The sequence below is a fragment of the Carnobacterium mobile DSM 4848 genome (genome assembly GCF_000744825.1).
GTDB lineage: Bacteria > Bacillota > Bacilli > Lactobacillales > Carnobacteriaceae > Carnobacterium_A > Carnobacterium_A mobile.
Map to the genome: position 1 here is coordinate 2,001,201 of NZ_JQMR01000001.1, position 461,373 is coordinate 2,462,573.

Annotated in this window: 421 protein-coding genes, 1 tRNA gene, 4 pseudogenes and 3 riboswitches (2 of these 429 running past the window's edge); of the genes and pseudogenes, 315 read left to right on the plus strand and 111 right to left on the minus strand. The window is 37.4% G+C overall.

The genetic code is table 11. From position 1 onward, the window contains the following. Both BR87_RS09540 and BR87_RS09545 read right to left on the minus strand, forming a co-directional pair. A protein-coding gene (locus BR87_RS09540; protein WP_035031439.1) for a DUF2812 domain-containing protein crosses the window boundary here: on the minus strand, positions 1-249 show its beginning. 294 nt of this gene lie to the left of the window's left edge; 249 of the gene's 543 nt are visible here — the first part of the coding sequence; the start codon lies at positions 247-249; its stop codon lies off the left edge, out of view. A 2-nt stretch (positions 250-251) separates the two neighbouring features. Beyond that, the gene (locus tag BR87_RS09545) at positions 252-566 is read right to left on the minus strand and encodes a PadR family transcriptional regulator (RefSeq protein ID WP_035033094.1); all 315 of its coding nucleotides are present in this window, start codon (positions 564-566) and stop codon (positions 252-254) included. 275 nt (positions 567-841) lie between these two features. Here BR87_RS09545 and BR87_RS09550 point away from each other — a divergent pair, with 275 nt between their 5' ends. The 3 genes from BR87_RS09550 to BR87_RS09560 all read left to right on the plus strand — a co-directional run bounded on the left by BR87_RS09550 (position 842) and on the right by BR87_RS09560 (position 2,728). Continuing rightward, the gene (locus BR87_RS09550) at positions 842-1,483 is read left to right on the plus strand and encodes an NADPH-dependent FMN reductase (protein WP_244877051.1); all 642 of its coding nucleotides are present in this window, start codon (positions 842-844) and stop codon (positions 1,481-1,483) included. A 184-nt stretch (positions 1,484-1,667) separates the two neighbouring features. Continuing rightward, the gene (locus tag BR87_RS09555) at positions 1,668-2,009 is read left to right on the plus strand and encodes a DUF1516 family protein (RefSeq protein ID WP_035031440.1); all 342 of its coding nucleotides are present in this window, start codon (positions 1,668-1,670) and stop codon (positions 2,007-2,009) included. 434 nt (positions 2,010-2,443) lie between these two features. Continuing rightward, positions 2,444-2,728, plus strand: a complete 285-nt coding sequence (locus BR87_RS09560; protein WP_051929797.1) for a YkvA family protein — start codon at positions 2,444-2,446, stop codon at positions 2,726-2,728. Positions 2,729-2,908: 180 nt separating this feature from the next. Here the strand turns inward: BR87_RS09560 and BR87_RS09565 are convergent, their stop codons facing one another. After that, on the minus strand, positions 2,909-3,313 hold the full coding sequence (locus tag BR87_RS09565; protein ID WP_051929799.1) for a zinc ribbon domain-containing protein: 405 nt from the start codon (positions 3,311-3,313) through the stop codon (positions 2,909-2,911). 156 nt (positions 3,314-3,469) lie between these two features. On the opposite strand from BR87_RS09565, the gene BR87_RS09570 reads away from it, so the two are divergent. The 5 genes and pseudogenes from BR87_RS09570 (at position 3,470) to BR87_RS09590 (ending at position 7,986) form a co-directional block, all read left to right on the plus strand. After that, a complete protein-coding gene (locus BR87_RS09570) occupies positions 3,470-3,787 on the plus strand; it encodes a hypothetical protein (protein ID WP_156959107.1) in 318 nt (105 codons plus the stop codon). Positions 3,788-3,969: 182 nt separating this feature from the next. Beyond that, positions 3,970-5,405: pseudogene (locus BR87_RS09575) on the plus strand (6-phospho-beta-glucosidase). A 297-nt stretch (positions 5,406-5,702) separates the two neighbouring features. After that, on the plus strand, positions 5,703-6,128 hold the full coding sequence (locus tag BR87_RS09580; RefSeq protein ID WP_035031452.1) for a DUF2871 domain-containing protein: 426 nt from the start codon (positions 5,703-5,705) through the stop codon (positions 6,126-6,128). Between the two features lie 104 nt (positions 6,129-6,232). Then, positions 6,233-7,165 (plus strand): daunorubicin resistance protein DrrA family ABC transporter ATP-binding protein, encoded by a 933-nt coding sequence (locus BR87_RS09585; protein WP_035031455.1) that lies wholly within the window; start codon positions 6,233-6,235, stop codon positions 7,163-7,165. Continuing rightward, a complete protein-coding gene (locus BR87_RS09590) occupies positions 7,162-7,986 on the plus strand; it encodes an ABC transporter permease (protein ID WP_035031458.1) in 825 nt (274 codons plus the stop codon). The genes BR87_RS09585 and BR87_RS09590 overlap by 4 nt, the downstream gene beginning before the upstream one ends. Positions 7,987-8,080: 94 nt before the next feature. Here the strand turns inward: BR87_RS09590 and BR87_RS09595 are convergent, their stop codons facing one another. Both BR87_RS09595 and BR87_RS09600 read right to left on the minus strand, forming a co-directional pair. Then, positions 8,081-9,985 carry a beta-N-acetylhexosaminidase gene (locus tag BR87_RS09595; RefSeq protein WP_051929800.1) on the minus strand — a complete coding sequence of 635 codons (1,905 nt, stop codon included), beginning with the start codon at positions 9,983-9,985 and terminating at the stop codon, positions 8,081-8,083. Continuing rightward, a complete protein-coding gene (locus BR87_RS09600) occupies positions 9,982-11,661 on the minus strand; it encodes a protein O-GlcNAcase (protein WP_051929803.1) in 1,680 nt (559 codons plus the stop codon). The genes BR87_RS09595 and BR87_RS09600 overlap by 4 nt, the downstream gene beginning before the upstream one ends. A gap of 313 nt (positions 11,662-11,974) precedes the next feature. Here BR87_RS09600 and BR87_RS09605 point away from each other — a divergent pair, with 313 nt between their 5' ends. The 6 genes from BR87_RS09605 (at position 11,975) to BR87_RS09630 (ending at position 18,358) form a co-directional block, all read left to right on the plus strand. Then, positions 11,975-13,060, plus strand: a complete 1,086-nt coding sequence (locus BR87_RS09605; RefSeq protein ID WP_035031461.1) for a DUF871 domain-containing protein — start codon at positions 11,975-11,977, stop codon at positions 13,058-13,060. Between the two features lie 256 nt (positions 13,061-13,316). Continuing rightward, entirely contained in the window at positions 13,317-14,363 is a 1,047-nt protein-coding gene (locus BR87_RS09610) for a PTS sugar transporter subunit IIC (protein ID WP_035031464.1), read from the plus strand. Between the two features lie 39 nt (positions 14,364-14,402). Next, complete coding sequence (locus BR87_RS09615; protein WP_035031467.1) at positions 14,403-15,329, plus strand: 2-dehydropantoate 2-reductase; 927 nt, start codon at positions 14,403-14,405, stop codon at positions 15,327-15,329. A gap of 253 nt (positions 15,330-15,582) precedes the next feature. Then, complete coding sequence (locus BR87_RS09620) at positions 15,583-16,236, plus strand: ABC transporter ATP-binding protein (RefSeq protein WP_035031470.1); 654 nt, start codon at positions 15,583-15,585, stop codon at positions 16,234-16,236. Beyond that, complete coding sequence (locus tag BR87_RS09625; RefSeq protein WP_035031473.1) at positions 16,233-16,991, plus strand: ABC transporter permease; 759 nt, start codon at positions 16,233-16,235, stop codon at positions 16,989-16,991. Before BR87_RS09620 ends, BR87_RS09625 begins: the two co-directional genes overlap by 4 nt. 170 nt (positions 16,992-17,161) lie before the next feature. Next, positions 17,162-18,358: a CapA family protein gene (locus tag BR87_RS09630; protein ID WP_035031476.1), complete on the plus strand. Its 1,197-nt coding sequence runs from the start codon at positions 17,162-17,164 to the stop codon at positions 18,356-18,358. Between the two features lie 99 nt (positions 18,359-18,457). On the opposite strand, the gene BR87_RS09635 is transcribed toward BR87_RS09630, so the two are convergent. Together BR87_RS09635 and BR87_RS09640 are read right to left on the minus strand one after the other, a co-directional pair. Beyond that, positions 18,458-19,687 carry an NAD(P)/FAD-dependent oxidoreductase gene (locus BR87_RS09635; protein WP_051929805.1) on the minus strand — a complete coding sequence of 410 codons (1,230 nt, stop codon included), beginning with the start codon at positions 19,685-19,687 and terminating at the stop codon, positions 18,458-18,460. 21 nt (positions 19,688-19,708) lie between these two features. Next, positions 19,709-20,506, minus strand: a complete 798-nt coding sequence (locus BR87_RS09640) for an SDR family NAD(P)-dependent oxidoreductase (RefSeq protein ID WP_035031479.1) — start codon at positions 20,504-20,506, stop codon at positions 19,709-19,711. A gap of 292 nt (positions 20,507-20,798) precedes the next feature. On the opposite strand from BR87_RS09640, the gene BR87_RS09645 reads away from it, so the two are divergent. The 8 genes from BR87_RS09645 (at position 20,799) to buk (ending at position 30,110) form a co-directional block, all read left to right on the plus strand. Further along, the gene (locus BR87_RS09645; RefSeq protein WP_035031482.1) at positions 20,799-21,692 is read left to right on the plus strand and encodes a metallophosphoesterase; all 894 of its coding nucleotides are present in this window, start codon (positions 20,799-20,801) and stop codon (positions 21,690-21,692) included. Between the two features lie 290 nt (positions 21,693-21,982). Then, positions 21,983-23,101, plus strand: a complete 1,119-nt coding sequence (gene pdhA / locus BR87_RS09650) for a pyruvate dehydrogenase (acetyl-transferring) E1 component subunit alpha (RefSeq protein ID WP_035031485.1) — start codon at positions 21,983-21,985, stop codon at positions 23,099-23,101. Further along, the gene (locus BR87_RS09655) at positions 23,094-24,071 is read left to right on the plus strand and encodes an alpha-ketoacid dehydrogenase subunit beta (protein ID WP_035031488.1); all 978 of its coding nucleotides are present in this window, start codon (positions 23,094-23,096) and stop codon (positions 24,069-24,071) included. Before pdhA ends, BR87_RS09655 begins: the two co-directional genes overlap by 8 nt. 23 nt (positions 24,072-24,094) lie before the next feature. Next, positions 24,095-25,462, plus strand: coding sequence for a dihydrolipoamide acetyltransferase family protein (locus tag BR87_RS09660; RefSeq protein ID WP_035031491.1), 1,368 nt, complete (start codon positions 24,095-24,097; stop codon positions 25,460-25,462). Between the two features lie 7 nt (positions 25,463-25,469). After that, positions 25,470-26,882 carry a dihydrolipoyl dehydrogenase gene (gene lpdA, locus BR87_RS09665; protein ID WP_035031494.1) on the plus strand — a complete coding sequence of 471 codons (1,413 nt, stop codon included), beginning with the start codon at positions 25,470-25,472 and terminating at the stop codon, positions 26,880-26,882. Between the two features lie 142 nt (positions 26,883-27,024). Next, positions 27,025-28,074, plus strand: coding sequence for a PTS sugar transporter subunit IIC (locus BR87_RS09670; RefSeq protein WP_035031497.1), 1,050 nt, complete (start codon positions 27,025-27,027; stop codon positions 28,072-28,074). A 19-nt stretch (positions 28,075-28,093) separates the two neighbouring features. After that, positions 28,094-29,020 (plus strand): phosphate acyltransferase, encoded by a 927-nt coding sequence (locus BR87_RS09675; protein ID WP_035031500.1) that lies wholly within the window; start codon positions 28,094-28,096, stop codon positions 29,018-29,020. Between the two features lies 1 nt (position 29,021). Next, positions 29,022-30,110 carry a butyrate kinase gene (gene buk / locus BR87_RS09680; RefSeq protein ID WP_035031503.1) on the plus strand — a complete coding sequence of 363 codons (1,089 nt, stop codon included), beginning with the start codon at positions 29,022-29,024 and terminating at the stop codon, positions 30,108-30,110. A 162-nt stretch (positions 30,111-30,272) separates the two neighbouring features. Here buk and BR87_RS09685 read toward each other — a convergent pair whose 3' ends face one another. Next, positions 30,273-31,154 (minus strand): LysR family transcriptional regulator, encoded by an 882-nt coding sequence (locus tag BR87_RS09685; RefSeq protein ID WP_035031506.1) that lies wholly within the window; start codon positions 31,152-31,154, stop codon positions 30,273-30,275. Between the two features lie 485 nt (positions 31,155-31,639). On the opposite strand from BR87_RS09685, the gene BR87_RS09690 reads away from it, so the two are divergent. The 4 genes from BR87_RS09690 to BR87_RS09705 all read left to right on the plus strand — a co-directional run bounded on the left by BR87_RS09690 (position 31,640) and on the right by BR87_RS09705 (position 34,151). Continuing rightward, complete coding sequence (locus BR87_RS09690; protein WP_156959109.1) at positions 31,640-32,044, plus strand: hypothetical protein; 405 nt, start codon at positions 31,640-31,642, stop codon at positions 32,042-32,044. A 114-nt stretch (positions 32,045-32,158) separates the two neighbouring features. Beyond that, the gene (locus BR87_RS09695; protein ID WP_035031512.1) at positions 32,159-32,680 is read left to right on the plus strand and encodes a cysteine hydrolase family protein; all 522 of its coding nucleotides are present in this window, start codon (positions 32,159-32,161) and stop codon (positions 32,678-32,680) included. Between the two features lie 48 nt (positions 32,681-32,728). After that, the gene (locus BR87_RS09700; RefSeq protein ID WP_035031515.1) at positions 32,729-33,220 is read left to right on the plus strand and encodes an LURP-one-related/scramblase family protein; all 492 of its coding nucleotides are present in this window, start codon (positions 32,729-32,731) and stop codon (positions 33,218-33,220) included. A gap of 172 nt (positions 33,221-33,392) precedes the next feature. After that, on the plus strand, positions 33,393-34,151 hold the full coding sequence (locus BR87_RS09705) for a polysaccharide deacetylase family protein (protein ID WP_035031517.1): 759 nt from the start codon (positions 33,393-33,395) through the stop codon (positions 34,149-34,151). Positions 34,152-34,236: 85 nt separating this feature from the next. Here the strand turns inward: BR87_RS09705 and BR87_RS09710 are convergent, their stop codons facing one another. Together BR87_RS09710 and BR87_RS09715 are read right to left on the minus strand one after the other, a co-directional pair. After that, positions 34,237-35,451: an MFS transporter gene (locus BR87_RS09710; RefSeq protein ID WP_035031519.1), complete on the minus strand. Its 1,215-nt coding sequence runs from the start codon at positions 35,449-35,451 to the stop codon at positions 34,237-34,239. Further along, positions 35,438-35,872 (minus strand): MarR family winged helix-turn-helix transcriptional regulator, encoded by a 435-nt coding sequence (locus BR87_RS09715; protein WP_035031521.1) that lies wholly within the window; start codon positions 35,870-35,872, stop codon positions 35,438-35,440. The genes BR87_RS09710 and BR87_RS09715 overlap by 14 nt, the downstream gene beginning before the upstream one ends. Positions 35,873-36,171: 299 nt before the next feature. Here BR87_RS09715 and BR87_RS09720 point away from each other — a divergent pair, with 299 nt between their 5' ends. From BR87_RS09720 to BR87_RS09770, 12 genes and pseudogenes are all read left to right on the plus strand, one after another. Further along, positions 36,172-37,149: an AraC family transcriptional regulator gene (locus BR87_RS09720; RefSeq protein WP_035031523.1), complete on the plus strand. Its 978-nt coding sequence runs from the start codon at positions 36,172-36,174 to the stop codon at positions 37,147-37,149. Positions 37,150-37,333: 184 nt separating this feature from the next. Then, a pseudogene (locus BR87_RS09725) lies at positions 37,334-38,548 on the plus strand (PTS sugar transporter subunit IIC). A 2-nt stretch (positions 38,549-38,550) separates the two neighbouring features. Continuing rightward, positions 38,551-39,927 carry a glycoside hydrolase family 1 protein gene (locus tag BR87_RS09730; RefSeq protein WP_035031525.1) on the plus strand — a complete coding sequence of 459 codons (1,377 nt, stop codon included), beginning with the start codon at positions 38,551-38,553 and terminating at the stop codon, positions 39,925-39,927. A gap of 2 nt (positions 39,928-39,929) precedes the next feature. Beyond that, the gene (locus tag BR87_RS09735; RefSeq protein ID WP_425304599.1) at positions 39,930-41,633 is read left to right on the plus strand and encodes a glycoside hydrolase family 3 protein; all 1,704 of its coding nucleotides are present in this window, start codon (positions 39,930-39,932) and stop codon (positions 41,631-41,633) included. Positions 41,634-41,651: 18 nt separating this feature from the next. Further along, on the plus strand, positions 41,652-42,308 hold the full coding sequence (pgmB, locus tag BR87_RS09740; protein ID WP_035031527.1) for a beta-phosphoglucomutase: 657 nt from the start codon (positions 41,652-41,654) through the stop codon (positions 42,306-42,308). Positions 42,309-42,924: 616 nt separating this feature from the next. Continuing rightward, positions 42,925-43,785 (plus strand): AraC family transcriptional regulator, encoded by an 861-nt coding sequence (locus tag BR87_RS09745; protein ID WP_035031530.1) that lies wholly within the window; start codon positions 42,925-42,927, stop codon positions 43,783-43,785. A 163-nt stretch (positions 43,786-43,948) separates the two neighbouring features. After that, a complete protein-coding gene (locus BR87_RS09750; RefSeq protein WP_051929815.1) occupies positions 43,949-45,274 on the plus strand; it encodes a PTS sugar transporter subunit IIC in 1,326 nt (441 codons plus the stop codon). A 57-nt stretch (positions 45,275-45,331) separates the two neighbouring features. Further along, positions 45,332-47,551, plus strand: coding sequence for a beta-glucosidase BglX (bglX, locus tag BR87_RS09755; RefSeq protein WP_035031533.1), 2,220 nt, complete (start codon positions 45,332-45,334; stop codon positions 47,549-47,551). Between the two features lie 587 nt (positions 47,552-48,138). Beyond that, the gene (gene abc-f, locus BR87_RS09760) at positions 48,139-49,764 is read left to right on the plus strand and encodes a ribosomal protection-like ABC-F family protein (protein ID WP_035031535.1); all 1,626 of its coding nucleotides are present in this window, start codon (positions 48,139-48,141) and stop codon (positions 49,762-49,764) included. A 786-nt stretch (positions 49,765-50,550) separates the two neighbouring features. Further along, entirely contained in the window at positions 50,551-51,588 is a 1,038-nt protein-coding gene (gene ltrA / locus BR87_RS09765) for a group II intron reverse transcriptase/maturase (protein ID WP_244877016.1), read from the plus strand. Between the two features lie 26 nt (positions 51,589-51,614). Next, positions 51,615-51,965 (plus strand): group II intron maturase-specific domain-containing protein, encoded by a 351-nt coding sequence (locus BR87_RS13385; RefSeq protein WP_244877061.1) that lies wholly within the window; start codon positions 51,615-51,617, stop codon positions 51,963-51,965. Positions 51,966-52,180: 215 nt separating this feature from the next. Continuing rightward, positions 52,181-53,815: a peptide ABC transporter substrate-binding protein gene (locus BR87_RS09770; RefSeq protein WP_035031538.1), complete on the plus strand. Its 1,635-nt coding sequence runs from the start codon at positions 52,181-52,183 to the stop codon at positions 53,813-53,815. Between the two features lie 482 nt (positions 53,816-54,297). Here BR87_RS09770 and BR87_RS09775 read toward each other — a convergent pair whose 3' ends face one another. Continuing rightward, on the minus strand, positions 54,298-55,731 hold the full coding sequence (locus tag BR87_RS09775) for a bifunctional metallophosphatase/5'-nucleotidase (RefSeq protein ID WP_035031540.1): 1,434 nt from the start codon (positions 55,729-55,731) through the stop codon (positions 54,298-54,300). A gap of 344 nt (positions 55,732-56,075) precedes the next feature. On the opposite strand from BR87_RS09775, the gene BR87_RS09780 reads away from it, so the two are divergent. Then, a complete protein-coding gene (locus BR87_RS09780; RefSeq protein WP_035031543.1) occupies positions 56,076-56,600 on the plus strand; it encodes a LapA family protein in 525 nt (174 codons plus the stop codon). 333 nt (positions 56,601-56,933) lie between these two features. Here BR87_RS09780 and BR87_RS09785 read toward each other — a convergent pair whose 3' ends face one another. Together BR87_RS09785 and BR87_RS09790 are read right to left on the minus strand one after the other, a co-directional pair. Beyond that, complete coding sequence (locus tag BR87_RS09785; RefSeq protein WP_035031546.1) at positions 56,934-57,917, minus strand: permease prefix domain 1-containing protein; 984 nt, start codon at positions 57,915-57,917, stop codon at positions 56,934-56,936. Beyond that, entirely contained in the window at positions 57,917-58,249 is a 333-nt protein-coding gene (locus BR87_RS09790; protein ID WP_035031548.1) for a PadR family transcriptional regulator, read from the minus strand. The genes BR87_RS09785 and BR87_RS09790 overlap by 1 nt, the downstream gene beginning before the upstream one ends. A gap of 274 nt (positions 58,250-58,523) precedes the next feature. On the opposite strand from BR87_RS09790, the gene BR87_RS09795 reads away from it, so the two are divergent. After that, positions 58,524-58,835: a VOC family protein gene (locus tag BR87_RS09795; RefSeq protein WP_211249983.1), complete on the plus strand. Its 312-nt coding sequence runs from the start codon at positions 58,524-58,526 to the stop codon at positions 58,833-58,835. Between the two features lie 274 nt (positions 58,836-59,109). Here BR87_RS09795 and BR87_RS09800 read toward each other — a convergent pair whose 3' ends face one another. Beyond that, positions 59,110-60,429, minus strand: a complete 1,320-nt coding sequence (locus tag BR87_RS09800) for a DUF438 domain-containing protein (protein WP_035031551.1) — start codon at positions 60,427-60,429, stop codon at positions 59,110-59,112. Between the two features lie 4 nt (positions 60,430-60,433). Then, entirely contained in the window at positions 60,434-60,658 is a 225-nt protein-coding gene (locus tag BR87_RS09805) for a DUF1858 domain-containing protein (RefSeq protein WP_035031554.1), read from the minus strand. A 298-nt stretch (positions 60,659-60,956) separates the two neighbouring features. Between BR87_RS09805 and BR87_RS09810 the strand changes: the two genes are divergently transcribed. From BR87_RS09810 to BR87_RS09870, 14 genes are all read left to right on the plus strand, one after another. Beyond that, positions 60,957-61,694: a cytochrome c biogenesis CcdA family protein gene (locus tag BR87_RS09810; RefSeq protein WP_035031557.1), complete on the plus strand. Its 738-nt coding sequence runs from the start codon at positions 60,957-60,959 to the stop codon at positions 61,692-61,694. A 15-nt stretch (positions 61,695-61,709) separates the two neighbouring features. After that, positions 61,710-62,027 carry a TlpA disulfide reductase family protein gene (locus BR87_RS12690; RefSeq protein ID WP_051929816.1) on the plus strand — a complete coding sequence of 106 codons (318 nt, stop codon included), beginning with the start codon at positions 61,710-61,712 and terminating at the stop codon, positions 62,025-62,027. A gap of 27 nt (positions 62,028-62,054) precedes the next feature. Continuing rightward, on the plus strand, positions 62,055-62,282 hold the full coding sequence (locus BR87_RS12695) for a TlpA family protein disulfide reductase (RefSeq protein ID WP_051929817.1): 228 nt from the start codon (positions 62,055-62,057) through the stop codon (positions 62,280-62,282). A gap of 21 nt (positions 62,283-62,303) precedes the next feature. After that, positions 62,304-62,633, plus strand: a complete 330-nt coding sequence (locus tag BR87_RS09820) for a thioredoxin family protein (protein WP_035031560.1) — start codon at positions 62,304-62,306, stop codon at positions 62,631-62,633. A gap of 312 nt (positions 62,634-62,945) precedes the next feature. Next, the gene (locus tag BR87_RS09825) at positions 62,946-63,713 is read left to right on the plus strand and encodes a hypothetical protein (protein ID WP_035031563.1); all 768 of its coding nucleotides are present in this window, start codon (positions 62,946-62,948) and stop codon (positions 63,711-63,713) included. Then, on the plus strand, positions 63,710-64,942 hold the full coding sequence (locus BR87_RS09830; RefSeq protein ID WP_084683605.1) for a glycosyltransferase family 2 protein: 1,233 nt from the start codon (positions 63,710-63,712) through the stop codon (positions 64,940-64,942). The genes BR87_RS09825 and BR87_RS09830 overlap by 4 nt, the downstream gene beginning before the upstream one ends. A gap of 92 nt (positions 64,943-65,034) precedes the next feature. After that, entirely contained in the window at positions 65,035-65,967 is a 933-nt protein-coding gene (locus BR87_RS09835) for a glycoside transferase (RefSeq protein ID WP_156959112.1), read from the plus strand. 59 nt (positions 65,968-66,026) lie between these two features. Continuing rightward, positions 66,027-66,770 (plus strand): EAL domain-containing protein, encoded by a 744-nt coding sequence (locus BR87_RS09840; RefSeq protein ID WP_084683636.1) that lies wholly within the window; start codon positions 66,027-66,029, stop codon positions 66,768-66,770. A gap of 67 nt (positions 66,771-66,837) precedes the next feature. After that, a complete protein-coding gene (locus BR87_RS09845) occupies positions 66,838-67,935 on the plus strand; it encodes a GGDEF domain-containing protein (RefSeq protein WP_035031567.1) in 1,098 nt (365 codons plus the stop codon). A 275-nt stretch (positions 67,936-68,210) separates the two neighbouring features. Beyond that, a complete protein-coding gene (locus BR87_RS09850; RefSeq protein ID WP_035031569.1) occupies positions 68,211-68,516 on the plus strand; it encodes a rhodanese-like domain-containing protein in 306 nt (101 codons plus the stop codon). Beyond that, positions 68,516-70,168: an FAD-dependent oxidoreductase gene (locus BR87_RS09855; RefSeq protein ID WP_035031572.1), complete on the plus strand. Its 1,653-nt coding sequence runs from the start codon at positions 68,516-68,518 to the stop codon at positions 70,166-70,168. Before BR87_RS09850 ends, BR87_RS09855 begins: the two co-directional genes overlap by 1 nt. Further along, positions 70,168-70,464 (plus strand): rhodanese-like domain-containing protein, encoded by a 297-nt coding sequence (locus BR87_RS09860; protein ID WP_035031575.1) that lies wholly within the window; start codon positions 70,168-70,170, stop codon positions 70,462-70,464. Before BR87_RS09855 ends, BR87_RS09860 begins: the two co-directional genes overlap by 1 nt. A gap of 145 nt (positions 70,465-70,609) precedes the next feature. After that, positions 70,610-71,269: an ABC transporter ATP-binding protein gene (locus BR87_RS09865; RefSeq protein WP_035031577.1), complete on the plus strand. Its 660-nt coding sequence runs from the start codon at positions 70,610-70,612 to the stop codon at positions 71,267-71,269. Next, positions 71,260-72,018: an ABC transporter permease gene (locus BR87_RS09870; RefSeq protein ID WP_035031580.1), complete on the plus strand. Its 759-nt coding sequence runs from the start codon at positions 71,260-71,262 to the stop codon at positions 72,016-72,018. The genes BR87_RS09865 and BR87_RS09870 overlap by 10 nt, the downstream gene beginning before the upstream one ends. 90 nt (positions 72,019-72,108) lie before the next feature. Here the strand turns inward: BR87_RS09870 and BR87_RS09875 are convergent, their stop codons facing one another. Next, positions 72,109-73,002 (minus strand): fructose bisphosphate aldolase, encoded by an 894-nt coding sequence (locus BR87_RS09875; RefSeq protein ID WP_035031583.1) that lies wholly within the window; start codon positions 73,000-73,002, stop codon positions 72,109-72,111. Positions 73,003-73,274: 272 nt separating this feature from the next. Here BR87_RS09875 and BR87_RS09880 point away from each other — a divergent pair, with 272 nt between their 5' ends. From BR87_RS09880 to BR87_RS09895, 4 genes are all read left to right on the plus strand, one after another. Then, positions 73,275-74,225, plus strand: coding sequence for an alpha/beta hydrolase (locus BR87_RS09880; protein ID WP_035031588.1), 951 nt, complete (start codon positions 73,275-73,277; stop codon positions 74,223-74,225). Positions 74,226-74,237: 12 nt separating this feature from the next. Beyond that, entirely contained in the window at positions 74,238-75,632 is a 1,395-nt protein-coding gene (locus tag BR87_RS09885) for an alcohol acetyltransferase (RefSeq protein WP_035031590.1), read from the plus strand. Next, a complete protein-coding gene (locus tag BR87_RS09890) occupies positions 75,629-76,294 on the plus strand; it encodes a DUF6320 domain-containing protein (protein WP_035031593.1) in 666 nt (221 codons plus the stop codon). Before BR87_RS09885 ends, BR87_RS09890 begins: the two co-directional genes overlap by 4 nt. 182 nt (positions 76,295-76,476) lie before the next feature. After that, the gene (locus tag BR87_RS09895) at positions 76,477-77,913 is read left to right on the plus strand and encodes a glycoside hydrolase family 1 protein (RefSeq protein ID WP_035031596.1); all 1,437 of its coding nucleotides are present in this window, start codon (positions 76,477-76,479) and stop codon (positions 77,911-77,913) included. Between the two features lie 409 nt (positions 77,914-78,322). On the opposite strand, the gene BR87_RS09900 is transcribed toward BR87_RS09895, so the two are convergent. Next, a complete protein-coding gene (locus tag BR87_RS09900; protein ID WP_035031599.1) occupies positions 78,323-79,114 on the minus strand; it encodes an ion transporter in 792 nt (263 codons plus the stop codon). Between the two features lie 280 nt (positions 79,115-79,394). Here BR87_RS09900 and BR87_RS09905 point away from each other — a divergent pair, with 280 nt between their 5' ends. After that, positions 79,395-80,738 carry an Nramp family divalent metal transporter gene (locus BR87_RS09905; RefSeq protein WP_035031602.1) on the plus strand — a complete coding sequence of 448 codons (1,344 nt, stop codon included), beginning with the start codon at positions 79,395-79,397 and terminating at the stop codon, positions 80,736-80,738. 133 nt (positions 80,739-80,871) lie between these two features. Here BR87_RS09905 and BR87_RS09910 read toward each other — a convergent pair whose 3' ends face one another. Continuing rightward, on the minus strand, positions 80,872-81,690 hold the full coding sequence (locus tag BR87_RS09910) for an aldo/keto reductase (protein WP_035031605.1): 819 nt from the start codon (positions 81,688-81,690) through the stop codon (positions 80,872-80,874). Positions 81,691-81,824: 134 nt separating this feature from the next. Then, positions 81,825-82,277 (minus strand): DUF305 domain-containing protein, encoded by a 453-nt coding sequence (locus tag BR87_RS09915; protein WP_035031608.1) that lies wholly within the window; start codon positions 82,275-82,277, stop codon positions 81,825-81,827. A 200-nt stretch (positions 82,278-82,477) separates the two neighbouring features. Here BR87_RS09915 and trpS point away from each other — a divergent pair, with 200 nt between their 5' ends. The 3 genes from trpS to BR87_RS13690 all read left to right on the plus strand — a co-directional run bounded on the left by trpS (position 82,478) and on the right by BR87_RS13690 (position 85,533). Then, entirely contained in the window at positions 82,478-83,491 is a 1,014-nt protein-coding gene (trpS, locus tag BR87_RS09920; RefSeq protein WP_035031611.1) for a tryptophan--tRNA ligase, read from the plus strand. 252 nt (positions 83,492-83,743) lie between these two features. Then, complete coding sequence (locus BR87_RS09925; RefSeq protein WP_035031613.1) at positions 83,744-85,228, plus strand: carbon starvation CstA family protein; 1,485 nt, start codon at positions 83,744-83,746, stop codon at positions 85,226-85,228. A 146-nt stretch (positions 85,229-85,374) separates the two neighbouring features. Then, positions 85,375-85,533: a DUF2188 domain-containing protein gene (locus BR87_RS13690; RefSeq protein WP_084683637.1), complete on the plus strand. Its 159-nt coding sequence runs from the start codon at positions 85,375-85,377 to the stop codon at positions 85,531-85,533. Positions 85,534-85,672: 139 nt separating this feature from the next. On the opposite strand, the gene BR87_RS13520 is transcribed toward BR87_RS13690, so the two are convergent. From BR87_RS13520 to BR87_RS13525, 3 genes are read right to left on the minus strand one after another with little or no spacing between them, the layout of a single operon-like run. Beyond that, the gene (locus BR87_RS13520; RefSeq protein WP_211249985.1) at positions 85,673-85,957 is read right to left on the minus strand and encodes an SDR family oxidoreductase; all 285 of its coding nucleotides are present in this window, start codon (positions 85,955-85,957) and stop codon (positions 85,673-85,675) included. Next, the gene (locus BR87_RS13695; protein WP_425304600.1) at positions 85,896-86,081 is read right to left on the minus strand and encodes an SDR family NAD(P)-dependent oxidoreductase; all 186 of its coding nucleotides are present in this window, start codon (positions 86,079-86,081) and stop codon (positions 85,896-85,898) included. The genes BR87_RS13520 and BR87_RS13695 overlap by 62 nt, the downstream gene beginning before the upstream one ends. Further along, positions 86,053-86,424 carry an SDR family NAD(P)-dependent oxidoreductase gene (locus tag BR87_RS13525; protein ID WP_035031616.1) on the minus strand — a complete coding sequence of 124 codons (372 nt, stop codon included), beginning with the start codon at positions 86,422-86,424 and terminating at the stop codon, positions 86,053-86,055. Before BR87_RS13525 ends, BR87_RS13695 begins: the two co-directional genes overlap by 29 nt. A gap of 301 nt (positions 86,425-86,725) precedes the next feature. On the opposite strand from BR87_RS13525, the gene BR87_RS09940 reads away from it, so the two are divergent. From BR87_RS09940 to fliY, 11 genes are all read left to right on the plus strand, one after another. Beyond that, on the plus strand, positions 86,726-88,819 hold the full coding sequence (locus BR87_RS09940) for a methyl-accepting chemotaxis protein (protein ID WP_244877052.1): 2,094 nt from the start codon (positions 86,726-86,728) through the stop codon (positions 88,817-88,819). A 198-nt stretch (positions 88,820-89,017) separates the two neighbouring features. Further along, positions 89,018-89,467, plus strand: coding sequence for a chemotaxis protein CheW (locus tag BR87_RS09945; protein ID WP_035031618.1), 450 nt, complete (start codon positions 89,018-89,020; stop codon positions 89,465-89,467). Between the two features lie 17 nt (positions 89,468-89,484). Continuing rightward, on the plus strand, positions 89,485-89,967 hold the full coding sequence (locus BR87_RS09950; protein WP_035031620.1) for a chemotaxis protein CheD: 483 nt from the start codon (positions 89,485-89,487) through the stop codon (positions 89,965-89,967). Between the two features lie 20 nt (positions 89,968-89,987). After that, positions 89,988-91,016 carry a chemotaxis-specific protein-glutamate methyltransferase CheB gene (gene cheB, locus BR87_RS09955; protein WP_035031622.1) on the plus strand — a complete coding sequence of 343 codons (1,029 nt, stop codon included), beginning with the start codon at positions 89,988-89,990 and terminating at the stop codon, positions 91,014-91,016. Further along, complete coding sequence (locus tag BR87_RS09960; protein ID WP_035031631.1) at positions 91,016-91,789, plus strand: CheR family methyltransferase; 774 nt, start codon at positions 91,016-91,018, stop codon at positions 91,787-91,789. The genes cheB and BR87_RS09960 overlap by 1 nt, the downstream gene beginning before the upstream one ends. 570 nt (positions 91,790-92,359) lie before the next feature. Then, positions 92,360-94,441, plus strand: coding sequence for a chemotaxis protein CheA (locus tag BR87_RS09965; RefSeq protein ID WP_035031633.1), 2,082 nt, complete (start codon positions 92,360-92,362; stop codon positions 94,439-94,441). Beyond that, the gene (locus tag BR87_RS09970) at positions 94,431-95,036 is read left to right on the plus strand and encodes a chemotaxis protein CheC (protein WP_035031635.1); all 606 of its coding nucleotides are present in this window, start codon (positions 94,431-94,433) and stop codon (positions 95,034-95,036) included. The genes BR87_RS09965 and BR87_RS09970 overlap by 11 nt, the downstream gene beginning before the upstream one ends. Before the next feature lie 3 nt (positions 95,037-95,039). After that, entirely contained in the window at positions 95,040-95,402 is a 363-nt protein-coding gene (locus tag BR87_RS09975; protein ID WP_035031637.1) for a response regulator, read from the plus strand. A 13-nt stretch (positions 95,403-95,415) separates the two neighbouring features. Further along, positions 95,416-95,814: a chemotaxis protein CheW gene (locus BR87_RS09980; RefSeq protein ID WP_035031638.1), complete on the plus strand. Its 399-nt coding sequence runs from the start codon at positions 95,416-95,418 to the stop codon at positions 95,812-95,814. Between the two features lie 17 nt (positions 95,815-95,831). Then, positions 95,832-96,827 carry a flagellar motor switch protein FliM gene (gene fliM / locus BR87_RS09985; RefSeq protein ID WP_035031640.1) on the plus strand — a complete coding sequence of 332 codons (996 nt, stop codon included), beginning with the start codon at positions 95,832-95,834 and terminating at the stop codon, positions 96,825-96,827. Continuing rightward, entirely contained in the window at positions 96,827-97,885 is a 1,059-nt protein-coding gene (gene fliY, locus BR87_RS09990) for a flagellar motor switch phosphatase FliY (protein ID WP_035031641.1), read from the plus strand. Before fliM ends, fliY begins: the two co-directional genes overlap by 1 nt. A gap of 394 nt (positions 97,886-98,279) precedes the next feature. On the opposite strand, the gene BR87_RS13530 is transcribed toward fliY, so the two are convergent. Next, a complete protein-coding gene (locus BR87_RS13530; RefSeq protein WP_280512007.1) occupies positions 98,280-98,408 on the minus strand; it encodes a hypothetical protein in 129 nt (42 codons plus the stop codon). Between the two features lie 686 nt (positions 98,409-99,094). On the opposite strand from BR87_RS13530, the gene flgM reads away from it, so the two are divergent. The 35 genes from flgM to BR87_RS10165 all read left to right on the plus strand — a co-directional run bounded on the left by flgM (position 99,095) and on the right by BR87_RS10165 (position 129,039). After that, a complete protein-coding gene (gene flgM, locus BR87_RS09995) occupies positions 99,095-99,382 on the plus strand; it encodes a flagellar biosynthesis anti-sigma factor FlgM (protein ID WP_035031643.1) in 288 nt (95 codons plus the stop codon). A gap of 8 nt (positions 99,383-99,390) precedes the next feature. Next, the gene (locus BR87_RS10000) at positions 99,391-99,759 is read left to right on the plus strand and encodes a flagellar motor switch protein (RefSeq protein ID WP_035031646.1); all 369 of its coding nucleotides are present in this window, start codon (positions 99,391-99,393) and stop codon (positions 99,757-99,759) included. 12 nt (positions 99,760-99,771) lie between these two features. Continuing rightward, positions 99,772-101,208: a flagellar hook-associated protein FlgK gene (gene flgK, locus BR87_RS10005; RefSeq protein ID WP_035031648.1), complete on the plus strand. Its 1,437-nt coding sequence runs from the start codon at positions 99,772-99,774 to the stop codon at positions 101,206-101,208. Positions 101,209-101,211: 3 nt separating this feature from the next. Next, positions 101,212-102,135: a flagellar hook-associated protein FlgL gene (flgL, locus tag BR87_RS10010; protein WP_035031650.1), complete on the plus strand. Its 924-nt coding sequence runs from the start codon at positions 101,212-101,214 to the stop codon at positions 102,133-102,135. A 211-nt stretch (positions 102,136-102,346) separates the two neighbouring features. Further along, positions 102,347-103,420 (plus strand): flagellin N-terminal helical domain-containing protein, encoded by a 1,074-nt coding sequence (locus BR87_RS10015; RefSeq protein WP_035031653.1) that lies wholly within the window; start codon positions 102,347-102,349, stop codon positions 103,418-103,420. Positions 103,421-103,506: 86 nt separating this feature from the next. After that, entirely contained in the window at positions 103,507-103,860 is a 354-nt protein-coding gene (locus tag BR87_RS10020) for a flagellar protein FlaG (protein ID WP_244877053.1), read from the plus strand. A 4-nt stretch (positions 103,861-103,864) separates the two neighbouring features. Further along, positions 103,865-105,301, plus strand: coding sequence for a flagellar filament capping protein FliD (fliD, locus tag BR87_RS10025; protein ID WP_035031659.1), 1,437 nt, complete (start codon positions 103,865-103,867; stop codon positions 105,299-105,301). Positions 105,302-105,322: 21 nt separating this feature from the next. Further along, positions 105,323-105,688 (plus strand): hypothetical protein, encoded by a 366-nt coding sequence (locus BR87_RS10030; protein ID WP_035031663.1) that lies wholly within the window; start codon positions 105,323-105,325, stop codon positions 105,686-105,688. A 104-nt stretch (positions 105,689-105,792) separates the two neighbouring features. After that, on the plus strand, positions 105,793-106,155 hold the full coding sequence (fliS, locus tag BR87_RS10035; RefSeq protein WP_035031666.1) for a flagellar export chaperone FliS: 363 nt from the start codon (positions 105,793-105,795) through the stop codon (positions 106,153-106,155). A 416-nt stretch (positions 106,156-106,571) separates the two neighbouring features. Continuing rightward, positions 106,572-106,952 carry a flagellar basal body rod protein FlgB gene (gene flgB / locus BR87_RS10040; RefSeq protein ID WP_035031669.1) on the plus strand — a complete coding sequence of 127 codons (381 nt, stop codon included), beginning with the start codon at positions 106,572-106,574 and terminating at the stop codon, positions 106,950-106,952. A gap of 29 nt (positions 106,953-106,981) precedes the next feature. After that, the gene (flgC, locus tag BR87_RS10045) at positions 106,982-107,416 is read left to right on the plus strand and encodes a flagellar basal body rod protein FlgC (RefSeq protein WP_035031671.1); all 435 of its coding nucleotides are present in this window, start codon (positions 106,982-106,984) and stop codon (positions 107,414-107,416) included. Between the two features lie 98 nt (positions 107,417-107,514). After that, positions 107,515-107,775, plus strand: a complete 261-nt coding sequence (gene fliE / locus BR87_RS10050; RefSeq protein WP_483294796.1) for a flagellar hook-basal body complex protein FliE — start codon at positions 107,515-107,517, stop codon at positions 107,773-107,775. Positions 107,776-107,802: 27 nt separating this feature from the next. After that, positions 107,803-109,389, plus strand: a complete 1,587-nt coding sequence (gene fliF, locus BR87_RS10055) for a flagellar basal-body MS-ring/collar protein FliF (protein ID WP_035031674.1) — start codon at positions 107,803-107,805, stop codon at positions 109,387-109,389. An 8-nt stretch (positions 109,390-109,397) separates the two neighbouring features. After that, the gene (gene fliG / locus BR87_RS10060) at positions 109,398-110,402 is read left to right on the plus strand and encodes a flagellar motor switch protein FliG (RefSeq protein ID WP_035031676.1); all 1,005 of its coding nucleotides are present in this window, start codon (positions 109,398-109,400) and stop codon (positions 110,400-110,402) included. After that, positions 110,386-111,156, plus strand: a complete 771-nt coding sequence (locus BR87_RS10065; protein WP_035031678.1) for a FliH/SctL family protein — start codon at positions 110,386-110,388, stop codon at positions 111,154-111,156. The genes fliG and BR87_RS10065 overlap by 17 nt, the downstream gene beginning before the upstream one ends. A gap of 7 nt (positions 111,157-111,163) precedes the next feature. Then, positions 111,164-112,504, plus strand: a complete 1,341-nt coding sequence (gene fliI, locus BR87_RS10070) for a flagellar protein export ATPase FliI (protein WP_035031680.1) — start codon at positions 111,164-111,166, stop codon at positions 112,502-112,504. A 14-nt stretch (positions 112,505-112,518) separates the two neighbouring features. Continuing rightward, complete coding sequence (gene fliJ / locus BR87_RS10075) at positions 112,519-112,962, plus strand: flagellar export protein FliJ (RefSeq protein ID WP_244877054.1); 444 nt, start codon at positions 112,519-112,521, stop codon at positions 112,960-112,962. A gap of 52 nt (positions 112,963-113,014) precedes the next feature. Continuing rightward, positions 113,015-114,466 (plus strand): flagellar hook-length control protein FliK, encoded by a 1,452-nt coding sequence (locus BR87_RS10080; protein ID WP_035031686.1) that lies wholly within the window; start codon positions 113,015-113,017, stop codon positions 114,464-114,466. Positions 114,467-114,478: 12 nt separating this feature from the next. Further along, a complete protein-coding gene (locus BR87_RS10085) occupies positions 114,479-114,907 on the plus strand; it encodes a flagellar hook assembly protein (protein WP_051929820.1) in 429 nt (142 codons plus the stop codon). A gap of 176 nt (positions 114,908-115,083) precedes the next feature. Next, the gene (locus tag BR87_RS10090; protein ID WP_035031688.1) at positions 115,084-115,959 is read left to right on the plus strand and encodes a flagellar hook-basal body complex protein; all 876 of its coding nucleotides are present in this window, start codon (positions 115,084-115,086) and stop codon (positions 115,957-115,959) included. Between the two features lie 176 nt (positions 115,960-116,135). Continuing rightward, complete coding sequence (locus tag BR87_RS10095; protein ID WP_035031691.1) at positions 116,136-116,339, plus strand: flagellar FlbD family protein; 204 nt, start codon at positions 116,136-116,138, stop codon at positions 116,337-116,339. Beyond that, on the plus strand, positions 116,336-117,145 hold the full coding sequence (locus tag BR87_RS10100; protein ID WP_035031693.1) for a motility protein A: 810 nt from the start codon (positions 116,336-116,338) through the stop codon (positions 117,143-117,145). Before BR87_RS10095 ends, BR87_RS10100 begins: the two co-directional genes overlap by 4 nt. Then, positions 117,138-117,875 carry an OmpA family protein gene (locus tag BR87_RS10105; RefSeq protein ID WP_035031696.1) on the plus strand — a complete coding sequence of 246 codons (738 nt, stop codon included), beginning with the start codon at positions 117,138-117,140 and terminating at the stop codon, positions 117,873-117,875. Before BR87_RS10100 ends, BR87_RS10105 begins: the two co-directional genes overlap by 8 nt. A gap of 3 nt (positions 117,876-117,878) precedes the next feature. After that, on the plus strand, positions 117,879-118,346 hold the full coding sequence (locus tag BR87_RS10110; protein WP_035031699.1) for a flagellar basal body-associated FliL family protein: 468 nt from the start codon (positions 117,879-117,881) through the stop codon (positions 118,344-118,346). A 22-nt stretch (positions 118,347-118,368) separates the two neighbouring features. Continuing rightward, positions 118,369-118,758 (plus strand): flagellar biosynthetic protein FliO, encoded by a 390-nt coding sequence (locus tag BR87_RS10115; RefSeq protein ID WP_051929822.1) that lies wholly within the window; start codon positions 118,369-118,371, stop codon positions 118,756-118,758. Next, on the plus strand, positions 118,755-119,513 hold the full coding sequence (gene fliP, locus BR87_RS10120) for a flagellar type III secretion system pore protein FliP (protein ID WP_035031702.1): 759 nt from the start codon (positions 118,755-118,757) through the stop codon (positions 119,511-119,513). The genes BR87_RS10115 and fliP overlap by 4 nt, the downstream gene beginning before the upstream one ends. A 9-nt stretch (positions 119,514-119,522) precedes the next feature. Beyond that, positions 119,523-119,786, plus strand: a complete 264-nt coding sequence (fliQ, locus tag BR87_RS10125; protein ID WP_035031704.1) for a flagellar biosynthesis protein FliQ — start codon at positions 119,523-119,525, stop codon at positions 119,784-119,786. After that, the gene (gene fliR / locus BR87_RS10130; protein ID WP_244877055.1) at positions 119,783-120,559 is read left to right on the plus strand and encodes a flagellar biosynthetic protein FliR; all 777 of its coding nucleotides are present in this window, start codon (positions 119,783-119,785) and stop codon (positions 120,557-120,559) included. The genes fliQ and fliR overlap by 4 nt, the downstream gene beginning before the upstream one ends. 11 nt (positions 120,560-120,570) lie before the next feature. Further along, positions 120,571-121,638 (plus strand): flagellar biosynthesis protein FlhB, encoded by a 1,068-nt coding sequence (flhB, locus tag BR87_RS10135; RefSeq protein ID WP_035031705.1) that lies wholly within the window; start codon positions 120,571-120,573, stop codon positions 121,636-121,638. A gap of 30 nt (positions 121,639-121,668) precedes the next feature. After that, a complete protein-coding gene (gene flhA, locus BR87_RS10140; RefSeq protein WP_156959114.1) occupies positions 121,669-123,750 on the plus strand; it encodes a flagellar biosynthesis protein FlhA in 2,082 nt (693 codons plus the stop codon). 302 nt (positions 123,751-124,052) lie between these two features. Continuing rightward, on the plus strand, positions 124,053-124,769 hold the full coding sequence (locus BR87_RS10145) for a sigma-70 family RNA polymerase sigma factor (protein ID WP_035031706.1): 717 nt from the start codon (positions 124,053-124,055) through the stop codon (positions 124,767-124,769). Beyond that, positions 124,762-125,520, plus strand: coding sequence for a flagellar hook-basal body protein (locus tag BR87_RS10150; protein WP_035031707.1), 759 nt, complete (start codon positions 124,762-124,764; stop codon positions 125,518-125,520). The genes BR87_RS10145 and BR87_RS10150 overlap by 8 nt, the downstream gene beginning before the upstream one ends. 15 nt (positions 125,521-125,535) lie before the next feature. After that, positions 125,536-126,291 carry a flagellar hook-basal body protein gene (locus BR87_RS10155; RefSeq protein WP_035031708.1) on the plus strand — a complete coding sequence of 252 codons (756 nt, stop codon included), beginning with the start codon at positions 125,536-125,538 and terminating at the stop codon, positions 126,289-126,291. Positions 126,292-126,408: 117 nt separating this feature from the next. Continuing rightward, positions 126,409-127,125 carry a cell division ATP-binding protein FtsE gene (ftsE, locus tag BR87_RS10160; protein WP_035031710.1) on the plus strand — a complete coding sequence of 239 codons (717 nt, stop codon included), beginning with the start codon at positions 126,409-126,411 and terminating at the stop codon, positions 127,123-127,125. Positions 127,126-127,332: 207 nt separating this feature from the next. Beyond that, complete coding sequence (locus BR87_RS10165) at positions 127,333-129,039, plus strand: methyl-accepting chemotaxis protein (protein ID WP_035031713.1); 1,707 nt, start codon at positions 127,333-127,335, stop codon at positions 129,037-129,039. A gap of 58 nt (positions 129,040-129,097) precedes the next feature. Here the strand turns inward: BR87_RS10165 and BR87_RS10170 are convergent, their stop codons facing one another. Beyond that, positions 129,098-129,883 carry a glucose-1-dehydrogenase gene (locus BR87_RS10170; protein WP_035031716.1) on the minus strand — a complete coding sequence of 262 codons (786 nt, stop codon included), beginning with the start codon at positions 129,881-129,883 and terminating at the stop codon, positions 129,098-129,100. Between the two features lie 219 nt (positions 129,884-130,102). Between BR87_RS10170 and BR87_RS10175 the strand changes: the two genes are divergently transcribed. From BR87_RS10175 to BR87_RS10185, 4 genes are all read left to right on the plus strand, one after another. Then, positions 130,103-130,549: an ASCH domain-containing protein gene (locus tag BR87_RS10175; protein WP_035031719.1), complete on the plus strand. Its 447-nt coding sequence runs from the start codon at positions 130,103-130,105 to the stop codon at positions 130,547-130,549. A 65-nt stretch (positions 130,550-130,614) separates the two neighbouring features. Further along, positions 130,615-130,767 carry a hypothetical protein gene (locus tag BR87_RS13260; protein ID WP_211249986.1) on the plus strand — a complete coding sequence of 51 codons (153 nt, stop codon included), beginning with the start codon at positions 130,615-130,617 and terminating at the stop codon, positions 130,765-130,767. Continuing rightward, on the plus strand, positions 130,695-131,153 hold the full coding sequence (locus BR87_RS10180; protein WP_211249987.1) for a dihydrofolate reductase family protein: 459 nt from the start codon (positions 130,695-130,697) through the stop codon (positions 131,151-131,153). The genes BR87_RS13260 and BR87_RS10180 overlap by 73 nt, the downstream gene beginning before the upstream one ends. Positions 131,154-131,168: 15 nt before the next feature. Then, a complete protein-coding gene (locus BR87_RS10185) occupies positions 131,169-132,035 on the plus strand; it encodes an aminoglycoside 6-adenylyltransferase (RefSeq protein WP_035031721.1) in 867 nt (288 codons plus the stop codon). Positions 132,036-132,092: 57 nt separating this feature from the next. Here BR87_RS10185 and BR87_RS10190 read toward each other — a convergent pair whose 3' ends face one another. Together BR87_RS10190 and BR87_RS10195 are read right to left on the minus strand one after the other, a co-directional pair. Further along, positions 132,093-132,953 (minus strand): glycosyltransferase family 8 protein, encoded by an 861-nt coding sequence (locus BR87_RS10190; protein WP_051929823.1) that lies wholly within the window; start codon positions 132,951-132,953, stop codon positions 132,093-132,095. Between the two features lie 103 nt (positions 132,954-133,056). Further along, complete coding sequence (locus tag BR87_RS10195; RefSeq protein WP_035031723.1) at positions 133,057-133,773, minus strand: GntR family transcriptional regulator; 717 nt, start codon at positions 133,771-133,773, stop codon at positions 133,057-133,059. 179 nt (positions 133,774-133,952) lie between these two features. On the opposite strand from BR87_RS10195, the gene BR87_RS10200 reads away from it, so the two are divergent. Both BR87_RS10200 and BR87_RS10205 read left to right on the plus strand, forming a co-directional pair. Then, positions 133,953-135,365, plus strand: a complete 1,413-nt coding sequence (locus tag BR87_RS10200) for a glycoside hydrolase family 1 protein (protein WP_035031725.1) — start codon at positions 133,953-133,955, stop codon at positions 135,363-135,365. Between the two features lie 13 nt (positions 135,366-135,378). Further along, a complete protein-coding gene (locus BR87_RS10205) occupies positions 135,379-136,713 on the plus strand; it encodes a PTS sugar transporter subunit IIC (protein WP_035031728.1) in 1,335 nt (444 codons plus the stop codon). An 83-nt stretch (positions 136,714-136,796) separates the two neighbouring features. Here the strand turns inward: BR87_RS10205 and BR87_RS10210 are convergent, their stop codons facing one another. Beyond that, the gene (locus BR87_RS10210) at positions 136,797-137,534 is read right to left on the minus strand and encodes a MurR/RpiR family transcriptional regulator (RefSeq protein WP_035031731.1); all 738 of its coding nucleotides are present in this window, start codon (positions 137,532-137,534) and stop codon (positions 136,797-136,799) included. A gap of 255 nt (positions 137,535-137,789) precedes the next feature. Here BR87_RS10210 and BR87_RS10215 point away from each other — a divergent pair, with 255 nt between their 5' ends. Further along, positions 137,790-139,148, plus strand: a complete 1,359-nt coding sequence (locus BR87_RS10215) for a 6-phospho-beta-glucosidase (RefSeq protein ID WP_035031733.1) — start codon at positions 137,790-137,792, stop codon at positions 139,146-139,148. 138 nt (positions 139,149-139,286) lie between these two features. Continuing rightward, a complete protein-coding gene (locus BR87_RS10220) occupies positions 139,287-139,679 on the plus strand; it encodes a carbohydrate kinase family protein (protein ID WP_169741142.1) in 393 nt (130 codons plus the stop codon). 59 nt (positions 139,680-139,738) lie between these two features. Here BR87_RS10220 and BR87_RS10225 read toward each other — a convergent pair whose 3' ends face one another. Continuing rightward, positions 139,739-140,197 (minus strand): YaiI/YqxD family protein, encoded by a 459-nt coding sequence (locus BR87_RS10225; RefSeq protein WP_035031735.1) that lies wholly within the window; start codon positions 140,195-140,197, stop codon positions 139,739-139,741. 112 nt (positions 140,198-140,309) lie between these two features. Here BR87_RS10225 and BR87_RS10230 point away from each other — a divergent pair, with 112 nt between their 5' ends. Beyond that, entirely contained in the window at positions 140,310-140,717 is a 408-nt protein-coding gene (locus BR87_RS10230; RefSeq protein WP_035031738.1) for a secondary thiamine-phosphate synthase enzyme YjbQ, read from the plus strand. A gap of 100 nt (positions 140,718-140,817) precedes the next feature. Here the strand turns inward: BR87_RS10230 and BR87_RS10235 are convergent, their stop codons facing one another. Continuing rightward, on the minus strand, positions 140,818-141,420 hold the full coding sequence (locus BR87_RS10235; RefSeq protein ID WP_035031740.1) for a 50S ribosomal protein L25: 603 nt from the start codon (positions 141,418-141,420) through the stop codon (positions 140,818-140,820). A gap of 136 nt (positions 141,421-141,556) precedes the next feature. After that, positions 141,557-142,768: an acetyl-CoA C-acetyltransferase gene (locus BR87_RS10240; RefSeq protein WP_035031742.1), complete on the minus strand. Its 1,212-nt coding sequence runs from the start codon at positions 142,766-142,768 to the stop codon at positions 141,557-141,559. Positions 142,769-143,091: 323 nt separating this feature from the next. On the opposite strand from BR87_RS10240, the gene BR87_RS10245 reads away from it, so the two are divergent. Continuing rightward, on the plus strand, positions 143,092-144,270 hold the full coding sequence (locus BR87_RS10245; RefSeq protein WP_035031744.1) for a hydroxymethylglutaryl-CoA synthase: 1,179 nt from the start codon (positions 143,092-143,094) through the stop codon (positions 144,268-144,270). Between the two features lie 51 nt (positions 144,271-144,321). Here BR87_RS10245 and BR87_RS10250 read toward each other — a convergent pair whose 3' ends face one another. Beyond that, on the minus strand, positions 144,322-145,233 hold the full coding sequence (locus BR87_RS10250; protein WP_035031745.1) for an aldo/keto reductase: 912 nt from the start codon (positions 145,231-145,233) through the stop codon (positions 144,322-144,324). 293 nt (positions 145,234-145,526) lie between these two features. Between BR87_RS10250 and BR87_RS10255 the strand changes: the two genes are divergently transcribed. Genes BR87_RS10255 through BR87_RS10265 form a run of 3 tightly spaced genes read left to right on the plus strand, consistent with a single transcriptional unit; the run spans position 145,527 to position 148,243 of the window. Further along, complete coding sequence (locus tag BR87_RS10255) at positions 145,527-146,327, plus strand: TrmB family transcriptional regulator (RefSeq protein ID WP_035031746.1); 801 nt, start codon at positions 145,527-145,529, stop codon at positions 146,325-146,327. A gap of 20 nt (positions 146,328-146,347) precedes the next feature. Continuing rightward, positions 146,348-147,235: a sulfite exporter TauE/SafE family protein gene (locus tag BR87_RS10260; RefSeq protein WP_035031747.1), complete on the plus strand. Its 888-nt coding sequence runs from the start codon at positions 146,348-146,350 to the stop codon at positions 147,233-147,235. A gap of 15 nt (positions 147,236-147,250) precedes the next feature. Next, positions 147,251-148,243: an ornithine cyclodeaminase family protein gene (locus BR87_RS10265; RefSeq protein ID WP_035031748.1), complete on the plus strand. Its 993-nt coding sequence runs from the start codon at positions 147,251-147,253 to the stop codon at positions 148,241-148,243. Positions 148,244-148,304: 61 nt separating this feature from the next. On the opposite strand, the gene BR87_RS12705 is transcribed toward BR87_RS10265, so the two are convergent. Further along, a complete protein-coding gene (locus tag BR87_RS12705) occupies positions 148,305-148,895 on the minus strand; it encodes a general stress protein (protein WP_051929827.1) in 591 nt (196 codons plus the stop codon). Positions 148,896-149,132: 237 nt separating this feature from the next. Here BR87_RS12705 and BR87_RS10275 point away from each other — a divergent pair, with 237 nt between their 5' ends. The 9 genes from BR87_RS10275 (at position 149,133) to cydC (ending at position 159,772) form a co-directional block, all read left to right on the plus strand. After that, entirely contained in the window at positions 149,133-149,606 is a 474-nt protein-coding gene (locus tag BR87_RS10275) for a Dps family protein (RefSeq protein ID WP_035031750.1), read from the plus strand. Positions 149,607-149,803: 197 nt separating this feature from the next. Beyond that, positions 149,804-150,817, plus strand: a complete 1,014-nt coding sequence (locus tag BR87_RS12710; protein WP_051929829.1) for a YsnF/AvaK domain-containing protein — start codon at positions 149,804-149,806, stop codon at positions 150,815-150,817. A gap of 146 nt (positions 150,818-150,963) precedes the next feature. Then, entirely contained in the window at positions 150,964-151,536 is a 573-nt protein-coding gene (locus BR87_RS10285) for a TetR/AcrR family transcriptional regulator (protein ID WP_035031754.1), read from the plus strand. A gap of 76 nt (positions 151,537-151,612) precedes the next feature. Then, entirely contained in the window at positions 151,613-152,737 is a 1,125-nt protein-coding gene (locus BR87_RS10290) for an ABC transporter permease (protein ID WP_035031756.1), read from the plus strand. Then, the gene (locus BR87_RS10295) at positions 152,737-153,414 is read left to right on the plus strand and encodes an ABC transporter ATP-binding protein (protein WP_035031768.1); all 678 of its coding nucleotides are present in this window, start codon (positions 152,737-152,739) and stop codon (positions 153,412-153,414) included. Before BR87_RS10290 ends, BR87_RS10295 begins: the two co-directional genes overlap by 1 nt. A 407-nt stretch (positions 153,415-153,821) precedes the next feature. Next, positions 153,822-155,234, plus strand: a complete 1,413-nt coding sequence (locus BR87_RS10300) for a cytochrome ubiquinol oxidase subunit I (protein WP_035031771.1) — start codon at positions 153,822-153,824, stop codon at positions 155,232-155,234. An 8-nt stretch (positions 155,235-155,242) separates the two neighbouring features. Next, positions 155,243-156,259, plus strand: a complete 1,017-nt coding sequence (cydB, locus tag BR87_RS10305; RefSeq protein WP_035033166.1) for a cytochrome d ubiquinol oxidase subunit II — start codon at positions 155,243-155,245, stop codon at positions 156,257-156,259. 2 nt (positions 156,260-156,261) lie between these two features. After that, entirely contained in the window at positions 156,262-158,004 is a 1,743-nt protein-coding gene (gene cydD / locus BR87_RS10310) for a thiol reductant ABC exporter subunit CydD (RefSeq protein ID WP_035031773.1), read from the plus strand. Next, positions 157,997-159,772, plus strand: coding sequence for a thiol reductant ABC exporter subunit CydC (cydC, locus tag BR87_RS10315; RefSeq protein ID WP_035031775.1), 1,776 nt, complete (start codon positions 157,997-157,999; stop codon positions 159,770-159,772). The genes cydD and cydC overlap by 8 nt, the downstream gene beginning before the upstream one ends. 141 nt (positions 159,773-159,913) lie before the next feature. Here the strand turns inward: cydC and BR87_RS10320 are convergent, their stop codons facing one another. Next, positions 159,914-160,894 (minus strand): polyprenyl synthetase family protein, encoded by a 981-nt coding sequence (locus BR87_RS10320; protein WP_211250002.1) that lies wholly within the window; start codon positions 160,892-160,894, stop codon positions 159,914-159,916. Positions 160,895-161,749: 855 nt separating this feature from the next. On the opposite strand from BR87_RS10320, the gene BR87_RS10325 reads away from it, so the two are divergent. Further along, positions 161,750-162,955 carry an NAD(P)/FAD-dependent oxidoreductase gene (locus BR87_RS10325; protein WP_035031780.1) on the plus strand — a complete coding sequence of 402 codons (1,206 nt, stop codon included), beginning with the start codon at positions 161,750-161,752 and terminating at the stop codon, positions 162,953-162,955. Between the two features lie 251 nt (positions 162,956-163,206). Here BR87_RS10325 and BR87_RS10335 read toward each other — a convergent pair whose 3' ends face one another. Both BR87_RS10335 and BR87_RS10340 read right to left on the minus strand, forming a co-directional pair. Further along, on the minus strand, positions 163,207-163,647 hold the full coding sequence (locus BR87_RS10335; RefSeq protein ID WP_035031798.1) for an acyl-CoA thioesterase: 441 nt from the start codon (positions 163,645-163,647) through the stop codon (positions 163,207-163,209). 60 nt (positions 163,648-163,707) lie between these two features. After that, entirely contained in the window at positions 163,708-164,268 is a 561-nt protein-coding gene (locus BR87_RS10340) for a hypothetical protein (protein ID WP_035031801.1), read from the minus strand. Positions 164,269-164,601: 333 nt separating this feature from the next. Here BR87_RS10340 and BR87_RS10345 point away from each other — a divergent pair, with 333 nt between their 5' ends. Together BR87_RS10345 and BR87_RS10350 are read left to right on the plus strand one after the other, a co-directional pair. Further along, on the plus strand, positions 164,602-165,471 hold the full coding sequence (locus tag BR87_RS10345; RefSeq protein ID WP_035031804.1) for a glycosyltransferase family 8 protein: 870 nt from the start codon (positions 164,602-164,604) through the stop codon (positions 165,469-165,471). 119 nt (positions 165,472-165,590) lie between these two features. Then, positions 165,591-166,445 carry a glycosyltransferase family 8 protein gene (locus tag BR87_RS10350; protein WP_035031809.1) on the plus strand — a complete coding sequence of 285 codons (855 nt, stop codon included), beginning with the start codon at positions 165,591-165,593 and terminating at the stop codon, positions 166,443-166,445. Positions 166,446-166,543: 98 nt separating this feature from the next. On the opposite strand, the gene BR87_RS10355 is transcribed toward BR87_RS10350, so the two are convergent. Beyond that, the gene (locus BR87_RS10355; protein ID WP_035031812.1) at positions 166,544-167,380 is read right to left on the minus strand and encodes a helix-turn-helix transcriptional regulator; all 837 of its coding nucleotides are present in this window, start codon (positions 167,378-167,380) and stop codon (positions 166,544-166,546) included. A 206-nt stretch (positions 167,381-167,586) separates the two neighbouring features. Between BR87_RS10355 and BR87_RS10360 the strand changes: the two genes are divergently transcribed. The 6 genes and pseudogenes from BR87_RS10360 to BR87_RS10390 all read left to right on the plus strand — a co-directional run bounded on the left by BR87_RS10360 (position 167,587) and on the right by BR87_RS10390 (position 176,375). Further along, positions 167,587-169,344: an ABC transporter ATP-binding protein gene (locus BR87_RS10360; protein ID WP_035031814.1), complete on the plus strand. Its 1,758-nt coding sequence runs from the start codon at positions 167,587-167,589 to the stop codon at positions 169,342-169,344. Continuing rightward, the gene (locus BR87_RS10365) at positions 169,331-171,112 is read left to right on the plus strand and encodes an ABC transporter ATP-binding protein (protein WP_035031817.1); all 1,782 of its coding nucleotides are present in this window, start codon (positions 169,331-169,333) and stop codon (positions 171,110-171,112) included. Before BR87_RS10360 ends, BR87_RS10365 begins: the two co-directional genes overlap by 14 nt. A 405-nt stretch (positions 171,113-171,517) precedes the next feature. Next, on the plus strand, positions 171,518-172,285 hold the full coding sequence (locus BR87_RS10375; protein ID WP_035031823.1) for an acyl-[acyl-carrier-protein] thioesterase: 768 nt from the start codon (positions 171,518-171,520) through the stop codon (positions 172,283-172,285). 4 nt (positions 172,286-172,289) lie between these two features. Next, positions 172,290-173,273 (plus strand): LacI family DNA-binding transcriptional regulator, encoded by a 984-nt coding sequence (locus BR87_RS10380; protein WP_035031826.1) that lies wholly within the window; start codon positions 172,290-172,292, stop codon positions 173,271-173,273. Between the two features lie 301 nt (positions 173,274-173,574). Next, positions 173,575-174,954 (plus strand): annotated as a pseudogene (locus tag BR87_RS10385) (sucrose-specific PTS transporter subunit IIBC); the annotation flags it as partial. A gap of 38 nt (positions 174,955-174,992) precedes the next feature. Continuing rightward, positions 174,993-176,375, plus strand: a complete 1,383-nt coding sequence (locus tag BR87_RS10390) for a glycoside hydrolase family 32 protein (protein ID WP_035031831.1) — start codon at positions 174,993-174,995, stop codon at positions 176,373-176,375. A 51-nt stretch (positions 176,376-176,426) separates the two neighbouring features. Here BR87_RS10390 and BR87_RS10395 read toward each other — a convergent pair whose 3' ends face one another. Both BR87_RS10395 and BR87_RS10400 read right to left on the minus strand, forming a co-directional pair. Then, on the minus strand, positions 176,427-177,392 hold the full coding sequence (locus tag BR87_RS10395; RefSeq protein ID WP_035031834.1) for an asparaginase: 966 nt from the start codon (positions 177,390-177,392) through the stop codon (positions 176,427-176,429). Between the two features lie 86 nt (positions 177,393-177,478). After that, the gene (locus BR87_RS10400) at positions 177,479-178,096 is read right to left on the minus strand and encodes an MBL fold metallo-hydrolase (protein ID WP_035031836.1); all 618 of its coding nucleotides are present in this window, start codon (positions 178,094-178,096) and stop codon (positions 177,479-177,481) included. 341 nt (positions 178,097-178,437) lie between these two features. Between BR87_RS10400 and BR87_RS10405 the strand changes: the two genes are divergently transcribed. Together BR87_RS10405 and BR87_RS13085 are read left to right on the plus strand one after the other, a co-directional pair. Beyond that, on the plus strand, positions 178,438-179,886 hold the full coding sequence (locus BR87_RS10405) for a DEAD/DEAH box helicase (RefSeq protein WP_035031838.1): 1,449 nt from the start codon (positions 178,438-178,440) through the stop codon (positions 179,884-179,886). A gap of 19 nt (positions 179,887-179,905) precedes the next feature. After that, positions 179,906-180,076: a hypothetical protein gene (locus BR87_RS13085; protein ID WP_156959115.1), complete on the plus strand. Its 171-nt coding sequence runs from the start codon at positions 179,906-179,908 to the stop codon at positions 180,074-180,076. A gap of 86 nt (positions 180,077-180,162) precedes the next feature. Here BR87_RS13085 and BR87_RS10410 read toward each other — a convergent pair whose 3' ends face one another. Together BR87_RS10410 and BR87_RS10415 are read right to left on the minus strand one after the other, a co-directional pair. Next, positions 180,163-181,791: an ABC-F family ATP-binding cassette domain-containing protein gene (locus tag BR87_RS10410; RefSeq protein ID WP_035031840.1), complete on the minus strand. Its 1,629-nt coding sequence runs from the start codon at positions 181,789-181,791 to the stop codon at positions 180,163-180,165. A 218-nt stretch (positions 181,792-182,009) separates the two neighbouring features. Further along, on the minus strand, positions 182,010-183,047 hold the full coding sequence (locus BR87_RS10415) for a hypothetical protein (protein WP_035031842.1): 1,038 nt from the start codon (positions 183,045-183,047) through the stop codon (positions 182,010-182,012). 153 nt (positions 183,048-183,200) lie between these two features. Here BR87_RS10415 and BR87_RS10420 point away from each other — a divergent pair, with 153 nt between their 5' ends. From BR87_RS10420 to BR87_RS10435, 4 genes are all read left to right on the plus strand, one after another. Next, the gene (locus BR87_RS10420) at positions 183,201-184,163 is read left to right on the plus strand and encodes a phosphoglycerate dehydrogenase (RefSeq protein WP_035031844.1); all 963 of its coding nucleotides are present in this window, start codon (positions 183,201-183,203) and stop codon (positions 184,161-184,163) included. 560 nt (positions 184,164-184,723) lie between these two features. Beyond that, the gene (locus tag BR87_RS10425) at positions 184,724-185,602 is read left to right on the plus strand and encodes a transporter substrate-binding domain-containing protein (RefSeq protein WP_035031847.1); all 879 of its coding nucleotides are present in this window, start codon (positions 184,724-184,726) and stop codon (positions 185,600-185,602) included. A gap of 30 nt (positions 185,603-185,632) precedes the next feature. Continuing rightward, on the plus strand, positions 185,633-186,493 hold the full coding sequence (locus tag BR87_RS10430; protein WP_051929831.1) for a transporter substrate-binding domain-containing protein: 861 nt from the start codon (positions 185,633-185,635) through the stop codon (positions 186,491-186,493). Positions 186,494-186,510: 17 nt separating this feature from the next. Next, entirely contained in the window at positions 186,511-187,191 is a 681-nt protein-coding gene (locus BR87_RS10435; RefSeq protein ID WP_035031850.1) for an amino acid ABC transporter permease, read from the plus strand. A 219-nt stretch (positions 187,192-187,410) separates the two neighbouring features. Here the strand turns inward: BR87_RS10435 and BR87_RS10440 are convergent, their stop codons facing one another. Next, positions 187,411-188,376 (minus strand): LacI family DNA-binding transcriptional regulator, encoded by a 966-nt coding sequence (locus tag BR87_RS10440; protein ID WP_244877081.1) that lies wholly within the window; start codon positions 188,374-188,376, stop codon positions 187,411-187,413. A gap of 167 nt (positions 188,377-188,543) precedes the next feature. Here BR87_RS10440 and brnQ point away from each other — a divergent pair, with 167 nt between their 5' ends. Both brnQ and BR87_RS10450 read left to right on the plus strand, forming a co-directional pair. Continuing rightward, the gene (brnQ, locus tag BR87_RS10445; protein WP_035031871.1) at positions 188,544-189,905 is read left to right on the plus strand and encodes a branched-chain amino acid transport system II carrier protein; all 1,362 of its coding nucleotides are present in this window, start codon (positions 188,544-188,546) and stop codon (positions 189,903-189,905) included. Between the two features lie 101 nt (positions 189,906-190,006). Beyond that, positions 190,007-190,768 (plus strand): MerR family transcriptional regulator, encoded by a 762-nt coding sequence (locus BR87_RS10450; RefSeq protein ID WP_035031874.1) that lies wholly within the window; start codon positions 190,007-190,009, stop codon positions 190,766-190,768. Between the two features lie 151 nt (positions 190,769-190,919). On the opposite strand, the gene BR87_RS10455 is transcribed toward BR87_RS10450, so the two are convergent. Beyond that, entirely contained in the window at positions 190,920-191,399 is a 480-nt protein-coding gene (locus tag BR87_RS10455; RefSeq protein WP_035031876.1) for a nucleoside 2-deoxyribosyltransferase, read from the minus strand. Positions 191,400-191,569: 170 nt separating this feature from the next. Here BR87_RS10455 and BR87_RS10460 point away from each other — a divergent pair, with 170 nt between their 5' ends. The 4 genes from BR87_RS10460 to BR87_RS10475 all read left to right on the plus strand — a co-directional run bounded on the left by BR87_RS10460 (position 191,570) and on the right by BR87_RS10475 (position 196,286). Beyond that, positions 191,570-192,730, plus strand: a complete 1,161-nt coding sequence (locus BR87_RS10460; RefSeq protein WP_226799755.1) for a 3D domain-containing protein — start codon at positions 191,570-191,572, stop codon at positions 192,728-192,730. Between the two features lie 15 nt (positions 192,731-192,745). Continuing rightward, a complete protein-coding gene (locus BR87_RS10465) occupies positions 192,746-193,018 on the plus strand; it encodes a hypothetical protein (RefSeq protein ID WP_035031880.1) in 273 nt (90 codons plus the stop codon). A 175-nt stretch (positions 193,019-193,193) separates the two neighbouring features. Then, positions 193,194-194,966, plus strand: a complete 1,773-nt coding sequence (uvrC, locus tag BR87_RS10470) for an excinuclease ABC subunit UvrC (protein ID WP_035031883.1) — start codon at positions 193,194-193,196, stop codon at positions 194,964-194,966. A 192-nt stretch (positions 194,967-195,158) separates the two neighbouring features. Beyond that, positions 195,159-196,286 carry a cation:proton antiporter gene (locus BR87_RS10475; RefSeq protein ID WP_035031886.1) on the plus strand — a complete coding sequence of 376 codons (1,128 nt, stop codon included), beginning with the start codon at positions 195,159-195,161 and terminating at the stop codon, positions 196,284-196,286. A gap of 63 nt (positions 196,287-196,349) precedes the next feature. Here BR87_RS10475 and BR87_RS10480 read toward each other — a convergent pair whose 3' ends face one another. The 3 genes from BR87_RS10480 to BR87_RS10490 all read right to left on the minus strand — a co-directional run bounded on the left by BR87_RS10480 (position 196,350) and on the right by BR87_RS10490 (position 199,030). Then, positions 196,350-196,706: an iron-sulfur cluster biosynthesis family protein gene (locus BR87_RS10480; RefSeq protein WP_035031889.1), complete on the minus strand. Its 357-nt coding sequence runs from the start codon at positions 196,704-196,706 to the stop codon at positions 196,350-196,352. Positions 196,707-196,851: 145 nt separating this feature from the next. Continuing rightward, on the minus strand, positions 196,852-197,583 hold the full coding sequence (locus BR87_RS10485) for an amino acid ABC transporter ATP-binding protein (RefSeq protein ID WP_035031892.1): 732 nt from the start codon (positions 197,581-197,583) through the stop codon (positions 196,852-196,854). Further along, complete coding sequence (locus tag BR87_RS10490; protein ID WP_035031895.1) at positions 197,576-199,030, minus strand: amino acid ABC transporter substrate-binding protein/permease; 1,455 nt, start codon at positions 199,028-199,030, stop codon at positions 197,576-197,578. Before BR87_RS10490 ends, BR87_RS10485 begins: the two co-directional genes overlap by 8 nt. Before the next feature lie 196 nt (positions 199,031-199,226). Between BR87_RS10490 and BR87_RS10495 the strand changes: the two genes are divergently transcribed. After that, positions 199,227-199,793, plus strand: a complete 567-nt coding sequence (locus BR87_RS10495) for a GNAT family N-acetyltransferase (protein WP_035031898.1) — start codon at positions 199,227-199,229, stop codon at positions 199,791-199,793. Between the two features lie 58 nt (positions 199,794-199,851). On the opposite strand, the gene BR87_RS10500 is transcribed toward BR87_RS10495, so the two are convergent. From BR87_RS10500 to BR87_RS10510, 4 genes are all read right to left on the minus strand, one after another. Next, positions 199,852-200,361 (minus strand): LURP-one-related/scramblase family protein, encoded by a 510-nt coding sequence (locus BR87_RS10500; RefSeq protein ID WP_035031901.1) that lies wholly within the window; start codon positions 200,359-200,361, stop codon positions 199,852-199,854. Positions 200,362-200,656: 295 nt separating this feature from the next. Next, complete coding sequence (locus BR87_RS12895) at positions 200,657-200,821, minus strand: YvrJ family protein (protein ID WP_084683607.1); 165 nt, start codon at positions 200,819-200,821, stop codon at positions 200,657-200,659. A 521-nt stretch (positions 200,822-201,342) separates the two neighbouring features. Next, positions 201,343-202,170, minus strand: coding sequence for a bifunctional hydroxymethylpyrimidine kinase/phosphomethylpyrimidine kinase (thiD, locus tag BR87_RS10505; protein ID WP_035031902.1), 828 nt, complete (start codon positions 202,168-202,170; stop codon positions 201,343-201,345). An 87-nt stretch (positions 202,171-202,257) separates the two neighbouring features. Further along, positions 202,258-203,151, minus strand: coding sequence for a Cof-type HAD-IIB family hydrolase (locus tag BR87_RS10510; protein ID WP_035031905.1), 894 nt, complete (start codon positions 203,149-203,151; stop codon positions 202,258-202,260). A 185-nt stretch (positions 203,152-203,336) separates the two neighbouring features. On the opposite strand from BR87_RS10510, the gene BR87_RS10515 reads away from it, so the two are divergent. The 5 genes from BR87_RS10515 to BR87_RS10535 all read left to right on the plus strand — a co-directional run bounded on the left by BR87_RS10515 (position 203,337) and on the right by BR87_RS10535 (position 207,098). Then, positions 203,337-204,017, plus strand: a complete 681-nt coding sequence (locus BR87_RS10515) for a uracil-DNA glycosylase (RefSeq protein WP_035031907.1) — start codon at positions 203,337-203,339, stop codon at positions 204,015-204,017. Between the two features lie 182 nt (positions 204,018-204,199). Next, entirely contained in the window at positions 204,200-205,180 is a 981-nt protein-coding gene (pta, locus tag BR87_RS10520; protein WP_035031910.1) for a phosphate acetyltransferase, read from the plus strand. A 132-nt stretch (positions 205,181-205,312) separates the two neighbouring features. Then, positions 205,313-205,948, plus strand: a complete 636-nt coding sequence (locus BR87_RS10525) for an NAD(P)-dependent oxidoreductase (RefSeq protein ID WP_035031913.1) — start codon at positions 205,313-205,315, stop codon at positions 205,946-205,948. Between the two features lie 126 nt (positions 205,949-206,074). After that, complete coding sequence (gene tsaE, locus BR87_RS10530) at positions 206,075-206,560, plus strand: tRNA (adenosine(37)-N6)-threonylcarbamoyltransferase complex ATPase subunit type 1 TsaE (protein ID WP_035031916.1); 486 nt, start codon at positions 206,075-206,077, stop codon at positions 206,558-206,560. Between the two features lies 1 nt (position 206,561). Next, the gene (locus BR87_RS10535) at positions 206,562-207,098 is read left to right on the plus strand and encodes a GNAT family N-acetyltransferase (RefSeq protein ID WP_035031918.1); all 537 of its coding nucleotides are present in this window, start codon (positions 206,562-206,564) and stop codon (positions 207,096-207,098) included. Between the two features lie 383 nt (positions 207,099-207,481). Here BR87_RS10535 and BR87_RS10540 read toward each other — a convergent pair whose 3' ends face one another. Then, on the minus strand, positions 207,482-208,015 hold the full coding sequence (locus tag BR87_RS10540) for a 3'-5' exonuclease (protein ID WP_035031921.1): 534 nt from the start codon (positions 208,013-208,015) through the stop codon (positions 207,482-207,484). A 237-nt stretch (positions 208,016-208,252) separates the two neighbouring features. Between BR87_RS10540 and BR87_RS10545 the strand changes: the two genes are divergently transcribed. After that, positions 208,253-209,650: a 6-phospho-beta-glucosidase gene (locus BR87_RS10545; protein WP_035031924.1), complete on the plus strand. Its 1,398-nt coding sequence runs from the start codon at positions 208,253-208,255 to the stop codon at positions 209,648-209,650. Between the two features lie 124 nt (positions 209,651-209,774). Here the strand turns inward: BR87_RS10545 and BR87_RS10550 are convergent, their stop codons facing one another. Beyond that, positions 209,775-212,405, minus strand: a complete 2,631-nt coding sequence (locus BR87_RS10550) for a cation-translocating P-type ATPase (RefSeq protein WP_035031927.1) — start codon at positions 212,403-212,405, stop codon at positions 209,775-209,777. A 597-nt stretch (positions 212,406-213,002) separates the two neighbouring features. Between BR87_RS10550 and BR87_RS10555 the strand changes: the two genes are divergently transcribed. The 3 genes from BR87_RS10555 to BR87_RS10565 all read left to right on the plus strand — a co-directional run bounded on the left by BR87_RS10555 (position 213,003) and on the right by BR87_RS10565 (position 216,964). Continuing rightward, complete coding sequence (locus BR87_RS10555) at positions 213,003-214,397, plus strand: glycoside hydrolase family 1 protein (protein WP_035031930.1); 1,395 nt, start codon at positions 213,003-213,005, stop codon at positions 214,395-214,397. A 382-nt stretch (positions 214,398-214,779) separates the two neighbouring features. Further along, positions 214,780-216,072, plus strand: coding sequence for a PTS cellobiose transporter subunit IIC (celB, locus tag BR87_RS10560; protein WP_035031933.1), 1,293 nt, complete (start codon positions 214,780-214,782; stop codon positions 216,070-216,072). Positions 216,073-216,247: 175 nt separating this feature from the next. Beyond that, positions 216,248-216,964, plus strand: coding sequence for a GntR family transcriptional regulator (locus BR87_RS10565; RefSeq protein ID WP_035031934.1), 717 nt, complete (start codon positions 216,248-216,250; stop codon positions 216,962-216,964). A 48-nt stretch (positions 216,965-217,012) separates the two neighbouring features. Here the strand turns inward: BR87_RS10565 and BR87_RS10570 are convergent, their stop codons facing one another. Further along, positions 217,013-217,768, minus strand: coding sequence for an exodeoxyribonuclease III (locus BR87_RS10570; protein WP_035031937.1), 756 nt, complete (start codon positions 217,766-217,768; stop codon positions 217,013-217,015). 142 nt (positions 217,769-217,910) lie between these two features. On the opposite strand from BR87_RS10570, the gene BR87_RS10575 reads away from it, so the two are divergent. From BR87_RS10575 to BR87_RS10630, 12 genes are all read left to right on the plus strand, one after another. Next, on the plus strand, positions 217,911-218,831 hold the full coding sequence (locus BR87_RS10575) for a Gfo/Idh/MocA family protein (protein ID WP_035031940.1): 921 nt from the start codon (positions 217,911-217,913) through the stop codon (positions 218,829-218,831). Between the two features lie 179 nt (positions 218,832-219,010). Further along, complete coding sequence (locus BR87_RS10580; protein WP_156959116.1) at positions 219,011-220,387, plus strand: TrkH family potassium uptake protein; 1,377 nt, start codon at positions 219,011-219,013, stop codon at positions 220,385-220,387. A gap of 13 nt (positions 220,388-220,400) precedes the next feature. Continuing rightward, positions 220,401-221,072 carry a potassium channel family protein gene (locus BR87_RS10585; RefSeq protein ID WP_035031943.1) on the plus strand — a complete coding sequence of 224 codons (672 nt, stop codon included), beginning with the start codon at positions 220,401-220,403 and terminating at the stop codon, positions 221,070-221,072. A gap of 165 nt (positions 221,073-221,237) precedes the next feature. Next, the gene (gene murB, locus BR87_RS10590) at positions 221,238-222,155 is read left to right on the plus strand and encodes a UDP-N-acetylmuramate dehydrogenase (protein WP_035031947.1); all 918 of its coding nucleotides are present in this window, start codon (positions 221,238-221,240) and stop codon (positions 222,153-222,155) included. A gap of 205 nt (positions 222,156-222,360) precedes the next feature. Beyond that, positions 222,361-222,903 carry a helix-turn-helix domain-containing protein gene (locus tag BR87_RS10595; RefSeq protein WP_035031950.1) on the plus strand — a complete coding sequence of 181 codons (543 nt, stop codon included), beginning with the start codon at positions 222,361-222,363 and terminating at the stop codon, positions 222,901-222,903. An 83-nt stretch (positions 222,904-222,986) separates the two neighbouring features. Beyond that, a complete protein-coding gene (locus tag BR87_RS10600; RefSeq protein WP_035031953.1) occupies positions 222,987-224,078 on the plus strand; it encodes an ABC transporter ATP-binding protein in 1,092 nt (363 codons plus the stop codon). Positions 224,079-224,092: 14 nt separating this feature from the next. Continuing rightward, entirely contained in the window at positions 224,093-224,908 is an 816-nt protein-coding gene (locus BR87_RS10605) for an ABC transporter permease (protein ID WP_035031956.1), read from the plus strand. Further along, positions 224,905-225,738 (plus strand): ABC transporter permease, encoded by an 834-nt coding sequence (locus BR87_RS10610; protein WP_035031958.1) that lies wholly within the window; start codon positions 224,905-224,907, stop codon positions 225,736-225,738. The genes BR87_RS10605 and BR87_RS10610 overlap by 4 nt, the downstream gene beginning before the upstream one ends. Then, positions 225,735-226,808: an ABC transporter substrate-binding protein gene (locus tag BR87_RS10615; RefSeq protein ID WP_035031960.1), complete on the plus strand. Its 1,074-nt coding sequence runs from the start codon at positions 225,735-225,737 to the stop codon at positions 226,806-226,808. The genes BR87_RS10610 and BR87_RS10615 overlap by 4 nt, the downstream gene beginning before the upstream one ends. Positions 226,809-227,055: 247 nt before the next feature. After that, positions 227,056-227,514, plus strand: coding sequence for an ASCH domain-containing protein (locus BR87_RS10620; RefSeq protein WP_035031962.1), 459 nt, complete (start codon positions 227,056-227,058; stop codon positions 227,512-227,514). 54 nt (positions 227,515-227,568) lie between these two features. Then, a complete protein-coding gene (gene rpiA / locus BR87_RS10625; RefSeq protein WP_035031964.1) occupies positions 227,569-228,240 on the plus strand; it encodes a ribose-5-phosphate isomerase RpiA in 672 nt (223 codons plus the stop codon). Positions 228,241-228,364: 124 nt separating this feature from the next. After that, on the plus strand, positions 228,365-229,666 hold the full coding sequence (locus BR87_RS10630; RefSeq protein WP_035031967.1) for a pyrimidine-nucleoside phosphorylase: 1,302 nt from the start codon (positions 228,365-228,367) through the stop codon (positions 229,664-229,666). Positions 229,667-230,069: 403 nt separating this feature from the next. Here the strand turns inward: BR87_RS10630 and BR87_RS10635 are convergent, their stop codons facing one another. Next, positions 230,070-230,288 (minus strand): hypothetical protein, encoded by a 219-nt coding sequence (locus BR87_RS10635; RefSeq protein ID WP_035031970.1) that lies wholly within the window; start codon positions 230,286-230,288, stop codon positions 230,070-230,072. A 159-nt stretch (positions 230,289-230,447) separates the two neighbouring features. Here BR87_RS10635 and BR87_RS10640 point away from each other — a divergent pair, with 159 nt between their 5' ends. The 4 genes from BR87_RS10640 to BR87_RS10655 all read left to right on the plus strand — a co-directional run bounded on the left by BR87_RS10640 (position 230,448) and on the right by BR87_RS10655 (position 233,011). Then, positions 230,448-231,158, plus strand: coding sequence for an AzlC family ABC transporter permease (locus tag BR87_RS10640; protein WP_035031972.1), 711 nt, complete (start codon positions 230,448-230,450; stop codon positions 231,156-231,158). Further along, positions 231,146-231,478, plus strand: coding sequence for an AzlD domain-containing protein (locus BR87_RS10645; protein ID WP_035031975.1), 333 nt, complete (start codon positions 231,146-231,148; stop codon positions 231,476-231,478). Before BR87_RS10640 ends, BR87_RS10645 begins: the two co-directional genes overlap by 13 nt. A gap of 123 nt (positions 231,479-231,601) precedes the next feature. After that, positions 231,602-232,138, plus strand: a complete 537-nt coding sequence (locus BR87_RS10650) for an acyl-CoA thioesterase (protein WP_035031978.1) — start codon at positions 231,602-231,604, stop codon at positions 232,136-232,138. Between the two features lie 42 nt (positions 232,139-232,180). Further along, a complete protein-coding gene (locus BR87_RS10655) occupies positions 232,181-233,011 on the plus strand; it encodes a GNAT family N-acetyltransferase (protein ID WP_051929834.1) in 831 nt (276 codons plus the stop codon). Between the two features lie 82 nt (positions 233,012-233,093). Here BR87_RS10655 and fni read toward each other — a convergent pair whose 3' ends face one another. The 6 genes from fni to BR87_RS10685 all read right to left on the minus strand — a co-directional run bounded on the left by fni (position 233,094) and on the right by BR87_RS10685 (position 239,081). Then, positions 233,094-234,161, minus strand: coding sequence for a type 2 isopentenyl-diphosphate Delta-isomerase (gene fni, locus BR87_RS10660; RefSeq protein ID WP_035031981.1), 1,068 nt, complete (start codon positions 234,159-234,161; stop codon positions 233,094-233,096). A 182-nt stretch (positions 234,162-234,343) separates the two neighbouring features. Next, a complete protein-coding gene (locus tag BR87_RS10665) occupies positions 234,344-235,417 on the minus strand; it encodes a phosphomevalonate kinase (protein WP_035031984.1) in 1,074 nt (357 codons plus the stop codon). Between the two features lie 29 nt (positions 235,418-235,446). Next, complete coding sequence (mvaD, locus tag BR87_RS10670) at positions 235,447-236,424, minus strand: diphosphomevalonate decarboxylase (RefSeq protein ID WP_035031987.1); 978 nt, start codon at positions 236,422-236,424, stop codon at positions 235,447-235,449. A gap of 4 nt (positions 236,425-236,428) precedes the next feature. Further along, the gene (gene mvk / locus BR87_RS10675) at positions 236,429-237,358 is read right to left on the minus strand and encodes a mevalonate kinase (RefSeq protein ID WP_035031989.1); all 930 of its coding nucleotides are present in this window, start codon (positions 237,356-237,358) and stop codon (positions 236,429-236,431) included. A gap of 107 nt (positions 237,359-237,465) precedes the next feature. Further along, positions 237,466-238,824 carry a tripartite tricarboxylate transporter permease gene (locus tag BR87_RS10680; RefSeq protein WP_035031992.1) on the minus strand — a complete coding sequence of 453 codons (1,359 nt, stop codon included), beginning with the start codon at positions 238,822-238,824 and terminating at the stop codon, positions 237,466-237,468. Then, complete coding sequence (locus BR87_RS10685) at positions 238,824-239,081, minus strand: hypothetical protein (RefSeq protein ID WP_035031995.1); 258 nt, start codon at positions 239,079-239,081, stop codon at positions 238,824-238,826. Before BR87_RS10685 ends, BR87_RS10680 begins: the two co-directional genes overlap by 1 nt. A 244-nt stretch (positions 239,082-239,325) precedes the next feature. On the opposite strand from BR87_RS10685, the gene coaA reads away from it, so the two are divergent. Both coaA and guaA read left to right on the plus strand, forming a co-directional pair. Beyond that, on the plus strand, positions 239,326-240,249 hold the full coding sequence (coaA, locus tag BR87_RS10690) for a type I pantothenate kinase (RefSeq protein WP_035031998.1): 924 nt from the start codon (positions 239,326-239,328) through the stop codon (positions 240,247-240,249). Between the two features lie 128 nt (positions 240,250-240,377). Next, complete coding sequence (guaA, locus tag BR87_RS10695; RefSeq protein WP_035033180.1) at positions 240,378-241,928, plus strand: glutamine-hydrolyzing GMP synthase; 1,551 nt, start codon at positions 240,378-240,380, stop codon at positions 241,926-241,928. 160 nt (positions 241,929-242,088) lie between these two features. Here guaA and BR87_RS10700 read toward each other — a convergent pair whose 3' ends face one another. Further along, a complete protein-coding gene (locus BR87_RS10700) occupies positions 242,089-242,463 on the minus strand; it encodes a DUF3021 family protein (RefSeq protein ID WP_211249988.1) in 375 nt (124 codons plus the stop codon). A gap of 300 nt (positions 242,464-242,763) precedes the next feature. On the opposite strand from BR87_RS10700, the gene BR87_RS10705 reads away from it, so the two are divergent. From BR87_RS10705 to BR87_RS10715, 3 genes are all read left to right on the plus strand, one after another. Then, positions 242,764-242,958 carry a hypothetical protein gene (locus BR87_RS10705; protein WP_035032001.1) on the plus strand — a complete coding sequence of 65 codons (195 nt, stop codon included), beginning with the start codon at positions 242,764-242,766 and terminating at the stop codon, positions 242,956-242,958. Positions 242,959-243,191: 233 nt separating this feature from the next. Beyond that, positions 243,192-243,611, plus strand: a complete 420-nt coding sequence (gene arr / locus BR87_RS10710) for an NAD(+)--rifampin ADP-ribosyltransferase (RefSeq protein ID WP_035032004.1) — start codon at positions 243,192-243,194, stop codon at positions 243,609-243,611. A gap of 183 nt (positions 243,612-243,794) precedes the next feature. Continuing rightward, the gene (locus BR87_RS10715) at positions 243,795-244,088 is read left to right on the plus strand and encodes a bacteriocin immunity protein (protein ID WP_035032006.1); all 294 of its coding nucleotides are present in this window, start codon (positions 243,795-243,797) and stop codon (positions 244,086-244,088) included. 96 nt (positions 244,089-244,184) lie between these two features. On the opposite strand, the gene uvsE is transcribed toward BR87_RS10715, so the two are convergent. After that, on the minus strand, positions 244,185-245,435 hold the full coding sequence (gene uvsE / locus BR87_RS10720; RefSeq protein ID WP_035032009.1) for a UV DNA damage repair endonuclease UvsE: 1,251 nt from the start codon (positions 245,433-245,435) through the stop codon (positions 244,185-244,187). A 63-nt stretch (positions 245,436-245,498) separates the two neighbouring features. Beyond that, the gene (locus BR87_RS10725; RefSeq protein ID WP_051929836.1) at positions 245,499-245,906 is read right to left on the minus strand and encodes a MarR family winged helix-turn-helix transcriptional regulator; all 408 of its coding nucleotides are present in this window, start codon (positions 245,904-245,906) and stop codon (positions 245,499-245,501) included. Positions 245,907-246,027: 121 nt separating this feature from the next. On the opposite strand from BR87_RS10725, the gene BR87_RS10730 reads away from it, so the two are divergent. Continuing rightward, positions 246,028-246,780, plus strand: a complete 753-nt coding sequence (locus BR87_RS10730) for an SDR family NAD(P)-dependent oxidoreductase (RefSeq protein ID WP_035032012.1) — start codon at positions 246,028-246,030, stop codon at positions 246,778-246,780. Between the two features lie 77 nt (positions 246,781-246,857). Here BR87_RS10730 and ndk read toward each other — a convergent pair whose 3' ends face one another. Further along, a complete protein-coding gene (gene ndk, locus BR87_RS10735) occupies positions 246,858-247,259 on the minus strand; it encodes a nucleoside-diphosphate kinase (protein ID WP_035032015.1) in 402 nt (133 codons plus the stop codon). A gap of 183 nt (positions 247,260-247,442) precedes the next feature. On the opposite strand from ndk, the gene BR87_RS10740 reads away from it, so the two are divergent. After that, positions 247,443-248,783, plus strand: a complete 1,341-nt coding sequence (locus tag BR87_RS10740) for a dihydrolipoyl dehydrogenase family protein (protein WP_035032018.1) — start codon at positions 247,443-247,445, stop codon at positions 248,781-248,783. 599 nt (positions 248,784-249,382) lie between these two features. Here the strand turns inward: BR87_RS10740 and BR87_RS10745 are convergent. Then, positions 249,383-251,461: a heavy metal translocating P-type ATPase gene (locus BR87_RS10745; protein WP_035032021.1), complete on the minus strand. Its 2,079-nt coding sequence runs from the start codon at positions 251,459-251,461 to the stop codon at positions 249,383-249,385. A gap of 250 nt (positions 251,462-251,711) precedes the next feature. Between BR87_RS10745 and gpmA the strand changes: the two genes are divergently transcribed. The 4 genes from gpmA (at position 251,712) to BR87_RS10765 (ending at position 256,927) form a co-directional block, all read left to right on the plus strand. After that, complete coding sequence (gene gpmA / locus BR87_RS10750; RefSeq protein WP_035033185.1) at positions 251,712-252,398, plus strand: 2,3-diphosphoglycerate-dependent phosphoglycerate mutase; 687 nt, start codon at positions 251,712-251,714, stop codon at positions 252,396-252,398. Between the two features lie 379 nt (positions 252,399-252,777). Further along, entirely contained in the window at positions 252,778-253,752 is a 975-nt protein-coding gene (locus tag BR87_RS10755; protein WP_035032024.1) for a glycosyltransferase family 2 protein, read from the plus strand. Positions 253,753-253,756: 4 nt separating this feature from the next. Further along, positions 253,757-254,164: a GtrA family protein gene (locus BR87_RS10760; RefSeq protein WP_035033188.1), complete on the plus strand. Its 408-nt coding sequence runs from the start codon at positions 253,757-253,759 to the stop codon at positions 254,162-254,164. Between the two features lie 15 nt (positions 254,165-254,179). Further along, positions 254,180-256,927, plus strand: coding sequence for a YfhO family protein (locus BR87_RS10765; protein ID WP_051929838.1), 2,748 nt, complete (start codon positions 254,180-254,182; stop codon positions 256,925-256,927). A 43-nt stretch (positions 256,928-256,970) separates the two neighbouring features. Here BR87_RS10765 and BR87_RS10770 read toward each other — a convergent pair whose 3' ends face one another. Together BR87_RS10770 and BR87_RS10775 are read right to left on the minus strand one after the other, a co-directional pair. Beyond that, complete coding sequence (locus BR87_RS10770; protein ID WP_051929840.1) at positions 256,971-257,816, minus strand: endonuclease/exonuclease/phosphatase family protein; 846 nt, start codon at positions 257,814-257,816, stop codon at positions 256,971-256,973. Between the two features lie 4 nt (positions 257,817-257,820). Continuing rightward, positions 257,821-259,485 carry a PTS transporter subunit IIBC gene (locus BR87_RS10775; RefSeq protein WP_035032026.1) on the minus strand — a complete coding sequence of 555 codons (1,665 nt, stop codon included), beginning with the start codon at positions 259,483-259,485 and terminating at the stop codon, positions 257,821-257,823. Between the two features lie 310 nt (positions 259,486-259,795). Here BR87_RS10775 and BR87_RS10780 point away from each other — a divergent pair, with 310 nt between their 5' ends. The 4 genes from BR87_RS10780 (at position 259,796) to BR87_RS10795 (ending at position 264,865) form a co-directional block, all read left to right on the plus strand. Continuing rightward, positions 259,796-262,081: a glycoside hydrolase family 65 protein gene (locus BR87_RS10780; protein WP_035032028.1), complete on the plus strand. Its 2,286-nt coding sequence runs from the start codon at positions 259,796-259,798 to the stop codon at positions 262,079-262,081. 20 nt (positions 262,082-262,101) lie between these two features. After that, positions 262,102-262,773 (plus strand): beta-phosphoglucomutase, encoded by a 672-nt coding sequence (pgmB, locus tag BR87_RS10785; protein ID WP_035032030.1) that lies wholly within the window; start codon positions 262,102-262,104, stop codon positions 262,771-262,773. After that, on the plus strand, positions 262,760-263,761 hold the full coding sequence (locus BR87_RS10790; RefSeq protein ID WP_035032032.1) for an aldose epimerase family protein: 1,002 nt from the start codon (positions 262,760-262,762) through the stop codon (positions 263,759-263,761). Before pgmB (BR87_RS10785) ends, BR87_RS10790 begins: the two co-directional genes overlap by 14 nt. 78 nt (positions 263,762-263,839) lie before the next feature. Continuing rightward, entirely contained in the window at positions 263,840-264,865 is a 1,026-nt protein-coding gene (locus BR87_RS10795; protein WP_035032034.1) for a LacI family DNA-binding transcriptional regulator, read from the plus strand. Positions 264,866-265,045: 180 nt separating this feature from the next. Here the strand turns inward: BR87_RS10795 and BR87_RS10800 are convergent, their stop codons facing one another. After that, positions 265,046-265,753 (minus strand): MgtC/SapB family protein, encoded by a 708-nt coding sequence (locus BR87_RS10800; RefSeq protein WP_035032036.1) that lies wholly within the window; start codon positions 265,751-265,753, stop codon positions 265,046-265,048. Positions 265,754-266,053: 300 nt separating this feature from the next. Here BR87_RS10800 and BR87_RS10805 point away from each other — a divergent pair, with 300 nt between their 5' ends. Then, positions 266,054-266,599, plus strand: a complete 546-nt coding sequence (locus BR87_RS10805) for a DUF421 domain-containing protein (RefSeq protein ID WP_051929842.1) — start codon at positions 266,054-266,056, stop codon at positions 266,597-266,599. Between the two features lie 90 nt (positions 266,600-266,689). Here BR87_RS10805 and BR87_RS10810 read toward each other — a convergent pair whose 3' ends face one another. Both BR87_RS10810 and BR87_RS10815 read right to left on the minus strand, forming a co-directional pair. After that, the gene (locus BR87_RS10810; protein ID WP_035032039.1) at positions 266,690-267,253 is read right to left on the minus strand and encodes a chromate transporter; all 564 of its coding nucleotides are present in this window, start codon (positions 267,251-267,253) and stop codon (positions 266,690-266,692) included. A 1-nt stretch (position 267,254) separates the two neighbouring features. Continuing rightward, positions 267,255-267,830 (minus strand): chromate transporter, encoded by a 576-nt coding sequence (locus tag BR87_RS10815; protein ID WP_035032040.1) that lies wholly within the window; start codon positions 267,828-267,830, stop codon positions 267,255-267,257. Positions 267,831-268,047: 217 nt separating this feature from the next. Between BR87_RS10815 and BR87_RS10820 the strand changes: the two genes are divergently transcribed. The 3 genes from BR87_RS10820 (at position 268,048) to BR87_RS10830 (ending at position 270,853) form a co-directional block, all read left to right on the plus strand. Then, positions 268,048-268,653: a trimeric intracellular cation channel family protein gene (locus BR87_RS10820; protein ID WP_035032042.1), complete on the plus strand. Its 606-nt coding sequence runs from the start codon at positions 268,048-268,050 to the stop codon at positions 268,651-268,653. A gap of 85 nt (positions 268,654-268,738) precedes the next feature. Further along, on the plus strand, positions 268,739-270,091 hold the full coding sequence (gene gorA / locus BR87_RS10825) for a glutathione-disulfide reductase (RefSeq protein ID WP_035032044.1): 1,353 nt from the start codon (positions 268,739-268,741) through the stop codon (positions 270,089-270,091). Positions 270,092-270,604: 513 nt separating this feature from the next. Continuing rightward, on the plus strand, positions 270,605-270,853 hold the full coding sequence (locus BR87_RS10830) for a hypothetical protein (protein WP_156959117.1): 249 nt from the start codon (positions 270,605-270,607) through the stop codon (positions 270,851-270,853). A gap of 47 nt (positions 270,854-270,900) precedes the next feature. On the opposite strand, the gene BR87_RS10835 is transcribed toward BR87_RS10830, so the two are convergent. Both BR87_RS10835 and BR87_RS10840 read right to left on the minus strand, forming a co-directional pair. Then, positions 270,901-271,131, minus strand: a complete 231-nt coding sequence (locus BR87_RS10835; protein WP_035032048.1) for a hypothetical protein — start codon at positions 271,129-271,131, stop codon at positions 270,901-270,903. A gap of 337 nt (positions 271,132-271,468) precedes the next feature. Next, complete coding sequence (locus tag BR87_RS10840; RefSeq protein WP_035032050.1) at positions 271,469-271,918, minus strand: DUF6884 domain-containing protein; 450 nt, start codon at positions 271,916-271,918, stop codon at positions 271,469-271,471. 190 nt (positions 271,919-272,108) lie between these two features. After that, a riboswitch (purine riboswitch) is annotated at positions 272,109-272,208 on the plus strand. A gap of 193 nt (positions 272,209-272,401) precedes the next feature. Between BR87_RS10840 and BR87_RS10845 the strand changes: the two genes are divergently transcribed. The 4 genes from BR87_RS10845 (at position 272,402) to BR87_RS10860 (ending at position 279,148) form a co-directional block, all read left to right on the plus strand. Next, positions 272,402-273,865, plus strand: coding sequence for an NCS2 family permease (locus tag BR87_RS10845; protein ID WP_035032052.1), 1,464 nt, complete (start codon positions 272,402-272,404; stop codon positions 273,863-273,865). Positions 273,866-274,036: 171 nt separating this feature from the next. Then, on the plus strand, positions 274,037-274,387 hold the full coding sequence (locus BR87_RS10850) for an MGMT family protein (RefSeq protein ID WP_035032054.1): 351 nt from the start codon (positions 274,037-274,039) through the stop codon (positions 274,385-274,387). Between the two features lie 119 nt (positions 274,388-274,506). Next, positions 274,507-277,182, plus strand: coding sequence for a cation-translocating P-type ATPase (locus tag BR87_RS10855; RefSeq protein ID WP_035032057.1), 2,676 nt, complete (start codon positions 274,507-274,509; stop codon positions 277,180-277,182). A gap of 574 nt (positions 277,183-277,756) precedes the next feature. Then, positions 277,757-279,148 (plus strand): L-cystine transporter, encoded by a 1,392-nt coding sequence (locus BR87_RS10860; RefSeq protein WP_035032060.1) that lies wholly within the window; start codon positions 277,757-277,759, stop codon positions 279,146-279,148. Positions 279,149-279,202: 54 nt separating this feature from the next. Here the strand turns inward: BR87_RS10860 and BR87_RS10865 are convergent, their stop codons facing one another. From BR87_RS10865 to BR87_RS10875, 3 genes are read right to left on the minus strand one after another with little or no spacing between them, the layout of a single operon-like run. Continuing rightward, positions 279,203-280,429 carry an ABC transporter permease gene (locus BR87_RS10865; protein ID WP_035032063.1) on the minus strand — a complete coding sequence of 409 codons (1,227 nt, stop codon included), beginning with the start codon at positions 280,427-280,429 and terminating at the stop codon, positions 279,203-279,205. A 15-nt stretch (positions 280,430-280,444) separates the two neighbouring features. Then, a complete protein-coding gene (locus tag BR87_RS10870; protein WP_035032066.1) occupies positions 280,445-281,134 on the minus strand; it encodes an ABC transporter ATP-binding protein in 690 nt (229 codons plus the stop codon). Positions 281,135-281,149: 15 nt separating this feature from the next. Continuing rightward, complete coding sequence (locus tag BR87_RS10875; protein ID WP_035032069.1) at positions 281,150-282,010, minus strand: efflux RND transporter periplasmic adaptor subunit; 861 nt, start codon at positions 282,008-282,010, stop codon at positions 281,150-281,152. Positions 282,011-282,254: 244 nt separating this feature from the next. On the opposite strand from BR87_RS10875, the gene BR87_RS10880 reads away from it, so the two are divergent. From BR87_RS10880 to BR87_RS10910, 7 genes are all read left to right on the plus strand, one after another. After that, a complete protein-coding gene (locus BR87_RS10880; RefSeq protein ID WP_035032072.1) occupies positions 282,255-282,989 on the plus strand; it encodes a metallophosphoesterase in 735 nt (244 codons plus the stop codon). 38 nt (positions 282,990-283,027) lie between these two features. Continuing rightward, positions 283,028-284,002, plus strand: coding sequence for an ABC transporter ATP-binding protein (locus tag BR87_RS10885; protein ID WP_035032075.1), 975 nt, complete (start codon positions 283,028-283,030; stop codon positions 284,000-284,002). Next, the gene (locus BR87_RS10890; RefSeq protein WP_035032078.1) at positions 283,999-285,516 is read left to right on the plus strand and encodes an ABC transporter permease/substrate-binding protein; all 1,518 of its coding nucleotides are present in this window, start codon (positions 283,999-284,001) and stop codon (positions 285,514-285,516) included. The genes BR87_RS10885 and BR87_RS10890 overlap by 4 nt, the downstream gene beginning before the upstream one ends. Positions 285,517-285,619: 103 nt before the next feature. Beyond that, complete coding sequence (locus BR87_RS10895) at positions 285,620-286,450, plus strand: metallophosphoesterase (protein WP_035032082.1); 831 nt, start codon at positions 285,620-285,622, stop codon at positions 286,448-286,450. Between the two features lie 589 nt (positions 286,451-287,039). Beyond that, entirely contained in the window at positions 287,040-289,223 is a 2,184-nt protein-coding gene (locus BR87_RS10900) for a Tex family protein (RefSeq protein ID WP_035032086.1), read from the plus strand. 166 nt (positions 289,224-289,389) lie between these two features. Then, the gene (locus BR87_RS10905; protein ID WP_035032089.1) at positions 289,390-289,848 is read left to right on the plus strand and encodes a SprT family protein; all 459 of its coding nucleotides are present in this window, start codon (positions 289,390-289,392) and stop codon (positions 289,846-289,848) included. 113 nt (positions 289,849-289,961) lie between these two features. Further along, on the plus strand, positions 289,962-291,383 hold the full coding sequence (locus BR87_RS10910) for a glycosyl hydrolase family 28-related protein (protein WP_035032092.1): 1,422 nt from the start codon (positions 289,962-289,964) through the stop codon (positions 291,381-291,383). Between the two features lie 89 nt (positions 291,384-291,472). Here the strand turns inward: BR87_RS10910 and BR87_RS10915 are convergent, their stop codons facing one another. Then, complete coding sequence (locus BR87_RS10915; protein WP_035032096.1) at positions 291,473-293,746, minus strand: ATP-binding cassette domain-containing protein; 2,274 nt, start codon at positions 293,744-293,746, stop codon at positions 291,473-291,475. 268 nt (positions 293,747-294,014) lie between these two features. Between BR87_RS10915 and BR87_RS10920 the strand changes: the two genes are divergently transcribed. The 7 genes and pseudogenes from BR87_RS10920 to BR87_RS13700 all read left to right on the plus strand — a co-directional run. After that, a tRNA-Leu gene (locus BR87_RS10920) sits at positions 294,015-294,099 on the plus strand. Positions 294,100-294,429: 330 nt separating this feature from the next. Then, a complete protein-coding gene (locus tag BR87_RS10925) occupies positions 294,430-296,055 on the plus strand; it encodes a response regulator transcription factor (protein ID WP_035032099.1) in 1,626 nt (541 codons plus the stop codon). A 29-nt stretch (positions 296,056-296,084) separates the two neighbouring features. Further along, a complete protein-coding gene (locus BR87_RS10930) occupies positions 296,085-297,839 on the plus strand; it encodes a sensor histidine kinase (protein WP_035032102.1) in 1,755 nt (584 codons plus the stop codon). Further along, on the plus strand, positions 297,829-298,806 hold the full coding sequence (locus BR87_RS10935) for a substrate-binding domain-containing protein (protein WP_084683609.1): 978 nt from the start codon (positions 297,829-297,831) through the stop codon (positions 298,804-298,806). Before BR87_RS10930 ends, BR87_RS10935 begins: the two co-directional genes overlap by 11 nt. A 268-nt stretch (positions 298,807-299,074) precedes the next feature. Then, on the plus strand, positions 299,075-299,758 hold the full coding sequence (locus BR87_RS10940; RefSeq protein WP_035032108.1) for an MgtC/SapB family protein: 684 nt from the start codon (positions 299,075-299,077) through the stop codon (positions 299,756-299,758). 170 nt (positions 299,759-299,928) lie between these two features. Beyond that, on the plus strand, positions 299,929-300,516 hold the full coding sequence (locus BR87_RS10945) for a YdhK family protein (RefSeq protein ID WP_244877056.1): 588 nt from the start codon (positions 299,929-299,931) through the stop codon (positions 300,514-300,516). A 201-nt stretch (positions 300,517-300,717) separates the two neighbouring features. Further along, positions 300,718-300,810 (plus strand): annotated as a pseudogene (locus BR87_RS13700) (Rieske 2Fe-2S domain-containing protein); the annotation flags it as partial. 395 nt (positions 300,811-301,205) lie between these two features. On the opposite strand, the gene BR87_RS10950 reads toward BR87_RS13700, so the two are convergent. Further along, positions 301,206-302,114: an osmoprotectant ABC transporter substrate-binding protein gene (locus BR87_RS10950; protein ID WP_035032114.1), complete on the minus strand. Its 909-nt coding sequence runs from the start codon at positions 302,112-302,114 to the stop codon at positions 301,206-301,208. A gap of 224 nt (positions 302,115-302,338) precedes the next feature. Here BR87_RS10950 and BR87_RS10955 point away from each other — a divergent pair, with 224 nt between their 5' ends. From BR87_RS10955 to BR87_RS10980, 6 genes are all read left to right on the plus strand, one after another. After that, positions 302,339-303,235: a DUF368 domain-containing protein gene (locus BR87_RS10955; protein ID WP_035032116.1), complete on the plus strand. Its 897-nt coding sequence runs from the start codon at positions 302,339-302,341 to the stop codon at positions 303,233-303,235. 207 nt (positions 303,236-303,442) lie between these two features. Next, positions 303,443-304,468 (plus strand): galactose ABC transporter substrate-binding protein, encoded by a 1,026-nt coding sequence (locus BR87_RS10960; protein WP_035032118.1) that lies wholly within the window; start codon positions 303,443-303,445, stop codon positions 304,466-304,468. A gap of 125 nt (positions 304,469-304,593) precedes the next feature. Next, positions 304,594-306,093 (plus strand): galactose/methyl galactoside ABC transporter ATP-binding protein MglA, encoded by a 1,500-nt coding sequence (gene mglA, locus BR87_RS10965; protein WP_084683610.1) that lies wholly within the window; start codon positions 304,594-304,596, stop codon positions 306,091-306,093. Positions 306,094-306,155: 62 nt separating this feature from the next. Next, complete coding sequence (mglC, locus tag BR87_RS10970; protein WP_035032120.1) at positions 306,156-307,175, plus strand: galactose/methyl galactoside ABC transporter permease MglC; 1,020 nt, start codon at positions 306,156-306,158, stop codon at positions 307,173-307,175. A 28-nt stretch (positions 307,176-307,203) separates the two neighbouring features. Beyond that, positions 307,204-307,383 (plus strand): hypothetical protein, encoded by a 180-nt coding sequence (locus BR87_RS10975; RefSeq protein ID WP_035032123.1) that lies wholly within the window; start codon positions 307,204-307,206, stop codon positions 307,381-307,383. A 148-nt stretch (positions 307,384-307,531) separates the two neighbouring features. After that, a complete protein-coding gene (locus BR87_RS10980) occupies positions 307,532-308,770 on the plus strand; it encodes a Zn-dependent hydrolase (RefSeq protein WP_035032128.1) in 1,239 nt (412 codons plus the stop codon). 50 nt (positions 308,771-308,820) lie between these two features. On the opposite strand, the gene BR87_RS10985 is transcribed toward BR87_RS10980, so the two are convergent. Then, entirely contained in the window at positions 308,821-309,705 is an 885-nt protein-coding gene (locus BR87_RS10985; RefSeq protein ID WP_244877057.1) for an AEC family transporter, read from the minus strand. Between the two features lie 578 nt (positions 309,706-310,283). On the opposite strand from BR87_RS10985, the gene mgrA reads away from it, so the two are divergent. From mgrA to gloA, 3 genes are all read left to right on the plus strand, one after another. Further along, the gene (gene mgrA, locus BR87_RS10990; RefSeq protein ID WP_035032130.1) at positions 310,284-311,273 is read left to right on the plus strand and encodes an L-glyceraldehyde 3-phosphate reductase; all 990 of its coding nucleotides are present in this window, start codon (positions 310,284-310,286) and stop codon (positions 311,271-311,273) included. Positions 311,274-311,351: 78 nt separating this feature from the next. Beyond that, positions 311,352-311,732, plus strand: a complete 381-nt coding sequence (gloA2, locus tag BR87_RS10995) for an SMU1112c/YaeR family gloxylase I-like metalloprotein (RefSeq protein WP_035032133.1) — start codon at positions 311,352-311,354, stop codon at positions 311,730-311,732. 72 nt (positions 311,733-311,804) lie between these two features. Further along, a complete protein-coding gene (gene gloA, locus BR87_RS11000) occupies positions 311,805-312,185 on the plus strand; it encodes a lactoylglutathione lyase (protein WP_035032136.1) in 381 nt (126 codons plus the stop codon). Between the two features lie 403 nt (positions 312,186-312,588). On the opposite strand, the gene BR87_RS11005 is transcribed toward gloA, so the two are convergent. Both BR87_RS11005 and BR87_RS11010 read right to left on the minus strand, forming a co-directional pair. Next, positions 312,589-312,996 carry a hypothetical protein gene (locus tag BR87_RS11005; protein WP_035032139.1) on the minus strand — a complete coding sequence of 136 codons (408 nt, stop codon included), beginning with the start codon at positions 312,994-312,996 and terminating at the stop codon, positions 312,589-312,591. A gap of 295 nt (positions 312,997-313,291) precedes the next feature. Further along, positions 313,292-314,566, minus strand: coding sequence for a transposase (locus BR87_RS11010; protein ID WP_035029917.1), 1,275 nt, complete (start codon positions 314,564-314,566; stop codon positions 313,292-313,294). Positions 314,567-314,917: 351 nt separating this feature from the next. On the opposite strand from BR87_RS11010, the gene BR87_RS11015 reads away from it, so the two are divergent. The 6 genes from BR87_RS11015 (at position 314,918) to BR87_RS11040 (ending at position 320,457) form a co-directional block, all read left to right on the plus strand. After that, positions 314,918-315,796 carry an ROK family protein gene (locus BR87_RS11015; protein ID WP_035032141.1) on the plus strand — a complete coding sequence of 293 codons (879 nt, stop codon included), beginning with the start codon at positions 314,918-314,920 and terminating at the stop codon, positions 315,794-315,796. A 15-nt stretch (positions 315,797-315,811) separates the two neighbouring features. Then, positions 315,812-316,447: an SGNH/GDSL hydrolase family protein gene (locus tag BR87_RS11020; RefSeq protein WP_035032144.1), complete on the plus strand. Its 636-nt coding sequence runs from the start codon at positions 315,812-315,814 to the stop codon at positions 316,445-316,447. Between the two features lie 660 nt (positions 316,448-317,107). Further along, positions 317,108-318,145, plus strand: coding sequence for a group II intron reverse transcriptase/maturase (gene ltrA, locus BR87_RS11025; RefSeq protein WP_244877016.1), 1,038 nt, complete (start codon positions 317,108-317,110; stop codon positions 318,143-318,145). A 26-nt stretch (positions 318,146-318,171) separates the two neighbouring features. Further along, the gene (locus BR87_RS13395; RefSeq protein WP_244877061.1) at positions 318,172-318,522 is read left to right on the plus strand and encodes a group II intron maturase-specific domain-containing protein; all 351 of its coding nucleotides are present in this window, start codon (positions 318,172-318,174) and stop codon (positions 318,520-318,522) included. A 160-nt stretch (positions 318,523-318,682) separates the two neighbouring features. Next, a complete protein-coding gene (locus BR87_RS11030) occupies positions 318,683-319,618 on the plus strand; it encodes a dipeptidase (protein WP_035032147.1) in 936 nt (311 codons plus the stop codon). Positions 319,619-320,043: 425 nt separating this feature from the next. Next, positions 320,044-320,457: a YbaN family protein gene (locus BR87_RS11040; protein WP_035032152.1), complete on the plus strand. Its 414-nt coding sequence runs from the start codon at positions 320,044-320,046 to the stop codon at positions 320,455-320,457. Between the two features lie 46 nt (positions 320,458-320,503). Here the strand turns inward: BR87_RS11040 and spxA are convergent, their stop codons facing one another. Continuing rightward, entirely contained in the window at positions 320,504-320,908 is a 405-nt protein-coding gene (spxA, locus tag BR87_RS11045) for a transcriptional regulator SpxA (RefSeq protein WP_035032155.1), read from the minus strand. A gap of 317 nt (positions 320,909-321,225) precedes the next feature. Here spxA and trhA point away from each other — a divergent pair, with 317 nt between their 5' ends. The 4 genes from trhA (at position 321,226) to BR87_RS11065 (ending at position 326,069) form a co-directional block, all read left to right on the plus strand. Beyond that, on the plus strand, positions 321,226-321,873 hold the full coding sequence (gene trhA / locus BR87_RS11050; protein WP_035032159.1) for a PAQR family membrane homeostasis protein TrhA: 648 nt from the start codon (positions 321,226-321,228) through the stop codon (positions 321,871-321,873). Between the two features lie 179 nt (positions 321,874-322,052). Continuing rightward, on the plus strand, positions 322,053-323,687 hold the full coding sequence (locus BR87_RS11055; RefSeq protein WP_035032162.1) for a peptide ABC transporter substrate-binding protein: 1,635 nt from the start codon (positions 322,053-322,055) through the stop codon (positions 323,685-323,687). A gap of 152 nt (positions 323,688-323,839) precedes the next feature. Next, a complete protein-coding gene (ptsG, locus tag BR87_RS11060; protein WP_035032165.1) occupies positions 323,840-325,378 on the plus strand; it encodes a glucose-specific PTS transporter subunit IIBC in 1,539 nt (512 codons plus the stop codon). A 4-nt stretch (positions 325,379-325,382) separates the two neighbouring features. Then, positions 325,383-326,069 (plus strand): N-acetylmannosamine-6-phosphate 2-epimerase, encoded by a 687-nt coding sequence (locus BR87_RS11065; RefSeq protein WP_211249989.1) that lies wholly within the window; start codon positions 325,383-325,385, stop codon positions 326,067-326,069. A 90-nt stretch (positions 326,070-326,159) separates the two neighbouring features. On the opposite strand, the gene BR87_RS11070 is transcribed toward BR87_RS11065, so the two are convergent. Continuing rightward, complete coding sequence (locus BR87_RS11070; RefSeq protein WP_035032167.1) at positions 326,160-327,407, minus strand: voltage-gated chloride channel family protein; 1,248 nt, start codon at positions 327,405-327,407, stop codon at positions 326,160-326,162. 108 nt (positions 327,408-327,515) lie between these two features. After that, positions 327,516-327,583, minus strand: a riboswitch (Fluoride riboswitch). A gap of 299 nt (positions 327,584-327,882) precedes the next feature. Between BR87_RS11070 and trkA the strand changes: the two genes are divergently transcribed. Further along, a complete protein-coding gene (trkA, locus tag BR87_RS11075; RefSeq protein ID WP_035032169.1) occupies positions 327,883-329,259 on the plus strand; it encodes a Trk system potassium transporter TrkA in 1,377 nt (458 codons plus the stop codon). Next, positions 329,252-330,697 carry a TrkH family potassium uptake protein gene (locus BR87_RS11080; RefSeq protein WP_035032171.1) on the plus strand — a complete coding sequence of 482 codons (1,446 nt, stop codon included), beginning with the start codon at positions 329,252-329,254 and terminating at the stop codon, positions 330,695-330,697. Before trkA ends, BR87_RS11080 begins: the two co-directional genes overlap by 8 nt. A 116-nt stretch (positions 330,698-330,813) precedes the next feature. Here BR87_RS11080 and BR87_RS11085 read toward each other — a convergent pair whose 3' ends face one another. Continuing rightward, positions 330,814-331,629 carry a MurR/RpiR family transcriptional regulator gene (locus BR87_RS11085; protein ID WP_035032173.1) on the minus strand — a complete coding sequence of 272 codons (816 nt, stop codon included), beginning with the start codon at positions 331,627-331,629 and terminating at the stop codon, positions 330,814-330,816. Positions 331,630-331,866: 237 nt separating this feature from the next. Between BR87_RS11085 and BR87_RS11090 the strand changes: the two genes are divergently transcribed. Then, entirely contained in the window at positions 331,867-332,376 is a 510-nt protein-coding gene (locus tag BR87_RS11090; RefSeq protein ID WP_035032174.1) for a DUF1003 domain-containing protein, read from the plus strand. 38 nt (positions 332,377-332,414) lie between these two features. On the opposite strand, the gene BR87_RS13205 is transcribed toward BR87_RS11090, so the two are convergent. Both BR87_RS13205 and BR87_RS11095 read right to left on the minus strand, forming a co-directional pair. After that, the gene (locus BR87_RS13205) at positions 332,415-332,588 is read right to left on the minus strand and encodes a hypothetical protein (RefSeq protein ID WP_169741143.1); all 174 of its coding nucleotides are present in this window, start codon (positions 332,586-332,588) and stop codon (positions 332,415-332,417) included. A gap of 230 nt (positions 332,589-332,818) precedes the next feature. Continuing rightward, positions 332,819-334,228 carry an ISLre2 family transposase gene (locus tag BR87_RS11095; RefSeq protein ID WP_035032177.1) on the minus strand — a complete coding sequence of 470 codons (1,410 nt, stop codon included), beginning with the start codon at positions 334,226-334,228 and terminating at the stop codon, positions 332,819-332,821. A 242-nt stretch (positions 334,229-334,470) separates the two neighbouring features. Between BR87_RS11095 and BR87_RS11100 the strand changes: the two genes are divergently transcribed. The 7 genes from BR87_RS11100 to BR87_RS11130 all read left to right on the plus strand — a co-directional run bounded on the left by BR87_RS11100 (position 334,471) and on the right by BR87_RS11130 (position 341,009). Then, entirely contained in the window at positions 334,471-335,358 is an 888-nt protein-coding gene (locus BR87_RS11100) for a DMT family transporter (protein WP_035032179.1), read from the plus strand. A gap of 174 nt (positions 335,359-335,532) precedes the next feature. Further along, complete coding sequence (locus BR87_RS11105; RefSeq protein ID WP_035032181.1) at positions 335,533-335,739, plus strand: hypothetical protein; 207 nt, start codon at positions 335,533-335,535, stop codon at positions 335,737-335,739. Between the two features lie 202 nt (positions 335,740-335,941). Beyond that, positions 335,942-337,051, plus strand: a complete 1,110-nt coding sequence (gene gcvT, locus BR87_RS11110; RefSeq protein ID WP_084683611.1) for a glycine cleavage system aminomethyltransferase GcvT — start codon at positions 335,942-335,944, stop codon at positions 337,049-337,051. Between the two features lie 61 nt (positions 337,052-337,112). After that, on the plus strand, positions 337,113-337,517 hold the full coding sequence (gene gcvH, locus BR87_RS11115; RefSeq protein ID WP_035032183.1) for a glycine cleavage system protein GcvH: 405 nt from the start codon (positions 337,113-337,115) through the stop codon (positions 337,515-337,517). Between the two features lie 3 nt (positions 337,518-337,520). Further along, the gene (gcvPA, locus tag BR87_RS11120) at positions 337,521-338,882 is read left to right on the plus strand and encodes an aminomethyl-transferring glycine dehydrogenase subunit GcvPA (RefSeq protein ID WP_035032185.1); all 1,362 of its coding nucleotides are present in this window, start codon (positions 337,521-337,523) and stop codon (positions 338,880-338,882) included. Further along, on the plus strand, positions 338,866-340,335 hold the full coding sequence (gene gcvPB / locus BR87_RS11125) for an aminomethyl-transferring glycine dehydrogenase subunit GcvPB (RefSeq protein WP_035032187.1): 1,470 nt from the start codon (positions 338,866-338,868) through the stop codon (positions 340,333-340,335). Before gcvPA ends, gcvPB begins: the two co-directional genes overlap by 17 nt. 119 nt (positions 340,336-340,454) lie before the next feature. Beyond that, the gene (locus BR87_RS11130; protein ID WP_035032189.1) at positions 340,455-341,009 is read left to right on the plus strand and encodes an AAA family ATPase; all 555 of its coding nucleotides are present in this window, start codon (positions 340,455-340,457) and stop codon (positions 341,007-341,009) included. 886 nt (positions 341,010-341,895) lie between these two features. Here BR87_RS11130 and BR87_RS11135 read toward each other — a convergent pair. Continuing rightward, on the minus strand, positions 341,896-343,260 hold the full coding sequence (locus BR87_RS11135; RefSeq protein WP_035032192.1) for an FAD-binding oxidoreductase: 1,365 nt from the start codon (positions 343,258-343,260) through the stop codon (positions 341,896-341,898). Positions 343,261-343,548: 288 nt separating this feature from the next. Between BR87_RS11135 and BR87_RS11140 the strand changes: the two genes are divergently transcribed. Both BR87_RS11140 and BR87_RS11145 read left to right on the plus strand, forming a co-directional pair. After that, positions 343,549-344,028, plus strand: a complete 480-nt coding sequence (locus BR87_RS11140) for an Rrf2 family transcriptional regulator (protein ID WP_035032195.1) — start codon at positions 343,549-343,551, stop codon at positions 344,026-344,028. Between the two features lie 31 nt (positions 344,029-344,059). Beyond that, a complete protein-coding gene (locus tag BR87_RS11145) occupies positions 344,060-346,975 on the plus strand; it encodes a YhgE/Pip domain-containing protein (RefSeq protein WP_035032198.1) in 2,916 nt (971 codons plus the stop codon). A gap of 48 nt (positions 346,976-347,023) precedes the next feature. Here BR87_RS11145 and BR87_RS11150 read toward each other — a convergent pair whose 3' ends face one another. Beyond that, on the minus strand, positions 347,024-347,917 hold the full coding sequence (locus BR87_RS11150) for a DMT family transporter (protein ID WP_035032201.1): 894 nt from the start codon (positions 347,915-347,917) through the stop codon (positions 347,024-347,026). Positions 347,918-348,368: 451 nt separating this feature from the next. On the opposite strand from BR87_RS11150, the gene BR87_RS11155 reads away from it, so the two are divergent. The 3 genes from BR87_RS11155 (at position 348,369) to BR87_RS11165 (ending at position 349,659) form a co-directional block, all read left to right on the plus strand. Continuing rightward, entirely contained in the window at positions 348,369-348,839 is a 471-nt protein-coding gene (locus BR87_RS11155; protein WP_035032203.1) for a GNAT family N-acetyltransferase, read from the plus strand. Between the two features lie 113 nt (positions 348,840-348,952). Further along, positions 348,953-349,435 carry an LURP-one-related/scramblase family protein gene (locus tag BR87_RS11160; RefSeq protein ID WP_035032205.1) on the plus strand — a complete coding sequence of 161 codons (483 nt, stop codon included), beginning with the start codon at positions 348,953-348,955 and terminating at the stop codon, positions 349,433-349,435. 38 nt (positions 349,436-349,473) lie between these two features. Further along, positions 349,474-349,659: a DUF6440 family protein gene (locus tag BR87_RS11165; protein WP_035032208.1), complete on the plus strand. Its 186-nt coding sequence runs from the start codon at positions 349,474-349,476 to the stop codon at positions 349,657-349,659. A gap of 116 nt (positions 349,660-349,775) precedes the next feature. On the opposite strand, the gene BR87_RS11170 is transcribed toward BR87_RS11165, so the two are convergent. From BR87_RS11170 to BR87_RS11185, 4 genes are all read right to left on the minus strand, one after another. Then, positions 349,776-350,399 carry a YesL family protein gene (locus BR87_RS11170; protein ID WP_035032211.1) on the minus strand — a complete coding sequence of 208 codons (624 nt, stop codon included), beginning with the start codon at positions 350,397-350,399 and terminating at the stop codon, positions 349,776-349,778. 90 nt (positions 350,400-350,489) lie between these two features. Then, positions 350,490-351,254, minus strand: a complete 765-nt coding sequence (locus BR87_RS11175) for a carbohydrate ABC transporter permease (protein WP_035033207.1) — start codon at positions 351,252-351,254, stop codon at positions 350,490-350,492. Between the two features lie 131 nt (positions 351,255-351,385). Continuing rightward, positions 351,386-352,291 (minus strand): carbohydrate ABC transporter permease, encoded by a 906-nt coding sequence (locus tag BR87_RS11180; RefSeq protein ID WP_035033209.1) that lies wholly within the window; start codon positions 352,289-352,291, stop codon positions 351,386-351,388. Positions 352,292-352,478: 187 nt separating this feature from the next. Beyond that, entirely contained in the window at positions 352,479-353,816 is a 1,338-nt protein-coding gene (locus BR87_RS11185; protein WP_051929849.1) for an ABC transporter substrate-binding protein, read from the minus strand. A 528-nt stretch (positions 353,817-354,344) separates the two neighbouring features. On the opposite strand from BR87_RS11185, the gene BR87_RS11190 reads away from it, so the two are divergent. The 7 genes from BR87_RS11190 (at position 354,345) to BR87_RS11220 (ending at position 361,606) form a co-directional block, all read left to right on the plus strand. Further along, positions 354,345-355,655: an ABC transporter substrate-binding protein gene (locus BR87_RS11190; protein ID WP_035032213.1), complete on the plus strand. Its 1,311-nt coding sequence runs from the start codon at positions 354,345-354,347 to the stop codon at positions 355,653-355,655. A gap of 61 nt (positions 355,656-355,716) precedes the next feature. Next, positions 355,717-356,589, plus strand: a complete 873-nt coding sequence (locus BR87_RS11195; RefSeq protein ID WP_035032216.1) for a carbohydrate ABC transporter permease — start codon at positions 355,717-355,719, stop codon at positions 356,587-356,589. Between the two features lie 33 nt (positions 356,590-356,622). Then, the gene (locus BR87_RS11200) at positions 356,623-357,438 is read left to right on the plus strand and encodes a carbohydrate ABC transporter permease (protein ID WP_035032219.1); all 816 of its coding nucleotides are present in this window, start codon (positions 356,623-356,625) and stop codon (positions 357,436-357,438) included. A gap of 151 nt (positions 357,439-357,589) precedes the next feature. Next, positions 357,590-358,999, plus strand: a complete 1,410-nt coding sequence (locus BR87_RS11205) for an ISLre2 family transposase (protein ID WP_035032222.1) — start codon at positions 357,590-357,592, stop codon at positions 358,997-358,999. A gap of 247 nt (positions 359,000-359,246) precedes the next feature. Next, on the plus strand, positions 359,247-359,435 hold the full coding sequence (locus BR87_RS11210) for a hypothetical protein (protein ID WP_035033214.1): 189 nt from the start codon (positions 359,247-359,249) through the stop codon (positions 359,433-359,435). A 243-nt stretch (positions 359,436-359,678) separates the two neighbouring features. Beyond that, a complete protein-coding gene (locus BR87_RS11215) occupies positions 359,679-359,981 on the plus strand; it encodes a phasin family protein (RefSeq protein WP_035032225.1) in 303 nt (100 codons plus the stop codon). Between the two features lie 32 nt (positions 359,982-360,013). Next, entirely contained in the window at positions 360,014-361,606 is a 1,593-nt protein-coding gene (locus tag BR87_RS11220; protein WP_035032228.1) for an ABC1 kinase family protein, read from the plus strand. Between the two features lie 60 nt (positions 361,607-361,666). On the opposite strand, the gene BR87_RS11225 is transcribed toward BR87_RS11220, so the two are convergent. Together BR87_RS11225 and BR87_RS11230 are read right to left on the minus strand one after the other, a co-directional pair. Further along, positions 361,667-362,284 carry a DedA family protein gene (locus BR87_RS11225; protein ID WP_035032231.1) on the minus strand — a complete coding sequence of 206 codons (618 nt, stop codon included), beginning with the start codon at positions 362,282-362,284 and terminating at the stop codon, positions 361,667-361,669. Between the two features lie 72 nt (positions 362,285-362,356). Next, entirely contained in the window at positions 362,357-363,643 is a 1,287-nt protein-coding gene (locus BR87_RS11230; protein WP_035032234.1) for a hydroxymethylglutaryl-CoA reductase, degradative, read from the minus strand. 406 nt (positions 363,644-364,049) lie between these two features. Here BR87_RS11230 and BR87_RS11235 point away from each other — a divergent pair, with 406 nt between their 5' ends. The 7 genes from BR87_RS11235 to BR87_RS11265 all read left to right on the plus strand — a co-directional run bounded on the left by BR87_RS11235 (position 364,050) and on the right by BR87_RS11265 (position 371,856). Beyond that, complete coding sequence (locus BR87_RS11235) at positions 364,050-364,748, plus strand: Crp/Fnr family transcriptional regulator (protein ID WP_035032237.1); 699 nt, start codon at positions 364,050-364,052, stop codon at positions 364,746-364,748. Positions 364,749-364,963: 215 nt separating this feature from the next. Further along, positions 364,964-366,619, plus strand: coding sequence for a peptide ABC transporter substrate-binding protein (locus BR87_RS11240; RefSeq protein WP_035032240.1), 1,656 nt, complete (start codon positions 364,964-364,966; stop codon positions 366,617-366,619). A gap of 14 nt (positions 366,620-366,633) precedes the next feature. After that, on the plus strand, positions 366,634-368,727 hold the full coding sequence (locus BR87_RS11245; RefSeq protein ID WP_035032243.1) for a CocE/NonD family hydrolase: 2,094 nt from the start codon (positions 366,634-366,636) through the stop codon (positions 368,725-368,727). A gap of 169 nt (positions 368,728-368,896) precedes the next feature. Continuing rightward, positions 368,897-369,481, plus strand: coding sequence for a cob(I)yrinic acid a,c-diamide adenosyltransferase (locus tag BR87_RS11250; RefSeq protein ID WP_035032245.1), 585 nt, complete (start codon positions 368,897-368,899; stop codon positions 369,479-369,481). Beyond that, positions 369,480-369,616, plus strand: a riboswitch (adenosylcobalamin (AdoCbl) riboswitch). Its footprint overlaps the gene before it by 2 nt. Before the next feature lie 77 nt (positions 369,617-369,693). Next, positions 369,694-370,125, plus strand: a complete 432-nt coding sequence (locus BR87_RS11255) for a DUF4430 domain-containing protein (protein WP_035032248.1) — start codon at positions 369,694-369,696, stop codon at positions 370,123-370,125. Continuing rightward, positions 370,115-370,648, plus strand: coding sequence for an ECF transporter S component (locus tag BR87_RS11260; RefSeq protein WP_035032251.1), 534 nt, complete (start codon positions 370,115-370,117; stop codon positions 370,646-370,648). Before BR87_RS11255 ends, BR87_RS11260 begins: the two co-directional genes overlap by 11 nt. Positions 370,649-370,947: 299 nt before the next feature. Next, positions 370,948-371,856 (plus strand): ROK family protein, encoded by a 909-nt coding sequence (locus BR87_RS11265; RefSeq protein ID WP_035032253.1) that lies wholly within the window; start codon positions 370,948-370,950, stop codon positions 371,854-371,856. A gap of 147 nt (positions 371,857-372,003) precedes the next feature. Here the strand turns inward: BR87_RS11265 and BR87_RS11270 are convergent, their stop codons facing one another. Genes BR87_RS11270 through BR87_RS11280 form a run of 3 tightly spaced genes read right to left on the minus strand, consistent with a single transcriptional unit; the run spans position 372,004 to position 374,161 of the window. Then, positions 372,004-372,567: a hypothetical protein gene (locus BR87_RS11270; RefSeq protein WP_035032254.1), complete on the minus strand. Its 564-nt coding sequence runs from the start codon at positions 372,565-372,567 to the stop codon at positions 372,004-372,006. Then, positions 372,567-373,559, minus strand: a complete 993-nt coding sequence (gene floA / locus BR87_RS11275) for a flotillin-like protein FloA (RefSeq protein WP_035032257.1) — start codon at positions 373,557-373,559, stop codon at positions 372,567-372,569. Before floA ends, BR87_RS11270 begins: the two co-directional genes overlap by 1 nt. 2 nt (positions 373,560-373,561) lie before the next feature. Beyond that, on the minus strand, positions 373,562-374,161 hold the full coding sequence (locus BR87_RS11280; RefSeq protein ID WP_035032259.1) for an NfeD family protein: 600 nt from the start codon (positions 374,159-374,161) through the stop codon (positions 373,562-373,564). 614 nt (positions 374,162-374,775) lie between these two features. Between BR87_RS11280 and glgB the strand changes: the two genes are divergently transcribed. The 8 genes from glgB to BR87_RS11320 all read left to right on the plus strand — a co-directional run bounded on the left by glgB (position 374,776) and on the right by BR87_RS11320 (position 388,757). Then, the gene (glgB, locus tag BR87_RS11285) at positions 374,776-376,701 is read left to right on the plus strand and encodes a 1,4-alpha-glucan branching protein GlgB (protein ID WP_051929851.1); all 1,926 of its coding nucleotides are present in this window, start codon (positions 374,776-374,778) and stop codon (positions 376,699-376,701) included. A gap of 56 nt (positions 376,702-376,757) precedes the next feature. Then, complete coding sequence (locus tag BR87_RS11290; RefSeq protein ID WP_035032262.1) at positions 376,758-377,909, plus strand: glucose-1-phosphate adenylyltransferase; 1,152 nt, start codon at positions 376,758-376,760, stop codon at positions 377,907-377,909. Beyond that, positions 377,896-379,065, plus strand: a complete 1,170-nt coding sequence (glgD, locus tag BR87_RS11295) for a glucose-1-phosphate adenylyltransferase subunit GlgD (RefSeq protein WP_035032264.1) — start codon at positions 377,896-377,898, stop codon at positions 379,063-379,065. Before BR87_RS11290 ends, glgD begins: the two co-directional genes overlap by 14 nt. A gap of 5 nt (positions 379,066-379,070) precedes the next feature. Next, on the plus strand, positions 379,071-380,504 hold the full coding sequence (glgA, locus tag BR87_RS11300; RefSeq protein ID WP_035032265.1) for a glycogen synthase GlgA: 1,434 nt from the start codon (positions 379,071-379,073) through the stop codon (positions 380,502-380,504). Positions 380,505-380,657: 153 nt separating this feature from the next. Beyond that, positions 380,658-383,093, plus strand: coding sequence for a glycogen/starch/alpha-glucan phosphorylase (locus BR87_RS11305; RefSeq protein WP_051929852.1), 2,436 nt, complete (start codon positions 380,658-380,660; stop codon positions 383,091-383,093). A gap of 33 nt (positions 383,094-383,126) precedes the next feature. Then, positions 383,127-384,986, plus strand: a complete 1,860-nt coding sequence (locus BR87_RS11310) for a glycoside hydrolase family 13 protein (protein ID WP_051929854.1) — start codon at positions 383,127-383,129, stop codon at positions 384,984-384,986. Positions 384,987-385,490: 504 nt separating this feature from the next. After that, positions 385,491-386,768, plus strand: a complete 1,278-nt coding sequence (locus BR87_RS11315; protein WP_035032268.1) for an NCS2 family permease — start codon at positions 385,491-385,493, stop codon at positions 386,766-386,768. Between the two features lie 312 nt (positions 386,769-387,080). After that, entirely contained in the window at positions 387,081-388,757 is a 1,677-nt protein-coding gene (locus BR87_RS11320; RefSeq protein WP_035032271.1) for a peptide ABC transporter substrate-binding protein, read from the plus strand. A 122-nt stretch (positions 388,758-388,879) separates the two neighbouring features. Here the strand turns inward: BR87_RS11320 and BR87_RS11325 are convergent, their stop codons facing one another. Then, on the minus strand, positions 388,880-389,245 hold the full coding sequence (locus tag BR87_RS11325; protein WP_035032274.1) for a DUF4828 domain-containing protein: 366 nt from the start codon (positions 389,243-389,245) through the stop codon (positions 388,880-388,882). Between the two features lie 291 nt (positions 389,246-389,536). Here BR87_RS11325 and BR87_RS11330 point away from each other — a divergent pair, with 291 nt between their 5' ends. Beyond that, the gene (locus BR87_RS11330; protein ID WP_035032278.1) at positions 389,537-390,889 is read left to right on the plus strand and encodes an aspartate kinase; all 1,353 of its coding nucleotides are present in this window, start codon (positions 389,537-389,539) and stop codon (positions 390,887-390,889) included. 329 nt (positions 390,890-391,218) lie between these two features. On the opposite strand, the gene BR87_RS11335 is transcribed toward BR87_RS11330, so the two are convergent. Next, entirely contained in the window at positions 391,219-393,129 is a 1,911-nt protein-coding gene (locus BR87_RS11335; protein WP_035032282.1) for a heavy metal translocating P-type ATPase, read from the minus strand. Positions 393,130-393,777: 648 nt separating this feature from the next. On the opposite strand from BR87_RS11335, the gene BR87_RS11340 reads away from it, so the two are divergent. From BR87_RS11340 to BR87_RS11355, 4 genes are all read left to right on the plus strand, one after another. Continuing rightward, complete coding sequence (locus BR87_RS11340) at positions 393,778-394,842, plus strand: DUF871 domain-containing protein (RefSeq protein WP_035032285.1); 1,065 nt, start codon at positions 393,778-393,780, stop codon at positions 394,840-394,842. A gap of 16 nt (positions 394,843-394,858) precedes the next feature. Continuing rightward, on the plus strand, positions 394,859-395,746 hold the full coding sequence (gene murQ, locus BR87_RS11345) for an N-acetylmuramic acid 6-phosphate etherase (RefSeq protein ID WP_035032288.1): 888 nt from the start codon (positions 394,859-394,861) through the stop codon (positions 395,744-395,746). Positions 395,747-395,781: 35 nt separating this feature from the next. Next, positions 395,782-397,254: a PTS transporter subunit EIIC gene (locus BR87_RS11350; protein WP_035032291.1), complete on the plus strand. Its 1,473-nt coding sequence runs from the start codon at positions 395,782-395,784 to the stop codon at positions 397,252-397,254. Positions 397,255-397,376: 122 nt separating this feature from the next. After that, a complete protein-coding gene (locus BR87_RS11355) occupies positions 397,377-398,273 on the plus strand; it encodes a MurR/RpiR family transcriptional regulator (RefSeq protein ID WP_051929858.1) in 897 nt (298 codons plus the stop codon). Positions 398,274-398,934: 661 nt separating this feature from the next. Here BR87_RS11355 and BR87_RS11360 read toward each other — a convergent pair. After that, positions 398,935-399,759, minus strand: a complete 825-nt coding sequence (locus BR87_RS11360; RefSeq protein ID WP_035032294.1) for an undecaprenyl-diphosphate phosphatase — start codon at positions 399,757-399,759, stop codon at positions 398,935-398,937. 147 nt (positions 399,760-399,906) lie between these two features. After that, positions 399,907-400,887, minus strand: a complete 981-nt coding sequence (locus BR87_RS11365; RefSeq protein WP_035032296.1) for a YeiH family protein — start codon at positions 400,885-400,887, stop codon at positions 399,907-399,909. A 165-nt stretch (positions 400,888-401,052) separates the two neighbouring features. On the opposite strand from BR87_RS11365, the gene BR87_RS11370 reads away from it, so the two are divergent. Together BR87_RS11370 and BR87_RS11375 are read left to right on the plus strand one after the other, a co-directional pair. Beyond that, positions 401,053-402,609 carry a ClC family H(+)/Cl(-) exchange transporter gene (locus BR87_RS11370; protein WP_035032299.1) on the plus strand — a complete coding sequence of 519 codons (1,557 nt, stop codon included), beginning with the start codon at positions 401,053-401,055 and terminating at the stop codon, positions 402,607-402,609. Positions 402,610-402,749: 140 nt separating this feature from the next. Further along, the gene (locus BR87_RS11375; RefSeq protein ID WP_035033230.1) at positions 402,750-403,253 is read left to right on the plus strand and encodes a PTS sugar transporter subunit IIA; all 504 of its coding nucleotides are present in this window, start codon (positions 402,750-402,752) and stop codon (positions 403,251-403,253) included. Between the two features lie 88 nt (positions 403,254-403,341). Here the strand turns inward: BR87_RS11375 and BR87_RS11380 are convergent, their stop codons facing one another. The 5 genes from BR87_RS11380 to BR87_RS11400 form a co-directional block, all read right to left on the minus strand. Next, a complete protein-coding gene (locus BR87_RS11380; RefSeq protein WP_035032302.1) occupies positions 403,342-403,965 on the minus strand; it encodes a flavin reductase family protein in 624 nt (207 codons plus the stop codon). A 23-nt stretch (positions 403,966-403,988) separates the two neighbouring features. Then, a complete protein-coding gene (locus BR87_RS11385) occupies positions 403,989-404,975 on the minus strand; it encodes a ring-cleaving dioxygenase (protein ID WP_035032305.1) in 987 nt (328 codons plus the stop codon). Between the two features lies 1 nt (position 404,976). Beyond that, positions 404,977-405,879, minus strand: coding sequence for a VOC family protein (locus BR87_RS11390; RefSeq protein ID WP_035032308.1), 903 nt, complete (start codon positions 405,877-405,879; stop codon positions 404,977-404,979). 178 nt (positions 405,880-406,057) lie between these two features. Then, positions 406,058-407,092, minus strand: a complete 1,035-nt coding sequence (locus tag BR87_RS11395; RefSeq protein WP_035032311.1) for a lactonase family protein — start codon at positions 407,090-407,092, stop codon at positions 406,058-406,060. 120 nt (positions 407,093-407,212) lie between these two features. Next, on the minus strand, positions 407,213-409,333 hold the full coding sequence (locus tag BR87_RS11400; RefSeq protein WP_035032314.1) for a CDP-glycerol--glycerophosphate glycerophosphotransferase: 2,121 nt from the start codon (positions 409,331-409,333) through the stop codon (positions 407,213-407,215). A gap of 378 nt (positions 409,334-409,711) precedes the next feature. On the opposite strand from BR87_RS11400, the gene BR87_RS11405 reads away from it, so the two are divergent. Then, positions 409,712-410,080, plus strand: coding sequence for a PTS glucitol/sorbitol transporter subunit IIA (locus BR87_RS11405; RefSeq protein WP_342341579.1), 369 nt, complete (start codon positions 409,712-409,714; stop codon positions 410,078-410,080). 39 nt (positions 410,081-410,119) lie between these two features. Next, positions 410,120-411,352 carry an AI-2E family transporter gene (locus BR87_RS11410; protein ID WP_035032320.1) on the plus strand — a complete coding sequence of 411 codons (1,233 nt, stop codon included), beginning with the start codon at positions 410,120-410,122 and terminating at the stop codon, positions 411,350-411,352. Between the two features lie 134 nt (positions 411,353-411,486). On the opposite strand, the gene BR87_RS11415 is transcribed toward BR87_RS11410, so the two are convergent. Beyond that, positions 411,487-412,110: an FMN-dependent NADH-azoreductase gene (locus BR87_RS11415; protein ID WP_035032323.1), complete on the minus strand. Its 624-nt coding sequence runs from the start codon at positions 412,108-412,110 to the stop codon at positions 411,487-411,489. Between the two features lie 218 nt (positions 412,111-412,328). Here BR87_RS11415 and BR87_RS11420 point away from each other — a divergent pair, with 218 nt between their 5' ends. The 3 genes from BR87_RS11420 to BR87_RS11430 are packed head-to-tail and all read left to right on the plus strand — an operon-like array spanning position 412,329 to position 416,550. Beyond that, entirely contained in the window at positions 412,329-412,958 is a 630-nt protein-coding gene (locus BR87_RS11420; RefSeq protein ID WP_244877058.1) for a TetR/AcrR family transcriptional regulator, read from the plus strand. Positions 412,959-412,981: 23 nt separating this feature from the next. Further along, the gene (locus BR87_RS11425; protein WP_035032326.1) at positions 412,982-414,703 is read left to right on the plus strand and encodes an ABC transporter ATP-binding protein; all 1,722 of its coding nucleotides are present in this window, start codon (positions 412,982-412,984) and stop codon (positions 414,701-414,703) included. Continuing rightward, on the plus strand, positions 414,703-416,550 hold the full coding sequence (locus BR87_RS11430; protein ID WP_051929860.1) for an ABC transporter ATP-binding protein: 1,848 nt from the start codon (positions 414,703-414,705) through the stop codon (positions 416,548-416,550). Before BR87_RS11425 ends, BR87_RS11430 begins: the two co-directional genes overlap by 1 nt. Positions 416,551-417,030: 480 nt before the next feature. On the opposite strand, the gene BR87_RS11435 is transcribed toward BR87_RS11430, so the two are convergent. Beyond that, positions 417,031-417,903: a nuclease-related domain-containing protein gene (locus tag BR87_RS11435; RefSeq protein WP_051929861.1), complete on the minus strand. Its 873-nt coding sequence runs from the start codon at positions 417,901-417,903 to the stop codon at positions 417,031-417,033. Between the two features lie 392 nt (positions 417,904-418,295). On the opposite strand from BR87_RS11435, the gene BR87_RS11440 reads away from it, so the two are divergent. The 4 genes from BR87_RS11440 (at position 418,296) to manA (ending at position 422,766) form a co-directional block, all read left to right on the plus strand. Then, a complete protein-coding gene (locus tag BR87_RS11440; protein WP_035032330.1) occupies positions 418,296-419,489 on the plus strand; it encodes a GNAT family N-acetyltransferase in 1,194 nt (397 codons plus the stop codon). An 87-nt stretch (positions 419,490-419,576) separates the two neighbouring features. Next, a complete protein-coding gene (locus BR87_RS11445; protein WP_035032332.1) occupies positions 419,577-420,443 on the plus strand; it encodes a VOC family protein in 867 nt (288 codons plus the stop codon). Positions 420,444-420,709: 266 nt separating this feature from the next. Further along, entirely contained in the window at positions 420,710-421,729 is a 1,020-nt protein-coding gene (locus tag BR87_RS11450) for a serine hydrolase domain-containing protein (protein ID WP_035032334.1), read from the plus strand. A gap of 80 nt (positions 421,730-421,809) precedes the next feature. Continuing rightward, positions 421,810-422,766 carry a mannose-6-phosphate isomerase, class I gene (gene manA, locus BR87_RS11455; RefSeq protein WP_035032337.1) on the plus strand — a complete coding sequence of 319 codons (957 nt, stop codon included), beginning with the start codon at positions 421,810-421,812 and terminating at the stop codon, positions 422,764-422,766. Between the two features lie 350 nt (positions 422,767-423,116). Here the strand turns inward: manA and BR87_RS11460 are convergent, their stop codons facing one another. Both BR87_RS11460 and BR87_RS11465 read right to left on the minus strand, forming a co-directional pair. Then, a complete protein-coding gene (locus tag BR87_RS11460) occupies positions 423,117-423,794 on the minus strand; it encodes a type 1 glutamine amidotransferase (protein WP_035032340.1) in 678 nt (225 codons plus the stop codon). A gap of 1 nt (position 423,795) precedes the next feature. Further along, positions 423,796-425,145, minus strand: a complete 1,350-nt coding sequence (locus BR87_RS11465) for a Mur ligase family protein (RefSeq protein ID WP_035032342.1) — start codon at positions 425,143-425,145, stop codon at positions 423,796-423,798. Positions 425,146-425,489: 344 nt separating this feature from the next. On the opposite strand from BR87_RS11465, the gene BR87_RS11470 reads away from it, so the two are divergent. The 21 genes from BR87_RS11470 (at position 425,490) to BR87_RS11570 (ending at position 445,046) form a co-directional block, all read left to right on the plus strand. Then, the gene (locus BR87_RS11470) at positions 425,490-426,059 is read left to right on the plus strand and encodes a thymidine kinase (protein ID WP_035032344.1); all 570 of its coding nucleotides are present in this window, start codon (positions 425,490-425,492) and stop codon (positions 426,057-426,059) included. Between the two features lie 402 nt (positions 426,060-426,461). After that, on the plus strand, positions 426,462-427,538 hold the full coding sequence (gene prfA / locus BR87_RS11475) for a peptide chain release factor 1 (protein WP_035032347.1): 1,077 nt from the start codon (positions 426,462-426,464) through the stop codon (positions 427,536-427,538). Next, positions 427,528-428,373 carry a peptide chain release factor N(5)-glutamine methyltransferase gene (gene prmC / locus BR87_RS11480; RefSeq protein WP_035032350.1) on the plus strand — a complete coding sequence of 282 codons (846 nt, stop codon included), beginning with the start codon at positions 427,528-427,530 and terminating at the stop codon, positions 428,371-428,373. The genes prfA and prmC overlap by 11 nt, the downstream gene beginning before the upstream one ends. 24 nt (positions 428,374-428,397) lie before the next feature. After that, positions 428,398-429,417, plus strand: a complete 1,020-nt coding sequence (locus tag BR87_RS11485) for an L-threonylcarbamoyladenylate synthase (protein ID WP_035032353.1) — start codon at positions 428,398-428,400, stop codon at positions 429,415-429,417. A gap of 60 nt (positions 429,418-429,477) precedes the next feature. Continuing rightward, positions 429,478-430,716, plus strand: coding sequence for a serine hydroxymethyltransferase (gene glyA / locus BR87_RS11490; RefSeq protein WP_035032355.1), 1,239 nt, complete (start codon positions 429,478-429,480; stop codon positions 430,714-430,716). A 171-nt stretch (positions 430,717-430,887) separates the two neighbouring features. After that, entirely contained in the window at positions 430,888-431,517 is a 630-nt protein-coding gene (upp, locus tag BR87_RS11495; RefSeq protein WP_035032371.1) for a uracil phosphoribosyltransferase, read from the plus strand. A gap of 777 nt (positions 431,518-432,294) precedes the next feature. Next, a complete protein-coding gene (gene atpB / locus BR87_RS11500; protein ID WP_035033238.1) occupies positions 432,295-433,014 on the plus strand; it encodes a F0F1 ATP synthase subunit A in 720 nt (239 codons plus the stop codon). A 40-nt stretch (positions 433,015-433,054) separates the two neighbouring features. Continuing rightward, positions 433,055-433,267, plus strand: coding sequence for a F0F1 ATP synthase subunit C (atpE, locus tag BR87_RS11505; RefSeq protein WP_035032372.1), 213 nt, complete (start codon positions 433,055-433,057; stop codon positions 433,265-433,267). A 124-nt stretch (positions 433,268-433,391) separates the two neighbouring features. Further along, complete coding sequence (gene atpF, locus BR87_RS11510) at positions 433,392-433,907, plus strand: F0F1 ATP synthase subunit B (protein ID WP_035032375.1); 516 nt, start codon at positions 433,392-433,394, stop codon at positions 433,905-433,907. After that, entirely contained in the window at positions 433,894-434,436 is a 543-nt protein-coding gene (atpH, locus tag BR87_RS11515; protein ID WP_035032378.1) for an ATP synthase F1 subunit delta, read from the plus strand. The genes atpF and atpH overlap by 14 nt, the downstream gene beginning before the upstream one ends. Positions 434,437-434,470: 34 nt before the next feature. Continuing rightward, positions 434,471-436,018 carry a F0F1 ATP synthase subunit alpha gene (gene atpA, locus BR87_RS11520; RefSeq protein ID WP_035032380.1) on the plus strand — a complete coding sequence of 516 codons (1,548 nt, stop codon included), beginning with the start codon at positions 434,471-434,473 and terminating at the stop codon, positions 436,016-436,018. 15 nt (positions 436,019-436,033) lie between these two features. Next, the gene (locus BR87_RS11525; protein ID WP_035032382.1) at positions 436,034-436,951 is read left to right on the plus strand and encodes a F0F1 ATP synthase subunit gamma; all 918 of its coding nucleotides are present in this window, start codon (positions 436,034-436,036) and stop codon (positions 436,949-436,951) included. Positions 436,952-436,974: 23 nt separating this feature from the next. After that, complete coding sequence (atpD, locus tag BR87_RS11530) at positions 436,975-438,405, plus strand: F0F1 ATP synthase subunit beta (protein WP_035032386.1); 1,431 nt, start codon at positions 436,975-436,977, stop codon at positions 438,403-438,405. A gap of 17 nt (positions 438,406-438,422) precedes the next feature. Beyond that, positions 438,423-438,842, plus strand: coding sequence for a F0F1 ATP synthase subunit epsilon (locus BR87_RS11535; RefSeq protein ID WP_035032389.1), 420 nt, complete (start codon positions 438,423-438,425; stop codon positions 438,840-438,842). A 172-nt stretch (positions 438,843-439,014) separates the two neighbouring features. Then, positions 439,015-439,245, plus strand: coding sequence for a DUF1146 family protein (locus BR87_RS11540; RefSeq protein WP_035032391.1), 231 nt, complete (start codon positions 439,015-439,017; stop codon positions 439,243-439,245). A gap of 128 nt (positions 439,246-439,373) precedes the next feature. Continuing rightward, positions 439,374-440,687, plus strand: a complete 1,314-nt coding sequence (gene murA / locus BR87_RS11545) for a UDP-N-acetylglucosamine 1-carboxyvinyltransferase (protein WP_035032394.1) — start codon at positions 439,374-439,376, stop codon at positions 440,685-440,687. A 271-nt stretch (positions 440,688-440,958) separates the two neighbouring features. After that, complete coding sequence (mreB, locus tag BR87_RS11550; protein ID WP_035032397.1) at positions 440,959-441,951, plus strand: rod shape-determining protein MreB; 993 nt, start codon at positions 440,959-440,961, stop codon at positions 441,949-441,951. A gap of 27 nt (positions 441,952-441,978) precedes the next feature. Next, a complete protein-coding gene (locus BR87_RS11555) occupies positions 441,979-442,185 on the plus strand; it encodes a DNA-directed RNA polymerase subunit beta (RefSeq protein WP_035032400.1) in 207 nt (68 codons plus the stop codon). A gap of 140 nt (positions 442,186-442,325) precedes the next feature. Beyond that, positions 442,326-442,697: a single-stranded DNA-binding protein gene (locus BR87_RS11560; RefSeq protein WP_051929863.1), complete on the plus strand. Its 372-nt coding sequence runs from the start codon at positions 442,326-442,328 to the stop codon at positions 442,695-442,697. A 213-nt stretch (positions 442,698-442,910) separates the two neighbouring features. Beyond that, entirely contained in the window at positions 442,911-443,621 is a 711-nt protein-coding gene (locus BR87_RS11565) for a response regulator transcription factor (protein WP_035032403.1), read from the plus strand. Next, the gene (locus tag BR87_RS11570) at positions 443,622-445,046 is read left to right on the plus strand and encodes an ATP-binding protein (protein WP_425304601.1); all 1,425 of its coding nucleotides are present in this window, start codon (positions 443,622-443,624) and stop codon (positions 445,044-445,046) included. Between the two features lie 353 nt (positions 445,047-445,399). Here the strand turns inward: BR87_RS11570 and BR87_RS11575 are convergent, their stop codons facing one another. Further along, complete coding sequence (locus BR87_RS11575) at positions 445,400-447,544, minus strand: LTA synthase family protein (protein WP_035032406.1); 2,145 nt, start codon at positions 447,542-447,544, stop codon at positions 445,400-445,402. Positions 447,545-447,860: 316 nt separating this feature from the next. Beyond that, on the minus strand, positions 447,861-449,270 hold the full coding sequence (locus tag BR87_RS11580; protein WP_035027845.1) for an ISLre2 family transposase: 1,410 nt from the start codon (positions 449,268-449,270) through the stop codon (positions 447,861-447,863). Positions 449,271-449,544: 274 nt separating this feature from the next. On the opposite strand from BR87_RS11580, the gene BR87_RS11585 reads away from it, so the two are divergent. From BR87_RS11585 to ybaK, 3 genes are read left to right on the plus strand one after another with little or no spacing between them, the layout of a single operon-like run. Beyond that, on the plus strand, positions 449,545-450,192 hold the full coding sequence (locus tag BR87_RS11585; protein WP_035032409.1) for a VanZ family protein: 648 nt from the start codon (positions 449,545-449,547) through the stop codon (positions 450,190-450,192). A gap of 58 nt (positions 450,193-450,250) precedes the next feature. Beyond that, on the plus strand, positions 450,251-451,429 hold the full coding sequence (locus BR87_RS11590) for a class I SAM-dependent rRNA methyltransferase (RefSeq protein ID WP_035032412.1): 1,179 nt from the start codon (positions 450,251-450,253) through the stop codon (positions 451,427-451,429). Between the two features lie 40 nt (positions 451,430-451,469). Further along, complete coding sequence (gene ybaK, locus BR87_RS11595) at positions 451,470-451,955, plus strand: Cys-tRNA(Pro) deacylase (RefSeq protein WP_035032415.1); 486 nt, start codon at positions 451,470-451,472, stop codon at positions 451,953-451,955. Positions 451,956-452,173: 218 nt separating this feature from the next. On the opposite strand, the gene BR87_RS11600 is transcribed toward ybaK, so the two are convergent. Next, on the minus strand, positions 452,174-453,445 hold the full coding sequence (locus tag BR87_RS11600; RefSeq protein ID WP_035032418.1) for a BaiN/RdsA family NAD(P)/FAD-dependent oxidoreductase: 1,272 nt from the start codon (positions 453,443-453,445) through the stop codon (positions 452,174-452,176). Positions 453,446-453,625: 180 nt separating this feature from the next. Here BR87_RS11600 and BR87_RS11605 point away from each other — a divergent pair, with 180 nt between their 5' ends. The 5 genes from BR87_RS11605 to BR87_RS11625 all read left to right on the plus strand — a co-directional run. Further along, positions 453,626-454,483: a GRP family sugar transporter gene (locus tag BR87_RS11605; protein ID WP_035032421.1), complete on the plus strand. Its 858-nt coding sequence runs from the start codon at positions 453,626-453,628 to the stop codon at positions 454,481-454,483. Between the two features lie 64 nt (positions 454,484-454,547). After that, complete coding sequence (locus BR87_RS11610) at positions 454,548-455,927, plus strand: amino acid permease (protein ID WP_035032424.1); 1,380 nt, start codon at positions 454,548-454,550, stop codon at positions 455,925-455,927. A gap of 509 nt (positions 455,928-456,436) precedes the next feature. Continuing rightward, the gene (locus BR87_RS12715) at positions 456,437-457,123 is read left to right on the plus strand and encodes a PepSY domain-containing protein (RefSeq protein WP_051929865.1); all 687 of its coding nucleotides are present in this window, start codon (positions 456,437-456,439) and stop codon (positions 457,121-457,123) included. Between the two features lie 189 nt (positions 457,124-457,312). Beyond that, positions 457,313-458,014 (plus strand): ABC transporter ATP-binding protein, encoded by a 702-nt coding sequence (locus tag BR87_RS11620; RefSeq protein WP_035033248.1) that lies wholly within the window; start codon positions 457,313-457,315, stop codon positions 458,012-458,014. A gap of 12 nt (positions 458,015-458,026) precedes the next feature. Then, positions 458,027-461,373 carry the 5' portion of an FtsX-like permease family protein gene (locus BR87_RS11625; protein ID WP_035032427.1) on the plus strand. 232 nt of this gene lie beyond the right edge of the window, so only the first 3,347 of its 3,579 coding nucleotides appear in the window; its start codon is at positions 458,027-458,029; the stop codon falls past the right edge of the window.

Genomic DNA, 461,373 nt, shown 5'->3' on the forward strand with positions numbered 1-461,373 from the left:
GAAAATGGGGTAAGAGTAAACAGCTTCCCAACCTGCATCTTCAAAAATAGTTAAATATTCGTCTAAGTCTTCTAACGTTTCTTTATAATCGATCCGATAAATATGGTTTGCCGGTTTACCTTCTTCAAAGTGGTACCGCAAGTTTTTATACTTTGTAAAATGCCAACCTTCTAAAGCCATACGATGCAAAAAGTCTTGTTCTTTCTCTAATTGATCCACTGTAATGAATTTTAACACTTTTTTTTCCATGCTTATAGCTCTCCTTTAGAGTTGAAATAGAGTTCTTCAATACGTGCTTTTTCACTATCTAAAATTTCTTTTCCCATTGGCGTGATTTGATAAATCTTTCGATTGCTTTCTTCTTTTACGGGCTCGATCAAACCATCCTTTTTCATCTTTGATAAAGTTCCATAAATGGTTCCCGGACCTAATGAAATACGTTTTTTAGTCAGCTTTTCAACATGATCAATAATGGCATATCCATGTTTTGGTGAAACTAGGGATAGAAGAATATAGAAGGCCGTTTCAGTCATTGGAATATAATGCTGTTTTAATTTTTCGTTGATCAATGTACCACACCTCGATGTATTTGATGCATATACTATATCATGATGCGATATAATTTGCAAGAAAATAATATCGCATCGCGATGCTATTTTCTAAAGGGTTTCTTATCCCTTGGATGGGTGGCTACTATAGATCAATATAAAAAATAATAACTTACTAAAAATAAGTGTTGCAATGCAACTTCTTCTGTGGCATACTAAATAAGCACTTACGAAATGTAAGTGAATAATTGATGGTTTACCTTCAATTAAACTAACATAATGGAGGAAACGCATTGAACAGTAAATCAATATTCACTCGAATGAGCGAAGCAATATTTGGGGAAAAATCACAAACAGAAGAAAAGGGGAAAAACAATATGAAAATCGGTATTATCTCAGGAAGCGTACGTGAAGGAAGAAACTCAGAAGCAGTAACACAATGGATCCATGACTTTGCAGTAAATAGGAACGACGAAGGAGTAGAATACGAAATCGTTGAATTAGCAGATTATGATTTACCGTTATTAGGAGCTAAACTTTCTGAAGATCGTCAAGCCGCAGCAGGGGCAGCAATTCAAGCTTGGTCTGAAAAAATGGCTTCATTTGATGGCTATGTATTTATCACTCCAGAATATAACCATGCATTAGGCGGAGCGTTAAAAAATGCTTTAGATTACTTAAAGCCAGAAGTAGCGAACAAAGCAGCAGCAATGGTTGGATACGGCAGTTTAGGCGGCGCGCGTGCTCATGAAGATATGCGTTCTATCTTAGGTGAATTGAGCGTTGCTTCTGTTCACACAACAACAAACTTCTCATTAATGACGGACTTTGAAAACATGAGTATTTTCAAACCAAATGATTACAATAAAGTAAATGCACAAGGTATGTTTGATGATTTATTATTATGGTCAAAAGCTTTCAGTACGATTCGCTAAAGTTAACATTAGCACACTTTTTAAACGCTCTTCAAAGCAAGTACGGTAAAACGTGCCTGCTTTGAAGAGTTTTTTTGAAGAGGAAATACTATCAAGCTGGTCAATGTTATTGATTGAAAGAAAGTGACACTAGTGTTACAATGAAATTCAAAGAAATCATTTATTATTAGAGGAGGATAAACATATGTGGCTACACATTCATTTAACAGCTTTTATATTGATATTTGTTGCTATTTTAGTAAAATTATTTAACCAAGATAAAGAAATGAAGGCTCTATTTATGGTCATTCGAGTCGTTTATTTAGTCTTGATTGCAACAGGAATTCGTTTAGCAATGTATACGTTCGATTCTCAAGCCGTATTAACAACAGTAAAAATCTTACTTGGATTAAGTACGATCGCTATCTGTGAAATGGCTTTTGGCAAAAAGGGAACAAAGATGCTGAAAAATGTGCTCGTTGGTTTAGTAGTAGTAACGGCTATTGTCGGACTTGTTTTAGCAGGCGGACGTCCGTTTGTATCTTAAGAAAGCAATACAATAAAAAACAAAAAAGGCATCTCAAAATGTGTTTATTTTTTGAGATGCTTTTTCTTTGTCTCATTCAAAATCGATGCCATAGTGTTCCTTAAAGAGAAATAGTATGGAGCTTATGTATAGCTAAATTATTTGTATACGTTGTTTTAAAAATCAGGTGATCATATTTATAGTCTGACAGCCTAATACTTTCATCATATATTTCATACTCTAGACTGATTTATTTAAAGAAAAAATCGGTTATACTAAATCTATAAACGAAGACAATAGAACAATAAGCAGTTGTGTCCAATGTCTCATTGTTAGTGACTTCCGAAAGATAAATTGTATAACTCAATTGCAAAAAGCATCCACTCTGTCTCTGAATTTTGGTAATGAAATTAACTGATTTTCCGAATCTATCATGATAAAGGATGAGATGAAAAATGAAAATGATTCAAAAACAAAAGAAAACACCGGTGAAACAAGTAAAATCTCTTGTATTGTCTCTTTTTAGTACAAAAGTAAGCGGGAAAAAGAAACTGATGGTTGCAGCGATTATTTTTTATATCATTAGTCCTATCGATTTTATCCCGGATTTTATTCCTGTAGCGGGTTATGCTGATGATGTGCTCCTTCCGATTTTGCTGATTATTGCGAATAAATTACTGTCAGACAATACTGAAGTGAAAAATAACAACGTCATAAAAGAGGCTGAAAAAGTTCAATAGGCTATTTAAAGAATTACCCTCGTGGTAGTTCTTTTTTTACTTAATGGTTTTATAAAAAATATTCCAAAAGAAGCTAGGAAAGGATAATAAACAGAAAAAAATAAAATTCCGTCCCTGCTCTCAGAAAAATTCGATAAGATAGGAAACGGGATTTTATTGTATGAGTTGGGAAGCTGCCAACTAGGTTTTTTTGATGAATTGCTCTTTACAATGAGGGCAAGTAACTTTTATTTTCCCTTTGTTTCGTGGAACTCGAAACTCTTTATGACAATTAGAACAAGAATAGTATTTGTACACTTTGCGCTGATGAAATTTATTTCGTTGTTTATTCCATTTATCATTAAGGTGATAGATGAAAGTCAAAAATTTTTGATTTTCTTGATAGCGCTTAGTACGATTACGAGAAAAAGCTCGATAGTAACCAATGAGAATGGCTACCCATCCAATTAAACTTCCGGGTGTCCATTTCAGCAAACTAAATAAGAAAACGAAAGCTAATCCTCCATAAAGCAAATAGGTTGAAAGCTTATCCACGCCATATCTGCCAATCATAAATATTTGAAATTTGGTTCTGATTTTTTCCATTCGATTTGCCGCCTCTTTCTGATTTCTTTCTTCTAGTATTCATAAGTATAACATGTCAAAAAAAAGCTGCGACCGGCTTTAGTCTGATTTCAGCAACAAAGTTATTTTTCACGTGCTATTAAATTTTCTTGCACTTCTTATTTCGGTGGACTTTTTGTGGGGATGACTAAAGTAAGAAACTTTTCTGGTGGGTCTCCCGGATTATTGACTCTTCCATGTTACATTGGAGACAATACGTTGAGCTATTTTTATTTAGAGTGTATCGGTGCAGCAATCAGTATCGTAGTTTCCTTTGCTATTTCTTTCCTTCTATATAAAGAGCCTGTTACTGAAGAAGATGCACTAGCAGATAAAGACCGTCCAGCTGTATCCAGCAATGATAAGGATGAAGCTATCCAAACAACAGTAAGCGGAGCTGAAGAAACGGTTGTCTCACCAATGAAAGGAGAAGCCGTTGCATTATCAGTTCTGTAGGCTCTGCTGTAGTACTAGGCGGAAAAATTATAAAAGTCATCAAATAAAGGGCCATTTCCTGAATTCAGGTTGTACGGATAAAATATTTTAAAGGGCTTACAAAGGAAAAATCACTATGCTACATCTTGTAGATGAGTAAACATTACAGCTTTCGCTGAATAGGATTGAAGGAGGATATATATATGGGACTTAGAAAAGACTTTTTATGGGCGGCGCTACAGCTGCCAATCAATGTGAAGGTGGCTATGATAAAGGCGGACGAGGACTTGCGAACGTAGACGTGGTTCCAACTGGGAAAGATCGCTTCCCGATCATTACAGGAAAACAAAAAATGTTTGATTTTGATGATGAGCACTTTTACCCAGCTAAAGAGACTATTGATATGTATAGTCACTATAAAGAAGATATCGCATTATTTGGAGAAATGGGCTTTAAAACCTATCGTTTATCGATTGCATGGAGCCGTATTTTCCCAATGGGAGACGACGCTGAACCAAACGAAGAAGGTCTGCAATTCTATGAAGACTTATTCAAAGAATGTCATAAATATGGTATTGAACCCTTAGTGACCATTACGCATTTTGATTGTCCCATACATTTGATCGAGAAATATGGTGCATGGCGCAGCCGCGAAATGATCGGATTCTACGAAAACCTTTGTAATGTTATTTTCCGTCGTTATAAAGGGCTAGTGAAATATTGGTTAACCTTCAACGAAATCAATATGATTCTTCATGCTCCATTTATGGGATCGGGATTGTATTTTGAAGAAGGCGAAAATGAAGAGCAAGTAAAATACCAAGCGGCTCATCATGAACTCGTAGCGAGTGCCATTGCTACCCGTATTGCTCATGAAGTCGATCCAGAAAACCAAGTGGGCTGTATGCTGGCTGCTGGGCATTACTATCCTTACTCTTGTAATCCAGAAGATGTTTTCAAAGCGCAAGAAGCTGACCGTGAGAACTACTTCTTTATCGATGTTCAATCGCGCGGAGAATATCCTGCCTATGCTTTGAAAAAACTAGAACGTGAAGGCGTCACGATTCAAATGGAAGATGGAGATTTAGAGTTGTTGAAAGAACATACGGTAGGTTTCATCTCTTTCTCTTTCTCTTACTATTCTTCACGTGTTGTTTCGACTGATCCAAAGGTAAATGAAACAACTTCTGGCAATATTTTTGCTTCTGTAAAAAATCCTTATTTGGAAGTGAGCGAGTGGGGTTGGCAAATAGATCCATTAGGACTAAGAACGACGATGAATTCATTGTATGACCGCTGCCAAAAACCTCTTTTCATCGTTGAAAACGGCTTAGGCGCGGTAGACGAACCAGATGAAAATGGATATGTGGCTGATGATTACCGCATCGAATATTTAGCAGCACACTTGCAAGCGATGAAAGATGCCGTTGAACTAAATGGCGTATACTTGATGGGGTATACAAGCTGGGGCTGTATCGATTTGGTTAGTGCTGGTACAGGCGAAATGAAAAAACGTTACGGTTTTATCTATGTTGACCGCGACAACGAAGGAAATGGAACGTTAGCTCGTTTTAAGAAAAAATCCTTTGACTGGTACAAAAAAGTGATCGCCAGCAACGGAGAAGACTTGTCCATGTAAAATAAAAATTGAATCACTAGAGAGATAGAATTAACTATCATATAAAACACTCATCTATTTATAAATAGGTGGGTGTTTTTGTTGGCCTATTAGATTTTTTCAAAGAAGCAAGATTATTTTTAGTTAATTAATTCCACTTTCTTGACAACAAAGTTATCTATAGGTATACTAATTTCATAAAGTTACACATGTGTAACTTTAGGAGTGAGTTATTTTAAAAAGAGAAAATAGAGATGTTTTTTAATGTAATTCATTCAACTGATTTCATTTATTTTTAATTTCTAAGGAGGAATACAAATGAAACGATTATTAAATACCAGTCTTTTTTATGCTGTTTTTGGTTTAGCAGCTGGTTTATTTTACAGAGAATTTACTAATATCTATAATTTTACAGAATGGACGTCGCTGAGCGTGCTTCATACGCATGCTTTAATGTTAGGAATGTTTACATTTTTGATTTTAATGCTGTTTGAGAAAGTATTTCATATTACACAATACAAAAAGTTTAAGCCTTTCTACATGATTTATAATGTAGGCTTATTGTCGACTTTACTGATGCTGACGATTAGAGGTATTACGACGGTTTTAGGAACAGACTTAAGTTCAGGAGCAAATGCTGCTATTTCTGGTGTAGCCGGCTTAGCACATATTCTTTTAACGGTAGCTATCATACAACTGTTTGTTCTTCTATATGCTCTTATCGGCGATGAGAAAAAATCTTAATAAGTCTAGCTTATTAAAGAAAATTATTTTGCATCTTTTTAAATGCATTTATTTTTTATAAGAAGTAGGATACGAGTCAGGAGAGTCAAGAAAGGAGAATGAGGATGAAGCCGATTATTGAAGTGAAGAATTATACTAAAAAATATGGTGATTTTACAGCCGTTAATGATGTTTCATTTGAAGTCGAAGAAGGCAGCATTTTTGCTTTCCTTGGTCCAAACGGAGCGGGTAAAAGTACTACGATCAATACGTTGTGCACAATGATGGAAAAAACGTCTGGAACATTACTGATCGATGGGAAGGATGTTTCAAAAGAAAAAGATGCAGTCCGCAAAGCCATTGGAGTCGTTTTCCAGTCACAAACTTTAGATGAAAAAATGACAGTTTCAGAAAATTTGAATATGCATTGTGTCTTCTATGGTATTCCTAAAGGTGAAGTGAAAGAACGAATCCATTTTGTCTTAGACCTTGTCGATTTGCTGGATTGGAAAGATAAAAGCGTCTCTAGTCTATCAGGTGGTATGAAACGACGGGTGGAAATTGCTCGTGCACTGTTGCATTACCCAAAAGTGTTATTTTTAGATGAACCCACAACAGGTCTAGATCCTCAAACACGTAATCGGATGTGGGAATACATTACCAAGCTGCAAAAAGAAAAGAATATTACCATTTTTCTAACAACTCATTATATGGATGAAGCTGAGATTTGCGATCATGTAGCAATTATGGATGATGGAAAAATCATGGTAGACGATACTCCTGAAAACTTAAAACGAAACTATACAAAAGACAAAGCAACTTTACATGTCAATCAGCCGGAAAAATTTGAAGAGGCATTAACAAAGCAGCATTTTGGTTATCAAAAAGAAAAAGAAACTTTTTATGTTGATGTAGATGTAGACGATATTCAAGCGTTTTTGGATTTTATTCAACCATTTAAAGAAGAAATTCAAGATCTAGAGATTAATAAAGGAACATTGAATGATGTCTTTTTAGAAATTACAGGTAAAGAAATAAGAGAGGAGACTTCAGAATGAGAACTATCACAGCACTATGGTTAAGAAACATTCGAGGATTTGTTCGCGATCGAGTAAAACTTATTACGTCGCTTGTTATTCCATTCTTCTTCCTCTATGTTTTTAATTCAATATTCAAAACAGATCAAGTAGAAGATCCAACAGCTTTCTTACTAGCTGGGATTATTGTGGCGACTGTATTTCAAACGTCTTTAAATATTGCAACTTCAACAATTGACGATACAGTCTCTGGCTTTATGAAAGAGATTTTAGTCAGCCCGACCAGTCGTTTTCAAGTCGCCTTGGGACAAATTCTTTCAGCCGCTACAATTGCAACAACTCAAGGAATTCTAATTTTAATTATTGGATTTTTCACTGGATTAAGATTTGAACAGTGGCAAACGATTTTGTATGTCTTACTGGCATTAATGTTAGTTGGATTGGTATTTTCGGGATTAGGATTGTTTTTAGCCTCTATGGTGAAAAGCTCATCTACTTTTCAAGTCGTACAGCAAGCTGTTGTATTACCTTTCACATTTTTATCAGGAGCCTATATTCCCATCGACTTTTTACCTAAAGTCCTGAAATTTGTTTCGTATTTTAACCCGATGACTTATACAACTGCATTTTTTAGAACGATTATGTTGGAAAAAGGCGGCTTAACGCAAACAGAATGGTTGAAATTAGGTTTGGCGTTTGATTTCAATGGATTTGTCGTAACACCTTGGATGAGTGGAATTGTTATGGCTGTTTTTGGCGGCTTGTTTTTATTCTTAGCTACCAATTCTTTTGTCCATGCTGATTTTAACAAGATTTCTCGTAAACCAGCTGCTGGAAAATAAGAAGCTATATCTACACAAAAAGAAGCTATCAGTATAAAACTGACAGCTTCTTTTTGTTTGAAAGTTCCTAATACTGATGATTTTAAATGAAAACTTAATGGTATCCTGTAAAAGCAATATCATTATAATCCGGTACATTGATAGACAAAGGGGTTGTTCCAATTAAAAAAGGCAGACGTTGTTCTTCTAGTTCTTCTATTTGGTTGATTTCGCCAGTTGTATAGTGTTCAATTCTTTGGCGAGCGGTCTTTAAACGTTGGAGTAGCCCACCATAACGAATGTCTAATGTTTCCCATCCGAAAGCTTTATAAGTAGCCAGCCAAATAGTAGAATGACGATCTCGGAGCCTTTCAACAGCATCGATGATAGCAGGAATCCGATTGTAAGCGAGCTCATTTAAAGAATCCACCTGTTTATCTTGATAAGCACTGAGTAAATCTATTCCGAAAGTGGCTTTTAGTTCCAAAACTTCAGCTAAACTTTGATACAACTTTAAATTTAATTGAAAAACGTCTGTTGATTCAGAAAGATAAGAGTTAATAGATTGTTTACTTTGTTTATAATGCTGTATCAAGTTTCCATCTTTTTGGTACCGATTGACATGGTCATCAAAAAGGCCCAACAAAGGATCTTGCCAAAGCAGATATTTAGATGGATTAGCCATGTAATGATTCAGCGGCTCTACTCCAGGAACTTCATCCAAGAAGCGAAGCGATAACATACAATCATACAAGTTAGGTTGCACACATATGGCAAACCGAGCAGCAATCAGCTCTGCTGCTACTTCTTCATGATAGGCATGCTCAGCGTACCACTGCATGATCGGTAAAGCATTCCAATGAGAAGTTTCCTGTCCATTATCGCCCCATGTCGTAGCTAAGATTTTTTTAACACCAGTTTTTTTACAGGTCATTAAAGCAGGGTTTAATGTTTTTAATGATTTTCCGTGATTAGGTACGATGGCTCCATAAATGTGGATTCCACCGGCAAATACTACATCATCTGCAAATAGGCGATGGTTCTCGATCCGTTTTTTATATTTTTCTGACTCAAATTCGCCGTAATCCCAGTAGACATAGGAAACGTCTTTCGGCATAGACTTCGCTTTTTTTTCATCGATTTCCGCTTCTACTGGATAGTATCCCGACAGACCTTTTTTATCCAAAGTATGGTAGATGAAATCGCTCCAGACAAGCGGCTGTAAGTCTAGTTCTCGGCACAACGAAACCACTTTTTCCAAATGCACTTTGATTAAAGTGAAGCGTTCCGTATAAGGGAAGAGGTTTAAATATTGCCCAAGACCTACTCCATAAGATTCATCCAAACCAATGTGCACTTTATTTGAACTGAATGTAGCTTTTACAGTTTCCAGCATGTCTAAAATAAAAGCGTATGTTGCTTCAGAACCGACTAATAAAGTGTCTTCATCTTCTCTCATTTCAGCCATTTTTTCCCATTTCAAAGCCTGCGAGAGATGGGCTAGTGTTTGAATACACGGAACTACTTCGATGCCAAATAACTGAGCGTATTGGTCTATTTCCTGCAATTCCATTTTTGAAAAGCGACCTCTTAAATAACCAAAATAAGGACGAGAAGTGATTTCGTAGGTATCTTCCATATACAAATAAAGACCTGTATAGCCCATCAAAGCCAACATTAAAATAAATTTTTTGATGCTTTTCATGTTCATCACTGCATTTCTGGATGTTTCCAGCATAAAATCCAACTGATCGAACTGCATTGTTTCTCGTTTCTCAGAAAGACCTTCATGCTGCATCTCTAGCAGCAGACCTAACCCACGAAAAAGATGCACTTCCATACTACCGGAAATATGTGCAGTACCGTTTGCTTGATCATAGTGGACCACTAATTCATTTCCGGCACTATTGTGATAATAAATCTTGGCTGGTTTCAATTCATGATGATTCTCCAGCCAAGCTATTGTTATTTCAACTGCTTTGAGAGTATCGCTAGAACTTTCAATAAGTTCCCACATCATTTGACTTTCTCCTTTACTGCAATTTTTTCGGTTAGCTTCCAATACTGGACAAATGCAGCGGGTAAATCCGTGCCGATTCGATAAGGAATATCAGCCAACTTAGTTTTTACTGCTTGGATTTTATCAGGATAGCCTTCCATTATTGTCTGCCAATAAAGCAAATCTTCTTTTGTGCGTTTTAACCAAGGGCCAATCGTTTGTTGAAAAGCAGAATCCTCAACTTCTAATAGTTGCCAGCTTGCTTCAACCAGTTGTTCCAATTGATTTGTAATAAAAACTAAATCTTTTTCTTGGATGGCATTTTGTTGTTCAAGTGTCAGAACTTCCCTGGTATATTTATTAGGGTTAAACTGAGCAAAAATCTTTAAAGCTTTATAATATTTAGCCGGAAGATACTCTGCTAACGTTTTATTCCAGCTGTCTACTGTTTTATAACCAGCAGAATTCCATAAAAATTGGCTCATATTATGGATAGTCAATTTTGATAATTCCCATTGGGCCATTGGATTTGAGACGACTCCAACAACCTGGAATGGTTCCTGATTCAGCAGTGGTGAGCGGTTTTCGTACGGACTTAGAAACAGCAATTCATAGTCTTTCTGATAATCGTTGACCGGAATGTTGTCCCAGATGATCATTGGTCTGTTGTAGGCAGCAGCCATAGTTTTTATTTCAGAAGTAGTGATTTGTGCAGCTAAAGTTGAAGGGCCGGTCCAGAATAAGGGAATATTTTTAGGCATCTTTTCACTCAATATTTCCAAATAAGAAGAATCTTGATGATTATCGTATTCTGTCGGACAGACAACAAAGCAGTAATCTTCTAGCTCATTTTTTAAGAAGTTGTCAACTTGTGTAATCAAATAAGCATGTGCACTGGCGGATGAAGCAAATTTCTTTTTAGCGTTGCCTTTTAGCAAATAGTCAATATCATCCATTAATAAGCCAAAGTTTCTAACACCTATATCAATCAGTTGTTGCAGCTTATTAGTCAAAACCGCTACTTCTTCTGTTTGAGTGTAGTCAATGTCATTGCCTGGACTAATCATATAATAAAAATCAATCATTTCTTTTTCAGCGGTCTCAATTAATGCTTCAAACTGAGCAAGTTCTTTTTCAGGATATAATGTGCGCCATAAATTACGTTGGTATTCATCGTCTTTTGGAGCATACATATACGTATTCATCCGATTTTTCCCAAGATAATGTAAGACATCCAATCGATCAGCATGTTGCCAAGGGAGCCCATAAAATCCTTCAATAACACCGCGAACTTGAAAAGAAACGGAATGGGCAATGGAGACTAGCAAACAAGCTGTTCCGTTGCTGGTTTTTTCAAAAAGCAGCTTCAAAGCTTCAGCTGCATAACGAAAACCGCGTAAGTTTTTTGTTTTGATGATAATCTCTTTTTGTTCAGTTACCGTTAATGTGAAACTATCTGGTTTTAACGTACGATCAAATTCATGTGTTAAGGACATTTCCGTTTCGCCGGAAAAGTCGCTCGGCACCAGTTCAAAAAGAGCATTGTCTAGATTGTTGCCAAATACATCTTGAAATGTTTCAAAGCGAAAAAATTTTCCGAAAAATTTAATTTTTATTGGATTTTTTGTAAAGAAAAGATAAGTACCTTTTGTGTAGACTTCTTGATAATCAGAGAACTTTTGCAGTAATGTTTCCAACTTTTTTCCTCCTCGTAAATAGGTTGTGCTAAAAGATCGATTAACCGTAGATTGACTAAACGAACTAATAACCTGATAGATATATATTCTATTTTACTAGAGTTCATTCCTTTTAAAAGATACAAACTATAGCAATATTAGGAGAAATTTAATACTATTAACGGGACCTAGACCATTTTTGATTTTATTAGCTGGATATAACATATGAATCGCTTCAACCCAGTAATAAAATACAATAATCCTTTACAATTAACTGTGAAACGCTTACCATTGTTTAGTGTAAGCGAGAACAGTATATTTATGGAGGGCGACAATGAAAAATATCGGAATTTCTATTTATCCGGCCAAAAGTACGTATGAAAAGGATAAAGAGTATCTAGACTTAGCAAGCCAATACGGTTATACACGTGTTTTTATGAGTTTATTGGAAGTAGAAGGCGATACCACTGAAGTTGTTGATAAATTTAAAAAAGTGATTCAATATGCAAGTTCAGTTGGAATAGAAACTGTTTTAGACATTAATCCAGGACTATTTGGACAATTAGGTGTCAGCTACGAAGACTTAAGCTTTTTTAAAGAGCTTGGCGCAAGTGCGATCCGCTTAGATTTAGGGTTTACCGGTGCTGAAGAAGCGCGGATGACACAAAATTCGGAACAGCTGAAAATTGAAGTCAATATGAGCAGCGGCACGAAGTACATTGATAATGTGATGAGCAATCAACCGAATCGAGACTACTTAACAGCTTCTCATAATTTCTATCCACAGCTTTATTCTGGACTTTCTCAAGAACATTTTGAAAAGACTACAGCACAATTCAACCAATACAATCTTCATACCGCTGCCTTTATTACAGCAGAAAATGGAGAACTTGGTCCATGGCCAGTTCAAGAAGGGCTATGCACATTGGAACAGCACCGTTATTTGCCAATCCATACTCAAGCAACTCATTATAAATTGATGGATTCAATTGATGATTTGCTGATCGGGAATGCATACGCGACAGAAGAGGAGTTAGAAGCTGTAGCTGAAGCTTATCTTGGAGCGTATCCAGAATTGAAAATAGAATTTTCAGAAAATGCAACAGATTTAGAGAAAAAAGTTATTCTAGAAGAGATTCATAGTTACCGTGGAGACCGCTCAGAATATATGATCCGTTCATCTATGACACGTATTAAATATAAAAATGAAGATTTTCCTGCTCATCAAACCGGTCAAATCAAAAAAGGTGATATCCTGATTTGTAATGATCAGTTCGGTCAATACAAAGGCGAAACGCAAATTGCCTTAAAAGAAATGAAAGATGATGGAACTCGAAATATTGTTGGTCATATCAAAGAAGAGTCGGTATTCTTATTGGATTACTTACCGCCTTCAGCCAACTTCTGTTTTGTAGAATAAAATAAAAACACCCCTGTAAAAGTCTGTTTCTATTCTACTTTTACAGGGGTATTTAGTTACTGAAGTTAAACATTCCTCTTGGCTAAGTTAGAATATAATTAGAAATAGAAGTATTTACACGAATTAGTTCAAAAAAAATTGAAGTCTGTAAAAGTTTGTGATATTATGAACTTGTAAGAAAGATATGTGAAAAAAATCACAGAAATAAAAAGTACATGGTCTCTGTCAATTAAAATAGGAAAGGTTGAGTTTAATAATGGAAAATAAAGTTGCGTATACAGGGAAAGATTATTTAAATAAAGTCTTAGCAGGAACAGCCTCAGGAGTCGTTATAGGATTGATTGCAAATGCAATATTGGGTTCGATCTTCAAGTCGCTTATACCGTATGGATCTGTATTTGAGTTATTAGCAAGTGTTGTCATGATCATGCAATTTATCACACCAGCAATTATTGGAGTTCTAGTAGCCTTGCAGTTTAAATTAAGCGGAATGGAAAGTGTCGTTATAGGAGCCGCCGCCTTTTTAGGTTCAGGTGCTTATCAAGTTACTGAAGCCGGAGTGCAATTAGTTGGTATTGGTGATTTGATCAATGTTATGCTCGTCTCTGCTATTGCAGTATTTGTTACACGGCTTCTGCAAGGTCGATTAGGTTCACTAACACTGATACTAATGCCGATCATCGTTAGTGTAGGTGTAGGCACGTTAGGTTTGATGATGCTTCCATATGTTGGCATCATCACTTCTTCACTTGGAAACTTGATCAACAGCTTTACTTCTTTACAACCATTACTAATGACTATCTTAATATCTATTGCGTTTTCTATCATCATTATTTCACCAATTTCAACCGTTGCGATAGGAATTGCTATCGGAGTTACTGGATTAGGAGCTGGAGCAGCAGCAGTGGGAATAACGGCATGTACTGCCATTTTAGTCATCGGTTCTATCCGAATCAACCAAACTGGGACAACCTTAGCCATTTTATTGGGAGCTATGAAAATGATGATTCCTAACTTGATCAAACATCCAAAAATCATGATTCCAGTTGTTATCAATGCCTTTGTTTCAGGGATTGGTGTTTATATGCTGACCATTCAAGGTACACCGCAAACAGCTGGTTTTGGAATCGTTGGTTTAGTTGGACCTATCCAATCCTTTAATATGGGAACAGGGTTAATGAACGTTCTTTTAGCCTACTTTGTGATCCCTTTTGTAGGTGGTTACCTTATTGACGTTGTTTGCAATAAAGTACTGCATATTTACGAGAATGATATCTTCAAATTTATACCAGCTTCAAATTAAATGAAAGATAATTTATTAAACAAATGGAGGAATTTTAAAATGAAAATAGCAATTGCGGGTTCTGGAGCTTTAGGTTGTGGATTTGGTTATATGATGCAAAAAAATGGAAACGACGTTACTTTGATAGACTTTTGGGAAGATCACATTAAAGCCATTCAAAAAAACGGTTTGACTATAACTGTAAATGGAAAAGAAGACAACATTGACATTCCCATAGGAAAACCTGCTGACATTAAAGACACATTCGATACTGTATTTATTTTCACTAAGTCAATGGGCTTACGTCATATGTTGGAAAAAATTAAACATTTGCTGTCAGAGGATACTAAAGTTATCTGTTTATTAAATGGATTGGGACATGCTAAGACAATTGCTGAATACATTCCAGAAAAAAATATCATTATGGGTACGACTGTTTGGACAGGTGGGTTAGATGCGCCAGGGAAAACACATTTCATGGGTGAAGGTCCTGTTGAAGTCCAAAATGCGGATATCAACGAAAAAGAAAGTACCCTTCAAATAGTGAAAATGATGGCCGATAGCGGGTTGAACGGTGTCTATAGTCAAGATGTTCATTTTACAACATGGAGAAAAGCTTGCGTCAATGGCACAATGAACGCTTTGTGTTCCCTACTAAATTGCAATATCAAAGAGTTGTTCGCAACTTCTGAACATGAAGACCTGATCAAAGAAATCGTCAGTGAATTTTCTCTTGTGGCGGAAACTGAAGGTGTCCATTTAGACGTAGAAGAAACGGTTAGCTACTTGAAAGCGACAGCAGAAAAAGTTGGAGCTCATTATCCTTCTATGCATCAAGACTTGCAGAATAAACGTCTGACCGAAATTGACTTTTTGAATGGTACAGTAGCAAAAGAAGCAGAAAATAAAGGGTTAAACGCTCCTTATAGTAAATTGATCACTCAATTGATTCATGCCAAAGAAGATATTCTAGGTATCAAGCGTTAAGTAAGATAAGTGAGCGGCTTTCCTTAAATAAGCTGAAGCAGTACAGAGCAGTCTGCTAAATGATGAAATCAAAGTATAACTGATAATCATTTCACTAGTATAAAATACCGTTCATTCAAACAATAAAAGAAATTAAAATAAACTTCATTGGACCATTAGTTGATAACTGTTATAATGTAAGCTGTTCTATCAATGAGCAGCTTTTTTTTATGTTTACATAAACTGTTTTAAAGAAAACAAAGGAGGAGACAGAATGAGCAAACCGATTATTAAATTGACTCAACTGAGTTTTAAAGCAAATGATAACTTGATTTTAAATGACATCAATCTTTCAATTGAAGAAGGAGAATTTGTGACGATTACCGGACCATCTGGCAGCGGGAAAAGTACGCTTTTAAAAATAATGGCTTCTATGATCTCGCAAACGGCCGGCTCAATAGACTACCAAGGTAAGCGTCTGGAAGAGTATGCTCCGATTGCGTACCGTAAAGAAGTTTCTTATTGTTTTCAGACAGCGGTATTGTTTGGGAAAACCGTTCAGGAAAACCTGTCTTTTCCTTATGAAATCAGACAAGAAAATTTTAATTCTGAAAAAGCCGCAGCTTATCTAATGAAGGTCGGATTGAATAAAACGTATTTGACAAAAAATATCAACGATCTGTCAGGTGGGGAAAAACAACGGATCGCTTTAGTGCGCAATTTGTTGATTACACCCAAGGTTCTATTGCTGGATGAAGTTACTAGTGCACTGGATGCAGAAAATCAATTGATCGTCAGACACTTGATTCGAGAAATGAATCAAACAGAAGGCATCACGGTATTGTGGGTTACACATAACACTGACGAAATTGCAGAATCAGATCGTGTTATCCAGATTGTCAATGGAGAAGCGGAGGAAAAAAGATGAATTTAGAAATCAGCAACACTTCATTGTTACTTGCAACAGGATTAGTGTTGGTTGCACTAGGAGTTGTTTACAAAGAAAAGCTTGATTTAGGAAAAGATATTCTATGGGGCGTTTTTCGCGCTGTCGTCCAATTATTTGCAGTCGGTTACGTACTTGGATATGTGTTCAAGTTGGACAACACCATAGTCACGCTGGCCATGTCATTGGTTATTGTTTTTAATGCTTCCTACAATGCTGCTAAAAGAAGTCAAGGGATTCCGGGAGCGTTTAAAACATCTTTTATTGCAATTTTAACTGCGACTGCGTTGACATTGGTCATCCTGTTATTTTCAGGCTCCATAGCATTCAGCCCTTCTCAAGTCGTTCCGATATCCGGAATGATTGCCAGCAACTCAATGATTGCAATCGGAATTTGCTATCGAAATCTGAATAGTAAATTTACCGACCAGCGTCAGCAGATACTAGAAAAATTAGCACTGGGAGCGGACTTAAAACAAGCTTCCATTTCAATTGTCCGAGACAGTATTAAAGCGGGAATGTCCCCGACGATCGATTCAGCTAAGACGCTTGGCTTAGTCAGTTTGCCAGGGATGATGTCAGGGTTGATGTTTGCTGGAGTTGATCCGACACAAGCCATAAAATACCAAATCATGGTGACGTTTATGTTGCTATCAACAACCAGTATCGCTTCAGTTATAGCCAGCTATCGAGCCTACAAAGGTTTCTATAATGAACGAAAACAACTAATTGGTTAAAGAAAAAATGAGAAACAAGCCTGAGATTCTATTTCAAGCTTGTTTTTTTAGTGTACCCAGACAAGAAACGGTGCTTTACTAGAGGTTACGAAATGAAACGGGTATAATTCATATTATAGAATTAGGAAGAGAAGCACTCAAATCAGTTTGCATAGGAAAGGAAGATGAATATGAAAAAAATCGGTTTTTTAGTAGCAATGCTGGTATTAAGCGGATGCGAAAATCAATCTGCTGAAAGCCCCAGAGATGTTTCGTCAGCCGCAGAACTAGCACTAGTCTCATCAAGTGAGTCATCTGTTGAACCAGAAGACCCGCATGATGAAGAAAAAAGAATTTCATTTGTGGGAGTAGGAGACAACCTGATCCATAATGTGATTTTTGAAGAAGCTCAGTTAGAAGACGGTTCATTTGATTTTAAACCAATGTTTGAGTATGTAGCAGATCCTATCGAAACGGCAGATTTAGCTTTTATTAATCAGGAAACATTGATTGGCGGAGATGCATTTGGTTTTTCTGGTTATCCAGATTTCAACACGCCCAGCGATATGGCGGACAACTTAAAGGATTTAGGGTTTGATTTAGTGAATGGAGCTTCCAATCATTCATTGGATAAAGGCAAACAAGGCGTTTTGAACACTTTAGAAATATGGGAACAACAAGAAGACATGGTATTTACAGGGGTATTTGATTCCCAAGAGCAGCGCGATGCGATCCCAGTCATTGAAAGAGATGGACTAACTTTTTCTTTCTTGGCTTATACATATGGAACTAATGGTATTGAGCCGGATGCCTCTTATCGTTTAAACTATTTTGACAAAGACTTGATTACTCAAGATGTTAAAAAGGCAAAAGAAGTTAGTGATTTCGTTATTGTGTCAGCACATTGGGGAGATGAACATATGCTTGAACCAAATGCCTTTCAAAAAGAATATGCTCAGTTGTTTGCAGATCTAGAAGTGGATGCGGTGATTGGCACACACCCTCATGTGATTCAACCGGTTGAATGGGTAGAAGGGAAAAATGGCCATCAAACATTGGTCGTTTACTCTTTAGGAAATTTCCTGTCTGCTATGTCGACCGGAACTGAAAATAATATCTTAGGAGGAATGATTTCTTTTGATTTTGTGGTAAAAGAAGAAGAGAAAGCTATTGAAAATGTCAAATGGGATGCGACAGTGATGCATTATACAGGAGATCAGAATGATTACGCTGAATCAAGACAGAATTTTAAGATATACCCGTTGGATGATTATACAGAAGAACTTGCACAGCAGCACGTTCTTAATGGTTATCAAGAGAATCAAGTATCGAAAGCCTCTTTACAGCAGACAACAGATAAAGTCATTGATTCGGAATTTCTGAAATGAGAATCACTAACAATCAAAGCAATAGAGACTAAAAGCACTGCTTTAGGTTCAAATAAACCTAAGGCAGTGCCTTTTTTTATTAGAGAGGTTGTTTTACGTTTATTCTTCTTTTTCTTGGATAGCACCTTTTAATGCAGTTGAATCAGCAGGCGGATTACTAAGAATGTTACGGACATCGTCTAAATCGGCTTTAACATTCCAAAGCAAGATACCCACCGGTTTATTATCTTTAAGGTAATAAACAACTTTTCCATCGCCGACTTTATCGATCAATGTGTCTAGCTCTGGATCTAATGTTCCGATAGCTTTCCAAGAGATACCAAACACGACAGAATAGAAGTAAGGAGTATGTGTATACGGTTCATCTGACCCAGCCATCGCTTTTCCAACAGCTTCTCCTGAATTTCGTGCATGATCCACGTGTTCGATTCGATTTTTGCCTAAAATTTTATCTGGATAAGCAGCGATATCTCCAGCTGCATAAATATCTGGATCTTCAGTCCGCAGATATTCATCAACAACAACACCATCTTCTACTTTCAAGCCGCTTTCTTTTGCTAAGGAAACGCGTGGAGAAACACCTAGTCCGCTTACGATTGCATCACCTTCGAGTTCTGTACCATCATCAAGCGTTAAAACCAATTTGTCGTCTTCTTTTCGATAGGATGTAGCACGTTTTTCATTCACAAGTGTGACGCCGGCTTTTTGAAAAGCAGCTTCGTACTCTTTGGCGATTTCTTCAGGAAATTGTTTGCTTCCAAGGGTTTCATCAGGATAAATTAGCGTGACTTTTGTTTGGTTCTGTACCAAACCAGCAGCTAATTCGGCTCCGATATAGCCGCCGCCAATGACTAAAATATGACGGTTATGGCCAGAAAGTTCACGAAGTTTTCGATAATCGGTCCAGTTTCTAAAGAAAATTGCGCGTTCATCTTCAGGACCGTCGATCTTAGCCGGTTCGCTACCTGTTGCCAAGAGTAATTTAGTATAGCCGATGACCGTGCCATCTTCTAATTGAACGGTATGCATATCTCGATTGATTGCTGTTACGACAGTTTCTAATTCAATTTCAGCACCTGTTTCTTCTGTATTAAGTGAAACTTGGTCTTCTGTAAACTCCTCATCTGTCCATAATTTTTTCGTTAAAGCAGGTCGAGTGTAAGGAGCATCGACATCAGCAGAAAGGATACCGATAGTACCCATTTTATCCTGTTCGCGTATTCCATTTGCGGCATAGGCGGCAACCATACCACCTCCGATAATCAAGTAGTCATAAGGTTGGTTAGCTTGTTGTGTGCGTTGAACTTCATTTTCTGGTTGGTTCTGCATGTATCTTTTCTCCTCTCTTTTTTAAATAGTAGCAACGGAGCCAGAGTCGACGCGGTAATTAGAACCGTTGACAAAAGAAGCTTTATCAGAGCAAAGGAAGGCAATGACGGCAGCCACTTCTTCTGTCTGTCCGCGGCGTTTGAGTTCCATATAAGGTCTTTTTTTATCAAGAAACGATTGAATGGCTTCATCTTTTGATACATTTAATTCTTTAGACCGTTTATCCATCATGGCATCAGTCATTGGTGTCTCAATGAAAGCCGGTGAAACGGTGTTGACCAGTAAGCCTTCACGAGCATAAGTACGTGAAAGTCCTTTTGCAAAGGCCAGGATTCCGGCTTTTGCACAGCAATAAGGCAATTCATCGTCATAAGGCTGTACAGCATCTTCAGAAGCTATTAAGACTAGTCTGCCCCAGCCGTCTGCTCTTAAATCTGGCAAGAATTCTTTTACCACACGAACCGGTCCGAGCAAATCTACTTCGAGTGTCGATTCCCAGCCTGCCATGTCAATTTCATGAAAAAGGCCTTGTGCACCGGTAATGCCGGCGGATTGAACCAAAATATCGATTTTTCCAACTTCTTCCGTAATTTTGTCGTGCATCGCTCTCAGTTCTTGGCTGCTGGTAATGTCTGCAGCATAATGAAAAAGGTTATCGTTCGTACCCAGTTTGGCTGCAGCTTGTTCTAACTTTTCTTTCTTTTTACCCGTAAGAATTACTGTGGCGCCTTCTTCTAAAAGAACACGTGCCGTTTCCCAACCAATGCCCGAACTTGAACCAGTAACTAAAGCTACTTTTCCCTTAATACCTAAATCCATGCTGTTTTCCTCCTTAGTGAGTGGTCTGCTGATTTTTAAGTAATTGCCTGAATTCGCTCTCTTTACCTGTTACTTAAAATGGTACTATTCTATCTGAGCAAATACAATGATTACGCATTATGGATTTTTAGATGCATCATTAACAATTCCCCCTGCAATCCCAGACACAGAAAAAGAAATGTTCATCAGGCTATTATTTTTTGTTATGAGTATAGATAAAGTATACTGGTAGTAAGATAAATAAGAGCTTAGTCTGTTTTAAAGGAGACTAAAGTGAAATGGGGTGAAGAAGGTGTTCACAGACAGACGGTTAACGGAAGCTTATAAAAAAGCCAGAGTTGAATATTTTGATGAACATTCAAAATATGTCATCTTTAGTGATGTCCATCGAGGAGATGGCAGTATGTCAGATGAATTTACACGAAATCGGAATATCTATCTTCATGCTTTGAAATACTATTATAAAAATGATTTTACTTATATTGAAGCGGGAGACGGAGATGAAATGTTAGAGTATTCAGATTTTAAATACACTAAAAATGCTCATCGCGAAGTATTTGATCTTATTAAACAATTTTTTGATAAAAAGCGTTTGATACGTTTGTATGGCAATCATGATATCTTTTTAAGAAAACAAAAATTTGTGGAAGAGAACTACTATACAAACTACGATGAATACAATGAAGTGTTTTTTGATTTTCTTAAAGGACTCAGACCAATTGAAGCATTAGTATTAAGAAACTTAGAAACGGGACAAGAAATTTTAACGGTACATGGTCACCAAGGAGATGCACCCAACGATCAATTTGCGTTTTTTACAATGCTTTCTCTAAAGTTTTTTTGGCGATTTCTCCATGGATTTGGCATAAGGAATCCGTCAAGTCCGATAAAAAATGTCTCTAAGCGACATAAAATTGAAAAGAATTTTAATAAGTGGATCAAAAAGAATAAGATGATGCTGATTTGCGGGCACACACATCGATTTAAGTACCCTAAAGACAAGGAACTTCCTTATTTCAATTCAGGCTGTTGTGTCTATCCAACTTTTATTACAGCAATTGAACTGACTGAAGGGCAAGTTCAATTAGTACGCTGGTCAATTAAAGTGAATCCAGATGGAGGACTGACTATTGAAAAAGAAGTAATGAGAGGCCCAGAACCCATTGAAGAATTTGATATCCGCTAAAGTTTTTGACTAAAAAGGAGTAGATTGGTCATAATAGATAAATAATAAATGTAAATAATTAAGCAGGAGATTAAGACATAATGGTCTTAGACTCCTGTTTTTTTGGGTGAAGAAAGGAAGAATGTTTTAGCCTTACACCGATTTAAGCTAGAAAAAACTCCCTAATAATGTAAGCGTTTTAATGTTTCTATATGGGTATAGAATATGTCAATTATCCAAGGAGGAAAAGAAGGAGTACAATAAATTCGTAAAGCGCTTCCATAAAAACGATTAAGGAAAGGGATGTAGATATGTCTAAAAAGAACACAAAAAATTTTAACTTAGACCACATTGTAGAGAACTATAAAAAAGATTTTCCTTTTTATCAAGTTTTAGATAAATCCGGAAAAGTCAGCAATCCAGAATTAGAACCTAATTTATCAGATGAAGAGTTAATTGAATTAATGCGTCGGATTGTTTGGGCTAGAGCCTATGACCAAAGAGTTACCTTATTAAATCGACAAGGGGCACTTGGAAATTACGCTCCAGGTGGAGGACAAGAAGCAAGTCAGGTAGCTACTCAATATGCTTTACGAGATGGAGACTTTTTTGCTGGTACTTATCGTGATTTAGTACCGTTGATTTTTCAAGGATTGCCATTAGAAAAAGCCTTTTTGTGGTACAAGGGTCACATGAAAGGGAATGAATATCCTGAGGATTTAAATGCATATATTCCACAAGTTATTGTCGGTGGACATATTACTCATGCAATGGGTGTAGCATTGGGAATGAAAAAAAGAAATAAAAAGAATATAGTTCTTTCATTAAATGGAGATGGTGCAACTTCTCAAGGTGATTTTTATGAAGGAATAAATTTTGCAGGTGTCTATAACGTTCCTTATGTGATTGTTATTCAAAATAACCGGTACGGAATATCTGTTCCGCTTGAAGAACAGACAAAAGCAGAAACTTTGGCACAAAAAGCAGTAGCTGCTGGGATTCCAGGAATTCAAGTAGACGGAATGGATCCATTAGCTATGTATGCAGCTGTTTCAGCAGCACGAGATCATGCAATAGCAGGTAAAGGTCCTGTTGTCATTGAAGCGCTAACGTATAGATTCGGTCCGCATACGATGTCAGATGATCCTACACGCTATCGTAAAGAAAAAGAACTAACAGAATGGGAAGAAAAAGATCCTTTGATCCGTATGAGAAATTATTTAACAGAAAAAGGATTATGGAGCAAAGAGCAAGAAGAAGAAGTAATTGAAACATGTAAACAAGAAATCAAAGAAGCAGTAACAGCAATTGGTAAAGTTGAAAAACAAAAAGTTTCTGATTTCTTAAAAAACATGTACGAAGTTTCACCTCAAAATGTTCAAGAACAAATCTCAGTGTATGAAGAAAAGGAGATGTCACAAAATGACTGAAAAAACAATTGTTCAAGCCATTAATGATGCCTTAGATTACAAACTAAAAAATGATGAAAATACGTTAATTTATGGTGAAGATGTTGGGCCGAATGGAGGAGTTTTTAGAGTAACAGACGGCTTGCAGGCAAAACATGGAAAAGAACGTGTATTTGACACTCCGTTAGCTGAATCAGGTATTTTGGGAATGTCTATCGGCCTTGCCACTGAAGGCTTTAGACCCATCCCTGAAATTCAATTCTCAGGATTTATTTTAGAGGCAATGGATCCGATCATTGCTCAGTTTTCACGGATGCGTTACCGTTCTGCTAACACGAGAAGTATGCCGATTACAGTGAGAGCTCCTTATGGCGGCGGTGTTCATACACCTGAACTCCATTCAGACAATCTAGAAGGTATTTTATCTCAAGTTCCTGGGATGCGAATTGTCATTCCGAGTAATCCATATGATGCAAAAGGGTTATTGATTTCTTCTATTGAAAGCAATGATCCAGTGATTTTCCTTGAACATTTAAAACTATACCGTTCTATTAAACAAGATATCCCGGATGAAGACTATCGTGTGCCATTAGATAAAGCTGCTATTACTCGAGAAGGGTCAGACGTAACTGTAGTAACTTATGGCTTAATGGTTAGTGAAGCCTTGAAAGCAGCACAAATACTCGAAAAAGAAGATATTTCTGTTGAAGTAGTTGATTTAAGAACTGTTTCTCCTGTTGATATGGAAACTATCATTGAATCAGTCAAGAAAACAGGCCGAGTTGTAGTAGCTCAAGAAGCTCAAAGACAAGCAGGAATTGCAGGACAATTGATGTCAGAAATTGGAGAACGTGCATTCATGTACTTAGAAGCACCTGTTTGTCGAGTAACAGCACCTGATACCGTTTTTCCGTTTGGGGCAGCAGAAGCAGAGTGGATTCCAAATGCTAAAGATATTGAAAAGAAAATAAAAGAAATAGTAGAATTCTAAAAGCAAATAAGGAGGCTTTATAAATGACCTATTCATTCATATTACCAGATAGCGGTGAAGGGATTCATGAAAGTGAAATTGTAGCTTGGGATGTCAAACCAGGAGACAAAGTAAAAGAAGATGATATTTTAGTAGAGATTCAAAGTGATAAAGCGGTAATTGGGCTTCCTTCTCCAGTATCAGGAACAGTAGTGAAATTATTAGCTGAAGAAGGAGAAATAGCCAAAGTTGGAGACTCAATCGTGGAAATTGAGATTGATGACGAAAAAGACAGTGTTAAAAAAGATGAAGAAAAGTTGCAAAAAGATAATCCCCAAGAAAATGAAGTTATTAAAGAAGGAACAGACACTGTTGCTATTGAACACGAAGATGTTAAGCACTTAAAACCTGGAAAAGAATCGACGGACTCAAATAAACAAGCAACATCATCTGAACGCAAATTGTCTTCAGACATAGATGTTAGAATGCTGGCAATTCCTTCTGTTAGAAAATATGCACGTGAAAAAGATGTGGATTTAACTCAAGTACCGGCAACAGGGAAAAATGACCGTGTCACTCGTGAAGATATCGATCGTTTCTTAACTACCGGCGTTTCGAAATCTGTTGCAGCAGAATCAGAAAAAGATAACGTCCAACCAGTACAACAAGAAGTACCGGCCAAAGCAGCTCCAATTTCATCTGAAAAGGAAAGAAGAGTAAAAATGTCTGGAACACGTAAAGCTATTGCTAAAGCTATGGTAAACAGCAAAGCTGTCTCACCGCACGTGACTGTATTTGACAGGGTCAATGTTGGAAAACTTGTGGATCACAGAGAACGCTTTAAAGGTGTTGCTAAAGAAGAAGGCGTCAAATTAACCTATACTGCTTATTTTGTTAAAGCATTAGTAGCTATGTTATCTCGTTACCCAGAATTGAATGCTTCAATTGATGAAGAAACAGATGAAATCGTCTATCATGATTACTTTAATATTGGTATTGCGACAAATACTGATAAAGGTTTATTTGTTCCGATGATTCGTGATGCAGAACGCAAAAGCTTATTTACGATTGCAGAAGAAATGGCAGAAAATACTGAAAAAGCAATGAATGGAACGCTAACTAGAGCAGATATGGAAAATGGCTCAATGACAATTACAAATGTTGGATCAGTAGCGACCAGCGGAGTTTGGTCAACACCAATCATTAATCAACCGGAAGTTGCAATCTTAGGTATGGCAAGAATCGAAGATGAAGTGATACCAGATGAAAATAAACAACCGATCGTTGTACCGATGCTAAAAATATCATTCGCATTTGATCACCGAATCATTGATGGAGTGACCGCTCAACAAGCAATCAACGATTTGAAGAACTTTTTAGCAGATCCTGAATTGCTTTTCGTGAAAGGATGAATGAAGAATGGTAGTAGGAGATTTTGCAGAAGAACTAGAAACAGTAGTGATTGGATCAGGACCAGGAGGGTATGTAGCAGCGATTCGAGCTGCTCAATTAGGTCAAAAAGTTACGCTAATTGAACGAGGTAATATTGGAGGAGTCTGTTTAAATGTTGGATGTATCCCATCCAAGGCGTTGATTCATGCTGGGGATGAATACCAAGCATCATTGGACTCATCGATATTAGGAATCCAAACAAAAGAAGCTACAATAAATTTTGAAAAGACACAAGCCTGGAAAGATGAAAAAGTCGTTCGCCCCCTAACAAGAGGTGTAGAGCAGTTATTGAAGAAAAATAAAGTTTCTATCATAAAAGGAGAAGCTTATTTCGTAAACAACCAAACATTGCATGTGATGTTCGACGAAGAAAAAGGACAAACGTATACATTTGAAAAAGCCGTAATTGCTACAGGCAGCCGGCCAATCGAATTGCCTTCATTTAAATTTGGTAAACGAATTGTTGATTCTACTGGAGCATTGAACTTAAAGGAAATACCTAAAAAAATGATTGTGATCGGCGGAGGATATATTGGTACTGAATTAGCTGGGGCATATGCTAAATTGGGCACAGAAGTTACCATTTTAGAAGGTTTGGATCAGATTTTGATGGGATTTGAAAAAGATATGGTGAAGTTAGTTGAACAAAATTTTAAACATAAGCAAGTAACAGTTGTTACAAACGCTATGGCCAAATCAGCTGTACAAGATAATCAACAGGTAACAGTTGTTTACGAAGTAGATGGAAAAGAACAACAACTAGAAGCAGATTATGTATTAGTTTCAGTCGGCAGACGCCCAAATACAGACGATATTGGTTTGGAGATTGCAGGTATTGAAACGAATGAAAAAGGATTTATACAAGTAGACGAACAAGGCCGGACAAATAAGAAAAATATTTATGCTATTGGAGACGTTGTTCCAGGACTTGCTTTAGCCCATAAAGCAAGTTATGAAGCAAAAGTAGCGGCAGAAGCCATCGCTGGAATGAAAGGAGCAGCTGTTGATTATTTAGCCATGCCAGCTGTTTGTTTCACTGACCCTGAATTGGCAACTGTCGGTTTTACAGAAAAAGAAGCAAAAGAAAAAGGTTTCAACGTAAACAGCAGCAAATTTCCATTAGCTGGCAACGGACGAGCGCTTTCTTTAAACAAAACAGAAGGCTTTATCCGCTTGGTAACAGAAAAAGAAAGCCATACGTTGTTAGGAGCACAAATTGCTGGAGTAAGTGCTAGTGATTTGATTGGCGAATTAGGATTAGCCATTGAGAATGGATTGACTGCTGAAGATATTTCGTTGACAATCCATAGTCATCCTTCATTAGGAGAAAGTATTATGGACGCAGCTGAATTAGCGTTAGGCCAACCAATCCATCTGTAATTTGCACATTGATAAGAAAATAAGTGAAGGGCTTTAAATCAAATAAAAGCCCTCCTTTTATTTGATTTTTTAGAATGATAAATGATTGAAAATGATTATATTTAGCGGCATTTTTAATAACGAATAAAAAGGAGAACTTATTATGCAAACTGAAAAGCTTACCTTTAAAAATTATGCAATGAATGTATTAAATGGATTAGCTATTGGAACAGTTGTTGCTTTGATTCCTGGAGCATTATTAGGGGAACTATTTAAAGCCTTGCTTCCTGTGTTTCCTCAAGGACAATTTGTATTAGATGCCACCGCTATGTCAAATTCTATGTTGGGATTGGTAGTAGGTGTATTAGTTGGAATCAATTTTAAATTTACGCCTATACAATCTACTTCTTTGGGGTTGGCTGCGATATTAGGAGGCGGAGCTGTTCAATTTTCTGCTGAAGGTATGGTATTGAGCGGTACGGGAGATGTAATAAATGTAGGGCTGACGGCTGCGATTGCAGCAGGCTTGATTTTATTATTAGGCAATAAATTGAAAGCCTATACAATCTTGCTGATACCACCGATTTCATTAATTATAGGCGGTGGAGCTGGTTTATTGATTTTACCTTATATAAAAGGTATTACCACACTGATTGGTCACTTGACCGCACAATTGTTGAATTTCCAACCGATTATAATGTCTGTATTGATTGCCATTATTTTTTCTATTCTAATTGTTTCGCCTATCACTACTGTTGGAATAGCGCTAGCGATCTCGTTAGTCGGAATTGGATCTGGAGCAGGAAATTTAGGGGTTTGTGCAGCCGGGTTTGGATTAGCAGTTGCAGGTTGGAGAGTCAATCCAATCGGAACCAGTCTAGCTCATTTTATTGGATCGCCGAAAGTATCGATGTCAAATGTATTTGCTAAGCCGAAAATTATGCTGCCAATCATTTGTAATGCGGCTTGTCTAGGCGCACTAGCAGCTATCTTTAACATACAAGGAACACCGATGAGTGCCGGATTTGGCTTCAGTGGCCTAGTAGGGCCGGTAAATCATTTGAATATAGTCGGCTGGACAGTTGGAAATATTATGATAACTATTCTTATTTTCCTTGTTGCCCCTATCGTACTGGGAATTGCTTTTAATTACCTATTTACTAAAATATGGCATATTATTTCGCCAGAAGACTATAAATTAGAATTAGCATAAAAAAAGAGGAGGCAGCAAGATGATTCAAAATTTTGGATCCTTAATGCAAGAGCTAACACAGAATAAAGCAGAGCCCAAAAAAGTAGCAGTTGTGAAAGCTGCCAGCAGACATGCTTTGGAGAGTATCTTTGAATTGGCAAAAAAAGGACTCGTAATTCCTTATTTGATTGATAATGAAAAAGCAATTAACGAACAATTATCTCAAATAGATATTGAAAAAGCACCTTACTTTATTGTACCCACTGAAACGGATACGGAAGCAGCTTTTAAAGGTGTTGAAATGGCAAGAGAAAAAAAGGTTGAATTTATTATGAAAGGTGATTTACAAACGGGGACCTTATTAAAAGAAGTAGTTAATCGCACGACAGGTATCCGAGAACAAAAAGTATTGTCTCATTTAGCTTTGATTGAAGTTCCTGCTTATCCAAAATTGATTGGTGTTACAGACGGTGGAATGGTGTTGATCCCCACTTTTGACCAAAAGAAAGCTATTATTGAAAATGCTGCAGAAGTGATGCGGTCTTTAGGATATCAACAGCCCAAAATTGCAGTTCTTTCAGCTGCCGAAATTGTACAGCCGAAGTTACCAGCTTCTGCTGAGGCTGCAGAACTGACAACAGAATTTATAAATGAGAAAAACTTTACTGTTGAAGGGCCGATTTCTTTAGATATTGCACTAAATCCAGCAGCAGCTAACGAAAAGCACTACCAAGGAAAAATTCAAGGAGACACTGATGTGCTAGTAACTCCTGATATTGTGTCTGGAAATGCTCTTTCTAAAAGTATGACTCTTCTGGCTGGAGGAGAAATGGCAGGAATCATTATTGGTGCTAAAGTTCCCATTATTCTAACATCCAGAAGTTCTTCAGCTGCTGAGAAAAGAAATTCACTTTTATTAGCGCTTAAAGTTAGTCATGCAGTTAAAGGGAAAGGAGGAGTCGAATAATATGGTCGATCGTATATTAGCGATTAATCCCGGAGCTACGTCAACTAAAATCGGATATTTTGAAAATGATAAATTACAATGGAAAAAAGAATTATCTTATTCTTATGAAAAAGTATCTGAATACCAAAAAATTATGGATCAATACGAATTTCGTTACCAAGATATTGCTCAATATTTAAAGACTAAAAATTTTTCAGCAGCTTCTTTTGACTCAGTTGTCGGCCGGGGAGGTTTGTTGCCTCCAGTTAATGCAGGTGCCTACTTAGTAAATGATGCCATTATGGATTGTTTAAAAAATCGTCCTGTCTTAGAACATGCTTCTAATTTAGGCGCGAGTCTTGCAAAAGGAATTTCCAAAGAATTTGGTACTTCGGAATGTGAAGCATTTATTTATGACCCAGTTACGGTAGATCAAATGGAAGAAGTTGCTCGGATTTCTGGACTGGCATTAATTGAAAGAAAAAGTATTGGACATGTTTTAAATATGCGGGCTGTCTGTATGAAAATTGCTGAAGACAAACTTGAAAAAACTTATGAAGAAAGCAACTTTGTTGTTGCTCATGTAGGTGGAGGAAGCTCCGCAAGTGCTCATAAGCAAGGACGGATGATTGATCTGATTTCAGACGATGAAGGATTATTTTCAGCAGAGCGAACAGGTGGATTGCCATTAAAAGAAGTTATTCCATTGTGTTATAATTATTCTGAAAAAGAAATGACAGATCTTACCAGAAAAAAAGGAGGTCTCGCATCTTATTTCGGAACAAATGATGCGCGACTTATTGAAGAAAAAGCTCAAAAAGGAGATGAAAAAGCCAAAATCGTCTTGGAAGCAATGGCTTATCAAATTGCAAAAACAATCGGCGAGTTGGCTACCGTTCTTTATGGGAAAATAGACGCTGTTATTCTAACGGGCGGACTGGCTCATTCAGTTCATATTACAGAACTAGTAAAAGAAAGAACCTCTTTTCTTGCGCCAGTATATATTGTTCCGGGAGAAGAAGAATTAACAGCATTAGCCAAAGGAGCACGACGTGTATTGATTGGGCAGGAAAAAGCTAATATTTTTCAGGAACCTGCTTATAATAATTAAAGTTTTAAACGTAAAAGAAGCTGAGAAATTTCAGCTTCTTTTTATAGAGGTTATTATAGCAAAAGATACTTTGTAATCAGCGATTTGTACATAACGAAATACTTACCGTGTCTTATCTCGTTCTAACTATCATAATATATTTTCAAAACGAAAAATAAAACACTAATTTTTTTTCATAAAATCAATAAAACGAATAGCATGTTCTTCTAACTTCTGGTCTTTTTTATAAGCAATACCTATTTCAAAAAAGTTTGCTTTATCTTTTAATGGAATCCATTTTAAATCTTTAAAATTACTAATTTGTTCCAGTGCTTGGGGCATTAAAGCTAGACCTCCGGTTGTTAACGTATTTTGTAAAAGAACTTCCCAGTTCTTATTGGAGAAAATTACATTAGGATGGAATCCGAACTCTGCACAGCGTTCATAGAGAATATTCCCAAGCACATAATCATTAGAAAAAGAACAAATAGCGTAGTCTTTTAAATCTTTGATTTCAATAACCTTTTTCTGAGCAAGAGGGTGATCAAATGGCAAGACAATAGAAACAGAATAGTGAGAATGAGAGGTATTCAAACGTTCTATCTCAATAGATGGCTCGTAATTAGGAAAAGAAACTAGACCGATATCTATTTTATTTTGTGCTAGTTCTTTTTGGATTTCAACCGATCCGCTTTGAACAAATGTTAGCTCGACTTCTGGATTCATTGTTGTGAAATTAACGATTTGTTCCATGTATTGTATGACGAAAAGAACAGTAATTCCGACTTTTAATTTTTTCTTTCCTGGTTTTATTTGTTGCATCTCGTCCATTAGTCCTTCAAATTCAGTTAGGACTCTTTGCCCATGTGTAAATAGCTTTTCACCATTTTCTGTTAATTGAAGTCCTTGTTTAGTTTGAAAAAATAAATGAGCATTAAATTCTTCCTCTAATTGTTGAATGTTCCAACTTAAAGTAGGTTGAGTGACAAATAAACTTTTAGCAGCTGCAGAATAACTTTTAGTATTAGCAATTGTGATGAAATACTTCAATTGACGAAGTTCCATTGTTTACTCCTTTCTTTAAATTTTTTTGTGTAATATTTAACAATAATTCGGATAAACATTACTGAATCCAGAAAGCGTTTACCTTATATAATAAGTTTATCACATATAGGAAGAGAATAGATTAAAAAAGAATGAAACGATTGTAAAACTTTTAGAAAGATAATAAATTGCTATTGTAAAGAATCTATTTTGAATGAGTTGTTGAGCAGTTTACTTATTTGGCTCGCGAAAAGTTCGTAGAACCTGAGAATGAAAAATATTATTTATATGGGAAATAACGTATAGTAGTACTATAAAGTTAATCTAAGAAAAGAAAATTAACATAAAGGAGTTAAGTGGTTCGGCTTTTATCAAGTCGTTTTCAAAAAAGTCTATTTTGGTTAAAGTTTTACGGTATTCTCATCTCATAAAAAGTGATAAGATAGTTATAATTAAAAAGATGAATATCGAAGCAACTCTTTAAATAAATGACTAGTGGAGGGAAGTTGTTAAAAATGAATATACTATTAAAAGAAGAAAATTATCTTAGTTATCTTTCCGCAGTTTACCCAGGTGAAGAGTTTAAAAAAGGAAAAACGATTATTGGACAAAAAATTGGCGAAAACTTTTTCCATTGTATTTACATAGGAAAATCCTTTTTTGTGGTTACAGCTACCAGCACGGCAACGTTTGATTTTTATGACTCTTTTAAACGAGATCAAAGCGAGTTGTTGAATTTAGATATAAAAGAAAATCTATTTACCTTTAGGATTTTATTAACACTAAAAGAAAAAATAGAAGGGCAATATACCGTTACGGAACGAAAATTTAAAACGTCCAAACTATTACTGACAGATTTTAATAAAAAAAACACCAGAGATTTCATGAGTCGTCAAAGAATGAAGGACTAAAAGAAGAAAATCGATTTAGTCAGGTTTTTCTTTTAGTTTAAGAATGAATAAAAACCTTAGATTAAAAATAGAACCTAACTTTTCTAATGTAATTGTGAAAGGGAGATGAATGAAATGCTGTTTATTATCGATATGCAAAATGATTACGTAGATAATGAAAAAGGAAAACTTTCAGTGCCTAATGCAACCACAATTGTTCCAAACATTATACAAGAAATAAAGAAACAAGAAGAGCAAGGCGAACCGATTTATTATACGTTGGATCAACATGCTACCAATGAAGATGAACGTTCGGAAGAAGAAAAACAATGGGGAATGGAATTGTATCCGGCTTTGAAAAAGGTTTTAAAAAACCATAAAGCCATCAAAAAGGATTTTCATTCTATTTCACCAGAAGATGCAGCCGGTTTAAGGGAAAAATATAAGGATGACCCTGATCGAATTATTGAAATTGTTGGTGTCGAAACAAATGTTTGTGTCCTTTCAAATGCCGTGATGCTCCATAATTCATTTCCTTTAGCTTCTGTTCGGATTTTAAAAGATATGTGTGTTGGAACAACTTCTGAACTCCATAAAGAAGCTTTGGATATTATGAAAAGCTTGAAAATGGAAATCAAGTCTTCGAATGAATCGTAAAAGGAAGAAATACTGATAATAAAAAAACGAAAAGAAAGGTAAGAACTGATGGATTATTATATCAAGCAGAAAATATTTTCTTGGAATGATCAGTTTACTGTAAAAGACAATCAGGGAAAGGATGTCTTTTTAATAGAAGGCAAACTTTTTTCTTGGGGAAAAAAGCTATATGTATATGATATGGCTGGAAAAGAAGTGTTATATATTGAACAGCAGCTGTGGCGCTTTTTGCCCACCTATTCGTTGTATATTGAGAATGAAGAAGTAGCTGTTGTAAGTAAAGAGTTCTCCTTTTTTAAGCCGCGCTATACGATCGATGGTCCTTCTTGGAAAGTAGAGGGTTCTTTTTGGGAACATGATTACCAAATTGTCGAACAAGGAAGAGTGATTGCAGATATTTCTAAAGAATGGCTGACTTGGGGCGATGCTTATGCCTTGAATATCAAGGATGAAACCAATGCAATAGTGGCTTTGGGAGTAATCATTATTATTGATTGTGTTATAGCAAGTCAACGAGCTGCTGCAAGCAGTGGGTCATAAAACTCAAAGGAATTAAAAGAGCACCCTTTAGCAAAAAAATGATTATTATTAAATTTTTTGTACCAAACAGTAATGCAAAAGGTATAATCAAAGTAGGATTAAAAATAAGAGGAAGCAAATCCGCTTCTTTATTAAATATTGTGATTAAAATCACATGAAAAGAGAGATGACAATGAGTTTTAATGTTTTAATGTATCATGAGTTCCGCGAATCTGGAGATTTTGATAGTACGAAACCGTCAAGTATTTCAGTCGCCCAACAGTATCAAGATGCTTTACCAACAGTCCTTTTCAGTTACTTGGAAAATTTTAAAGCACAAATGGATTATTTGAAAACGGAAGGGTATCATACTTTAACGCTTCAAGAAATAAAAGATTTTTATGAGAAAGGAGCAGACCTCCCTGAAAAGTCAGTGTTATTGACATTCGATGATGCTTTTCAATCTGTTCATAAATACGCTTATCCTATTCTAAAAGAATATGGCTTCCATGCAGTCTGTTTTGTGGTATTGGGATGGCTGTCGCAAGAAACACAATCTTTTGATCCGAATCGATCCATAGTTATGAGTCAACAAGAGCTTGAAAAAATGCAAGATGTTTTTGAATGTGCCAACCACACAACTTATTTACATATGAGGTATACAAATGGCACAACGGAAATGCAAGCAGCTTCTCTGGAAGAATTGAAAAAAGATTTAATGATATGTGGCGAATACGTGGACGTTCCAGATGTATTTGCTTATCCTTTTGGAATTTATCAATCTAATGATGTGAAACGTTTAGCTGAAAGCGGGATTCGCTATGCTTTTACGACTCTTCCAGGCGTAAATACAAAAGAAACGCCACTTTTAGAATTGCACCGCGATACGGTTACGTTAAATTGTACAATAGAAGAATTTAAAACAATTGTAGAAAGAGGAAAAGACAAATAAACCAGCTGAAATCAGCGATTCATAAAAAACAAGACTGAAAGGGGACGAAAAAGCCCCTTTCAGTCTTGTTTTCGTTGATTGAGATTTATGCATTATTTTTAGAAATAGAAGATACTATCTTTAATGAATGTTTGCCGTGTAGGAAGTGGTAAATCAGTGCGGTAAGTAAAACAACAAAGCCAAGAATGATATAAAGTTTTCGGAATCCAATAATTGGAATAACAAAACCTAATAAATAAGGCCCAAAACCTAGGCCACCGTCAAGAAAGATAAAAAAAGTTGAAGTAGCTAATCCCATTCGGTGTGGTTCTGTTAATTTGATAGCAATGGCTTGCGTGCTGGATTGCAAATTACCAAAACCGAAACCGATAAAGACACCTGATAATAATAAGGAAAAACTCGCATGTGTAAAACTTAAGGTAATCAACCCAATCACAAAAAACACAAAAGCAGGGTACATAACATAATTTGCGCCTTTTATGTCCAACAGTTGGCCTGTAAAAGGACGCGAAACCAATACCGCAACGGCATAGACAATAAAGAAGAAGCTAGCAGTGCTTACAAGATTGATCTCAATCGCATAGCTGTTGATAAAGGAAAGTACACTGGAATAACATAAAGCTACAATAAAAGCGACAAGTGCAATAGGTAAAGCTTTCGGTTCCACGAAATCAGCAAGCGAAAATTTCTTTTCTTTTGTTGAAGTGGTGAGGATAGGCAAAGCAGGAACCTCTACTAAAAATGCAACGCTGAAACAAACCACGCTTAATAATGTACAAAGTAAAAAAATCAATTCGAAATTAGTGTGCTGCATCATAAACAGACCAGTGAATGGACCAATAGCAGTTGCAAGAGCCGCACTCATACTATAATAACCAATTCCTTCTGCTTTTTTTCTATCCGGAATGATTTGCGCTACAATTGTACCAGTAGCTGTACTGGCTATGCCGAGAGAGACTCCGTGAAGAAAACGGATCAAAAGTAACAGAGGCAATGTAAAGCTGACAAAATATAAAAGGGTGGTAAAAACAAAAGCTGTCAAACCAATAAACAATGTCTTTTTTCGTCCAATATCGTCAATGACACGACCGATAAACAGCCGACCTAGTAAAGTCCCGATAATGAAAATACCTGTTACTAATCCAGCTTGACTAACAGAAGCTTGAAATTTATCAGTAGAATAAACAGCGATAATAACTATCAGTAAGTAAAATATTAAGGTTAATAAAAAATTGATCAATGAAACTAAAATAAAATCCTTCGTCCATAATTTTTCTGCTTGTTTGTTACTCTTTCTCATGTTTATGTTCTCTCCTTAAAAGATTGTTTCGTATTTTTGGCAATATGTCGAAAAGCAATTGCTGTTCCTCTAACGTTATGCCGTCTAACATGCTGGCTTCCAAATTTGTAATGGCTTCTCTACATGTTTGATAAAGTGTTTCTCCTAAATCGGTTAATTGAATAATTTTTTCCCTTTTATCTTTTCCTGATATATGTTCAATCATCTCTAGCTCCATCAAACGCTTTACCCGTTTAGTTATTGCTGGTTTTTCCACATGATAATGATTAGAAATATCTACTAAGGAAGAAGGTCCATTTAATTTAATATACAAGACAACTTGCCACAACGAATAAGAAAGCTCATATTGGCTCAGAAGCTCATTTATTGAACTGATAGATGGGCGATATAAGTTTAAATAAGTTCTAAAAAATCCTTCCATAATTACACCTCCGGAAATTAGTTTACCTGGTTAACTATATGCGCGTAATATTTTTATGTCAAGGATTTTTTTCTGAAACTATAAGCTTATAATTTTCAACTGAAAAGTCCATTAAAGAAAAAACGGCTATAGTATTTCACGAACTATCGGTAGTTCATGACTTTATTTCTAAAAGGATAACAATTAAGTATAAGTAAATAGCTTAGCGAGTTAAACAGTGGAAAAGTGCATAAAAATTTGTATACCTATTTTTTTAGATAATGGTATGATTTATTTAAAATCAATGAAGAGGGAAAAATATGGAAATGAACAATTTAGATACTTTTCTTGAAGATAGACAAAAGAAAGTTGAATGGAAAGCCATCAAACATGTAGCTTTGGAAGACAGAGAAGTTGTTGATGGAATTGAAGTTTATCGTTTTCGTTTTAATATGGATAAAAAGTTAGATAAAATAAATGATAGTTTAAATATTTCTCAACAACCATACGGCTCTTTTGTACCTTGGCATTTTCACGATTATATGGAAATTATGTATGCTTTTAAAGGTTCTTGTAATGTATTGCTTGTGGATGAAAAAATCTCTTTGACTGAAGGTAATATTCTGATTATTGATAAAAGAACACGCCATCGGGTAGAGGAGGTTGAGAAGGGCACTATTATTCTGAACTTGGTCTTAAAAAAAGATTACCTCACCAATCACTTATTGGTAAGACTGTCTAAAAAGAGTTTAATTACCAATTTTATGTTGCAATCCAGCAAGAAGCAAAAGTTTGAAAAAAGCTTTCTTTTGTTTCTTACCCAAAAAAAAGATGAACCTTGTAGTATTTTGGCGAAAATTTTATGTGAGTATTACAATATGCGAGAATTTTCTGAAGAAATTATCGATTCTTTGATGATTCTGTTGTTTATCGAGTTGATTCGTGGACAATATGTAGAGAAAACAACAGAAAATAAAATAGCAGACAAATATACGACGATTGATTTTTTACAATATATTGAAAAGAATTATCGAGAGGATAATCTTGAAAAAATGGCGATTTATTTCAATTATCATCCAAATTACCTTTCTCAACGTTTGAAAAATGAAACCGGTAAAAGTTACATGAATTTACTTCAAGTTCAGAAAATGACGGTGGCAACAGTCTTGCTGATAAATACAAATTTATCAGTTGAAGAAATCGTGGATGAGATTGGTTATTCATCACTTTCTTTCTTCTACAAAAAGTTCAAGGAGCTTTTTGGACAAACACCAAAAAAATTCCGTGAGAATCTTTGAAAAGAGGAATTTCCTCTTTTTTTTTATGATTATTTTATGTGAAAGCGCTTGTTAATATGAGGGTATCATGAAATAGGAGGAAGAAAAAATGAAATGGTTTATGAATTTTATGGAAAAAAAGTTTATTCCAGTGGCAACTAGTATTTCTAACAATAAAATTGTTCAAGCAGTCAGTCGTGGGAGTATGAGTTTGATGGCGATTATTATTGTTGGCGCCATCTTTTCATTATTAGGCAGTATTGATTTTTTAGGTTATCAAGCTTTTCTTAGTTCTACTGGGTTGAAAGATTTCTTCGGATTTGTACCAGCAATGACCATCAACGCTATTGGTCTTTACATGGTATTTTTCGTAGCGTACCAAGCTTCTAAAATCTATGGCAAAAGCGATGGAGCAGTGAGTGCAGCAATTTTAGCAGTAGTTAGTTTTCTAATTCTTATTCCATTGAAGGAAATCATGGAAGAAGGAGCTGTACAACCAACGATTACTTTAGATACGGCTTATATTGGATCTAAAGGTGCATTTGCAGCAATCATCACAGGACTACTTGTTGCAAAAATATACCAAGTTGTTATTGATAAAAATTGGACGATCAAGATGGGCGGAGAAGTACCTCCGCAAGTATCAAAGTCTTTTACAGATATAATCCCAGCATTCATCATATTGACTATTTTTGCATTGGTTCGTTGGGGATTTTCAGTAACTAGTTTTGGCTCAACTACTGACTTTGTTTATACAATTTTACAAACACCATTACAAACATTAACTAGCTCTTTACCAGCCTTTATCATTCTTATATTAGTAGCTCAATTACTTTGGTTCTTTGGGATTCACGGTTCTTATACGATTTTACCAATTTTAATGCCGATTTGGATTGGTTATATTCAAGAGAATATGGCGGCGTATCAAGCAGGGGAAGCAGTACCGCATGTTTTCAATATTGCCTTATATGATTTAACAACAATTGGTGGTGCCGGCTCAACGCTAGGCTTTGTAATTGTTATGGCAATTTTTGCAAAAAGCCAACAATATCGGAAATTTTAGAAACTGGTTTTAATTCCAGGATTTTTCAATATCAATGAACCACTGATATTTGGATTACCAATTATCTTGAATCCATTGGTTTTTGTACCTTTTGTTTTCACGCCTATAATTATTTTAGTTTTAGGTTATGTAGCAATCATCTTAGGACTAATGCCAGCACCTATCGGGATTTTTATTCCCGCCAGTACTCCTTTAGTTTTTTCAGGATTGATGCAAGGAAGCTGGAAAATAGCCATTTTCCAAGTTTTATCAGTTTTTATTTCCGCAGCTATTTATTATCCATTCTTTAAATTAATGGATAAACAAGCTTTGGAAAATGAAAAAAAAGTAAATGAAGAAAGTCAGGATGCAGTATGAAAATGATAAATGAACGAAAAGACTTTTTATTCGGGGCTTCAAGTTCGGCCTTTCAAATTGAGGGGGCCAACAAAGAAGCAGGCAAAGGATTATCCACCGTGGATACTCGAGTAGTTAAAGAAGGAATCGCAGATACAAGCGTTGCCAGCGATTTTTATCATCGCTGGGAAGAAGATTTGGCACTACTAAAAGAGTTAGGGGTGAAATCTTTTAGATTCTCTATCTCTTGGCCACGTATCTATCCAGAAGGCGAAGGAAAATTAAATCAAGAAGGTTTAGATTTCTACGAAAAAATTATCGATCGATTGCTCGAATACGGCATTGAACCTCTAGTGACTGTCTATCATTTTGATCTTCCACAAAATCTTGTAGATAAATACAATGGATGGCTTGGACGAGAAACGATCTATGCTTATGAAAACTATGCTAAGACTCTTTTTGAGTATTTTGGTGAAAAAGTAAAGTATTGGATCAGCATTAATGAACCTTTGATGGTCATGTATTCGAAAGATTTCAATGGAATCCGCAAACTAAATGACGCAGCGTATCAAAAGGCAAATTATCAAATGATGTATCATATGGCATTAGCGGAAAAATTGGCTTTTAAATGGTGTCATCATTTGGTGCCAGGTGGAAAGATTGGTCCGGCATCAGCTTTTCAAAATATTTATCCAGCTTCGGCATCTGCTAAAGATGTTGAAGCTGCGATGACTGCAGAAGAACTATTAAGTTTTACATTGTTGGATCTTTCTGTTCGTGGAAGTATCCCAAACAGAATTCAAAAAATGCTTAAAGACCAAGATATGTATCCTGAAACAGAAGAGGAAGACGCAGGATTACTGCATTCTGAAAGTGCAGATTGGATTTGTTTCAATTATTATGCCAGTTTGTGTGCAGAAGAATACCGCGGAAAAGATGATAGCTCTATGCCACCTTTCTTTCGCTCAAAATTTTATCGAATCGTCTCCAATCCAATGGGAAACCAGTCAGAATGGATGATTTTTGGAACAGATTCCGTTGGTTTGAGACTGTCAATCTACAAACTGTGGCAACGATACAATTTGCCGTTGATGATTACTGAAAACGGCTATGCAAATAGTGACGAGCTTGAAGAGACCGGGGAAATTCATGATCAAGACAGAATCACTTATTTACAGGAGCATTTAGAACAATGTTTCCAAGCAATCGATGAAGGAATCCCGTTATTAGGTTATTCACCGTGGTCTTTTTTAGACTCCTTAAGCGGACGTGAAGGGTTTGCCAAGCGATACGGCTTTGTCTATGTGAATCGAACAGATCAAGATTTAAAAGATTTAAAACGATATAAAAAAGACAGCTTTTACTGGTATCAACAGCTGATCCAAGAAAGTGAGAGATAGTTATGCAAGTGTCAGATTTGAGCTTATCACCCTATTTCTTAAGTTCTGAACAAATTAATTCTATTCAGGAAAAACTGAAAACTATGTCAATTGAAGAAAAAATTGGACAATTATTTTTTGTGATTGGTCCAGATGATGAACAAGTTGATTTGGAGTACTTCATAAGTAAGTATCAACCAGGTGGTGTAATGTACCGGCCAAGTACAGCTGAGAAAATAAAAAGTCAAATCGCTGTTCTCCAAAAGGTATCTAAAATTCCATTATTTACAGCTGCAAATCTGGAAGCAGGTGGAAATGGTATTCTCACAGAAGGAACCTATTTTTCACAGCCTCTAGGTGTGGCGGCAACAGGTGATTCCAACAATGCTTATCAATTAGGAAAAATTGGAGGAGCGGAAGGAAAGTCTGTAGGAATCAACATGGCTTTTGGACCTATTGTAGATATAGATTTGAATTTTCAAAATCCAATCACCAATACGCGCACATTTGGAAGTAGCCCAGAAACAGTAATAACATTTGCGAAACAGCAAATGGAAGGTTTTAAGGCAGAAGGCGTAATTCCTGTTATCAAACATTTTCCTGGAGATGGAGTTGATCAAAGAGATCAACATCTCTTAAGTTCTGTAAATATTTTATCCACAGATCACTGGGACCAATCATTTGGAAAAGTCTATAAATCATTTATTGAAGAAGATATTCCTGCTATTATGATTGGTCACATTTTGCTGCCTGAATACGTTCAGTTGCTAAATCCCGAAAATGATAAAAGCCAACTGTTACCAGCGTCTTTATCCTCTGAACTTATTCAAGGTTTGCTTAGAAGGAAACTAGGGTTCAATGGATTAACTATTACTGACGCCACACCGATGATCGGCTATAATGCAAGTCTTCCTAGAGAAATCGCTATTCCAAGCAGTATTGCTGCAGGGATTGATATGATTCTTTTTAATAAAAATATCGATGAAGATTACCTTTTCATGAAAAATGGACTAGCGAAAGGACTTGTAACAGAAGAACAAATAAACCAAGCGGTTCTGAGAATTTTAGGAACAAAAGCAGCCCAAGGAATTTTTGAAACAAAAGTCAGTGAAGGCTCAAGTTCACTGGCAAAAGCCGTGAAAGAAAAGTATTCTTTAGCGACCGTGAAAAATGCTAAAGAAGCAGTGACCTTAGTGAAAGATACAAAAAATTATCTTCCTTTATCGCCTAAAAAGACCTCTCGAATCAGATTGTATGTACTGGGAGACGAGGACACTGGTGGCTTCAAGCAAGGTGGGCAAGTAGGAAACCTATTTAAAGAAAAACTAACCCATGAAGGTTTTGAAGTCACTATTTTTGATCCGGAAAATTTGGATTTTCATGAAGTATTTGAAGAGGGAGTAGCAGATCTAAAAGAAAAATTCGATTTGGCGTTCTATGTTGCAAATGTAGAAACAGCAAGCAATCAAACAACAACAAGAATTAATTGGATCCCTTTAATGGCAGCAAATGCGCCTTGGTTTGTTCAAGATATTCCTACTATTTTTGTGTCTACGGCAAATCCTTATCATTTGTTTGATGTTCCTATGGTTCCAACCTATATCAACGCTTATTCATCAAATAAAGAAACAATTGATGCCGTGATAGAGAAAGTAATGGGAAGAGAAGAGTTTGTAGGAAAAACGCCAGTAGACCCTTTTCAGAATACTTTTGGTGTCAGATTTTAGAAGAGGTGGATATAGCTAATGATTAGAGGAGTAATATTTGATTTAGATGGTGTATTAGTCAATACAGCAAAATACCATTTTTTCGCATGGAAAGAATTAGCAGATGAGTTAGATATCGTTTTTACTGAACAAGATAATGAAAGATTAAAAGGCATATCAAGAATGGATTCTTTAGATATCTTGCTATCGCTTGGGAATAAAGGAAAAGTTTATTCTGAAGAAGAGAAAGCAGGACTAGCAGCTAAGAAAAATGATCGATACCTTACGTATATTGAAACAATGGATAGTTCTGAAATTTTACTTGGTATAGAAGCAACTTTACATGATCTTAGAAACAAAGGAATAAAAGTTAGTTTAGGTTCAGCAAGCAAAAATGCACCTATTATTTTAAAGCATACTGGATTGGTTAAGTTTTTTGATGCAATTGTGGATGGAAACGAAGTGGCTAAAGCGAAGCCGAATCCAGAGGTGTTCCTTTTAGCGGCAGAAAAATTAGGATTAAAAAGCGCAGAATGTGTTGTGTTTGAGGATGCAGAAGCAGGTTGTCAAGCAGCCAAGTCCGCTGGAATGCCTATAATTGGTGTTGGGAAAAAGGAAAACTTGCCGACTGCAGATTTGCATATTCAAAACTTCGAAGATATGAATATAGAAACTGTTTTTCATTCATTCAATTAAGTTTGGCACTTATAGAGTTCAAAAGGTTCGAGAAACGCTTAATTAGCAGTGTTTCTCGAGCTTTTTTATTTTAACAAATTGTAGTAATATTTTACTTTTTGATTGAGATGTCAAAAGGGTTCTTTGAGAAAACGAGTAGGTACCTTGAAAGAAATTTTTCCGGAATGCGTGGGGACGCTTGTGGAAAGCCTGGAGATTATAGTATCTAGGCTCTCAAGCTTTGTCATGGCTGTTGCTGCTTCAGCAATTTTACAGACATAATACATTTGGGTTCATGTCCGCAATGCTTCCTTTGAAACATCCTTTTCATGGCTACAAGCAACCCAAATTCCTCCAAAAATTACACATCTCAGTTTTCATTGACGACAATGCAAAAAAATGCTAGCAACTTAAACGTGTGTTGTTATTTTTTCAATCCAGAAAAATCTGATTTTGACACTCCAATCATATAATAGGGCATAACAGACAACTCCTTTTCTTTTGTCGGTTTTTATCTTAAACTAAGCATACAAAAGTTTTGGAGTTGTTTATATTTTTATGTCCTAAAAGATGTAAGAATTTGTAAAGTAGTAAAAGAAGAATATCTAATAAACGATTCTTTTAATAGGAGGTGTTGATGATAACTTTTGAACATGAAACTATCCAACCAAGTGAACAAGTTCCTGTTAAATTATTCAGTTTTGAAGCAATTAGTATAGACCGGATTATACCTAAACATTGGCATAAAAGTGCTGAATTATTGTATTGTATAGAAGGAAAACTGAATGTGTGGATAGATACAGAATTTTATTGTCTAAACGCTGGAGATTTTTTATTTATTAATTCAAACATTGTTCATTCCACACAAAGTCCGACAAAAAACAAAGTCATTGTTTTACAAATTCCACTTTCGTTTTTCCAAGAAGCAACCAAGGGCGGTTATAATAATTATTTCACTATCCGTTTGAATACTTTACTAACGTATGAAGTTAACGGAAAAACAAACTATTTTCCTAAGATAAAACAGCTCCTCTTATCTATGATGAAGTATAACCTTCACAATAATACGCCGGAAAAACTGAAAGTTATAAGTTTATTGTATGAATTGATGTATATAATGGTTGGTAATTTTCAGAATGAAAAAAAGCAAGACTCATTCATTGAAACACAAAAATATATAGAACGGATGACTATAATTACTGAATATATTAAAGAAAATTATAAAGATGAATTACCTCTTGCGACTATTGCTGAAAAATTTAATTTTTCTCCGCCTTATTTTTCTCGTTTTTTTAAGAAATATATGGGTATTACGTATTTTGAGTATTTAAATAGTGTAAGAATGGATGAGGCTTACAAAATGCTTATGACTACTGATGAACCTATAATTGACATTGCTCTCTCAGTAGGTTTTCCTAATACCAAATCTTTTTCTAAATTATTCAAACAAATGTATCATTCAACACCTCATCAACACCGAAAGAAGTACAAAGAATAAAAAGATAAAAAATGCCCTTTTTTTAGATAAATTTCAGGGAGAGAAAGCGGTTTACTTACTTTATACTGAAATTAGGTTAATAATTAATAAAGGAGGGCAGTAAAATTTCATCCTATAACGAATAAAAAATTGTTAGTAGATTTATATGAAAGAGAGGAAAACAATGGATAAATTTATGAATAAATTGGAAGGGTTTTTAAACAAGTATATACTGCCCATTGCCAATCGTGTAAATGATAATAAAGTTATAACAGCAATTAAAGACGGCATGATGTATGCAATACCCGTTATTTTATTTGCTTCTATTGTATTAATTTTAACAAATTTTCCGTTTCTAAATGAAGTTGCACCTGGTTTATCAGAATGGTTAAACGAAATATTAGGTTTCGTTAGCAATAGTACTATGGGATTATTATCTATATTCGTTATTATTGGAACATCAAATAGTTATTCAAAATCAAAAAATATTGATCCGATCTATGGTCTTTTAGCAGCAATGGGAGCATATTTAATTGTAACACCTACTTCTTTAGTTGGGGAAGTTTTAATTGATGGAAAATCTGTTAATGGAGCCGAAATAGCTAACGTTATTTCAACAGAATATTTAGGTGCTTCAGGTATATTCGCAGCTCTTATCATAACGATTGTAGCAATTGCTATTTACGCTAGTATTTATCACAGAGATATTACAATAAAAATGCCAGAAAGTGTACCTGAAAATGTAACAAAACCATTTTTGTCTATTGTACCTTTTGCGTTGACAATGATAGTATTTATCGTCATTCGTAATCTGATGTCACTAACGATATATGCAAGCTTACCAGAGGCCATCAGTCAACTTTTAACAAAACCTTTATTGGGATTAGGAAATAATATTTGGGCTTTTCTTTTCTTAATCTTTATTGGACAAATATTATGGTTCTTTGGTATTCATGGCACAAATATTACAATAAATGCTATTTGGGCACCTATTGCAACTGTCGCGATGGTTCAAAATCTAGAAGCCTACAGCGCAGGAGAGCCATTACCATATGTTTTAACAGCCGCTTTTCTTGCCTTTACAGCTCAAGCTAAATTATCTGAAATTATTGCCTTACTTGTTTTAGGAAAATCTCAACGAGCAAAATCAATTGGGAAAATGTCATTGGTTCCAGCGCTATTCAATATTCATGAGCCATTTATTTTTGGATTGCCGATCGTATTGAATACGACTTTATTCCTACCTTTTGTTTTTGTTGAAGTTATCCAAGCTGGATTAGCTTATTTCTTAATGAACCTTACTGGTGCTATCGCAGTTTTTCAAGTTCCTTGGACAGCTCCGCCTATTATAAGTCAATTAATAGCAACTAACTTTAATCCATGGTCGGTTGTTATTGCGGTCGTTACTTTTGCTGTAGGTTTTATTTTATGGGCACCATTTATCAAATTATTAGATAAACAGTATTTAGAAGAAGAAGCGACAGCTAAAAAGGAAGAAACAACAATATAACCACGAATAAAGTTATTGAAACTATGCTAAAGTTAAATGAAGATAGGATGGATAAAAGTGAAGAAAAAGCAATTAAAAGAACTTGTTAATAATATGTCTTTAAAAGATAAAATCTTCCAGTTACTTCAATTGTCAGGAAGCTTTTATCAAGATGCTCCAGATTTAGTGACAGGTCCTAAAGCAAAACTAGGGATCGAAGACGATGCTATTCAAAATGCAGGCTCAATTTTAAACGTACGGGGCGCTGAAAAAACAAAAGCTATTCAAAAAGAATATATGGAAACAAGTCATAATAAAATTCCGTTGTTATTTATGGCAGATATTATTAATGGATTCGAAACGATTTTTCCAGTTCCAATTGGTCTAGGTGCCACTTGGAATCCGGAACTTATTAAACAAGCTGCTGAAGTTTCAGCACATGAAGCTGCTGTTTCAGGAATACATGTAACTTTTTCGCCAATGGTTGATTTAGTAAGAGATCCTCGTTGGGGGCGTGTCATGGAATCAACTGGAGAAGATGCATTTTTAAATAGTGCCTATGCTAAAGCTTTTGTTAAAGGCTATCAAGGTGATGCTGATGATTTAAGTGATAACAATATTATTGCCTGTGTAAAACACTTTGCAGCGTATGGTGCTCCTGAAGGCGGACGGGAATACAATACTGTTGATATGTCTGAACGTACTCTAAGAGAATATTATTTACCAGCTTATAAAGCAGCATTAGATGCTGGTGCAAAAATGGTAATGACCTCTTTTAATGTAGTGGATGGCATACCTGCAACTGGGAATAAATGGCTTAATAGAGACATTTTAAGAGAAGAATGGGACTTCGATGGGATTCTAATCTCAGATTATGCAGCAATCAAAGAATTAGAAGATCATGGAGTAGTAGAAAATGCGAAAGAGGCTGCAAAGTTGGCACTAGAAGCAGGTGTTGATATTGATATGATGACGTCTGTTTATGCAAACCATTTGGAAGAAGTCATCAATGAGTTACCTGAAACTGAAAAATATATTGATGAAGCAGTATATAGGGTATTAGAATTAAAAAATGAATTAGGACTATTTGAAAATCCTTATCGAGTTGCGAACGCTGAAAAAGAAGAAGAGGTTATTCTATCGGATAAACATAGGAACCTAGCTCGAAAAGTAGTCAATGAATCTCTTGTATTGTTGAAAAACAATAGTACTTTGCCTCTTAACTTAAATCAGAAGATTGCATTAATAGGTCCATACGCAGAATCAACTTCTTTGTCAGGTTCTTGGTCTTTCAGCAGTGACAAAGACAGCACAGTAACTCTTAAGGATGCTTTCTCAGAATGGTTAAACAGTGATCAACTATTAGTAGCTACTGGTTCTAGGGTCGTAGAGTCAGAATTTCTTAAAGATAGTCTAGGCAATTATTATTCTGAAGAAGATGATATGAAGCTGGATGAAGAGGCTGAACTCAAAAAAGCCATTGATTATGCCAAACAGTCTGATGTTGTAGTTATGGCGATTGGAGAACACTATTTACAAAGCGGTGAAGGCGGAAGCCGGGCTGATATAGAACTTCCTCAAGTACAGAAAAAATTGGTTGATGAAATTTCAAAAATTGGAAAGCCAATGGTTGGAATTATATTTAGTGGTAGACCATTAGATTTAAAAGCAGAAGTTAACCAGTTTGACAGCTTGCTTCAGGCCTGGTTTCCTGGTACAGAAGCAGGACATGGAATAGCAGATGTAGTTTTTGGTAAAGTTAATCCTTCAGGGCGATTATCTATGAGTTTCCCATATGATGTCGGGCAAATCCCAGTTCATTACAATGAATTTAATACTGGCAGACCACTAGAAGATTCTGGACATAGTAAACGCTACACTTCAAAATATGTTGATATTCCGAATAAGCCCCTGTTTTCATTTGGCTATGGGTTATCTTACACGACATTCAATTATACTAATTTTACATTGAGTAATAAAATTCTTCGTAAAAATGAAAAAATAACTGTTTCAGTGGAGATTTCGAATGAAGGAGATTATTCTGGAAAAGAAACTATACAAATGTATATTCGAGATATGGTAGGAAGTGTAACCAGACCTATTAAAGAACTAAAAGGGTTTAAACAAGTAAAACTTCAACCAGGTGAAACTAAAACAGTAACTTTTGAAATTGACGAAAGTATGTTGCGATTCTATAATAGAGAAATGTCTTTTGTATCAGAACCTGGAAAGTTTGAAGTTATGATTGGTTCGAACAGCGAAGATGTACAAACATTAGAGTTTACATTAGAAAAGTAATTTAAACATTTTCATAGTAAGTTAATGAGTTAAATAAAAGGACGGCTACAGAGAAATCAATTGCTCTATAGCCGTCTTTGTTTTAATCATCTAAGAAAAGCAACCTTTTAATTGCTTCTAGCATATCAAACGGATTCTGCAGAGAATATGTAAGTCAAAAGCCAATTTTAAAAAAATTTTGGAGATAGATTAGTTTATTTCCTAATTGTTGATATTTCATTTATAAAATTGTGTATTAAGAAAATACGTATAAGTTACTTATTAGAAATGAATTCTAAAGTTGTATGTTTTATGAAAAACACATGATTGAACGCTTTCACTTTCTATGTTATGATTTCTCCAATAAAGAAAGGAGGTGAGAAGATGTTTGCAACTGGTTTAGGTACGAATAAAGTAAAAGGTTTTTTGTATGTTATTCGTGCTGAATTTTCCGCACTTGTTTAGAAATTGGCGTAGTATGCCCTTTTTTAGATAAATGTATGTGAAAAAAACCAGGACGGAGCATCTTCTTACTTCAACAAGTAGGGCGCTGGACTTTGGTCTGTCGCCTTTTTTTGGTGCTTCTTCCATTGTAGGAGGAAGAAGAAATGATTGTTTTTAGTATGCAACAAGTAACGCAACAGTATGGCGCACAAACTATTTTTGAAAAAATGAGTTTAGAGATACAAGAAAAAACACGAATTGGTTTGATTGGCCGTAACGGAGAAGGAAAAACGACTTTATTAAAATTGATTGCCAATAGCGAACAACCTAGTGAAGGCCGTATTTCATGGCGAAAAGGATTGACTGTAGGATTATTGGAACAATCCCCGCAGTTGACTGAGGAGAAAGAAGTTTATGCAGCTTTATATGACAGCTTTGAAGAACTGAAGCAAATGAAAAAACGAATGAACCAATTAGAAATCAGCATGGCCGGGCCGCAGAATGATTTGGAGAAGTTGTTGGAACAATATGGCAAACTGCAAGCTCAATTCGAACGTCAAGGCGGTTATGAAATAGACGCTAAAATCCATCAAGTCGCCACTGGCTTGCAAATCGTTTCTTTATTGGACAAATCATGGCAGCAGTTAAGCGGCGGAGAGCGGACGAAGGTTGGTTTAGCAAAAATACTGTTAGAAAAGCCTGATCTTTTATTATTGGACGAACCAACGAATCACCTAGACTTTTCAGCCATTGATTGGTTGACAGCTTTTATCCGTGATTATGCTGGTACTGTCTTGATTGTCTCGCATGACCGTTATTTTTTAGATGACGTCACGACAGAGACATATGAAATTGATCAAGGCGAGTTATATACCTATTCAGGAAATTATTCTTATTTTATTAAAGAAAAAGAAGAACGTTTACTCAATGAATTTCAGCAATACCAAGATCAACAGAAAAAAATTAAGAAAATGAAAGAAACCATCAAGCGCCTGAAAGAATGGGCGAATCAAGCTAATCCGCCAAATGCCGGGTTGCATCGACGTGCTAAAAGTATGGAAAAAGCTTTGAAACGTATCGAAATGTTGAAAAAACCAACGATGAATCAGAAAAAGATGTCTTTGCAGTTGGATGCGACCGAAAGAACAGGCAAAAATGTATTTAAACTTGAACAAGTCGGAAAAATATATGGCGACCGAATTCTGTTTGAAGAGCTCGACTTGCATATCCGTTATCAAGACCGGGTTGCTATTGTAGGAAGCAACGGTACAGGGAAAAGTACGCTATTAAAACTGCTGCTTGAACAAATCGAACCGGATGCAGGAGAAGTACAAGTAGGCACAAACTTGTCGATTGGCTATTTATCACAGCATACTGTTGAGATGAACCAAAAATTTACAGTCATTGAGGAGTTTCGGGACAAAATAAACGTGACAGAAGGTCAAGCAAGGCACCTTTTAGCGAAATTTCTGTTTTACGGCGAAGATGTATTTAAGCCAGTTAATCGGTTATCAGGTGGAGAAAAACTGCGATTGCGTTGGGCGCAGATGGTGCATTTGGAACACAATGTTTTGATCTTAGATGAACCGACGAATCATTTAGACATTGATTCAAAAGAAGTGTTGGAAGAAGCTTTAAGCCAGTTTGAAGGAACCATTATTGCTGTTTCCCATGACCGTTATTTCTTAGATCATTATTTTCAAACAACCTATGTACTAAAGGAAGGCATGTTGACTCGATTTGAAGGGAATTATACTTTTGCAAAAAAGAAACAACTTTCTATTCAATAGCATTAGAGGTGCTGGAAATAAAAACAAAATAAGTTAAGCGATAATATAAAGGTCAAAAAATAAATTGACAAGCTAAAATAAGGCTGTTAGAATAAGTTTACTTTTATTAAACAAGTTAAAAACCCAAAGGAGGAAGCCAAGATGAAAAAGATGAACTGTGTAAACGCATTGTGTTGTCCATGTTGTATGAACCGCTCATGCGAACAGTTACGATCTTTTAAATTGGCTTCTGATTTACTGATTTAATTTTTTCTCTTTTCTAAGGTAGAGGTGCCTATAGTATTTTTAGGTTTCCCAGCTTTTTATAGAGTGGATGAAAAGGATTTCAGTATGGAAAATAAGTTGAATTTAAAGAGGATTTTTCTGTGTGCATGAGTATAGACTCATGCGCTTTTTTTGGTGCGCCCGGCATGGGTGATAACTTGGTGGTGAAAGTCCACTACAGGCTTTGCAGTAGGAACTGTTAGCGAATAGCAAGGGTGTCCCCCGTGAGGAGGAATCTGAAGGAAGCTGGACGCAAACACTCGCACTGACGAACAGAAATCTCATACAAGGCTGACTGGAGATGGACGAGCTTGCCAAATAAAGTGAAGTCCTATACTGCACGAATCTCCTACAGTAAATGAGGCAGTGACATGAGTGGAAGGTTATCATTCTTACCCGGGGAGGTCTCACTAGCGGCAAACACCGTAGTAACAACGAATAGTGAGAAGTCAGCAGATGCCATAGTAGGAGAACGCCGTTCTCTGAAGGGCAGAACAATAATAATCTTGAAGAAACAAGGAGGTGAAGTCACTACAAAATCGCAGAAAACATCGTGGTAAAGACCGAAAAGATGGCTTCTTACAAAGGGACAAGCTGGAAGCGAAAGAGTATGTAAGAGCGCGTAGTAGTGACAGCATGGAGATGAAAGAACAAGATGGTATCACGTTAATAGATAAAGTCATAGAGAGTGGTAATCTATGGCAAGCGTATGAAAAAGTACGAAAAAATAAAGGAGCTCCAGGAATAGATGGTATCACGGTCGAAGAGCTAGAGGACCATATGAAGAAATATTACCCAACGTTAGTACAGAAACTAAAGGACGGTACGTATAAACCTCAACCTGTTCGAAGAGTGCCCATACCAAAACCAGATGGTTCTAAACGTTATTTAGGTATTCCAAGTGTACTTGATAGAGTTGTTCAACAAGCTATTTTGCAAGTTATCGACCCAATGATTGACCCCTATTTTTCAAATAATAGTTTTGGTTTCCGTAAAGGTAAAAGTGCCCATCAAGCCATACAAAAAGCGGAAGAATATTATGAAGAAGGGTATAGAATAGTGGTCGATTGCGATTTGAAAAGTTATTTCGATACCATCCACCATCAAAAGCTTAGAGCCTATTTAGAAGAATTTATCCAAGATAAAGTTGTATTAAAGTTAATCTGGAAATTTCTTCGCTCTGGGATATTAGATAAAGATATCTATATCGAAACAGATAAGGGGGCACCGCAAGGTGGCCCACTGTCACCTTTACTCGCAAATGTATATCTAAACCAACTAGATCGAGAACTAGAAAGAAGAGGGCATAAATTTATTCGTTACGCGGATGATTTCGTTATCTATGTTAAAAGTCAGCGTGCTGGTGAAAGAGTCATGGAGAGTGTTACTGAGTATATAGAAAAAGATTTACGACTAACAGTAAATCAAAAGAAAAGCAAGGTGACCACTCCAACAAAAGCGAAGTTTTTAGGATTCCATATTATGAACCACATGGGAAAGTTGGATGCCGACCTGCTAAGTCGGCACAACGAAGATTCAAAGACAAACTTCAAAAACTAACTAGTCGTAAACGACCAGGAACTTTCCTGAACATTGTAAAAGAGATTAATCAAGTTACCGTTGGTTGGATTAATTATTATGGTATCAGTTATATGAAAACCTTTATAGCAGAAACACAATCCTGGTTAAACCACAGGCTTCGGCAACTTATCTGGAAACGATGGAAGAAAGTTAAAACACGTTATACTATGTTAAAAAGATATGGTATCCAACATGATGACGCATTAAAATTAGCTGCTTCTCGAAAAGGGTACTGGAGAACATCCAAAAACCACATTATTCATACAGCTATAACAAAAGACAGACTCATAAAGTGGGGATTAAAAGATTTATCCCAACTGTATGCGTCTGCCCAAACAAGATACTCAAGTTATTGAACCGCCGTATACCGAACGGTACGTACGGTGGTGTGAGAGGTCGGAACCGTAAGGTTCCTCCTACTCGTTTATCTTTTTTTAAAGAAAGGAAGTTAACCGGATGTTAGTCAATCGAATTCAGTTATGGGAGCGATGTTAACTGTAGTCCAGCTCTTTTAAAAGAAATAAATTGTTTTCATAACTTTAAAAAAAATAGGATAAAAGGGGAAAAACAAATGAAGATAAAAAAGAGTCTATTCTTAACAGCTGCGTTATTGGCGGTTCTAAGCGGATGCGGAAACAATACGGACAAAGAAAAATCAGAAAATCCTAAAGAAGAAAAACAAATTTTACACTTAGCAGCAGAATCAGAAATGGATACGATGGATACGACCATCTCCACAACGAATTTTACACCGATGAATAATGTTTTTGAAGGCTTAGTTGCTTATGATCTAAACGGAACTCTTGTCCCCGCAGATGCAGAAAAGATGCCGGAACTTTCTGAAGATGGGATTACTTACACATTCACTATTCGTGAAGATGCGAAGTGGTCAAATGAAACTCCAGTTACTGCTGCTGATTATGTTTTTGCTTGGCAACGGATGGTTGATCCGGCAAATGGTTCTGGTTATGCATATTTATTCTCTGGCATTGTTAAAAATGCTGAAGCAATTTTAAATGGGGATAAAGCAGTCAATGAATTAGGAGTAGAAGCTGTTGATGATAAGACATTAAAAGTTACGCTGGAACAGCCTGTTCCTTATTTCCTTGATGTGTTGACGATTCCTTGTTATTTCCCGCAAAACCAAGAATTTGTAACGGAACAAGGTGAAAATTACGGGTTGAATGCTGAAAATACCATCTATAACGGTCCTTTTGTGCTTGCTGATTGGAACGCTGCCAAGGGTGATTCTTGGAAATATGTAAAAAATGAACAGTATTGGGACAAAGACACTGTCAAATTGGATGAAATAGAAACCCAAATCGTAAAAGAAGTTGGAACGGGAATCAATTTGTATGAATCAGGCCAACTGGATAGTATTGCTTTGTCAGGAAATTTTGTTCCTCAATATAAGAATAATCCTGATTTTAAGACGAATAGCAAAGCTTGGATTTATTATATAGAAGTTAACCATGATGTACCGGAATTAAAAAACAAAAATATTCGAAAAGCATTAATGCTGGCTATTGACCGTCAATCTTTCACTGATAATGTACTTCAAGATGGTTCTCAACCTATTTACGGACATGTACCAAACGGACTGGCTAAAAATCCAGAGACAGGTGCTGATTTCCGACAAGACGCCGGCGATATAGCTCAATACGATGTTGAGGAAGCTCAAACGGCTTGGCAAGAAGGATTAAAAGAACTTGGAACGGATGCCATTTCATTGGAATTGACGACTTCTGACAGTGAAGACAGCAAGAAGTTAGCTGAATTTATTCAAAGTGAATACCAAAAGAATTTACCTGGCTTAACGATTAATGTTCGCCAAATGCCCGACAATTCTCGACTGGATAATGTCAAAAAAGGTAATTACCAATTGGCAACGACCTATTGGTTAGCAGATTTTGCAGATCCGATTAATTTTGTTGAACGCTTCGATACAGCTATCAACCGTGGAAACTATTCTTTTGAAGACATTGATGCATTAGTAGAGAAAAGCAACCAACAATTCGATGACAAATTAGGTAGATGGAATACCTTGATTGAAACTGAAAAAGTTGCGTTAGGCGAACAATATGTAGATGTGCCGATTTACCAAACAGCGGATGCCTATCTTGAAAAACCGTATTTAAAAGATATTTACCGCCCAGTATTTGGCAGCAGAAGTTTTAAATATGCTTACCTTGACAATAATAAGTAAAAAATACACGTGCTGTCTTAAAAGTAAACAAATAACGCAAAAGTTAAACTTATTTCGAAAAATCCAATTGAATTTGATTAAACAAATCTTGTTGCGTGCCCTAATGAAGATGCGGTAGGAGCCTTAAGTCACGATAAACTTCTTTAAGTGCCCTAACCATTGGGATTGCTTGTCTTTAAGTCACGTAAAGCTTTTTTACGTGACTTAAAGATTAAAACTTTCTATCGTTATGTCACGATAAGTCGATTGTTGAGAGAGTTTTTAACATTATATGCTTTTCGATAATAACCGAAAAGATTTGATTGGAATTGTAAAAAAAATGGGTATTTTAATACGACATTAATGGTAAAAAATAATTAAAAAATTACGCTACAAAAAGCTTTCCTTTATTCGAAACAGCGAAAAACCTGTTTATTGAATAAGGAAAGCTTTTTGTGGTTTCAGAACGAAACTGCTCTAAGATTTGTTGATCTATTCTATCATTAAATCAACCGGAAAGATTCTTTCATAGGCTGATCATACGTACTGATATCTGAAAGATAGTCTTGCATCGCTTGAACAGCATGTTTTTCTAAGTTCTTATGATTCTTGCCGTATTTTTTCGGAACGCCTTGATGAGTTACATAACTGACATGATAAGTCTGCTCTCGATTGATCTCCTTTTCGCCGATAAATAATTTTTGGATGCGCAGTCCTTTTGGATTTTCTACTTTTAAATAGGCGTGCAAACCGGCCGCTCGTTTAAGGTAGCCGCCCATTTGATGATAAGGATCACTGGAGTAAGTGTTTTCCATGTTTTCTTCCAGCATTTCCCAAATTTCATCTCCTGTCAGTTCAGCAGTAGAGATAGGAGGATCCATCGGAATAATTTGATAAAGATCTCTCAAGGTAATAGTGCCTTTCACGATAGGAGCACCGTAACGCCAGCCATTTGAAAAAGCGATATCGGATCCAGTGTGATGAAGAATGGCATCTAATAAAAAGTTGTCTAACGGTCCTTCCAAGTTAAGACCGCGATGCAAATTTACAGCTGTTTCTCCTACTTTTGTATCTAGCTGATTACGAAATGGGGAAACAGCTTCTTCTACTTTCATTTTTAAAGCAGTGTCTTCCGGAATGTCTTCTGTTATCGGAATCAACTGGTGTTCAACCGTTTTTAACCGATCGTTTTCTAAAGTCAGTGCTAATTTTCCGATAAAAGAGCCTTGGGAACCCGATTGAATGAGTGTTGTTTCACCAATTTTCACGCTTTTCTCCAAACGATTGTGCGTATGGCCGCTCAGACAAATATCGACGCCGTCCACTTCAGATAACAACTTTGTGTCTTGCGGAAAACCTAAATGAGATAACAGCACGATTAATTGAACCTTTTGTTCTTTAAGTTCTTTGATATAGTGTGGCAGTTCCTCTCGTCCCATTGTAAAATAGATGCCTTCACTGAAACTGGCTGGCATCGTTTTGTCAATAATATTACAGGCAATCCCGATGACGCCAATAGAGACACCTTCGACTTCAAGGATACGATAAGGTTCAAAAACCAGTTCATTTGTCTCTTCATCAAAAACATTGATAGCTAAGATAGGGTAGTTCAGTGCTTGTCCGATTTTTTTCAAATTTTCTGGACCATAGCCAGTATCCCAATGAAACGTCATAGCGGAAATGCCTAAATCATTTAGAATCGGCACCATATTCCAACCTTTAGTTGCGACAGCTTCATAAGTTCCATGAATTGTGTCGCCATTATCAAGTACAACAACAGAGCCGTCTTTTCGCATTTCTTTCAACAAAGACTGAATCCGTGCATAGCCGCCTGCTTTGCGAAATACAAGTTGTTCTCCTTCATAAAAAACTTCATTATGAGTTTCTAAATAGCTGTGGGTATCGTTTATCTGGACTAAGGTGATGTTCTTTTCCATTTGTTTTCCCTGCTTTCATATAGGTTGTTTATTTTAGTATAACAGTCAGCGAAAAAGAGCGGTAATATTCCGTTTGCTTCGTTTTTATCTTCCCAGCATGCTTATTGTTAGGCACTGTGAAAAAAAGAAAGTATACTTAACGTACAAAAGTCAACTAGAAAACTTCCTCCTTAGTGAAGTCTTGTAAAGGCTTTACTAGTTCAATTTCAAAACTGCAGCATGTTTAATTTTCAAAAGACACTAAAGTCAATTGCGATTACGTAAAGTCCAAACGGGAGACACTGTCAGCAGCAAAAACACTTGGGACACGAATAAAATAAGGGAATAGGGAAGGGGAAAAACAAATGGGCGCGATTATAGGAGTCATATTGCTTGTGTTGGCCATAGGCGTTATTGCTTTAAACATGAATCCATTAGTACCGATCAATTTGTGGGTTACATCAGTCACTTTGCCAGTTTGGATGATCATTGCAGGGGCTTTAGTTTTGGGTTTGTTGATTGCGTGGCTACTGGCTCTCTCCAAAGGAACAAAAAATAGAGAAAACAAGAAAGAACAAGAAGATAAGCTGAGGGTTGCAGACCTGTCGAAAAAAGAAGCCGTCGAACAGGCGAAACAAGATTCTGAAGCACAACTGATACAACAAAATGCTGAAATTGAAGGCTTAAGAAAGCAAGTCAGCAGCCTTGAAGAAGAACTGAATAAACACTTAACGACTAGAGGCACCGAAAGCGTGCAAGATACTTCGACTACAAAACAGGCACAAACTGACGTTGCTAAGCAAGACTTAAAAAGTGAAAAAGTCACGGATAGTATCCGAATAGAACCTGACGATACTAAACAAACGAGAGTGAGTAAGAATAAAAGATAATATAGGATCATTAAGAGCTAAAGACCAGTAGAGAATATTCTTTCTGGTCTTTAACTATTGTCCTTTATCTCTTAAAAGAAAAAAGTCATTGTCAGCTGATGAACTTAGAGGATAGAAAAAACAATCTGAATCATTTTTTTCAAACTTCTTAATATAATTATTAAACCCGCTTCTATAAAAGCGAAATAATAGAAAAGGTACTTTGCCAAGAGTACCTCTCTATCCTATCCTATTTATTGAACAAGGTTTGTTTAATAGTGGGTTGCTTGTTGTTGACTATAAAATTCCAGTGAACCAGATTCAGACTTGAGTCATTTGCTTTGAGTTTATCCTTTATTTTCTGCGTCTTAATGAACTAAGACTCTCGGTGGCAGCTGCAAAAACGGCAAAGAGTATACCGACAATTGGAAAGATGATCCAAGCTGTTCCCCAAGTATTAAAAAGGAAACCGGAGATAACATAAACAGCAGCTGCGGTTGGGAAAACAATGCTGGCTACTGTGTCGGTCAATTTCTCAGCGGCTATTTTTTTAGGAGTATAAGATCCAATGGCTAGTATTTTATGATATGTTGCGTGGATAATTCCAAAAAATACGAATAGGAATACACCTACAGCAACGAAACTAAGCAAAAAGATCACTGCCCAATAATTATTGTAGCCTAATAATACGAGTGACAACAATAGAACGATAGGAGCGGTAATACACAAGATCACCCCTGCAGCAATTGCTTTGGCAAATTGAGGTTTAAAGTTTTTCAGTTCTCTAGTTAATTCTGAACGAGTAGTAGAATCAATCGAAATAGCACGGCCTTCAAGCTCATATTGTTGTTCTTTTATACCGAAAAGAATAAATAAACCAACAGCCAGTGCAATCAGCAAGAAGAGGGGAACAAGAGAGACGATCACACGTGTGTCTTCTGTTGCCTGATTAATGAATGGTAGAAAGTTTGAAACTTCTTGAACCAGTAGCATGATGGCTGGTGCTAGAATGCAGAGGAACACTCCAGCTGCAATACCTAGGCTGAATTTTGCACGATGAGACATATAATCTTCAACAGCTTCAGGAGATAAAAATAGTACATTATTATCTTCTTCTTGGACATCTGTTTCTAAGTTATACGCTTCAATGATCTCATCAATATTGCCGAATTCAGCTAAAACTGTTCCAATGGCTTCATTCTCACTTCGGTTCTCCGCTTTCAATTGATCGTACTTTTCTTCCATATTCAACAGCATGTCTTCTTTAAGCCTGAGCATTTCAGGTGTTTTTGGCAAATGAACAAAAACCGAGTCCACATAATTTACAATGGTATCCATTAGGGCTTCTCCTCCTTGATAAACTGATCAATAATTTCTTTTGTGTCCTTCCATTCTGTTACTTTGTCATAATACGTTTGTTTGCCCAAAGGTGTGAGGGTGTAATAGGTACGTTGTTTGCCATAAGTTTCTGTACTGGAATAAGATTGAATCAATTCTTGTTTTTCTAACCGATTAAAAGCAGAATACAGGGTTGTTTCTTTCATCACATAAGCTCCGCCGGTTATTTCTTTGATGGTATTCGAGATTTGATAACCATAAGAATCCCCTTTCATTAAAATGGATAAAATAATCAAACTGTTAAAGCCGCGCATGACATCACTTGATATCAAATTTATCCCCTCTTTTACTTCATCTATCGTAGTAATTAAAGTATAACCTATTTACTACGACAGGTAAAGTAATTTGTTCGTAAACTAATGAAGAAAGTATAGCGTAAATGGAAAGATATCTTTTTTTGAGAAGTCTTTTTCGTTGACACTCAAGCATAAAAAAGTATGCTTGAATTAAGAAATACAGCGTGTAGATTTAAAAGGCTTTCTTTGTAGGGATAGTTATTTTTCTTGGGGCGATAAGCCATTCAATTAAAAGAAAAGAGGAAATATCATGCAAAAAATTGTGACTCATTTATGGTTTGATGATCAAGCACAAGAAGCAGTTGATTTGTATGTCAGTATTTTTGAAGATGCAAAGATTTTAAGCACGCAGCATTTGGATGCTCCTGGAGAGGGAAACGAAGGTAGTGTACTTGCAATCGATTTTCAGTTAGCAGGTCAACACTTCCATGCTATTAACGGCGGTCCTTATTTTCAATTTACGCCTGCTATTTCGTTGTATATCAATTGTGAAACACAAGAAGAAGTAGATGAAATTTGGGATAAGCTAGTGGCTGAAGGGGAGCCTGTAGAATGCGGCTAGCTGACTGATAAATATGGCATTTCCTGGCAAGTGGTTCCTACTATTTTAGAGCAGCTTTTAGCAGATGATAATTTAGCCAAACGTACAGCTGTTTCTAAAGCTATGTTCAAAATGAAAAAATTAAACATAAAAGAATTGCAAACGGCATATGATGAAGCGTGATAAGTACTTTACCTTAATAAATTTAAATTAAAAGGCTAGACACAAAAACAGGAGAAAGAGCTGGAATTGCATCCAATCTTTCTTCTGTTTTTAGGTTTTTGAATAGGAGAAGTTAGTTTTCTTCGTTTAATAGTCGGTTTTCTCCTTGGATTTTTTGTATTTCTGTAATGTCTTGTGTAACTTCTAAACAGCCAAGATAGTCATTGGATTCGGTATCGCGAATAGCAAAATAACGAATATAAATAACTTTTCCATGCATGTTGATCCAAAAATCTGCCTCATTTCTTTCTCCGCTTCTAAAATCATCAAGAATTTTCTGAACCATATACATACTTTTGTGGGGGTGACAATTGATAACTTCACGTCCAATGACAGAATTTGTACGCGGAAAAATGCGATTCTTTCCTTCTGAATAAAAACGTACACGATCGTCTTTATCCACAAAAGTTAAATCAACTGGTAAGACTCCAAAAATAGCCGTTAATTCTTTTAGTTGAAGTACACCTGTTGGCAAAACGATTTTGCTTTCACTTAGTTGCTCGTCTTGCCACTCATAGGGATCCGCTTCATTCTCAGAAAAATCTTCCGCAATTGCTTCAGTCATAGCTGCCGCTTTCTTTGCTGCTTCAGCTCGTTCTTTTTGCTGTCCTATTTCTTGTGACAGAGCATCTTTGCTTGGTTTCCAAGTAAGAGGTTTAGGAATAAAAGCAAACCCGATATCTAAACTGTCTTCCGCAATTCTCTGCCAATCTGTCAGTTGAAAAACATCTAAAACCATCGGTATCATAATTTCTTCTTCTTTAAAAATCATTTCTTCTACTTCTGTTACCACATGATTGATTTTGTCTCCAAGCGGATTGATTGCCAATTTCTCACTAGCTAAATAAGCATTCACATCTTTGATCGCATTACGGATATCATCGTCAACGCCCCACATTACTTTTGGCGGTGCAGTAATGCCATACCGTTCCATATAAGCAAAAAACAATGTTTCTTTTCGAGTGTAATGTTTATCGATTTGCATCAAATCTGATAACGCATGTTGAAGCCGCTGCTTTTGAGAAAAGTTGCCGTTAGCAAACCGCTCAAAAGTTTCAAGAATTTCGTCTTCTAAAAGCGAACGAATCACTCGGTTCTCTAACTTCAAAGTATGGACAGGATGTCCTGGTTGTTCATGTTCGTAATTGGAACGGTGGATATCCCGAATGGAACCTTTAAAAACAGCAGCATGTACATTGCAGAGGTGCTGTATTTCTGATGGATCTAAACCACTTGCAATCAATTCTCTTTCTGCAGCAGTAATTTCGCTGACGTCTACACCGTCAAAAGATTCATCAAAAAGACGTTTTGCTTCTTCGAACTCACCGCCTTCATGAAGTAAGGTTAGAATTTCGATGATTTTTTTCTGCCGATAAACAGTATTGTTTTCCATAAGCTCACTCCTCAATGATAAATCCTAATTGATTTAATTGGTGGATAATGTTGTTCAGGTCAACTTTTTTCATTTTTGCTCCTTTAGGAATGGTCATATATCTTCCTACAGTATTTAACATAGCTGGATTTTGAATATCTTTTAACCCTAAATCGAATAAAACTTGTTGGATTTCTGGGTATGCGGTAACCAGCTCATAAACGGAAGATTCTAAGCTAATCGTTTTCATATGCTCTCCTCATCTCTCATACAGTCGATTGTTAAATATATCACATAATATACCGTAAATCGGATAAAAGAACAAGAAGAAGTGAGGAAACATTATGTACTTTGTTTAACACGAGCAAGTACAGCATTGGAATAAAACTACATTGATTTAAAAGCTGGTAACTTTACAACTTATACCCTATAGCGTATAATGCGTATGGGTCGTTGATCTTATGGAATTTTTAAGGCTATAACATGTTGCGATTGTCTTGTTAGGGATAAGAGATGATTTCCAACTGGGTGAATGAGGAGGAAAAAATATCGGAACTGATTTAACTTTATGGGTAGCTTTTGGCGCAGGAACAGTCTCTTTTTTGTCTCCATGTACTTTACCGCTGCTGCCTTTATATATTTCGTACATTACTGGAAAAAACATTCAAGAAGTAAAAGAAAACCAATCGTTTGGATTTAGGAAAAATGTTTTACTGCATTCGCTGGTTTTTCTATTGGGCGTATCTGTCGTTTATATCAGCTTAGGATTGGGAATGAGTTATTTAGGGGATCTTTTTAGCGGGTTAATGACAGGGTCGATCAGTCTATTGCTCCAGCGGTTAGCTGGATTGTTGATTGTGTTTATGGGACTTTTGACTATGGGCGTACTTAAAGTCCCTGCTTTGTTAGGAGAGTATCGTCTCTTGAAAATGAACAAAACAGTTAATTTTGCATCGACGTTTTTAGTAGGGCTTGGGTTTGCTGCCGGCTGGACTCCTTGTATAGGTCCAATTTTCTCATCGATATTATTGCTAGGAAATGCAGTGGGTTCGCCGCCGATAGGGTATCTAGTCTTATACATTATCGGATTCTCGTTGCCGTTTTTATTGGTTTCTTTCTTTATCGGAAAAATAAAAAACATTGTAAAATACAGTAATCTCATTATGAAGATAGGCGGGGGTGTTCTAATCGTGCTAGGAGTCCTTTTGCTGACAGGAACGCTAGAGAGCCTATCAGAATTTATTGCACATTTATTAGAAGGAACGCGATTTGAATTATTAGGTTAGAAAAGGAGGCTATTAATGAAGAAAATTATTTGGGCTATTTTAGGTCTGGCGCTTCTTTGGATTATCGCAGACTTCAGTTACGGTATGATTCAAGAAAAGCAAGCGCAAAAACAAGCTGAAGAACAAACGCAACAAATAAAAGAAGAAAAACAAGCAGATTTGGAAGAAGGAAACAACACTGGACAGTTAGCTTATGATTTTGAAGCAGAGGATATGGACGGCAATGCTGTTAAATTATCTGATTACCGCGGAAAAAAAGTGTTTTTAAACTTTTGGGCGAGCTGGTGTCCTCCTTGTAAAATAGAAATGCCACACTTAAAGGCTTTTTCTTAAGAACAAGAAGATGTAGTTATTTTAGGTGTGAATGTAACGACTTCGGAAACGGATCTTGACAATGTAACAGAGTTTTTAAATACCTATGATATTGGTTATACCAATCTTTACGGTAGTCAAAAGATGTTCAATTTATATCGAGTACAGTCTTTGCCAACCTCTTATATCATCGGAAAAGATGGAGTGATTCATGAAAGAATCGTTGGACCAGTCACTCAAGATGGCTTGACGGAAAAATTTGCTGCAATCGATTAACTAGAAAGAAGGATTAAAACGATGAATACATTTCCTCAGGCGCAAACAATAGACGAAGTAGTGCTGTTTATTGAGCAACACCCATTGGCTTTTGTATATGTTTCGAGAAAAAATTGTAGTGTGTGTCATGCTGTTCAACCGCAAGTTCAAGACATGCTGAAGGAATTTCCACGTATTGAACCCATTCAAGTGAGTGCCGATCAAGTTCCTGAAGTAGCCAGTCAGTTTACTGTATTTAGCGTTCCGGCGTTGTTGTTATTTGTGGAAGGAAAAGAAGTTCTGCGTGAGGCTCGCTTTGTTGTTATGGACGACTTACGCGATCAGTTCCAACGAATCTCTGAAAATTATTAAACTGGGTAAATAGACAAGGTTAAAAAATAAGTAACTATAAAAACACCATGCTTAAAAAAGGCATGGTTTTTTTATAGTTATTCAGAATATTTTTGTACTAAAAGAAGCGTTATAGAAGTTGTTTGGTTTAAATGTATAGGTTCAAAAGAACAGAGCAGTCAAATAGTAACAAAGTGTGAACGAGATCGTCATAAACAGGGAATAAAAGAACTAACAGCCGGTAAAATAGTAGCTTTTAAAAAAGGGGTATGATATAAAATAACATGTTAATAAGCTAAAGGCCTAAATCACGGAAATGAGGTATATGTAAACATGTCAAAAAGAACTTCCTTTTTATCGCTCTTTCTTTCTTTGTTGCTAGTTGTTTTTCTCTTGCTTTTTCAGTTTACAACAAGTGAGTACCGCTATATCAGTTTTTCAGTTATTTTAATAGCAGCAGTAGCCATGAATTTTTTATCTACTTCTAAAAATTTTATTTTAATTCTTACAATTATTTTTGGAGTCGGCTTTTCTCTTGCATTTTTATCCGATACGAATATGGTTTCTCAATTGTACTTAATTGAAGAATACGCTCTATTGACTGCATCATTGGTTATTATGTGGCTGTTATTTTCAGAAATAAAGAAACTGAATTACGAATTGGAAACATTAAAAGAAAAAGCTGAAGAACTAGAGAAATATGTAGGATCATCTAATTTATTGACACATTCGGAATTTGCTAACCGGATAAAGTTTATTACAACCGGAACCCAAAGACGAGGGGAAGAAAATTATTATGTTTCAATCAAGTCGGATCCTTCAGAGAAAACAAAAGAAGCAATGAGTTTTTTATTGATGCAGACGTTATTAAAAACAGTGCGGTCTGATTTTGATTTAGTGACTAAATTAGCGGATGATTCTTATTTAATCTTTTTGCAAAATACAAAAAAGGAAGGCTGTTTAAAAGTAGTAGAGCGGCTCTTTCAGACTTTAAGAACAGAATTGAATGTGATGCAGATCCCGATCCAATATGAAATTTTTGACCAAGAAAATGGGTTTGACTATTATGAGAATACTAAGGATGGAGAAGCTAAACAATGAATTTATTAATGATGATCATCATGGTGTTCTTTTGGTCGATGTTGCTCTTTTATTCCGTTCTGACAGTAGCCGGTGTAACTCAGAGGTTAACAAAAAAACAACCCATTACATTAACGGATTACCCGTCTGTAGCTGTTTTAATCCCAGCTCATAACGAAGGTGTCGTTATTAAAGATACGTTAGATGCAATGGTCAAGTTAGAGTATCCGGGAGAGCTGACAGTTTACCTATTGGATGATAATTCAGAAGATGATACGGCGAGTATTGTCCAAGAGTTCAGTCAATTATTTGCTCGAATTTGTTACGTTAAAGTACCACCAGGTAAACCAACAGGGAAATCAAGAGTATTGAATTATGGTCTTTCTATTACAGAATCAGATTATTTTCTAGTATTTGATGCAGATAATCAGCCGAATAAAGATGCTGTGATTGAATTGGTGCATGCAGCAGAAACAACAGAAGATGCTGCAGGAGCAGTTGGTTATGTCAAAACGGTCAATGCTGATCAAAACTTGCTGACGCGAATGATTGCAATTGAATTCCAAGTATTCCAGCTGCTGATGCAAAGCGGCCGTTGGAAGCTGTTTAAAGCTGGTTCGCTGGCAGGCACTAATATGTTGCTTAAACGAGAAACTCTTCAAGCAGCCGGCGGATATGATCCTTATGCTTTAGCGGAAGATGCTGAATTAACAGTTCGAATAGCTGCAATGGAAAAGACTTTACCTGTTGTTCACCAATCTCATACTTGGGAGCAAGAACCTGAAAACATAAAAATCTTTATTAAGCAACGTACTAGATGGTTAACGGGCAATCTGTATTTATTGGAAAAGTCACTGCATGACTGGAGTTTTTGGAAAGGAAAAACTTTTATTTACAGTTTGCAGCATATTTTAACATATTTCTTTTTTGTGGTTTTATTGTTGATTTCAAATATTTGGTTTGTCTTAGGATTAGCAGGGTTCTCAGTTCCTTATTTTGATGTTCCGTTGCTGTTTATTTGGTTTTTAAGTTATGTTGTCTATACTGCCCAAGTCATTAGTGCAATGGTTTTAGAAAATTCGATTACACCATTCAATATGTTTGTCGGCTTGATCATGTATTTTACTTATGCTCAATTCTTTTTACTGTTGCTGCTAAGAAGTGCCAGTCAATACATTTGGAGCCGAATGACCAAAACAACGATTACTTGGGACAAAACAAAACGGTTTAAAAAAGGGGAAACAGAATGAACAAAAAAAGGTTCTATTTGATCCTGGTTCTTATTTTGTTAATCAGCAGTTTGCTTGCTTTGAGTTTTCATCAGAAGATAGGAGTTCAAGAAGTGGTAAATAATAAATATGAAAACAACAAAGGTTTAATTAAAAATTATGCTAAAAATGGTAAAGTCCAATACTTATCTGAAAGTATCGGCCAATATCTTTCTTATTTATTGCTTGTAGAAGATGAAAAGGAATTTAAACAACAAGTAGCTGTTTTGAAAAAGAACTTTTTAGTGAAACAAGCAGATGGAACATTTATCCAATGGGTAGCCACCAATCAAACGACCACCAATGCATCGGTTGATGATTTTCGCATTATTGCTGTTCTGAAAAAAGCAAGTGAACAGTTTCAAGAACCTGCTTATCAAATCCTAGCCGATGAATTGGAAGAAACGTTAATTTCTAAACAGCTGACAGATGGCCTCATAGTTGACTTTTATGACTGGGAACTGCAAAAAAAAGCAGCTGTTCTTCATTTATCGTATATTGATGACCAAATCATAAAGACAGACTCGAAAGTGAATAAAGCAAAGTACCAAAAAATTTTAATGGAGTCAGTCGATTCAGATACCCCTTTTTTTAAAGAAGTGTATACTCTCGAAGAGCAGACTTACCAATTGGCAGATAAAAAGTCCGTTAATCTGATTGATCAATTGATGATCGCCATTCAGTATGTGAAACTTACAAACCAAACACCCGCGCAATTTGATCAGTGGCTAAAAGCAGAGTGGGATGCCAATGGAAAGTTCTTTGGCGGCTATCTTAGAACAGATTTAACACCGGCTGTGCCTTATGAATCAAGTGCGGTCTATGCTTTAGCTACTCTTTATTTTAAATTGGTTCACGAAGAAGCTTATGCTGAACAGCTTCACCAAGTACTTTTAAAACAATCTCCTTTTGACAAAAATGCTGACTATGCAACGATTCACTTTTTTGATTACATGTGGGTAAAAACTGTCGATGTGTTATATAAGAAAGACTTAATAGACAAGTAATGGATTGGGCATTAAAAAGAGTCTGCTCACTGTCTTATTTTCCCTTGTAAATGACCGATATGAATAGTATTAAGGGAGGTCTTCAAATGGATGAATTTCAGTTTCATTTCCAGCCTAAAGTCGATGTGCAAAACCATCAAATTATTGGATATGAAATTTTATTAAGAAATAAAGAACAAAACCCGTATTATCCAGCAAAGAGAATGGAAAAAATCATAAATTCGAGAGCAAAGCACGCTTCTTTCTTAGAATGGTTTCAAAGCGAGTTAGTGCAATTGCTGTGTTATTTCCCAACGTTACAATTTTCTATTAATTTTGCACCTAAACAATTATTTTATTTGGAAACTCATCTTTTTTTAACCAAAATGAAACCATACGCCGAACAACTGATCGTAGAAGTAACAGAAGACTTGCCCTTGTTTGCAGCTTCAATGGAAAACATCGATGCCTTAACTATTGAACAAAACTTGCAGTCTATGTTTGCTTCAATTAAAGCAAAAGGCTATCGTATCGCATTGGATGATGTGGGTTCTGGGAAAAATTCCTTAGATGAAGTTTTAAAATTCACCTCGTATCTGGATCAAATTAAATTTTCAATCGTTAAATGCAGTAAAAAAAATCTAAAAGAAGAAACATTGCATCTTTTCTTACATGCTTGGCAAAGCTTCGCTGAGGATTATCAGCTTGACTTTATCGTTGAAGGAATTGAAGACCAAGCAGTAAGCAACGGATTAAAAAACCAAGGCATTTTTGTTCAACAAGGCTATCACTTCGGTAAACCGTCAAAATGTATAAAAAGATGATGATCATACTATAAGAATCAAATTGTTTGCTTTCTTAATTATAACTGGCTGATCGGAGGAGCTCATAGTGTTGACATCTATATTCTTAAATACCATTGCAAATGTTTCAATTCTTAGTATGGCCTCTTATATATTGGTCAAGCTGATTCCTAAGAAAAGACATTACACGCTCGGTCTCAAACAAAAACTATGGATGATTGGAGTATCAAGTGCAACAAGTTTTTTGTTGATGTTGTTTTCGGTCGACATGCCTCAAGATGTCAAATTAGATTTGAGACACGTTATTTTTATCTTATTAGTATATTACTTTGGATCATCGATCGCTGTTCCGACCATTTTTGTGGCGTCTCTGTTGCGTTTTTTACTAGGAGTCAATTCAGCATCGATTCGAGCAGCTGCTATGTATGCTGTGCTGGCATTGATAGTGCCGATTTTATCTAAGAAGCTGACAGCTAGGTTTAATCAGTATGCTGTTATGGTCATGCTTAATATGGTATTCGTTTTAGCCTCTGCTTTGAATTTGTATTTTTTATACTACGATAGAGCAGCAACTATAGCTATTTTTTTCAGTCTGCTGCTGCTTTCGAGCGGAGTAGTGATTATTGTGACCCTCTTCACTGAAGATTTGCGAAAAAGCTTTTCTCTTTACTTAGATGAACAAGAACATGCCAAAATGGATTTCTTGACTGGTTTGTATAATGTGCGTGAATTTAATAAAAAATGGCAAAAGATCCAAATAGATAAATCTATTAAAACTACTGCGTTTATCATGCTGGATATCGATCACTTTAAATGGATCAATGATAATTACGGTCATGCAAATGGTAATTTTGTTTTACGGCAATTAGCAACGATTCTGAAAATCGAAGCACCGGATAATGAGTTGGTCTATCGCATAGGCGGAGAGGAATTTTGTTTGATTTTAAACGACTTGTCGTATACTGACCAACAGAAAGTAGCTGAACAAATTAGAGCTAAAGTAGCGGAGAAAGAGTTTTTATTAGAAAACGGTAACGGCATCCAATTGACGGTCTCAGTGGGGCTAGCTGCATCTGCCCAAAATAAAGATATGAAAAAATTGTTTCGGTTAGCTGATCGTTGCTTATATGATGCTAAAAATCAAGGCAGAAACCAAGTGGTTGGATCAACAATGGAGACAGAGTAGAGATGTAAGCTGCAACAAATTAGATGTTCACCCATACTTATCTTGATCAAAAAACGGAAAAGATGTATCTTATGATACTTCTTTTCTGTTTTTTTGATTTATTAGAAAATAAACAAAAACTTTACAAATTATACCCTGCAGGGTATAATTTGTAAATGTATTGAAGAATAAGAAAAAAGTGTCTGGATGAACTACAGCCTTCTATTAATAAATACAAAAATATTCAGTAGAATCAATGTTTACAATAAGAAATTATCGTGGATAGGAGAAATAAGATGTTTTTTAAAAGAACGCCCTCGATTTCGACAAATGAGTTAGAAAGCAAGTTAGCTGAAAGACCTTCAATTATTGATGTACGTGAACCGCATGAGTTCTCTAGCGGTCATATTTCCGGGGCGAAAAATGTGCCTTTAAGAAAAGTTGACAAATACCTGCCTAAAGAAACGACCTATGTGATTTGCCAATCTGGTATGCGCAGTAAACGTGCTACTAAGATATTGTTAGCTAACGGATATGATGTTATTAATGTGCGAGGTGGAATGTCAGCCTGGACAGGCGCAATCAGAGGAGGAAAAGGATAATGAAAATTGTGATTATTGGCGGAGTAGCTGGTGGAATGTCTGCAGCTACTCGCTTAAGACGTTTGAATGAAAAAGCTGAAATTATTGTGCTGGAAAAAGGGCCTTACGTATCTTTTGCGAATTGTGGATTGCCTTATTATATAGCAGGAGAGATTGAAGAACGCAGTGACTTGCTGGTTCAAACACCTGAGCAGCTCCAGGCTCGTTTTGCATTGGACGTTCGTCCAAATAGCGAAGCAATTTCTATCGATGCGGAAAAGAAAGAAGTGCGCGTTAAGTCATCTGAGGAAGAATACGCATTGTCTTATGACAAGTTGATTCTTTCTCCTGGAGCAAAACCAGTTGTTCCGCCAGCTGATGGAATAGAAGAAGCTAAAAACATTTTTACGTTGCGCTCTGTGCCGGATGTTGATGGAATCACAGAATTTATTGAACAGCATCAGCCTAAAAAAGCTGTTGTGATTGGAGCAGGTTTTATTGGTTTAGAAATGGCAGAGAGTTTGGTCAGTCGCGGCTTAGAAGTAACAATCGTTGAAAAAGCACCGCATGTCTTGCCTCCTTTTGATGAGGAAATGGCAGCCTATATCACAAAGGAATTAAAAACTCATGGAGTCCAGTTGTATACTGGATTGGGAGCAACAGCTTTTGAAGATGAAGGTAAAACGGTTGTTTTAGAAAATGGCGAACGCTTAGTAAGCGATTTGACTTTGATGTCTGTCGGTGTTTCTCCAGAATCAGCACTAGCTAAAACGGCAGGAATAGAAACGGGTCTTCGCGGAGGAATCTTAGTAGATGAACAATATGAAACCAGCCAAAAAGATATCTATGCAGTCGGCGATGCCATTATTGTGAAACAACAAGTCACTGGCGAAGATGCATTGATTGCTCTTGCTTCACCAGCAAACCGACAAGGAAGACAAGTGGCAGATGTGATCAGCGGCTTGCCGCGCAGAAATAAAGGCAGCATCGGAACAGCCATTGTCCGTGTGTTCGATTTGGCAGCTGCTTCAACAGGATTAAATGAACGCCAATTAAAACAAGCTGATAAAACATATGATGTCATCCATATTCAAGGAAAGAGCCATGCTGGCTACTATCCAAACGCGAGCACGATTTTATTGAAATTATTATTCCATCCAGTAAACGGGAAAATATATGGTGCACAAGCAATTGGAAAAGACGGTGCCGATAAACGGATCGATATTATTGCAACAGCCATTAAAGCAGGACTGACTGTACAAGACTTGCCGGAATTAGAATTTACCTATGCGCCGCCATTTGGTTCAGCTAAAGATCCAGTTAATATGGCTGGATATGCAGCACTCAACGTGATTGAAGGAATTTCTGAATCCATTCAATGGTATGAACTAGAAGAAAAACAAAAAGAAGGGCATCTGCTATTAGATGTTCGGAATGAAAGTGAACTAGAAAATAATGGCCGACTAAAAGGGGCTGTTAACATCCCGTTAGACAGCTTGCGGGAACGGATGACAGAGATACCAAAAGACCGTCCTATTATTGTTAGTTGTCATAGCGGGTTGCGCAGTTATATTGCAGAACGCCTATTAAAACAAGATGACTACACTGTTAAAAATCTAGATGGAGCTTTTGCTCTTTACTCAACAATAAATGCAGAAAAGGTGGAAAAATAATGTACAATTCTATATCAATGCCAGAATTTGAACAAAAATGGAAAAAAGAAACGATCCCTTTGATCGATGTCCGTGAAACGGATGAGTGGGAAAATGGACATGTCGAAGGGGCTGTTCATGTGCCGTTGAGCGAGTTTCCGGCTGCAACAGAACAGTTAGATAAAAACCAAGAGTATTATGTAATGTGTCATTCTGGTGGACGCTCTGCCATGGCTTGCCAGCAATTAGCACAAGAAGGTTATCAGGTAGTAAATGTGATGGGCGGCATCTCCGCTTGGAAAGGCGAAGTTATTTAAGAAATCGAAAAGGGGTTGGGACAATGTCCTAATCCCTTTTTTTAGGTTTCAAAAAAAATATAAGGAAATATATGTTAAAATTAAGCGAATAAGAATAGAATGGTGAACTTTTAATCACTATTGTACAAGAAAGAGGAGGAAAAAAGTGAGTGAACCGATTATTAACCTCACCCAACTTGGTTTTGAAGTAAAAGACCAAACTATTTTGAAAGGTATTGATTTTTTTGTTGAAAAAGGTGAATTTGTGACAATCACTGGACCATCCGGAAGTGGGAAGAGCACTCTTTTAAAAATGATTGCTACAATGCTTTCTCCAACAACGGGAATAGTAGAGTATCAAGGAAAATCTTTAACAGAGTATGATCCAATCGAATATCGAAAAGAGGTTTCTTATTGTTTTCAAACAGCTGTTTTATTTGGGCAAACGGTCCAAGAAAATTTAGCTTTTCCATATATTATTAGAAACAAAGAATTCGATTCTAAAAAAGCTATCGATTACTTAAATAAAGTTGGATTGGACAAAATATATCTGACAAAAAATATCAATGAGTTATCTGGCGGAGAAAAACAGCGCATTGCTTTGATTCGCAGTCTATTGATCACCCCAAAAGTTTTGTTATTAGATGAAGTAACGAGTGCATTAGATGCAAAAAATCAGCAGATCATTAAGCGTTTAATTCAGGAAATGAATCAGAAAGAACAAATTACGGTTTTATGGGTGACACACAATCCTGCTGAAATTTCAGCTGCTAACCGGATAATAGAAATTGTCAATGGAGAAGCGGAGGAGAAAAGATGCAGTTAGAGATCAGTAACACGTCTTTATTATTTGCCACAGGTCTGGTCTTAGTCGCACTAGGAGTAGTTTATAAAGAAAAATTAGATATAGGAAAAGATATTTTATGGGGTGTTTTCCGCGCTGTCATTCAGTTAGTAATCGTAGGGTATGTACTGGGCTATGTTTTCAAATTAGACAATGTGTTCGTTACCTTGATGATGGCACTGGTTATCGTTTTTAATGCTTCATATAATGCAGCTAAAAGAAGCCAAGGGATCCCCAAAGCTTTTACCATTTCTTTTCTAGCTATTATGACAGCTACGGCTTTAACCTTAGTTATTTTGCTGCTGTCTGGTTCAGTAGTCTTTACACCATCTCAAGTTGTACCTATCTCAGGAATGATTGCCAGTAATTCTATGATTGCTATTGGGATTTGTTACCGAAATTTGAATAGTAAATTTACAGACCAACGCCAGCAAGTTTTGGAAAAATTGGCTTTGGGGGCTGATTTAAAACAAGCTTCAATTTCTATTGTACGAGACAGCATCAAAGCTGGAATGTCCCCAACTATTGATTCAGCTAAAACAGTAGGATTAGTGAGTTTGCCGGGAATGATGTCCGGCTTAATGTTTGCAGGTGTAGATCCGGCTCATGCAATAAAATACCAAATCATGGTGACGTTCATGCTTCTTTCAACAACAAGTATAGCTTCAGTTATTGCTAGTTACTTAGCTTACAAAGGGTTTTATAATGAAAGAAAACAATTGATGGATTGAGTAAGAATTAAAAAACTAGCGCATATTCTTAATGATGATAAAAAACAATCCGTCTCACTTCAGTATAGAAGTGAGACGGATTTGCTATTTTTATTTTTTATTTACAGAAGCATCATAAATGGCTTCGATGGCTTCTTTAAGTGTTTCATTAAATTCTTCATCGGATTGATCGACATTTAAGTTTTCGCTCAATGCTCTTGAGAAGCTGGCAATCAAATCTTTATTTTCTTTTAATTTTTCATTAGCTTCGTCACGTGAATAACCACCGGATAAAGCCACAACGCGGACAACACGAGGGTGCTGAGCTAATTTTTCATACGTGTTAGCTACTGTTGGAATAGTAACCTTCAGCATCACGTTATCTTCTTCAGGCAATTCATCCAAATGTTTTTTCAACTCTTCACAAAGAATTGCTTCAGCTTTTTCTTTTTCTTTACTATAAATATCTACTTCTGGTTCAATGATCGGAACTAAACCAGCAGCAATGATTTGTTTTCCAACTTCAAATTGTTGGTCAACAACTGCTTTAATGCCTTCTGGGTTAGCTTCTTTGATTACAGAACGCATTTTCGTACCGAAAATATGACGTTCATTCGCTCTTTTGAGCAATTCATCTAAATCAGGCATTGGTTTCATTAATTGGACACCATTTGAGCTGTCTGCCAAACCTTTATCGACTTTTAAGAATGGAGCGATTCCCTTTTTCTCAGCCAAGTAATCGGCAGTGTACATACCTTCGATTTTGCGATCCATTGTTTGTTCAAAAAGAATAGCACCAAGAATGTAATCAGAACTAAAAGCTGGTGCAGTAATGATACGCGTTCTCATTTCGTGTACCAGATCAAACATTTCATCTTCAGATGAATAAGCATCTTCCATGACACCGTAAATTGCTAAAGCTTTTGGAGTACTGCCGCCGCTTTGATCAAGTGCTGCAATAAAACCTTTACCATTTCTGACTTTTTCTAATTGACTTTCTTGCATTCTTCCCACTCCTTCATATATAGTTCTTGCGAATTTCTTTTGCCAAATCAACATGCAAAAATGAAACTCTCTATACTTAGTGTAACACCAAAAGGAAAGAAAGTAGAAGTGATGTGCTTTATTTTCGTCAATTCAATAAGGGACCCAACACGATTAACGCGACACGACGGGAATCATAGACTCTGATTTTTTCAATAATGCTTGACAAACAGGAACAGCATCACTCATGCTAAGCTTAATAAGCACACAACCGTGCATGAAGAGGTGCCAAAATGAAACCACTCCTGAAAATGGCTTTAAAGTTATTGTCTTCTCCTAAAATCAATATGAAAGAAGATTACCTTTGGGTTCGGAAAATGCAGCAGATTTTTGCAAGAAAGCCGCTGATAACCAGCTATCGCATCTTAGATCGAAAAATCTATTCAGCAGACCAAAGTCACGATATTCCAGTCCGAATTTTTCAGCCTGTAGAAAAAAAACACGAAGATGTATTGTTATTTTTTCACGGAGGCGGATGGGTGATCGGCGATATCAATACGTATACAAAGCCTTGCATGAATATGGCTGACTTGACTGGAAGGACGGTCTATTCAGTCGATTACCGCCTGGCTCCTGAACACCCTTATCCAGCAGGACTAGAAGACTGCTATCGAGTTGCAGAGATGATGCTGGATCACCTAGCACTGATTGGATTGTCAGATGCGTCCCAAATCACGTTGATCGGAGACTCTGCGGGCGGCAATTTAGCGGCGGCGGTTTCTTTAATGCTGCGTGACAACCATAAAATCGTTCCGAAACGGCAGATCCTGCTTTATCCTGTGACGTTTTGGGATCATACAAAAAACTCGCCTTATGAATCGATTCGAACTAAAGGCAACGATTATGGACTAACTGCTAAAAAGGTCAGCGATTATATGGAAATGTATCAACCTGATACAGATAAAAGAAAAAGTTCGTATGTTGCTCCGCTAATGGCTGAAGATCTCACTGACCAGCCCGATACGCTGATTCTCACTTCAGAAAATGACCCTTTGAGAGATGAAGGGGAAGCTTATGGGACAGCATTAAAAGAAGCTGGAAACCAAGTAGTTGTTCATAGGGTCAATGAAAGTGTCCATGGATTTATTACCTATCCTAAAGGATCAAAGTTAGTGACAGAAGCCTATCAAGAAATGAATCAGTTTTTAGAAAAAACGAATCAAGAAAGCAATCAGATCCGATAAAGGAGGAGCGAGATGAGACGAGAGACATGGGTACGGTTAGACAATGCTTCTAACATATTTTTGGCTGCGATGAATGACAGAGATACAAAGGTTTTTCGTTTGACTGCTGAAATGACCGAGTTAGTGGACCCTGATATATTGCAGCAAGCTCTAGAAAAGACCTATGAGCAATCTCTCTTGTATCATAGCGTACTGCGGCGCGGGTTTTTCTGGTATTATTTAGCAATGAGTGAACTAAAGCCCGAAGTTGCAGTTGAAGGGTTGTCTCCTTGTGCACCTATTTATCATTTTGATCAAAAAGAGCTTTTGTTTAGAGTCATTTATTGGCAAAAACGGATCCACTTAGAAGTTTTCCATGTTTTATCGGATGGAACAGGTGCCATGTGGTTTTTTGAAGACTTGATCAAGGAATACATTTTCATTCGATACAATGAACGAACTGAAAATGAGCACAAAAAGACTTCTATTCAATGGGAAAAACAATTAGAAGACAGCTTTAACCAGCATTTTAGACAGCAAAGACAAGAACCTTTTGCTGAAGCGGCTCGTTCTGCTTTTTTTTCGGTCGTTGAAACAAGCAAACGTGCGGGAAAAGTTGCTGTCCAATATGGAAAAAAAACGTCTTCTTGGTTTACATCGTCTTTGGAAATGGATTCAAGCAAAAAACGTGTCTACCAGATAAAAGGCAAAAAAACACCGGACAATCGTCCTCGAATAGTAGAGCTGAATCTGCCGCTTGGCGCTGTTCTGTCATTGGCGAAAAAACAACAGGTGTCGCTGACCGTTTATTTGATCGCTTTGTTTTTTGAATCCATCCGAAAAGCAGAGCCTCAATTTCAATTAACCGATACATTAGCAGTGTCTGTTCCGGTGAATTTAAGACAGTTTTTCCAATCTTATTCTGCACGCAACTTTTTCAGCACCGTTCGATTAGAATATACTTATGGCGAAGACGGAAATTTTGACGATCTGTGCCGCAGCTTGAATGAGCAATTACAAGAGCACTTAAAACAAGAAAAGCTGAAAGAACGGTTAAGCAAATTAATCAAAGCTGAGTACCATCCAATAGGCCGAGTTGTTCCAAGGCCATTGAAAGACCTTATTTTGAAAGGCATCAATCGGCAAAATAACCGGAAACTGACAGTCGCAATGTCTAATTTAGGGAGTGTTGCTTTTTCTCAACCGGTCAACCAGCATATACAACACTTTTTCTTTCAAACGTCTGCTGTCAGGCCGCAATTTTGTATGATCAGCTTTAAAGACACCTTGACTATCAGTTTTACCTCGCCTTTTGTAGAAACAGCGATTCAAAAAGAATTTGTCCGCTTGCTGACTGCCGAAAGTGTTCCCGTTGTTGTTGGGGTGAATCAAGTAACAAACGCAGAGTTGAAAGGAGAAACGGCATGAGTTGTTGTCTTGAATGCAAAGCAGCTGTCAAAGGCAGTTGGGTCAATTGTCCGTTGTGCGGCTGTAACTTAGAACGCCGCACAACAAATACTGAGCAGAATCCATTTCCTTTTGTACCTTTGCGTTTTAACCGAGAAAAAGGATTTAGGTTATTGATGATTTTTACTCTCATCAGCGGCATCCTGTTTTTAGGAATAGAAGCACTGTGGCTGGATCAAAGCCAAGTCTTGCAACTCGCTGTTTTCGGCATAATGAGCTTGTGGATCGTTGTGGCAATCCTGATTCGAAAGAGGAGAAACATTGCTAAAAGTATTCTATATTTATTAGTAATGGTTTCATTGATCAGTGTCTATTTGGACTACTCATTAGAATGGAATGGATGGTCAACAACATATGTCATCCCGGTCATTTGCATCTTTACTGACTTGGCCTTGTCCATCTCTGTTAACATTATATTCCCGGAAGTTGCTGACTATATTTTGTACTTGTTGATCGTTGCAGTAATAGGCCTTTTGCCAGCTCTTTTTCTTATCTTTGATTGGACTACGAATTCAGTGCCGTCTCTGTTGTCGATAGCTGTCAGCACCGTGATGTTTGTTTCTCTGCTCATCCATTATCGAAAAATCGTGTTATACGAATGGAAAAAGCGCATGCAATTTTGATAAAAAGCATGATTTAAAATCAAAAGCGTATCATTAGTTTATGATGAATGTTTAAAAAGTTGCTGATAGAGCAGCTTTTTTTTTGGTTCAAACGGTAAAAAGAATAGTCATTTAAATATTTGTGATGATACTTTTCATGTGTTATTCTTAGAGAGAAGAAAACAATAGAAAGGGCTGACAGAATGGAACACAAACAATTAGACCAGTTTCCTGAGGATTTTCTTTGGGGATCAGCTTCTGCCGCTTATCAGGTAGAAGGAGCTTGGAATGGAGATGGAAAAGGAGTCTCGGTTTGGGATGAATTTGTTCGAATTCCAAATAAAACGTTCAAAGGAACCAATGGCAATGTAGCTGTTGATCATTACCATCGCTATAAAGAAGATATTGCTTTAATGGCTGAACAAGGATTAAAAACGTATCGTTTTTCAGTAGCTTGGACACGAATTTTCCCTAATGGACGCGGAGAAATCAACGAAGCAGGACTACAATTTTATAAAGATTTAGTCGATGAATTGATCGTGCATAATATTGAACCTATGCTGACTCTTTACCATTGGGATTTACCGCAAGCACTGCAAGACGAATACCAAGGCTGGGAATCACGTAACATAATTGAAGACTTTACAAATTATGCGACAACTCTTTTTGAAGCATTTCGCGGAAAAGTAAATTATTGGGTCAGTTTAAATGAACAAAATATTTTTACTTCATTAGGGTATTTAATGGCTGCTCATCCGCCTGGTGTAACGGATTCAAAACGATTCTATGAAGTGAATCACATTGCCAACTTAGTGAATGCTTCTGTGATCAAAAAATTCCATGATATGGAAATGCCTGGTAAAATTGGACCAAGCTTCGCCTATACTCCGAATTATTCATTGGACAGCAATCCAGTGAATGTCTTAGCGGCTGAAGATACTGAAGAATTGAACGCCAATTTTTGGATGGATGTTTACTTGTACGGAAAATATCCAATCGTTGCCATGAAGTACTTGAAAGATAGAGGATTGGCACCTACGTTCGAAGCAGGCGATGAAGAACTATTAGCTGCAGCTAAACCGGATTTTCTAGGGATCAATTATTATCAAAGTGCGACAGATGTTTTTAACCCAACAGATGGTGTAGGATTAGGTAAGATGAATACAACTGGGAAAAAAGGCTCTAGTGAAGAGTCTGGGACACCAGGAGTATCTAAACGAGTTGAAAATCCTTTTGTTGAACGGACGAATTGGGATTGGGAAATAGATCCGCAAGGTTTACGCATTGCTCTTCGGCGAATCACCAGCCGTTACCGTATTCCTGTAATGATTACAGAAAACGGTTTAGGTGAATACGACAAATTGACGGAAGACAATCAAATTCACGATGATTACCGGATCAATTACCTAGAAAGTCATGTCCATGCGATTCGAGAAGCGATTACCGATGGAGCAACGGTTCTTGGTTATTGCACATGGTCATATACAGATTTATTAAGCTGGTTAAATGGATACCAAAAACGCTATGGTTTTGTTTATGTGGACCGTGACGAAGAAGAAGGAAAGACGATGAATCGCTACAAAAAAGATAGTTACTATTGGTATCAGAAAGTCATTGCCGAAAATGGAAACAACTGCTGATAGTTGCTGCTTTTTGCGGCTCTTCATTTTCTGGCGTTGGTAAGAAAATTTCCTCCGGACTACGGAGTTGCTTGCGGAAAGCCATGGGACCGTTTTGAGCCGAACACGTCTCAAAACTTGCAAGCGTCAAACTTAACGTAGCGGCTAAAGCCGAACGCTAAGTAATTCTCATTGCATCCTCTTTCATGGCTGCAAGCTCCTCCTATTCCTCCGAAAATTTTTGAAACGTTTTAAAAGAAACTCAATTAATTACTGACCAATGTTAAATGTTGTAGAACCATTTAAATAAGTTTCTTTATAAGTTCATTTTTAAAAAAACAAGACCATAAAATCTTCATGCTAACAAAAAGAATAGTGACGAAAACAGACTGAAATTCAGTAAGTACTACGCTGAATTCCAGTCTTTTTATTATAATTTTTCTCCACAGTGCGGACAGTAATTGTTGCTTTTTTTATGTTGGATCACAGTTAATTGTTCCACAAAACCTGCAGATAAAATACCGGTGGGGATAGCAACCATTCCGACACCTAAAAAAGTAATTACCATTCCAAAGAATTTTCCGGCTAACGTTACAGGATAAATATCGCCATAACCGACAGTCAGCAAGGAAGAAGAAGCCCACCAGAAAGCAGAAAAAGCATCTGTAAAAACATCAGGCTGAGCATCGTGTTCAAGATTATACATCACTAATGAAGCAGCAGTCATCAACACTAAAATAATAAAAATAGATGAAAGCAACTGTTGCCGTTTGCTTTTAAGAACATCAGTAATGAGATTCAAGGAGTCATAGTAATTGTTGATTCGGAATAAGCGGAAGATACGAATGACTCGGAACACACGAAAGGCTACCGTACCGCTTGGGAAAAAGAACGGCAGATAAAACGGAAAAAAAGAAAATAAATCAACCAGTCCTGTAAATGAGATGGCATATTTTAATCTTGCACTGCCTTTCGAAAGAACAGGATACAGGTAATTAGCGGTCCATAATCTCAAACCATATTCAATTGTGAATAAAACGACACTGACAGTTTCGATTTTATGAATAATAGGCATATAATCAATTGAACGGTCAAAAGTAGAAAAAATAGCTAATCCCAAATTTAATAAAATAGCTGAAACAATGGTAAAGTCAAATAGCCGGCTGACAATGTCAGCATGCCTTCCGATTTGAATAATTTCAAATATTCTTTTCTTTTTCATTTTAAAAACCTCATTTTTTACATTTTAATTTAGAAACAATAGGTCAAGTTTAACCTATATTTTATCAACTGTGTAGACCTGTTTCTAAATCAACTAGTATTTCTTTCTTCTGTTTTTGGTATCAACTGCTATTCTCAGCTGTTTTGTGTGTAGAAGAAGTCAGACTGATAAGCTTTACAAAAGAGGGCATACATTCTAAAATGAAGTTAATGTAGGCAAGAAAAAAATGATAAGAAAAGAATAAAAGAAATAAAACCAAAGAGAGGTGGGCGAGTAAGAAATGGGAAATAAAAAAAAGCCGTCCACAAATGGATGGATAAGAAGAGTTGATAATGTAAGTTTAGAAGAAGCAAACAGCTCGATAAAGGTTCCAGCATCAAATGCATCTTTCTTACGAAAACTGCTTGCTTTTATGGGCCCAGGTTCATTGATTGCTGTAGGATATGTTGATCCTGGTAATTGGGCAACGTCAATAGCAGGCGGTTCAGAATTCGGCTACACTTTATTGAGTGTGATCCTGATCGCTAGTTTGATCGCCATGTTGATGCAAGAGATGGCGGCTCGGCTTGGGATTGCTACAGGCAAGGACTTAGCACAGGCCACGAGTGCCTCAGTTGGAAAGAAAACCTCTTTCTTCTTATGGATTTTAACAGAATTAGCTATTATTGCGACTGATATTGCTGAGGTGATCGGTTCAGCAATTGCCTTGAAATTATTATTCAATATCCCTTTATTACTGGGCGTTACGATTACCACACTAGATGTTTTATTGTTATTGTTGCTGCAAAAGCGAAACTTTCGAATCATTGAAAGCATCGTGACTGTATTGATGGCTACAATTTTTATAATTTTCGGCTATGAAATCTTTTTGTCCCATCCGAATGCAGTGCAATTATTAAAAGGGTACTTGCCGCAGACTGAGATTGTTACCAATACCAATATGCTATTCATGGGTCTAGGTATTTTAGGAGCCACGGTTATGCCGCATAACTTATACTTACATTCTTCTATTATTCAAACAAGAAGTTACGAACGGACAGAAAAAGGGAAAAAAGAAGCCGTTACTTTTGCGCGGATCGATTCCGTATTCTCTTTAACGATTGCGTTCTTTATCAATTCGATGATTTTGATTTTAGGCGCGGCGGCTTTTTATAAAAGTGGACAAGTTATCGGCGGGATTGAAGACGCGTATGCTTTGTTGGCACCGGCTGTGGGAGCATCGATTGCCAGTACATTATTTGCCATAGCTTTGCTGGCTTCTGGACAAAATTCAACCATTACTGGAACTTTAAGCGGTCAAATCGTCATGGAAGGTTTTATCCATCTTAGAGTCAAACCATGGATACGTCGTGTCATCACTCGGCTGATAGCAGTGATTCCAGTGTTTATTGTTACGCTGATTGCTGGAGAAAACGGAACAGCTGATTTGTTGATATTAAGCCAAGTTATTCTGAGTATGCAATTGCCGTTTGCACTTGTGCCACTCGTTCTTTACACCAGCGATCCACATAAAATGGGAAGCTTTGTAAACTCAATGTGGGTTAAAGTCTTAGCCTGGATCGCTACGGTGATTATTATTATTCTAAATATTTACCTTGTTGTTTACACAATAGTGGGCAATTAGTTCAGAACGAGAATGTGTTTCCTTGAAAGCTGTTCATTCTGGAAACTTACTTAAATAAACACTAGAAACCAAAAAGCTGTCTTTTCAATTACTGAAAAGGCAGCTTTTTTTTGGGGTTTTTAAAAATAGAAAATTACTTATTGCGCACGTCTTCAATAGCGTTTAATTGTTTCATGTCTTCATCTGAGATATGAAAATCCAATTGGCTGTTTTCGATGATCCGTTCTTCATGTGTTGATTTTGGAAGCGGCAAGGTTTCACGTTCTAAACAATAACGAATGCACAACTGAGCTGGTGTAACGTTATATTTTTGGGCTATTTCTTTGATTTCTGAGCTGTTGAGTATTTCTCCTGTTGCTAAAGGCGAATAAGCTTCAACAACAATTTTATGTTCTTTACAATAGTTCAACAGACTTTCTTGGTCACGACCAATATAAAACGGAATCTGATTGGCCATTGGAACAACTTCGCAAGCATCGATCAATGCTTGGATATCCGACTCTGAAAAGTTAGAAACACCAATAGCTCGAATTTTACCCTCATGATACAATTTTTCCATTGCTTTCCATGTTTGAATATTTTCTGCTGTGCAATCTTTTCCTTTTTCATCCCATGGCCATGGTGCATGGATGAGGTAAAGGTCTAGATAATCCATTCCCAGATTTGTAAGAGTTTCCTCAAAAGCTTTTAAAGTTTCGTCATAGCCTTTGATTTGTGCAGGAAGTTTACTAGTTAGAAAAATATTTTCCCGGGAAATATCAAAGTCTTTGATGGCTTTCCCAACATTTTCTTCATTATGATAAGCTAAAGCGGTATCGATATGAGTATAGCCATTTTTAAGCGCCATTGTTACGGCATCATAAGCTTCTTCATTAGGAATTTGCCAAGTACCAAAACCGATATGTGGGATTTCAACGTCATTGTGAAATACAAATGTTTTTTCTTTCATCATTAAAAAGTTCCTCCTCTGATCTAATGTATTGTGCGCTTTCATTTTAATACAAATAGCTATGGAAAAATAATAATAACGCTTATTTTTTCGATTTGACTAGCTGTTACACTAGAATACTCTTAGTAATAAATAGCCTAATCAGAACTTTCAAGATCTTTAATCAATTCTTTCATTTGTTTAATTTCATCACGTTGTGCTTCGCTAATTTTTTTAGCAAGCTCTTGAACCCGCGGATCTGACAGATGGGCCCGTTCACTAGTGAGTATCGCAATCGAGTGATGTGGAATCATGGCTTTTAGCCAAGAAGAGTCTTCAATCGTTGCTTGGCTCCGTACAAGACCAAGAGATCCTCCAAAAACAACTAGACTTACCAATAAAATCAACATATTTGCCTTTTTATTTGTATACATATTCCACATAAATAATAGCATAATAATGGCCATAGCAGCCCCCATCATGAATGCCATGTACAACCGCGTTTCGCTGAAAAAGATATGATCCAATTGAAAGACATTGAAAAACATCATAGCGTACATAACTAGAGTAGAAGTAGCAATCATTAAGCCAAACTTAAGATACTTGTTCATTCGATTCCTCCTAAAGTTGAAGTGATACATTTAGCATAACAAAGAAAAAGAATGGAATAAAACAATAAGGTCCAAAGTAAAAAAATACTTTTTAGCTGCTTTTTTTACTATTTTCCAGCAAATGTATCATAGGAATGAATTAGTATATGGTATGATAGAGAAGACAAAAACGAAACTGATAAAAAGTGAGGAAAGAAATAATGAGCAAAGTTATTTTAACAGGCGACAGACCAACCGGAAAACTGCATTTAGGACATTACGTCGGCTCTTTAAAGAACCGTGTCATGTTACAAAATGATCCAGACAATCAAAATTTTATTATGATTGCAGACCAACAAGCGTTGACCGATAACGCCAAGAACCCTAAAAAAATTCAAGACAGTTTACTTGAAGTAGCGTTGGATTATTTGGCAGTCGGACTAGACCCGGCTAAATCAACTATTTTTGTGCAATCTCAAATTCCACAATTGTCAGAATTGACGATGTATTATTTGAATTTAGTGACCGTTTCGCGCTTGAAACGGAATCCGACGGTTAAATCGGAAATCAATGAAAAGAACTTTGGAGAAAGTATTCCAGCGGGCTTCTTTATGTATCCAGTTAGCCAGGCAGCAGATATCACGGCGTTTAAAGGAACACATGTGCCAGTCGGTGAAGATCAAAGTCCGATGATTGAACAAACAAGAGAAATTGTCAGAGATTTTAACCGCATTTACAATACAGATGCATTAGTGATGCCTGAAAGTATTCTGCCGGATAAAGGCCAAGAAAGATTGGTCGGCATTGATGGTAAAGGCAAAATGAGTAAATCTTTAAACAATGGTATTTACTTGTCTGACTCGTCAGACGAAATCAAGAAAAAAGTTATGAGCATGTACACAGATCCAGATCATATCCATGTAAACGATCCAGGTAAAGTAGAAGGCAATGTAGTTTTTACGTATTTAGATGTTTTTGGAACAGATAAAGCTAAGATCCAATCTCTAAAAGAGCATTACCAACAAGGTGGTCTAGGAGATGTAAAAATCAAGTTGTACCTGAATGAAATTTTACAGGATTTCTTGAAACCCATCCGAGAAAATCGGGAACAGTTCGCTGCAGATAAAGAAGAAGTGCGCCGAATGTTGAAAGCTGGCAGTGAGTCTGCTGAAAAAGTGGCGGCTCAAACCTTGTCAGAAGTTAAATCAGCTATGGGAATCAACTACTTTAAGTAGTCCGGGTATTTTTAAACAAGTAAATTTTTTTAACCGAATAGTTCATTAGGAAAACTCTTCAGCCATTGGGACAGATACAATGACTGAAGAGTTTTTCGATTTCTAAATTGAATTGTATTTCGCAGGGGATATAGTGCATTTCATCTTGGAATAAAGTCATTTCAACTGGAAATTCCTCTTTGGAAATCTTCTTTTAGTACAATAGAGACATCAAATGTAAAGGGTTACAAAAAGTTTAGAAGGAGGAAAAAAATGATAACGTTAGTTGGAGGCATTATATTATTGGTTTTAGGTTATTTTACGTATGGTAAGTACATTGAAAAGAATTTTTCAATTGATCCTGACCGTGAAACCCCGGCAGAAGTGTTAAAAGACGGGTATGATTTTGTTCCCATGTCGAAAGCGAAAAATGCTATTATTGAATTATTGAATATTGCCGGTACTGGACCGATTTTTGGACCAATCATGGGAGCCTTATATGGACCAGTAGCTTATATCTGGATTATTATCGGCTGTATTTTTGGTGGAGCTGTACATGACTATATGGTTGGAATGATCTCACTGCGTAATAACGGTGCACAACTGCCAGAATTAGCCAGCAAGTATTTAGGTAAACCAGTCAAACATGTGGTCAATATTTTTGCTATGCTGCTTTTAATGTTAGTGGGTACTGTATTTGTTACGTCTCCTGCCAGCTTGATTGAAAGCATTACACCTAGTTGGTTAACAGGAGGAATAGTCGTCTTACTGATTTTTGTGTATTATCTTATTTCAACAATTTTGCCAATTGATAAAGCAATGGGAAAGGTATATCCTTGGTTTGGTGGTATTTTAATTATCAGTACAATTGCAATCGGACTTAGTTTGCTGTTTGGAAATCATACGATTCCAAATCTCACTTTAAATACAATGCAAAACTTTCATCCAGAAGGAACTCCTATTTTCCCGGCAATTTTCTTTACCATTTCATGTGGAGCACTATCAGGATTTCATGCTACACAAGCTCCAATGGTATCAAGAACCAGTACAAACGAAAGGGAAGGACGGTTCACTTTCTATGGCATGATGATTGCAGAAGGTGTGATTGCTATGATTTGGGCCGCAGCTTCTATGTCGCTTTTTGATGGACAAACACTCAGCCAAATGATCAATACTGGTACTCCATCTGCAGTGGTTAACCAAGTATCTGTACTGCTATTAGGCAATGTAGTGGGGACCGTGGCGATTATTGGGGTAATCGTATTACCGATTTCTTCTGGTTTATCTGCTTTCAGAAGTTTGCGTATTATTTTATCTGACTACTTGCATATTAAACAAGATACGATCAAAAAAGTTCTTATGGTCACGATTCCCTTGTTTGCCATATCTTTTATCTTGACCAATATGGATTTCAATATTTTATGGAGATATTTTAACTGGGCTAACCAAGTAACAGCAGTGATTGCTTTATTGGTTTCTACTCGTTACTTGTATCTAAAAAATAAAAATTATTTAGTAACCTTAATTCCAGGAACATTTATGTTGTATGCTTGTGTGGTTTATATTTTCAGTGAACCTATTGGCTTTAAAATGGGCTTAACAACCCTCACTTACGTGCTTAGTCTGGTCTTGTCATTAGCTATCTTGGCTATATTTTGGAAAACTGGTCAAAAGCAAAAAGAGAACCTGGATCCAAATGGAGAATTGATCAATGATCAGCTGCCTATTGGGACATTTACAACAGAACAACAATCCTAAAAGTTCCTAACTAAACGAACCAGCCGTTCTTTCTTAAAAAAGAGCTGCTGGTTCGTTTTTGATGTGAGCCTTTTAATTTGACTGGAAAAGAGCTCGATCGTCTACCAAGGCTAATCATTAGTTAAAGGAGGGTAACCTAATGGCAGATAAGAAAAAAAGAACGCGAAGACAAGCCAGTTTTTATTACTGATTCAAAATCAAAAGCTGCGGACGAAGCTAACCGATTAGCAAAAGAAGCGGGTACGATTGCTATTATTCATAGCGAACACGGAAAAATTGAAGAACAAAATAATTATGAAAAATAAGAAAACTCCTCTTAAGCAAACAGAGCAAAAAGTAAGGCTCTGGCAGCTTAAAGGGTCTTTTTATGTACATGGGACAAACTACTGGTAAAACCATTGAGTTTGTCCCAAGAATAGAGTGCGGTTCTTAAAATTAGGATTTTTATCTGCCGACAGTCCAACCGCCGTCCACTTTGCTTTCAGTACCTTGAATATAGTCCGATTCATCTGAAGCTAAAAACAAAGCTACTGCTGCCACTTCTTCAGGCTTTCTAGCACGTTCAGCTGGAATGTCTTTCAAGCGCGGATCATCAATTCCTTCTGTCATTTTGGTATCAATAAATCCGGGAGCAATTAGGTTAGCTTTTATACCTTGGCTGCCAAAGTCATAAGCCAATTGTTTGGTGAAATCGACGAGTGCATGCTTTGAGGTAATTTGAGGTAACATAAGCTGCTCCGCCGGGACCGACAACAAAACTGCCTTGGGATTCAACATTAATAATGGTGCCTTTTCCTTTTTCTAATAATATTGGTAAAACAGCTTTAGACATTAAAAAGGCCCCCCTTAACATTTACAGTCATTAATTTATCCCAAGCTTCTTCATCGGTTTCGATTACATGTTGATAAGAATCGTGAATGCCGGCACTGTTAAATAAAATATTGATCGTGCCATAGGTATCTAACACTTTAGAGACACAGTTTTTGATTTCTTCATTGTTTGTCATGTCTGTCTGGATAAAAAGCGCTTCACCATCTGCATCTTTAACCGCTTTTACTACTTCTTCGCCTCGTTCTTGATTTCGGCCGACTACAGCAATTTTTGCCCCTTCTGCCGCAAATAACTTCGCAGTTGATTCACCGATTCCAGAAGTGGCACCTGTAACGATAGCTACTTTTCCTTTTAATTTACTCATATAAATCTGCTCCTTTTCTTACATAATAGGTTGCTCAACTCAAGTATATTAAAAAGAAATCTCACAAGAAAACGGTTTATCTTACTAGAACTTATGTTAAATAGCGATTTTTAAATGGTTCTTTTTAAAAAGTATAAAAAAGCGCTTAAAAAAAGAATAAATTGACCGATATAAGAGAGAGCGAATTAACGCAAAAATAAACAGGTTTTTGCAATAGCTAAAAAGAAGAGAATGAATTGAAAAAAAGACAAACTCTAACTAATGCATTGTTGAGAACCGATTATAAGAGGAGGATTTTAAAGTGGTCCGTAAAGAAAGAAAAAACAAAGTTAAAAGAATGAAGTCCCGGAAAAAAAGTATCGGCATGAACGTTGGTTTGACATTATTTTTTGTTGTGATCATACCTGTTATCATTGTTCTATTGATGAGCTACAACAGTACAAAAGCTTCACTGACACAACGTGTTGAGTCTAGCGAAAAAAGCAGCACGATGCAATTTGCCACTCAGTTGGATTGGGCCGGACAAGAAGTAGAAGATGCATTAGAAGTACTAGCGCAAAAAGATGAATTTTGGCAGCTAAAAACAGATGCATCACTTGAAGAAGACATCTTAGAAGATTTGATGTTTGTGAAAACAAGCAGTTTATACATAGGAGACGCTTATTATACGCCAATAGGAGAAAATTTGATTGGTGAAGACTCAGACCCTGACTTTGACAGCACGACGAGAGAATGGTATCAGCGGGCAGTCGAGCGGCATGGTGCACTCTATTGGAGTGAAATTTATACAGATGCAGTAACGGGAAAACCTGTTATGACAATTTCGAAAGCGGTTGTTCATGATGGCGAAGTTTACGGTGTGCTAGGTTTGGATTTAAGTTTTGAAAAAATCAATAAGTTGATTACTTCTTCTCAAGTTGGAAATACTGGCGAATTTTTTGTGCTTTCAGATAAAGGAACGTATTTGATGGCAAAAGATGCTGCAAAAATTGGGAAAAATGTGTCGAATAGTCCTTTATTCGAACAAGCAGACGACCAAGCAGGATTTGTCCATGATAATGCTTACAATAAAAATATTGATGTTTATTATAAAGTAGTCGACAGGCTCGGAATGATCGTATATGGAGCCGTTCAACCAGATGAAATGGCAGCAGAAAACAAAGCAAGTCTTAATAGCGCATTAGTTGTTTTACTGATTGCTTTAGTAGTTGCCTTAATTACAGCTATCTTGTTCTCGAGATACATTAAGAAACTAACGACTGCGTTGACGAATGCTTTCAGTAAAGTTCAAGAGGGAGATTTAACAGCTCAAATGATGGCAAAAGATCTGATCATCTTGCCGAGAATAAAATGGTTTAAGAACAAAAAAGAATCTAGAATAAAAGAAAAAGAAATTGATCCAAATGGAAACGAATTGAACCAAATCGCTTTTTCATTTAACGAAATGGTGCGCAATTTCAGAACAATGGTCAATGAGATACAACAAAACAGTCACAAGATAATCGATATGTCGACTACTCTAACGGAAATTGCGAAACAAACAAGTTCAGCTACTGAAGAAGTTTCAGATACGATCACAGGCATAGCTGAAGCAACAAGCGTCCAAACGCAAGATGCAACAGAAACTTCAGGTAAAATGGAAGAACTATCAAATGTCTTAGAAGAAGTAGGACAAAATATTCAAAAAATGGGTCAAAGTGCAGATGATACAACAGTGGCGAATGGACGCAATAGTGAAAAGATGTTCCACGTTTATGAAAACTGGCAAGCAAATATTGAAATGATGGTTCAATTAACTGAAAGTATCAATGCAGTAGATGCAGAAATCCAAAGCATTGAAAACATCAGTCAAGTAATCAGCGGCATTTCAGCACAGACCAACTTATTAGCGTTAAATGCTTCGATTGAAGCTGCTCGTGCGGGAGAATCTGGCAGAGGCTTTGCGGTAGTAGCAGATGAAGTCAGAAAACTGGCTGAACAAAGTGCTCAATCAACTAAAAATATTGGAGATATTATTAAAACAGTTCAAAAGAGCTCACAAACGATGATCGCTAAAATGAATCAGTCATTTGAGGAAAGTGAAAAACAAACACGCACGATTGATGAAGCAATCGATTCAGCTAACACGGTAACGGATCAAATGGAAGTATTAGTAGAAAATATTATCAGCGTAGCCGGTTTAAGCGGACAAATTGAAACGCATAAAGATGAAGCAGTTGCGGCTGTTGAAAACATTGCTGCGTCAGCGCAAGAAAACTCTGCCGGTACAGAAGAAGTTTCTGCAAATGCAGAAGAAATTTTAGCAACGATGGAAGAATTCTCTGCTAGTATTGCAGATCTAGACAATATTGCGAAACAATTAAATGAAGAAGCCAAACAGTTTAAGATCAACTGATTTTGAACTATAAAAAGCAATTAAAAGATTATTCACTTAATGAACAATAGCTGAAAAACAGTGGCGACTCGGTCATCCAAGCAGAAGCAACCTCTGTTTTCTGTCTGGATACAAGATCTCCTGCTGTTTTTCTGTTGTTTAAAGAAAACTGCATCAGTAGTAACACAACTAGTGCTAGTTTAAATAAGGAGCGAAAACATGGAAAAATTTATTGTATTTACAAGCAACCAGCAAAATTTTGCAGTTCCGATAACAGATGTCGAAAAAATCATCCTCATGGCACAGCCTACAAAAATTCCAGATACATCCTCTTATTTATTAGGGGCTATTCCATATGATGAAACACTTTTGCCAGTCATTGATTTAAGCGAACGCCTTTTTAAACAAGCTACTACCATCACTGCAACCACTAAGGTCATTGTGGCCGAGTGGAATCAACTAAAGATAGGATTAGCTGTTGAAGATGTTCTTTCGGTCAGCAACTTTGAAGAAATTCAAGCTGAAGAAACTGTAGATGATACACAAGGATCTGCTAAATACATCCGCGCACTATTTAAAACAGAAGCTGGGATCGTATTGGCGTTAGATATTGATGCACTCTTCTCCACAGAAAACGAAACAGAATTGATTGCCTTGATCAACAAATAAGGAACGGTGGAAGAGATATGTCAAATGAGATAAAAGTAGGCATTTCAGATTATAAAGTAGCACGGATGCCTAACACACTAATGACAATTGGGTTGGGTTCTTGCGTTGGAGTAGCTATCTATGATCCGAAAACAAAGATAGGCGGCCTAAGTCATATTATGCTGCCGGATAGCGAGTCATTCAAAACAGTTAATAAAATAGAAAAATTTGCTGATTTGGCCATTCCTCAAATGGTTTCAGAAATTAGAAATCAAACGAAAAACCAGAAACTGATTGCTAAAATAGCAGGAGGAGCAAGCATGTTCCAACTGTCCGATGACGCTTACCATGGCAGCATCGGAGAGCGAAATGTGCTAGCAGTAGAAAAGAGTCTGAAGAAATTAGGCATTCCGCTTTTGGGCAATCATACAGGCGGAAATATGGGGAGAACGATGATCGTAGATTTAGAGACCTTTACGGTTAAGATTCGAATGGTCAATCGAGAAATTATTTTATTATAAAAAGAGCAGGAGATAAAAAAATGGGGATTAACGTATTAGTTGTAGATGATTCTCCATTTATGAGAAAAATCATAACCGAAATGATAGCAGAAGTACCAGGTTTGGAAGTTCAAGGAACGGCTAGGAATGGTCGAAATGCTTTAAAATCCATTCCGCTTTTAAAACCAGATATTGTTACATTGGATATTGAAATGCCGGGTTTGAATGGATTAGAAACATTAAAACTCATTAAACAAGATTTTGATATCCCAGTAGTGATGATGAGTTCCCATAGTGGGGAAGCCATTACGATTGAAGCGTTGGAGTTAGGGGCAATGGACTTTATTGAAAAGCCGATTGACCTGAAAAATCAAAAAGAAGAGTTTAAAAAAGAAATAGAAAAGAAAATAAAAGCTTTATTTGAACCTAACAGTTTCTCGGCTGTAGAAAAAATACCTGCAAGTAAACGCATTAGGAATGAATTGAAAAAAGAGATACCGGATAAGATAAAAGCGATCGTTATTGGAGCCTCTACTGGGGGGCCAAAAGCTTTGCTGCATCTGGTTGAACGTTTTCCTGAAGAGTTGAATATACCTGTTTTTATTGTTCAGCATATGCCTAAAGGATTTACAGCTTCATTTGCTGAACGGTTAAATATGAAAGCTAAAGTACCAGTCGTTGAAGCCCAAGCTGGAATGGAAATACAAAAAGGCACCGTTTATTTAGCTCCAGGCGATTACCATATGACGCTAGCCCAAAGTAAAATCAAGTTGTCAAGTACGCCTAAGATTTTGGGTGTTCGTCCAGCAGTGGATTACTTATTTCAATCAGCAGCCGAGAACTATGGGGCTGAACTAGTGGGCGTTATTTTGACAGGGATGGGACACGATGGAAGTCAAGGAATGGTGGAAATAAAAAAAAGAGGCGGGTTTACGCTCGCCCAAGATCAAGAAACATCGGTAGTTTACGGTATGCCTGGAAATGCAGTTAAAAAAGGTGTGGTTGATCAAATCGCCAGCTTGGCAGAACTGTCCGAGATAGTAAATTGGATAATAAGGATGAGACAATAATGGAACTTAACTATGATTTTTTTTATGACTGGACTAAAAAAAATTTAAATATCAATCTGAACGGCTACAAAGAAAAACAGTTGCAAAGACGTATCGCTAGTGTAATGAAAAATTCAGGGGCGGCCACTTTAGAGGAATACTCACGCAAAATCCAAAAAGAACCAGCTGTAAAACAAGAGTTTCTAGATTACATTACCATCAATGTGACGGATTTTTTTCGGAATCAAGATATTTTTGAAGAATTTGAAAAGCAGCTGGTTACCTATTTGTCACCTCGGTTTTCTAATTTAAAAATCTGGAGTGCTGCTTGTTCGACTGGAGCAGAAGCTTACTCTATGGCTATGATTCTTGATAAACATGCAATCCGCTCTGCAGAAAAAATACTAGCTACCGATATTGATGAGACCATTTTAAAACGAGCCAAAGTAGGGAAATACAAGTCCCACGAAATGAAAAATGTGACAGAAATGGATCGGAGTCGTTATTTTCATGAAGAAGATGGCGTATTCTGCTTGACACCGGGCATTAAAAATAGAGTACAATTTAAAAAGCATGATTTGATAGCGGACCGGTTCAGTTCTGGCTTCCATGCAATTGTTTGCCGCAACGTGACCATTTACTTTAAAAATGAAGTGAAAGAAGAACTTTATCAAAAATTTAGCGATTCCCTTATGCCGGGCGGTCTCTTTTTCACTGGAGCAACCGAAGCTATCTACAATCCTGAAGCCTATGGGTTCCAAAAAGTAGCTCCATTTATCTATAAAAAATTATAAGGATGCAAAAAAACAGGATGCGGAGTGCTCTCGCCCAGCTCAGACAGAAAATTAGAAAAATTCCCGCAAAAGGCCGTAAGCCTTGAGGACAATTTTGTCTATTTTCCGATGAGCTAGAGCACGCAGCTCAACTAAAACAGGATGCGGAGTGCTCTCGCCCAGCTCAGACAGGAAATCAGAAAAATTCCCGCAAAAGGCTGTAAGCCTTGAGGACAATTTTGTCTATTTTCCGATGAGCTAGAGCACGCAGCTCAACTAAAACAGGATGCGGAGTGCTCTCGCCCAGCTCAGACAGAAAATTAGAAAAATTCCCGCAAAAGGCCGTAAGCCTTGAGGAAAATTTTGTCTATTTTCCGATGAGCTAGAGCACGCAGCTCAACTAAAACAGGATGCGGAACGCCACATGGGAGTTTCGATTCAAAATTAGGAATCTTGTCGGAAATGTTTCATTTCCAGAAAGATTATCTATTTTGACGATAAACTGTGGCGTGCAGCTCAACTAAAAAGGATTCGGAACACTGTCCGGACCAACCGATCTAACTAGGAATCTATGAAAGGGAGGGATATCGTATGGATGAAAACAGTAAATATCTCGAATTATTTTTTGAAGAAACAGATGAGCATTTACAAAGCTTGAATGAACAAGTCCTTGAATTGGAGCAACATCCGGAACAGTCAGAAATTGTAGATGTGATGTTTAGATCAGCTCATACCATCAAGGGAATGGCAGCGACTATGGGATTTGATACCCTGTCAAAGCTAACGCATAAAATGGAAAATATCTTTGATTTGCTTAAAAATAAAACCATCCAAGCAGAATCAGACACAATTGCTTTGATATTCGATTGTTTGGATACATTATCAGATTTAGTAGAAGACCTAAGAGAAGAAAATGATGTGGAACGCGATATCAGTGCCTTGGTTGACCGCTTAAACGAAGCGGCTGAAGGAAAAGCTGCATCAGCTGATGTTCAAAGTGAAGAACAAACAGATGAAACAGATGAAATATTTAACTTAAGCTTACATAATCTGGAAGATTCTGATCGGCAAGTGATTGAGAATGCGAAGGAAAACGGATTTCAAGCGTATGTATTGGCGATAAAAATCGATGAAGACAGTGGTATGAAAAATGCGCGTGTTTTTCTTGTCATGAGCAAGCTCGAACAACAAGGAGATATCTTATACGTAGAGCCGCATGCTGAGGTAGTAGAAAATGAAGACTTCGGCTCTGTGTTCAAACTTATCTTTCTCAGCAAATTAGATGAAGAAACGGTCAAAAACTTAGCGCTAGATAATAGTGAAATTGAGAATGTCTTGATTCATACCATTAAAGACGATGATCAACTAGTAGCAGTTGCTGAAGAGGAAGAAATAGAAAAAACAGCAATGACCGAATCACCAGAAAAAAAAGCTGAAGCAGAAAAACAAGAACAAATAAGTAAGCAGCCAGAACCCATTCAGAAGACAGCCGCTAAGACTTCTCACAAACAAGCTATGAATCATTCTGTTCGTGTTGACATTGATAAATTAGACTCTTTTATGAACTTGGTTTCCGAATTAGTCATTTACCGCACGCAATTAATGGATATCAGTACTCAGCTACAAGCCAATGAACTGACAGAACCGTTAGAACAAGTCGGCCGAATCAGCGCTGATTTGCAAGAATTGGTGTTAAAAATCAGAATGCAGCCGGTCAGTGCGGTTATGAGCCGTTTTCCAAGAATGGTCCGAGACCTTGGCAACGATCTTGGAAAAGAATTTGAATTGGTCATCGAAGGTGAAGATACAGAATTGGATCGAACAGTCGTTTCCGAATTAGGCGAACCGTTGATCCATTTGATTCGCAATGCAGCAGACCACGGGGTAGAAATGCCTGAAAGAAGAACGGAAATCGGCAAAAATCCAAAAGGGCAAATCAAGATTACGGCTTATCAAGAAGGCAACCGGGTTGTTTTAACGGTTTCAGATGATGGAAAAGGGTTAGACCCGGCAGCTATAAAAGCTAGTGCAGAAAGAAAAGGAATCGAAACAGAAGGATTAAACGATAAAGAACTGCAGCACTTGATCTTTCATCCAGGATTTTCAACAGCGAGCGAAGTCACCAGCATTTCTGGACGGGGCGTAGGAATGGACGTTGTAAAGCAAAAGATCAATACGCTTGGCGGAACCATTGAGATCAACAGTGAAATCAATAAAGGTACCACGTTTAAAGTCAATCTGCCGCTTACGTTATCGATCATCCAAGCGTTAATGGTGAAAGTCGGAAGTGAAACGTTCGCACTGCCACTGGGAGTTGTACAAAAAATCATTAAACCAGAAGCAGCAGAGATCGTTCAAGTTCATGATAGTGAAGTTTATTTGTTTGAAGAAGCAGCAGTTCCTGTCATCCACTTAAACGAAGTACTGGGTATTGAAGCAACCAATAGCAGCAACCTGCATTTGGTATTGGCAAAACAAGGAGACAACCATTATGCGTTAGCAGTCGATGATATTATTCGGCAACAAGAAATTGCCATTAAAAAGCTTGGAAAAGAACTGAGCATGTTGAAAAAATATCTGGGCGCGACCATCATGGGCAATGGCGGAATCATCATGATCCTTGATATCGCCCGCATTTGCCATAGCAGTCAGGAGGAAGAAAGTGAATACTGATTACACATTGCTGGAGTTAGATGCCCTTAAAGAAATCATCAACATCGGCGGTGGAAATGCGGCCACTAGTCTGTCGCAGCTGATTGAAAAACCTGTTAACATGACAGTGCCTGTAATTGAACTGTTGGATTACGAAGATGTGTATCAGCAGATCATGCCAGAAGATACAATCGTCAAAGCTATTGTAACTAAAATGCTTGGCGAGGCTGAAGGAGTGTTTTTGTTTACAGTTGACCAAGAAGCTTCGGAAAACATCGTCAAAATGATGATGCCCGAAGGAGTCAGTTACTCGGAACAGCTGGCTGACTCGGCATTGCAGGAGTTAGTCAATATTATCGTGAATTCCTTTTTGAATGCAATCATTAAATTATTGGATATCCACTTGGTAACGTCCGTTCCGCTATTGACAAAAGATATGTTTGGCGCGATTATGAGTAGTGTCTATTTAGAACAAGGACAGTACGAAGAACGTGTGATGATCATCAAAAATGAGTTTTACTATGAAGGAGACCGCTTAGAGTCTTCCTTGTATTTTGTTCCTAAACCAGGAATACTAGAACAATTATTTAAATTAATCGGAGTCGGAGGAGAATAAAAAATGGCAAAAAAAGTAATGATCGTAGATGATGCAGCTTTCATGAGAATGAAACTGAAAGATATTTTAGGTAAAAATGGGTATGAAGTCATAGCAGAAGCTCAAAATGGGATAGAAGCTGTTGAAAAATATAAAGCAGAGAAACCTGATTTGGTCACGATGGATATCACTATGCCGGAAATGGACGGTGTTGAAGCATTGAAAGAAATCAAAGCTTTTGACCCAGCAGCAAGAGTAGTGATGTGCAGCGCTATGGGACAACAAGGAATGGTCATGGATGCGATCCGTTCTGGAGCAGTCGATTTTATCGTGAAGCCTTTTGATACTGACCGCGTCATCAAAGCCTTAGATAAAGCCGCACTGTAATGGAGACAACACTATGCAAATAATTGTGTTTACGTTAAATAAGAAATACTATGCTTTTTCTTCTGAAAACGTTGAAGAAATCACAAAAAAAATGCCTTGGACAACGATCCCCCAATCCCCGGAGTGGGTCCAAGGGTTGGTCAATTTAAGAGGAAATGTCATCACTCTAATAAATTTTTATAAACTGCTTTCTCCAACTAGCGAAACGGAAGAATTATGTTACAATAACATTATCATTGTGAAAAAAGATGATGAAAAAATAGCGTTTATGGTCGATGATGTGGCTTGGGTCACAGAAATCGATCCCGCAGAAATCCAACAGCTTGAACACCAAGCTGAAGAGAAAGTATCTGGTCTGATTCAAGTGAAAGACCAGATGGTGAATATGATCAACATGGAGACATTATTTTAAAAAAATGAGGGATAAGAGTGAAACAAGTTTTATCGCAACAAGAAATTGACTCTTTATTGCAAGCTGTAGAAAGCGGAGAAATCGATGCAAAAGGTTTGGAAGAACAGGAGAAGGAAAATAAAGTCAAAGCTTATGATTTTAGACGCCCAGCCCGTCTTTCTAAAGAATATATCAGTATCTTAAACATGATTTTTGAAGAATTTGCTAAGATAGTAGGCAACTTATTGTCGACTCAAGTCCGGACAAATGTTGAAATGCAATTAGCTTCGATTGAACAAGTTAGTTTCGACGAATTCGTTCATTCAGTTCCTCGGTTTACGTTGATGGGCATGTTTCATTCTGAACCTTTAGCAGGAACACAAATAGTGGAAGTGAGTCCCCAGCTTTGTTTGCAATTAGTCGATTTGCTATGCGGCAGTTCAGAAATTGGGAACAATGCGGATGAAATCACTAAAGAGAGCTTTACGGATATTGAAATGGCTATTTTAGAAGATATCTTAGCCGATTTTATCCATTCTTTTGAACTATCTTGGCGCGAAGTTGCTGAATTAAAAGCCGTTCTCGATACGACTGAAACCAATCCGCAAATGCTGCAAAATATGTCTCCAAACGAACCGGTGGTCTTGATTACTTTCACTGTTGAATTATTTGAGATACGCTCATTTGTTAACTTATGTGTGCCTTATATCTTTTTTGAAAGTATTTTAGAGAAATTAAGTCTGCGCAATTGGTTTCGTTCTGAAAAAGAACCTGATCACTCTGACAGAGGCAAGATTGAAAAGAGTCTGGATTCAGCCAAGGTTAACCTGGAAGTACTATTGGGAGAAGCTACCATGACGTTGGAAAGTTTTTTGCAATTGGAATTGGGAGACATCATTCCGCTTGACGGAAAAACTTCAGATCCGCTCGTTATGGCAGTGGAACAACGGCCACATTATCTCGTGAAACCGGGATTAAAAGGTAAAAACATGGCAGTAGAAGTATTACAGTATATTGGAGGAGAAACAGACTGATGAGCAACGAACAATTATCGCAAGAAGAAATTGATGCAATGTTAAATGGAAGCACACCGGCAGCCGATACGACAGAAACGATCTCACAAGACCAGTCAGATATTATAGGCGAAGTAGGAAATATTTCTATGTCGCAAGCAGCTACGACCCTTTCTTCTATTTTAAGCCATCGGGTAATGATCACGACACCGCGTGTTTCTTGCTTAAAATTCCAAGAGATCATTGATGAAAGCACAACGCCTAAAGTAGTGACTACTATTGAGTTCAAAAAAGGCTTATTAGGCAGCAATTTGTTGATGATGGATGTGACAGATTCGATTATTATCGCTGACTTGATGATGGACGGCGACGGCAATGTAGGTGAAAGAGAGTTTACTGATTTGGAGTTAAGCGCAGTTGGAGAAGCTATGAACCAAATGATCGGATCAGCTTCAACTGCAATGGCAACCATGTTGGAGAGAACCGTTGATATCCTTCCTCCTGATGTAGAAGTTTGGAAAGACAATGATTCTGTCTCTTATGATAAAATTAGCGGAGACACAATAGTATGTAAAATTGCTTTTAAATTGACTGTAGACGACTTAATTGAAAGTGAAATTATGCAGATCTTTACACTAGATACCGTTCGGGAAATCGCCGGCTTGATGATGACCGATAACGCGACAGTGGTAGAAGACAGAGACATTCAAACAGAACTAACTGAAGAAATAACACTTCCTAGCTCAATGCCGACAGAAAAAGTAGGAGTCCAAAAACCAGCTTTTCAAGAATTAGGCGAAACAAGTACACAAAACAATACTAACAACCTTGACTTGATTATGGATGTACCGCTTCAATTCAGCGTTGTTTTAGGCGAAAACCAAAAAACAATCAAAGACGTATTGGCACTTGGAACCGGATCAGTTGTCGAGTTAGACAAAATGACCGACGAACCCTTGCAAGTCTACGTCAACGGTAAACTCATTGCGGAAGGCGAAGTCGTCGTCATCAACGAAAGCTTCGGCATCCGAATCACCAACATCCTAAGCCAAGAACAAAGAATCAAAAATCTAAGGTAAAAGGATGCGGAGAGTTCCGGTTAGCAGTGACAGAAAATTAGGGAATTCCACAGAGGGAGGATTTCCCTCGAAGGAATTCATCTATTTTCCGAACTGCTGGAACTCGCAGCTCAACTAAAGACAGGATGTGTAGTGCCGCATGGGAGTTTCGATTCAAAATTAGGAATCTTGACGGAAATATTTCATTTCCTATAAGATTATCTATTTTGACGAGAAACTGCGGCACGTAGCTCAACTAAGATAAGGATGTGTAGTGCTCTCGCCAGCTCTGACAGAAAATTAGAAAAATTCCCGCAAAAGGCTGCAAGCCTTGAGGATAATTTCATCTTTTTTCCGAATGCCTAGCGTTCGCAGCTCAACTAAAAAAGGATGCGAAGTGCCTGAGTCACGCAACTCAACTACCAGGATGCGGAGAGTCTAAGTCACGCAATTCAATTAAATTAGAAAATCGCATGAAGATGTAAGAGCCAAAACAAACCGCTGTTTTGGTTCTTTTTATTTTTTCGTATTTTAGTGTGGACAAGGAAATTTCCTCCGGCCTATAGGGTTGCTTATGGAAAGCCATGGGACCGTTTTGAGCCGGAGACATAACTCAAAACTTGCAAGCTTCAAACTCAGCGTAGCGGCTAAAGCCCAACGCTAAGTAATTCTCATTGCATCCTCTTTCATGGCTATAGGCAACCCCTATTCCTCCGGAAATTTCTGGAATGTGGATCTATAACCTTAAAAAACAATTTAAAGACCATAAAGCTAAAGACAATTCATCGTTATGGTCCTTAAAAGGAGTTTATGGACTATAAGAGTCAGCTTTGAGCAAGAATACGGTCCACATTTTGTTTTTATGGACCGTATCTTTGTTATTTTGCTCATCATAAGGTAATCAACCAATTTTACTTCAATTATTTCAATTTATCGCAGCTTTTTGGACACCAAAAAGGTCATTAACAAGAATACAAAAAAATACTTTATGCTGTCACATTTGCGCGATACTATTTTGGGAAACAGAAAAATAGTGTTGTTTCAACTTGTTATTTTATGTAGAATGAAAGCTGTTTAGAATAGGCAAAAGAATCATCAGATAGTTTTTAATCAAAAAGGGTTAAACTTTATCAAAAGCTGCCGATATAAATCAGGAAGAGTAATATCATTATAAATAAACCTCTATTCACACTAAAAATCGTGAATGCTTATCTGAAAGGAGCGCTTATTATGAAAATTGGAAATGGCTATAATAATTACTTGAACGCTGTCCGCCAAAATCAAACCAATGCGCAAAATAAAGAACTAACCACTAAACCAGGACATGCTGAAAAAGAAGAATCTGTCCAAGTAAACATATCTGATGCCGCTAAACAACTAGCAAAAACTAATAACACTGAATTGCCAAGTGCAAAAATAGAAGCGATCAAAAAAGCCGTCTTGGATGGAACATATGAAGTTTCACCAGAAAAAATTTCCGGCAGTATGTTGGAAACAATGAAAAACCAAAGGAAGTAGACAAACTAATGAATGCACAACAAGAAGTATTCGATACACTAAAAGAGTTTAAACAAGTTTTGCTTGCAGAAAGAGAAGCATTGATAAAAAACGACAGCACCAAAGTTGTTGAATTAGTCGAAAAAAAACAACTTTTTCTTGAAAAGCTACCTGAATTGAATCCTGCTGGCTTGAAAAAAGAAGACTTAACAGGATTAGCTGAAGAAATCAAACAACTGCAGCAGACAAATCTGCTATTGACTCAGCAAGCTTTGCAATACCAAGAGACCGTAATGGAAGCGATCACTAAAGGAGTGAAAAATTCCAGCACGACCTACTCTAAAAAAGGCAATTATACTGCTGCTGATCAAGCCAGTTTAATTGACCAGTCCCTATAAAGAGGTGAGAGAATGTCAGGATTATTTGGAATATTAAACAATTCAACAAAAGGCTTGAATGTGCAGCAATCTGCTTTGCAAACAACTAGTCACAACTTAGCGAACTCCAACACAGAAGGGTATTCAAGACAAAAAGTGAATATGGTAGCAGACAACCCGTATACTCTTGCTGGTGTCGGTAAGCTGGGAACAGGAGTAAGAATTTCTTCTATCGACCGTGTTGTAGATCCTTATGTTAATAAACAACTGCAAAATGAAAACTCTTCTTTAGAGATGTATAAACAAAAATCAGATGTTTTGGGCCAGCTGGAAGGTATTTTTAATGAGCCTTCAACAACAGGTTTGAATAACAACATCAGCAAAGTCTTTTCTTCTTGGACTTATTTAGGTTCGAATCCAGAATTAGCTACTGCTAAAACAATGGTTGCACAAAACTCAGAAACATTTACCGATACGCTGCACCATATGTCCAATCAAATTGATTCTTTACATAAGGGAACAGTCAAAGATATCAAAAAAGATGTATCGGACTTCAATGCAAAAGTTCAACAACTCGATTCACTAAACAAACAAATTTTTAAGGTCACGGTTAAAGGCGAGTCTCCTAATGACTTATTGGATCAACAAGATAAACTGTTAAATGACATTGCGGGAATCGCAGGAGTAGAAGCAACGTATGATAAGTTCAACCGTGTCAGCATCAAAGTAGATGGTCAAGAAATCTTAAGCGAAAATAACATCAAGACATTAGGCACTTCACAAGTCCCAGCTGGACAATTAGTAGTCAACCAAGAAAACGGAGAACAAACACCTATTTCAATCAAATCCGGCAGTATCAAAGGCTCGCAAGAAGCTCTCGTAGAAATCGACGATAAAAAACAAGACTTAAACGACTTGGCTTTTACTTTTGCAACAGCAGTCAACACGGTACATAGCAATGGCGGAGAAGGAATTCCTTTCTTTGATTTAGGTTCGCCTGAAGACGGGAATTATGCCGCATCGCTAAAAGTAAATGATGAAATTTTAAAAGACGTCACTAAAATCAATGCGGGTAAAGATGTCACTAAAGTTGTAGACGGAGACGGCACACGAGCGCAAGCAATCGCTGGTCTGCAAAATACAACTTTAGGTTATCCAGCAGCCGATATTAAATACAATAAAGAGACGATGACGATTGAAAACCAAGTAGGCGGTTCAACGGTTACAGGAGCCTACAACGATACAGTCACTCAAATGGGAATTGTCAAGCAGCAAGCGGATAATATGGCAGACAGTCAAGATGGATTAGTCAGTCTGCTTCAAGCACGCTGCGAATCGGTCTCAGGTGTCTCGATCAATGAAGAAGTAGCGGATACCATGAAATACCAAAGTGCTTTTCAAGCAAACTCACGTATTATTTCAGTAGTTTCAGAAATGCTGGATACGTTAATCAACCGAACGGGGGTATAATCGATGCGTGTAACAGATTCCTTAATGTCTCAAAGCTTCTTAAGAAACTTAAGTACAAACACAAAAAATATGCAAAAATACCAGGAACAATTGTCTTCATTAAAAGAAGTCAATCGGCCTTCTGATGACCCCTTGCGTGTTTCTAAGATTTTAGATTTGAATAATACGATCGTGCAAAATGATCAGTACAAAACAACGATCAATGATGCGGTGCAATGGACAAACGTCCAAGACTCGGCTTTAAGCAGTGCAACAAAATCATTGCAGCGGATTAAAACATTGATCCAATCTTCAGCTAACGACACGCTGAGTCATTCTGACCGACAAGCCAATAAAGCTGAAATTGCTTCAGAAATTCACGGAGTGGTCGATGCCTTAAATACAAATTTTGGCGGACGGTATGTCTTTTCCGGTATGAATACGACTGAAAGACCATTTGACGTAACAACTATTGATGGCGAAATTACTGGGATTACCTATAGTGGAACAAAGGAAGGCGACGGCAACCTGTCTCGTGAAATCGCTCCTGGAGTTTCCATTCAATTGAATACCGATGGCCGTGAATTCATAAACGAGCAAGGAACAGCTGAGTCTCCGGATAACTTAGGTTCCTTTTTCAAAGATGTTATGCATGCTTTAAACACGGACGACACAGAAAAATTATCTGGACTATTAGACAGAGCAGATAAACAAATTGAAAATGTAGTTTCAAATCGTGCTAAAACAGGAGCTGTTTTTAATCGCTTAGAAGCGACTCTAGAACGCAATGACAGCGAAAAGTTAAACCTTAAATCGATGTTAGCTGAAAACCAAGACATTGATCTAGCCGAAAAATACATGCAATTCACAATGGAAAAAACAGCTTATCAAGCGTCTTTAGCAATGGGAACACAAATTTTACAAACTAACATACTGGACTATCTTTAATAGATAGTTCAATTCTTTTGTAAAAATTTGCTGTTTACACTTAAGTCTAAATTTAACTGTCCGATATAGAGGGTAGAAGGAAAGCAAGTCTACTGATATCAATTATTTTTTTAAAATAATTGATGTAAACTACTTAATACAAGATTAATCGTGCCGATATAAAAGGTAGAAGGCAACACCTTCACAAATAGACTCTAGGAGGAACACAATCATGAGAATCAATACAAATACAGCAGCAATGAATACTTATTCTAATCTTACAGCAGCTAACGCTTCAAAGAGCAACTCATTAGCTAAGTTGTCATCAGGTCTACGTATCAACAAAGCAGGAGACGATGCAGCAGGTTTAGCGATTTCAGAAAAAATGAAAAACCAAGTTAGTGGAATGACTCAAGCTTCACGTAATGCACAAGATGGAATTTCATTGATTCAAACAGCTGAAGGGGGACTAAAAGAAACGCATAGCATTTTAAACCGTATGCGTGATTTAACTGTTCAGGCAGCTAATGGAACAAATACGAAAGAAGATAAAGGTGCTATTCAAAAAGAGATTACGTCTTTACAAGAAGAAGTTAAAAGAATTGCAGATACTACGAAATTTAATAACCAACCACTTATGAATAAAGGCACAGCATTAAGTGATCGTAAAATTACAACAGCTACGGTAAATGCAGCTATTGAAAAAGGTTCAGCAGCAGTTGCTGATAAGGCATTCATGACAACAGCTCTTAAAGATATAGCAGGTGTCACAGTTCCAGCCGATGAAACAGGAGAAGCGTTACAGAGTTTGTCAGAAACAAAACTTAATGAAGTAATAAAGGAATATAATGATAAGGCTACTCATAAAGTTTCTATCGAAGATTTAAAAGAAGCAGGTGCAGCCGAACCAACTACATTTTCTTTCCAAATAGGTGCGAATAAAGCAGAAAGAATTGATGTAACAATTAATAATATGACTGCTGCTGGATTGAAAATTGATAAAATTAACGTTACTGATCTAAAACAGACTACGGATGATATCCTAGGAAAACTTGATGATGCTATTGAACAAGTTTCTGATCAACGTGCTAACTTGGGTGCAGTTCAGAACCGTTTAGACCACACAGTTTCTAACTTAGCTACAACAAAAGAAAACTTATCAGAAGCTAACTCACGTATTACTGACGTAGATATGGCTGAAGAAATGATGAGCTTCACAAAATCAAATATCCTTTCTCAAGCATCTACTTCAATGTTGGCTCAAGCAAACCAAATGCCACAAAGTGTTCTTTCATTATTACAATAATCAAACAATTTTTACTAAAAGCCGGCGCTTTGCCGGCTTTTAGTTTATAATGAAATTTGTTTGTTAGATGAATGGAGAAGATTGATATGGATATCGTTCAAGCTATCAATAATGCACTTCAAATACGCCCTATCGGAATTGAAGAAAGTCCACAGACTGATTTTAAAGATAACAAGATTCAGACTAAAGAAGAAAAACCAAAAGAAATTGTTTTTTCTAAAGAAGAGCTGCAAAAAAAAGTTGATGAAATAAATGAGTATGTGTTAGGATACAATGCTCAATTTTCATTTAAAGTGCATGAAGGAACAGGAAGAACCTTTGTACGGATGATCGACATGCAGACCCATGATGTGATCAAAGAAATTCCGCCAGAAAGAATGTTGGATGTGGTTGCTGGCATATGGGATTTAATGGGAATAGCAGTAGACAGAAAGGAATGAAGAAATGGCAAATGATTTAAGTTTTATGGGTTCGTATTCAGGAATTGATATGAATACGGTGAACTCATTGATTGAAGCCGAGTCAGGCAAGTTGGTCAAATTCACCAATAAGCAAGCTAGTTTAACAACTGAAAAAAATGCATGGAAAGATGTTAATACGCGTTTGAACAGTTTATATGAAAAACTGGAAAGGCTAGAAAAAGATGAGACCTTTCAAGCCAGAACAGTTAAAAGCTCAGATGAAACTAAATTGGGAATTACCGCAAAAGAAAATGCTCAATTAGGGGACTATTCTGTAAAAGTAATCCGGTTGGCTTCATCTTCAACGATGACTTCTGGTGAGATTTCGGCTGCAGAAGGTAAATCAATTAAAGATGCACTAAGCTTGGATGGTAAGTTTTCAATTACGAATCAAGATTACTCTTCAGAGAAACCTGAAGAAAATATTGTTTCTATTGACATCAAGCCAGAAGATAGCTTAAAAGACATTGTTGGAAAAATAAACAAACAAACGAAAGTATCTGGTGTTCAAGCGAAAATTGTTGATAAACAAATCATTTTGACAGATACAAAAATGGGAGATCGCACATTCACTCTTGAAGGAACAAATTCAATTGTCAATAAGTTAGGACTAGACACAAATCCAATCATAAATGGTCAGTCTTCCGAAATAGAAGTTGATGGAATAACGATTATAAGCGACACGAATGCGGTTGAAGATGCGATTGACGGAGTTACGCTAACTCTTAAAGAGCTTAGCGAAACGGGTAAACCAATGACGGTAACAGTGAAAGAAGATACAGCGAAAACTGAAAAATCTATCCAAGAAGTTATCGATCAATACAACTCTACCTTAGCTTTTGTAGGAGAACAGCTAAGTGTTGGGGATCCTTCTGCAGAAAAGAATAAAACAGGTGCTTTAGTTGGCGATAACTCATTGATGCGTCTGGAAAAAGGACTACGTTCTCTCATGACGGCTAATGTGAACAATGGTATTACGTCTATTAAAAATATGAAAGACTTAGGTATTACAGTTGACCGTGAAGGAAAAGCTGCGTTAGATACGAAAAAATTAAAAGAAGCATTAGCAACTGATCCAGATGCTGTAAAAAATCTTTTCTTTACACCTAGTAAAACAGAACAAGGGATTGAAGGCGAACCGGCAGTTAAAACCAATGAAGAAAACGGCATGGCTCAAAAGATGCGGTCTTTGATTGATAGTTACATTTCTGACAAAACGGGTATTATTATGAACAAGTCTAAAACGTTTGATAACGAAATCAAGGATATTAGTAAGAGTATTACAAGTTTTAATGAACGGTTAGAGAAAAAGCGCTCTAATTATATTGCGATGTTCACGCGTTTGGATACCGTGATGATGCAAGCAGAATCACAAATGGCTTATTTAAACAGCCAATTTAATCCGCCAAGTACTAAATAGTTCCTAAAAGGAGGTTAGAAAATGACAACAAGCAGTGAATGGAGTCAGTTGCGGTCTGACTTATTGGAAGAAGTGTGGCAATTAGTAACCTCCTGGGATGGAACGACTAAACATGCTTTAGAAATTATTGAAAACAATCAAAATCACTTAGACCAATGGCAAGCGTCAAACAACCATGTCGTACACAGAGAATATTTGCCTTATACTGAAAGTGAAAAAGAGAAACAGGCAGATATTTTACGATACCAACAAAGTATCTTGAATATTATACGCAGTGAACGAATGACAGTGATGTCTCGTATGAAACAAGTCAATCAAAAAAATAAAGTTCGAGACAATTACATTTCAGTGAAACCCGATTCGATATTTATCGACAAAGGGCTGTAAGACAATAAACGGTCATCTTAAACAAAAGAGCCGCAAGAAGTTGCTGTAGATGACCGCTACATAAGTAATGAACGGGCACAATGAAAAAAAGGAGAGACCAACAAATGAATTACAGAAACGGATCAAACATTTATAAACAAAATCAAATCTTAAATGCCACTCCTAAAAAATTAGTAGTTTTACTGTATGAAGGAGCCATTAAAAATTTGAAACTGGCTGAACTTTCAGCAGAAGAAAAGAAAATTGAAGCGACCGGCACGGCTTTGATTAAAGCGCAAAACATCATCAGTGAATTGATGAATACGTTGGATTTTGAAAACGGCGGAGAAGTTGCGCAAAACCTAAGTCAGTTGTATGACTATCTTTTAACTGAGTTGATCAAAGCGAATAGTTCCAAGCAATCAGAGGATATCAAAAGAAGCCGAGTGATGTTGGAAGAGCTGCGCGATGCTTGGATTGAGATTTAAACAGACAGAAATTATAACTGTTGATTTTTTGACACAATTACAAAATGAGCTAAAAAAACGATTAAAACGGTAATATACAGAAAAGCCCTTACTTATACAAAGTAAGGGCTTTTTTTGCAAACCGCGGTAAAAAACGATTTTAATTGGAAAACAATTAAGAATTAGGCGGGCGTTATTTTATTTTGTAAAAAGATTAAAACATTGTAGTGATTCTTGCGAAAAGTATAGTTAAGAAAGCTATTGCTGTATTAAATTAATTCAGTTATACTTTTTTTTGGCGAACGATTAGATAATTCTTATAGAAAAAAACGCACTTTATTTAAAGTTGAAATAATAACGTTTGTGTTTTTTAGTTGGCGACTGTTAAAAATAAAACGTTCTTTTTTTAATGGTACTTTTAAGTTGGAGGAATCAGAATGAGCAACTTTACATATAATTTGATGAAACAAGCAATGGACGCAACTTCGCTGAGACAAGAAACGATTTCCAGCAACATTGCGAATGTGAATACACCTGAATACAAAGTAAATAAAGTGGAGTTTGAAAGTTTATTGAACAAAGCTTCTAATGGGTTAGGATTGACAAAAACGAATGATCGGCATTTAGGCATTTCTTCTGCAGATGAAGCGGCTCCTATTGTGACCAAGCGAACAAACACAGCGGTCAAAGACAATGGAAACAATGTGGATATCGATATGGAGATGACAGATCAAGCAGAGAATACTCTTGAATACAATGCGTTAGTCTCTCAATTAAATGCTCGCTACGCCATGCTGCGCAGTGTGATTACCAAGTAATAGTCGAAAAGACAATAGGAGGCATAAAAATGGCATTATTTGATTCTATGCACATCAATGCAAGCGGGTTAAGTCTTGAACGGCTCAAGTTAGATACCGTTTCGACGAATATCGCCAATGTGAATACGACTCGAACGGCTGAAGGCGGCCCGTATGTAAAAAAAGAAGTGATTTTTGAAGAGAGTCTGAAAAAGGCCGGTTCTTCTTTGGATGGACAGTTGAACACAAAAAGTTTTGGCGTGAAAGCGACAGAAATCAGAGAAAACAAAGATGATTTGGTCATGGAGTACAATCCGACACATCCAGATGCGAATGAAGAAGGTTTTGTTCAGATGCCAAATGTCAATATGACAGATGAGATGATCGATATGATCACGGCTCAACGAACTTATGATGCGAATGTGACGGCTTTGAATGCCAGCAAAGAGATGTTGAAAAAAGCTTTAGAGATTTCTATCGGTTAAACAAGCACAATGGAAGATAAAGGAGAATGAGCATGAACGTAGAAGCTTTATATACTAGTTTATTAAATGGAGCAGGACAAGTAAATCCTTTAGAAAGAATGAGCGGGGTTGCTGAAAAAACTTCCGCAAAGGATTCAACCGGTTCTTTTGCCGGTATGGTAGAAAAAGCTATGGGAACGCTAAATGAAAAGCAACTAGCTTCAGACCAAGCGGTACAAGGTCTGATAACAGGAGATGCCGATAGTTTACATAATGTGATGATCAAAACGTCAGAAGCACAATTATCACTTGACTTAGCTTTACAAGTAAGAAATAAGTGCTTAGAAGCGTATAACGAAGTAAAAAATATGCAATTTTAATGAGTGTTTAAGGGAGCTACTGCATTAATGGAAACGATAAAAAATACTTGGCTGGGTGTCAAGGGAGGTTGGAACGGTCTGAGTAAGGCAAAGCGGCTGGGAATGGGTGCCATTCTTTTTAGTATTGTCGCTATTGTTATTGGACTGGCTTATTATACACAAAAAGTAGATTATGCGCCGTTATTCAGCAACTTGGAAGAGGCGGATGCCGGCACGATCGTAAATGATTTGAAAGCTAAAAAAATTGATTATAAATTAGAAGACAACGGGTCCACTATTTTGATCGAGCAGAGTCAAGTCGATGCTTATCGTATTGACTTGGCAGTCAACGACATGCTGCCGCAAAACTCGATGGGGTTTGAAATATTCGATGCCACAAGCATGATGGCAACAGATGAAGACCGCAAAATCATGTACCAAAGAGCCGTCACTGGTGAATTGGAACGGGCAATTTCGTCATTGGATTCAATCGAGTCTGCCAAAGTGCTACTGTCGATGCCGGAAGACAGTGTATTCACTAGTCAAGAAGATCAAGCAAAAGCTTCGGCTTCAGTGGTGTTGTCTCCGCATAATGGACGGACGCCTGATGATTCAGCTATTCAAGGGATTGCATCGCTGATAGCAGGAGCAGTCGACAACTTACCGAAAGAAAACATCAAAATCGTCGATACGAAAGGTAACTTGTTAAGTGCAGCTTTACAAGAAGACGGCAGCTTGAATGCAACCGATATGGTCAGCAAATACCAAGCATTCAAAACGCGTTATCAAGAAGAACTGGAACAAAAATTACGCACAACTTTGGGTCCTATTTTCGGAAATGATAAATTAACGGTTTCGGTCAATGCGGATTTGAATTTTGATGCTGTAGAAAATGAAAGTGTGAAGTATTCTAAAGATCCTGTCAAAAGAAGCGAGACCGTTTCAGCAGGCGGCGGCAAGATCGATGTAGCAGAAGGAACAGATACAGATAATGCCATCAATGAAATCGTGGAAGGCGAAGGCGGGACCAGTTCTTCTTATGATCGGACAACGAATTATGAATTAGACACAGAAACGACGAACACAGTTAAAGCGCCAGGAACCATCAACCGCTTGACGACTTCTGTTATTGTAGATGGGAAATTGACGAGTGCAGAAGAAGAACAAGTCAATGACATTGTTGAAAAAACAATTGGAATCGATACAGAACGCGGCGACTTGATCACGGTTCAAGGAATGGAATTTGCAAAAGCAGGAGACGAAACCGAAATACAAACAGCACCGCCAGCAGAAATAGGAGCGACGATCAAAGAACGATTGTTGAAAGACTGGCCTTACTTAGCAGGCGGATTGGCCGTATTGATCGTACTGATCATTTTACTGCGTGTTTTCCGTAAAAAAACAGCGGAAGAAGATGAACTGGATTTCTATGAAATGGAAGAACCAGCAGCACCAGTCAGTGTTGTACGACCGGCTGAACCGACTGCCAAAGAAAGAGAAGAAAAAGAAACAGCTGATTTGAAAAAAGAACTGAATCGCTCAATGTCTGAAAAAGAAGAAAAAGTAAGAGCGTATGCGAAAGATAATCCTGAAGCATCAGCTGATTTGATCAAAATATGGATGAAAGACGAGTAGGTGAGAACATGGCAGAAGTAGACGGGATAAAAAAAGCTGCGATTTTGTTGATTTCTTTAGGTTCTGAAACATCCGCAAAAATCATGAAGACACTGCCTGATAGTTACATTCAGAAAGTGAGTTATGAAATCGCGAATATCGATTATGTGAGGCCGGAAGAACGTGACGCGATCATCAGCGAGTTTATTGAGATGTCGCAAGCAAGAGAATACGTGATCGACGGCGGAATCGACTACGCCAAAAACTTGTTAAATATGGCGATCGGTCCGCAACGAGCTAAAGAAGTCATTGATATGCTCAATCAGATTCAGCTGCGGGAACGGCCGTTCAATATTGCGCGAAAAGCCGATCCGCAACAACTGACTAATCTATTATTAAGCGAGCAGCCTCAAACTGTGGCCTTGATTTTATGTTACATGCAGCCGGACAAAGCAGCACTAGTGTTGTCGCAGTTTCCATTAGAGCTGCAATCTGAGATCGCAGAACGTATCGGAACGATCACCAGCACTTCGCCGGCGATCATTGAAAAAATCGAAAAAGTAATTGAAAACAAATTCTCGAATTATATTGAAAACGACTTGGAAGCAGTCGGAGGTGTGAAAACATTGGTAGAAATCTTGAATTCTGTCGGCAGAAGTACGGAGAAAAATATCATCAGTGTGTTGGAAGACAAACAACCTGAGTTGGCTGAAGAAGTTAAAGCCAGTCTATTCACATTTGAAGACATCACCACTCTTGAAAAAGGCGATGTTCAAAAAGTGCTTAGAGAAGTTAAACAAGATGATTTGGCATTGGCACTCAAAGGCGTATCAGAAGAAATCAAAGAGTTTATTTATGCGAATCTTTCATCACGTGCTGTTGAAACACTCAAAGAAGACTTGCAGTTTATGGGACCTTCTCGTTTATCAGCTGTTGAAGAAGCGCAACAACGGATCGTATCGATCATCCGACAATTGGATGAAAAAGGCGAAGTTTATTTAAGAAGAGGGGAACAAGATGCCATCATCTCATAAAATCATCAAGCAAGGGCAGTCTTTTACCCATGAACAGCGCTCTTTTATTGCGACTCAACTAAACGTGGTGAAAGAGCCGGCAGAAAAAAAACAAAAGGATGCTGCTGTTGACACATCTATTATAGAAGAAACTGAAGCAGAGAAAGAAGCGAGAGCTTGTTTAGCAGCAGCACAGGATAAAAAAACGGCTTTGCTTGAAGCAGCTGAAAAAGAAGCTGAAGAAATCAAAGAGAAGGCTTTAAAACAAGGTTTTGCAGCAGGAAATGAGCAAGGGTACCGAGAAGGGTATGCAACGGGCTATACTTCCGGCATAGAAAAAGCTGCTAAAGAAAGTGAACAAATGAAAGCAGCCGTTCAAACGATGATGTCAGGGGCACAAGAGTTTGTTGAAACGTATTATGAAGAACAAAAGTTGGAGCTGCTGAAGCTGGCTGCTCACATGGCTGAAACGATCGTGCATGCAACCATTGACGCTTCTTCCGAACAAGTGATGAGGATGGTTAAACCGGTCATCCATCGCTTGAAACGAGAAAGCCAATTGATCACCTTGATGGTTCGTCCGGAACAAAGTCAGCTAGTCAAAGATAGCGTGAAAGAATTGGAGAAAGAGCATCCTGATCTTCGTTTTGCAGTATTGACAGACAGTACTTTAGACAAAAATGGCTGTGTGATTGAAAGCTCGCATGCCATCATTGACCTACAAGTGCGAAAACAATTGGACGCCATGTTGGAAGACATGCAGAATATGGAGTGAAGCGAACGTGTTTACTATTCCCTTTGAAACGTACCACAATGAACTGAACCGAAAAAGCTACTACTTGAAAATGGGGAAAGTCAGTCAAGTGACCGGCTTGATCATTAAAGTAGAAGGGTTAGATGCTTTTGTTGGCGAAGTTTGCGAAATTCAAATCAAATCATCGGGTCGAACCGCATTGAGTGAAGTCGTGGGGTTTGTAGATGAAACAGTTTTGTTGATGCCGCTAGATGAATTAGAAGGAATCGGACCAGGATGCCTAGTGAAGCCGACCGGGAAAACATTAAAAGTTGAAATCAGCGAGAACTTACTAGGCAACACTTTGGACGGGTTAGGCCGGCCGATAGATGAAGACCTAGTAGTAGACGGCGAGTTCTATGATGTCAACCGAAGTTCGCCCAATCCGTTTAAACGAAAGAAAATCCAAGAAGTCATTCCGACCGGTATCCGTGCTATTGATGGAACCTTGACAGTAGGAGAAGGTCAGCGGATCGGGATATTCGCCGGAAGCGGAGTCGGAAAAAGTACATTGCTGGGAATGATGGCCCGTTATATTGAAGCAGACATCATTGTGATCGGATTGATTGGTGAGCGGGGCCGCGAAGTTTTAGAGTTTATTGAAAAAGACTTAGGCGAAGAAGGCTATAAAAAGTCCGTAGTGGTATGTGCCACTTCTGATATGCCACCGCTCGTCAGGTTAAAAGGGGCTTCTGTAGCTACTACAATCGCGGAATATTTCCGTGACCAAGGCAAAAAAGTCGTATTGATGATGGATTCTGTCACTCGTGTGGCGATGGCTCAACGGGAAATCGGATTGGCAACCGGCGAACCGCCAACGACTAAAGGATATACACCTTCTGTTTTTACTACACTTCCTAAGCTGTTGGAGCGAAGCGGAATGTCGGATAAAGGTTCGATCACCGCTTTTTATACGGTGTTGGTCGAAGGAGACGATATGAATGAACCCATTGCCGATTCCGTTCGAGGAATTTTAGACGGTCATATTATATTATCACGGAAGATAGCAGCAGAAAATCATTATCCCGCTATCGATATTCAAAACAGCATCAGCCGTTTGATGAAAGACATTACGACGGATAAGCATTATTTGACTGCTGGGAAAGTCAAAGAGAATATGTCTGTTTACGCGGAATCAAAAGATTTGATCGACGTAGGAGCTTACCGAAAAGGCAGCAACCCTGCAGTAGACAGAGCCGTTCAATTAAATCTGCCGATCAAAAACTTCCTTAAACAAAAAGTAGATGAACGAGTTGATTTTGAAGAAGTAGTGGGAGCATTAGATGATTTATTCAAAGTACAGCCGCTCGGCACTCAGCCGATGAGCTAAAGCAATAAACCGAGGTGGAAAAGTTGGGGAATTACAGATTTTCAATGGAAAAGATTTTAGATTGGCGTTCGGACACAGAAGAAGAAAAGAAAAAGAACCTTGCTGACGCGCAAAGAGACAAGCTAAGACAAGAAGCATTGTTGCAAGAGTTGATCCAAGAAAACATCAAAATCAAAAACGAAAGCTTATCGACTACACGTATCGATATTTTACGCCGTCAAAATCTATACAAAGTTTTATTAGATGAACGAATCGTACAACAGAAAAATGTGTTGGACCAGGCGGAAAAAGCTCTTGAAAATGCGCGGGTAGAACTAATGAGTGCTCATAAAGATAAAAAGGTAATGGAAAAACTCAAAGAAAAAGAATATACCTTAGTGATGGAACAAGAAAAAAACGAAGAACAAAAACAGTTGGATGAAATGGCTGCACTTAGTTTTGGACGATCTTCTTATTAATAACAAAAATCTAGAAGGTAAAATGAGACAGGTTAAAAAGGAGGTGATGAGAATGGAACAACTATCTGTCGTTTCTTTAGAAACTGGAACAGGCGGAAGCGGGTTGCCGTTTCAAAATCCGGCTGCTTCACCAAAAGAATTTCGAAAAAGCTTAACTGCTGCTACTTCAGAAAAAGAAAAAACGAATAAAAACGTACATAACTCATCTGATTCTGAAAAAGTAGAAGATTCGAAAGATGAAACAGAAGAAACTCAAAAAACAACTGAGGACCCAGCAGCTGCTTTGTTTTTTACAGGTTTTTTAACAGCTGTTCAAGAACAGACATCTGAAAAATCTGCAATCCAACTGACGAAAGTTGAAAATGCAGACGAGAACAGCAGCCAACAACTAGATACAGCGATTTTAACTTCAAGTGATGCAGCTGATAGGGGACATTCGTTCAAAAAAGAAGCAGCTTTTGCTCAGTTAACCGAAGATACAAAGAGCAGCTCGATAGTTGCTGGACAATCAATCCTTTCTAGAGATAGTGAAAAATCTGTTGCAGAGTTAAAGCAGCCATCAGCGAAACAAGCAGCGCTGCTTGCGGAAAGTTTGATGAGTACTCCAGTTCATGATCAGATCGTTAATGGGAATGAAGAAAAAGGTAAGAAGATGAGTAAAGAGACTGAAGCTCTCATTACAGCAAAAGCTGCTGTAAGTGTTACCAATACAGAATCACAAACAGCTGAAACATTCTTGCCGACTGGACGGTTCATGTCGGCAAATTGGAAAACAGAAAAAGGATTGCCTGAACAAATGGCAGGTTCTGAAACTCAAAAGAACCACCTTCAAGATTTAGCAACAGAACTAGAGTTAGAAACTGTGCAACCAAGCAAAGCGGGACCTTTCATAGATGACTCGCAATTTAGTAAAGATATTTCGCAGACACTGGCGCCGCCATCAACGGATTTAGCTGGTGAGGAGCCACAGGCAGCCAACATGAGTGAATCTAAAATTCAAGATTCGCCGCTTTTCAACGGAGTACTGAACGGAATGCAGCAAGGCGTTTCAGAATCAACGAGTGCTGGGCGCCAACAAACGGTCCAAATGGTCAAAGAAGTGATTGCTGAAATAACAGAAACGTTTAAAAGCGGCAGTCAGTCTTCTGCTGAAGTCAGTATTTCACCAGAGCGAATGGGCACGATCCGAATCAAACTGGAATTAACAGACCATGTTTTATCGACCAAGATAGTAGTCGACAGCCTTAAGACGCAAGAATTGTTGAACGGCAGCATACAACAATTGACCGATAATTTAAACCGGCAGCAAATCCAGTTGGGCGAAGTAATGATTCAACTGAATACCAATGGAGAAATGGGCTTTAACTTTGCAGAACGGCAAGCTCAGGAACAGAAAAAACAACAGCCACGTCAAGCGGGAACCGTCACAGTTGGAGAAACTGCTTTGCTTAAAGCAGCAGAAAATACTGTAACGCAACCGGGAAGACTGAGTATTTTAGTGTGAGAGGAAAAAAGTATGGACATTCCTGCAAATTTTAATATTGGATCGGTAAACAGCATAAAAGATACACAAAAGAAAACCAATGAACTTTCGACAGACGACTTTCTGCAGATCATGGCAGCTACTGTTAAAATGCCCTCTATGCCAGGAGAAGGCAGTGGCGGAAGCGGCGGCGGAGAAACAGATTATCTAGCACAAATGGCACAATTTAATATGATGGATCAATTAACGAATATTTCTGAAAAAATGAATACGGAGTTGTTAATAAACCAACAGCAGCAAGCACTTGGATTATTAGGAAAAGAAGTTAAAGTAACCGATGAAAGCAGCTTTGTTACTGGACCTGTTGAAAAAGTCCGTTTTGATAAAGGCTACGCAACTATTCGGGTAAATGGAAAAGACTTCTATCTAAATGATATTTTAGAAGTGAGTAATCAAGCGTAACACTGATCGCCGGTACCACTAATCTTACAACCAACACAGTATGAGATACAAATGAAATAAAAATTGTCACAAATATAGACAGTGCAATCAAAATAAAACAATAGAATCGGCTGAATGTAATAAAAGCCGCCACCCATAAACGAACTGAAATGGGCTAATCGAATGGAGGAAGCAATATGTTAAAATCACTATATTCAGGTGTTACCGGTATGAAAAATATTCAAACAAAAATGGACGTTATTTCGAATAATATCGCCAATGTCAATACGACCTCTTTTAAAACGGGCAGAGTGCGTTTTGAAGACATGATCAGCCAAACAAATGTGAGAGCACAAGGCGGAACCAATGCCCAACAAGTAGGGCTTGGAGTACAAGTAGGATCAATTGACACAGTGATGTCCGGCGGTTCTTTGCAATCAACAGGACGTCCATTAGACTTTGGAATCGAGAATGGCGACAATTCGTTTTTTACAGTCAAACAAGGCGACCAAACCTTTTATACGCGTGATGGAGGGTTTTATAAAGACAATAGCGGCAACTTAGTAACAAGCGGCGGATTAAGCATTATGGGCTATACAGAAGGTGCACCTGCTGTAAATGATGAAACCTTTAAAATCGATAGTTTAGGAAAAAATCCAAAGCCGTTGCAAATCAGTGAAAAACTAACGGTTGGTGAAGGTGAAGATAAAAAAGTTATCGAATTACAAGATTATACGATCGATAAAGATGGTTTTATTGTTGGAATGTATAGTGATGAAAAAACGTATGTACTGGGCCGCGTAGCATTAACGAGTTTTTCTAACCCAGATGGTTTAGAAAAACAAGGCGGAAACTTGTATTCCAAGTCAGCCAATTCAGGAGAGCCTATGTTGGGTAATCCATCAGATGCAGGTTATGGTTCCGTTCGTTCAGGATTCTTGGAAATGTCCAATGTTGACTTGGCCAATGAGTTCACGGATATGATCGTTACCAGCAGAGCGTATCAAGCTAACTCTAGAAGTATCACTACTTCAGATACGATGCTTGAAGAACTGATCAACCTTAAGAGATAGTTACTAAAACGAGACAATAAAATAAGAAGTTGAAAACATCAGATAACACGTTTAATCAGTTATCTGGTGTCTTTCATGCGGCGTGTACATGACTCACAATGCCAACTTGGACATAAGACGTTTAACAGTCCAGACATGGCTTGTCCGCTCTTTTATAAAAAGAAATGAGGTTTTTTATGATTGCATTGTCAGATGTTTCAGGAAAAGAGTTTTATTTAAATTGTGATTTAATCTATAGAATAGACCGTTCTTTCGATACGATTATTACTTTAACTGATGGAAAGAAACTACGTGTGATTGAAACAGAAAAAGAAATAATTGATAAAGTAATTGAATACAAAAGAAAAATATACAACGGTTTTTCAGAGGGAGAGAAATGAAAAAAAACATTGTACCGATCATCGGTTTTATCGTAGGGTTTGGTCTAATCATCTGGTCTATCACTTCATCAGGAAACATAGCCAGTTTTATTGATTTTCCTTCGCTGATGATTACACTAGGCGGTTCTTTTTGTGCGTTGCTGATCAGTTTCCCATTAAAATCGATCATGAAAATACCAGCTATTATAAAAAACTTATTGCATGACCCTACAGATCATTACGAGGAATTGATTGCTGCTTTTTCAGAATTATCGAGAAAAGCGAGAAGCCAGGGGGTTTTAGCTATCGAAGAAGACTTACAGCAACAAGACAATGAATTAATGGTAACAGGGCTACAAATGGTAGTAGACGGATTAGATCCAGAATTGATTGAAGAAATATTAGAAATAAAAACAGAAAACATTGAAAAAAGACACCGAGTGGGTCAAGAGATTTTTTTAAAATGGGGAGAAATGGCTCCAGCTTACGGAATGATCGGGACCTTGATTGGCTTGATCATCATGCTTGGAGAATTGAACGATCCTAGTACTATTGGAACAGGAATGGCTACAGCTTTAATCACGACGTTATATGGTAGCTTTTTAGCGAACATGCTTTTCCTTCCAATAGCGACAAACTTAAAACTCCAAACAGAAAAAGAAATGCAGATGTGTGAAATGGTGATTGAAGGCATTTTATCTATCCAAGCTGGTCAAAATCCGCGTGTGATCGAACAAAAGCTATACAGCTATTTACGCGACGGCGATCAAGAAGAGATGATCAAAGAGGCTGCACAACTGCAACGTGAGGGGCAGCAAAATGGCTAGAAGAGGCAATAAAAGCAGGAAAGGCAACGAAAGCAATGAAAGTTCAGGAGGCTGGATCACAACCTTTTCAGACTTAATGTCTTTGTTACTGACTTTTTTTATTCTTCTTTATTCGATGTCAAATGTCAGTCAAGTAAAGTTCAATGAAGCATCTCAGTCGATTCAAATGGCTCTGTCCGGAAAAGGTGGCAGTACGATCCTTGAAGAAGCGGCACCTACAGTACCGGAAACCGAAGCAGCAGAAACGACAACAGACAAGATAAATCCTGAAATTTCAGCTTTATATAAAAAAGTGACTGACTATGTTGAGGAACATGCTATGCAATCTAAAGTTTCAGTAGAAAAGGATCAAGATGGTGTGTATGTCGATATCCAAGAATCGATTCTTTTTGCTTCTGGCGACGCGGAAGTCTCCCCTCAAGGGAAACGGACATTGAATCAATTAGCCGATTTGATTGCTACATTTGAAAACAAGATAGTCGTAGAAGGCTATACCGATAATCTGCCTATCAAAAACCAAAAATTTGACAGCAACTGGGAATTATCTGCTGGCAGAGCGGTATCTGTCTTACGTTACTTAAGTGAAGAAAAAGACATCGATCCTAATCGTTTATCTGCTAAAGGGTATGGTGAATACAATCCAAGTGCGCCAAACGATACGATAGAAAACAAAGCTAAGAACAGAAGAGTCAATATTGTGATCGTTTATGAGGATAAGGAGACAAGTTAACACATGAAAACAGAAGATAAAAAAGAAAAACAAGGAACTAAACGGCTGCTGATAATCGTCGCTATTTTAGGTGCTATTGTGATCGGAGCAGTAGTCAGCTTTGGTGTTACATCAGGCAAAGCCGCTGAGATTATCGAAGGCTTGTCTAAAAAAGAAGTAGTAGAAACAACTGTTCCATTAGAAGAGTTTTTGATCAACTTAGCTCCTGAAAAATCAGGCCGGGGAAACTACTTAAAAATTGAATTATCGGTTTACAGTACAGAAAAAGACGCAGAAGAAGAAATCAATAAAAACATTCCGCAAATCAGAGATGCTGTGATCAATGTGCTGCGTACAAAATCTGCCGATTCTGTTTTTCAAAAAGAAGAGGATTCTCTGGTACTAAAAAAAGAACTAATCAGCCAAATCAACAAAACATTGGATGAGCCGTTGATCAGTGATGTTTTTATTACCAATATTGTGATGCAGTAAGGAAAGTGAAAGGAAGTTGAACATGGGATTAGGTATCGGGCTAGGTTATGTGATAAAAAGTATTCTAGCGTTGGGTGTGATTATTTTTGCAGCCAATTACAGTTTAAAATATCTGAATACATTTATGACAAAAAAAGGAAAAGTGATTCGAATCATCGAAAGAACGGCTATCAATAAAAGCTCTTCTATCTGTATTGTGGAAATAGCCGGTACTTATTATGTGATGAGTTTTACGGATACACGCAATGAAATTCTCAGAGAATTAACTGAATCTGAAAAAGAAGCAGTCATTAAGACGCAAACTGAAGCAGAAGGTGAACGAAATACACCGCTTTTTTCAGAAGCAAAATCAGAGCCATTCCTTAAGCAACTTCAGTCCCGTTACCAAAGTCTGTACGAAAAGAGGAAATAAAGTTGAAGAAAAAAATCATATGGTTCGTCTGCTGTGCCCTCTTTTTAGTGAGTTTCAGTTTTCCGCAAGAAGTTTCTGCTGTTGGAACAGTTGATGGACTAACAAACGTACTTAAAAACCAATCAGGCGAAACATCAGATGTTATAAAGTTATACGTGCTGATGGGATTGTTAAGTTTGGCCCCCACATTTTTGATTTTGACTACCAGCTTTACACGGATCATTGTGGTATTGTCCTTTGTCAGAAACTCGCTAGGAACCCAACAAAACCCTCCGAATCTGGTATTGACAGGAATCGCGTTGTTTTTAACGTTGTTTATTATGCAGCCGGTATACACTCAGGTGATGGACGATGCATTGACGCCTTACTTAAATGAAGAACTGTCTGGACCAGAAGCTTTTGAAAAAGCCGAGGATCCGATCAAAGAATTTATGTACAAACAGACACGTGATGAAGATATCCAACTTTTTCTAGATGTATCAAAAACAAAAAAGCCTAAAGACTTAACCGATCTTCCGCTAACGATCGTGATACCAGCTTATACGATCAGTGAATTGCGCACAGCTTTTAGTATCGGTTTTTTGATTTTCATTCCTTTTTTAGTGATCGATATTGTGGTCGCTAGTATTCTCATGTCTATGGGGATGTTTATGCTGTCGCCAGTCATGATTTCATTGCCTTTCAAACTATTGTTGTTTGTATTGGTCGATGGCTGGTATTTAGTCGTCGAGTCGCTTGTCACAGGATTTCAGTAGAGGTGTAAAATGACAATAGTAAAAGTTTTAGATGTTATCAGAGAAGCCTTTATGACGATGATCATGGTTGCGGGCCCAACATTGGTCATTGCATTAGTTGTCGGGCTTTTGATCAGTATTTTACAGGCTACTACCCAGCTGCAAGAACAAACGCTGAGTTTTGTGCCGAAAATATTAGCCGTAATCGTTTCATTGATCGTTTTTGGGAACTTTATGTTGAATGCTTTGATTGGTTTTACTCAAAAAATATTTGAAATGATTGCAGCACTTTGAGCGATGGAGTAGTGGGCCTGCAAATCCAAACCGCTCTGTTGGTGTTTATTCGCATCACAACCTTTATGACGATCAGTCCAGGTTTTTCAATAAAAGGCTTACCGAATCTTATAAAAGTCGGCTTAGCAGCTGGAATTGCTTTTGCTGCCATTCCGGTCGTTCCGGTTTTGTCTGCAGAAATTCCGATGCTTTTATTCGTATTGTTGGGAATAAAAGAAGTGTTTTTAGGCTTGGCCATCGGCTTTATTACTAAATTAATTTTTTCAGCGATTGAAATGGCCGGAAATTTTGTCGATTTTCAAGTTGGGTTTTCTATGGGTGCGGTGTATGACCCTACAATGGGAGTCAGCGTTTCCTATTATGGGAAAATTTATTACTGGTTATCCATTTGCATTTTTTTCTTGACCGACTTGCACCATGTCGTGATCAAAACAGTGATAAAGACCTTTGAATATGTGCCGATTGAAAGCATGAATTTAGGCGGATTCGGCGTTGAAGGCATGGTCAAGTTATTCGCGATCGTTTTCGAAACGGCTTTGAATTTGGCTGCACCGTTGATGATCGTAGCTTTACTGACTGAGGTCGTATTGGGCTTGATCTCCCGTACAGTTCCACAAATCAATGTGTTGATTTTAGGCATGCCGTTAAAAGTTTTAGCTGCATTTTTGTTCACTTTGGTGCTGCTGCCGACGTTAACTAAAAACATCAGCCATATGCTGCCGCTGATGGTCAAGTATATCAATGAATTTATTCAGTCGTTGCCGGCTGCGTGAGGTGAGAGTAAATGGCAGATAAAGATGGCAAAACAGAAAAACCCAGTCCAAAGAAACTGAAAGACACACGTAAAAAAGGGGAAATAGCTAAGAGTCCTGATTTGACTTCTGCGGTTACATTTGTCGTTTTTTTGATGGCTGCAACGTTTCTCGGTACATATATTTTAAAACAAGGGTATCTTTACTTGAAGATTTACTTATCAGCTGGATTCGCGGTAGATGGATTGGAAAACAACTTAGGAAATATCGGTATGAAATCGATTGTTTTTATTCTGATTATGGCTGGTCCTTTTCTAGCTATCGGCTTTGTGGCTGCCTTTTTAGCCAGTATGCTGCAGACCGGGTTTTTATTTTCAACTGAACCGTTAAAAATGAGTTTTAAAAAAATCAATCCCATCAGCGGATTTAAAAATATGTTCAGCAAAAAGACACTGTTCACTTTATTAAAAAACCTAGCTAAATTGGGTTTGGTATTTGGCATGGCTTATTCAACAGTAAAGAAATCTGTGGTTTTGCTGGTCAATGCCGGAAATATTGGGACGCAAAAGTTATTTTTTTTACTGATGGAGCTTGTAAAAGACTTGGGTATTCAACTAGGCATTTTATTATTGGTATTAGGGATAGCCGATTACATCTATCAAGTATACGATTACCGGAAAAACTTAAAAATGTCTAAGCAAGATCTAAAAGACGAATACAAAGAAAGCGAAGGCGACCCGCAGATGAAAGGCAAGCGCAAGCAGTTCCACCGTCAATTGACAAGCGGGATGCTGTCAGATGTCGACACTGCTACAGCCGTCATTACCAACCCAACGCATCTAGCCATCGCGATTCGTTACGACAAAGCAACAGACGAAGTACCAATGATCGTTGCCAAGGGTGCTGATCACCAAGCTGCGAAAATCAGAGAACGGGCTAAAGAGGCAAATGTGCCGATTATTGAAAACAAACCAGTTGCTCGAGCCATGTACAAATCGATTGAAGTTGGTCAACCGATACCGGTCGATATGTATCAAGCCATCGCTGAGATTCTCGCCTTGGTTTACCAAATGGAAGAAATGAACAAACACAAAATATAAGGTTGTTTTAAGGAATGAGGAGTCGAAGAGATGTTAACTGCTTTTATGGGTAAATTTGAGAAACTGACAAAATCACTAGATGTGTTGATCGCATTCTTTGTAGTGGCTATTTTAGCGATGATTATTATTCCACTGCCTTCTCCGCTATTGGATTTTATGCTAGTTGTCAATATTGCTTTGTCGATCACGATACTGCTTCTGACTCTTTTTTCTAAAAGCGTACTGGAATTTTCTACTTTTCCAACATTGCTGCTAATCACGACGATGTTTCGGTTGGCATTAAATATTTCGTCTACTCGTTTGATCTTGACGGTCGGTGAAGCGGGATCAGTGATCAATACATTTGCTAACTTTGTTGCCGGTAATAACATAGTGGTTGGAGCAGTCATCTTCATCATTATCGTTATCATTCAAATGATGGTCGTCACTAACGGAGCCAGCCGGGTTTCAGAAGTTTCGGCTCGTTTTACATTAGATGCTATGCCCGGTAAACAAATGTCGATCGATGCCGATTTAAATTCAGGGTTGATCAGTGAAGACCAAGCTAAAAAAAGACGGTCAGACTTAGAACGTGAAACCCAGTTTTTCGGAGCGATGGATGGTGCCAGCAAGTTCGTTAAAGGTGATGCGATAGCCGGTATTATCATTACGGTGATCAATTTGATCGGCGGGATTGTGATCCATACAGTTCAAAGTGATATGGCCATTATGGAAGCCCTTAGTCAATTCGGTAAATTAACGATAGGAGACGGGCTTGTTAGTCAGATTCCTTCACTATTGATTTCAGTAGCATCTGGTATTTTAGTGACCCGTTCAGGAAGCAATACGGGTTTTGGAAGTGCAGTAGGAAAAGAACTTTTCCAAGCGCCTAAAGTCATGTTGATGCTGTCTGTTATTTTAGTGTTGTTTGCAATAATACCTGGATTCCCAACGTTGCCCTTTTTGTTATTAGGACTAGTTGCCGGAGCGGGTGGGTATTTGAATCTGGAAAACGAAAAAACAAAACGATCGTCTGCACAAGCTGATGAACAGAAGTCAAAAGCTGCACAACGCACAAAAAAAGAAAAGACAGAAGACGAATCGGTTGCCTCCTTTCAAGTGGACCCAATTTCAATTGAAATTGGTTATGGGTTGATCCCCTTAGCGGACGAAAGCCAAGACAACAACTTGATGAACCATATTTCTAGTATTCGGAAGCAAAGTGCGCATGAGTTGGGAATTTTATTAAGCCCGATTCGCATTCGAGACAATTTACAGTTGAAAGCCAATGAATACTTGATAAAAATCAAAGGCAATACCGTAGCTGGCGGTGAATTATATTTAGACAAATACATGATCGTCGATCCGGGAGAAACGGACTTTGATTTTGATGGAATACCGACTAAAGAACCCGCTTTTGGATTAGATGCAATGTGGGTCGAGGAATCAGACCGTGAAGCTGCTGATTTAAGAGGATACACAGTCGTTGATCCGCTGACCGTATTGGTAACGCATTTGAAAGAAACCATTTACAAATCCAGCTATGAGCTGTTAGGCAGACAAGAAGTTAAGCAGCTGCTGGAAGGCATTAAGGATAAATATGGTGTAGTCATTGATGAATTGATTCCCGATATTTTACGTTTAGGCGAGGTTCAAAAAGTGCTGCAGAACTTATTAAAAGAAAACATTCCGATCAACGATTTAGTGACAATATTAGAAACATTGGCCGACTATGGCAATACAACTAAAGATACTGAAATGTTGACTGAATATGTTCGACAAGCACTGAACCGGACAGTTGTAAAACAACATTTAGATGGAGCTGGCGTTTTACAAGTTGTGACGATCATGCCCGATACAGAAGAAATGATCAGCCGCAGCATCCAAAAATCTTCAGCTGGATCGATTCCAGTGCTTCAGCCGGATGTGGTCACTCGGTTATTTGACAGTATCACAACTATACAAAATCAACTACAAGCAATAGGCATTCCGCACGTTTTATTGGCGTCGCCAAAAATACGACCGGCTATGAAAAACCTAATATCTTACAATTTTCCTGATGTGGCTGTCTTATCATTAAATGAAGTACCGAACGATGTGGCAATCGAGACTGTAGGGATGGTTGAAGGCTAAATAGAGTGATGAAACAATGACTTTTTATATAAAAGGTGTTTAGCGGCTTGTCCCGCTTTTCTCACTGTACATTACTTTGTGTTTCACATACGTAATGTCTAGCGTCACAAGCCTGTCTCTCGTGAAAAAGACAAGTAAAGGGCCTAAAGTCTCGCTGCGCGAGCTTTATACTAGTCGACGTAACCAGCTAAAGCTGGAAGTCTCCTAGCAATTGCGCAGTATGCTCATTCAGGGCTGTACTTGCTATTTTCCAGTCGAGCCAGATCCGGCTTGTTCCGCTTTTCTTAAAGGAGGGGTAGCAGATGTATTATGAAAACGATAGGGAACAGGAAATCATAAAATACCTGCCCTTGGTTGAAAAAGTTGTAAATGGGCTGAACATCAAACGCAGCGATTATGAACGCGGAGACCTCTACAATATTGGTGTGATTGGTTTGATGGATGCGTTGGAAAAATACGATAAAGACAAAAAAGTTCCTTTTGAAGGGTATGCCTATATCCGCATCAAAGGAACGATCATTGATGAAGTCAGAAAAACAGCTCCGGTTTCCAGAACACGACTCAGTCAGTTGAATGAATACTACCGTGCCAAAGAAAAACTGGAAGAAACCTTCAAACAGACACCGTCAGAAAAGGAAATTTGCCAGGAATTAAAAATCAATGACAAACAATTAAGCAAGATACACGAAACGGTCCACCAACTAGCTTCCGTTTCATTGGAAAAAGTGTTGTACAGTGAAGAAGGCAATGATATTGAACTGATGGACTTTTTAGAAGACACGCAGTCTGTTGACTCTGAAGAGGCACTGTTAGAACAGGAACGTCATCAGTTATTAACAAAAAACATTCATATATTGGATAAAAGAGAGCAAACGATTTTAAATTTGTACTACGTCGACGAGTTATCTTTGAAAGAAATTGCTTATATTTTTGACATCTCTGTTCCACGAGTTTCACAAATTCATGGAAAAATTATCTTAAAATTAAAAGAATCAATGAGGAGAGAATACGATGATTAGAAGTATCGATACGCTTAGCAGAAACTTTGACATCTTGCAAAAAAAACAAGAAAACATTAGTGCAAATGTAGCCAATATCAATACTGCTGGTTACAAAGCTCAAGAGATCATACAAAGTACACTTCAATCAAAACAAATGGCCAACCATTTAGGCGGTCCTTTACTGAATCAAAAAAACGACATAGGAAGTTTTACATTCGGCAATCAAATTGATGAGATGTATCGAAGTTTTGATCAAGGAGGATTGAAAGGAACAGCTTCTGCGACCGACGTGGCTCTCCAAGGCAATGGATTTTTTACTGTAGCTGGAACAGATGGTCAAACGTATTATACCCGTAATGGGAATTTTACAGTGAATGCAGCTGGCGAACTGGTAACTCAAGAAGGACATCGGGTGCTAGGTATCGATGCAAACGGACAAAGCACATTTATCCCAGCAGGCGGCACTGATTTTTCAGTAGACAGCAACGGTAATGTCAATGAAACTGGATTGCAGCTAATGCTGACAGAATTTGGGAATCCTGAGGCTTTGACCAGCAGAGGAAACACACTGTATACAGGACAAGGCGGTACAGCCAGTATGGGTACCACAACCGTTTTTCAACATTCGCTTGAGACATCAAATGTAAATACTGCAGATGAAATCACAAACTTAATGTTAGTAGGCAGAGAATTTGAAGCGAATCAAAAAGCGTTAAGTGCAGCGGATGAAACATTAAGAAAAGCTGCTAATGAAATCGGAAAAGTTTAGGAGGAACAACGAAAAATGAGTATACCTTTAAGTATCAGCAAAAGTGGGATGAACGCCGTACAAAATGCAATGGATGCTTTGTCCCATGATATCGCCAATTCCAATACGACCGGCTACAAATCTAAAAACGTCAGCTTCAGCGAATTGATGGTCAATGATCTAAATGGAGAATCCGTTCTTCTATCAGAACGTGTACAAAACCCGGGAATCAACAACGGAACAAAAAGCGGAGTCAATACGACCAATATGGCACAAGGCGCACTGATTGCAGATGAAAACGCGTATCACTTAGCGATTGCAGGTGATGGATTTTTTGGAGTAACGGATCAAAACAACCAATTCTATTTGACACGCGATGGAGCATTTCAAGTAAATGGAGACAAGTCGATCACCAACAGCAATGGAGACCGCTTGTCGATCGAAGCTGTGATACCTGTTGAACAATGGCCGAACGGAGATGTAGCAATTGCTTTAAATGGAGAAGTGATCATTCAAACGGGAAATGAAACAATCGTGGTTGGACGCATTCCATTGTATACACCAGCTGTTTCAGATGCATTGATGCCTGCAGGCGAAAATAAATTTACATATGATGGAGTATTTGTGCAAGGAGACGGCATGATCCAACAACATTTTTTAGAAGCTTCAAATGTTGACTTAGCATCAGCTATCACCGATATGATGGTTGCACAGCGCGCGTATTCGCTGAATACCAAAGTAGTACAAGGAACAAACGAAATGATGTCCACAATCAATCAATTCAAACAATAGTAAACAGTATGAAGCTGAAAGTTCTACATCAGCTTTGGGCAAATGCATTAGCGGTTCTCGTTTGACACGAGTAGAGCGGGTCAGGAAAGAGTACAAGGGGTAAGATGGTGATGAGACATGATTAAAATGGAAAACGTTGAAAAGGTCTATACGAAAGGAGTGCGAGCGCTCAACAATATCTCGGTTACAATTGAAGACGGAGAATTTGTTTACGTGGTCGGTGCAAGTGGATCGGGAAAAACTACTTTTGCCAAGTTACTCATTCGAGAAGAAAAAATGACTCGCGGCAAGCTGGAAGTTTGTGGATATGATCTAGCTAAATTAAAAAGCAGAGACATTCCCAAGTTAAGACGTGAAATCGGAGTCGTTTTTCAAGATTATAAATTGTTAAATGACCGGACAGTTTTTGAAAATATAGCTTATGCTTTGGAAGTGATTGGGACTAAACCCGAAGAAATCGAGCTGCGTGTAATGGAAGCTTTGACTCAGGTAGAACTGGAAACAAAAGCGGATCTAAAACCAACTGAATTATCAGGCGGTGAACAGCAAAGAGTCGGGATTGCTCGAGCAATCGTCAACCGTCCCAAAATGCTGATTGCTGATGAGCCGACAGGTAATCTTGATCCTAAGACTGCTCTGGAAATTATGCGGTTGTTTTACCGTATCAATTTACAAGGAACTACTATTATTATGGTCACTCACAATCGCTCGATCGTTAATAAAGTTCACAACCGTGTGTTGGAAATCAAAAACGGACAGCTAGTTGGAGATGAAAGCAAAAACAACGGCAGTCTGCAATACGATTACGCTTCCGGTGATTACCTATTGATTTAAAAACCAATTGATTTGATAAAATGAGTCTAGACAAAAAGTCTTGGCTTATTTTTTTGGAAAAGAGTGTTCTTTCAGCAATATAACCTTACAGTTCTTTATTTTAATAGCTGAAAAATTAAAATAATGGATCTTGCTATAAAGTTTCTCTTTAATCTACCGATATAGATAAATAGAGAGAACTATATTGATAAGAAGAGGATTGAAAAAATGAAAAAAAAGAAAGAAAAACAAAGTAAGATCAAAAGTTTACGTACAAGAATATTAGTAGGGTTTGGTGCGGTAGTTCTGCTCATCATGTTGTCGAGTCTATTCAATATTTTGAGTTTGAACGATATAAACAAATCAATGCAAATCATTATGGAACAAGAAATGAAATTATTGATCAGTGATGAAAAGCTATTAACCGATATGAACAAACGTACAAGCTTGATTCGAGGCTACATGGCTTATAATGATGAAGCTTACCGAATTCAGTTCAATACAGAGACTAAAGAAAGCATTAAGTTAGAAAATAAAGCTCTAGAACTAAGCGATGCAGCAGAATTGAAGAAACTGATTGATAAGAAAGTCGCTTGGGGAAAATTAACCGATGAGGCATTAGAAGCTTATGATAACGGTGATCCTAAAAAAGCTCAAGATATTATGAATACGCAAGCACAAGCATTGGAAAATGAACTTGAAAAAGGATTTTCTGATTTAGCAGCACAGAGAGAAGAAAATATTCAAAAATTTGGCGATGACATCATGAGAAAAGGCAAAATCATTGAACTTTTAAGTTATGTCGTCACTATTTTGGTCGCTCTCTTATCTGCACTCGTGGCTTACCTGACAGCTAGAAGCATTACTAAACCCATCAAATTGGTTATGAACCATATGCAAACTATTGCAGGTGGTGATTTAAGCGTTGAGCCGTTGAATGTTGCGACAGAAGATGAAACGGGACAATTAGCAGCAGCTATGAATATCATGCAAGATGTACTAAAAGGGACAATGCACAAAATATCAGAGGATTCAGAAACATTGACAGCTCACAGTGAGGAGCTGAACCAAGCGGCTTTTGAAGTTAAGTCGGGTTCAGAGCAAGTAGCGACGACGATGCAAGAACTGGCTACTGGGACAGAAACGCAAGCTAATACAGCCAGCAGCTTGTCTATTGTAATGGGAAACTTTACTAAGAAAGTTCAAGATACAAATAAGAGCGGTGAACAAATTTCTAAAACTTCCCAAAAAGTCTTAGACATGACAACAGAAGGTAGTCGTTTAATGGACTCTTCTAATCAACAAATGCAAAAAATCGACAGTATTGTTCAAGATGCTGTTGGGAAAATGGCTATTTTGGATAACCAAACTAAAGAAATTTCTGATTTGGTTTCTATTATTCAAACTGTTGCGGATCAAACCAATCTATTAGCTTTAAATGCAGCGATTGAAGCGGCAAGAGCTGGAGAACATGGCAGAGGCTTTGCTGTGGTAGCAGATGAAGTTAGAAAATTGGCTGAACAAGTCGCTGTTTCCATTGCCGACATTACCGGCTTTGTCACAACGATTCAAGCTGAATCTAAGAAAGTCAGTGATTCATTGCAAAATGGTTATACTGAAGTTGAAGAAGGAACCGCTCAGATAAGAACTACGGGACAAACTTTTAATGAAATCAGCCGATCAGTCACTAGCATGGTCAATGAAATCCAGCATATTTCTGGAAACTTGGAAAGTATTGCGGCTAACAGCGAAATCATGAACGGCTCAATCGAAGAAATCGCGGCGGTTTCTCAAGAGTCAGCAGCTGGTGTAGAAGAAACTTCTGCGGCTTCTCAACAAATCAGCAGTTCGATGGAAGAAGTGTCCGGCAATTCAGAACACTTAGCAACATTGGCTGAAAACTTGAGTCAAATGGTGAACCAGTTTAAATTATAATAAAAAAAGCCAGTTGCAAAAGACCGTTTGTCTTAGCAGCTGGCTTTTTTCAGTTGTCTTACCCTTTTCCTTCTTCAAATGATGGATACAGCGACATGCCGCCGTCAACAAATAAACTAGTACCTGTAACGTATTTGGATTCAGTAGAAGCCAGCCAAGCAACAGCAGCTGCTACGTCTTCCGGTTCACCAAGAGAATTGATGGGAATCATGTTTAAAGTCGTTTCTTTTTCTTTTGGATCATCGAATTTTTCAGCATTAATAGGTGTCTTGATGGCCCCTGGAGCAATAGCGTTCACTCGAATACCTTTGTGTGCATATTCCATGGCAATCGTTTTAGTGAACATTTTTACGCCGCCTTTGCTGGCAGTATAGTGTGCAAAAGTTGGCCAAGGAATGACTTCATGGACGGATGACAAATTGATAATGTTCCCTTTTTTACCTGTTTCTAGAAAATGATTAATTGCTGCTTTAGAACCTAGGAATACTCCGGTTAAATTCACATTGATGACTTTATTCCAGTCTTCCAAACTTAATTCATGTGTAGAGACTTGATTTTCCATTCCAGCATTGTTTACCCAAAGATCTAAGCCGCCAAAGTTGGAAACTGCTGCATCCAATAGAGCTTGTATCCCTTCTTCAGTTCCTACATCAGCGTGAACGGCCACGGCTTTTCCACCGGCTTTTTCTAATTCTGCAACGGTTTCTTCAGCCCCTTCTTTATCGCTATGGTAATTGATGACCACAGCCATTTTTTCGGCTGCCAAACGTCTAGCTATAGCATTTCCAATACCTTTAGAACCTCCTGTAACCACTGCAACTTTTTCTGCTAAATCTTGATACATAAACATCCTCCTTTAAAATAAGTGTTAAGGGTTAAATGCGATGGAACCTGTTCTTGAGTTTAGCGTAACGTATTTGTTTAGGTTAAGCAAAACATACGTCAGCACTGCTTATTTATTAGAAAATCAATTGTGTAACGCCTTTCAATCCATTATGATAAATAGAATAGAGGAACGAAGCAAGTAATTAAAATTTAAATGAAGAAAGAAGAGAATCATACAATGGATGCAAAACAATTATGGAATGTATTTAGTGAACACTATCCAGAACACCAATCAGCAGATTATCAAGCATGGAGTTATGGAGCAGCAGCGGATGAATTAGCAGATTTGACAGTAAAAGGGATAAAAACAGCTACTGCTTCAGCATATGAGTTATATGCTTTAGAAAATGAACCATTACCAAAAGCTGGAGAATGGAATGTTATATTAGATGATAAAGGACAAGCTGTTTGCATTACTCAGACAACTAATGTGTCTGTTGTACCTTATAATGAAGTAACGAAAGAACATGCTTTCAAAGAAGGAGAAGGCGATCGTTCCCTTACTTATTGGAAAGAAGTGCATCAAGACTTCTTTTTAAAAGAATACCAAGCAAAAGAATTGGAATTTAACGAAACGATCCCGGTTGTCTGTGAAGAATTTGAAATGGTATTTAAAGCAAACTAATTTCGCGTAGTTCAGTGGACCAACAGATCAGTAGAACAGATAAAAACTAAAAGGAGTTAATAGCTATGGATCAACAACGTAAAGTAGTCTTGTTTATTGCAATGAGTTTAGACGGTTATATCGCAACAGAAGAAGATACACTGGAATGCTGTTTAAAGTCGAAGGAGAAGGAGACAATGGCTACACTGAGTTTTATGAAACTATTGATACAATTTTAATGGGCAGAAGAACATATGAATGGATTTTAGAATATATGGGAAGAGGAGCTGAGTTTCCTTATCAAGGCAAAGAATGTTATGTTTTTTCGACAACAGCGCATACGCCTGATTCATCTGTTGTGTTCGTTCAAGAAGATATCTCAAGCTTTATAAAAAAAATTGAAAATCAGCCTAGTAAGAATATTTGGTTAGCAGGAGGTGGAGAATTGATCCGCTCTTTTTTAAAAGAAAAGCTGATCGATGAAATGCGAATCACTGTTGCTCCAGTAGTGATTGGAAAAGGGATATCGCTATTCAAACCGGATGATTACCATTTGGAATTGTCGCTAAAACAAACCAAACAGTACAACCAATTTGTTGAATTACATTATGAAGTGAAAAAATAGAAAGGAGAGAATGATTTGCGGACTGAGAAAGAAATGCTTCATTTAATTTTGAGAACAGCCGAAGAAGACGAGCGTATCCGTGCAGTGATGATGAACGGTTCGCGGGTCAATCTGCATGTGCCCAAAGATCAGTACCAAGATTATGATGTTGTTTATTTTGTGTCAGAAGTCGAATCATTCACTTGTGATCATGCGTGGGTCGATGGTTTTGGAAAACGCATTATGATGCAAATGCCGGATGCAATGACACTTTTTCCGCCTGATCTGGAGAGACAAGGGCTATTTTCCTATTTAATGTTGTTTGAAGATGGCAATCGAATTGACTTAACACTTGCACCGATAGAAACAGCCAATGAGCTAGCCAAACAAGACCGATTGAGCATAATTTTGTTAGATAAAGAGGGTCTTATTGATCCGCTGCCGCCTGCTGAAGACACAGATTATCTGGTCAAGAAGCCTTCAGGAGAAGAGCTGAACGATTGCGCTAATGAATTTTGGTGGTGCATGACAAATGTCGCAAAAGGATTATGCCGTAAAGAACTGCCGTATGCTAAATCGATGATGGAAGGACCAGTCAGAGAGATGCTGCTGCTAGCAATGAGCTGGCGAGTGGGGGTAGAGACCCATTTCACGGTCAGTATTGGTAAATTTGGCAAGTATTTGCAGCGTTATACAAGTGAAGAACTTTGGGAGAAATGGCTAAAAACATATGCAGATGGACAAATAGACCACATGTGGGAAGCCTTATTCACTAGTTGTGCACATTTTAAAGAAGTGAGTCAAAATATAGCCGAACAATTGGGCAATCCGTTAGAAGACGAAGAAAAAGTATTAGTTTATTTAAAAGAACTGGGTCGTCAAAGTAAAAAAGCTGAACAGTAGTGTACTGTCAGCTTTTTTATGTGTATAAATTAAGTAGTTTTTACAGTTAAAAAGTAATTAGTCGTTAGGTTCTTCCACTGCTGGTTGATAAGTTGGCAAATAAGGATGAGCCTTCTTAAATTTATGATAATAGAAACCTAAATCATAGCGATATTTTTCATTTTCCACCCAAGGTTTGTGTTTGCCGCAGTAATGGATGAAGACAACGTTTTTTTCTACCCATTCCTGATTATAAACAGTAGGGAAGAATAATTTTAATTTTGAATAAAAACGCGGATCTAAATTATAAATCCGCCAATCGGCTTCGCCAATGCGGTCCCAGTACAAATGATTGAAGATATCTTGGTCTGGCAAAACTAAACGGTTTTTGTTTACCTCTATAGCCTTAAAAATATCCTCTGAAGTTACCTGTTTGCGGATTTTTGGCAGGTTCATCAGTAAGATACCGGTGTTGAAATAATCTTCTGATTTAAGAGTTCCTAAGCGAAGGTTATTAAGCGGCTGAATCCACTTTGTCGCATATTCGTGAGTTGTTGCAATAAATAGTTTATCTTTGAAATCCTGATTATAAAATTTAGCAAATGAATTCAAATTGATGATATCAGGATCGAGGTAAAGAATCCGCTCCATTTTGTCCGGCAAGACAAAAGGAGCTAATAAACGATAATACATTTCAATGGAATAGTACCGATTGACTACCGTATCTTCTTCAAACAGATTCGTACAATCAATAATATGCAGAGAATGACCTTCTTTATGAATGAATGCTTCTAATTGAAGAAGTTGAAAGTCCGGTATATCTTTATGCATTAAATAGATCTCAAAGGATTCCTCGTGACTAGTTGAGTGAAAAATCGAATGAAGCAAGGTATAAAATGGCGGAAGATAATTTTCATTTAAAGTAAATAATAAGTTCATGTGATAAGCTCCTATATCATTTAACGTTCTTCTATTAGTAAGTATGTCTTAAATGGACAAAAAAGCATGAGACTTAAGCTGTATTTTTTGCTAGCATACAAAATCAATTTTGAACAAATACCGTTTCAAATACAAAATTTTGATAGTCATGTCTGGTCAAAGAATATTCAAAAATACGGCCATCTTCCAGATGGGCGATTTTTTCGACTTCCATGATAAAAGTATCTTTGTCGACATCCAATAGTTTGCAATCCTCAACTGTAACCTTATCCCCACGTACCCAAACATGAGCACGTTGCATTTTAAAACCTAATTCCTCACGAATATAATTGTAGATTGAGCTTTCTAAATGTTTTGGTTCTAAACCTGTGATGACTGAAAGCGGCATATAGGTATGTTCAACTGAATAAGGAGCGTGGTTCACGTATCTTACGCGGATAATTTTATAGACATACCCATTATCTTTTATTTCGAGTTTTTCGGCAATTTCATTTGACGGTTTTTCGATCGAAAATTGATAAGTTTTAGAGGTGATGTGTTCTTTACCAACTGTACTTATCAAGCCTGATGTTGGACCGAGCGCAATAGCTCCTCCATTAGTGGATTTTCCTTTGATAAATGAACCAGAACCGCGTCTGCGAATAACCATGCCTTCCTTTACAAGCAAATCAATGGCTTTTTTGACAGTCAATTTACTACAGTCGTACTCAATAGCCAGGTCATCGCCAGTAGGAATTTTTTCATTGATTTTGTAAAAGTCAGTGTTTATTTTTTGTTTAAGATCTGTATAGATCGTCATATATTTAGGAAGTGTGCTCATTAATTTCTCTCCTCATACTATAAAGTGGGTTATAAATATCTGTAAAAGTATAACACAGACTTTACCTTTAATCTACAAAGAATACAACAAAAATAAAAAGTGTATATCTTTACATAAAAGTGTTTACTTTTATGTAAATGTGCGTTATTATGCTACTATAAAGAAAGGGGAATTACGTGATGGAAGAGATGATAACGTTCCCAAAAGATTTTTGGTGGGGTTCAGCCTGGTCGGCAGAACAAGCTGAAGGTCGAGGGAATACAGGAAAAGCAGAAACAGTTTGGGAACATTGGTTTAAAGAAGAACCCAATCGTTTTTATAACAGAATAGATTCAAGCGTTACGACAGATCATATAAATCACTACAAAGAAGATATTCAATTAATGAAAGAAACTGGACACAATTCATTTAGATTATCCATTTCTTGGGCAAGAATGTTTCCTGATGGAGGCACTGGTAAAGTTAATCCTAAAGCCGTTGAGTTTTATCGAAATTTATTAACAGAAATGAATAAAAACGGCATCAAACCGTTTGTTAACTTGTATCATTTTGATATGCCATTTGCTTTGCAAGAAAAAGGCGGCTGGGAATCTAGAGAGGTGGTCGATGCTTATGTAAATTACGCTACAACTTGTTTTAAAGAACTTGGGGATTTAGTTTATCATTGGTTTACCTTTAATGAACCGCTTGGTCCAATTTTAGGCAGTTATTTAGAAGGATTCCATTATCCAGCATTAGTAGATTTTAAACGGGGTGCACAAGCTGCTTTTTACACGATCTTAGCGCATGCATTAGCGATTCAATCCTTTAAAGAATTGCAATTGAACTCGAAAATCGGCGTTATTTTAAACCTAAGTCCTACTTATCCAAGAAGTCAACAGCCTGCAGATATAAAAGCGGCAGAAATTGTAGACGCTTTATATACACGTAGTTTCTTAGATCCAATGGTTAAAGGAACTTTCCCGGAAAAACTAGTGGAGATATTGAAAGAATACGATCAAATGCCTATTTATGAAGCAGCTGATCTAACAGTGATCGAACAGAACACTGCTCAAATTTTAGGACTGAATTACTATGAACCTCGCCGGGTAAAAGCAAGGTTAACTGCAATCAATCCTGAAGGACCATTTTTACCAGAATGGTTTTATGAAAATTATGATATGCCGGGCAAACGAATGAATATCTATCGTGGCTGGGAAATTTACGAAAAAGGAATTTACGATTTATGTATCGATATCCGCGATAATTATGGCAACATCGAAGCTTTTATTTCAGAAAACGGAATGGGAGTAGCCGACGAAGAAAGATTTATGAACGATAAAGGCCAAGTTATCGACGATTACCGAATCGATTACATTAAAGACCATTTAGCTTACGTGCATAAAGCTATTTCTGAGGGATGCAACATTAAAGGGTATCATTTATGGACTTTTATAGATTGCTGGTCATGGATCAATGCATATAAAAATAGATACGGCTTGGTTTCCTTAAATCTAGAAAACCAAAAGCGGACGATTAAAAAAAGCGGAGAATTTTATAAAGAAATGAGTCGCAACAACGGTTTTGTGTACGATACACATAGACTAGTTTAGAGGAGGAGACAATATGTCAGATTCATCAGAAAAGATGTCCATTACTGATCGTTTTGCTTACGTAGCACAAAAAATGGGAAATCAAATCCATTTGCGCACGTTAAGAGATGCATTTGCATCTATCATGCCATTCATTATTTTAGCCGGTTTTATGACATTAATTAATTACGTTATTTTGGAGCCAACAGGATTCATGGGTAAAATCATTGCTCCAGAGACGTTAACTACTTGGCAGTCGATTGGAACGTCTATATCAAACGGTACACTAAATGTGATGGCCTTATTGATTGCAGTTGCCATCGCTTACCACCTTTCTGTAAATCGGGGATACAATAACGTTATCGCTCCAATTTTAGTGTCATTCTCTACCATGATTGTGGTAACCCCTTTAAGTACAACATTTATACCAGAAGGCTTTAAAGAAGAAGTATTGGTACCAGGAGTTATACCAGTTAGTTATACTAGTGCCTCAGGTATGTTTGTCGGAATAGTCGTCGGTTTGCTGGCAACTGATTTATTTATCAAGCTATCATCAAATGAAAAATTAAAAATAAATATTAGTGGGAATATTCCTCCAGCTGTTATTAAATCATTTAATGTACTTATTCCAATTATGATTAATGTATTGATTTTTGCTGTTGCTTCTTTTGCATTAAATCAATTGTTTGATATGGATTTTAACACACTAATCACGACTGTCATCACTAAACCTTTAAGTTATGTCACAACTAGTCTTCCAGGTTTTCTATTATTGACAAGTATAGCTAACTTGTTCTTCGGTTTTGGTATTCACCAAGCTGTTATTTCAGGAGCTTTGTTGGACCCATTCTTATTGCAAAACATGCAGGACAATATGTTAGCCTATGCCAATCATGAAGAGATTCCTCATATTATCAATATGGCTTTCAAAGATACTTTTGCCGTTATGGGCGGATCAGGAAATACAGTTGCCTTATTGATTGCCATTTTTGTATTCAGTAAACGTAAAGATTATAAAGATGTATCTAAATTATCTTTGGCACCGGCATTATTTAATATTAGTGAACCCATTATTTTTGGATTACCGATTTGTTTTAACCCAATGTTGATTATTCCATTTGTCCTGGCACCTATATTTTCGTTGACTGTTGCTTATTTCGCAACATCCATTGGAATGATCAATCACGTTGTGGTTCAGATACCCTGGACAACGCCACCTATTATTTCAGGATTCTTGGCTACAGGGGGAGACTGGCGGGCAGCTGCGCTTCAAATAGTCATTATTGCGGTTTCCGTATTTATTTACTTACCGTTCTTAAAAATTGATGAACGTGTGAATAAGATGCAATTAGCAGAACAAAATAATTAAAAATGAATTTAGAGCTGATTTAGAAGGGAATAATCCTTTTCTAAATCAGCTCTAGTTTTTTTCTAAATAATGAAAAAGTTAGTTTAATTAGTAGCTCTTACTTCTTTTGCAAGTGTTTCGATTGTGTAAAGAGCTGGAAGTTGTGATGTAATGTCTGCATCTTTGATAGACTCTGGAGTAATATAATAAGGAATATTGACATCAGAAAGACGAGCAATGGTTGATTTTGAACTGTTCGTGATTGAAATAATGGTACTGCTGCTGAAGCTTAAGTGATTCAAATAATTAACGATATTTTTTGTTTCTCCTGAAACAGACAATGCAATGATACAGACTTGATCAGATAATTTTTTTGATAAATAGTCAATTGGATGATTAGAAGGGTCTTCAATTCTTAATGCCATATTGAAAATAGATGAAAAATATAAAGCCCCATATTCTGCAATGATATTGGACGAGCCTTCGCCAAGAAATAAAATTAACTCTTTATCTTGCAACAAAGAAACAGCTTCGCGAATTTTTTCTTTATAGAAAGGTTGCGTAGTCCGATTTAAGAAATCAATATAAGCTGTTTCATCGATAGACTGTATTTTTTGCTGTTTTTGTTCTTTTGAATACATTTGCAGTTTGATTCTAAATTCAGAAAAACCAGAACAGCCAAATTTTTTACAGAAACGTAAAATACTGGTAGTGCTCGTATGTGTTTCAGCAGCTAAATCACGGATTCGCATATAAGCGACTTGGTCTAAGTGATTGGAAATGTATTTGTAAATAGCCGTATCAAAATCAGTTAAATCAGGGGTTGTATCAAGAAACAACATTTTTCTTTTTCGCCTCCTTAGCAATAAACTTATAGTAGCATATTCATTATAGTGAAACAATGTAGGCAACAACGAATTATTTTTGAACTTAAAAATAAGCAGATTACAGTTGTGACAAATGATGCCACAGTTGTGACAAGTTTCTATTTAAATAACATTTACCTATATCTTGATGAAAAGAGTCAAATCAAGAAAAGAGCGCTATACTAAATTTATAAAGAAAAAAGATAGCGATTACAGTTGGAGGGAAACGATATGAAAAAAGGTTTAAAAATTGTAACGATTGGCGGAGGCTCAAGTTATACGCCGGAATTAGTGGAAGGTTTTATTAACCGTCATGCTGAATTGCCGTTAAAAGAATTGTGGTTAGTCGATGTAGAGCTCGGAAAAGAAAAGCAAGCGATTGTTGGAGAAATGGCTAAGAGAATGATCAAAGCGGCAAATATCGACTGTGAAGTTCATTTGACATTAGACCGTAGAGAAGCGCTGAAAGACGCTGACTTTGTTACAACACAATTAAGAGTAGGACAATTGGACGCTAGAATATTAGACGAACGCATTCCCTTAAGCCATGGCATGATTGGCCAAGAAACAAATGGAGCCGGCGGAATATTTAAAGCATTGAGAACTATTCCAGTTATATTAGATATTGTAGAAGACATGAAAGAACTTTGTCCAGATGCATGGCTGATTGATTTTACGAACCCGGCTGGTATGGTAACAGAAGCGGTTATGCGGTACGGGAATTGGGACAAGGTCGTGGGGTTATGCAATATTCCAGTGAATGCGATCGTCGAAGAAGCTGCTTTATTAGAACGAGATCCTGAAGAATTATTTTTCCAATTTGCCGGAATCAATCACTTGCACTGGCATACGGTTGTAGACAATAAAGGCAAATCCTTAACAGATGAACTGTTAAAAATCATGTATGGCGATGCTTCAAACTCTAAAAGTATTGTAGCAAATATCCAGGAAAACGATTTGATTTTTGAACAAGTGCAAAACTTGCATATGGTGCCTTGTCCATATCATAGATACTATTACTTAACAGATGAAGCATTGAAAGAAGAAATAGAAGACTTCAAAAATTCAGGGACTCGTGCTGAAAAAGTTAAAGGTATCGAAAAAGAATTGTTCGAATTGTACAAAGACGAAAATCTAGATTACAAACCGCAGCAATTAGCCGAACGAGGCGGAGCAAGATACAGTGATGCGGCTTGCAACATCATTAATTCAATTTACAATGACAAACGGATGATCATGACTGTCAGCACGAAAAATAATGGAACCATCACTGATTTGCCAGCAGATTGTGTGGTTGAAGTGACCAGTATGATCACTGGTAATGGTCCAGTTCCATTCCAATTTGGCAGTTTTGCACCAGCTGAAAGAGGGTTATTGCAATTAATGAAATCGATGGAGTTATTAGCTGTTGAAGCTGCTGTGACGGGAGACTATGGTACATTGCTGCAAGCCTTTACGATGAATCCTTTGATCACCAGCGGATTTGTTGCTAAACAAGTAATGGATGAACTATTAGTTGCCCATAAGACTTATTTACCGCAATTTGCTGAAAAAATCAAAGAAATTGAAAAAGCAACTACAGCAAGCTAATTTCTTGTTCTAGAGAAAACTGAAATACTCTTAAGGTCCTAACCGATCTTAAGAGTATTTTTAATAAAAGCACTAATTCTTAGACAAAATCGTGATAGCGTAGTTGGCGGAATTCGTGATTTAGTTGAATTAATGGATATGCCTTTGCCAACAGAAATAGAAGAACCGGTAGAAATCCTTGAGGCTGTGAGTCGACAATTTGTAGAAAAATACCAAATTACTTTATTTGCTGGAACGCTCCGTGAAAAAGAGGGGAAAAACCGAAGTGTAAAAGGTTTTTTGCGTCATGCAAATCAGTTCGTTCTCAGTTCTGTGTATGATTTAGACATCTATGACCGAATCGGGACAGGGGATGCTTATGCAGCAGGGATCATAACTGGTTTTATCGAAAAATGGTCTGACCACCAAACTGTTGAATTTGCAATAGGTAATGCTGTTTTAGCGCATACTACTTTTGGCGATAGTCCAATTATCAGAAAAGATAGGGTAGAAGCTTTTATTGCAGGTCAAACAAATGACGTCATCCGTTAGTGAAAAACATTAAAAAAGTTGCTGTATTCCAAAGTTTATACGTGGAATACGGCAACTTTTTAGTTTGTCTGATTAGTAGCCTCTAAAAGGGTTTCTTTGAATAACTTTTGGAAAGTTAGGCGGTTTTCTTCAGTGAACGGTTTAGGTCCTTTAGTGCGTTTTCCGCTTTTTCGAACTTGAGCACTTAAATAACGTGATTGCAACAATTGGTCGATGTTGTCGTTGGTATACTTAAAACCAGTATGGTGCAAGACAATACAACCTTTAGCTAGTGCTAATGAAGCTAAGCCGTAATCTTGAGTGACGATTAAATCGCCTTTTTTTGCCAAACGCATGATTCGGTAATCAGCAGCTTCGGCTCCAATGTCGACATAAATTGTTTCTACTCCAGCCGGTTGTTCAACGGTCGAAAAGTGAGAAATACTGGTAACTAAAATAACGGGAATATGTTGAGCTGTTCCTTCTGAGATAACGATATCTTTTACAGGACAAGCATCGGCATCGATATAAATTTTCATTCTTCACCTGCTTTCAAAAGATAAAACGCTATATATAATAAGTCTTTTAGTTGTCGATTCAGCTTGCTGCTATGATATTCTAAAGTAAGAATAGAAAGAGGAGCTGATTAGAATGACAGATAATTTATTTGTTTTTCAAATTTCAACCCGTGAAAAACAATCTTTTACTACGATCGATTCTTATTTGCAGGAAGCTTTAACCAAAAGTGGTGTGGAAAAAGGCATGATGTTGATTTTTTGCCCACATACAACCGCAGCTATTACGATCAATGAAAACGCTGATCCCGATGTAAAAAAAGACCTGAAGTTAGGGTTTGATGAAACTTTCCCTAACAAACCAGCCTATGTGCATATGGAAGGCAATTCAGATGGTCATATGAAATCCTCTGTTGTAGGAGCGAGCGAAATGCTTATCATTGAAAAAGGCCGACTTATTCTTGGAACATGGCAAAGTGTGTATTTTTTTGATTTTGATGGTCCGCGAACAAGAAATTTCTATGTAAAAATTTTAGAAGGGTAACCTTTTAAAAGATACTGAAAACTATACCGCAAAAATAAGCTGCTGCCAACAGAAGAATCTCCTGTTGGCAGCAGCCTGTTTTCAGTCTCAAAGAAAAAGATTATTCAGTTTTTTCACCGATCAAATCTGGTTCAGTAGCTTCAGCAGTGTCAACATCTTCTAGAGTAGCAGGTGGTGCCACAATGACTACCGTTTCATCTTGTTCGTCAAAGACAGTAATATCCTTGCTTACATTTAAGTCAGCCACTGTTAAGGAATCGCCAATTGCTAAGGTACTCACATCGACTTCGAACTCTGTTGGAATATTATTCGGAGTCGTTTCAATTTCTAGTTCATTTAATGTTTGAGAAACCATTCCTAATTTAACACTTTCAGCACCTGTTAAAACGATTGGAACAGTAACGGTTAATTTTTGGCCTTTTTCAATGGCTTGAAGCTCTACATCTAATATTTGGAATTTTAAAGCGGCACTTTGGAAGTCTTTAACAATTACTTGTCGAGGTGCTTCATCACCCACAACAATATCAAAAATTCCGTTTTTACCTAGTTGTTTCAATACTTCAATAAAATCTTTTTCATTTAATAAAACAGGAGTAGCGTCTCCTCCTTTATTGTAGACAACAGCTGGAAGTTTATGAGCCTTTCTATAACGATTAGCTGATGCTGTTCCAACCTCTGTTCTTAATTCTGCATTTACTTTCATAAATTTTTCCCCTTTCGTATTAGCTTAGTAAAGCTGCTTAGTAGAATCTATTTTCTAAAAAAAAGAAAAAAATAAGAAAAGATCCAAGCTAAGAATCGTATCCATTTATCATTATACCAAATAGGAGAAAGATTAGCTAACAAAACGGTTTCAATTCATTATTTGTCTCACTTTTTTCAATGACCATAGCCATACCAATTCCGCCGCCGACACATAAAGAAGCGAGACCGAAAGTCGTTTCTCTTTTCTGCATTTCATGAACTAAGCTAACTAAAATACGGGCCCCAGAAGCACCGATTGGGTGACCTAATGCAATTGCTCCGCCGTTAACATTAACTTTGTCTTTATTCATATTCAAATCCCGCATGACAGCAACACTTTGGGCAGCAAAGGCTTCATTTAATTCAATCAAATCCATATCTTCTAAGTTTAAATGAGTTTTTTCTAAAACTTCTTCAATTGCATAATAAGGTGCATATCCCATAATTGAAGGATTGATCCCAGCTTCTGCGTAACCTTTAAGAGTAGCTAGATAAGAGATGTTCAGTTCTTCAGCGTGCGATTTTTTCATCAAGATAAGAGCTGCTGCCCCGTCATTTATTCCAGAAGAATTTCCTGCAGTGACCGTTCCGTTTTCTTTAAAAGCAGCAGGAAGTTTGGCTAAGCTGTCTAGATTCGTTTGTTTGCGAATAAATTCATCTTCACTAAACAAAGCTGTTTGGCCTTTTGGTCCTTTAACAGGTACTGGCACGATTTCTGCCGAAAAAGCTCCGTTGTCTTGGGCTTGAGCAGCCTTCATTTGTGAATGTGCAGCAAAAGCATCTTGTTCAGTTCTTGAGATGCCATATTGTTCAGCTACATTTTCAGCGGTCATTCCCATTGGCAGGTGATCAAAAGCATCGGCCAGTCCATCGTGCATCGCGCTGTCGATCAGTTGATCATTTCCTGCTTTCTTTCCCCAACGGTGATTATTTAAAAGATAAGGAGCTTGTGTCATGTTTTCAGTACCGCCTACCACAACGATCTCAGCATCCCCTAGTCGAATAGCTTGGCTTCCAAGAATAACGGCTTTTAAGCCAGAACCGCACACTTCATTCACCGTCATGGATGGAGCTGAGTAAGGAACGCCGGCATGGACAGCAATTTGTCGAGCCGGATTTTGTCCCAAGCCAGCTTGCAAAACATTTCCAAAAATAAGCTGGTCTATTTTATCTGCGGATAGACCCGATTTTTTGATAACTTCTTTTACAACGATTGCACCTAATTCAATTGCAGTAGTGTTTTTCAAGCTGCCCCCAAATTTTCCAATGGGAGTTCGTGCTGCACTTACGATAACAACTTCCTCCATAGTCCTCTACCCCTTACTATTCATGTCTTATTTATCTGCATAGCTTTTATTACATCACTATAGCTTCTTTTCCTATTGTACGGTATTTCAAACAGTTTAACACTTTAAGATTTGGTAAACATTTTTAGTGGCTTTAAGGTAATTAAAGAAAATTAGCTGCTGTTTATTAAGCTTATCTTTAGATTTTCTTCTGCTTATTGTTTTTTTAACAGTTGTATACTATTCTTTAACTAATGATGACACAACCAGTTAGGAGAACGCCGTTTATGTTGGTCTAGTTTACTGGTTTTAAAATGGGTAAGTAACCAATGGAGGAGATTTTTTTGAAAATCGGGATTGATAAAATTGGCTTTTACGTTCCAGATTTATATCTGGATATGCGAAAATTAGCTGCAGCTAGAGAGATAGAACCGGATAAATTCACAATTGGCATTGGTCAAGAAAAAATGGCAGTTGCTCCGATCACACAAGATGCCGTTACATTGGCAGCAAATGCTGCGGCTAGTATTTTAGATGAAAGAGATAAAGAAAAAATCGATTTAGTCCTATTCGGTACAGAAACAGGCATAGATCATTCAAAAGCTGCAGCAGTCTATGTCCATCATTTATTGGGATTAAATCCAGCAGCACGTTCTTTTGAAATCAAACAAGCTTGTTACGGAGCAACAGCGGGAATTCAAATGGCAAAAGGACATATCGCACTAAATCCGGAAAGCAAGGTATTGGTGTTAGGGTCGGATATTGCACGTTATGGATTAGATTCTTCTGGTGAATCGACCCAAGGAGCCGGAGCAGTAGCGTTACTGATCAGTGCTGAGCCTAGAATTTTAGCACTTGAAGACAAAAGTGCTTACTTAACTGCTGATATTATGGACTTTTGGCGTCCACTTTATTCAAGTACGGCTTATGTAGATGGAAAGTTTTCAAATGAGCAATATAGTTTGTTTTTTGCAACTGTCTGGCAACAATTCAAAGAAAAAAGTGGTTTAACGTTTAAGGATTTCGAAGCACTGTGTTTCCACCTACCTTATACAAAAATGGGTTTGAAGGCGTTAAAACCAGTTCTGGAAGAAGGCACCAGCGAAGATAAAGAGCGATTATTAAACCATTATCAAAAGAGTATCGGCTACAATAAAGTAGTTGGAAATATTTATACCGGCTCCCTATACCTCAGCTTGCTTTCTTTATTAGAACAAAAAGAAAAACTAGCTGCTGGATCAAGAATCGGGTTATTCAGTTATGGTTCCGGTGCAGTAGGAGAATTCTTTACTGGGATTTTACAGCCGGATTATCAGAAACACTTAAATACCAACCAACATACAGAAATGCTGGCAGCAAGAAGAGAAGTTAGTGTGGCAGAATATGAAGTAATTTTTCAACAAACTTTGCCTGTTGATGGTTCAAACCTACTATCTGAAACGGAAAAAGATTCTGCAGCTATTTGTTTAGCAGGTATTGTAAACAACCAACGCCAATACATCAATAAAACAGCAGAAAAATAAAACAAAAAAACCCCGTCAAATGGAACGATTTGGCGGGGTTTCAATTTGTTATTAAGGAATAGGGTTGCCAGCAGTTCGATAAATGTTATACCATTCTTCACGAGATAGAACCATTTCTGAAGCTTGAGCATATTGTTTTAACCGCTCAGGCGTCATGGTTCCCACAATTGTTTGAATCCGAGCAGGGTGACGTAAAATCCATGCAACAGCAGTTCCGGAATTATCTAATCCGTACTTTTCACCGATTTCTTTCAGTTTAGCGTTTATTTCCGGATAAGCATCATTATCAATGAATACTCCGCCTTCAGCTTTAACAGGAGACCAAGCTTGGATAGTCATATCCTTCAGCCGGCTGTAGTCCAAGACACTTCCATCGCGGTTGATTGCATTTTCATGTTTAGTATTTACATTGATTCCAGCATCTATTATTCCTGTATGCATCACACTCAATTGTAATTGGTTGACGATTAAATCTTGCTCAATGGTTTTTTTCAACAGATCAATCTGCATGGGATTATGATTGCTGACTCCAAAGTGCCGAACCTTCCCGCTTTTTTCCAACTCATTGAAAGCTTCAGCTACTTCTTCTGGTTCGACTAAAGCATCCGGACGGTGCAGCAGGAGAATATCAAGATAATCTGTTTTTAAACGGCTCAGACTTTCGTTAACAGACTGAATGATATGTTTCTTTGAAAAATCATAATAACCAGTACGTATCCCCACTTTGCTTTGAATGATCATTTTATCTCTGATGGAGGACCGCAAATCGACTGCTTCAGAAAAAACTTCCTCTGATTTGCCTTTGCCGTAAATATCAGCATGGTCAAAAAAATTGACTCCTAAATCCAAAGCATTTTGAACAACAGCTGTCGCCTCTTTAGCCGTTAATCGATTCATTGACATACAGCCTAATCCGATATTCGAAACCATTAAATCACTAGTACCTAATTGTATTTTTTTCATTGTTTATTTCTCCTTTATCCAGTATTTATTGACGAAACTTTTAGTATTTAATAAATAGGCCTTCAAAAGTATACCATTAGTTAGAAAGCGGATACAACTGTCTGCCTTTGTTTGTTTGTGGATAAATAAAATGAACAGATGGTTAGCTGTTCATTTTATTTTTTAGATATTCCTATCCCAATTAATAAATATTTCACAAAAGTGTTGACAGAATAAATGGATAAGATTATAGTAGTAACTGAAGGTAGCTACTAACTAATGTGATTTATTTCACTAAAGAAGGAGGCAAGATAATGGAAAACATCTTGTTGGTCTTGAAAGAATACCATTTTTCAGAATATGAAATCCTTGTATACATCACTTTATTAAAAAAGAGCAATCAAACTGGATACGAAATCAGTAAAAATTCTAGTGTGCCTCGCTCAAAAGTATATAACCTATTAGAGATTTTATTAAAAAAGGGGATAGTTATTGGCAGTAAAACAGAGCCGGTTCGTTATCAAGCAATTTCTGCGCAAGAATTAGTAGATAAACTAAGAAAAAAAACAAAAACTGATTTTGAGGTAATTGAAGAAATTCTAGGAAGTATTCAAGAAATGGAAGAAACAGAAACCTTATGGAACTTATCGGAGTATGACCAAGTAATAGAAAAAATACTGCAATTAATTGAAAAAGCACAAGAAGACATTTACTTACAAGTATGGGAAGAAGACTTGTCAGAAGAAATGGTTGAACGATTAAAACAAGCCGAACAACGAATAGAGAAATTTGTAGTTATTTTATTTAGCGCCCAACATCATTATGAATTGCCCTTCAACCGGTTTTACAAACACGGTTTCGAAGCAGACAAACTTGATGATTATGGAAGCCGTTGGATCAATGTTGTAGCGGATTCTCAAGAAGTTGTTTATGGTACTTTACCTAAAGAACAACCCGATGTTATCTGGACTCGTAATCATTCTATGGTGAAACTAGCTAAAGAATACATTATCCATGATGCTTATAATCTGCGGATGATTGAACAATTAGAAGACCCGGCCATGCAAGTATTTGGACGAGATTTAAATCACATTAGAAAAATTTATGAAAAATAAAAAATTTGGAGGAAACTAAAATGACTACAGTATTATTAACCTTGATTGTGATTGTCAATTTGTTTTTTGTGGCTGCATTTGTGAAGGATTTAATAAGGAATAAAAATGAAATGATGAATGAACCGGCAAACACTATTGCATTATCTTTTACATCGTTTTTTACTTTTTTGCTTTCTACTTTTGGCATTTCAGATTTTGCTATTGGAACGGTATTATACCAAAAATTAAAATGGGTTCCATTAAAAAAACTGCCTGGTACGTTAAACGCTCAATGTGTTATTCCAGTTGCCGCAATGGCTCTTTCTTATATTACTTCCATTGATGTAGGAATCAAGACTTTGGCTGTTTGTATCATCAGTCAAGTGATTGGTGCGTATATAGGACCACGTTTTGTAGTGAAGTTACCGGAAAAAACCATCAAACAGTTTGTTTCAATTGGTTTGACAATAGCTGCCCTGTTGATATTGGCAGGAAAGTTCAATTTAATTTCTTCTAACGGAACAGCAACTGAATTGTACGGTATAAAATTAGCAGCAGCCGGTATTTTATTATTTGTGTATGGTGCGTTAAATAATATTGGAATTGGATCATATGCGTTAACAATGGCAACTATTTATGCTTTGGGCATGAATCCCGCAGCTGCATTTCCAATCATGATGGGGGCTTGTACATTCTCAGTTCCAATCGGCAGCATGCAATTTGTAAAATTCGGTGAATACAGCCGTAAAATAACGTTGTTCGCTTCTACTTTCGGAGTGCTTGGAGTATTAACAGCTGTTTACTTTGTAAAATCATTAAATACAAGTATGTTACAATGGTTAGTCATTGTAGTCTTATTGTATACAGCAGTCAGCATGATGATGGAACTACGTAAATCGAAAAGAAGTATTGCAAATGAAGGAATTTAAAAAGGAGCGAAAAAAATGATTATTTTGACTAAAGAAGATATGCAAAAGGTATTCTCAATGAAAGAAGCCATTGAAGCAGATAAAGAAGCTTTACGTCTCTTCTCTGAAGGACAGAGTACCGTACCGTTACGAACAAATATTGATATACCAGCATATGAAGGCCAAAGTCTTTATATGCCGGCCTATGTAGGTGGCGAAAATCAAGCTTTAGGAGTGAAAATCGTTTCCGTTTATCCAAATAATATTCACAAAAAATTGCCGAGTGTGCCAGCTACGATGGTCGTTCTCAATTCAGAAACAGGCATGGTAGAAGCAGTAATGGATGGAACGTATTTGACACAACTGCGTACAGGAGCAGTTCAAGGAGCAGCAACGGATATACTAGCAAGAAAAGATGCTGAAATTGCTGCATTATTTGGGACTGGCGGACAAGCCGTTACACAACTTGAAGCGATGCTGACAGTTCGTCCGTTGAAAGAAGTTCGGATCTTTGACGTAGATCAAGACCGTTGTCAGAAATTTGTAGAAGAAATGTCAGAAAAATTTTCGGCTTTCGGAACCAAAATGACGGCTGTAAAATCTGCTGAAGAAGCTGTCTCAGGAGCAGATATCATTACTTCTGTGACCACTTCTAAACAAGCAACATTTGAAGGGAAATTTGTTAAAGAAGGAGCCCATATTAATGGAGTTGGAGCTTACACTCCTGAAATGCATGAAATTCCTGCAGACATTATTGTGAAAGCAAATAAAGTTATATTCGATACAACTGAAGGTGTGCTGGCAGAAGCTGGAGATATCATAACACCGTTAGAAAAAGGAATAGTTGAAAGAAGCCATTATCAAGGAGACTTAGGAGAAGTCATGCTGGGAAAAATCAAGGGTCGCGAAAGCGATACAGAAATCACTGTCTTTAAAACAGTCGGAACAGCTGTATTAGATGTTGTGACAGCTGAGAAAATCCTGCAAAAAGCTATAGCTCAAAAAGTTGGAACAGAAATCAATATGTAATGAACAGAAAAGAGAGTCTGGGGCTTGTCCCAGACTCTCTAATGATTTAATTTTAAAATAGTTATTCTGGAATGTCTCTTTGTTGATCGGTCCCTGGAGAAATGGGCATACTTGGGTTTTCAGTTGGGTGGTTTCCACCATATGAACCATCTGATTCTTTAAGTGGAATGCCACCAACGGTTGCTTCAGCGTCATTATTTTCATTAGTCGGCACGTCAGAATGAGCAGCTGAATATTCGCCTACATTCGGAACCGTGTTATTATTTTGACCTTGAATAGGTCTGCGACTAGTCTTATTGTTTGTCTGGATAGTGTCAGATTCCAATGCTTCTTCAACAAGAATGACGTAACCGCCATTTTTAATCGCTTTATTGTAGCGTTCAGTAATAGCTGGATCTAGGTTGTACTTGCCAAGCGGATTCTTAGCATCTCCGTCAGTGAAAACATCTCTGGCTCGATCCCAGATAGATTGGTGATTTTCTCCAGTTACCGTATCAACATCAGCAATAGTTAAACTTTCAATTGCGCCTTTATTTTCTTTATAGGTTACAACCGTAATATCATCGGCTGCATATCCCTCGACCAACAAGTGTTCGACTTCTGCTGCGGCTTCTTCAACGGACTGGTATGCACTTTTAAAAAATTTTGGCATATTGTTTTCCTCCTAATAGCATATTGTTGTCTACACACTTATCATACCAAATAAAGAAAGGGCTCCCAAATATAAAAGCTTATGGAGAATAAAAAAAGCTTTGAATAGTCTAAAAAAAGAAAAGCCCTAATAAAAAGTTAAAAATAAAAGAGCTATGGTTGGACAAGTACTATTCTTTTGATTATACTAATTATAAAGTGATAAACACTTTAATATTTTATTAGGAGGAAGAAGAACATGGCTCAAACGAATACCGAAGTAAAAAGTACATTGAATAATCTGGTGGCAACTCATGGGGTTTTCATTACAAAATTGTACCAACATCATTTTTACGTACAAGGACCGCACTTCTTTACACTTCACATAAAATTTGAAGATTTATACAAAGAAACAACAGAACACTTTGATGAATTAGCAGAACGCTTGCTGGCAATCGGCGGTAAACCTTATGCTACATTACAAGAATTTTTGGAACATTCTTCTATTAAAGAAAGACCTTATACAGAAAAAGTGCCTGCAGAAGAGATGGTGGTCTCTGTGGTAGCAGATTTCCGTATTTTAAGAGATGACTTGGCAGCTGCTATTACGTTGACTGGTGAAGAAGGCGACGATGTCACACAAGATATATTAATTGCCTACAAAACAGAAGTTGACAAAAATATCTGGATGTTACAAGCTTTCCTTGGTAAAGACCCGTTGGAAGGCGAGTAAGACTAACTTAATAAACGACTTTATAAAAGCAGCGGATTTTTTCTCCGCTGCTTTTACTTATGGAAAAAAATGATAACTGAAGGATGATGCGGAATGGAAGCGCAGTCGTATTAATTGTGTCTCCTATCATTTATTAGTATAATAAAAATTGTACAGATAGATTGTATTTTATTATTATACTAAGGAGTGGTAAAGTTATGAGTAAATTTGTCAAAGGTAGTTACGAAACGGCATCAGCAGCTCAGCGAGCTATTGACGAATTAGTGGCTGAAGGATACTCGAAAAAAGATATCACATTAGTTACGAATAAAGACATGAGTACTACTGTTCAAGATGAAGGCGTAGAAGTTACGACAAAAACAGATGTCGATCATGACGATGAATCAATGTGGGAAAAAATAAAAGATGCTTTTCGTATTGATCCTTATGATGAAACACCTGGGGACAATGATGATGTATTAGCTGATTATACAGATGATATCCGCAATGGCAGCATTGTTGTTTTAGTAGATGGAATTAAAAATGATACCGCTGATTCACCATCAATGGATGATACGACGATGCCAAACACACCAACGTCCGGAATGACAGAACCGATGGGAACAACTGATTTTGTTGATCCGACAGATACCGTCAGTTCAACGGGAGTGAATCCATCAATGGATGCTGCATCAGATACGATTGGAACAGATGACACAAATCAATCAGTGCCGCCAGCAGATTGGGGAGGAGCCACTCAAGATATGACTCATGATACCGATATGGGCGTAGCACCAGATAATAGCACAGTGGACAATACGGCAAGCAAGGATCTTTCAGACAAAGAAAAAATTAAATTACAAGAAGAAAAATTAGACGTAGACACGAAAGAAGTTCAAACTGGGGAAGTTCATGTAGATAAAGTGGTAACAGAAGAAACACAAACTGTTGAAGTACCTGTTAAGCATGAAGAAGTAAGAGTTGAAAGACGCCCAGTTACGGATGGAGAAACTGCTGATGAGGCAGATTTGAAAGATGAATCCTTCACTGTTCCAGTGGTTGAAGAACAAATAGAAGTGCATAAACGTCCTGTTGTAACAGAAGAAGTAATGATCGATAAAGACACCAAAGAAGATGTTAAACATGTTTCTGAAGAAGTTCGTAAAGAAGATATAGATATCCACATTGACGGAGATGTTCAAATCGAAGATAACGATAAAGATAAACTATAATAAGTAAAGAAAGTTTTTTTTAAAAATTGGACATGAAGACACAACCTAGTGATAGAAGCAGGTTGTGTCTTCTTTTTCGTTTCTATTCCAATCTGCTTCGTTGATGGTATACTAAGAAGGCGAATGAACAAAAGGAGAGGTTTTGGATGGCGAGAGAGAAAAAATTTTCAACAGAAGATATTTATGAAGAGACACATCAACTTTTAATGTCAGTCGGCTATGATAAATTTTCATTTGGTTTATTGGCCAGCTCATTGAATGTTTCAAGAGCAGCTATTTACAAATATTATACCAATAAAGATGAATTGATTTATGATTATATGATTTCAGAAATGGAGCAAATGGTTGACGCTCTTGAAAAGCTAGATTGGGCTGCTGATTATTTTGCTCAATTTCAACAGTTATTTGCTTTAATTTTTGAATACAGTGATATTCACCAAATCTCTTTCATGATTCCTGGCGATCGAATTGCCAATGAAGAGAAAATGAAAGAGAAAAAACAGCAATCGCAAGTACTGCACAAACGTTTTTTTGAACAGATTCAAACTTTTATTCAAACAGGACAGCAAAAAGGGCATATAAAAAATACCATACCCGAAAGCTTAATTATTGAGCTCATTTTTCACAGTGTAACGATTCCTAATCGGACTGGTCTTTCGCAAGAAAAACGAGCAGATTATTTGCAAGAAATTATTTGTCAGGGGATTTTTAATAAATAAAGTGACACGAGTGTAACTTTGGGTTATAATGAAGTTACAACTTGCAAGTTAGTTTATTTGAAAAGAGGCTGACAAAATGTTTTTAGCACTAAAAGAATTAAGATATTCAAAAGGCCGTTTTCTGATGATCAGTTTGATCATTGTTCTAATCTCTTGGCTAGTCTTCTTTCTAGCAGGATTAGGGAACGGCTTATCCGACTTAGGAGCGGCTACTTTGAAGTATGCCGATGTAGATTATGCGGTGTATGAAGAAAAGTCCGATTTTACTTTTTCAAAATCAATGATATCGGAATCCATAGCAGATGATTTACTGAAAGAAGACGGAGTCAAAGCGGTAGCTCCATTTGGCACAGCATCTGCTTCCATTCGTAACGCGGGAAGCGATAAAGAAGCAGCTTCGAAAGTCGACGTTTTAATTGCTGGCATCCGTCCTGGATCCTTTATGGAGCCTAAAGTGACGTCTGGCACTGCTTTAAAAGAAACAGATTCATTGGGCGTGATTGCAGATGACTCTTTGAAAGCAGAAGGGTTTAAACTAGGCGATGACTTAACTATTAGCGGTTCTAATGAAAAAATGAAGATCGTTGGTTTCACTAAGAATCAAACGCTAAGTCATCAACCGGTTGTCTTTACTTCATTAGATAAATTTCGAGATTATAAGTATGCAGCTCCTGGTTCAGACAACGGAATCAAAGATGTTGTAAACAGCATCATGGTTCAAGGAAAAGACAGCGACCCTGAAAAAATAGCACAAGATGTGGAAAACATTGAAGTAGGTACAAAAAAAGAAGTCATCAATGCGGTTCCAGGATATGCGGCAGAAAATGGAACGATCACAATGATGTTAGGTTTCTTGATCGTTATTTCAGCTATTGTGATTGCAGTTTTCTTTTACATCTTGACGAATCAAAAAACACAGCAATTTGGCGTGATGAAAGCAATTGGCGGCAGCAACTGGTTTGTCATTAAATCCGTGATCTCACAAGTCTTTATTTTATCTGTCATCAGTATTCTTGTGGGTGTAGGCTTAACTTATGCAACAGCAGCTATCCTGCCCGATTCAATGCCATTTAACTTAGTGAATTCGCTTGTTATTTCTTATAGTTTGATTTTACTGGCTATCAGTGTAGTGAGTTCATTCTTTTCTGTTTTAAAAATTGCAAAAATTGATCCGTTAACAGCTTTAGGGAGGGTGGAATAATGGCAGGTCTACAATTAAAAAACGTTTCAAAATTCTACCAAGAAGGTGAATTTAAAACGACTGCATTAGAAAATGTTTCTTTATCCGTCATACCTGGTGAGTTTATTGCGATCATTGGACCGTCTGGCTCGGGTAAAAGCACCTTTTTATCTATTTCAGGTGCGTTGTTACAGCCATCTGAAGGAGAAGTTTTTGTGAATGAAGTAGCGGTTTCGACATTAAAAGAAAAAGAATTGTCAAAAGTCCGTTTACAACAAATTGGCTTTATCTTACAAACCTCCAATCTTATTCCTTATTTAACGGTTTTAGATCAACTGCTGGTCGTGAAAAAAATGAGCGGATCTGTAACAGCTGAAGATAAAAAGTTTGCAGAAGATTTGTTGAATGATTTAGGATTAGCTAGCAAATTGAAGAAATTTCCAAATGAGTTATCTGGTGGAGAGCGTCAGAGAGTTGCTATTGCTCGCTCTTTTATGAATGACCCTGATCTTATTTTAGCTGATGAACCTACAGCAAACCTGGATACAAAACGTGCACATGAAGTCGTGAAGCTGATTGCAGAAGAAGTTAAAGCACGCGGGAAAGCTGCTATCATGGTAACGCACGATGAACGGATGTTAACGTATTGTGATCGAGTATATCGAATCGAAGACGGTGTGCTAACACAAGAACAGTAGGGAAAAGTCTAAGCAATAAAGGATCCATTTTCCGAAAATGAATTATTCTGATAGATGACCCATAAATATTGGGTGGTTTATTAGAATCTTTCTTTTAGGAAATTAAGAACATCTCGAAGATTAAAAAAATAGAACAGCTTACTGCTATTATAGTATGATCCACGCTCTATTAGTGCGTGAGAATTTTTTTGGAATTCAAAGTAACTTTTCTGGTAAGATTTCTTTGAGACAGGTAAGATAGAAATGAAAAAAGATTCTTATTATCTTTGTGAAAAAATTAACCGTTTTTCTTGTATTATTATTGTAATTATGCTTAGAAAGCTTATAATGGAAAATAGAGTTTAATTTTTGAACTATAAAACCTTAGCTATTTAAGTGAGGGTAAATTTTTGGAGGAGGTTTTTAAAGTGAGTTTTGATATTCTTTCACTCGCTCGTTTTCAGTTTGCTATGACAACTGTGTTTCACTTTTTCTTTGTGCCGCTGTCAATCGGACTTGGGTTAACTGTTGCTATTATGGAAACTATTTATGTCATCAAAAAAGATAAGATGTATAAAGACATGGCAAAATTCTGGGGAAATATTTTCTTGTTAAGTTTTGCAGTGGGAGTTGTTACCGGTCTGATCCAAGAATTCCAGTTTGGAATGAACTGGTCTGATTATTCCCGTTTTGTCGGTGATATTTTCGGTTCTTTATTAGCCATGGAAGCTTTAATGGCATTTTTCTTGGAATCCACTTTTATTGGCCTATGGATATTCGGCTGGGACAAATTCAATAAAAAAGTCCATGCCTTATTTATGTGGTTGGTTGTTGTAGGAGCCATGCTTTCAGCATTCTGGATCTTAGTAGCCAATAGTTTCATGCAACACCCAGTAGGCTACACAATCAATAATGGCCGTGCTGAATTGAACAATTTTGGTGTATTGCTTTCTAATCCAAAAGTTTGGTATGAATTTACTCATGTACTATTTGGAGCAGTTCTTCTTGGTGGATTTTTCGTTGCCGGTCTTGCAGCATTTAGATTGATTGCCAAAAAAGACATCGAATTCAATCGGAAATCGCTGAATTTAGGTTTAATAATTGGTTTAGTCGGAACTGTTTTATCTATTGGAGCTGGAGATTTACAAACAAAAGCATTAGTAGCAGATCAACCGATGAAATTCGCTGCAACAGAAGGTCTCTATGAAGATTCAGGCGATCCTGCTTCTTGGACGCTCATTGGATTACAAGATACGGATAAAAAAGAAACAACTTGGTCCCTTGAAATTCCTTATATGTTGAGTATCTTGTCTTACAACAAACCCTCAGGCAGCATTAAAGGAATGAACACCATCAATAAAGAATTAACTGCAGAGCATGGGGATATGGATTATTACCCGCCTGTTAAAACCCTGTTTTGGAGTTTTAGAGTCATGGTAGGAAGTGGTATGTTCTTAGCTTTAGTTGCTATTCTAGGTTTATGGTTCAGCTTACGCAAAAAAACATTGATGAATATGAAATGGTTGCTATATGTCATTGGTTTCTCTTTGTTTCTTCCATTTCTTGCCAACACAACAGGTTGGTTGATCACTGAATTAGGACGTTACCCATGGACTGTCTATGGACTTTATACAATGGCAGATAGCGTTTCGCCAAATGTTTCTGTTGCTTCTTTAATGACGAGTAACATTGTTTACTTCTTGCTTTTCTCTGGTCTTGGTGGAGTTATGGCTTACTTCGTGAAAAAGGAAATGAACCATGGTCCTTACCATATCCAAGAAAGTGAGAATGAAATCAATCGGAAAAGCGATGATCCATTTGAAAAGGAGGCGTTTAAATAATGGCTGATATGAGTACATTACAACTTTTTTGGTTTATCTTGATTGGTGTGTTATTTGCTGGTTTCTTTTTCTTAGAAGGATTTGACTTTGGAGTCGGAATGTCAACACGCTTTTTAGCAAAAGACCAAGCAGAACGCGAACAATTAGTTGGAACGATCGGACCGGTCTGGGATGCCAATGAAGTATGGCTGATCACTGCCGGGGGAGCAATGTTTGCTTCTTTTCCACACTGGTATGCTTCTTTATTCAGCGGCTACTACTTGATTTTATTAGCCGTTCTGTTCGGCTTGATCATCCGTGGAGTATCATTTGAATTCCGTAGTAAGATGGAAGGACAAAAAGGCCGCGAATTATGGGATTGGACCTTGTTCTTTGGTAGTTTGATTCCACCATTTTTCTTTGGTTTAATGTTTACGAGTATGGCAGAAGGCATGCCATTGGATCAAGCTGGCAATATGAACGCTACCTTTACCGACTACTTTACGCCGTTTTCTATTTTGGGAGGCGTTGTATTAACTTTGCTGTGTTTCTTGCATGGATTAAACTATATTGGCTTAAAAACTTTGGGAGATGTACACGCACGTGCCATCAACTATGCTAAAAAATTATACTATGTTTTATTTGCCGGTTTAGTTCTCTTCGTCATCATGCTTTACACAGTTACTGATTTCTTCCAATTGCATTTAACAGCTACACTGATTCTTTTAGGAATAATGGTTGTGTTGAGTCTATTAGCAACTTATGGAGTTCATAAAGATAAAGAACTCTTAGCGTTTATTACTAGTGGATTGACTTTGATCAGTTTAGTTGCGTTGTTATTTGTTGGATTGTTCCCACGTGTCATGGTTAGTTCGATTTCATCAGCAAATGATATTTTGATCGTTAATGCTTCAAGTACACCGTATACGTTGAAAGTGATGACATGGTTGTCCTTAATGGTCTTGCCGTTTGTTTTAGCGTATCAAGGATGGACTTATCATGTATTCAGACAAAGAATTAAGAAAGATGATGTGGTGAAATATTAATTATGATGGATAAACGTTTATTGGGTTTATCTGGCATGAAAAAAATAATGATCTTGCTTGCAGGGGTTTCTTTCCTGCAAGCTTTTATGATTATTTTTCAGGCTCGATTTTTAGCCCTTTCAATTACCGGTTTATGGAATGGAGAAGGACTGGCAGCTCAAACAAAAGTGATTCTTTTATTTTTCTTGTCTTTTGCAGGCCGCCATTTTTTAACGTTGGTTCGAGAAAATATCTTAGATAAATTTGCTTATCAAAAAGGAAAAGAATTAAGAAAAGAATTATTAAATCAGGTCTTTTCATTAGGGCCGAAAGTCGTGCAAAAAGCTGGAACAGGCAGTGTGGTAACTCTGGCGTTAGAAGGTATTCGCCAAGTAGAAAATTACATTACGTTGTTTCTTTCCAAAATGATGAATATGATGATTATTCCATGGATCGTTTTAGTATATGTTTTTACATTAGATAAAGACTCAGGAGTTACAATGATCGTCGTTTTCCCGATCATTATTTTATTTATGGTGATTTTAGGTTATGCCGCTCAAAGTAAAGCGGACCGGCAGTATGCTACCTACAAAGTATTATCCAATCATTTTGTTGATGCATTGCAAGGCTTGGAAACTTTAAAATTATTAGGGCTAAGTAAAAAATACAGTCGAAATGTTCATAGCGTTAGTGAAAATTATCGCAAAGCTACCATGAGCACTTTAAAAGTTGCGATAATGTCTACCTTTGCTTTAGATTTCTTTACAACATTATCCATCGCCTTGATTGCCTTAGTTTTGGGCTTGCGTTTATTAGAAGGAATTATGTTATTGCTTCCAGCTTTAACCGTTCTTATTTTATCGCCTGAGTTTTTCTTGCCGGTTAGAGAATTTTCCAGTGATTACCATGCAACATTGGACGGTAAGAATGCAATGGCAGCTATACTTGATATTTTAGAAATTGAAGTTCCAACAGAAACGACGGTTTTGCCTGCTGAGAAAGCAAAGTGGGATGAAACAAGTGAAATAACAATTAAAGGTATGAGCGTCAGTCATGATAAAGAAAGCCAACCGGCATTAACAGAAATTGATTTTAGCTGGAAAGGTTATGGAAAAATCGGTTTAATTGGTGCCAGCGGTTCAGGAAAGTCTACTTTTATTGATACCATTGGCGGATTTCTGCAACCGAGTGAAGGAGTGTCTATTGAGTTGAACGGGGTAGAAATCCCTCATTTTGCTCAACGGAATTGGCAGAAAGAGATTATTTATATTCCGCAAAATCCTTACCTTTTCCACGATACATTAGCTAATAATATTCGATTTTATATGCCTCAAGCTTCTGATGAAGCAGTAGTAGAAGCTGCAAAAAAAGCTGGGCTGGCTGAATTTATTAAAGAACTGCCGAATGGTATTCATACGTTGATTGGGGAAAGCGGCAGAGCATTGAGCGGTGGACAAGCTCAGCGTGTTTCGATTGCCCGGGCTTTTCTAGATCCAGAACGAAAAATTTTATTATTTGATGAGCCAACAGCACACTTAGATATTGAAACGGAAGTGGCTTTGAAAGAAAGTATTTTACCGTTAATGGAGCAGCATTTTGTCTTATTCTCTACTCACCGATTGCATTGGACCAATGAAATGGACTATGTCCTGGTGCTGGATCATGGGCGGATAGTAGATGCCGGGACTCATGAAGAATTATTAGCAGAAAATGGCCCTTATGTCGATTTAATGAATCAAATGAGAGGAGAAAAGCCGCATGTATAAAAAAAGAATCGCTGAAATGCGCGCCACTTTTATTGAAGATTCTTGGGTAAAACCTTTTATGGCAAAGTACCGTAAATTATTATATTTAGTGTTGTTTTTAGGTTTTATGACACTTTTTAGTGGAAGTGCCTTAATGTTTATTTCTGGTTTCTTAATCAGCAAGTCAGCTAGTATTCCTGAGAATATTATGCTGGTGTATGTTCCAATCGTTTTAACTCGTGCTTTTGGAATCAGCCGGCCGGTTTTTCGGTATATTGAGCGGTTGACCAGTCATAACTGGGTTTTAAAAATGACCTCTGATTTGCGTGTCAAGTTGTATAATACACTGGAAAAAGATGCGATTTTTATTAAAAGCAAATATAAAACTGGAGATATTTTAGCCGTTTTAGCTGAAGATATCGACCATATCCAGAACCTTTATTTAAGAACCATTTTTCCAACGTTGATTTCTTGGGGAATCTATATTGCGGTCATCATCGGGTTAGGCTGGTTTTCAATCCCTTTTGCTTTATTGATGTTGTTGATGTTAGGTGTTGTCGTTATTTTGCTGCCGTTAGTTTCTTTATTAGTTAATGGTGCGAAAATGGCTGCACAAAAAACAGCCCGAAATGGATTATATGATCAATTGACAGATGCCGTTTTAGGTGTTGGGGACTGGTTATTCAGTGGTCGAAAAAATGATTTTCTAAATAGTTATGAAGACAATGAACAACTGAATCGTAAGAACGATTACCTGATTAAACGGTTTGACCGGACTCGTGATTTTATTTTGCAAATTACTTTTAGTATAATTGCTGTCGCTATCTTAATTTGGACAAGTTATGTTTTTCAAGGCAATCATGGCGGAGCAGCCAATTGGATAGCAGCATTTGTTTTAGCTGTATTCCCTTTGGTCGATGCATTTTTACCTATTCCTGATGCTGTTTCAGAATTAACGATTTATGAAGATTCGATCAAACGGATGAATGCATTACCAGCCGCACCTGATTCTGCTGGTATTGAGCCATCCTCAGAAGCAGCGTCTTTGAAAGAAGAAGCTTTTCAAAGTTTGGCATTTAAGCAAGCTACTTTTTCTTATGAGACTCAGTCGAAAAAAATAATAGATGATGTCACAATCGAAATTCCTAAAGGCAAAAAACTAGCTGTTTTAGGCAAAAGCGGGGCTGGTAAAAGTACGATGGGGAAATTGCTCCGTGGTGATTTGATTCCGCAAAAAGGAACGGTTACATTGAATGGAGTACCTGTTTACAAGTTAGGCGATGAGATTGCTCAGTGGGTCGGAGTAATCAATCAAAATCCTCATTTGTTTCATACTTCTGTTTTAAATAATGTTCGTCTCGGAAATGTAGAAGCCAGTGATGAAGAAGTTATTCAAGCCCTGTATCAAGTAGGGCTGGGAGAAATGCTGGCAGATTTACCGGCAGGATTTAACACTTCCGTCGAAGAAGCAGGCGGCCGTTTTTCTGGCGGAGAACGACAACGGTTAGCTTTAGCACGTATTTTACTGCAAGATACGCCTGTTGTGTTATTAGATGAACCGACAGTAGGATTGGATCCTATTACAGAACAAATTTTACTCGATACGTTATTTACTGTTTTAAAAGATAAAACCATTATTTGGATAACACACCATCTACAGGGCGTCGATCAAATGGATGAAGTGATTTTTATTGAAAATGGAAAGATTGAAATTCAAGGAACGCCACAAGGGCTCTTAGCTGATAATACGCGTTATCAACGCTTATATCACTTAGACCGTGGTGAATAAAAAGAAGCTGGAGTGAAAAGTGAGCTGAATCTCAAGATAGACCAAAAATCTATTTTTCGAGATTCAGCACACCATCTCCAGCTTCTTTTTTTTGTGTTTTATTAAGAGAGCAGAAAAAGAATAAATAAGAATGCTCTGTTCTCAATAGTTGCGGTGAAGCAGTTGTTCAGTTAAATGATAAAGAACTGCTTTTTCAGGTCGTTCAGGTAACCGATTGATAGCAGATAAAGCTTTGTTGGTATAACGTTCAGCTAGTTTTTGAGCTTCTTCGATTCCTTGGTATGTTTCAACAAGATCAACTACTGCTTGAATGTCTTCTGCAGACATATCGAGTCCTTTTGATAAATAAGGCTCAAAGTCTTTTTTATGCTTTCTTAAGGCTAAAATAAGTGGCAATGAGTAAACACCTTGACGCATATCTTCTAGTACAGGTTTTTTTAACGTTTTGCTGTTTTGGGTGTAGTCTAAGATGTCGTCTAACATTTGAAAAGCAATCCCAATATTGTGACCAATATGCTGACTGCTCCTAATAACAGCTAAATCAGCTTTGCCGGTTTTGGCTCCCTGTAAACAGCTTAAAGAAAAAAGCTGAGCTGTTTTTCCTGTTATGTTCCTAAGGTATTGGCGCAAAGTGATTTCAGTATTGTAACGCAAGTGCATTTGATCTAACTCGCCTAGTAAAATCCGACGCATAACGAAAGCATTTAGTTTAATCGCAGCAACAGATTCGGTGGTCTCTGCTAGTAAACCAAAATAAACGGCAAATAAGAAATCACCCGTATAAACCGCAATATCTTTACCGTATTTAGATTGAACTGTTTGCGTACCGCGTCTCGTAGGAGAGTCATCAATGATATCGTCATGTACTAGCGTAGCCATATGCAAAACTTCTAAAGAGGCAGCGATATGGGTAGTTTTCTTATCATTTAATGTTTCGGTATCGCCAAAACGGGAGAATAAGATGAAGTAAGCAGGTCGTAAAAGTTTTCCGCCCGAATGCAATAAGTCAAAAATAACTTGTTCAACTTCTTTATTTCGAATACGAACCTTCTTTTCTATCACTGCATAGCTTTCAGCTAATTCGTCTTTAATTTCTGGGTAATTATCCCACATAGAATGAATCGGCATAGCTGTATCCCTTTCAAGTAGAATCCATGATTCTATTTTTAATATTACTTATAATACTGATTATATCACAGACTTTAATTTATCGTATGGATACGTTTGTGTCAATGTAGTTGAATCAACGATAGAGAAAAAGAAAAAAGGAGAAATATAGAAATAAGAATAAAATAGCATTTTTTTTGTTAAAAGTCAAAAAAAAAGCGGGTCTTCATTGACAATTTAAGTAATTAGGTGCATAATGTTAAGGTTGTAAATTGTTTAGAGAGCACTCATTTTATTTTATTTTTGGTCTATAAAAATCAGGGTAAGAATGTTTTTTATAGGAAAGATACTGTTTTTTAGAAGTTTGCTGAAGTTGCTAAAGCTGAAAACACTTTATATCATAAAGTAAGTTCTATTGATTGAAATTAGCGGCGATATGCAGTAAAGTATGCAATGCATAGGCATCTTCTGAAGGGCCTTTTTTTGTGTTAAAGCTAACTTAGGCGTTCATTAATCCTGTTAAATCAGAACAGGTAATAAAAGCTGACGAAAAATAATAGCAATTAAGGAGATGAATGATTGGGAAAAAGGTAAAGTATCTTACAAAAACCAACTTTTATTGATGCAGTTGGGGCAGTAAGGGTGTGTCTCAAAATTGGAGGATACAGTTGAAGCTTTCTTAGCTTCCCAAGCGATAGTTGTATTTTTTATACTACTTAGTGAAAAAAATACAAACTCGTTAAATAATTTTTAATTGATAGCATAAAAATAATTTTTATTAAATAGTGAACAGTCTTATACTGGACGTTTAAGCTACAGTTGAATAAACGGAGAGATAAAGAGTGTTAATATAGAAAGCGAGAGAAAAAAATGAGTAAAGCAAAAGTGGTTATTTTAGGCGCAGGGTATGCAGGCCTTAGAGCATTAAAAAGTCTTCAAAACAAACGATTGGATGTAGAGATTACATTAGTTAATAAAAATGATTACCATTATGAATCTACTTACCTACATGAAGTGGCTAGTGGAGTACATGAACCTGAAAGAATCAGCTACAAAATCATGGATGTTGTAGATACAAAACAAACAACTTTTATTCAAGATACAGTTGTAGTAGTAAATAAAGACGAAAAAACTGTTCAACTAGAAAAAAATGGTGCTATTCCTTTTGACTACTTGATTTTTGCATTAGGTTTTGAGTCAGAATCATTTGGAATCAAAGGTGTAGACGAATTTGGTCTGCCAATGGTAGATATCCCTACATCTGTAGCGGTTGATAAACATTTGCGCGAACAATTCGCTAAATACAATGAAACAAAAGACGAAAGCTATTTGAGTGTTGTAGTTTGCGGTGCCGGATTTACAAGTATTGAATATTTAGGAGAGTTGACTCTTCAAATGCCAAAACTTGTGAAACAATACAATGTTCCTGCTGATAAGATTCAACTTATCTGTATTGAAGCCATGCCTACATTATTGCCAATGTTTGATGCAAAATTATCAGAATATGGAATCAATAAATTAAAAGAACGCGGAGTTAAATTCCTAATAGGTACACCAATCAAAGAGCTGAAAGCAGATTCTGTTATTTATGAAGAAGCAGGAGAATTGAAGTCAGTTAAAGCAAAAACAATTGTTTGGACAACAGGCGTACGCGGCAGCAGTATCGTTGCAGCTTCAGGTTTTGAACAAAGACGTAACCGTGTAATGGTAGAAAATGATTTAACAGCTCCTGGTTACCCAGATATCTTTATCATTGGAGACTGTTCAGCAGTAATGGACAATGCAACAAATCGTCCATATCCGCCAACAGCTCAAATTGCGTTAAAACAAGGGATTGCCGCTGCTGATAATTTAGAATCAAAATTAAAAGGAACAGCAATCAAACCGTTCACTTTCTCTGCTTTAGGTACTGTATGTTCAATCGGAAATACGGAAGCAATCGGAGAAGTGATGGGGCATAACTTAAAAGGTTATCCAGCTTCTGTAATGAAAAAAGTAATCGGAGACCGTTCGTTAATGCAAACAGGCGGTATGAAGATAGTTGCTAAAAAAGGACGCTTTGACTTTTACCGTTAAGCCGTTTAATGATAAATTTAAAAAAAATAAAGGGACTTCTTAAAAGGAGCCAGTTAGAATCGAAAAAACGTAGAAAGTACCAAAAAAATTATTTTGGTAGCTTTCTACGTTTTTTTATTAGACTTAATTTTTGGGACAGTTTTATTCTGCTTGTGGACGAACTATCGCTAAAAAGCAGCATGATTGATCAAAAAGCGTGTTGAAAATCTGTTTGATCCGGTTTACCAAAACAGATTTTTTCGTTTCCAGCATTAGTGGATTTCAATCTCTTTACCAATTAACCCTTCAAACAAATCATAAATAGTTTTATTGACTTTTTTTAAAGAAACAGGGCGATAGTTGCTATTTAAAAAACAATGATCGCTTTTTCCAATCGCCCGCAACTCTCTTGAATCTTTATCGGTGATCTGGTAAGAAATAGTCATTTTGATGCCATTAAAAGACTCGATGACGGGCAGAATGTAAACTGTTTGATTGTAGCGGACCATTGATTTATATTCGCAAGCAATGCCCAGCACAGGAATAATGATGCCGGCCTCTTCCATTTGGTCATAGCCAAACCCGATAGAATCCAATAAGTTTGTACGTGACTCTTCAAACCAACGTATGTAATTAGAATGATGGATAATACCCATTTGATCTGTTTCATAATAATGAGCTTTGTGTTCATATTGACTTAAATTAGGGTTCATCGCAATTCCTCACTTTCTATCCATTAAGTTTAAAATAGCGTTGTATTAAAAGCAATACATTTAGCCTTCTGATAAGGCCAGAAAGTCAGTTTCGGTCTGTTGAGTAGCAGTTAAATACCCGTATAAAGACCCTGTATAAATCGATTCAAAAATAGGAAGAACTTCTAAGTCTTGCGGAGTAATAAAATGAAATTCTTTTTGAAACTCATGGATGGTACTTTCAGCCAATAAAGTAGCAACAAATTGGGAACAGAAAAAAGCATCATGGCGTTTAAAATCAATTTTAAGAGCCAAAGTTACTAAACCAATAAGATTGTAACGATACATATTCTTTGTTTGCTCATAATACTGGATCAAGTCAGACAGTAATTTGAATTGTACGGGGGTGACCTCACAAGTAAGAATGTTGCATTGTGCCCGCAAAAAATAATCTCGTGTCAAATCTTCTTGAATGAAACCGGCAACAAAGGGGTTTCTAGGCTGCTTGCGGCCAAAACTGTAAATATCTACTAGAGTCGGATCTAAAGCGATTGAAGCATGGTTATATTCAGCTTTAGTGTAGAATTTAATGGTTTTGGAAAACAAGGTATTTGTATCCGATAAAACTAAATAAATTTTCATTAAACTAACCTTCTTTTTATAGTTTCGCGATTTTTTCAGATGAAATCATCTTCTGAAGTCTTGCTTTAGTATACACTATATCAAAATTTTTACTATAGTTCTTTAGGCTGACAAGTGCAGTTTAAAGAGGCGGGAAGCTTCTGGAAACAAAGGGTTTATGAGAAAACGAACCTTATTTTATGCGAATTTATACATTAAAATGTATAAAACTATAAGCTAAGCAAGGGTTATTATTTGCAATAAATAAAAAAAAGATATAATATTGAATGTAGAACCGAAGTTTTAATTAGATTGCCATCTAATTTTAATTTTTGAAGGAAAGGAAGGTTGGAAATGCAAGCTAAAAAAATAATTCCAATTGTGAGTGCTGCAGATAATAATTATGCACCTTATCTAAGTGTTATGATGATGACATTGCTTGAACACTTAGCCAAAGATGTTGAAATTACTTTCTATATTATTGACGATCAAATTTCAGCAGACAGCAAAGAAAAATTAAACCAAGTTGTTTCCAATCAACCGGCTACTATTAGCTATTTAGAAGTTGATTCGAACTTGTATGCAGATGTGCTAGAGAGTGATCACATTACACAAACTGCTTATTATCGTATCTCATTACCTGACTTACTCGCAGATAAAGACTATGAAAAAGTACTTTATATCGACTGTGATGTATTAGTATTAGATGATGTTTCTAAATTGTATGATACGGATATTGGCGAAAAAGTTATAGGTGCTGTTATTGACCCGGGACAAGCGCTCGTTTTAGGGCGGTTGGGAGTCGAAACAGAGGATTACTACTTTAACTCTGGCTTGATGTTGATCAATTTAGCTAATTGGCGAAAAGCCAACATCACAGAAAAAACACTAGCATTTTTAGAAGAGGAAGAAGATAAAATTATTTATCATGATCAAGACGCATTAAATGCTATTGTTTATGAAAAATGGTTTCCGCTTCATCCTAAATGGAACCTGCAAACTTCTTTATTATTTGAAAGACATCAACCGCCAACAGAACACTATAAAAAGTGGTACAAAGAAGCGATACAAAATCCCTCAATCATCCATTTCACTGGTCACGACAAACCCTGGAACTCTGACGAATATCACCCTTATACCGAACTTTATTTAAAAGAATTGGCTAAATCGCCTTTCCAATCAACGAAAAATAAAATTAAAAAAGAGAAACTAAACAATCTATAAAAAACGTTTTTTCAGCTTAAAAAAAGTCTAATTTACAGACTTTTCTTTAAGTTACCCTAAATACCCTAAAACGGAACTGAGAGAATGAAAGTTCTGATTTATTGAAGGAGGAAATAGTTATGTTTGATTCTAAAAATATTACAATTGTATCATCGAGTAACGAAGCTTTTGTTCCCCATTTAGCTACACTGTTTCTTTCGCTACTGGAAACTAAAAGACCAGATACTGTTTTACATTTTTATGTAATTGATGATAAAATTTCATTGAACTCAAAGATGTTATTAAACCGTACCGTAAATAAATACAATGCTCGTATCAGTTACTTAACAATAGACGAATCAGAATTTGAAAATGTGGTTGAAAGTGACCGAATCCCTAGAACAGCTTATTACCGGATTTCGATTCCAAATCTTTTAAAAGACTTGGATCGTGCCATTTATCTGGATTGCGACATGATTTGTATAGAAGACATTCAAAACATCTGGGAAGTAGACTTAGGAGATAAGCTATTAGCAGCTGTGGAAGATGCTGGATTTCACGATCGTCTGAATTTAATGGGAATTGATTCTAAATCAGACCGCTATTTCAATTCAGGAATGATGGTCATGGATTTGAAGAAATGGCGTGAAGAGAAAATCACAGAACAAGCCTTTGACTTTATCGATAAAAATCCAGAATTATTGCGTTTCCATGATCAAGATACCTTAAATGCTATTTTGCATGATCGGTGGTTGGAATTGCATCCGCGTTGGAATGCACAAACGTATATGATGTTAGAAGAAAAAGAACACCCGACAAAATCAGGACAATTGAAATGGGAAGAAGCACAACATGATCCGGCTATTATCCACTTTTGTGGGCATGAAAAACCGTGGCATGAAAATTCCATTCATCCTTACCGCGAAACTTATTTCGAATTGCGGAATAAAACCACTTTCCCAATGGCTTCGCCGACCACAGTCAAGAAAAGCTAGACGAATTGCAACTGCAATAAGTTCATACAAAAAAGGTATCTCTTCAAATTTGAGAAGAGATACCTTTTTGGATTTTTCTTTTGTCGATTGGTACGAATTCAACTGCTTTTTTTCAAAAAAGCAGAAGGCGCCTGGCCATAGTATTTTTTAAATAATTTACTGAAATAAAGAGCATCTTCGTATCCTACTAAATGTGAAATCTCTTTAATCGTAATTTCTTTCTCCGTTTCCATTAACACTTTTGCTTGTTCTAAACGTATTTTGATCAAATGATTGATTGGAGAGTCACCGGTCTCTTCTTTAAAAACACGAGAGAGATTAGTGGGGCTGATAAAATAGTTTTGTGCCAGACTATTTAAGGTGATGTCTTCTGGATAATGAGCTTCTAAATAATGAATAATATCGTTGACCAACTGCTGTTTATCTTGCTCTTCTTTGGAAAGAGCCACTGCAGTATTTTGATGGGTGAGCGCATACTTATCTCGCAGCAGCAAGACAATTAATTCTGTAACTAATGATTTCAGCATCAATTCATGACCAGGTTGATTAGCTGATCGTTCAGTCATGATTTTACGGCAAATGGTAAAAAAATCCTCATTGTGTTCACTTAAATGAATAATAGGGGACTCAATAGGGAAAAAGTTTTTTGGAAAGCAATCCAATGTGACATTTCGAAAGCCGATATGCAATTGAGTGCTTTCCATACCCGAAATGGAATGTTCATGATGGTCCACACCAGGATTAAATAGCAGAATGGTTTTCTCTTCTAAATGATTGAGCTGGTTTTCAATAGTGTAGAAGGCTTCCCCTTCTACGATCACAGACATTTCCAAAAAGTCGTGATGATGTTTGCTGCCGATTGATGAGCCAGAAGTAGTCACATCAAACACATATAGAATCTCAGGATTAAACGTTTTAGCATTCACCTTGAACATTTTTTCACCTCCTGCAGTCAGTTGAACTAGTTACCTAAAATTATAAAGTATCTAGCAAAACAGTGCAATTTTTCAGCATTGTAAATGAAAGAAAGAAAAAGATTGGGTATTTTATCCATCTTATTTAATAAAAATGACCATTCTATTTATTACAGGTTTTCATTATCATTGAAAGTAACGATTAATTAAAAGAGGGGGCTAAAAGTATGGAAAGTATCAAATGGGTAGGAAAATATATGAGACCCTATTGGTGGAGAGTATTTATCGCCACAGTACTAGTTGTAATCGTGGCTATATTAAACGTTGTTTCGCCATTGATTGGAGGAATGATCGTCGATGATGTAATAGTAGATCAAAAAGCTGGTTTATTGGTACCTTTATTAATTGCCATGATTATTGCTTCATTTATTCGAACTATTCTTCGCTATATTTATCAAATTATGTTTGAACGGGTCGGACAAAATGCATTGTATCGTATCCGTGAAGATATGTACCAAAAGCTGCAAGAGCTCGATTTCAGTTTTTTTAACAACACAAGAGTAGGGGATTTGATGGCGCGGATGACAGGAGACACAGATGCTATCCGGCATGCCATCTCATGGTTGCTATACAATGTTTTAGACAACATATTATTACTAGTTTCAGCTATTGTGGTGATGGGGATCATTCAATGGCAACTGATGCTGTCATTATTGGTCGTCACTCCGTTTATCGGTATTCTAACTGTCATTTTGTCTCGTAAAGCCAATCCTGTTTTTTATGAAATTCGGGAAAGTTTTTCTAGATTGAATTCAATGGTAGAAGAAAATATCAGCGGAAACAAAGTAGTGAAAGCTTTTGCTAGGGAAGATTATGAAATCGAAAAATTCAATAAATTTAATGAAGATTATAAACGCCGAAATATTGAATCGGCTAATGTGACAAAAACGTATATGCCGATTTTGGAAACTTTGGCAGCTTTCTTATCAGTTATTACCATTGGATTTGGCGGTTTCCTAGTCATTAATGGCAAAATGAGTGTCGGCGATTTAGTAGCGTTCAATGGATTTATTTGGATGCTGAACACGCCTATGCGTAATGTTGGTTGGTACGTCAATGATTTACAGCATTTTATTACATCTACCTATAAAATCAGGGAATTATTAGCAGCTCGTCCAATGATCCCGCTAGAAAAAAGACAAACCACACCAACGATCAGAGGGATAGTAGAATTTCAAGATGTCTCTTTTCACTTCGCTGATGATCCTGATACGGAAGTATTGAGCCATATTTCATTAAAAGCTGTACCGGGACAAACCATTGGGATCTTAGGTGAAACAGGCTCAGGAAAATCAACTTTAGTGAATTTGATATCACGATTTTTTGACCCAACAGAAGGACGCATTTTAATTGATGGCCAAGATGCAAGAAGGATCAACATTCGAGAATTACGAAAACACATTGCTATTGTGATGCAGGATGTCTTTTTATTTTCGGAAACGGTCAAGGGAAATATTGCTTTTGGAACACCAGAAGCAGAACTAGAACGGATCAAGCAAATGGCCCGTATTGCAGATGCCAGTCCATTTATTGAACGTATGCCAGACCAATACAATACATTTCTAGGCGAGCGAGGCAGTGGGTTATCAGGCGGACAGCGTCAGCGGATTTCTTTAGCCCGTGGCTTAATGAAAGACCCTGCGATTCTTATTTTAGATGACACGACTTCTGCTGTTGATATGGAAACAGAAGTGAAAATCCAACAGGAGTTACAAGATGTGATGCAGCAAAAAACAACCTTTATCATTGCCAACCGTATTTCTTCTGTTAAACGAGCAGATGAAATCATTATTCTCTCACATGGTAAAATAATTGAACGGGGAACACATGCATCGTTATTGGCTGCTAAAGGAGCTTACTATAAGATCTACTTGAAACAACTAGGTGAGTCTGAAGAGGAGGCGGCAAACGATGGCACAGAATAGTATCAGAAAAGATGAAGAATTAAAAGAAGAATTTAATAAAGATCAATTTAGGCGTTTGGGCGGTTATTTAAAACCGTATAAAAAAGCCATTTCTAAGATATTAGTCGTAATCTTGATATCCAACCTTGTCTTAGTGTTAGGACCGTATTTGACCAGTATCGTGATCGATAATGCTATTCCGAATAAAAATGGCTTTTTAATGACTATCATTATTGTCGCTTTTTCTTTAGCTACGATTGTCGGCGGATGGTGTACCAGATACCGAATTCAACATATCACTTTGCTAGGCCAAGATGTATTGAAAGATATGCGTTCAGAGATTTTTGAACACATCCAAAAACTATCTTTTTCTTATTTTGATACACGGCCGCACGGAAAAATTGTTATACGGGTAGTCAACTACATCAACTCATTAAGCGATTTGTTGTCAAATGGGCTGATCAACGTGATTTCAGATGTCTTGAGTTTGGTGGTTACCTTAGCTTTTATGTTTGCAATTGATGTAAAACTGACTTTGTATAGTTTTATTTTATTGCCTATCTTATTTATAGCGACCATTTTGATCCAAAACGCTCAGCGTAAAGCGTATCAAGAAGTTAGCAATAAGCAAGCCAACCTAAACGCTTATATTCACGAAAGTGTTTCTGGGATCAAGGTTACGCAATCTTTTACACGCGAAACGATCAACAATAAAATCTTTGCAGAAGTCAGTGAAGAACAACGAACAACATGGATAAAGGCTGTTAAAATCCAGTTCTTACTAGCACCGGCGATTCAAAACGTTGCCACCATTACCATCTCCATTATTTACTTTATTGGCGTACGCGGAATCGGCGTGGATGTCTCGACGGGTGTTTTGATTGCGTTTATTGGATACGTCAATAACTTTTGGAATCCAATGGTCAACATTGGGAACTTCTATAACTCTTTGATCACTGGTACAGCTTATCTAGAACGTATTTTTGAAACGTTAGATGTTGAACCTGAAATTACAGATGCTGAAGATGCTTTTGAAATGCCGCCAGTAAAAGGAGACGTGGTTTTTAATAATGTAACGTTTGGCTACCAACCGGGACAAACCATTTTTGAACACTTGTCTTTCCACGCAAAACCAGGAGAAACGATAGCATTGGTAGGACCAACTGGTGCGGGAAAATCAACTATTATCAACCTGATCAGTCGCTTTTATGATGTGGATGATGGGGAAATCTTAGTAGACGGTATTGATATCCGAAAAGTAACCTTAAACTCATTAAGAAATCAGATGGGAGTTATGTTACAAGAAACGTTTATCTTTTCGGGAACGATTATGGAAAATATTCGTTACGGCAAATTAGATGCTACCGAAGAAGAAGTGATTGAAGCAGCCAAGATCGTACGTGCCCATGATTTTATTATGCAACAAAAAGATGGGTACAATACAGTCATTAAAGAACGCGGAAGCACCTTGTCAGCTGGACAACGCCAACTGATCTCATTTGCCAGAACTTTATTGTCAGACCCTAAAGTATTGATCTTAGATGAAGCAACCTCTAGTATTGATACACAAACAGAGATTCTGCTGCAAGAAGGGTTAGACCGTTTGCTGGAAGGACGGACTGCATTTATCATTGCTCACCGGCTATCCACGATCAAAAACAGTACGCGGATTTTCTATATTGCGGATAAAAAGATACAAGAAGCAGGAAGCCATGCAGAACTAATGGCAGAAAAAGGTCTTTATTATGATTTATATAAGACTCAATTTGATTTATTGCAACAATTGTAAAAAAAGCTGTTCAGAAACCAGACATTCTTCTGTCTCGGTTTCTGGGCAGTATTTTTTTGGTTCTATTATTTTTAGTGTTGGTAAGAAGAATGGATCTAGTCCACAACTTGAAATTTCAGGAGGAATAGCGGCTGCTTGCAGCCATGTAAAGGATTCAATGCGAATTACGAAGCGGTTAAGCTTCGTTTGAGGCTTGAAAGGCTGGAGACATGAAAGGCTCCAGTCGTTCCCATGGCTCTTGCAAGCAGACGCGTAAATTCCGGAGGAAATTTCATTATTAAGCATTACCAACACGATTTGATAAAGAACCTTTTTTTTATCTTTTTAATCCATTTAACGTTGGCGCATAAAATAATGGTATGCTATATTTGATTTAGAATCAGGTAGATGAAAAGAGGAAGTAGAATGACAGAACAAATTTTTGAGAAAAAACACCAAATTAACTATTATGAATGCGACACAAATCAGCAATTGACGATTCCGATGTTGATCAATATTATGATGCAAGTTTCTGGCGAACAAAGTCATCAATTAGGTGTAGGTGATGAAGAACTAGCTAAAAAAGGGTTAGCTTGGATCGTGTTGCAATATGAAATGAAGATAGAACAGATTCCCACAGCTCATCAGACGATTAAAGTAACAACACAAGCTTTATCTTATAATAAATTATTCTGTTATCGTGAATTTAAAGTATATGATGAAGCTGGACGTTTATGTGTAACGGCTCAAAGTACATTTGCTTTGTTAGACATTGAAAAACGTAAAATGGTACGGGTGCAAGAAGAAGTGGTAGCTCCTTTTCAAACACCATTTTTAAAGAAATTGATTCGGACGCCAAAACCTGAAAAAGTTACAGAAGAAACAGCTGTAACCAATGAGTACCATGTTCGTTACTTAGACATTGACAGCAATCGTCATGTAAACAACTCTAAGTACATTGATTGGGCTTTAGATACATTGGATTACGATTTCATGACTAGTCAAAAACTAACGTATCTTAATATCAAATTTGAAAAAGAAGTTTATTACGGCAACCGTATCCAAAGCCAAATGAGTCTACGCGAAACTACAGAAGGAAAGACCATCACTGCTCATCGTATTATGACTGGAGATGTGGTGAACAGCGAAGCCAGTATGGAATGGCAAAAAATCGAAGAAGAAACAAGCAGGTGAAAAGATGGTAACGATCAATGATATTGCCAAACAGGCCGGAGTCGCCAAGAGCACCGTTTCCAGGTATTTAAATGGGGGATCCGTTAGCCGCAAAACAAAAGAAAAATTAGACAGAATTGTTGCAGAAACCGGCTATGTCCCTAATACATTCGCACAAAGCTTGAAAGCAAAGAAAACCAATATGATTGGAACGATCATTCCCCGCTTAGATTCTTATTCTGCAAATGAAGCCCTATTTTCTATTGATGAAGGGCTGAGAAAGCGAAACTTTCAACTGCTGATTACCAATACGAATCAAACGCCAGATCGGGAAGTGGAGAGTATTTATTCCCTAGCCAGACAAAAAGTTGCAGGTATCTTGTTATTTGCGACGGTCATTACAGAAGCTCATAAAAAAGCTATTGCTGACGTAGGGGTGCCGGTTATTTTACTAGGTCAGCAAGCGGAAGGGCTGTATTCCATTGTTCATGACGAGTATAAAGCGGGGTTTAAACTAGGAAAATACGCCACTAGTTTAGGCCACAAACAGTTCTTTTACTTTAATGTCTTTGAAGCAGATGTGGCTGTAGGTCAATTGCGTAAAAAAGGAGTAGTAGATGCTCTTAAGGAAAGTCCCGACAGCACTATTGAAGTGATGGAAACCAGCTTTTCTTTTGAAGCTGCTTACCAGCAGGCTTTAAAAGTACTGCCTACAATAAAAGCATCTTATATTATTTGTGCGACTGATAATATCGCACTGGCAGTGTTGAAAGCAACGCATCAGTTGAAAATAGCTATTCCAGCTGTTTTTTCACTCTCAGGGTTCGGCGGATACCAAATAACTTCAGTCGTTTCTCCAACGATTACCACTGTAAAGTATCCTTATCAAGAATTAGGAGAAATGGCTGTTAAAAATATGTTGTTATTACTAGAGGGATCGGATATTCCTGAGAAAACCGTCTTAACCAATGAATTAATTGTAAATGAATCGACTAAAAGACACGATTAAAAAAATCTGCAACTTTGTTTGCAGATTTTTTAAATAGAATAGGGTTCTATAAGTTTTTACTGCCTTGACGGTCTAATAAGTAGACCAGCTAAAACAGAGGCGCGTTTGCTCTTTTGCATACTACTCAACTTCCATGTTGCGCTCCAGGTCGTATTTTCTAAATTTCTTTCGATCTGGAGCGGGCTTGTCCCACTTTTCTTATTTCTAATCAATTAGTACTGGACAAATAATATAAAAACGGTTACAATAAAAACAGAACCGGTTCCGAATATTGACGGACCAGTAAAAGGAGGAAATAAAAATGACAGAAAATCAAAGAATTGCTCAAGAAGTTATTGCTGCAGTGGGCGGAAAAGAAAATATCCATTCCGTTGCTCATTGTGCCACTCGCTTGCGTATTATGGTCAACAAAGAAGAAGAGATAGACAAAGAAGCGGTAGAAAATATTCAGAAAGTAAAAGGGGCCTTTTTTAATTCAGGACAATTTCAAATTATTTTTGGAACCGGTACCGTTAATAAAATATATGAAGAAGTAGTTGGATTAGGTGCTTCTGGAGGATCAACTGCTGAAATGAAACAAGAGACCAAAAAACAAGGAAATGTATTCCAACGAATGATTCGTACTTTTGGAGACGTATTTGTTCCCATCATTCCTGTATTGGTTGCGACTGGGTTATTTATGGGCTTGCGCGGTCTATTGACACAAGAACAAGTTTTGGCAATTTTTGGAATGGCGCCCACAGACATTAGTGCCAACTTTTTAATGTATACAGAAGTATTAACCGATACAGCTTTTGCTTTCTTACCGGCATTGGTTGCCTGGTCTTCGTTTAAAGTATTTGGCGGATCACCTGTTATTGGGATTGTTTTAGGATTGATGCTAGTTAATCCGGCTCTTCCGAATGCTTATGAAGTAGCAGCGGGTACGGCAAATCCCATCACAATGTTTGGCTTTATCCCAGTAGTTGGTTACCAAGGAACTGTTTTGCCTGCTTTTATCGCTGGTTTTGCAGGGGCCAAATTAGAAAGATGGATTCGGAAATATGTTCCAGAGTATTTAGATTTACTACTGACGCCTTTCTTAACGCTTTTGATTATGAGTATGTTATCGTTATTTGCAATAGGTCCCGTTTTCCACTCATTAGAAGAAGTCGTCTTAAACGCGACTGTTTGGGCGTTAGGATTGCCGTTTGGTTTAGCAGGGTTGATCATTGGCGGATTAAATCAAATTATTGTTGTGACAGGTATTCACCATTTGTTTAACTTCCTAGAAATTCAATTATTGGCAAATACTGGAGTAAATCCATATAACGGAATCATTACTGCCAGTGTTGCTGCACAAGGCGGAGCTTCTTTAGCTGTAGCCATGAAAACGAAATCTAAAAAATTAAAAGCATTGGCTTATCCTTCTACATTATCAGCCTTTCTTGGCATCACAGAGCCAGCTGTTTTCGGAGTGAATTTGCGTTATGTTAAACCGTTTATTTTTGGTTTAGTAGGCGGAGCAGCAGGAGGTTTCTTTGGAAATATTATTGGTTTAGAAGCAACAGGGATGGCTGTAACGGTTATTCCAGGAACTTTGCTTTATTTAAACGGCCAAATTCTGTGGTATTTGTTGACGAATGTGATCGCCATTGCAGTAGCTTTTGTCTTAACTTATTTATTTGGTTATAGCGACAAAATGAAAAAAGAAATAGAAGCTTGAAAGGAAGTTTAAGCATGACACGTACTAAAAATAGGGGGCAATATGATCTGGGATACCACATTACGCCGCCCAAAGGATTACTAAATGACCCCAATGGACTGGTTCAATTCAAAGGAGTGTATCATGTCTTTTATCAATGGAACCAAAATGATACGACCCATAATACCAAAAGTTGGGGACACGTCACTTCAACGGACTTGGTTCACTGGACTGAACAGCCAGTAGCTTTGGAGCCGGTTGATTGGTTTGATAAAAATGGCTGTTATTCCGGCAGTGCCATAGCATTTGAAAATAAGCTCTATTTATTTTATACCGGAAATGTTCGAAATGGACTAAATGAACGCGAAAGCTACCAATGTTTAGCTGTTTCAGAAGACGGCATCCATTTTGAAAAGAAAGGTCCCATTTTGAATCAACCAAAGGGGTACACGGCACATATAAGAGATCCAAAAGTGTGGCAAGGAAAGAATAATGACTGGTGGATGGTGTTAGGTGCTCAAAAAGAAGAGTTAACAGGCGATGCTTTGGTTTACCATTCGGATAATTTAATGGATTGGATACTCAAAGGTTCGCTTTTGGATGAGGAATTTGATTTCGGGTTTATGTGGGAATGTCCGGATTTAGTCCAATTCAATCAAAAATCAGCATTTATTTTTTCTCCTCAAGGGTTGCTGGCTAAAGGCGATGAATTTAATAATCTTTACCACTCCGGTTATTTAACAGGAGTGTTTACAGAAGCTGGCAAGTTTTTAATTGATCAACAGCCTTTTAAAGAATTGGATAGAGGATTTGAATTTTATGCTCCGCAAACGTTTCAAGATGATAAAGGCCGACAAATTCTTTTTGGATGGATGGGCGTAATGGAACCAGAAGTTGAAGCGGCTGTGCCGACTGTTCAAGATGGCTGGATCCATAATTTGACCATTCCTAGAGAACTAAAGTATAGTGATGGACAGCTAAAACAGCAGCCAGTAGCAGAATTGAGGCAACTAAGACAGGGCTCGCCGTTGATCATGGAAGGAAAGGCCGAAGCTTCTCTGCAGCTGCCTACATTTCAAAATGAAATTCTGGTAGAGTGGAGAAAAACAGCCGGTTCATTCAAGCTTCAGATAAGGAAGAATAGTAGCATTGAATACGATGCACGGCTAAACCGAGTGGAAGTTTCACGTTTAAATTGGTTGACTGGTAAGAGAGAAACGCGAGCAGTTACGTTGAAGAACCCGTTAACGCAGCTTCATTTGTTTCTTGAAAGTTCCTCATTAGAACTCTTTGTAAATAAAGGGGAAGAGGTCTTCTCGTTGCGGTATTTCCCGGAACCAGAAGCAAAGACAATGGATATATCTGCGTGTGAAACAGGTAAAGAACCTCACATCACATTGTATACATTAGAAAATTGATCTAAAAAAGCTCCATGGTCTCTGGTACTAGAGACCATGGAGCTTTTTTAGTTAAAAATATTGAGCAATTTCCTCAAGGTTTTGTGTTTTATTTAGAGCGACCATTAACTTGATTCGAGCTTTAGGGCCAGTTAGACCATTGGTGAAAATAACGCCTGCTTCACTTAATTGTTTGCCGCCACCTAAATAATCATAGACATCTTGAGCAATTCCGTTAAAAGAGCGTGAAACCAAAACAACAGGAATATTCCGGTCTAAAATACGCTGCAATGCTGGCAGAGTCGCTGGCGGTAAATTTCCGGCACCAAGGGCTTCTATGACCAGTCCATCGGTTTGGTCATTGTTTAATGCATCAAATAAAACGCCATCCATTCCAGAGTAGGCCTTTAAAAGATAAACAGCTTTATCCACAGTTGAAATCTCAAATTTTTCTTCAGCAATCAGTTTTTGGAAAAAAAGAACTTCATTTTTAGAAATAAGGCCGATCGGTCCAAAAGTAGGTGTTTGGAAAGTTGCAACATTTGATGTATGTGTTTTTGTCACATAGCGGGCTGTATGGATCTCGTCATTCATAACCACCAAGACACCTTTATTTTGTGCCTCATCTGTTAGGGCAACCCAAACAGCGCTTTGAAAGTTGTAAAGACCATCCGATCCAATTTCATTGCTGGAACGCATTGCACCGGTGATGACGATGGGCACTTGGTGGTCCAGTGTCAAATCTAAAAAGTAAGCTGTTTCTTCAAGTGTATCGGTTCCATGTGTAATAACTACTCCATCAGCTTCTTTCGATAGTATGGCTTTTTCAATCCGGTTTTTTAGCAACAACATTTCTTTGGGTGTAATATGCGGAGAAGGAAGCTGAAAAAAATCTTCCACGATCAGATGAGCTTCATGATCAAACAAATGACTGTGTTTTTGTAAAGGATTTTCTGCATTTGGGCGTACTTTACCCGTCGTTTGATCTTCGCTCATCGCAATGGTTCCTCCGGTGTGCAAAACTAGAATGGTTTTCATTTAAAATGCCTCCTTATTCATAATAAAAACACTGCTAAATGAAGGTTTTAGCAGTGTACTTGATTCGTTCACGACTGACTCTTTAATTAATTGAAGAAAGGGTTCGTTAATTTTTCGTCTCCAATAGTTGAAGCATCGCCGTGTCCTGGATAAATCTGCATTTCGTCTTCTAAAGTAAAGAGCTGCTCACGGATTCCTTCCAGCAATGCTTCATGATCGCCACCAGGCAAATCAGTACGACCTACGCTGCCTTGAAATAAAGCATCTCCTGTGATAACGAAGTCTTCAAAAATAAAACTGACCCCTCCAGGCGAATGCCCTGGTGTCGGAACGACTCTGAATGACAAGCCGCCTATAGTGTAATCTCTCATCATCTCAAATTCAAAATCAGCCGATTGTGCGATAACCGGTTTGCCTCCATGAACAGAAAGATTTAGCTCTGGATTGCTAAGCCAATCTTTTTCTAAAGAACTAACATATACAGGAACATTGTATGTTGTACGCGTTTCTTCTAAAGCTCCGATATGGTCATAATGACAATGAGTTAGCAAAATAGCGACAGGAGTGACTTGCAGATCCTCAATAGTTTGCATGATTTTTGGGAAGTCATCGCCTGGATCAACGATCAAAGCAGTGACATCTTCATAAATAAGATAACAATTTTCTTCAATAGCGCCTGTTACGATACGTTTGACTTCAACCATTTTTTCTCCACCTTCTCTTTTCTATTTAAGACCAGTATACTCGAAATCAAGGATAAATCAAAAATTCCTCCATCCAGGATGAATACCAGCTATTTTGCTGAAATCAAAATAAGAATCAGCACTTTTCAAGAGCGGAACAAGCAGACTGAAAAAATTCGTATTCTTTTCTTATGTATTATTTACGGATTTTTCTAAAACGATTCAGGAAAACAGACGAATCGTTTGAAAAGAGCTTTTAAATTAAAAATTGTGAGAGTCTGCTAAAATAAAGAAGCAAAAAGCTATATTTCAAGTGAAATCCTGTTATACTAATAAAAATAAAACGAGTGAGTGAGGCTATTATGAAAAAGAATACATTTGAAGAATTTGGTATTGGAGAAGAACTGATAACAGCATTAGAAAGTTTGCGTTATTTTAAACCGACTAAAGTTCAAAAAGAAGTCCTGCCGTTGGCTTTAGCAGAAAAAGATGTGATTGTTGAATCACAAACAGGCAGCGGGAAAACCGTGAGCTTTGGGATCCCCTTATGCGAAAATGTGATATGGGAAGAAAACAGACCTCAAGCTCTTGTTTTAGTACCTACAAGAGAATTAGCATTGCAAGTAAAAGAAGACATTACGAATATTGGCCGTTTAAAACGCATCAAAGTAACTTCAGTCTTTGGCAAAGCTTCTTTTGACAAGCAAAAGTCTGAGTTAAAACAAAAGAGCCATATTGTAGTAGGAACGCCTGGTCGTGTCTTGGACCATTTGCAAAAAGGAACGATGAAAGTGGATAAATTGCGTTATTTAGTAATTGATGAAGCGGATGAGATGCTGAATATGGGGTTTATTGACCAAATGGCAGCTATTATCGAGTTCTTGCCAGCAGAACGACAAACACTCTTGTTCTCGGCTACAATGCCGCCAGAGATAGAACGTTTGGCTAGTTTCTATATGAAAGCTGACAGAGTAGCTATCAAAATCGAAATGACTGAACAATCAAGACCTAAAATCGTGCAATCGTATCTTAAAGTCGAATCTGAGAAAAAGGAACAGCAGTTGTTGGATTTATTGATTGTTGAGAATCCTGATAGTTGCATGATCTTCTGCAATACTCAAGAAGCTGTGAATCGGTTGTATACCTTCTTAAACAAAGCGGGTCTGCCAATCGATAAAATTCATGGCGGCATGATACAAGAAGACCGATTTGAGGTAATGGATGATTTCAGAAAAGGGAAGTTCCGTTATTTAGTCGCAACAGATGTAGCGGCTCGGGGAATCGACATCGATAATGTGACACATGTCATCAATTACGATGTGCCCGTAGAAAAAGAAAGCTTCGTTCATCGAACAGGACGAACTGGACGTGCTGGGAAGACAGGAGTAGCATTGACGCTGGTCACTCCAAAAGAAAGACCGTGGTGGCAAGAAGTTAGAGCGTATGTGCAACAAGAAATTTCTGAAATCACTGCTCCAAATGCTCGTGTTGTACAAAGCCATAAATCGGCGTTTGAAAAGAAACTTCAAGAACGGCTGGTTGTGAAAAGAGCGCGTAATAAAGAGTTGAATCAAGGCATTACAAAAATTTATTTTAACGGCGGGAAAAAGAAAAAACTTCGCGCAGTAGACTTTGTTGGGACATTGACGAATATCCCAGGAATCAATGCAGACGATATCGGTATTATCACCATTCAAGAAAATGTTACCTATGTAGAGGTATTGAATGGGAAAGGTCCTCGAGTCATTGAAGAAATGAAAGACCGAACCGTTAAAGGAAAAAAATTGAAAGTCCATAAAGCAAATAAATAAAAAACGTTTAAAAGCAAAAATGAATGAAAATTTGCTGGAACAGGTTGTTTCAAAAGAATACTTTATAGTAGATGATCCCTTTATCCAGCATAATCCTATTGATCCGCAACTTATGATAGAAGGTACGACTATTCATAAAATGACGATCCAAGAATTTTCAGATTGGGATTGGTCAAATGAGCAGATGTAAAATGTTCTAAATATAAAATAAAACTAGCTGAACTCTTCATATATTCATGAAGTAGTTCAGCTAGTTTTTTGTCTTAATTAAGGTTGTTATTCTGCGTATAGTTTTTTGATTTGCGCTTGGACATCTTTATTTTCTAAGAACTCTTCGTAAGTGGTATCTGCACGATCAACGATACCGTTTGGAGTGATCTCAATAATACGGTTTGCAACAGTTTGAATAATTTGGTGGTCATGAGATGAGAACAAAATAGCGCCTTTAAATGTCATTAAACCATCGTTTAAAGCAGTAATAGATTCCAAGTCTAAGTGATTTGTCGGATCATCTAAAACCAACACATTGGCTTTGCTCAACATCATTTTAGATAGCATGCAACGAACTTTTTCTCCTCCAGAAAGAACGCCTACTTCTTTTAAGACATCTTCTCCAGAGAACAACATACGGCCTAAGAAACTGCGTAAGAAAGTATTATCGCTTTCTTCTTTTGAAGCAAATTGACGCAACCAATCCACGATAGTAAGGTGGTTTTCTTCAAATTCCGAACTTGTATCTTTTGGCAGATACGTTTGAGAAGTAGTGACGCCCCATTTATAAGTTCCTGAATCAGGTTCCATTTCGCCCATTAAAATTTTGAAAAGCGTGGTGATAGCTAATTCGCTATGACTGCTGAATCCCACTTTGTCTTCTTTATTTAATGTAAAGCTGATGTTGTTCAGTACTTTTTTACCATCAATGGTTTTTGTTAAGTTTTCTACACGCAACAAATCATTACCGATTTCACGTTCTGGAGTGAAACCAACAAAAGGATAACGGCGCGAAGATGGTTGGATATCGTCCAAAGTGATTTTTTCCAACGTCTTTTTCCGAGAAGTGGCTTGTTTCGATTTAGAAGCATTTGCGCTAAACCGGGCAATAAAGTCTTGTAACTCTTTGATTTGATCTTCTTTTTTTGCATTTGCATCAGCGGCCAATTTGCTGGCTAATTGACTAGATTCTAACCAGAAATCGTAGTTGCCAAGGTAAAGTTTGATTTTGCCAAAGTCAACATCGGCCATATGTGTACAAACTTTATTTAAAAAGTGACGGTCATGGGATACGACAATAACGGTATTAGGGAAGTTGATTAAAAATTCTTCTAACCATTCAATCGATGTCTTATCTAAACCGTTTGTCGGCTCATCTAATAGCAAGACATCCGGTTTTCCAAATAAAGCTTGTGCAAGTAAAACTTTTACTTTTTGTCCGCCGGCTAATTCGCTCATTTTAGCATAATGCAGCTCTTCCGGAATTCCTAGGCCCTGTAGTAAAACAGCAGCTTGAGGTTCAGCTTCCCAGCCGTCAAGTTCAGCGAATTCGCCTTCCAATTCGGCAGCACGAATGCCGTCTTCATCAGTGAAATCTTCTTTCATATAGATTTCATTTTTTTCTTGCATGATTTGGTATAACCGCTCATGTCCCATGATAACGGTGTTCAAAACGGTGTGTTCTTCATAGCCGTAGTGGTTTTGGCTTAAAGTAGCCAATCGTTCATCCGGTCCTAAAGCAATATTTCCCGTTGAAGGAGCAATTTCACCGGATAAAATTTTTAAAAATGTGGATTTACCGGCACCATTTGCACCGATCAGTCCATAACAATTGCCGGGGGTAAATTTAAGATTGACTTCATCAAATAATTTGCGATCAGAAAATTCTAAACTAACATTAGATACTGTAATCATTTAAGTTGCTTACCTCTATTCTATAGTATATCTAAACTATTTTAACATGAAGAGAGTGAAATTGCGATGCCAAATAGTCTATTCTCATGATTCTACCAGCATTATAGCGGTTATAGAGCCAGCTTTCAATGGCTAACCTCTTTTGAAAAGGATTTCAAAATAGTTTGCAGAGAAACAGCCGATAAAAAAACAGTTTTCTGTTTTTTGCCGGCTGTTGTTTATCTTGTGACTTCTGTAAATAGATACAAAACTAACTGGTCGGAAAATAAAAGGTGCAATTGGTTACGATAATTATGAGTACGGGTATAGATCCGTCTTTTTTTTATATCTAGTAAAGAACACGTTAGCAAAGTTTGATTTTGAAAAGAAACGAGTAAATCTTGTTCTGCTTCTTGAACGAGCAAGCGATCTAAATCAGTGACTTGATTTTTCGCAGCAGAATGAGCTGCATGTGCTAATTGGATAGATGGAGAGCGGTAAAGAGGGTCTTTTTTTAAAGTCCGTTTGTCTGTTTCATAAGCAAATAAGTAGCCATCATCCATAGAAGGTTCGCTGAGAGACAAAGCTAACGGCAATTCTTGAATACGTACAGGAATAATCGTATTATCTATCACTGTTTTTTCTTCAACGAATGTTATGATACCTTTTTGTACTTTAAAGTGTAGAAGAGCTGCATTTTGCGAATTATTTTTCTCGTATCGGATCAAGTCATGTTGATTCCATTCCGTTTTACTGGTTTCATTTGCCGATAATTGTATCAAACGGGGTGTTAAATGTGTAATGGTTGATCGAAATAAATAGTGAGTTGAAGCTAAGTATTCATATAATCCTTTTTCTCTTGCAGCTAAAGCCATCCGTCCAGTTGCAGAAAGATTGATCTGAAAAACAACGAGCGGAGAAATTTGTTCTTTTTTAGCATTTTTTTGAGTTAAAGAAAAACGATAAAATCCGCTTGGATCAGAAAAGTATAACATATGGTCGAAAATTGCACTGTCGTAAATGGGTTCTGTAAAGGAAATGACCCGTTCTTTAAAAGGTTCTAGTTCATCCAAATGAACCGTTAATTGCTCTGCAGGCTGAGGTTCAAAATAAATCGGCCGTTCTACAAAAGCCAATTGTTTCATCCATTTGTTCCAGTCATAAACCAGTAAATCATTTTGTTCAGTCCATAGATAAAACTTTCCGCTATAAAGTTGAAAATCTTGAAAAGTACCTTTGATGGTGATTTTTGTTGTTAATAGATGTTCATTGTCCATTTTTACACCCCTTTTGTGACCGATCTCTTTACTTTCTATTGTAACATGTTCACAGAAGGGATGGAAAAAGATGCACATAATGAATTTGGTTTACTTGGTTATTCATCTACAAAATGAGATAATGAAAAAAATACAACTAGAGGAGGCAATACAATGACAAAAAAAGGTATTTGGTTAGCATGTGAAACAACTAAAGATCAAATTGAAACGATAAAGAAAATAGCGCCTGATTACGAAGTGATTGAAGGATGGAAAGACACTGCTTTTGATTTTCCATTAGAAGACATTGAAATTATCTATGGATGGAAAGGCCAAAAAAGTGATGAATTATTAAAAAAAGAAAATAGCCGAATAAAGTGGATTCAAGGCAAAGCAGCCGGTGTGGACTTTTTAGATTTAGCTAGTCTCAAGGAAAAAGGAGTGCTGTTAACGAATGGCAGCGGCATTCACAGTATACCGATTGCCGAATCGGTTTTTGGCATGTTGTTGGCTTATACAAGAGGCATCCAGACATCGGTCAAAAGTCAATTGACTAATACATGGAATCAAGTAGAAAGTTTAATAGAGTTGCATGAAAAAACCATTATGATCGTCGGTACAGGAAAAATTGGCAAAGAAGTCGGCCGGTTGGCACAAGCGTTTAATATGAAAACGATTGGTGTAAATAGCAGTGGGCATGAAGCAGATTATATGGATCAAGTTATTTCCCAAGACGAGTTGGTTAAGCATCTCAAAGATGCTGATATAGTTGTTAATATATTGCCCTTAACCGATAAAACTACTTCCTTTTTCAATGACCAAGTTTTCAATGCTATGAAAAAAGATACCTTATTTTTAAATGTTGGACGGGGACCCTCTGTAGACACAGCCAGTTTGTTGAGAGCTTTAGATACAGGAAAAGTAGCGTTTGCTGGATTAGATGTTTTTGAAAAGGAACCGCTTGAAGCTGACAGTCCTTTATGGGAATACGAAAATGTGTTGATCACAGCTCATATTTCTGGAATAGCTGAACATTTTAAAAAGCGGTTATTCGCTATTTTTGAGAAAAACTTGAAAGCTTATATAGCTGGAGAAGAACTACCTGAAAACTTGATTGATTATAAAAAAAGCTACTGATTTCGTAAATAAATATTTTAAACCGTATCCAACTTGTCGCAAATTGGATACGGTTTTTTTAATGATTAGTATAAAAATATGAAGGACTATGAAAAGGTACATTCTTTATAGCCATTTATGTTGTTTGGTGACTAAAGGAGGAAATATTTGATAGGAGTTTGTCTAGCGACCAAACAGAGCAGTAAAAAGAAACGAAGTGTCTACTAGAGACGGTCTAGCGACCAAACAGAGCAGTAAAAAGAAACGAATTGTCTACTAGAGTTGAACTAGTGATAAAAAAAGGAAGAAAATTAAAGTAGGAGCATTTCAGCCAAAACAAACGCATTGCGCTTTTTCTTATATGCTATCATTTTTATAACAGATAAGTGAACTGTTTCTTTTTAATAAAAACAATAATGTTCTTAAACAGAGACGGAAAAACTCCTTGTTTAAAGCGATCCTGTCCGATTGTGTGATCAGAAAGAATGAATTTTATTCTAAATTACAAGTTTTTTTGACTACAGAAGTAGCAGTTGTTACTATATCTGAGAAGATAAAAGAACAAAAAAGGAGTTTTAGCTGTGTTCAACTATAAAAAAATAGCGGGTATAGGTTTTGCTTTATTGTGTCTGTTGGTTGTATTGACAGCTTGTGGAAGCAATCAGAAGTCACAAGTAAAAGAAAAGCAAGGAGAAACAACAACTTGGGATAAAGTGAAAGAAAAAGGTAAATTAACGGTCGCAACATCAGGGACACTTTTCCCCAGTTCTTTTCATGAAGGAGAAGATAATGAATTGACCGGGTATGAAGTTGAAGCAGTGAATGAAATTGGCCGACGCTTAGGAGTTGAGATTGAATTTGTTGAAATGGGCGTTGACGGTATGCTGACGGCTATCAATAGTGGACAAGTAGATGCAGCTGCAAATGGATTTGACATTACAGAGAAACGGTTAGAAGATTATACTTTTTCTGAACCTTACAAGTATTCATTTGGCGGAATCGTTGTGCGAGCTTCAGATCATTCTGGGGTTGAATCATTAGAAGATTTAAAAGGTAAAAAATCAGCAGGCGGAGCAACGACGATTTACATGCAGATTTCTGAAAAATTTGGTGCAGAACCGGTTGTTTACGACAATGCGACGAATGATGTGTTTTTCCGGGACGTGGCTAGCGGCCGGACCGATGTAATCTTAAATGATTTTTATGTTTCTAACACAGCAGTTAACAAATTTAAAGATTTGGGAGTAGAAATGTCAGATATTTACTACAATCCGACATCTGCTGGAATAGTGATGAAAAAAGATGATGGATCGATTAAAAAAGCGATTGATACAGCTCTTAAAGAAATGCAAGAAGATGGTACATTGACTAAACTGTCAAAAGAATTCTTTGCAGGAGAAGATGTCTCGACAGCAATTGAAAATGCCGATGAACTGCCAGTGATAGAGTTAGATAAATAAAAAACAACATGGGATAAGGGGTTTTGCTTTGTGTTAAAAAAGAAATTGGGATTAGGATTGGTAGCTATTATTGGTTTATCTTTAGCAGCGTGTAGTTCTGGAAACACCGCATCAGATAAATCCTCTTCAAGTGAAACAGCTTGGGAAAAAATTGAAGATCGAGGAACGTTGAAAGTAGCAACTTCTGGTACTCTTTATCCAAGTTCTTTTCATGAATCTGAAACAGATAATTTAACCGGTTATGAAGTTGAAGTCATTCGCGAAGCTGCAAAAAGATTGAATTTGGAAGTGGAATTCACTGAAATGGGTGTGGATGGCATGTTAACATCTGTTAATAGCGGGGCAATTGATGTAGCGGCCATGGGAATTGACCGTGATGGAGAAAACGCGGATAAATACAATTATACGATCCCTTATAAATATTCTTTTGGTTCAATGGTAGTAAGAGAATCCGATGACTCTAGCATTGAAAAATTAGAAGATTTAAAAGGAAAAAAAGCAGCGGGTGCTGCTACAACTTCTTATATGAAAGTAGCACGACACTATGGAGCAGAAGAAGTCATTTACGATAACGCGACAAATGATCAATACCTAAGTGACGTAGCGAACGGACGGACAGATGTGATTTTGAATGACTATTATTCGCAAAAATTGGCTGTAGCTGCTTTGCCGGAGATTCCCGTAAAAGTCCACGATATTTTTTATAATCCATCTGAAACCAATTATGCTATTAAAAAGGGAAACGATGTATTAACTAAAAAATTGGACACTGCTCTAGAAGATATGAAAGCAGATGGAACCATGCCAAAACTGTCAGAACAATTTTATGATGGCGCAGATGTAACGGAACAAATTGATTATGATTTTCCTAAAATTGATTTATCGGAATAGAAGGCAGGTGCAAATAAATGTTTGGAGTTCAATGGCAATATGTTTTTGATCCTGCTTTAGCTGTGGATAGTTTGCCTTATGTCTTGAAAGGATTAGGCTATACCATAGGAATTTCGGTGTCTAGTATGATCATTGGAACCTTATTAGGCTTCATTTTAGCTATTATGCGGATGTCTTCTTTTAAACTGTTTTCAGTTCTTGCAAGAATTTATATTTCTTTTATGCGGGGAACTCCAACATTGGTTCTTTTATTTATTCTTTATTTTGGTTTTCCATTTATCGGAATTCAGTTTGAAGCAGTCAACGCCGCAATTATTGGATTTAGCGTAAGTTCTAGTGCGTATATTGCTGAAATCTTGCGTTCAACATTGGCTTCAATCGATAAAGGCCAATGGGAAGCAGCTTATGCATTGGGCTTAAAATGGTCTTTTATTATGCGGAAAGTAATTGTTCCGCAAGCCATGCGTGTAGCCGTTCCGCCACTCAGCAATGTTTTATTAGATTTGATCAAAGGAACAGCTTTAGCAGCTATGATCACTGTACCGGAAATCTTTCAACAAGCTAAAATTGTGGGCGGCCGTGAATTTGATTATATGACGATGTATATTTTAGTTGCTTTAGTGTATTGGGCAGTCTGCAGTGCCTTTACGGTATTCCAAAATTATCTTGAAAAAAAGATGGCTATTTATACAACTTAGTGCAGCAAAAGAAACTTGTATGTATTTGGTTTGACTGCGGAATTTTCGATCAATGATTACCTAATTTAGACAAGTCTCTTCTATAAGACAAAGAGCTTGTCTATTTTTGTACCTAGATAGAAGAACTGCCGTTGAAACAGACCTAGTTTGCCTTAAAAATGAGAAACGGAGTCGAACTCTTGCTAAACAGAGTAGTGAGAGCCTATCCATCCCATCTTGTTAATTGTTAGTTGTTTTACGCGGAATCAATTGAAAAGCCAAAGGTTCTACATGCACTTCTCTTTGAGTCAGCTGATGGTAAATCAAAGCAAAAGCGTTTTTAGCCTGTTTGGCGACAGGATAATCTATTGTGGAGATATCAAGTAAGCGAGAAATCTCAATATTGTCAAAACCAATTACTGAAAAATCCTCTGGCAAATGACACCCTAAACGCTGTGCTTGAGTTACAAGTCCCGCAGCGACAGAATCAGTACTGGTCATAAAAGCATCTGGTTTAACGGATTGCTCTAGCCACCATTGCGCGACTCGTTCGCCATCCTTACTTGTATTTAACCCCATAAATAAATCAGCCGGATGGGCAGGTAAGCGATAACGCTTGCAAAAGTCTTCATAAGCTTTGATTCGGCTTTTTGTATTTAAGCCTTGAATATTGCTATATAAATTCACGATCGACCGGCATCCGCTAGCATACAAATGCTCTAAGCCTAGTGTATAGGCGTGGTATTGATCCATATAAACAGAAGCAATATGGTCTGAATCAACCCGTTGCCATGTAACAATTGGCCCGTACTTAGTATACGGTTCGATAACTGACCAATCATTGAGACGAATCAATAAAAAAATACCGTCCAAACGTTTTCCGCGCAGCATTTCTAAAACATCCAGTTCTTTTTGTTTGTCTTGATCTGTAATGTAAAAAGTCACTGTGTATCCTTCTTGTTGAGCGGCCAATGTAAAACTGCGTACAAGGATCATCATAGTGTCTGAAAAGTTGGGAGCAACAATACCTAATGTTTTACTTGAACCGGTTTTTAAAGAAACGGCTTGGCTATTCGGCACATAATCCATTTGCTGAATAGCTGATTCTACTTTTTTTCGTGTCGCGCTGCTGACATACCCGCTTTGATTGATAACACGCGAAACAGTAGCTGAAGAGACACCAGCTTTTTTTGCAATATCTTGCATGTTAGACAACGTATACTCACCCCCTAGTTAGTTACTCACTCGTTTTAGTATACCAAATACCTATTTTTAAAAGTAGTGTGCTTCAAAAAGCAATTTGGTTCTTGAAGTGATACATAAAAAACGTTATAGTCAAAACTAAGTAAAATGCAATTAGAAAGGAATCCCTTATGGAAAAAAAATTATCGCTATCATCTTATCTTTATATCGGTTCAATGCTCTTTGGCTTATTCTTTGGAGCTGGAAACTTGATTTTCCCAGTTCATATGGGACAGCTGGCAGGAGCTAACGTCAGCTGGGCTACATGGGGATTCTTATTGACAGGTATTGGTCTCCCGTTTTTAGGAGTTGTGGCGATTGGTGCCTCCAACAGCAATGGATTATTTGAATTATCTAGTCGTGTACACCCTTACTATGGATACTTTATGACGATTGCTCTTTATCTGACGATCGGACCGTTTTTCGCATTGCCGAGAACTGGAACAGTATCTTATGAAATCGGCTTGTCGCCTTATATTAGCAGTCAATATCAAACGTTGGGACTGGCTATTTTCACCTTGCTGTTTTTTGGAGCAGCCTTGCTGTTTTCGTTGAAACCAACAAAAATTTTAGTTTATGTAGGAAAAGTATTAAATCCACTATTCCTGGTCTTTTTAGGTGTTTTAGTAGTGACTGCTTTTATGAAACCTTTAGGTGGAATTGCAGCCGCTCCTATTACAAGCGAATATGCAACGGCACCATTTGCCAGTGGTTTTAAGGAAGGCTACAACACTATGGACGCTTTAGCATCATTGGCTTTTGGCATTATTGTTGTTCAAACTATCAAAGGAATGGGCATTACTAAACCAGCTTCGATTGCAAAAGATACAATCAAGTCCGGCTTGGTCAGTCTTGTTTTAATGGGCGTTATCTATGGCAGCTTATCTTATCTTGGTACGATGAGCATCGGCCAGTTTCCGATTTCTGAAAATGGCGGAATAGCCTTAACGCAGATTGCGCGTTATTACTTCGGCTCGTTTGGCAGTGTCTTATTAGCCATTATCGTTACAGTCGCTTGTCTTAAAACGGCGATTGGGTTGATTACGGCTTGTGCAGAAACTTTCCGTGAAATGTTTCCGAATTCAATCAGTTATAAAGCTTATGTCATTCTTTTTAGCTCTGTCGCTTGTTTGGTTGGAAACTTCGGATTGACTAAGATTATTGCTTATTCTATACCGGTACTGATGTTCTTATACCCATTGGCGATCACATTGATTCTACTAGCCTTGCTTTCGCCTTTATTTAAAAATCGGCAAATCGTTTACGGGATGACCACTCTTTTGACTGTTTTTGTCAGTGTGGCTGATATGCTAAATGCCTTGCCAAATTCTATTCGTAACTTAGATGCGGTTCAATCCATTTTGAAATTTTACAGTCATTACTTGCCGTTTTTCGATAGCGGAATGGGCTGGATATTGCCAGCAGCGATTGGCTTGGCCCTTGGCTGGCTGATCAGTTTAATAACGAAACCTCATTCAAAAACGATCCATTGATTCTGGAAAACCGGCATTTTTTTGCCGGCTTTTTTTTATGCTCGACCTTGACGTTGCGTCAAGGTTTACACTAAGTCTAGTTAAGGGAAAGGAAAAATTGAATGGATTATACCGTCAATCAACTGAGTAAAGTTGCCGGAGTGAGCGGACGCACATTACGTTATTATGATCAAATTAGTTTATTAAAGCCAAAACGAGTAAGCTCATCTGGTTACCGCATTTACGGAACAGAAGAAGTAACCTTGTTGCAGCAAATATTATTTTATCGCAAGTTGGAAATGCCTTTAGAAGAAATCAAAGAAATTGTTTTAGCGGCTGATTTTGATCAAGAAAAAGCTTTATTACTGCATCAACAACGACTGGAAATGAAAAAAGCGCAATTAGATACATTGCTGGTAACGATTGAAAAAACCTTAGCAGACAAGAGAGGAGAAAGGAAAATGACGGATAACGAAAAATTCGAAGGATTTAAACAACGGCTGCTTGATGAAAATGAAACAACATATGGACAAGAAATTAGGGAAAAATATGGGGAAAAAGTTGTAGACCAATCCAATCAAAAAGTTGCCGGGATGAGTGAAGCACAATTTGCTGAATGGCAAGAATTAGATAAAGAGCTACAGCGAGAATTGGCAGCAGCTATGATGGACGGAGATGCTTCAAGTGATGCAGCACAACACGTTGCAGAATTACACAAAAAATGGTTGAGTTTTACTTGGTCAGACTATTCTCCAGAAGCTCATCGCAATTTAGCAGAGATGTATGTAAGCGATGAACGTTTCACAGCTTATTACGATGAACGAGCTGGTAAAGGAGCTGCTGCATTTTTAAGAAAGGCAATCAATCACTTTACTAAAAACTAGATTTTTAATAAAGAACAACATAAATAAGACAGAACAAGATTCTTTTGTTCTGTCTTATTTATACTTTATTTGTTCGTGAAATATGAAGTTTGGAGATTTATAAATTTTTTAAGCTTTTTTGTAACAACTATGTTACAAAAAGAGTTCTTTTTTAACAATAAGGCGTGATGGCTTTAAGTAGCTCAGCAGCAGTATTGACGATCGTTCCATTTGTTTTTACAATTCCCACTGTATATAAGTTGATATAAGAGAATTGAGATTCAGCAATTTCTTGAAGAGCTTCTAATTTTTTCTGATTGGTTGCACCTTGTTGTCTTGAATCGGTATATAACCCGACGATCGGAATGCCTGCTTGATAAGCAACACCAATTTCAGTAGCCACGCCTACATCAATAGCAGCTCCATCTAATACAGCAATCATAAAATCACAACTTAATAATTGGTCTGTATCCATTTTAGCAATCATGATAGAATCCGCATAGGCATTCTTATCATTGATTTCGGTTTGTTCTTGAGGTACATAAAGATCAAGTGCTGAAAACTTCTGCTTGATTTCCTTTACAAGGTAATCGTTGTACATAAGTTCCATTTCTGAAAATAAGGGGCTTGCAAAATACGCTTTTTTTGTCATTTTCTTTCCTCCTAATACGATTGTTACAAAAACAGTATACCTTAAATTGCATTTGTAACAAAAAGTAATTGATCCGAAATATAATATAGGATTTTATCCGTTATACTATGGAAGTGATAAATACAAAGGAAATTAAATGAAAAACGAAAAAAGAAAGGTGTTGTCAATTTTTGAAAATTGGTAAATTAGTCATAAGTTCAATGATGGCATTTTTATTGGTCAGTGTTATTCCGACTACTGCATTTGCATCGACGTTAGATGAGATTCAATCTCAGCAACAGGCAAAACAAGAAGAAATGGCAAAATTAGATGGCGAAGTTAATCAAACACTGGTTAAAGTAAATGAAAAAAATTCAGAACTTGAAAAACTAAAAGAAAAGATTGAAGAAAAAAAAGGAACGATCGAAAAAACAACAACCGAAATAAAAGAACAAGAAGAAGTTGTTGCTGCTCGCGTCGAACAAGCGAAAGAACGACTACAGACGATTCAAACTTCTGAAGTGAATCAAAACGTAATTGTTTCATTATTTGAATCAGAAAGTGTATCAGATTTATTTAATCGGGCTTATGTCTTAGCTACATTGCAATCAGCCGGAAATGATCAAGTTAATTTGGCAGAAAAAGAACAAATGAAGTTAGCAGACTTAAAAGAAAAATTGAATGATGAAGCTGTGGCATTAGAAAGCCAAACAGAAACAGCAGAAAAACAAAAAGCTGATCTAGATAAGCAAGTGGCAACTTTGCAAAAAACGATGGATGAGAATCAAGATATTCTAAATCAATTAGATAAAGAAAAAAGAGCAGAAGAAACAAGACTAGCAGAAGCAAAGAAAGCAGAAGAAGCAGCTGCTGCTGAAAAAGTAAAAGCAGCTCAAGCTTCAGCTAAAGCAGAAAAAGAAAAAGCGGTTCAAATTGCAGCTGCTCAAGAAAAAGAAACAGTAGAAGCTGCAGAAAAACCTGCAGAAAAAACCAAACCAGCTGCATCAACGAATTCAGCGAAATCAGAGACTGCAACTCAAACAGAACAACAACCTGCTCCTGCGACCGGAAAAACACTTGTTGTTTCCGCAACTGGCTATTCAACAGCTGAAGCAGGACTAAGCACGCATACAGCAACTGGAATTGATTTAACGAAAAACCCAAGAGTTATTGCTGTTGACCCACGTGTTATTCCTTTAGGTACTATGATCGAAGTACCAGGTTATGGTGTAGCAATTGCCGGAGATACTGGCGGAGCCATTAAAGGCAATAAAATTGATGTTCACTTTTCATCTGTTGCTGAAGCCAATGCTTGGGGCAGAAAAACGGTTACGATCAAATTATTGAATTAATCATAACATGAAGGAATGGTGAATGAATTGGCTGAACAAGTTAGTATCGACTTTTATCAAGATAAAGATGAAGCAGCTTTTTTAGAAGCTTGGGAAGTTAAGCACGGTCCAATCGACGATGAAGATATTGATGACTTATATCAAAAAATTGCTTTAGATATTCAAGAAAAAGTACAAAATAAAGAAGTGAAATTAGGCGAAAGCTACCGCTATCAAGATGTATTGGTAGGTTACTGCGATTACAGTTCATTCAACAATTTATTTTTATTTAGCCAAACAAAGAAATAAAGAGACTATTAAAAAATAACGATAATGCATTGCACCCTGAAAGTTAGAAAAAATCTAACTTTCAGGGTGTGTTTTTAGCATTTACACGGAAAAAATAAGCAGAAAACTTTACAATAGCACCAGGGGGTTGTAAAATAAGTACGTTTGGATTATGCATAAGGAATGGGAGTAAAAAATGACTAGTGAACATATTAATAATAAATTACTGTTGCTTCCTGATTTGCCTGGATGCTACTTAATGAAAAACAGTGAAAATGACATTATTTATATTGGAAAAGCTAAAAATTTAAAAAACCGAGTTCGCTCTTATTTTAGAGGAACCCATGAAGGCAAAACTGAATTGCTAGTGAAAGAAATCGTGGACTTCGAAACGATTATTACGGCAACCGATAAAGAATCTCTATTGTTGGAGATCACATTGATCAAGAAGCACCAACCTAAATACAATATCAAATTAAAACAAGGCACAAGTTATCCCTATTTAAAGATCACTAACGAACGAGATCCGCAATTGATTATCACCTCAGAAGTAAAAAAAGATGGCGGTATTTATTTTGGGCCTTATCCAAATGTTTATGCAGCGAGTGAGACGCAACACTTTATTCAAAAAATTTATCCACTCAGAAGATGCAATGGAAGTCAAAAGAGAGCTTGTTTATATTATCATATGGGTCAATGTTTGGGTCCTTGTGATCACGAGGTTCCTGTGGAAGAGTATAAAACGCAAATTGAAAACATCAAACGCTTTTTAAATGGAGACGTTAAAGAAGTAAAAAAAGAGCTGCGTGCTAAGATGATGCAAGCTGCTGCTGAGCAAGTCTATGAACGAGCAGCTGAATACCGCGACCAAATCCATTATATTGAAACAACAGTTGAAAGACAAAATATTATTACGAATGACTACACAACACGCGATGTGTTCAGTTTTTATATGAATAAAGGCTGGATTTCAATTCAAGTCTTTTTCATTCGCCAAGCTACGCTGATTAAACGAGAAGCTACGATCTTTCCTTGCTACGATTCTCCAGAAGAAGAATTAGCTTCTTATATTGTTCAATTTTATCAAGAGGAAAACCATCTTTTACCTAAAGAAATCCTTGTTCCGCAAGAAGTAGAAACAACTGTCTTAGCAGAAGTTTTAGGCATTGCTGTAAAAATCCCTGTTAGAGGCCGAAAAAAAGATATGCTGGATCTAGCTACTAAAAACAGCGAGATTGCTTTAAACGAGAAGTTTAAATTAATTGAGATGGATGACCGTAAAACAGTAGGGGCTGTAAAAGAATTATCAGAAGCAATGGGATTGCCGTATATCAAGCGGATCGAAGCTTTTGACCATTCGAACATCCAAGGAACAAATCCAGTTTCAGCAATGGTTTCTTTTAAAGATGGACAACCTGATAAAAGCAATTACCGTAAATACAAAATTAAAACGGTTCATGGCAGCAATGAAATGGCGACTACAGAAGAAGTAGTTCGCAGACGTTATGAGCGCCTTCTTAAAGAAAATAAACCATTGCCGGATTTGATTTTAATGGATGGCGGAAAAATTCAAGTAAATGCTGCTATCGACATTTTAGAAAATGAATTAGGATTGTCGATTCCCGTAGCTGGAATGGTCAAAGACAATAAGCACCGGACTTCTTCGTTGATTTTTGGAGAAGAACATGAAGAAATCAAACTGAAACCCACTAGCCAAGCGTTCTACTTAGTTCAGCGCGTTCAAGATGAAGTCCATCGCTTTGCTATTACGTTTCATCGTCAATTGCGCAGTAAAAATAGTTTATCTTCAAAATTAGATCAAATCGAAGGCGTTGGGCCAAAAACACGAACTAAAATTTTAAAACAATTTAAGTCATTGAAGAAAGCTAAAGAAGCCGACGTATCTGAATATAAAGCTTTAGGGATACCACTTAAAATAGCTGAAAGAATCAAAGAAGAATTAGATTAAAAACCGTTCATCCTGCAAAAACAGCAGGATGAATATTTTTTTAAAAAAATAATTATAACTATTTAATTTTTAAAGAAAATTATTATAAAAAACAGTATAATGGACTAGTTATTAAAAAATAGAAGGGAATTTGAGCGTTGCAAATGACCAACACTCTATTTTTTTATCTCAAAAAGTAGTAGGAGTGGATAAATGTTTATTTTACAGTTTTTAATTATTTTAATAGCTACAAAGTTAGCAGGGCAATTGAGCATCCGGTTGGGACAACCTTCTGTCTTGGGAAAAATCATTATCGGAATCATTATTGGACCAGCATTATTAGGCTGGATACAAGACACAGAAATCCTAAAAGTATTTAGTGACATCGGTGTGTTACTCTTGATGTTCTTGGCAGGTCTGGAGACCAATTTAACCGACTTAAATAAAAATAAGAAGTCTTCTATACTTGTAGCCTTTTTAGGAGTTTTATTTCCTATTTTTGGAGGATTTATCGGTGGATACGCTTATGGCTTATCTGTTCCGGAAGCCATTTTCCTAGGTCTGATTTTGTCGGCAACATCTGTCAGCATCTCAGTGCAAACGTTAAAAGAGCTGGGCTGGTTGCAAAGTAAAGAAGGTTCGACATTACTTGGTGCTGCCGTAATAGATGATATTGTGGTCGTTATTTTGCTGGCATTGGATATGAGTTTCTTTATGGGAACAAATGTTAATTTGGTTTCATTATTAGGGAAAATCGTTGCATTCTTTGTAGTGAGTCTTTTGATTTCAAAATGGATCGTTCCTACCTTTATCAGATTGTTTTCAAAACTAAAAGTAACTGAACCGTTATTAAGCGGAGCGTTGATCGTGTGCTTTGCGTTTGCCTTTTTTGCCGAATCTTTAGGAGTTGCAGGAATTATTGGGACATTTATTGCAGGGATTGCTGTTGGACAAACGAACTATAAGAAAGAAGTAGAAACAAAAATAGAATCTATAGCTTATGGTATTTTTGTTCCCATCTTTTTTGCAAGTATTGGTTTAGCCGTTTCGTTTAATGGGATCAAAGACCAATTAGCCTTCACCATTATTTTGTCAGTCGTTGCGATTGCTACAAAATTTGTGGGGGCAGGACTGGGTGCACGTTTATCCGGGTTCAATAACCGTTCTTCAATGGGGATTGGAGCAGGAATGATTTCACGAGGAGAAGTAGCGTTGATCGTGATTGCGATGGGATTAGAAAATAATCTGATTCCAATTGACTATTATACTCCTATGATCATTGTTGTTATCGTAACAACACTTGTAACGCCACCGCTGTTAAAACTATTTTTTAACAAATAAAATATGAAAATGAGAAGAGGTACAGAAGGAATGCATTCCTTTTGTACCTCTTCTTTTTAATAGTTAGTGTAAAGCCAAGAAAACAGAAGCGTCTGAGTCATCGGTGATCATCACATTTGGGTTGATCAATCCACCGGTTCCTCTTAAAATTAAAGCATGTTTTTCTTCGCTGAAATCTAACTTCATTTGTTCATCTAGAAAATCCAAACTCCACCCTTGAATAGGCAAATCGCCTAGTGTTGTTTTAATAGTAGCATCTACTTCAGGATTTTCTTTTTGTGTGATTTTTAAAGTGAAAATGCCGTTATTTCCGCAAATACAGCCAATGCGAGATTCATAATAGACAATTAATTTACCAGGTTTAAGGGCTTGAGCTGCAGCAATTCGTTGTTGTGCAGATTCAGTTATTTCTATAAACATACCAAACCAAACCTCCTTAGGATATAGTAACTTAATCATACCGCGGATAAACCAATTTATCCACTATCGGGTATAGGTTTAAAGGCGAATAAAAAAGTAAGACGCAAAAAACTGCCTGCTTTTCAACAGACAGTTTCCTTTCTATTTAGACAAGTACTTTATTTAAGAAATCCTGTGTACGGCTATGTGCAGGATGGTTGAATACTTCTTCAGGTGTACCTTCTTCGACAATATAACCGCCATCCATAAAAATAACGCGATCGGCCACTTCCTTAGCAAATCCCATTTCATGAGTAACGACCACCATTGTCATTCCTTGACGAGCTAAGAGCTGCATAACGGCTAATACATCTCCAACCATTTCAGGATCCAAAGCACTGGTCGGCTCGTCAAACAGCATGATATCAGGTTCCATCGCTAAAGCGCGTGCGATAGCGACACGTTGCTTTTGTCCTCCTGATAAAGAATTGGGATAATCATTCGCTTTTTCAGACAGCCCGACTGTTTCTAATAACTCTAGTGCTCTTTTTTTAATATCAGCCTCTTTTTTATTCTTTAATTCTTTAGGAGCTAAAGTAATATTTTCCAAGACAGTTAAGTGCGGAAACAAGTTAAAGTGTTGGAATACCATTCCGATATTTTCTCTTATTTTGTTGATATTTTGAGAAGAATCGTTTAGGTCATGATTATCGATGATAACTTTTCCGCCGGTAATATCTTCTAATTGGTTGAGACAACGTAAAAAGGTGCTTTTTCCTGATCCGGAGGGACCGATGATGCAAACAACTTCGCCTTCTTGGATTTCAACATTCAAGTCTTTTAAAACTTCTAATGAACCAAAGTTTTTTTTAAGATTCTCTACTTTTAATTTAGTCATTTTGTAATTTCCTTTCCAAATAATTTGAAAGTTTCGTTAAAATAGTGATCACGATCAGGTACATTAAAGCTACAACTAACCACATATTCCCAGATGAAAATGTGCGGGAAATAATAATTTTTCCGGTTTGAGTTAATTCGACTATCCCAATAACAGATAAGATAGAAGTATCCTTCAACGTAATAACAAACTGGTTGATAAATGATGGAATCATAATTTTGACAGCTTGAGGAAGAATAATTTTCCGCATAGAAAGATTGTACGGAAGCCCTAGACTCCGAGCTGCTTCTAGCTGGCCTTTATCGACTGCCAAAATACCTCCGCGTACGAGTTCAGCAATATAAGCCGCTGTATTCAAACTAAGAGTAATGATTCCGGCAATTGTCGCTGAAAGACGTAAATCAAGGAGTTGCGGAATGGAAAAGTAAACAAAGAAAGCCAAAACGATTAAAGGAATGCCACGAAATAAATCGACATAAAGCGAAGCGATCCAATTCAATCCTTTATTTGGCGAAGTGCTGAAAAGTCCTAATAGAACACCGACAATAGAAGCGATGACAAAAGCAGCCAATGTTAAGCCCAATGTACGGCCTAATCCTTTTATTAATTCACTGCTATTTTCTTTGATTAGTCCCAAAAAGCCGATGTTAGCAGCTGAGGCTGTAGAATTTTCGCCAATATAGGTATCTAAAATTTCCTGGTATTTGCCGTTAGCTCGGATATTGACCAAGCCGTTGTTGAACATTTCAATTAATTCAGGATTCATTCCTTTGTTTACTGCAAAACCATAATTGTCGCCTGGTTCTGGTTTAGTTGGGATTTTTAATTTTAAACGGTCGTTTTTAAGAGCGTAGGCCATAACAGGATAGTCTTCAAAAGCCGTATCTGAGTTGCCGGCTTGAACGTCTTCATACATATTAGCAGAATCTTCAAAAGTGTTTAGTTTAAAACCGTATTCTTTTTGAATGGATTCTGCAAAAGCTGAACCGGTCGTACCTGTTTTGACCGCAACTGTTTTGCCACTTAAATCTTGGTAGCTCGTAATGTCATCATTCGATGCAGCCACGGCCATGACTACACCACTTTCAAAGTAAGGCTCTGAGAAATCAAAAGTAGCTTTTCGCTCATCAGTAATACTCATCCCGGCAATCATACCATCGATTTGGTTCGATTCAAGTGCCTGCAAAGCTGCGCTGAATCCTAATGGTTTGAGTTCATATTCGAAGCCTTGGTCTTCAGCAATCGCATTTAATAAATCCATGTCGATTCCAATATATTTGCCGTCCGCATTTTGATATTCAAAGGGCGCAAAAGTAACGTCAGTTCCAATAAGGTATTTGCCGTCCGCTGTTTTTGCAGAAACACTTTGAGGCTGTAAAACAGAAAAAATAGTACCGATTAATAAAATTGCTGCTGTTAAAAATAGTAAACGATTGTGCTTATTCATAAATTTCCTCCTCCTATATAAGAATTTATTTTAATTTAACTTTAAAAGGATTGCAACCAGTATATCATCTGACTGTGTAAGAAAATCTGACATGATTTGTTAATAAGTACGTAGACAATCAATTTATTGGAAGATCAGTTGATATCTACGAATTAATTAGCTATAGTTGTAAAGAGAAGTAAGGGGTGTAGTGAATATGATAAGACAAGCTGAAAAAAAAGATATTGAGCAGATGCTCGAATTGGTTTGGATCGTTTTACAAGATATGGAGTTGCCGGCTCTAGAGATTATTCCAGAGCAGCAGTTAAAGACTCTCCTTCATAAAGCAATGGAAAGCGACGATTACCGGTACAGTTACCGACGAGCAATTGTTTGTCTACGCGAAAATCAAATAGCCGGTGTCGCTTATGGGTATAAAGGAGAATTAGAACCGTATATTGATCAAGTATTAACAGATTTGCTGCAGAAGGCTGGTTTAGGAGAAGTACAGTTGTTTACGGACTCTGAAACACGTCCTGGGGAATGGTATCTTGATACATTAGTAACCTCTGTTGATTATCGAAAACAAGGAGTAGCTATGGAATTATTAGCTGCACTTCCTAAGGTGGCTGCAGCTCAGGGAGAAACCATCATTGGATTAAATTGTGACCAAGAGAATGCAACGGCTCAGTCTTTGTACCGAAAAATGGGGTACCAAACTGTCGGAGAAAACACGCTAAGTGGCCATCAATATGACCATATGCAATACCAAATTAGTAAATAAAAAATCTGTCTTTCCTTTTGCGTGAACACTAAAAGGAAAGACAGATTTTTTTATTTGATTAGATAGGCAAATAAGATTTTCTTTTTGCTTTAGCAGGTAGTCTTGTTAATGTAAGATGATCAACAATAACAGCGATACACAAGCAAATGGGGATATCTTGTGAATGAGTAATGGAAAGAGCGTAAAAGTCACCAAAAGGCAAATAGGCTTTTTCCATCTGCATAATAGTCTGCAGCCGATGTTGAACAGTATAGTGATGATTATAGAAATCGCCTTTTACGATCCAATTTAACTGACTTACTTTAAAATAAGGACCTTTTATTCCTGGTTGTTTAGAGATAGAGGCTACTTTATCGCCAGCAACATAAATATTAAATTTAGGGAAAACGGATAAAACGGTTTGTTTTACTTCCACTAGTAATGTGCCATCCATCGCATATAAAGAAAGGCCATCGCCTATTCTGCCCCATTTTCCAATAATCAAAAAAATATCTTTGCCCGCTTCGTCTTTAACGATAATTCGATTTTGAAGCGATACATAAGCTTGTTTCATATAAAGATGAACCATTCTTTACTCACCTCGAGTTAGTAGTTCTCTGTTTTTACTCTTGCTTGAATAAAAATCATTTTCTCTTCCTGTTCTATTAGTATAACAAAAAAAAGACCAAAAACGAAGAGCTACAAATAGGCCAACTTCCTTCAAGGATTTAAAATCTAAATAAGAGGATAGAACGATAGAAGCGAAAAGGATCTATTAAAGCTTTAAATAAAAGATTCATTAATTAAGATTTCTTTTAACTCCCCAGCAGAATGTAAAAAATAGCTGGAGCAAGAAAAAAAACTTCTTACTCCAGCTGCTTTTATTAGCCGTTCATTTTAAAAACATGATTCAAATCTTGAATAGCTTTAACCAACTCATCTAGTTTAGACTCCATTCGTTGCAATAGAAACCAAGCGACAAAAATTGGAAAACCAAGGCTGCCGATAATTTCTGCAATCACAGAAAGCCACTCTGGACTCGTTTCCATTCAATTTCCTCCTTCCTTTAAAATGACCTCTCCACTAGTAATGACGAGATCAGGAAATAACTTGTTACCTTTACAGAAATCATAAAAGGAGGCTAACAGTTTTTAAGAGATTTCATTTGGTTGTACAACATTTGACGTTGGTCAGTAACAAAACTGATTTTCTTTTTATTCAAAACGATTTAGAAATACCACTCAGAAATTTTGGAGGAAGAGGGAGTTGCTTGTAGCCATGGAAAAGAATACCGAGAAAAGGAAGCACTGTGGGCATGCGCCCAAGTGTATCATGTCCGTAAAACTGCTGAAGCAGCAACAGCCATGACAAAGCTTGTACGTTTTGAAACACGTTCTTCAGCTCAAGACGGTCCCATGGCTTTCCGCAAGCAATCCCGTAGTCCGGAGGAAATTTTCTTACCAGCGCTAGAGAACGAATAATTTTTCATTTTTTTAAAATTACCAACATGATTGACATAGAATAAAAAAAGCCATCTATCCATTAAAGAATAGATGGCTTACCTATTGAATTAGATAGAGTCTTGTTTTGCTAAACGGTAACCGCTGTGGAAAACAGAACCGATATATTGGTTGTATTTAAAACCGCTGCGAATGGCTTCAGAAACAAAATCTTTTGCTTTTAAAGTAGCTTCTTTAACTGTTAGTCCTTGTGCTAAGCCAGCTGTAATAGCTGCTGCAAATGTGCAGCCTGCACCATGATTATAAGCAGGGGAAATTTTTTCAGTTTCTAAAACTGTAAATTCTGATCCGTCATAGAATAAATCAATGGCTTTATCTCCTTCTAGAGCTTTTCCACCTTTGATCACAACATTTTTTGCACCTAAATCATGAATTTTTTCTGCTGCTTTTTTCATATCTTCTAAAGTTGTTAATTTGCCCAAACCGGATAATTCTCCAGCTTCAAATAAATTAGGGGTGATGACAGTTGCGAGAGGCGTTAAAATGTCGCGTAATGCTTCTGCATTTTCTGGGTTTAATACTTCATCTTCGCCTTTACATACCATTACAGGGTCAATCACAATATTTTCTAATTGTTGCTCTTTAATTGCTTTGGCAATGACCTTAATAATGGCTACGTTCGGCAACATACCCGTTTTCATTGCAGCAATTTTGTGATCACTTGCAAAAACAGTTTTTAATTGGGCTTCTAACACGGGAACATCAATAGCTGTTACACCATGACTCCAGTTGTTATCAGGGTCCATTGTAGCAATGGCCGTTAAAGCAGATAACCCATAAGTTCCATATTCAGCAAATGTTTTTAAATCAGCTTGAATGCCAGCACCGCCACTAGAGTCGCTGCCTGCAATCGTTAATGTTCTTTTGATATCTGTCATGCTCATTTCCCCCTATAGTTCAGTGGCTTATTGATGAAAAGCCTGAATGATTAGTCTTATTGTACTGTTCTCAGCTGATTTGTCAAATCAATTTTTATCAATTAATTGTTGGTCCATATTATTATTAAGAGCTAATAAAATAGATTCTGCTACCCCATTTTCGTTATTTGCGGAAGTTAGGTATTTGGCATGAGCTTTAACACCTTCTTCAGCGTTGTCGACTGCCACGCTATATCCAGCTACTTGCAGCATAGAAACATCATTGAAATTGTCACCGAGCGCCATTACATTTTCTGTAGAAATGCCTAGTTTTTCTGCAGCCCGAGCCAACGCTAATCCTTTTTGAGCCTTAACGTTGTTGATTTCAATATTATTAATGAATGAAGCAGTGATCGCTAAGTCGCCTGAGACATTTAATTCTTGAGCTAGCGGATCAAGAACGGTCGGCCCGTCTTCACTAAACGTGATCATTTTTAAAATTTCAATCGCATCGTTTTCTAAAAGTTCTTCATACTGCGAAACATAATTGATGTTCATGATTTCTAAACGGGCAGCAGCTAAGACAACAGCCATTTTAAACGAAGTATCAGGATTTGTTTTATAAATCAATGAAGCCACAGATTCGATACGTTTCGCTTTATTATCTGAGTAAATTCCATGAGAAGTAGTCATCTCACAGTAAAGACCCAACGCTCTTACTTTTTCCAAAATATCACGGACTGTATCTTTTTTGATACCGATATTTTCAATAACGTTGCCATCTTCATCATAAACTTGTGCTCCATTTAAGGTGATCAATGGACACGAAATACCCACTTCTTCAAGTAAAGGCTTAGCTTCTGTATAGCCGCGTCCCGTGGCTACCATAAAGTTGATTCCTTTTTTTTGAGCTGCTAAGATAGCTTTAGCATTCGTTTCTGAGATGACCATCCGTTCATTCAGTAATGTTCCATCCATATCCGATGCAATAAGTTCAATCATGATTGTATTTCCTCCTAAGTTTCATTTATCTAGTCTAGTTTACCATTTATTGGTAAAAAAAAGTACGAATACACGTTTTTTCTTGAATATCTGGGCAATGGGCAAGTAGTCTAAATACTTGTAGGAAAGCAAAAACTTTAGTACGATGAAGAGGAAAAAGAGACGGAAAAGAGGACGGAAATTATATGGTAATACCAATTAAAAATGACTGGGATCCTATTTTAAATCAGCCCAGTTTAGCTCCAATTTACGAAAAGCTCAAACATTTTTTAGCAGAAGAATACCGAACAAAGACTATTTATCCAGCAATGGACCATATTTGGAAAGCCTTTGAATGGACCCCGTATCATGAAGTAAAAGTCGTTATTCTAGGACAAGATCCTTACCATGGTCCGCATCAAGCGCATGGACTGAGCTTTTCAGTACAGCCGAATGTGAAGATACCGCCTTCGTTGCTTAATATTTACAAAGAGCTTGAAAGTGATCTGGGTTATCCGCCTGTCAAACATGGTTATTTGAAATCTTGGGCAGAACAAGGTGTCTTATTACTGAATACGGTTTTGACAGTCCGTCAAGGAGAAGCGCATTCTCATCGGGGTAAAGGGTGGGAAGAGGTGACAGATATGGTCATCAAAAAATTAAATGAACGAGAAGTCCCTATGGTCTTTATTTTATGGGGCAGTCCTTCTATTAAGAAAAAAAGTTTGATCGATGAAACAAAGCACACCGTTATTACTTCTCCGCATCCTAGTCCATTATCTGCTTATCGAGGTTTTTTTGGTTCAAAACCATTTTCAAAAGCCAATGCTGCTTTAATTAAAATGGGACAAGAACCCATTAATTGGCAATTGCCCGAAAAAGTTTAGCAAAGGAAGGCAGGAAAAAACAGGGAAAATGAAACTGTACTAATCAAAAATGAAAGAAATATGAAAAATGTATAGAAATATAGTGTATTTTCATAAAACAGCACTAAAAAACTGTTATTTTTTACTAGAAAATAGTATGATAGACTAGAAGTGAAAAAACACATTATGTGGAGGGAATTAACGTGGAATTATTTGATGGTCTAAAGTTTAATATTGTAAGAAAGAATATCCGTATTGTTTTTCCAGAAGGAACTGAACCTCGTATTATTGGCGCAGTTGTTCGTTTGCAAGCAGAAGAATTGGTTCATCCAGTATTGATCGGTAATCCAGAAGAAATTAAAGAAGTTGCTAAAAAGCGTGGATTTAATGTGGACAACATTGAGATTATTGACCAAAATAACTATGAAGATACAGACAAAATGGTTGAGGCATTTGTTGAACGCCGTAAAGGAAAAGTAACTCCAGAGCAAGCAAGAGAAATGATCAAAGATGAGAATTATTTTGGTACAATGTTAACATATATGGGCGTTGTTGACGGCTTAGTCAGCGGAGCGGTTCATTCAACAGGTGATACAGTTCGTCCAGCATTGCAAATCATTAAAACTAAACCAGGTGTGAGCCGTACAAGTGGAGCATTTATCATGCTGCGCGGTCGCGATAATGAAAAATATCTTTTCTCAGACTGTGCGATCAACGTTAATCCGAACGCTCAAGAATTAGCTGAAATTGCTGTTGAAAGTGCTAAAACAGCTGAATTATTTGGAATTGATCCTAAAGTCGCTATGTTAAGTTTTTCAACTAAAGGCTCAGCTAAAGCGGAAGAAGCTACAAAAGTCGAAGAAGCAACTAAAATTGCTCAAGAATTAGCTCCTCAATACCAAATTGATGGCGAATTACAATTTGATGCTGCTTATGTCGCTTCTGTTGGTCAACAAAAAGCACCAGATTCAACTGTTGCCGGACAAGCTACTGTTTTTGTTTTCCCTGAATTGCAATCTGGAAATATTGGCTACAAAATTGCACAACGCTTTGGTAACTTTGAAGCAATTGGACCGATCTTACAAGGATTAAACAAACCAATTTCTGACCTTTCACGTGGATGTAATGAAGAAGACGTATACAAATTAGCTATCATCACAGCTACTCAAAGCTTAATGAACTAAAACCGTTTTAAAAGAAAAGCAGACTTGATTAGATTAAGTTTTGCTTTTCTTTTTTCTTAGGGGAGATTGTTTGCGCTTACCAGTACCTACTCTTTATAATAGAAGTAGGAAGAAACGAAAGGAGAAGAGACCATGAGGATAGGAATTATAGGAGCTACAGGAAAATCAGGTTCACGGATCACGGCTGAAGCTTTAGATAGAGGGTATTTGGTTGTCCCGCTTGTTCGGAATGCCAGCAAGCTTGAAGATCAAGATTGGGATATAGTCGAAAAAGATTTGTTTGATTTGACCTACGATGATATCGAAGGTTTGGATGTAGTAGTAGATGCGTTTAAAGCGCCGCAAGGACGGGAAGAGCTGCATCAAAAGAGCATCGAACACCTGATTGATATTTTGAAAGGGCATAAAAAACCACGCTTGCTGGTCGTAGGCGGAGCCGGCAGTTTGTTTGTTAACAGAACAGATGGAACTCGACTAGTTGATACAGCTGATTTTCCAGATGAAGCTAAGCCTACAGCTTTTCATATGGAAAAAGCTTTAGAGACGTTACAAGAAACAACCGATGTAAATTGGACTTACCTCAGTCCGTCTGCCTCATTTGAACCAAATGGAAAAAGAACTGGAGAATATCAAATAGGAACAGATTTTCTGCTGACGAATCATTTGGGTCAAAGCGAAATCAGTTATGCAGATTACGCCATTGCCTTAGTCGATGAGATTGAAAATCGAGCATTTGAAGGCAGAAGGTTTACAGTCTGCAGCAAGTAAAGAAAATCCGCCGCAACTGTCTGAACGCAGCTGCTGGCGGAATTTTTTCGCTTTTTTTCGCTTGGTACATTACAATAGAAGAGCCTTGGTTTGAAAATAATGTATGAAAAGATAAGAGGGGAAACAATGGAAAAAATTCAAGCACACAATGAAGCGGAAACAAAAAACATTGCAGCTAAACTAGCAACTTTATTGGTCCCAGGAGATCTGATTTTATTAGAGGGAGATTTAGGTGCTGGAAAAACGACCTTTACTAAAGGATTGGCAGTTGGGCTGGGGATAAAACGTGTCATTAAAAGTCCCACTTATACGATTATTCGTGAGTACTTAGACGGCAGATTGCCATTATACCATATGGATGTTTACCGTTTAGAAGAAACAGGCGGGACAGATTTAGGATTAGAGGAATATTTTGAAGGCGATGGTGTGTCAGTTGTAGAATGGGCTAAATTTATCCCAGAAGACTTACCGACCGAATACCTTCAAATCAAATTGCAGCCAATCGGAGAAGAGCTAGCAGAACGAGAAATCACATTTACAGCAACAGGCCCACATTATGCGGAATTAATACATCGCTTTAATGAAATTTCAGCTGAAAAAGAGGGGGAATAAAATGTCAGAAAAAGAAGCTGTTGCTATTACCATCCGTACTGCACTACCGAGCGACGCGGCGGGTGTACTAGACCATATCCGTCAAACTTCTTTGGAGACTGGTTTTATGACAGTTGGTGCTGAAGGCCCAGGGATTACCCCTGAAGAAGAAAAACGTCACCTTGAAAACATTGACGAATCTGAGAATAACTTTTTATTATTAGCATTAGATGACGAAATAATCATTGGCATGGCTTCTATCAAAGGGAGTGCTAGTCCTAAGATCAAGCATATCGGAGAATTGGGTATTTCTATCTTAAAAGAGTATTGGGGTATGGGGTTAGGTACGTTGTTAGTAAAAGATTTGATTGAATGGGCCGAGTCTTCGCAAGTGATTAAGCGTTTGGAATTAACTGTTCAAAAACGGAATGAACGGGCAATTCACGTATACGAAAAGCTGGGTTTTGAACAAGAAGCTATCATGAAACGTGGGGTAAAAGATGACGGCGTATATCTTGATGTTTGTTTAATGAGTCGGTTAATAGGAGAAGCTGATTAACTAAAGAAGATAAGACAAAAGCAAATACGGTTCCTGTATGTAGCTTCCAATAAAAAAATAGGTTCTATTATTTTTAGTGTTGGTAAGAAGAATGAGTCTATTCCACAACTTAAAATTTTCGGAGGAATAGCGGCTCTTTGCAGCCATGTAAAGGATTCAATGCGAATTACGAAGCAGTTAGGCTTCGTTTGAGGCTTGAAAGGCTGGAGGCATGAAAGGCTCCAGTCGTTCCCATGGCTCTTGCAAGCAGACGCGTAAATTCCGGAGGAAATTTCATTATTAAGCATGACCAACACAATTCGATAAAGAACCAAAAAATAAAGCAGCGGGGAATAAAATCCCCGCTGCTTTATTTAATAGCTTGAGCTTTTGTGTAACTAAAACTAAACATGTTTAACCAGTTTTTTTAAGGGATCTGTCCCAAAATGATTTTCTAAATACAATAAAATTTCGGCACTTGCATTGCTGTCATCCAAAGCATGGTGGTGATTTTCCAATTTGATTCCTAAATGATCGCAAACAGTGTTTAATTTATGATTAGGAAGTTCAGTAATCAGTTTGCGACTAGATTGAACAGTACAAAGGGTTTGAAAGTGAGGCTGCTCAATACCATAATAGTCCAGACTGCCTTGCAAAACTCCACGGTCAAACGGCAAATTATGAGCAACAATTAATTTATTTTCTTTAAAACAAGGTTTAATGTCTTCCCAGACGCGGGCAAAGTTTGGTGCATCAGCCACGTCATGTTCATGGATGCCATGGATCTGAATATTGCGCCAAAAAAATTCGGTTTCAGGTTTGATCAAAGAATAATAATGGTCCACAATTTGGCTGTTTCGTACAATGGTTAACGCTACAGAACAAGCACTGTGCCGTTGGTGATTGGCTGTTTCAAAATCCAGTGCAACAAAATTCATTTTTTTCCTCCTCGAACAAATATTCTGTTAACAGTATAGTCGCTTTTAACTCAAAAGGCTAATTTCCAGTTTAATTATAAGAAAATTTTAAGAATTCATCCTTTTTTCTTGAAGCAAGTTTATTTTTTTTGCTGAATGTTTCTTTTTTAAAATAGCGCTTGACATGTAATGCATTACATACAGTATAGTCAAATCAGGAAAAGAAAGCGGTTTTAAAAAGAAGGAGGACAATTACATATGTCGAAAGAAGCATTAAAAATCGTTACAATTGGTGGAGGTTCTAGTTATACACCGGAATTAATTGAAGGGTATATCAAGCGGAAAGATCAATTGCCAATCAAAGAAATCGTTTTGGTCGATATTGAAGCTGGTAAAGAAAAATTAGAAATTGTAGGTGAAATGGCAAAACGGATGGTCAAAGCAGCAGGACTCGATTGGAATGTTGAATTGACACTTGATCGTAGAGCAGCTTTAGAAGGAGCTGACTTTGTCACTACGCAATTTCGAGTAGGTTTATTGGAAGCGCGAGTAAAAGATGAACGGATTCCATTGTCGCATGGTGTTTTAGGTCAAGAAACAAATGGAGCAGGAGGAATGTTTAAAGCGTTCCGCACGATTCCAGTTATTTTAGACATCATTGAAGACATGAAAGAAATTTGTCCAGACGCATGGTTGGTCAATTTTACAAATCCTGCAGGGATGGTCACAGAAGCGGCAATCAAACACGGAGGTTGGAAGAAGACCGTTGGATTGTGTAATGTTCCAATTGGTCATTGCTCAGCAGCTTCGGAAAAGTTAGGCATACCAGAAGATGAGTTGTTCTTTAAATTTGCCGGGATCAATCATTTCCATTGGCATCGGGTGTGGGATAAAACAGGTAAAGAAAGAACCGCAGAATTGATTGATTTGATCTATGGACCTAATCAATCTGAAGACGACAACCATTTGAAGAACATTCACAGTGCTCCTTTCCATTATGAACAAATCAAGGATTTAGGTTTGTTGCCTTGTGGTTACCATCGCTATTATTATATTGAAGATGAAATGCTGAAACATTCTATTGAAGAGTTTGAAAGAGGCGAAACCAGAGCACAAGTGGTTAAAGAAACAGAATCACGTCTATTTGAACTATATAAAGATCCTAAATTAGACTATAAACCGGAAGAATTATCGCAACGTGGCGGTACCCACTACAGTGACGCTGCTTGTGAAATCATTGCTTCTATTCAAAATGATAAACGGACAGATATGGTCGTTTCTACTGAAAATAACGGAACAATAACCGACTTGCCTTATGATAGTATTGTAGAAGTTTCTGGTGCGGTAACAGGACATGGAGTAGAGCCGTATAACTGGGGAGCATGTCCTCCAGCAGCCAGAGGCATGATTCAAAATATGAAAGCTATGGAAGAAACCACGATCCGAGCAGCTATTGATGGAGATTACGGTGCAGCACTGCAAGCCTTCACAATCAACCCATTAGTGCCAGGTGGAACAATGGCTAAAACATTGTTGGATGAATTGCTTTATGCACATAAAGACTATTTGCCGCAATTTGCTGAAAAAATAAAGGAAATTGAAAAAAATCAACCTGAAACAGTGGAGTATGTAAATGAACTGATGAAAAGCAATTAGTTCAATGCACCTTTCTTGCATTTAAAGATAAAGTCGCTAAAAACTGGCGATTCAGGAGAGTAAAAACCAATAAAAAAAGGCAGCCTTGATTCGTTAATGAACCAAGGCTGCCTTTTTTAGTTAATTAATTTTTTCTGCGAACAATTACTTTAGTTACTTCCATTAAAACAACAGCACCAGCTGCTAATCCAGCAGCAATTCCCCATTGAGTTAAACCAAAATCAGTTGGAATAGCAAAAAATTCACGGATTCCAGGGATAACAGTTAAGCCATATAAAGCAAAACAAAAGACAACGGCAAGAATAACATACAGATTCGAAAAGAAACCTGCGCCAATCGCTGTTTGTGAATTAGAACGGGCTGGGAAAGTCTGTAAAGTCCGGGCAAGGATCAAGGTAGTAAAGGCCATTGCGATACTCATCTCATCCGAGTAGCCTAACCCGATAAATTGAGAAACAATAACAGCTGCACCAATCAGTATTCCACGATAAAGAACAGAAACAAGGGTCTGACCAGCAAAGATACCTTCATTTGGATCTCTTGGTTGACGAGCCATAACATCCGGTTCGCCTTTTTCCATTCCTAAAGCAATAGCAGGAACCGAGTCATTGACTAAGTTGATAAACAATAGTTGCAAAGCAGTGAAGGGGTTGACCCAATCCATAATCAATGCAGCGACAATTGCAATGATCGCACCCAGATTACCAGCAAATAAATAAGCGATCGCTTTTTTTATATTGTCATAAACATTTCTTCCCACTTCAACAGCATTGATGATAGAAACAAAGTTATCATCCGTTAAGACCATAGCAGAAGCGTCTTTGGCTACATCTGTTCCACTTCCCATTGCAATACCGATATCTGCTTGTTTTAGAGCGGGAGCGTCATTTACCCCATCGCCCGTCATTGCAGAAACTTTATTTTTGTCTTGCCATGCCCGTACGATACGAATTTTATTTTCTGGAGAAACACGAGCATAAACAGAAATTTTTTCTAATTTAGCATGTAATTCTTGTTCAGTTAAAGCATCTAATTCTTGACCAGTTAAAGCGATATCGCCTTCTTCAGCAATTCCAATGTCGCGTGCAATAGCTCGGGCAGTTGTTTTATGGTCACCTGTAATCATAACGGTTTTGATTCCAGCTTTTTTAGCTTCCTCAACAGCTCCGTAAACGGCCTCACGAGGAGGATCGATCATCGCCATAATTCCTACTAAAATCAAGTCGTTTTCATCTTCAAAATGAATCATTGAATCTTCAACTGGTTTATAAGCAAAAGCTAAGACTCGTAAAGCACGATCTGAGAACCCTTCGTTTTTATCTTGCATTTCTTTTAGACGTTCTTCTGTTAATGGAAGGACTTCCCCATTGACCAGAACTTTATTACTGCGTCCGAAAACAACATCTGGACCACCTTTGGTCAGCATCAAACGTTGCCCGTCAATTAGGTGAACGGTTGACATCAGCTTACGGTCGGAATCAAAAGGCAATTCAGCTTCACGTGGATAACGTTCACGCAATTCAGTGTAGGGCTGGTTGAGTTTGTTGCTGAAAGCCACCATTGCGACTTCAGTAGGGTCGCCCAGTTCTTGTCCGTCTTCGCTGATTGTAGAATCATTTGCTAAAACTGCAACTTGCATTAAACGCTGTTCATCAATCGTCCAATCAGCAGGCTGATCATTGAATACGCCAGATTGTCCATTTAATAAAAAGTAATCAACGATGGTCATTTTATTTTGTGTCAGAGTACCTGTTTTGTCTGTACAGATAACACTTGTAGCTCCTAAAGTTTCAACAGCCGGTAATTTCCGGATGATTGCATGTCGTTTAGCCATTTTATTGGTTCCCATTGAAAGAACGATTGTAACGATCGATTGTAACGCTTCAGGAATCGCAGCTACTGCAACAGCTACAGCAAACATAAAGGCATTCAACATATCTGTGCTAATATTAGTTGAACCATCGAAATAAATCCGAGCCGCTTCAATGATAAAAATTAAGATCGATAAAATTAGAATCCCAATACCTAATTGCTTACTGAACTCATCTAGTTTCTTTTGCAGAGGAGTTTGTTTCGCCATTGCATTTTCAAGTAAATTGGCAACTTGGCCGATTTCAGTTTGGTTTCCTGTTTTAGTAACAACGAAAACACCTCGTCCGTAAACAACAAGTGTACCGCTGTGGACCATATTAGACCGGTCTCCGATAGGAACCGTGTTTTTCAAAGCAGCTGTGTCTTTGTCGGCAGGAACAGATTCTCCAGTCAACATTCCTTCGTCGACTTTCAACGAGCCCGCTTCAATCAGTCGCCCATCTGCAGGCACATAGTCTCCTGCATCTAAAATAACGATATCCCCAGGAACTAGTTCTTTAGCAGGAATAGTTATTTTTTCGCCGCTGCGAATCACTTTAGCCATGGGTGCTGACATGTTTTTTAAAGCATCTAAGGATCCTTCAGCTTTTTTAGTTTGTACAACACTGACTACTGAATTAATCATCAAAACAGCAAAGATAATGATGGATTCAACGACAGATCCCATTAAAATTTGGATGACTGCCACGATTAGTAAAACAATGACCATAGCATCTTTAAAGGTTTCAAGAAAAAGTTTCCAAATAGAATCTTTTTCTTTTGTTTGCAATTCATTGTACCCGCTTTTTTCAAGCCGAGCTGCTATTTCAGTAGTTTGTAACCCATTTGGTGTACTGTTTAATTCAGATAAAACATTTTTTTGTTCTTTTTGATAAAATTCCAAGCAAGACACTCCTTAATAGTATTTGAATAAGGGAAAGATTTTTAACATATAGATACTGGCATATCGGTTATGGTTTTACAAAAAACTTCTTGCTTAAGTAGGATCAAATTGTTCCGCAAATCTGAAAACGAGACAACTAGTCAACAAAACAAGGTGTAAAACTATTTTAAAAAACACACCAACAAATTGCATTTTTATACCGGTATGGAAATACCTCCTTTGATAGTTTTTAGAAAAACGATAAAAAAAGAGACTTATGCAGAATTGCTTCTTTACAGAAACAATGTGCATAAGTCTCACAATTTAAGACAACACCAGTAAATTTTGCGAACTTACTTGTTGGTGATGTTGCCACAGCCGTTGCTGCCAGTTACTCCCTTATGTATGAAAATGGCTAACCTGTCGTTTTTCTTCTTACACAGTATATAATCTCTTAATAAATAAAGCAATAGAAAGTCTATTTTTTTATTTATTTCTAAAATTAAATTTATGGAAGAAAAGAAAGGTAGCGGTTGTATTCGTTACCAATTAAATGTATACTTATTTTGTTGTAATGTATAGACAATTAAAGAGAGCAACGAAAAGGAGTGCGTTTGTATGAAATATCAATTCCCTGAGAACTTTTGGTGGGGTTCTGCTGCCAGCGGCCCACAAACAGAAGGGATAGTTGAAGGCGATCATAAAGGACAAAACATTTGGGACTACTGGTATGAACAAGAACCGACTAAATTCTTCAATCAAGTAGGGCCAGCAAAAACATCACGTTTTTATGAAAAATACAAAGAAGATATTCAACTAATGAAAGAAACAGGACACAATAGTTTCCGTACTTCCATTCAATGGAGCCGGTTATTCCCTGAAGGTACGGGTGAAGTCAATCAAACAGCTGTTGATTTCTATAATAACGTTATTGATGAGTTACTTGCTAATGGGATAGAACCTTTTATGAATTTATACCATTTTGATATGCCGATGGGTTTGCAAGAAAAAGGCGGCTGGTTAAGCCGTGAAACAGTAGAGTCTTATGTTCATTTTGCTAAGACTTGTTTTGAATTGTTTGGCGACCGTGTAAAAAAATGGTTTACACATAACGAACCCATTGTACCAGTTGAAGGCGGTTATCTCTATCAATTCCATTATCCTTTAGAAGTGAATCTGAAAAAAGCGGTTCAGGTTGGTTACCATGAAGCGTTAGCCAGTGCAAAAGCTATCAAAGCTTATCATGAAATGAATCTTAAAGGAGAAATTGGGATTATTTTGAACTTAACGCCAAGCTATCCGCGTGATGAAAACAATCCGGAAGATGTTAAAGCGGCTGCAATCGCCGATACGTTCTTTAACCGTTCGTTCCTAGATTCTGCTGTAAAAGGCGAGTTTCCACAAGATTTAGTAGACTTGTTACGTGAAATTGATCATCTTCCTGAAATGGAACCTGAAGATTTGACAATCATTAAAGAAAATACCGTCGATTTATTAGGGGTAAATTATTACCAGCCAAGACGGATCAAAGCAAAAGAATCAACCGATAAACTTGCTGAAGGCCCAATGCCGGACGATTACTTTGATAACTACATTATGCCAGGTCGTAAAATGAATCCTTACCGCGGATGGGAAATTTACGAAAAAGGAATTTACGATATTTTAACGAATTTAAGAGAAAATTATGGCAATATCCGTTGTTTCATCTCTGAAAATGGAATGGGTGTTGAAGGCGAAGAAGCTTATATCAACGCAGACGGTTCGATTGAAGATGATTACCGGATTGAATTTGTTAAAGATCATTTAGTTTATGTGCATCAAGCTATTCAAGAAGGAAGCAATGTTCAAGGCTATCACATGTGGACTTGTATGGATAACTGGTCATGGATGAATGCATATAAAAACCGCTATGGATTTATTGCGGTTGATTTAGAACAAGAAGGAAAACGGACAATTAAGAAGAGCGGTCGCTGGTTTAAAGAAATGACTAGTCAAAATGGTTTTAATGAATAAAAATTTGTACTTAAAGCAATCAAACTTTAGCGTCTGCCAATATTTGAGTTCTCTCCATTTTTTAGGTAAGAGAATAAAGAAATGCAGTCGCTATCAAAAGGGTACATTCTGAGCAGAGCTCGTTTGTATCCTTTTTTTTTGTACAAGAACCTTACTAAATAACCACAAGAAATCAGGAGCTAGAAGTAATCATATAAAGTGTGTCTCTTCTTTATTTTTAAAAAGAAAAGTTTTATTTATTAAAAGACTAGACATGTTAAGATAAAAGTGTTAAACTTCTAGTTGTAATCGATTTCAGTGTTGCGACACTTGACTAGAAATAGGCCTGTTTTTAGTCAGTAAAAAATAAAAAAAATCATAAAAAAAGAAAAGAGGTATATCAATGAATGAGTTTATTGATAAACTAGGCGAAAAGTTGATGCCGATTGCTGGAAAACTAGGTGATAACCGCCACTTAAAAGTTTTACGTGATGCCTTTATGCTATCGTTCCCGATCACGATGTTTGGATCTATTGTCGTTGTTTTAAATAACTTGCCATTTTTCAGTGACGCAACAAAAGGAACATTAGGAACATTATTTGGAAATGGTCAAAATGCGACAATGTCGATCATGACTATTTTTGTTACATTTGGGATTGGGTATTATTTAAGTAAGTCCTATGATGTAGAAGCCATTTATGGCGGAGCTGTTTCTTTATCTGCTTATTTAATCTTAACACCATTCAATGCCGTGACTGAAGGCGGAGAAGCGATTACCGGTGTACTGACTTTAGATCGTTTAGGCGCTAAAGGAATGTTTATCGGGATGATTGCTGCCTTTATTGCTGCAGAGATTTATACGCGTATTGTTAAAAAGGGAATTGTTATTAAAATGCCTGAAGGGGTACCGCCTGCAGTGGCTAAATCTTTTGCCGCTTTGTTACCAGCTATCATAACCCTAACTGTATTTTTAGTTCTAAATGCTGCAGTTGTCGGTTTCTTCTCAACGAACTTACATGATGTTGTCTACAATGTTATTCAAGTACCATTGACTGGATTAGGCAGTGGATTACCAGCTACACTGATTGCTGTCTTCTTTGTTCAATTCTTATGGTTTTTTGGTCTTCACGGACAAATCATTGTCAATTCAGTGATGGATCCAATCTGGAATACATTGATGTTAGATAATTTAGATGCATTTAAAGTAGGAGATGCTTTACCGCATATCGTTACAAAACCATTTATGGAAATTTATACGGTAGGAATGGGCGGATCCGGCAGTACTTTAATGGTTGTCTTATTAATGTCATTCATTATGAAGAGTAAACAACTAAAAGACGTCGGCCGTTTAGCATTAGGACCTGGTATCTTTAACGTAAATGAACCGCTTATCTTTGGAATGCCGTTGGTATTAAATGCTTCTATTTTTATTCCATGGGTATTAGCTCCAATGGTTGTGACAGCTTTCAACTATGTCATGATGGCAACCCATATTTTCCCGACACCAACAGGGGTTTCAGTTCCTTGGACAGTACCGGTGATTATCAATGGAATCATGGCGACCAATTCTTTCATGGGCGGTGTGCTTCAACTCATTGATATGGCTTTGATTGGCGTTATTTGGTTCCCATTCTTGAAATTGATCGACCGTACTAACTTAAGTCAAGTTAGTATGAATGAACCTGAACAAGCTTAATCTAAGCATACGAAAAAAATAAGCGGTCAGTCATGAGAGACTGATTGCTTATTTTTTGTTAAGCAGCAATTGAAGCAAGAATAAACGCTAAAATAATCAAAAAAACACAGGGAAAAGACTAGTCTTTTTAGGGAGGATGAGGTATGATACTCTTTGAAACCTAGGAGGTGTTCAAATGGTAAAATATGAAACCATTGCCAATGAAATAAGAAAGCGAATACTAAAAGGTACGTATCCAATTGAATCCCTTATTCCTGATCAAATTAGTTTGTCTAAAGAATTTGGCGTAAGCCGTATGACAATGAAAAAAGCGCTAGATATCCTTGCGATGGAGGGCTTGATCTATCGTCAACGCGGTTCTGGTACATACGTCATGAAAACAGCCTTACTGAATCGGCAAGATGCACTTGTAAATGAATACGAAGGGTTGACCAGTCAATTAACCGAACACGCTGTTACTAGTAAAGTGATTGAATTTAATGTAGAGTTTCCATCAGAAGAAATCATGGAACATTTGATGTTAAAAAAAAATCAGCCTGTTTATAACTTAATTCGCCTACGGATCGTAGATGGTAAGCCATATGTTTTAGAACACACCTACATGCCGACGGATTTGGCTGTGGGACTAACAGAAGAAATTCTTGAAAAATCTATCTATCAGTATATTCATGAAGAATTGAACTTGTATTTTGGTGGAGCTTTCCGTAAGATTCATGCCGATAAATCTTCTAAATACGATCAAGAATACTTGGATTGTAAGACAGATGATCCGGTTTTAGAAGTAGAACAAGTTGTTTATTTAAAAGATGGACGTCCTTTTGAATATTCAAGAAGTCGACATCGTTATGATACTCGAAGTTATACTATCTCTGATATCAATAAAAGCAATTAAACATTAAAGTACCTCAACCAATGACACGAATGATTGAGGTACTTTTGTTTATTTATTTAAAACTAATTCAACAGGACAGTGGTCAGAACCCATAATGTCTGTATGGATTTTCGCATCTACTAATTGGTCTTTAAGTCGCTCAGAAACGCAAAAGTAGTCAATCCGCCAACCAGCATTGTTTTTGCGGGCATTAAAGCGATAACTCCACCAAGAATAGACGCCTTCAACGGTTGGATAAAAATACCGAAATGTATCAATAAAACCTCTATTCAATAAAGCAGTGAAACTAGCACGCTCTTCATCAGTGAATCCTGCATTTTTACGGTTTGTCTTCCAATTTTTTAAATCAATATTCTCATGAGCTACATTTAAGTCGCCGCAAAAAATAACGGGTTTTTCATTGTCTAGTTCACTCAAATAATCTGAAAAAGCTTGATCCCAATCCATACGATAATCTAAACGAGCTAACTCGCTTTGAGAATTTGGGGTGTAACAAGTGACGACGTAATAATCAGGGTAGCTAAGCGTAATTACTCGGCCTTCTGTATCGTGTTCGTTTTTCCCAATCCCATAAAAAACATCGAGGGGCTTGTGCTTAGTAAAAATAGCCGTTCCAGAATACCCTTTTTTCTCTGCATAATTCCAGTAATCATAGTAACCGGGTAAGTCTAAATCAATTTGGCCTTCTTGCAGTTTAGTTTCTTGTAAACAAAAAAAATCTGCATCAAATTCATTGAAAACATCTAAAAAACTTTTTTTTACAATGGCACGCAGACCATTCACGTTCCAGGAAATAAATTTCATTGCTGAACCACTCCTCTAAAAAATAATATGACACTATCATTGTACACGAAGAAGAAAAGATAGTACATTTAGAGAGAAGATTTGCTGAGCGTGCTGAGTATTTGTTAAACTGATAAATAATAGAAAGAAATGAGGAATGAACATGTTAAAAGTAGGAATCATTGGATTGGGGAGTATTTCACAAAAAGCATACTTGCCGGTTATGATGGCCATGCAGGACAAAGTTGAGTGGCACCTTTATACGCGTGATCAAGAAAAGCTGCAAATAATTGGCGGAAAATACCGTGTTTCAAATTTGTATCCTTCCATTGAATCGTTGATAGAAAGTGGGATTAAAGCAGCATTTGTACATACCGCAACTCATACACACGCTTCTATTATCAAGCAATTGTTAGAACATGGTATTCATGTGTATGTAGATAAGCCGATCAGTGAAGAACTGACAGAAGTGGAAGAACTAATGGCATTAGCGAAGCAGAAAAACCTGTTGCTTACAACAGGATTTAACCGTCGTTTTGCTCCGACGATCCAAAAATTAAAAATGGTTCCGGATAAAAACATGCTGTTTGTTCAAAAAACAAAACCGAACAGCAGCGGAACAGTAAAATTCGCTATTTATGATATGTTTATTCATGTAGTGGATACGGCACTGTACTTACTGGATGAGCCCATTATCCAAACATCTTATCAAGTAACAGAAGAAAATGGCGAATTGAAAAACTGTGTAGCACACTTAACAACAAAAAACACCAGTTGTATTGCTTCGATGAACTATGTATCTGGAGCGAACCATGAATCTGTTGAAGTCCATTCTCTGACTGGGATGCACCGTGTCATTAATTTAACTGACTACCAAAAAGATGTGGCAGGTGTTCAAACAAATGAAACCTTTGGCGATTGGGAGCCTACGCTTGAAAAAAGAGGGTTTGCTTCTTTGATCCGCTTATTTTTAGATGCTGTTCAATTAGGTGGAAATCCTGTGTCTCCTCAATCAGCTTTGTTGTCACATCAGCTATGTGACCAAATCGTTAAAGAACAGGAAAACGCAAAACTTCATCAATAAATAAGAAAGAAAATCGATTGAAAACGAGTAAGTAAATGGGATGGAAAAGAAGACTTAGTAAGTTTTCTTTTCCTTTTATTTAGTAAAGCAGAAAACTACTGAAATTCTCTTTACTTTTCAGTGATTGAGTCTATAATACATTCGTGCATCTAAGAATTTAGAGGAAGAGGTATTAAACCATGTTAGATAAATTCAGAAAATTATCGATATCGACCAGAATAGCTTTGAGCTTTGCTTCAGTTATTTTTATTGGTTCGTTATTTTTGTCTTTGCCGATTAGTAGTTTAGCAACATCACAATCCACTTATTTTGATAATTTATTTACATCGGTATCAATGGTATGTGTGACAGGGCTATTTACTTCCTCAGTAGCTGAATCCTATACTTTCTTTGGACAAATTGTTTGCATTGTATTGATGCAGATAGGTGGACTCGGATTGATGACGATCATCGCCACTATGGTCATCCAATTAGGAAAGAAAATCAGTTATTCTGATACCATGGCAGTAAAAGAGGCACTGAACCGTGATCAATTAGGGGATTTCAAGACATATTTGCTGTCTATTATTAAGTATACTTTTATTATCGAAGGAACCGGAATGTTAGTATTGTCGTTGCGTTTCGTCCCTGAATTCGGATGGGCCAAGGGTTTATTTACCTCTTTATTTTTGGCTGTTTCAGGATTTTGCAATGCGGGATTTGATAATATGGGAACTGTGAGTTTGCAAAATTATGTTCATGATCCTTTAGTTAACTTAGTGATTGCTGCATTGATTATCTTGGGCGGAATTGGATTTTCAGTCTGGTTTGATGTGTCTCACAATGTGCATTCTATTATTAAAAATAAAAAAAGACCTGGTTTTAAAAAAATGTATCGCTTATTGAAACCTCATACAAGACTGGCTATCAACATTTCACTGTTGCTGATTGCTATTGGAACGATGATGTTTATGGTCGTGGAGTGGAACAATCCTAAATCAATTGGAACGTTTACGGTTGGGCAAAAAGTACTTGCAGCATTTTTCCAAACGGTTACCATGCGGACGGCTGGCTTTGCTACCCTTGATTATGCAAATGTTTTACCTTTTTCATTGTTGTTCTTTGTATTTACAATGTTTATTGGAGGATCTCCCGGCGGAGCTGCCGGAGGAATCAAGACCACCACGTTTGCGCTGGTGTTATTACTGATTCATAATGAACTTAAAGGACGGCGTTCTATTAATTATGCACGGCACACTATTCCAGAAGACACTATTCGTCGGGCATTAATAGTCGTAGTTAGTTTCTTTACTTGTTTAATGGTAGGCGTTAGTATTTTGCTTTTGGTTGAAGACCAGCCATTTCTAAATTTACTATTTGAAACAGTTTCTGCTTTGGCAACTGTAGGTGTCAGTGTGAACTTAACACCGGAGCTTTCAAAAATTAGCCAAGTTGTATTAATGCTATTGATGTTTATTGGTCGGATAGGTCCGATCACGATTTTCTTGAGTTTGGTTAGACGGAAACGAAAAGGAAAAGAACAAGTTTATGCCAAAACAACTATTTTAATTGGATAGGAGAAGTTATAAAATGGCAACAAAAACAATTGGTGTATTGGGATTGGGAGTTTTTGGCTCTTCTATCGCCAAAGAGTTAAGTGAGTTTGATTGCGAAGTAATTGCGGTAGATTTAGATTTAAATAATGTTGAAAGGATAGAGCCTTACGTAACAGAAGCCATTCAAGGGGACATCACAGATTTAGATTTTCTTAAGAATATCGGTTTAGAAAATTGTGATGTTGTAGTGGTGGCAACTGGTACTAGTTTAGAAGCAAGTGTTTTGGCTGTAATGAACTGCAAAAAAATCGGAATTAATCCAATCATTGCAAAAGCTAAAAATAAAATGTTTATGGAAGTGTTAAATGCTGTAGGAGCAACTACTGTTATTCGCCCTGAAAAAGAAATGGGAGAACGATTAGCTAAAAATCTACTTAGACGCCACATCACAGATATTGTGGATCTAGATGATCAATTTGCGGTAATTGAATTTTTCCCTCCAAAAAGATGGATCGGGCGGTCATTAGAGGAACTGAATTTGCGCAAACGCTATGAAATGAATGTGATTGGGATTAGAAGAAAGCCTGAAAGAAAACTGGATGTTTCTTTTGGACCTAATTATATCATTGCAGAGTCTGACATTATTGTCGGTATTGCGGAATCAGAAGTATTTGAACAATACGATTATTTGAACAAGTTAAAATAAAAATGGGTTGCCCAGTATATTTATTGTGTTGGACAATCTTTTTTTGCAGTTTTAAGGAGTTGGAAGATAAATTTGAGGTAAGAATTGAAGCAAATGCTATTCAAATGAGCAAGTAACATGTTAGAATATGCAGTAGTAAATCAACAGTGAGAGGATCATTATATAATGGCAATAGCACAAATAAAAAAAGAATTTCCAAATTCAATTATTAAAGAAAATGAACCATTGTCGCTTTATACCTACACAAAAACAGGTGGACCAGCTGATATCCTAGTATTACCTAAAGAAAAAGAAGAAGTCATTGCATTGGTAGAGTGGATCAACCAACATGAATTGCCGTTAACTGTATTAGGAAATGCGAGTAATTTAATTGTCAAAGACGGCGGTATTCATGGAGTCGTGATGGTACTGACAGAAATGAATGAAATCACGATTTCTAAACAACGTATCGTTGTCCAAAGTGGTGCTCGTTTGATCGATACGTCTTATGCGGCTTACAACGCTGGATTGACTGGACTGGAATTTGCTTGCGGAATTCCCGGCAGTATCGGCGGGGCTGTATTTATGAATGCAGGAGCGTACGGTGGCGAGGTTAGTGAAGTTATTCAGACTGTAACGGTTTTAACGCGTGAGGGAGAAATAAAAGAACTGAAAAACGAAGAGTTGGATTTTCGTTACCGGCATAGTGCCATTCAAGAAACCCAAGATATCGTATTGGAAGTCGAATTTCAATTAGAAAAAGGAAAACCAGCTGAGATCAAGAAACGCATGGCTGAATTGACGTTTTTAAGAGAATCCAAACAACCACTAGAATATCCCTCTTGCGGAAGTGTTTTTAAACGGCCCACTGGTTATTTTACAGGAAAGCTGATTCAAGAAGCTGGTCTGCAAGGCAGAATTTGGGGAGGCGCTCAAATTTCAGAAAAACACGCCGGCTTTATTGTGAACATCAACCATGCGACAGCGACCGATTATATTGAATTGATTGCTTACATTCAACAAGTTATTTTAGAGAATACAGGGGTTGAGTTAGTAACGGAAGTTCGGATCATCGGAGAAGATGTACGGGTGGAAACAACATAAGTTAGTGAAAAACCAAAAACAGTTTTGCTGTTTTTGGTTTTTTTTATTGCTTTTACTAAAAAAAAAATTATAATAGAAAAGTATTGGTAAACTTAATGTTTACTGTTAGAAAACTTTAACGGCTTGTTGTTTACTGCCAGTAAACTTGTATTTCTTAATTAACGTAAAAATACTTTGTTTTAAGTTAAAAAAGGGGGGGAAGAAGATGGAAATCGGCAAGCGGATTAAAAACTTACGTATTCAGAAAAATTTTACACAAGAGGAACTAGGGGAACGGACTAATTTGAGTAAAGGATACATTTCCCAAGTAGAACGAGATTTGAGCATGCCTTCAATGGAGGTCTTTTTCGATATTTTAGAAGTGCTGGGATGCAGCCCTAAAGATTTTTTTGATAATAACCACATAGAACAACGCGTTGTGTATCCAAAAGATGAAATGACACGCTTTGAAGATCTGGAAAAAGGCTATGAAATTGAATGGCTTGTTCCAGAAGCCAATGAAAATGAGATGGAACCGATTAGTTTAAAATTAGAAAAAGAAGGGGAATTTAAAGAGTTTAGTCCTTCATTAGCTGAAACGTTTGCTTATGTCCAAGAAGGAGCAGTTTGTGTAGAAATTGGAATGAAACGCTACTTTGCAAATAAAGGCGATTCTCTTTATTTTCATGCCACTGAAAAGCATAAAATAGCGAATGCTTTTCAAGGAGAGAGTATTTTATTAATGGTCGTAACAGATTCCTATCTGTAAAAAGGAAACAGAATAATGGCATTATCGTAAGGATAAATCTATGATAATAGTAATGAGCTAAGAGCAAAAAAGGAGCGTAAATAATGGCTGAAAAAACAATTATTCGGTTTGAACACGTCAAAAAAACATATGACGACAAACCCGTTTTAAAAAATATTAATTTTGATATTGAACAAGGGAAATTTTATACCTTGCTAGGGCCCTCCGGCTGCGGGAAAACAACGATTTTACGCTTGATTGCTGGTTTTACTGAAGTTTCTGAAGGTACCATTACATTAGATGGAAAAGTAGTCAATGAATTACCGGCTAATAAGCGGAAAGTGAATACTGTTTTTCAAGATTACGCATTATTTCCGCACATGAATGTCTTTGAGAATATTGCGTTTGGCTTGCGCATCAAAAAAATGGAGAAAAAAGTGATTCAAGAAAAAGTTGAAGAAGTATTGAAAATGGTCCGTTTATCCGGCTATGAAGAACGAGCTATTAGTGAAATGTCAGGCGGACAGCGTCAACGGGTAGCGATTGCTCGTGCGTTGGTGAACGAACCCGAAGTTTTACTGCTAGATGAACCTTTATCAGCCCTAGATTTGAAGTTAAGAACCGAAATGCAGTATGAGTTGCGCGAATTGCAACGCCGGTTGGGCATCACTTTTGTCTTTGTAACGCATGACCAAGAAGAAGCCTTGGCTATGAGCGATGAAATTTTTGTTATGAAAGACGGAGAAATTGTTCAGAGCGGAACGCCGGTTGATATTTATGATGAACCCATTAATCGCTATGTAGCGGATTTCATTGGCGAAAGCAATATTGTTGATGGGCATATGCTGGCTGATTATCAAGTTTCGTTTGTGGGACATACTTTTGAATGCGTAGATGCTGGTATGAAGCCAAATGAAAAAGTTGAGGTCGTTTTGCGTCCTGAAGATTTGGTCCTGACAACAGTTGAACAAGGTAAACTTTCTATCAAAGTGGATACGCAATTATTCAGAGGGGTTCATTATGAAATCATCGGATATGACCGCGATCAAAATGAATGGATGGTGCATTCAACTAAAAAGGCTAAAGTAGGTAGTGAAGTCGGTCTTTATTTTGAACCGGAAGACGTACACGTCATGCGGTTTGGCGAATCTGAAAAAGAGTTTGATGCGCGGCTTGAAAGCTATGAAGAAGAGTAAAGGAGGCAAACCAAATGAATAAACAATCGAAAGTATTTTATTTTGTGCCGTATAGCATGTGGCTGATTTTATTTGTGATCGCTCCTTTGTTGCTGATTTTTTATCAATCTTTTTTTACGATTGATGGTCAATTTACACTTGCTAATTATGGAACTTATTTTGCGTCTAGCACTTATTTGACGATGACATTCAATTCTGTTTGGTATGCCTTTTTAATTACCTGTTTAACGTTATTGATCAGTTATCCGACAGCCTATTTGCTGAATAAAACGAAGCACAAGCAATTGTGGCTGCTGTTGATTATTTTACCGACTTGGATCAATCTTTTATTAAAAGCTTATGCATTTATCGGGATTTTTAGTATTAATGGATCAGTCAACGATTTTCTAGCATTTGCTGGAATTGGCAGACAGCAGATTTTGTTTACAGATATCAGCTTTTTATTAGTGGCAACCTATATTGAAATACCGTTTATGATTTTGCCGATTTTCAATGCACTGGAAGAATTAAATCCTTCATACATTAGTGCCAGCCGTGATTTAGGTGCTAATAATATTGAAACATTTCGACGCGTGATTTTTCCATTGACATTGAATGGCGTAAAAAGCGGAGTGCAGGCTGTTTTCATTCCATCTCTTTCTTTGTTTATGCTGACACGTTTAATTGGCGGAAACCGCGTGATTACTTTGGGTACAGCTATTGAGCAGCATTTTCTTGTTACACAGGACTGGGGCATGGGTTCCACGATTGGTGTTGTGTTAATAGCAGCCATGTTGATTATTATGTTGATAACTGGTGAAAAGAAGAAGAAAGAAGGGATGCACAAATGAAAAAGCAACGGTTTAAATGGTCGAATCTTTATTTGATAGCTGTTTTCATTATTCTATATGCTCCTATTTTTTATTTGATTCTTTATTCTTTTAATGCTGGCGGAGATATGACCAGCTTCAGCGGGGCAACATGGGATAACTACCGAGCAGTCTTTGAAGATGTCCGCTTGATCACGATCGTATTAAATACCTTGCTGATTGCACTACTGTCATCCTTGATTGCCACCATAATCGGGACTTTCGGTGCATTGGCTATTTACTATACTAAAAAAAGGCAAGCCCGGAATGCGTTATTGAGTTTAAATAATATTTTAATGGTGTCGCCAGATGTAATCATTGGAGCAAGCTTCTTAATTTTATTTACTTTTATCGGTTTTAGCCTTGGTTTTGCTTCTGTTTTGCTTTCACATATTGCTTTTAGTATTCCGATCGTCGTATTGATGGTTTTGCCTAAATTGAAAGAAATGAACGACTCCATGTTGATGGCTGCTCGTGACTTAGGAGCGAATAACTGGCAAGTATTGAGTAAAATTGTGTTGCCCAGTATTACACCAGGAATCTTAGCCGGATTTTTTATGGCGTTTACGTATTCGTTAGATGATTTTGCCGTGACTTTTTTCGTGACCGGCAATGGATTCACAACGCTGGCCGTAGAAATCTACTCACGGGCACGGCAAGGAGTAAGTTTAGAAATTAATGCGTTAAGTGCGCTGATGTTTATTTTTGCTTTGATGTTAGTGATCGGCTACTATTTTGTTCAACAACACAATCTTTCAAAAAAACAAAAATCTAAAAAACGCTATGGGAATGAGGCGGTGAACATACGATGAAACGGCTGACAATCTTAATTTTTGCTATTTTAATGGTGAGTGCAGGTTTGTATTTCTCGGTTCACCAATTAAGTAAGTCGAAAGGTATTACGACAGAAAACACACTCAATTTATACAATTGGGGTGACTATATTGATCCTAGCTTAATCACAGAATTTGAAAAAGAAACGAACTATCGTGTATCTTATGAAACGTTTGATTCCAATGAAGCTATGTACACAAAGATAGAACAAGGTGGAACAGCTTATGACTTAGCTGTTCCCAGTGAGTATATGATTCAGCGAATGATGAAAGAAAACTTATTGATTAAATTGGATCACAAAAAAATCAAAGGACTAGAAAATATTGATGAACCCTTTTTAGATTTATCATTTGATCCTGGCAATAATTATTCTATTCCCTATTTTTGGGGAACTTTAGGCATCATTTACAATGATAAGTTTGTTTCGAAAGAGGACATTCAGCATTGGGATGATTTATGGCAGCCTAAGTTACGGAATAATGTGATGTTGATAGACGGTGCTAGAGAGGTATTAGGGTTGTCATTGAACAGCTTAGGGTACTCATTGAATACAAAAAACACATCTGAGTTGTCAGCAGCAGCAGAAAAACTGGATAGTTTGACACCTAATGTTAAAGCGATCGTAGCAGATGAGATTAAGATGTATATGATCCAAGAAGAAAGCTCCGTTGCGGTAACTTTTTCAGGTGAAGCAGCCGAAATGCTGTCTGAAAATGAGCATTTGCATTATGTGATTCCAGAAGAAGGATCAAATCTTTGGTTCGATAATTTTGTTATTCCTAAAACTGCTAAAAACACCGAAGCAGCATATGCATTTATTAACTTTATGCTGGAGCCTGAACATGCAGCACAAAACGCTGAATACATCGGCTACTCAACACCCAATAAAGCGGCCACGAAAATCTTACCAGCTGAAATAACAGAAGATAAGCAATTTTATCCTGATTCTAAGACGATAGAAAATTTAGAAGTGTATGAAGATTTAGGCAAACAATATATTGGACGCTACAATGATTTATTTTTGGAATTTAAAATGCATCGAAAATAGAAACCTAACTGTAAGTAAAGCTGGTTTTTTAAAAGCCGGCTTTGCTTATTTTTTATGATTGATCAGCTAAAGGAAGATTCTGTTTAAAATACTTGTTTTTACACAAAAAATAGTAGATTATGGTACAATAGCTCTTGACGGTTAGTTGATTAAGTACGTTATTTTAATCAGAAAAAAAGATAAAAAACACTTTTAAATCATTTGAAAACAATGAGTTGAAAATATTGAGAGAAGTAAGGGTGGAACAATGATAAACGAATCGGTAGAAGAGTTATGGGGAAACTTTAAACTTCAGAATCCCAACTTACCAGATCATTATGAATTTTTAACATTCGGCCAGACTGAATCAGCAGCTAACAAATCTGCTGCATTAGTATTGGAAGGGTTGAAAACGGCAAAAACAACACTATTATTGGAATACCAAGAAGAAAAAAAATCCATACCCACAAAAGGAGACTATGCCATTATTTTGGATGGACGTCATCAAGCGATCGGAGTCGTCCAAATATTAAAAGTCAGGATCATCCCTTTCGATGAAGTCACAGACGAGATCGCGTATGAAGAAGGGGAAGGCGACCGTACTTTGTCAACATGGCGTGAGTTTTACCAACTCTATTTTCAGCAGCAATGCAAAGCAAACCAACACTCTTTTTCTACAAAAATAGAAGTCGTTTGTATTCAATTTGAGTTAGTCTATGCTGCTTAAAATAACAGGTTATCACTAAAACAGGTGAAAAAAGATAAAAGGAGCGAGAGCAGGATGAACAGCAAACAAATGGTTGGAGAAAAAGCAGCAGAATACGTGGAAGACGGTATGATCGTAGGACTAGGAACAGGTTCAACTGCTTATTATTTAGTCGAAGCTCTTGGCAGACGGGTGAGAGCAGGATTACGGATAGTGGGAGTGACCACCTCCTCACGAACAAAAGCACAAGCAGAAGCAGTCGGTATACCTTTAGCCGACCTAAATGATGTGATGCAAATCGATTTGACCATTGATGGCGCAGATGAAATCAGTAAAGATTTCCAAGGCATTAAAGGAGGCGGCGGTGCACTGCTCTTTGAAAAAATGGTAGCCGATCATTCAAAACAAGTCATTTGGATCGTAGATGACAGTAAAATGGTACAAAAACTAGGGGAATTCCCACTGCCCGTTGAAGTAGTTTCTTTTGGTCATCAACAATTGATTCGCTTATTTGAAGCAAAAGGCTATCACCCTCAGCTTCGTTTAGGGAATGAGGGGCAGCCGTATGTGACGGATGGGGGACACTACATTATTGATTTGCATTTAAAGGTAATCGAACATCCGCAAAAGCTAGCTGCATGGCTAGATGGTTTAACCGGTGTGGTAGAGCATGGTTTATTTTTGGACCAAGTGAATACTGTGATCATTGGCCATGAAAATGGAATCGAAGAAGTGTCAGCTCGATAATAAAAACCTTGAAGCAGCTAGAATAGGGACAGATGAGAATTCTAAATTTTTGATTAATGAAACCGTTATCAGTCAAAGGTATGTTAAAATGAAACAATAGCGAACGTAAAGGAGATTAGAAGATATGCGTATAGTTGATTTAATTGCCAAAAAACAACATGGAGAAGCTTTGAAAACAGAAGAAATTAAATTTATGGTTCAAGGATTTACTACTGGGGAAATACCGGATTATCAAATGAGTGCCATGTTGATGGCGATTTACTTTAAAGGTATGAATGACCAAGAACGCAGTGATTTAACCATGAGCATGGTAGAATCAGGAGAAACGATTGATTTATCGGCTATTCATGGTGTGAAAGTAGATAAACATTCTACTGGAGGAGTAGGAGATACCACAACTTTAGTTTTGGCTCCATTAGTGGCGAGTTTAGGGGTTCCTATTGCAAAAATGAGCGGACGCGGTTTGGGACATACTGGCGGAACCATTGATAAATTAGAAGCCATTCCAGGTTTCCATGTTGAATTGTCGCAAGAAGATTTTATCGAATTAGTCAATAAAAATAAAGTCGCAGTTGTGGGACAATCGGGCAATTTAACACCAGCAGACAAAAAATTATATGCTTTACGCGATGTCACTGGAACTGTTGAATCTATTCCTTTAATAGCCAGTTCCATTATGAGCAAAAAAATTGCTGCCGGGGCAGATGCCATTGTTTTAGATGTGAAGACCGGGGCAGGAGCCTTTATGAAAAATGACGAAGATGCTCGTGAATTAGCACATGCCATGGTGAAAATCGGCAATATGGTAGGCCGTAATACTATGGCTGTTATTTCTGATATGAGCCAGCCCTTAGGATACGCTATCGGCAATGCCTTAGAAGTTAAAGAAGCTATTGATACATTAAACGGACATGGGCCTGCTGATTTAGTAGAACTTTGTTTAACATTAGGCAGTCAGATGGTCCATTTGGCTGGAATCGGTAATGACTTGGCAGAAGCCAGAGATTTATTGGAAGAAAACTTGCATAATGGAAAAGCCTTAGAAAAATTTAAAGTCTTTGCAGCTTCCCAAGGCGGAGATACTGCCGTAATCGATTATCCGGAACAACTGCCGCAAGCAGCCTATCAAATAGAAGTGAAAGCAGCAAGAGATGGGGTAGTTTCTGGAATCGTAGCTGATGAATTAGGCATAGCTGCCATGATGTTAGGTGCGGGACGGGCAACTAAAGAAAGTAAAATTGATTTAGCCGTTGGGTTAATGTTGAATAAAAAAGTTGGCGATGCAGTCAAACAAGGCGAGTCCTTGGTAACGATTCACAGTAACCAAACAGATAATTCAGCCGTAGAAGCTAAAATCAAAAACAGTATCACGATATCGGATGACGCTCAGCCGCTGCCATTGATTCATGAAGTGATTACAGACTAAAATAGGTAAAAGGCTGTTTAAGGGAACGTTGAATTAGCTTATTTTAGCAATAAAGTGTTGTAACACCATAAAAAGTATTTTTGTGTTTTGCATTGGACAAATATAAAGAAAAACTCTTTAGTTTGTCTATTTCAAGTTGAAAACGGACGAATCGATGGTTACTTTCTAACGATTCGTCCGTTTTGATTCAGTTTTGGACAAACAGAGATAAAATGGTTCAGACTTGTCTATTTTCCTTCAAAAGGGGACCATTTTGAAGGAAATAACTTAAACTTGTCCATTTTTTGAATGAAGCACTTTAATTTTCCCCACGGCAATGGTTTTGTTCAACAAGGAGAACCAATCAAAGACACTGAAAAATAAATCAGAGACAAATTAGAAAAAAATTCTATTTATCTCTGGTTTATTTTTTTTGATTTTGTTCCGGATCTGCAAATAAATAGCGAAAGAACAACACGACAATAATGAAAACCCCTAGAACTAAAATACTGCTCATTAAAACGTGTAAATAAGACCAGAAACCTCCATTAGAAATCAATGCTCTTAGTCCTGAAGAAAAGAAATAACCGAGAAAATAAAAAATACTGATAAAAAAACTGCTGTAGACAACTCTTTTTAACATAAAACTCCCGCTTTCAAAAAGTAATGGTTACTCTTATTATACTGAATCGTTTTATTAAGACAATTTATTTTGTTAATAGAACAATGAAATTAGAATGAAAAAGCAGTGTGAAGCATGCTATACTTATTTTTACAGTTTTAGTTTGAAAGGAGTGTACATATGAAAGTACAAGATTGGCGAGCAGGGTTTAAAGTAATATATCCTGTCTTGCTTGGCTATATACCTTTAGGTTTAGCTTGCGGTATGCTGCTGCATGATGCTGGGTTTAGTACACTAGCTATTTTACTAATGAGTTTATTGGTTTTTGCTGGGGCCAGCCAATTTATGGCAGCTTCAATGGTGGCTATGGGAGCTACGACGCCGGCAATCATTATAATGGTTTTTTTCTTAAACTTACGCCATTCATTGATGAGCTCAAGCATGTCCAATCGTGTCAAGAAAAGCTCTATTCCATTTATCCTGCTTTTTAGTCACACATTAGCCGACGAAGCTTACGCAGTAAATTATAATCAATTTCAGAACCATGAGTGGTCAGAACAAAAAGCATTGGCTGCTAATTTGCTAGCTTATCTGACATGGTGTATCAGCACCGCTATAGGCGGAGTACTTGGCAGTGCACTGGTTGTTAACACCGTTATCATGAATTATATTTTAATTTCGATGTTTATTTATTTATTAGTCAGTCAGTTTGTTTCCAAGGTAGTGGTCTTTGTCGGTTTGTTTTCTGGCGTACTATCCGTCATTTTGATGCTTTTGTTAAAGCATAATATTGCACTTGTTATTGCAGCTATTTTAGCTTCTTTTGTTGGTTATTTTATTGAAGACTATTTAGCTAAAAAGAAAATTAAAGGCGGTGAATGGATAAAGTGACACAAAACCTATGGCTGCTGATTATTGGTATGGCTATTGTGACTTATTTGCCTCGTATGCTTCCAATGTTGGTGTTAAGCAAACGAACAATTCCAGAAAAACTGGCAAAATGGATGTCTTTTATTCCTGTCTCTATTTTTGCGGCTTTGATTTTTTCAGATGTTTTCTTTTGGGAAGGCCGTTTAAATCCAAATCCATTAATCAATGTTAAATTATTGCCTTCATTAGTTGTTTTTATTTTTGCCTACTATACAAAAAATTTATTTTGGTCAATGGTCTTTGGCGTATTGAGTATTACATTGATGGTTTATTTTTTTTAATAAGGGACGTTTAATTGTTTTATCTCTAATGTCTCGCGGTGGCTTATCTCTCTTTCAACTAAGAAACATGGTATAATCAGTTATGGAAAAATAATCATTGAGAATAGGCAGGGGAAGAAAAGCATGACTGAATCAAAAGAACGTAAAATAAAAAGATGCATTGAATCAAGAGTAGTTCAGACCCATCGAGTCCTACCATCTGATTTAAATCATCATCAAACCTTATTCGGGGGAAATTTGATGAGTTTGATCGACAATACAGCGTCTATTTCAGCTGCCCGGCATTCACGAGGCGTAACCGTGACGGCTTCTATGGATTCATTAGATTTTTTACATCCTATTTACAGCAATCATTCTGTTTGTATTGAAAGTTATGTTTCAGGAGTTGGAAAATCATCTATGGAAGTTTTTTGCAAAATCATGGGAGAAGATTTAATGACCGGTAAACGCTATTTAGCGGCTACGAGCTTTAGTACATTTGTTTCTACCAAGACTAAAGAACAGGGGGATGTCATTGTCCCATTAGTTGAACCCACAACGGAAGAAGAACGTTTAGTCTGTGAAGGATATCAGAAGCGGCGTGAAAAGCGAATTATCAATCGTGAGTTTAACGAACGATTTGCCAATGCTATTTCTTATGCTGCTCCTTGGGAAGCATAGGTATTTTAAGTAAAAAGCAGAATTTTAATTGGAGGGGTAATATTGATTTATAAATGTACTGAAAGCCACCGAGAATTAGTACTTGATTTTTTGTCTACAGACCCGATATTGAATTTGTTTGTTATTGGCGATATTGAAACATATGGATTTGATTCACTGGATCAAGACGTTTGGGCTTATACTGACGAAGAAGAGCAAATCACGGGTGTTCTATTGCGTTATAAAGAAAATGCGATTCCTGTTCATGGTACACAATTTACTGATTTTGAAACTTTTTTACCGTTGCTTCAAAGTTTAGAGGAAGTACGAGTAATCAGTGGAGAAAAATCAACGATTGATCAGTACATTGACTATTTCCCTGATTTAGAAGCAACGGAGACTGATTTATCTATCTGTTCAGAGTTAACAACAGAAGCTGATGCCATTTATTCTGTGGAAAAATTAAAAAAAGAAGATATTTCATCCTATTTGACCTTGCAAAAAGCGTGCTTTAAAAAAGAAAGCGAATCGGAAATGACATTATCTGACATGTTAAATAATGAAACCGTCTTGATACATGTGATTAAAAATGAATCAGGAGAAATTGTTTCTGCTGGAAGATTGGCTGTAGAGAGTGCAGCAGCCGGTATGATTATTGGGGTAGGTACAGTAGAAACTGAGCGAGGAAAGGGATACGCTTCAGCTGTGGTAGCTTCGCTTGCCCAAGTATGCCTAGCAAAAGGAAAGAAAGCTTGTTTATTTTATCATGACCCTAAAGCTGGCAGTCTATATCATCGTCTAGGCTTTCAAGATACTGGAGAAGTTTGGAGTATGTTAAAACCAAAAGAAGAAAAAGCTAAAAAAAACTTTTTTGAAGAACTAGCAACAGAATAGTTTAGCTCTTGTTTATAAATAAAAAATGAGCACCGATTATTGAACTAAAATCGGTGCTCATTTTTTATTTTAGTTAGTCTTTTTAAACACGCGTTGAACGAGAAGCAAAATACTCCGAGTCTATCTCGCGGGCTTGGCACCAATCTTTTACATTACCTGTTAAAATCAAATCAGTCTGCTGCAAGTCTTGCAGTGTTTTTTTTCCGAGTAAGGTCATGATTGTTTTGAGATTTTCTTTCCAATCATTTACTTGACGAATGGTTTCATCGACACCATCTTTGATGATTAAATGTAAAAGTAATCCAGAAATCCCAACGGACTTTGCCCCTAAAGAAAGGGATTTGATTATATCTAAAGGATGACGGATTCCGCCAGAAGCTAAGAAATCGATAGAAGATAAATAGGGATGGGCTTCTAATAAAGAAATAACGGTGGATTGTCCCCAATCTTCCAAATAATCTAACTTATTGCTTTTTCGGCGATAATTCTCGATTTTCGCGAAGTTCGTTCCGCCCATACCGCTAATATCAATAGTTTTTGCTCCGGCAGATAAGAGTAAATCGATCGTTTCTCGGCTCATTCCATAACCAACTTCTTTGGCAATAACGGGCACATCCACTGCTTCAGTAATACGAGTCAGTTGTGACAGCCAATTTGTAAAATCGCGATCTCCTTCTGGCATGATCAATTCTTGCGGGGCATTGATATGCAGTTGTAGAGCATCAGCTTGTAACAACTCAACAGCTCTTTTAGCATTTTCCACTGTCTGGCCAATACCTAGATTAGCAAAAACAAGACCCGATGGATTAACTTCACGGATAACTGTAAAGCTATCTGCTACTGTAGCATCTTTTAAAGCAGCACTAACAGAACCAGATGCCATTGCGATGCCTGTTTCGCGAGCAACTAAGGCTAATTTGTGGTTGATTTTTTTAGTCCACTCGCTGCCGCCCGTCATTGCATTGATATAAAAAGGAAATTCCATTTGGAAATCAGCAAACGAAGTTGAACAATCTGCATCCTTGACAGCCATTTGTGGAAATGAATGGTGAACATAATGCAGTGCGTCAAAATCAGACGATGAAGATTCCTGAGAAAATTTCATCGCTAATGAAACGTGTTCGTTTTTTCGATTATTTGCAGGATTCATTCTTATCCTTCCTTTCATATAAGTAGTTTACATTACTTCGTTCATTCAGGAGTGAACATCTCTTTCAGCTTTTATTATCGGCTAGCTTCAAGAGATACTCCTTCGGAAAATAGACAACCGCCTTTAGAAATGAAACATTTCTAAGTCGTTTCCTAATTTTCTTTCAAAAGTGGTCATCTCTTTCAGCTTTTATGATAAACATGTAGAGGGAGATTGGTAATCCCTTTCTCTTCCCATGCGGTCATTAAAGGCAGTAAACCTTCTTTGCGGTCAAATAAGACGATTCCACAGTCGCCGCCGCCTGCTCCAGAAGATTTTGCAGCACCACGATAAGCTTCAGCAACTTCACACAATTGGGATAAAGCCGGTGTCTCTATACTAACTCCTGTAGCTTGGCTCATATTAACTAATAGTTTTCGGTTTTGTCGTATTTGTTGTTGAATCGATTTGATGTCTTTTTCTTGAAAAGCTTGGATCATTCGATTCACACAAGCAGAACTTTCTTTTAAAAAAGTCGTATAAGCTTGTTGGTCTCGACTTCTTTGACTCGTTACTTCATCGACTAAATGAGAAGTGGAAGCCGGTGAACCAGTCCACCCGATCACTAGACGCAAATCAGCTGGAGGAGTCAACGGAGTAATGGAAAGATAAGGCCATTCCATTTCCACTAGTTCTTTGACTGATTGTTCTTTTTCTTGTTGAGCAGCTACCCAATCACGATCAAAAGTAGTAAAGGCTAACCAGCCGCCATAAACGCTGGCAGCCACATCACCGCACGAGCCGTTGCTTTTAACGGAAAGATGCGCTAAAGCGGCTAATTTGAATACCAGCTCATCCGTGTTTTCTAATTCGTAAAACTGGCACAAGGCCCGAACTGTTGCAACAGTTACGGCGGCACTGGAACCTAAGCCGTATTTTCGGCCATTCGAACTGTCCAGTTCGCTTTCAATCGTCAAATTGAAAAAATCAAGTTGTTTATTGACTTCTTTAGCATAACTTTCAGTTACGTTGATAGCCGCTAAAATATAATGAAACGGGTTTTCCCGTTTATCAAGAACAAGTTGATCATTGTGTCTTTTCCACAAAATCGGCAAGTTGCCATACTGAAAAGAAGTGATACTGCCCATATCTTCTGTTTTTTCAAGCGAGACAGTGATGAATTGATCAACCGCTACTAAAATAGCAGGATGACCAGGCTCCACAACTGCATATTCACCTGCAATGTACAATTTTCCAGGTGCTGAAACTTCAATCATTCAATATTTCCTCCTTATAAACTACAGTGTCAATTGCTTGTTAGTACTTGTAATCCCGGACCGGGTTTAGCAACAATCAATTGATCGTTTTGAAAAACTTCTGCAAATCTCGTTTTAATTTTAGCACTATCTGATAAACGGCATAAGACTTTCACATTTGGTCCTGCATCCATTGTGAAATAACAAGGAATACCTTCTTTTCGCAATTGGCGTACTAACTGCATGGCAACAACACTGTCTGGCTCCCAATAAGAAAGCGGCGGGTTAGCACCTAACATGGTTCCATGCATTTTCATCCCATTGCTTTCTGTTATTTCGCCTAATTTTTGGAAGTCTTGCGAACGGATAGCTTCTTTTATTTCGATCAGATCCTTGGCTGTGCTTTCTAGCCAACCGGCATAAAAAGGAGAAGTAGCTACCGTGTTTTTCATTCCTTCACGGCTGGATACGGACTTCTCGTGATGGTTGACAACTACAACCACCATGCCAATATCCCAACAGGCATCATCGATAGGAACAGCATAAGAATCTGCAGAAGTAGTTCCCATCTGCCATTCAACAAAGCCGCCGTATATACTGCGGGTAGCTGAACCAGAACCGCGTCGTGCAATTAAAGATAAGTCGCGCGGGTTTAAATCTAAGCCGCTCGCTAGATTAGCTGCTCCTGCTAAGGCAGCCATACCTGAAGCAGAAGAAGCAAGCCCAGCAGCTGTTGGTACAAAGTTTGTACTTTTAATCAAAGCCGGAGATGAAATGCCAGCTGGTTCTCTAAAGAGCTGTAAAAAACGGCTGACTTTTTGAGTAGCTGCTGTATCCTGTAAGTGATCATTTAAATAAAATGTGTCTTGATCAACGTCAGCGTTAAAAGAAACAGAAGTTTCTGTGTAAAAAGCATCCAGCGTCAAAGACAGGCTGCTACTTGTCGGTAAAATCAATTCTTCATTACGTTTGCCCCAGTATTTGATCAGAGCAATATTGGTGTAAGCTCGTACTTTTTTTTCAGTCATTCCATTAGTCCTCTCCCATTTTGTGAATCCATGTATTCACTGCTCCGGCTTTTAATAAAGCAGCAGAAATACGGTCAGCACTTGTTTTATTATCGGCCAAAGCAATCATACATCCGCCGCGTCCGCCGCCGGTCAGCTTAGCGCCTAAAGCATCAGTTGCTAAAGCTGCAGCAACAAGCTGATTTAACTCTTTATTGCTCACGCCTAAAAAATCCAAAAGATGGTGCGCTTCATTCATATAAACACCTAAATCAGCCGGCCGGTTCTGTTCAATGGCTAATTTTGCTTGTCGCGTTAGTTTGCCAAGAGTATGGATGCCAACTGTTGTTTTTTCAGGAGAGCGTTGAGATAAAAGAGCGATACTATTTATGGCTTCTTTAGTTTGGCCGGTAACTCCTGTATCGGCTACGACTAAATAAGCAGATACGTTTAACGAAAAAGGAATAATCGGCTGTCCCTTAATGAAAAAAAGAGGGGATTGGCTGCTCGTCATAGCCGTGTCTAAACCGCTGGGATTTCCATGAGCAATCTTTTCAGAGATATCGGTCAATTCCATTAAACAAGCAGTGGTCAACTCTTTTTTAAAATAATTAAAAAGCGCACGGATAGTTGCAGCAGCAACAGCAGCACTAGAACCCATTCCTCGTTCCGCCGGGATAGTACTTTTAATCGTAATACTAAAGTTTTCAAGTGGTTGTTGCAGTTTTTCAAGTGTCTTCATAATAACGGTTGTTACATTCAATAATCGTTCTGGTGCCTGAGAAAATGGGCCATGATAGAAAAAACAATCCAGTGTCACAGGACCAGTTATTTTTTTAATCGTTGTTTCAATTGAAGTAGCAGGAAAAGGTATGGCCACAGCAGGCTCGCCATAAACAACGGAATGTTCTCCCATCAAAATAATTTTTCCATTTGCTGTACCTGTTGCTTTCATGAAATTACTCCTTTTTTATTCATCTTTTTTATAATAAACAAGAAGGCCATCAAAGGAAAGGGAAAAGCTGATTAAACGAGCTTTCTATCCTTTCAGCTTTGTTCTTTTTATAAAGCGGCCAACTTTTCAACGATCCAAGGAGCAGCGTAGAGAGTCATAAACTGAATCCCGTAATTAACTCCCATTTTATTTAGTGTCCCGCAGATGATCCCAATCAATAAAACACCGAAGATATTGATTAAACCAGCGTCCATGTAGGCTAATAGTAGGATAAATGAAATGAACAACCCTAAAACAGCTTCATGAGGAATTTTGGTCAGGACAAAATGAGAAATGAGTCCTGCATAACGAATAATGATAACATAAGAAATCAAGCTGGATATCACTGCGCCTACTAAAATAGCCCAAACAAATTCGCCCCGGCTCAACAGATGGTGCAAGTTATGTGTTACCGTGAAAACAGGCGGTGCATTGAATAAAGCACTTCCTGGTCCAATAGCAGTTGGTGATAATGGAATACCTAAAGCAATCAATGGAATGATAATACCTGATAGGTAAGTTGAATGAGCCAGTGCACTCATTGATGTGATAGTCGTTGAAGCTTTTTCAACAGGGTCTTTTTTTCGATTAGCCACAGCTTCGCCGAATAAGATAATCAAACCGACAGGGCTTAAAACAAATAAAAAATTCGAAATAAAAGAAACCAATGAAGCTGATTTTATTTCTTGTTTAGATAAAATTTTAAAAGGATTCAAACGTTGTTTTTTATTTAATTCTTTTGGAATCGCAATCGTTTTTAATTGGTCCGTCAACATGTTGGTCCGATTGTCTTTATTTAATAAAGACATAAGCGAAATGATCAGTGGTCCGATGGTGATACCTAAGAAAAAAGAAGTTGTGATATTGGTATCTTTTGGAACTACACCCATTCCCCAATAAAGGTGACGCAGACTTTGGAATAATAACGCTAATGGCACGATACTAAGCAGTGCTAAAGATTTGTGTTTTCCAATCACAGATAAAAAAACAGCACCGATAACAAATAATAAGGAAGCATAAGGTTGAATGACTGTAGCAAAAGGAGTTAGCAAGTTAGCTAACAACAAAGAAACTGGGACAGAAACAACCGTACCGATCAAAGATCCGGCAGCCATTTTTTTGATTGTAATCGTGGATAAACCTTGGTTTTTTAAGTATAAAGCATGTTCAATCATCGGACTGGATAAAACTCCGCCCGGCAATCCCACAAGAGCAGTGGGCATGGCATTGGTTAAATTTAATGTTATGATAGCTGAAATGAAAAAGGTCAAAATAATCATCGGAGCTGTTCCTGCTAAAACGAGTGCCAACGAAACGGGTACAAGAACGGAAGTTTCATCTGTTCCAGGAATAAAACCGATAAAGGTATACAATACAACAGCTGATAGTGAAGCAACAACCATTTGAAACAATAAGAAGATATCCATTAGTCTGATTCTCCTTGTTCGTTAGTCTGCTGGCCATCCAGTACGATTATTCGTTTAGGTTTTATTAAGACAGCAGAAATAATAAAACCAATGACGGCACCCGCTAAACCGTAAAAAAGCTGTTGGCTTTGATTGCCGCTGGGCGCGAGAAAAAAAGCTCCCATTGTCAAAATGCTTGAAATAAGAATAGCCCCTACCAAACTATTCAATGCAACAACATCTCCCCAAATTTCAACCAGATCTTTTTTTTCTTTCATATTTAAACTCCTTTTTTATTGATGTGAGTCTTCGCAAAATAAAAAGAGACCCTTAATTCATAAAAAAAGTTGAGACTACTCCTACTCCCAACAAAACCATATTACACTAAATCGAGCAAAAAAGACTAGTTAAGTTTCTTTAAAGATGAAAAAGCTTAGTAAAAGGTTTCATTCAAAGGCTATAAAAAGAAAGTATTATTTGGTACAATTATGCCGAAGTTGAAAGAACTTGGAGGTTCGCCGGATGAAAGAATCAGCAACGTATCATATTATTGAACGGAATGAATGGAAAGAGTTAAATAAAAACACAGTCGCACCGTTGTCTCATCAAGAATTAGAAGAACTTACAGGTTTGAATGACCGAATTTCGATAAAAGATGTGGAAGAAGTATATGTACCGATCATTCAACTATTGGATGTGTATATACGTCAGTATGAACAACTACAAGCACAAAAAAATAAATTTTTGGGTAAAAAAACGATAAGCAAACCCTATATTATCGGGATAGCAGGAAGTGTGGCCGTAGGAAAAAGTACGACTGCACGCTTATTGCAGACGATGCTTTCTCGTGTATATAAAAATAAAACGGTGGATATGATCACAACCGATGGTTTTCTTTACCCCAATGCGGTATTGCAAAAAGAACAGATCATGGACCGTAAAGGATTTCCAGAAAGTTATGATATGCCACGTTTGATTTCTTTTTTAGGAGATGTAAAAAATGGCAAGGAAAATGTGACCACGCCAGTTTATTCTCATGAAATTTACGACATTGTTGAAGGAGAATTTCATGTATTGAACAAGCCGGATATTTTAATAGTAGAGGGAATAAATATTTTGCAGTTGCCTGCTAATGAGCAAATTTACATCAGTGATTTTTTTGACTTTTCGATGTACGTTGATGCTGAACCGGCACAAATTGAAAAATGGTATTTAGAACGATTTGGAGTGCTATTAGATACAGCTTTTACCGATCCTGATAACTATTATTATTCTTATGCACAAGGTAATCGGGAAGATGCGTTTGCCATGGCCCGAGGAGTTTGGAAAAAAGTCAATTTGCGCAACTTGATGGAGTTTATTTTACCAACGCGCAATCGAGCAGATTTGATCTTGCATAAGAGCGGAAATCATGTGATCGACCACTTATTGTTGCGAAAATATTAAAAAAAGACAGAAAAGCGTTTTCGTTGTGTTGACCTGTTTCACAAGAGCCGATACAATAAAGCTTAGTAGAATTTACAGATTAGTCTGCTTTAGAGTAGAAAAAATTAGATGGGGTGAACTGCGTGGCAATGGCTACTGATTTAACAAATATTGAAAAAATTATCGTGCTTGATTTTGGAAGTCAATACAATCAATTGATTACACGACGTATTCGTGAATTTGGTGTGTTTTCTGAATTAATTTCTCACAAAGTAACAGCTGAAGAGCTAAGCAAGATGAATGCAAAAGGAATTATCTTCTCAGGCGGACCAATGAGCGTTTACGATGAAGGAGCCTTTACCATTGATCAAAAGATTTTTGAACTAGGCATACCCATTTTAGGAATCTGTTATGGTATGCAATTAATGACAACTGCATTAGGCGGAAAAGTAGCAGCCAGCTCAAACCGTGAATACGGAAAAGCGGATATCGAAATCACTAATTCGGCAGCCCCTGTATTTGAAGCTTTAGCAGCACAAGAAACCGTTTGGATGAGCCATGGTGATTTGGTGACACATGTTCCAGAAGGCTTCACAGTTACAGCAACCAGCCCTCATTGTCCAATTGCTTCGATGTTCGATCCAGCAAGAAACTTCCATGCTGTTCAATTTCATCCTGAAGTGCGCCATACAGAACAAGGCAATGCCATGCTGAAAAACTTTGCGTTTAACATTTGCGGATGTAAAGGAACATGGAGCATCAGCAACTTTATTGATATTGAAATTGCAAAAATCCGGGAAACAGTAGGCGATAAAAAAGTCTTACTAGCTTTATCCGGCGGGGTCGATTCAAGTGTTGTAGGTGTTTTACTGCAAAAAGCGATCGGCGATCAGCTGACGTGTATCTTTGTTGACCACGGCTTGTTGCGTAAAGATGAAGGCGACCAAGTAATGGATAGTTTGGAAGGCAAATTCGGCTTGAATGTTATCCGTGTAGATGCGAAAAAACGCTTTATGGATAAATTAGCTGGTGTCAGCGATCCTGAACAAAAACGTAAAATTATCGGAAATGAATTTATTTATGTTTTTGATGACGAAGCGACAAAATTAAAAGGCATTGAATTTTTGGCACAAGGAACGCTTTACACGGACGTGATCGAAAGTGGAACCGATACGGCTCAAACGATCAAATCACATCACAACGTAGGCGGATTGCCTGAAGACATGCAGTTTAAATTGATCGAACCTTTAAATACTCTGTTTAAAGATGAAGTTCGTGAATTAGGCATCGAATTGGGTATGCCAGAAAGCTTAGTTTGGCGTCAACCTTTCCCAGGTCCTGGATTAGGTATTCGTGTCCTTGGTGAACTGACAGAAGAAAAACTAGAAATCGTGCGTGAAAGTGATGCTATTTTACGTGAAGAGATTGCAGCAGCAGGTCTTGACCGTGACATTTGGCAATATTTCACCGTTCTGCCAGGAATCCGCAGCGTCGGAGTTATGGGAGACGGCCGGACATACGACTACACAGTCGGTATTCGTGCTGTAACCTCGATTGACGGTATGACAAGTGATTTTGCACGTATCCCATGGGATGTCTTGCAAAAGATCTCTGTGCGCATTGTAAATGAAGTTGCACATGTTAACCGTATCGTGTACGACATTACGAGCAAGCCACCAGCAACTATTGAGTGGGAATAGAATTGATGTGCCCGAAAAATCCTATTAATCAGGTCTTTTCGGGCTTTTTTCTATTTCTTGATAATATCTTATTCTATAAAAAGCTTCTAAAGTCTTTTTTGTTATCAAGACTTTAGAACTTTTTTTGTATTGAAAATTCTATAAACTTTTCTTAAGCAACTTATGATGCATTGAAAAATTTTACAATGATAAAATAGGCGAGCAACCATAAGACGATACCTGTCACTAAAAAAATGACGACTATCTTTAATATATCTTGAGCTTCTCCAACGGGAAACCATCCACTTAAGAGGAGGCACGGAAGAACCGTACCTAACATGATGATAAAATGTACTACAGATTGTTTTAATAGTGACCAATGCTTTATATCATAGATAACAGATGCAGCAGCAACAGCAGTTATGATCAATCCCGTAACAAATGTGGATCTTACCTGAAACGAATCTAGATTTTGTGCTTTCATGAGGAAAGAGATTCCTGTCATGATGATAAAAGGAATAGCTCCCCTTAACAGAACTTTTTTGAATAATATCATAAGCCATCCTCCTGCTGTTCATGTTCCTCTTGATAGTTGCCATTTCTTCATATAATGCGTTTGCATCTCTTGATTATATTCTACCATCATTTTTTTCAGTAACAATTAAACGCATTTGAAGTATCTGAATGTCGAAAATCTGCACGAATGTTTACTTATATCCTTAATAAGTTATATAGCTTGTGTTATAAGTACTATCAAAAAATTTCGTTTACTTAATAGTTAAATTTAAACTATTTAAACGTAATCGTTTATCTTGCAACTTGAATTTGTTATCTTCATAAGTAAGGAGGCGATAGTGTGTTTGATATTATTTTATTTATCTTAAAGGTTGCGGCGATTATTTTTTTTGTTACCATTATTATACGTTGGCGATTCAAAATTACGCTTAATAGTTCTTTAAAACTCGAAGCCAGACGTGTACCGAAACTTTCAGATAAGACTTTACAAAAAAGAATACGACAAGCAGAAAAATTCATGAAAATAAATTTTTGAATGGGTTCATTAGCTTATTTCTTGCCGATGAGTACAGCGAATACAAAAATAAACTTATGCAACTGTATAAACAAGAATTAGCTAAAAGAAGTTAGCTTATTAATGTGTAAAGAATAAAAACTGAAGAGACGAGTTTTTTCAATCGTTCCAGTTTTTATTTAGCATTAAGTTTTATTTTAATCAAATATTCTGTATCTTTTTAAAAGAATACAGGGTTAGAAAGGATGATAAGTATGGAGACAAAAAAAAACGCATTAGATCAGGGACCTTTTTTTCACGGCACAAAAGCAGCTTTAGAATTAGGGGACATGCTTGAACCGAAAAACAAATCAAATTTTGAAGGAGATCGGATCTCAAACTATATTTATTTTACTGCTACACTTGATGCGGCAAAATGGGGCGCAGAATTGGCACAAGGAGCGAGAAAAGAGCGGATCTATTTAGTAGAACCAACCGGCACTTTTGAGAATGATCCTAATTTGACCGATAAGCGGTTTCCTGGCAACCCAACGCGCTCTTATCGCTCTTCTTCTCCATTGAAAGTCGTTGCTGAACTTGCAAATTGGGAGCAACATCCCAAAGAAACCATTGATCAAATGCTTGCTGATCTACAAAAAATTCGAGAGGAAGGCAAAGCAGACATTGAGGATTAAAAAATAATCTGTTCGTCCAAGAAGGATAAAAGCAGCCCTTCGTTAATACTTTGCTCTAACATGTTGTTTTACATAATCCGAATAATGACTTCATAATGAATGGGCTTATCTAAGTTGTTTTTGTTATTTATGTTAAGCCAATTAGTTGTAAAATGGATTTTAAAAAAGAGGTGAGAGTTGTAAATGAAAAATGAATCTAAACCACTCGTACATGACCTGCATAATAGTCTCGATCAACCCAATATGGAAGATATTAAAGAAGTTTTATTAAAAGTGTACACGAAGTTGGAAGAGTCTAAAGAAAATGTTCCTCTTATTAATCGTCTTGTTAATTTTATTTATTTTACTGGCTGCCATCAAAAATTAACCTTTAGTAAAGAACAGGAAAGCTTGATTAGAAAATTGAGTGAGATTGGACAAACAGCTGGAGTGAATGGGGTATACCGTTCTAGCTATGGTGATAAAACACAGTTTTAAAAATTAGTTATATGTATTAATCTTAGAATAAGAATAATAAACAAAAAGCTTACAAGTATTGTTTCGAATATTTGCAAGCTTTTTTAGGTTGTGTAGTTAAAAATAAAAGTAGTAACTGTTCAATAGATACTCATTGTCGTATTTTTCAGCCATTTTTAATAAGAGACCTTTTACAGCGTTGATGGAATACGTTCCTTTTTTAAATGACTCAATATAAGAAAGGTATTTTTTCTTTTCTGATTCTATTGCTTGGTCTTTAAAATAACCCCATACATGAGATGCAGCATTCAGCTGATGTCCTTGGCTTGGCTCTATAGTAAGCGCTTGGTCAATAAGTGCATAAAACTCTACCACCGGGTAACCTGCTTTGTCTTTTAATAAGTTGCGAATCTCTTTGTAACGATTTGGGTCGTGTTCCAGAATATTGTATTTATAGCGAGCCCATTCTTTTTCCAGATTGTTTATGTTTTTATTATAGGCAATCAGATTATTAGCTTTAACAGCAGAAAGATTTTTATCCTTTACTTCAAGCATAATATCCACATTGGGAATACCTTTTAAAAATTCGTTGAATACTTCTAAGTCGATTGTTTTAGAATGACTGCCTGCTCTTTTTAAAGGTGCACCTTGAGAGTAATGAATTTTTTGCCGACCGTCATCAGCTTGCCAAGTCTGGTTTGCTAAAGTGATAAAGTAGTTATCGTCTTTTGATACGTCAAACGGCAGCACCTGGTTATGCAAGTTGTCATAGACTACAGGAATATGGTTAGTTGTCCCTATTTGTAATACATCGCCTATGTTGTAAGATTTATCATCGTTTTCAATGACCAGTCTATCTTTAACTCTCTGATTCAAGAGTTGGTAGTTTTTTCCAAATCTCGCAATGGCTGCTGTTTTATCACCGTATATACCGCCGATATGCAAAATGATTTTACTGGATTTCTCTGTTCCCAATGCAGTTAAAAACCGATTATGGTAATTTAAATCTTCTATCGCTCTTTTCATAACTTCTGTGTTGGCTGAGTTTAAGACAGTGTATTGACCAGGGTGCATCGACACTCTAATGTTCTCAGCTTTTAGTTTTTCACCAATCATTTGAAACTTTTCTTGGAAAATCTCATCCCAAGGAAGATCATTAACAGGACTCGAACCAAATGGAATGATATCTGAACTGATTCTAAAAAGTTTAATGCCCATTTTAATGTTGTAATCTAGAATTCTATCTAATGTTTCTAGATTGTGTGCGGTAATGTTTAACAGGTTTTCTTGTGTTGCGGTTTTAAGTGTACAGGTTTTAAAATTTGTATTGTAGACTCCTAGGGTCAAGCAAGCATAACCGATTTTCATAAGCATCTCCTTTAAATTTTATTTTATGAAAACTGTAATTTTTTTGGTAATAGGCACTAATTATTATTCGTTAATTTTTCGAAAAAGCTCTAAAAAAGTCTCTTTTTCTTTTTGTGAAAGAACTTTAAGTAAATCAGTGTTGACCTTGGCTTCAGTGGTCCGTGCAGCTTCTACTAGTTCTTTTCCTTGTTCTGTAATGACTAACCGTGTAATACGCCGGTCCTTTTCATCATAAACGCGCTCAGCATATTTTTCCTGCACAATCATATTGGCTATATTAGTCATTGCTCCTGGTGTTACTTTTAAAAACTTAGCCAGTGTAACTTGTTTTTGCTGTCCTTTTGTTTTTAATTCACCTAGGACTAACAACGCTGAGATACTAATAGGGTAAGGAAAGGCAGCTGTCCATTTTTTCATAACAGTTTGTGTATACTGATTGACTGAATAGAGCAATTCCATATTTTGATGCATTATACGTTTCCTCCCTCTATTTATTCTAGTAAGTTAAGTTTAATTTCTTTTAGTTTACTTTTCAATAGTTTAACATTAAACTATAAATAAGCTTTTAATGAATAGAAGGGTGGAAATTTACATGTTACTAGAGAAGAAGGTCGCCATTATTACAGGCGGTGCGGGCGGTATTGGAGCAGGTATGTCAAGAGCATTAGCTGCAGAAGGCGCCAATATTGCAATTGTCGATTTGAATGAAGAAAAAGGAACAGAACTTGTTAATGAATTAGAAGATATGGGTGTTGAGGCAATATTTTTAAATAAAGATATTTCACTAGAAGAGAGTGCAAAAGAAATAAGAGAGACAGTGGTTAAGAAATTCGGCAAAATTGATGTTTTAATCAATAATGCGCATGCATCTCGACAAGCTGCTTTTATGGAAACGACAAATGAGATGTTCGAGTTATCCTTTAAAACTGGTTTTTTAGCAACATTATTCTTAATGCGGGCTTGTTATGAAGATTTAAAAGCAACGAAAGGCGCAGTAATCAACTTTGGTTCAGGTTCGGCTATGAAGGGAATGGAAACACAAGCCTCTTATGCAGCAAGTAAAGAAGCTATTCGTGGTCTGTCTCGTGTCATTGCAAATGAATGGGCACCAGAAGGCATCCGTGTAAACCTTATTTCCCCAATTGCAGAAACGGAAGGCGTGAAAAGCTGGAAAGAAAATTTTCCTGATGAATACACTGCAATGGCTAATCAAATTCCTCTTAAACGTTTGGGAGATCCACAAAAGGATATTGGTCAAGTTGCTGTTTTCTTAGCAAGTGATATGAGCAGCTTTATGACTGGGCAAACACTAATGGTTGATGGTGGTTCCATTCAACTATATTAAGTTCTCAAATAGATAAAAAAATAGATTCGCCAAGCTTAAGCTTCGGTGAACCTATTTTTTTATTGAGAGGAGGTTTTTTAAGCGAACCAAATGGACCGTTCTCTCTCGGCGCTTTCTGGTGAATCAGAAGCATGAACTGTATTTTCAGATAAACTAAGCCCATAAAGTGCACGAATGGTATTATCCCCAGATTTTTCTGGATCTGTTGTTCCATTCAGTGCCCGAACTCGTTCAACTGCATTTTCGCCTTCTAAAACAAGGGCAGCTAATGGACTTCTTGTAAGATAAGCAACTAATCTATCGAAGAATGGTTTTCCTTCATGCTCTGCATAATGTTTTTCTGCCATTGCTGAAGAAGCTTGCAACAGTTTCAAGTCAATGATTTTCAAACCGTTTCTTTCATATTCTGTTAAAATATTTCCAATCAAATTGCGTTCCACCGCATCTGGTTTCACTAATACAAGCGTTTTTTCTGTCATCAGCAACATCCCCCTAAAATAGTCTTATCATGAGTTTAACATGTTCAGCTTCTTTAGTGTAGAAGATGATGGTTGTTTAAACAAATAAATAAAACGCTTCCTTATTTGTAGCCAGATAAGTTCAGTTGTTGGAAAATTCAGACAGACTATGGTAAAACGTAGTTGAAAGGGAGGTTTTTTCAGATGGAAAAAACATTTGATGTAGTGATTATCGGCAGCGGTGTTGGCGGAACAGCGGTAGCAAATGGGCTGGCAGCAGCTGGAAAAAAGGTAGCTGTCGTAGAAAATGACTTATGGGGCGGTACTTGTCCCAATCGTGGTTGTGACCCTAAAAAAGTATTAGTCTCCGCTGTAGAAGCTAAAGATGCAGTCACTCAATTAGCCGGTAAAGGCTTTTCTGTTACTCCTCAAGTCAATTGGCCTGAACTAATGACATTTAAAGAAACGTTTACCAAGCCAGTGCCCAAAACTAGCCATGAAAGTTTGCAGTCAGCAGGGGTAGAAACCTATGCGGGCAGTGCTCAGTTTACGGATGAAAAAACACTTCAAGTAAATGGAGATAAATTGACAGCGGAACGCTTTGTTATTGCTACGGGTGCTAAACCCTCTATTTTACCGATTGAAGGAAAAGAGCACTTTTTAACCAGTAATGATTTTTTATCTTTACCTGAAATGCCTGCAACCCTTACTTTTGTCGGTGGCGGGTATATTGCTTTTGAATTGGCAGCTATCGCCAATGCTGCAGGAGCTGAAGTTCATTTGATTCATCACAACGATCGTCCGCTGAAAGCTTTTGATGCAGATTATGTAAAAGAAATCGTACATCAATTGGAAACAAAAGGCATAACATTTCATTTCAACATCGACATTAAAAAAATTGAGAAAAAAGCTGATTCTTTCATTTTAACAGATGAAAAAGAGTTTGAACTGACCACTGATCTAGTATTTTGTTCAACTGGCCGGGTACCAAATATAGACGAGTTAAATTTAGAAAAAGCGGGAGTATCATTTGATAAAAAAGGCATCCAAGTCAATGCGTATTTGCAAACCAGCAATGCGGCTATTTTTGCTTGCGGTGATGTATTGTCAAAATCCCAAGCCAAATTGACCCCGGTTTCTACTTTTGAAGGAAGTTATTTGGTTCAATATTTGACAGGGGAAACAACAGAAAAAATTGCTTATCCAAGTATTCCAACCACCATCTTTTCCAGCCCTAAATTAGCACAAACTGGAATAACCGCTGCAAAAGCATCTGAACAAGAAGAGGATTATGACATTTCGGATATTGATGCAACGTCTTGGTTCAGCTACCATCGGGTGAACGAACCCGTTTCGAAAATCAAAGTCATTACAGAACGTAAAACAGGATTATTAGTCGGTGCAACTTGCATCAATAAAAGAGCAGACGATTTAATCAATTTCTTGAGTATCTTGATCGATCAAAAAACACAAGCAGAGGATGTAGCACAGTTGATCTTGACTTACCCAACCATTGCCAACGACTTAACGTCGATTTATGCTTAGCTTTTTTTTTGGTTGAAATCACACATTAGACTAAAAAACCTCCAGCAGCGGTTTTCAGACCGATTGTTGGAGGTTTTTAACAGAATAGGGTATTATAAAAAAATTAACGAAAAGAAGCTTGGTTCTTTAACTGTTCCACGGAGGATAGAATAAAGGTATGAATAAGAATATTCTTCACGCTATCTTTTTTGACATAATGATAGGTGAAATAAACATAAAACATAGACGGTAGGGTGTTCCAACCCTTTTAAGGACCTTAAGTTTCTTGGATTTCCATTGATAAGGTCATAAACTCTTTTGCGTGCCCTGAGTCGTTTAACTCTCTAGTGTTAGGGCAGGTAAACTCCTTTTACCTGCCCTAAGCCGCTTAAATACCAATTGTTAAGGCAGGGAAATCTGTTTTGCGTGCTCTAAGTGTGAGAGATGCTATCACTTAAGGCACGCAAATTTTTTTTGAATACGATAAAGTATGTCATCCCCTGCCAATTTTCGACTGAACCAATAAAATTCCTGGTATTAGCAAAAAATGACCTCTTTTTCCTGTTTTATTCAGGAGAAAGGGGTCATTTTTAACTGTCTTGGTTTAAACAGGTTTTCTTTTAGTTGATTTTCAACAGCATAGCGTTTACGGCTACGATCACTGTACTAAAGGACATGATAATGGCGCCTACTGCAGGGCTTAAGAGAATTCCCGCAAAAGCCAGCGCTCCTGCTGCTAAAGGAATTGCAATGATGTTGTAGCCAGCTCCCCACCATAAATTTTGAACCATTTTTTTAGAAGTATTTTTAGCTAAGGATAAGAAATGGAGAATATCTGCCGGATCGCTTTTGACCAGGATCACATCGGCTGAATCTACGGCTACGTCGGTTCCGGCCCCAATCGCAACACCGACATTCGCTCTGACTAGGCTTGGAGCATCATTGACCCCGTCTCCGACCATCATGACAACTAAACCGTTATTTTTGTATTCCTTAACGAGTTTTTCTTTGTCTTCAGGCAGTAATTCTGCATGGACATCATCAATTCCGAGTTGTTGAGCAACGGCAGCAGCTGCTTGTTGATTGTCGCCAGTTAACATGACCGGTTTGATGTTTTGAGCTTTTAAGGCTTGGATCATGGTTTTGGCTTCGGGCTTAATTTGATCGCCTTGCGCAACTAAGCCGATATTTTTCTCATTGACCAGTAAGAAACTAACCGAATTGCCTTTAGTGGACAATTCAGAAAAAAGTTGCTGATCGTAAGAGATACCTTTTTTAGTTAAATAAGCGACGCTGACGATCTTAACCATTTGGTTGTCAATGGTTCCTTCGATTCCCACACCCGGAATGGTTGAAGTGTCTGTTGCTGCAGGAGTGGTTAAGTTTAATTCTTCCAATTTTTTTAGCACTCCAATGGAAAGGGGATGACTGGAGTCTTTTTCTAATGCTCCCATGTATTCCAAAACGTCATTTTCAGTATAGTCCGTTGAAAAAGATTTAAAGGCTGAGACTGTAAAATTGCCCTCTGTTAAGGTTCCAGTTTTGTCCATCATAACGACATCCACTTTTTTGGCAACTTCTAAAGCTTGTCTGTTTTTGACGAGTAACCCATTTTGAGCGCCTAAAGAAGTAGACCGGGCTGTTGCTAGCGGAATAGCTAAACCAAGGGCATGTGGACAAGCAATAATAAAGACCGTGACCATCCGTTCTAAAGCAATGTTCACATCTTTTGAAACCATTAGCCAGATAATAAAAGCTAAAATACCAACAGCTAAAGCTACATAGAAAAGCAGTTTAGCAACTTTATCTGAGAGTGACTCTACTTTTGATTTTTCTTGTTGAGCGCTGCTAACGAGTGCCATGACTTGCGACAAGTAGCCGGATTCACCTGTTCCGGTCACATCGATGGAAATGGTTCCTGATCCGTTGATGGAACCTCCGATGACTTTGTCTTGCTCTTTTTTTGTAACAGCTTTTGCTTCCCCAGTGACCATGGATTCGTTAACAGTTGTTTGTCCATTAATAATAATTCCATCAGTCGGAATTTTTCCGCCGGCTTTTACAACGATTTTGTCTCCAACATGAACTTCTTTTAAGGCAACTTCAACAGTATTTCCTTCTTCATCAAGTACATTGGCTGTTCCAGGCAATAATTCAGCCATCTTCTGCAGAGCATTGCCGGCATTGCTGACAGCATTCATTTCAATCCAATGCCCAAGCAGCATAATTAAAATAAGGGTAGCCAGCTCCCAGAAGAAATCCATCACGTGATTTTGAGTGTGAAGGAGGTTATTAGCAATGAATGCATAAACACTGTAGAAATAAGAAACCGAAATTCCTAAAGAAATCAAGGTCATCATCGCTGGGTTTTTTCCTTGAAGCTCCATCTTGGCACCTTGTAAGAAAGGCATTCCGCCGTAAAAGAATAAAATAGAAGCTAAGACTAAAACGACCCAATCCGAACCATTAAATGAAAATTGAAAAGGCAAGGCAACGCCCATCATTGGCGAAAGCAAAATAATCGGAATGGCCAAAATCAAAGAAATAAAAAATTTCTGTTTTAAGTTTCCCATATGCATCGAATGATCCATCGAACCATGATCCATCTTACTATGGTCCATCTTGCTATGATCCATGTGTTCCATAGACTGGTGTTTGTCGTGACCAGAATGAGGCGCATGTTGTTTTTTATCAGACATCTGAATTCCTCCTTAATTACAAAAAAATATTTTTGTTTACAAACGTAAACTTTCGTTACCTGAAGCTTACAATGTTCATTAAGAAATGTCAAATGGTTTGCAGGTACTTAAAAAAAACAAAAAATTAAACTCTGAAGCCTTTTATTGGTTTGGGAAGGTTCCTTAACTCTACCAATCATTTTATGTGCATTTGATTCCATACAAGGTGTACAATAAATATGGAGACTAAATAGTGAGAGTAGGGATAAATGTGAGAAGAATTGTATTTGTGCGTCACGGGCAAAGCGAATGGAATGCGTTAAACCAATTTACTGGTTGGGTTGATGTGAATCTAAGTGATGCAGGATTGAAAGAAGCTCATGAAGCAGGACAGAAATTGAAAGAAGCAGGGATTGAGTTGGATATGGCGTTTACATCTGTTTTGAAACGTGCCATTAAAACCTGCCATATCGTTTTAGAAGATTCTGATCAGCTTTGGGTGCCGGAAATCAAAACTTGGCGTTTAAACGAACGTCACTATGGAGCTTTGCAAGGCCTCAATAAAAAAGCGACGGCTGACAAATATGGGATCGAACAAGTTCAACTTTGGCGTCGGTCATATGATACGTTACCTCCTTTACTAAAACCTGATGATCCTAATTCAGCTTTAAATGATCGTCGTTACGCTAATCTGCAAAAGCGTGTCGTTCCAATGGGAGAAGACTTGAAAACGACATTGGCAAGAGTTATTCCGTTTTGGGAAGATCAAATTGCACCGGCTGTACTAGATGGGAAAACTGTTTTAGTAGCTGCTCACGGGAATTCTTTGCGTGCTTTGGCAAAATACATTGAAGAAATTTCTGACGAAGATATCATGGAATTAGAAATACCGACTGGACAACCCCTTGTTTATGAGTTAGATGATGAGTTGTCAGTTATCAAAAAATATTACCTTTAAGAAAAAACATTAAGCAATAAAAAAGAGGGTTGAGACTTAGTCTCGGCCCTTTATTTTTTAAGATTGGAGTTTTATAAAAAATATAGAAAAGAAATGTTGAAAGAGCAAGCAGCTCACAATTTTTGCTGTTGTTCTGCAGTAGCTAATAGGTATCTATTTCACAATAAAAGCTAAAAAAACAGGCAGTAGTGTAGCTAGAGCCAGTTTAACAAATAATTCGACCTAGAAAGATAGATTCAAGGTTTGTCTTTTTTAGGGATCCTATCTAAAAAATAGATAAGCAAGTAAATAGAATAGACGACTGTTTTTTTACAGGTTATACTAAGAATAATTCAAATGATTTTTAGAGATTTGATTAACCAGTGAAAGGTTGGATGAGATGAAAAATATTACAATACTAATTCCTGCCTATAATGAAGAAGCGATTATTGATCAGATGTATGAAAGACTGACAGCTGTTTGTGCAGCTTTACTGAATTATGAGTTTAATTTTCTATTTGTAAATGACGGCAGTTCTGATGGAACCTTGGACAAACTTAAACAATTTAAAAAACACGATCAGCGAGTGCAGTATATCGATTTATCACGTAATTTTGGTAAAGAAATTGCTATGTTAGCCGGCTTCGACCACATTCAAGGTGATGCAGCAATCATTATTGATGCTGATTTGCAACAGCCTCCTGAATTATTTGGCGAAATGTTAGAATGGTGGGAAGCTGGTTACGATGATGTATATGCTATCCGAAAAGCCAGAGAAGGCGAAAAATGGTTTAAAAAATGGGCTTCCAGAGTATATTATCAACTTTTACAAAAGGTAGCCAAAGAAAAAGTTTACCCGCAAGCAGGCGACTTCCGATTATTAGACAAAAAATGTATCCAGGCGCTGACAACTTTGCGGGAGCAAGAACGCTATACAAAAGGAATGTACGGCTGGATTGGGTTTAAAAAGAAAGAGATTGCTTATGTGGCTGAACCTAGAGCGGCTGGTGAAAGCAAATGGAAGTTCTCAGAGTTGGTTAAATTGGCTTTGGATGGAATTACTTCGTATAGCACAATTCCTTTGAAAATATGGTCTATCGTCGGTTTCGTTATTTCGTTATTTGCATTTGCGTATTTAATATTTGAACTAATAAAAACTTTGGCTTTTGGAACTGAAACAGCAGGCTATGCTTCTGTTATTGCGGGGATTTTATTTCTTGGCGGTATTCAATTGATTTCATTGGGTGTGATCGGCGAATATTTAGGACGAGTATTTATTGAAACAAAAGAACGGCCCCTATATTTTATCCAAGAATATTCAGAAGAAGAGGAAAAACAACAAAAATCGAATAGAGATGAAAGTGGTGCAAGTTAAAAAAATGTCAACATTAAAAAAACTTTATCAAAAGAATGAAGAAATAATCAATTATCTAGTATTTGGAGGACTGACAACGTTAGTCAATGTGGTGGTATTTTTTGTATTTAATTCTTTATTAGGTGTTCAATATCTAATTGCAAATGCGATTTCTATTGTGCTATCTATTCTATTTGCTTTTTTTACAAATAAAAAATACGTCTTTAAATCTGAAACCTTAACGGCGCAAGCTTGGTTGAAAGAATTCCTTCTGTTTTGCAGTTTTCGCTTGGTTTCAGCTGGGTTCGATATGCTAAGTATGTGGATTTTGGTAGGCGGGCTTGAATTAGACTCGAATCTAGCCAAGTTGGCAACACAGTTTATTGTAGTGGTATTGAATTACTTCTTCAGTAAATGGTTTATTTTTAAATAGAAAGGAAGGGACGCCATGAATGCCTTTAACAAAAAGAGACGTGCTTATCCTATCTCCTGTTATACATTTTTGTTTATCATTATGGTGGCCTTGATTTATGGTTATTTTTTTATTGTGCAGAAGTCGTTTATCTGGGAAAGCGACGGATTTAGCCAACATTATTTGATCTTCAAAGAATACTTAGAAATCATTCGTAACTTCTTGCATCATCCTTCAGCAGGCATAGAACAATGGGACTGGAGTATTGGTTTAGGGGCGGATGTCATCGGTTCATACGGGTACTATGTTATTGGTGACCCTTTTGTTTATTTAGGATTATTGTTCCCTGCCAGCCAAACGGAACTGGCATTTCATGTTTTGATTTTATTACGGATGTATGCAATAGGCGGTTCTTTTTTAGTATTTTGCCGAAAAATGGAAGTTGATCTACCTGGGGCTTTGGTTGGTTCACTTATTTATACTTTTACTTATTATGTGGTATTGAGTGCTACACGGCATCCTTTTTTTCTGTTGCCGATGATTTTATTTCCGTTGTTGTGTTTAGGAATGGAACGCATTTTACACCATCAGTCAAATACTCTTTTTATAGGCAGTATCTTTCTTGGAGCGTTTAGTAATTTTTACTTTTTTTATATGTTGACTGTTTTGATTTTTCTTTATGCATTAGTACGGTATTTTCATTTGTATGGCAGAAAAGAAATCAAAAAGATTCTTCCTTTCATTTGGACCGCTGTTTATTCTTATGCTATTGGCATCTTACTTTCTGGTATCGTGTTTTTTCCAGTCGTTTGGGGATTTTTGCAGTCTTCCAGAGAAGCTTCCAGTAAATTTGCGCAAGGGTTATGGGTCTACCCGGCAGAATATTATGTGGCTTTGATTCGAAATCTTTTTATTCCTGGTAGTTATTTATGGACTGCGCTTGGCTATTCGACTTTTGTCGTGCTAGTCATTCCTTATATTATCCGACATAAGAAAAAATTCAGTTTTATTGCTAGCTTATTATTTATCTTTGGATGTATGTTGTTGTTCCCAGCATTTGGCTCGATCATGAACGGCTTTTCCGGTCCATACAATCGTTGGACGTTTGCACTGCCGTTTTTCTTAGCTTGGGGAGCGGCCTATTTGTATAATCAACGATTCCAGTTAATGAAGCGTGACTTAATGGCGATGGTTGCTTCGCTGCTTTTCTTTACTTTAGTCACTGGGATTTCTATTCGAGTAACAGGTTATCGCTTCACGTATCTGGCTCCGCTGCTCTTTGCTTGGGCAATGTGGGGTGTCTTATTCACCATTTCCATCAAACGGCAAAGACAAACGTTGCAGCCGTTCGATAAGCAAGGCCTTTCCTTTTTATTACTAGCATTGATCATGGGAAATTTAGCTTATAATGCAATGGGGTACTATTATCCTTGGGGAAAAAATACAATGGAGACCTTACTTGACTATGGCACAGCAGACGAGGCCTATTCAGCTACTTTTGGCGGCGCAGAAAAATTGATTCAAGAACATGACAAAGACATTTATCGAATAGGAGTTACTTCACAAGACAGAAAAATTAAAAACCAATTGATCCTCTTAGAAAAAATGGGATTAACTTCTTATCTGTCGATTACAAATGGTCAAGTAGCTAATTTTGCTCGACAATTAGAAAATGGACAGTTTCAATTGATTCAACCTGTTAGAAATGGGTTTGATGACCGCAGCATCATGAATCATTTCTTGAACGTGCAAGCGATTGTGACAGAAGAAAAAAATGAAAAATACTTGCCTTATGGTTATCATGTTACAGCTAAAAAAGAAACGAAAGACCGCTCCTTTATCGTAGCAGAAACCAGTTTAGCTTATCCTTTTGCTTATGCAGAATCAGTTTATTTACCTGAATCTGATTTTGAAGAATTGAACCCCGTTGAAAAAGAAGCCTTTTTATCTTATGGAACTGTGGTAAACGCAAAAGAAGTACGTACAGAGAAATTAGAGTTATTTGATGGGAGATTTGGAGTGAAATCTTTGCCGATTGAAATCTCTTCAGATAATAAAACTAAAATTGAATTAAAAGGACAACACATTGTAGTCAAAGACCCGAGTGGAAAAGTGAATATTACGGTTAAAGACCCGAATGAAATAGATCAAACAGCCGTCTTTGCGTATTTAGAAGGATTGCATTTTGAACCAATCCAGTCCAAAACATGGGGCAGAACGCCAATCAATTATACTGCTGTACTAAAAATGGGGAATCAACGAAAAAGTATTTACCAATCAGATTTATTGAGTTTTAGTTCTTATTTGCCACGTAAGAAGATGCTGTTTCATTTAGGATATCAGGCAAGCGGGCAAAAAGACCAACCGATCAGTTTGCAGTTCGATCGAGTCGGCAATTATGATTTAGCAAACGTCCAAGTATTAACCCTGCCATTAGATGATGCTTATCAACAACGAGTCAAGGCTAAAAAGGAAAATACGTTAACGATCACTACTTTCAAAAATGAAGAGATCAAAGGAACGGTTTACCAAGAAAAAGACAGTGTCTTAACGACAACGATCCCTTTTACAAGCGGCTGGCAAGCTGAAGTGAATGGGAAATCAGTCGATACGATTCGAGTGAACGAAGGTTTTGTCGGTATTCCTTTAAGTAAAGGTGAATCAAAAATCACCTTTACTTATCAAACACCTTTCTTAAAAGCTGGAATGGCAACCACTTTTTTAGGTGTGCTATTGACAGTTATAAATCAAATGATCCAGCAAAAAAAGAAGAAAAGTAATTGAAAATCCCTTAACTCATATTTTAGATGAGTTAAGGGATTTTTTGTTATTCAGACCCGCTATAAATAGGGGCTTTTTCTTTTGCCAATTCTATACTGACGCCATAATGATCAGAAACGATTGGACTATTTAGTCCATTAAAGAAGACTTCAGAGATAAGAATGTCGATAGGTTGGTTTGTAAAAATAAAATCAATTCTTAATTGTTCATTATTTTCAGACCATCCGTCAATATTTTTTTCAATGGTATATCCTGTATCTCGTTTTGCAGCCAAGTAAAAAGTATCAAACCATTTTTGGCTCACCAGCTCATATCCTTCATTATTAACTTGAGCAGGGTTATTGAAATCACCCATTAAATAAATGGGTCCTGGTAAAGAATCGAAAACAGCAGAGCATTTTGACCATTGGTCTTTAAATGAATCATTATCATCTTCCCACCAACCTAAATGGAGGTTGAAATACCAACTGCCTTCAATTTGAACGCCCAACACAGGACGCGTTTTATAATTCTCATATGCTTTGCTTTTGGAAGCATAAAAGGTTTTGATTTCTTGGATGGGGTAAAGACTCAAAAATGCTAATCCTTCATCATAAATATCATAACCAATATGAGCCGGCTGCCAAGTCCAGACATACCGTAATCCGGCTTGTTCCAATTTTTGCTGCACAATGAAAGCAAAATTGTTTCGTTTGATTTGAATAGTCGGGTCAGCAGCTTGATAAGCAAAGTGGTTCGATACATCTATAACGGACTCAGCAATGGATTGGTTTACTTCTTGGAAAGCAATCACATCAAATTGATTGGCTAGTATGGTTTCGATAAGCGCATCTAACTTAGCATCCGGTTGTTCTTCTAACCAGCTGTGAGTGTTTAAAGTCAATAATTTCAACTATTTATTCTCCTAAAGCATCCAGGATATCTGATTTCAAGACGTCCGCTTTCGGACCGTACACAGCTTGGATACCGTTATTTTTTTTGATTAGTCCTAAAGCGCCTAGTTTTTTCCAAGCAGATTCATCGCCAACGATTGCTGGGTCTTTTACTGTAACTCGTAAACGAGTCATACAAGCATCGACATCAGAAATATTTGTCGGACCTCCTAAAAGAGTGATGATGTCTTGGACTTGTGCACTTGCCGCTGGAACAGTTTTTCCTGTTGAAACGGCAGCTGAATCAACAGCTTCTTCAGTCGAAGATTCATCAATATAGTTGCCTAAACGACCAGGTGTGGCAATTTTGAAACGGCCAATCAAGTAGTAAGAAACAAAATAAGCAAGTCCAAAGAAAACGATACTGCTAAGGACAAAATTGATGACGTCCCATGTTAATCCAGCGTTGACCGACATCGGTACGCGAGTTAGGAATTCTAAGTTTCCAAACGAATGAACGCGTAAAGGAATAAGGTCAGCTAAAGCAAAAGACATTCCTTGAAGCACTGCATAAACAACGTATAAGAGAGGTGCTGCAAACATGAACATGAATTCAAGCGGTTCAGTAACTCCTGTTAAGAAGACTGCAATAGCTGCTGAAAAAAAGATAGATTTATATTTTTTGCGTTTATCGACATCTGTTCGGCGATACATAGCCAAAGCTACACCCATTAAAGTTCCGCTGGCGCCAATCATTTGTCCAACTTTGAAACGAGCAGGGATAATAGACGTTAATAAATCATTATAGGCAGTCATATCTCCGCTATTTTTTAAATTGACTAAATCGCTTACCCAAGCCAACCATAATGGATCTTGGCCGAATACTTGAGAGCCGGCATTAGCACCTGTTAAAATCGTATATGTTCCGCCGAGAGCTGTATAATTCACTGGAATGGTCAACATATGATGTAATCCAAAAGGCAGCAAGAGACGTTCTAATGTTCCATAAACGAATGGTGCTAAAACAGGAGCGGTATCAGCAGAAGTTGCGATCCATTGACCAAAATTGTTGATCCCTGTTTGAACCACTGGCCAAACAAGCGCTAAGCCGATAGAAACGATCACAGACCATAAGATGACTACGAAAGGAACAAAGCGTTTTCCGTTAAAAAAGGAAAGAGCTTCCGGTAATTTCCGGTAGTTGTAGTATTTGTTAAAAACAATTGCTCCAACAAAACCTGAAATAATTCCAACAAAAACACCCATGTTTAAAGCCGGGGCACCAAGAACAGACGTAAAGTAGCCATCGACTAATATTTCTGAGCCAAATAAGGTTTTGGTCGTGGCACCTTCAGTAACCAGCATTTCTGACGAGATACCAAAAATAGAACCAGTAGTGACATTGATCAAAATAAAAGCTAACAAGGCTGCAAATGCTCCGCCAGCCCGTTCTTTAGCCCAAGAGCCCCCGATAGCAGCGGCAAAAAGAATATGTAAATTACCAATGACACCCCAACCTAAACTTTCCATCACATTTCCTATGACGGATAATAATTGAATATCGCCTCCAAACATGACGATCATTTTACCGATACTGATCATTAAGCCTGCAGCAGGCATAACAGCAATCACAACCATTAAAGCCTTTCCGAGTTTTTGCCAAAAATCAAATGAAAACATTTTTTTCATTTTTGTTCATCTCCTTAAATAAGTTAATTAATGCAAACGATTGCTTTAAGTATAAGTGCTTTAAAATGAAGTTGCAAGCGATTTCCGATTAAGAGAACGAAATAAAGAAGTTGTTACCGGTAACAGTTTTGCTTGTTAAATTGCAGTGTTTAAAACTTCTCTCTATAGTATTCAAAGGCGAATAGGGATAAAATTTGAACTGAATCGAAATTGACAACGCAATCGTTTGCGTTTATGATTGCGGTAGAACATTAAAAAGTCTGCTGTACAGTTTAAGGTATACGAATAAAGCAGTTCGAGGAGGAAGAAAATGGAAAACAAACGATTATTTGAATTAGATGAATGGAAAATCAAAACCCAAACATTGGATAAAGAACAAAGGAGATTACAAGAAAGTTTGACCAGTATTGGAAACGGTTATATGGGGATGCGAGGGAACTTTGAAGAGCGCTATTCAGGAGACCATCATCAAGGCAGCTACTTAGCTGGCGTTTGGTATCCAGATAAAACGCGTGTCGGCTGGTGGAAGAACGGTTATCCCGATTATTTTGGTAAAGTCATCAACTCCATGAACTTTATCCAATTGGATTTGTTTATAGATGGAGAGCCAGTAGATCTATATAGCGACACCATTCATGAATTTGAAATGGAGCTTGATATGCAGACGGGAATTTTATCGCGCCGTTACATCGTTGAGAAGAACGGAAAGCAAGTACAAGTTGAAGTTGAACGATTTGTAAGTCTGGCTCAAAAAGAATTGTGTGCGATTCGAATGAATGTGACGAGTTTGAATGAAGCCGTTGACTTACGTTTTGTGCCAGGTCTAGACGGCAACGTGACAAATGAAGATTCAAATTACGAAGAAAAGTTCTGGCTACCGGTAACGGCAATGAAAAACACGTTGATTGTTGAAACAAAACCAAATGATTTTGGGATCGAGCAGTTTACAGTAGCTGCAACGATGTTAAATCGTACCGTTGGCGTTGAAAAAATTTGCGATACTGTATCGGATATGTGTGTCAATGAAGAGTTCGTTGGAAAACTAGCAGTAGGCGAACAAGTGTCTATTGAAAAGTTGATTATTTTGACGACTTCACGGGATAGTTCAAAAGAAGAAGTAGGAACGCGCAGCCAGGCGATGTGTGCTGATTTGGATTCTATCTCTTTTGCAGAATTGAGAAAACAGCACGCTGACTTATGGCAAGAGCGTTGGGAGAAAGCGGATGTGGTCATTGGAGGCGATAGTGCTGCGCAACAAGGGATTCGCTACAATCTGTTCCAATTATTCTCAACCTACTATGGTGAAGATGAGCGTTTAAACATTGGTCCGAAAGGCTTTACAGGTGAAAAATATGGTGGAGCAACGTACTGGGATACAGAAGCGTATGCTGTCCCATTGTACTTAGCGTTGACCGATCAACAAGTGACTAAAAATTTACTGACTTATCGCCACAATCAATTGCCGCAAGCTGAACACAACGCGCGCCAACAAGGGTTAAACGGAGCACTTTACCCAATGGTAACGTTCACTGGAGTTGAATGCCACAACGAATGGGAAATCACATTCGAGGAAATTCACCGCAACGGAGCGATGGCTTATGCTATTTACAATTATACAAATTATACCGGCGATGAAAGTTATTTGATAGATAAAGGGCTGGATGTTTTGATTGGAATCAGCCGGTTCTGGGCAGACCGTGTCCATTATCATCAAGGAAAAGATCAATATATGATGCATGGAGTCACTGGTCCTAATGAATATGAAAACAATGTCAATAACAATTGGTACACAAACACGATTGCGGTTTGGACACTGAACTACACCCTGGCAGCTTTAGAAAAAGCACCAAACAAAAAAGAGACCTTAAATGTAACGAAAGCTGAAGTAAAAGAATGGAAAGCCATTATTGAAAAAATGTATTATCCGTATGATGCTGAAAAAGGTGTCTTTATCCAGCACGATACTTTTATGGACAAAGAATTGCGTCCGGTTACTGAGCTAGCTCCAAGCGAGTTGCCTTTGAGTCAAAATTGGTCGTGGGATAAAATCTTATGTTCGCCTTTTATCAAACAAGCCGATGTCTTGCAAGGGATTTATTTCTTTAAAGAAGAGTTTTCTCAAGAAGAAAAACAACGAAATTTCGATTTCTATGAACCGATGACCGTTCATGAATCGAGTCTTTCACCAAGTATCCATGCGATTTTGGCAGCAGATTTACACCGAATGGACAAAGCGGTTGAATTGTATGGCCGCACAGCTCGATTGGATCTAGACAACTACAATAACGATACAGAAGATGGGCTGCACATTACATCAATGACCGGCAGCTGGTTAACGATCGTAGAGGGCTTTGCGGGTATGCGCACAGCGAATGAAACATTAGCGTTTGCTCCATTATTGCCGACAAACTGGACTCATTATGAATTCCACATCAATTACCGAGGACGTTTATTGAAAATCACTGTGACCCAAACCGCTACAACGATTGAATTAGTGACCGGTGATCCGTTAGAGATGAAAATCTACGAAGAAACTATTTTGTTGACTAGCCAATACAGTTGCACAACAAAAGCTGCAAAAGTAGCAGTACAGTAGGATAGGAAGGTGGAGAAAAGATGAAAGCTGTATTATTTGATTTAGACGGTATCTTGACAGACACAGCTGATTACCATTATCAAGCATGGAAGAAGCTAGGTGCAGAATTAGGAATTGAATTGGATGAAGCCTTTAATGAACAACTGAAGGGCATCAGCCGTACAGAGTCTTTAGCTTTGATCTTAGCTAAAGGCGGCTTGGAAGAACAGTTTACAGTTGCAGAAAAAGAGGCATTGGCAACGAAGAAAAATGAGGTCTACAAAAAAATGATCGAGCAAATGTCTGCTAAAGATATCTTGCCTGGAATCAAAACGCTATTAGATGAACTAAAAGAAAAAGGCGTTTTGTTGGGATTGGCTTCAGCGAGCCAAAATGGTCCCGTTATTTTAGAAAAGTTAGGACTTGAAGAATTATTTGATACAATCGTGGATCCGGCTAAATTATCCGCCGGAAAACCTCATCCGGAAATATTTGAAACAGGGGCTGAGCAATTGAATGTGTCGGTTCAAGAATGCATCGGAATCGAAGATGCAGCGGCAGGAGTTCAATCCATCAATAGTGCCGGTATGGCAGCAATAGCTGTTGGAGATGAAACAACGTTGGGCGCGGCTGCTAAAGTCGTTGCTTCGACGAATGAGTTGACTGTAGATTTGTTGACCGCTGTCTGGGCTGAGTCTGTTGGAGTTCAATAAACGGCGATTCGGTTGGATAGGCGATCAAGAAATAACAGAATACCAACTGACAACTACTAAAGGGGCCATTTTTCGGTGTTTAAATTACGGAGCAGTCGTGACCGGTATTGAGGTACCTGATCGTAACGGAAACTATGAAAACGTCGTGTTAGGTTTTGACACACTCGAAGAGTACATTCAGGACTCGCCTTATTTTGGTGCGCTAGTCGGACGTGTAGCAGGACGGATCAAAAATGGCGCATGGGGAATACATCAATTGACTCAAAATGAAGGACCGCATCATATTCATGGAGGACAATCCAATTTCAGTCAAATTGGATGGGATGCTGAAGTGAATGAAGCTGCTGATTTTATCGATATTATTTTTACTCATACAAGTCCAGCAGGAGACAATGGGTATCCCGGAAATGTAACAGTAAAAGTAACTTATCGATGGACTGAGAATGCTGTTTGGGATATGGTCATTCAAGCAGAAACGGATGCAGCGACATTGTTTAACCCAACGAATCACACGTATTTCAACTTGAGCGGGACAGTAAAACGAACTATTTTAGACCATAAACTACAAATTTCCAGTGATGTTTATGCTGAAGTTGGTGCTGACAAATGTCCAACGGGAAGGTTGTACCCAGTTGATGGAACACCTTATGATTTCCGGAAGCCTATTTTTATGCGCGAAGCATTGAAAAAACAGCCTGCTGGTTATGATACACCTTTTAAGTTGACGACAGGATACATACGGCTGATCGAACCGGAAAGCGGCCGGAAAGTAGCGATTCGTACGACTCGAGAAGCAGTCGTTGTTTTCTCAACAACAGGAATGGATGAAGACTATCTGGTGATGGGCAAAAAAATGTGCAGTCATCTGGGAATTGCTTTAGAAACCCAAGAGCTGCCGGATGCTGTTCATCATCCTCATTTTCAATCGATCGTTCTGAAACCCGGGGAACGGTACTTTTCACAAACAACGTATCATTTTTCTGCTTGAAAAGGCTTGCCAGTCACTAGTTTCTAACTTATGATAAGAGAAAGAAACAAAGACAATAGAGGTTGAGGGAGTGAGCAGATGGCGATTACGATTAAAGATGTTGCAAAAAAAGCAGGTGTGGCGACTTCAACTGTTTCGCGAACGATTCAAGATCATCCCAGTATTAGCGAAAAAACGAAAAAAAAAGTTCGCTTAATAATGAAAGAACTTGGGTATCAACCTAATTTGGCAGCACGAGGCTTGGTAAATAAAAATACTCGAACGATTGGAGTTGTTCTGCCTGTATCTGACGGGGTGGCCTTTCAAAATCCTTTCTTCTTAGAAATGATCCGCGGCATCAGCAAGACCTGTAATGAGAAAAAATACATGGTGGCGGTCGCTTCAGGAACAACGGAAGAAGAATTACTGGAAAGTATCCGAATGATGGCAAAAGGCGGTCGGGCAGACGGTTTTATCGTCTTGTATTCTAAAAAAGAAGACCAAGTGATCGATTATCTGCACCAAGAGAATTTGCATTACGCCATTATTGGAAAACCGTATCAGTATGAAAATGAAATCTTATATGTTGATAACGATAACCAACTAGCAGGAAAAGATGCAGCAAATTATTTGATTGGATTAAATCATCAAAAAATTGCTTATATTTGCAGCGATATAGATGAAATGGTTACAGCTGAACGGCTATCTGGTTACCAGCAGGCCCTTTCGGCAGCGAATATAGTCAATGACCCAACTTATATTGTGGCAGAAGCTTTTAAAGACACAGAGCATAAGCAGCAGCTGGCTTCGTTATTTCTGGCTGACGAACACCCAACAGCAGTAGTGGCGAGCGATGATATAGTAGCCATGAGTCTGACACATTTATTGAAAGATATCGGATTATCAGTTCCAAATGATATTTCGATCATCAGTTTCAATAATTCTATTTTTGCCGAAATGATCCAACCAGCCTTGACTTCTATCGATGTCCATATCGACTACTTGAGCAGTCAAGTAGTGGAGAAATTGGTTGAATTCATTGAAGGCAGACAAACAATAGCAATGAAAGTTATTTTACCGCATAAAATCATTGAACGAGATTCGTGTAAGAGCAAAATAGAGTAAAACTGAAATTTTCAACAAAAAAACATTCTTACTTAAAAGAATGTTTTTTTATGTATAAAGATAGATAACGACAAAAACAAAGGCGAATGACTCGTTCATAAAAAATAAAAAGGCAGTATTTTTCAAAAAATCAAAACTACAGCCAGAAAAGCATACACAGCATTGCAGTTTACCGGATCTTTAGCGGTCTTTAATGGTATGGATCCGAATAATGTTGTCTAAATTGGACAAATCTTCTATGACAGTAGTGGAGTCGATTTTTTCTGGCAAGCTAACCGTATAGAGATTCAAGTAAAGAGGGGATGAAGGTTCCTTTAAGTCAACCGAATATTCTAAATCAACTAATTGAATGTCCTTTTCATCAAAATATTTTTTGATTTCTTTTCGAGTTTCTTCCCGGTGATGGTAATGAATCTCGATTTTTTTTAGATCTTCTATCCGGAAAAACCTTTTGATCAGCCGCAAAGTTGCTAGAATAATGATACAACCTGTGACAGCAATAAAATAATACCCCATGCCAACAGCAATCCCAAGTCCTGCAACGGCCCAGATAGAAGCCGCAGTGGTCAATCCCGTCACGCTTCTTTTAGTCACAATGATGGTTCCAGCACCTAGAAACCCGATGCCGCTGACAATTTGAGCTGTCATCCGCGTAATATCTGTGTTGAGGATCTGCAGCAGTTCTGGATTGACTAAAGCCATTTTAATAGTAGTATAAGTGGCTTGTGTCTGGATCAAAGCAATTAAAGCTGAACCGACAGCAACCAGAATGTGAGTCCGAAGACCAGCGTTATGTCCGCGCGTTTCACGTTCATAGCCGATAATACTCCCAAAAATAACAGCTGCGATCATGCGTCCGGTAATTTCAAAATAGTCTAATTCAAACATACCTACGAACCTCCTCCAGTGAAGGTTGAGTGGTTTCTTAAGAACCTTCATTATTCTTTTATTATAATAGGAAGTTCACTAAAGTACCACTGAAAGCCTTTTTTAAAATACTAAAGACTTAGAAAGTAAAAAAGTATTAAGTAGGAATGAATAGCATAAGTCTTGGCTTACGTTTCTTAAATGAAAACTATCTAGTTGGTCAAACGCATAGCTTCAAGTTCTGTCAGTTGTAATAAAGATTTTAAAAAAGTAAAGTAAAAGGAAAGAGACTAACTGATTTTTATAAAGGAGAGAAATTATATGAAGATGTTTTTTAGTGATTGGAGCACCATTTCGAGAATTGCAGTAGTAGGCACGTTAGCTTATTTATTGTTGATTGTTGTGTTACGCATTTTCGGGAAACGAACTTTATCTAAAATGAACGCTTTTGATTTTGTAGTGACAATTGCCCTAGGTTCCATCTTAGCTACAATACTAACTAGCAAAGATTTGACATTGATTGATGGAATTTTGGCTTTAGTTATTTTAGTTTTACTGCAGTATATTCTTAAAAAATTAACAATCCATTTCAAGTTTGCTGATAAAGTAGTAACATCAGAGCCAACGTTGCTGTTTTATGAAGGAGTATTTGATTTTGAAGCAATGAAAAAAGAACGGGTTTCGGAAGAAGAAATTTTACAAGCAGTACGTTCCAAAGGGTTTGCTTCAATGAGTGATGTATTGGGAGTTGTTATAGAAGCATCAGGAGAATTTTCTATTCTTTCGAATAAAGCTGCCGATCCAAAAGATAGTACATTAAGAAACATAAATAAAGAGCACTTTCAGTCATATGATCAAAATGATTAGGAATAATGCTGTTGATGTTACATTTTTACATTAAAAAACCTGTTTATCTAAAAAAGATAAACAAGCTTTCTAGTTTTATTTTTAAAAAAATTAAGTAAATAGACTAAACACTATACCTAAAGCACCGGCAAAAACCATCACGTAAATCGGATTTAACTTAAATTTCCTTAAAATGAATAAACTTAAAATAAAGATCCCTGCAGAGACCCAGCTTAAATCAGCGATATCGACTGGGAATGCTTCTTTATTGAAAAAGGCGGTCAATAAAATAGACAATCCCGCCGAAGCGATCAACGCAACGACAGCAGGACGCAAGCCTTTAATGATTCCTTGGACCATACTCAAGCCTTTGTATTTATAGTAAAGAGTAGCTAAAGCTAGGACGATGACAGCAGATGGCGTGACGCAGCCTAAAGTAGCAACTAAAGCTCCAGGGAGTCCTGCTATTTTTGTGCCGACAAAGGTGGCGGTGTTAATTGCGATTGGGCCAGGAGTCATCTGTGAGATTGTCAAAATATCAATAAATTCAGTCGAAGACAACCAAGGGTGGACTTCTAAAACTTGTTCTTGGATCAAAGGGAGAGCTGCATAGCCTCCTCCAAAACTAAGTAAGCCTACTTGGAAAAAGCTCCAAAATAACTGTAGGTAAATCATATTATTTATCCTCCTTATTTAATAATAAGTTGGATCGGTATGTCGTATAAGCCCCAATCAATCCACAAACAAACAAGATCAACACGATATTAACATCAAAAACGGCGGTTGCTATGAAAGCCAAAAACATGACAACGATCGGCAGCCATTGCTTGCCTTTGACAATAGTCGACCCCATATTGATAACGACATCAACAATGACGGCAGCTACACCAGCTTGCATACCAAATAACAAAGCATTGATGATAGGATTTTCTCGAAAAGCAATATAGAAGTAAGAAATGACTGTAATAATAGCTAACGGAGGCAAAATCGTTCCTAAGGTAGCTAAAAATGCTCCTGGAATACCGGCCATGCGATACCCGACGATGATAGAAGCATTTACTGCGATTGGGCCCGGAGCGGATTGTCCAATGGCTACCAAATCCATCATTTCTTCTTCATCGATCCAATTTAATTCTTTGACAAAACGTTTCTGCATCAATGGAACGATTACGTACCCTCCGCCAAAAGTGAAGGCACTTAGCGTGAGAGTAGATGAAAATAAAGTCCAATAAAATTTTTTATCTTTTTCCAAAAGTATTCCTCCTGCCTTATCTTTTTAAATCAGTTGACTCTAGTATACATGAAAATAGGATAGTTTTAGAAAGTTTTGCTTTCCTTTCCAAGGTTCTTTTTATCGTTAGACTAGAAGTCGAGCAACTGAATTGCAAAAAAACATCGACTGTTTGATAATAGTGAGATAAGAGAGAAGTTATGCTATTGTTTTTACTATAGAATGGAGAGAGAAAGTAATGGGTGCTTGGGAGATATTTACCATAATAGGGACGATTTCGTTTTCATTGCAAGGCGGTTTGATTGCAATGGAAAAAAAATATGATATATTCGGCGTTTATTTATTTGGTATTTTAACTGCTTTTGGCGGCGGAGCTATCCGCAACACGTTGATTGATGCACCTGATTATCAGCTATGGAATCAAAATAAATTATTTTATATTTCAATCGCAATGATTACATTGATCGTGTTGCTGCCTAAGCCTTTTTTGAAAAGCAAAGAACTGTGGGGAAATTTTTTTGATGCAATTGGTTTGATAGCATTTTCGATTCAAGGATCTATGACAGCAGTAAAGTTAGATTTGCCTGTCGGAGCAGTTGTTGTTTCTGCGCTTTTGACAGCAACCGGCGGCGGAGTTTTGCGTGATTTGCTTGCCTACCGTCAACCCATTGTTTTAGGCGAAGTGGTTTATGGCTTGTGGGTATTTTTGATTGGGTTGATCATCGGAATGAGATGGGCCACTACGACCACGCATCTTTACATTATTTTTATGGTTTTTACCATCCTTCGAATTTTGTCTTTTGTTTATAGTTGGAAAGTTCCTGTTCGGAAACTTGAAGAGTAGGCTGAAGCCTTCAGATTTTTAGCTTTCTTTTTACTAGTAAACTCACTATACTTGAATCAGTACTCGAAAGAAAGTAGGAGAAAAAATGGCGAAACAATATGATTATATTGCTATTGGTGGCGGAAGCGGCGGGATCGCTTCAATCAACCGTGCAGGAATGCATGGAGCCAAAGGCGTTTTAATAGAAGGAAATGTCATCGGCGGTACCTGTGTGAATGTAGGGTGCGTGCCTAAGAAAATTATGTGGCATGGAGCACAAATGATGGATGAAATGAATTTGTATGCACCAGGTTACGGTATTGATATTCCATCAAAAAATTTAAATTTTGCCAAATTAGTTCAAAACAGAGAAACGTTTATTGAACGTCTGCACGGCAGTTACCAAAAAGGTTTAGACAGTAACGAAGTAGATTTCGTTCATGGATATGCTAAGTTTGTAGACAATAAAACCGTTGAAGTGAACGGGGAACAGTATACAGCTGATCATATCTTGATTGCTACCGGCGGAAAACCGGTGTTCCCAGATATTCCAGGTGCTGAATATGGATTAGATTCAGATGGGTTCTTTGAAATGACGGAGTTGCCGAAACGGACAGCTGTAGTAGGAGCCGGGTATATTGCAGTAGAATTAGCAGGCGTTTTACATGGATTAGGATCAGATACCCACTTATTTGTTCGCCAACATGCTCCTTTACGCAACTTTGATTCCATCATCGTAGAAGGATTAGTTGAAACAATGGAACGAGAAGGCGCGACTTTGCATACGTACGCGGTCCCCGAAAAAGTTGAAAAGAATGAAGACGGCAGTTTGACTCTTCATTTAGAAGACGGAACAGCACACGAAACCGATGCTATTATTTGGGCGATCGGACGGGAACCTAATACAAGCAATTTGAATTTGGCAGCGACAGATGTGGCTGTAAATGATGGAGGTTATGTTAAAGTAGATGAATTCCAAAACACATCTGTCAAAGGAATTTACGCTATCGGCGATGTTACAGGACATATTGAATTGACTCCTGTTGCAATTGCAGCCGGGAGACGTTTATCTGAACGCTTATTTAACAATAAACCGATGGAGCATTTGGATTACAATAACGTCCCAACAGTTGTCTTTACCCATCCGCCAATCGGTACGGTCGGAATGACAGAAGAACAAGCTATTGATCAATATGGCCAAGCGCAAATCAAAACGTATGAAACACGCTTTACAGCCATGCACAGTTCCATTACTGAAAACCGACAAAAGACTTATATGAAATTGGTTTGTTGTGGTCCGGAAGAAAAAGTTATCGGTTTGCATGGAATGGGCGCCGGTATGGACGAAATGCTGCAAGGATTTGCAGTAGCTATCAAAATGGGAGCAACGAAAGCTGATTTCGATGACACAGTAGCTATCCACCCGACCGGAGCAGAAGAATTCGTAACCATGAAATAACCAGATGCGAAAAATGCTGAACAGGCATGACAGAAAATTACTTAGTCTCTGTTGAATGTATCATTCTTACAGAGATTTAAGAGAGAGAAATGTAGTGACCTTCTGTGAAATTTCCGCAAAAGGCTGGAAGCCTTGAGGACAATTTTGTCTATTTTCCGAATGCCTAGCATTTGCAGCTCAAAGAAACCTGATGCGGAGTGACCCTGATAGACACACCGCAATTTTAGAGATTTGCAAGCAAAAGCATGCTGCGCACTGCTGAAAATTATCTAAATTGCCAAGTGTCTGGGTCACACCGCTCCATTAGGAAAAGATAGGAAAAACGTAGAAAGTGCCAAAAATGATTAATTTGGCAACTTCCTACGTTTTTTACTATTTTTAACTTTTGGATCTGCTTTTTTTTGTTCGAACAAGCTTCTTATCTAAAGCAGAGAGCTTATTTATTTTTGTGCATAGGCGACGACGGGGCAAACAATCATTAAAACAGGTTGTGTTTGTCTCGAAAGCGCCAAAATGGGACAAACAATCGCAAAAACAAGTTGTGTTTGTCCCGAAAGTGCCAAAACGGGACAAACAATCGCAAAAACAAGCTTTGTTTGTCTCGAAAGCGCCAAAATGGGACAAACAATCATTGAAACAAGTTGTGTTTGTCCCGAAAGTGCTAAAATGGGACAAACAATCATTAAAACAAGTTGTGTTTGTCCCGACAGTGCTAAAACGAGACAAACAATCGCAAAAACAGATGGATTCGTCTTGATTTGATTAAAGAAGAGCATCGAGAATTCTTTTGCTCCATTCTTCAAAGAGCATCAGACAGATTTAAACCATTCACCTTCAGGGGTATAGTTGATCACATCTCCATTTTTAAAATAAAGAGCTAATGAATGTTGTTCTTGGTTGCGTTTGATTTCGCGTACATTTTCTTTGGCATATACTGAGGGGTCACTTAAAGTCTCCATGTGTCGTGCATAAACCAGACTGAGTCGTTCGATTTGATTTTCATCCAATTGATCGTATCCTTTGACTTGATCCCATTCCATATAAAATTCTCCTCTCTTATTTTCTTTCATAGTTTCATTATACAAGGACTGTCCCTAAAACGATAACAAAACGCTGACCTCTAAAAAATCAACTACAATAACCTCTCTTATAGTTGTACACAATTTGTGGGTAACTCTGTGCATAAGCTGTGATTAAACTGAATGATCCTAAAGTGCAGAAAGAATAGGCTTGAATAATAAGAGCTATTTCACAAAAAAGTTTAGTTATCCACAAATTTCAGTGGATAACTTTTAAGGTGAACTGTGGAAAAACTACTTTGTAGGATATAGGTTTAGCGTTCCTAGAAAAATAATCTTTCTTTAACTAGATGGATTATTATAGAAGAGGCTGCTGTCTTTGGATACCTTCTTTCAAAGCTTGCTGCATCATACCGATGCCGCCTCGATTAATTAAAGGAAACGAAAGAGTAGTTTCCTCGCTCACAATAGAGTTCATTAAGAAAACAAATTTTTTACCACCTAGGACAGTGATGGCAGTTTCTTTTACAGCTAAACTTTGCCATTGTTTTTTCAACGTTTCCAATTGAATCGTGTTTGCATTCACACCTTTTAAGGTGAAACGGACATCATAGGTATGAGGAACTGCATCACTTGGCCTTAAAAAGCCATAGAAAGGAGAGAGTATCACATACTCAAGTCCGAACTGTTCTACATATTGTCGACAAAGCTTGTGAAAAGTTCCTGTATAGGCTTCGTTGGCCGGAACTGTTTTTATCTCTGGATTTTTATCCCAAATTTTAGGTTTTCCGCTAGGGATAATGAACATTATTATCACTTCCATTAAAAGTATTTGGATCAGTTTACCAAAAAAAGAAACTTCAAGTAAAAAAACTCATAAGTAGTACTTAGACACGTTATGCTACTGCTAAATCCAATTAAACACGAACGATTAATTATAAAAAAAGTAAATAGTTAATTTATTCATTGTGTTTATCAAAAAAATCATTTATACTGATGAAGATAAAGGAATATACTCTAATATAATTAAGCGATATGGGCTTTAAGTTTCTACCGGACACCGTAAATGTTCCGACTATTAGTAGGATAAGCGCTTTTTTTGTTTGTCCATCATTAGTCGAGCCGGAACGGTTGGCAGAGTGCCAACTGTTTTTTGTAATTGTACCAGTAGTTAACCTCTTATTCTATCTTCATGAGCGTTATCCTCTCATAAAGCTGATTATACTAGATAAAGAAGCTCCATTTCTTTTTGTATTTCTTTTCAAATATAAATAGGGTGGGAATAGAAAAGATGGAAAATTTTTTTAAATTGAAAGAAAACGAAACAACTGTTTCAACAGAAGTCATGGCAGGTGTCACTACTTTTTTTGCGATGTCCTATATTATATTTGTTAACCCCGCAATTTTATCGTTAACGGGCATGCCTTCACAAGCTGTCTTTTTAGCTACACTGATTGCATCTGCAATCGGTACATTGGTTATGGGACTTTTTGCAAATGTCCCTTATGCCCAAGCTCCCGGTATGGGATTGAATGCTTTTTTTACATATACAGTCGTTTTTGCTTTAGGTTTTACTTGGCAAGAAGCCTTAGCAATGGTCTTTATTTGTGGACTATTTAATATTTTTATTACGGTAACAAAAATACGAAAATTGATCATCAAATCGATTCCCGAATTAATCCAACATGCGATTGGCGGAGGGATCGGGGTATTCGTTGCGTATATCGGCATTAAAAATGCAGGTTTTCTAAAGTTTACTTCTGAGACTCCAAATATCCAATCTGTCAATAATGCTTCTTTTGATGCTGCAGCGACTACTTATGAAGGCGGCATTACAAGCGTGGTAACAGATGGCGGCATCGTTCCGGGACTAGTAGATTTCACTAGTAAGGGTACTTTATTGGCTTTGATTGGCTTGATCATCACAGTGGTATTGATTGTTTTAAATGTCCGAGGGGCAGTTTTGATTGGAATCATTGCTACGACACTGATCGGTATTCCGATGGGGATTGTAGATTTATCTGCCATCTCGGATCCTGATAATTCATTAGGAAATGCTTTTTCTGAGTTAACAGTAACGTTTGGCGCTGCATTCGGATCAGAAGGTATGCAGGCGCTATTCTCAGATGTTACTCGTTTGCCATTAGTATTGATGACGATTTTTGCTTTCAGTTTATCGGATATTTTTGATACGATCGGGACATTTATTGGAACAGGACGTAAAACAGGAATTTTTACTGCAGAAGATGAAGCAGCTTTAGACAATAGTTCAGGTGTCAAATCAAAAATGGATAAAGCTTTGTTTGCAGATGCGATTGCAACTTCTGTAGGGGCAATTTTTGGGACTTCTAATACGACTACGTTTGTTGAAAGCGCAGCTGGAATTGGAGCAGGCGGACGGACCGGCTTGACTAGTGTGGTGGTAGCGGTTCTTTTCTTGTTAGCTAGTTTTTTCTCTTCTCTTATCGCGATCGTTCCTACACAAGCCACTGCGCCTTCGCTGATTATTGTCGGTATCATGATGATGTCTTCATTCTTGGAAATCAAATGGGATGATTTAGAAGAAGCGATTCCAGCATTTTTCACTTCCATTTTTATGGGATTGGCTTACAGTATTTCTTATGGAATTGCAGCTGGTTTTATTTTTTTTGTTATTGTAAAAGTAGCTAAAAATAAAACCTATGAAATTCATCCTGTTTTATGGATCTCTACTGGTTTGTTTATTTTAAACTTCATCGTCTTAGCCTTTATTTAATGATTTTTAAAAAATAGAATCTCACTGTCTTCACTGCCTTCAGAACATGGTAAACTGAAAGCTGTGGAGGCAGTTTTATTTTAACATAGGGCATGATAATTTTTTTCATTCACTGTCTAGTAAGCCCGTCTTGTCTCTCGGAAATTAGAAAAAGAAAGAGGAGATAAAAAGATGACGCCTTTCACCGAACAGGTTCTTTGCATTTTGAAGCACATTCCAGCCGGAAAAGTAATGACTTATGGACAAGTAGCAGCACTCGCCGGTAGCCCAAGAGGTGCACGTCAAGTTGTCAGGATATTGCATTCTATGAGTAAAAAGCACGATCTGCCTTGGCATCGAGTGATCAATGCTAAAGGAGAAATTGGATTGACTGATCCGGAAGGGAAGTTCACTCAGAAAGAGAAATTAATGGCTGAAGGAATACATTTTATGACGTCTGGGACAATCGATCTAACAACCTACCGTTATCAGCCTTTATTTCAAAACGAAGACGAAAAATCAACGACCGTTGAAAAGTGCTAAAAAAATAACGAGAGCAACTCATCAAATTCTTTGCTTTGCTTACAATAGCAAGATATAATCAACTTAATAATGGCATTATAACGCACTAGTTTTTTACTTATGGAAGGAAGGTTAGAGTCATGGATAAGGACAATGCAAAAAAAGAACAGCTGAAAGAAACTTTTTTTACACAAAGTGAATCAACTGTATTGAAACATATGCAGTCATCTAAGGAGGGTTTGACTTCTCAAGAAGCAGAAAAAAGGCTTGCTGAATATGGATCCAACCAATTAGATGAAGGGAAAAGCAAAAGTTTATTGATGAAGTTTCTAGAACAATTTAAAGACTTCATGATTATTGTTTTACTGGCAGCTGCATTGATTTCTGGTATTTTTGGAGATGTAACAGACTCTATTATTATTCTTGTAGTAGTGGTATTGAATGCTGTTTTAGGAGTGTTCCAAGAAGCAAAAGCTGAAGAAGCCATTAACGCGCTGAGGGAAATGTCGTCGCCTGAAGCTCGTGTAAGAAGAGACGGAGCCGTAATTTCGTTAAAAAGCGACCAGCTGGTTCCTGGAGATATCGTCTTATTAGAAGCTGGAAACATTGTACCCGCTGATTTGCGTTTGATTGAAATAGCTTCTTTGCAGATAGAAGAGTCAGGACTGACGGGAGAATCCGTTCCTGTAGACAAAGAACTGACGATTGTGGAAGATGCTAAAGCGGGAATCGGCGACCGTACAAATATGGCTTACATGAATAGCAACGTTACGTATGGGCGAGGAGAAGGCGTAGTTGTTGGGACTGGCATGGATACGGAAGTCGGACAAATAGCTCTTATGCTGGCTTCAACAGAAGAAACCATGACACCGCTGCAAGAAAACTTAAACCGATTAGGCAAATACTTAACTGTCGCTATCTTAGTGATCGCTGGGGTCATGTTTGTTGTCGGTATGCTGAATGGAAGAGAATGGCTGGATATGCTGTTGACTTCTATTTCATTGGCAGTTGCGGCTATTCCTGAAGGACTGCCAGCAATCGTTACAATTATTCTCGCTTTAGGAACACAGAAAATGGCTAAACGGAAAGCTCTTGTCCGGAAATTGCCGGCAGTCGAAACATTAGGCAGCACAGACATTATCTGTTCGGATAAAACGGGAACGCTGACGATGAATAAAATGACTGTTGAAAAGATGTACGTCAACGGACAATTAGAAGATAACAAAGCAGATTTTGATATAACTTCGCCAACATTGCGCTCAATGGTCTATGCTAACGATACACAAATAGCTGGTGACGGAACATTGATCGGTGATCCGACTGAAACAGCATTGATTCAATTTGCTCTTGATAAAGGAGTCGATGTTCAAGCACAATTAGCAAAAGAACCGCGGGTAGCAGAAATTCCATTTGATTCAGAACGGAAATTGATGACAACGATCCATAAGCAATCCGATGGTAAGTTTTTGGTTGCTGTCAAAGGTGCACCGGATGAATTGTTAAAAAGGTGTACAAAAGTCGATGCCCATCATACAGTTGAGCCGATGGATGAACAAACACGACAAGCCATACTAGAAACGAATCATCATCTAGCTACACAAGCACTGCGTGTCTTAATGATGGCCTATAAAGTTGTAGACCAAATGCCGAATGAGGTTACTTCAGAAAGTGTGGAACAAGATTTAGTTTTTGCTGGAATGACTGGTATGATCGATCCGGAACGTGCAGAAGCTAAAGAAGCTGTAAAAGTAGCACGCGAAGCAGGTATCCGGCCAATCATGATCACTGGAGATCACCGCGATACAGCAGAAGCCATTGCTAAAAGACTAGGTATCTTAGAAGAAGGACAAAAACACGGTGTGATTACTGGAGCTGAATTGAATGAGATCAGTGATGAAGATTTTGCCACTCAAGTAAAAGACTTTTCTGTTTATGCTCGAGTTTCTCCGCAGCATAAAGTTAGAATCGTTAAAGCTTGGCAAAAAGCCGGTAAAATCGTTGCTATGACAGGTGACGGAGTGAATGATGCCCCGGCATTGAAAACCGCCGATATTGGTATTGGGATGGGAATCACTGGAACAGAAGTATCAAAAGGGGCAAGCGACATGGTTTTAGCCGATGATAACTTTTCAACGATTGTTGTCGCCGTTGAAGAAGGAAGAAAAGTTTTTTCAAATATCCAAAAATCGATTCAATACCTATTGTCTGCGAACTTAGGCGAAGTTTTAACCTTGTTTATTGCCACTCTTTTAGGGTGGAGCATTTTGGCGCCAGTTCATATCTTATGGATCAATTTAGTGACGGATACTTTCCCGGCGATTGCTTTGGGATTGGAACCGGCTGAGGCCGACAGTATGAAAAAACCGCCGCGCGGCAAGAAAGCGACTTTCTTTTCGAATGGAGTGCTGGGAGCAGTCATCTATCAAGGAATCCTCGAAGGCGGTATCACGTTATTTGTTTACTGGTGGGCCACACACTATCCAGTCCATGTAGGAAATAACGAATTGATCCATATGGACGCTTTAACAATGGCATTCGTTACATTAGGCATGCTGCAATTGTTCCATTCATTTAATGTGAAATCAGTTGAGAAATCTCTGTTTACAGTTGGTATCTTTAAAAATAAAATGTTTAATTTAGCCATACTCACTTCAGGCGCTTTATTGGCAGCAGTAGTAGTAGTTCCCGGGTTGAATGATGCCTTTAAAGTGAGCCATCTGGATTGGCATCAATGGCTGATTGTTTTAGGCGCTTCATTTTCAATTATTCCGTTAGTTGAAATCATTAAATTAGGTATTCGGACATTTAAAAAATAAATTTTATCTAACAAAACAGCCATAAAAAACGGTTCTTTATCGAATTGTGTTGGTCATGCTTAATAATGAAATTTCCTCCGGAATTTACGCGTCTGCTTGCAAGAGCCATGGGAACGACTGGAGCCTTACATGTCTCCAGCCTTTCAAGCCTTGTCATGGCTGTTGCTGCTTCAGCAGTTTTACAGACATGATACACTTGGGCGCATGCCCACAGTGCTTCGTTTTTAAGAATCCTTTACATGGCTACAAGGAGCCGCTATTTCTCCGAAAATTTCAAGTTGTGGAATAGACTCATTCTTCTTACCAACACTAAAAATAATAGAACCAAAAAAAAGAAGCATATAAGACGATAAGTCTTGTATATGCTTCTTTTTTTAACAGATCGAGCAGGAGTGAAAAACATTTTCAGTTGAACTTCTTACTAAAATAAAGTAAAATAAAGCATCACTAAATTTGACTATTTATTCCTCATTTTTAGGATGTACATCCGGAAAAAATGTTCGTCTGAGACCTTTAATCTTATGATACACCAGCTTTCCCAGTCATAGGAAGGCAAAATAAAGGGAGGATCACTATGACAAATCTTTATATTGTTATTGCATTATTTTTATTTGTAGCTGTCATTTATAGTTTTTGGCGTCTGCAAAAGAAACACGTTAAATTTTCAACACGTGTTTTTATCGCTCTAGGTTCAGGGATTGTATTTGGAGCTCTGCTTCAATTGCTTTTTGGAGCCACAGGAGACGTTACAACAGGAGCCATTGAGTGGATCAATATTGTCGGAACAGGGTATGTGCGCTTTTTACAAATGCTCATTATGCCGCTGATTTTTGTCTCAATCGTAGGAGCTTTCACAAAAATTGAAGGTACCAAAGACTTAGGGAAAATCAGTATCACAGTTTTAACGACATTGCTAGCGACGACTGCTATTGCAGCTTTAGTCGGGATTTCCAGTGTGATGTTGTTTAATTTGGACGGAGCAGAATTTGTCCAAGGAGAGGCTGAAACGGCACAGATTGCAGCGTTGGATGAGCGTCAAGAAGCAGTAGCGGACTTATCTATTCCAGAACAAGTAGTAAACTTCATTCCATCGAATGTTTTTGCCGACTTATCCAATTCTCGTTCAACAAGTACCATCGCAGTTGTCATCTTTTCAGCTTTCGTAGGAGTTGCTTATCTAGGGGTAAATAAAAAAGACCCAGAAAACGGCGCTTTTTTTGAAAAAATCATCAAGAGTTTATATGCCATCGTTATGCGGATCGTGACATTGGTATTAAGGTTAACACCATATGGGGTTTTTGCATTAATGACAAAAGCTTTAGCAACAAGTGATTTTAATGCTTTATTGAATCTAGGAAAATTTGTAGTAGCTTCTTATGCGGCCATTATTGTGATGTTCTTAATTCATATGTTGATTTTATTGGGTGTGAAAGTAAGTCCAGTCCAATACTTGAAGAAAACGTGGACTGTTTTAAGCTTCGCCTTTACTTCACGTTCAAGTGCCGGTGCTTTGCCGTTGAATATTGAAACGCAAACCAAAGCTTTAGGTGTTGATGATGCTTCGGCAAACTTTTCTGGCACATTCGGTATGTCGATCGGACAAAATGGTTGTGCGGGAGTTTACCCTGCTATGTTGGCGGCAATCGTTGCGCCAACGATGGGAATCGATCTTTTCAGCCCAACCTATATTTTGACGATCGTAGCTGTTGTCACGATTAGTTCATTTGGCGTTGCCGGAGTCGGCGGCGGAGCAACATTTGCTGCTTTGATCGTTTTAGGAGCTTTGGACTTGCCGGTAGCTATTGTCGGTTTAGTTATTTCGGTTGAACCGGTCATTGATATGGCTCGGACATTGTTAAATGTAAATGACAGCATCTTAGCTGGAATTATTTCATCAAAACGAATCAAACGTTTTGATGCAGCGATGTTTAATGATGACGAAGCGATCGTTAAATCAGATATGTAATAAAAACTAAAAAGCTGAAGTTCCTCTTTTAAAAGAGGAACTTCAGCTTTTTAATTATTCGTATCTAAGTGCTTCAATTGGATCCAATTTTGCAGCTTTTCGTGCAGGGTAGATGCCAAAAAATACACCTACAGCAGTAGAGAAAAGCAAGACTAGAACAACCGAAGTGAGCGTGATATTTGGAACAATATTTAAAGCTCCGGCTACTCCATTTGCCAATAGAATACCCAATACCAGTCCGATGATACCACCAATCAAACTTAAAATAATCGATTCCATTAAGAATTGCATCAAAATGGTTCCAGTAGTCGCACCAAGCGCTTTACGGGTTCCAATTTCACGGGTACGTTCTGTAACGGAAACTAACATAATATTCATTACTCCAATGCCGCCAACTAATAAGGCGATTGCAGCAACTGCAGCAATGAAATTAACAAACAAACTTAAGACAGAATTTACTTGGTCTAAAGCTTGTAAAAAGTTAGTAGCAGTATAATAATCTTTTCCTAAAGAATTATGACGTGTTTCCAATAAACGCACGATTTGAGTTGAAACTGGTCCGATAGCTTCTTTATCAGTTACTTGAACAGTTAAGCTATCCATTGTAGTGGCTTCTGGATTTAGTTTCTCCATCGTTGTTAAAGGTACCGCTAAATAAATCGGCATTTGGCTAAGATCAAATGATCCTTGCAAATCTTCAAATGTTCCTTTTACAACACCAACGATCATTAAGCGTAAATTGTTTCCGGCTTCTCCGCTGAGTTGCAGCGTTTCACCGACTACATTTGTCCGTTCATTAAACAAGGCTTTTGCGGTATCTTCACTGACCACGGCTACATTTTTAGCATCTTGATAATCTGTCTGATTGAAATAGCGCCCGTAAACCAACGTACTATCCATTGTTTGATTTGTATACTGCATATCAGGAGTTCCGCTTAATGCTAGAGCAGTACGGGTCTCAAATTCAGATTTTGCAGATGCACGAATAGTTTTGTCAGGAGAAATATGGGTGATAGCCGGAATGGACGCTTTTAAAGCTTTAAGATCTTCATCCGTAAAGGCATCGCTGCTAGAAGCTTCATCACTCAATGACACAGAAATAGTCGAAGCGCCTAAATCATCAAATGTCCCAGTGATTTCAGAAGTAGCTCCATTACCAACAGCTAAGATAGCAATAACGGCTGCGATCCCGATGATGATTCCCAGCATGGTCAAGAAAGAACGCATTTTATTTGCGAAAATACTGTCAATGGCCATTTTAAAATTTTCTTTAATATTCAAAGATTTGGCTCCTTTCTATAACATTTTTGGCTTTTGGAGACGATCATCTTGGAGAGTTCCATCAAAAAACGACACAATGCGTTTAGTATAAATGGCGACTTCCGGTTCGTGTGTGACCATTACAATAGTCGTTCCTTCAGCATTTAATTCTTGAAATATACGCAATATATCAATAGTCGTCTTAGAATCTAAATTACCGGTAGGCTCATCTGCCATTAGAACAGAAGGTTCGTTCACAATAGCGCGGGCAATAGCTACTCGCTGTTTTTGACCACCTGAGATTTCGTTTGGTTTGTGCTTTACTCGATCACTTAACCCCACACGTTCTAGTGCTTTTAAAGCCCGCTGTTTACGTTCTTTAGCGGGGACACCTGCATAAACCATAGGCAATTCTACATTTTCTAGGATCGTCATTCGAGGCATTAAGTTAAAGGATTGAAAAACAAAACCAATTTCTTTGTTTCGGACATGAGCGCCTTGATTATCACTTAAGTTGCTGACATTCTCTCCGTTTAAAAAATAAGTTCCTGAATCAAAATGATCCAATAAACCTAATATATTCATCATTGTTGATTTTCCAGATCCGCTGGGGCCCATAATAGAAGTAAACTCGCCTTTTCCAATGGTCAAGGAGATATTATCTAACGCCACAAGTTTTTCATCTCCTGTTTGATACGTTTTGACGATATTTTTTAATTCAATCATCGCTTTGCCGCCTTTCTATTTTGCTGATACTGAAACGCCATCTTTGATTTTTTCATCAGGAGATAAGATGACAGTTTGATCGGCAGTTAAGCCATCTTTCACTTCAACTTTGGTATCAGATTGGATGCCAATGTCGATCAATTGTGCACGTGCTGTTCCCTTTTCGATAACGTAGACAAATGGTTTGTTTTTATCGTTATAAAGCAAGGCTTCAATAGGCAAAGCGATAGCATTTTCAGCTGTATTAGTGGTAATTTCAGCGTCAATATCAAATCCGGCAAATACATCCTTAGGTGGGGTATCGAATCCGATAGTAGCAGCTAATGCAGTGGTATTTCCGGTTTGACTCATAATAGTCGTAGCGACTGGATCAATATGGGTTACTTTTCCTGAATAAGTTTCTGAACCATTAGATAGGGTAACGGCTTGATCTTTTTTAACTAATGGGGCATCAGACTTAGTTAATTGGACAGTTACTTTTAAATCACTTAAGTCAGCTAATGTAATAGCTGCTTCGCCGGTCTGTGCACTTAAATCGGCTTCATCAGAGACAACGTTGACATTGGTTACAGTTCCGTCAAAATTAGCTGTTTGTGCTGTTCCGTCTTGATAAAGAACTAGCCGATCGTTTTCTTCTACTTGATCTCCGACAGCTACATCGACCTCAGTAACAAGACCTTGCCCAAAGATTTCTTGTGTTTGTTCAGCTTCTAAAGTTCCTGTAGTTGAAAGAGTTTCAACGATTGTCTCATTTGCTGTTTTTCCGGTTCTGACTGAAATAGCTTCTTCTTTAGCAGAAGTGCCGAAAATACTGTAGCCAATGAAACCTACTACAATCAAGGCTGCCAGAATACCAATTGCTTTTTTTGTATTCATATGGTAAATCTTCCTTTCTTATCTGGTTTTGATCCAACTGATGAATCATCAGTATGACATGATGTCATTTATTCAGTATAACGGTTTTAGTACGCAACGTCTAGCAGGAAAACTTAGATGTAAAAATAGAGGAATACTTTTGGTTCGTGAGCAAATAATTCAGTTTTTTTGCTAAAAAGTGTATAGTTAAAGAAAGTTAGAAAGTAGTATGCATCTATAAAAAAGCTGAAATGAGGAGATCAGTATGAAAAAAGAACTATTTGCAATTGGCGATGTTCATGGACAGATCAATCTTTTTCAAGAAATGCTGACACATTGGAATGAAGCTACTCAGCAATTGCTATTGATTGGAGACTTGGGTGACCGCGGAGAGAATCCAAAAGCTTGTTTTGTATTGGCTAATGAATTAGTTGAAGAAAAAGGCGCGATTTGGCTGAAAGGCAATCACGAAGAAATGCTTCTGGATTTTCTAGAACATCCAGAAGATAATTACGATTTGTATCTACTAAATGGCGGCATGCAGACTTTAGAAACCTTTTTGCATCCTGGGTTAAATGATGAGTACTCTCCGACTGAAATTGCTATGCTGATGATCAGTCATTACCCTACTTTAAAAGAACGGTTAAAAAACTTACCGTTGTATTTTGAATGGGGAGATTTTGTGTTTGTGCATGCAGGTGTAGATTTATCTAAGAAAGATTGGAAAAAGACAAACCCAAGAGATTTCGTTTGGATTCGCGAGCCGTTTCATACGATGAAGAATAAGACAGGAAAGACAATTGTTTTTGGCCATACACTTACTCCTGCTCTTTACGGAGACAATAAAACAACTGATTTATGGATACAAGATAATAAAATCGGGATTGATGGCGGTGCCGTTTATGGCGGAGCCTTGCACGGCGTAGTTTTTGACTCGGAAAAATTACTGCAAGACTACAAGCTAGTAAATCAAGGATATGTTTGGGATGGACGCGTTTGATTAATTTCGAAAAATAAAGATAGAGCAGGTGCATAAAAATGATTGAATTTAAAGAGGTGACAAAAGAATATATTCCCGGCAAACCAGTGGTATCCAATTTGAATTTGGAAATAAGAGACGGTGAATTTTTTGTTTTGATCGGGCCAAGTGGAAGTGGCAAAACCACAACATTAAAAATGATCAATCGGCTGATTACCTTAACCACCGGTTATATTTATGTCGGCGGCAAACCCATTAGTGATTACAACATTCAAGAATTGCGCTGGAACATGGGGTATGTTTTACAGCAAATTGCTTTATTTCCCAATATGACGGTGGAAGAAAATATTACTGTCGTGCCTGAAATGAAAAAGATGCCTAAAGACAACATGCAAGAACGCGTAACTGAATTGCTTGAAAGCGTGGGGTTAGATGCTGAAAGTTACCGCCATCGCAGAACCAGTGAATTATCAGGCGGAGAACAGCAGCGGATAGGAGTAGTGCGGGCGCTCGCAGCTGATCCGGATATTATCTTGATGGATGAACCTTTTAGTGCGCTGGATCCAATCAGCCGTCATAACTTGCAAAAAGACGTTGTGGAACTGCATAAAAAATTACAAAAAACAATTGTCTTTGTAACGCATGATATGCAAGAAGCAATGGCATTAGGCGACAGAATCTGCTTAATGAATGATGGGGAAATCGTTCAAGTCGGTACACCTGATGAGATTCGCACACATCCTAAAACCGCATTTGTCAAAGACTTCTTAAAGTCAGGCAATATCGAAGTAGTTGAATCCCAATCTATCCAACAGTTAGTGACAGCTGGCTATACACAGCCGGTTGCGGAGGGGGAAAATACTGGGGAATTGCTAAAGGCAACAGATACAGTTGACCAATTAATTACGACCTTATCAAAAGAGGAAGTTGTTTTTATCCAAGATGCTCAAAACCACATTATTGGAAAATTGACACGTAAACAACTGTTGGCTTACTTAGCAGCAAATATTACTGCTGGAGGTGTAACAGAATGAACGCATGGATAACGACCTTCCAAGAACGAAAAGGGGCATTAGGGACAGCTTTGATCGAACATATCCAGTTATCTTTTATTTCACTATTGATTGCGGTGCTGATTGCGATTCCTTTAGCTATTTATTTAGCTCAGCATAAAAAAGCTGCAGGTCCAATCATTCAAATCACAGCTATTTTTCAAACTATTCCTTCCTTAGCTTTGCTCGGCTTACTGATTCCATTAGTCGGGATCGGCAAGGTGCCGGCTGTCGTTGCTTTAGTCATTTATGCTTTATTGCCGATTTTGCGCAACACATATACCGGGTTGACAGAAATTGACCCGTCATTAGATGAAGCAGCTGATGCCATGGGAATGGATCGCAAGCGGAAACTGTTAAAAGTTCAAATTCCGATTGCGATGCCCATCATTATGGCGGGGATCAGGAATGCAATGGTTTTAATTATTGGAACGGGAACGATCGCTGCTTTGATTGGTGCCGGCGGACTAGGTAGCTTGATTCTGTTGGGAATCGATCGAGGAAATAATCAATTGATTTTAATGGGAGCTATTCCAGCAGCCATTTTAGCAGTTGGCTTTGATTATGTATTGAGTTATTTTGAAAAAGTTTCTTTTAAGCGGACCATTCAAGTTCTGGGGTCAGTAACAGTCGCTATGCTGGTACTGATGATTGTACCTTTGATCAGCGGTAAAGATAAAGAGATTGTGATTGCAGGCAAATTAGGAGCAGAGCCTGAAATCATCATGAATATGTACAAAGAGCTGATTGAAGACCAAACAGATTTATCGGTTCAATTGAAACCGAATATGGGGAAAACGACTTTTGTTTTTAATGCTTTAGAATCAGGAGATATCGATATTTATACAGAGTACAGTGGAACGATTTTAGCTACCTTTTTAAATGAAGAAGCAAAATCGACAGATGAAAAAGAGGTCGTTGAACAAGCTCGTCAAGGACTAGCTCAACAATATAATATGTCATTATTGGAGCCAATGGCGTTTAATAATACTTATGCTTTAGCAGTTACACCAGAGCTGGCCGAACAATATCAATTGAAAAAAATATCGGATCTTCAAGCTGTTACAGATCAGCTTAAAGTAGGATTTACACTTGAATTCGCTGATCGCCAAGATGGGTATCTAGGAATCAAAGATTTATATGGGATAACATTTGATAATTTACAGACAATGGAACCCAAATTGCGTTACTCAGCGATTAAAACGGGGGATATCAATTTGGTTGATGCGTATTCGACTGACAGTGAATTAGCTCAATATGATTTAACGGTTTTAGAAGACGACAAAGGGTTGTTTCCACCTTATCAAGGGGCACCTTTATTATTGACTAAAACGTTGGAAAAACATCCTGAGCTGGAAAAAGTGTTAAATCAATTAGGTGGAAAAATCACAGATGAAGAAATGCGCCAGATGAACTATGAAGTCAATGTAAATAATGCAAATCCGCAAGCAGTCGCGCATCAGTTCTTAATAGAACAACAATTAATAAAAAAATAAATCTGTAAAGTATTCTAATGATGAATTAGAATACTTTATTGATTTTTGCGGCTTAAAAAGTTACTGTAAATGAAGCAGATAGGTAAAGAAATGGGGCAAGACAATGAAAATTGGTGTATTATCAGATTTGCATATCGATACAAACGGGAAGCATCTACCAGAGAATGAGACATTTGCGACTTTATTGAATAATCAGATAAAAAAACAGCAAATCGATCTTTTCTTAATAGGTGGAGATATTAGCAGCGATTACCGTGTGTCGCAAGCTTTTTTAGATGAACTTGGGCAATTAAGCGGTATTCCGATATTGTTTGTACCCGGTAATCACGATTATTGGTCTAGGAACAATGGAAAAACCGATACGAAAAAAATTTATGATTATTTTAAAAGCCAGCCGGAAAGCATTTTAGAACGGCCTTATATTATTAATGATCAATGGGCTGTAGTGGGCAATTCAGGCTGGTATGATTACGGGTTTGCAGATACAAACCAATATGATGACCTGGATTTTCAAAAAATGAAATTGCGTGTAGGTACTTGGCAAGACAAACGATACTGTGACTGGGGTGAATCAGACCAAGCAGTAGCTCAATGGATGTTGGAGAAAATGGAAGAGGATCTGGAAAAGGTCGGAGATCGAAACGTTATTTTAATGACTCATGTAGTGACACACCCTAAATTTGTTGTAACTTTACCGCATAAAATCTATGATTATTTCAATGCTTTTTTAGGCAGTTCTTCTTATGGCAAGCTGTATAAAGAGTACCCAAACATTGTTTACAGTGTTATGGGACATGTTCATTTCCGGAAAACTTTTTTTGCAGATCATGTTCAATTTATTTGTGCTTGTTTAGGTGGTAAAAAACATTGGCCGACGAAAAGCACAGAATCAGAAATTCTAAATGCCATGTTTACTTTCAATTTGCCCGACTAAAAAACAATGATAGTTTAATCGTTGTTTTTTTTAGAGAGATATATGCATCAAAAGCAGTTAAAAAGAGTTTTTTGAGAAAACGAGTAAGTACCTTGAAAGAATATTTTCTAGAACGTATGGAACAGTTTGGAAAATTCTCTAAAAAAGGATAGAAAGATTAGGAAAGATTAAATGTTTTATAGCACGTTCATTTTGTTTCTCAGTTAATAAAGGGTGAAGTGTCAGTTAGAGGCGGTCTAGCGAACAAAAGCAGTGTAAAATAGGCAAGAAGTGTCAGTTAGAAGTAGTTTAGCGAACAAAAGAATAGAAGCGCTAGGAAAAAAAGCTCCTCTTAAGAAATAAAGAGTTTTTCAAGTGTTAGTCGATTTGGCTTCTTAAAGCGTTATTATTCAGTCCTTTTATTTTCTAATTCGTCAAAGATTTCAAGCAGCACGCGTATGTACTTAGGTGATACAATGTTAATTTGCTTATTCTCAGCAAGGCTAAAAAAATTCAATTGTTTCAACATAGGTCTAAAGGTGCTTTTGTGAAACAAAAAGATATATGCTAAAATAAGACGGGTAAGATGGAACGAGAGAGGAAGAACTGAATGACTGAAACAGCTGAAAAAATAGTTTTAGATTTATTAAAAAAAGAATTAAAAACGTACACTACTAAACAATTAACTACTGTTTTAAACTTATTAGCAGAAGGCAATACAGTGCCTTTTATTGCCCGTTACCGAAAAGAAATGACAGGCACATTAGATGAAGTACAAATTCGTGAAATCGAAGAACGGTATACGTATTTACAAACTCTGGAAAAACGCAAAAGTGATGTTATCCGGACAATTGAAGAACAAGGAAAATTAACTGCAGAATTAAAACAGGCTATTGAAAAAGCAGATAAAATGCAATTAGTGGAAGACTTATATCGTCCATTCAAGCAAAAGCGCCGGACGAAAGCAACGATTGCCAAAGAAAGCGGCTTGGAACCATTAGCAGATTGGTTGCTGACTTTTTCAATGGGTGATGTGACAGCAGAAGCAGCCAAGTATATAGACGAAGAAAAAAACGTAGCTTCAGTTGAAGCTGCTTTGGCAGGGGCTCATGAAATTATTGCTGAGAGAATCAGTGATGAACCGCGTTACCGGACTTGGATCCGTGATTACACAGCTAAAAATGGCACAATAACATCAACGGTCAAAAAACAAGAAAAAGATGAAAAAGGCATTTTTGAAATGTACTATGATTACAATGAGCCGGTTAATAAATTGGTTTCACATCGAATATTGGCCATCAACCGCGGTGAAAAAGAAGGAATTTTAAAAGTAGCCTTGTTAATTGACGAGCCTAGCATCCTTAAGTATATAGTTAAGGAGATGATTAAAGAGGAAAAGTCGCCTGCTGCCCCATATGTGACAGCAGCTATTGAAGACAGTTATAAACGGTTTATTGGGCCGTCAATCGAACGTGAAATCCGGTCTGAGTTGACTGAACAAGCTGATGAACAAGCGATTAATATTTTTGGCGAGAATTTGCGCAACTTATTGTTGCAACCGCCGTTAAAAGGTAAAATGGTATTGGGATTAGATCCGGCTTATCGGACAGGCTGTAAATTAGCTGTTATCGATCCTACTGGAAAAGTTATCGATATTGATGTAATCTATCCGCATAAACCAGCTGGCAACGAAGCTCGAAATCAAGCAGCTGTTAAATTTAAACAATTAGTCGAACAATTTGATGTAGAAATGGTGGCAATCGGAAATGGCACCGCTAGTCGAGAATCTGAAACGTTTGTTGCTGATAATTTAAAAGAAATCGATCGACAAGTTTTCTATGTTATTGTCAACGAAGCAGGAGCCTCTGTTTACTCAGCTAGTCCGGTTGCTCGTCAAGAATTTCCAGATCTGCAAGTGGAACAAAGAAGTGCTGTCAGCATCGCCCGTCGTTTACAAGATCCTTTAGCCGAATTGGTGAAAATCGATCCTAAATCGGTCGGTGTTGGCCAATATCAACACGATGTGTCACAAAAACGTTTAGAAGAACGGTTGGATTTTGTTGTCGAAACAGCGGTTAACCAAGTAGGTGTCAATGTGAATACTGCAAGTGCACAATTGCTGCAACATGTGGCCGGTTTAAATAAGACAACTGCCAATAACGTTATTGCTTATCGTGAAGAAAATGGGCGTTTTGAGAGCCGAGCACAATTAAAGAAAGTGCCGCGCTTAGGACCAAAAGCGTATGAGCAATCGGTTGGGTTTATGCGAATCGTTGATGGAAAGAATGTTTTGGATAATACTGGGATTCACCCCGAAACGTATAAAGAAGCTAAAGAGATTCTAGAATTAGCCGGTGTAACGTTAAAAGACGTCGGCAGTATGAAAGCTAAAAAAGCTTTAGAACAATTAGAACAAGCAGAATTGATGCAGGCAACAGGATTAGGCAAGGAAACACTAAAAGATATGCTGCAAGCCTTATCCACACCAGGACGTGATTTGCGTGATGAAATGCCGGCACCTTTGTTACGGACAGACGTGCTAAGCATGGAAGACTTGCAAGCTGGAATGGAATTAGAAGGAACCGTCCGGAACGTAGTCGATTTTGGTGCATTTGTCGATATCGGCGTGAAACAAGACGGGCTAGTGCATATTTCAAAATTAAGCAAAGGTTATGTCCAACACCCGACAAATGTAGTAGCTGTCGGTGATGTGGTGACGGTTTGGGTAGAAGACATTGATGTCAATAAAGGTCGTATCTCTTTAACAATGCTGCCGCCTAAAAAGCAAGACTAAAGCAATAGAACACATAAGGAAAATAAAAGGAATTTGCTTTTTGGAGCACGTTTAAGAAAAATAGTTCAGAAAGAGGATGAGACTTTTGTCTCATCCTCCTCCTTTTTGTCTAACGGAGGAAAAAAGCTTTTGGAAGTAGTGAATAGTATAGGAAGGAATAGGAAAATTGAATCAAAAAGAATTGCAGAAATTAGTAGAAGAAACGTCAATAAACGATTTTGGACAACCATTTAAACACCAAGCGACTTTTAATAACCGTCTGCGTACAACCGGAGGAAGGTATCACTTAGCAACACATAATTTGGATTTTAACCTCAAGATCTTAGAAACTTTCGGCATGGAAGAGTTTATTAAAGTGATAAAACATGAATTATGTCATTATCACTTACATTTAGCAGGTAAAGGCTACCAACACAAAGATGTTGATTTTAAGCAGCTGCTGAAAAAAGTAGACGGAACGCGTTATGTTCAATCATTAGCACCCGTGAAACAACCGAAAAAATTTTGGGTTTACCAATGTCAAACATGTCAGAATGCTATCTATCGGCAAAGACGTTTTAACACAAAACGATATGTTTGCGGAAAATGTCGTGGGAAGCTCATTCTTTCAGGGCAGACAGAATGAGCTTCAAAAAAAAGAGACTAAAGCTGATACGAGTTATTAACAGTTAAACAGCTAAATTTGTTATGCTGATAGCAGTAAGCATAAGCAAAATTTACCGCATGGGGGACGACCGTATGAAACAAACAACCGTCATTCAAGAATTATTAAGTGCAACGTTTCCAGATTATTCTCAAGTAGCTAAAAAGCAAGTAGCGATCGAGGAAACAGAAAAGCAATTTAACCTGTTAAAGGGGTTAAATAAAATTAGAAAGAAGCCTGCCCGTTATTTGAATAGCTTTATATGGTCTAAAGAAAAAACTGATTTTACAACAGAGCCGGCCGTAACGGTCGATGCTGCTGGTCAAGTTTTCCCAATCTGGAAAAGCCAGTTAGACCAGGCAATGACTCGTTTAAGCCAGCAAGTCAGAACAGTATCTGTTTTGGATTATGGAGCAGTTGGGGATGGGAAAACAGATTGTACTGCAGCTTTTAAACGAGCTATTTCATCTGGCAGGCGTCGGGTAATCATTCCACCTGGAACGTATCGAACAAGAGGGATTAAGCTTCCTTCTTATACAGAATTGATTGGCAGCGGATCAGGAACGACTACTTTGGTTTTGGCTGATTCCGCGCCAAAAAGAGAACGATTGGTCAGCAATTTAAGTTATTTAAAAGGCAACCATTTTCTGAGGATAGAAGGTCTGTGTTTAGATTGGAATATCCAACGGTTTTCTGAAGCGGAAAGAAGTGCCTCAGGTGGGACAAGTTCGAGCGGACTTACACTAGCTCATGTCCAGTATGCTCTCGTTCGGGATATCATTGTTAAAAACCCTGGACTTCATGGCGTCGATGTTACTTCAGCTTTTTATAATTATTTTGGTGATGGCAAACGTGCTCGTTTAGGCAGCCGTTATGTTTGGATCGATCAAGTAGAAGTTTCTGGTTTCGGTGATGATGGGATTACAACTCATCACAGTGATCATATTCTGATTTCAAACAGCTTTTTACATCATCCATCCGGCCGTGCGCACAAAACAGGGCAATCCAATTCAAATGGCATTGAGGTAGATGATGGATCCCAACACGTGACGTTGACCAACAATCTTACCGCTTATTGTTTTGGAGGGATTGAAATCAAAGCTCATGAAACAAGTTCAGCTGCTTCGGATACACAAATTATTGGACATTATTCTTATCATGACAATCGGTCGTATAACTTTAGACATATTGGGCACCATAGTCTGACAGATAAAGCGTCTCGATCGGCTTTTGGAATACGAGGGACCTATCTAGCTGCTTATTATCCACAAGAAACGCAACTTTATACAGCATCATCACCAAGAGCTCTCGTTATTTCAGCTTATCAAAAAGTAGCGATCAATCATTTTTTTGCGCAAGCACAACCAGTTGATGATGCTAATCATATTGCTATTTCAATACAATATCGAGCAGGAGAAGTCAAAATCAAAAATATTCAATTGGAAAATTACTCTAAAAGGAATCGAATAGTTCGAGTTAGTGATACAACTTCTCATGTTCAAATAAACTATAAATAAAAAACAGCATCACATATTTTTTGTGTGGTGCTGTTTACTGTATTTGGGATAGTTTACGAAAGGTCAGCTTTTATCGTAAAGTTCAGATCTTATTCTTTAACCTCTTTTTTTAACCATTTTGCAGTCAATGTATTAGCTAGCAATAAGTCTTTAGGAAGTCCTTCAAAAATAATAAAACCGCCTTTTTTTCCGCCTTCAGGTCCCATTTCAATAATCCAGTCGCTTTTAGCTATAAAATCAAGATTATGTTCAATAATAATCACAGAGTTTCCTTTATTTACAAGATTTTGAAAAACTTCTAAAAGTTTCGCGTTGTCTTTCATATGCAAGCCTAGTGAAGGTTCGTCTAAAAGATAAATTTGACCTTCTTTTTTTAGATAACTTGCAAGCTTAAGTCGCTGAATCTCTCCGCCGCTTAAAGAACTTGTCGTTTGACCTAGTGTCAAATAACTTAAGCCGACCTCTTTTAGTGTGCTTACTTTTTTTATGTTTTTTTCTTTTTCAAAGTAATACAGAGCTTCGTCAATGGTAAGTTCCAATATTTCAACAATATTTTTTCCTTTATACTGATAAGAGCGTGCTTTATCTGAATAACGTGTACCGCCGCAAGCTTCACAGACGACAGTTACCGGATCTGCAAAAGCTACATCAGGTTGAGTAACACCTTTTCCATGACATACAGGACAAGCGCCTAAAGAGTTGAAACTAAATAATCCAATTGGCTGGTTAGTAACTTTCGCGAGAATAGCGCGTATATCGTCCATTATCCCCATATATGTGGCAAGCGTAGAACGGCTGGATATTCCAATGCTGCTTTGGTTTACACTGATTGTTTCTGGATACTTTTGCATAAATGCTTCTAACATTAATGAACTTTTGCCAGAACCTGACACTCCCGAAACGGAAACCAAAACGTTTTTAGGAATGCGTACACTCACATCTTTTAAGTTATTATTAGTAACATGATCAAGCGAAAAAAAGGTGTCTGTTTTTCTAGGGTTTTTATTAATTTCTAATTGTTTTTCTAAAGAGGTCGAAGCTCGTTGGCTATTCTTTAAGCCAAGAGGAGTGCCTTGATAAATAACTTCTCCACCTTTGATACCTGCACTTGGTCCCATTTCAATGATTTCATCAGCAGCTTTTATAATGGATAAGTCATGTTCAATTACAATGACTGTATTATGCTTATTTTTTATACTATTTAGCATACTGATTAGCATACCGACTTCTTCAGGATGCAAACCAGCACTAGGTTCATCAAAAATATAAGTCATATTATTTAAGCTGCTGCCTAAATGTCGAGCAATCTTTACTCTTTGAGCTTCGCCTCCTGACAACGTCTCCATTTTTCTCGATAAGCTTAGATACCCTAAACCCATTTCTATCAGTTGTTCTATTGGAGAGACAGCTTGTTGTGCAATAGATTTCCCAATAGAATCCGTTATATGATTGAGCTCGTTGATTAGTTTTGTCATTTCTAAATCAGAGTATTCCAAAATGTTGAACCCATTAATTTTAGAGTCTAAGACTTTGGGATTTAGTCCCGTTCCGCCACAAAGCGGACAGACAGAATGTGTAGAGACTGCCAAAACGTCAGCTTGAGACACTTGTTTTAGCTTTGTAACATCTCTATTAATATAAAGTCTTGTAAATCTAGGCAACAGTCCGTCCCATTGTGCATTTTGAGGACCGTCTTTAGTATGGAATGGTGCATAAATAGTACCGCCGCCAGGAGGTCCATATAAAAATAAATCTTGATTTTCTTTTGAATAATTCTTAATAGGCTTATCCGGATCAAATAAACCACAAGTCATCATCCATTGACCTTGCCAACCTGAAGGTGATAAAGGTTTAAATTGAACAGCATATTCTCTAAGAGACTTATCAAAATCAACTAACTTACTTAAATCAGCGGTTACTACTTCTCCAAAACCGTCACACGTTGGACATCTCCCGAAAGTGCTTTGCCTGGAAAAATCCGTAGCACTTCCAATTTGAGGTTCTCCAATTCTAGAAAATAAAAGCCGAATAAGCGGATCAATGTCCATATAAGTTCCGACTGTTGAATGAGAATTTGATCTTATAGATCGTTGTTGTATTACCACAACAGGACTTAAATTTTGCATTAGATCCGCGTGAGGTCGTTCGTATCTTGGCATCTGATTTCTAACATATAAAGGATAATTTAAAGTCATCTGCCTTCTGCTTTCTCTTGCAAGCGTATCAAAAGCCACTGAGCTTTTTCCTGAACCAGACAGACCTGTAAAAACAGTGATTAAATTTTTAGGGATAGTTAAATTAATATTTTTTAAATTATTTTCTTTAAGTCCTTTTAATATAATTTCGTCTTTTTTATTTGGCATATTATATCCTCCTTGATATTTTTTATTGATCATCTCGTTGAATATTAAATTATTTCATTATAAAAGTTGTATCAAATCAAATTTCACCTATAAGGTTAACAGAAATAGAATAAAGGTGGAAAATATTAGCTTAAATAAGAGGACTGCTTTTTATCATATCTGCTCTTATTTTGGCTTTGTATGTTGCGGTACCTATTGCAAAATTACTTTTGTAAATGTATAGTTATGACTATAAGAAATAAACTGAGTTTTAGAAGGGTTAGACTAAGCGGTCGTGGCGGAATTGGTAGACGCGCCAGCTTGAGGGGCTGGTCGAGAGATTCTCGGTGGGGGTTCGAGTCCCCCCGTCCGCATCTGAAAACTAGCTGAGCAATGAACCTTTAAAAGAAAGCAAAACGATTTCTTTTAAAGGTTTATTTTTTTGAAATTTGTTTACTACCTACTGAATAAAGGAAAAGTATTATACTGTTAATATTTCCTATTTTTTTCTTGGGAGTCCTGCATAATTCTCTGCAAATTTTCGATGAACACTATGAAGCTGAATAGTGATATGGCACTACACGGTACCGAGAAAACAACAGATAATTATGTAGTTAAAGCTAGTATCCTTTAAATTGTTATTGATATATTGTAAGCGGTTGCTTAGAATGAAAGCAGGATTATTAAAAAGGAGGAACAGTAAAGTGTATTCAATTTTATTAGTTGATGATGAACAAGATATCCGCCAGTCCATTGTTGAACTTGTTCAATGGGAAAAAATGGGCTTTCGAATAGTAGGAGAAGCAAGCAATGGGATAGAGGCGCTGGAAGTAATGGAAGAAAATGTTCCAGATATTCTGATTACCGATATTCGGATGCCAATCATGGACGGTATTGAATTAACTAAGCGAGTAAGAGAAAAGAATCCTTCTGTTAAAATCGTATTTTTAAGTGGCTATGATGATTTTGAATATGCAGTTGATGGGATAAAGTTAAATATTTTGGAGTATTTGCTGAAGCCCATTTCAATCAATGATTTAGAAAAAATGCTAAATAAAGTGCGTGGAAAACTAGATTTAGAAAAAAAAGAAGCAAATGACTTAGCAAGAATCGAAAAAGATTATTTGGAAAAAATAGAAGCTATTAAAATGTCTTTTTTAGTTTCATTGATTACCGATAATTATAATAATATAACAGAAACAGAACTACAAAAAATGATTGAAACGTATCAACTAAACTTATCAGGTGAAAGACAGGTTTTATTGAATGTAAACATTGATAGTACTTCTTTTAAAAAAAACTATCACGAAAATCAAAATTTAGAATTAATTAAGTTTTCTTTGACCAATACGATACGTCAAATTGTGCAAAAATATTTAAATGGAGAAGTTTTTTCTTTTATGTCAAACATCATTGTTATCTTGTCAGATACCAAAGAAAATATTGAATTGTATACAGATATTGTAGTAAAAGAAATCAGCGAAAGTGCACAGAAAATTTTTGGTTTTTCTGTAGAAATTGGGATTAGCGAAGAATATGAAGGGATGTCAGCCACTAAGCGGGCATTTCAATCATCTGTTTCAGCATTAAGTTACCGATTACTGATTGAAAAAAATAAAGGTATTTACATTTCTGACCTTGAAACTGGCAACCAGCAAGAATTAGTATTTGATGAAGCCAATGAAGTAAAACTGGCTTCTTTAATTAAAATCGGAGCGACGGAAGAATTGGAGGCTTTTATAGATTATTTATTTCTATCGTTTGGTACGAGCAACGAAGGACAAGAGCACATTCAAATTTTTTTGATGGAATTGTACATGGCTGTTTTAAGAGCATCCAAGTCAGTGATTTCAAAATATGATTCTGATATGCTTCATTACATACAAATGATTTCTGACATTTGCCACTATCAAGAGATGAATATTATCAAAGAGTGGTTTAAAGATTATTGTTTATCGGTCATTGATAAAATTCAAATGCAGCGTAAAAAGAAAACAGATTCAATTGCTAAACAAAGCTATGATTATTTGTATGATCATTATGACGATCCATCAATTTCTTTAAAATCTGTGAGCAAAGAAATGCTAATAAGTCCTAGCTATTTTAGTTCTCTCTTTAAAAAAGAAAATGGGCTTTCTTTTACCGAAGCTTTAGTTAAAATTCGTATGGAAAAAGCTAAAGAGTATTTGTTAACAACAGATCATAAAATATTTGAAGTAGCCATGTCCTCAGGGTATACCGATCAACATTATTTTTCTTATTGTTTTAAAAAGTACTTTGGAGAATCGCCAAATAAAATCCGTGAAACGTTCAAAAAAATGAGCTACTAGTTAAAAAGCTGGTGAAAGAAGTGAAGTAGATGCTCCAGACAATCAAACGGATTGGCAATAGCATAAAAGAAAAAGTAAAAAGTTTACAAGTAATTTTGGCGTTGGCTTTAGGGGTTTTGTCTATTTTTACTATTTTTTTATTTTCAATTTCTTTAGCTGCTATTTTTAAAGAAACACTGATCAATACAACTAAAACGACTACTCAGCAAAGTGTAACGCAATCCAGCATCACTTTAGCCAATGAGATAGAAAATATGACAAGTACAGCTTATGGCATTCTGGATGAGCTTAAACGATCTACATTGCAAGCCGATGGTATTTCTGAACTTTTAGGAACAAGTTACCGTTTAAACCGAAATGTGGTTTCAATTAGTTTAGTAGATACTTTAGGTCAAGTAGTTCATTATGCACCTGCCCAATATAGACCTAAAAAAATAACGTCAATTTATGAACAAGACTGGTTCCAAACTGAAATCTCGCCTAATCAATTTACTTTTTCTGCACCGCATGTACAAAACTTATTTGAAAAAAACTACCTATGGGTTTTGTCAGTCACCACACCGGTACTGATCCATAATGAGAAATACGTGTTGTTAATTGATTATAACTTTAACTCGTTAGGCAGTTATTTTAATAAGGTAACGATTGGAAAAAGAGGGTATTCTTTCATCATAGATAATCAAAATGAATTAGTTTATCATCCACAACAACGAATGATTCAAACGAATGCCAAAGAAGAAAACCTGGAATTTGTTACTGATAAATTAGATGGAGTCTACATGACAGAAGATGAAAAAAACACCATTGCTATAGCTACAGTGCCATCAACCGGTTGGAAAGTGGTAGGGGTTTCTTATTTACAAGATTCAATTAAAGAAACATTAAGAGAGTTCCAAAAATATATGTTCTGGGTCTTTTTAGCAGTGGCAGGCTTGATTACAATCTTGAGCATTAGTGTGGCTAGGTATATTGCTCAACCAATTACAAATATGGTTAAAGTAATGCGCAATGTAGACGATAATCAATTTGACACGTATACAAATGAAAAACGATTCATAGAAGTTCAACGCTTATCAGGTTCTTACAATCATTTGATTGATCATGTAAAAACTTTGATGGATCAAGTTAAAACTGAGCAAGAGGAATTAAGAAAAAGTGAAATGAATGTATTACAAGCTCAAATCAATCCGCATTTTTTATACAATACATTAGAATCTATTTTGTGGATGTCAGAAAGAAGAGATAACCAAGGGGCCGCTGAAATGGTAGCTGCACTCGGAAAATTACTCCGAATCTCTTTGAGTAAAGGCAGTGAATTTATTACGCTCCGGCAAGAGCTAGCGCATGCAGAAAGTTATTTGATCATTCAAAAGATTCGGTATAAAAATCAGTTTCACTATTCAATTGAAGCAGATGAAACCATTTTAAATAATCCAACTGTTAAAATAATTATTCAGCCTTTTCTTGAAAATGCACTTTATCATGGAATTGAACGAATGGTAGATGAAGGCCGAATCATTATCAGAGCACTAGATAAGAAGGAGAAAATTTTAATCCAAGTGATAGACGATGGAATTGGGATTTCCATGGATATTCTTAAAGATATTGAAACTAAAAAAAATAGTGAAAAAGTTGGAATCGGCATTCGTAATGTCCATCAAAGAGTGCAGATGTACTTCGGAAAAGAATATGGAGTAGAAATCAAGAGTGAACTGGATGTAGGTACAACTGTTAATATTTGGCTACCTAAATCTATTCAGAAAGGTGACCTGAATGAGGAGTAATAGAAAGCAAAAAAGTTTATCGGTTTTCAGTTTCTTATGTATGGCTTCTCTTTTGCTGGGTTGTGAACCACAAGCTGCTGCGAAACATACAATTATGCTTATTTTAGATTCAGAAGAAACTTACTATAGTCAAATGATTGATGAAGGAGTAACTGAAGCTGTTTCAGAATACAGTGATGTGACAGTTTTAAAACGGATTCCTGCTAAAGTTAACGATAGCGAACAGCAGAATCGGTATCTTCAAGAGGCAGTAAATTTAGGAATAGATACCGTTATTTTTTCAGCTGCAGATATTGAGCAAAGTCAAAAAGACTTAGCTAGGGCTTCTGAAAAAGGACTCTCTATTATTATGATTGATAGTTTTTTAAGCGATTCTCAAGACCAGAATTATATTGGAACAAACGATCAAGAGGCAGGAGAATTAGCAGGGACAGCTTTAATTGAAGCATTAGGAACAAAAGCAAAAATCGGGATTTTGAATTTTGAAGAGCTGGCAAATAATAGCCAAGAAAGAGAAAAGGAAAGAGCATTTCATACTTATTTAGAAAACTTTCCAGATATTGAGATTATTGAGCAGCAGCTTTCTTGGTCGGATAGCAAAACTGTTCAATTATTAACCGAAGAAATGTTGAGTAAGTACCCTGAAATGGATGGAATCGTTGCTTTTAATGAAATAACAACAATAGGTGCAGGAAGAGCAGTTGAAGCCAAAGAACTGCAAGATAAAGTAGCCGTTATTGGTTTTGACACTCAAAAAGAATGCATTGAACTATTAGAAACTGGAAGTATCGCAGCATTGATCGTTCAAAACCCATTTGCTATCGGATATTTGGCCGTTCAAAGAGCATTAAACCCTAATGATGAAAAAAGAGCAGCGGAACCGCTGTTCACTGAAGTTGAATTAGTAACTAAAAAGAATATGTATCAAACAGATAAAGAAAAGCTTCTATTCCCTTTTACCTATTAACTAAAGAAAACCTACTATTTTCATCTTTTTGCATGTTAATTGTACTTAAAAAGGTATATTCCTAAAAAGAATCTATCTTTTTTTGGTTAGTCTTTAAATGATTCGTCTTATAGAAAGCGATGTCAATCATTTGATAAAGTTCTTAAACAGCGATATGCTTAGATTATATAGAATAGCAAGGTTAGTGGATGACAAAATAAAGTAGTAAATTAGTTAAACAATAGAAGAAGATACAGAGAACTTAGCAGATATGAGGAAGTGGTAAGCGGTGGAACTGAATAAAATTTTTTTCCTAAGATTGGTATTGGCCAGTATTTTAGGTGGATCGATTGGCATCAATCGCGAATTGCGTGCAAAAGAAGCTGGGATTCGAACGCATTTTCTAGTTTCATTAGGAAGTGCATTGATCATGATTATTTCCCAACATGGGTTCAATGATGTTATTGATATGGCTGGTTATGAATTGGATCCAGCTCGGGTGTCAGCTCAAGTCGTTAGCGGGATCGGCTTTATTGGAGCAGGAATGATCATTATCCAAAAGTATTCTATTAAGGGACTGACTAGTGCAGCTGGAATATGGACAACAGCTGGGATCGGTTTAACAGTAGGTGGAGGGCTTTATTTTGTAGGAATAAGTGCAACAATTTTGACGTTGATCGGCTTTGAATTAACCACTATCATATTTAAACAAATCGGCACAAAAACAACTATGTTTGAGATTTCTACGCCAAAAAAGGAGATATTACAAGACATTATTCAACTTTTACGAAAAAAGAACAGGTACCTGCAAAAGTATGAAGTGAAGGATAAAAAGATCGAAGGGGAAACAGTTTATTATGCGACATTTTACATCAGATCCAATAATCCACGAGAAGGGACGATGTTGTTAGAAGAAATTCAAACAATTCCTGATGTCATAGTGGAAAGAGCAGACTTTTCCGCAGATGAATAAGTCAATTTTTTGACAGAGAATAAGATAACCGATAAAATTGGTGTATCCATCAGAAAGACCATTTTATAAATGAGTATTAAAATAGAAAGGAAGTGAATAGGCGTTTTTCTCTCATATTTAAGATTGAGAGACACCAACGTCTCAGAACAATGAAAAACAAGAAAATATTAATGGGAGTTATAACCTTAACTTCTTTAACAGTTTTATCAGCTTGTTCTTCTAATGAAGATAATTCATCATCAAGCAGTGAAGCAAGTATTGAGTCAGTTGTTCCTTCTGTTTCTAGTGAAATGAGCGAGGCTGATATGGATAGTATGGAAAGCATGCAGCATGAAGATTCTGGTGAAGTTCCGACAGGATTAAAAGAAGCAGAAAATCCAAAATATAAAGTAGGCGACAAAGCAACTATTGAAACAACTCACATGGCCGGCATGAAAGATGCAGAGGCAACGATCGTAGGAGCTTTCGACACAACAGCTTATGAAGTTTCGTATGTCCCTACTAATGGCGGAAAAAGAGTAGAAGACCATAAATGGGTTGTTCAAGAAGAAATAAAAGATGCCGGAGAAAATATGTTAGAACCGGGAGATGAAGTAGAGATAGAAGCTGATCATATGGAAGGGATGAAAGGCGCAACGGCAACAATTGAAGATGCTAAACAAACTACTGTATATATGATTGATTACATGCCAAAAAATGGTGGAAAAGAAGTTAAAAATCATAAATGGGTAACAGAAGATGAACTCTCTGGAAAATAGACAGCATCCAAATTGAAAGAAAAAATATTCCTGTTGAGCTTAAAGAGCTTACAGGAATATTTTTTTTAAATCATTTTCTTATTGTTTTATTTAACTAAAGAAATCGGGTGCAACGAGCTGGGTCTGTAAAGAAAAAGGAAGAGCACAAACTAAGGAAAACTAGGCTGCACCACCAATTGGAATGATGCTGAGCGCACGTGGGATTGTCCATGTCATGGATCACGTTTTTCTTATGAAGGAGAAGTCTTGGAAGGACCAGCTATTAATCCACTTAAAACGATAGAAGACAAATAGAGAGAACACATTTAAGAAAAAAAGCGAGGAGGATGAGACAACAATCTCGGTTCTATTATTTTTTGTGTTGGTAAGAAGAATGTATCTATTCTACAATCTTGAAATTTTTGGAGGAATAGCGGCTGCTTGCAGCCATGTAAAGGATTCAATGCGAATTACGAAGCGGTTAGGCTTCGTTTGAGGCTTGAAAGGCTGGAGACAGATAAGGCTCCAGTCGTTCCCATGGCTTCTTGCAAGCAGACGCGTAAATTCCGGAGGAAATTTTATTATTTAAGCATTACCAACACGATTGGATAAAGAACCACAATCTCATTCTCTTCGCTCTTTTACATGTAGTATGTTCGAAGGGTTCTAGAAAAGCAACTTGGATCAAGTCTCTTTAGAAGCTTTTCTTATTACTTTTCTTCAAAATAATGATTTTCTTTTAAAAATTTTTCAGCAACATTGGAAGGTTCCAATAAATCATTATCTACTTGATAATTTAAGTTTTGCATGGTTTCTGTTGAGATTTGTCCTGTTAATTTTGATAAAGTAGCTTCTAGCTCAGGGTATTCTTTTAAAATCTCTTCCGTTGCAACTAAACTGGCATCGTAAGAAGGAAAGAACTGATGATCATCTTCCAGTATTTGTAAATCGTAGCTCACAATTCGACCATCAGTAGAATAACCTAAAACTACGTCCATTTTCCCAGAAGCTAAAGCATCGTAAACTAAACCGATCTGCATGGGGTAGACGCGTTTAAAATCAAAATTATATTCTTTAATAAATGCAGGATACCCATCCGTTTCACGTTTTAGCCAAGTTGCATCAACAGCTGCTGTTAAGTCGCCTGCGATTGCTTGTAAATCACTGATAGTCTTCAAATCATACTTTTCAGCTGTTTCTTTAGTAACCATAAAAACAAAGTTGTTAGCAAAGCCATAAGAAGGGAAATAAACTTGATCGTATCTTTTGGCAAATTTTTTTTGAACAAGTGCCAAAGCTTTTTCCGGATCCTTTTCTGCTGGCAGCTGAAGTATTCCAGTGACGTCTGTACCCGTGTAACGTGGAGCAGCAATATCGATATCGCCACGTAATAAAGCGTTGTGCATAATGTTGGCAGACCCTAAGTTGCTGATGATTTCAACAGAAGTACCTAAATCATGTTCAATCATCCCGCTTACGAGATTAGCTAAAATTTGAGATTCTGAAGTAACCCCGCCAGATACTCTAATACTGCTTTTACCTGAACCAAGGCCGGGTAAGGAACAACCGCTCAGTACAACTAAAAGTAAAACAAAAAAAGCAATAAACTTTTTTTTCATATTTTAACCTCCAAATAAATATCTTAACAAAACCTATTCTCCTTTATTATGTTTACGCAAATATTTTCTTATCAGCTCTTTAAGTATACCATTTCTTACTTTAAAAGATAAAAAATTAGATTGAGTAAGGAATCAGCTACTTTAATTGCAGAGTGGAGGTTTATTTGGCGGACTGCTTCTGTTATGATGTTAAAGTAATTATTATCTAACGAAAGAGGATGAACATGAATTATTTATTAGATGTATTAAAAGGAATGGTAATCGGCATAGCTAATATTGTTCCTGGAGTTAGCGGCGGAACGATGGCCGTTTCCTTAGGTATTTATGACCGGATGATTTCTTCAATCAGTCATTTGTTTAAAAATTGGAAAGTCAGCTTAAAAACGTTGCTGCCTATTTTGATAGGAGCAGCTTTGGGAATCGTTGCCTTTACTTATACAATTGAGTTTTTGTTAAGCAACTATACATTACCCACAGCTTTAGCTTTTATAGGTTTGATTTTAGGCGGCGTTCCCTTATTATGGACTTCTTTTCAAGCTGGTTTGAAATTTAAAGGCGAAAAAATTTCACTGAGTCATTTGATCTTCTTTATCTTGATGTTTGCATTAGTTGCAGTTCTACCTTTGTTTCAAGGAGTAGATTCTTCTTTCAACGCGATTGCACTGACACCGTATAGCCTGCTTAAATTATTTCTGATTGGAATCATTGCCTCAGCGACAATGATTATCCCTGGAATAAGCGGATCCTTGGTATTGATGATTTTAGGCTACTATTATTCCATTATTAATACGATCACGAGTTTTATTACTGCTTTGCGGACTGGTGATATGGAAGCTCTCTTGCCTAATCTTATCGTATTATTTGTTTTCGGTATTGGTGTTTTGATTGGAATTTTTTTAATCAGCAAGATGATTGAATTTTTATTTAAAAATTATAGTTCAATAACTTACAGTGGGATTTTAGGGTTAGTATTTGCTTCACCTGTTGCTATTTTGCTAAATACAAATGCACTGAATGATTTGCATACCGCTCATGCACTTTCCTTTTCTATTATCGGAATCATTTTAATGGTTGTTTGTTTTTATGGTATTTATCAACTGGGAAAAAAAGAAATGAAGTAAGCTAGCTTAGAAAGATGGAATGAAAGTGCAATCGACACTTCTGTTCCATCTTTTTTGATTTTACTTTGGAGTTGGCTCGGTCGATTATTTAAAAATAGCGTATCGTATCATTTTGAACAGGAAAAGTATGAAATCACATAGTCGTTTAGAGAATAAAATGGTAACGTTTACATGTGAAGTAACTATTATAATTTGGAGGTTAGAAGGATGGGTAAATTTAAGAAACTTTTATTGAGCTCAGCTGCATTATTGACAATTGGTACATTGACAGCTTGTGGAGATTCATCAGCTGAAGGCGAATCATCAGGATCAGGAGATAAAATTGGTGTCGCTTTTTATAAATATGACGATACGTATATCTCTTCCGTTCGTCAGGCTTTAGAAGATGCTTCGAAAGATAACAAAGATGTGGAATTACTGTTAAATGATTCTAAAGGAGACCAAGCTACCCAAAATGATCAAATTGATGTCTTGATTCAAAAAGGAGTTAAAGTCTTACTAGTTAATGTTGTAGATACAGGTGCAGCACAAACCGTTATTGATAAAGCTTCAGCCGCTGATATTCCTGTAATCTTTTTCAATCGTGAACCAGATAGCGGTATTTTGACAAGTTATGACAAAGCACGTTTTGTTGGTACAAAACCAGAAGAAGCCGGAGTCATCCAAGGAGAAATGGCAGCTGAACTATGGAATTCAGATAAATCATTAGATAAAAATGGGGACGGAATTTTAAATTACGTTATGTTGATGGGAGATGCCGATAATCCTGAAGCAATTGCCCGCACTCAATATTCTGTTTCAACGATTGAAGATTCAGGAATTGGTGTGAAAGAAATTGGTCAACAAGTAGCTAACTGGGATGCCGATAAAGCTAACACAGCGGTTTCAGCTTGGTTGTCACGTGAAGGCGATAATATTGAAATGGTATTGGCAAATAATGACTCAATGGCGTCCGGAGCGATTTCTGCATTACAATCTGGCGGCTATAACAATGGCGACGATAAATATATACCCGTTTTCGGTGTAGATGCAACAGATGAAGCAGTTGACTTGATTTCAAAAAATTATATGTCAGGAACAGTTAAACAAGATGCAGTGGGAATGGCTGAAGCTATCTTTGCTCTAGGTGTTAATGCTGCCCAAGGAAAAGATTATATTGAAGATACAGATTATGAATACGACGATACAGGAATTTCGATCCGTATTCCTTACCAAGCTTATTCTGGTGAATAAAAAGATTTATAAATGTTTATGTAAATGAAGTGAATTGATTTAAATGATAAGGATTGATAGGACTTTTTGTATACCAATTCTTATCATTTTACCAAACATCAGTTTAAATAAAGGCGGTGATTTCTTTGGCAACACCTACTTATGTACTAGAAATGCACAATATCGATAAAGTATTTCCCGGTGTAAAAGCATTAAATCAAGCACAACTCAAATTGAAACCTGGAACGATCCATGCTTTGATGGGCGAAAACGGGGCAGGTAAATCTACTTTGATGAAATGTCTTTTTGGTATTTACCTTGAAGATGCAGGTGAGATTTTAATTGACGGCGTACCAACTAAATTTATGAACCCTAAAGATGCTTTAGAACATGGTGTTTCAATGGTCCATCAGGAATTGAATCAAGTCATGCGCCGTAGTATTATGGAAAATATTTGGCTGGGACGATTCCCTATGAAAGGTTTTCTAGTAGACGAAAAAAAAATGTATGAAGATACAAAAAAAATATTCGAAGAATTAGATATTGATTTAAATCCTAGAAAAGAAATTGGAACATTATCTGTATCCCAACGTCAAATGGCGGAAATCGCTAAAGCGGTCAGTTACGGAGCGAAAATTTTAGTGCTGGATGAACCTACATCTTCTCTTTCAGAAAAAGAAGTTAACCATTTATTTAAAATTATCAATCAGTTAAAAGCAGAAGGCTGCGCTGTTGTGTATATCTCTCATAAGATGGAAGAAATTTTGCGAATTTCTGATGAAGTTACAATTATGCGGGATGGGCAGTGGGTCAGCACCACGCCGGCAAAGGAATTGACGATGGGAAAGATCATCAATTTAATGGTAGGACGTGAACTAAACGATCGTTTTCCTCCTAAGAATAATGTCCCCGGAGAAGTTGTATTAGAAGTAAAGAATTTGACCGCTACTTATCAGCCTTCGATTCAAGATGTTTCTTTCACTTTGCGAAAAGGCGAAGTACTTGGTATTGCTGGTCTTGTTGGTTCAAGAAGGACCGAACTGCTTGAAAATATCTTTGGAGTTGCTCATCATGATACAGGAGAAATCATCTTGAATGGAAAAACGATTCAAAATAATCATTCGCGAGATGCTATCAATAATGGATTTGCCTTCGTAACCGAAGAGCGTCGTGCGACCGGTATTTTTGGCGGCCTCAGTATTACCTTTAACGCCGTGATAGCCAACCTAAACCAGTATACCAAACATGGAGTAGTTAATGATAAAGCGATGGAAAAAGATACGAAAGAAGTCATCAAAAGCATGAACGTAAAAACACCAAGTTCTAAAACACATATTGGTACTTTGTCCGGCGGAAATCAGCAAAAAGTCATCATCGGCAGGTGGTTACTGACCGACGCTGAAGTTTATTTATTAGATGAACCTACACGTGGTATTGATGTTGGGGCTAAATACGAAATTTATCAATTGATTTTAGAGTTAGCTAATCGTGGAAAATCCGTTATTGTTGTTTCTAGTGAAATGGCTGAGCTGATTGGAATAAGTGATAGGATGCTGGTAATGTCAAATGGCCGAGTAGCTGGGATAGATGAAACAAAAAATATGACACAAGAAGAAATTTTAAGATTATCAGCGAAGTTTATCTAAAAAAACTAGTAAAAGTAAGAGAAGATACTTAACATTCAGGATCTTTTAAGAGAGGTGTAAAAATGGAAAATACGCAAAAAAGGCTGAAGCTGAATGATTTTTTACTAAATTATTCGTTATATATTGTATTAGGGGCTTTGATACTAGTCGTTATTATTATGGAGCCATCATTTATTTCCTTACAAAATATTACAAATATACTTGGTCAAGCTTCTACACGGATTATTATGGCATTAGGAGCTGCAGGATTGATCATATTAAAAGGAACAGACTTGTCAGCCGGCCGGATTTTGGGGCTTTGTGCGGTTGTAGCTTCTTCGTTAGCCCAAAGTACAACCTATGCCTCAAGAATGTACCCTAATCTGCCGGCGCTTCCTTTAATTTTACCATTATTAGCGGCTATTGGAGTTGGGTTAATATTTGGCGCTATTAATGGTTTTGGTGTAGCAAAATTAAAAGTACATGCTTTTATTATTACTTTAGGGACTCAACTGATTGCTTATGGTCTCTCGTGCATCTATATTGATCGTCCGCCGAATGGTGCGCAACCCATTGGTTCATTAGATGTTCGTTACACTAGTTTAGTACGGAATACGGTTGATATTGGGCCTGTTAAATTACCATATGTAATTTTTTATGCTGTTATTATCTCAGTTATTATGTGGTTTGTTTGGAATAAAACTAAATTAGGTAAAAATATGTATGCTATTGGTGGAAATACAGAAGCAGCTGAAGTATCAGGTGTAAATATAGTTAAAAATATTATGTTCATCTTTATCATTTCAGGTGTTTTATACGGAATAGCTGGTTTCTTAGAAGCCGCACGCATTGGCTCAACAACGAGCAATACTGGGTTAAATTATGACTTAGATGCTATTTCAGCTAGTGTTATTGGTGGTGTTTCCTTTTCAGGAGGAGTAGGTACTATTCCGGGTGTTATTATGGGAGCCGTCATTTTACAATTCATCAATTATGGATTGACATTTGTAGGGGTCAGTCCTTATCTGCAATATATCATTAAAGGATTGATCATTATTTTAGCTGTATCGATAGATGTTCGCAAATATATTGTTAAAAAATAAGGAATGTACTAAAGGAGAATTGTTCGATATGGAAGAAATAGAACGTGTGGACTTTACACAGCCAGAAGAACAAGCACAGCCAAAAAAAGTACTTGGAAAAGATTCGCTTTACGAAAAAATAGATGTAAGTGTCGAATCAATGAATAAGTTTATCTTAGGAGTCGTTTTATTATTGGTTATTGTTCTAGGATATGGATTATTGAGTTAGATAATAAATAAAAGAATTCGCACTGAGTAAACAAACTCATCTGCGGATTTTTTTGTTTAATCATTTTATGGTAAAGTAAAAGAACGTATTCTTAACTTAGTTGACAAAAATATAAAAAAAATTTGTTTAAATACAGAGGAGGTTTATCATGCAAAGCAATCGAAATAGAATCAAAACGATCCTTGAAGAATTGAGCAAGTTTACTGCAACACCAGGAGCAGGAACCACTCGGTTAAGCTATAGTCCTGAAGATCAATTAGCTAGAACTTATCTGAAAAAGCAGATGAAACAAGTAGGTCTAAAAGTGCGTGAAGATGCAGTTGGCAATATTTACGGCCGTTTAGAAGGGAAAGATGCGTCTTTACCAGCGGTTATGGTAGGTTCACATTTTGATAGCGTCCCAAACGGCGGTTCATTTGACGGTCCAGCTGGAGTTGTGACCGGACTGGAAGTTGCAGCTTTATTTCAAGAAAACCAACTGCAGCCGGTTTACCCATTGGAAGTTATCGCAATGGTTGAAGAAGAGGGTTCTCGTTTCGGCTCTGGTTTATTAGGTTCCCGGATGCTTGCGGGTCAAGTCTCAGCAGAAAGTTTAACTAGCATGAAAGACAAAGATGGAATTTCAGTAAATGAAGCTATGCTTGCATTGGGCTTTAATGGCAATCAATTAACTGAAGCAAGACGGACAGCTAAAGATGTTAAAGCATTTATTGAATTGCATATTGAGCAAGGGCCTGTATTGGAAGAGGCTGGGGAAGATGTGGGCATTTTGGAAACGATCGTCGGAATGACTGAAATTAAAGTTACCATTACTGGGAGAGCAGGACATGCTGGAACGACTCCAATGAATGCTAGACAAGATGCGTTGGCTGCGACGGTTCAGATAGTGGCAGATCTGCCTCAATTAGCGATGGATGCTGCAGAGGCTACTGTGCTGACCATTGGAAAGTTAACGGTTTATCCTAATGGAGCGAATGTCATTCCAAATGTTGTTGTGTTCACTGTGGATGTGCGCTCCAAATCAGAAGCGTGTGTCCAATCTGTTATTCAACAAGTTAAAACCATTATTCAAACAAAAACTCCTAAAGGAATAACGGCTGAAATTGAAGAGATGTTGTACGAGAAGCCGGTTCAATTGTCTGAGAAAATTCATCAGCAATTAAGGGCCAACTCTGAAGCATTAGGATTAAAGTCGCGGTCAATGGTGAGCGGTGCAGGACACGATGCTATGATTTTTGCCGGGTTTACAGAAGTTGGGCTGGTATTTGTTCCGAGTAAAGACGGTTTAAGCCATACGCCTGAAGAGTGGACCGATTATGAACAAGTACAAAAAGGTATTGAAGTGGTCTATGAAACGGTGAAACAGTTAACAGAAGTGGAAATATAAAAAAATAAACTGCCTCAGTAATGAAACGACTGAAGCAGAATTTTTTTGCTTTAAAATTTAAAAATAAAAGCAGACAACATCAAGATCAGTGGCATGGTAATAATAGAAAGCAGAGTAGATAAAATGACTAGTCGTGCTCCATATTCATAATCTCCACCGTAAATTTGTGAGAATAAAGCAGTATTAACGGCTATCGGCGCGCAAGAAGCAATCGATAAGACCATCAAAATCAAATAATCATCAATAGGCAGCAGCCAAAGAATACCTAATCCAACGACTGGCAAAATAACCAAACGCAACAGGCTTACCCAATAAGCTTTATATGAGAGAAAAACTGCTCGCAATTTGCTGCTGGCAACATAGCTCCCTAACAAAATCATCGCCAATGGTGTATTCAAGTTGCCAATCGTATACAACGCTTCAGAAAGAATAAAAGGCAGTCTGATTTGTAAAACATAAAGAAGTAAACCAATAAGTGCTCCAGTCGTTGCAGGGTTAAAGAAAGCACGCCTAGGAGTGATTAAGTTGCGGTCTCCAGAAAGTGTATAAATGCCGTAAGTCCATTGAGAAAGTGTTGTAGCAGTCATATAAGCTGTCATGTAAAAAATACCTTCATAACCAAGTACAGCCATAACTAAAGGGATGCCCATGAAAGCTGAATTCGAAAAGACAGCAGCGTAATGATCAATTCGCGCCTCTTTTTTTAAAGCGACCTGATTGACTAGGATTCTTGACGCAATTAAGAGAAATCCGACTCCCATAGTAATGAACAGCCCTTTTAATTGTTCTCGTTCGTATTCTTGTTGAAACGACATAATTAGAATAGTGGGAGTTATGTAAATTGTTAGCATATTAGCGATTTGTTGGGTTCCTGAAGCGTTTAAGATTTCTTTTTTTGCCAGCAGATATCCAAATAAAATGAGTAAAAACATCATACCTAATTATTCCAAGATGATGCCGGAAACATTCATTTATTTATCACCTCCAGTTTTTGAAAAGTTAATAGTATCAGTGTACCTTATTTTTTAAAAAAAATAAGAAAAACAATGATTCGAATGATAAATCAAATAATGGCTTTCAGCGGTATGCTGAAAGCCATTGCTAAATAAACTAATTAATTGTGTTTAATTGTTAATGAGTACGAACAGGAATCAGATTTTTAGTGCGCATAAAGCGGAAGAAATAAGAAGCAATGAGCATTGGAAAGAGAAAACTGAGAGAGAAAATGAATTTCAGTAAAATCGTCATATTCAAAGTAGTCATCGTTATTCATCCTTTCTACTGCATAAGATCAAATTTAAATTCCATTTGGCACTAACAATTTTTTATACTTTAAGTATGCTGGATAGGAAAAGAATAATCAATCGATATGCAAAGCAATTTAAGAAAAAAATAGAATACAGCTGCTGTATTTTCATGATATATAACGGCTATTCCAGTATGTTGTTTTCTTCGTTTGAAAGCGGTATAATGAAAAATGTAAGAGAATAGACCAAAGAACTGGAGTGGTTGAATGTATCAAGCAGCAGAAGATCGTTACAACAATATGATTTACAATCGAGTAGGAAACAGCGGACTAAAACTGCCAGCCTTGTCTTTAGGAATGTGGCATAACTTTGGTGATGTAGACTTATTTGAAAACAGCCGTAAAATGGTCCATCGTGCTTTCGATTTGGGAATCACTCATTTTGATTTAGCCAATAACTATGGTCCTCCAGCTGGCAGCGCTGAAGAAAACTTTGGCCGTATTTTAAAAAAAGATTTGCTTCCTTATCGTGACGAATTGATTATTTCAAGTAAAGCCGGTTACTACATGTGGCCTGGTCCTTATGGCGAGTTCGGCTCTAAAAAGAACCTGACAGCCAGCATTGATCAAAGCTTAAAACGGATGGGACTAGAGTATGTCGATATTTTTTATTCTCACCGTCCAGATCCCGATACACCTTTTGAAGAAACTGCGCAAGCATTAGACTTAATGGTGCGTCAAGGTAAAGCTTTGTATATTGGGATTTCTAATTATTCGGCTGAACAAACTGCTGAAATCACAAAAATATTTAAAGACCTTAAAACACCATTTATTATCCATCAACCTTCATACAGTATGTACAACCGTTGGATCGAAGATGAATTACAAGATGTTTTACAAGAAAATCAACTAGGCTCCATTGCGTTTAGCCCATTAGCACAGGGCATGCTGACAGACCGTTATTTAAATGGCATTCCCAAAGATTCAAGAGCTGGCAGAACAACCAGCAATTTCTTGAATGAAGAACAAGTGAAAATGAATGTAGAAAAATCTCGTGCATTAAATGAAGTCGCCAAACGTCGGGGACAAACATTAGCTGAAATGGCTGTTTCATGGATTTTAAGAGACGGAAAAGTAACCAGTGTCTTAATTGGAGCCAGTCGTGTCAGTCAAATCGAAGACAATGTCAAAGCTTTGGATAACCTTGATTTTTCAGCTTCAGAATTAGTTCAAATCGAAAAAATTTTACAAGGCTAATCTATTAATAAATAAGCCAACTTCTGTATCCTGATTTAATCAGGTACAGAGGTTGGCTATTGAAATGGAGGAATGAGAATGGATTTTAAACGACTACATCATGTCGCTATTATTGCTTCAGACTATCAAAAATCTAAAGAATTTTATACTCAAGTACTAGGTCTGGAAATTATCAGGGAAAACTATCGAGCAGAACGTGAATCCTATAAATTAGATTTAAAAATCGGAGAAAGTGAAATTGAATTATTTTCTTTCCCAAATCCGCCTAAGCGTTTTTCCTCTCCTGAAGCTGCTGGGTTAAGACACCTGTGTTTTTATGTTGAAGATATTAATCAAGCTGTTGCTGAGCTGAATCATAAAGGGATAGAAACGGAACCGATTCGCCGAGATGAGTATACAGGAGGGTTATTTACCTTTTTCAGAGATCCGGATGACTTGCCTATTGAATTACATGAGTAAGTTTTGAAAAATGCTAAGGGATAAGTTAAGATAGAAGCAGAAGAAAAAACTAAAGAAAAGAGGGCTCATCAAATGACTAAAAAAATGCTGCATACCTGTATTCGCGTAAAAGATTTAGATAAATCAATGGAATTCTATACTACTGTGTTAGGACTTAAAGAAGCTCGCCGGCTAGATTATCCTGATTTTAAATTTACTTTGGTTTATTTGGCATTTGAAGAAGGCGGTTATGAATTAGAATTAACGTATAATTACAACCAAGCCGATCCGTATCAATTAGGAGATGGCTACGGTCATATTGCTATTGGAGTGGATGATTTGAAGGCAACACACCAAGAATATAAAAAAACGGGTTATGAAGTTACCGATATAAAAGACCTATCGGATGGAGCAGCAACTTACTTCTTTATTCTAGACCCAGACGGCTATAAAATTGAAGTCATTCAAAATTAAAAAAAGAATCCGGTAAAGTAAAATGGTTGTTCATTTTCTGGCGTTGGTAAGAAAATTTCCTCGGACTACGGGGTTGCTTGTTGAAAGCCATGGGACCGTTTTGAGCCGAAGAACGTGTCTCAAAACTTACAAGTTTGTCATGGCTGTTGCTGCTTCAGCAGTTATACAGACATGATACACTTGGGCGCATGCCCACAGTGCTTCGTTTTTTCGTATCCTTTTCCATGGCTACAAGCAACTCCCTATTCCTCCAAAAATGTTTGAGATGTATTTCTAAATCATTTTGAATGAGAAGAAAATCAGTTTCGTCACTGATCAAGGTCAAATGCTATACAACCAGTAAAATAGAGGCTAGGGGAAGTACATTGCGTACTTTTCCCTAGCCTCTATTTTTAAACGCTTCTTAAGTTGTTCCAATTTGTTCCATTAAATGCATTAAATTACGACTGTGCCAAGGCGACGCGGCATATTCTTGAGGAATCAAGTAACGTTCAACAGATTGTTGTGCATTTTTGTATTCAATGTTCAATTCGTTATCTGCTGCTGGTTGTTCAAAGTTGATTTTTTTAATTTCACTCAAAGGGATTTGATTGTAGACGCCTTCTTTTAATGAATTATTTTTAGAGTTTAAGGGCATGAGTACAAGTTCGTGTTCAGAAAAGTTAATGCAATAGGGTTTGCTTTTGTTCATTCCAAATAGTTTTTTAAACCAATTTCTTTTAGAAGGTAATTTTTCAGCAAAGATCGTTTGCCCAGGTGTTGCTTCTAAACCATGTCGTTTTAAAAAACTCAAAATAGTTTCTTCGTTCATAATGTGATGCCTCCTCTTACTGTCTGACTTCACGATTGAAAAAATTCCTATCTATTATTAAGTATAGAGCAGAAAAATAGGAAATACCACTAAAAAGCATACTAGAATAAATTACGTTGTACCATTTTTTGTGAAAATAACTAGCATAGAAATAAGCCGTAGGCTTCATTATTTGTAAAATAGCGAAAAGTAGTCAGTTCATTCCATGGTTTGTGTAAAAAAAGCGTCTGTTTTTTAACTCCGCTTTTATTTTTGCGCACGCCAAATAAACTATCCCTTCTAATTTTTTAAAAAATTAAGCTACCCAAGCAGTTAGATGAGCTAGATGGTTTTTACTGATCTTATCTTTCGCAAAGGCTAACATAATGAGAAAAGTCATTGTCACAAAAAGATTCAGTTTCTTTTTTCCTCGTATCGTATGATTCTCAAATAGGTAATCTCGATCGATTCGTCCATTTACTCGCTCAATAGAGGTTCGCTTTTTGTAGATTCGTTTGAACTTAAAACTATCCCTAGCGACTTTGTTAAATATACGTCTGTCTTCTTCACGTTTTATTCTGAAAAGCCGGTTATCCTGATATTGAGGTTTAAATCCATAACGTAAAGAATCTGTTTTCTTATCATATCCCTTATACGCTAGCTTTATCTCATTTCCTTTTCCATCGACATAGGAAACGGCTCCATTATACGTATAAATCAAATCTGAATCTCGATATTGTTTGGTTAGCGTATCTTTATCCCACTGGTTTTTAATATCAATAATGGGAATTATTTCTTTAGATTCAATGAGACTTAATAATGGAGCTCCATCATATCCTCTGTCAGCTAGAAGATAGTCACACTGTTTTGCTTGTGAGGTAGAAAAATGTTTGATCAGTCTTTTTGCGACCGTCGGTTCGCCTTCAGATGCTTTAGTCACTTCGTAGGCTACAGGCAATTCATAATTTGCATCAACGATTAAATGAAGTCGATAACCAAACCATGTTTTCTTCTTTGTTATCTTCTCGCCATTGGCTGTCGTAGTGGTATATTGTTTTAGTGTGAAATCTGCTTCAGTATCTCTTCTGCCATCATGTTCTACTTTTTTATTTGGTTTTGTAGCATAAGAAGGGATGATTTTTCCATCTAAAGCTAACGTTTGCCCAAATCCATCCAGTGTTTCATATAAAGTAGTGACCAATTCAGTAAACATCTCATCTAATAGGTGTTGATGGAGCAGTAACTTTTTTAAAAATCGAGAAAAAGCAGCTTCTGTGGGAGCTAGTTGAACCCTATACCTTCCTTTTTGTGAGCGCGAAAAATGAGGTTGAAAGCCGCATAGTTCTCTGAGTTGGCTATTCCGCTTCAACTCTCGAATCAAAGAAGCGACAGAGCGATGTTGAAAGACAAAACTAGCTACGAAAGCACGCCACATGGTATGAACTGGATAATCATTTCTGCCCTTTCCACGTTCTTCTTCTAATGCAGTTAACAGGTTTTCATCCGGTAATGCAGTTAATAGATCATTCAACTTTTCTAAATCGCCTAATTCATGGTTTTCAAATAATGATAATTGTGTTATTCTATTCATGGGAAAAGTGACCTCCTTATATGAGTCTGATAACCATATTTTACTACTGTTTCAGTAGTTTGAGGCACTTTTTCTCTTATTTTTTTAATTAGTCGCAAAATACCAAAAATGATAAATCGCCAATAAGAAAATGCTGATACAGCAGTCTTTCTTATTGGCGATTTTTATTTTAACCACATTTACAGCCTTAGAGCTCCATGGGCTCGCCAACAACGTGATTTATTCTACTAAAGCGATTAAACGAAAGTTCATTTATCTTTTATCTATAAAAAAGAGCCTGTAAGGGTTTTACTTTTTTATCTAGCTTTTTTAAAAAGAATAGCTTATCCTTATAAAGAGGAGAGTGAGAAAATGACATTATTAGCAATCGATATTGGTGGAACGTCTATCAAACACAGCGTGTGGGAAAATGATGAATTGTGTGATAAAGGCAGTATAAAAACTCCGGCTACATGGGAGGAAATGAAAAGAAGTTTAATCGAGATTAAAGAAACAGCAGAAGAAACGTTTACGATCGATGGTGTAGCATTCAGTTCACCAGGAGCAGTTAATCAAGAAAAACGCATGATTGAAGGAGCTAGTGCGTTGCCTTATTTACATAATTTCCCTGTGTATGATGAACTAGAAGCAGTATTTAACTGTCCTGTTTCTTTTGAAAACGATGCCAATTGTGCTGCTTTAGCAGAAATTTGGAAAGGAGCCGCTAAAGGGTTAAAAAATGTTTTGTTTGTCGTTGTCGGAACAGGAATCGGCGGTTCAGTTATCGTAGATGGACAGATCCAACATGGAAAGCACTTATTTGGCGGAGAATTTGGATTTATGCTAATGACAGAAAACCAAACATTCAGTGATTTAGCAACGGCTGTTAACATGGCTGCACGCTATGCTGAAAGAAAAGGGAGCGAAAGAGGAACGTTCTCAGGAAAAGAAGTTTTTCAATTGGCTGAAGAAGGCGATCTGATAGCGAAAGAAGAAGTGGCAACTTTTTATACGTATTTAGCTAGGGGCATATATAATCTACAATACAGTTTTGATCCAGAAATTATTTTAATTGGAGGAGGAATCTCCAATAAAGTTGGATTGATTGAAAAATTAGATGAAGAATTTGGCAAAATTTTACAAACCGTTAAAATTGCTCCTTTCAAACCGATTATTAAGACGTGTGATTTTAAAAATGATGCTAATTTAATTGGCGCAGTATTTAATTATTTACAACAAGAAAAAAGATAAAGAAAGGTGATTTAAATGAAGCTAACTAAAGGAGCTACCATTTTATTTATCGGAGACAGTATAACCGATGCAGATCGTAAACGTGAAGACCCGACAGATTTAGGAAAAGGCTATCCACTATTAATAGCTTCAGATTTAGTTGAACGCTATCCTGAACTGCATCTATCGATAGTGAACCGCGGTATAGGCGGAGATAAGATTGCCGACTTAGCAGAGCGATGGGAAAAGGATTGTTTAGCTTTGAAACCTGATGTGGTCTCGATTTTAATCGGTATAAACGATACTTGGCATAATGTTGGATCTGAAGGTTTTGGAACGCAAGCGACTTTAGACAAATTTGAATTTTATTACCGGGTTTTATTGCAAACAGTCAAGGAACGAACCAATGCTCAAATCGTTCTGCTGGAACCGTTTGTTTTGCCAGAACCGATTGATCGAGAGCACTGGCGGTTAGATCTGGATCCGCGAATCCAAGTTATTCGCAAATTGGCAAAAGAATACGGAACAGACTTTGTAGCATTAGATGGAAGATTGAATGCAATTGGAATTAAACAAAGTTTCGCATACTTAACCGGGCAAGATGGTGTTCACCCGACATTAGCCGGACATGCGGTAATCGCAAAAGCTTGGCTGGAACAGATTGAAAATTAATGTGACTCATAAAATATAAATTAGAAAAAGCTTGTACATAACAGTATTTTGTGATAAAGTACTTTACATGCGATGAGTTGACTCTGACCAGGTGACTTCGGTCATTTCGCTGCGGCGACAAGTGGTTGGAAGTAGACAAGGCACACCGTACTTTTAGTACAACTGCGAGATGCAGGTGTTTGGACCCCTCTGTTTTGTGGAATTCATGGGACCTATTTATGCAAATAAATATTGTCGGAAAAAGGCACTGACTTTTGTCAGTGTCTTTTTTTGGTGCGCCCGGCATGGGTGATAACTTGGTGGTGAAAGTCCACTACAGGCTTTGCAGTAGGAACTGTTAGCGAATAGCAAGGGTGTCCCCCGTGAGGAGGAATCTGAAGGAAGCTGGACGCAAACACTCGCACTGACGAACAGAAATCTCATACAAGGCTGACTGGAGATGGACGAGCTTGCCAAATAAAGTGAAGTCCTATACTGCACGAATCTCCTACAGTAAATGAGGCAGTGACATGAGTGGAAGGTTATCATTCTTACCCGGGGAGGTCTCACTAGCGGCAAACACCGTAGTAACAACGAATAGTGAGAAGTCAGCAGATGCCATAGTAGGAGAACGCCGTTCTCTGAAGGGCAGAACAATAATAATCTTGAAGAAACAAGGAGGTGAAGTCACTACAAAATCGCAGAAAACATCGTGGTAAAGACCGAAAAGATGGCTTCTTACAAAGGGACAAGCTGGAAGCGAAAGAGTATGTAAGAGCGCGTAGTAGTGACAGCATGGAGATGAAAGAACAAGATGGTATCACGTTAATAGATAAAGTCATAGAGAGTGGTAATCTATGGCAAGCGTATGAAAAAGTACGAAAAAATAAAGGAGCTCCAGGAATAGATGGTATCACGGTCGAAGAGCTAGAGGACCATATGAAGAAATATTACCCAACGTTAGTACAGAAACTAAAGGACGGTACGTATAAACCTCAACCTGTTCGAAGAGTGCCCATACCAAAACCAGATGGTTCTAAACGTTATTTAGGTATTCCAAGTGTACTTGATAGAGTTGTTCAACAAGCTATTTTGCAAGTTATCGACCCAATGATTGACCCCTATTTTTCAAATAATAGTTTTGGTTTCCGTAAAGGTAAAAGTGCCCATCAAGCCATACAAAAAGCGGAAGAATATTATGAAGAAGGGTATAGAATAGTGGTCGATTGCGATTTGAAAAGTTATTTCGATACCATCCACCATCAAAAGCTTAGAGCCTATTTAGAAGAATTTATCCAAGATAAAGTTGTATTAAAGTTAATCTGGAAATTTCTTCGCTCTGGGATATTAGATAAAGATATCTATATCGAAACAGATAAGGGGGCACCGCAAGGTGGCCCACTGTCACCTTTACTCGCAAATGTATATCTAAACCAACTAGATCGAGAACTAGAAAGAAGAGGGCATAAATTTATTCGTTACGCGGATGATTTCGTTATCTATGTTAAAAGTCAGCGTGCTGGTGAAAGAGTCATGGAGAGTGTTACTGAGTATATAGAAAAAGATTTACGACTAACAGTAAATCAAAAGAAAAGCAAGGTGACCACTCCAACAAAAGCGAAGTTTTTAGGATTCCATATTATGAACCACATGGGAAAGTTGGATGCCGACCTGCTAAGTCGGCACAACGAAGATTCAAAGACAAACTTCAAAAACTAACTAGTCGTAAACGACCAGGAACTTTCCTGAACATTGTAAAAGAGATTAATCAAGTTACCGTTGGTTGGATTAATTATTATGGTATCAGTTATATGAAAACCTTTATAGCAGAAACACAATCCTGGTTAAACCACAGGCTTCGGCAACTTATCTGGAAACGATGGAAGAAAGTTAAAACACGTTATACTATGTTAAAAAGATATGGTATCCAACATGATGACGCATTAAAATTAGCTGCTTCTCGAAAAGGGTACTGGAGAACATCCAAAAACCACATTATTCATACAGCTATAACAAAAGACAGACTCATAAAGTGGGGATTAAAAGATTTATCCCAACTGTATGCGTCTGCCCAAACAAGATACTCAAGTTATTGAACCGCCGTATACCGAACGGTACGTACGGTGGTGTGAGAGGTCGGAACCGTAAGGTTCCTCCTACTCGTTTAGATAAACGTTTTTTAACACATTGCTAACAGAATAGCGTATAATCAAATAAAGATAAGTAAGGATAGTAAACGAAGGAGGGAAAAATAGCATGGATGTAATTGATTTGCATTGTGATGCATTGTTAAAGCTGCAAGAAGCTAAGGGGCAATTAAGTTTTAAAGATTCAGAGAAGTTAGATGTGAACTTATCTCGTTTGAAAGAAGGTCAAGTGAAAGTGCAAGCTTTTGCCATTTTTCTTGCACCGGAGATTTTAGTAGAAGACAAATATGAAGCGGCTTTAGAACAAATCAAGTATTATCAAGAAGAGATTCTAGCAAAAAACCCTGAGATGAAACAAATTAAACAATGGGAAGACATACATACGTTGAAAGAAAATGAAATTGGTTCATTCTTGACACTTGAAGGAGTCGAAGCAATCGGCAATGATTTGTCTAAATTGGACCATTTATTAGATCTAGGTGTTTTATCTGTTGGTTTAACTTGGAATCCAGCTAATTTAGCAGCTGATGGCATCCAAGAACCTCGTGGCGGTGGTTTAACAACTTTTGGTTATGAGATCGTCAAGCGATTAAACGAACGGAAAGCCTTCACAGATGTCTCTCACTTGAGTGTTAAAGGATTTTGGGATGTAATGAAAGCTGCAAAATATCCGATTGCGACACATTCGAATGTATTGCACTTATGCAGTCATGTCAGAAATTTAAGTGATGAACAAATAAAAGCTTTAGTGGAACGTGATGCGATGATTCACGTCGTTTATAATCCTCCTTTCACTATAGATGAAGAACGCAAAAAGACCGTGGCCATTCCAGATCTGATTCAACATATAGAGGCATTGGTCGCATTAGGAGCAGTAAACAATATTGGATTCGGTTCTGATTTTGACGGAATTCGTTCTCATATTGAAGGCTTGACACATGCAGGAGAAGTACAAAATTTTGTTTCCGCTCTGCAGAAAAAATTTACCAATGAGGAAGTTGCTGGATTTGCGGCGCAAAACTTTTTAAATCATTTACCTAGCTAAAAAAATTAAAAAACGGTTCTATTATTTTTAGTGTTGGTAAGAAGAATGAGTCTATTCCACAACTTGAAATTTTCGGAGGAATAGCGGCTCTTTGCAGCCATGTAAAGGATTCAATGCGAATTACGAAGCAGTTAGGCTTCGTTTGAGGCTTGAAAGGCTGGAGACACGAAAGGCTCCAGTCGTTCCCATGGCTCTTGCAAGCAGACGCGTAAATTCCGGAGGAAATTTCATTATTAAGCATGACCAACACAATTCGATAAAGAACCTAAAAAACTCAATTGCGATTTTAAGCAATTGAGTTTTTAGATTTTAAAAGTAAAAAATAACACATTTATTCACATACTAAGGGAAAAATATTTGAAGTTAGCTATTTTATCCTGTATGCTGGACAAAGTAATCAAATTTATTAATGTGAGGAAGGTTATATGCAGCAGCTAAAAAAATACTTGTTTATTACTGTTGGGTGGTTATCTTTTGTCCTTGGAGCAATCGGCTCATTCTTACCTTTATTGCCTACTACACCTTTTTTATTATTATCCGTTTACTGCTTTACGCAAAGTTCAGAGAAATTTAATCTATGGCTAAAGTCAACAACATTATATCAAAATTATGTAGGAGAATTTTTGAAACACCGTTCGATCGCTTTCGATAAAAAGATAAAAATGCTGATCAGTATTTATCTTATGGTCGGTATCTCCATATACTTTGTTCCGATTCTTTTGATCAAAGGAATGCTTGGATTTATGTTGGTCACTCAAACTATTATTTTATTGTTCTTTGTTAAGACGAGAAAACCGAATGAAGAACAGTACAGCAAAGAAGACTCAGTCAGAGAATAAACTCTGACTGAGTCTTCTTGGTTTATATTTTGATTTGATCTGCCGGTTAATAACCGATAGGCAACTGCTTTTGTAGTTCTTGTAATTCCAATTTACGGACATCACGCGGTAGGAACCGACGAATGTCTTCTTCATTAAATCCGACTTGTAATCTTTTTTCATCAATCAAAATAGGACGACGAATTAAGCCAGGGTTTTCTAAAATTAAATTCAAGAGTTCTCCCAAAGAAATATCTTCTAAAGAGATATTGAGGTTTTGGAAAATCTGTGAACGAAAAGAAATAATTTCTTCTGTGCCATTTTCAGTTAAGCTTAAAATCTTTTTTAGCTCTTCGATGGTTAATGGCTCATTAAAGACATTCTTTTCCAGATAATCAATGTGGTTTTCTTCTAACCATGCTCTTGCTTTACGACAAGAAGCACAACTAGGGGATGTGTATAGAGTAATCATGGTTTGTCCTCCTTTTTAAGTCAAAGCGATGTTGAACTATGCAAGTGGAGCGAGTATTCAAGATTAAGTAAGCAGTTACAAGTAATAGTATAAACCATAAAAAAATAAAAAACAATAGGTTTTGACACATTTTAGTCACAAAAACAAACATTTATATTATTTTGAAACAAAAGTCCTGAAAATGTAATTTAAACCATCTAGTTTTCGAAACTAGTTTGTATAGTTAGTGTTTCTATGTTAGAATAAAAAAAGAAAAATAAATAGCTAAATCAACATAGAAATAAACTAGAAAAGGAATTTGATAGAGGAGGATAAAAATGAAAAGTAGTCCAGTTTTTACAAAAAAATACTTAATTGTTAATGAAGTGTTAAATGCGGTCACTCATGGAATAGGTGTGGGTTTAAGTGTAGCTGGTTTAATTGTCTTGATCTTGAAAGGTGTGCAATCTGGATCGACACTAGAATTAGTTTCATACTGTATTTTTGGAGCGTCGCTTATTCTGCTTTATTTATGTTCCACTCTTTATCATAGTCTAATTTTTACTCCTGCTAGAAAATTATTTAAAATTTTTGATCATAGCAGTATTTATATTTTGATTGCTGGAAGTTATACGCCGTTGTGCTTGATTACAGTTGGAGGCACAAAAGGCTGGGCACTTTTCTATACCGTGTGGCTGATCGCTTTTTTAGGTGTTATCTACAAAAGTATTTGGGTAGAAAAGTTTAAAAATATTTCCACTTTGTTGTATATCGGTATGGGATGGTTGTGTTTGGTTGCTATTAAAGAACTGTATATAGGTTTAGGTACGAGCGGCTTTGCTTTATTGTTAGCAGGAGGTTTGTCTTTTACGATCGGTGCAGCTTTTTATAGTATGCGTTCAGTGAAATTTATGCATGTTTTATGGCATCTATTTGTAATGGCGGGCACAGCATTTATTTACTTTACTGTCTTATTACACGCTTAAAATGATGTTTATTCAAAAGCCTTAAGTCGTTCTCTTGATAGGGAAATGCTTTAAGGCTTTTTCTTTTAGCAAAAGCAACACGCTGTAAATTGACAGCTTTAATTTAGCAAGCTAAACTGAAACCAATAGAACGAATAAATAATAAGGGTATTATTTAGGAAAAGGAGGAGGAAAATAAAATGAAAAAAGCAGGAGCAGCTATTTTTCTAGCAATGGTTATGTTTACTTTAGCGGCGTGTAGCGGCGGGAAAGAGTCGAATGATCCATCATCTACTAGTAGTTCACAAAAAATGAGTGCAACAGCAACCGGAGAATTAGCTACATTAGACAGTGCTCTATATAGTGATGTCACAAGTTCTGATGCGATTGGGCAAATTTTTGAAGGATTGTATCGAATTGATAGCGAAAATAATCCGGAATTAGGTTTAGCAGAAAGTGATCCTATAGTTAATGATGCAGGCACCGTCTATACTTTTAAATTAAGAAATACGTCATGGTCAAACGGCGATCCACTGACAGCCGAAGACTTTGTTTACGCTTTTCAAAAAGTAGTGGATCCTGAAAATGGATCACCGAGCTCAAATCAAATGGATATTTTTAAAAATGCTGCTGCCATTCGTAATGGTGAAATGGATTTGAATGAATTAGGGGTGAAAGCTCTTGATGAAAAGACATTAGAGCTAACATTAGAAAATCCGATTACTTATTTGCCTAAATTATTGACCGGTACACCTTTCTTCCCGCAAAATAAAGCATTTGCAACCGAACAAGGACAAAAATATGGAACCAATAGTGATACCATAACTTCTAACGGACCTTTTATCATTTCTAAATGGAACGGCACAAACTTAAAATGGACCTTCACAAAAAATCCTGATTATTGGGATGCAAAAAATGTCAAAATGGAACAAATCGACATAGAAGTAATTAAAGAAACCAGTACTGGCGTAAATCTATTTGAAAATGGCGACGTTCAATACACTACATTAGCCAATGAATACGCCAAACAGTATAAAGATTCAGCAGACTACCAGACTCAATTAAAGTTTTTATACGGATATCTTTCCTATAACGAAAAACGGGAAGCGACAGGAAATGTACATTTACGCAAAGCTCTTTCTTTAGCTGTGAATAAAGAAGCCTTCACAAAGACCATTTTAAATGATGGTTCTGAAGCACTAAATGGGATCATTCCAGCAAATTATGCTAATAATCCAGAAACTCATGAAGATTTCCGAACTGAGAATGGTGATTTCTTAGCTTATGATGTGGAAGCTGCTCAAACAGAGTGGAAAAAAGCCCAAGAAGAATTAGGTATTTCTGAAATTGATTTAGAACTATTGACTTCTGATACCGAAGCTTCTAAAAAGACAGGAGAATATTTACAAGCTCAATTTGAACAAAATTTACCAGGAGTTTCCGTTCATTTGCGTAATGTTCCATTGAAGAATCGACTTGAATTAACGAATAAAGGCGAATTTGACATGGCTTTTTCAACGTGGACACCAGATTATGAAGATCCCATCAATTTCTTGGAAATTTATCAATCTACTAGCGGATTAAATTCTAGCGGATATGTTAGTGAAGCCTACGATCAAGGGATTGAAGAAATTCGCTCTACACTTGCACTTAAACCATTAGACCGTTGGGAAAAAATGTTGGAACTTGAGCAGCTGCTGATTGAAAAAGATGCTGTCATTACGCCCATTTACCAAGGAGCTCAAGCTTATTTACTCGCACCAGAAGTTAAAGGATTAGTGATATTGCCTTTAGGTCGTACAGTATCTTACCGAATGGCTTCGATTGAAGACTAAAAATAGAAAAACAAAAAGAGAGAAGTTTTCTTCTGCTCTTTTTTTGTTTGTTATAAAAAGAAAATATTTTCTTTTTATTTATATTGACGAAAATATTTTCGTGGAGTAGAATAAAGCCAACATAAAGTTGTTTAATAAAAGGAGCGAAAAAAATGAAGACATTCTTTGAAAAAGCACAGCAGTTCGGAAAATCTTTTATGTTACCGATTGCAATTTTACCAGCAGCAGGATTATTATTAGGGATCGGTGGTGCATTATCTAATCCCAACACCATTAGTGCTTATCCCATTTTAGACGTTAGTTGGCTACAAGCGATCTTTACTGTAATGAGTAGTGCAGGAAATATTGTTTTTGCCAATTTACCGGTTATTTTTGCAGTTGGAGTAGCGGTTGGGTTAGCGCGTAATGATAAAGGGACAGCAGCTTTAGCAGCGTTGATCGGCTATCTAGTTATGCACTCGACAACAAATGCTATTTTAGGAATCACAGACAATTTAGTTACTGAAGATTTAGCAGCTGTTGGGCAAGGAGTCACATTAGGGATTCAAACGTTAGAATCAGGTGTTTTTGGCGGTTTGGTAATCGGAATAATGGCTTCTTGGCTGCACAATCGTTACTATAAAATTGAATTGCCTCAATATCTCGGGTTCTTTGGCGGTTCACGTTTTGTACCGATCGTAACGTCATTTGGTGCCATTATTTTGGGAACCGTTATGTATTTCGTTTGGCCATTGTTTCAAAATGTTATCTTTAGTATTGGTGATGTCGTTAATGCAACTGGTTATATCGGTACTTTTTTCTATGGGTTTATTTTGCGTCTATTAGGACCATTTGGATTACACCATATCTTCTATCTGCCTTTTTGGCAAACAGCATTAGGCGGAACTTTAGAAGTTGGAGGTCACTTAGTTCAAGGAACACAAAATATTTTCTTTGCTCAATTAGCTGACCCTTCAACCACTCAATTCTTTGAAGGAACTTCTCGCTTTATGTCTGGACGCTTTATTACTATGATGTTTGGATTAGCGGGAGCTGCTTATGCAATTTATAAAACGGCTAAACCTGAAAATAAAAAAGTTGTTGGCGGCCTCATGTTATCTGCTGCTTTAACTTCTTTCTTAACAGGGATCACTGAACCGCTTGAATTTTCATTTTTATTTATAGCACCAGCTCTATATGTAGTTCATGCCTTCTTTGATGGTTTAGCTTTTATGTTAGCTCATATTTTTCAAATTACGATTGGTCAAACGTTCTCTGGCGGACTGATTGACTTCCTGCTTTTCGGGGTTTTACAAGGTAACGCTAAAACTCATTGGATGACGGTTATTTTAATTGGGGTCGTTTGGTTCTTCCTATATTACTTCACATTTAAATTCTTGATTTTAAAATTCAATTTTAAAACTCCAGGACGAACAGATGAATTGGAAGTAGCTGAAAAGAGAGAAAAACCTGAAGGACGTGCGTTGAACATTATTAATGCTTTAGGTGGAGAAGAAAACTTGGTGAACGTTGATAACTGTGCGACACGGTTGCGTGTTACAGTAAAGGATGGTACAAAAGTTAACGAGCCTGCATTAAAAGAAACGGGCAGCAAAGGTGTCTTAGTTAAAGGAAATGGCGTTCAAGTCATTTATGGGCCACAAGTTACGGTGATTAAAAATGAAGTAACAGAATTATTAGGAGATGAATAACTAAATGAATATGTTGGAACAAGTGAAATCAAAGCTAATTGTATCTTGTCAAGCTCTAGCACATGAACCACTGCACAGCTCATATATTATGGGCCGTATGGCAGTAGCTGTTGAAGAAGGCGGAGCAAGTGGCATCCGTGCTAATTCAAAAGAAGATATCATTGAAATCAAAAAGAATACAAAATTGCCAGTTGTAGGAATCGTTAAACGCAATTATGCAGATTCAGAGATTTTTATCACAGCTACAATGAAAGAGATTGACGAATTGGCAGAAACGAATTGTGAGATGATTGCATTAGATGCTACTTGTCGTAAACGTCCTAACAATGAAAAATTGGCTGATTTTGTTCAAAAAATTCGAACAAAGTATCCAAAGGTTTTATTGATGGCAGATGTTTCAACCATTGAAGAGGCAGTTGAAGCTGAAAAACTTGGTTTTGATTGTGTTTCAACAACTTTAATGGGATACACAAAAGAATCAGAAGGACATAACATTGCAGATGACGATTTTGTTCGACTAAAAGAAATTTTAAAAATAGTCAAAATACCCGTAATCGCAGAAGGACATGTCGATACTCCAGAAAAAGCAAAACGTTGTCAAGAGTTAGGTGTGTATTCAATGGTTGTTGGCAGTGCTATTACAAGGCCGCAACTGATCACAAAAGCTTTTGTAAATAAAATAAATGAATAGATAGTAAAAAAACTAGCAGTGAATGAGTTGTGGTTGACTCATTTTCTGCTAGTTTTTTTAGTATATAAAGAATAAATACAGCATAGCTGCTTAATCAGCCTCAAATAAAACGCCTTTTTTAATACCCACTTTTTGAGCGGAATAAATTCCAGAATTTCCTGAACAGATGTAGCTGATAACACAAATCAAAAATAAATAAATAGCATTTTCTGAACCAAATAATTCAATTCCCATAATAAAACAAGCAATAGGAGTATTCGTAGCTCCCGTAAAAACACCGATAAAACCTAGACCTGCTAAGAATCCGACAGGTAAATAAAGCAAAGAGGCCAATGAACTGCCCAACGTAGCACCTATTACAAATAAAGGCGTCACTTCTCCGCCTTGGTAACCGGCTCCCAAGGTAAAGACTGTAAAAACTAATTTGCCTAAAAAGTCAAAAGGATGTGCCTCACCGCTAAAAGCTTGATCTAGTAAAGGTAAACTTAAGCCTAAATAAGAACGATTGTTAATAATAAGGGCCAGCAAAACAACTACTGTTCCGCCGATGAATGTTCGGATAACAGGTTCAGGCATCCATTTCGTATACCATTTTTTGATCACAACAATTGAACGACTGAAGATTAAACCTGTTAATCCAAATAAAGCTCCAGCTACCAAAAGTTTGAAGAATAAGGAGGATGATTCGGCAGGTGCAAGAGCCATTGTGTATTTGATGTGTGACACACCGTATCCTTTGACCACTAGATTAGAAAAATAAGCAGAAAAGAAACTAGGAAGTAGAGCTTCATGTCTGATTAAACCTAAAGCCAATACTTCTAAACCAAAAACTGTTCCAGCTAAAGGAGTTCCAAAAACAGCACTAAATCCACCGCTAATCCCGCAAATAATCACAATCTTGCGGCTTGCTTTATTTAAATGTAACAATTGACCTACATGCTCTGCAATTGAGCCACCCATTTGAACAGCGGTTCCTTCTCGTCCAGCAGATCCGCCAAGTAAATGTGTCATTAACGTTCCAAATAAAGTTAGTGGAACCAAACGAAGTGGGATGTGTTCATCTGCACCGTTAGCTTGTTCAATAACTAAATTATTTCCTTGAATAGCATTTTTCCCCATTTTTTTATAAAAGAATGAAATAAGAGCCCCGCCAAAAGGTAGTAAATAAAAGAGCCAGCTATAAGCTGATTGCTGTTTTGAGACCCAAGTTAAGCTAGTGAGAAAAAAAGCCGTCACAGATCCAATCAGGAGGCTAAGTACTCCAGTTATCAAGATCCATTTTATACTATATAAAGCAATTGCTGTTACATTGTTTTTGATTAAAACTATCTTTTGCATACTTGATTCACTACTTTCTATTATTTTTTTTACTTTATTCAGTTTTTGAACCTAACAAAAAGCAATACAAAAAGAGCCTGCTTAAATAAAACATATCAAAGTATGCTTATTTAAGCAGGCGTCATTAATCACACTGATTGTGATGGTTAAAGGCGAACACCATCGCCGATTTAATTGTTATGTCAAGATTAGCACGGAGTAACAAAGAATACAAGAAATTTTTTGTGCGGATGCTTAACAAGTGAACCTCTTATTGTTAAGGTTAAATAGGGGAAGAAACCTCTAGGTTAACTGATAAAAATACTAAAATAGAAGATTAGACTAGATTGTTCATCTAGAGAGTGATAATATAGCGCATAGGTAAAAAAAAAGATGTAAATTTTTAGTTTTTCGTAGATAAAAATGAATTCTTTTATCTTTTTATTTTTCTGAAAATAGTTAAAAATATAGAGTAAGATGGAGGATACAAAAAGATATGAAAATTGTTATCGTAGGTGGAGGGAAAGTTGGTGAGTTCCTTTGCACTTCGCTTTCAACCGAAGGCAATGATATTATTTTGATTGAAAAAAATAGTAAAATTTTAGAAAGAATTACTAATAAAACAGATATTTTCGGAATTGTGGGAAACGGAGCAAATTACGATATTCAAATAGAAGCAAATGTAGCAGAATGCGATATTTTTATTGCAGTTACAGAAATGGATGAAATCAATATGATTTCGTCAATCATTGCTAAAAAATTAGGAGCAAAAAATACTATCTTAAGAGTAAGGAATCAAGAGTATTCATCGCATATGGACTTTGTGAGAGAAAGTTTAGGAATCACGATGATGATTAATCCAGAACTGGAAGCGGCAAAAGATATGGCTAATTTAATAAAATTTCCATCTGCATTAAGTGTCGAAGCGTTTGTTAATGGACGCGTAAACATGGTGGAGATGGAAGTTACAGAAAATAGCCCATTAAATAAAATGAATCTGGTTGACTTTAAAGATGAATATAAAGATATTATGGTAATGATTGTTTTAAGAGACGAGACTGCTTTTATTCCATCTGGGGATACGACTTTAGAAAAAGGCGATCGTGTATACGTTACCGGCGGCCAAAAACAATTGAATAAGTTTTATAAATTTGCCGGTTCATATAAAGAAAAAATCAAATCTGTGATGATCGTCGGTGGTGGAAGGATAACTTATTATCTTTTAAAAATGTTGAGCCCGTTAAAGTTGGATATCAAAGTTATTGAACAAGATGAGGCAAAAGCTTTTGAATTAAGCAGTCACTTTCCTGAAGTAGTGGTCATCAATGGAGATGGAACCGATCAAAGCTTTTTAGACGAAGAACATATGGAAATGTATGATTCTGTCATTAGTTTGACAGGAGTTGATGAAGAAAATGTCATCAATTCTATGTATGCAGCAAAAAAAGATATGAAAAAAATTATTACAAAGATCAATCGAATATCTTTAATGAAAATTCTAGGCAGCGTGGGACTGCAATCAATCGTCACTCCAAAGAGAATTATCGCCAACAATATTATTCGTTTTGTTCGTTCACTCGAAAATTCTCAAGCTTCAAATGTCGAAGCACTTTATCGTTTGGCGGATGATCAAGTAGAAGTGCTTCAATTTAAAGTCAAAGAAAGCAGTCGAATCATCAATATCCCTTTAAATGATCTCAATACGAAGAGCAATTTATTGATTGCTTATATTATTAGAGGGAAAAAAGTTCTCTTTCCAGATGGGCAAGATATGATTAAGCCGAATGATCATGTTATTGTAGTAAGTACAAACCGGACATTCAATGACATTGATGACATTTGGGAACAAAAGAAGGCTAAAAGAAATGAATAATGCTATGGTAAGGTTTATAATCGGAAAAATACTTAGAATAGAAGCAGTTTTAATGGTTTTTCCTCTGATAGTCAGCTTTATTTACAAAGAAGATAGTGTCTACCAGTTGAGTTTTTTAGTTGTGATTCTCTTATTACTGATTCTTGGATATGTATTCTGTAGAGGGAAAATAGCTCAAAAAAAGATATATGCTAAAGAAGGCTTTGTTATTGTTTCTTTAACATGGATTTCATTATCTTTTTTTGGAGCATTGCCTTTTGTGATAAGTGGCGATATCCCTTCAATTATCGATGCTTTTTTCGAGACAAGCAGCGGTTTTACAACTACCGGTTCAAGCATCTTGGTCAATGTTGAATTGCTTTCTCATTCGATGTTATTTTGGCGTAGTTTTACTCATTTAGTAGGCGGGATGGGTGTCCTTGTATTTGCGCTTGCTGTGATGCCGCAATTGGGATCTGAGTCAGTTCATATTATGAAAGCAGAAGTGCCAGGTCCAGTTTTTGGAAAGATCGTGGCTAAACTTTCTACTTCTGCAAGGATTTTGTATCTTATTTACCTTTCGATGACCGCCGTTATGGTTGTATTGTTATTGTTTGGCGGTATGAATCTTTTTGATGCTTTGTTACATGCATTTGGAACAGCTGGAACAGGTGGATTTGGTTTACGAAATGGTAGTCTCTTATCTTACGATAGTGCTTATATAGATACGGTATTAAGTGTGGGAATGGTCTTATTTGGAATTAACTTTAATTTGTATTATTTGATTTTGATTGGTCATGTTAAAGATGCATTTAAGAGTGAAGAGCTGCGATGGTATTTTATGATCATTGGATCAGCTGTACTATTGATATGTTTAAATCTCTTTAGAACTTACGATTCGATTGGCAGAATGGTTCGAGATGTATTCTTTACAGTTTCTTCGATAATCACGACAACTGGATTTTCAACAGCGAACTTTGGACAATGGCCTCTCTTCTCGAGAACGGTGTTATTGTTATTGATGTTCTTTGGAGCATGTGCTGGTTCAACAGCAGGAGGATTGAAAATTTCAAGAGTTATCTTGATGTTAAAATCAGCTCTGGCAGAGTTTAAAAGAATGCGTCAGCCGAATCGAGTTGTTGCAGTAAAGTATGAAAATAAAATAGTTGACCGTGATATCCTTCGTGGAGTTTCCAGTTACCTATTAGTGTATCTTGTTGTTTTTATTGGCCTAGTGTTAATTGTCAGCTTTGACTTTACTGATTTTGAATCAGCTTTTAGTGCGGTTGCTGCGACTTTTAATAATATTGGCCCCGGCTTAGGGACTGTTGGGCCAGCAGAAAGTTTCGCAGGATTATCCAACTGGACTAAAGTATTATTATCTTTCGTTATGATTGCGGGAAGATTGGAGATATTTCCAATCATTATTCTATTTTCCCCAACTACTTGGAAAAAATAACGTAATGAACCTGAAGAGAGAGACTCTTTTAAACCCTCACAAAAACAGCACTTTACTTCAATAGGTTTTGGAGTAAAGTGCTGTTTTTTTATGCTGAAATTGAAGAGAGAAACTAATTAATTGTGTTGTTCTAAATCTAATGTAACTAAAGTCTTTTCACGATTCGCCAAGTAAGTTTTGTTTTCAAGCAGAGCATAGCACAAAATATCTAAAATGAAATGAATGGGTAATTGACTGTTAATAAAGCGTGGATCAGTAATCGTTCGGTTATCGGAAGCAAAAAGAACCCCGTCAGCAATAGCGGTTAAATTTGTATGATTGCGGTTAGTGATGGCGAAAATAGTATCTGATTCTTTTTTAGCTACTGCACAAGCTTCAACAACTGCATCTGTTTCTCCAGAATTGGAAATACCAATCAACAAATCACCCTTTTTTAACAAAGTGGCGCTCATCAGCATCATATGCGGATCAGTAATGGCATCAACGATCAAACCCATTCTTGCTAAGCGATATTTTAACTCTGTAGCACTAAGTCCAGAGCTGCCTAAACCACAAACCAAAATTTTATTTGATTGTTGAACAGCACTCACTAAAGCGCCAATCTGTAGATGATCAATCAATTGTGAAGAAGAATGGATCAACTGGGTATAATAATCGGTTATTTTTTCTGTTAATTGGGCAGGAGCGGGCAAAGCTGTCAGCTCTTGACTAACATATGTCTTGAATTCTGAAAAACTACGGTAGTCTAGTTTATGACAAAACCTAGTAATCGTTGCATTCGAAGTATGAGTTAACTCGGCCAGCTCTTTAATGTTCCACTGATCAATTTGCTCTTGGTGATCTAGCACAAAAGTAGCAATCTGCTTGTCTTTTTTTGAGAGAAGACTATAATTTTGAGAAATTCGGTTGGAAAGATTAAGATGGTTTACCATTTGAATTACCTGCCTATGTATTCATTTTCTTTTAGAATACCATTTAAATGAAGTTTATACAAAAAGAGGAATAACAAAAAATTAATAAGCAAAATAAAATCTGCTATCAAAGGATTGAATAAAAACTTTTTAAAACAAGCAGCAAAAAGAATAAAAATTCTACATAGTTATCAACACTCTTTTTCGGTCTTTGGTGCTATACTAAACGCAAATAACTATATATGGAGGCGACACAAGATGAGAAATAAAGTAACGAGAGAAGAACTAGCTCAAATTATTTTAGATGAGGAACTATTAACAAATGATGCAACAGAAATCATAGAGATTCTAAAAGATACGAAAGTTTCTAAAGACTTGATTACAAAAAGAGAATCAATGACAGTGGGACAACGATTAGCTGATCGCATCACCCTTTTTGCCGGTAGTTGGAAATTTATCATTATCTTTTTGCTTACTCTCTTAGGCTGGATCATCTTTAATCAAATTACTGGGAACCATTCTTTTGATCCTTACCCATTTATCTTATTAAATCTAGTATTGTCTTGTGTAGCAGCCATCCAAGCTCCTGTCATTTTAATGAGTCAAAATAGACAAGCTGAGCGTGATCGTAAAACAGCAGAAAATGATTTTAAAGTTAACCTGAAATCGGAAATTTTATCAGAAGATATTCATGATAAATTGGATAAGATTCTTCTTCAACAAGCTAGACTGGAAAAAAGATTGGATACATTAGAAAAGGGAAAATAAAAAAAGAAACTGCGTAAGCAGCTTCTTTTTTTATAGCATTACGGTCGTCGGATGTCTTTACCAATAACAAAAGCTAATGCAAAAATTGCAAGTCCGATTAAAATAAAAATAGTACCAATAATAGGATCTCCAGATTTGACTGGTCCAAAATAACCAAAAATAACCAATATGGCTCCTACAATGAGCATGATTTTTCCGAAAATATTAAACATAAAGCACCTCCAAAAGTATCTTCTTACTCAGTATAACAAAAAAATAAGAAAATCAATAATGTTACGGATAAGATGTTTGTGTCAAGTTTTTCTCGAGTGTCCTATTCCTTCACTAGTTTAGGCACTCTATTTTTGTACACCCATCAGCTACCGCACGGCTCCGCCGCTTGCTGGCCCATCTTTTGGAAGAACGTTCCTAAAACCAGGAACCTTCTCCCAAAAGACAGGAATTAACGAAAACTTTTAATTAATTGTCCTATTGCCGATGAACGAGAGGCATACAATGGAATGGTCCCATTCTTTGCCCCGATTGACTGCCGTGTTTTCTCATGCAATAACGACGATAAACGAACCGTTTGGTTCAGCTTGCGTTGTTGTCTCGCACTTCTATTTTGTTGGTGAAGGTAGGCTTCACGCAAGGTGTGATTGAACATCCCTTGTTTCACCTTTACCATAGCTTCGCAACCTTCTGCGCTCCAATGCATCCCACGCTTTTTCATGCGAAAAGAGATGTGTCGTTGATTCGATTCCATTGCGCCTAAACCTCTTGCATCCTCTGGTGCTTGTTCTACTTTTTCACGCCAATCGAAAATGCGATCCCAGTTTCGTACTACATAGGTTCTAAATGTATTCAGTTTTTCCACTGCTGCTGTTTCGTCTAACGTACTTTCATACGTATCCAGCCAAATAGTTAAATGATCTAAATCATGCATCTTTATTGCTTGCTTGACCTGTTGTTTAAGCAGGTTAGTTTTTACGCCAAATGCACGATTCAAGCCTTGGAAGACATGATAAGAGTCTAGCTGATTGAGAACGGGATAATTCGATTGAGAAAAAGCTTCTTGGAATCTATCTGCAGTATAGCCTTGTCCACCGTCACTATTGGTAATGACTTGGGCTTGTTGTAAGGCATAATGATTCGCTGTAAAGGCTTGAACCTCTGCCCAAAAACCAGCGGTTTTTTTAGTCGTCATAATGGCTTTAGGTTCCTTTAGGGAAACGCGTTTTCCGTTTTTATTCCAGCCTTCGTAAAGAATGGCATGACGAACTTCTAAGCTTTTTTTCTTTTCTGTTCCACGAACAAAAACGCCATCCGCTTCGGCATAGAAATAGTCCACTTTTTTCCCTTCTGGCAATTCAACTGCTTCTTCTAGCTCCAATAAGCTTTCTTCATCTTCACGTGCTTGTGCGGATCCAACGCGTTTAAGAAGACTGCCAACTGTTTGGTGGCTGATCGTGACAGCCGTCCATTCATTTAGAATAGTTGCAGTATCTCGATAAGTAGCTTTACTCGCCAACTCAGCCACTTTTACTTCTACTAATGGACTATGACGCTGATATTTTCGAATGCCTAACCACTCATCTAGTGGATAATGATTCTGATCCTTGTGATCTACCATTAAGGTACGATAGTACCGAACGGGACCGAAAATAAATTGGACCGTTTTCCAATCTTCTCGTTTCACTTTCCAACCTTCAAGTTGTTTCTCCTCTTTGATCACCTGATTGATATGAGTGAAGACGTCTCCCACTAATTCAGAAAATACTTCATACATATAAACTTGTATGGCTTCTTCTGTCTCTATTAAATTGTTTGAATCCTTTATTATTTGGTAAACCTTTGATATAATCTTATTCATAAGAAGGCCTCTTTCATTTATGTATTTGCCGCTCAAGCATACATTTATGATAGAACGCCTTCTTTCTTTTTGCCAGTAAAAAATAATAATATCTCGAGAACTATTTTACACATACGGATAAGATGAAAAAGAACAATAATAAAAAAAAGTTCAGTAAAAAACCATAACTTTGTAAGTTAGCAAGTATTCTTTGTAACTCCATGTTAAACTATGCTATGAGAATTATACAAAGGAGTGAAACGATGAAACAAAATTTAGGCAGATTGGGACTTTTATTAGTTACGATTATTTGGGGATCAGGGTACGTTGTCAGTGAAGTAGCGTTAGATGTTCTTGACCCCTATCAACTTATGGCCGGACGATTTTTAGTAGCTTTTACAGCCACTATTTTATTATTTTTCAACAAATTAAAAAATATCACAAAAAAAACGTTTTTTAGAGGCAGTCTTTTAGGCCTTGTATTGTATTTAGCGTTTGTGTTTCAAACGGTTGGACTACAATATACAACACCTTCTAAAAATGCTTTTTTAACAGCTATCAATGTTGTTTTAGTACCATTTATTGGATTGTTTTTATATAAAAATAAAATATCATTTCGAGCATATGTGGGAGCCTTTTTATCTATTTTTGGTATAGGGTTATTATCGTTGAATGGGTTTAACGGATTTAACGTGGGAGATGGACTAACTTTAATTGGAGCGGTCTTTTTTTCTTTTCAGATTATTTTAACTAGTCGATTAGTGCGGACTGAAAATATATTTGCTATTATGATCGTTCAAATGGGGACTGCTGCTCTTTGCGGCTTGCTGGTCATCTTCTTCAGAGGAGATCCACTGCCTGCGCTTACGATAACGGGGAGTTTTTGCGTTCTTTATTTAGGTATCCTTTGTACAATGTTTGGCTTTATGCTTCAAACAGCTGCTCAAAGATTTACTGCTGATACTGAAACGGCTATTATCTTATCAATGGAGTCTTTATGGGGTATGCTATTTTCAATGCTGTTGCTGCACGAAAAAGTTACTTTTCAAATGGCGCTTGGAGCAGCTTTAATCTTAACCGGTGTATTGGTTTCAGAAGTAGATTTCAAAAAATTAAAGCATAGAAGAAAACAAAAGTTGGAAAGAAAATAAAAATAATCAAAAAGAAAGGCAAGAAGAGAAGGTAAACAATCTCTTCTTGCCTTTCTTTCTAGTTATATAAAGATAATATAGAAAATGAAAGTGAAAATTTGTACAAATAGGAAAGAAAAAGATAGAATAAAAGTGCAAATAAGTAAACGATCAATTGAAGAGGATGAGGACCGTATGGATATGCAAGATGTTGGGAAAGCGACTCGTGTATTATCAAGTATAATTGGAGTAACGCTGATTGCTTATGGAATCTATTTGTTGACCGAAAAAGAACCTCCTCAAAAAGAAGAGCCTCCGTCATCGGCTAGCTATTCGGTAGATTCAAGTAATACGGGGCATAGCTCATTGAAACCTTTTAGCAAAGAAAATTCTGGTGATTAATATGAGCTAATTGAACCTATTTATTCAATCAGCTGGGTAAACTATAAAAGTTTAATTAACAAGAATGCTAGTAGCTAATCACATGGTGTGCGGTTATAATAAATAAAGAGCTAAGTTTTTTAAACTGTTAATCAATTAGCAAAAAATTTGACTAGTCATAACTACTAAACTTATAAAAATGATTTTAATGGAGGGATGCTAATTGTCTTCACTGAATAAGTTAAAACAAACGCCACTGTTTGATTATTATCAAAAGCAAGGTATCAAGTTAGTTGATTTTGGCGGGTGGGCCATGCCGATTCAATTCTCTGGCATCATTGAAGAACATCAAGCAGTTCGTTTTCAAGCTGGTTTATTTGATGTATCTCATATGGGGGAATTTCTAGTTGAAGGAGAAGATGCGGAAAGTTATCTCAATTATCTGTTAACAAATGACCTAACTAAAATAAATGTGGGCCAATCTCAATATCATGCGATGTGTTATCCAGATGGAGGAACAATAGATGATGTGATTGTTTCAAAACTAGCAGAGAATAAGTACTTGATCACTGTAAACGCAAGCAATATTGAAAAGGATTTCAACTGGATGCAAGAGCACCTTACTGGAAACGTAAAGTTGGTAAACTGGACTTCTTCAATTGGCTTATTAGCTTTGCAAGGTCCGCATGCTGAAAGGATCTTACAAAAATTAACTACAACAAGATTAGAGGATTTGCCTTCTTTCCATTTTATCCAACAGGTCAAGCTGGCTGAGATAGAGCATGTTTTGCTCTCACGTACGGGCTATACAGGCGAAGATGGATTTGAACTGTATATCCCAGCGGATAAAACAGAAAAGCTATGGCATATCTTGCTTGAGGCAGGTACAGAAGCAGGTTTAAAGCCATGCGGCTTAGGTTCACGGGATACACTGCGACTAGAGGCCGCTCTTTCATTATACGGGCACGAATTATCGAAAGAAATCAATCCACTTCAAGCAGGAATCGGATTTGCTGTGAAAACGGGTAAAAAAAGTGATTTTATTGGAAAATCTGCGTTGACTCTTCAAAGAGAAAGCGGCGTGAAGAAAAAAATTAGAGGATTCGAATTGACCGGCAAAGGCATTGCGCGTTCTGGCTGCAGAATTTTTTCTGAAGAGGGCGAAGAAATTGGGTTTGTCACATCGGGTACCAAATCACCTACATTAGGAAAAAGTATAGGACTGGCCTTGCTGGACACAACTAAAATCCATTTTGGAACAACCATTAAAGTGGAAGTTCGTAATAAATTAATTAATGCGGTCGTGATGAGAACACCTTTTTACCGAAAATAAACAGTCAAATATTTAACCAAAGAAACCAATCTAGCATTTAAGCGAAAAGGAGTTAAAAATCATGAATGAAATGAAACGTTATTATACTGAAGAACACGAGTGGGTTATGCCGATTGGTGAAGAGCAAGTACGTTTAGGAATTACGGAATATGCTGCTAAAGAACTAGGAGATGTTGTTTATGTGGAACTGCCTGAAGTAGGGAATAAAGTAAGCTCAGGTGATGAAATCGGTACAGTAGAATCGACTAAATCAGCTTCTGTTATCTTTTCACCGGTTTCTGGTGAAATTGTTGCAGTGAATGAAGAGTTAGAAGATGCGCCAGAATTGGTAAACGAAGGACCATTGAATGAAGGCTGGATGACTGAAATTCAATTGGCTAATCCAGAAGAACTGGCAGAACTATTAAGCGAGGAAGATTATGCCGCACTAGTGGCTGAATTGGAAGCAGACGAAGAGGAGGAATAAAGAATGGCAAATGACTTTAGATACCTTCCAGATACCGATCAAGATCAAAAAGACATGCTAGCTGCTTTAAATATTTCTTCAGTCGATGCATTATTTGCAGATTTACCCAATGAAATTCGATTGCAAGAACCGTTGGCTATTCCTGCAGCTGTTCCGGAATCCATACTGATGAAAAAAATGCGTGAATTGGCAAATAAAAATAAAGATGCAAACCGCTATTCTTTATTTTTAGGCGCAGGAACCTATGATCATTACATTCCAAGTGTAGTTGATCATGTTATTTCGCGTTCTGAATTTTATACAGCTTATACGCCTTATCAAGCAGAAGCCAGCCAAGGAGAATTGCAGGCTATCTTTGAATTTCAAACGATGATTTGTGAATTAACTGGTATGGATGCAGCCAATTCATCTTTATATGATGGGTTTACAGCAATTGGTGAAGCTGCAACTCTTGCGATCCGCAGCACAAAACGGTCTAAAGTAGTGGTTTCAAAAGGGGTTCACCCTCAAGGACGAGAAGTACTGACAACAGTTTCTGCAGGATTTGGCTATGCAGTAGATGAAATAAAACAAGACGGTGACACAACTGATTTGCAGGATTTGATAGAAAAAGTCGATCAACAAACAGCTGCAGTCATTGTTCAATACCCGAACTTTTTTGGTTCTGTAGAAGATCTAGCTGAAATCAAAGCTATTGCAGAAGCACAAAAAGCTTTATTCATTGTTGTAGCCAATCCTTTAGCTTTGGCCTTATTAGAATCCCCAGGGAATCTAGGAGCAGACATTGTGGTAGGAGATACGCAACCTTTAGGCTTAGCCATGTCATTCGGTGGTCCACATTGCGGGTATTTTGCTGTTAAGAAAAAATATGTCCGTAAACTGCCGGGACGTATCGTGGGGCAAACAGTTGATAAAGACGGAAAACGTGGGTTTGTTTTAACTCTGCAAACGCGCGAACAACACATTAAACGTGAAAAAGCTACTTCTAATATGAGTTCCAATCAAGCCTTAAATGCTTTAGCTTCAGCTGTTTTTATGTCCGCTCTTGGCAAAGAAGGCATCCGTCAAATGGCACAATTAAACATTGAAAAAGCTGACTATATGGCAAGGCTTTTAGAAGAAAAAGGGTTTTCGGTAAATAACCAAGCTCCTTTTTTTAATGAATTTGTCGTTGAACTGCCTTTTTCGGTGCGGCAAACAAACGAAAAATTGCTGGAAAATCGATTTATTGGCGGATATGATTTAGAAAAAGAGTATGGACTGAGAAACCATATGTTACTTGCTGTCACGGAACAGCGTACGAAAGAAGAGATCGAAGCATTCGTGGGTGTATTGGAGGGTATGATAAATGACAGATTACAATGATTTGATTTTTGAAATCAGCCGGCCAGGACGGATTGCTGCAGATCTCCCTAAAAGTGATGTTGCATTTGTTGATTTGGCTAGAAAATTTCCGAATCATTTAATTCGCAAAACGGCAGCTGAATTACCAGAAGTTTCCGAACCGCAATTGATGCGTCACTATACGGCTTTATCGAATAAAAACTTTGGAGTAGATAACGGTTTTTATCCATTAGGTTCCTGCACGATGAAGTACAACCCTAAAATAAATGAGGATGTTGCCAGGTTGCCTGGCTTTGCAAATATCCATCCTTTTCAACCAGCTCAAACCGTTCAAGGTGCTTTTGAGCTGATGTATGAACTGCAAGAAGATTTAAAGACTATTTCAGGAATGGACGCATTAACCTTACAACCGGCTGCTGGAGCGCAAGGTGAATGGACCGGCCTGATTATGATGAAAGCTTATCACCAAGCAAATGGAGAAGGAACTACACGAACAAAAATTCTTGTTCCTGACTCAGCTCATGGAACGAATCCATCCAGTGCTTTTATTGCTGGGTTTGATGTGGTCGAAATCCCTTCAACTAAAGATGGAACAGTTGATTTGGAAGAATTGAAAAAACAGGTAGGCTCAGATACTGCCGGTTTAATGTTGACTAATCCTAATACATTGGGCTTATTTGAAAAAGAGATACTGGCAATGTCTGAAATCATACATGGAGTTGGCGGGTTATTGTATTATGACGGTGCAAATTTAAACGCCATCATGGGCAAAACGACTCCTGGAGCAATGGGATTCGATATCGTTCATTTGAATCTGCATAAATCATTTAGCACGCCTCATGGTGGAGGAGGACCTGGATCAGGACCTGTAGGAGTGAAATCCTTTTTAGCTCCTTATTTGCCCATTCCGCAGATCGAAAAGCAGGAGGGGCGGTTTATGTTAAATGCAAATTACCCTCTTTCCATCGGGCGCGTTAAAGGATATTATGGCAATTTTGGAGTAAATGTCCGAGCCTATACATATATCCGGACCATGGGACCAGATGGCTTGCGACAAGTTTCTGAAAGTGCCGTCTTGCATGCTAATTATTTGCGTGATCGTCTAGCACCATACTTTACTGTTTCTCATGCGCAGTTCTGTAAACATGAATTTGTTTTATCTGGCATAAAACAAAAGAAATTAGGTGTTCCGACAAAAGATATGGCTAAGCGGCTGCTAGATTTTGGTTACTATGCACCGACAGTTTATTTTCCATTGATCGTCGAAGAAGCCATGATGATTGAACCTACTGAAACGGAAACAAAAGAAACATTAGATGCTTTTGCGGATACGTTGATTCAAATTGCTAAAGAAGTGGAAGAGACTCCTGAACTTGTTTTAGAAGCTCCTCATCATACACCAGTCAAACGAATAGATGAAGTGCAGGCAGCCAGAAAACTTGTATTGGTTTATGATAAGTCCATTGAGAAGTAGTTGATTTTTTCTTTTGCCTTCTTCATTACACCACTAAAAAGAATCGGCATCAATAACAGAAAAAGGTTGATCGTCTTATTGTTCATTTATACTGGGGACGTACTAAAGGAGAGATAGAGATGGAAATATCAGACAAAAAAATAATTCTAGTATTGGTAGGAGCCAGTGGAAGTGGGAAAACGACGTTAGCCAACGCCTTGGCAGCTGCAGGGATACCCAAATTAGTGACTACCACGACACGTCCTAAAAGACCAGATGAAGTAGAAGGTCGCGACTACCATTTTAGAGATAAATCAGAAATGCTGGATATTGCGTTTATCGAGAATTCTTTATATGATGATCATCTTTATGGTTTGACGGTGGATGCTGTTGAAGAAGGATTGGATTTATACGATGTAGTAAATGTAATCTTGGACAAAAATGGAGCGGCTGCGTTAAGGGAAGTTTATCCATTGTATACAAAAATCATTTACTTGAGCATTACAGAAGAAGAGCTGCAACAGCGATTAGAAAATCGAGGAGATAATCCTGAAAGTATTCAACAACGCTTAGCTTTTGCAAAACAAACTGGGGAATTTAACGCACCTATTGAAACAGATTTGATGTTACCTGTTCAAGATGTGGCAACTTCTGTGCAAACTATTCAAGCGTTTCTTGAAAAAAATGAAGTGTAACTGAAAGTGTTTAGCCCCGAAACTTCTACGCTGCACTTCGCATACTGTATCCCTAGGCAGCTAAAGCTACAAGGGCTAAGGCAATTGGAGCGAATAAGCGCAGCATGGTCGTAGATCCATCGAGCATTAAATAGAAGCACTGTAGGCTATATCATGTCTGTACGAGCTAAAGCTGTTACAAGCATGACAAATTGAACGTCGGGTCTGCTTTCTGGAAAACATTCAAGAATAAACATTCAGTTATATAAGAAGAGGTTATCATAACGAAAAATGGCTCCCCTTTCTCCTAAATAAAACAGGAAAAAGAGGTCATTTTTTTGCTATTAACAGGAATTCTGTTGGTTTAGTCGAAAATCAGCGTGGATGATCTAATTTATCGTATTCAAAAAAGTTTGCGTGCCTTAAGTGATAGCATTTCTCATACTTAGGGCACGCAAAATAGATTTGCCTGCCTTAACAATTGGTATTTAAATGGCTTAGGGCACGCAAAAGGAGTTTACCTGCCCTAACACTAGAGAGTTAAACGACTTAGGGCATGCAAAAGAGGTTGCGACCTTATCACTGGAAATTCAAGAAAATTCAGGTCCTTAAAAGGAGTTTAACGACCTTATCGCTAGAGATTTAAATGACTTCAAGTCCTTAAAGGGGGTGGAACACCCTACCTTTCTATGTTTTATGTTTATTTCACCTATCTTTACATCAAAAAAAGTGGTATGAAGGATATACTTATTCTTCCCTTTAGACTATCCTCCGTGGAACAAAAAGAAAATAGGTGAAATAGTTGAAGGAACAAGCTTCTTTTCGATAATTTTTTTTATACTCAATTCTATAAAAATCAGCTTATTCTTTGGTAGAAAACCAAAAGAATAAGCTGATTTTGTTTGCTTTAGATAACTTTTGTCGGATTTAACCGGCCGTCTGGATCAAAGATCCCTTTGATTTGCCGCATAAAATGTAAATAATTAGGATCGGACATTTTTACTAAATAAGGCTTTTTAATGATGCCGATGCCATGTTCAGCAGAAGGCAGTCCGCCAAGTTCTTTTATTTTAGCATAAAGTAGATGTAATACATGATCGCGTTTCGTTTCCCATTCTGTTTGATCTGCGATTTCACCACGAGTAATACACGTATGAAGATTCCCGTCTCCGGCATGACCAAAACTGATTAATTTCAATCCACTAATTGTTTCTAATTCTTTCGTATAGTGATAAAGCGTAGATACGTGATTGATAGGAACTGTTTCATCAAGAGTTACTTGTTCTGTATAATTTACAACTGCTGTCAATAGTTTATCACGTAAGAACCAAGCCGTTTTTTCTAAAACAGGATCGGTTAAAGGAATAATTTCGATAGCTTGATGCGGCAAAACACTGGCCTCAAGCAAGTTAACGCGCCGGTCGATTGATTCGCGGTCTTCTCCATCTAAGGTAATCAATAAATAAGATTGCCCTTTTTGACTTGGAAATTTCAGGTTATTTTCAGCTTCGCTTAGTTCAATCACATCGCGTTCAAAGAATTCTAAAGCTGTCGGATCGACCCCATTTTTTAAAATTGTCAAAACTGCATCAGTAGCGTCATTTAAAGAAGGAAAAGCAACCGTCAACGATAAGCTCGCTTTAGGCAGCGGAATTAATTTTAATTTAATTTGAGTCGTGATGCCCAAAGTTCCTTCAGAACCAATAAATAAGTCTTTTAAATCATAACCAGAGCTGTCTTTTATATTTAAACTGCCTAAAGATAGCTCCTCGCCTGATGCTAGCACAACATCTAAAGCACGCACATAATTACGTGTAACTCCATATTTAACTGCACGCATACCGCCAGCGTTGGTAGCAACATTTCCACCAATGGAAGAGTGTTTAGAACCAGGATCTGGCGGATAGAAGTAGCCACGGCTTTCTACATATTCTTGGATGTCTTGCAATAAAACACCCGGTTCAACTGTTAATGTCATGGTTTCAGTATCTAAATCAAGGATCCGATTCATCAGATGCACATCAATAATCAGCTCGCCTTTGATAGGTGTAGTAGCACCAGATAAACCAGTACCGGCGCCTCGAGCAATAATAGGTAAATTTTCTTGCTTGGCAAATTTAACCAACGCAATAAGTTCTTCTTTCGTTTTAGGTAATGCGACTCCATAAATATTATCGGCAGTGCCTATATATTCATCATAGCGGTAAAGATCAGGGATAGCTTCTCCTATATAAACTCGTTCATTGTCTTGAATGATATCTGTTAGTAACATATAAAAAATCTCCTTTGAAAAAATAGTATACGTAGAAGCAAAGAGCTTAGAAAAAAAGCGCTTTATCTTTATTGTGAGCCACTGAAAAGGAAAACACAAGTTTTACGTGAGTTTTTTTAGAAATGAATGTTTAAATTTAACGTAAGAAATAAAAAAAAGAGTATTTTTTGAAACTTTTCTATTGCTATTTTTCAAAAAATAGAGTAAATTTATTCGTGGACATAGAAAGTCCATAATGGATACGAGATGTATCTGATTCAAAAAATAAAAACGAAGAGAGGCGAGAGCGTGAACTTAACAAAAGGTCTGGAACAAGCCGTTTGTATTATTACGCTATTAGCAACACAAGATAAACGGTTTCCAATTGCTTCCCATATTATTAACCGAAGATTGCAAGGGGCATCGCCTTCTTATATTAAAAAAATTATGAGAAAGCTAGTTGTAAATGGTTTAGTGACTTCTGTATCAGGAAGCAACGGCGGTTTTTCTTTAGCAAAAAATCCGGAAAATATTAATTTGTTGGAAGTGGTCGAAGCATTGGAAGGCCCAATTGTGACTTATCCAAATACTGGGATGATCAACCAAGTCTTTTCAGATATGGGGCCCACCGCCAATCAAGGGGAAAAAGTTCTGACTGAAGTATTCAGACAAGCAGATAATCAATATACAGACTATCTTCGTCAGCAAACTGTGGCCCATTTGATTCGCGAGTCATTGGATCATCGAGGCATTCCTGTTCTTAATTGGAATGAAACGAATGAATGTTGATCAAGTTTAAGGAAGGCGTGAGATAGAACTAATGGAAATGTTAAAAGAAGAATGGAAAAAAATAGTCAGTAATAAAATGTTGATGATCTCATCTATCGTTATTTTATTTATCCCAATTTTATATGCAGCTTTCTTTTTAAAATCAAACTGGGATCCTTACGGCAATACAGATAAATTATCTGTTGCTGTTGTAAACGAGGATGTGGCGGTCGATTATGAAGGAAAGAAACTAGATGTTGGGAACGAAATGGTTGAAAATCTAAAAACCAATGATGCTTTAGATTGGCACTTTGTTTCGCCAAGCGAAGCTAAAAAAGGCTTGAAAGACCGTAAATATTATATGGTGATGACTGTACCAAGGAATTTTTCAGAAAATGCAGCGACATTAATGGATGATCATCCTAAGGAAATGAATATCACCTATGAAACAAACGGTTCTTTAAACTTTATTGGTGAAGTGATCAGTAAGTCAGCCGTGAAAGAAGTCAAATCCGAAGTTTCTCAAAATGTTACTAAAGCCTATACGGAAGCTATCTTTGATCAAATCGGCGAAGTCGGAGAAGGATTTACAGAAGCAGCAGACGGTGCGGAAGAATTAGATGAAGGCACAGACAAATTAGCTGATGGAAATCAAGAAATCACTAAAAACTTAACTAAGTTAGCCGACAGTACCTTAACATTCAGCGATGGTGCAGATACGTTAAATGTTGGGTTAAAAGAATACACTAATGGTGTAGCTCAAGTTGGTTCAGGAGCAGCTCAATTAAATGAAGGTATTGGCCAACTAGCTTCTAATGTGGGACCGTTAAAAGACGGTGTAACACAATTAGATAATGGGGCATCTAGCTTAGCTAGCGGTTTGACGGCTTATACAGCAGGCGTCAGCCAATTAGAAACTGGAGCCGGACAATTAACTGCTAATAATGCTAAACTTCAAAATGGTGTGGCAAGTTTAAGTGGCGGAGTAGATCAAGTCAAATCAGGCAGTGATCAGTTATTGGCTGGGTTGAATCAAATGTCAGATACGCTAGGTGAAAGTTTAACACAAGAAAAGCAAGAGCAATTAACAGCGTTATTAAATGAAGAAACCGGGTTACCTAAATTAAACGCAGGAATCCAAGAGCTCAACGAGGCTTTAAGCGGAGAAAATGGCGCAATCGATGCCGATTCGATAATAGCAAACCTAACTAACGTAGGAACAAACTTAGCAGGTATGAAAGAAAATCTAACTACTGCTGGCACAAATCTAACTGGAATGAAAGATAATTTGACAGCTGCTGGTACAAATTTAGCTGGTATTGGAGCAGATGTAAAAGCGCTAGGTGAAAAAACACAAACCAATGCAGCCAGTACGGTTAGTGCTATTCAAAGTACAAATGCATTTCAATCTTTAGATGAAACTCAACAAACGGAATTATTGGGTGCTTTGCAAAAAGAACTGCAAGCACAAGGAAAATCAAATGGAGATATACTTGGAGACATGGCTGAAAAAACAACAGCAGCAGCTCAAAGCGTAGTAGCAGCGGGAGACCAAACTGCCGCAACCGGAGAGAATGTTACTGCAGTCGGGACCCAAGCAACTAATGCAGGAAAGGCAGCGACAGATTTAGCAAAACAAATGAAAGGTTTAGCTGCTACATTACCTAAATTGAAAGATAGTGTTGCTGAATTAGCAGCAGGATCAAATGTAGCTGTTCCTGGGGCTGTTGAAGCAATCAGTAGTTTACAACAAGGTTTATCAGGAATTCAAGATGCCTTAGACAGAACAGGCGAAGGTTCCGATAAAGGTGTTATTCAAGGAATGACTGAATTGAACCAAGGACTTGCAACGATTCAAAGTGGATTGAAAGGCGATAATGGTTTAGTATCTGGAATTACTGACTACACAAATGGTGTTAGCACATTACAAAATGGTGCAGGCCAATTAACAAATAACTCTGGCGCATTGAATTCAGGAGCTGCACAACTAAGCGGTGGAATCAATCAAATAGCTGGGAAACTACCAACGTTGATTGACGGTGTGAACCAATTAAACAATGGATCGTCTGAGTTAGTAAAAGGAACCAATCAATTAACACAAAACTCTGGAACTTTAGTGAATGGTGCAGCTCAATTGGCTAATGGAGCAGATCAAATCAATGACGGATCCAATCAATTAGCTGACGGTTCTCAAACATTAGGTGAAGGATTGGACACATTAAAAGATGGAACTCATACACTAGCCACTAGTTTACAAGATGGTGCGGATGAAGTTAATGCTATCGATCCGACAGATGAAACCTATACAATGTTTTCAAACCCAACCAAATTGACACATAAAGAATACAGTCACGTACCTAACTATGGTGCAGCTTTGGCTCCTTATATCATGTCAATGGCTTTGTATATCGGTGCAGTCGTCTTTAATACAATTTATCCTGTTCGTAAAAAATCATTGGCTGGTCAATCAGGCGCAGCATGGTGGGGAAGTAAAATGTCAGTTGCATTATTATCAGCTGTCTTGATGGCATTGATCGAAGGCGGAATTTTAATGCTGCTTGGCCTACATGTTCAATCTGTAGGAAAATTCTTCTTAATGGCTGTAGTAGCTGCTCTAACCTTTATGTCAATCGTTTCGTTCTTCACGATTGCACTAGACAATGTCGGCCGTTTCATTGCGATGTTATTGCTGATCGTTCAATTAGGCGGTTCAGGTGGAACATTCCCAATGCCATTGACAAATGGTTTCTTCAATGCCATTCATCCGTTCTTACCGATGTCGTATTCTATTTACGGACTAAGAGAAGCGATCTCTGGCGGAATGGGTCAAAACTTATACTTGCAAAGTATCATGGTATTGGTGATTGTATTTATTGTATTTAGCGGATTATTGCTGCTATTTATGACACTTTCTCAAAAAAAGAATCAGGATACAGAAAACAATAATAAAGAAACAGTAACAGCTTAAACAATAAAGCGTGCCGCTTCTCTCGAAGAGAAGCGGCACGCTTATTTATTATTCAAATCCTAAAATGAAAATTCCGACCATAATACCAGCAATGACTAAATACTGAGTTCTAGTTAATTTTTCTTTTAAGAAAATACGAGAAAGAATAACAGAAACAATACTATAACAAGAAATCAAAGGTGTAACGATGATCGCATTACCTGCAATAGCGTATACGTAGAAAAATTGACCAAACGTTTCAAATAAAGCTGCATAGCCTTTTGTTCTTTCTTCAAAAAGATTGAACTTTTGTTTTTTTATACCGATAAGATAAATACCAGATAAAATAGCACAAATTAGAAATGTCAGTTCATAAGAGGTATTGGCTTGATTTTCACTCATGACTTTATCTAAGATAAATGCATCTGAAAAAGTTCCGACACCATCAATTACAGCATATAAAATGGGTAAAATAATAGCAAGCGCACCAATTTGATATTTCCTATCAATTTTTTCTTTGTGTCTCATTCTATCTAGATCTGCTTCTCTTTTTTCTAAAATAGATAACAACAAGATGCCGACAGAAATAAGAGCAACGGCAAAAAATTGTAAGCCTGACATAACTTGTCCAAGAAAAATGAATGTCAGTAAAGAGGCAATAGCACCTGATGAATTCATCACAGGGGATGAAACTGAAAGCTCAATGTAACGCAATCCAATATACCCTATGGTCATTGAAAGAATGTACATGCTGGAAACCGGTAAGTAACGAATGATATTCATTGGATCATAAGAAATATCGGTAAATAAAATTGTCCAAAAAGCATGGATTCCCATCACTAGACCAACCATCATTACGATTCTTAAATGACTGTAAGGGTCTTTTGGGTCTGAGCCTTTCTTATAAAATAAATCTGCTGCTCCCCACGAGAAAATAGAGACCAATGTAAAAATAAACCACATACTCTTCACCTTTTCATATATATAAATTTGCGAATAACTTATGTAGACAGACAATAGAATGAATGCAAAAACGTCTGTTAAATTCGCCTTATTTATAGTAGCACAAAATATACAAAAAATAATAGAAATAAAAAATAAACTATGAAAAAATGAAAACAATTAAAAAGGTTTTTAGGTTTTATTTTTACGGAAGGCTTATCTTTTTAGTAGATAGCCATTTTAGTCGAATAATAAGAAAAGATTATTTATACTAAAATTAGTTTTAAAGCTTAGGCAAGGAAGCCATGAAAGAATTCATTTTAAAAAGGTTGAATGTTTAAAGAAGACAGCTGTCTGGAGCGGAAACCAGAAAAATATTGTTTCATTGATACTGTTTGTAGTTTGGGACATTAAGCAGCAGTTGAAAAAATAAAGTAAGTGAAACAAAATAGAAAGTGAGAGATTAATGTAAATGAAACAAAAAATAACTTTAAAAAAACTGGCTATTAACGACCGAAAAAAATACCTGGAACTTTTCTTGATAGCTGACGAAAGTGAGGAAATGGTCGCTCTTTATTTAAATGAAGGTGAAGCAGACCTTATCCAACTGAAAGGAAAAACCGTTGGAGTTGTCCTATTTACTTTTCCAGATCCGCAGTCAGTAGAAGTGAAAAATATAGCGATCCTGCAGAAGCACCAAAACAATGGATTTGGCAAACAAGTGCTAGCGATAGCAACAGACAGATATGCTGCTAAAGGTTTTCATTTTTTATTGGTTGGCACAGCTAATTCTAGTATCTCTAATATTGCTTTTTATCAAAAAGCCGGGTTTAGATTAGACTCTATAAAAAAAGATTTTTTTCTGCACTACTCTGAAGTGATTATAGAAGATGGTATTCAAGCTAAAGATATGCTTGTATTCAAAAAAGACTTAACTGAATAGGCAAGAAAGAGGCAAAGAAACAAGAGCGATGAGTCTTAAAGTAGTGTTCTTTTTTCGATTCCTTTATACTAAATTAAAAGAAGCAATTAACTATAAGGAAAGCTGGTGCTGAAATGAAGTTAGTAATCAAAGAAAAGCATTTTTCATTGCGAGATACCCTAACAGTACAAGATGAAAAAGGTAAGACTGTATATGAAATTAAAAGCAAACTGGTTTCATTAGGAAATAAAGTGATGATCTATGATAAAGAGCAGCAAGAAGCTGCTTCTATTGAAGAAAATAAAATTGGATTTGCCCCTAAATATACGATTTATCAGCAGGGAGAAAAAATAGCAGTTATTAAAAAAGGAAAAAATTTGATTGGATCAGATTATACAATTGATAAATTAGATTGGAAAATCACAGGAAATGTAGAAAAAGAAGATTTTCATATAAAAAAAGGATTAAGTACAATTGCTTCATTTAAGAAAAAGTTGATTTCTATGGGCGATGCGTTCGTATTGGATGTAGACCAGGAAAAAGATGCTTTAACCGCATTAGCGATTGTTGCAGCTATTAAAAGCATCGAAGAGAATGCAGAAGAGAACAAACAATAGTTTTTTTCAGTTGAACTAAAACAAAAAGGGGTGATGATATGAGTAAACAGCAAGAAGAACACTTTGTGGTAACGTATAAAGAAGGAAAAATGACACAACGAGTGGTGCTAGTTGATCGTAAAACGGGCGTTAATTACCTTTATGTAGGAAGCGGGTATGGCGGAGGGTTATCTGTACTACTTGATGCAGAAGGATCACCGATTGTCACAGAATTAGAGGAGTAGTTAAGCTAAGCAGGGGTTAAAATAAAAAAGAACAAGTATCTTTAAGAAGATGTACGGAAAGTACGAATCCATAAAGATGCTTGTTCTTTTTTGTCTTTTAATGTAATGTCAACGGCTTACTCTGAAGTGATCGGCTTATCTGAATGAAACTTTTGTAAAGAGTGAGCTGCTGTTTTAGTAGCAAGCAAAGCAATCAGGCTAAACGGAAAGAAAAAGAATAAAGCAGGCCAGAACAACAATGCTCCAATAATAACAGCTATTGAAAGTAACAAAGAAAGTGTAACTAAAGGTTTGGTAACTCCAATAGTCAATGCCAAAAAGTAAACGCGTGGAATTGATAACGTATATTGAACAAAAATAGGAAAACTATATAAAACCAGTAAAGCAAACAAGATGGCTAGTGAGTAGATGGCATACCGTAAGACAAGAAAACCGGCTGATGATTGACCGCTGAGAGACTGAATATCAATAAATAATATTATGCCTACTGCGGTCAGCGGCAAACCGATAAGATAACTTTTCCAAAAGTTTTTACGGAAGAAAGAAAGGAAAGTCCGAAAAACCGGTATTTTTGTATCGCCTTTTTCCCATTTCCGTACTACTTCAAATAAAGCTACAATAGAAGGAAGAAGGGTGAAAATAGGAATAGAAAATAGTAAAAAAACAAGGTTTACTAGAGCTAAACGAGCTGCCCATTCTGTTCCAACAATCACAGCTTCTGAAAAAAACCGTTTATTCATAAATTAACTGACCTCTCTTTCTCAATAGCCTCTTTTTGCTGATAAACTGATTCTAAAACATAAAAATCTGTTTTGGCAAAAGTATGTAGCTTACCCTTTTGAACCAGCAGTTAAATCCATACCTTCAATAAAGTAACGTTGTGCGAAGAAAAATAGTAAAACGGTTGGCAATAAGACAAGTGTTGCTCCTGCCATCAAGTAGTTCCATTGAGAAGATGCTTGGCTTTGGAATGTTTTTAATCCAATTTGTAAAGTGTACATAGACTCTTCATGAATATAAAGCAAAGGACCTAAAAAGTCATTCCATGCCCCATTGAAAGCACCAATCGCAATAGTAATAATTGCTGGTTTAGTCAGTGGAATCATTAGATGACTCCAAATGTACAAATGACTGGCCCCGTCTATCTTAGCAGCCTCAACGAGCTCATTACTAATTGACATATAAAACTGACGCATGATGAAAATACTGAAAGCATTTCCGAAAAAGGATGGTACAATCAAGGGTAAATAAGTTCCTACCCAACCGATTTTTGAAAACAATACATATTGTGGAATCATGGTAACAAAACCTGGAATCATCATTGTCGTTAAGACCAGTGAAAACAACATATTGCGGCCTGGAAAAGAAATTTTTGCAAAGCCGTAAGCAATGAATGAGTTAGAAAGAACATTTCCGATAACCACAAAGAAAGTAATGAACAGCGTATTTAACGCATAACGGATGAAGGGAAAAGTTCGAATTGTTTCACCATAGTTTTGCCATTGTACATTACTAGGAAATAGTGTAGGAGGAATTTTAACGATTTCTGACATTGGTTTTAAGGAAGTGGATACCATCCAAACGATAGGAGCCATTAAAATGATGCTTACACTTACTAATAAAATAAAGATAATCAGTTTTAACGTTTTTTCTGATTTTTTTTTGCTTTTAAAGTGATTCTTTTTTACAGTTGGATCAGCATCAGCTGTATAAACTGTTTTTTCCATTAGGTTTGACCTCCTTCGTATCGTACCCATAGAGGCGCAAGTTTCAGATTAATCAATGTTAGTATAAAGACAATCAGGAACAATCCCCAAGACATAGCCATAGCATATCCCATATCAAAAGCTACAAAAGCTTTGTTCCACATATGCAAGTTATAAAATAATAAGGAATTAGCTGGTCCGCCTGACCCACTATCGGTCATAACATACGCTTCTTGGAATATTTGGAAAGCACCGATGATTGATGTAACGACATTGAAGAAAATGATTGGCGTGATCATCGGTAATGTAATATGCCAAAAACGTTTGATCATATTGGCACCGTCTAATTCTGCCGATTCGTAAAGCTGACTTGGGACATTTTGCAGCGTGGCTAGGAAAAGCAGCATCGAGCCCCCAACGCTCCATAGGCTCATGATAATAAGTGCTGGTTTTGTCCATTGTGGATCAAATAGCCAAGCTGGTCCATTAATGCCGATGAAATGTAAAAGCGTATTGACTAATCCAGTAGAAGGCGCTAGCAGTTGCATCCATAATACGTAAACAGCGACTCCTGATAAAATAGCTGGCATATAGAATATGGTTCTGAAAAATTTGATACCACGCATTTTTTGGTTAAGCAATACCGCCATTAGAACAGCTCCAACAGCATTCAGAGGAACACTAAAGATAACGTAATAAATTGTATTATAAAGAGATTTCCAAAATAATCCATCTTGAGTAAACATCCGCTTATAGTTGTCCAACCCAATAAAATCTATTTTAGAAGTTAAATTATAGTTTGTAAAACTTCCATACAAAGAAAAAAGCATAGGACCCATTAAAAAAGAAATAAATCCTATAATAAAAGGAGAGACGAAGAGCAGTCCCCACAGAGCTTCTTGTTTCTTTAATTTTGTCCATTTCATTTTAGTCTTTTTTTGTTTTTTAGCCAGCATTGTGATCACCACGTTTCTTTTTTTATTTTAGTAAACGACGTTTAGATTGTAATCATATATATTTATCCTGATTAAAGAAATAAAGCTTGAACCGGCTTGAAGACCAGTTTATAGCAAAACTGGTCTTCAAGCCCAGTACCAAAGCTTGTTAAAATTTTTATTTATTTTGTTCGACGAGTTTTTCTACAGAACTTTGAGCATCTTTCAAAGCATCTTCCGGTGATTTTTTACCTAACATAACAGCATCGATCTCTGTATTGACTAATGGCAAGTAATCAGGCGCAGAAAGTGGAGTAGGTGTGATTACTGTAGTTTCAAGAGCCTTATTGGCCATTTCGTAAATCAAACGTCCATTATCATCAAGTTCAGGATTTGTTGCTAAGCTTTCATTGGCTTCTTGATTTGCCATGATATCGAAGCCTTTTGAGCCCCAATATTCTTGAACTTCATCGCTGGTTAAGTATTTAATGAATTCCCATGATGCATCTGGGTTTTTAGCTCCATAAGGAATTTCTGCTGTAAATCCTCCACCCCAACTGTAATGGCCAGAACCTTCTGTTTTTTCTGGTAAAAGGGCAACGCCGAAATTGATATCGTGCTCTAACTCATTCAATTCGACTAGATAGTTAATATTTTGACCTCTCATAGCAACAAGTTCGGATACAAATGGATCAGCAATGCCTGCCCCGAATTCAGCTTCGTAAGAATCTACTGTGCTTTTTCCAATGTGTTTTTGCCAGTCTAAAATCCATTGAAGTGAATCAACTTTATCTGGAGTGTTGATTTTCACATTATCTTTATCATCAAACCAGCTTACTCCGTTATCAGCGTTAAGAGCCCATACATCTGGTCCAGTACTCCAAAGAGGATAAAACCCGATTGTTTTCCACTTGTCGCCATCTTTTTCTTCTAAAGCAGCTGAATATTTTTCTAAGTCAGCCCAAGTAGCAGGCGGTGTTTCAGGATCTAATCCAGCTTTTTCAAACAAGTCTTTATTATAAAAAAGGACTTGTGTATCTGTATTAAACGGCAGTCCATAGACATCATCTTCAAACGTTGCAGCGTCTAATAATTGTGGATAAAATCGTCCTTTAATGTCTTCATCTTCTTTATCGATGTACTCTTGTAGATCAATGGCTTGATTCGCATCAGCCCGTTGTCTAACAGAATTGATGTCTTGGATGATGACATCAGGCGGATTACCGGCAGCTACAGAGGCAAGAGACTTGGTCCAGATGTCTCCCCAAGGTTGAAACACATGTTTCACAACGATATCATCTTGTTTTTCATTGAAGTCGGAAATAATTTTTTCAACTGCTTCATTCCGTGGACCAGATCCCCAGAAACTCCAAAATTCCAGTTCTACAGGACCATCACCTGATTTTGTGCTTGACTTTTCATTAGCTGTTTCATTATTTCCGCCGCAACCTGCAAGCAGGAAGACGGAGCTAACGGTTAAAGCTATTGTTGCCCAAAAACGTTTTTTTATTTTCATCTTTCCCCACCCCAACCTTTTTATATTTAAACGACTGTGTTAAAAATATAAGAGCATGATAACTATTTAAAACAGCACCTCCTAGAAAATAGCATATTAATATAAGAGATTAATGCTATAAAAGTCTCCCACTAAAAAAGCAACCCCTTACAATATGAAAGTAAAAAAAACAAATTCTAGAAAACACCCTAAGTGGCTTAAATAGGTACTTAAACTACTTCAAAGAGTGATACAGATAGTGAAAAGTACCGCTTCTTTTTTTAGGAAGTTTATCTTCTTTTAAAGTATAACACTACAAGGGTTTTGTCAATTTTAAAGACGTTAACAGAGAGACAAAAAAGGAACCGTTGATACTATATCGTTGATACTGGTCTTATGTGTACTACTTCTTCTCCTTTCTCGTATATCGCTTTTACCAGATAAAAAGAGCTTCTTTTATAAAAAAAAAATAAAAATATGATATGATAATGAAAACGCAAACATAAAAAGAAGTGCTTTTTAATTCTATGGAAAATGGAGGGAACAGAAATGAAAAAGTTGGCTGTTTTACTTTATGGTGTAGTAGGCTTGATGCTGTTAGTTGCATGTACGGGTTCAGATGGAACAGATTCAAAACAATCCAACAGTTCAAAAGATACTGCATTGACGGTTTGGGCTTGGGATAAAAATTTTAATATTCCAATTATGGAAAAAGCAGGAGAGTACTATAAAAAAGACGGACATGAAGATTTTAAGTTGACCATTTCTGAAATGTCTAACGACGATACTAAACAGAAACTGGTTTCTGGGTTTACATCAGGTGTATCAGAAGGACTGCCGGATATCGTATTAGTGGAAGACTATGATACTCAAAGTTTTTTAACCAATTACGAAGGAAAGTTTGCTGATTTATCAGATGAAATCGATTTTTCTCAATTTGCAGAATATAAAGTCGATGCGGTTTCTCAGGATAAAGGCGTTTACGCTGTTCCATTTGATTCGGGATCTGCAGGTTTATATTATCGTACAGACTATCTTGAAGAAGCCGGCTATACTCCTGATGATCTCAAAGATTTAACTTGGTCAGAGTTTATTCAAATTGGAAAAGATGTAAAAGAAAAAATCGGAAAATGGTTTGTAGCGTTTATTCCCAACAGAGGAACGCATTATATGCAAATGGCTATGCAGTCAGCAGGAGTTTGGTATTTTGATAAAGAAGGAAAAGTCTATTTCAAAAACAATCCTGTTATCAGAGAAATGGCAGAAGTTCTTAAAGAAATAGAAAAAAATAATTTGGCTAAACCAGTGGATTACTTTGCAGCAGAAGGTATTGGAGCCGTTACTAGTGGAGAAGTAGCAGCTGTTGTCTCAGCTGTTTGGTATTCAGCAACGATCAAGTCAGCAGAAGACCAAGCAGGCAAATGGGCATACACGACTATCCCAAAACTGGAAACAGTAAAAAATGCCACTCATTATTCTAATCTGGGCGGCTCAAGTTGGATGGTTTTAGAAGACTCTCCTAATAAAGAAGCGGCCATTGATTTCCTTAAAACCGAATTTGCTGGTAATGATGAATTCTATCAAGAGATTTTAGTTGATAATGGTGCTGTTGGAACTTATCTTCCTTCTCAAACAGGAGAAGCTTATCAATACAAAGACCCTTATTTTAACGATGCACAAATATACAAAGATTTTTCAGAATGGATGGAAAAAATTCCTGGAGTAGACTATGGCGTAAACACAAATATAGCCATGGAAGCTTTAAGATCAGTGTTGCAAGATTATTTTGACGATAAAATTTCGTTAGATGAAATGTTGGAGCAAGCAGAAGACTATTATAATATGCAAATCGGAGAATAAAATTTTGATTCTTAACTACACGAATGATCAAATAATTCTCAAAGGATAGAGGAGGTTAGTAATGAAACCGAAAAAGATATCAGGAAAAGGAGAAGTTTGGAAATTTATTATATTTGCTGTTCTTTTCGGCAGTGCTTTTCTACTTTATCCCATTTTTTATTCCATTTATATTTCTTTTCATAGCATGCAAGGCCTTAATTCTGTTTTTAATGGGCTCCATAACTATATTCGGATGGCTCAAGATACTGTCTTTTGGAAGGCACTCTTGAATAATTTTACGTACTTGATTTTTCAAGTGCCGATTATGTTGATCTTGGGCTTATTGTTAGCCTTTATGCTAAATTCATCAACGCTAAAAGGAAAAACGTTTTTTAGATTGGCACTTTTTCTCCCTTGTGTCACTTCCTTGGTTTCTTATTCTGTTTTATTTAAAATGATGTTTCAAGTTGGAGGGATCGTAAACAATTTTCTTTTGACGGTTGGAATCATTCAGATGCCCATTAATTGGTTAAATAGTCCGTTTTGGGCAAAAGTAACAGTGATTCTCGCTTTGTGTTGGCGTTGGACAGGCTACAATATGATTTTTTATCTTGCGGGACTCCAAAACATTTCAGCAGATACATTAGAAGCCGCTTCAATAGATGGCGCTAACGCGGCTCAAAAATTTTTCCGAATTATTATTCCTCAACTTAAACCGGTAATTGTCTTTACTACGATTACCTCGACGATTGGAACGATTCAGTTATTTGACGAAGTTGTCAATTTAACGGGGGGCGGTCCTTCAAATGAAACATTAACCGCTGCTCAATTGATCTATAACCATTCTTTTGTCTACACATCAAATTTTGGTTACTCAGCAACATTGTCATGGGCACTTGTTGTAATTGTAGCTATATTATCTATTATCCAATTAAAAGTCACCAATAGACCTTAGAAGTTTTTAGGATAAGGATGAGGAGGAAGAGAAATGAAAACCAAATTGTTGGATACGGCAAGATATCTGTTATTAATTGTATTTTCGTTTATTTCTATTTTTCCTTTTTACTGGATGGTTGCAGGAGCAACCAATACATCTAACCAGATAGCTGAAGGGAAAATTACGTTTGGAACACACCTGATCCAAAACATCTCTGATTTATTTAATGGCTACAACGTTTCGCTGATTATGTGGAATTCCCTTAAAATTTCTTTTGTGACGGTCGTATTGAGTTTACTGGTGACCTCATTAGCAGCATTTGGTTTTGAAAAATTTAAAACAAAAAAAAGTGAAATCATTTATGCCCTGTTTTTACTTTTTATGATGATTCCTTTTGCTGCTTTAGTTATTCCCTTATTTAGAATGATGGCCGGATTCCACTTGGTCAATCAGCATATAGCCATTATTCTGCCCGCAGTCTCCAATCTTTTTTTGATCTTTTTCTTTAGACAGAGTTTCAAATCTTTTCCTGATGAAATCATCGATTCTGGCAGAGTCGAAGGAGCGGGCAGTTATGCAATTTTTTTTAGAATTGTATTCCCAATGATGAAATCTACCTATGCAGCTGCGACGATCTATGCTTTTATGACTTCTTGGAACAGTTATTTACTGCCGTTGATCATCTTGCAGACAGAAGATAAATACACAATGACGTTGCTGATTTCTGGACTATCGTCTTCATCGTATGTTGCAAATTATGGTGTGCAAATGGTTGCCATTATTATTGCTACTATTCCAACACTTATTTTATTTATGTTTATGCAAAGAAGCTTCGTTGCAGGTATGCTTGGATCGATCAAAGGATAAAAACAAAGAATAAGAACGGTAAAAAAATTACCGAAGCCGTATGTGTAAAATAGTTCTCGAGAGTTAATAATTTTACTGGAAAAAAGAAAGAAGGCATTCTATCATAAATGTATGCTTGAGCGGCAAATACATAAATGAAAGAGGCCTTCTTATGAATAAGATTATATCAAAGGTTTACCAAATAATAAAGGATTCAAACCATTTAATAGAGACAGAAGAAGCCATACAAGTTTATATGTATGAAGTATTTTCTGAATTAGTGGGAGACGTCTTCACTCATATCAATCAGGTGATCAAAGAGGAGAAACAACTTGAAGGTTGGAAAGTGAAACGAGAAGATTGGAAAACGGTCCAATTTAGTTTCGGTCCCGTTCGGTACTATCGTACCTTAATGGTAGATCACACGGATCAGAATCATTATCCACTAGATGAGTGGTTAGGCATTCGAAAATATCAGCGTCATAGTCCATTAGTAGAAGTAAAAGTGGCTGAGTTGGCGAGTAAAGCTACTTATCGAGATACTGCAACTATTCTAAATGAATGGACGGCTGTCACGATCAGCCACCAAACAGTTGGCAGTCTTCTTAAACGTGTTGGATCAGCACAAGCACGTGAAGATGAAGAAAGCGTATTGGAGCTAGAAGAAGCAGCTGAATTGCCAGAAGGGAAAAAAGTGGACTATTTCTATGCCGAAGCGGATGGCGTTTTTGTTCGTGGAACAGAAAAGAAAAAAAGCTTAGAAGTTCGTCATGCCATTCTTTACGAAGGCTGGAATAAAAACGGAAAACGCGTTTCCTTAAAGGAACCTAAAGCCATTATGACGACTAAAAAAACCGCTGGTTTTTGGGCAGAGGTTCAAGCCTTTACAGCGAATCATTATGCCTTACAACAAGCCCAAGTCATTACCAATAGTGACGGTGGACAAGGCTATACTGCAGATAGATTCCAAGAAGCTTTTTCTCAATCGAATTATCCCGTTCTCAATCAGCTAGACTCTTATCATGTCTTCCAAGGCTTGAATTGTGCATTTGGCGTGAAAACTAACGTTTTTAAACAGCAGGTCAAGCAAGCATTAAAGACGCATGATTTAGATCATTTAACTATTTGGCTGGATACGTATGAAAGTACGTTAGACGAAACAGCAGCAGTGGAAAAACTGAATACATTTAGAACCTATGTTTTACGGAATTGGGATCGGATTTTCGATTGGCGCGAAAAAGTAGAACAGGCTCCGAAAGGCGCCAGAGGATTAGGCGCAATGGAATCGAATCAACGACACATCTCTTTTCGCATGAAAAAGCGAGGAATGCATTGGAGTGCAGAAGGTTGCGAAGCTATGGTAAAGGTAAAACAAGGGATGTTCAATCACACCTTGCGTGAAGCCTATCTTCACCAACAAAATAGAAGTGCGAGACAACAACGCAAGCTGAACCAAACGGTTCGTTTATCGTCGTTATTGCATGAGAAAACACGGCAGTCAGTCGGGGCAAAGAATGGGATCATTCCATTGTATGCCTCTCGTTCATCGGCAATAGGACAATTAATTAAAAGTTTTCGTTAATTCCTGTCTTTTGGGAGAAGGTTCCTGGTTTTAGGAACGTTCTTCCAAAAGATGGGCCAGCAAGCGGCGGAGCCGTGCGGTAGCTGATGGGTGTACAAAAATAGAGTGCCTAAACTAGTGAAGGAATAGGACACTCGAGAAAAACTTGACACAAACACCGAAGCCTATTTAATTGTCATGTAAGATAGAGAACGGTATACTTAAATAGTAGAAAATTACTTTCTAGGAGGAATTTATAATGAGTTATATGACAGAGTCAGATGTAACACGTTTGTTGAATGAATCGAAAAAAGAATTGGATCGCCTGACTACGAAACGGACAGAGGATTTAGGGAATTCTATCAATTATATTGAAAATGAACTCGAAATCCAATACGTAGAAGGTAAAATTACCGCTTATGAATATGTTTTAAATGCGGATGAAGCGAATAAATAATGGAGTAAACAAACTTTGTTCTAAAAGTAAAAAGAAGCGGTCGATTGTTGGACTGCTTCTTTTTACTTTTTTTAATAGACAGAATCAGGGTGCAAATAAATCGAACAGCAACAAAAGCAAAAAGAAGCAAATACGTCGTTGTGGCGCTTTCATGTTATACTGTAAGTATTCATTAAGCAGCTGGCTCCCTTATCATTAAAGTAAAAACTCTTAATTTTCAAACAGACTAAGGAGGAGAAAGAAATGGACGATTTAAAGAAAATGATTTTAGCTGGAATCGGCAGTGCAACCTTAACCTATGAAAAAGCAGAAGAAATGCTGGATAAATTAGTTGTTAAGGGGAAGCTGACAGTTGAACAAGGCAAGCTATTAAATCAAGAATTGATCCGCAAGAAAAAAGAACATGGATCTGAAGAAACGTTGAGCAAAGAAGCGGTCCGAGAACTGGTAGACACGATGGAAACTACGCAACGAAAAGAAATTGAAAAATTAGAGCAAAAAGTAGAAGAGTTAAATGAAAAGATTGATAAACTGAACAATCGATAAGGATTAGGAAAAAGAAAAGGAGGGAGGCATTTGTGAAGAAAAGCGAACGCTTTAGAGAAATCATCAGTGTATTAGCTGCTTATGGTTTTGGTCATATTTACAACACAAAGATCCATTCGCAAAAAAAGGAAGCAGATCCGCAAAACTTGCGTAAAGCTTTTGAAGAGTTGGGACCAAGTTTCATTAAAATGGGACAAATCATTTCTACAAGGCGAGATATTCTGCCAAAAGCATATATTGAAGAATTAGCTAAGTTACAAGATGCTGCGCCTCCTTTTCCATTTCATGATGTACGACAAATCTTTAAAGAGGAATTTGACCAAGAGTTAGAAGAGGTTTTTGAAATAGTAGAAGAAAAACCAATTGCGAGTGCTTCAATTGCGCAAGTCCACAAAGGAATATTACTAAGTGGCGAAGAAGTAATTTTAAAAGTTCAGCGGCCTGGAATAGAAGAAAACTTTTTAAGAGATATCGACTTATTTATCAAAATAGTCTCCAAGGCCGAAAATATACTAAAAGAAGTAGTGGTAGATCCTGTCTCGGTATTTCAAGAAATACGTAAAACGACTAAAATAGAATTGGATTTTCGCAATGAAGTGAAGTACATGGTAAAATTTAAAGAATTGAACGCAGATATTGCTTGCGTCAATGCGCCAAAAGCATTTACCGAGTTTAGTTCCAAGCGAATAATTGTTCAAGAATATATCGATGGACTGAAAATTACTCATACAACTGAATTATTGCAAGAAGGCTATGATTTAAAGGATATTGGTCAGAAGCTTTTACTTTCTTACTTGTCTCAAGTTTTTCATGATGGTTTTTTTCATGGAGATCCGCATCCTGGTAATATGATCATCAAAGAAGGACAAATTTATTACATCGATTTTGGTATTATGGGGGAATTATCCAACGCCAATAAAGAAGTTTTGAATCAGTTGTTGAAAGCGATCGTTTTAAAAGATATCAATCAATTAGTCAGCTTGATTTTACAAATGGGAGACCAAAAAGGACGAGTCAATCGGAATGAACTATATGACGACTTAAATTATGTGTTTGACACCTATTTTTCAACTAATTTAAGCAATATCCGCATAGCAAGTGTGCTGACAGATATTTTCGAAATAACAAGCAGACATCGTTTACCCTTGCCTAGTGATTTAGTCACGTTAGTAAAGGCGCTGACGATACTGGAAGGAACAATTACAGACTTAGCACCAGAAGCGAATTTGATCAAAATCACAAAAAGTTATTTAAAAACAAGCGGAACCTTTAGTGGACGAGACTTAATCGATACAGAAGAAGCTTTACTCCAAACGTATCAATTTGTCAGTCATTCTGCTAAGTTGCCAAGTCAATTGTCGGCTTTTCTAGACGGTTTGATTAGCGGCCGCAGCAAGTTCAAAATTGATTTAATCAATATGGACGAAAAGTGGACAGGGATCAATAAGATGGTCAACCGTCTAGTTTTTGCACTTATTATTTCTGCCCTGATCCTGGCTTCAACAGTTATCATTGTGGCAACCAAAGGCACCCAACTTTCGATTATCGGGATGGCTGGTTTTTTGGTTGCTGGGTTCTTGGGATTATGGCTCTTAGTCGCTATTATTCGCTCTGGTAGTCTTTAACAAAAAAGCCTCTGTTCATCATTAGATCGTTTCATCTAAGAGTGGACAGAGGTTTTTTTATTAGTTTGTTTTTTCTGTTTTTTTCCTTTTAAAAAACCAAATGATAAAAGCAAGAACAGCAATGGCAATGATGGCATAAGCAATGTGCGAATAGATATCCATATAATGGACGATGACTTCCCATTGTGAGCCAACAGCAGCGCCTAAATAAATTAAAATCGTATTCCATATTAATGTACCGGTAGTTGTCAAAGCAAGAAAAATACCGAAGTTCATATTGGACATTCCTGCTGGAATGGAGATCAAGCTTCTGATCAGCGGAATGAAGCGACAAAAGAAGACAGTCCACATTCCATACTTATCAAACCAATTATCGGCTTTATGAATGTCTTCCCTAGTCAACCGTAAAATATGTCCCCAGCGGTCTACGATTTTTTCTAACCGTTCAACATCTAACAATAATCCAATACCGTAAAGGACAACCGCTCCAATAACCGCGCCAATAGTAGAGGCAATAATCATTCCCAAGATCGTTAAACTCGTGCTGGTTGTCATAAAACCGCCGAACGTTAAAATAACTTCTGAAGGGATAGGCGGAAAAACATTTTCAATCATAATTAAAAAAGCGACTCCGATATAACCAAATTGTTCCATAATTCCTTGAATCCAAGCTTCCATAAATTGTTCTCCTTATTGTGTGTCACTCATTTTTCTCTAAACAGCCTTAAAGTAAACTAGTTTAATAAATTACTACTTATTTTTTATTTTATTTAATAATGTTTTAGCCGTTTCCAAATTCATATGAGGAGCTTTTTTTAACTCATCTGCAACTAGCTCAATCCATTGATCCGTTGCTCCAGCGCTGATTGCTAAAGATTTAGCCTGTAATCCCATATGTCCTTTTTGAATGCCTTCCGTTACCAAAGCTTTAAGCGCCGCAAAATTTTGTCCCAGCCCGACAGAAACAATTACTGATTCTAATTCTTTAGCATTTTTAACGCTTAATAATCGCTGACTAAATTGAGCAGTAGGGTGAATGGTGATTGAACCACCCACAAACCCGATTGGCATAGGCAAAGTCAAACTTCCAAGTAAATCTCCATTGTCTGCTTTTTCCCAATTGGAAAGAGCCCGGTATTGTCCAGATCTAGCAGCGTAAGCATGAGCGCCCGCTTCAATTGCTCGCCAATCATTGCCGCTTGCTAAAACGACTGCATCAATACCGTTCATAATGCCTTTATTATGAGTCACAGCTCGGTAAGGATCCGCATAGGCAAATTGTGCAGCTTCAATCAACCGATCTCGGACGGTTTCACCTGACAAACCCTCACGCTTTAATAAGTCGACCGGAATCCGGCAAGCAGCCGTTGCTAAACATTCTGTAGCGTAATTTGACAGAATGCCCATTAAGACTTTTCCTCCAGTCAGCATTTCTAGATAAGGAGCAATAGCTTCCATCATGGTATTGACAATATTGGCTCCCATCGCTTCTTGCACATCGATATAGACATGAACGACTAAAAATTCAGGAGATTTTTCAGTTGCTTCAATGAAGCGAACCATCAATTCATCTGCTCCGCCGCCGCGCTTTACAATAGAAGGATGAGCTTGATTGGCTTTGTTAAGGACGTCTTTTTTATGTAGCTTTAATTGTTTTTGAGCGTGTGTGGTATCTGGAACGGCTGTTAACGCCACTTGTCCGATCATCCGGCGTTTTGTGCTAGTGGTGTCAAAACCTCCTGCTTGAGCAATCGTTTTAGCTGCAGAACTAGCAGCTGCAATCACAGAGGGTTCTTCAGTGACCATTGGGACAGCATATTCTTTACCGTCGACCATTAAATTTAGCGCCACACCTAATGGTAAAGCATATTGTGTCAATTGGTTTTCTACCATACTATTAGCTAATTCATCAGATAAGAGAGGAGCTTGTGTTAAAAATTGTTTATCTTCTTCAGTAAGGATATTCGCATCCAAGAGAGCTTGAATTTTTTCTAGTCTTGTTTTTTTATAAAACTTTGAAAAATAGGAGGTGTCCATTTAATAAACCCCTTTCTGTTAAAGTGGAAAATCAGCTCGTTTATTATCTTAGCATAGATCTAAGTCCAGCTCTAGCTCAAAGCTGCTATCTTAAGAGAAACCTTAAAACTTCAAAAAGGGATAAAAAAAGAGGTTTTTTTATCCCTTTTTTACAGAATTTCTCATAAACTTGATCCGTATCAAGTTTTAATAAACACTCATTGACTATACTAATAATAGAAGTAAGAACCAACAACATTTTTATGTTCAGAAAAGTCGGTAAAAGGATGCTTTACTAATAAGTTTTTCTTGATTTAAACAAGCTTTGCTCATATGATAACAATGTAAAGCTTTTGGAAAATGCAACTTACTTTGAGACTAAGAAAATAAAAAGAAACAGATACTCATTTTGTTTGGAGGGAGAAACATGGCAAGAAAAGAACTCGTAGATCATGAACATGATTCACATAAATCATGTGTTTCTTTGGTTCCGATTTTTAACCATTTAGAAGAACAGCAAATGGATGAAATAACTAAAACAACCCAATCAGTCAGATATAAAAAAGGCGAGATCGTTTACCGTGCCGGTGATCTTTCTAATTCTTTGTTTATTGTAAATAAAGGTAAAATTCGTATTTATCGCTTATCCGAAAACGGTAAGGAACAACTGATTCGCATTTTAATGCCGGGAGATTTCACTGGAGAGTTGGCGCTATTTAGCGAAACTACTTATGCGGCTTTTGCTGAAGCAATGGTAGATACTAAAGTGTGTATGATTGACCGCGATGCTTTTCAAAAGTTGTTAATAAAGTACCCAACAATTTCTTTAAAAGTCTTAGCAGAATTTTCTAAACGCTTGGCTCAATCTGAAAAACAAACGACTCGTTTTGCTACGGAAACAGTAGAAACGCGGATTGCTATGTTTTTAGCTGAATGTATGGAGAAAAACCAGCCGTCTGCTGAAATTGAATTGCCGATGAGCAAAAAAGATTTAGCCTCTTATTTAGGAACAACACCTGAAACGATCAGTCGGAAATTTGCAGAGCTAGAAGAACAAGGCTTAATCAAACAAAAAACACACAAACGAATTGAACTCCTAGATTTAGATGGATTATTATTAAATTGAATGGTTGAAAAAAAGAAGATAGAAAGACAAAAAGAACTGGAATGGGGATTCTGGTTCTTTTTGTCTAGTTTTTCTTTTAAAAAGAAAAAGGCCAAAAACGATTGAATTGCGATTCTAATAATGGTACATTATTTTATAACCTTAATTTAATCTTATTATAATATTTGGTTAATGAATAAAAAAGGAATGAAATTATTTTAAGAGGAGGATTTAATATGACAGTCAAAAGAAAGATAGCCGGAAGTACACTAGTAGCTTTAACCAGCTTATTAATGGCATGCGGAAACGCAGAGACAGATGGGACAGCAGCATCTAGTTCTCAAAAGAATTCGACTGAACAAACAATTAGTTTAATGGCTGTCCAAGAAATCGGATCCATGAACAGTCTTTTGTCACAAGATTCTGATGGCTTTACGGCACAAAGTCAAGTTTTTGAAGGACTATATCGGTTAGATAAAGAAGACAATGTGGTTCCTGCTCTAGCTGTGGACATGCCGGACATCTCTGAAGATGGCTTAACCTATACGATTAAAATGCGAGAAGATTCTAAGTGGTCTAATGGCACAAAAGTGACAGCACATGATTTTGTATATGCTTGGAAAAAATTGGCTGATCCTGATACAGCAGCTAACTACGCCTTTCTTCTAGATGGAACTATTTTAAACGGCAGTGAAATCACGTTAGGCAAAAAGCCCGTTGATGAACTTGGAGTAAAAGCAGTAGATGACTATACTTTAGAAATTAAATTACAAAATCCAACGACTTATTTCTTATCTCTTTTAGCATTTAATCCTTTCTATCCGCAAAATGAAGAGTATGTTGAGTCAGAAGGCGATGCTTATGCCTCAACAAGTGATCATATGATTTACAATGGACCTTTTACAATGACAGATTGGTCAAATGCTGGGTCAAGTTGGACATTAGTTAAAAATAAAGATTACTGGGATGCAGAAAATGTTAAAGCAGATGAAATTGATTTCCAAGTTATTAAAGAAACCGGAACAGCATTGAATCTATATGATGCAGGCGAACTGGATCAAGCCGTTATTTCGGGAGAATACGTAAACCAAAGAAAAAATGATCCGGAATACCTTTCAACACCGAATGCGTATGTTTCTTATTTTAGAATGAACCAATTACGAAATGGTTCAGATACTATTTTTGCCAATGAGAATGTTCGAAAAGCTGTAGGGTATGCAGTAGACAAGGAAGCATTGGTAAATAACGTGTTACAAGATGGTTCGGTAGCTACTTATGGATTTGTGCCGCATGGCTTTGTTAAAAATCCAGAAACGGGAGAAGATTTCCGGGAAGAAGCAGGAGATTTCCTGGTAACGGATAAAGACCAAGCGTTAAGTTATTGGAAAGAAGCACAAAAAGAGATAGGTGAAACCATTAAAATTGAATTATTAACAAGTGACGGAGAAGCGGATAAGAAAGTTGCCGAATACTTGCAAAGTCAATTACAAGATACACTGCCTGGTTTAAACTTAACGATTCGAGCAGTACCGCTGCAAAATTCTATTCAACTCACAAGAAATTCTGATTACGATTTAGCATTTGGCCGCTGGGGTCCTGATTACCAAGATCCAATGACGTTCTTAGCTAATCATTTAAGTGGCGGAAATGCCAATTACAGCAACCCAGAATATGATGCTTTATTGGAGGAAGCTTCAACAGACCTAGCGAATGAGCCAGAAGCTCGTTGGGAAGCTTTGATCAAGGCAGAAACGATTCTTATTGAAGAAGATGCGGGTATTGTACCGGTTTATCAACAATCTACAACCGTGCTGCAAAAAAATAATCTAAAAGGAATTGTACAACATAACTTTGGCAGTCCTTATGACTACAAAGGTGCGTATAAAGAGTAAAGAGGTGTTTCTCATTGGAAAAGTATCATTTGTATCAGACAGGAATTAAAGTAGCCACTTTTTCTATTGGAGCAGAAGTGAAAATCAAACTGTGGGATATTTTTGCTGGAAAGTGGCAGCCAGAGATAGTATTTAATCAAGAACATGAAGAGTTTTTAAAACGCTATGTTCGTGCAGATATTGGCTTTATATTAGGGCATCTAGAGCAGTATAAAGCTTTTGTTTCCGAGCAAAGTCATCCTGAATGGGTTAAAACAAGTTGGGGAAGTGTCTATTCAGAATGGACTCTAAACCTTTGGGCAGAACGACAAAAAAATGAGCCGCTGGATATTGTTATTCAAGATCAGCAGTTTGTTGGTTTGGTAACGACCAATAGGGAATTCACAACTGTTTTTATTAAAGAAGGTTATGAAGATGCGACTATTCTAAAAGAATGGAAAGAACATCAGCTGCTGGTCAATCAGCCATACAGAGTAAAGAAAATGGACAATGCCATGGTCAAAATGCGCGATGGCGTTCATTTAGCGACTGAAATCTGGCTTCCTGACTCAGAAAAGGCTTCTTATCCCGTTATCATGGCCAGAACTCCTTATGGAAAAGAACGGTATTCTGAAAGCCATTATCGCTTTGTACAGCGAGGGTATGCAGTCGTACTCCAAGATGTACGCGGTCGGAATGAGTCAGAAGGAAACTATATCAGCATGGCTCATGAACGTGAAGATGGGGACGATACACTTAACTGGCTGGTTCAGCAAGAATGGTGTGACGGAGAGATTGGAATGCTAGGCGGTTCATATGGCGGCTTTGTTCAATGGGCAGCCGCATCTTCTGGAAATCCGCATTTAAAAGCATTGGTTAGCATTGTGACAGCTGGGAGCCCATTTGTGGATATGCGTCGTAAAGGAGGAGCCCTTATTTCTGGTGGAATTCCTTTAGGTTTTGCTTTATCAGAGAAAAAATTTAATCCAGACTTGATGATACGCGAGGACTGGGCTGAATTAATGAAAATCCGGCCATTAGAAAAAATAGCTGAAGTTGGTCTTGGCCACCCGCTTGAAAGCTTCAATGAAGCACTTAAACACAAATCTTATGATGAGTATTGGGATACAATGAACTGGTTTGCTCGTAAAGAAGCCATTAACGTACCAGCCTTGATCATTTCAGGTTGGTACGATGACAATGGTGCTGGCACAACAGAAGCTATTCAGGTAACAGCTGCTTATCCAAAGAACAAACGTAAAATCATCTTAGGACCTTGGCTGCATAAAGGCAATGCTAATCGCGATTTGGGAGATATTGCTTTAGGCAACGCTGCATTAAGGCATGATATTGATTTACAGCATCTCTTGTGGTTTGAACGCTTTTTGAAAAATAACGACAATGGTATAGACGCTGGGCCTGCCATTGAATACTATACTGTTAATGAAAATAAATGGAAAACTGCCGCCCAGTGGCCTCCTGAATCTACCCAAGAAGAGACTTATTATTTAACCAGTACACATGATGCGAGAAGCTCATCAGGAGATGGCAAGTTGGTCAAAGCAAAACCTGAAAGAGAAAAAGAAGATGATTTCGCCTACGATCCCGATCATCCTGTACCGCATTTGATTAATTTATCAGAAAATGAGATTTGTTTTCCAAATGATTATCATACAGTTGAAAAACGCCAAGATGTTCTTTGTTATACAACGGAACCTTTTGTTTCTGAAACGACCATTACAGGTCAAATAAAAGTAGGCTTTTATGCTAAAAGTACTGCAGTCGATACAGACTGGGTCGTTCGCTTAACAGATGTTTCTCCTAATGGAACTTCAACCAACTTAGCAGAGGGAATATTGTGTGCCCGCTTTAGAGAAAGTTTTAGCCAGCCCTCTTATCTTGTTCCAAATGAAGTTTATTATTATGAAATTGAAACATCTAAGATTTCTAACCAATTCCATCCTGGTCATCAATTAAGATTGGATATTACAAGCAGCGCGGAGAATTATATTTTCCCGCACAGCAATACGAAGAAAGGTCCAAATTCGCTTAAAACGATTCCTGCTGATCAGACCATTCTTTCAGGAGGAAAATACCCTTCTAAAATTACTCTGATGGTAGAAAAATAAATGTTAGAGAAGTTCGAGTTCTTACTTGCTGGCAGCAGCTAGTTAAAATTCGAACTTCTTTTGTTTTTAGCTGAAATTAAATTGAAACACATTATGTAGTGGTTGAAAAATAAAACGATATGCTATATAGTATGTGAGTGAGGGAGATAAAAAAGGAGGTGGGTTTTAAGTGCAGATTTATACAAAAAGAGGCGACTATGGAAACACAAATATTATTGGCGGCCGGACAGTTAAAAAAGACTCTACACGAGTCGAAGCTTACGGTACGGTTGATGAAGCTAATTCTTTATTAGGGTACATAATTAGTCAAATGAATGAGCAAGAAGAAGCTTTAAAAAATGAACTAGTGGAAATGCAGCAGTATTTATTTGATTGTGGAACAGATTTGGCGACGCCCCACGGAAAAAAGGACTATAAGGTAACAGCGGAAATGGTGGAGTGGATCGAGTCGCGAATCGATGTGTATGCAGAAATTCCAGATGTAATTGAATCGTTTGTCTTGCCAGGCGGTCATCCTGTGGCAAGTTTGTTGCATATGGCTAGGACAACGGTCAGAAGGGCAGAACGCCGTATTGTCAGTTTAGCAGCAGAAGAAGAGACAAATCCGCATGTCAGTATTTTCATGAATCGTTTATCGGATTATCTATTTGCTGTTGCACGTCTGGTCAATCATCAAGCTGGGATAAAAGAACCATTGTATGAACGTGGCGGAAAAGTTTTTCACACTTCTTTAACGAAAAAAGATATCCGTTAAAAAACTAAATAAGCAATTGAAAACTGGAAGTTGGTGAAAATCCAACACGGTCCCGCCACTGTAAAAAGCAGCTGCTTTAAGTCAGGTCTTTTTTCAATTGTTTTAAACCGGCTGTTTCGAGGCAGAACAGCGGGGGAACGCCAACGACAAATTGCCTTGTTGGCTTTTTTTGTTTCAAAAATAAGGATATAATTAAATTGGAGGAGTAGAACATGAAAATAAAATTGAAATTAAAGTTAGGAATCATTATCGCAGCTTCGTTAGCATTAGTGGCTTGCAGTGATACGAGTCAAGCACCTGTAAATGAAAGCAGTTCAGTCTCTTCAAGTGAAATGACTGCCAGCAGTTCAGCTGCAGAAACGGTATCTGTTTCAATCCAATTACAAGAAGAAGGCGAAGATCTGCCTGATGCGAACAAAGAAATAAAAGCAGAGTCAGGGGAAACGTTGCTAGAAGCAATGAAAAAAACGTATGACCTTACTGAAAAAGATGGGTTTATTTCTGCTATTGAAGGTCATGAACAAGATGATAAGGCAGGGAAATACTGGTTGTATACTGTCAACGGGGAACAAGCTACTGTTGGAGCAGCTGAGTATGTTTTAGAAAACGGCGATACTATCGTGTGGAACTTAGATGGCATGTAAAGCTAAACAGCTGTCTATTCAACGACTCACGTTACTTGCAATGATGACGACACTTTGTCAAGTGAGTCGGTTAGTATTTCAATTCTTGCCAAATGTTCAGCCAGTGACCGTCATCTTAATCATTTTAACTCTTTCATTAGGAGTCAGTGATGGGTTAATTGTAGCTATTTTATCTATCTTTATTTCAAACCTTACATTAGGTATGGGAGTATGGACCATTGCTCAAATCATTTCATTTGTACTGCTTGTTTTAGTGACAGGGGTAGTGATCAAACCGTTTTTTAAGCATCTTCCTTTTTTGGTAATGGTGTTATACGCTGTCTTAATGGGTTACTTATATGGTTTTATTATTTCACTCGTTCAAGCCCCGTTCTTCGACATTCAAAATTTCTGGGTCTATTATATTTCTGGCCTGCCGTTTGATACGTTGCATGCTATAGGCAATGGCGGATTTTATTTAATTTTAGCACCGATCCTATTCCCATTGTTAAAGAAATTTTCAGAAAAATATTTTAAAGAGTAAATAAAAATAGTGGTCTAAAAAGGATAGTTAGTTAGAAGGAACGCAGAAAATACCAAAATGACTTGGTAATTTTTTTGCGTTTTTCTTCTTAGCTTTTTACTTTACAATTAGTTTTTTTAAGCTAATTTTTTGAGATGGAGCAGAAAGAGCCAAGAAAGGGTACTCTGCCTTTTTTTATCATATGTATGTTAAACTAAATTCAGAGAACTAGCTCTGAATAGCAAAATGATAGCGTTAACTAAATGGAACAATTGACAAAAGAAATTGGATCAACTAATAGTTCTTAGGAGGGGAAAAATATGACTCAATACTTAGGAATAGATATTGGCGGTACAGAAATAAAGTATGGTTTAATCAATGATGAAGGAGAAATAAAAGAAGTTGATAGAAAAAAGACACCATTAGATTCATTAGAAAGTTTTATTGCTATAATGGGTGAAATTTATGATCTTTATGCAGAACAAATTTCTGGTATGGCTATTAGTATGCCGGGAATTATTCATTCGGAAACAGGATATGCAGTTCATGGCGGAACTTTAGAATACATTAAAAAGATGAATATGGTTGAACTGTTGGAATCGCGTTGTCCGACTACCATCCATATAGAAAATGATGGCAAAGCAGCGACTTTAGGTGAATTATGGAAAGGCAATTTCCAAGGTGTTCAAAATGGTGTCATGCTTGTTTTAGGAACAGGTATTGGCGGCGGAATTCTCTGTAATGGACAATTGGTGAAAGGAAACCATTATTCAGCTGGAGAGCTTTCCTTTATTAAAACCAATTCAGACAAAAGCGAGGAAGAGGATTATAGGTTTGGATACCAAAACGGGTTAATTAAGTTATTTAAAAACGTATCAGAACGGTGCAATCTTCCTTTAGATGAAATTGATGGGCATTTAGTCTTTCAATATGCTGATGCAGGAAACGCAGCAGTTTTAGATTGTTTAAACGAATATTGCCGTACCTTAGCTATCCAAATTTTTAATTTACAAACGATTTTAGATCCGGAAAAAATTCTGATTAGCGGAGGTGTCAGCAAAGCACCGTTGCTGATTGAATTGATCAATAAACAAGTCACAGAAGTATTCCGCGAAAAAAATACAGAACTGTTTGATCCACCTATGATAGAAAAAAGCCGTCACGGTAATAAAGCCAATATCATTGGAGCACTATACAATTACAAATTAAATGAAGACATTCTAGTCTAAGCGGGCTTCACTGGACTAGGAAATCTTATAGGTATTCATGAGAGAGGAGCGCTATTTGATGGCGACTTTCGATATTTTTGGTTTGAAAAAATGACAATTAAAAAAAAGTGGAACAAAAGAATGTCATCTTTTGTTCCAGCCTTTTTTCTATCTATAGGGTCTCATAGAGCGAGGTTTGTCTAATATTTCTTTATAGACAATTCCTTTTAACAACTCTTTTTGACGAGCAGATTGTCTTTTGCGTTTCTTTTTATGTGTTTTTGAATGAACGAAATCATTGATCGGTTGTATTCTAGTGTCTAAAACTGGAGTGTTGATTTGTCTGATTGGACTTTCAGCTTGAACAGACACTTTTTGGTTTTCTGTTTTAGAAACGATTGATTTTTCATAATTAGACTGACGGGAGTTTGCCGGTACAGCAGAAGCATTTCGTCGTCCTGTACGGGTTTGCTGGATCCGTTTTGCTTCTTGTTCAATCGCTCGCATTTTATCTTGCGAACGCCCAGCGTTATTATTCTTTGTTGGGGCATTCCGCAGTCTTTCTTTTTCCTGATTCACTTCATTAACGAGACGCTGATAATTAGACAGTTGCCCTTTTTTTCTAGCTGCTTGTTGTTTGAAGATCGCTTTGCTGATAGATTGAACAATTGAAATCACGAATAGAATCGGAATAAGAACACTTAAAAAACTAAAAATTCCAAAAATACCCATTATTCATCACGATCACTTTCGCCTAACCCTGAGATAGAATTTCTCATAGATGTATCTGCATTGATGTTTTTCATGTTGTAGTAATCCATCACACCTAATTTGCCTTCTTTCAATGCTTGAGAAAGTGCTAAAGGAACTTCCGCTTCCGCTTCAACTACGCGAGCACGCATTTTTTGAACTTCAGCAAGCATTTCTTGTTCTTGGGCAATAGCCATTGATCGTCTTTCTTCCGCTTTTGCTTGAGCAATATTTTTATCAGCTTCGGCTTGTTCCATTTGCAAGCTGGCACCAATATTACGACCAACATCAATATCTGCAATATCAATAGACAAGATTTCAAAGGCAGTACCAGAATCTAACCCCTTGCGTAAAACAGTTTTAGAAATAGAATCAGGGTTTTCTAAAACATCTGTATGTTTAGTAGCGCTACCGACCGTTGTAACGATCCCTTCACCAACACGAGCGATGATCGTTTCTTCACCGGCACCACCGACTAATCGTTCAATGTTTGCACGAACGGTTACTTTAGCGCGAGCTTTGACTTCAATTCCGTTCATCGCCATGGCAGCAATTTGTGGAGTTTCGATAACTTTTGGGTTAACACTGACTTGAACGGCTTCGAATACGTTCCGGCCAGCTAAATCAATAGCTGCAGCTTGTTTAAAAATTAAATCAATATTGGCACGCTGAGCAGCGATCAGGGCATCAATAACTTGGTTGATATCCCCACCGGCTAAATAGTGAGCTTCTAATTCATTGATGTCAATGTCTAAGCCAGCTTTAGTGGCTTTGATCAAAGGACGGATGATGTTTTGTGGAGCAACCCTTCTTAATCGCATCCCTACTAATGTTCCAATAGAAACTTTTACTCCAGAAAAGTAAGCAGTAACCCATAATCCTACAGGTACAAACCGGAAAAACATACTTAAAATGACAATGACGATGATTGCAATTATACCAATACCTATTAACCCACTTGTTTCTTCTAACATATTTACGACACTCTCCTAACTATTATTTTAGAACCTTCAACCTTCATGACTTCAACAAAGATATCAGACTCAATTTGTTCTCCTGAGCTTAGCACATCTAATTCAATATCATCAAACGCAACTTTTCCTGATGGTCTTAATGTCGTGGTAGTAATGCCTTTTTTTCCTAAATAGTCAGAATAGTCTTTATTACTTGAAAAACCGCTGACTTTATTTAAATTGTCGTTCAATACTAGCTTATTGAAGTTTCCAAAAGTATAGCCGTTTTTCAAGAGAATGACAGCTAATATTACCGAAATGATCCCTGCCACACTTAGATCAAACAAACTTTTGCCTATATCTCCGTAATTGAGATAAATTCCTCCAAAAAGCAAGATACCTCCTAATATTCCAGCAACGCCAAAATTCGGAATAAATACTTCTAGAATGATTAAAAGAATACCCAAAATAAAAATAATAATGGGAAACCATTGTCCGCTTCCATTTAAAAAGAAATAACCAGCAAAACTTCCGATTGCCAATATTCCGCCTATAATGTAGTGGCGCGTCAATCCAGCAATAACTAGCCCAATGAAACCAACGCTTAATAATAAGATATTCAAATCTTTCACCTCCTTCAGAAATAGAAATTATTCATTTACTAATCGATTCGCGGCCTATATGGAAGTAAGAAAAAAGAGAATACTTTCATAGGGTGTTCATTCTTTCTTATTGTATTTTAAGAAAGGCCTTTAACCTATTTTACCATTATTCACAAGTTTATGCACATGACATTACAAGAAAAAGCTCATTTACCTTTAAAATATTTTTTATTTTGTTTAAAAGATATTGAAAAGAAAAAGACGATTTTGTTTTTTTCTTAGTACTTAAGTTATTAGCTTTGGATTTTAAAAAAATAGGGCATTTAAGTCAAATTGAATAAGTTTAATGGATCAGTACTTAATCGGATAAAATAAAAGGAAAGAGGAGAGTCTAAGCTTTTTTTAAAGAAGAAGAAAATAAAGTTGACAGAAAACAAATAAAAAGAAAGCGTTATCATTAAATATGCGGTATACTTAGATTAGGCCGAATAATACAATAAAAATTTATTTAAAAGCTGAATTTTTACAAATAAAAAAATTAATGTAATTAGCTAGTGGTAAAATTAAAAATTAATGATAGAATAATGAAAACAAACTTTATTTTTTCATTATTTTAAAAGGAAGGAGACTTGCAAATGGTCAAACAAGTCAATCAAGAAACAAGTCGTGAACAGCTTGAAGAAGAATTGTATTTGTTTAATACAGGACAACTCTTCGATAGTTATTTAACATTAGGATGTGCTGCTGAGATTTTCGAAGGAGTTGCTGGTTTTCGTTTTACTGTTTGGGCGCCTCATGCCAAGTCGGTCTCCGTCGTTGCTGATTTTTGTAATTGGGATACAGGCTTAGCAATGGAAAAAATAGATGAAACAGGCGCTTGGACTTTATTTAGCGATGCAGCAAAAGAAGGACACTGTTATAAATACCGAATTGAGCAAGCCAATGGAGAAATGAAATTAAAGATTGATCCTTATGCCCACGAATTTGAAGTTCGGCCTAAAGATGCCTCAATCGTAAAGTCTTTGCCGCAAAAAAAATGGAAAGACCATTTATGGATGGCAAGCAAAAAACGCCATACGCTAACTAAACGACCGATAAACATTTATGAAGTTCATTTAAGTTCTTGGAAATGCCATGCTGACGGCAGCTGGTACAGTATTCCTGAACTGCAACAAGAATTAATACCTTATGTAAAAGAAATGGGGTATACCCATATTGAATTTATGCCGTTGATGGAACACCCGTTAGATGCTTCATGGGGCTACCAGCTGACTGGGTATTATGCCGTTTCTTCAAAATTTGGAACGATTGAAGAATTTCAGGATTTTGTAGAAGCTGCCCACCAGGCACATATTGGCGTGATCATGGATTGGGTCCCTGGACATTTTAACCGAAATGATTACGGGATGGCTTATTTTGATGGAACGCCTCAATTTGAATATAACGACAGCAATAAAGCTCAGAATTTTAGATGGGGCACAATGAATTTTGATTTAGGCAAAGCGCAAGTACACAGTTTTTTGATTTCTAATGCATTATTTTGGTTAGAGCAATTTCATTTAGACGGCTTACGAGTAGATGCGGTATCGAGTATGCTGTACTTGGATTACGATGAGGGCCCTTGGATACCGAATGAAGATGGCAGCAATCACAATCGCGAAGGTGTCCACTTTATTCAAAAAATGAATACCACCATTTTCAAACGTCATCCCGATGTTCTGATGATCGCAGAAGAAAGTACAGCTTGGTCTAAGGTTACCTGTCCCGTTGATCAAGGAGGATTAGGATTTAATTACAAATGGAACATGGGCTGGATGAACGATACCTTGAAATTCTTCGAAATGGATCCACTTCTACGCAAACACCACTTTAACTTAATTACCTTTTCATTTATGTATGCTTTTAATGAAAAATTTATTTTACCTTTTTCTCATGATGAAGTCGTTCACGGCAAAAAATCATTGATGCATAAGATGCACGGCGACCGCTACAATCAATTTGCCGGATTAAGAACAATGGAAGCCTATAAAATGGCTCATCCTGGAAAGAAACTGGATTTCATGGGAAATGAATTTGGCCAGTTTTTAGAGTGGCGGGTTCATTCTGAATTAGAATGGAGCAGCTTAGAAGATGAGATGAATCATCAGTACCAGCAATTTAGTCAAAGATTGAATGAACTGTATAAAAAAGAACGGGCTTTGTGGGAAATCGACCACGATCCCAGTGGTATTGAAATTCTTGATGCGGATAACGCGGAGGAGTCTATTTTAACCTTTATTCGCAAAGGCAAGAAACCGCGTGATTTTTTAATTGTATTGTGCAACTTTTTACCGGTAGAACGACAACAGTACAAAGTCGGTGTACCTTATGAAGGTCTTTATGAAGAACTATTAAATACCGAGATGGTTGAATTTGGAGGTGTTTGGACGACTGGACAAGGAGTATTAAAAACGTCGGCTGATTCTCAGAACAGACAACCGTATTCATTAGAACTTATTTTACCAGCAATGAGTGTCGTGATTTTAAGACCTAAAAGAGTAATGGGTGTACCAAAAAGCTGATCAAACATAAAAGGAGGGGAGAGGAAGAATAGATACGCTCTATTCTTCCAGGTGCTATGAAAAATATAGAAACGTTAGCGATGATTTTAGCAGGAGGACAAGGTTCACGGCTAGGAAAATTAACTAAAGAGATCGCAAAACCGGCTGTACCCTTCGGTGGAAAATACCGAATCATTGATTTTGCTTTAAGCAATTGTGTGAATTCAGGAATTAAAAATGTTGGAGTTGTCACTCAATACCAGCCAAGAGAATTAAACAGCCATGTCGGCAATGGAGCTGCTTGGGGTCTCAATATCCATAATGGCGGGGCAACGATTTTACAACCTTATTCAAGTATTGAAGGTGAAAAGTGGTTTAAAGGGACAGCCAATGCCATTTATCAAAATATTGACTTTATTGATCGGCATAATCCTGAGTATGTATTGGTTCTTTCAGGAGACCATATTTATAAAATGGATTACCAAGAAATGCTAGAATTCCATAAAGCTAAGAAAGCAGCTTTGACTGTTGGGGTAATACCTGTGCCGATTGAAGAAGCTCCTCGTTTTGGAATTATGAATACCGACCAAACGGGCAGAATCATTGAGTTTGAAGAAAAACCGAAAGAACCTAAAAGCAATCTAGCATCAATGGGTGTCTACATTTTTAATTGGTCGTTGTTAAAAAAATATTTGGTAGACGATCAAGCAAAAAATCGTGTATTAGAAGACTTCGGCCAACATGTTATTCCAGCTTACTTAGGAAATGGCGAGAATGTGTTTGCTTATGCATTCAGAGACTACTGGAAAGATGTGGGAACCATTGAAAGTTTATGGGAAGCCAATATGGAATTTTTAGATCCAACGCATGCCTTGAATATCCGAAATTCCGATTGGCGGATTTATTCACAAAATCCATCAGCACCGCCACAATTTTTAACGGCTACATCGAAAGTTTCAAATGCGATGATAGTGGACGGCTGCTATGTGGCAGGCGAAGTAAACCATTCTATTTTGTCTCATAATGTAAAAATTGGAAAAGGTTCTACTGTAAAAGACAGCATCATCATGGCAGACGTCACAATCGGTGAAAATGTTACGATCGAACATGCCATTGTAGGAGAACACGCTAAAATCCATGATGGCGCTCAGCTGATCGGTCAAGAAAAAGAAATTGCCGTTGTTGGGTACAGTGAAGAGATTGGAGGACTAAAAGATGAAGAAGCATAAAATAGGAGCTATTTTAAATTTAAATGAGGATGGAAAAAAGTTAGCGCCATTAACAGATACGCGGCCGATCGCTTCTTTGCCATTTGGCTGTCGTTACCGTTTGATTGATTTTCCGTTTACTAGTCTGCACAGCGCTTCAATCGAATCGGCAGCTTATTTCCTTACAGGGAATGGCCGCTCGTTGCATGACCATATCCGCAGCGGCGCATCTTGGGGATTAGATTCTTCTATTGGTGGAGGTTTGTTCCCTTATACTGAAACGGATGTCCGTCAGACTAGCGAAGTTGAAGAGCCAGGTCAATTAAGTAATTTTTACCATAATCAAATTCACTATGTTGTCCGCTCAAAATCAGAATACGTTGTTGTAATGGGAAGCAAAATGCTTTGCAATATCGACCTTCCTGCGCTTTTACGGTACCACCAAGAAAAAGAAGCAGATGTGACGATCATGTATAAAAATATGCCGAAATCCACTTATTTGGCAAATGAAGCGGCAACTTATTTTACTTTTGATAAAGAAGAGCAAGATAAAATTACTGCCATTACTACTTTCGAACAACTGCCGCTAGATGCTGAAACTGTCGCATTAAGTATGAATATTGCCATTATGAGTTCTGAAAAATTTATTGAATTAGCTACACAAGCAGGCAAAAAAAATGAAAATGGAGATACGCTCCTTTTAATCAAAGACCATCTAAATGAAAATAAGGTATACGGTTATGAATATACCGGATATTTAAAAGATATCGATGATATTCAAAGTTATTTTGAAGCCAATATGGATATGTTGGTTGAAGCAAATTACAATGCTTTATTCAACCGTGGAGATTCCATTATTACAAAAGTTAAGAACGGAGCACCGACTTTTTATTCAAAAGATGCCAAAGTCAGCAATGCTCAATTTGCCAGCGATTGTTTTATCGAAGGAGAAGTTAAAAACTCGCTTATTTTCCGAAAAGTAACGATTGGCAAAAATGCTCAAGTCCATCATTCTATTGTGATGCAAGGCACTCAGATAGGGGAAGGCGCTGTTTTAGAATACGTGATACTCGATAAGGGAGTAAGAATTGGTGCCGGAGTCCATTTGAAAGGAACGGCTGATGAGGTAATGGTGATCAAAAAAAATAGTGTGATTGAATCTAAGAAAGGAGTTTAAGCTTAATGGCACTAAAAGTATTATTTGCAGCAGCTGAATGTGCTCCCTTCTTTAAAACAGGCGGATTGGGTGATGTAGCGGGAGCTTTGCCGAAAGAATTAAAAAAACAAGGAATCGATGTTCGAGTTGTACTGCCTTTTCATACAACGATGGCCCAAGAATACCAAGAGCAATTGGAAGATGTCGTGCAGTTTGAAGTGAAAGTAGGTTGGCGTAACCAATTTTGCGGATTAAAAAAACTCGTCAAAGATGATGTAACGTATTATTTTATTGATAATCTGTATTATTTTGATCGTCCGAGCCTCTACGGTTTTGATGATGACGGCGAGCGTTTTGCTTTCTTCTCACAAGCCGTCTGTGAAATGATGGAGAAAATCGATTTTATTCCAGAAGTGCTCCATGTAAATGACTGGCATACAGCGATCGTTCCAGTTTTATTGAAAGATAAATACCAATGGATCAAAGCCTATCAAGGAATTAAAACCATGTTGACGATCCATAATCTGCAGTTTCAAGGGATTTATGGACAACTGGTTTTATCCGATTGGTATGGCATCGGCTATAACACGTTTCATGAAGAAGGTCTAAAATATTATGAAGACGTCAACACCTTAAAAGGCGGTATTTTCTTTGCAGATCAGGTAACAACAGTGAGTCCGACTTATGCTGCAGAAATCCAGACAGCAGCTTTTGGGGAAAATCTAGAGGGCGTTTTACGGCAAAATAATTACAAATTAAGCGGCATCTTAAATGGAATCGATTATGAAGTATTCGATCCGCAAACCGATAAAAAAATACAAGGTCATTTTTCGCTTGATGATTTAAGCGGAAAAGCAGTTGATAAAGCCTTGTTGCAAAAACGAGTCGGTTTACCGGTTGAGCCCAATGTCCCTGTGATGTCGATGGTCAGTCGCTTGACTGCTCAAAAAGGGTGTCATTTATTACAAGAAAAAATGGAAGAACTGATGCAGCGTGATGTGCAAGTTTTGATCTTAGGAACTGGCGAATTAGAATACGAAGACAGCTTTCGTTATTTTACTGCGCGTTACCCTGATAAATTCAAAGCGGTCATTGACTTTGACGTTACTTTAGCACAACAAATTTATGCAGGCAGCGACTTGTTTATTATGCCTTCCGCTTTTGAACCCTGTGGTCTTTCACAACTCTATTCACTTCGTTACGGCACATTACCGATCGTACATGAAACAGGCGGGTTGAAAGATACAGTCATTCCTTACAATGCTTTTACAGGAGAAGGGACAGGGTTTAGCTTCTATGACTACCGTGGAGAAGTGATGTTGGAAACAATCGATCAAGCGCTGACCGTTTATTACGATGAGCCTAAAGTATGGCAGTCGCTGGTCAAGCAAGCTATGCGGGAAGACAACAGTTGGGAAAAATCAGCAGCAGTCTATATAGAACATTACCAATCTTTGTAAAAAAGACCAGATTAAAGGAAGCAGTAAGCAATTAAAATGCTCTAATTCAATGAACAGGTGTTGGAACAAATCTGACTCTATTCAGAATTGGAGCTCTCTTTGTTTTATCATACGAAAAACCAGTAAGATTGTTGAAAGAAAAGGAGAATTTTTATGACATTGACCATTGAGCAATTTAAAGAAGAATTTAGTCAAACTTTTGAAGGTTTATATGCTTTTGATCTCGCGCAATCTTCTCCTATCCAGCAGTATACGGCACTAGGAAACTTTTTGAAATTCTATAGTTCAGACAATTGGAACAATACCAACCAAGAATATTTAGACAAGCAAGTGAAGCAAGTCTATTATTTTTCAATGGAATTTTTGCCTGGACGCATGTTGAAAAGCAATTTACTTAATTTGGGAATTTTAGATACAGTTCGATCTGGATTGAAAGAAATGGGGTTGGAGTTTGAAGAAATTGTACAAGCTGAAGTAGATCCAGCATTAGGGAACGGAGGATTAGGACGTTTAGCTTCTTGCTTTATGGATTCGATTGCTTCATTAGGTATTCCGGGAAACGGAAACGGTATTCGTTACCGATATGGGTTGTTTCAACAAAAATTTGTTGACGGGTATCAAGTTGAATTGCCGGAGAACTGGTTGAGAAATGGAAATGTATGGGAAGTGCGAAAAGAGAATAAAGCTGTTCTCGTACGTTTTGGCGGCCAAATCAGCTTGGTGAAAGGAGCTGCCGGCAATCTCAAACCTGTCTATACGCAAACACAAAATATATTAGCCGTTCCTTATGACACCGGCATGATCGGGTACCAGAATGATGTCATCAATAATCTGCGTTTATGGTCAGCGGAGATACCGCCCGAAGAAGAAATTCATTATCATACGATTGCAGAAAGAGAACAAGTAAACCAAATCACCGAAGTTTTGTATCCCGATGATTCAAATTATGAAGGACAAGTACTGCGTTTGCGGCAAGAATATTTTTTCACTTCAGCTGGTATACAAAGTATTGTCCGCTATTACAAACAAAGCGGATTAGCGTGGCAGCATTTTCCTGATAAAATCGCCGTTCACATCAACGATACACATCCCGCTTTGTGTATCCCTGAATTGATGAGAATTTTGCTGGATGAAGAAAACTTGAGCTGGGAACAAGCTTGGGAAATTACCAAAAAAACAATGAGTTATACCAATCACACCATTTTGCAAGAGGCGATGGAAAAATGGCCGGTACAAATGGTTCAAGATTTATTACCACGTATTTACCAAATTATCGAAGAAATCAATCACCGCCATATTGAAAAAAAACTGCTTTCCTATACACCAGAGCTAACTTATCGAACGGCGATTATTGCAGATGGATATGTGAAGATGGCGAACTTGGCCATTATTGGAAGCCACAGTATTAATGGAGTTGCGCAACTGCACACTGAAATACTGATGCAAGATACACTAAAGGATTTTTACCAAATGTATCCGGCTAAATTTAATAATAAAACAAATGGCATTACGCAAAGACGGTGGCTGCATTTAGCGAACGAAGGGCTGACAGAATTGATTGATGAGAAGATCGGCACTACTTGGAAGACTAGCCCTTCTGAATTGAAACTGTTTAAAGCTTTTGTCAATGATTCAGCTACGCTGGATAGATTAGCGGAAATAAAACTAGCCAACAAAAAAACTTTGGCAGCTTATATAAAACAAAAATTCAATATGCAATTGGATCCTACGGCTTTATTCGATGTGCAAATTAAACGGCTGCACGCTTATAAACGACAACTATTAAATGCATTGCATATTTTAGACCGGTACTTGCAAATCAAAGATAATCCAGAAGCAGCTATTCAGCCCCGTGTCTTTATTTTTGGAGCAAAAGCAGCACCGAGTTACGTCTATGCTAAGCAAATCATTAAACTAATCAATGCCATTGCTGATTTGGTCAACCATGACCCAGTTGTCGGTGACAAACTTAAAGTAGTCTTTGTTGAAAATTATGGCGTCTCATTAGCTGAACTGATTATTCCAGCTGCCGAGGTCAGCGAACAAATTTCGCTGGCAGGAAAAGAAGCATCTGGAACAAGCAATATGAAGTTGATGCTCAATGGTGCTTTGACGGTTGCAACTTTAGATGGTGCTAACGTTGAAATACGCGACTTTGTCGGAGAAGAAAACATGTTTTTATTTGGCTTGAATGATCAGGAAGTGTACGCTTTTTATGAAAATGGCTCCTACCATTCACGTGAAATTTATGAAAACAATCCAAGGTTGCATCGCATTCTTGATACATTGATCGATGGCACAATTCCGAATATTGAAACAGAAGGACGCGTTATTTTTGATTCGCTGGTTTATTACAATGATGAATACTTTGTCCTGAAAGACTTCGATAGTTATGTCGCAGCTCAAGAAAAAGTTGATCAATTGTATCAAGATGCAAGAAGCTGGAACCAAAAATCGTTATTAAACATTGCTAGTTCTGGTCCTTTTTCAGCAGATTTCACTATTAAACGGTATGCTGAAGAAATTTGGAAAACTTCTTTTTTTACACCAGGAGCGTATCAAAAAATACATTTGACTGAACCCATTTAACTTGTTCAAATGGGTAGTAAGGAAGGTTTTATAGTGGGGAAAATAAAGTATAATTCATGGATAAGTGAATACAAACAACCTTTTGGAGCGGTTGAAACAGGAACTGAAGTAAGGTTTCAATTGGATTGTCAAGTACCAGAAGTACAAGCGGTTTTTTTGATGATTCATAAAGACTTCGGCAAAGACTTTCAAGTGGAGATGAGCATGGTCCATCCGACACGTTATCAGGCTACCTTTAAATTAACGGAAGATAGCGGACTGTATTTTTACCATTTTAAAATTCAGTACCGATTAGATGACAAAAATGAAACCCTCTACTATGGAAATAATGAGGCTTGTTTAGGCGGACCAGGAGCCGTTTATTATGCAGTTGAAGAGATAAAAGAATACCAATTAACCAGTTATTTATATGATGACCCTGCACCTGACTGGTATCAAAAAGGAGTAGCTTATCAAATATTTGTTGACCGCTTTTATAACGGAAACGCTAGTGGATTGGTTTCTTCTCCCAAAAAGAATTCTTTTCTCTATGCTTCGCCTGATGATAGACCGATGTATATTAAAGATGAGGCAGGAGACATTATCCGTTGGGAATTTTTTGGAGGTAATTTAAAGGGAGTGATCAAAAAACTCTCTTATTTAGCAGATCTAGGCATTACGATTCTCTATCTAAATCCAATTTTTGAAGCTCGCAGCAATCACAAATACGATACGGGAAATTTTTTAAAAATCGATCCGATGTTTGGCAATGAAGACATTTTTAAAGAACTGATAGAGAAAGCAAATGAGTTCGGCATTCACATTATTTTAGACGGTGTGTTCAATCACGTGGGAGCAGATAGTCGTTATTTTAACCGATATGGAAATTATGAGGACATAGGAGCCTATCAGTCACCGACTAGTCGCTATGCTGATTGGTTTACCTTTGATCATTTTCCAGATGAGTATGAATCTTGGTGGGGCATTAAAGATTTACCTAAATTAAATAAAGAAAACCCTAAAGTACAAGAATTCATCTATGCAGCGGATGATAGTGTGGTTCAGAAGTGGTCAAAAATGGGAATAGGCGGCTGGCGTATCGATGTTGCGGATGAAATCAGCGATTTGTTTTTAACGGGTATTCGTACGGCGTTGGAGCAAACAGTTGCTGAGCCGGTACTGATTGGAGAAGTCTGGGAAGACGCTTCTAATAAAATGGCATACGGTGAACGACGGCATTACATTGAAGGTGGAAGTTTACACGGTGTTATGAACTATCCCTTCAGAAAAACGATCATTGATTTTTTAAATCAAACAATTTCTGCTAAAGAAGCTGCCTCACAAGCTATGCAGTTAAAAGAAAACTACCCGCCAGAAGTGTTAAAAAATAATCTTAATAATATTGGCTCGCATGATACAGTTAGAATTTTAACAGCTTTGCAATTGGATAAGCTGAAATTGCAACAAGCGTTAACCTTATTGTTTGTCTTACCAGGAGTGCCTTGTCTTTATTATGGAGATGAGGCCGGTGTAGAAGGCGGCGATGATCCTGATAACCGAGGGATGTTTCCTTGGGGCCTTGAGAACCAAACGCTGCTGACTTTTATACGAGAAAGAATTGCCTTAAGAAAAAGTGTACGCGCTTTGCAAGATGGGGAGCTTTTTGCCTTTTCAACTGAACAGATTCTAGGTTTAGTACGCTACTTATCAGAAGAAGAGTATGTGCTCATTTTGATAAACAGTACCGCTGATGAAAAGATTTTTGAAGCAGAAAATGCAATTTCTTACTCTTCTTTTAAGTTGCAGCATTTTTTAGAAAAAGGCAATTTAACGTTCTTGAACATCCCCGCTCAAGGCGTGCGAATCATAGAAAAATGTCCTTCTTCAACTACTCAGAATGAAAATTGCGAATAGCTGCGATTAGACACATAAGGAAATGTATTAATAAAAAAAAGGTTAAAGAGCATAAACTGCTTTTTAACCTTTTTTTTAGGTTCTATTATTTTTAATGTTGGTAAGAAGAATGAATCTATTCCACAAGTTGAAATTTTCGGAGGAATAGCAGCTGCTTGCAGCCATGTAAAGGATTCAATGCGAATTACGAAGCGGTTAAGCTTCGTTTGAGGCTTGAAAGGCTGGAGACATGAAAGGCTCCAGTCGTTCCCATGGCTCTTGCAAGCAGATGCGTAAATTCCGGAGGAAATTTCATTATTAAGCATTACCAACACGATTGATAAAAGAACCTTTTTAAAAAAATAAAGGGTATATTTTTAGATGAGAAACTGGTATAATGACCAGTTGGGGCATGTAAAGAAAGAGACACTTTCTTTTATGCTACTTTGAAGCAATTATTAGTGGCCCATGACTCCGCATTACTATTCTTACTTAAGTGAGAATAATAAAAAAGGAGAAGATAGTGTGGATTTTTTCAAATTAAAAGAAAATGGAACAAGTGTTAAACAAGAAATGATGGCCGGGTTTACATCTTTTTTTGCGATTTCCTATATCATTATAGTAAACCCTTTAATTTTAGCAGATGCCGGTATTTCCCAGCAACTAAGTGTTTTTGCTACTATTTTAGTTTCAGCTGTCGGCAGCATTTTAATGGGAGTTTGGGCTAAGGCACCTTTAGTTATGACACCTGGTATGGGTGTAAATGCTTTTTTTACGTATACGATCGTTGGATCAATGGGGCTTTCTTGGCAAGAAGCATTGGCGGTAGTTTTAGTATCAAGTTTAATTTTTATTGCTATTAGTTATACCAATCTTAGTACAACATTAGTAGAGGCTATTCCCAGTTCTTTAAAACAAGGAATTACTGCTGGAATTGGGTTGTTTTTAGTTATTATCGGGTTAGAGAATGGCGGCCTGATTGTAGATGGCGGAGATAATTCTTTTATTGTGCTAGGCGATCTAACCAATCCGTTGACTCTTTTAGCCTTATTTGGAATCGTTTTATCGGGTGTGTTATATATTCGGAAAATTCGAGGCAGTTTTTTTATTGGTATCGTGGTAGTAACGATTTTATCATTGATTTTAGGTTTCCATTCACCTGGAACTTCTTCCTTTTCATTGAAAAATGTAACGGAATATACTGCTTTGATTGGTGCTTTTGATTTTTCTACTATGTTTAGTGTTCCTTTTATTTTAGCTGTCTTTTCATTAACTATGATTCTGATTTTTGAATCCATTGGGTTATTAGAAGGTTTACTGGAAGATAAGAGTCGCTTTAAAAATGCTTTTCGTGTCAGCGGCGTGATGACACTCGTTTCTGGTTTGTTCGGAACAAGCCCAACAGTAACCGCTGCTGAAAGTGCTTCAGGGATTAAAGAAGGAGGAAAGACGGGTTTAACAGCAGTAGTTGCTGGAAGTTTGTTTTTCTTATCACTCATTTTTACCCCTTTGTTAGCTTATATTCCTAACGCAGCTTTAGCGCCTGTTATCGTTATTACGGGTGCGATTATGATGGAAAGCCTGCAACATATCCCATTCGAAGATTTTAGCGAATGGCTGCCAGCCTTCCTGATAGTCGTAATGATTCCTTTGACCTCCAGCATTGTCGATGGTTTAGCGTTTGGTTTTGTCGCTTATCCTATTTTTAAGCTGGCAAAGGGTGAGTTGAATACAGTGAAAAAAGAAATGCACGTCGTTTCATTTTTGTTTTTATTAACCATGATCGCAATCGCCGTACTTTAAAAATAACGTGTGATAGAAACTGTGACTGTTTCTTTAGAATAGGTTTTAGTGTAAAAATTTAAAGATGCAAAAAGGGTGGGACGCTATTGTCTTCACCTTTTTTTTCTCGATTTTAATCATTGTTCATCTTTTCTAAGTTCATGATTTGCTTTTTATAGGATATAGGTCAAATTTTCAGATTAAATAATGAATAAAAAGCCAAAAGAGGTTGCTTTATGTTAATATTATGTGTATATTATTAAGAAGTTCTCATTTTATTGAAATGGAATTCTCATTTAAAACGAAAAACAGGGGAAAAGGGGATTGAAAGAGATGAAAAAGAAATGGTGGTACTCAAGTGCAGTTTTGCTGGCAGCTGGTTTATTGACAGCTTGCGGCAATAATGGAGAAACAGATGCAGCATCAAGTTCAAAAGACACGAAAGATAAAAAATTAGCAGATGAACAAGTATTAAATTTAGTTGAAATTGCGGAATTGCCAACTGGGGATACAGCATTGGCTACTGATACGGTCAGCTTTACAGTTTTTAACCAAGTCAATGAAGGTCTGTATCGATTGGATAAAGACAGCCAGCCTATTCCAGCTCTTGCGTCTGAAGAAGCAACAGTCAGTGAAGATGGATTAGAATATACATTCAAATTACACGAAGATGCCAAATGGTCGAATGGCGACCCTGTAACGGCAAAAGATTTTGTCTATGCATGGCAACGAGTGGTAGACCCTGATACAGCTGCTTCTTATGCTTACTTGTTTGATGGGATCAAAAATGCTGCAGCGATCATGGAAGGCGAAGCTGAGCCGGATACACTTGGAGTGGAAGCTGTAAGTGATTATGAATTTAAAGTGACCATGGAAAAACCTGTTCCTTACTTTATCTCATTAATGGCTTTTCCAACATTCTTTCCCCAAAACCAAGAATTTGTAGAAGAACAAGGCGATCGGTATGGTACTTCTGCAGACACCATGATTTTCAACGGACCATTTACATTTAGTAATTGGGATGGAACGAATTTAAACTGGACCTATGAAAAGAACGAAGGTTACTGGGATGTTGAAAATGTGATCCTCGATGAAATCAATGTAGAAGTGATTAAAGAAACTGCTACAGCTTTGAATTTATATGATTCAGGACAATTAGATCGTGTGAATTTAACCGGAGAATTTGCTAAACAATTTCAAGGAAATGAAGATTACGTCGTCGAAACGGAAGCAAGATCTTCTTACTTGCAGTTCAACCAAGAACGTGGCGGTAAGAAAACCGACTTAGCTAATGAAAACTTGCGTAAAGCCCTTGCTGTTTCTTATGATCATGAATTGTTGGTCAATGAAATTTTGGCAAACGGTTCTCAAGAATTAGGGGGATTAGTTCCTGCTGATTTAGCCGTAAATCCGACAACCGGTAAAGACTTCCGTGAAGAATCTGGCGATTTCCTAGCTTACGATAAAGAAGCAGCTGCTGATTATTGGGAAAAAGCAAAAGCTGAACTAGGCGTTGACAGTCTTGAGTTAGAATTGCTTGGTGACGACGATGAATCCAACAAAAAAATCGCTGCTTATATGAAAGACCAGATTGAAACCAACTTACCAGGCATAACGATAAAAGCTAAAAATGTGCCATTTAAAGTGCGTTTAGAATTACAAACGAAACAAGACTATGATTTTGTTTTAGGCGGTTGGGGAGCAGACTTTGCTGATCCAGTAAACTTCATTGATTTACTGATGGCTGACAGTCCGTATAACCGTTCTGGGTATAAAAATGAAGAGTTTGATAAATTAGTAAACTTATCTAAAGATGAAAATGCAACAGATGTTGATGCGCGTTGGCAAAATCTGTTAGATGCAGAAAAAATTCTATTAGATGAAGCAGGTGTAGCTCCATTGTTCCAAAGAGCAGCTGCTACCTTGCAAAAACCGTATGTTAAAGAAATTTATAATCATCAAGTAGGAGCCAAATACACGTATAAAAATGCGTATATTGAAGCCCACTAAGGTAAATTTCTAAGCGTTAAAAAAGAAAACCCATTATCTTAAGCAAATTTTGCTTAGAATAATGGGTTTCTTATTTCTGTCGGACCTTCAAGCTCAGGAGACTAAAAAAACAAAAGAATGTATCAATCTATTTGCTTGATAAGCCGGTAATTCTTTTCATCTGCTTCATCGAATAAATTTAAAGAGTCAGGAGATAACTTAGTTACAATTAATTCATAGCCGAAATGATCTTTAAAAATGAGTTCGTCTTCTTTGATAGAAACTAAATTGCCATTCATTAGTTGATCATTTAAGTAGATCTGCTGGTTTTCATCAAAATAGATAGACATCGGAATCAAAGGATCGGGCTCAAGCACATCCCAACTGCCCATAAAAAAGTCTAAAGGGTCTTTTTTACTTGTTTTTTTGCTATTGTTTTTAAACGATATAAATAATTTGCCTAAAACAGTAAATAAAATGAAGATTTTTAGAATAACTTTTCGTTGCATTATAGCTGTCTCCTTTTAAATTTATGTATGTAGTAATCCTGTTGTAAAAGTAAATATAAAATCTGTAAGCCTTATTTTTATTATACCGTTATTCTAAATAGATATATACAGACTAAAGTTGCATTTTGATGACAGAATGAAGTTGATTTGGTTACTACCTTTATTAAAGAAAAATTTAGAGAGAGAGAAGAATCAGTTGAAAAAAAGAGATTTTTATGAAAAACTTGCTTATTTTCATAAAAAAAGCGAAAATAGAAAAAGCAGTTAACCTGAAAAAAGGAAGTGAATAAGATGAACGTGGTGAAGTTTGGCGGAAGCTCTCTTGCTTCAGGAAGCCAGTTGAAAAAAGTACTCCAAATCATTAAAGAGGATCCAGCTCGAAAAGTTGTTGTTGTTTCAGCTCCTGGAAAGCGTTCATCTGAGGATGATAAAGTAACGGACCTCTTAATTTCGTTAGGCACAGCCGTTTTAAATAATGATGAGTATCTAGGATTTCTGCAACGTGTTATGGCCCGTTATATCAGCATAGCTGAAGAGTTAAACTTGGGTGAAGAGATCATTAAAGAGATTCACATGGATCTGCTTGCCTTAGTTGCCGGAAATAAACAAAAGCCAGATTACTATTTAGATGCATTTAAAGCCAGTGGGGAAAACAACAATGCGAAATTAGTTGCAGCTTACTTCAATCAAGAAGGCCTGCCGGCTCGTTACATCAATCCACAAGAAGCTGGATTATTGGTAACAGATGAGCCTGGAAATGCGCGCGTGTTATCAGAATCCTATGAAAACTTATACCAATTGCGTCAAATTGATGAGGTTATCGTTTTTCCAGGATTTTTCGGGTATACCAAGACTGGAGAAGTCTGTACGTTTTCTCGCGGCGGATCCGATATTACGGGGGCTATTTTAGCAAATGGCACCCGAGCTGCGTTATACGAAAACTTTACAGATGTTGATGCAATTTACGCCGCGAATCCTAACGTAGTGGAAAACCCTAAGAGGATTAAGGAACTAACTTACCGTGAAATGCGAGAACTCTCTTATGCCGGTTTTACTGTATTGCATGATGAAGCTTTGCATCCTGCATTCAAACAAGGCATCCCTGTACAGATTAAGAATACAAACAATCCCGCAGCTCCTGGAACGAGTATTTTAAAAGAACGCCATTCAGCTGATCAAGGGGTTGTAGGTATTGCTAGTTCTAACGGCTTTTGCAGTATTTATATTGAAAAATATTTGATGAACCGCGAAGTGGGATTTGGACGGCGTGTTTTAGAAATATTAGAAGATCAAGAAGTCAGCTATGAACATATGCCTTCTGGAATTGATGATCTAACCATTATTTTAAGAGACCATCAGTTAACCGAAGAAGGCGAAGCGCATTTGCTAAATCGCTTAAAAAGCGAGCTGCAGGCGGATAGTGTTGTGATTGAACATGATATAGCTCTGATTATGATCGTTGGCGAAGGGATGCGGCAAAAAATCGGTACCATGTCTAAAGCAGCCACAGCTTTCGCTGAAAGCAAAATCAATATTGATATGATCAACCAAGGTGCTTCAGAAGTCAGTGTAATGTTTGGAATTGGAGCCGAACAAGAAGATCTAGCCATTCAATCTTTATATCAAGCTTTTTTCGAGAAATAACCCAATGAACCAAAAAGTATCTCTGACAGCGGACTGTTGGAGATACTTTTTTTATTTGGTTCTATTATTTTTAGTGTTGGTAAGAAGAATGAGTCTATTCCACAACTTGAAATTTTCGGAGGAATAGCGGCTCCTTGCAGCCATGTAAAGGATTCAATGCGAATTACGAAGCGGTTAGGCTTCGTTTGAGGCTTGAAAGGCTGGAGACATGTAAGGCTCCAGTCGTTCCCATGGCTCTTGCAAGCAGACGCGTAAATTCCGGAGGAAATTTCATTATTAAGCATTACCAACACGATTTGATAAAGAACCTTTTATTTATAGCGAGAGTGTTACCTATCAAGATTTTTTGCAGTTGGATCAATTGAAGCTGACGGGCTTCGAAGCAGCCTTAAGCCATTGAGAATAACTAAAATGGTACTTCCTTCATGTCCGACAACACCTAAAGGTAAATTGATAACTTGGAAAAGGTTGCTGAAAATCAAAAGGATGATGACACTAATAGCAAAAACAATATTTTGCAACGTAATTTTTTTTAAGCGGTTAGACAATTGGTGACTATAAGACAATTGCGCAAGTTCATTTTTCATCAAAACAACATCTGCCACATCGATTGCAATATCTGTACCTGCCCCCATCGCAATACCGATTGAAGCATTCGCAAGCGCAGGAGCGTCATTGATCCCATCTCCAACCATTGCAATCGTTCCGTATTGCTCTTTTAACTGCTTGATAATTTGAGCCTTTTCGTCTGGTAAACAATTGGCTTTCACTTCGTCGATCTCTAACTGTTTTCCGATTGCTTCTCCAGTTGCCATATGATCACCAGTCAACATAATAGTATAAACGCCTTGAGATTTGAAATAGCGGATCATTTCTTTAGCCTCTTTTTTTGGAATATCTTGCAGTCCAAAATAAGCAACGAGTTGATCGTTTCGGCTAACGTAAATAACTGTTTTTCCTTCTTTTTGGATTTTTTCAGCATCCGTGCTAAAAGTTGCAGTTTCAGTAGATTTCACTACATATTCTTTTTTTCCAATTTTCCATTGGCTTCCAAAGGCTGTTCCTGATAACCCATATCCAGTTAAATCATTCACATCTTCCATCATAAATGATGGATGGCCTTGATCTTCAAAAGCTAGTACGATTGCTTTAGCTATCGGGTGAGTAGACATTTTTTCTAAAGCTGTACAAACCATCTGAATCTTTTTTTCATCTTCTCCAGCTTTAAAAAAAGCATCTGTCATAACAAGTTTTCCTGAAGTCAATGTTCCAGTTTTATCAAAGGCAATCGCTTTAATAAGACCAAAATTTTCAAGATATGCACCGCCTTTGAATAAGATCCCTTTTTTTGCTCCATTAGAAATAGCAGAAAGTGTTGCTGGAACAGCAGAAGCAACTAAAGCGCAAGGTGAAGCAACAGTTAATAAAACCATTCCTCTATAAAAGGATTCATTCCAACTCCACTGCAGAATAAAATAAAAGAAGGCAATCATAACCGGGACAGAAATAAGAACGATAGCAACATATTTATTTTCGATTTTTTCAATCATAGTGGCTGTTTTTGAAGGAGTACTTTGCGCTTCGTCGACCATTCTGAGGATTTTAGCAAAAAGAGTATCCGAACTGTCTTTGGCAACTTGCATAGTAAAAGCTTCAGCTAAATTGATGGTTCCGCCAATCACTTCATCTCCTGCTATTTTCTCTATTGGAAGAGTTTCGCCTGAAACGGCCGATTCGTCGATCAATCCATTCCCTGTTAAAATAACTCCGTCAATTGGTATGCTGGCTCCTTTTGGAACGAGTAATTTATCGCCAATTTTTAATGAATTGGTTGGTACTTCTATTATGGCATCCTCTTTTTGAATCAATAGCGCATTTTCAGGCGTCAAATTCATCAAACCGGTGATTGCTTTCGTGCTTTTATTGGTAGCATATACTTCAAGCGAACCGCTAAGCGAAAAAATAAAAATCAATAAAGCTCCTTCCATCCAGTACCCAATAAGAGAAGCTCCGACAGCAGCTAAAATCATTAAAATATCGACATTCAGTTTTTTATTTTCGACAGTATCTTTCAGGCCTTCTTTAGCTTGATAAAATCCGCCAATAATAAAGGATAAAATATAAAATAGAGGTGCAATACGAACATAAGTATGTAACGATAAAAAGATACCTAAAATAATTAAACATCCGCTTAAAATGGTTGCCATCATCGGTTTGTTTTCTTTAAATAAAGTTTTCATTTCTCTCAGCTCCTTTTCAAATCAACCGTTAAGTGGTTCTTGTCTTTATAATAACACACTTATTTATTAAATGATAATGATTATTAAGAAACAACCAATTTTATTTAACTGAAAAATAAAAACGATTAAGAAAACTGAAGAACTCAATTTTCTTAATCGTTTAATAGCCATTAATGCAAATGCCCGGTTTGGTTCCAAGAGTCTAATGAGAAAGACTTGTTTTGGTAATGCAAGACTGAAATACTGGTATTTTCTAAAGGCGTCTGAGAACGAATAGCTTAAAGTTCTTTCCTTAACAAAGAGGAAAGGGTCGCTGTTGTTGTAATGCTATGACCTACGAATAATAAATCCTGATCTGGAAACTGCTTGATCGTCTCCTTCTTTAAAATATAATTTCATTTTATCATAGAAAAATTCTGGTTCATAGAAATGAATGCGCTTGTTTTCTTAGAGTACAGCAGAATTGCGGCTCTATAAAGGAACCTTTAAAATAGTTAGCAGCCTTTTTTTTCTTATTAAATAAAGAGTTTTTTTGATTCGAAGGTAAGTGGATAGGAAAGGTAATTTTAAAAAAATAACTTGAAATAATATTTCAAGATGGTATAATGTGTTTATCAGATAAAAACGATTACATGGAGGAGGGATTTTGTGTTAGGTACTTCAGTCTTTCTTGGAGAAGATCTTAACGAAGAACTGCGAGAAAGTCTAGTTTCAATGAAAAAACACGGATTTACAGGGATTTTTTCATCTTTACATATCCCGGAAGATGACAGCTCGCATTACTTGAGACGACTAACGACATTAGGAAAGTGGGCCAAGGAACTAGAAATGGAAGTCATGGTAGATATTTCAGGTTCTGCATTAACAAAAATTGGGTTATCCTTTGAAAAGCCACAGGAAATTTTAGCCACCGGGATAACAGGGCTCAGAATAGACTATGGCATCAGCAATGAAGTTGTTGCGGAATTGTCCCATGTTATGAAAGTTTCTTTGAATGCCAGTACCATTACAGATAAAGATGTAGCTGAATTAACCAGTGCCGGGGCGCATTTTGAACATTTGGAGGCGTGGCACAATTATTATCCTAGACCTGAAACAGGATTAGGTAAAGTAGATTTTATCAAAAAAAATAAATGGTTGCAGCAACTAGGGTTTCGTGTAATGGCTTTTGTTCCTGGAGACAATGAACTAAGAGGTCCGCTCTTTGAAGGCTTGCCCACACTTGAAAAACATCGTTATGAACATCCGTTAGCTGCTGCTATTGAATTATTCACTGATTGCTTAATTGAAGACGTTTACATTGGCGATCCCGGTTTAAAGAAGAAAACCCAACAGCAGTTTGCGTCCTATTTTGAAAAAAATCAATTGCTGTTATTTGCTGAACCAGAACAGCAATCAGCTTATGCTCAGTCAGTAATGGGAGTACATCAAAACCGATGGGATGCGGCGCGAGACGTTATCCGCAGTGCCGCTGCACGGTTCAAAGAAATAGGAGATATTATTCCTGAATCTCCTTTGTCCCGAACAAAAGGCAGTATCACGCTGGATAATCAATTATATGGACGCTACATGGGGGAAACTCAAATTTGCTTAACTGATTTGCCTCCAGATAAAAAAGTAAATGTAGTTGCTCGAATCATTTCAGAAGATCGTTCGTTGTTGGAATGGTGCAAAGCCGGCCAGCCGTTCGAAATTCAAGTAAATAAAAAGTAAAAGAGGAGTTTATCAAATGAATTTAGAAAAATTAGCTACAGAAACAAGGAACCAACAAACGATGCACCTAGATGAGTTATCAGTAACAGAAATGATGCAAGTTATGAACCAAGAAGATCAAACGGTTGCAGCTAAAGTAGCAGCTGAAATTCCACAAATTACTAAAGTAGTAGAAGCTATTATAAAATCATTTAATCAAGAAGGACGTTTAATCTATATGGGTGCCGGAACAAGCGGCCGCTTAGGTGTACTGGATGCAGCTGAATGTGTGCCGACTTTCAGTGTAGATCCCAGTATGGTACAAGGGTTGATTGCAGGCGGAATGAAAGCGATGACAGTAGCTGTGGAAGGTGCTGAAGATTCAAAAGAACTTGGCGAAACAGATTTGAAAGCGATTGAATTAACGGATAAAGACATTGTAGTTGGAATTGCAGCCAGTGGTCGTACGCCTTATGTAATTGGTGGCTTAGAGTATGCTAAAAAAGTTGGAGCTGCGACTGCTACAATAGCATGTAATAAAAACGCTGAAATCAGCCAATACGCAGCACTTCCAATTGAGGTGGAAGTAGGTCCAGAAATATTAACAGGATCGACACGGTTGAAATCAGGTACAGCGCAAAAATTAGTTTTAAATATGTTATCTACTGGCTCAATGATCGGTATTGGGAAAGTTTATCAAAACTTAATGGTTGATGTAAAACCATCAAATAAAAAGTTGGAAGAACGGTCAAAACGCATCATTATGGAGGCAACAGATTGTTCTTATGAAGAAGCAAGCAAAGCCTTTGAACAGGCAGAACAGCAAGTGAAATTAGCTATCGTGATGATATTGACTCACTCATCTAAAGAAGATGCAGCCAAAAAATTGACCGAAGCAAAAGGCTTTATCCGTAAAACTATTTAGCGAGATGAAAAGATAAAAATTAGGAGGTTGTAAAAATGGCTGAAACAAAAGAACAGCGCTTAGCGAGAGAAATCTATGCACAAGTAGGCGGTATGGGAAATGTCAATAAAGTTATTCATTGTATGACACGGGTACGAATGGACATCAAAGATCCTGCAGCAGTTGATATAGTAGGATTAAAGAAAATTGATGGAGTATTGGGCGTAGTTGAAGAAGAAACCCTTCAAGTTGTTTTAGGCCCTGGTATTGTAAACAAAGTAGCAAAAGAAATGGTGAAAATGGCTGGAGTAGGGCTTGGAGAAACCATACCTGTCCCAGCCGCCGCAGCGACAGGCGGATCAACGAGCGGTCGTGAAGAAGCTGAGAGAAGAGCGGCCATAACAAAAGCCGATCAAAAGAAAAAAAATAATACTCCCTTTAAGCGTGCTTTAAAATCGATCGCCAATATCTTTGTTCCTTTGATTCCTGCGTTTGTAGGAGCCGGTATTATTGGCGGGATCGCATCAGTTTTACAAAATATGCTTACAGCCGGAACATTAAGCGGAGAATCTTGGGTCACAATTGTTCTGGTATTAAATATTATTAAAAATGGATTGTTTGGCTTTTTAAATATTTATGTTGGGATCAACGCAGCTAAGGTCTTTGGAGCTACTGAAGGGTTAGGTGGTGTTGTAGCCGGTATTGTTTACCTAAGTGGTATGACTCCTGAAATGCCCTTGCCAAATATCTTTACCGGTGGGGACTTAGCAGCTGGGCAAGGCGGAATCATCGGTGTAGTTTTTGCTGTCTTCCTATTGTCTATTGTTGAAAAAGCTTTACGTAAAGTAGTACCTGACGCTATTGACGTTATTGTAACACCGACTATTTCATTGTTGCTTATCGGACTAGTGACGATTTTCTTGATTATGCCGATTGCAGGCGTGATCTCTTCAAGTTTAGTAGGAGCTATCACTTGGGTCTTAAATGTTGGCGGAGCATTTGCCGGTTTTATTCTTGGACTGTTCTTCTTGCCAATGGTGATGTTTGGATTGCATCAAGTCTTGACTCCAATCCATATTGAAATGATTGCGTCACAAGGCATGACTTTGCTGTTACCTATTTTAGCTATGGCAGGCGGCGGACAAGTTGGTGCATCTTTAGCGCTTTGGGTAAAATGCCGTAAAAATAAACAATTAACCAATATGATCAAAGGTTCATTGCCAGTTGGGATCTTAGGAATCGGCGAACCCTTGATTTACGCGGTTACTTTGCCATTAGGTCGTCCCTTTATCACAGCTTGTATTGGTGGTGGTATCGGTGGAGCAGTCATTGGAGGCATTGGCGGTATTGGTGCTACTGCAATCGGGCCTTCAGGTGTTGCCTTGATTCCATTGATCTTCGGTCATATGTGGTGGGGGTATGTGTTAGGGTTATTAGCTGCTTATGCCGGTGGGTTTATTGTCACTTACTTCTTTGGCGTACCAAAAGAAGCTATGGAACCGACTGAATTGCCTTCAACTGAAGAATAATCTCCCTAGAGGATTGACCTAATCGAAAGAAATACTGTAAAATAAGTAAATTGAATGATCAATAGGCCTCTAAATCTATTCATTTAGAGGCCTATTATTTTTAGCTGAAAAGGAGTTTGTCTATGCAAAGCAATCTATTATTTTTGATTCAAGAACAAATGAATGGTTTGCCCGAATCTGAGAAAAAAATCGCTGCGACTATTTTAGCAGACCCAGCGGCAGTTATCCAAATGAATGCCACTAGTTTGGCCTTAAAGGCTGGTTCCAGTTCTGCAGCAGTTATTCGCTTTTGCCACTCGATCGGTTTAGCTGGATTTACTCAATTGAAATTAAACTTATCGGCTGATTCTCATAGCATTCAAGAAAAACTTTATAGTGAGATTCAACCGAATGAAGAATTAGAACAAATCAAAAAGAAATTTTTACTGCAGACACACCATGTATTTAAAGAAACCAATCAAAGCTTGTCTTCTAAGCGTGTAGCAGAAGCAACAGCATGGATTAACGAAAGTACGGTGATTTATACTTATGGAGTAGGAGCCTCTCATTTAGTAGCATTGGACTTGCAGCAAAAGTTCAGCAGAATAGGAAAATCCGTTACTTGCTCACAGGATCAGCATTTATTGGCTACTTCCATGTCTGTCGCTACTAAAGATGCAGTTTTCTTTGCCGTTTCCAATAGCGGAGAAAAACAAGAAGTGATCGCTTTAATGAGAATAGCGAAGGATTTGGGAATAAGAACTATTTCACTGACAAAAGAATCGGATAATACATTAAGCCGATTGGCAGATATTTCTTTGGAAACAGCGAATACACATGAAGCGCCTTTAAGAAGCGGAGCAACAGCTTCTTTATTGGCTCAAATGTATGCTGTTGATTTATTGTTTTATGATTTTGCTACAAAATACTATCAAAGAACAATCGAAAACTTAGAAAAATCAAAAAGCGCCATCCGAAAATTAACCCAATATTTAGAACAGGATGCGGAGCGCTCTCGTCCAGCTCAGACAGAAAATTAGGGAAATTCCCGCAAAAGGCTGCAAGCCTTGAGGACAATTTTATCTATTTTCCGAAGAGCTAGAGCGCGCAGCTCAACTAAGAACAGGATGCGGAGTGACCCTGGTAGGCACACAGCAATTTTAGGGATTTCCCAGCAAGAGCAACCCGCGCATTGCTGGAAATCATCTAAATTGCCAAGTGACTGGGTCACGCAGCTCAACTAAGAACAGGATGCGGAGTGACCCTGGTAGGCACACAGCAATTTTAGGGATTTCCCAGCAAGAGCAACCCGCGCATTGCTGGAAATCATCTAAATTGCCAAGTGACTAGGTCACGCAGCTCAACTAAGAACAGGATGCGGAGTGACCCTGGTAGGCACACAGCAATTTTAGGGATTTCCCAGCAAGAGCAACCCGCGCATTGCTGGAAATCATCTAAATTGCCAAGTGACTGGGTCACGCAGCTCAACTAGACAGGATGCGGAGAACGCTGAACAGGCGTGACAGAAAAATAGAGAAATACCACAAGAGGCCAAAAAGCCTCGAGGATATTTCATCTTTTTTCCGAATGCTTAGCGTTTACAGCTCAACTAAGAACAGGATGCGGAGTGACCCGGGCAAATATTCTACTTAAAAAAGTAAAAAGAGGTTGTCTTTGTGAATCAAAGACAACCTCTTTTTCTTAACCAAATAATGCAAAATATCCTAATACGAGAACTCCTAAGATAATTCGGTACCAACCGAAAGCCTTAAAGTCGTTGTTTTTGATGTAACCCATCAAGAACTTGATAGCTAGAACAGAAACAACAAAAGCCACTAACATACCGGTCAGTAATATAGCCGTTTCCATGCCGGTGAAATGAAATCCGAATTTCACTAATTTTAAGGCGCTGGCTCCGAACATGACAGGAATAGATAAAAAGAAAGAATATTCAGCTGCAATGTAGCGAGAAGAGCCTAATAAAATAGCACCTAGAATAGTTGCACCAGAACGAGATGTACCTGGAATCAACGATAACACTTGGAACATCCCAATTAAAAAGGCTGTTTTATAAGTCAAATCCTGGAACGTCTGTATGTATCCATTACGCCCTTTATTACGGTTCTCAATGACAATAAATAAAATACCATAAATAATCAACGTAACTGCAACCGTTACATAATTATATAAGTGGTCATTTAACCAATCGTCAAATAATAATCCTAAAACAGCTGCAGGCAAAACACCTACAATAACTTTATACCAAATAGACATTGTTTCTTGTTTTTCGGCAGCTGACTTTTTAGGTGAAAAAGGATTTAGTCTATGGAAATAGAGGAGGACTACTGCAAGAATTGCTCCTAATTGAATGACAACAAAAAACATTTCTTTAAACGCTGGTGAAGCATCCAATTGAATAAATTCCTCTACTAAAATCATATGGCCCGTACTGCTGATTGGAAGCCATTCTGTGATACCTTCAACGATTCCTAAAAAAACCGCTTTTAATAATTCGATAAAAACCATGCTGTGCTCCTTCCATTTGTTTCATTCTATTCAAACACAAAGTCAAGTATACCGAAATTTCCATAAACTGCCAAACAAATAAGGGATTCTTTTAAAAAAATTTACCATTTTCCTTTATCGATTCTTATGATAACTGAAAAACTGAAATTAGAGTTGACCCTGTAAAAGTTGTACCAATAAACTGCTGGCAGCTACAAAGAACCAAGTAATCAAGCCCAACAAGATTGGTTTAGGGCCGGTTTTTATCATTTCTTTAAAGTTAGCCGTTAAACCGATTGCGCCTAAAGCCATAGCAATCATGAAGAGCGAAGCAGTTTTTGTCATAGCAATAAAGCCAGCGGGTAAAACACCTGTGCTGCTAATCATAGAAGCGACTAAAAACCATAAAATAAACCAAGGGAAAATTTGTTTAATGGACACTTTTTCACTGGATTGTTTTTTCTTATAAATCTGGATACCAGCAATCAGCAATGAAACAGGAATGATCAGTGTAGCACGAGTTAATTTAACAATTGTAGCATAGTCTCCGGCAGCTTCACTGTAACTATAACCAGCAGCCACAACGGAAGAAGTATCATTTATGGCTGTTCCAGCCCATAAACCGAACCCTGCATCACTAAGGTGTAAAAGGTGCCCCAAAAATGGAAAAAGAAAGACAGCAATTACATTAAATAAGAAAATAGTGGAAATAGAAAGTGCAACTTCATCTTCTTCTGCTTCAATAATAGGAGAAACAGCAGCAATAGCTGAACCACCACAAATAGCCGTTCCAACACCAACTAAAATTTTAAGATTAGAAGGGATTTTTAACCATTTTCCCACTAAAAAAGCAATAAAAAAAGCGACAGAGATAGTAATAAGAGTGACTCCGAGAGAAGAGATCCCTGTTTGTCCAATATCCTGGATATTTAAACTAAAGCCAAGCAAGATAATCGACCATTGCAGTACTTTTTTTGCAGCAAGTTTTATTCCTGGTTGAAAATCAGCTCCGACACCAATAGTATTTTTAAGTAATAAACCAATAATGATAGCAAAAACAGCACCGCCGATAATAGGGAAGAAATTTCCCAAGACTGTAGCAATGACTGCAATTAAACCAGTTAAAATAAGTCCTTTTATTTTGTTCATACTAAATAAATAACTCCTTTCTTTATCTCTTAATACTATAGCATAACCTATAAGATTAAATGGATAAAAAAATAATGGGGAAAAAATACAATCAGATTGCTCTTGAAAATGTAAAGAATAAATAATACTCTAAAATAAGTAGCAAGTATAGAAAGGATCAAATAAATGAAAATAAACAAACAATATAGATTATGGGATGATACACGGATCATTCTGATGGGAAAGGGAATCTTAGTTGGTTTGCTGGCAGGCTTTATAGTTAGCTTATTCAGATTGGCCATCGGTCTGATATTAAAACAGGTTAAAATAATATATCTATTCTTAACACAACAACCACAGTGGTTGATTGGCTGGATTCTACTGTCTGTTGTGCTAGCTATTTTTCTTGGTCATCTGATTCATTCAGAACCCAATATTAAGGGCAGTGGCATCCCGCAAGTTGAAGGACAATTACAGGGAACAGTTGAATTACATTGGTGGCCTGTATTATGGAAAAAATTTATCGGTGGCATATTAGCCATTGGATCCGGTTTATTTCTTGGCAGAGAAGGCCCGTCAATACAACTGGGCGCTATGACAGGGCAAGGAGTAAACCAACTGTTTAAAGGCAAGCGAATGGATGAAAAAATATTGCTTTCAAGTGGAGCAAGTGCCGGATTGTCTGCGGCATTCAATGCTCCATTAGCTGGCTTGCTATTTGTTTTAGAAGAAGTACATCATAATTTTTCTCCTTTAATCGGGTTAACGTCACTAGCATCTGCCGTGACAGCTAATTTTGTTTCTTTAAATTTTTTCGGATTAAAACCAATTTTAGATATAGGAAGCCTTACCCCTTTGCCACTTAGCGAGTACGGCCACCTGCTGGTATTAGGATTTTTATTAGGTTTGTTTGGGTTGATGTATCAAAAAGTTTTATTGCTATTGCCGCGTTTATATGGAAAGATACCTTGCTTATCTGCTAAATATTACAGTATTGTCCCTTTTTTATTAATTATTCCTATTGGTCTTTTTGCGCCTGATTTACTTGGCGGGGGCAATGAATTGATTATTCAGTTAGGGTTATTTTCTCCAACTATCGGTATATTAGCAAGTTTGTTTATCTTGCGGTTTATTTTTTCAATGGTTTCTTATGGCAGTCAACTGCCAGGCGGTATCTTTTTACCAATTCTTACATTAGGTGCAATTTTAGGCTCCTTATACGGGAACTTGGCTGTTGAATTTGTCGGTATGGATCCTATTTATATCAGCAGCTTTATTGTTTTATCAATGGCTGGTTATTTTACAGCTATTGGAAAAGCCCCTTTAACGGCTATTATTCTAGTGACCGAAATGGTGGGAAGTTTGAATCAGTTAATGCCTTTAGCCGTGGTATCATTGGTGTCTTATACCATCGCCGACTTAACAGGAGCAAAACCAATCTATGAAGCTTTATTGGAACGTTTAGTTGGAAAAGACAGATATGTCCTTAAAGGCAGGAAAGAAATAATTGAAGTAACTGTTCAAGCAGAAAGTATTTTAGACGGTGGGATGATTCGTGATTTTAAATGGCCTAAAGAAGCGTTGTTAACTTCTATCCGCCGTGGCGAAAGCGAGATCATTACTCACGGGGATACAGTAATGCATTTAGGAGATACCTTGATTATTCTAACAGATGAAGGAGTAGCACAAAAAGTTCGTGAACAAATTAAAGAGATGAGCGAGCATAAAGATAAACGAATTTAAAGAAAAAACTGAATGGAGTAAAGGTTTTCGTTTGTCTTCAAAAATAGGAGCTTTTATGTTACTATAATACTGAGAACTTTTCATACAGATGTTCGATGGAAAGAACTATAGAATTTTTAAGGAGATGAGTATATATGGGAATGTTTGATTTTTTAAAGAAAAAAGACACAACACCTGAAAATAGCCCTGTAAAGTTGTATGCACCGGCAAACGGGAAATTGATTTCAATTGATGAAGTTTCAGATCCTGTTTTTTCACAAAAAATGATGGGAGACGGTTTCGCTGTTATTCCAACAGATGGAAAAATCACATCACCAGCTGCTGGTAAAGTATTAAGTGTTTTTCCAACTCAACATGCGGTGGGCCTTTTACTTGAAAATGGTGTAGAAATCTTATTGCATATGGGATTAGATACAGTAGAATTAAACGGCGGACCTTTTGAAACGGCCGTTAAAGAAGGCGATGAAGTAACTGAAAACACAGTGATTTCAACTGTTGATTTAGCTGCTTTAGAAGCTGCGGGTAAAGATAGCGCAATGGTAGTTGTCTTTACAAATATGGATAAAGTATCAGACTTTAACTTAGCTGCTACAGGAGAAGTTTCTTCTTCTTCAGAGATCGGATCTGTCAAAGCGACTGATTAATCTCATTCAATAAACAAAGAAAAGACTTACTTTTTCGTTGCTGAGAAGCACAAACGGAAAGGTAAGTCTTTTTTTGATGCATTTAGTTTTAGTTCACAGGTCGGATAAGCGTAAATTCTTCATTTAAAGTAGCATATTGATCGCCTGCTAAGCGAGCAACGGGATTTAAATCCCCGGTTAAAATATAATCTTTAGCTAAATCAATGACAGATTCATGGAAAAAAAAGTCGGTTATCCGGAAAATAAATAAATCCGTGATAATATTTCCAGCTTCATCTTTAATAGGAATATGTTGATACAATTTCCCTTCAAAACGAACTTTTGCTTCTTGAATAGTAGGAACACTAACCGTTTGACTATCAATCAAAGTTAATTGAGTTCGATCCAATTCACTTTCATGGGGAGCTAAAGGAGCTGCTGTACGATTCATTTCTTCAACTAAATCCTGATCTACAATATGAATCACTGCTTCTTTTCGGTCTAAAATATTTCGGGCTGTGTCTTTCTGTTTTCCCGCATTCCGTAAAATGGCTACTGATACAAGAGGCAGTTCATTGGAAACTCCGCTAAAAAAACTGAAAGGTGCAGCATTAACGATCTTCCCATTTTTTGAAAGAGAGGTGACCCAAGCAATTGGACGCGGAATGACGCTGCCGCTGATAAACTTATATTGTTGTTTTTTAGTAAGCTCGTCTGCTGTAAAATGAATCAAATGAGTAGCTTCCTTTCAATGAATTAGAGGTATTCTTTTTCAAATTTTTTATTGCTGCGGACAGTATCAATTGGCCGAACAAGTTTCTCAATTTCTGCTCGTTTGTTCCGAAAAGCAGGAGGCAGTGCTAACGTTTCTCCTAATGTTTCGTAATCTTCTTCATCATCAATAAAACCAGGACCATCTGTTGCGAATTCAAATAAAATACCAGGTGCAATCCGGGCATAAAGCGATTCAAAATAAAAACGATCTACATAACCAGAAGTTGGAAAACGAAATTGAGCCATTCGGTCGATCCATTTATCTAAGGCGGCGCGATCTTCAACACGGAAGGCCATATGATGGACACTGCCATACCCTTGTTGAGCTTGCGAAAGATCTTCATTGTGTTCTACAATCATTTGCGCACCATTTCCGCCGGTCCCTACTTCAAATAAATGAAAGGCATCTTCTTGGGCAATTTCCTTAAAATGTAAAACTTTTTCTAATACTTCTTTCAAAAAGTTAAAGTTTTCAATCCGAACAAAAATAGGTCCTAATCCCGTAATGGCAAATTCATCTGGAACAGGTCCTTTATGCCAAGGTATTCCAGTCCCGATTCCTTTATTATTTTCGTCAGAAATCAATTGGTATTGTTGTTCATCAAAATCTTCAAAAGATAAGGTTTTTGTGCCAAATTGTTCTTTAATTCCATGATGGGAAACGCCATATTTGTCAAAGCGCTTTACCCAATACTCTAAAGCAGCATAACTTGGAACGCGTAAAGATGTTTTAGAAATATCATTCGTTCCCTTTGTTCCTTGAGGGATTCCAGGGAAATCAAAAAAAGTCATATCTGTTCCGGCACTTCCTTTATCATCTGCAAAAAAGAGATGATAAGTCTGAATGTCATCTTGATTGACGGTTTTTTTTACTAATCGTAAACTTAAAATAGTAGTGAAAAAATCATAAATTTTTTCCGCACTGCTGGTAATAGCAGTCACATGGTGTATTCCTTTTATTTCATCCACTTTAAAAACCCTCCAAATTCGCTTCAATTTCTGATCGTTTTGTTTCTAAAAAAGGCGGCAATGAAAAACGTTCTCCTAATTCATCTAAGGGTTCGTCTAATGTAAAGCCAGGTTTATTGGTTGCAATTTCAATACGTAAGCCATTTGGTTCTAGTAAATAAAGGCTTTGGAAATATCCGCGATCTGCATATAATTCAATAGCCAGTTGGTGTTGTTTTGCTGTTTTCTGTAATCGATCGAGTTCGGTAATGGAATCGACAGAATAGGCGATATGATCAATTGAACCGCGTCCCATTCTGGAAACAGCTGTTTGATTGCTAGCTTTGACCGTGGTAAAACTAGAGTCTTTTTTTATAGCTAATTGTCCAATCGCATGAGAAGGAGACAGGCCTAAATAGTCAGTTAAGAAAGAAACTGTTTCATCGGGCTGCTCAACACGTAAGGATATTTCGCCTATTCCAATGATTTGTTTGTTTACTGGAATATCTGAATGATGGGTTGCATTTTCAAGCGCAATGGATTCGTTGACCTCCATTAAAGAAAGAGAAAGAGAGTCATTATCTTTAAAATCCAGCACTTGTTTACAGCTATTATAATCTAAAGGGATAGCATAATCAGTTAAACGAGTTTCCCAATAAGGCAAACTGCCGCGTGGCACTTTTAACGTTACACTTGAAAAGTAATTATTATTTTTTACAGCCTGTCCTACTTTTTTTAATTCAAAAAAGGTTAATAATGTACCTGGATTTCCTTGGTAATCTCCATAAAAGAGATGCCGCATTTGTGTATTTTGTTGGTTGACAGTATTCTTTACAAGGCGCAAGCCTAAAATCTCTGTATAGAAATAATGGTTATCAGCTGCTGATTTTGTAAAAGCTGAAATATGATGGATTCCTTCAACCATAATTTGACCTCCTTTATGATTAGAGTAATAATTTGTTTGATTTTTGAAAGATGCTGCTAGTAAAGCAAGCATAGCATACAATATCATTACTTACAATAAGTAAGGGGTGGTAACTTAGCTTAAGCAAAACAACACAAAAAGAATGAGCCTGCTTTTTGTGTTGTGGATAAGAATCATGTTATTTGAAATAGACACAGACACATTCAGGCGCATAAACGTCTTTTTGAATCAGCGTTAATTTTCCTGATGCAGTGTCCCGTTCAAATAAAGTTAAGTTATCAGAATCTTGATGAGCTGCTACAATGAATTTACCAGAAGGATCGATAGCAAAATCACGTGGGATTTTCCCTTCAGAAGGAACAATTTCAACTAATTCGAGTGTCTGATCCTTGTCTGAAACCGAAAAGACAGCAATTGAGTCATGTCCGCGATTCGAAGCATAAATAAAGCGACCATCATCAGAGATACGGATTGCCGCACCGCCATTGAAACTTGTATGTTCTGCGGGAATAGTAGAAATGGTTTGAAGGTGAGTGAAAGTTCCTGTTTTAGGTTCATAATCCAATACTAAAACTTCGCTGCTTAATTCCCCAAAAAGATAAGCCGTTGTTCCATTTGGGTGAAATACTAAATGACGCGGTCCTGTTCCAGGTGCAGCATTGTAACGACTTACTTCAGTTAATTTGCCCGTTTCATCGACTGAATAGGTATAAACGGCATCTGTTCCTAGATCACAAGCTACGACAAAGCGGTTATCAGGTGTCAGATCCATATAATGAGCATGTGCGCTTTGTTGGTTTTCATGCACACTTGAGCCGGTATGTTTAACTGTATCCAATAAAGCTAAATGACCTTCTGCGTCAGTCTTTAAAACAGCTACTTCACCTTTGTGGTAATTTGCAGTGTAAACAAAAGAGCGTTCTTTATCAAAGCTTACATAACAAGGAGGAGCTCCTTCAGCCGAAACCGCATCCACTTTAGTGATGTCATTTTTTACGTTTTTCTTAAATGAAACGAGTGCGCCTGCACCATTCTCTTTAGAGATCGCATATAAAACTGTTTGGTCGTCAGATAACGCGAGATAAGTTGGACTGTCAGCTTCCACAACAAAAGACAAATCTGCTAGTTCTTTTTTTTCAGTATCTAATTGAATTTGATAAACACCTTTACTTTCACGTTTAGTATAGGTTCCTAAAAGTATGTTTTCTTTCATTCCTTATTCCTCCTATGATTTCGTATTCATTTCTTTTTTAGTATAGCATAGATTAAAAAACAATAAAAAAAAAGCGAGTAGAAAACAGCGTTGTTTTTTCTCACTTTTTTTCGGTTAAATTTATTTTTTTGTAAAACGGGAAGGCACCAGATGTTGAACAGCTTCATAAATCCGCTCATTCGAATGAGTATCTCGATACTCTAATAAAGCGTCTGCTTTTTGGCGGTTTTTACGAGACATCTCAAAGCCGTCTTGGCCTAATTTAGTTAAATGGTAAATGAAACTGTCTTCGTCACTTGCGATTTCACCGGGCAATTCATTTAAATAAATCTCTCGTAGTGAAATTTGATTTTCTGAATCAGGACCTTTGACTTCTGGTTGATAAAAACAAACTGGTTTAGTTAAAAAACTGAAATCAAAAGCATGTGGATCAGTATCTGTTATAAATACTTTGCTTTCTTTGAGCAACTGTAAAATGTTTACTTGTTCCTGTAAAAGCACAGAACAGCCGCAATCAGCAAAACTCCTAAAATAGCGGACCATAGAATGAGGTAAAGCAATCGTAACGGATAGATCATATTCAGCTAGTAATTGTTTAAAGTCAGGGTTTCTTACTAACGATAAGAAACGTTTTGCTGTCCGGTCAATGGCTTCTGTCTGATAATGCAGTCCCGTTTCTTGATCAGCAGGGAAAATTAAAATTTCTGGTTTTGTTACGTCCTTTTCATCTGGAGCCAGCAGCGTATCAAAACGCGCTAAACCAGTTAGGGCAACTTGCTGTTCAGGATAGCCTAATGTTTCAATAGCGTAGCGTTTTTCGATTTTTGAGCTGACCAAAAATAAATCAGTTTTAAATTGATCTGAAGCAAAGCCAAGGGATTGCTTGACCGGTTGTAAGCCTAAAACGTTGTTTTGCAATAAAATGCGTTTAGCACCAATAATATCGATCCATAGTGGATTACGTGTAGGATAAATATGGTAAGGAGCTTCAGAAGTTAAAATAACTTGAGCCATTAACAAGGTCCGAATATAGTGTTTGGATTTAAACGGCAAAATGTGTTCTTTATCGAAAGCCACTGCTTTTTCATAATCTGGAGAAGTCGGATCTAGTACATAATAAACGGTTAGCTCTGGATAGGTTTTTCGTAGGTATTGAAAGAAATACCAGCCATTGTTACGCGCTTCTAATGGTTTTTCACCGATGATCCAGATATTTCGTTCGGTTTGAAAAGGCTTGACCAGACGAGAAAAAGGTTGGATTTCTTTGTAATACTCGTAAACGGCTTTATCGTATTTTGTTGCAGCCAAAGACAAGCCGTTATAATGTTCAGTAAAATTAGGAGAGAACAGATATGCTGATTTCCCATAGGAGATTGCCTGATCTTTATAAAATTTACGTGAACTTAGTTCTTGCGGATTAGCTACGCGAACAATCGTTGGATTAAACAGTCCATTTAAATAAACTTCAAGATAAAAATCAAAGTCCTCGTCGCCGCTGTTATGAATAAACAATTCTTTAGCTAGTTCATTTAAATCAACTAGAATGTCATAATCATAGTAATAATGATGCGTCCCGGATTCTAAACGATTCAAGTGATGATTAGAATGGATGGTTCGGCGATTACCTGTTTTTCGGCCAACCATGATCGTATCGATTCGGTTAACGGCTATGGCAGTGGTGACCAATTCACCGACGATTGTTAAAAAATCTTTTTGCGGCTCGATTTGCTTGATCTGACTACTGTGAATATAACGAATGCTGCGTACAGGTATATTTACAGTAAAACAAAAGCCCCTTGTTCTGCGACTAAAATAGGGGTAGATATCATTGCCTTGATCTTTGAATTGTGATAAGCCGAAAGAATCAAATTGTTCGAATAAATCAAGCGAAAGTGGTTCATCTTTTCGAACCCATTCATTTTCTTCTAAATAACGCACAGTATAATAAAATTCAAAGTGTTCTTTCGGATTTTTCGGAGCGTTTTGTCGGATAAAATCACGGATTCCAACACTAAAAGAATAAGTAGCCTTATCCTTTTTTTCTGCTAAAAAAGAATAGCGTTGGCCCGTTTCTCTATGTAAGATATAAAATTCTTCTAGTTGAGGTGTGTGATAATCTGAAAGTGTCAAAGTAGTCATAATTGTATCGCCTTCTTTGCGAATGGAAAAAGAAGGATGTTTTATTTTTTTAGGTTCTTGCTGCATTATTTCTTCTGGTTGATTGTCTTTGCTGGATGCCATAAATGAGTACCTCCAATATCGCGGAATTAGCGACGATTCACTAATTTTATCATACCAGTCTGTACCCTTTGAGGCAAACGCTTTTCATCAAATACTAAGGAATTTAAGCAGAATATTTAAAAAGAGAATGGTTTTAAAAAAAAAGAACCAAAGTTTGATACTCAGCACACACAAAAGCGCTTCAAAAATCTATTGGGTATTTTTTTGTCAACTATTTATCTTCTTTCTATAATATACAAGTAATGATAGAAACTTAATCTTCTTATGATGCTCAAAAGGGCTTTGTCTGCCGTATCCAGTATGTTTCTTTTCTTTACCATTACTATCTCGAATATGCTAAACTATAAGAAACCAAAAGAAGTAAGAGTTAAGAAGGGAATGGATAAAATGTTAGTAGGAAAAGTTACAGCTATAGGAGAAAATGCGGTGAGCCAAAAAGATCCAATCATTATTTTATTTGGAGAACAAGCAACGGAAGATCTTCGTTCAGTTTCAATCATTCAAAAATTTGAAGCAGATAAAAAAGAAGTTACATTAAAACCAGGACAAAAAGTTTCCTTTGATGACCAAGAGTACACGATTTTAGAAGTAGGAAGCTTAGCGAACGAAAACCTAAACACGATTGGACACGTCACATTAAACTTTTCAGAAGTACCAAAAGAAGACAAGTTGGCGAACGGTATTTATTTAAAACCTTTTAAATTACCTGAAGTAACAGTTGGTACAACTGTTTATTATGCAAAATAAACCGTAGGCTAAACTAAGCTGACTAAGGAAGTGTTGAGAATGGAACAAGAACAAGAAACAGTAAAAACGAAAAGACTAGTTACTTGGTTTTGGAAATGGTTTTTAGATAATAAGGTAGTAACGATCTTATTAGTATCCTTATTGCTGTTGTTAAATGTCTTAGTTTTTTCAAAAGTAGCTTATATCTTCAGCCCAATAAGAGATTTCCTTAGTGTGGTCGGATTACCGATTTTGATGGCCGGTATTTTATACTATTTAGTCAATCCTTTGATTGACTGGTTAGAAATCAAAAAGTTTCCCCGTATTGCGGCTATTCTACTTGTTTTTATCATTATTATTGCTTTAATTGTTTGGGGTGTAACCACCTTGATTCCCATCATACAAGAGCAAACAGTGAGTTTGATTAAAAACTGGCCGCTTTATTGGGAGAGTGTAGTGTCGCAAGCAGATAGTTTATTAAGAAGCGACATACTTTCTCAATTTCAGCAACAAGTAAATGACATCAGTCAAAACATTATGTCTTCCGTATCAAAGCAAGTAACAAATGTTGTCAACACTACGGTTACAAGTATTGGAAATGTTGTTGGAGCAGTTACGAACGTTGTAGTCGCTTTGGTTACTATGCCGTTTATTCTGTTTTACTTACTAAAAGATGGACGCAACTTGCCGTATCATATAATGAAAGTTATTCCAACTAAGTTTCGTTTGACAACGTATAATTTGTTAACAGAAATCAATACGAAAATCAGTCAGTATATCCGAGGACAATTGTTGGTGGCTTTTTTTGTCGCTTTGATGTTTTGGATTGGATTTGCTGTCGTAGGGCTGGAGTATGCTGTTACATTAGGAGTGATGGCTGGCTTCTTAAACTTGATTCCCTATTTAGGGTCATTTTTAGCTATGGTACCGGTGGTGATTATTGCTTTTGTTACTTCACCGGCTATGCTAGTGAAGGTGCTGATTGTTTTTGCTATCGAACAGACTATTGAAGGTCGAGTCATTCAACCGCAAATTCTAGGCAGCAACTTAGATATCCATCCCGTTACGATTATTCTCGTTTTACTGACTTCAGGAAAATTATTTGGTATTCCCGGTGTTATTTTAGGAATTCCAGGATATGCTATTCTAAAAGTCATCCTTGAGTATTTTTTCAACTGGTATCAAAAGCATTCGGGACTATACGAACACGATTATAATCCAGCGAATGAACCAAGTGTGCCGATTGAAAAAAGGAAAAAGAAGAAAATCAAGAAGAGAAAAAAAGAGGAGTAAGAGAATCTTAGCAGCTGAACCTGCTAAGATTCTTAACTTACTTCAAGAACCATAGCAGGTAACTAGATATAGTTTTTATTTTTGATAGAGAATTAAAGCCAGTGCGGATAATTAACCGCACTGGCTTTAATAATTTAAAACGTTTCACCTAAAGCAGTTGCATTAACCACTGCATCAGCAACGATTTGAGGAGCATCTTCTGGAGCATAATCCATTCCTTCTACGAATAGTTCATGAAAATCAGAAACGCCAATAAAGTTAAAAATAGTTTTGATATAGATACTCGCTGGGTCCTGTCCGCCATAAGTTCCGCCGCTGGCTTGAATGTGCAGTGCTTTTTTATCAGTAGCTAGACCGACTGGTTGTCCTAATTCATTGTATTTAAATGTTTTTCCAGAAACATTAATTGTATCTATCCAGGCTTTTAGACGGGCCGGTACATTTAGATTCCATAAAGGATTAGCTACCACTATTTTATCAGCTGCTAAAAAATTAGCGGTATAATTACCGAATAAAGTGACCTTTTCTTGTTGAACTTCTGATAACTCGTCAAAAGGAGTGCCAGCTCCAAGAGCAGTCCAAGCATCAAGCAAGTTACGGTCAATTTCTGGAACAGCCATATCGTATAAGTTAGTATCTTCTATAATATGGTCAGGATTTGTTTTTTGATACGATTCAATAAAAGCATCCGTTACTTTCATTGAACGGGAAACATCACCAGTTAAGGGATGAGCTCTAACAAGTAATAATTTAGTCATTTTGAACATCCTTCTTTCTTTTGTTTTTGTGATGAAAAGAACAATTAATTTTATCTTTATAATCTTACTAAAGATAAGTAGAAGATGCAATTGGAAATAAAAAAATAGAAAACGAATTCATCAAAAAAGTAGTCAAAAAAACTTGATTTTTATTTTAGCCTCCCCTATAATGACAAAGTGTCATTATGACGGCATGTCATTTTCAGGAAATGAAAGGAATGAAAAAAGTGCCAACTAAAACGTATTTTAATTTATCGGAAGAAAAGCAAAGCCGGTTGGTAGCAGCAGCGGCAGAGGAATTTTCTCGCGTTCCTTTAAATGAAGCATCAATCAATAATATTATAAAAAAAGCTGAAATTTCGCGCGGCAGCTTTTATCAATATTTTGCAGATAAAGAAGACTTGTATTATTATTATCTGAGTTTGCTTAAACAAGATACTCAAAAGATGTTGTTGGATAGTTTTAAAAAAGCGAAGGGAAATTTATTCGAAGGATACCGTCTTTTTTTTCCCGCTGTACTCACTTTAATCATGGATGAAGAGCATTCTGATTTTTTTAAACATATGTTTTTACACATGGATTACCGTACCGGTAAAGAAGTAACACCTGATACGGCTAAACATTTAGAAACAGAAAGAAAATCTGATCATCCGCTAAAAAAACACATTGATATGGAAAAATTGAAATTAACAGATTCAGAAGATTTTTCTATGTTGATTAAATTTTTGATGACCACTTTATTTGGGACTATAGGAGAAGGCTTCTATAAGAAACACTCGAAGGAAGAAATCATTTCAGCATTTAATAAAAAAATAGACTGGATTGAGTATGGTTTAGAAAAAAATTAGCCCATTTAGGAGGAAAGAAAACTATGATAAAACTAGCTAAACGAATGAATGGCTTAGCAGTAATTGGAGCAATCTTATTTATGGTTGTCCAAGTTGTCTGTGATTTATATTTGCCCAATTTAACTGCAGATATTATAGACAACGGAGTAGCGACAGGAGACGTTGATTATATTATCTCAGTCGGCGTAAAAATGTTGGGTTTCTCTTTATTAAGTGTAGCTGCAGCAACAGGGAATGTTTATTTGGCTGCACAGCAATCTCAGTTATTAGGAAAAAATGTTCGAAGTACTATCTTTAAAAAAGTATCTTATTTTTCAAACGATGCAATTGATGAGATTGGAACATCCTCGCTGATCACTAGAACGACCAATGATGTGGTCCAAATTCAAATGGTCATCATGATGGGATTAAGAATGATGATTATGGCTCCTATTATGCTAGTGGGAGCAGGAGTTATGGCTTACAACCGGGAACCTAAGCTTGCCAGTATTTTTCTTTATGTACTGCCGATTTTAGCTGTATTCATGTTAATCATTATGTATTTTGGAGTCCCATACTTTAAAAAAATGCAAAGTAAAACGGACCGTTTGAACTTAGTTTTTCGAGAAGGATTGACTGGGATCCGTGTGATCCGTGCATTCAATCGAAATGATTCAGAAATAAAACGATTTGACGCAGCCAATAAAGATTTTGCTGATACGTCTATCAAAGCTAATACGATCATGAGTTTTATGATGCCTGTTATGACCTTGATCATTAGTGCAACCAATATCTCAATTATTTGGTTTGGTGGACACTATATCGGTGATGGGGCTATGGAAGTAGGGAACTTAATTACCTTTATGACTTATGCGATGCAAATTTTGATGAGCTTTATGATGTTGTCGATGATTTTCATTTTCATTCCAAGAGGACAAGTGTCTGCTGCTCGTATTAATCAAGTTTTAGCCACAGAAAGTGCGGTTAAAGATCCAGAAAAACCAACAAAAGTAGATATGGCAAATAAAGGAACATTAGAGTTTGACCATGTTGATTTCCGCTATACCGGAGCTGAACAATTAGCCTTAAAAGATATTGATTTTAAAGGGAACAAAGGCGAAATGGTAGCTATCATCGGTGGAACGGGTTCAGGTAAATCGACTTTAGCTAACTTGATCGCACGTTTTTATGATATTGAATCAGGCAGCATTCGAATCAATGGAGTAGATATTCGTGATATGAATCAAAAAGACTTGCGCAGCATGATCGGTTATGCTCCTCAAAAAGCAATTTTATTTACAGGAACGATTCGTTCAAATATGCAATATGGGAAGCCAGATGCAACAGATGAAGAAATTTGGCATGCATTAGAAGTTGCACAAGCTAAGAGCTTTGTAGCGGAATTGCCAGACGGTTTAGATAGTCATGTAGAACAAGGAGGAGGAAACTTCTCTGGTGGACAAAAACAACGGTTAAGTATTGCTCGTGCCCTTGTTTCTAAAGCAGATATATTGGTATTCGATGATTCTTTCTCTGCTCTAGACTTTAAAACAGACGCTGCTTTACGTAACGCGTTAGTTACAGAAGCAAAAGACGCTGTCGTTGTGATCATTGCCCAAAGAATCAGTACAGTAATGAATGCTAATACTATTTTAGTAATGGATGGCGGACAAGTAGTTGGAAAAGGAACACATGAAGAATTAAAAGAAACGAATGAAACATATCAAGAAATTATGAACTCTCAAATGAGAGAGGAGGAAATTTAATGAGAAATGCAGGATCAAAAATGGCACCCCGCAAAGCCAAGAACTTTTGGGGCACGTTAAAAAGACTGCTTGGTTATATGTCAAGTCGTTTAGTTGCTGTTGGCTTAGTTTTTGTTTTAGCCATTGTTGGAACTGTCTTGCAGACTAAAACACCGAGAATTTTAGGGGAAGCAACGACAGAAATTTTCAAAGGTGTCATGGCAGGAGCTAAGATGCAACAAGCTGGCCAAGCCATGGATAAATTACCAATTGACTTTGATGTGATTAAAAATGTTTTAGTCACTGTAGCTATTTTGTATGTTTTATCTGCAGTTTTCCAATATTTCCAACAATTTACCATGACGCGTGTAGCGCAAAGAACGGTTTATGATTTGCGGAAAGACCTAAAAGATAAAATGAACAAAGTACCAATGAGTTATTACGACACTCACTCAAACGGAGATATTATGTCACGGGCTGTTAATGACATGGACAATATTGCCAATACGTTGCAACAAACCTTGACTCAATTTGTTAACAGTTTCGTCTTGTTTTTTGCCGTATTGTACATGATGCTCAGTATCAGCTGGCAAATGACCTTGATTGCTTTTGTAACAGTTCCGTTGAGTGTAATTGTGATTGGTTTGATTGCTCCACGTTCACAAAAGCTGTTTGCAAGTCAACAAAAAAAATTAGGCCTATTGAATGACCAAGTTGAAGAAACTTATGCTGGCCATGTAATTATTAAAACCTATAATCGTGAAGAAGCAGAAATAGAAAACTTTGAAAAACAAAATGAAGAATTGTATCAATCTTCTTGGAAAGCTCAATTCTTTTCTGGCTTCATTATGCCTATGATGAATTTTGTTAAAAATATTGGTTATTTGCTAGTAGCTGTAGTAGGGGGTATTAAAGTAGCAAATGGTGGAATGACCTTAGGGGACGTTCAAGCTTTTCTACAATATACCAATCAATTTAGTCAGCCAATGAGCCAAATGGCTAATTTGATCAACACCGTTCAAGCAACTGTTGCTTCAGCTGAGCGGGTATTTGAAGTGTTAGATGAAGAAGAAATGACAGAAGAAAAATCGAATGTCACACCTATTCAAAATTCACCTTACAAAATTTCCTTTGAACACGTTCAATTTGGTTATGGTGACGATAATGAAGAATTATTGATGAAAGACTTTAACTTAAATGTTAAAGAGGGCCAAATGGTTGCTATCGTTGGACCAACTGGAGCAGGTAAATCTACCTTGATCAATCTATTGGAACGCTTTTATGATGTTAAAGGCGGAAGTATCAAATTTGATGGTGTAGATACCAGAGACATGTCCCGTGATGAATTGCGTTCGCATTTCAGTATGGTATTGCAAGATACTTGGTTATTTAATGGAACAATCCTTGATAATATCAAATACGGTAGCGAAAAATATGGTCAAGATGAAGAACGTGTGGCTGCAGCAGCGACAGCGGCTCACGTAGATGATTTTGTTCATACATTGCCTGCTGGTTACGATACGATTCTAAATGAAGAAGCCAGCAATATTTCACTTGGGCAACGCCAATTGATTACGATTGCTCGTGCTTTCTTAGTTGACCCTGAAGTCTTGATCTTAGATGAAGCTACTTCAAGCGTAGATACACGGACAGAAATCTTGATTCAAAAAGCAATGCGCAAGTTATTACAAGGCAGAACAAGCTTTGTTGTTGCTCACCGTTTGTCCACTATCCGTGATGCGGATAACATTATTGTGATGAACGAAGGAGACGTAATGGAAACTGGTACACATGATGAATTAATGGCAAAAGGCGGCTTCTATGCTGATTTGTATAACAGCCAATTTGCTGAACAACCAGCTATCTAATAAGATAAAATAAGAGATTGACTCAAAAGTATAATTAGTTAGAAAAAAGTAGAAAGCGCCAAAGTTATTTGGCAGCTTTCTACTTTTTTTTACTAGTTATTAGTTTTTTGAATCGACAGTTTTTTGCTTAGAGGAATTAGTACTTAATGTAGTATGTTTCTTCAATCAAAGCGGTTCTGCGGACAACTTTTTACAAAAACGCAGTGTGTTTGTCCCGCAAAGGCATTTCATGGACAACTTTCTACAAAAACGCAATGAGTTTGTCCCGCAACGGCATTTCGCGGACAACTTTTTATAAAACTGCAATGAGTTTGTCCCGCAAAGGCATTTCATGGACTGCTTTCTATAAAAACGCAATGCGTTTGTCCCGCAACGATATTTCATGGACAACTTCCTACAGAAATGCCATGAGTTTGTCCCACAACAGCATTTCATGGACAACTTTCTACAAAAACGTCATGAGTTTGTCCCATAAGAGTATTAAAGAAGAGTATTAAGAACACGCCTGATTCTTTTTTTTGTAACGGCCTTGTTGCACCAGCGAAATAGCATTTCTGTATTTAGATTATTATCTGGAAAAAGTAGCTGATATTCTTTGATACTGGCTAAGAGCGCAGAATTAATAGAGCGTTCATACATACATGAACAACAATGGTACTTTATTCGTTGCAGCTCTAAATGGAAAGAATTGCATTTTTCGCAACAGATTCCTTTGCGTAAGTCGCTAAATGAATAATTTGGAATATCATTCTTAAATGGAGTTGGTTCAATTTGGTGTGCAGCAAAGTCTGCAGCAATTTTTTTATGAAAAGCAGTCAAAGGTATACTCTGGTTTTCCAACGTAGTAAAATGCTTGTTCAACTGTGTTGGCAATAAAATATTTTCTCGCCTTGGAGCATTAAATAGAGTAAATTCTGGATTCACATAAGTAACATAGGCTTTGACGTCGATATCATACTGAAGTTCTTTTAGGAAAAGGATGAGTTTATTTTTAGTAGTTTGTACTTGAATAAGCGGATTACTTACTTTAAAATTCGGGAGTTTTAACAACATCTCTTCTCCATAACAATATTCCCCACTATAATTTTTAATTTCGTATAAATAAATCGCTTTATTAGTTAAAATCAATGAATCAATTTGAAAGGCGTTTGAAGCATCAGGCCGCAACAATAAGTCATTCATAATTAAACAGTTTTTACTCAACTGAGTGCTCATCTGATCAAAGACCCTTTCACCTGCAAAACCTTTCTGCAACTGTTGCAGGTATTGTCTCTCTTTGGGTGTTAGTTCCCCTCTTTTTGCCAAAGATTCCATAATCTTTAGCGAAACAGGTTTTTCTCGCTTGTACTCCATTATTCGTATCCTCCCTTATTACATTCTCCTCATCGTTTAATTACGCATTTTAGAGAGAAAGTCATCTTTAAATAGTAAAATAAAGATCAAACACTCAAAAATAAAACACGCATCAAAGTTTCACCTCTAATTTTCTACACAAAAAAACCATCTTAGCAGGAGTAGCTAAGATGGAAAGGGTTGGGTTCTTTTAAACCTGGAGGAGGCAAAAGAAAAAAATAAAAAAGTTGGTTGTTTTTGGTATGTCTTTAGTATAGAAAGAAATTGTGAAGAACTTGTGATAAAAGATAAGTTATTTCGTGAAACTAGTCAAAATACAAGAAGAAATAAAAATAGGTAAATAAATAACCAACGTGTTAAACTAAAAGAAAAAGAAAATGAGGGAGAGTAAAATGACTGAATACAAAACAATGCCGCTTGATCAATACAAAGAAATGTTAGACTTAGCAAGTTATGCCTTTAATATAGAGAAAACAGAAAAACGCGAAAAAGAATTTAAAGAGCTTTGCTCTGTTTCAGTATGCTATGGGGCTTTTCAAGATGAAACGTTGATGAGCCAGCTTATTGTCCGGCCAATGGAAGTTTACTTACACGGAAAAACCTTTCCAATGGGAGGGATCGGCTATGTATCAAGTTACCCTGAAAATAGGGGCGGAGGAGATATCGCTCAATTAATGAAGCTGTCATTAGAAAAGATGAACGAACAAGACCAGTTGCTCTCCTACTTATCGCCTTTTTCTTATCCGTTTTATCGCAAATACGGTTATGAACAAAGTTTTGATGATATCCAATATACGATTGATGTCAGTGAATTGCCGAAAACGCAAAAAACACCGGGAACAATTCGACGTGTTCAATGGGAAGAAGCAAAAGCAACAATGAAAACTCTTTATAAAAATCGCTATCAAACCAGTATTGGTCCGCTTAAACGCAATGAGTGGGATTGGGAATTTTTAATGACGTCACGAGAAGAGTCTCATATTGCGTTATATTTGGATGAAAAAGGCGAAGCCCAAGGCTATTTAATCTACTCTTTCAAAGGACAAGACGCCAGAACATTTGTCTTGCAAGAAATGGTTTATTTGTCTCATCCAGCCTTTAGCGGGTTGTGGAATTTTGTGGCTTCGCATAAAGCCACTTTCTATACCTATCTTTATAAAACGGGTGAATCCGAAAAAATAGCTTACTTGTTAGAGAACCCAAGAATTAAACAAGAATTAGTTCCTTCAATGATGACACGAATTGTGAATATGGAACAATTTTTGTTAGCTTATCCATTTAAAGAAAGAGCTCCTCAAACGGTTTATTTGAAAGTCGAAGATCTAGCAGCTCCCTGGAATACCGGAGTTTGGAAGTTGGAATTATACTTGACTGACAGAAAAGTATCTCGGGTGACCAATGAACAAGAACTTTCCCAAGTTTCGCTTTTATCAGGCACCATTCAAGCTTGGACACAAGTTTTCATGAATTATCGAACGATTGAAGAATTGCACTTTTTTGAACGGATTCAAGGAGATGAGCAAACACTGGCTGATTTTGCAAAACGAATTCCAGAAGGAACGCCGGTTTTATATGATTATTTTTAGTTGAAGCAGATTAGTCTTTCTTCTTGCAATCTATTCCTTTTCCATATACACTTATTAAAAGTAAGTGTAAAGCGAATTGAGGAAGGAATGAAACAAGTGCCTAATTTAAATGAAAAGACGCATATTGGAGAAGTTGTTTTAAATGTTGAAAATTTACAAGAGATGAAACAGTTCTATCAAACTGTTATTGGAATGGATATAAAATTTGAAACACCATCAGCGGTTTCTTTTGGTGCAAAAGAAGATCAAACGATTTTGTTAACAATGCAAGTTGTTTCAGCAAACAAGCCTAACGTTCGTTCGACAGGATTGTATCATTTGGCTCTTTTGTTGCCTACTCGACAAGACTTAGGTGAGATGCTGTATCATCTCCTCGTTTCTGGTTACCCGCTGACCGGTGCCAGTGATCATGGCTATAGCGAAGCTCTTTATCTGGATGATCCTGAAGGAAATGGGATTGAAATCTATTGGGATAAACCTAAATCTGAGTGGGACATTCGTCCAGATGGCCAAATTGCAGGCGTAACAAATCCAATGGATGCAGATAGTGTGATCGCTGAAGCTAAAGAAACGTTCAGTCACTTGCCTTCAGGAAGTTCTATCGGACATGTGCATTTATTTGTAGCTGACTTGAGTGAGACTGAAGCTTTTTACAAGAATTTATTGGGATTTGAATTAAAATTTGATTTTGGCGCACAAGCAAAGTTTTTTGCAGCTGGTGAATACCATCATCAAATCGGAGCAAATACTTGGGCGGGAAAAGGAATTCCAGCAGCTAAAAAAGGGACTCGCGGTTTGGCGTATTATACAATCGTAGTTCCAGTTAAAGAAGACTTTTCCCGTATTCAAACATCTTTAACAAACAAACAGTATGAATACCAGATAGATAAAGAGAGAGGCGTTCTTTCATTGGAAGACCCCAATGGAATTACAGTGAAAATCCTACAAGCATAATTCATTTTATTGACCAGAAAAGGCTTTGGCTTTTTCTGGTTGTTTATTTTTGATTTTATCCGTAAAAAACTAACAAAAAGTTGCGGCTTTTGTTTCTTTAACTGAAATATCTATGCTATGATCAAGCTAAAAGACCGGACTTAAAAGAGCCAGTATCAATAAACAAATTTAGAAAAAAGCGAAATCATGCTGGTGGTTAAGCTGCCCATGAGCTTTTTTATTTTAAAGGTATCGTTAAGAGAAGTTGAAGAAAGGAAGAGAGCCGTATGTACGACAACACTAGGAAACTGATCCGACACTTTACCGAAGACGGCACATTGCCTGGAGCAAGTTATGCTTTTATCAATCAACAAGAAACCAGGCAATATCGTGAGGGTCTAGCAGCGTTGATTCCTCATAAAGAACCTATCATAGAAAACCAGCAATATGATGTGGCTTCTTTGACAAAAGTCATGCTGACAACCACGGTTATTTTGCAATTATTGGAGAACAGGGTATTGGCTCTGGATGCCTCCGTACAGACTTACTTACCAGATTTAAGTGCCGGACAAGTCACGCTTCGTCATTTACTGACACACACTTCTGGGTTAAATGGATTTATTCCCAATCGCAATGCGTTATCAGCAAGTGAATTAAAAGCAGCTTTATTGAGAGTGCCAGTGGAAGACTCTTTCGGAATAGAAGCGAAGTATACCGATACGAATATGATCTTATTAGGGTATATTATTGAAGTCATTGAAAAGGAAACGCTAAGTGCTGTTTTTGAAAAGCGAGTGATCCAGCCTCTAAATTTGCGGTATTCAACCTTTCATCCAGCAGACCTGGCCCAATGTGCTCCAACAGAAAAACAACCGGATCGCGGTGTGATCAGAGGAGTGGTACATGACCCCAAAGCGTTAGTATTAGGCGATCATTGCGGCAGTGCGGGGTTGTTTTCTACGTTGAACGATGTTTCGCGCTTTAGCCAGATGCTGCTTCAAAAAGGGCAGTTAGACGGTATTCGTATCTTGCAGGAATCAACCGTTGATCAATTGTCACAAGATTGGACGCCAAATGGGAAATTAGAACGCTCTTTAGGCTGGGATTTAAAAGTCAGAAAGAAAGACTGCTACCTTTTTCATACTGGTTTTACGGGTACGTTTATTTTATTGGATATAAAAAAGCAAACAGCTTTTGTTTTTTTGTCTAACCGCGTTCATCCAACTAGTGATACACCGGTGTATCTCAAGAAACGAGATCAATTGATCGATACGTATTTTGCAGAAAAAGAAGCAGAAATACTTTAACTTTTAAATGAAAGCAATGTAAAATCGTTTTCAATTATGGTAAGATAAAAAAGAAGTATGCATATGGGAGGAACGTAAAAATGAACGAACCATTGTTTTTAAAAGCTGTTTTACAAGAAAAAATCTGGGGCGGTACAAAATTAAGAGATGTCTTTGGCTATGATTTACCCAGTGATAAGGTAGGAGAATGTTGGGCTATCAGTGCTCATCCAAATGGTCCTAGCACAGTATTAAATGGTCCTTATCAAGGAATGACATTGGCAGAAGTCTGGGAAAAACACCGTGATGTTTTCGGCAATGCCAAAGGAGACGTCTTCCCATTATTAACTAAAATATTAGATGCGAACGATGACTTATCGGTACAAGTGCATCCAGACGATGCTTATGGAATGGAACACGAAGGCGAGTTAGGAAAAACAGAATGCTGGTATGTGATCGATGCCGATGAAGGAGCAGAAATCATTTATGGGCATCATGCTCAATCAAAAGAAGAATTAGAAACCATGATTCGTGAAGGCAAATGGGACGATTTATTGCGCCGCATCAAAGTAAAAAAAGGTGATTTCTTCTTTGTTCCAAGCGGAACGATCCATGCGATCGGATCAGGGATCATGATTCTGGAAACGCAACAATCTAGTGATACAACTTACCGGGTCTATGACTATGATCGCAAAGGCGATGATGGAAAGCCAAGAGAACTGCACATTCAACAATCAGTTGATGTGACAACAGTTCCGCATGTGGATGCAGCAACAGATATCCAAACAGAAAAACGGGAAAATGTCGAAATTACAACCTATGTAAAAACGGATTTCTTTGATGTATACCAATGGGATATTACAGGAAAAGCAGCATTTGAAGCTACAGCACCTTATACTCTAGTGAGTGTTTTAGAAGGTGAAGGAACGTTGTCTGTTGAAGCAGGGGACTATCCATTACACAAAGGAACGCATTTCATTTTGCCAAATGAAATCAAACATTGGACAATTGACGGCACACTGCAAATTATTGCCTCAACACCAGGAACGAAACTTTAAAAGACGTTAAAAAAACCACCGACCTAAACGATTTTTTTCGTTCAGATCGGTGGTTTTTAGTTGTACAATATTTGACGTTGGTCAGTGACAAAACTGATTTTCTTCTCATTCAAAACAATTTGGAAACACATCTCAAAAATTTTTGGAGGAATAGGGAGTTGCTTGTAGCCATGGAAAAGGATACAAGGAGAATTACTTAGCGTTAGGCTTTAGTCGCTACGCTGAGTTTGAACTTGTAAGTTTTGAGACACGTTCTTCGGCTCAAAACGGTCCCATGGCTTTCCACAAGCAACCCCGTAGTCCGGAAGAAATTTTCTCACCAACGCTAGAAAATAAAGAACCGTTTTTAGTTACGCGAATAAGACTTCAGCCTCTTGAGGGAACCGTTTCTTAACGGCTTCTTTTAGAATACGATCAGTCAAAGACACATTGCGAACTAAGATAGGCCCATGAAGATAAGAACAATAAGTTTGCTTGTAATGGGCGCCTTCTGTTTTATCTTCGCCATTGTTCCCTTGACCAACTTCAACTATGCCTAAGGGTTTGACATTTTCACCTAAGAAAGTCCGACCGTTGTGGTTTTCAAATCCTTTATAGGTTTCACCAAACTCGTCATTTTTAATCACGATATCACCGATGAAACGATTGTTTTCTTGATTGAGCGTGTAGTGATCTAGAGCACCAGCACCTTCAATTTTATTGCCGGCAGCATCCACATAATAATGGCCCAGTAATTGGAATCCACCGCAAATACCGACCATTACACCATCGTTTTCAATGTAAGTGGCAATATCTTCTTTTTTATTTTGCAAATCTTTTGAAACAATGCGTTGTTCAAAATCTTGACCGCCGCCAAAGAAAACTAAATCATATTTAGTTGGATCAAAAGCTTGATCTAAACTGATGATTTCCGTATCAAAGGTAATGCCATACTGTTTTGCACGATGCTGCAGCATCAATAAATTGCCGTTATCCCCATATGTGTTCAATAAATTTCCATAAAGATGACAAACTTTCAACTCAACCATCTTACATGCCTCCTTCAATATAATGTTGATTGGCAAGTTCTTTGCGCAATTGCAAGACAGCTGTATAAGTTGCTAATACGTGAATTTTCTTAGTAGGCGCGTCTTTGAAACTCTTGATCAAATCAGTCAATTCAGGAATGACTTGCAGTTCTTCTGCTGGTACACCGGCAACTTCGATCCGAGTTTTGATATCTTCCACTCGCTCACCGCTGACTGTAAATTGCTTGATAGTCATATCGGTGATGCTTTCGTAATTTGCGTCCCAAATCCAACTGATATCCGTTCCGTCCGCAGCATTGGCATTTAAAATAGAAACAAAAGAAAACGGCTCAGGATCGCGGGCGATCATATCTAACACTTGGTTTAACCCAACGGGATTTTTCACCAAATTGACTGTAATTTCTTTGTCCTCAATGTTAATAATTTCTTGCCGGCCAAATACCCGTTTAGCAGATTGAAATCCGCTTCTTATCTGATCAGGGGATACATCAAAAATCCGGCCAATGCTGTAAGCAGCTAAAGCATTATAAATGTTATACTGACCGCCAATGTTGATTTCAAAAGGTTCACCATCAATGATAAAACGCGAAGATTGGTGATCCATCTTTAGAATATCTGTCATACGGTAAGTTAGTTCAGGACGTTTAAATCCACAATGCGGACAATAGTATTTTCCAAGGTTACTGTAAGAGATGAATTTGTAATGTAAAATATGATGACATTGCGGGCAAAGGACTCCATCGGTATTATAATGAGCTTGCATTTCCCCGTCAGGCAAATGATCAAAGCCAAAATAAACCCGTTTATTGACCGTTTCTTTTGAATTAAAAATCGGAGCATCACCGTTGCTGACGATCAAAGCCTCAGGTGCTAGCGCAGCACCGTCCAACATCAATTGATAAGTGGTATAGATTTCACCATAACGATCCATTTGATCGCGGAAAACATTGGTGAAAACAATCGCTTTTGGTTTGACATATTTCGTTACGTGAACCAAACTAGCTTCATCGACCTCTAAAATAGCTACTTTGTTTTTTTTATTAGTTGTATAAGTGTGGTGTGTCAAGAAAGTCGAAACGATCCCTTGCTGCATATTTGCACCTGTTGGATTAGTAATGATATCTGGGTATTTTTGTTTCAACACTTGATAAGTCAAAGCTGTTGTTAATGTTTTTCCATTTGTCCCAGTCACGATTACGACTTCGTAATCTTTAGACAATGCGCCTAAAACGGTAGGATCCAGCTTTTGTGTTAACATGCCTGGATAACTGCTGCCTCCTTTAAAAAAGGTATGGAGTCCCCATCTAGTTGTTTTTCCTACCATAATGGCAAATGCGTTACGTATACTCAATTGAGTTTCCTCCAATAAATAAAATAATGAGAACAGATAATTTGCTGCTACTTTTTCATTTTAGCACAATTTTTTTGAAAGAATATTAAAATTACTTAACTTGTTTGATTCTATAGATAAATTTAATGAATTTGATCGCCAAAAAACGGAGAATTCTGATTATAAAGGAAGCGAGTTGACAATTAGGGATGAGAATTTCTTTGTCTTGAAAAACAGAAAATATGGGAGCTGTTCTGTTGCAAATAAGCCTCTTTCCATTTTTCTTTTACAAATTTAATGCAAAATTCACAAAATTACCGTATAATTCTAAGAGATTCCTATGAAAGAAAAGAGGATTTAAAATTATGGCTCAACTTTTTTTCAAATACGGTGCAATGAACAGCGGAAAAACCATTGAGATTCTTAAAGTGGCATATAACTATGAAGAACAAGACAAACCTGTTGTTCTTATGACAAGCGGTTTGGATAATCGAGATGAAGTGGGCATTATTTCTAGCCGGATCGGTTTGCGGCGTGAAGGGATTTCGATCTTTGATGATACCAATATTTATGAAACTATTCAAGAACTTGATTTCAAGCCTGCTTGTGTATTAATTGATGAAGCACAATTTTTAATGAAAACACATATTTTTCAATTAGCTCAAATCGTGGATGATCTTGATATTCCTGTTATGGCCTTTGGTTTGAAAAATGATTTTAAAAATGAGTTGTTTGAAGGTTCTAAATACCTATTACTTTATGCAGATAAGATTGAAGAGATGAAAACAATCTGCTGGTATTGTCACAGAAAAGCCATTATGAACATGCGGATGATCAATGGTAAACCTGTCTATGCAGGCGAACAAATTCAAATCGGCGGAAATGAAAGTTACTTTCCCGTTTGCCGTAAACACTATATCCACCCACCCCTTTAAAACAGGATGTGGAGCGCTCTCGTTCAGCTCAGACAGAAAATTAGGAAACTTGAGAGAAATGTTTCATTTCCAGAAAGATTATCTATTTTGACGAGAAACTGTGGCAAGCAGCTCAACTATAAGGATGCGAAGTGCCACATGGGAGTTTCGATTCAAAATTAGGAAACTTGAGGGAAATGTTTCATTTCCAGAAAGATTATCTATTTTGACGAGAAACTGTGGCAAGCAGCTCAACTAAAAGGATGCGGAGTGACCCGGATAGAAACACAGAGATTTTAGGAACTTTCCAAGCAAGATCAACCTGAGCATTGCTGAAAGTTATCTAATTTGCCAAATGCCGCATGAGAGTTCCTTAAATAAAAAGACAGCAGCAGTAAACTATGAAAAAAGGAGAATTTCGGTATGTTTGATAGATTAGCTAGCGTCGAAGGACGTTACGAAGAACTGAATGAATTGTTGAGTGATCCTGAAGTAGTCAGTGACACAAAACGATTAATGAAACTGACGAAAGAAGAAGCTGGACTACGTGAAACAGTAGCCACTTATCGTCGATATAAAGCGGTCGAACAAGACATTGCAGATACAGAAGAAGTCTTAGGAGAAACTTCTGATCCTGAAATGACAGAAATGGCTAAAGAAGAATTAGCAGAATTAAAAAATGAAAAAACTGAAATTGAAGAAAAAATGAAAGTCTTGATGCTTCCTAAAGATGAAAATGATGATCGTAATATCATTATGGAAATTCGAGGAGCAGCCGGAGGAGACGAAGCAGCGCTATTCGCAGGCGATTTATTCGGCATGTACCAAAAATACGCTGATGCACAAGGCTGGAAAACAGAAGTGTTAGATGCCAATATTACAGGAATCGGCGGATACAAAGAAGTTACGTTAATGATCACCGGAGAAAATGTGTATTCAAAATTAAAATACGAAAATGGCGCGCATCGTGTTCAACGTGTTCCATCAACGGAATCACAAGGACGGATCCATACTTCAACAGCAACCGTTATGGTAATGCCGGAAGCTGAAGAAGTAGAACTGGATATTGCCGATAAAGACATTCGGACAGATATTTATCATGCCAGCGGAGCAGGTGGACAGCACGTTAATAAAACAGCTTCGGCTGTTCGTTTAACCCATTTACCGACAGGAATAGCTGTTGCTATGCAAGATGCTCGTTCACAAATTCAAAACCGCGAAAAAGCGATGAAAGTCTTGCGGGCTCGCGTCTATGACCATATTCAACATGAAGCGCAAAGTGCGATCGATATGGAACGTAAATCAGCAGTAGGTACTGGAGATCGTTCAGAGAGAATTCGAACCTATAACTTTCCGCAAAGCCGCGTAACCGATCATAGAATTGGCTTAACCATTCAAAAATTAGAACAAATTTTAAATGGCAAACTCGATGAAATCATTGATGCTTTGATTTTGCATGATCAAACAGCCAAAATGGAGCAGCTCAAAGATGAAAATTGATGAAACGTATCGTGAAGTCCTGAAATGGGCTTCTTCTTTTTTAGAAGACGCTGGTCAAGAAGCGACAGCGGCAGAGTTCTTATTAAGAGGGCGCTTGAATTGGTCTAAAACAGATTTTATTTTACATTTAGAAAACCAGATCCCTGTGGAAATAAAACGACAGTTGATTGAGGATGTTAAGCAGCACAGTAAAGGGATTCCCATTCAGCATATATTAGGCTATGAATGGTTTTATGATTATTGTTTTAAAGTGACTAAAGACACATTGATCCCGCGTCCTGAAACAGAAGAAATCGTAGATAAATTTTTAAAACACGCGCCTAGTCGTTCATTAACTGTTTTAGACATCGGTACAGGTACTGGTGCAATTGCCATCACCATAAAAAAAGAACGTCCGCAAGATGAAGTGACGGGAATTGACTTGTCGAATGCAGCCTTAACAGTGTCTAAAGAAAACGCAGCACATTTACAAGCGGATGTTCGCTTTCTAGCTGGAGATTTAACAGCACCGGTAAAAGCAGAGCAATTCGATGTGGTTATTTCCAATCCGCCTTATATTGGTGAAAATGAAAAGATCGATATGGATGAATCTGTTTTAAACTATGAGCCGCAAATGGCTTTATTTGCTGAGAATAATGGTTTGGCCATTTACCAAAGGTTAGCGGAAGAAATACCGGCAATCTTGAAACCAGACGGACAGATTTTTTTAGAAATCGGATTTCGTCAAGGAGAAGCGGTCAAAGGTATTTTTCAAGCTGCATTTCCAAACGCAAAAGTAGAAGTAGAAAAAGATATGAGTGGACATGATCGGTTGATTACAGTAAAACAAATTTGATTTATATAAAATGGAGGTGAGGCTATGGACACCAAGATATTTCAATTGAATGAAATTGAAAAAGCTGCACAATTGTTGAATGAAGGAGAATTAATAGCGTTTCCTACTGAAACAGTCTATGGATTAGGTGCCAATGCACAAGATGAAACAGCCGTAAAAAAAGTTTATGCTGCTAAAGGACGGCCCAGCGATAATCCATTGATTGTCCATGTCGCTTCAATGGCCGAAGTAAAAAAATACGTAGCAGAAGTTCCGTTTGCTGCACAAAAATTGATGGAAAAATATTGGCCAGGTCCGTTAACCATTATTTTCCGTACAAAACCGGGAGTCTTTTCTAAAACCGTAACTGGCGGTTTAGAAAGCGTAGCTATGCGTATGCCGGATAATACAGCAACACTTGCGCTAATCAAAGCAACAGGAAAACCGCTAGTAGGACCGAGTGCGAATACTTCAGGGAAACCAAGCCCGACAACCGCTCAGCATGTTTACCACGATTTGCACGAAAAGATTGCCGGTGTATTGGATGGCGGTAAAACAGGAGTTGGATTAGAATCGACTGTTTTAGATATGACAGATCCTAAGAATCCAGTTATTTTAAGACCTGGCGCAATGACAAGAGAAGTGATAGAAGCCGTTATTGGTCCGATAGACACTGACCGTCATCAGGTTTCTAAAGAAGAAAAACCTAAAGCTCCAGGAATGAAATACAAACACTATTCACCAAACGAACCGGTAGTTATCGTTAAAGGGTCAAACGATCAGTGGCAAAAAGCCATTGACTATTACCAACTGCAAGGTGAAAAAGTTGGGCTGTTAGCTAATGAAGAGTGCATTCGTTTCTTTGAAACAACAGTAACGGATACATTTTCTCTAGGGAAAAAAGACGGAATTGCTGATGCAGCCAAATTGTTGTATGCCGGTTTGCGTTATTTTGAAACAACAGAAGCCACAGTGATCTTGGCTGAAGCGCATGAAGCTGAAGGATTAGGGGATGCTTATATGAACCGGTTGGAAAAAGCAGCCGGGAACCATTATTTTCAGTAAAGTAAAACAGAAAGAGACATGCTATACTGAATATATTCTACTTAAGGGTGTGAGTTGAAAATGGATTTTAGAGAATTTGATAAAGATGTATTTGATGCGATAGACCAGGAAAAAAATCGCCAAGAAAATAATATTGAGTTGATTGCTTCTGAAAATTTTGTTTCAGAAGGTGTACTGGCAGCTCAAGGCAGTATTTTAACAAATAAATATGCAGAAGGTTATCCAGGAAAAAGGTATTACGGCGGTTGTGAATACATTGATGTAGTGGAAAACTTAGCGATTGACCGTGCAAAAGAACTCTTTGGAGCAGAATATGCTAACGTACAACCGCATTCAGGTTCCAGCGCAAATATGGCTGTTTTTAATGCATTTTTAGAACCGGGCGATAAAGTATTAGGAATGGATTTGACGCATGGTGGGCATTTAACCCACGGCTCTCCAGTCAATTTTAGCGGAAAAACATATGATTTTGTCGCTTATGGAGTCGATAAAGAGCATGAAGTAATTGATTATGCCGCTGTCCGTCAACAAGCAATAAAGCATCAGCCTAAAATGATCATTGCAGGAGGCAGTGCCTACTCCAGAACAATTGATTTTGCCAAATTCCGTGAAATCGCAGATGAAGTAGGTGCGTATTTAATGGTCGATATGGCTCATATTGCTGGACTGATTGCTGCCGGAGCGCATCAAAATCCGGTTCCATATGCAGATGTTGTTACAACAACGACTCATAAGACTTTAAGAGGTCCGCGCGGAGGAATGATTTTAGCGAAAGAACAGTATGGAAAAGCTTTGAATAGTGCCATCTTCCCGGGCATTCAAGGAGGTCCGCTGGAACATGTGATTGCTGGAAAAGCTGTTGCATTAAAAGAAGCGATGACACCTGAATTTAAAGAATACGCTATCCAAGTGATCAAAAATGCTAAAGCGATGGAAGCCGTGTTTAATGCATCGCCGGGTCATTTGATCAGTGACGGAACGGATAACCACTTATTGTTGTTTGAAGTTACTCAATTTGGATTAAATGGGAAAGAAGCAGAAGCTTTATTGGATGAAGTAGGTATCACAGTCAATAAAAATACTATACCGTTTGAAACACTGAGCCCATTTAAAACAAGCGGAATCCGAATTGGAACGCCGGCAATTACAACACGAGGTTTTGATGAAGCCGATTCTAAAAAGGTAGCGGAACTGATCGTAGAAACCTTAAAGGCAAAAGAACAGCTTGAAAAACGCGAAGAAATTAAAAAAACAGTTTTAGCTTTAACGAAGCAAAATCCGTTATACGTGAAAAAATAGCATAAGAGAACAAAAAAGCAGCTTCAGATAACAGCAGAATACCTGTATTTATCTGAAGCTGCTTTTTGCAAGAGTATTTTTTTAGAAAAGATAGGAAACTGCTAGCCTTTAATTTGATTTTCCTTTACAATGGAAGTGTTTGAAATCTATAGAAAATGAGGGCTGAAGATTATGGGAAAATTTCATGTGATAAACCATCCATTGATCCAACATAAAGTTACAATTCTGCGCGACAAAAATACTGGCACAAAAGATTTTAGAGAAGCCGTAAATGAAATTGCGCGTCTAATGGCATACGAAGTTTCAAGAGACATGCCTTTGCAAGATGTTGAAATCGAAACGCCTTTAATTAAAACAACACAAAAACAATTAGCAGGTAAAAAAGTTGCGATTATTCCAATTTTAAGAGCCGGTTTAGGTATGGTCGACGGGACCTTAGATTTGATTCCTGCAGCAAAAGTTGGACACGTAGGGATGTACCGTGATCATGAAACCTTGGAAGCAGTTGAATATTTTGTTAAATTGCCGTCAGATATTAAAGATCGTCAATTACTAGTAGTCGATCCAATGTTAGCCACAGGCGGTTCAGCTATTGCTGCAATTGATGCATTAAAAAAACGTGGCGCAAGCTCAATCAAATTTGTTTGTATCGTAGCAGCTCCAGAGGGCGTACAAGCTTTAGAAGAAGCACATCCGGATGTTGATATTTACACTGCAGCTTTAGATGAAAAATTAGATGAAAATGGGTATATTTTACCTGGCTTAGGCGATGCTGGTGATCGTTTATTCGGAACACTTTAAAATAAAAAAATCTCAAAAAAGAATTTTTTCTTTTTTGAGATTTTTTTATTTTTTATATTGAAAACAGAATTTAGGTGAAAAACGGTTGTTTAATAGGTTCTATTATTTTTAATGTTGGTAAGAAGAATGAGTATATTCCACAACTTGAAATTTTCGGAGGAATAGCGGCTCCTTGCAGCCATGTAAAGGATTCTTAAAAACGAAGCACTGTGGGCATGCGCCCAAGTGTATCATGTCTGTAAAACTGCTGAAGCAGCAACAGCCATGACAAGGCTTGAAAGGCTGGAGACATGTAAGGCTCCAGTCGTTCCCATGGCTCTTGCAAGTAGAAGCGTAAATTCCGGAGGAAATTTCATTATTAAGCATGACCAACACAATTCGATAAAGAACCGTTTAATAAGGAACATAAAAAGTGACGGATTCAACAAAACCATTCCGGAAATAGTAGTATAAAAAAAGTTGAAAAAGGAGGGTCATGAAACTTTCATGAAAACATAATATTTTTTCACAATGTTTTGTGTTTTAATCTAAATGGTGGTAAGATAACATTTGTCAACAAGGCTGCAAGAAAAAACCATGCTCTTTTCATTTTTCTATTTAAAAGTTTTAAAAGGCACTAATTCGGAGGGACTTTATATAGGAAAGAAAGTAAAAAGTATGGTAAAATTAGTCTTAAGCTTGAAAAATGTAGAGGGAAATTACATACACCCTTTTGATAGTTTACGAAGCTTTGTTGAAGCGTGGAAACAGTTTAATTATGGAAAAGAGGTGAACGTTGTGGAACATGAATCTCCAATACTGCATTTATTTGGTTTAAGTTTTAATGTAACGAATCTAGTTACAACCATTTCAGCATGCGTTATCGTTTTTTTAGTCGCTTTTATTTGTACGAGAAACATGCAACTTAAACCAACTGGTAAGCAAAATTTTATTGAATGGGTAGTCGATTTTGTTCGAAATATTATTTCTAGTTCAATGTCGAAAGAACAAGGAGATAAATTTGGCCTTCTAGGGTTTACTTTGATTATGTTTGTATTTGTTTCAAATATGATGGGATTACCTTTGGTACTAAATCTTAACGGGCAACAGCTTTGGAAAAGTCCAACAGCTGATCCAATCGTCACCTTGTCTTTAGCGTTTATGATTATTGTTCTTTCCAACTACTTTGGTGTAAGGGAACAAGGGTTTAAAGAATATTTCATGAATAGTTTCGTAAGACCAGTACCTTTCTTATTGCCAATCAAGTTATTTGAAGAGTTTACAAATACTCTGACACTGGCTTTGCGGCTCTATGGAAATATTTATGCAGGTGAAATCTTATTAGGATTAATTGCAACACTAGCACAAAGTTTTGGCGTCTTTACTTGGATTGTAGGAATTCCGTTAGAGATGGTATGGCAAGGTTTTTCTATCTTCATTGGAAGTATTCAAGCCTTTGTCTTTACAACTTTGACAATGGTCTATATTTCACACAAAGTCGAACACGAAGCACAATAAGAATAAGAAAAAATGATTTAAAAATTAGGAGGAAATTATTATGGGTTTAATTGGAGCAGCAATCGCAATCGCAGGTGCAGCGATCGGAGCCGCATTTGGTTCAAGTAAAGTTATTTCAAAAACAATCGAATCTATCGCTCGTCAACCAGAAATGAAAAGTCAACTTCAAACGTTAATGTATATCGGTGTTGGTTTAGTAGAGGCTATTCCAATCATGGCAGTTGTTATCGCATTTATTCTTGTATTTAGTTAATAAGGCGAAATAAATTACCGGCTGACATCAATCAAATAAATTTGAGGTAAGGGTGGAGCTGGCAAGGGGATCTCTACCTTTTTCGCAGATAGTTAAACTGAATACGAGAAGGAAGTGAAAAATAATGTTCAAACAGTTAGTTTTAGGAGCAACAACTGCAGGGGATACAATTGTTGTACTAGTATCGTTTTTACTCTTGATGGTTTTATTAAAGAAATTTGCATGGAAACCGTTGATGAATATTATGGAACAACGGGAACAAAACATTGCAAGTAACATAGAAAATGCTGAAATTGCCAAAAACGAAGCTGAACGCCTAGCTGCAGAACGTCAAGAAAAATTAGATAAGACACGGGCAGAAGCAGCCACAGTGTTAAATAAAGCTAGAGAATCTGCTGAAAGTGCAGAAAAAGAATTATTGGCAGCAGCCAGAGTAGAAGCCTCTCGATTAAAAACGGATGCAAAGAAAGAAATTGAAAATGAACGACAAATGGCTTTAGCCAGTGTACGTAATGATGTCAGCGCCTTGTCTATTCAAATTGCTGAAAAATTGATCGGCAAAGAATTAACAACTGAAGGTCACGCTGAATTGATCAATGAATACATTGAAAGGCTGGCGGATGTAGATGAGACTAAATAGAGATATGGATTCCGGCCAATTAGCCAAAGCTTTTTATTACGATTCAATTGAAAAAGGAACAGAAGACGTTGTTTTCGACAATCTAATGGACGTTCGCCAGATTTATTCTGGCAACCCTAATATAAGTGATTTTTTTAACAATCGAGATGTTGCACAAGTTGATAAAGAAAAAATTTTAACAGATTTGACTAAAGATTTTACACCAGATGTAAAAAGCTTTGTTCAAACGATTTATGATTTTCGGAGAATGGGAGATATGTTAACAATTATTCACGAGTACGAATTGTTATATGACCATGAAAATCGCACAGTTGTAGCGAAAGTTACAACAGCTGTTCCTTTAGAAAAAGAGCAGGAAGAACGAATCAAAGAAGTATTTTCTAAAAAATTCAATGCAAAAAAGATTTTATTGAATAAAGTAAAAGATGAAAAGATTTTAGGCGGAGTGGTCATTGAAATTGAAAACAAAGTTTTTGATGGCAGTATTCGTTCAAATATAGAAAATCTAAAGAAACAATTAATTAAATAATGAAGGAAAGAAATAGCTGAAGAGGTGAAAATTTATGGGGTTAAAAGCTGAAGAAATCAGTTCGCTCATTAAGCAACAAATTGAAGGTTTTCGTAATGAGTTGGTTGTTGACGAAGTTGGAACAGTCAGTTATGTCGGAGATGGTATTGCTCGAGCTTACGGATTAGAGAATGCGATGTCCGGAGAACTACTTGAATTTTCTAATGGCGTTTTTGGAATGGCTCAGAACTTAGAAACAAATGATGTCGGGATCATTATCCTAGGTCAATTTGAAGGAATCGTTGAAGGGGATACCGTTAAACGAACTGGGCGGATTATGGAAGTACCAGTAGGAGAAGCTATGATCGGACGGGTAGTCAACTCGTTAGGCCAACCAGTTGATGGTTTGGGCGAAATCAATACGACAAAAATGCGTCCGGTTGAAAATGCTGCTCCTGGTGTAATGGAACGTCAATCTGTTAATGAACCTCTACAAACAGGTATCAAAGCCATCGATGCGCTTGTGCCAATCGGACGTGGACAACGTGAATTGGTGATTGGAGACCGTAAAACTGGGAAGACCAGTTTGGCCATCGATGCGATCATTAATCAAAAAGGTAAAGATACGATTTGTATTTACGTAGCAATTGGTCAAAAAGAATCAACTGTCCGTGCGCAAGCTGAGACACTGAAACGATACGGCGCTATGGAATATACGACGATCGTGACGGCAAGTGCTTCACAGCCAGCACCGTTGTTGTATATTGCTCCTTATTCAGGCTTAGCCATGGCTGAAGAATTTATGTACAACGGCAAGCACGTTTTAATCGTTTTTGATGATTTAACTAAACAAGCGGCAGCTTACCGTGAACTGTCTTTGCTGCTACGTCGTCCACCAGGTCGTGAAGCTTATCCGGGGGATGTATTTTACTTGCATTCACGGATGCTAGAAAGAGCTGCCAAGTTAAATAAAGAATTAGGCGGCGGTTCAATTACAGCTCTTCCATTTGTTGAAACACAAGCTGGAGATATTTCTGCTTATATTCCGACAAATGTGATTTCCATTACAGATGGGCAGATATTCTTAGAAAGTGATCTATTCTATTCTGGTATCAGACCCGCTATTGCAGCCGGTTTGTCGGTTTCACGTGTAGGGGGAGCAGCTCAAATAAAAGCAATGAAAAAAGTTTCGGGCACGCTTCGGTTAGATTTAGCCAGTTTCCGTGAATTAGAAGCATTTACTCAATTTGGATCTGATTTAGATGCCGCTACACAAGCTAAATTGAACCGTGGGCACCGGACTGTTGAAGTCTTAAAACAAGGGTTGCATGAAGTTATCAGTGTCGAAAAACAAGTACTGATTTTCTATGCTTTAACTCATGGGTTCCTTGACACGATTCGTGTCAGCGAGTTAGGAAGATTTGAAAGAGAATTTTATGATTATGTTGATAACCAACACCAAGAAATAATAGATGAGATCCATGAAACAAAAGATTTGCCGGAAAGTGACAAATTAGATGCTATTATCTCTGATTTTGCGGACAACTTTTTCACAAATGCCATCGATACTGATAATTCAAGTTACATTACAGATACAATGTAAAGGCGGTGAGTAAAAATGGCAGAGTCTTTAAATGACATTACCAAAAAAATTGCATCAACTAAAAAAACAAGTCAAATCACAAATGCTATGCAGATGGTGTCAGGAGCCAAATTATCTAAGGCTGAACAAACAGCCAGCGGCTTTCAGATATACGCTAAGAAAGTGAGAGAAATTGTTACCCATTTAGCGCATACTCAATTAGCAATAATTGAAGATAGTCATTTAATTGGGACCAATTCACCTTCGAATATCGATTTTCACGACATGCTGATCGAACGACCAGTTAAAAAAACAGGTTATATCGTGATCAGCTCTGATAAAGGTTTGGCTGGCGGCTATAATAGCTCGATTATTAAAGCAACCATAGATATGATCCAAAAAGACCATTCTTCGCCAGATGAATATATTTTCATGGCTGTCGGCAGTACGGCAGGGGATTTCTTTAAATCAAGAGGAATGAACGTAGCTTATGAATTAAATGACATTAGCGACCAGCCGACATTTGATGAAGTTCGAGGCATTGCCCGGACAGCAACAGAAATGTATAAAAATGAAGTATTTGATGAGTTGTATGTTTGTTACAACCACCACATCAACACCATCTCTTTTGAGTACCGTGCTGACAAAATGTTGCCATTAAATAATCTGGATCCCACAGAAACAGTGGAATATGAAAGTGATTATTTATATGAGCCTTCAAAGGAAGAAATTCTGGATATTTTGTTGCCGCAGTATGCTGAAAGTTTGATTTATGGTGCTATTCTAGATGCAAAAGCTGCTGAACATGCGGCTCGTATGACGGCGATGAAAGGTGCAACAGATAATGCAAATGACATTATTGATGACTTAACCGTGCATTACAATCGGGCTCGTCAAGCTGCGATAACAGAAGAAATTACTGAAATCATAGGCGGAGCTTCTGCATTAGGATAGAGTAATGAATGGAGGGAAAATGAATGAGAAGTGGTCAAATCGTTCAAGTTATTGGACCGGTTGTTGATGTGGAATTTCCTGTAAATGAAGAAATACCTGAAATCAATCATGCTCTTGTAGTAAAAAAAGAAACAACCGAAGACAAAGAACACGATGCAAGAAAAGAAAATACAATTGTTTTAGAAGTAGCTTTGCAATTAGGAAATGGTGTCTTAAGAACGATCGCCATGGAATCAACAGATGGATTGCAACGCGGAATGAAAGTAATGGATACAGGCAAACCGATTTCGGTTCCTGTAGGAGAAGAAACACTTGGCCGCATGTTTAACGTTTTAGGCGATACTATTGATTTAAAAGAACCTTTTGGGGAAGATGTTCGTCGTGATCCTATTCACCGCTTCGCTCCTGCTTTCGATGAATTGAGCAGCAATACTTCTATTCTTGAAACAGGCATCAAAGTTATCGATTTATTAGCTCCTTATTTAAAAGGCGGAAAAATCGGTCTATTTGGTGGAGCTGGTGTAGGTAAAACGGTGTTGATCCAAGAACTGATTCACAACATCGCTGAAGAACACGGCGGTATTTCAGTTTTTGCCGGCGTTGGTGAACGAACACGTGAAGGGAACGACTTGTATTTTGAAATGCAAGAATCAGGCGTAATTGAAAGAACAGCTATGGTCTTTGGACAAATGAATGAGCCACCGGGTGCACGGATGCGTGTCGCTTTGACAGGCTTAACAATTGCTGAATATTTCCGTGACGAAGCAGGACAAGACGTACTGCTTTTCATCGACAATATTTTCCGGTTCACACAAGCAGGTTCAGAAGTATCGGCTTTACTTGGCCGGATGCCGTCTGCAGTTGGATACCAGCCTACCTTGGCAACTGAAATGGGTCAATTACAAGAACGTATTACTTCAACGAATAAAGGTTCGATCACATCGATCCAAGCGATTTATGTGCCAGCAGATGACTATACGGATCCAGCCCCTGCAACAGTTTTCGCCCATTTAGATGCAACAACGAACCTTGAACGTAAATTAACAGAACAAGGGATTTACCCAGCAGTAGACCCACTGGCTTCGACTTCAAGTGCTTTAGCACCTGAAATTGTTGGTGAAGAACATTACCAGACTGCTACAGAAGTTCAACGACTCTTGCAACGGTACCGTGAATTACAAGATATTATTGCTATCCTTGGGATGGATGAATTATCCGATAGTGAAAAAATCATTGTTTCGCGTGCTCGCCGTATTCAATTCTTCTTATCTCAAAACTTCCATGTAGCTGAAGCCTTTACTGGAATCCCGGGCTCATATGTTCCGATTGCAGAAACGATTCGCGGCTTTAGAGGAATATTAGAAGGACGCTACGATGATTTACCAGAAGATGCTTTCCGGAATGTTGGACGTATTGAAGAAGTAGTTGAAAAAGCTGAGGCAGCTGGGCACTAATAAAGGAGGCAACCCAAATGGCGGAATTACAAGTACAAATTGTGACTCCAGCGGGTATTGTCTATAACCATCGGGCAAGCAGAGTAATTGTGCGCTCCACCGATGGAGAGCTAGGCATTCTTCCTGGTCATACACCTATTATTGTACCGTTGACCATTAATGGCGTCCGTATCGAACGGATCTCTACTAATGCTGAAGACTTGATTGCTGTAAATGGCGGAATAATGGAAATGCGTGATAATGTTTGTTCCATTATTGCTGATAGTGCGGAAAGAGCACGTGATATAGATGTAGAGCGTGCTTTTGCAGCTAAACACCGTGCAGAAGAACAACTTCGCAAAGCGGATTCTGTTCACAATCAAAAACAACAAAAACGAGCAGAAATCTCTTTACGTAAAGCAATTAATCGTATTTCTGTTTCCAAACACAATCAGTAACTGATAGGAATAGTAGGAATAGATGGAAAAAACTCCCAGTAAAAAAGCTGCGGAGTTTTTTTCTAGTTGTGATTTAAAGGCTTATAAGATGTTAAAGAGAAGAGCTGGGCAAAACTTGAAAATATCTTTTAGAAAAAGAGTGTGCTAAAATAAATAAAAGAGGAGTAAAGAAATGAGTTTTATAGGTATTCAAGCGTTGATTAGTATCGTATCTCATATTTTTTTCATATTGGTATCTTTTTGGGCGTTAAAAGCCTTAATGATTGAAAAGTGGATCAAAAAAAATCATATTGGACAAGCAAAACTAATTTACTTGTTTTTATCGATTACAATTGGGTATACGGTAAGTTCATTTGTGATAGAATTTATTCTGATGTCAAGAAACTTAATCTTTTTGTTCTAATTTTTCATGTCAGAAATTAAAGAATTGAAAGTAAGCTGACTTCTATGCTATAATATACAAGATTGCTGTAAATTGTTAGAGCGACAGGCTTAGGTAGTTGGCAACAGAAATTTCGGAGGGATAGAATCATGAAAAAGATGATTATTCGTGGCGGTAAACGTCTTGAAGGAACAGTAAAAGTAGAAGGCGCAAAAAATGCTGTTTTACCCATTTTAGCAGCATCTATCCTGGCAAGTAAAGGACAAAGCAAATTAAGCAATGTACCGATTTTGTCAGATGTTTTTACAATAAATGAAGTTTTACACCATTTAAATTTGACCGTTGATTTTAATGAAACCAATAAAGAAATTACATTAGATGCTTCAGGAGAATTGAACTTTGAAGCTCCATTTGAATATGTTAGTAAAATGCGTGCATCAATTGTTGTGATGGGCCCGCTTTTAGCACGACTAGGTCATGCTAAAGTTGCATTACCAGGTGGCTGTGCGATTGGAACGCGACCAATTGATTTACATTTAAAAGGATTCGAAGCGATGGGTGCCAGAGTACATATTGAAAATGGCTATATCGAAGCTTTCGCAGATACATTAAAAGGGGCTCGCATTTACTTAGACTTCCCGAGTGTGGGAGCAACGCAAAACATTATGATGGCTGCTACATTAGCAGAAGGCATTACGACCATTGAAAACGTCGCTCGTGAACCTGAAATTGTTGATTTAGCGAACTTCTTAAATCGAATGGGTGCTAAAGTCTTCGGAGCCGGAACAGAAACAATCCGGATCGAAGGAGTTGAAACACTAGTCGGTACGGACCATAGCATTATTCCTGATCGTATTGAAGCAGGAACATTTATGGTAGCTGCAGCAACGACAAAAGGCAATATTTTTATTGAAGATGCTGTCTCTGAACACAATAAACCATTGATCTCAAAATTAACAGAAATGGGTGTTCAATTTATCGAAGAAAAAAATGGCTTACGTGTGATTGGGCCTGAAAAATTGAAAGCTACAGATGTTAAAACGATGCCGCATCCAGGTTTCCCAACTGATATGCAAGCTCAAATCACCATTGCACAGGTGGCAGCTGAAGGCACAAGTACAATGAAAGAAACGGTATTTGAAAATCGTTATATGCATATGGAAGAACTTCGTAAAATGAACGGATCGTTTACTGTGGAGAACCAAACGTTAGTGATTTACGGTCCTGCTAAATTGCAAGGAGCTGAAGTTGCGGCAACCGATTTAAGAGCAGCAGCAGCTTTGATTATTGCCGGTATGATTGCTGAAGGGTATACTAGAGTCACACATTTAGAATACTTAGATCGCGGTTATTATGAGTTTCATAAAAAACTTCAAAAACTGGGTGCAGATATTGAACGAATCGATGAAACAGCTTCCCACGTTTTAAAAGAGGAAGAATTGAGTACTTTATTTAACGGATAACAAACGAACAAAAACTGGAATGAATTTGCCTTTAAAGGCGTTTATTCCAGTTTTTTTAATAAAGTAGAATTGGATAATTTTTTTGTATTCAATGTCTAGCGGGCTTGTCCCGCTCTGCTTAGTTATAGATTTATTAAAAAAGTCAAGCAAATAATGATTTTTTTAAAACATCATTTCAGATTAAGTTGAAACATGCTATAATTATAAATTAGGTGGCTAGTACAAAAAACTTGCTATAAATTGAACAAGAGCTTGAGAGGAGAACGTAGTAATGGCGAAAGACATAGGAATCGATTTAGGAACGGCCAATGTATTGATTCATGTAAAAGGAAAAGGAATCGTGTTAAACGAACCTTCAGTAGTTGCAATCGACACTAAAACCAATCGTGTCTTAGCGGTTGGAGAAGAAGCATACTTAATGGTCGGACGTACGCCTGGCAACATTCGTGCTATTCGTCCTTTAGATGGTGGAGTTATTGCTGACTTTGATATTACCGAAGCTATGTTAACTCACTTTATTGATAAATTAAATGTAAAAGGATTTTTATCTAAACCAAACATTTTAATTTGCTGTCCAACAAATATTACAGCAATTGAGCAGAAAGCAATCATTGAAGCAGCAGAAAAAAGCGGAGGGAAAAATGTTTTCCTTGAAGAAGAGCCTAAAGTTGCTGCAATTGGTGCTGGGATGGATATCTTCCAACCAAGCGGAAATATGGTCATTGATATCGGTGGCGGAACAACTGATATCGCCGTCCTTTCTATGGGAGGAATTGTAACGAGCCGTTCGCTGAAAGTAGCAGGAGATCGGATGGATAATGAAATCACTCAATTTGTGAAGAAAAACTACAAATTAATGATCGGTGAACGTACAGCTGAATCAATCAAAATGGAAGTAGGCACAGTTTTTCCTGATCATCGTGATGATTCTATGGATGTTAGAGGACGCGACATGGTCAGCGGTCTTCCAAGAACGATTACCATTAAATCCAGCGAAGTTCAAGAAGCTACAGCAGAATCCATGGCGTTGCTGGTTCAACAAGCAAAAGACGTTTTAGAACAAACCCCGCCTGAATTGTCTGCTGATATTATTGATCGCGGAATCATTTTAACCGGTGGAGGAGCTTTACTAGACGGTATTGACCAGCTTTTTGCTGAACAATTAAAAGTACCTGTCTTTGTGGCTGAACAGCCTTTAGATTCTGTTGCACTAGGAACGGGTATTTTATTAGAAAATATGACTAAGAAAAAATTCAGTATGTAAAAAAATTCCGGAAAATGAGGTGAGATCGTGACAAAAGAGAGAATCGCAACGCAAATGGTGTCATTTGTATTAAAAGTTTTACTTGTTCTTGTCTTGATCGCTATCGCTTTAATTCTTGGCATAATGGTAGGATACGGTATTTTGGGAGACGGCAACCCTTTTGCTATTTTTGATATGTCAACTTGGGGCCACATCTTTAGTTACTTTACTAAGCCGACTATCGTCAATGGATAATTAAATAAACAATTAAAAATAAGAAACGCCAAATAAGGAGTATGTTCCGATTTTTGGTGTTTTTTTTGTTAAAAAAAGTGAAATGATTTGTTTTTAGCAGATAATCAATGTGAAAGGAAAGAAGACAAGGAGGAGAAGAAATGAATCAAACCAATTTAGTCGGTCGGCTGGTCAGAGAAATTGAAGTAAAAGAAGTAGGAGAAGGAAAAATTGTGCTAAACAATACGCTGGCAGTAAAACGCAATTTCAAAAGCGAGCAAGGACAACAAGCCGATTTTATCCCTATTGTTGCTTGGGGCCAAGTAGCTAAATTGCTGCAGATCTATTGTGAAAAAGGAGACTTGGTGGGATTGACTGGACGCATTCAATCAAGGTCTTATTTGAGCAAAGAAGAAGAAACTATTTTTGTTATTGAACTGCTGGTGGATGAGGTTGATTTTTTACAAGGAAAAAGAAGTACAACAAGTGCAAGCTCTTCATTTAAAGAAAGCAAACAAAATACGTCCTATTAATAAATGAAGAAGCAAGTAAGTTTATTTCTATTACTCGAAGCGCTGCCTCTTAAAAGAAGCAGCGTTTTTGTACTGTGCGATATCAGTCCATTTCTATACGAAAAAAGCAAAGTAGTGGGCTTAAAATGAATCATAAGTTTATCGTTCATTTGCCTTTCAAAAAAGTGTATACTAAACTAAAGTCAGAGTTAAAGAAAAGAGAGGCTTCTTAAAATGAAAATAATTATGATAGAAGATAATTCATCGGTTTGTGAAATGATGGAAATGTTTTTTCAAAAAGAACAGTGGGAAGCAAGCTTTATCCAAGATGGAAAAGAAGGATTAGATATTTTTCTTGCAGATAATGAAAGTTGGGATCTCGTTATTCTTGATTTGAATTTACCCAGTATGGATGGCATGCAAATTTGCCGCGAAATACGTAAGGTTTCAAAAACAATTCCCATTATTATGTTGACTGCTAAAGATTCCGAAAGCGACCAAGTGATCGGATTAGAAATGGGGGCGGATGATTATGTCACCAAACCATTCAGTCCGTTAACTTTGATTGCTCGAATCAAAGCCTTAACGAGACGCGCAAACTTAAGCCGAGAAAATAATGACGAACTAGAAAGACCCTATGAAATTGAAACCAAGCATTTAAAAATAGATAAAAAGACACGAGAAGCTTTTTTGTATGATCAAGAAATTGAGGGATTGACCCCAAAAGAGTTTGAATTATTGTATACACTTGCCAAGAATCCTAAACAAGTTTTTTCACGAGAACAATTATTGACTATGATTTGGGATTACGAGTATTTTGGAGATGAGCGTACAGTAGATGCACATATAAAAAAATTAAGACAGAAAATCGATAAAAACGGTCCTCAAGTCATTCAAACTGTTTGGGGAGTAGGATATAAATTTGACGATACTGAGGTAGAGTAAATGAAGTTGAAATATTTTTATCAACAAATGTTAGCTTTTTTTGCTGTGATCTTAACGTTGCTGGTTATTATGGGCTTTTCATTTTTGCAATTTGCTCGAAATACAACCTATGGAAATACAGAGAAGCAATTATACGGCTATGCTGAGGCGTTGATTTCAAGCGGCTTGCAACAAGACCAGCTCGATAATGGACAGCTGGTGTTGAGTAACCAAGGAGTGACAGTCAGTGTATTCAGCAATAAAGACCTAATGATTTATCCTAAGACGGATAAGGCCTATTCAAGCGGTCTTTCAGAACAAGACCTGAAAAAGTTGGCAGCAGGTAAACGACTTTCTTTAACAGTGCGTCAAAAAGACTTTTATGGCAATGATCAACAAATGGCAATTGTGTATTTGCCTTTTTTCACACAGGATAACGGAGTCTTTTCAGGATTCGTGGCTGTTAGTTCGCCTATCAGCGGGATTGAAGCTACTTTGATGGCTTTGCGAAACAATCTCTTTAGTGCATTCTTATTTTCTTCTCTAGGTGCGTTTATCATCAGCTTGATTTTTGCTAAATACCAAGTGAACCGTATTAATCGATTAAGACGAGCCACTCATACCGTTGCGGGCGGCGGGTTTGATATTCAATTGGAAAATCATGGCAGAGATGAATTTGATGATTTAGCTGGTGATTTTAATAGTATGGTAAATTCTTTGAAGAGTTCTCAAGAAGAAATTGAACGCCAAGAAAACCGGCGTAGGCAATTTATGGCCGATGCTGCCCATGAGATGCGAACGCCGTTGACTACTATTAACGGGCTGTTGGAAGGTCTGGAACACGATATGATACCAGAACATCAAAAGCAACGGAGTATTGAATTGATGCACAATGAAACCCGTCGATTGATCCGTTTAGTAAATGAAAATTTAGATTATGAAAAAATCCGTTCTAATCAAATCATTTTACGTAAACAAAGCTTTAATGCACATGAAGCATTGGAAATGATCGTTGAACAGCTTTCGAGCAAGGCCCAAACAGCTAATGATCGTCTGATTTTGGACTGTCCGCTAGATATGCAGATTTACGCCGACTATGACCGTTTTGTTCAAATTATGGTCAACCTTATTCAAAATGCGATTCAATTCACGAAAGACGGAGAAATTAAGCTTACAGGTCGAATGAATCCATATGAAAGCATCATTACTATTGAAGATTCTGGAATAGGAATGGAAGCAAAAGAAGTGGAGAACATTTGGGAACGTTACTATAAAGCCGATGTCTCTAGAAAAAATACATTATATGGCGAGTCAGGGTTAGGTCTAGCTATTGTCCAACAACTGATGAATTTACATGAAGCAACAATCACGGTTGAGAGCACACCTAGAAAAGGGACAACATTTACATTGGTTTTTCCTTTTGAAGAAGACCGTTCAGCAAACTAAAACAGCAAACAAAAAAATGGTTGTATAACATTTGATGTTGATCAGTAATAAAACTGATTTCCTTCTCATTCAAAATGATTTAGAAAATATCTCAAAAATTTTTGAAGGAATAGGGAGTTGCTTGTAGCCATGTAAAGGATACAAAGAGAATTACTTAGCGTTAGGCTTTAGCCCTTACGCTAAGTTTGACACTTGTAAGTTTTGAGATGCGTTTTTTGGCTCAAAACGGTCCCATGGCTTTCCACAAGTAATCTCGTAGTTCGGAGGAAATTTTCTTACCAACGCCAGAAAATGAAGAACTCAAAAAATCCGATGTACTTAGCCTTTTAAGCTGAGTGCATCGGATTTTCTTATTAATTAGTTGTTTCTGTTTCAACGGGTTCGTCGCTAGCGACTGGTATTTCTTCATCATTGGTTTTTAACTCAGGAGCATTAGTTTTATATAAATCAGCTGTTGAGCGACCACCGTTTAGATGATATAAACTCGTTGATTTATCGCCCAGTTCTTCGTTGATCGTTTTTAATTGTTCAATTTGGTTCTGGTAATCATAAGAAGCGGGATCAATTTCTTTTAATCCTTCAGGAGTATAGAAACGCAATAAATCACTATTCAAAATACTGTCAGATAAGCTCAATTGTGTAGCTACAGCTTCTTTCAGCTTTTCTTTTTCAGCGATGACTTCTTCTGATGGTTCTTCAATCAATTCGCCGGTAGCTGTATCATAAATGTTTGAACCGTTAATGGTATATTTAGGTGTAACAACATCACCATTACGGAAAGCGACGGTTTGATCATGATCTGCTGAGAATAAATCAGTTCCCAACATGACATTGTCTTTTGTTTCCACGCCTAGTAAGTGCATCAATGTAGGCAGCATATCTACTTGTCCGCCGAATTGTTCGTTGATCTTTCCATTAGTCGTTCCAGGAATATGATACATTAACGGAATACGTTGCATCATATCATTATTGTAGCCATCCCATGTTTCAGGATCTTCACCTAATAAAGGAGCTAATGTTTTATTTCTTGAATTTGAAATACCATAGTGGTCTCCGTATAAGACGATAACAGAATTCTCATACAGACCAGAATCTTTCAGGTAATTGAAAAATTCTTCAACTGCTTGATCCAAATAATGAGCCGTTACAAAGTAATTGTTGATCGTATCGTCTGCTGTTTGAGCAGGTTTGAAGTCAACGTTTGCTTCATCCAAAGGATATGGGAAGTGATTGGAAACAGAAATCATTTTAGTATAAAAAGGTTGAGGCAGTTGTTCCAAGTATTGAACAGATTCTTTAAAGAATAATTTATCTTTTAATCCATATTCCAGCGTGTTGCCTTCAGACATATCATAATAACTGGCATCAAAGAAGTAATCGACGCCCATTTGTTTATATGTGTTGTTTCGATTCCAGAATGAACCAACATTCCCGTGCATCACTGCACTGGTATAGTCTTTTTCTGAACCTAGAATTTGAGAAGCGGATTCAAACGTGTTGCTGCCGCCGACTTGGGTAAATGCACCGCCTTGCGGTAAACCGAATAACGAGTTTTCTAACAACATCTCAGAATCTGACGTTTTTCCTTGTCCTACTTGATGGAACAAGTTAGAAAAACTTTGCGTTTGTTGATCATGGTAAATACTATTTAAGAAAGGAGTAACTTCGTGTAATTCACCATTTTCATCTTCTAATTTGTAATCAATCAGAAATTGTTGGAAACTTTCTAAATGCAAGTAAATAACATTGCGGTTTTCAGCAATCCCAAACATATCTGGATTTGGTGCAGCATAATGGTCATCTAGGTAAGAAAGAACGGCTTCCATATCAGATTCATCAGCGTTTGCTTTATGCTGATTCGATTGAGCAGTTTGATAGCCATCATACATTGTAAAGAAGTTGATCCCTAAGTACTTTACAATGTAATTCCGGTCAAATGTACGAGCTAATAGTTGCGGACGATTGCTTTCCGATAGTGCAAGATTGCCTGCAAATAAAGTAACAGCCAAGGTAGTGATTGCAATAGCAGAACGCTTTTTATATGGACGTATATCAATTTTGATTTTCTTGGTCAAAACCAGACCTAATAAGAAAATAAAGTCAATCCAATAAAAAATATCTCGGGCTGACAATAAAGCTGTTGTACTAGCACCTAATCCGCCAGCTACGTTTCCTGCTCCCAGCATGGTCGTTACGGCAAGAAAATCAGAAAATTCCCGGTAATAGAGAATATTGGCGAATAACAAAGTACTTAATAAAAAGTAAATGACAAATAGCGCAGTGTACGCCTTCTTGCTCTTTTTAAAATAAAGTGCGATAGAAAAGAACAAAACTGTACTAGCAACCGGGTTGAAGAACAAGATAAATTGCTGCATTGCTCCGGTAACACCGAGTGAAAATTCCCTCGTGTAGCTGAGATAAGTTTTTGCCCAAAACAAAACGACTGCTAAAGAAAAGAAACCGAGCCGTGTATTGAGTATATTTTTTAGTTTAGTCACTGATTTAAATCCTCCTTAAAAATACGAAGAACAGGATAGATGTTCTTTTATTTGAATTGAAAAAATTTCATGTTTTTTTTGAATGGTTGGATTTCTTCAAAAGATATCACTCTATATTTTACAGCTAATTTACAAGTTAGTCAATTTTATCAGCTGAATGGTTTGTGTCAAGTTTTTCTCGAGCGTCCTATTCCTTCACTAGTTTAGGCACTCTATTTTTGTACACCCATCAGCTACCGCACGGCTCCGCCGCTTGCTGGCCCATCTTTTGGAAGAACGTTCCTAAAACCAGGAACCTTCTCCCAAAAGACAGGAATTAACGAAAACTTTTAATTAATTGTCCTATTGCCGATGAACGAGAGGCATACAATGGAATGATCCCATTCTTTGCCCCGACTGACTGCCGTGTTTTCTCATGCAATAACGACGATAAACGAACCGTTTGGTTCAGCTTGCGTTGTTGTCTCGCACTTCTATTTTGTTGGTGAAGATAGTCTTCACGCAAGGTGTGATTGAACATCCCTTGTTTTACCTTTACCATAGCTTCGCAACCTTCTGCACTCCAATGCATTCCTCGCTTTTTCATGCGAAAAGAGATGTGTCGTTGATTCGACTCCATTGCGCCTAATCCTCTGGCGCCTTTCGGAGCCTGTTCTACTTTTTCGCGCCAATCGAAAATCCGATCCCAATTCCGTAAAACATAGGTTCTAAATGTATTCAGTTTTTCCACTGCTGCTGTTTCGTCTAACGTACTTTCATACGTATCCAGCCAAATAGTTAAATGATCTAAATCATGCGTCTTTAATGCTTGCTTGACCTGCTGTTTAAAAACGTTAGTTTTCACGCCAAATGCACGATTCAAGCCTTGGAAGACATGATAAGAGTCTAGCTGATTGAGAACGGGATAATTCGATTGAGAAAAAGCTTCTTGGAATCTATCTGCAGTATAGCCTTGTCCACCGTCACTATTGGTAATGACTTGGGCTTGTTGTAAGGCATAATGATTCGCTGTAAAGGCTTGAACCTCTGCCCAAAAACCAGCGGTTTTTTTAGTCGTCATAATGGCTTTAGGTTCCTTTAAGGAAACGCGTTTTCCGTTTTTATTCCAGCCTTCGTAAAGAATGGCATGACGAACTTCTAAGCTTTTTTTCTTTTCTGTTCCACGAACAAAAACGCCATCCGCTTCGGCATAGAAATAGTCCACTTTTTTCCCTTCTGGTAATTCAGCTGCTTCTTCTAGCTCCAATACGCTTTCTTCATCTTCACGTGCTTGTGCTGATCCAACGCGTTTAAGAAGACTGCCAACTGTTTGGTGGCTGATTGTGACAGCCGTCCATTCATTTAGCATAGTTGCAGTATCTCGATAAGTAGCTTTACTCGCCAACTCAGCCACTTTTACTTCTACTAATGGACTATGACGCTGATATTTTCGAATGCCTAACCACTCATCTAGTGGATAATGATTCTGATCCGTGTGATCTACCATTAAGGTACGATAGTACCGAACGGGACCGAAAATAAATTGGACCGTTTTCCAATCTTCTCGTTTCACTTTCCAACCTTCAAGTTGTTTCTCCTCTTTGATCACCTGATTGATATGAGTGAAGACATCTCCCACTAATTCAGAAAATACTTCATACATATAAACCTGAATAGCTTCTTCTGTCTCTATTAAATTGTTTGAATCCTTTATTATTTGGTAAACCTTTGATATAATCTTATTCATAAGAAGGCCTCTTTCAATTATGTATTTGCCGGTCAAGCATACATTTATGATAGAACGCCTTCTTTCTTTTTGCCAGTAAAAAATAATAATATCTCGAGAACTATTTTACACATACAGCTGAATGATACCAGTCAAACGTAAGAAAAAGACGGCTAGAACAGGCTGATCTAACAGAAGGTTAAATTTAAGTAAAGTTTCTGTTCATTTTAATCAAAAAAAGACGTAGAGTAAGTTATAATAAGGAACATCAGATAAAGGGAGGTTTTGCCTCACAATGTATTTTTTACAAAGTTTATTTGACTTAACAGAGAATATGTTCGGAGATTCAATCAATCATTTTCCATTAATCGAGCTCATCTTTTATAGTCTGGATCAAGCATTATTTTATTTTATCTTTTGGGTAGTGGGGCGTAGTCTTTATCTTATTTTTGTCAACAGGAAGAAAGAGGCTTTTAACATCCGGCGAGAAGTTATTTTAAGCACCTTTATTTTTTATGTCATTTTATTGGTACATTTAACAGTCTTTCGAGAAGAGAACAGGATTGGGAACGTAGAACTGTCTATTCGATCTCTAGATCAAATTAATTTGACGCCTTTTGTTCATACCTTTAAACTGACAGAAGGAGTGACTTTGTTTGACTATTATTATAATTTGTATGGAAACATCCTTTGGTTCATCCCGATGGGGTTTGGTACGGCTTATTTAATGAAAAAAAAGCCCTTTTTCTTTAAAACTTTATTGATTGGTTTTAGTGTATCTTTTTCAATTGAAACCATGCAATTTTTATTTCAAACAGGGATCGCTGATATAGATGACTTGATTTTCAATACGACCGGAACACTAGTAGGATTGCTGCTCTATATAGTCAGCCACTGGATCTACTGTAAAATAAGAGCTGAAAAAGAAAGAAAAAGTGAGTAGGAGTTATAATTTAATCATTTTATTGTAAAAAAAAAGACTTAAAAGGAGTTCAACAATCGTGGAAAAATATATGTTAAAAAGACGGGCAACAGAACGTGCTCGTAATGGGTATCCTTTACTGGTATTGGAAGATTTCGTTAAAGAACCAAAAGTAGCAGAAGGCACGTTGGTAGAATGCATAGATGAACAAAGAAAATTTGTGGCGATTGCTTACTTGGCGAAACAAAATAAAGGCGATGGTTGGATATTAACTACACAGCCATCTGTAAAAATTGATCAATCTTTTTTTGAAAATCTCTTTCAAGAAGCCATTGATCACCGGTCAATTTTCAAGTTGAATGAACAAACGACCGCTTATCGTATTTTCAATGGAGAAGGCGATGGATTAGGCGGAATTACGATTGATTTTTATGCAGATTACTATGTTATTTCATGGTACAGTCAAGGAATTTATAAGCACCGGGATACAATCATAGCGGCTTTCGAAGCTGTTGTACCAGAATACCAAGGAATTTATGAGAAGTTACGTTTTGAAACTAAGGCTAAACCAGCAACAGATCTGATTGCCGGAAAACCGGCACCTGAGCCTTTGGTAATCAAAGAAAATGGAATCAAGTATGCTACTTATTTAAATGACGGGCTGATGACAGGCATTTTCTTAGATCAACGAGACGTTCGTCAAAGTTTATTGGAAAATTACGCAATGGGCAAATCAGTACTAAACACATTTAGTTATACTGGGGCTTTTTCAGTTGCTGCAGCAATGGGCGGTGCAACTGAAACCACCAGCGTAGATTTAGCCAAACGCAGTTTACCCAAAACAATCGAACAATTTGAATTGAATGGACTTGATCCGGCTAATCAGACTATTCGGGTAATGGACGTTTTTGATTACTTTAAATACGCCCTTCGCCATCACTTATTTTTTGACGTAGTAGTGGTTGATCCGCCAAGTTTTGCTCGTTCAAAAAAACGGACATTCAGTGCGGTTAAAGATTATAGTCTGTTACTGGAAGATATAATCCAATTGACTGCATCCAACGGCATCATTATTGCATCAACGAATGCAGCGAATGTTACCACTAAAAAGTTCGAAGGATTTATTGAAGAAGCTTTTAACAATCAACAAACTGCTTATACAATAGAAGAAAAATATACCTTGCCAGATGATTTCAAAATCAATCCTGCATTTTCTCAAGGAGATTATTTGAAAGTATATGTAATACGTAAAAAATAAATAATTCTCAAATGAAAGAGCTAAAGAAGGTTAGAAATAAATGAAAAAAACAAAGCAGCAAAAAACGAATGCCATTCGTCTGCTGGATAAAGCGGGCATACCTTATCAACTTCATGAGTATCCTTGGAGTGAAGACCACCTAGACGCAAGTGCAGTAGTTGAAGGAGTAAAAGTTCCTGGCGAGTGGATTTTTAAAACGATTGTAACGGTCGGGGACAAAACGGGGGCAATCGTAGCTTGTATTCCGGGAGCCAGTGAGATCAATTTAAAAGCTTTGGCGAAAGTCAGCGGAAATAAACGTGTTGAATTATTAAAATTAACGGAATTAGAAAAGACAACAGGGTATATCCGAGGTGGTTGTTCGCCGCTTGGTATGAAAAAACTCTTTCCCACGTACCTATCAAAACATGCAGAAAAAATGGATAAAATCGTTATTTCAGCAGGCAAACGCGGATTGCAAGTTGAACTTGATCCATTAGACTTGCAACAGCTCACTTCAGCTGTTTTTGCTGAAATCGAAGCTTAAAAAATAGAAAAGCAGTACAAGCTGCTCTGGCTCGACAGGAAAACAGGAAGTCCAACCCGGAATGAGCATACTGCGCAAGGGGTAGGACTTCCTGTTTTTTCCGAGAGCCAAGCTTGTACTGCTAGACATCAGATGGAAGAAAAGTTAAATAACCTTTATAGGTTAAAGAAAAGCAGGACAAGCCAAATGTGGGCTTTTTGTCCTGCTTTTCTTATTTTTTAGTGTGCTAAAGCTTGGGCAGCAGCGTGCATCCCCGCAACGCGTCCAGTAATGAAGGCTCCAGTAATGTTATAGCCGCCAGTATAACCGTTGTAGTCCAAAATCTCTCCGGAAAAATACAACCCCTGCATTAATTTACTTTCCATTGTTTTAGGATTTACTTCTTTTGTGTTGATGCCTCCGCCAGTCACAAAAGCTTTTTCAATCGGTAAGGTACCGGTCGCTCTAAAGCGGAAGTCTTTTAAGAACTCAATTAGCCCAGTTTGAAGATCGGCAGGAACCTGTTTTAATGGAGTGTTTTCATCAATACCAAGGCGTGTGAAAGCAAACAAAAGATACCGTTCCGGCACAAGCCCTTTTAAAGCATTTTTTATACTTTTTTCTCCTTCATGTTTTACCAAGCTTTGGAACCGTTGGGTAAGTTCGCCTTTTGTCAACTCAGGCAATGCATCGAGTGTCATGGTGACAAAATCCGTTTTATCGCGCTGCATCGTTTGGTGGACAAACATGGAACACCGTAAAACAGCAGGACCAGAAATTCCAAAATGGGTAAAAATCATATCCATTTGATGGGCGATCACTTTTTTGCCTTTTTTATTCAGGACGCTTAAAGCGATATCGCGCAACGAAAGACCTTGCAGCGTTTTATCTTGGATGAACGGTTCATCCGATAAGACCGGGACTTCTGTTGGATAGAGCGGCTTTAAACTATGTCCAGCTTGTTTTGCCCATTTATAGCCGTCGCCTGTTGAACCGGTTCTAGGCATAGCTCGTCCTCCGGTTGAAAGAATGACACTTTTTGCCGACAATTCGCGTTCGTCTTGCAAGCGCAAACCCGCTACTTTATCTTCTTTAAATACGAACGTATCAACTGGCGCATTCGTATAAATGGTAATCGCTAAACGTTCCATAATCTCAATCAACGCTTCTAAAACCGTTCTGGATTTATCTGTGGTCGGAAACATCCGACCATGATCTTCTTCTTTTAAAGAAACACCATTGGATCGAAAAAAGTTCATAATGTCATAATTATCATATTGATGAAATGCACTATAAAGAAAACGGCCATTACCAGGAATATGAGCTACGATTTCTTCTTTATCGCGGTTATTTGTTACATTGCACCGTCCGCCTCCAGTGACCAGCAATTTGCGGCCGAGCGTTTTGTTTTTTTCTACTACGGCAACTTTAGCTCCATTTTCAGCAGCAGAAATAGCCGCCATCATCCCGCTTGTTCCGCCGCCTACTACAATGACATCGTAATCTGTCATGTCTGTTCCTCTTTTCTTTTGTACAAAGGTACTCATTTGCTCTTTACTTTAGCATATTTTACCCACCGGTTCCATGCTTCAAAGAAAAAAGACGAATGAAATCAGTTACATCTTGTAGTTCGGTGTGCAGGCCTGTTATGATAGACCTATTGTAAAATAGAGAATGAGTAGGAGGAAATCATGGGAATATTAATAGCGTTAATTCCAGCGATTGCATGGGGAAGCATCGGTCTGGTAAGTGGAAAATTGGGTGGAACCGCTCATCAGCAAACATTAGGAATGACAATTGGAGCAATGGTTTTTGCAGTAGGTGTCTACTTCGTTTACCAGCCGGCTCTTGATGCAAAATTATTGATCGTTGGATTAGTATCCGGCTTCTTTTGGACTTTGGGACAAAACCAACAATTTAAATCGATGAAATTGGTAGGTGTATCCAGTACTTTGCCGATTTCTACCGGATTGCAGTTGATTGCAAATACATTAGCAGGAGTATTGCTGTTTCACGAATGGACGAGTGCGCGAGACATTATTTTAGGCACGATTGCTTTAGTTTTGTTGATTATCGGTGTACGCTTTACCACGATCAGCGACACGAAAGAAACAAACAGCAGCTCGGATTCATCTAAAAAAGCATGGACAAAAGCTTTGGCCTTATCCACTCTAGGCTATGCTCTTTATACGATTACAGTCAATGCATCCGGCGTCAGTGCTTTAGCGGTGATTTTACCGCAATCGGCTGGAATGTTAGCTGGAGCTTTGTTGTTCTCTTGGAAAGAAAATATACGAAGCAAATACACGGTTCGGAACATTTTGACAGGACTTATTTGGGGAATCGGAAATATCTTTATGCTTCTCGCAATGAAAAAAATAGGATTAGCTGTCAGCTTTTCATTATCGCAAATGGGAATCATCATTTCAACACTAGGCGGTATTTGGTTGTTAGGAGAAACAAAAACAAAACGAGAAATCAAATATGTGATTTGGGGCTGTCTGTTAGTGATAGTCGGCGGTATTGTTTTGGGATATCTAAAAGCTTAACAGCCTAATGAATACAACGGCACGATCAAAAAACGAATGATCTAAAAGATAGGTAGGTTAGCTGATGGAACTTTTTCGCAAAAAACCGATGAATACGGCATTACATGAAAAGATCACTTTAAAGAAAGAATTAAAAACGTTTGATTTGATATTATTAGGACTGGGAGCCATTGTTGGAACCGGAATATTTGTAATCACCGGGACCGCCGCTGCTGCAACTGCTGGACCAGCGCTGATCGTCTCTTTTGTCATTGCAGCTTTCTCTTGTGCCTTATCGGCTTTGTGCTATGCAGAGTTTGCTTCACGAGTACCAGTAGGCGGAGGAGCATATTCCTATATCTATACTATTTTCGGCGAACTTTTCGGTTGGCTGGTCGGCTGGTTGTTGATTTGCGAATATTTATTGGCAAATGCTTCAGTAGCATCGGGCTGGTCAGGTTATGTCCATGGATTTTTAGACGGAATGGGCATTCATTTCCCGCAAGCTCTGCGTGCATCTTATGACCCGGCCAATGGCACTTATGTAGATGTGATCGCAATTGTGATCACATTGATTGTCACGTTTATTGTGGTTCAAGGAGCAAAAAAAGCGCTGCGGTTGAATAATGTGATGGTGATCGTCAAGTTTAGTCTGATTGCATTGTTTATTTTAGTCGGCATGTTTTATGTTAAACCAGTCAACTGGACCCCCTTTGCTCCATTTGGTCTAAAAGGAATCGCAGCAGGATCTGCAATCGTCTTTTTTGCCTTTTTAGGGTTTGATGCAGTCAGTACGGCTGCTGAAGAAGTAAAAAACCCTCAAAAAGACGTTCCTCGAGGAATCATCGGGTCATTGGGAATCGCTACAGTCTTATATATCGGCGTGACATTAGTCTTGACAGGACTCGTGCCTTATACGCATTTGAATGTAAAAGATCCCGTTGCATTTGCAATGCGCTTTATTGGCCATGATATGATCGCCGGCATGATTTCAATCGGAGCGATTTTGACGTTATTGACAGTTTTGATTTCCATGACGTACGGCTTGGCTAGATTAGTGTATACCATCAGTCGTGACGGACTATTGCCGATAACATTAAGTGAAATCAATGAAAAAACTAAAACACCGCATAAAGCTACGATCGTAGTGGGCATCGTGTCTGCTGTCTTGGCAGGTGTGATTCCGTTAAATCAACTAGCCGCGCTAACAAATATCGTTACGCTGATGGTATTTGTTATTATTGCTGCCGGTATCCTTCAATTGCGAAAAGACTATGGAAAACCGAAACCAGGTGAATTCAAAGTACCTTGGGTGCCGCTTTTTCCAATCGTTTCCATCATCGTTTGTCTTTACTTGATGATTCAGTTGTCAGCTTCTGTATGGTTGATGTTTGCTGTTTGGCTGGTTATCGGACTTTTAGTTTATGTCTTTTACGGGTACAAGAACAGCCGCTTAAATAATTAAATATACTAAACGCACGACCAAAAAGAGCAGCTCAGACAAAAAAGTTTGAGCTGCTTTTTTGGGTTGTACAATTTTTGACGTTTGTAAGTAACGAAACTGAGTTTCATTTAATTCAAAACGATTTAGAAGCATATTCAGAAATTTTTGGAGGAATAGGGAATTGCTTGTAGCCATGGAAAAGGATACAAGGAGAATTACTTAGCGTTAGGCTTTAGCCGCTACGCTAAGTTTGAACTTGTAAGTTTTGAGACACGTTCTTCGGCTCAAAAAGGTCCCATGGCTTTTCACAAGCAACCCCGTAGTCCGGAGGAAATTTTCTTACAAACGCTAAAAAATCAAGAACCTTTTTTGTTTTTAACAAGATAACCAATAGTTAAGTCCTTTTACTTTTAATTAAAGAAGGTTATCCTCTATACTTAAGGTACAGCAAAGAGAAAAAGCAATACCTCAACATTCCAGTTGTCGTTAAAAAATAAACGAATCATAGATAGAAAAGGAGAAGGATAAAAATGAGAAAAACGATGAATAAAAAGGCCTTGATCGGAACAGTTACTTTGGCATCTTCCTTATTATTGATGGCGTGCAGCAATGACAATCAAAACAATGATGCCAATACGCCAGTGGAATCTTCTTCAGAAATGGTGATGTCGAGCGATCAAATGGAGAGTTCGAGTATGATGGAATCTAGTTCTTCAGCAATGAGTTCAAGTTCAGCAGAGTCTAGTTCTGCCAATAGCGATATGAACGACAGCTCATCCAAAGGAATAGAGAATAAAAACTTTGACGTGAGTATGGAAGAAGCCGTTAATAAATTTAATGACACTTATTCAGGTGCTAAAATTACCTCTGTCGCTATCGACAATGACTCAAACAGCTATGTATACGAAGTCAAAGGGTATAACGATACCAATGAAGTAGAAGTAAAAGTAGATGCAATGACTGGAGAAATCGTTAAAAAAGACACAGATGACAAAGATGATGTTGAAGACGACGATGTATTAGACTTGAATGGATTGGTTTCTCCGCAAGAAGCAATGAAAGCGGCACTGGATGAAGTCGGCAGCGGATATGCTAAAGAGTGGGAAATTGATAGTAAAAACGGGAAAGTCTACTATGAAATCGATGTAGAAGGCAGCGACACAGACAATGATGTGCACATCGATGCTAAAACCGGTGATTTCATTGGGTATGATTAACAAGCAATAAAAAGTACGGATACTTTTTAAACGAGATGAAAATAACAGACTGCTAATAAAGTAATCTGCTAGCGAAAAGCTAAAAGATTAAATAAGTCGTAAAAATCGCAGAGGTGATTTTTACGACTTATTTATGTGTTATACTTATTTTTATTGATTAAAATTGCAGACAGAAATGTAGGGATAGAAATGGCTTTTGTAGAAATTATTGATGAGTATAAACGGTATCAGATGGGAGATACGACCATTGCTGCCAATGACGGAATCTCTTTTGAAATCGAAAGAGGCGAATTTGCTGTAATCGTTGGGCCCAGTGGTGCAGGAAAATCTACTGTTTTGAATATTTTGGGCGGAATGGATACGGCCGATGAAGGTCAAGTAAAAGTAGACGACATCAACATTGCAACATTTAATAAAAAAGAACTGACCAAGTACCGTCGTGACGATGTCGGATTTGTTTTTCAGTTTTACAACTTAGTTCCCAATTTAACCGCTAAAGAAAATGTAGAATTAGCAGCAGAAATATCTAAAAATGCATTAGATGCAGAACAAGTATTGAAAGAAGTGGGATTAGGCAGCCGACTAAATAACTTTCCAGCTCAGTTGTCTGGTGGAGAACAACAGCGTGTAGCTATTGCTCGGGCATTAGCTAAGCAGCCTAAATTGTTATTGTGTGACGAACCAACAGGCGCTTTGGATTACGAAACAGGCAAGCAGATCTTGAAGCTGCTGCAAGACACGTGCATCAATACAGGCACAACCGTTATCGTGATCACTCATAACCAAGCCATTGCGCCTATGGCTGATCGAATCATTGAAATCAATAATGCAAAAGTACGTAAAACAACTGTGAACTCTCATCCTTCATCAGTAGCGGATATCGAATGGTAAGGGGGAGATAAGATGAAAAAGAAAGCTTTATGGAAAGATATTGTTAAAGAACTGTGGCAATCCAAAGCACGGTTTCTTTCTATCTTTGCTATTATTACATTAGGAGTCGCTTTTTTTGCCGGTATCAAGGCAACTGGACCGGATATGATCGATACGACAGATCAGTATTATCGAGATACAAATTTAATGGATTTGAAAGTTGTCTCGACTTATGGACTGGAACAATCGGATATTGACTTACTAAAAACAGTTGAAGGAGTTTCTGTTCAAGCCGCCTACAGCAAAGATGTTATTTTGAAAGATAGCGGATTAGTGACAAAAGTCTTAAGTTATCCAGAAAAGGCTGAAAACAGTGTCAATCAATATGTTGTTGTATCCGGCAGGCTTCCCGAAAAATCAGGTGAGATAGCGTTAGATGCTACAGCAAAATATGATTCCGAATACAAACTAGACGATTCAATCGTTTTAACAACAGACGATCCAGATGATCCGATAAAAGACAGCTTAGTTGAAGATACGTATAAAGTCGTCGGCTTTGTAAACAGTCCGCAATACATTGAACATAGCGCTCGGGGAAACAGTACGGTGGGAACAGGTTCATTAGACGGATTTGCAGTTATCCCTAAAGCTGATTTTGATATGGAGTATTATACAGAAGCGTATTTGACATTTTCAGACACTTCTTCACTGGAAGCTTATTCAAACTTATATGAAGGTAAAGTAGATAAGCACCAAACGGACATTGAACAACTGACAAAAGATTTGCCGAAAGAACGATTAGATACCATTAAAAAAGAAGCAAAAGAAGAAATTGACAAAGGGCAAAAAGAAATCGATGAGGCTAAAGAAAAACTAGCCGATGGACAATCACAATTGGATGATGCGAAGAAAGAGCTGGATGACGGCCGAGCAGATTACCAAGAAGGCCTTGGAAAACTAGAAAGCGAAATCAGCAAAGCACAAGCTGAGCTGGATGCCAATAGCCAAAAACTAGCTGAAGGAAAAAAAGAACTGGCTTCAAAACGGGCTGAACTTGAGGCAGGTCAGACAGAATTAAACCAAGCCAAACAATCGTTTAACGAACAAAAAGCTGCAGCTGAAGCCGACTTGGCAGCTGGAGAAAATGAACTAGCTGCCAATCAACAGCAAATCGACGAAGGCGTCCAAGCAATTAAAGCAGCGAAAATAGAAATCGAACAAGGCAAACAAGCGATCCAGCAAGGACAGGCTCAATTAGATCAACAAACGCAAGAACTCAAAGCAGGCCAACAACAAGTGAACGACATGAAAGCAGCGCTTCAAGCTGCACAAGCTGAATTGGCCCAAGCAGTTGAAGCGGGAACAGATGAAGCTGCTTTAGCTGAGTTAAAGCAAACTATCGCGCAGTTGCAACAAGCTATCCCAGCTGCTGAAAAAGAAATTGAAAACGGTCAAGCCGCTTTGAACCAAGGACAAGCAGAGTTAGATAAACAATCGAATGCTGTTCAAGCCGGCGAACCAGAACTGAATCAAAAACAAGCTGAATTAGAAGCGGCTCAAAGCAAATTGAATCAGGCTAAAGAAACTTTTGCCGCACAAAAAGCTGCTGCTCAAGAAAAACTGACCGCTGGAGAAAATGAAATCGCAGCAAACCAGCAGAAAATCAACGAAGGGCAACAAGCAATTCAATCAGCAGAAACAGAATTGGCTAAGGGTGAAGCTCAATTAGCTGAAGGACAAGCTACGTTGGATCAAGAGCAGGCTAAGGGAAAAGCTGAACTAGCCGATGCCAAAGAAAAGCTTGAAACAGGTCAAGCCGATTATGAAAAAGCTGCAGCAGAATTTGAAACACAGAAAAAAGATGCAGAAAAGAAAATTTCAGACGGAGAAGCCGATTTGGCAGATGCTAAGAAGGAATTAGCCGAGCTTGCTAAACCAGAATATTTTGTTTTTGACCGCAGTGTCAATCCCGGCTATGCAGAATATAGCGATAATGCGGATCGTATATCGGCGATTGCACAAGTCTTCCCAGTATTTTTCTTCCTCATCGCTGCGTTGGTTTGTTTGACGACCATGACTCGAATGGTTGATGAACAGCGGTTGCAAATAGGAACATTAAAAGCACTAGGTTACACGAATGGAGACATCTCCATCAAGTTTATGCTGTATGCTTCATTAGCTAGTGTGATCGGTACGATCGTTGGATTATTGATTGGTTATCAAGTGTTCCCAAGCGTGATTTTCAACGCCTATGGGTCATTGTATAATCTGCCAAGTATTCGTATCACCTACTATATCAGCTATGGGTTGATTTCATTTGCGATATCGATTCTTTGTACAGTCGCTTCGGCTTATGCAGCTGTAAGAGTGGCGTTGAAGAGCAATGCGGCAACACTGATGCGGCCAAAAGCACCAAAAATCGGCCAACGGATTTTACTAGAACGTCTGCCGTTTGTTTGGAATCGTATGGGATTCATTCAAAAAGTAACGGCTCGAAATTTATTCCGCTATAAACAACGGATGTTGATGACCGTTCTAGGAATAGCGGGTTGTACTGCTTTAATTTTAACAGGTTATGGCGTATCCGATTCAATTGCAGATATTCCAAGTCTGCAGTATGGGAAAGTGATGAAGTATGATGGACTAGTTGCTTATAACACTGATGCAACGAAAGAAGAAAAGAAAGACTATCAAGACTTTATTCAATTACAACCTGAAATACAAAGTCATTTAAACGTGCTGCAAGAACCGTATACCGCTTCTAAAAAAGGTGCGAACAAACAAGATGTAACGGTTTTTGTACCAGAAACTACTAAACAGCTAGACGATTATGTATTTTTAAATGATCGGCGCTCAGGAGAAACCTATTCATTGTCGGATAATGGTGCGGTCATCACCGAGAAGTTAGCTAAATTGTTTGACTTGAAAGTCGGAGACACATTGTCAATGAAAGACGATGACAATAATGAAGTCGACGTTAAAGTTTCTCACATTGCAGAAAACTACGCAGGCCATTATGCTTATATGACAAAGGATTACTATAAAAAAGCAGCTGGTCAAGAACCGGTATATAATACACAATTGCTGAAATACCAAGAAGGAAAACAATGGGAAGACAAAATCGGCAGAGAGTTGACAGCTATGCCGAGTGTCGCAGCAATCAGCTTTGTACGAGACGTAAGTGGAACAATCAACGATACAATGGGTAGTTTAGGCATTGTAACGTTGGTGCTGATCGTTTCAGCAGGGTTGCTGGCTTTTGTCGTACTGTACAACTTGACCAACATCAATGTATCAGAACGGATCAGAGAACTGTCTACCATTAAAGTCTTAGGCTTTTTTGATAAAGAAGTGACGTTATACATTTATCGAGAAAACAT

Coding starts and splice junctions, on each gene's coding strand:
- BR87_RS10610 (WP_035031958.1), top strand. CDS start 224,905: ATGAAAAAGCAACGGTTTAAATGGTCGAATCTTTATTTGATAGCTGTT.
- BR87_RS10765 (WP_051929838.1), top strand. CDS start 254,180: ATGAATGCCTTTAACAAAAAGAGACGTGCTTATCCTATCTCCTGTTAT.
- flgL (WP_035031650.1), top strand. CDS start 101,212: ATGCGTGTAACAGATTCCTTAATGTCTCAAAGCTTCTTAAGAAACTTA.
- BR87_RS10880 (WP_035032072.1), top strand. CDS start 282,255: ATGAAAAAAGAACTATTTGCAATTGGCGATGTTCATGGACAGATCAAT.
- mvaD (WP_035031987.1), bottom strand. CDS start 236,424: ATGACTGAAAAAAAAGTACGAGCTTACACCAATATTGCTCTGATCAAA.
- BR87_RS11290 (WP_035032262.1), top strand. CDS start 376,758: ATGAAAAATATAGAAACGTTAGCGATGATTTTAGCAGGAGGACAAGGT.
- BR87_RS09745 (WP_035031530.1), top strand. CDS start 42,925: ATGATAACTTTTGAACATGAAACTATCCAACCAAGTGAACAAGTTCCT.
- BR87_RS09780 (WP_035031543.1), top strand. CDS start 56,076: ATGGGCGCGATTATAGGAGTCATATTGCTTGTGTTGGCCATAGGCGTT.
- BR87_RS10835 (WP_035032048.1), bottom strand. CDS start 271,131: ATGGAATGGGATCAAGTCAAAGGATACGATCAATTGGATGAAAATCAA.
- BR87_RS11200 (WP_035032219.1), top strand. CDS start 356,623: ATGAAAACCAAATTGTTGGATACGGCAAGATATCTGTTATTAATTGTA.
- BR87_RS10285 (WP_035031754.1), top strand. CDS start 150,964: ATGGCGAGAGAGAAAAAATTTTCAACAGAAGATATTTATGAAGAGACA.
- BR87_RS12705 (WP_051929827.1), bottom strand. CDS start 148,895: ATGCCAAAATTTTTTAAAAGTGCATACCAGTCCGTTGAAGAAGCCGCA.
- fliQ (WP_035031704.1), top strand. CDS start 119,523: ATGACAATAGTAAAAGTTTTAGATGTTATCAGAGAAGCCTTTATGACG.
- BR87_RS10465 (WP_035031880.1), top strand. CDS start 192,746: ATGGTGAATGAATTGGCTGAACAAGTTAGTATCGACTTTTATCAAGAT.
- BR87_RS10635 (WP_035031970.1), bottom strand. CDS start 230,288: ATGTTAAAAAGAGTTGTCTACAGCAGTTTTTTTATCAGTATTTTTTAT.
- mgrA (WP_035032130.1), top strand. CDS start 310,284: ATGTATCAAGCAGCAGAAGATCGTTACAACAATATGATTTACAATCGA.
- BR87_RS10215 (WP_035031733.1), top strand. CDS start 137,790: ATGAAAAAAGGTTTAAAAATTGTAACGATTGGCGGAGGCTCAAGTTAT.
- BR87_RS10615 (WP_035031960.1), top strand. CDS start 225,735: ATGAAACGGCTGACAATCTTAATTTTTGCTATTTTAATGGTGAGTGCA.
- BR87_RS10090 (WP_035031688.1), top strand. CDS start 115,084: ATGTTAAAATCACTATATTCAGGTGTTACCGGTATGAAAAATATTCAA.
- fliE (WP_483294796.1), top strand. CDS start 107,515: ATGAGCGGGGTTGCTGAAAAAACTTCCGCAAAGGATTCAACCGGTTCT.
- flgM (WP_035031643.1), top strand. CDS start 99,095: ATGAAAATTGGAAATGGCTATAATAATTACTTGAACGCTGTCCGCCAA.
- BR87_RS11210 (WP_035033214.1), top strand. CDS start 359,247: ATGACAGAGTCAGATGTAACACGTTTGTTGAATGAATCGAAAAAAGAA.
- mreB (WP_035032397.1), top strand. CDS start 440,959: ATGGCGAAAGACATAGGAATCGATTTAGGAACGGCCAATGTATTGATT.
- BR87_RS11195 (WP_035032216.1), top strand. CDS start 355,717: ATGAAACCGAAAAAGATATCAGGAAAAGGAGAAGTTTGGAAATTTATT.
- BR87_RS10665 (WP_035031984.1), bottom strand. CDS start 235,417: ATGATTGAAGTTTCAGCACCTGGAAAATTGTACATTGCAGGTGAATAT.
- BR87_RS11065 (WP_211249989.1), top strand. CDS start 325,383: ATGAATATGTTGGAACAAGTGAAATCAAAGCTAATTGTATCTTGTCAA.
- BR87_RS11410 (WP_035032320.1), top strand. CDS start 410,120: ATGGAACAAGAACAAGAAACAGTAAAAACGAAAAGACTAGTTACTTGG.
- BR87_RS10955 (WP_035032116.1), top strand. CDS start 302,339: ATGAATTATTTATTAGATGTATTAAAAGGAATGGTAATCGGCATAGCT.
- BR87_RS11525 (WP_035032382.1), top strand. CDS start 436,034: ATGGCAGAGTCTTTAAATGACATTACCAAAAAAATTGCATCAACTAAA.
- fliD (WP_035031659.1), top strand. CDS start 103,865: ATGGCAAATGATTTAAGTTTTATGGGTTCGTATTCAGGAATTGATATG.
- BR87_RS10195 (WP_035031723.1), bottom strand. CDS start 133,773: ATGAGCACACTTCCTAAATATATGACGATCTATACAGATCTTAAACAA.
- BR87_RS11435 (WP_051929861.1), bottom strand. CDS start 417,903: ATGGAGTACAAGCGAGAAAAACCTGTTTCGCTAAAGATTATGGAATCT.
- glgD (WP_035032264.1), top strand. CDS start 377,896: ATGAAGAAGCATAAAATAGGAGCTATTTTAAATTTAAATGAGGATGGA.
- BR87_RS10640 (WP_035031972.1), top strand. CDS start 230,448: ATGAAAGTACAAGATTGGCGAGCAGGGTTTAAAGTAATATATCCTGTC.
- BR87_RS10830 (WP_156959117.1), top strand. CDS start 270,605: ATGGGACAAACAATCGCAAAAACAAGTTGTGTTTGTCCCGAAAGTGCC.
- BR87_RS09710 (WP_035031519.1), bottom strand. CDS start 35,451: ATGAGAAAGAGTAACAAACAAGCAGAAAAATTATGGACGAAGGATTTT.
- BR87_RS10080 (WP_035031686.1), top strand. CDS start 113,015: ATGGAACAACTATCTGTCGTTTCTTTAGAAACTGGAACAGGCGGAAGC.
- BR87_RS12710 (WP_051929829.1), top strand. CDS start 149,804: ATGAGTAAATTTGTCAAAGGTAGTTACGAAACGGCATCAGCAGCTCAG.
- BR87_RS11030 (WP_035032147.1), top strand. CDS start 318,683: ATGGATGTAATTGATTTGCATTGTGATGCATTGTTAAAGCTGCAAGAA.
- BR87_RS10020 (WP_244877053.1), top strand. CDS start 103,507: ATGGATATCGTTCAAGCTATCAATAATGCACTTCAAATACGCCCTATC.
- BR87_RS12895 (WP_084683607.1), bottom strand. CDS start 200,821: ATGGAAACGAGTCCAGAGTGGCTTTCTGTGATTGCAGAAATTATCGGC.
- BR87_RS10260 (WP_035031747.1), top strand. CDS start 146,348: ATGACTACAGTATTATTAACCTTGATTGTGATTGTCAATTTGTTTTTT.
- BR87_RS10380 (WP_035031826.1), top strand. CDS start 172,290: ATGGTAACGATCAATGATATTGCCAAACAGGCCGGAGTCGCCAAGAGC.
- BR87_RS09615 (WP_035031467.1), top strand. CDS start 14,403: ATGAAAATAGCAATTGCGGGTTCTGGAGCTTTAGGTTGTGGATTTGGT.
- BR87_RS10585 (WP_035031943.1), top strand. CDS start 220,401: ATGGCAACAAAAACAATTGGTGTATTGGGATTGGGAGTTTTTGGCTCT.
- BR87_RS10395 (WP_035031834.1), bottom strand. CDS start 177,392: ATGAAAACCATTCTAGTTTTGCACACCGGAGGAACCATTGCGATGAGC.
- BR87_RS11580 (WP_035027845.1), bottom strand. CDS start 449,270: ATGAATAAGATTATATCAAAGGTTTACCAAATAATAAAGGATTCAAAC.
- BR87_RS10095 (WP_035031691.1), top strand. CDS start 116,136: ATGATTGCATTGTCAGATGTTTCAGGAAAAGAGTTTTATTTAAATTGT.
- BR87_RS10630 (WP_035031967.1), top strand. CDS start 228,365: ATGCGTATAGTTGATTTAATTGCCAAAAAACAACATGGAGAAGCTTTG.
- BR87_RS11405 (WP_342341579.1), top strand. CDS start 409,712: ATGGATAAAATGTTAGTAGGAAAAGTTACAGCTATAGGAGAAAATGCG.
- BR87_RS09840 (WP_084683636.1), top strand. CDS start 66,027: ATGAATAGTATTAAGGGAGGTCTTCAAATGGATGAATTTCAGTTTCAT.
- BR87_RS11180 (WP_035033209.1), bottom strand. CDS start 352,291: ATGAAATGGACAAAATTAAAGAAACAAGAAGCTCTGTGGGGACTGCTC.
- BR87_RS13525 (WP_035031616.1), bottom strand. CDS start 86,424: ATGAGTAAATTAAAAGGAAAAGTAGCTATCGTTACAGGTGCCACTTCT.
- BR87_RS10885 (WP_035032075.1), top strand. CDS start 283,028: ATGATTGAATTTAAAGAGGTGACAAAAGAATATATTCCCGGCAAACCA.
- cydB (WP_035033166.1), top strand. CDS start 155,243: ATGAGTACATTACAACTTTTTTGGTTTATCTTGATTGGTGTGTTATTT.
- BR87_RS10600 (WP_035031953.1), top strand. CDS start 222,987: ATGGCTGAAAAAACAATTATTCGGTTTGAACACGTCAAAAAAACATAT.
- BR87_RS10450 (WP_035031874.1), top strand. CDS start 190,007: ATGGATTATACCGTCAATCAACTGAGTAAAGTTGCCGGAGTGAGCGGA.
- BR87_RS10680 (WP_035031992.1), bottom strand. CDS start 238,824: ATGGATATCTTCTTATTGTTTCAAATGGTTGTTGCTTCACTATCAGCT.
- BR87_RS09775 (WP_035031540.1), bottom strand. CDS start 55,731: ATGGAAAAGAACATCACCTTAGTCCAGATAAACGATACCCACAGCTAT.
- uvsE (WP_035032009.1), bottom strand. CDS start 245,435: ATGAAAATCGGTTATGCTTGCTTGACCCTAGGAGTCTACAATACAAAT.
- BR87_RS11400 (WP_035032314.1), bottom strand. CDS start 409,333: ATGGCATCCAGCAAAGACAATCAACCAGAAGAAATAATGCAGCAAGAA.
- upp (WP_035032371.1), top strand. CDS start 430,888: ATGGGAAAATTTCATGTGATAAACCATCCATTGATCCAACATAAAGTT.
- BR87_RS09880 (WP_035031588.1), top strand. CDS start 73,275: ATGAAACCACTCCTGAAAATGGCTTTAAAGTTATTGTCTTCTCCTAAA.
- BR87_RS10745 (WP_035032021.1), bottom strand. CDS start 251,461: ATGTCTGATAAAAAACAACATGCGCCTCATTCTGGTCACGACAAACAC.
- BR87_RS10265 (WP_035031748.1), top strand. CDS start 147,251: ATGATTATTTTGACTAAAGAAGATATGCAAAAGGTATTCTCAATGAAA.
- BR87_RS10220 (WP_169741142.1), top strand. CDS start 139,287: ATGCCTTTGCCAACAGAAATAGAAGAACCGGTAGAAATCCTTGAGGCT.
- fliG (WP_035031676.1), top strand. CDS start 109,398: ATGGCAGAAGTAGACGGGATAAAAAAAGCTGCGATTTTGTTGATTTCT.
- BR87_RS11255 (WP_035032248.1), top strand. CDS start 369,694: ATGAAAATAAAATTGAAATTAAAGTTAGGAATCATTATCGCAGCTTCG.
- BR87_RS10525 (WP_035031913.1), top strand. CDS start 205,313: ATGAGGATAGGAATTATAGGAGCTACAGGAAAATCAGGTTCACGGATC.
- pdhA (WP_035031485.1), top strand. CDS start 21,983: ATGTCTAAAAAGAACACAAAAAATTTTAACTTAGACCACATTGTAGAG.
- BR87_RS11305 (WP_051929852.1), top strand. CDS start 380,658: ATGACATTGACCATTGAGCAATTTAAAGAAGAATTTAGTCAAACTTTT.
- spxA (WP_035032155.1), bottom strand. CDS start 320,908: ATGATTACTCTATACACATCCCCTAGTTGTGCTTCTTGTCGTAAAGCA.
- BR87_RS09975 (WP_035031637.1), top strand. CDS start 95,040: ATGGCAAAAAAAGTAATGATCGTAGATGATGCAGCTTTCATGAGAATG.
- BR87_RS11090 (WP_035032174.1), top strand. CDS start 331,867: ATGAGAAATAAAGTAACGAGAGAAGAACTAGCTCAAATTATTTTAGAT.
- BR87_RS10805 (WP_051929842.1), top strand. CDS start 266,054: ATGAAGATGTTTTTTAGTGATTGGAGCACCATTTCGAGAATTGCAGTA.
- BR87_RS10715 (WP_035032006.1), top strand. CDS start 243,795: ATGAAAAATGAATCTAAACCACTCGTACATGACCTGCATAATAGTCTC.
- BR87_RS10855 (WP_035032057.1), top strand. CDS start 274,507: ATGGATAAGGACAATGCAAAAAAAGAACAGCTGAAAGAAACTTTTTTT.
- gcvPA (WP_035032185.1), top strand. CDS start 337,521: ATGGCAAATGACTTTAGATACCTTCCAGATACCGATCAAGATCAAAAA.
- BR87_RS10510 (WP_035031905.1), bottom strand. CDS start 203,151: ATGATTGAACTTATTGCATCGGATATGGATGGAACATTACTGAATGAA.
- BR87_RS09590 (WP_035031458.1), top strand. CDS start 7,162: ATGAGAACTATCACAGCACTATGGTTAAGAAACATTCGAGGATTTGTT.
- BR87_RS10105 (WP_035031696.1), top strand. CDS start 117,138: ATGGCTAGAAGAGGCAATAAAAGCAGGAAAGGCAACGAAAGCAATGAA.
- BR87_RS10850 (WP_035032054.1), top strand. CDS start 274,037: ATGACGCCTTTCACCGAACAGGTTCTTTGCATTTTGAAGCACATTCCA.
- BR87_RS10605 (WP_035031956.1), top strand. CDS start 224,093: ATGAATAAACAATCGAAAGTATTTTATTTTGTGCCGTATAGCATGTGG.
- BR87_RS10810 (WP_035032039.1), bottom strand. CDS start 267,253: ATGATTTACCTACAGTTATTTTGGAGCTTTTTCCAAGTAGGCTTACTT.
- BR87_RS10535 (WP_035031918.1), top strand. CDS start 206,562: ATGTCAGAAAAAGAAGCTGTTGCTATTACCATCCGTACTGCACTACCG.
- buk (WP_035031503.1), top strand. CDS start 29,022: ATGGTCGATCGTATATTAGCGATTAATCCCGGAGCTACGTCAACTAAA.
- BR87_RS12715 (WP_051929865.1), top strand. CDS start 456,437: ATGAGAAAAACGATGAATAAAAAGGCCTTGATCGGAACAGTTACTTTG.
- BR87_RS10200 (WP_035031725.1), top strand. CDS start 133,953: ATGGAAGAGATGATAACGTTCCCAAAAGATTTTTGGTGGGGTTCAGCC.
- BR87_RS10115 (WP_051929822.1), top strand. CDS start 118,369: ATGGGATTAGGTATCGGGCTAGGTTATGTGATAAAAAGTATTCTAGCG.
- BR87_RS10540 (WP_035031921.1), bottom strand. CDS start 208,015: ATGAATTTTGTTGCACTGGATTTTGAAACAGCCAATCACCAACGGCAC.
- trkA (WP_035032169.1), top strand. CDS start 327,883: ATGAAAATTGTTATCGTAGGTGGAGGGAAAGTTGGTGAGTTCCTTTGC.
- BR87_RS10500 (WP_035031901.1), bottom strand. CDS start 200,361: ATGGTTCATCTTTATATGAAACAAGCTTATGTATCGCTTCAAAATCGA.
- BR87_RS10340 (WP_035031801.1), bottom strand. CDS start 164,268: ATGAAAATTTATTTAGTTTTATCGGATACAAATACCTTGTTTTCCAAA.
- BR87_RS09925 (WP_035031613.1), top strand. CDS start 83,744: ATGATAACGTTAGTTGGAGGCATTATATTATTGGTTTTAGGTTATTTT.
- BR87_RS10490 (WP_035031895.1), bottom strand. CDS start 199,030: ATGAATAAGCACAATCGTTTACTATTTTTAACAGCAGCAATTTTATTA.
- BR87_RS11485 (WP_035032353.1), top strand. CDS start 428,398: ATGGACACCAAGATATTTCAATTGAATGAAATTGAAAAAGCTGCACAA.
- BR87_RS11335 (WP_035032282.1), bottom strand. CDS start 393,129: ATGAAAACTTTATTTAAAGAAAACAAACCGATGATGGCAACCATTTTA.
- BR87_RS11390 (WP_035032308.1), bottom strand. CDS start 405,879: ATGGTTGAAGGAATCCATCATATTTCAGCTTTTACAAAATCAGCAGCT.
- flgC (WP_035031671.1), top strand. CDS start 106,982: ATGGCATTATTTGATTCTATGCACATCAATGCAAGCGGGTTAAGTCTT.
- BR87_RS09965 (WP_035031633.1), top strand. CDS start 92,360: ATGGATGAAAACAGTAAATATCTCGAATTATTTTTTGAAGAAACAGAT.
- gloA (WP_035032136.1), top strand. CDS start 311,805: ATGACTAAAAAAATGCTGCATACCTGTATTCGCGTAAAAGATTTAGAT.
- floA (WP_035032257.1), bottom strand. CDS start 373,559: ATGTTAGAAGAAACAAGTGGGTTAATAGGTATTGGTATAATTGCAATC.
- lpdA (WP_035031494.1), top strand. CDS start 25,470: ATGGTAGTAGGAGATTTTGCAGAAGAACTAGAAACAGTAGTGATTGGA.
- BR87_RS10170 (WP_035031716.1), bottom strand. CDS start 129,883: ATGTATCAAGATTTAGCAGAAAAAGTTGCAGTGGTTACAGGAGGTTCT.
- BR87_RS09580 (WP_035031452.1), top strand. CDS start 5,703: ATGAAACGATTATTAAATACCAGTCTTTTTTATGCTGTTTTTGGTTTA.
- BR87_RS10845 (WP_035032052.1), top strand. CDS start 272,402: ATGGAAAATTTTTTTAAATTGAAAGAAAACGAAACAACTGTTTCAACA.
- BR87_RS11560 (WP_051929863.1), top strand. CDS start 442,326: ATGAATCAAACCAATTTAGTCGGTCGGCTGGTCAGAGAAATTGAAGTA.
- BR87_RS10595 (WP_035031950.1), top strand. CDS start 222,361: ATGGAAATCGGCAAGCGGATTAAAAACTTACGTATTCAGAAAAATTTT.
- flhA (WP_156959114.1), top strand. CDS start 121,669: ATGTTAACTGCTTTTATGGGTAAATTTGAGAAACTGACAAAATCACTA.
- BR87_RS10945 (WP_244877056.1), top strand. CDS start 299,929: ATGGGAGTTATAACCTTAACTTCTTTAACAGTTTTATCAGCTTGTTCT.
- BR87_RS09750 (WP_051929815.1), top strand. CDS start 43,949: ATGGATAAATTTATGAATAAATTGGAAGGGTTTTTAAACAAGTATATA.
- fni (WP_035031981.1), bottom strand. CDS start 234,161: ATGAATCCTGCAAATAATCGAAAAAACGAACACGTTTCATTAGCGATG.
- BR87_RS11440 (WP_035032330.1), top strand. CDS start 418,296: ATGACTGAATACAAAACAATGCCGCTTGATCAATACAAAGAAATGTTA.
- BR87_RS11010 (WP_035029917.1), bottom strand. CDS start 314,566: ATGAATAGAATAACACAATTATCATTATTTGAAAACCATGAATTAGGC.
- BR87_RS11460 (WP_035032340.1), bottom strand. CDS start 423,794: ATGGTTGAGTTGAAAGTTTGTCATCTTTATGGAAATTTATTGAACACA.
- BR87_RS09610 (WP_035031464.1), top strand. CDS start 13,317: ATGGAAAATAAAGTTGCGTATACAGGGAAAGATTATTTAAATAAAGTC.
- BR87_RS09825 (WP_035031563.1), top strand. CDS start 62,946: ATGTCAAAAAGAACTTCCTTTTTATCGCTCTTTCTTTCTTTGTTGCTA.
- BR87_RS10725 (WP_051929836.1), bottom strand. CDS start 245,906: ATGCATCAAAATATGGAATTGCTCTATTCAGTCAATCAGTATACACAA.
- BR87_RS11020 (WP_035032144.1), top strand. CDS start 315,812: ATGAAGCTAACTAAAGGAGCTACCATTTTATTTATCGGAGACAGTATA.
- BR87_RS11055 (WP_035032162.1), top strand. CDS start 322,053: ATGAAAAAAGCAGGAGCAGCTATTTTTCTAGCAATGGTTATGTTTACT.
- BR87_RS09805 (WP_035031554.1), bottom strand. CDS start 60,658: ATGAAAACGATTAGCTTAGAATCTTCCGTTTATGAGCTGGTTACCGCA.
- BR87_RS11240 (WP_035032240.1), top strand. CDS start 364,964: ATGACAGTCAAAAGAAAGATAGCCGGAAGTACACTAGTAGCTTTAACC.
- gloA2 (WP_035032133.1), top strand. CDS start 311,352: ATGGATTTTAAACGACTACATCATGTCGCTATTATTGCTTCAGACTAT.
- BR87_RS10730 (WP_035032012.1), top strand. CDS start 246,028: ATGTTACTAGAGAAGAAGGTCGCCATTATTACAGGCGGTGCGGGCGGT.
- BR87_RS10485 (WP_035031892.1), bottom strand. CDS start 197,583: ATGACTAAATTAAAAGTAGAGAATCTTAAAAAAAACTTTGGTTCATTA.
- BR87_RS10355 (WP_035031812.1), bottom strand. CDS start 167,380: ATGTTCAAGGTGAATGCTAAAACGTTTAATCCTGAGATTCTATATGTG.
- BR87_RS11145 (WP_035032198.1), top strand. CDS start 344,060: ATGGAAATGTTAAAAGAAGAATGGAAAAAAATAGTCAGTAATAAAATG.
- BR87_RS10555 (WP_035031930.1), top strand. CDS start 213,003: ATGAAATATCAATTCCCTGAGAACTTTTGGTGGGGTTCTGCTGCCAGC.
- gcvPB (WP_035032187.1), top strand. CDS start 338,866: ATGACAGATTACAATGATTTGATTTTTGAAATCAGCCGGCCAGGACGG.
- celB (WP_035031933.1), top strand. CDS start 214,780: ATGAATGAGTTTATTGATAAACTAGGCGAAAAGTTGATGCCGATTGCT.
- BR87_RS10740 (WP_035032018.1), top strand. CDS start 247,443: ATGGAAAAAACATTTGATGTAGTGATTATCGGCAGCGGTGTTGGCGGA.
- BR87_RS11005 (WP_035032139.1), bottom strand. CDS start 312,996: ATGAACGAAGAAACTATTTTGAGTTTTTTAAAACGACATGGTTTAGAA.
- BR87_RS11395 (WP_035032311.1), bottom strand. CDS start 407,092: ATGAAAGAAAACATACTTTTAGGAACCTATACTAAACGTGAAAGTAAA.
- BR87_RS09685 (WP_035031506.1), bottom strand. CDS start 31,154: ATGGAACTTCGTCAATTGAAGTATTTCATCACAATTGCTAATACTAAA.
- BR87_RS10840 (WP_035032050.1), bottom strand. CDS start 271,918: ATGTTCATTATCCCTAGCGGAAAACCTAAAATTTGGGATAAAAATCCA.
- BR87_RS09605 (WP_035031461.1), top strand. CDS start 11,975: ATGAAAAATATCGGAATTTCTATTTATCCGGCCAAAAGTACGTATGAA.
- uvrC (WP_035031883.1), top strand. CDS start 193,194: ATGACTAGTGAACATATTAATAATAAATTACTGTTGCTTCCTGATTTG.
- BR87_RS11450 (WP_035032334.1), top strand. CDS start 420,710: ATGTACGACAACACTAGGAAACTGATCCGACACTTTACCGAAGACGGC.
- BR87_RS11095 (WP_035032177.1), bottom strand. CDS start 334,228: ATGAATAAGATTATATCAAAGGTTTACCAAATAATAAAGGATTCAAAC.
- BR87_RS10365 (WP_035031817.1), top strand. CDS start 169,331: ATGGCACAGAATAGTATCAGAAAAGATGAAGAATTAAAAGAAGAATTT.
- BR87_RS09670 (WP_035031497.1), top strand. CDS start 27,025: ATGCAAACTGAAAAGCTTACCTTTAAAAATTATGCAATGAATGTATTA.
- BR87_RS09785 (WP_035031546.1), bottom strand. CDS start 57,917: ATGGATACCATTGTAAATTATGTGGACTCGGTTTTTGTTCATTTGCCA.
- BR87_RS10580 (WP_156959116.1), top strand. CDS start 219,011: ATGTTAGATAAATTCAGAAAATTATCGATATCGACCAGAATAGCTTTG.
- BR87_RS09900 (WP_035031599.1), bottom strand. CDS start 79,114: ATGAAAAAGAAAAGAATATTTGAAATTATTCAAATCGGAAGGCATGCT.
- BR87_RS10230 (WP_035031738.1), top strand. CDS start 140,310: ATGACAGATAATTTATTTGTTTTTCAAATTTCAACCCGTGAAAAACAA.
- BR87_RS10495 (WP_035031898.1), top strand. CDS start 199,227: ATGATAAGACAAGCTGAAAAAAAAGATATTGAGCAGATGCTCGAATTG.
- BR87_RS10015 (WP_035031653.1), top strand. CDS start 102,347: ATGAGAATCAATACAAATACAGCAGCAATGAATACTTATTCTAATCTT.
- flgK (WP_035031648.1), top strand. CDS start 99,772: ATGTCAGGATTATTTGGAATATTAAACAATTCAACAAAAGGCTTGAAT.
- BR87_RS10290 (WP_035031756.1), top strand. CDS start 151,613: ATGTTTTTAGCACTAAAAGAATTAAGATATTCAAAAGGCCGTTTTCTG.
- ndk (WP_035032015.1), bottom strand. CDS start 247,259: ATGACAGAAAAAACGCTTGTATTAGTGAAACCAGATGCGGTGGAACGC.
- BR87_RS09860 (WP_035031575.1), top strand. CDS start 70,168: ATGTACAATTCTATATCAATGCCAGAATTTGAACAAAAATGGAAAAAA.
- BR87_RS10645 (WP_035031975.1), top strand. CDS start 231,146: ATGGATAAAGTGACACAAAACCTATGGCTGCTGATTATTGGTATGGCT.
- pgmB (WP_035032030.1), top strand. CDS start 262,102: ATGAAAGCTGTATTATTTGATTTAGACGGTATCTTGACAGACACAGCT.
- BR87_RS10980 (WP_035032128.1), top strand. CDS start 307,532: ATGCAAAGCAATCGAAATAGAATCAAAACGATCCTTGAAGAATTGAGC.
- BR87_RS10475 (WP_035031886.1), top strand. CDS start 195,159: ATGTTTATTTTACAGTTTTTAATTATTTTAATAGCTACAAAGTTAGCA.
- BR87_RS10255 (WP_035031746.1), top strand. CDS start 145,527: ATGGAAAACATCTTGTTGGTCTTGAAAGAATACCATTTTTCAGAATAT.
- BR87_RS09595 (WP_051929800.1), bottom strand. CDS start 9,985: ATGATGTGGGAACTTATTGAAAGTTCTAGCGATACTCTCAAAGCAGTT.
- BR87_RS09890 (WP_035031593.1), top strand. CDS start 75,629: ATGAGTTGTTGTCTTGAATGCAAAGCAGCTGTCAAAGGCAGTTGGGTC.
- BR87_RS09715 (WP_035031521.1), bottom strand. CDS start 35,872: ATGGAAGGATTTTTTAGAACTTATTTAAACTTATATCGCCCATCTATC.
- BR87_RS10755 (WP_035032024.1), top strand. CDS start 252,778: ATGAAAAATATTACAATACTAATTCCTGCCTATAATGAAGAAGCGATT.
- BR87_RS10895 (WP_035032082.1), top strand. CDS start 285,620: ATGAAAATTGGTGTATTATCAGATTTGCATATCGATACAAACGGGAAG.
- murA (WP_035032394.1), top strand. CDS start 439,374: ATGAAAAAGATGATTATTCGTGGCGGTAAACGTCTTGAAGGAACAGTA.
- BR87_RS10420 (WP_035031844.1), top strand. CDS start 183,201: ATGACAAAAAAAGGTATTTGGTTAGCATGTGAAACAACTAAAGATCAA.
- BR87_RS10860 (WP_035032060.1), top strand. CDS start 277,757: ATGACAAATCTTTATATTGTTATTGCATTATTTTTATTTGTAGCTGTC.
- BR87_RS10435 (WP_035031850.1), top strand. CDS start 186,511: ATGTTTGGAGTTCAATGGCAATATGTTTTTGATCCTGCTTTAGCTGTG.
- thiD (WP_035031902.1), bottom strand. CDS start 202,170: ATGACAGATATCAAAAGAACATTAACGATTGCAGGCAGCGACTCTAGT.
- glyA (WP_035032355.1), top strand. CDS start 429,478: ATGGATTTTAGAGAATTTGATAAAGATGTATTTGATGCGATAGACCAG.
- flhB (WP_035031705.1), top strand. CDS start 120,571: ATGGCAGATAAAGATGGCAAAACAGAAAAACCCAGTCCAAAGAAACTG.
- BR87_RS09800 (WP_035031551.1), bottom strand. CDS start 60,429: ATGGAAAACAATACTGTTTATCGGCAGAAAAAAATCATCGAAATTCTA.
- BR87_RS09695 (WP_035031512.1), top strand. CDS start 32,159: ATGCTGTTTATTATCGATATGCAAAATGATTACGTAGATAATGAAAAA.
- BR87_RS09720 (WP_035031523.1), top strand. CDS start 36,172: ATGGAAATGAACAATTTAGATACTTTTCTTGAAGATAGACAAAAGAAA.
- BR87_RS10375 (WP_035031823.1), top strand. CDS start 171,518: ATGACAGAACAAATTTTTGAGAAAAAACACCAAATTAACTATTATGAA.
- mglC (WP_035032120.1), top strand. CDS start 306,156: ATGGAAAATACGCAAAAAAGGCTGAAGCTGAATGATTTTTTACTAAAT.
- BR87_RS10360 (WP_035031814.1), top strand. CDS start 167,587: ATGGAAAGTATCAAATGGGTAGGAAAATATATGAGACCCTATTGGTGG.
- BR87_RS11565 (WP_035032403.1), top strand. CDS start 442,911: ATGAAAATAATTATGATAGAAGATAATTCATCGGTTTGTGAAATGATG.
- flgB (WP_035031669.1), top strand. CDS start 106,572: ATGAGCAACTTTACATATAATTTGATGAAACAAGCAATGGACGCAACT.
- BR87_RS10975 (WP_035032123.1), top strand. CDS start 307,204: ATGGAAGAAATAGAACGTGTGGACTTTACACAGCCAGAAGAACAAGCA.
- BR87_RS09700 (WP_035031515.1), top strand. CDS start 32,729: ATGGATTATTATATCAAGCAGAAAATATTTTCTTGGAATGATCAGTTT.
- BR87_RS11085 (WP_035032173.1), bottom strand. CDS start 331,629: ATGGTAAACCATCTTAATCTTTCCAACCGAATTTCTCAAAATTATAGT.
- fliY (WP_035031641.1), top strand. CDS start 96,827: ATGAGCAACGAACAATTATCGCAAGAAGAAATTGATGCAATGTTAAAT.
- BR87_RS11470 (WP_035032344.1), top strand. CDS start 425,490: ATGGCTCAACTTTTTTTCAAATACGGTGCAATGAACAGCGGAAAAACC.
- cydC (WP_035031775.1), top strand. CDS start 157,997: ATGTATAAAAAAAGAATCGCTGAAATGCGCGCCACTTTTATTGAAGAT.
- BR87_RS09675 (WP_035031500.1), top strand. CDS start 28,094: ATGATTCAAAATTTTGGATCCTTAATGCAAGAGCTAACACAGAATAAA.
- BR87_RS11355 (WP_051929858.1), top strand. CDS start 397,377: ATGCAAAGCAATCTATTATTTTTGATTCAAGAACAAATGAATGGTTTG.
- BR87_RS10205 (WP_035031728.1), top strand. CDS start 135,379: ATGTCAGATTCATCAGAAAAGATGTCCATTACTGATCGTTTTGCTTAC.
- BR87_RS10935 (WP_084683609.1), top strand. CDS start 297,829: ATGAGGAGTAATAGAAAGCAAAAAAGTTTATCGGTTTTCAGTTTCTTA.
- glgB (WP_051929851.1), top strand. CDS start 374,776: ATGGTCAAACAAGTCAATCAAGAAACAAGTCGTGAACAGCTTGAAGAA.
- BR87_RS09625 (WP_035031473.1), top strand. CDS start 16,233: ATGAATTTAGAAATCAGCAACACTTCATTGTTACTTGCAACAGGATTA.
- BR87_RS09980 (WP_035031638.1), top strand. CDS start 95,416: ATGCAAATAATTGTGTTTACGTTAAATAAGAAATACTATGCTTTTTCT.
- BR87_RS11225 (WP_035032231.1), bottom strand. CDS start 362,284: ATGGAAGCTTGGATTCAAGGAATTATGGAACAATTTGGTTATATCGGA.
- BR87_RS10235 (WP_035031740.1), bottom strand. CDS start 141,420: ATGAAAGTAAATGCAGAATTAAGAACAGAGGTTGGAACAGCATCAGCT.
- BR87_RS10345 (WP_035031804.1), top strand. CDS start 164,602: ATGCAAGCTAAAAAAATAATTCCAATTGTGAGTGCTGCAGATAATAAT.
- abc-f (WP_035031535.1), top strand. CDS start 48,139: ATGATTGTTTTTAGTATGCAACAAGTAACGCAACAGTATGGCGCACAA.
- fliS (WP_035031666.1), top strand. CDS start 105,793: ATGAATTACAGAAACGGATCAAACATTTATAAACAAAATCAAATCTTA.
- BR87_RS10700 (WP_211249988.1), bottom strand. CDS start 242,463: ATGATATTATTCAAAAAAGTTCTGTTAAGGGGAGCTATTCCTTTTATC.
- BR87_RS11350 (WP_035032291.1), top strand. CDS start 395,782: ATGGCTGAAACAAAAGAACAGCGCTTAGCGAGAGAAATCTATGCACAA.
- BR87_RS11430 (WP_051929860.1), top strand. CDS start 414,703: ATGAGAAATGCAGGATCAAAAATGGCACCCCGCAAAGCCAAGAACTTT.
- BR87_RS10175 (WP_035031719.1), top strand. CDS start 130,103: ATGGATGCAAAACAATTATGGAATGTATTTAGTGAACACTATCCAGAA.
- BR87_RS10325 (WP_035031780.1), top strand. CDS start 161,750: ATGAGTAAAGCAAAAGTGGTTATTTTAGGCGCAGGGTATGCAGGCCTT.
- murB (WP_035031947.1), top strand. CDS start 221,238: ATGGCAATAGCACAAATAAAAAAAGAATTTCCAAATTCAATTATTAAA.
- BR87_RS10515 (WP_035031907.1), top strand. CDS start 203,337: ATGGTAATACCAATTAAAAATGACTGGGATCCTATTTTAAATCAGCCC.
- BR87_RS10165 (WP_035031713.1), top strand. CDS start 127,333: ATGAAAAAAAAGAAAGAAAAACAAAGTAAGATCAAAAGTTTACGTACA.
- BR87_RS09950 (WP_035031620.1), top strand. CDS start 89,485: ATGTCAAATGAGATAAAAGTAGGCATTTCAGATTATAAAGTAGCACGG.
- BR87_RS10100 (WP_035031693.1), top strand. CDS start 116,336: ATGAAAAAAAACATTGTACCGATCATCGGTTTTATCGTAGGGTTTGGT.
- BR87_RS09585 (WP_035031455.1), top strand. CDS start 6,233: ATGAAGCCGATTATTGAAGTGAAGAATTATACTAAAAAATATGGTGAT.
- BR87_RS11040 (WP_035032152.1), top strand. CDS start 320,044: ATGCAGCAGCTAAAAAAATACTTGTTTATTACTGTTGGGTGGTTATCT.
- coaA (WP_035031998.1), top strand. CDS start 239,326: ATGAAAGAATCAGCAACGTATCATATTATTGAACGGAATGAATGGAAA.
- BR87_RS10335 (WP_035031798.1), bottom strand. CDS start 163,647: ATGAACCCTAATTTAAGTCAATATGAACACAAAGCTCATTATTATGAA.
- BR87_RS11130 (WP_035032189.1), top strand. CDS start 340,455: ATGGAAATATCAGACAAAAAAATAATTCTAGTATTGGTAGGAGCCAGT.
- trhA (WP_035032159.1), top strand. CDS start 321,226: ATGAAAAGTAGTCCAGTTTTTACAAAAAAATACTTAATTGTTAATGAA.
- arr (WP_035032004.1), top strand. CDS start 243,192: ATGGAGACAAAAAAAAACGCATTAGATCAGGGACCTTTTTTTCACGGC.
- BR87_RS09875 (WP_035031583.1), bottom strand. CDS start 73,002: ATGCAAGAAAGTCAATTAGAAAAAGTCAGAAATGGTAAAGGTTTTATT.
- BR87_RS09560 (WP_051929797.1), top strand. CDS start 2,444: ATGAAAATGATTCAAAAACAAAAGAAAACACCGGTGAAACAAGTAAAA.
- BR87_RS11205 (WP_035032222.1), top strand. CDS start 357,590: ATGAATAAGATTATATCAAAGGTTTACCAAATAATAAAGGATTCAAAC.
- BR87_RS11160 (WP_035032205.1), top strand. CDS start 348,953: ATGAAGTTAGTAATCAAAGAAAAGCATTTTTCATTGCGAGATACCCTA.
- BR87_RS10085 (WP_051929820.1), top strand. CDS start 114,479: ATGGACATTCCTGCAAATTTTAATATTGGATCGGTAAACAGCATAAAA.
- BR87_RS10400 (WP_035031836.1), bottom strand. CDS start 178,096: ATGGTTGAAGTCAAACGTATCGTAACAGGCGCTATTGAAGAAAATTGT.
- BR87_RS10390 (WP_035031831.1), top strand. CDS start 174,993: ATGACACGTACTAAAAATAGGGGGCAATATGATCTGGGATACCACATT.
- BR87_RS10685 (WP_035031995.1), bottom strand. CDS start 239,081: ATGAAAGAAAAAAAAGATCTGGTTGAAATTTGGGGAGATGTTGTTGCA.
- BR87_RS11540 (WP_035032391.1), top strand. CDS start 439,015: ATGAGTTTTATAGGTATTCAAGCGTTGATTAGTATCGTATCTCATATT.
- BR87_RS09795 (WP_211249983.1), top strand. CDS start 58,524: ATGCAAAAAATTGTGACTCATTTATGGTTTGATGATCAAGCACAAGAA.
- BR87_RS10455 (WP_035031876.1), bottom strand. CDS start 191,399: ATGACAAAAAAAGCGTATTTTGCAAGCCCCTTATTTTCAGAAATGGAA.
- BR87_RS11445 (WP_035032332.1), top strand. CDS start 419,577: ATGAAACAAGTGCCTAATTTAAATGAAAAGACGCATATTGGAGAAGTT.
- BR87_RS09735 (WP_425304599.1), top strand. CDS start 39,930: ATGCAAGTGTCAGATTTGAGCTTATCACCCTATTTCTTAAGTTCTGAA.
- BR87_RS11135 (WP_035032192.1), bottom strand. CDS start 343,260: ATGTTACTAACAGATATCATTCAAGACAATGAACGAGTTTATATAGGA.
- BR87_RS11100 (WP_035032179.1), top strand. CDS start 334,471: ATGAAACAAAATTTAGGCAGATTGGGACTTTTATTAGTTACGATTATT.
- BR87_RS13205 (WP_169741143.1), bottom strand. CDS start 332,588: ATGTTTAATATTTTCGGAAAAATCATGCTCATTGTAGGAGCCATATTG.
- BR87_RS10910 (WP_035032092.1), top strand. CDS start 289,962: ATGAAACAAACAACCGTCATTCAAGAATTATTAAGTGCAACGTTTCCA.
- BR87_RS11370 (WP_035032299.1), top strand. CDS start 401,053: ATGAAAATAAACAAACAATATAGATTATGGGATGATACACGGATCATT.
- BR87_RS11105 (WP_035032181.1), top strand. CDS start 335,533: ATGGATATGCAAGATGTTGGGAAAGCGACTCGTGTATTATCAAGTATA.
- BR87_RS09915 (WP_035031608.1), bottom strand. CDS start 82,277: ATGAACAAGTATCTTAAGTTTGGCTTAATGATTGCTACTTCTACTCTA.
- BR87_RS11185 (WP_051929849.1), bottom strand. CDS start 353,816: ATGAAAATAAAAAAACGTTTTTGGGCAACAATAGCTTTAACCGTTAGC.
- BR87_RS11080 (WP_035032171.1), top strand. CDS start 329,252: ATGAATAATGCTATGGTAAGGTTTATAATCGGAAAAATACTTAGAATA.
- atpF (WP_035032375.1), top strand. CDS start 433,392: ATGTTCAAACAGTTAGTTTTAGGAGCAACAACTGCAGGGGATACAATT.
- BR87_RS11610 (WP_035032424.1), top strand. CDS start 454,548: ATGGAACTTTTTCGCAAAAAACCGATGAATACGGCATTACATGAAAAG.
- BR87_RS10985 (WP_244877057.1), bottom strand. CDS start 309,705: ATGATGTTTTTACTCATTTTATTTGGATATCTGCTGGCAAAAAAAGAA.
- BR87_RS10110 (WP_035031699.1), top strand. CDS start 117,879: ATGAAAACAGAAGATAAAAAAGAAAAACAAGGAACTAAACGGCTGCTG.
- ybaK (WP_035032415.1), top strand. CDS start 451,470: ATGAAAAAAACAAAGCAGCAAAAAACGAATGCCATTCGTCTGCTGGAT.
- BR87_RS09885 (WP_035031590.1), top strand. CDS start 74,238: ATGAGACGAGAGACATGGGTACGGTTAGACAATGCTTCTAACATATTT.
- BR87_RS09820 (WP_035031560.1), top strand. CDS start 62,304: ATGAATACATTTCCTCAGGCGCAAACAATAGACGAAGTAGTGCTGTTT.
- BR87_RS12690 (WP_051929816.1), top strand. CDS start 61,710: ATGAAGAAAATTATTTGGGCTATTTTAGGTCTGGCGCTTCTTTGGATT.
- BR87_RS10565 (WP_035031934.1), top strand. CDS start 216,248: ATGGTAAAATATGAAACCATTGCCAATGAAATAAGAAAGCGAATACTA.
- brnQ (WP_035031871.1), top strand. CDS start 188,544: ATGGAAAAAAAATTATCGCTATCATCTTATCTTTATATCGGTTCAATG.
- BR87_RS11620 (WP_035033248.1), top strand. CDS start 457,313: ATGGCTTTTGTAGAAATTATTGATGAGTATAAACGGTATCAGATGGGA.
- mvk (WP_035031989.1), bottom strand. CDS start 237,358: ATGAAAGCAACAGGTACAGCAAATGGAAAAATTATTTTGATGGGAGAA.
- BR87_RS09895 (WP_035031596.1), top strand. CDS start 76,477: ATGGAACACAAACAATTAGACCAGTTTCCTGAGGATTTTCTTTGGGGA.
- BR87_RS11325 (WP_035032274.1), bottom strand. CDS start 389,245: ATGCAACGAAAAGTTATTCTAAAAATCTTCATTTTATTTACTGTTTTA.
- BR87_RS11175 (WP_035033207.1), bottom strand. CDS start 351,254: ATGGCTCCTATCGTTTGGATGGTATCCACTTCCTTAAAACCAATGTCA.
- BR87_RS11365 (WP_035032296.1), bottom strand. CDS start 400,887: ATGAACAAAATAAAAGGACTTATTTTAACTGGTTTAATTGCAGTCATT.
- gorA (WP_035032044.1), top strand. CDS start 268,739: ATGGCGAAACAATATGATTATATTGCTATTGGTGGCGGAAGCGGCGGG.
- cydD (WP_035031773.1), top strand. CDS start 156,262: ATGATGGATAAACGTTTATTGGGTTTATCTGGCATGAAAAAAATAATG.
- BR87_RS10950 (WP_035032114.1), bottom strand. CDS start 302,114: ATGAAAAAAAAGTTTATTGCTTTTTTTGTTTTACTTTTAGTTGTACTG.
- BR87_RS11600 (WP_035032418.1), bottom strand. CDS start 453,445: ATGACAGATTACGATGTCATTGTAGTAGGCGGCGGAACAAGCGGGATG.
- glgA (WP_035032265.1), top strand. CDS start 379,071: ATGGCACTAAAAGTATTATTTGCAGCAGCTGAATGTGCTCCCTTCTTT.
- BR87_RS11235 (WP_035032237.1), top strand. CDS start 364,050: ATGGCAAGAAAAGAACTCGTAGATCATGAACATGATTCACATAAATCA.
- BR87_RS11425 (WP_035032326.1), top strand. CDS start 412,982: ATGATAAAACTAGCTAAACGAATGAATGGCTTAGCAGTAATTGGAGCA.
- BR87_RS10760 (WP_035033188.1), top strand. CDS start 253,757: ATGTCAACATTAAAAAAACTTTATCAAAAGAATGAAGAAATAATCAAT.
- BR87_RS09705 (WP_035031517.1), top strand. CDS start 33,393: ATGAGTTTTAATGTTTTAATGTATCATGAGTTCCGCGAATCTGGAGAT.
- BR87_RS10900 (WP_035032086.1), top strand. CDS start 287,040: ATGACTGAAACAGCTGAAAAAATAGTTTTAGATTTATTAAAAAAAGAA.
- BR87_RS10155 (WP_035031708.1), top strand. CDS start 125,536: ATGAGTATACCTTTAAGTATCAGCAAAAGTGGGATGAACGCCGTACAA.
- BR87_RS10650 (WP_035031978.1), top strand. CDS start 231,602: ATGACTGAATCAAAAGAACGTAAAATAAAAAGATGCATTGAATCAAGA.
- BR87_RS11570 (WP_425304601.1), top strand. CDS start 443,622: ATGAAGTTGAAATATTTTTATCAACAAATGTTAGCTTTTTTTGCTGTG.
- BR87_RS10190 (WP_051929823.1), bottom strand. CDS start 132,953: ATGAACTTATTATTTACTTTAAATGAAAATTATCTTCCGCCATTTTAT.
- BR87_RS10415 (WP_035031842.1), bottom strand. CDS start 183,047: ATGGACAATGAACATCTATTAACAACAAAAATCACCATCAAAGGTACT.
- BR87_RS11015 (WP_035032141.1), top strand. CDS start 314,918: ATGACATTATTAGCAATCGATATTGGTGGAACGTCTATCAAACACAGC.
- BR87_RS11605 (WP_035032421.1), top strand. CDS start 453,626: ATGGGAATATTAATAGCGTTAATTCCAGCGATTGCATGGGGAAGCATC.
- cheB (WP_035031622.1), top strand. CDS start 89,988: ATGGGGATTAACGTATTAGTTGTAGATGATTCTCCATTTATGAGAAAA.
- BR87_RS11070 (WP_035032167.1), bottom strand. CDS start 327,407: ATGCAAAAGATAGTTTTAATCAAAAACAATGTAACAGCAATTGCTTTA.
- BR87_RS13085 (WP_156959115.1), top strand. CDS start 179,906: ATGAATGAAAATTTGCTGGAACAGGTTGTTTCAAAAGAATACTTTATA.
- BR87_RS10065 (WP_035031678.1), top strand. CDS start 110,386: ATGCCATCATCTCATAAAATCATCAAGCAAGGGCAGTCTTTTACCCAT.
- BR87_RS11585 (WP_035032409.1), top strand. CDS start 449,545: ATGTATTTTTTACAAAGTTTATTTGACTTAACAGAGAATATGTTCGGA.
- BR87_RS11165 (WP_035032208.1), top strand. CDS start 349,474: ATGAGTAAACAGCAAGAAGAACACTTTGTGGTAACGTATAAAGAAGGA.
- BR87_RS11150 (WP_035032201.1), bottom strand. CDS start 347,917: ATGTGGTTTATTTTTACATTGGTCTCTATTTTCTCGTGGGGAGCAGCA.
- BR87_RS10240 (WP_035031742.1), bottom strand. CDS start 142,768: ATGGAGGAAGTTGTTATCGTAAGTGCAGCACGAACTCCCATTGGAAAA.
- BR87_RS11170 (WP_035032211.1), bottom strand. CDS start 350,399: ATGAATAAACGGTTTTTTTCAGAAGCTGTGATTGTTGGAACAGAATGG.
- BR87_RS09830 (WP_084683605.1), top strand. CDS start 63,710: ATGAATTTATTAATGATGATCATCATGGTGTTCTTTTGGTCGATGTTG.
- BR87_RS09655 (WP_035031488.1), top strand. CDS start 23,094: ATGACTGAAAAAACAATTGTTCAAGCCATTAATGATGCCTTAGATTAC.
- BR87_RS10575 (WP_035031940.1), top strand. CDS start 217,911: ATGTTAAAAGTAGGAATCATTGGATTGGGGAGTATTTCACAAAAAGCA.
- BR87_RS11415 (WP_035032323.1), bottom strand. CDS start 412,110: ATGACTAAATTATTACTTGTTAGAGCTCATCCCTTAACTGGTGATGTT.
- guaA (WP_035033180.1), top strand. CDS start 240,378: ATGGCTACTGATTTAACAAATATTGAAAAAATTATCGTGCTTGATTTT.
- BR87_RS09910 (WP_035031605.1), bottom strand. CDS start 81,690: ATGATGAAAGAAAAAACATTTGTATTTCACAATGACGTTGAAATCCCA.
- BR87_RS10225 (WP_035031735.1), bottom strand. CDS start 140,197: ATGAAAATTTATATCGATGCCGATGCTTGTCCTGTAAAAGATATCGTT.
- BR87_RS09770 (WP_035031538.1), top strand. CDS start 52,181: ATGAAGATAAAAAAGAGTCTATTCTTAACAGCTGCGTTATTGGCGGTT.
- BR87_RS10780 (WP_035032028.1), top strand. CDS start 259,796: ATGGAAAACAAACGATTATTTGAATTAGATGAATGGAAAATCAAAACC.
- BR87_RS09565 (WP_051929799.1), bottom strand. CDS start 3,313: ATGGAAAAAATCAGAACCAAATTTCAAATATTTATGATTGGCAGATAT.
- prfA (WP_035032347.1), top strand. CDS start 426,462: ATGTTTGATAGATTAGCTAGCGTCGAAGGACGTTACGAAGAACTGAAT.
- rpiA (WP_035031964.1), top strand. CDS start 227,569: ATGAACAGCAAACAAATGGTTGGAGAAAAAGCAGCAGAATACGTGGAA.
- BR87_RS10295 (WP_035031768.1), top strand. CDS start 152,737: ATGGCAGGTCTACAATTAAAAAACGTTTCAAAATTCTACCAAGAAGGT.
- BR87_RS13695 (WP_425304600.1), bottom strand. CDS start 86,081: ATGTTAAGGGGGGCCTTTTTAATGTCTAAAGCTGTTTTACCAATATTA.
- murQ (WP_035032288.1), top strand. CDS start 394,859: ATGAATTTAGAAAAATTAGCTACAGAAACAAGGAACCAACAAACGATG.
- ftsE (WP_035031710.1), top strand. CDS start 126,409: ATGATTAAAATGGAAAACGTTGAAAAGGTCTATACGAAAGGAGTGCGA.
- BR87_RS10960 (WP_035032118.1), top strand. CDS start 303,443: ATGGGTAAATTTAAGAAACTTTTATTGAGCTCAGCTGCATTATTGACA.
- BR87_RS13520 (WP_211249985.1), bottom strand. CDS start 85,957: ATGTTACCTCAAATTACCTCAAAGCATGCACTCGTCGATTTCACCAAA.
- BR87_RS10930 (WP_035032102.1), top strand. CDS start 296,085: ATGCTCCAGACAATCAAACGGATTGGCAATAGCATAAAAGAAAAAGTA.
- manA (WP_035032337.1), top strand. CDS start 421,810: ATGAACGAACCATTGTTTTTAAAAGCTGTTTTACAAGAAAAAATCTGG.
- BR87_RS10150 (WP_035031707.1), top strand. CDS start 124,762: ATGATTAGAAGTATCGATACGCTTAGCAGAAACTTTGACATCTTGCAA.
- BR87_RS10440 (WP_244877081.1), bottom strand. CDS start 188,376: ATGCAAGATATTGCAAAAAAAGCTGGTGTCTCTTCAGCTACTGTTTCG.
- BR87_RS10890 (WP_035032078.1), top strand. CDS start 283,999: ATGAACGCATGGATAACGACCTTCCAAGAACGAAAAGGGGCATTAGGG.
- BR87_RS10180 (WP_211249987.1), top strand. CDS start 130,695: ATGCTGTTTAAAGTCGAAGGAGAAGGAGACAATGGCTACACTGAGTTT.
- BR87_RS09730 (WP_035031525.1), top strand. CDS start 38,551: ATGATAAATGAACGAAAAGACTTTTTATTCGGGGCTTCAAGTTCGGCC.
- BR87_RS10000 (WP_035031646.1), top strand. CDS start 99,391: ATGAATGCACAACAAGAAGTATTCGATACACTAAAAGAGTTTAAACAA.
- BR87_RS10570 (WP_035031937.1), bottom strand. CDS start 217,768: ATGAAATTTATTTCCTGGAACGTGAATGGTCTGCGTGCCATTGTAAAA.
- BR87_RS09850 (WP_035031569.1), top strand. CDS start 68,211: ATGTTTTTTAAAAGAACGCCCTCGATTTCGACAAATGAGTTAGAAAGC.
- BR87_RS11330 (WP_035032278.1), top strand. CDS start 389,537: ATGAACGTGGTGAAGTTTGGCGGAAGCTCTCTTGCTTCAGGAAGCCAG.
- atpE (WP_035032372.1), top strand. CDS start 433,055: ATGGGTTTAATTGGAGCAGCAATCGCAATCGCAGGTGCAGCGATCGGA.
- BR87_RS10875 (WP_035032069.1), bottom strand. CDS start 282,010: ATGAATACAAAAAAAGCAATTGGTATTCTGGCAGCCTTGATTGTAGTA.
- BR87_RS09630 (WP_035031476.1), top strand. CDS start 17,162: ATGAAAAAAATCGGTTTTTTAGTAGCAATGCTGGTATTAAGCGGATGC.
- BR87_RS11375 (WP_035033230.1), top strand. CDS start 402,750: ATGTTTGATTTTTTAAAGAAAAAAGACACAACACCTGAAAATAGCCCT.
- BR87_RS09945 (WP_035031618.1), top strand. CDS start 89,018: ATGGAAAAATTTATTGTATTTACAAGCAACCAGCAAAATTTTGCAGTT.
- BR87_RS10545 (WP_035031924.1), top strand. CDS start 208,253: ATGTCGAAAGAAGCATTAAAAATCGTTACAATTGGTGGAGGTTCTAGT.
- BR87_RS09855 (WP_035031572.1), top strand. CDS start 68,516: ATGAAAATTGTGATTATTGGCGGAGTAGCTGGTGGAATGTCTGCAGCT.
- BR87_RS10820 (WP_035032042.1), top strand. CDS start 268,048: ATGGGTGCTTGGGAGATATTTACCATAATAGGGACGATTTCGTTTTCA.
- BR87_RS10405 (WP_035031838.1), top strand. CDS start 178,438: ATGAAAAAGAATACATTTGAAGAATTTGGTATTGGAGAAGAACTGATA.
- BR87_RS11270 (WP_035032254.1), bottom strand. CDS start 372,567: ATGGGTATTTTTGGAATTTTTAGTTTTTTAAGTGTTCTTATTCCGATT.
- BR87_RS10775 (WP_035032026.1), bottom strand. CDS start 259,485: ATGAAAAAAATGTTTTCATTTGATTTTTGGCAAAAACTCGGAAAGGCT.
- BR87_RS09640 (WP_035031479.1), bottom strand. CDS start 20,506: ATGGATTTAGGTATTAAGGGAAAAGTAGCTTTAGTTACTGGTTCAAGT.
- BR87_RS09660 (WP_035031491.1), top strand. CDS start 24,095: ATGACCTATTCATTCATATTACCAGATAGCGGTGAAGGGATTCATGAA.
- BR87_RS09555 (WP_035031440.1), top strand. CDS start 1,668: ATGTGGCTACACATTCATTTAACAGCTTTTATATTGATATTTGTTGCT.
- BR87_RS11360 (WP_035032294.1), bottom strand. CDS start 399,759: ATGGTTTTTATCGAATTATTAAAAGCGGTTTTTTTAGGAATCGTTGAA.
- BR87_RS11535 (WP_035032389.1), top strand. CDS start 438,423: ATGGCGGAATTACAAGTACAAATTGTGACTCCAGCGGGTATTGTCTAT.
- BR87_RS10250 (WP_035031745.1), bottom strand. CDS start 145,233: ATGAAAAAAATACAATTAGGTACTAGTGATTTAATGGTTTCGAATATC.
- atpA (WP_035032380.1), top strand. CDS start 434,471: ATGGGGTTAAAAGCTGAAGAAATCAGTTCGCTCATTAAGCAACAAATT.
- BR87_RS10210 (WP_035031731.1), bottom strand. CDS start 137,534: ATGTTGTTTCTTGATACAACCCCTGATTTAACTGATTTTGATACGGCT.
- BR87_RS10870 (WP_035032066.1), bottom strand. CDS start 281,134: ATGATTGAATTAAAAAATATCGTCAAAACGTATCAAACAGGAGATGAA.
- gcvH (WP_035032183.1), top strand. CDS start 337,113: ATGAATGAAATGAAACGTTATTATACTGAAGAACACGAGTGGGTTATG.
- BR87_RS10410 (WP_035031840.1), bottom strand. CDS start 181,791: ATGATTACAGTATCTAATGTTAGTTTAGAATTTTCTGATCGCAAATTA.
- prmC (WP_035032350.1), top strand. CDS start 427,528: ATGAAAATTGATGAAACGTATCGTGAAGTCCTGAAATGGGCTTCTTCT.
- BR87_RS11265 (WP_035032253.1), top strand. CDS start 370,948: ATGACTCAATACTTAGGAATAGATATTGGCGGTACAGAAATAAAGTAT.
- BR87_RS10915 (WP_035032096.1), bottom strand. CDS start 293,746: ATGCCAAATAAAAAAGACGAAATTATATTAAAAGGACTTAAAGAAAAT.
- BR87_RS10350 (WP_035031809.1), top strand. CDS start 165,591: ATGTTTGATTCTAAAAATATTACAATTGTATCATCGAGTAACGAAGCT.
- BR87_RS09620 (WP_035031470.1), top strand. CDS start 15,583: ATGAGCAAACCGATTATTAAATTGACTCAACTGAGTTTTAAAGCAAAT.
- BR87_RS11320 (WP_035032271.1), top strand. CDS start 387,081: ATGAAAAAGAAATGGTGGTACTCAAGTGCAGTTTTGCTGGCAGCTGGT.
- BR87_RS11155 (WP_035032203.1), top strand. CDS start 348,369: ATGAAACAAAAAATAACTTTAAAAAAACTGGCTATTAACGACCGAAAA.
- BR87_RS10030 (WP_035031663.1), top strand. CDS start 105,323: ATGACAACAAGCAGTGAATGGAGTCAGTTGCGGTCTGACTTATTGGAA.
- BR87_RS11190 (WP_035032213.1), top strand. CDS start 354,345: ATGAAAAAGTTGGCTGTTTTACTTTATGGTGTAGTAGGCTTGATGCTG.
- BR87_RS10145 (WP_035031706.1), top strand. CDS start 124,053: ATGTATTATGAAAACGATAGGGAACAGGAAATCATAAAATACCTGCCC.
- BR87_RS11420 (WP_244877058.1), top strand. CDS start 412,329: ATGAAAAAAGTGCCAACTAAAACGTATTTTAATTTATCGGAAGAAAAG.
- pgmB (WP_035031527.1), top strand. CDS start 41,652: ATGATTAGAGGAGTAATATTTGATTTAGATGGTGTATTAGTCAATACA.
- BR87_RS10480 (WP_035031889.1), bottom strand. CDS start 196,706: ATGTTTATAGAAATAACTGAATCTGCACAACAACGAATTGCTGCAGCT.
- tsaE (WP_035031916.1), top strand. CDS start 206,075: ATGGAAAAAATTCAAGCACACAATGAAGCGGAAACAAAAAACATTGCA.
- BR87_RS10275 (WP_035031750.1), top strand. CDS start 149,133: ATGGCTCAAACGAATACCGAAGTAAAAAGTACATTGAATAATCTGGTG.
- trpS (WP_035031611.1), top strand. CDS start 82,478: ATGAGCAAAGTTATTTTAACAGGCGACAGACCAACCGGAAAACTGCAT.
- BR87_RS10800 (WP_035032036.1), bottom strand. CDS start 265,753: ATGTTTGAATTAGACTATTTTGAAATTACCGGACGCATGATCGCAGCT.
- BR87_RS11230 (WP_035032234.1), bottom strand. CDS start 363,643: ATGGACACCTCCTATTTTTCAAAGTTTTATAAAAAAACAAGACTAGAA.
- BR87_RS11215 (WP_035032225.1), top strand. CDS start 359,679: ATGGACGATTTAAAGAAAATGATTTTAGCTGGAATCGGCAGTGCAACC.
- atpD (WP_035032386.1), top strand. CDS start 436,975: ATGAGAAGTGGTCAAATCGTTCAAGTTATTGGACCGGTTGTTGATGTG.
- BR87_RS13260 (WP_211249986.1), top strand. CDS start 130,615: ATGGATCAACAACGTAAAGTAGTCTTGTTTATTGCAATGAGTTTAGAC.
- BR87_RS09635 (WP_051929805.1), bottom strand. CDS start 19,687: ATGCAGAACCAACCAGAAAATGAAGTTCAACGCACACAACAAGCTAAC.
- ptsG (WP_035032165.1), top strand. CDS start 323,840: ATGAAGACATTCTTTGAAAAAGCACAGCAGTTCGGAAAATCTTTTATG.
- BR87_RS10795 (WP_035032034.1), top strand. CDS start 263,840: ATGGCGATTACGATTAAAGATGTTGCAAAAAAAGCAGGTGTGGCGACT.
- BR87_RS10620 (WP_035031962.1), top strand. CDS start 227,056: ATGATAAACGAATCGGTAGAAGAGTTATGGGGAAACTTTAAACTTCAG.
- BR87_RS11260 (WP_035032251.1), top strand. CDS start 370,115: ATGGCATGTAAAGCTAAACAGCTGTCTATTCAACGACTCACGTTACTT.
- atpH (WP_035032378.1), top strand. CDS start 433,894: ATGAGACTAAATAGAGATATGGATTCCGGCCAATTAGCCAAAGCTTTT.
- BR87_RS09960 (WP_035031631.1), top strand. CDS start 91,016: ATGGAACTTAACTATGATTTTTTTTATGACTGGACTAAAAAAAATTTA.
- BR87_RS09870 (WP_035031580.1), top strand. CDS start 71,260: ATGCAGTTAGAGATCAGTAACACGTCTTTATTATTTGCCACAGGTCTG.
- BR87_RS09905 (WP_035031602.1), top strand. CDS start 79,395: ATGGGAAATAAAAAAAAGCCGTCCACAAATGGATGGATAAGAAGAGTT.
- fliF (WP_035031674.1), top strand. CDS start 107,803: ATGGAAACGATAAAAAATACTTGGCTGGGTGTCAAGGGAGGTTGGAAC.